Consider the following 461,373-nt stretch of genomic DNA (forward strand, 5'->3'; position numbering starts at 1 on the left):
ATTGTCTTTGATCAAGATCGCCGTGCTGAGATTCATGCGGTGATTGACACCGCCGCCGTGAACAACAGCGCGCTTTTCAAGATCGCGGAAGCCGGGAGTTGTTTTACGAGTGTCGAGAATTTTGGTTTTTGTGCCTTCCATTTTTTTGACAAAGCGACGAGTGAGAGTCGCGATACCAGAAAGATGGCCCAGGAAATTCAAAGCCACGCGTTCAGCTTTCAAGATTTGCACAAGATCGCCTTCGATCGTGCAGATGATTTGACCGTTCAAGATCTCATCGCCTTCTTCGAAGTGCCATTTCACGCGAGAGTTTGGCTCAAGCAATTGCATGGTTTGTTCAAATGCAGCGGCACCTGAAAGAACGATGTCTTCCTTGGCTTTTAAGCGGGCGCGGCCAGAGCGAGGTTTTAGCGCCAAAGATTCAGTAGTGACGTCACCATGTGGCATGTCTTCTTTGATAGCGGCGCGAATAAGATCAATTAAATTCATTTAGGACCTCTGGTCTGCACTCCGACTTCGTCGGAGTAGTTTGCTGACGCGAGAGGCGGCGACAGCCTTAGATAGATTTATCTGTGTCGCGAAGGATTTTGTTAATCTCTTCACGCACGATGCGTTCTGCGATCTCGGGAATGACTTTCCAGCAAATGGCTTCGATCATTTCGCGAGCTTCCTCTCGAACAATCTTTTCCATCATATCGGCTTTCATGTCACCTTGAGATTGAGTATTGGGCTGAGCAGCAGAAGGACCCTTCTTGAGGGATTCCATCATTTGATCTTTAACTGATTTAGAGACAGTAGAAACCAAAGCCTGGGCAGACACAGGTTGAGCTGTTCTTGGTGTCGCTGCTCTTTGACCTTGCGCTACAGCGGACTCGCTTGCCGGAGCTTTAGCAGCAGGGGCAGGCTTCGTTGCAGAGGGCTTCTGAGTCAAATCCGGTCCCATGGCTTCGTTTTCGTGGAAGCTCACTTCCTCGAAATCGCCTGAGACCTCAAAGTGCGCATTCGCAAGATCATCATCTTGCGGAATCACAAATTTAGAAGCGAAGTCTGAGCTTTCAGCTTCTGGGATATTGATTTTGAATTTTGTTAAGTCTTGATGAGCCCAGCCACCTTCATCATGCTCTTCTTCCGCTTTCGGAGAAGTCAGTGGGACGGCAGAAAACTCTTCATCGGGAAGTTCCAAAGGATTGACGTCTTCATCCTCAATAACTGGGATGGCATCAAATCCAGCAGCGCTATCCTCTGGAATAGCATAAATTCCAGACTCTGTGTTCACTGCAGGAATTGCTTCAGCCGGCGTTTCTTCAAAGTCAGGCATATCCGGAAAGCTCAAGAAGCTGCTAACAGGGTTGGTGCTGGCTTTTTTAACAAGAGTATTTACAAGATTGCGCAAGTGATCCGCATCGAAAGGCTTTTCAAGGCGGCCATTGGCTCCAGATTGGGTGATTTTGCTTTCATCGACTTCCATGAAACCACTCCACATCAAAACGACGGGAATGTTGGCTGTTTCAGGGTCATTTTTTAATTCAAAAGAAACTTCATAGCCGTTCTTTTTGGCAAGAAGCACATCGGCAAACACAATATCTGGTTTGAAACTTTTCGCGACACCAAGCACGTCCAAGCCCACAGGCACAGACTTCACATCGACTGCGAAATCTGACAAAGCCAGTTGCATGACCTTTTTAATTGTGGAACTCTCATCTGCTAGCAAGACGCGTAAAGCCATAAGGAAAGTTAAATAGTATTTTCACATTGAGTCAAGACATAATACCAGTATGAACCGCATCGACCGTTACACATCATGGCTTTTTTGGGGCTACTTCATTGGTGGCCTTTTGGTTTTCTTGACGCTTTTCACAGCAGTGGATGCAATGTCGACGCTGGCTTCGTACAAGGCCGTAACCCCTGAGACTCTCTTTAATTATTATATCTACTCATTCCCAGAAATCATTCAGAAGCTTTTGCCCGTCGCCTGTTTGATGGGCACAATTCTGACCCTCACGAATTTGAATAAAGCCAATGAACTCGTAGCGTTATTTGCCAGCGGAATGAGCCTTTTGCGCATTTCGACGCCCATCCTGGCGTGGGTGATTTTGTTATCAGGCTTGGGGTACATGGCAGGGGATCGCATTGTTCCGACGGCGATCAAGCAAAAGAATTATATCTTTTATTATGATATCAAAAAAGAGCCGCATCGCTTTTCAACGGTGAAAACTAATAAGATTTGGTACCGCACCAAAGACGCTATTTTTAATATCAAAACTTTGAGCGCCAAAGGTGATAAGGCTCAAGGCCTCACAATGTACTTCTTCAATGACAATTGGGATCTAGTGCAGATGATGACTGCCCATGACGTTGAAATTAAAGGCAGCCAATGGCTACTGCAAAATGGAACTGTCACGGTCTTTAGCAAGGACTCCAGCTTCCCTCTGACCAGTCAGTTTAAGAATAAAAGCATCGTGATGGCGGAAGATTCCAAGGATCTGCAGAGCGCCGGTCAAACAGCCAATATGATGACGCAAAAGGAATTGGAGCACTTCATCAATAAGAACAAGGACGCGGGTTTGGACACGGTGGCCTATGAAGTAGATTATCATTCCAAAATCAGTTTCGCCTTTGCTGGCCTGGTCATGTGTCTTTTAGGCATCCCTTTTAGCGTTGGCAGAGCCCGTTCTGGCGGGACGATGCTAAACGTGGGTATTTGCCTGGGGCTGGTTTTTGCTTACTACGTCCTCTATTCGTCGGGAATCACTCTCGGGCAGCATGGAACCTTGCCTCCGTTGGTGGCAGCTTGGGCCCCGAATTTGTTAATGGGGCTCTTGGCCTTGGTCCTTCTCAAACGTCTAAAACGCTGATATGATGGGGCCTTCTTTGGAGGTCCTTATGATCATGAAAATCCTCACATTCCCTGACCCACGTCTTCGCGAAGTTTCGAAGAAAGTGGAAACGTTTGGCCCGCATTTACAAAAGCTGGCCGATGACATGATCGAAACAATGTACGATGCCCATGGTATCGGTTTGGCGGCCCCGCAAGTGGGGGAGTTGATTCGTATGGTGGTTATCGACACTCGTCCTAAGGACGACAAAGGTCGCCGCTATAAAGATGAAGAGATGTCTGAGCTGGAAGCTTCTGTGAAGCAACCGTTGATTCTGATCAATCCTGAAATCGTTAAAGGCGAAGGCAAGACGACCTATGATGAAGGTTGTTTGTCAGTACCTGGTTATTTCGAAACTGTTGAGCGCAATGTTGTCGTTGAGTTGAAAGCTTTTGACGTGAACGGCAAAGAATTCCGCGTAAAATCAGACGGTCTTCTTGGCATTTGCATGCAACACGAATTGGATCATTTGGAAGGAACTTTGTTCATTGACCATTTAAGCTTCGTGAAGAGCAACAAAATCAAAAATCAAATTAAGAAACACGGCTATCCACCTAAGAAAACCGAAGAAGGTGAAGAGGGTGAAAAATCCAAATCATCTGATTCAGAAAAGTTGGAAGTGTGAGTAAGGTCCGCGTCTGCTTTCTGGGAACCCCAGAATTTGCTGTTACATCTTTGAAGGCCCTTCTTGCAGACGAACACTTTGAAGTGGTCGGCGTTGTCACTCAACCGGATCGTCCTGCGGGAAGAAAGCTTCAGCTGACTCCCAGTCCGGTGAAACAACTGGCTCAAGCACATAATTTAAAAGTATTAGCTCCAGAGTCCTTAAGAAAAGATCCGTCCATGTTGCAAGAGATTCGCACATGGGGAGCCGAAGTTGCCGTCGTTGTGGCCTTTGGACAAATCCTCACGCAAGAATTCCTGGATGCCTTCCGCTTTGGCTGTGTAAATGTGCACGGTTCGGTGTTGCCACGTTGGCGTGGTGCCGCGCCCATTCAGCGCGCGATCGAGGCGGGTGATGTCGAATCTGGCGTGACCCTGCAGAAGATGGTTAAGAAATTAGATGCCGGTGATATCATCGGCATTCGCAAAGTCAAAATCACTCCCGAGATGAACGCCTTGGACCTTCATGATCGTTTGGCAGTTCTCGGTGCGGAACTACTTAAAGTGGAATTGATGGATTATGTGCGCGGAAATCTGGCGCCGATTCCTCAAGATGAATCTCAGGTGACGATTGCGCCTAAGATTGAAAAACATGAATCGCAAATCGATTGGTCGACATCGGCCAAGGCGATTGACGGAAAAATCCGTGGCTTCGTTTATGGCCCGGGCACTTATACTTTATTGCAAGGTAAGAAACTGAAACTCCATAAGGCGACCCCAGTTTCTGGAGCGGTCACGGTGGAGCCTGGAACAGTAACCTCCGTGCATCCGGATTATTTCTCAGTGGCGACCGGCGATGGCATTTTGAAAATTTATGAATTGCAGCCAGAGTCTCGCACGCGCATGTCGGTTGTTGATTTCCTAAAAGGTCACAATCTGAAAGTGGGAGACAAAGTCGGTGTCTAAGAAAATGCCAACTAAAAAACTGGTTGCTCCCTCTATTTTAAGTGCGGACTTTGCAAATCTTGAAAAAGAGATCAAAGCAGTTACAGAGGCTGGAGCCGACTGGATTCATGTCGACGTGATGGATGGACATTTTGTTCCCAATATCACGATTGGTATTCCGGTGGTGAAGTCTTTAAAAAAGGTTTCATCGATTCCTTTGGACGTGCATTTGATGATTGAAGAGCCTGAAAAATACATTGAGCAATTTGTAAAAGCGGGTAGTGATTATTTGACGATTCATGTGGAGTCGACCAAAGATCCTGCGGCAGTATTAAAGCAAATTCGTGCTTTGGGGGCTAAGGCGGGAATCACTTTGCGTCCTCGCACGGCGGTTTCTGAAGTTCTTCCTTTGTTGCCATTGTGCGATTTGGTTTTGGTGATGACGGTGGAGCCAGGTTTTGGCGGGCAGTCTTTCATGCATGATCAGATCGCGAAAATTTCAGCTCTTCGTTCTGAAATCGAAAAGCATCAATTGAATTGCTTGATTGAAGTGGATGGCGGGATCAATGCGGAAACAGCAAAGCTTTGCCACGAAGCCGATGTGTTCGTGGCGGGAAGTTTTGTTTTCGGCAAGGACTACAAGAAAGCCATCGTCGAATTAAAAGAAGGCTGATTGCCATTTTCCAAATACACAATCGATTTTCCATCTTGAAGTGCCAGTAAGGCACTCTCAAGTCTGCGTGCGGCCGCAACGGTAAGCATTGAAATGGCCTTTTCAATATCGACAAATTTGAAGTCTTTGTAGTCAGTCGAGATTTTGATTTGCTGGACCTGATGTTCGGTCAGTTCTTTGACCTCGAATAAGAATTGAAGGTATTCGCCTTTGACGTCTCGATTGGGAATATAGTCCACCGCGATCAGTTGCAGGGGGTCAATTTTTAAGTTCAGTTGCTCTTTAATTTCACGATGAAGGGCCTCGAGCGGGGATTCTTCGGCTTCTACAGTGCCTCCAGGAAGGAGCCACTCAGAACTATATACAGGCTGCATGATCAGGATCTGGCTTCTATAGAAAATCAGGGCTCCTGAACCCACTCGCTTGCGAGGCAGAGAGGCATAGTATTCACTGTCATTGTCATACGGATGCTCCATAAATACCTCCTTGTATTCGAGACCAAGGGCTACCTAGCCAGTGAGCCAATTTGCTTCGTCATTTGCCTTCTATTGTTTGACGATTGCCATGCTCCTATTCAGAATTGTAAAGGAATCTGAACAGCTTTTGGGTTACAAAAGGAGAAACAATTTTTATGAACAAGTTATTAATCTCTCTGGCTCTTATTCTTGGGTTTTCTGGTGTTGCACACGCGAACATCATGATCGAGCCGTATCTTGGTTACGAAACTGGAAAGAATACCGATCCAGATGGAAAAACCAGCGGTACTGTTATTGGCGGCCGCTTGGCTTACAAGGCTCCTGTTATGTTTTGGGCGGGTTTAGATGGTGCTTTTGAAACGGGTACAAATAAACCGGATTCAAATGCGCTCACTAACTCTGATTTTAAGCGTACAACTCTTTACGCAGTTGTAGGTGTTGATTTGCCAATTTTGTTCAGAGTGTGGGCTGGTTATGGCTTCTCTGATGAACTAAAGCTTGAAACGACTCCTTCAATGAAGGGCACTGGAACCAATTACAAATTTGGTTTGGGTTTCACGGCATTGCCATTTGTTTCTTTGAACGCTGAGTACATCAAAGGCAAACTCACTGGCGGCGACATTCATGACAACTTCCCTGACGCTCAAAACGAATCAGTGGTGCTGTCAGTCTCTTTGCCACTCGTTTTCTAGTCCAAAACTAATAAATTGCGATCACCAACAAAGGGAAGGCCCAAAAGCCTTCCCTTTCGCATTTCTAGGGTACGCCGTACCTTTTTGCGATGCGGTGAGTGAAGCAATTGGTGCCAGGCACCTTTTGCTTGATGCGGCGGGCCTCAAAAAGGTACGGCGTACCTTTTTGCCATGCTGTGCGCTAGGATGCCGACTCTAGTTTTAAGGAGTTTGGATATGCAGATCACTGGTGAAAATATCACTTTAGAGAACCTCTATGCGGCAGCTCACAATCCTTCAGAGAAGGTGGAGTTGGCAGCTTCGGCGAAAGCGCAAATGCAAAAATCTCGCGACTATATTGAAGGTCGTATTGCGAGCGGTGAAGTGATGTATGGAGTGAATACAGGCTTTGGTGCTTTTTCTTCAGTGCGTATCTCTGATTCTGAAATCGAGCAGTTGCAAAGAAATTTGATTCGCTCTCACTCCATGGGGATCGGTGCTCCGTTTACGAAAACGGAAACTCGCGCGATGATGATGCTTCGTGCGAATGCTTTGGCTAAAGGCCACAGCGGTATTCGTCCCTTGGTTGTTGAAAAGATCTTGGAGTTTTTGAATAACGACATCATTCCGGTGGTGCCATCGCAGGGTTCTGTAGGGGCGAGCGGTGACTTGGCGCCGTTGTCTCACTTGGCATTGACTATTATTGGTGAGGGCGACGCTTGGGGCGAAGACGGCAAGATCGTTCCGGTTCAAGAACTTCTTAAAAAGAAAAACATCACGCCTCTTGAGTTGAAAGCCAAAGAAGGTCTTTCCATGATCAATGGTTGTCAGGTGATGACTTCAATTGGTTTGCTTTCTTTGTGGGAGGCTCGTCGTCTTTTGTGGTTGGCGGATTTGGCCGGGGCGATGTCTTTAGAGGGTTTGCGTGGTTCACGTAAAGCCTTTGATCCATTGATCTCTGCAAGCCGTCCGCATCCAGGTGAAGCGAAAACTGCACGTAACTTGATGAAGTTGATGGGCGAGACGAGTGAAATCGGCGAGAGCCACTTGATTGCGGATACACGCGTTCAAGATGCTTACTCTCTTCGTTGTATGCCAGCGGTTCACGGAGCGGCAAAGGATGCTCTTCGTTACATCGTTAAGGTTTTAGAAACTGAAGCAAATTCTTCTACCGACAATCCTTTGGTGTTTGCGGACGCGAACAAGGTTTTGTCATGTGGAAACTTCCACGGGATGCCAGTGGCGCACGCGATGGATTTTGCGGGGATTGCATTGAGCTCTCAAGCAAGCATCAGTGAGTGCCGTATTTCTAAAATGATCTCGACACAAATGAGTGAGTTGCCTCCGTTCTTGACACCAAATGGTGGTTTGAACTCAGGTCATATGATCGTGCAAGTGGCGGCGGCATCTTTGGTGAGCGAAAATAAAGTTTTGGCTCATCCTGCAAGTGTGGATTCAATTCCAACGTCTGCGGAAAAAGAAGATCACGTTTCTATGGGAACGATTGCGGCAAGAAAGTTCGCGCAAATTCTGCGCAATGCTGAAAACGTCGTTGCGATGGAGTTGCTATCAGGTTGTCAATCATTGGATTTGATTGCTCCGTTGAAGCCGTCAGCAGCGGTGAAAGCAGCGCATGACCATATTCGTAAAACAGTTCCATTCGCTAAAGAAGATCGTATCTTCTCGAAAGATGTCGAGGCCATCAAGGCGATGATGACTTCCAATGAGCTTTTGACTGTTGTGCAAAACGCAGTCGGCGAATTGGAATGGTAGGCTGGTCTTAAATAATAGATTTTGAAATTGAAGGGGGAAACATGTCTCGCGTAGTAAAAGCTCCTACTGGAAATAAAATGGTTTGTAAGGGCTGGTTGCAAGAAGCCGCTTACAGAATGATTCAAAATAATCTGGATCCAAGTGTGGCAGAGCGCCCAGAAGATCTTGTTGTCTATGGTGGTATTGGTAAAGCGGCCCGTAACTGGGAATGCTTTGATAAAATTTTGGAAGCTTTGAAAGAGTTGGAAAACGATGAAACTCTTTTGGTGCAGTCTGGAAAGCCTATCGGTATTTTGAAGACTCATGAGGATGCTCCGCGCGTTCTTCTTGCGAATTCAAACCTTGTTCCGAAGTGGGCAACTTGGGAAGTCTTCAATGAGCTCGATAAAAAGGGTTTGATGATGTACGGCCAAATGACCGCAGGTTCTTGGATCTACATTGGAACTCAAGGCATTATCCAAGGGACTTATGAGTCCTTCGTTGAAGCCGGTCGCCAATACTTTGGCGGAAATCTTAAAGGCCGCGTGATTTTAACAGCAGGCCTGGGTGGAATGGGTGGCGCCCAACCTCTAGCGGGTGTTTTCGCAGGCGCTTGCGTGCTTGCAGTTGACGTTGATCCTACTCGTATCGAAAAACGTCTTGAAACAAAATACGTTGATGAAGTGGCGACAGATATCGACGATGCGATCGCTCGTATTCGTAAATATACCGCGGCAGGGGAGGCGAAATCCATCGCTCTTCATGGCAACATGGCCACTGTGATTCATCAATTGATTGAAAAGAATTTCACTCCGGATCTTTTGACGGACCAAACTTCCGCACATGATCCACTCGTGGGTTATATTCCTGAAGGTTACTCTGTAGAAACTGCGAAAGAGTTCCGCACCCGTGATCAAAAAGCTTATCTAGAAGCAGCTTATGCTTCGATGGCAAAACATGTTCGCGGCATGCTTGAAATGAAAGATCGCGGTGCCGTGACTTTCGACTACGGTAATAATCTTCGTGCACGCGCTTTGGAAGCGGGCGTGACAAATGCCTTCGACTATCCAGGCTTTGTACCGGCGTTCATTCGTCCATTGTTCTGCAAAGGCAGCGGTCCTTTCCGTTGGGTGGCTTTGTCTGGTGATTCTGAAGATATCAAGGTGACGGATCAAGCGATGCGTGAACTGTTCCCGCACAAAAAAGATCTTCTTCGCTGGTTGGATATGGCGGAAGAGCGTATTGCGTTCCAAGGCTTGCCAGCTCGTATCTGTTGGTTGGAGTACGGTGAGCGCGCTCAAGCGGGCTTGATGCTCAACAAACTTGTGGCTGAAGGCAAAGTAAAAGCACCTATCGTGATCGGTCGTGACCATTTGGATTGCGGTTCTGTCGCTTCACCAAATCGTGAAACAGAAGCGATGAAGGACGGTTCAGATGCGGTTAGCGACTGGGCATTGTTGAATGCAATGGTGAACACAGCTTGTGGCGCAACATGGGTGAGCTTGCATCACGGCGGTGGTGTGGGCATGGGTTACAGTCAGCATGCGGGTCAAGTGATCGTCGCAGACGGGACTGAAAAAGCCGCGCGCAGACTTGAAAGAGTTTTGACTGCGGATCCAGCAATGGGTGTCTTTAGACATTTGGATGCGGGCTATGAATTGGCGGCCCAGGTCGCTAAAGAGCGTGGCGTTCACAGTCTTTGGATTTAGAATTCCTTGTCTCTGATTTCGTCAGAGAACGGGATGTCCAAAAAAATTAAAATTATTTAGAGCCGATTCCCTGAGTTGTTTACAAGGGGGATCGGTTTTTTTGTATGCGTCTAAACATAAATTGAAATCAAGAATCTACTCACCACATGGGACCGTGTAAACTTAAAGTCCCAGGAGGTTGTCGTGGTGAATTTCAATATCGGTAACAAGCTTGCCTTGTTTTCTTTTGCCCTAACTTTTTCCCTTCAAGCCCCAGCTGCAGATTTGGTTCGAGTGGGGAATTTAAAGTTCGCCCATTATGGAGCCATTAGCTACATGGCAGAGATTTGCGGCAAGTATGATTTGAAAATTCAAGAGCGGGTATTCGCTAAGGGTCTCGACATCATGCCAGCGATTATTGCTGGCGAGATCGATGTCTCGGCCAGCGCTGCGGATGCGGCGATTGCCGGGCGCGCGAGTGGTGTTCCCATCTTTGCCGTGGCAGGATTTGCCCAAGGGGGCGCACGCATTGTGAAGCGTCCTGATTTGAAAATTGATTCTATCAAAGATTTTAAAGGCAAGAAAGTGGGCGTCGCCCGCGGTGGAGCCCAAGAGCTTTTACTTTTAGCCGAGCTGGGCAAAAACAACCTCACTTGGTCTGATAAGCCTGGCAAAGATGTTCTGATCGTTTACATGGCGTTCGCCGATTTGAACCAAGCCTTGATGCAAAAAAATATCGATGCGATGGCACAGAGTGAACCTCAAGCGTCCCAAGCCATAAATAAAGGTTTTGGTGTGGAATTGATGAAGCCCTACGACACTCCGATGGGAGAACCAATCAGAACATTGGTCATGACTGAGAAAATGTACAAAGAAAAACGTCCGGTGGCAGAACGCTTTATGAAGTGCTTTGTGGAGGCGACAAAAACCTTCATCGAAAAACCGGAGGTGGCGCAAAAATTCGTCGTCACTAAAATGTTTAAAGGCCAGATCACTGATCAGGATTTTAAAGATGCGATTGGAAATTCCCCTTACACCTATGATTTGACAATTGAGCACATCCAAACGACCACGGACTTCATGCAAAAATACGGAGTCGGCCGTATGCAAAATCCTCCAAAAGCCGTCGACTGGGTGAAGTTGGATTTATTGGCAGAAGCCAAGAAGGCCATGGGCGTAAAATAGATCGAACAGGCTAAGGAGTGTTGAGATGGGCAGACTTAAAGGTTTTATTGTTCCTGCCATCGCGGTGATTCTTTGGGAGATAGTGGTGCGTGTGGGGTGGGTGAATCCCCAAGTGTTGCCAGCGCCGTCAGCGGTCTTGGTGCGGTGGTACCAATATCTAAAACCTCTTCAACCTTACGATCCGGCAGAAGGATCGTATCTGGCCTGGCTTTTTTCAGGTGAATTGATCCACGATTTGTTGGCCAGTTTCTATAGAGTGGCCGTGGGCTTTTCAATTGGCGCGGGACTGGCTTTGCCACTCGGGCTTTTAATGGGCTCCAGCAAAAAGGGTTATGACTATTTTAATCCGCTGATTCAAGTGCTACGTCCGATTCCACCGATTGCCTATATTCCTCTTTCAATCCTGTGGTTCGGTTTGGGAAATCCTCCGGCGATTTTCTTGATTGCCCTGGGTGCCTTCTTTCCGGTTTTGATGAACACCATTGTCGGAGTTCGATCGGTCGATAACATCTATATACGGGCGGCACGCAATATGGGCGCGGGATCTTATACCATGTTTACCAAAATCATGGTTCCGGCGGCCATGCCTTATATTTTGAGCGGCATGCGCATTGGTATTGGCACTGGATTTATCTGTATGATCGTTGCAGAGATGATCGCGGTGAACAGCGGGCTGGGCTATCGCATTCTTGAGGCACGTGAATACTTTTGGTCTGACAAAATCATTGCGGGAATGTTCTCAATTGGATTGTTGGGGCTTGCGATCGACACGGCGGTTGATCGCTTGAACAATCACTTGCTGCGCTGGCATCGAGGTCTGGAGTGATGGCACAAATTGAAATTGATCATGTTCATAAAGTTTTTAAGACAGCGGAGCAACAGGATGTTGTTGCATTGAGAGATATTAATTTCTCAATAAAAGAAGGGGAGTTCATCTGCCTTCTGGGGCCTTCCGGTTGTGGCAAGAGCACTTTGCTTAATGCCATCGCGGGATTCTCGTTGCCCACCGAAGGTGATGTTCGGGTTCACGGAAATATCATCAAAGAGCCGGGCCCGGATCGTGGGATGGTCTTTCAAGAATATGCTCTCTTTCCGTGGATGACGGTTGAAGACAATATTGTTTTTGGTTTGAGGATTCGCAATGAAGATCCGACTAAAATTGAAAAGACACTGACAGAGTTGTTGCAGAAATTGAAGCTGACAGAATTCCGCAGTCGTTTCCCTAAAGATCTCTCTGGTGGAATGAGGCAGCGTGTGGCGATTGCCCGTGTCTTGGCTTTGGATCCACCGATTATGCTAATGGATGAGCCTTTTGGAGCACTTGATGCATTAACTCGACGAAGCTTACAGGATGAGTTGGTTAAAATTTGGAGTGAAACCAAAAAGACCGTTGTCTTTGTCACTCACAGTATGGAAGAGGCCATTTATTTGGCGGACCGAATTGTGGTTATGACCTATCGGCCAGGCACCGTAAAAAAAGATATTGCCGTCAATATCCCTCGACCGCGCAATCCGACAGACACGAAGTTCAATGATCTAAAAAAAGAGCTGACAGAGTTAGTGATGGCTGAACAAAACCGCTTCCAAGAAGCTCAGGTCCGCGGCTCCACTGGGGACTAAGTCCCATCACCTGTGGGCGTTAATCTTCAGTGATGTTGCTGGTGGTAATGCGGCTGCGACTGGCACGCAGGGCTTTTTTAAAGAAATGTTTAATGATGAATCCCAAAGTCGTGAAGAGAGCCCCTAAAGCCATGGTCGTCAGACTGGAAACCAAAGCCAATTTGGCAAAGTCATAAATAGATGGAGCCTCTGCATAAGTGAGCTTTAAAGAGTTTCTAATGAGCAGGGGAAGAATGTATCCCATAGTCACCAAGACTGAGTTTTCAATAATGTTCACGAAGCGATGAACATGCAGGCCGTTCAACAAGAAAAGAAGACAAAGAAAATTGACAGAATCACCAACCAGGGTGATCGGGATGGCTTGATAGACCAGAACTAAAGATCCGGAAAAAAAAAGGGCGTAGTATATCCATAAACTTCTATCGTGCAAAAACGAGCCGTTTTTTTGCATGGGCCCTCCTCTGCTAACTACTCTAGCAGAGGCTTTGTCGATTGAAATAGTGTGGCTAGAACTTAATGCAACACCAGACCTAGGTCTAAGGGCACTGACAGTCTTTAAGACGGCAAGATAAAATTTTATTTTGATGAGTGTATTGGAATTCAAACACGTTGTTATTGTGAGTTTCGAGTGTGACCGTTCCACCATCTTTTAAAAGAAGTTGTGATTTCACTTCATGGCCTTCGACTTGTCCCATAGCCAGCAAAGAATCCAGTGTCTCAGTCCCTTTCAAAGGTACTGGTTCTGGATAACCTTCAGCATCGACGCTGAATAAGCGGAGCTCTTTTTTGTTTTTAGAGTTGGTGTTGTCGGAGTCGACAACGTGGATGCGACGTTTCGATCCATCTTTCAAAAGCAGATGAAAGTTTTCAACCGAAATGTCTTCACTTTTTACGCCGATAGATTTGCGCAGATATTCAATCAATGCTTCCGGAGTTGCAATCGCTTGTGCGGCAATTTCAGGAGCGCAAGTTTTCAATGAATCCAAGAATGTGTCTTTGTTTTCAGCCGCAGATTCTGGAGCAGAATCGCCCGTCGTTGGCGTGGGCTTCACTTGCTCCTCATAGGCACCAGTGTTGGAGTTTGAATCGCGAATAACAGCGGCAGCGGGAACGCTGCCATTTAATTGCTGTTGTTTCTCTTTAAAAAGAAGATGCAGGAAATAATAGTCTGCGAGAACGCCCAAAACAAAAAGTACAACTACTGCAGTTATCCAAGTTTTAAATTTGATCGGTCCCATATTCCCTTTTTAGTTTTGGTTCAAGTCAGGAGTCCAAGAGTCCCATGACTGACATGATTTTGCACGCTGCGAAGGTCCACGGAGGTCGCCCCAACGGTATGACCCTTCATCATGGGGATTGTTTGAAATGAGGCCTGCCGACAAACGGCGTTTGAACTCAGCCACATCCATGCGTTTTCCCGGAAGATATTCCGTCGTGCAAAGAGATGCAGAAGTGATTCCTTGCGGGGCCATGTTCTGAGTTTCAGCGGCGATTGAGCTTTGAATCATCGGATAGATTTTTCCAAGTTGCGCTTTCATCTCTGCAGACAATTGATTGCCACCGTTTGCTGCCAGGATTTCGCGGTAAGCTCTTCTTAATGCAACGAAATCATCGAATGCACGTTGGTCACGGTTTGGTGTTGAGTAGGTGTCGTAAGTTGCATAGTCCATGCACTTTGGATTCTTCTTCAAATAATTCAAACCATCATTGACCGCGGTCACACGACCCGTAAGGTCTTCACAAGTTGTGTTCAACATGCGAGTCATCATTTGCGTGTCAGTTTCTTGGCGCAAAGCCAATTTGCTTTGCACGGTGCGCACCCATTTTCCAAGTGGAATTTTGTACTGCTCTTCGCTGTAGCCTGGAGTTTTCCAAACAGGTTGGTTCAAATACTCTGTCGGTCTCCAGTAACGGAAACCTGCATTACCAGCCGCTGTGAAGTTTTCTTCAAAGACCCACTCAGGATTTGGCCAAGATTGACGTTGTTGCAAGCCTGAACCAGAACTTGCGCCGACAGTGGAATTGTAAACAAGGTGAGGCACACCAATAGACAAGATTTCTTTGATCGTCCAAGAGTGGTGATTTTTTGCGACAGTCAAAATCAAAGAACCTGAATGAATCGCATCGCGGTTCACAGCCACTGGGTAAGTGTCGTTCGGAAGAGAACGCGTGCTGACCGTTTGGAACATGAACACCAGGAAATTACGAACGCGGGAAGTTTCGCTTTGGCCATCCCAACGGCTCATTTTATTAGACAGGGTTTTGCCTGAAGCTGTCGGATCTTGAATTACAAACGGAAGACGATTTTCATAAGCGAAAATCAATCTCATAGAATAAACCGTATCCGCGCAATCCAAGCGAAGACCTGCATAAGGATTGCTTTGTCCGTTCGGTAAAACCGGGCGAGAGAAGAAGTCGACCTGCCAAGAACTGCGAACCCACTCAGCAAAGCGAGCCTCCCAAGTTGGAGACCATTGGTTAACTTCAGTCCAAACGGCAGCTTCGGCTTTGGAGCCAAGGCCCAGAGTGAAGGTGGCAACGAGTGCGAAGGCCAAAATGAGGGAACGAATCATGTCTCTCTCCTAGGTAGTATTACACGCATGGAGGGTTAAGTTGCGGGGGTGTAAGAATCAATGAAATTAGTATATTTCGCTCTGCGCACACTCGAAAATACCGTCGCGGGGCATTATAGTTCCGCGCCTATGCCTAACGTTATGCGAAAAATACGGCTTCTATCTTACATTGTCTTACTTGGCTCGCTGCTTTCCTGTTCCGCGAAGGAGCAACCGGCAACCCGTGAATCAGCCCTCAGCAGCGGATTTAAGATGCTCGATCGTCAACAATATGACGAAGCGATTCAGTACTTCTCAGGGCTCGCTGAAAAAGATCCGCACTATCAAGTCAAACTGGCTTGGGCCTCTGCTTACGCGGCTCGAGCTGGTGTCAAAATTGAAACGATATATGCCTTTGTGACCGCCAAAAATTCAGCGGTACCGAATCTGCAAATTCGCATCAAGGAAGTACCGCTCGATCATCAGACGCGGGGACTGTTGGCGAACCTCAGCACTTACGCGGAGATTTGGAATAAGATTCCCTCCGTTGGGCAGAGCGCCCGCGAAGACTTGCAAAAGGCTGTAGCCATTCTCAAGCAAGATCAAATACCTGGAGTTCGCCTTTATAGCGCAGCTCTGCGCGTAGTGATTTTAAAGTCTTCGATTGAAGAGGGGCTGCGCAATTGGGATCAAAACAGTCGTCGTCGTTTGTGTCTGCATGACGTGAAACCCTATTGGGATTGGGCTCTGCGAGTTCTAGACGGTCTGACTCAACTATCACAGGATTTGGAAGGCGCCTTTCCCTCAAAAAAAGAATTCTCGGAAGCTCGCGTGAATCTTGAGCGCTTACGTTCTGATGCTGCGGCATTGCCGATTCCTGCGGAGGATCAATGCTTCTAAGACTTTTAGTTTTAAGCATTATCTTAATCGGCATTGAGTGGGCGGAAGCCATGGAACTGCCATCTTTTATGCGTGATGGGAGTTCACGCTTTCTATCGCGCTCCTTGGGCAGCGCTTGTTATTCCATGGATAGTGTGGAGCGTGGTCTTCCATGTAATCCTGCGTTTGTCGCCAAATCTCGCGATCCGCGTTTTGATGGAGATCTTTTTTTAGGAAGTAACGTTGAATATCTCAAAGAGGCAGAAAGACTTCTTGGTGGAACGGCAACAGAGGCCGATGTCGCAAGGATTGCGGCCCGCAGAGATTACGCTCAGGCCGAAGCATCCTTAGAGGCTTCCTTTCAGGCAGCAACCTGGGGTGTCTCCATCGAACCGTATCGTTTGATTCTTTATTCTCATATCGAAAATCCATCTTTGCCGGCGGTTGATTTTATCGCCGCTGAACAACAAAGTGCGAAGGCTCAGATCGCAAGCTATGTCTCTCAGAATTTCTATGCTGGTTTGCAATTACGCTATACCCACGTGCGCTTCATCGGTCAGTTTTTTACGGTCAGCGAGGCCTTGGCGGAAAATTCACAGGAGCTCTTTGAAGCACAAACTCAAGAGTTGATCTTCCTGGAGCCGGGCTTTCTTTATGCGTGGGAGGACGCTGCTTGGCAACCGCAAATTTCAGCAGTGCTTTCACAGTGGGGTGTGACCAGTCATAAATCAGAACAGTTTCCCATTAAGCCCGAAGGGTTGTTGGGGGCGTCAGTTAAGCCCCTGGTTCCTTTGGGGTTGCTCGAGGTTGGAACGCAATTCTCTGTGAATGCCAATACGGAAAATCTTCGCGATGCGATCAGGGCGGCGGTCTCATATAAATTAGGAATATTGCAAGCGGTGGTGAGTGCTTCGGAGTTTGATCAGTCAGCCGGTTTTCTTGTGGGCTTCAAGAACTTCACCAGTGGCCTGTCATATTGGAATGAAAACAATGAGCGCGGTGTTTTCATTCAATTTGGAGTGACTCTATGATCCGCGTTTTTTTAGTTTTTCTGATTCTGGCTTTATCTTGTGTGGGCCATGCCAGAGAAAGACAAAACTATTATGATGGCAACGCTCAGTGGAAAGAGTTTCAGCAGTTCGTAGCTGAACAGCGTGCTGAAGATGAAAAGCTGGGCCTGAGTTACATGATCTCAGGGGCGGTCGCCACCATTGGTGGTGTCTATGGTTATTATGCCGCCGAGGAAGTTTTCAGCCGAAGTATGTTTGCGATCACCTCCACGGTCGGTCTGGCTGCCATCGGTTTGGGAGCGAGTTATTATTGGACGGGGAATGAGTATGATTCCCTTTACTATGCTCTGGAAGGTTCTGGTCTGTCCTTGAGTGAACGCAATAAGGTTCTGCAACGTTACCTTGAAAAAGAAAAAATTGAACGCGAGAACCGCAAATGGATTCGCGTGGCGACCCATGCTGTAATTGCGGCTGTGAATTTCTATAGTGCTTCACGAGAAACTAATGACGATGCGAAAACAGTGTTCGTATTTTTGGGCGGCGTAAATGCTCTTATGGCCGTTACTTACAGTTTCTAACTTCTGTTTAAAGTTCCTCCTCATCTGTTTGAAATCCTACTCATCGAAAGTCCAGAACCAACTCTGAGCGGTTTTGCCAGGGGCTAAACCAGTCCGCTTCTAGACCTTTAGTCCTTCAGTTTTGCCCCATATAAGCAGATAAGTCATTGAGTGCTTGCACTCCGGCTTCGCCGGAGTAGGGCCACTGTTCAAGGAGACTGATATGCAACATCCTGGCCGTACATTTTTCGCGTATACATTCTGCTTTTTAAGTTTCGCCGCCTTTGGATACTACCATATGCAATTCAATACGGATGTGTCGGTAGAAACTGTCGACATGGCTTCGAATGTGGAGTTTGAGACGGCGGCTCAATGTGGCGACGATCGAAATTATTTTGAACAAGATCTCAAGAAGATGCCTAGTGACTTTACGAAGACACGTAGAGATGTCGACTCATCTCAGCCACCACGTCAGTGTGTAACCTATATTATGAAAAACTTTATGCCCCTGGATAAGGTATTGGAGTTTCGAGGAACATGTGATTCATTCGACAAGTCTACCAATGCTTATTTAAAGGGCCCACAGAAATTTGCAAAGGCCGCTTGTGTGACAGAGCCTTACGTAAATTCTATTTATAATTCTCTTGTAGATGTGAGTGATTGCTTCAACATCCCTCTTAAAGAGCTTTTACCGAAGCTCTTTAATGAAAGTGGCCTACATGTAAATACCTTGGGCCGAGGTGGTGACGCTGGTGTAGGTCAACTTACAATGGGAGCATTAAAAGATGACGTATTCCAGGAGTATGACAATGCTCAAAACAAACAAACTGAACGATTAACTTCTTATGAGTGGATTGTCCGTGAGATGGGCAAGTCAACCAAGCCTTCTTGCCAAAGGATTAAGGCAAATAAGGATGCTATCAATATTCCTTTAAAAGTAGGGACTCGTTTGTGTTCCAAGGAACAGTTGGCAGAAGAAGAGAAGAACGGAGTCGCAAAAGGAGCGTTACCGTGCTTTGCTGCCTTTACTTACCAAAATAGATGCCTGTTCATGAATGGTCATGAAAATCCTTTAAGAAATTTAGTTGCGATGGCGGTCCTATATAAGAACAATCAACGGAATCTAACTGGCGTTGAGTATATTGCAGGGGAAGATCGTTTGAATTCTCAAGTGTATGTTCCAGGGACTCCATATGGTCGTCACTTTGGGACAAAAAACTTTGTGGAACGCTTTAGACGTCTTGGCATTTCGAATCCCGATCAAGAGGTCATCAGACAGATCATTTTGAGTTTAGGATTTAATATTGGTCTAAGTTATCCAATTAGCTTTATGGATAAATACCTAGATCAGAGGGAGTCTTTGAACCTAAAACTCTCTTCACAAGATATAGATTTTCAAAACACTCAAACTGGTGATTGGGCAGTCTTCACCAATCTAGGGACTTTCTGGCAGGGGCTTTCTGGCAGCGATACTGAGTATCGCGCGGCCTTGAAAAGCTTGGAGGTTTCTTCTAAAGTAAAAGTTGGATATAAAGGCTTGCAGGATGAATACGGGAAGCTGCGCAACAAAGCTCAATTTGAAATAGCAAGACTACCAAAAAATCTAACTGAAGATGAAATGAATAAAGAGCTTCAAACCATCATGCTAAGATACGACCCTCCTCGTCGTGCGATGTTGGATCAAATTTATGCGAAAGCCGGAGTCCTGACTCTGCCAGAGTTTTTCCGAATTGCTCAGGCTAAATTTGTTTCTGGCGGGTCGTTGAAATATCTTTGGGCTTTATCTGAGAAATATAAAGAATTGGATAGAGTATTAGGTCGTGGTGTTTGTACTACGCCAAAATATCTGAAGTTCTAAAGATGCAACCTGCGGCACATAGTGCCGTGGAGATTTTAATAGTCATCCTTCTTTCGTGGTTCAAAAGAACTAGCACTCGGGCAGTCATAGGGGCGATCAGTCCGACCATAGACCATAGAGAAGATAAAGCAATCGTCGGTAGTAACCGCAATTGACTCTTGGTGATAGCCCCCATTATATAGGTATTCCTCTTGCGATTGGACGATTTTGTCGCGGTGATTTTCCAAGAATTTATTAAGTGTTTCTGGTAGAGGCTTTCGATAGTCAGTAAATACTTTTTCTGGATTCACCTTCACCCAAAGTTTTCCAACATAGTTGTCTTCAATATTCAGCGAAGTAGTAGGGAAACGGTCTAAGATGAAGTCTAAGATATGGGTCTGATCACTATCTGCAATCAAAAGGCGTAGCCATTCGAAATTATAGATAATTCTTGAGAAGCCGCTGTTGGATGATGGAGCGCAATGGGCCAGTTTAAGGAACTCATATGCTGTCGATTCTGCGGTTGAAACTTTGGTACCAGCTGACGGAAACTGAAAGCTTTCGATAAACATGGCTGACAATAGATTGCAGCTAATTATGTTCTTTTTCTGAATTTTTTGAATGGATAGAAGGTCATTTTTTTCGAGAGCCAGAACAATTTCTTTAAAGATCTTTTCGTAGACTAACTCTAAAGGGGTAGGATTCGCTTTATAGCTGAAAAAGGAGTCGTAGGCGTAAGCATGACCAATTAATGTATCTGTTTCTTTTAGCTTGGATAGGTTAAGTCTATATCTTGCTGTTAATAGATTATTGATATCACTATTTTTTGTGTTTTCTAAATCCCAAAAAAGTGAAGCCCCGTATTTAATCAAAATATCGAAATGGTGATCTGTGGTGCGACTGACTGCAATTTGCAACGGGCTTTTGCCATTTTTGTTTAGAAAGTTCAAATTAAGGTTTGGATGTTGATTAAGAAAAAGCTCTAGCTCAGCTTCTTTGCCAAACTCTACGATATCAAATAGATCATTTTGTTCTGATGTTAAAAGTGGCAGATCTGAAGTTTCATTTAAAATGACTGATTTTTTTGTTTGATTGCTGTCTATGTCCTTTCTGAACGTGCAGCCGGAAAGGATGAGAAAGGTTATAATGAAGCTTACTATTTTTTGCATGTGACTTCTTCCGAGTGAAGAATGTTGTCATTAATTTCTTTATTGACGCGAATATTATGGGATTCAATTGATTTGACAGCTTCTGGATCAAGGCATGCGCCAGGATAAGGATTTCCTGTTATTTCATTTGCGTCGTCGCAGTCGTAAAGGCGTAAATCATAATTCCTATGTCTTAGAAGTGATGTCGTAATAAATTTTTGCCAGGATTTTAGCTGAAAAGGTGAAATGCAGTCCTTCTTTCTATCTAGGAAAATCTGAGGATCAGCATCTTGAATTGACTTGTCTTTAATATCCAATACGAAAAGAAGTGTCGAAATCAAGGTTAAATCTGAAAAGTCATTATTATACTGATAGATAAACTCATCTGATAAGAATGCATTCTTCTTTCTGTCATCGAGAGACTTGAGAATAGACCGACATATGTCGGAATTTAGAACTTTCTGAATTGAGTTTTCTAGTTGGTCACTATCAATTTTATGACTGCTAGAATTTGAAATTGTTCGCATATTCATTAACTGTTGAAAAAACCTTTCACAGGTTTCCTTTGGATAATTCTTCGTTGTAATGAGAGATAGTTCGAAAGTTCCTTGGGCGATTGCTTGATCAATTTTTAGAATTTCTCTTTCTTGGTAGGCGTTGAGGAATGAAAGTGATTCAGACTTATTGAAGAAAAATGGAGAATATCCTTTTTTCTCAAGAATATTTGCTAATTCATAGTCCATGTTCTTTGCAATTAAATCTAGAAGACCATTGCCATCTTGATCCTTCAGCTGAGTCAGTTGTGTATTTGAGCTTCTATTTATAAATTCAATCTGCTCGTTCCTGGTCCTCGAGTTGAAAAGCTGATCTAGAGTTGGATCGTTCTGCTTGTCCATAATCACAATTTTGATGTTTTCGCTATCAGATTGCACGTTGGGCTTTTTGCTAAAAGAGCAAGCGCCAAGCAATAGGGGTGTGATTAGAAGAGCAATCATATACTTCATGCTTTCAGAAGGTGCAAAAAGTGGGTCGAATTGGGAGTTAATACGGTCGTTTAAGCTGTCTAAGAATTGAACAGTAACATATTTTGACCTGCCTATTTATCGAGAGTTCAGAGCTTCCAATACTCCAATTTGTTACTGCACATTCGGGGCGTCTCCGATTTGAATTTTCAGAATCGCCCTAGCGATGAAGCTTTGAGTTATTTGATGAGGTTTGTATTTTTCTCTTGCGGGTAATTGTCGACGTCCCCGTTGCCTGTTTATTTGACGAAACTTTTTCTCTGACGGCGCGGGCTGTTTGTTGGAATTAAATCAGTTCCGGCGTGGCTTATAGCGATTTCCGAATGAATTGGTGACGGTTTGAGCTGCGCAAGTGCAAACGGAAAACCCTCAAAAAATTGTTGTAAAAAGCCGTGGTAGGATGCCTTCAAATTTGGAGGTGGCTGATGGATCTCAAGAATATTTCGAACCATGAATTATGTTTGCGAATGGAGAAACTGGTTCGTAGCGAGCGTAAAATCACACATTTGATTTTGATGCATATTCTTGAAATCGAGTCGCGAAGACTTTATGCGGATCTTGGATTTGATGGAATGTTTTCTTATTTGACTAAAGGGTTGGGTTATTCTGAATCAGGCGCATATCGTCGCCTGCAGTCTGCGCGGATTTTAAAACAGGTTCCCTCTGCTGCTGACAAGTTGGAAACTGGCGCTTTGAATTTGTCTCAGCTTACCCAAGTTCAGAAATGCCTCAAGGAAGCGTCCAAGCTAAATGCTGCGGATTGCTCTAAGGAAAGAACTCAGGCATTGTTGGAAAAGATTGAAAATAAGAACACCTTTCAAACTGAAAAGGTGTTGGCAATCGAATTCAATAAAGCTGTTCAGTTGCATGAGGTTGTTAAACCTCAAGGCGATGAGTCTGTTCGATTGGAAATTACCTTTTCTAAAAAACAATATGAAGAGTTGGAGCAGGCTCGAGCGCTTCTATCGCATGTTTGTCCAGATGGAACTTGGTCCGAAGTTCTTGCGGTGCTAGCGCAAAAGTTCAACCAATCTAAATTGGGCAAAAACTCGACGCAAGGCTTCGCCGCTAAGCAGGAAAAAGCTGTGGCTCCTGCCGAATGCATGGATGCGGCTGGAATTGAAAAAGTGGAAGCCGCGTCTTCAGTCAAAAGTGGAGCGGATGAGGGAACTGCAAAGACAAAAACAGGGTCAATGGCAGAGCGCAAGTATCTTTCAGTCAAGATCAGAAGAGATTTGTTCGCTAAAGCTCAGGGTTGTTGTGAATATCGAGACGCTAAATCTGGCAGGACCTGCGGTTCGACTTATCAGCTTCAGGTTGATCATATTTATCCTCGTGCATTGGGCGGGGGTGATGAGCAGACTAACTTAAGAATTTTATGCCGTAGTCATAATCTACTTATGGCAAATAGGCTTGGCATCTCTAAGAGATAAGACTAAGGCTTCGTGGATGCTAGGCGCTTGGAAGAAAAGGGGGCGGGGGATAGATGGATGATCATATTGAAAAAGCGGATAGTCGGGATAATTGAAGACGCTCGATATTTGAATGAACAGATAGCCGGGCAGATTTGATAGATAGATAGATAGATAGATAGATAGATAGATAGATAGATAGATAGATAGAAAAGTAAGTTTCAGGAAGTGATATCAAAGGCTGAGGCAAGCTTTGGAGGACCTTAGAAAAGAAATCCTCCGAACTCAGCTTCCAAAGACTTTGAAATTCTAGTGCTTGCTTTTAGCAGCGGGGAGAGAAGCTCGCATGGTCATTTGATCGGTGCATTCTCTCTCATTGTACTTCATTGGGATGCTGAGAGACTTTCCATCGACATCCAAATTTAGCGTCAACTTGTAAGAATTAAATTTGCCTACTGAGGTTTTCTCCATCACCAGTTCGCTATCAAAGTGCCAGGCTTTGACTTTATGGCCTTCAATTTCTTGAACCTCTGTTGAGCCTGCACATTGTGAAACCAAGTCTTCCTGTTTTTTACATTTATCTCGTGGCCATTCAAAGCGCATGTATTCGCCCAGGCTGGAAAGAATCTGGGCTTTTTCAGATAGAATGGCGACATCATTCGGAGTCGCCACACCGTCGAAGATCGGCATGTATTTAGTGCCGTTGTGATGGAACACTTCTAAAACAGTCGTGTCTTCGATATCGCGGACAACGAAGGAAGTTGAAGGAAATTCTGTCATACACAGAAGATCCATTTTTTCTTCAGCTTGAGCAAATGATGCAAGAAACAAGATGGTTGCAATTGCGAGTCTTTTCATGGTGATCCCCTCAAAACGTTCTATATTAACGGTAACAAGCTTAAAAAATTGCGAGTAGTCCGAGTTTGAATCTCTAGACTTATGAGCGGTAGAGACTGGACGATGTTCTTTGTCTGCCTCGGGGAGGTGCGTATTGAAAAAAGCGCTTCTCTGTCTAATATTGTGGGGGTGCGGAGGTTGTTCATGGCACTGTTAAATTCGAAGGTTCAAGTCATTGGTGCTGTGTTGCTTATGGTTTCTGTCGCATCGGCTGGAAAGAAAGAGATCCCCGTGGTCAGCGGTCGTTCTGTTCGCCTACAAGTGGAAAGCTTGGCAGAGTTAATGGAAAAGGAAATCGTCCTGGCTAAGACCACCAAAGAGAAGTTCCAACTGCTAGGGCGGGCCGAGGATCAAATCATTTCGTTGAGAGAAAATAACAGCCCACAAAATGCCCACGATGAAGCCTATATGGATTTACTGATGGCGGTTTTTGGGGTGATTCCTGAGCAAAAGGAATTTAAAAAGAAGGACTGTGCTAAGTATGAGGCAGATCTTTTGAATGAATTTGAGCCTGCGGCAGAAGATGCTCCCACAGAACCTGCGGTTAAACCCGGTTGGGCAGCCTTGCAGGCTCTTTGTAAGTAATAATTCATATTTCAAGCGACATGCGCGCTGCGCGAATTTGTCTGAATTGAGTTAAAAAACGTTTTATTGTTGCCACTTTCTAACAATCCATAGAATAACTTCCGGGAGTTTCCGTATATGTTGCGAATAGGGCGCAACGTTTCTACCAGACACCAAACAATGTCTGTCTATGGAGGGGTTTATGAAGGCAATGTTCTTGTCTGTTCTCGTGTTGTTCTCGGTACTTATCTCAAATGTGGGCCACGCGGCTCTGTCATCTCAAGAAATTCCATATTATGGTGAAGAGTTCTATCGCGATCTAGCGACAGGCGTTTCAAATGAGGAACTTGTAAGCAGATTGCAGACGGTTCTTCGCAGCTCTCATCAAGCGGTTTCTGGAACTTACGATCAAATCTCTGATAACTGTACAAGCCAAGGTTGCTACCAACATATCTCTTTGGGATATGACCGCGCACGTATCTTTATGATGGGTGTTTACTATCTAGTAAAAGATGGCAACTCTTATGCAATTCCTGATTTGTATTGCGGTGGTTATAAGAGATCAGCTGACTTCACAAGCAATCCCCCAGGTCCCAATCAAATTCCAGATGGCAATATTTTGAATACTGAGCACACTTGGCCACAAAGCCGTTTCACTGGCAAATTCAACAAAATGATGCAGAAATCAGACCTTCATCATTTGTATCCAACAGATTCAGAAATGAACTCTATTCGTGGCAACAATGAGTTCGGTGAAGTAGTTAAAGACTCTAAAAACTTGAAATGCCCAGTATCTCGCACAGGTAAACCTGCAGGCGGTGGGGCTGAAGTGTTTGAACCACCAGTTTCACACAGAGGCAACGTGGCTCGCGCTTTGTTCTATTTCTCGGTCCGTTACGGTCTTCCAATTGGCGAGCGCCAAGAAAACACTCTTCGTAAGTGGAACAAAGAAGATCCTGTAGACGAAGAGGAAGTTCGTCGTAACGATGCGATCCTTAAAGTTCAAGGTAACAGAAATCCATTTGTGGACTACCCTGAATTGGCTGATAAAATCAGCAACTTCTAGTTTTTATATTTAATTTAAAGGGTTCCTAATAAAGAGCCTGAAAAAGAAAAAGCCCAGTAGGTGATACTGGGCTTTTTTTATTTATAGTTTAAAGCCGCTCCGACAAAGTCGGAGTGCCAACTGACTTGGTCAACTACATTTGACGTGCACGTTTTTCGACAGCCAAAGCCGCTTCACGCACCACTTCACTTAAAGTAGGGTGGGCATGGAATGATCTTGCAAGATCTTCGCTGCTTCCACCGAATTCCATGCAGACGATCACTTCGTGAATCAATTCAGAAACTGATGGGCCAACCATGTGAGCACCAAGAATTTTATCAGTCTTTTTATCAGCGATGATCTTTACGAAACCCTCAGTGAAGCCTTTCGCTCGAGCACGGCCATTTGCCAGGAACGGAAACTTCCCAACATTGATCTCAATGCCTTTTTCCTTCGCTTGCTCTTCAGAAAGACCCACATTTGAAACTTCAGGATGAGTATAGATAACTCCGGGAACTGTGTCGTAGTTCACATGTCCCGCACCGCCAGCAAGCATTTCTGCAAGAGCGACACCTTCTTCTTCAGCTTTGTGCGCGAGCATAGGGCCGTGAATCACGTCACCGATCGCGTAGATTCCTGGCACTGTAGTTTGATAATGTTTATCGACAACGATACGACCTTGAGGATCTTTTTGAACGCCCACATCTTCGCAGCCGACGCCCGCAGAGAATGGTTTGCGACCTGTCGCCACAAGGACGATGTCTGCTTTTGTAGTTGTAGATTTACCATCCGCCAAAGCTTCATAGGTAACTTCCACGCCATCAGCCACAACGTTTGAGCCAGTGACCTTCGTAGAAAGAAGGAACTTCATGCCTTCCTTCTCAAGGTTTTTCTTAAGAACATTCATGCAATCTTGATCTGTGGTGCCACCAAGACGTGCTGTGTATTCAATCACAGTCACTTCAGCACCAAGACGTTGCCATACTGATCCCAACTCCAAGCCGATCACACCGCCGCCAACGACGATCATTGTTTTCGGAACTTGTGGAAGAGTCAGCGCGCCGGTATTGGAAACAATTCGTTTTTCATCGAACTTCAAGAAGGGCAATTCAACCGGCACAGAGCCCGTTGCGATAACGATGGATTTTGTCGTCAACACCTGAGTGTTGCCGTCAGCACCTTTAACCTCCACTTTGCCAGCGCTCAGGATTTTGCCGAAGCCATTGAAAGAGGTGATTTTGTTTTTCTTGAAGAGGAAAGCAATGCCTTCCGTATTTTGTTTTACGACTTTGTCTTTGCGGGCCAACATTGTTGGCAGATCCAATTCAACTTTAGAAACTTTCACGCCGTGGGCCGCAATATCATGTTGTACAGCTTGATAGTGTTCAGAGCTTTCAAGCAAAGCTTTTGAAGGAATACATCCCACATTCAAGCAAGTGCCGCCGAACGTTTTATCTTTCTCGATAACTGCAGTTTTAAGTCCTAGTTGAGCTGCGCGAATCGCGCCCACATAACCGCCAGGGCCAGAACCGATAATAATGAGGTCAAATTGATTGTCTGCCATGAAGAAGTCCTTTGAAGAAAATAAGCGTGCACCTGAATTTATACGCCAAAAGAACCCCTTTGGTCACTAAGTAGCTTCAAGTGTGAGGGTCTTTCAACACCAGACTTATGCCTGCTAGACGCATGGCCTCCAAAGAAGGGCTCGGAATAACGAGCCCTTTGCCACTTAAATAATTGATTTAACTAGACCCCCATCCGCGCGCAGGGCCGAACCGGTAATAGCCGAGGACTCTTCGCTGGCCAGAAAGGCGACAAAAGCGCCGATTTCTTCGGGGCGGATAAAACGTTTGATGAGTGAAGTGGGGCGCGCGGTTTTGAAGAAGTTCTTCTCAACATCGGACTCCGTGAGGTGATCCTTTTCGGCAAGTTGTTTGAGGAAAGTGCCAACTCCTTCCGATTTCGTTGGGCCCACTAAGACAGAGTTAACGGTCACATTCGATTCGCCGGCAACTTCGGCCATACCGCGCGCCAGGGAAATCTGCGCTGTTTTTGAAACTCCGTAGTGAATCATTTCAGCGGGAATTTGCAGGGCGGATTCGCTTGAGATGAAGATGACACGACCGTAGTTTTTCTTAAGCATTCGTGGGAAGTAATGACGGGAAAGACGCGCTCCTGACATAAAATTTCCATTCCACATTTTTTCCCAATCAGCATCCGTGATATTGGCGAATTCCTTGGGCTCGAAGATTCCGAAGTTATTAATTAAGACATCCACCTCGGGAAACAGCTCCTGAACTTTGGCAATGCCTTCAACCGTTGTCAGATCCGCAGCCACTCCATGGAGGGATTTTTTGCTCGCGCCTTTTTCGAGAAGTTGATTGATGGCCTTGTTGACCCGCTCCTCGCTGCGACCGTTGATAATCACGTCGAAGTTCTGGTGAACTAATTTTTCTGCAATCGCAAATCCGATTCCAGCGGTCGATCCAGTGACTAAGGCTAATTTATTGTTTTTCATATGAGGCTCCTATTTTCTAATCAAGAAACGGTCGATGGAGAGACCATTGTAAGTAAGAGTGAAGGTCAAAACTGTGTAGAGAAAGATATAGATCATTTGAATGCCAACAATTTCCCAATTTTGAATGATGCACATGCCAGCCATCAGTCCGATCATCACCAGAGTGCCACCAATCAAAGCGGGAAGGGTGAAGAGACCGAGAAGAATAAGCAGCCCGAAAGTGACTTCCAGAATAGGGATGCTGTGAGCAAAGGCCTGAACAGCGAAGCTGGGAAGAGGGGTGTTTTGAAAAAGGCCTGTCGTCCAATCGATAAATTTTTGATAGTTCGATCCCAGACGAACGGCTCCATGCAGGAAGATATTCAATCCAAGTGCGAATCTCAGCAGGGTATAGGCTAATTCTTGAGGGCTTAGTGTTGTCATTGTAGTACTCCTTATGCGCCCAATTTACATCCTTTCCAAAGTGATGATAATACCTTGTTTTTGACAAACATATTTTCTAAAATAGAAAATATGAAAATTCAGAATTTAGAAGATCTTTCCGCGTTCTTACAAGTTGCCGAAACAGGTGGCTTTTCAGGGGCGGCCCGCCGTCTTCAGGTGCCAGTGTCGGTTGTTAGCAAGAGAGTGGCGCGACTGGAAGCCGCTTTGGGGCAGCGACTTTTTCAAAGAAGCACCCGCGCGGTGAATCTGACTGAAGAGGGCAAGGGGCTGGTTCCGAAAGTGCAGCGCCTATTTGGTGATTTGCGAGAAATGGAAGAGCAGTTTGCAAACTCTCAAGACCTTAAAGGACCGATTCGACTGACTATGCCTTGGGGGTTAAGTCAGGGCCCTGTCGCAAAAATTTTGACAGAGTTTCGTAAGAAGCATCCTCTGGTCGAAGTGCAGGTTCACTTTAGCGATGCGCTTGAGAAACTTGTGGAGGGCGGATTTGATTTGGCGATTCGTTTCTCTACCATGGAAGACTCTTCGATGGTGGCAAGACGACTGGGACCGAACTACTTAAAGATGGTTGCGACTCCGGCATACTTGAAGAAACATGGGACGCCCAAAACAGTGAAGGATCTGAAAGCTCATCCGTTACTGATGATTCCCCAGCATCGTATGCGAAAATTTCAGAAAAGTGGAGTCACTTTGAATGAGCTGCAGAGCACTCCATCTGTTATCACCAACAACGGCCTTTTTCTTGTGGAGATTGCCAAGGCTGGTGGAGGAATAGCGATTCGCTCTCACTGGGACGTTGTCGATTTGCTGAAGAGAAAAGAGTTGGTGGAAGTGGTGGTCAATGATCGTCTTGAATCCAGTAACGATGCCTACATAGTGACACCATCGAATCGCTACATGTCACCACGAGTGCGCGCCTTGATGGATGCCTTGGTGGAAGAGTTTCCGAAGTTCCTAAAGACCGAGCCGAATTAGCTAAAATTTCCAGTCTTCGATGAGCAGAGCGGCTTGGAGCTTTCCTTGGCGGGTGAGGCCGCTCAAGCTTTTGATTTTATAATCAAAAGAGTAGTTGCTAAAGGACTCTTGCTCAGTCACACGGTGATGAGGGAAGTCCAGGCGAATCTTGGTGAACTTGATGAATTTAAGCGCAGTGGAAGCCAAACCAAAGAGGGCGTAATAAAACAAGTTATCGCGAGACCACAGGTCAAACCACGGGCGCGTGGTGAGTTGTTCTAGTGTGAAAGAGCAGCGCTCGTAGCAATCCAGACTGCGGAAAATCTGCAATTGGTCGCGACTGTAGATCTGGATGTATTTTTCATTGCGAATGGAACCTGATAAATCTTCCGAAGGCAGAATGCCCATGCGGAAAAGGAATTGCAGAACAAATTTTTCGCCAGAGAATTGGCCACTCATGTATTCGGATTTTAAAGTTTGCAAATAGATATTAAGCGCTTTGCTGACATCAGTTCTTTGATTGGATGGAAGACTTTGGAAGTCGGGAAGTTCGGCATCGCGATAGGGGACGATGTTGTAACCGAAGCATGCAAGAAGAGCAGAGAGCTCTTCGAGGTCGCTACGATAGTTTAATAGTTGTGGGTCGATCTGAACTTCTAATAATTCCATATCCAAAAACGTCCTAAACAGAAATATTGCTACTTTTGTTGTAATGGATTACTGGCGAGGAGGAAAGAAGGTTTCAAATTTGTAAGGAAATACGAGTATAAAATTCCTGTAAACAAATTGATCACTAGCTCGGGAAATCAAAAAAAAAGCCCGGAAAATCCGGGCTTTGCAACTACACTTCAAGAAGAAGTCTTTCAGGGTCCTCGATAAGCTCTTTGATCTTAACCAGGAAGCTGACGGCCTCTTTACCGTCGACAATTCTGTGGTCATAAGTCAGAGCCACATACATCATAGGGCGAATCTCAACTTTACCGTTGATTGCCATAGGGCGGTCTTGGATTTTATGAAGACCCAAGATCGCAGACTGAGGAGCATTCAAGATCGGAGTTGAAAGAAGGGAACCGAACACGCCACCATTTGTGATGGAGAAGGTGCCGCCGCCCAAATCGTTCGGAGTGATCTTACCGTCTCTGCCTTTTGCAGCAAGGTCGCGCACTGCGATCTCAATACCAGCCAAAGACAAAGTATCAGCGTCTTTTACGTTAGGGACCATAAGACCTTTTTCAGTCGATACCGCAATACCGATATTGTAGTAGTTGTGGTACTCGATATCGGTGCCAACGATCCATGCATTCACAGCAGGGAAGGATTTTAAAGCCTCTACAGACGCTTTCACGAAGAAGCCGTTGAAGCCCAAGTTCAATCCAAATTTTTCTTTGAATTTGTCTTTGTACTTCGCGCGAAGGTCCATCACTTTGCCCATGTCGATTTCATTGAAAGTCGTCAAAAGAGCTGCCGTGTTTTGGGCTTCTTTTAGTTTTTCAGCGATACGCTTGCGAATCGTTGTCATCGGAACAAGCTTTTTATCGCCTTGTTTCGATGGGCCGGTTGCCATTGGAACAACAGTAGGTGCCGCTGCTTTGGCTGGAGCTGCCGCTGGAGCTGAAGGTGCGGAAGAAGCCGTTCCCGCTGGTGCGCCAAGAACATCACCTTTAGTCAGGCGACCATCTTTGCCCGTGCCTTGCACAGTTGAAGTATCAATTTTGTTTTCAGTCACGATTCTTTGAACCGCAGGAGAAAGATGTTGAGAAGCCGCGCCAGAAGCAGGCTGAGTTGAAGCCGCTTGTGCCGGAGCTGCTGGGGCTGCTTTAGGAGCTTCCGCTGCGGGAGCTGCAGATGCCTTAGCATCAGTATCAAGCGTCGCTACTGTCGCACCGATTTGTACAACTGCGCCAGCTTCGCTACCAGGAAGGATCGTCAAGACACCGTCGTTTTCAGCGACCACATCAACGCTGGCTTTGTCAGTTTCAAGAAGCATCAAAACTTCGTTGCGTTTTACGAAGTCGCCGGATTTTTTTGTCCAGCTGCCAATAGTGGCCTCAGTAATCGATTCGCCAACTGCGGGAACCTTAATCTCTTGTTTCATGATGGAACGCCCTTCGCTGTATGCACTCCAACTTTGTTGGAGTAGTTATATGGATTCTGAATGCATCAAAATCCACTCTGACTTCTTAAAAAGTCAGAGCCAGTTAATTAGTCAGTTAATTAAAAATGCTCTTAATAATATCTGCTTGTTCAACTTTGTGTTTGTGGATTGAACCCACCGCAGGGGAGGCCTTTTCAGGACGACCCGCGTACTCAAAGCGAAGTTGCAAACCTGCTTTTTGCACAACATCTACAAACTTGAAGTAGACATTTTGGAAAGCACCCATGTTCTTAGGTTCTTCCTGTGCCCAGATCAAAGTCTTCGCTTTAGGGTAAGACTTCAACACTTCAGTGACTTGTTTAGCAGGGAATGGATACAACTGCTCAAGGCGAACCAAGGCGATGTTTTCCTTTTTAGATTTTTCTCTTTCATCCAAAAGCTCATAGTAAAGTTTGCCAGAGACAAACACCACGGTGTCCACTTTTGATTTGTCGACTGTATCCGCGATCACTTCTTGGAAAGAACCTTTGGCAAGGTCTTCAATAGAAGAAACTGCGCGAGGATGTCTCAGCAAAGATTTCGGAGTCATGACCACAAGTGGTTTTCTGAAGTCTCTGCGAACTTGACGGCGAAGAGCATGATAGATTTGCGCCGGAGTTGTTAAGTTCACAACCTGCATGTTGTACAAGGCACAACTTTGCAAGAAGCGCTCAAGACGGGCAGAGCTGTGCTCCGGTCCTTGGCCTTCGTATCCATGTGGAAGAAGAAGAACCAAACCAGACATTTGCTGCCACTTCGACTCAGCCGCAGCCAAGTATTGGTCCAATACGATTTGCGCGCCGTTAACGAAGTCGCCGAATTGTGCTTCCCACATCACAAGACTTGTTGGGTCTTGAGTGGAGTAACCGTATTCATAACCCATCACGCCGTATTCAGACAAAATAGATTCAGCAACCAACAATTGCGCTTTTGGATTTAGATCCGCAAGAGGGAAGTAGCACTTGTTGGTTTTAACATCGTACATACCCGCATGGCGGTGAGTGAACGTGCCGCGCACGCAGTCTTCACCCGTCAAACGAACTGAAGTTCCTTCAGACAGCAAAGAACCGTAAGCCAGAAGTTCTCCCATGCCCCAGTCGATCATTTCCTTGCCTGCGCCCATGTTTTTACGAGCTTCAAGAAGTTTGATCAATTTTGGATGCGGAGTGAAGTCCGCTGGGTAAGAGCCAATCTTTTCGCCGATTTGTTTAAGCTTCGCGAGATCGAAAGTTGTATTGGCAGGTTTTTCCATGTCTGCCTCAACACCTTTGCGTAATCCTGCCCAGTTGCCTTCGAATTTAAAATTCTTAAGCTTCGGTGGGGATTTCTTGGTGTCTTCATAGATCTGTTGCAAGCGATCCATCGCCGCTTGGTAAAGATCGTCGGCAGTTTTTTGATCAATGCTGTTTTCCGCCGTCAATTTTTTAACATAAAGTTCACGCACGGTCGCATGAGCTTTGATGAGGTCATACATCAAAGGCTGAGTGAAGGCAGGTTCGTCGCCCTCATTGTGACCGTATTTGCGGTAACAGATGAAGTTGATAACAATGTCTTTGCCAAATTGTTGACGGAAGCGAATCGCGATATCTGCAGCGCGCACGCAAGACTCAACATCATCACCGTTACAGTGAAGCACCGGGGTGAAAGTCATTTTTGCAGAGTCAGAGGCATAGCGAGTTGAGCGGGTGTCTTTACCGCTGGTTGTAAAACCAACCTGGTTATCAACGACGATGTGAACAGTACCACCCGTGGTGTGCGGTTTCACGTTTGCAAGTTGCATCGTCTCTTGGATAATACCTTGACCGGCAAAAGCTGCGTCCCCGTGAATCAAAACAGTCACAACAGATTTTCTGTCGCCGCCGTTTTTATCCTGAGCTGCGCGCGCCATTCCCAAAGCCACTGCGTTCACAGTTTCCAAGTGAGAAGGGTTGTAAGCCATAGTGGCTTTCAAAGAACCCGTTGCAGTTTTCTTTTCGACTTTGTAGCCCAAGTGATATTTTACGTCGTTGTCGAAGTCTTCAACTGGTTTTTCAAGTTCCAATGGACCATTGAAATCACCGAATACATACTCTTCGCTTTTGCCGAAGAAATTAACCAACATGTTCACGCGACCACGATGGGCCATACCCACGAACATCTCTTTGACTCCGTTTGCAGAACCTTTGTTCACCAAAGTGTCCATCATCGGAAGCATTGAATCCGCGCCCTCAACAGAGAAACGCTTCGTGCCCACGTAGCGAGTGTGTACAAATTTTTCTAGAGACTCTGCTTTGGTTAAAGAAGTCAGAGCATTTTTCTTTTCATCAACTGAAAGTTTGAAAGCCGCGCCTTCAAATTCTTGCGTCAACCATTTTACTTCAGCAGGGGAGGCATCCGCCGCCTGCAAAGCAATCTTACCGCAATAAGTTTTTTTCAAGTGCGCGATGATATCGGCCAAAGTCACATTGGCTTTTCCAACCAAAGAACCGATTTGGAATTTGGCAGTCAAATCTTTGTCGGAAAGATTGAAAGCTTTTAAAGCCAAAGCATCATTTGCTTGAGGAGCATAGAGAGGATTTAGATCAGCTTCAAGATGTCCGTTCGCACGGTAAGCTTGGATGAGTTGGTAGACAGAAAGTTCTTTGTCAGACATTCCGAATTTACCTTCTTGGGCAAACTCGACACCTTCAAAAAAGCTTCTCCATTCCGCTGCAAGTGAATCAGGTTTCACCTTAAAGTCAGCGTAAAGCTGTTCGATGTACTCAAGGTTTGAACTGTTGATGCCATTATTGTTCACGATGTTCCTCATTGTCTTGATCGATCTAATATTAACAGGACCAATTTTTCAAAAACTCGGGACTTTGTAACTTGTTAATGCATAGCAAAATCAAGAGTTTTGATATTCTCAGAAAGCCCTGTCATGATAGCCCTATTCTATTAGGAATTGAAGGAGTTTAAGCGTGTATAAGTTGGTGCTAATTAGACACGGTGAGAGTGTTTGGAACCAAGAAAATCGGTTCACTGGATGGCAAGACGTAGATCTTTCTGAGAAAGGTCGAGCGGAAGCTCTAAAAGGTGGCAAATCTTTGGCTGAAAAAGGGTTCACTTTTGACATTGCCTACACCAGCGTTCTGAAAAGAGCGATTAAAACTCTGGATTTTGTCCTCGATGAACTCGATCAGGTGTGGCTTCCTGTCCACAAAGACTGGCGTTTGAACGAAAGACACTACGGAGCCCTACAGGGTTTGAATAAGTCTGAGACTGCGGCTCGTCATGGTGAAGACCAAGTTAAGATCTGGCGCCGCAGCTATGATATTCCGCCTCCACCAATGGAAACTGCGGATCCTCGTCATCCATCCCATGACCCACGTTACAAACATGTGGATCCAAAACTACTTCCTAGCCAAGAGTCCCTGAAAGACACTGTCGCGAGGTTTTTGCCGCTGTGGAACAACACCATTGCTCCCAAAATCAAAACTGGGGAGAAAGTGCTGATCGTAGCCCATGGAAACAGCTTGCGTGCTTTGATCCAATATCTGGAAAACATGACTCCGGACGAAATCATGGCTGTGAATATGCCGACCGGGATCCCTCTTATGTACGAATTGGATAAAGACCTGAAGGTTCTTAAAAAAGAGTTCATTGGGGACCCTGAAGAGGTGAAGGCGGCAATGGAAGCGGTCGCAAATCAGGGAAAAGCCAAGTAGTTTGTTTCAGTTTGGGACAGAGGGACACTTTCTAGTAAAGGTCCAGCGGTTTTGTGTCGAAAGAACTTATAGGAGTTCCTCGAATGAAACCACCTCTCGAGCAAACGGGACAATCTAGTCGCTCATCCCATATGGGGCGATCTATAAGATCGCAACAAGGCAGCGCTTTCATCCAAGCGCTGCTAGCTATTGGCGTTGTCGGCATCATGATTTACTTCTTGGCGCCGACGGTGATTAAAAATCGCCAGCAAGTTACCAAGTCAGCCTCTATCATCACCACTCGTTTGGCTCTACATTCAATGCTGGATTTCACCCTTTTAGGCGTGAAGCAGCGTTGGTGCTTTTCAGATTCATGGATGCCTGAAAATTGTGGAAAAAGTGCAACTCCCACAACTCAAGAGATCTTGAATCACCCGCGTTCCATTGAACGAATTTTGATGAAGAAAGAAACCGTGGATTTCCTGGCAGCGATGGGCTATCCCAACGCTCTTCAGCTTTTGGACAATCAGAAGATCTCCGCGACGATTCCAATTGGCAATTTCTCAACTCTTCATCCAATCTACAAAATCGTTTCAGATCTAAAAGGCTACCGCGTTTCCGCGTTCAGCGTTGAGATCACCAGAAATACACAGGCCTTGATCCCTGAGTATGGTCGTGAAGTTTATCTCAAAGTGACAGTGAAGTTGCTCGACGATAAGGGGGCGGTTATCAATGTTGGCAGCAGCCGACTTGAAGCAACGTCCTTTGTCGGGGTTTACCCACGCGAAGTGGGTAGTTTTGCCTTGCTAGTCGCCAACGATCTCCATTTGGACGTTTCCACAAATGGATCCCAGACTGCCGGTGACTCTTATATCAAAAAGTTTACTTCGAAAAACGCGATTAAGAACTATGCGGGGATTGTCTTTGATAGCCCGGTATACGTGAATGGCAATATCATTCTTGCAAATGCCTCCACATCACATGATGGTGACACTTCTTATGCGCCAGTGTCTTTTAATGAAAAAGTGATTTTGGGCGACGGTATGATTGTCCGCAAAGGCAAAGAGTTTACTCCTGTCTCTGCGGGTGGTGAGTCGGATCAGTTCTGGTATAATATTGCAGAGTTTGGCGGCTTTAGAAAAGGTGTCGACGTCGATGGCGGCCGCGATGGTGGCCTGGACAACTTGTCTGGAAAGCAAGCGAGTACCGCGGTCGATAAAACTTTGATGCAGCAATGTATCGACAGAACTTTGGCGATGACCGATTTGCGTAAAACTTTGAACAGTACTTTAAGAGGCGCAATCACGAAGCAATCTGAAAGCAAGTTTGACTATCGTTTGGGTCTGACCGACGGCAATGTTTTCACCCGACAAAGAAATGAAATCTCGAGTCCAGCGGCGAATCCTTCATCTGGCTTGGCAGGCTATAAATATGATTATAGGAACAACGAAAAAGCGGGTCCTATTGCTAAGTATAAACTGGAATTCAACGGTTTAGAGGTAAAAGGATCGATTCCAGAAAATGGTTCTATCACATTGGAGCCGAAGATTGATCTGACTGATTTGAAGAGAAGTATTTCAAAACAGTTGAGCGACGCCCAGGAAGATCGTGATCGCCTGACTTCGGATCTTTCTCGCCTTGAATCACAGATTTCCGATGCGGAACGCGATGTTGCCAGTGCTGAGAGCAGTTTGGAAGCTGAAGAGGCCAAGACTCCTCAAGACAAAAATAGAATTGCAGATCTTGCTGCGGACTTAGATCGTGCGAACAATCGCTTGGATGCTTTAAAAGCGCGAAAAGCAAATAAAGACAAAGAACTGGCAGATGCCAAAGCAAAGATGGACGATTTGCAGAATCGTTTGGTCAAAGTGGAAGCTGATTCAAAAGTTCAACCGAAGATCAAGCTGTCAGTGGATGTGCCAAACCCTGATAACACCAATCCAACATTTAAAGACTTTCACGTGGAGTTCGAGCGTGGGGACCTGCTTGTTGATGGTATGGGGAATCCTAAAGACATCTCCATTTATTTGCAGGCCTTTGATGTTTCCTATGACCGCAGCTATCCTCTTCGCCCTGAGTTCCTGATCAAGACCAATGGTTATATTAACTTCAAAAGAAATGGCTCTGCGTTCATCGCTTACAGCAGTGTTTCTGATAGTTCCGGAAACTCCAAAGGAGCCTTGCCTCCAGGGGATATCAACCAGGATTTAGAAAAACTTTGTGCGACCCAAGGTACCAGCTCATCAACAGCCTTTGGTGGTGTGGATTGGGGAACTTCATTCACGGGGACCTCAAGAAACTCTTGGTCATTCACAAATTCTTTTGATGAACGCACGGACTATACTTTTAATGGGACGAACGCCTCAAAAGCGAATGGAACGGCTACTTTTGTGGTTAAATCCATGGCGAAAAATTGCATTATCACCGGCGACGCGGATTTCGTCAGTGGCTTCCTGGTGTGTGATAAGTTGATTATCAAAAACCGTTCGACTCCACTTCGCATCATTGGTTCTGTTATTGCCGTCAATGGCTTGGAGATTGATGATTCGGCTTACCAAGCCGGCATTCGTTGGAGCACGATTTATCACCCACAGGCAACTTTTGAGTTGCGCCAGGCGGGTATTTTAAAAGCACAAAACAATACGGACTGCACGCAGATCAATCGTTTCCCGGTATGGCATCCAAGTCCTTCGATCGTAGATCTTTCAAATCTTTATCGTTGTAACGCGATCTCATTGCGTTCAAAGGCCGATCCATTCCGCTGGACAACGGTGGATCCAGACTGTGGCGCCGTGCCGGGAGTGAGTTCGCATATGTGTAAGAACCGCATGGTGCGTTTCTTTGTTCTGGAAGTTTCAAGGGATTCAGGAATATGAAGTTAAACAACAAAGGTTTTTCAATTCTTGAAGCGATGTTGGGTTTGGCGATGCTGACCCTGGTGGGATCATTTTTCATATCCGGAATTACGGACATGAGAAAAGTTGCCAAAGACAGCGGTACGAAGAATGCCCTCTACAAGCAGATCAATGACGTGATCGAAAATATTCGACCAAATGTTCGTATGTATCAAATCAACTATGGAACCAGCGATGAAGATCGCGATCGGGCCCTGGCTGTCGACAAGTTGCCGATGGCATGGGGAAATGGTTCTCTTTCGACGGCAGAAAAATGCCCGGCTTGCCCAGGTCGTTATGGCTTTGTGATCCAAGCCTATCCCAATATGAAGGGGCTTTACCTGGTGACTGTTCGAATGAGTCACAAGGATTGGGCGCAAGGTCAACAGACTGAAGAGGGGAAACCTATAGCAGTCGGTGGTTATGGATATCTTGACTATCAATTTGTGGTGAATGCGCAATGAAGCTAAATCAAAAAGGTTTTTCTCTTTCTGAAGTTCTGGTGGGTGTGGCGTTGATGTCCATCGTGGGCATGGTCGCCGCTTCATTTTTTGTGTTTTCAAAGAAAGCCCAGACCGAAATTACCAACGAGATTGAAGATAAAACCGACAGTATCATTGCCGAGCGCATGCTTCTTAAAGACTTGAAGTACTCGGAGCCAAGTTTCAATAACGTCTTGGTTAAAGACGATAAAGGTTTGGCGTTTTTTGCTTTTGACTCTGAACGCTCATCAAGAACTTTGGATGACATGCCTCGCATGTTAACTTTGCAAATGGCAGGCAAAAAAGAATTTAGCTTTTTGATTGTCAATGACAAGCTGGGCGGTTCTTTGATGTATACACCAAGTGCCGCTTATAATATTCCTTATGTTCCTAAAGACCCCAATGTTGCAGCACCTTTGAACTTTGTTTCTTTGAATAAAATGAACAATGGAAAGAACACGGTCAAAAGTGCCAATGCGATGCTTTGGAATCCGGGTGTGATTCTGATGTTGGATACTCCGGCCATGGTGCGGGAGATGACGCAGTTTGGGCCCAACTACAGCAGACCTGCAAGATCACCTATTTTTGTTGGTGTGGTTCAAGGGGAAGGCGAAACGAGATTGGCGCCGATTGCTCTTACTGAGTTTATCGATAAAACAAATCCCATGTATCCAAATGAGACAATTGAGAATGAAGATTCCTTCTTAAGAGAAATACCGCCGATGGGAGGCGCAGCGCCTCTTGTTCGCTTGAAGGCAGTCTCAATTATAAAGTACTATATAGAGCAGGACAATAGGACCGGAAAAGTGAATCTGTGGCGGAGCATGTTTGACGGAAGAAACTTCACGGGTGGAGCAATGATTGCTTCGGATATCGAGAAGATTGAGTTCTCCCGCAAAGATCCGCACGACTCAGTGATTTACTTTAATATTGTTCGCAAGGGGAAATGATCTAAAGGGGGCTTGTATGTTGAAGTGGACTTTAGCGTCTATTGCTATGAGTTCAGTGGCTTATGCTGGAGATCCAGGCACGGTGAATTCCGGAGCTGGAGCATCCGCAGGGTTTCAGGGTGTTGTCTTATCTGGACAAGTGACCCGATCCAATCTTGACGGTGTCAACATTGTCGTTACCAACAGTTGTTTTGGTACCAATCTTCGACATGTCACCAATCCGATTTCTCCTCTTGGTAAGGTTAAAATGAAATTGGTCATCAGAGACCACGGCGCCGAGAAAACATTCATCGTTTCTTATCCCGGTTCCTTGGTCGTCGAGGGCGGTCTGACGGATGCGAGAGCTATTCCCGCAGGGGAAATTTCGAATCCAATCGGCTTGACTGCGACGGGAGCGATTACGGGCAATGTGGTTCGTGTGAATGTCCCTGTGGCTTCGCAGGTCACTGTTGATGAAAATGGAAATATCAATCAAGGCAGTATTGAAGCGGAACTGGTGTCTGTTTCGTTCGCACAGGTTTTCGATTGGACGCCTACAAATGCGGACTATCAGAGTGGATATTATAAATTAGACACCCACCATGGTGGCGGTAATGTGGCGGACTATCGTGGTTACACGGGACCGCTTTCAGCCAGCGTTTATACTTCAGGATCTAAAGATAAGAAAACCTATAACGTCGCGGCCTATTTCCCAGGGGAGTTTGGTTTCTGCGGTGGTTACTTCTCTCCATTGATGGTGTTCTTTGATGAAGCTCGTCCGCAGTTCTCTGCTAACGTTAGTTTCCCGCTCAATCCTACAGGCAAAACAATGTGGCCTGAGGCTGGTTCAAAAGGGGCCTTCGTCGCCTTCGACCGTGATGGTGACGGGAAGATCTCGAAAGCCAATGAGTTGTTTGGCTCTGAGGAAGGGAAATTTAAAAACGGGTTTGAAGCTCTTCGTGAGTTTGATTCCAACAAAGACGGTGTGATCGATAGCAAGGATAAAGATTTCGCGAAGCTCATGCTGTGGTTTGATAAGAATGCCGATGGAATCAGTCAAAAAGAGGAGCTTGTTCCTTTGAAAACGCGCATCAAGTCGATTTCTTTAAAATATGACAGCTCTTCGACGAACGGAATTGGCGCCCGCGCTGAGGTTCGCGAAAGAAGTGAATTCGTGTTTGTTGAAAAGGGCAAAGATAAAAAAGGCCAGGAAAAAAGAGGTCAGATCCTTGACGTCTGGTTTGCTCCCAACGCGAAATAGCAGAGCCGTTAAGCTCTCGCTCCAAAAGCTTTAATTCTTTTATTTCTGGGGCCCATGTGTTTGAATCAGCACATGGGCATTCTTTTAAAAAATATCTCGACATTGTTGACTCTGGAAGGCGCTCGTCGCAAAGAGGGTCGCCGTATCACTGAATCTGATCTTGGGTTGGCGCAAAAGCAGTCTCTCTTGATTGAGAAAGATAAAATCGCCTGGATAGGTCCCCAGGGGAAGCTTCCTAAAGAATGGGCCCGAAAAAAAGGTCTAAAGGAAATAGATATGAAGGGCAGAACAGTTCTGCCTGGATTTGTGGAGTGCCATACGCACTTGATTTTCGCAGGGGACCGCGCGGCTGAATTCGAAATGCGCAATCAAGGTGTGAGCTACCAGGAGATTGCCGCCAAAGGGGGCGGCATTCTTTCGACAATGAAGAACACCCGTGCTTCTTCTTTACAGCAGCTTGTGAATCAAGGTCAAAAAAGAGTGAATCACTTTATCAGTCAGGGTGTGACGACGCTCGAAGTGAAGTCCGGGTATGCGTTAAACCTCAAGGATGAACTTAAGGTTTTGCAAGCGGTGCAGAAGCTTGACGGTGTTCGCACGGTCAGCACATTTTTAGGCGCCCATGCTTTGCCGCCGGAATTCAAAACTTACGAGAGCTATTTGGAATTTTTGGCAGACAAAGTTTTGCCGGAAGTGAAAAAGAAAAAACTCGCTCGTCGCGTAGATATCTTTATTGAAAAAGGTTTCTTCCCTGCGGAGGCCTCAGAAAAGTATCTGCGTCGTGCTCAAGAGATGGGCTTTGAAGTTCTAATCCACGCAGATCAAATGTCCCTAAGTGGCGGTAGCGATGTGGCGGTGAAACTGGGGGCCCTTTCGGGGGATCATTTGCTGCAGATCACAGAGAGGGAAGTTAAGTCTCTGGCAAAGTCCGAAGTGACCTGTGTGATGTTGCCAACAGCTGATTTGTATACGCGCACAAAATATCCTCCAGCCAAAGAGTTGATCGAAGCGGGAGCGCGAGTGGCGTTGGCGACGGATTTCAATCCGGGGACTTCACCGACTCAAGATTTGAACTTGGTAGGGTTGCTGGCTCGCTTGGAGATGAAGATGAGTCTTCCGCAGGTGATTGCAGGCTACACAGTGGGGGCCGCTTATGCCTTGAACTTGCAGAGTGAGATCGGTTCACTCGAAATTGGCAAGAGTGCTGATTTAATATGCACAACTCAGGACTGGCAGTGCTTGTTCTACAGTGTCGGGGAGAGTGCAGAGAAGACAGTTTTCTCTCGAGGGAAGAAGATTTTTGATAATCTAAAATGATTGAGTGCGTTAGGAAATTTAAGAATCTTAAAATTTCCTTTGAATTAATGCCCTCTTTCTTTCTAGTCTTGGGTTGTGGTGAGGGGGAAGCTACAAAATGAGATCAACGTATTCCACTTTAATGCAGTCGAAATATTTCAATCCTGCTTTTAACAGTGCCATCTTTGATGGTCCCGTTCGAATCTACTTTGCACAGTTTCACGAAGCTTTGGCTTTGAAGATCTATTTCATGGTTCAGCAAAAGTTGACTCAAGAATTGGTCGTGGCGAAAGAGCGTGCAAAAGCTTCCGGCGCCAATATCATGGTGATGATCTACCCAACCGCTGAAACCTTCGAGCTTTCATTCGATGCCGAGGGCGCTGCTGGCTCTATCAAAGGTCCTTTTGAAATTGAAAAATGGAATGAAGATGTCGTTATTGGTCTGCGCGGACCTATTGAAGATGAAAACCTAGATCTTTTGGTAGAAGCTCTTCGTCTCACTATGGAATCTTGGCGTCCAGCTGAGCTTCTTCGCGCTGTCGCTCCTGCGGAATTATGATATCCTTTTAAATATGAATAATAGAGGTCAAATCGTGGTGGAGTACATACTCCTCCTCGTACTAGCGGTTGGTCTAGCCGCACTTCTTACAAAGAATCTCGTCAGCCGCGACCCGGAAGATGCAGGCATTCTTGTGACCAAATGGGATGCCGTCCTAAAAACCGTCGGCGCCGACGTCCCCGATAAACGCAAATAAATCAGGTACAGACTTACTTTTGGTGACGAAGGCGCAGCACGAAGTGATGCGACTGCGCCAAAAGTAAGTTTGTACCCGTCGCAAAAACCAAAAATCTAAAGAAATGCATTTCCGCGCTTAGAAATCTCTTCTTCGATAGCAATCTGCATTTTTTCCTGAATATCCTGAGCAATCTCGTGCACCAAATCAGCATCATTCACAGAAGACGCCTTATAGGGAAGTTGAATTGGCTCCAAGAAGCGAATTCTCCACTTTGCAGGCAGAGGCAAAATATTGAGTGGCAGCGGAATGACCGAGCCTTTTAAGAACTTCGTAAATTTTAATTTCTTCAAGTTGATATGAGTTTCTTCCGCGCCCAAAACAATCGCAGGAACGATCGGGCATTGAGCTTCCAAAGCCATACGAATGAATCCGCGTTTGAATTCTTGCAGCTGATAGCGCTCAGTCGTGGGCTTGAAGTTTCCTTGTTCCCCCTCGGGAAATAAGACAATGGCATTTCCTTTTTTAAGAGCGTTGAGTCCATTTTCGTAAGTGGCCTCAGTGAAGCCCATCTTTTGCGCGGGGATCGCCGTCGTCTCAGTCAGAAACCAAAAGTGATGAGTCAAAACCCGGGGAACTCGTTTGGCTTCCTCTTGGATAACATGCCCCAAAAGAAAGGCATCAAAGCCGGAATAGCCGGAGTGATTCGGGGCAATGATGACAGCGCCACGGCGAGGGATGTTTTCAGCTCCTTCGACTTCCAGGCGGAAGTATTTGCGTAAAATCTCCAACAAAAAACGCGGCAGCACTCGATAGATCAGGGTGTCTCTGTCGAGAGATTTCAGGCCAAAAATTTTTTCGTTGGGTTTCGGCAAAAAGTTCTTCATGATTAACTGTACTCATTCTGTCAGGAGTAGTTATGTCGTCTTCTTCTTTTATCATGGCCATCGACCAAGGAACAACCAGCTCACGAACTTGCATAGTCAATCAAGCCGGAGGTCTCGTTGCTGAGGCGCGTGAATCTTTCAAGCAGATATTTCCGAAGCCAGGTTGGGTGGAGCATGACCCTGAGGACATTTGGCATTCGACGCAAAGATCCATGCGACTGGCGCTGGAAAAAGCAAAGATCAGCGGATCACAAATCGCGGCCATTGGCATAACCAATCAACGTGAAACTGTCATGGTCTGGGATCGTAAAACTGGAAAGTCAGTCTACAACGCCATCGTTTGGCAATGTCGTCGCACGCAAGAGATCTGTGAAAAGTTAAAGAAAGCAAAAAAAGAAAAGATGATCACTGCCAAAACAGGTTTGGTATTGGATCCGTATTTTTCTGCGTCAAAAATCCAATGGATTTTAAAAAACGCACCGAAAGCCATGCAGAAAGCTCGCGCCGGTCAATTGGTTGCGGGCAATGTTGACACGTATCTGTTGTGGAGATTGACAGCTGGAACTTCTCACAAAACAGACGTGAGCAATGCCTCTCGCACTATGTTGATGAACATTCACACCGGTTGGTGGGATGAAGAGTTGATGAAACTGTTCAATGTTCCGCAGGGAATACTTCCTGAGATCTGTCCAAGCAATGCTGATTTCGGTCGCACGCAAGGTCTTGGTTTTATGCCGGATGGAATTCCAATAACGGGAATGATCGGGGATCAGCAGTCAGCCTTGTTTGGTCAGATCTGCTTCGAGGCGGGCGAATCCAAATGCACATTCGGCACGGGCAGCTTTGTTTTGCTAAATACGGGAAAGAAAATTGTTAAATCCAAAAACAAACTTCTTTCAACCGTTGCGTGGAAATTGAAAAATGAAGAGATGACTTACGCCCTGGAGGGGGGAGCTTTCGTTTGTGGTGCGGCGGTTCAGTGGCTGCGCGATGGCTTGGGACTTTTCCAACAATCTGCAGATGTTGAAAAACTGGCAAAGACAGTTGAAGACACTCAAGGCGTGGAATTTGTTCCGGCGCTGACAGGCTTGGGTGCTCCTCACTGGCAGCCAGAGGCTCGTGGTTTGATTTGCGGGCTGACTCGTGGAACGACGAAGGCCCATATTGCGCGAGCGACCTTGGAGGCGATGGCCTTGCAAAATGTCGACGTGCTGGTCACGATGCAAAAAGATTTGGGTAAGAAAATTAAAACTCTGAAAGTCGATGGCGGAGCTGCTGCCAATGATCTTCTTATGCAGATGCAAGCGGACTATTTGGGCTTGAATGTTATCCGTCCGCAAAATCTGGAAACCACGGCGATGGGTGCGGCTTTTATGGCTGGTCTTGGCGCTGGCTTCTGGAAAGATGTGAAGCAACTCAAGCGCATTTGGAAAACCAATAAAGAGTTCAAAGTGAAAATGCAGTTGAAAGCGCGCAAAGAACGCATGCAGCGTTGGGAAAAGGCTTTGGAGAGAGTCTAATGGCGGAACAGGGACAAGTGATTTTTAAAAAAGTAGGTGTCTCGGATAAGAAGATGCTTTTTCGAGAGATCGCTTCGGATCGCATTCAAGTCGCGTTAAAAGGTGAGAATGATGAGATCTTTCATCTGATTGCCATTCAGACTGAGAAAGATGAAGATCTTCTGTGCCATCATACGGCGGATTCGAAAAAATTTGAAAGACCACAGAAGGTCATGGTGAACTTTCCGTTTAGGAGTGAACGCTATTTCTTTCAGTCGGAACTGAGCTTTCATTCTGGCTGGGCTGTTTTGAAAATCGACAGCGATCTTTTTCAACTTCAACGTCGCGCCAATGCTCGTATTGATCTTCCTTCACGTTACGATGCGGTTTTCACTTTGCATTTGCATGGCGGGAAAAATTATTTTCTCGAAGGTCGCATTGTCGATGTCAGTGCCGGTGGGATTAAGGTTGAACTGCCTTTCATCGCTCCAGAACTAGTCTTGGGAGAGAAGATCAAAGGGACCATGCGTTTGGGAATTCGCCGCCCCATGGAGTTCGAACTGGAAGTGCGCTTTGCGCAGAAGAAAGACCTTCAGGGAAAACCATCACAAGTGGCCGGTTTGCAGTTTCTCGATGTTGACCACACCATGGAAAATCGGCTGCTCAGTTTAATGATGGATCTGCAGCGAGAGATATTTGTGAAGTATGCTGGTAAAAGATGATGGCAGAACGATCTCCAACGGCAATTTTTCATCAAAAAACCAGATAGAGTATTTGATCTAATTACGTCAATAACCATCCAAAATTAAAAAGAATACACGAATTTGCAAATTTAAGATTGTTTCGGAAGAGTTGGAAACACGAATTCATCCGAACGTCTGACTTTGTGAATTTTAGTCTAGAGTTGAGCAACCCTCCTGTTCTATACGAATGCTGATTGCGGCGAAGTGTTTTGTGTGCGGAGCAAGGGGGAGCATCCTTTTTGTGAGCTCTCCTAACTTAATTGAAACTTGTTCTGATTGCGCTTTATGTTCGCTGACAGATTAGTTTGTTGGATCTTCGATGGCTTTAATGGACGACGAAGAATTTGTGGGTGCTTGAGCATGCAGAGTGATAAGAAGATCGATTATCGAAGTTTCATCCTACGCGAGTATGAGAAGCGAAAGAAAAAGAATCCGCGCTATTCGATGCGTGCGTTTGCCCGTGATATCGGAATGAATTCCTCGCGAATGAGTGAGATGTTGAGTGGTAAGGGCGGGATTTCAGAATCGCGCGCGGTGAACATCGCAGAAAAGCTTAATCTTCCAGCGGGGATAAAAGACTATTTTGTCGATCTGGTAATTGTTGAACATTCTCGGTCCGAGCAAGTTCGTGAGAACGCGGAAAAAAGACTTCGCAATCGCGGTGATCACTATTTTGAAATCAACCACGACGCTTTTAAAATGATATCCGAGTGGTATCATGTCGCTCTTCTAGAATGCTTTCACTTGTCAGGATTCCAGCCCAATCCTCAAAGCATTTCAGACAAGCTTGGAATTACCATTGAACAGTCTGAAGAAGCTTTTCAGCGTTTAACAAGCTTGGGTCTGCTCAACCTGACTCCAGAAGGTGTTTGGGAAATATCACATGATTCTCATAAAACCCTGCAAGATGTGCCCAATGAGGCGATCCGGGAGTTTCACCGCCAAGTTATTGGTAAAGCAGTGGGGTCCATTAAAGAGAACAATGTCGACAGCCGCGATTTTTCAGCGGTGATGCTTGCGACCAGTAAAGAAGGCCTGTCGTATGCTAAAACGCGCATCAGAGATTTCCGCAGAGAGCTGACACAAGAGTTGGAGTCCATGGCTGATAAAAACTCGGTCTATTGTATGTCCATTCAATTTTTTGAGGTTTCCGGTGAGTAATATGTTTCTCCTTCTTGCGCTTACTTGGGGATGGTCTGTCTCTGCATTTGCCGGGACGGAAGTGCTGAATGGAGGAGGGGGCGTCTGCTCTTCCGGTGTTTGTACAACATTTGCTTCCTTTGAGGTGGGTCTTAAAGGGCAATCATTGACCTCTGAAAACCTGAAAGCATTGGAGCTGTTGAAGCGTGAACTCATAGATCTTCCAGTGAGTGAAGAGTTTAAGATTCGATTGACCAAAAATCTCATGCCATCGGCACAAAGAGTTTACTACTCGAGCAATGAAGATCTGCTTTCTGAAGCTGAAAGAAAGAGTATTTTACAAACATATGCAAGCATCACTGGTATCAGATCAGAGTCCTTGAAGTTGTTTGCTTTAACCAGCATTCACAGAAATGCCACCTATCTGCTGCCGGACTTTTTTAAGTTGGGAGTGATCGAACAAGAAGTTTTGCTTTTGCATGAGCAACTGTGGATTGTGGATCCCGCATTAAACTATCGTGATGTTGTTATCTTAGAAATGGCCTTTCAGAGCTATTTGCAAAGCCACGATGAAAATAGAGAAGCGCGAAGAAATTTATTTGTTAAAAAGCTGGCGCACTTAACTGGTCACGATGAAGAGGTTCTTTACGCGGACTTAAATAGGCTTCAGGACGCTTCAAAAAAGGTTCTTCTTGAAGAGATCACGGGCCGGGAATTTATTGAATGTCTTTATGAAAACCAGTGGCGCTTTTCCCGTTATGCCAACTTCACCTGCAACAGTAAACTCCGTATGCATTTGTTAAAAATGTCTGAGGCTGATCAATACTATTCAGCAGCGGAAGAGTTGCTGGGTCTTTGTGAGATCAATCGCGACTGCGTGAAGTTGGACTCTCCGGGGGCTGACGGGAATCATCCCCTTTTGCTGTGGATTGATGTCGACAGTTTTGATGAGTTTGAACATTCCTACACGATCTCTGATGAAATGAACGCTCCAGTCGGGGCATTGAAAATTCAATTTCCAAACTAAGTTCTTCTAAAACAGTTCAATTAAAACAGACTTATAACTAGCGTGAACTTCGCATGATCAGTGCGAGGTTTGTGCATGCCTATCACATCGACCAGTCATGGAGAGTGGGGGAGCGGTAAGACAGCCGCTCTGTTGAATCGCACAATCCTCATTGCCAATATAGTATTACTCACATTGAGATTCATTGATTGGGGAGCATAGGGGAGCAGTGACTTCTTACGAGGCTGTAATGAGTGGCGAAAATTATGAGCGATCTTCCGATAGATAAGACATGGAAGTGTTTAGGAATTTTCGCGGAATCATTTTGTTAGCATTGGCGACTGAGCTTCTTTGCTCGTGCAGCATCGAGGCGTCGCTCGAGCAACTTATTCCGCAAACCTTTAACACCCCAGAAGCAACTCCCACAAAAGTTTCTACAGCGCGAGCAACAGGAACAGTGTTTGTCTCAAAGTCAGCTTCTGGTGATGGACGGTACATAGTGAAGAGTGCAGTAGGACCTATGGTCTCTCATAGCAAGGTACGTAGCGGAATTTATGATGTGGACTTAAACTAGGCGGTTGATGATGAAGTTACTTCTGATCACTTCAATACTGATGGGATTATCAAGTGCACAGGCCAACCCTGTTGGTATTCACTTGAGCGGACATATCAGTAATAGCGCGACAGGGACATCGTTGACCTCGGCAAATGTCGACTTCGTTATTAAGGTCCTAAGCCCGGGCGGCTGTCTTCTTTATTCTGAAAATCATTTAGGTAAAAACCTTTCTTTGACTGCTGGAAATTTTGACATCGATATTGGAACTGGGACAACAGCTTACAATGTGTATGATAGCGTAACTCCACAAAGCACAGATTCCGTCGTTAAAGTTTTTGATAAAGCAGCACCTTCATTGTCTGGTTTGACTAATGTAGATGCCGGTGGGTGCCCAGGCGGGGCTTATACTCCGGCAGCGAATGATCTGCGTCAGGTCCGCATCGAGTTTGATGCTCATGATGGTTATGGTGTTCAGATTATTCAGCCCTATCACCGGGTGACGAATATCCCTTTTGCGTTGTTAGCCGAAAAGTCCAGCGATTCTGCAAGTCTGCAAGGAAAAGTACCGAGCGATTTTGTTTTGAATTCTGATGTCGCAACGGTTGTTCCGGCAAATGAAACCGATCCTTCGGTGAAGGCTTTTGCGAAAGCGAATCTGCCTTCTTGTAATGTGGGCGAGGTGCTAAAAGCTTCAGGTGGAGTTCTGAGTTGCGTGAGTGCCGGTGGTGCTGTTGCTTTGGCAACGACAACTTCGACGGGCATCGTGCAAGCGGGCAGTGGCCTGGCTATAGATGGCGCCGGTGTTTTATCCACTGACAATGCTGCGATCAAATCTGGCTTGGGCTTGGGAATAATGGATGTCTCAGGCTTGCAAACTGCTTTAAACGATCGCGTTTTGTATTCTCAAATGCCGACTTGTACAGCGGGACAAACTTGGACATTCGTTTCCCCAGTGGGTGGATTTGTTTGTACTTCGACCTCGATCACCGCTTCGCAGGTGAGTGATTTTAGCGCGGCCGTTGATGCGCGAATCGCTGCTGATGCCACAAAACTACCTTTGAGCGGCGGCACCATGACTGGTGCTATCGATATGAATGGTCAGAACTTAACTCTGACCGGTTATATTACGATGAATCCTTCGAAATCTTTGCACTTGTCTAACAACGCTGTGGATCCAGTGGGCTTGACTCCTGCAGACAAAGGTAAGATTTGGTTTAACTCGACAAGCAATGAAATGAAATACTGGGATGGGACTCAGGCCAAAGTTATTGGGACTGCGGGTGCGGGCCTGCAGTCAATGAATGGTTTGAGCGACAATGCTCAGACTTTTGCTTTGGGCACGAGTGGTACTGACTTTAATATTAATTCCGCTTCTGGCGTGCATACTTTCAATTTACCAAGTGCTTCTGCTTTAAATCGTGGTCTTTTAACCGCAGCGGATTATACGACATTCTCTAATAAACTTTCTGCGGTCAGTGGCAGTACTTTGCCTTCTGCCCAAATTTGGGTTGGTAATGCCGGTGGGAATGCGGCCGCCGTATCACTCAGCGGTGATGTGACAATTGATATTGCGGGTGTTACAACTTTAAAAAACACTGGCGCTGCTGGAACTTACTACAAAGTGACAACGGATGCGCAAGGTCGCGTTTCAAGTGGTGTCTCGACACTGGCTGTTTCAGATGTAACAAATCTTCAAACTGATTTGGATGCGAAAGTTCCATACGCTCAATTGGCAACTTGTACTGATAATCAAACTTTGAAATTTATTTCACCAGTGGGTGGCTTTACGTGTGTGAACATTGCAATCACCGCTTCACAGGTGACTGATTTCAGTACGGCTGTGGATGCGCGAATTGCCGCAGATACGACGAAGCTGCCAGTTGCTGGTGGCACCATGACAGGTACCCTCAACATGGGTGCCCAAGATATTACGAATGCGGGAAATTTATCTTTAGCTTCAAATAAAAATCTTCAATTGGGCTCTTATGCAGCGGATCCATCAACGGCAGGTTGGGGAGCAACGGAAAAAGGTCGGACTTGGTTTAATACCACCAGTAACCAGATTAAATATTGGGATGGAGCTGCAGTGCAGGCTCTGGGTATTTCTGGTGCGGGTCTAACTTCATTCAATGGTCAAGTAGGCTCGACTCAAACTTTAGCGGTGCCTGGCACTACGGGGGCAGCACCAAATTGGTCTTCTGCAGGGAATGCTCATACATTGAATATCCCGATGGCATCTTCTGTGGGAACAACAGCGGGTCTTTTAAGTAAAACTGATTACGATTCTTTCGCTGGTAAACAGGCGGCCGGTAACTATGTTACGGATCTAACTGGCGATGTGACGGCCATGGGGCCTGGCTCTGCGGCAGCAACGATTGCTGTGGGCGCTGTTAATTCTTCTAAAATCTTAGATGGCACTATTTTAGGTGCTGATATGAATTTCACTGGCGTCAACAATGCGACTTCAGGAATTGTAGTCGTTGATTCAGCGGGTAAGTTTAATAACTTCACCTGTGCAACCGCAGGTCATGTCGCAACCTGGACCGCGACGGGTTGGACATGTCAAGCTCCAGCAACCAGTGGAACGGTCACAAGCGTAGGAACAGGCACGGGACTAACGGGTGGTACGATCACTGGCTCTGGCACTATTTCATTAGCTAACACCGCGGTGACTGCGGGTTCTTATGGTTCAGCAACTCAAGTTGGAACTTTCACAGTCGATGCTCAAGGTCGTTTGACTGCAGCGGGCAATGTGACGGTGACTCCGGCGTGGTCTTCGATCACAGGGACGCCGACAACTCTTTCGGGTTACGGCATCACAGATGCTCAGTCTTCCACATTGGCGGATGGTAAAATTCTAGTTGGTAATGCTTCGAATGTAGCAACGGCTCAAACGATGAGCGGTGATGCCACACTATCTAATGCTGGAGCGTTGACATTGGCCTCAAGCGGTGTGACTGCGGGAACTTATTCTAAAGTGACTGTCGATGCAAAAGGTCGCGTGACTGTTGGAACGAGTATCGCTTCAGGTGATGTGACAACGGCTCTTGGTTATACGCCGCTAAATAAAGCGGGCGATGTGATGACCGGAAACTTTGGTCTTAATGGTGTGACCTCAGATCCGGGCGGTCTTGTCGCTGGTGATAGAGGTAAGATGTGGTATCGCACGGATACCAACGAAGTTAAATATTGGAACGGAACAAGTGCGGTTGCTCTTGGTGTTTCCGGTGCCGGTCTTACTTCATTGAACGGTCAAAATGGTTCCACTCAAACATTTGCAGTAGGAACGACGGGCGCAGCGCCAGCATGGTCATCATCTTCCAATACTCATACATTGAATATCCCATTGGCGTCTTCTGCAGGAACAACAGCAGGTCTGTTAAGTAAAACAGATTACGATTCTTTCGTAGCAAAACAACCAGCAGGTAACTATGTCACAGCGTTGACTGGTGATGTGACTGCGGCGGGGCCAGGTTCAGCGGCAGCGACGATTGCTGCGAATGCAGTGACGACTGGTAAAATTCTTGATGGCACTATTTTAGGCGCTGATTTGAATTTCACTGGCGTGAATACAGCAACTTCAGGAATTGCTATCGTAGATTCAACGGGCAAGTTTAATAACTTCGCCTGCGGAACTGCGGGCCATGTTGCAACGTGGACGGTGACTGGTTGGGCCTGTCAGGCTCCGGCAACAAGTGGAACTGTGACTAACGTTGCGACGGGAACTGGATTGACTGGTGGTCCAATCACAGGGACTGGTACCATTTCATTGGCTAATACCACAGTTACGGCAGCGTCTTATGGCTCTGCAACTCAGGTGGGAACGTTCACCGTAGATGCTCAAGGTCGCTTGACTGCTGCATCGAATGTGACGGTGACACCAGCTTGGACTTCGATCACGGGCAAGCCGACAACACTTGCGGGCTATGGCATCACAGATGCTCAGTCTTCAACTTTGACAAATGGGAAAGTCTTTATCGGTAATGGTTCAAATGTTGCCGCGGAACAGACTGTCTCTGGCGACGCGACTATATCAAATACTGGCGCTTTGACACTTGCTTCAAGTGGTGTGACCGCGGGAACTTACTCGAAAGTCACAGTGGATACAAAAGGTCGTGTGACTGTGGGAGCGAATATCGCTTCTGGAGATGTAACGACAGCGTTGGGCTTTACTCCTCTAAATAAAGCCGGTGATGTGATGTCAGGGCTTTTGGGTCTTAACGGTGTTGCTACAGATCCAGGTGGGCTTGTCGCCGGTGACAAAGGTAAGATGTGGTATCGCACGGATACTAATGAGATTAAATACTGGAACGGCTCTACGGCAGTTGCTCTTGGTGTTTCAGGAGCAGGATTGACATCTTTAGGCGGGCAAACAGGTTCTGCGCAAACGTTTGCGATTGGAACAGCGGGCGCTGCGCCAGCATGGTCTTCAGGTTCTAATGTTCACACTTTGAATATTCCTTTGGCGTCTTCTGCGGGTACAACTGCAGGTCTTCTTAGCAAAACTGATTACGATTCTTTCGTAGCGAAGCAACCAGCAGGTAACTATTTGACAGATTTAACTGGGGATATAACTGCCACGGGTCCAGGATCTGCAGCTGCGACGATTGCGGCAAATGCTGTAACCACTGCGAAGATCAACAATCTCGCAGTCACAGATGCAAAAATTAATGATGTGTCTGTCAATAAGATCACCAGTGGCTCAGGAAAATACTTTACTTATGCACCCAACAACATGGCTTGTACAAACGGTCAGACGTTGTCAAAAACAGCAAATGGCTGGGAGTGTGCCAATGCGAGTGCTGGCACAGTGACAAGCATCATCGCTGGTACGGGCTTAACGGGTGGAACAATCACAAGCACAGGCACTATTGGTCTGGGGACAGAACTGACGGGGGTAAACGGATTGGCGACAACGGGCTTCGTTCAAAGAACGGGCGCGGGTGCTTACTCTACAGTGATTGGCAATACGGTCGCTTCCAATAATACAGTCGTTCAGCGTGATGGTTCCGGTGTCAGTGGTTTTTATGGTGTTGGAATTCAAGGTTCCACAAGTGGTACTGCGACGATTCAGGCGCCAACTTCTTTCACGAACTATACTCTAACTTTGCCAACGACGGCGGGGACTGCCAATCAAGTTTTGCAAACCAATGGATCTGGTGTTCTGTCCTGGGTGGCTCAGTCTGCGGGTGCTGATAATTTAGGTAATCATACGGCAACTCAAAATATTCAATTGGGTGCAAACTGGCTTAGTGGCGATGGTGGCAATGAAGGCATTCGTGTTGATGCAACTGGAAATGTTGGTATCAATGCGGCAACGCCCGGCGCTCCTTTAGATATTCAAAATGTCGGTGCCGCAGACAGAATTAGAATTTCTACCAACGTGGCTGGAAACTATAATGCGATCGGAAACTACAATACCAATGAGATGTACATCCAGCCGTACAGTGTAACCAGAATCTTGCGTGGATATCTGTATACGGCGGGAAATCAGAAAATGACGACCACGGATACGGCTATTTTGGTTGATAATAATAACGTTTCTTTGGCGGTCGATAAAGGTTCTGTGGGAATTGGCACAAGCACTCCTGCTGCTCCTCTTGATGTGATCGGTGCTGCAACCACGTCAAATTCTTATGTCAGGGTCATGTCGTTGACAGATACGACGGCGATGGCAACCGATGTGGGTGGAAGTATTTCCTTCCTGGGTAAATACACATCAGGTGGCGCTAGCACTGATTTGGCCGGAATTAAAGCCGGTAAAACAAATGCTACGACAGGTGACTATAGCGGATATCTTTCTCTCTGGACACGCAATAATGGTTCGACACCTGCTGAACGCATCAGAATTGATAATACTGGTAAGGTCGGAATTGGAACTGTAACTCCATCTATTAAATTGGACGTAGCCGGTGCGGTTCGCGTCGGTACGGATGCGACGGCTTGTGCGGCTGGTATCGCGGGTGCGATTCGTTATAACGCCGGCAATGTCGAGTATTGTAACGGAACAGCATGGACGGCCTTTGCTGCGAGTGGGGCTGGTATTACTTCGTTGAATGGTTTGACAGGAGCTACACAAACTTTTGCGACGGGAACATCTGGAGCAGATTTCAATATCAATTCCACTTCAACAACACATACCTTCAATTTCCCCAATGCCTCTGGGGCAAATCGTGGTCTTTTGACTTCTGGCGACTGGAACACCTTCAATAGCAAATTAGGAACCGGATCAGCATTTTCTGGTGACGTATCTGGAACTTCCACAACAATGTCCGTTGATAAAATTAAAGGCACAGCGGTTAGCGGAACTGCACCTACTGATACTCAGTTCCTAGTCTATAACAACGGTGCGACTCAGTATGCTCCTGTGAGTATGTCGGGTGACGCAACGATGGCTAACACGGGCGCTGTGACTTTGAAAAGCACCGGTACTGCTGGAACTTATACAAAGGTAACAACAGACGCTCAAGGTCGCGTGACTTCTGGTACTACACTTGTTGCTACGGATATCCCAGGATTAGATTGGGCTAAAATTACCTCTGGTAAGCCAACGACACTGATTGGTTACGGAATCACTGATGGCGTGCAAAACACTGGTGGCACTCCAAGCATGCAAACAGGTCTGTTTGCTTCTCGTCCCGCATTTGGAACTGCGGGCAGAATTTATATCTCTTCTGACACGAACACGATCTATCGCGACACGGGTTCAGCGTGGGTTGCGATTGGTGACGGTGCTGGTGCAGGTACTGTGACTTCGATCACAGCTGGAACTGGTTTAACGGGTGGTACAATCACTTCAACGGGAACTATTGGTTTAGGTACAGAGTTGACAGGATTGAACGGACTTTCAACGACGGGTTTTGTTAAGCGCACCGGTGCAGGAACTTATACTACCGCGGCAGCGAGCTTAACGGCCGATGTGTCTGGAGTTTTGCCGATTGCAAACGGTGGTACAAATTCTTCGACTGCTTTGACGAACAATCAGCTGATGTATTCAGGTGCGGGTGCGATTAAAGAGCTGGGCGTAATGAATGACGGGCAAATCGTGGTCGGCAAAACTTCGAATGCGCCACAAATCGTTACGATGAGTGGCGATGTGACTGTATCGAATACGGGTGTGACGACGGTTGGAAAAGTGAATGGCACAACAGTCACGGGTGTGGGTTTAGCAACGAATAACATTTTGCAAAACACAGGTGCTGCGATCACTGCGAATAACGTGTTAGTAAGTAACGGAACTGCGACGGGTGTGACAGCACTAACAAGCCCTGCAAGCGGTGTGTTGACTTCTTCGGGTACTGTTCCTGCTTGGTCTACATCTTTGCCGGCGACGATGGGTGGTACAGGGCAGACGAGCTTTGCAATCGGTGATTTGCTGTATGCTTCGACAACGACAGCAATGTCTCGCTTGCCAGCTGCAACATCTGGTTATGTTTTAACAAGTAATGGTGCGGGTACTGCTCCTAGTTGGCAGGCAGTATCAGGTGTTATCGCAGGATTGACTGCGGGACGTGTGACTTTGTCTACGGCTGCTAATTCGGTGGGTGATAGTCCGAACTTTACATTCAACTCATCATCTGGCGCGTTGGCGATCGGTGGTACTACACCAGCCTTTACATCTGCAGGTGCATTGACTGTGCAAGGTGCTGCAGGTTCAGCGACGACTGTTGGTAACTCGGGCACGACTTCTAGCTTGGTATTGCAGTCTGGTTCCGGTGGTATTTCTCTTGCCGGAAACACTTCTGTTTCTGGTTCGAATACCTTTGCGACTGGTACCGGTGCGGTAAGCTTGAATGGTGCGACGACAGTTGCAGCCAATCAGAACTTAACGATGGCTTCTGGCACGGGGGTTTATACTCAAACCTTCACTGGGACAACAACGGATGCGGCCTCGATCATCGCGAATGCATTGACGACAGGAACAGCGCTGAATTTGACTTCTTCAAGCGCAAGTTTAAATTCAACTGATGGCTTGTTGTATGTTGCGAACACAGGTGCTTCAACTTCTGGAATGGTTGCTAGAATTCAGTCGAACTCTACAGCTGGCACAGGTTTGACGGTATTGGCAAATGGCAATGTCGGTGCGGGAACTGCAGCGCCCACATCTGTTCTTGATATTAACGGTGCAGAGACTATGCGTGGTATGGCAGCTCCAGGGCTGTCGGCTGCGGGACAAGGAAGAATCTATTTTGATTCTACTGCGAATAAGTACAAAGTTTCTCAAAATGGTGGAGCCTACGCGGACCTAGTTCCTGCTGCAGGTGGTGGAGCACTTTCTAGTATTACCCCTGCAACGACTACGAATACCATCGACAACTTGAACTTCGGACAAATCTGGAACTGGTCATCAGCCACGACTCAAAGTCCAATGAGCATCAGTGCGAACGCTCTGACTACAGGTAGTTTGATGAGCCTGACTACTTCTAATGCGACGGTGAACTCTACGAATGGTTTGTTGTATGTAGCGAATACAGGTGCTTCAACTTCAGGAACTGTTGCAAGAATTCAGTCGAATTCAACGGCTGGTACAGGGCTTACAGTTCTTGCGAACGGCAACGTCGGTATTGGAAATGCCTCTCCGACATGGCTACTGGATGTTAACGGCGCAGCTCGGTTGAAAGATACATTAACTCAAGAAGGTGTCAGTTCTGCCTCGGGAGATTTGAATTACCATCAGCTACTCATGGATACTCATAATTATAATATTAATCCAAAATCGGGAATCGCTTTTGGCGGATATTACAATGCAGTTCCAAGCACCACGTTCTTTTCTGGAATCAATGGCGGTAAGGAAAATGGAACTTCAGGCAATACTGCTGGATATTTAGCATTAGTTACACAGCCGAATGCGGGCAGCCCGACAGAGCGTTTGCGCATAAGCTCCACTGGTTACGTCGGAATCGGTACGACAGCTCCATCATCAGTTCTCGATGTTAACGGTGCTGTAACCGTGCGCGGAATGGTGGCGCCAGCGGTCTCTGCTGCAGGTCAAGGAAGAATCTATTTTGATTCAACATCGAATACTTACAAAGTTTCTCAAAATGGTGGAGCGTATGTGGATTTGATTAGTACTGCCACAGGAGATTTCAAAGCAGATGGTTCCGTCAGCATGACCGGTCCATTGAAGGCCTCTACAGGATCTGCGGCGGCGCCATCGCTTACCTTTAGTTCAGATCCTAATACCGGCTTTTACTCAGGTGGTGCTGGACTGCTAGAGATGACTACGACTGGAGTTCAAAGATTCGAAGTGAGCAGTGTGGGTCTTATTTCTCCAAACGCAAATGGTCCTAAATTGACTTCCACCGCTGGAACGGCGGCAGTACCAGCCTTTGCATTCAATGGAAATACCAATTCAGGAATGTGGTCGCCTGGTTCAAATGCATTGGCATTCTCTTCAAATGGTTCAGAACGTATGAGAATTGATTCGAGTGGCAACGTTGGGATTGGCACTACTTCTCCAAGTTACAGTCTCGATGTGCAAAAAGATCAGAATGCTGCGACCTCACTTTACGTTCGTAACTGGGTAAGCAGTGGTGGTTCCGCTGCTTCTACTGTCGCAGTTTCAACTTTTGACGTTGGTGGTGGTCTATGGGCCTTTCCTTCGTTTGGTACTAACGCCGACCTCCAAAAGCGCAACAAAGTCGTATTGGAAGCATCAACTGGTAACGGCGTTTTGATCACAGCAGGTTCGGCAACAGGTACTGTCGGATTGCGAACAATAGCAAGTACGTCACCGTCATTGTTGGTAGATACAACTGGCAACGTCGGTATCGGCACGACCGCACCTAACAGCAGACTGGAAGTCGCCGGTGGTTCTCTGACAACGGCTTACTCTGTGATCGCTTCTTTAACTGTCGACTTTTCTACCGCAAATACTATTGCTACAACGGCGGCAGCAGGCACCTTGGTTTTAAATAATATGCGCGACGGAACAAGTTATACTTTGATTGTGCAAAATACAGGTAGCTATACGTTGTCGGGATCAAGTGTCTCTACCTGGCGTTGTGCTCCGACTTGTCCTAGTGCGGTTGTTTCAAATAGTTCGGGGCATGTTCTGATTACAGTTTTGAAGGCTGGCACGACAGCTTACGTGAGCTATATCACTGATATGCAGTAAAAATATTGGGAAAATATAAAATGCAGATAGGAATTTATATTTTAATTTCAACTCTTTGGGGAACTCTTAATGCATTAGCTGGTGGAGTACTTCCTGCGGCTATGTGGAATCAGCAGAAATCGCTCAAGGTGAAGCAAGTGTCAGTCGGCTCTAATCATGTCTGCACCCTGTTGGAAAATTCCAAAGTGAAGTGCTGGGGATATAATGCCAATGGCCAGCTTGGATTGGAAAATCTAATATACAAAGGTGACGGAGCGGGGGAAATGGGCGACAGTCTTGCCTTCGTTAATTTGGGAACAGGTCGCAGCGCTGTTCAGATCGCAGGAGGTGGGATGCATACCTGCGCTCTATTGGATAATTCAACAGTTAAGTGTTGGGGAGAAGGCAGCAGTGGTCAGCTTGGTCAAGGGAATGGGAACTCGCTAGGTTGGGGGGGCGGTCAAATGGGTGATAGCTTGCCAGCTATCAACTTAGGTACCGGGCGCAGCGCTGTGCAGATCACGGCAGGCTATTCGCATGCTTGTGCTTTGTTGGATAATTCGACGGTGAAGTGTTGGGGCGAAGGCAGCAGTGGTCAGCTTGGGATTGGCAGTACCGCAAAAATGGGTGATGGAGCTGGTGAGATGGGTGATAGCTTGCCAGCTATCAACTTAGGTACTGGTCGCCGTGCCGTACAGATCTCGGCAGGCTATTCGCATACTTGTGCTTTGTTGGATAATTCGACGGTGAAGTGTTGGGGAAATAACGGCTTTGGACAGCTTGGCCAGGGAAGTACAACAAATTTGGGCGATGGCGCTGGCGAGATGGGTGATAGCTTGCCAGCTATCAATTTAGGTACCGGTCGCAGCGCTGTGCGGATCATAGCAGGTTACTATCATACTTGCGCTTTGTTGGACGATTCGACTGTGAAGTGCTGGGGCTATAACAGCACCGGCCATCTTGGGCAGGGCAGTACTTCAACTTTAGGTGACGGTGCTGGAGAGATGGGAGATAGCTTGCCAGCGATTAGTTTAGGCACTGGTAGAAAAGCTGTGCAGGTGGCGTTAGGTAATCAACACACCTGTGCTCTGTTGGATAATTCGACGGTGAAGTGTTGGGGAGACAACTCCTTTGGTCAACTTGGTCAGGGGAATTCTACGACATTAGGTGATGGCGCTGGTGAAATGGGCGATAGCTTGCCTGTGATTAATTTGGGAACTGGTCGTGCAGCCGTACAAATATCTTCCAGTGGAAATCACGTTTGTGCTCTATTGGATAATTCAACAGTTAAGTGTTGGGGGAGCAATAATTATGGTCAGCTTGGCCAAGGGCATACTGCTAATTTGGGTGATGGCGCTGGTGAGATGGGCGATAGTTTGCAAACAATAAAACTTGGTATGGCAACATCACGACTGGCGAAAGTATTCGGTGGGAAATTTTCAAAAGTCAGTCAATTGGTGAGTGGTCCTTTTAGTGTTTGTGCAATTTTGGAAAATTCTAAATTGAAGTGTTGGGGGCGAAATGACTTTGGCCAACTTGGTCAAGGCAATACATTGAATTTGGGTGATAGTGCTGGTGAGACAGGAGATAGCCTGCCCTATGTTGATTTAGGTACCGGTCGCACCGCCGTGCAGGTCGCAGTGGGCGACTCTCACACTTGCGCCATTTTAGATAATGCTGCTGTGAAGTGTTGGGGGAAAAACAACTATGGCCAACTTGGCCAGGGAAATACGAACAACTTGGGTGATGGCGCTGGCGAGATGGGCGACAGTTTGCCAACTATTGATTTGGGAACAGGTCGCAGTGCTAAACAGATTGGTGTTGGTCTCGAATATTCATGTGCTTTGTTGGACAATTCAACCGTGAAGTGTTGGGGAGTGAATTTTTTAGGCCAACTCGGGCAGGGCCATACCAATAATCTAGGTGATGGGGTCGGCGAGATGGGGGACAGTTTAGCGGCGATAAATTTTGGAACCGGTCGTAGTGTTGTGCAATTGGCAGTCGGGTCACAGTTCAGTTGTGTCATTTTAGATAATGGTGCTCTCAAGTGTTGGGGGGTAAACTCATCGGGCCAACTTGGATTAGGTACATCGCAAACGATGGGAGATGGTCCTGGCGAAATGGGCGACAGTTTGCCTGTCGTTAATTTGGGAACGGGTCGTAGCGCCGTGCAGGTTTCCTTGGGAGGAGCAGATGGTTGTGCGCTATTAGATAACTCAACGGTAAAATGTTGGGGATATAACTTTGATGGAGAGCTTGGTCAGGGCCATACCAATAATCTAGGCGATGGGGCTGGTGAGATGGGAGATAGTTTGCCAGCTATTAATTTGGGTACGGGGCGTAGCGCTGTGCAAATCGCTAGTGGTGGCTATTTGAGTTGTGCATTGTTGGATAATTCAACGATGAAATGCTGGGGCAGTAACGCTGCGGGAGGCCTTGGGCAGGAGAGTACAGCAAATTTGGGCGATGGTGCCGGAGAGATGGGAGATAGTTTGCCCGCGATTAGTTTAGGAACCGGTCGCAGCGCTATATCAATTTCGGCCGGAAGCTATCATGCTTGCGCTGTGCTGGATAATGCGACAGTGAAATGTTGGGGGCAGAATGGATACGGCCAAATGGGTCAGGGCAACACTACAGTCAGGGGAGATCAGGCTGGAGAGATGGGTGACAATTTGTCGATCGTAAACCTTGGGACAAGTAAGTAGTCTCAGGTTTGATGCTGTTTACGCTATCTTTAATTTTTTTGAAGCCACAATAGTTGAGGATCCGGTTGTTAAAAACCGGGAATTTTTCACCGTATCAGCGCAAATTTTTAGATGATGTGTTCGCGGAAATTTCAGCAGAGCTTTCGCGACGCCGGGGAGCCTTCTGGTTCGCGTGGCAGATAAAGGTTAATCCCTATTTCCATGGCAAACATCATTATATCTTTTTTAAGTCAAACTTACGCAGCATTTCGTCAGCCCAGGCTTGAGGCAGCGCCAAAATATTTTTCGTGATGATTCCCGGGTAAATATTAAGAGAATTTTTGTTGAAGTTATCGGTGTTAAACAGAGGTGGGAAATGCTGATAAAGGATGTATCCCCAAGATCGCAGAAGGTTTTCTAAATCCGGAGCTATATCCGTTCTGTCATTTTCAACATACAAAACAGGCTTTAAACGACGAATGGTTTTTTCTGCCCCGAACAAAGCCTCCAGCTCCATGCCTTCAATGTCGAGCTTCATGAAATCCAAGCGATCCAGCTCGAGCGAATCCAGAGTTACCATTTGTATCGTTTGATGGGGATCTTCTGAAGATTGGTCTAGCTTCAATTCCAATGCGCCAAAGTTGCCAAGGCGAGAATATTCCGGCGTTTCGATCTTGCGAGAACTGTTCTTCTGCGCGAGACCTTCTTTTCGAACTTCAACTTGAGTAAGATTTTGTAGAAAACAGTTCTGGCGATTTATGGTCCACAAGAATTCCTGAGGTTCATAGCAGATCACTTTGCCCTTGGGACCGACAAGATTTCCGAAGGCAACGCTGTGGGCGCCCAAGTGCGCGCCAGCTTCAACAACAACCATTCCTGGCTTGATCAGTTCGGAAAATAAAATAACTTCCGCTTGCGAATATTCACCATATTCTTTGAGTGCGCGGCCAACGAAAAAATCTGTAACAACGGTTAGAAAAGGACCTTGTCGCGTCTGCACCAGATCAATCACACCACCTGTGGATGAAATATTATTGGGATGATAGATGGCATCACTTTTTATTCGTTGGTCTTTAGGCCATTCTTCGTTTTTAAGGAACTGCAAAGAACGTGTGATTGTTTCCTGCCATTGGCCCCACTGCGTCTGATGTAAAATTCGCATTGAGTTATACCAAGAGGAAATTTGTGGTTGAGTTGTGTCTGGCTCGCATGAAAAGGTAAACCAGCCCATGACTCGATTGAGTAAAAGCACGGGGACTCCAAGAGCCCCAGCTAGATGCGCAGGTCCTGAGTCGACAGAAATCACCAAATCCATGTTCATTAAAAAACCCGCCAAATCTTCAGGTCCACGAATATAAGAGCTTAGATTTTTGAGTCGGGAATCTTTAAGTCCGTTGTGACTGTGCTCTGGATACACGGTGAAAAATTCGAACTGATCGCTTGAATCCAGCAAACCTTTTATGACATCTGCGGGGACACTCCTGAGATAGTCTTCCGCAAATTTGGTGTTTCCTTGCCAAGCTAAAGCGACCTTTTTCTTGGATGATGAAGTTAATGACTTCCAGGATTCAACAAAGGGATTTAGCACCTGTAAAAAAGGACTTCCATCAATCTCAGACAATGGCAAATTTAAAACCCGTGGGCAGCTAAGTGAAGGCAGCCAAAAGTCAAAGTCGACTTGATCCACACCCTTGATTTCCACCAAGGCACTGACGCCGCGTAAAGATCGCAGCAGCGGAAATATTTCCTCTGGAGCTGCCAAAATAACTTTTGCGCCTAAAGTCTCAAAGTAGGGGGCAAAACGAGAGAAACATATAATGTCCCCCAGGCCACCTTCGCAGGCGATGAGCAGGGTCTTTCCCCAGAGTGATTCTCCGGACCATAGAGGCTTCTTCTTTGTAACGAGTTCCCCACCGAAGTGACCAGAGCCTCTGATGCTGTCAAAGAAAGCCAATCCTTCTTGCCATTTTCCAAGGGCAATAGAGAGTCTGGCACGGTAAAAGCGAAGGTTTACGTTTTCCGGCTGATGCGTCTGCAATGCCGTCACTAAGTTGTAGGCTTCCTGATATTTTTGCTGATGGGACTTTAAAATCATCCACAAATAAGCTGTATTAAAATCGCATGATTCCAAAGGGAATTGGTTTAAAATCTCTTCAGCCTCAATGAGTTGAGTTGCTGCAAGAAGGCCAACGATTTTGTCACTTAGCTGAGAGTCCATGCTAAGAATTTAAACAAATCTTAGTTCGTGCTGGCAATCTATTCCTTCGGGAAAGGATATTAAATAAGCATCCCTTGTTGTTTCAAGGCTTCAATGTGTTCAAGATTAAGCAATAGGAGGTCAACTCCAGTGCCACGTTCCATAAGAATTTTGGTGGCGGACAGAAGATTTTCAATGCTGACGAAATCAAGAAGTCTATTTCTAGGTCGCTGAAGATCTTCGACAATTTGAAAGGGAAAGTAGGAATTCTTCTCAATAAAGGCGAAAATTTCAAACACCGAATCACCAGCGGCGGATATGTGGCGGGGAGAGTATTCCACCATGATCGCTGGCTTAAATTTTTGAATGGTCTCTTTCAGACCTTCCAGTATTTTGCATTCACTTCCCTGAGCGTCGATTTTAATAAAATCAAGTTTTGTGAAACCAGTTTCTTGGCTGACTAGTTCATCCCCGGTTAAAACTTCAACTTCGACCAAGGGTCTTTTGTCTAACAGACTTTGTGGATCCAAAATATGATCGCCAAAATTTCCCCCGGATAGAGACAAACTTCCGTGGCCCTTGTAATTGGAAAGGGCCGCCCGCACACACTTCACCTGTTTGAGTTCATTGAGGGTGATATTTCTACTCAGAAGCTGGAAGTTCTTCATCTCAGGTTCCACAGCCAAGATCAGACCCTCGGTCAGATATTTTCCCATGGCGACGGTGTGCCAGCCTAAGTTTGAACCAACCTCAAGCATTGTAGAATGAGGTTTTAAGAGTTGGCGAAATACAACGAGGTCGTTGAGTGAATAAAATCCTTTTTCTCGAATGATCTCTGAGAGGATTTCATCTTGATCGTGTAGTAGAAGCTGAAAATTTTCGCCCGGAAAGATTTCAAATGAATGCATGGCTGATCTTAGGATGAACAGAGTTTTGGTACAAGAATGAATAGTGGATTGAGTTGGTATTCTGATTGGAGAGGGTTTCGTTTGACGGAGCAAAGGGGAATAGTCAGGCCAGAAGCAGTCGGCCTGACTTTAATAGACTTCAATCGATTATCTGTTTGAAAAACTGCTGTCCATCTCGCCAGTTTTTAAAATATGCTCAAGTTGTTTGATACCCAGGCCCGTCGTTGAACGAGCGCACAAAGTCCAACCAGCATCGACCATTTTATTAATATAAGGCAGATATCCTTTCGCGCCGGCAGTCATGCCGCCCACATTTGTCCATCCAAAAACTGTTAATTTGTTGAAGGCTAAAAGGGCAAATTGCTTTTGATCGTTCGGATTCACTAGCGTTACAACAGATTTGTTGGATTTGAGTTGCGTCTTCGCCTCGTCAGCAAAAACCCAGAAGTAGTCTTCTACATTATAGAGAGCATAGTCTGTATACATATGTCCTTGAGGACAAACATCAGAAACGCGACCCGCAAGACCAGAGGCAAATGATTTAGTGGAAGCAAAAATAATCAACATGGCAAAAAGGGTTTTCATTTAATCTCCTGAGTGATTCCGGAGTGACCGGATGAGTTTATATTTTTTGAAACAGCACTGGTTCTATAAGACGAACGGAAATTTCGCTAATTGCTAACCTGTCATGAGAAAAAAGTGAATTGCTATCTAAACCATCGACAGCAACCTCCGTTTCGGTTGAGCTGCGAAACACGCTCTGCACGCGGATCCTACATCCGTTGGGTGAAATCTAAATCACTTATGGACGGAAGACTGCGGAGCAATAACGGGTCGAGGGTCAGTTGAAGGTGTTGAGTCTTTTGTGAGGAGTCCTCCAAAATATGTTGGAGGTCATATGGATTCAACTAAAGAAAAAGTCAGTCAAAAGCTCAGCTTGGTATTGCACAAAGTGATTCGGGAAATGACTGGCGCTCCCGATAATGGCGTAAACATTGAATTTATGTTGGGAGAGAAAACCATAGTTTTTAAGATCAATCTAAATCCCGAACATCGCGGACGGCTGATCGGTTCAAAAGGCAAAAACATCACGGCATTAAGAGATCTCGTGTCTGCAATGTCGGGCAGCTACGGTCATCGCGCGGTCATCGATCTGGTCGTTTAAAATTTCATTTTGTTGAAGGGGTTTTTCATTGGGCGAACCAAAAGATTTACTTGTTATTAAAAAGGCCAGAAGTGTGACTCAGGAAGGTCATCCGGCTGAGCCAAAGCATGAGTCCGAGAAAATTGTCGGTGAGCTTCTTGCGCTCCTTGTGAATGAACTCCTTGCTGGGGTAGGAACGGCCAAGGTCAGCTATCAAAGTCTTGGTGAGGTGACCGAGTATAAGATCACGGCTCCGGTCGATGAGCGGGGGCGTATTGTTGGCCAGGAGGGCCGAACCATTCGAGCTTTGCGAACTGTTATTTTTGCCACGGCTCGCGTTCGAGGATTCAAAGCCAGTCTGTGTGAAGTTTAGATAAACTATAAATTGATTGCTCGGGTAGCGTCGCGGAGCAAATAGGCCCCCTTGAATCTTACATTGCAGGTATGTAAGTGGATCGACGGCCTTTCAAATGCTTAATCATACTCATGTCACTAATTTTGAAGCTTATTTTTACTACACAAGTTCTGTTCGGAGTTGCTCAAGCCAAATCTGAACTTAGAGTGGCCATCATTGATTTCCCTCCTTTCTATGGAGTCGATGAGCAGGGAAAAGCCACAGGTGTTTTGTCTGCGCGGGTAAGAGAGCTTCTCAAGGCTTCCGGGTACAAAATGAAACCCGTTTTTGTTCCAGCAAAAAGGATGATGACTGAAGTTGCGGCAGGAACCATCGATGTATGGATGGGGGTCAGCAGTTTTCCAGAATTCAAAGAGACCACTTTGATTGGCAAGGAACTCTTTGTGGAGATGAAGTTGTCACTTTGGGCGTACTCTCGTGAAAGTTTTCCAGAGGATATGACCGTCCCTGATTCAAGGAAAATAGCGCTGATCTTTGGCTATTCTTATGGCGGTCTGTTGAATGAACTAAAGCGCAAAAGAAGTGTTTCCCTCGTTGAAGTGAAATCTGTGGATCAAGCCAGCCTGGTGTTAAAGAATCAAAGAGCCAGCTATCTGTTAAATTATGATGTAACCATGGAGCATTGGCTTGCCAATAATTCCCATGAAAAAATGGTTTCTAAATCTATTAAGGTTATTCCCTGTTATATTGTAGTCTCAAAGAAGCATCCCCAAGCCGGAGAAGTTCTAAGAAATCTTGAGCTGGCACTGCGAGATATGAAAGCCAAAGCCAACTCTGAGGAATTTATCCAAGGGGCGGTTCCCTAGAAGTTTTAAGTGCTTTGATTTTCTAATTTACGAATGCTGTCTTCAGCTTCTTTTAAAGCAGCCGTTGTGTTTTTCAAACGTTCGGCAAAAGACTTCAGCATGCAGTTGGCCCAGACGGGAAGTTCTTCCAAGAGTTGCTGAAAGCCTTCTTCAGAAACACGCACCAATGTCACTTCAGTCGCAGCGACCGCAGAGGCCGAACGAGGTTTGTTTTCTAAAAGAGCGAACTCTCCGAAAGATTCCCCATCGCGAACCTGTCCCAAAACCACAGCCTGGCCTTGGCGATTCATCGTACAGATAGAGACCACACCTGATTCGACGATATAGAAATGTCTTTCGATATCGCCCTCGAAGAAAATATAATCGCCAGCAGCATAAGTTTCTTTTACGATCGCATCAGCAGACATTCAAAATTCCCTCAGATTAATTTACGCAGCTCATGCACGTTTTTGACAAATGAAATCTTCTTGTCTTTAGAGATTTTTATATCAGCCAGATGCCTTTTATTGGAAAGAGGCATGACGAAGTGCTTGAACCCAAGCTTATCGGCTTCCTTCACGCGAGCTTCAACAAAAGAGACCCCACGAACTTCGCCGGTCAAACCGATTTCGCCAAAATAGCAGGTGTGAGCGTCAAGATCCCTGCGGCTCTCTGTCGATAAGATGGCGGCTGCAACAGCCAAATCCGCAGCGGGTTCAATCAATTTCAATCCGCCGACCACATTGATGAAGATATCATTATTGCCCAAACGAATATCCAAATGACGATCCAAAACTGCCGTCAACAAATGCAGACGGTTCACATCAATACCCAAAGCGGTACGACGAGGCATTGGCATCGGACTGGACAGAGTTAAAGCTTGCACCTCACACAATAAAGGTCTTGTGCCTTCCATCGAAGCAAATACTGCTGAACCGATCAGTTGGTCCCCACGTTCTCCAAGGAACAGTTCCGATGGATTGGAAACTTCTTCCAAGCCTTTTGAGTTCATTTGGAAAACGCCCAATTCTTGAGCCGCCCCAAAGCGATTTTTCAAAGCGCGAAGCAAGCGGAAGTCATAGGAGATATCACCGTCAAATGAAAGAACGCAGTCGACCATATGTTCAAGTACTTTAGGACCGGCGATATTGCCGTCTTTAGTGACGTGACCAATCAGAATCACAGTGATGTTGTCGTGTTTTGCCAGGCCCATCAAATGACCGGCACACTCACGCACTTGTGAGACAGAACCAGGCGCCGCCTGTAGATCTGACAAATACATGGTTTGAATGGAATCGACGACTAAGACATCTGGCTTCTTATGACGAGCAAGCTCCATCACATTGTGCAAATTACTTTCGCAGCCAATTTCGATAAGCGGGGAGCGAATGCCTAAACGATGAGCACGAGAGCCCGTTTGTGAAACGCTTTCTTCTCCAGAAATATAGAGCACCTTGTGCTTGTGATCGGCGAGACCGCCGGCCATTTGCAGTAAAAGAGTCGATTTACCGATGCCCGGAGAACCGCCCAAAAGCACGAAGCTTCCGCGCGCTAAACCGCCACCCAGCACGCGATTCAGCTCTTCGAAGCCGGTGTCGAAGCGATCTAATTTGATCTCTTCAAGTCTTTGGTCCAGGGAGACAGGTTTGTTAGCTGTACTGGCTGTGTCAGTACCACCGGTCGACCAACCTCTGGTTTTAACCTCTGGTAACTGCAATTCCTCTACGTAGGAATTCCACGCGCCGCAGTCAGAACATTTTCCTTCCCACCTAGGGCGTTGGGCTCCACAATTTTGACAGGTATAGATCGTTTTCGTCTTCGATTTTGCCATGGATATTCGGTATCATTATTAAAGTAGAGATACAATCCTCCTTCGCGCTTTCGCGCTACGGCGGACGGTGTCCTGCTTCAGCCCGGACGGGGTTGATGAGTAAATAGGGCAGTAAATAGAGCAGCAAATAGAGCAGCAAATAGAGCATAGAAGCTCTTGTTTTTTTTGAATGGAGTGGATGGACATGATGACCTCCCTGAAACGTATTTTTTCTTCGAGTGTTCTTTTCAGCTCTTTGGCTGTATCTCCGGCTTTTGCTCAATCTGGTAAAGATGAGCTCAATTCCTTTAAAGCAGCTCTTGAGCAGTTTAAAGCCGCGAAGTATGAGCTGGCCATCCCAGCCTTCCAAGAGATCGCAAATCAAAAGACCGATTTACAAGAATATGCGCATTTCTACCTCGCACAAGCCTATATGAAAACAGGCAAGATGGATGAGGCAGAAAAAGAATTGGTGCGGGTTCAAGATCTTTCGCCGAACGTGAAAATGAGCATTGATGCTTCAAATCTTGCTGGCCAGGTGGCGCTTGAAAAAAAGAATTTCAAGCATGCTTCCGCGCAATTTGTGAAATTGGAAAAAAGAACGCGCAACACAGAGGCTTATCCCGATGTGATCTACAATTTGGCGGTGGCTGAAAAAGGTTTGGGTCATCACTCCCAAACTTGTAAATGGCTTGTTAAGCTGTATGAAAAGTATCCGGCGTATTCAAAAGTGCAAAACTGGAGCGTGGATCTGGCAGCCAATGAATTTGAAGGCAAGCCCTCAGACTGCCAAGTGACGACAGAAAATTTCCGCACTCGTGTGAGATATTTGCTTTTCGCCGGTCTTGATCAAAAGGCTCAAGGCGAAATCAATGTTATGAAAGAAAAGCTTGGCAAGACGGACAAATACTTAGCCGACAAGTTGCAAGCGCAGTTCTATCTTCAAGAAGGTGAATTGGTGAAGGGCGTGCAAATTCTGACGCCTTATTATGACAGCATGAAAAAGAACTTCGACTATTTGATCTTGTTTGCTTCTGCGACAGCCAGAGCCGGCGAAGTTCAACAAGCGGTGGGTTCTTATTACTCAGCTTATAAAATGAGCCCGCGCTCTAAAACCGGTCGTCAGGCACTTTATCAATCTGCCTTCCTGAGCTATCAGTTCCAGGATTACGATGGTGCCGCTCGCAGATTCCAAGAGTTCATGAAGGTGTATCCAAATTCAGGATTGAATCGCGATGCAAAATGGCACTTGGCGTGGTTGAAGTATCTGAAGGGTGACTATCAAGGCGCTTACAAAGCGTTCTCTGATTTGCAAACTTTGAAAAAGAAAAATAAAAAAGTTTGGAAGGCCTTCCCGAATGATCGTGTGACTTACTGGATGGCGATGAGTCTTTTCCGCCAGGGGAAGACAGAAAAAGCCCGTTCTATGATGGAAGGTTTGGCGAAGGACCCATTATTGGGTTACTACGCGATTGCCGCTCAAGCCCGTCTTAAGAAAATGGAATCCATTCTGCCAGCAAAACTTGCGCAAAGTCCTTTGCCAATTCAGCCGCGTGTGATCTCCAGATTCTCAGCGAGTGAGTTCTTGATGCCTTCAGTGGAAGACTCTTACCGTGGTGACGAGTCCGAATCCGAAGAGAACATGATGATCACGCAGTACTCTGCCGATGATGAAAAAGGTGATGAAGAGGAAGCGGACGGGACGGATGCAACAGACAGCCAGTCTGTTGAGGTCGTGAAAAATGACAGTGAAGTAAATTCTGGCGACAGCACGGCATCTTTCTCAAGTCCGATTTTGATGAAACGCTTCGAGCGTGCCCGCGACTTGATGATTGTTGGTGAAAATGAATGGGCGCGTTGGGATCTGTACGATATCGAAAGAAAAACGGCCAATCGTGAATACCTACGTACTTTGATGACAGAGTACAGTACTGCAGGTCACTTCAATCGCTCTTCTTATATCGCGCAGGTGACTTTTGGTGGTCAAAGAGCCGCTAACGGAGTGGATGGGGTTCGTTATTTGTGGGAACTTGCTTACCCGCGTGCTTATGGTGATTCAGTAGAAAAGTACACTAAAAAGTTCTCTGTGCCAGAAGAGTTGGTTTGGGGAATTATGAGAGCGGAAAGCAGCTACCGCAGAGATGCTATTTCTCCAGTAGGCGCTTTGGGGTTGATGCAGGTCATGCCATTTACCGGTCACAAAGTTGCAAGCATGTTGGGTGATAAGGATTTTAAAGCTCCCATGCTTTTGGAATCCGAAACGGCAGTCAAAGTGGGTTCTCGTTATTTGAAACGCCTTATGGACCGCTTCGATAACACGATTCCATTGGTCGCAGCTGGCTACAATGCGGGACCTCACAGAGTTAAAAACTGGTTGGTTTCATTTGGCAGCCTGGAAACCGATGAGTTCATTGAGCACATTCCTTTCCTTGAAACTAGAAACTATGTGAAGCGCGTGGTTTCGAATGCTTATGTTTATGCAAAATTGTACGGCAACAAAAAAGATCTTTTCCCGTATTTGTCAGAACCGGTTCCTGTGAAAGTGAATGCGGAGCTTGTGGGTAAAGAAAACTGGGATGACATATAGGCAACTGGCTGAGATTTCTTTTTAAGAAGACTTTCGAAATAATAGCGTCGCTGGTGTTCCTAGCGACGCTTAGCTTTTTGTTGCTCAAGCTTTTGCCCGGCGGTCCTTTTGATGACGAAGCGGCTCTCAATCCTCTGGTGAAGGAAACCCTGACAAAGCAGTGGGGTCTTCACGAATCCACGCTCACACAGATTGTTCGTTATATTTCTTCAGCCTTGCGCGGGGATTTTGGCATCTCAATGATGCATCCAGATCAAACGGTTGGATCTATTATTCAGCAGGGCCTTGGCAGCTCTTTAAGTCTTAGCCTTGTGACTTTGTTGTTTGTTCTGCTTGGGGCGTTCTCGCTGGCACTGGTTTCTATTCGGTTCCGTGGGACCTGGTTTGAAAGCCTGGTGGATCAAACTATGATCGCGATGCTGTCATTGCCAAGTTTGTTCTGGGGGCCTTTTCTGATTTATCTTTTTGGATTTTATTTCAATGTTCTTCCGGTGGCCTTTCTTTCAAGTCCGATCCATTATGTTTTGCCTGTCTTGACCTTGGGTTTCCGTCCTTTGGCAACATTGGTTCGTCTTTTGAAAACGTCCTTGAACGAAAACCTGCATTTGGATTATGTGCGAACGGCGAAAGCGAAGGGTCTGGGAACCTGGGGAATTTTAGTTCATCATGTTCTACGCAATTCGATGATTCCGTTCTTGAGTTATGCGGGCCCGCTGATCACCGGCCTGCTTTCAGGTTCATTTCTGGTGGAAATGCTTTTTGCCATCCCTGGTTTGGGCAGTCAGTTTATTTCCTCGCTGAATGACCGTGATTACACGTTGATTGTCGGACTGACCTTATTTTACGGCGCCATTTTGATTATCATCAATTCGCTAATGGATGTGTTCATGCGTCTTTTAGATCCTCGTTTGACGGAGGATGCGTGAAGAAGATTTTGCTATTCATTGCCGGATTGTTTTTGCTGTTGCTAGCAGCTGCCACCTTAGGCAGTTTCGTTTTTGTTCCTACAGGCGGAGTCCCTCAGGACGTCAGCACCATTTTGGCAGGCCCGAGCTGGGCGCATATTTTTGGAACAGACACCTTAGGCCGCGATCTGTTTGCCCGAGTTTTGGTCGGTGGGCGAGTCTCATTGTTGATTGGATTTGTTTGTTCGATACTTACTTTTGTATTTGGCTTTTTCTATGGCGCGGTGGCGGGATGGTTCGAAGGCTTCACAGATAAATTATTTATGAGAGCCTGTGACATCTTTATGGCCATTCCAAGTTTTATCCTGGTGTCAGTGATTTGTCTTTCGATGCAAGTGATCCTGCCCTTTGAAGATCCGCACTTGGTGGCGGTTTTGGGTTTATGCATTGGCATCTCGGCAACACACTGGATGAGTCTAGCGCGAGTGACAAGAGGCATGGTTTTGGAAATCAAAAGAAAGCCTTTTGTCGAAGCCGCCATTGCCTTGGGTGGAACACGTCGCCATATCTTGGTCCGCCATATTCTGCCAAACATGATCAGCACTTTGTTGGTCTTGATAGCCTTACAAATTCCCACCAATATTTTGTATGAAAGTTTTATGAGTTTTATTGGTTTAGGAGTTCATCCACCTTACACCAGCTGGGGAATTCTAGTTCGCGAGGGATGGAAGACGCTTTCCAGCTTCCCGCATCTGATCCTCTTCCCATCTTTGGTATTGTTCCTGACTGTCTGGAGTTTCCATATCGTCTTAGATCACTTGCGTGAACGAGATATGTAATTTGCCGCTGGATCTGAGGCTGTCAGTTTGCTGAGCCTATTATGAAGATATGATCTGGAAGAATATCTTCATTCTATTTTTTCTTTGTGCATGGGTCTCTATCGGCCGCGCTGAAAGTGTGCGGGAAACTTGGAATATTGTGGTCGATGAGTTCCCGCCCTTTACCTGCGTAAGATGCCCAGACGGAGGCGCAGGTATCAAAGCTTTGAGTGAAGCTTTGCAGACGGTAAATATCGATATCGTGGTGACTTATCTGCCCTTTGTTCATGTCTTAAGAGAGGCCAGATCCCAAAAATATCTAGGATATTTTTCCTGGCTGGCCAGTATGCAGTCTGGGTACGCCAATCCAAGTAAGGCTTTATTCCTGTCGCGGCTGACTCTTGTAGAGCAAAAAAATCACCCTTTAGTGTGGAAAGAATTGTCGGATCTCAAAGGCAAACGCATCGGTCTGTACGAGGGTTCCGGATATTTCGAAGAATTTATGGATCTGGTGAATAGGGGAGTTATCACGGTCTTGCTGTATCCTGGTGATGATGTCCGAATTCGACTTGTGGCCCAGGGAAAGTTAGATGGAGCATTGATGGACCGAGACAATGCGATTTATCATATTAAACAATTGCAGTCTTCAATTCGAGAAAAAGTGCAAGTGAGTGAGCACATCCTTCACACTCAGGGAACCTATTTTGTTATCCAAAAAAAGCATGCCGAGAAAATGAAGATCCTGGAAAAAGCCTTGGGGAATGTCGACACTCAAAAGATAGTCGACGACTATCTTTTGAAGTATCAACAATAGAAATTTTTATTCTTTTGGAGGCACCCAGCCCCCAAAGGTTTGCTCTAAAAGTTCTGCGCATCCCAGGGTGAGGTGATCATTCATAGAGTTTGCCACCACTTGTACGCCCAATGGAATTCCTTCTTCGTTCAGTCCCATAGGGATCGAGGTCGCTGGCATACCCAGAGTCGTAAAGATTCCCGTAAAGATAAAATCAAACGGAGACCACAATGGCTCACGATGTTTCGGAGCCACGCGAGGGTGCGGTGGTAAAATCAGGATCCCGTTAGGTCCCAGGATTTTACTGAGATCGTCATGCATTTTCTGTAGAGCCTGAAGTTCTTCAGCCAACTTCTTTGGCGAATCTTTTGAGCTTCCTTCCAAGATTTCCGCCAACGAGACAATCAGATTCGGGAAGATATAGCGACCTTTTCCAAAAGCCAGTTTGAAAAGCTCTTTACCGACAGAGAATTTTTCTTCCTTACCTTTAAGAACCTCAAAGAAGTTCTTATTCTTAGTTTTCTTAAGAGCCGCAAACCATAATTCTGTAGAGCGAACAAAAAAGCGGGGATCGAGTTCGATCACTTCAGCACCCAGCTCCTCAAAAAGTTTGCCGCAATTTTTGACCACTTGGACAAGTTCATAATCGGTCTGACGAGCCGTATGAAAAACCGGATCCGCACAAAGAACGACTTTAACTTTGGACCAATCTTTGGGACGCTCTTTGAGTTTTGCTCCAGCCAAAGTCGTCTGATCGTAACCATCAGGACCCATCATGATTTCCATCATTTTGTAAAGGTCGCCAGCTTTGCGGCTCATCGGCCCCAAAGTGGTGTAGGGATATTTATCGCCGACAAGAATGGTTTTAACTTCTTCTTTTGAGTAAGGGAAATGACCCGTAAATGGCAAAAGATATTGAGAAGGTTTGTGGCCAAAGATTCCACAGAAGGTTGCTGGCATGCGAATGCTGCCACCAATATCACTGCCCACACCAATCGGAGATGCGCCAGCACCAATCAAAGCGCCTTCGCCACCGCTGCTGCCACCGGGTGTTCGCTCGAGACTGTAGGGGTTGTTCGTGAGTCCGTAAACTTTGTTGTAAGTCTCAAACCAAAATCCCAACTCAGGAACATTGGTGGAGCCCATCGGAATAGCACCAGCATGTTTAAGACGAGCCACGATCGTCGCATCCCAATCCATCACATCGTTTTTGTGATGAACACTGCCACCAGTGCGCTTCATTCCTTGATAGGCGAACATTTCTTTGACGGTAAAGGGAACACCAAAAAGGGGAGGCAGAGGGGAGTGATTTTTTGACAGGATTTCGGTTTGCTCTGCCGCCAATTTTCTGGCGCGAACAAAATCCTTTTCCACCATCGCGTTCAACTGAGGATTTACTTCTTCGATGCGCGCGATATGCGCTTCTAAAACTTCTGTGGGTGTCACTTCTTTGGCAGCAACTTTTGCGGCGATTTCCAAAGCAGAAAGTTTAAGTAGTTCGTTCATTGCGGACCTCCGAATGGCCCAAGGCAAAAAAAAGGGCCCTTTTACAGGACCCTCATTCGAACATATTAAACGTTGAAACGGAAGAACAAGATGTCTCCGTCTTTAACGACATACTCTTTACCTTCGACGCGGTATTTACCAGCATCTTTAACAGCCTGTTCAGATTTGTAAGTAAACAAATCTTCGCAGTGGTAAGTTTCTGCTCTGATAAAGCCTTTTTCGAAATCCGTATGAATCACGCCCGCAGCCTGTGGAGCTTTTGTGTTTGCACGAATCGTCCAAGCACGAACTTCTTTTTCACCTGCAGTGAAGTAAGTTTGTAGACCCAAAAGTGTGTAAGCTTCACGAATCAAACGATTCAAACCTGGTTCTTCGGCGCCCAAAGCAGCCAGGAAATCAGCACGATCTTCCGGTGGAAGGAGAGCGATCTCTGCTTCCATTGCAGAACAAATCAAAATCGTTTGATTGTTTTCTTCAGCAGCACGTTTTTCAACTTGCTTCGTCCAATCATTACCGCCAGCAGCGAAATCAGCATCATTGACGTTCATAGCGTAAAGAACTGGTTTCGCAGTCAAAAGATGCATCTCTTTCATGAAGGGAGCTTCTTGGTCATCCAAGGTCACTGAACGAGCAGGAAGACCTTTGCTCAAAGCTTCAACGGCTTTTTTGGAAACTTCGTATTCCATTTTGATTTTTTTGTCGGTTGTACTCTTCGCCATTTTTTCAGTGCGCTTCATACGTTTTTCCGCAGAATCAAGATCGGCCAACATCAACTCAGTATTGATGATTTCGATATCACGAAGTGGATCCACGCTGCCCGCAACGTGAATGATATTTGGGTCGTCGAAACAGCGAACCACGTGAACGATCGCATCAGTGGCGCGGATGTGAGAAAGGAATTGGTTCCCCAAACCTTCACCTTGCGAAGCACCTTTAACGATACCTGCGATATCCACGAATTCCATTGTTGTTGGAATCACTTTTTGAGGCTTAATGAAAGTCGTAATTTTATCCATGCGTGGATCTGGGACTGTAACCACGCCGACATTGGGATCAATCGTACAGAAAGGGTAGTTAGCGGCTTCAGCTTTTGCAGAAGTAAGCGCATTAAAAAGGGTACTTTTACCAACATTAGGAAGCCCAACAATACCAACCTGAAGTGCCATAAATCCAATCTCCTTAAGGGGGGGAAGTTGCCTTTTTGATTTTCTCTGCGTTGCTCCTCGTCGACGTACTTGCAGTACGCCTTCCTCGTCGCGCCTTGATAAAATCAAAAAATCAACTTCCTGGGGTGTTTGAGGTTTGTTCTTACTAAGAAAAACTCAACGCCCTTGTAACTAATTTGGGAACTCTATATTAACCGTTGAATTTTGTCGAAGCTTTTTGGATGCCATCAAGAATGATGCTCTCGAGGGCGTCGCAGCCTTTATTGAGGAAATCCGGAAGAACAGTGGTCTCTTCTTTAGTGAATTTGCCCAAGACATAGTCTGCCACAGGGAAGTTTGGATTGTCAGGGCGACCAACGCCGAGTTTAAGGCGAGCATAGTCTGCGGAGCCCATCAAACCTGAGATGCTTTTGATTCCATTGTGCCCGCCGTGACCGCGGTTTTTGTGAATTTTCATTTGATTGAAGGGCTGATCAATATCGTCATGAATAACGATCAAATGGTCGAGGGGGATTTTATAAAAGCCCATCAAAGGCTGAACAGATTCGCCAGACAGATTCATGAAAGTTTGCGGCTTACAGAAGATGACCTGATGGCCTTTGAACTCTACTTGAGCGATTTCAGCTTTGAACTTGTTTTGCAGGCGAGGATTGCCGACACCTTGGAGGAAATAATCAACAGCCATGAAGCCGATGTTGTGACGGGTGAATTTATATTCGTTACCTGGATTGCCAAGACCGACGACTAACCACATAGAACCCTCTTAAAAAACAAAGGCAGCTCGGGTGAGCTGCCTTGTCTGTTTGCACTCCGACTTCGTCGGAGTAGAACTGTCTGCACTCCGGCGAAGCCGGAGTAGAATTCCTTTTGGGAAAAAATAATTTCCCCGTAGGAGATTACTTTTTCGCAGCTGGTTTTGCAGCAGCAGGGGCTTTCGCGCCAGCAGCAGCAGCAGGAGCTTTTGCACCCGCAGCAGGAGCAGCAGCCGGAGCCGCAGCAGCTGGAGTAGCAGCAACTTCTTCGTCTTGAGCGCTAACAACCGCAATTGTCAATTCGCCACCAGAGATAACTTTAACTGTAGAAGCAACTTTCAAGTCAGAAACGTGAAGAGCATCGCCCAAAGCCAAACCAGAGATATCAGCAGTGATGAACTCAGGGATGTCTGTAGGAAGAACTTCAACCTCAACTTGACGGTTAACAACGTTCAACAAACCGCCTTCAGAAAGACCGATTGGTTTGCCTTCAAGTTTAACTTCAACCCAAACGCGAACTGCTTTTTTAAGATCCAAAGCGTAGAAGTCAACGTGTTGAGGACGGCGAGAAAGAGGGTGAACGTCTACTGATTTAACAAGTACAACGATACCGTTTGCGTTTTTTTCAGATGATTTCAAATTGAATAGAGCATTTTCGTAAGCACGAGTGTTGTACTTAACGATTTCTTTTTCACCAACAGTTACGTTGATAGGTGATACTGCTCCGTAGATAACTGCAGGAACTTGACGATTTACACGAAGTTCACGGCTGTTGCCTTTACCAGTTTGACGAGGTTCAACTGTTAGGTCGATTCTGTTTTTCATATTTTTTTCCTTCTAGTCCAATAGAAAGGGTTATTAAAATGCCACCTTGCGGGCGGCGCTATTTCTTTGCGCTCAGTGCGCTTTAAAATCTAAGCATCAAACAATGAACTGACAGAATCGTTGCCGTGGATTCTCTTGATGGCTTCCGCTAAAACGGGAGCGACCGAGACCACTTCAATTTTTCCGCAATTCTTCGCAGCTTCCGATAACGGAATCGTGTCGGTCACCCATACTTTTTCGATACGGCTTTCCTTCAGACGGCTGATAGCAGGACCCGATAAAACGGGGTGCGTTGCGACGGCGAACACCTGTTTTGCCCCATTCTTGTAAAGGCTGTCAACTGCTTGTGTAAGGGTTCCAGCGGTATCAATCATATCGTCGACGATCACGGCCGTTTTGCCGGTCACATCCCCAATTAAATGAAGCGCTTTGGCCTCGTTCGGGCCAGATCGGCGTTTATCGATGATCGCCATCGAGGATTCAATGCGTTTGGCAAAGGCACGGGTTCTTTCGACCCCACCTGCGTCTGGACTCACCGCGACAAACTCAGAGCCTTGGCCATAAGCCTCTCTCCAAGCGCGAGCTAAAGTCGGAATAGCGAATAAATGGTCCACGGGAACGTTAAAGAACCCCTGGATTTGGGCGGCATGCAGATCCACGCAAACGACGCGGTTGGCTCCGGCCGTGGTCAGAAGATCAGCCATCAACTTGGCAGTGATGGGGGCGCGGGGAGCCACTTTGCGATCTTGGCGAGCATAACCGTAATAAGGAATCACGGCCGTGATCGACGCGGCAGAGGCTCTGCGAAGAGCATCCAGCATCACAAAGAGTTCCATGTAGCTTTGATTCACCGGAGGGCAGGTGCTTTGGATCACAAAGACATGCTGTCCGCGAACGCTTTCATGGACTTCAACTTGAATTTCCCCATCGGCAAAGCTGCTGACTTCACAGAAGCCCAGCTCAACTCCGGCTGCTTCAGCAACTTTTTTGGCGAGGTTTGGATTGGAATTTGCGGTAAAGATTTTTAGGCCCTTCATCACTCGAGTCTCCAGAGGTTGAATATACTCCGACGTCGTCAGAGCAGGCGTTTGCAGGACACTAACAAAGGGCCCGAAAAGAGTAAAGTTCGGAAATGGAAAAGGCGTCCTGAGAGACGCCTTTTTACATGCTTTTGAGGGGCTTTTTAGAGGGAACTAAAATAATTCAGACAAAAGGTCACGAAGGCCGCGTTAATAAAATCGATAAAGCAGGATCCAACCAGAGGGACAACCAGATAAGCCCGCGGGGCGGGGCCATATTTCTGCCTCAACGAAGACATATTGGCCATGGCATTTGCGGTCGTTCCCATCATAAAGCCAACATAGCCCGAACTCATGACCGCCGCCTCATAATCCCGTCCTGCCATCCAGAACGCCGGGCCTAAAGCTGTGATCATAACAAGAACCACCTGCACCGCTAAGAATACCAGAATCGGCAAGGCCGCATGTCTGAGCTCTTCCAGCTTCAATGTCATAATGGCCATGGCAATGAAGAAAGTTAAAGCGACGGAGCCGATCTCCTCAATCCAGTTGGCTTCAATCTTAAAGGTCGGTTTGAAGTCTTCGATATTGCGAATGACCGCAGCGACAATCATAGAGCCGATGTAAATAGGCAAAGTCACGCCTTGATTGTTGATCCACGCACTGAGGGCCGTGCCCACTCCCATAATCACTGCTAAAGCCAAGAAGTGCAGCAAAAGATCTTTCCCTGACCTTGCACGCAGGTTGTGATCTTCATGAGTGGCTTCGCGAGACAGGTGAGGATGGTGGAGCTTCTTTTTGTTAATGAGGTGAGTGGCTAATGGAGTGCCAACGAGACCTCCCAAAAGAATTCCTCCCATGGCTGTGGTTAAGCCAATCGCGGAGGCTCCGGAAACGCCTGCCGATTCAAAAACGGGCCCGAAAGCCAAGGCGGTGCCTGGGCCGCCCGTAAGTGAAACCGCACCCGTCAGAACGCCCATCAAAGGAGGAAGGCCCATGAGTTTGGCGACACCAATGCCCGCGAAAATTTGCAGCAGCAATCCACCGACTGACAAAATCAGAAAAAAGACAACCGCTCGTCCGCCATCTCTGAGCAATCGAAAAGATGCGGCATAACCGACAGAGGCGAAGAAGGCGATCATCAAACCTTCCTGCATGGTTTTATCGAAGGCGATTTCAAAAATGCCATAGGTTTTAAGGACAGCCAAAGCAAAGGCCACCAAAAAACCGCCGATCACGGGCGAGGGAAGATTGTATTTATCAATGAAATGAATTTTGCTTTTAAGAAATTTGCCGAAATAGACAACCAAGGCTGCGAATGCAATTGTTTGAATAGATGTAAGTGTCATGCATTGAGCTTAAGCGAGAAGAGTTCAAAAAGAAAACTCTTCTTCCACTTAAACCCGAATTGAATTCCTTAAAGTGTGCGCCACTTCTCCAGAAAAGCTTTCAGAGCATTCGCGCGATGGGAGTGCTGTGTTTTATAACCAGTGCCCAGTTCTGCCAAAGTTTGCGTTTGCCCTTCAGGAATGAACACGGGGTCATAGCCGAAGCCATGCAGGCCTGCTGGCTTGGAGGCAATCTTGCCCTTCATTTCGCCAGTGAACACCCACTCTTCACCTTCGGGAGTGTAAATCACCGTGGAAGCAACGAACTTCGCATTGCGATTTGGCATTGGGCGGAAAGACATCATCTTGATCAACTTCGCGACATTTTCGCTGTCAGAAGCTTTCGGTCCGGCATAACGTGCAGAGTGAATGCCCGGAAGATTATTTAAACCTTCCACTTCAAGACCGGAATCTTCACCCAGCACCCACACGTTATTTTTAACGGCGCGCAAAGATTTGGCTTTGATGCGTGCATTCTCCAAAAACGTTTTGCCATCCTCGGGGCGAGGAGTGAACGAAGGAATGTCTGCCTGCGAGAAGATCTTGAGATCAGCAATCTCGCTTAAAAGAATTTTATACTCTGTGAGTTTACCCTTATTACCAGTCGCAATCCACAAATCCATTTTTAGTTCCTAACTACTTGCCGGCGATTCTGTAGATTTCGCCCATTACTGCTGCTTGGTGGATGAAGAGTTCGCGGCAACCTTTGTCTGCGACTTCCATCATTTTGAAAAGTTGATCGCGTGTGAAAGGTGTGTGCTCTGCTGTGCCTTGCACTTCGACGAAAGCTCCTTTGTCGGTCATAACAAAATTCATGTCGGTGCCGATGGAAGAATCTTCTTCGTAGTTCAAATCCAGAAAGATGTTGTCGTTATGAAGACCCACGCTGATCGCAGAAACGTAATTGATCAAAGGCATGGTTTTGATTTCGCTCACGGCATGGAGCTTCTTCAGTGCCAGAGCCAATGCGACGAAGCCACCAGTTACAGAAGCCGTGCGAGTGCCGCCGTCAGCGTTGAGCACGTCACAGTCGATGATGATTTGTTTTTCGCCGAGTTGTTTTAAATCAACTGCTGCGCGAAGGGAGCGGCCAATCAAACGGGAGATTTCTTGGGTGCGTCCGCTGTTCAATGATTTTTCGCGTTTGTTACGAGTGTGCGTGGAGCGGGGAAGCATGCCGTATTCTGCAGTCACCCAGCCAGCGCCAGTTCCTGCCAACCATTGAGGGGCTTTGCTTTCGTAAGATGCTGTGCAAAGAACTTTGGTTTTTCCGAACTCAACCAGTGCTGAACCTTCAGCGTATTCAGAAACATTAGGGGTGATTTTGACGTTACGAAGTTGATCGAAAAGACGGCCGTCTGCGCGCATGGGAGCTCCTTTACTTTGCCTACTCCGGCGAAGCCGGAGTGTAGATCAGCCCCGGCGAAGCCGGAGTGCACACCAGTTGTGAGCCCCTAATTTAGAGTCTTGGCCTCAGCCTTGTCCACCTTTTCTTTGTAGGACACGAGGGCGGTGTAGATTTTTTGAGCAAGATCTGACTGATAGTCTGCCGAAGTGAGGCGCTTTGCTTCGCGAGGGTTTGTGAGGAATCCTACTTCAATGAGGACAGAAGGCATGGAGGTTTTTGAAATCACATAAAACGGGGCTTGCTTAATGGTAGCTTGCGAAGACCTCACATCATTTTCCCAGGTTTGCGTCAAAGTTTGCGTAAGGCGCAGACTGGAGGTGATGCGATTTTGACGACGGAGGTCCTCCACGATGGCCGCGACGTCACCTTTTTTGGAAAGATCATTGCTGGTGTCATCTGTTGCATGCATGGAATTTAAGACGGCCTGGTTTTCCTGACTGGCGAGGAAAAGACTTTCTTCGTCAGGGGGTAAGTTGTTCTGAAAGAAAAACTCGACACCTTTGGCTCTTTGATCGGAAGCCGCGTTGGCGTGCAAGCTCACGAACAAATCAGCCTTGGATCCTTCCGCAAGTTTCACTCGATCGGGGAGGCTGATATTGCGGTCCGCCGCACGGGTCATGGTGACTTTGAATTTTTCATTTTTCTCAAGCAGCGCTTTGAGTTTGTTGGCGACCTTTAATACCAGATCTGCCTCTTTGATATTGCTATGAACAGCGCCTGTGTCAGTGCCGCCATGGCCGGGATCTATGACGATATGAAAGGCCGATGCAGGTCCAGCCCACAAGCCTGATATCGCGATGGCGGCAATAAGCTGTCTCAAATTGAGAATATTCATTTATGTAGAGTAGAAATTTACAAGGCTTCCTGTCGAGTCCAGCTTCTTGAAATCACTCAATATGTGCCCGCTAAAAGAGCAGGAGCTGTGAGATTGCGAAGTTCAAAGCACAAATTGCCAGCGCCAATTGTCGGTTTTCGTCTAAATCCTCGACAGAGGTTTTGCTTTCCCTGTGAGTTGTTTTGGATTTGACGAACATTTGGTCTTGGCACCTCCGTTGCTTTATAGACTGGTACCCCCCCCATGGCGGCCAGGAGATCCCCCCCCCCAATCCTGGTCGTCTTTTTTTTTGCCCAAACATCCGATATTCTATTGCTTGTTAACATCGACCGGGAACACCAATAGGAGACATTCAATGTATCTTAAACCACTTAGTATTCTTCTCTTAGCTGCGCTTGCAACAACGGGAGTTTCTCAAAGAGCTTTCGCTCAAGCTGATTCAAAACAAATTGAAGCTGAGGAAGCAACTGCGGACGCAGAAGGCTCTAAGGCTGAAGCGGCTGAAGCCAAACGTCGCGCCGAGGAAGATCGCAAACGTCGCGACAAAGCTCGTGCGGAGGCACAGTCTGCTATTAATAAAGCTCGTTCGATGGAAAGTGATGCCAAAAAAGAGCAAGCTGAGTCCGAGCGTGAATCTGCAAAGCTAAAGGCGGAAGCAGCAGAGCATGATCGTGAACAGAAGAATGCGGAAAAAGAACAAGCCGCTGCTTCAGCACGCATCAAAGCCGCTCAAGAAAAAACTAAAAAGGCCATTGAAGTCCGCGACGAAGCGCAAGCTCGCCGTAAAGTGGCTGAGAAAAAAGAAGACGAGTTGAAGAGCCAGGCGAAAGATCTTGAAAAAGAAGCAGCTTCGGCAACGGAAGCTGGATTGAAAGCCACGAAGGAAGCTGAAGAAGCTAAGCTCGCAACGCAAAAAGCAGAACAAAACTTGGCGAAGACAAAGTTGCTCGTGCAAAAAGCCGTGGCAGAATCCAAAGCCCGCGATGCCAAAGCAAAACAAGAGATTGCTCGCGCCGAGGCGGATAAAGCCAGAGCCGAAGCTGAGACCGCTCGCTTGAAAGCTCAAGGGGAGCAGTCTGTGGCGATGACTGAAAAAATCGAAGGCGAATTGAAAAGCGCCCTTGCCGCTTCAAAAGACGCTCTTTCTCAAGCAGAAAGTGAACGTAAGAAGCTGAACGATGTGAAGTCGCAAGAAGAGAAGTCAAAACAAGCGGCTGCCAAAGCTCGCCAAGAATTGAATAGCAATCAGAATACTTTGAAGAAAGAGCAAGCGACGGCGGCTTTGGAAATTGCGAAAGCGAAAAAAGCAATCGCGGAATTCGAAGCAGACACCGCAAGATCTGAGTCCGAGCTGAAACGTTTGCAGGGTGAAGCTGAGAAGGCAAAGCAAGAACGCGAAAAATTGGAAAAGCATTTGGATTCAGCAAAAAGCAACGCTGAAGACGCAAAAATCAAAATGGAAACAGTGAAAGCAGAAGCTGAAGCTGAAAGACATAAACTGGAAGCTGCAAAAATCCGCGCGGAAGGCAAAGTTGCCACAGCCGTAGGAGCTGCGGTGGAAGAAAAAGCGACTCCGAAGAAGAAAAAGAAATAAGAGTTGTTAAGTGAAGATTAATAAAAAAGGGAGTCTGACGACTCCCTTTTTTGTTTTAGATCTTCAACATCTGGATTGATAAGAAACCCAGGATTGCGGCTGCAACCAGAGTGAAGATCGGTCCCATTTTATCAGAAAGTCGTTTAGCCAAGTAAAGTCCAACCAAAGTCGCTACGAAAGCCCACAACCCAATGGACGCCAGGAAAGGGATGATCGGTTTGTTGGCGACTCCTAAAGTAACGCCGACGCCGAACGCGTCGAGACTTGTTGCGAAAGATACGATCAGAACCTTGGTAAAGCTATGAAAGTCGACTTCTTCCGCCTCCTTGTGGGGATGACGTAGACCCTCAATACCTTCCATCGCCATATGAATAGCGACAGCGGCAAGCAATCCGAAGGCGATCCAATGATCTATGGAAGAAATCATGCTGATGATATGGGAGCCTGCTAAGAAGCCAACCAAGGTCGCTATAAGCTCGGCTCCGCCGGAACTTAATGCAAACTTGAGAGCATCATTTTTGGTAAAGGGGCGTGAGCCCATGGCAAGAGCGGCAGAAAATGAATCGGCACTAAGAACTAAACCCAAAACGAGTACTTCGAGAAGCATGCAAAAAATCCTTTAAGTATGTGCCGTGAAGTCTTTTTAGAATAGAGACGACACGGCGTTGTTAAACAGTTGTTTAAAACTCCAGTGTCAGTCTCATCAACAAATCCGCTTAATCTCATAAAGATGGCGGTTTCGCGAATTGGCCGGGGTTTAATCCCAGTGTGTCGACCAATTCCTCAGCAGGGGCTGCTGAAAGATTACTCCCTAACGATGAGGACAGTATATGGTTTGAGCCTGTCAGTGTCAAGGGTGGGTCACTGTTTAATCGAGTTCCAAATTAAGTTCTAACAACCCCGAATGTCTTTTCAGCCCGCCATCGGTTGTGGCTCGCGCAAAGTAGCCTCAGATTGGACTCGGTCGTTTGTCCACCGAGGGCAAATGGCACGATGTGATCTATTTGAATCTGATATTTTGAATCGCAGCGTTTTTTGCTTTTTGGATCAACATAGGAGCAGCAGGAGTTATCGCGTTTAAATATGAGTCTTCTTAGTGCTTCTGGTACATAGCGGTTTCTTTCGGCTTTCGAGTTTAGCCCCATTTCTTTTGAACTTACCCCCATTTTTACTTTCGGCGCCGGTGTCGCTCTGCTTCTTGGTTTTGTCTGTTCTGGATCAAGTTGCAATAAAGCTTTTGAACTGAGGTATTCAATAAGTTGCTGATAGTTCATTTCAGGATGAACATGCGAAAGCAAAAGCTTTAGTTGATCCATCTTTTCTTTAAGTTCAGCGGGAATGACCAGACGAATTTCTACGCGAGTGTCTGAGACTTGTTTAACTTTTTCGCCAATAGGAAGGTTGTTGGGATTTAGTTCGAGTAGATGTTTTTCAACCTCTCGTGAAGACTTGTTTTGGACTGCTTGCAAGACTTTTTTCTTGTCGAATCTTGGGGGCGTCTGATTGTTTTTCTGCTCATTGCGGAAGAAGGCTTGAACTTGAGCCGCCGAGGTCAAAGTAAGTGAGCCGTCGATAATTTGTTTTTCTACTTCAGGAAGATCCTTGAGTAGACGCATAGCTTGAATTCTTCTGTAGGCCGAGCTTTCACTATAGCCCAGTTCTTTGGCAACGAAATCAAACAAACTGCCATAACCGCGTTCAAGAAAGAGCTTTCTTCGCTCAATCTCTTTGAGATAGTGAAGCAATTCAGCTTGTATATGTCGCTCCTGTGACACCAGTTCTTGAGTTTTTCGAAGTAGTTCCTCGCTATCGAGGTCGTTGAGTAGCTCCATAGGGTCTCCCGTTCAACTTTAAGAAGTGAGTTGCAAGAATCGTCACTGATTGATGTTCGGTATACGCCTCTTTAACGGATTTGATGTGCGGGATTCGGACAGTGGTTGGTCCGGAGGATTTTGCCCGAGGATTTTGATTGGGTTGTTTATTTTATATTGGTTGTGATTTGGAGAGGAGCCGAAAGTCGGTGCGGAAGTCGGTGCGGAAGTCGGTGCGGAAGTCGGTGCGGAAGTCGGTGCGGAAGTCGGTGCGGAAGTCGGTGCGGAAGTCGGTGCGGAAGTCGGTGCGGAAGTCGGTGCGGCGATTAAACAGTGCGACACCGGCGCAGGAAGTAGAACTGAAATTTATCCAATTGTTTGCGAGTGTTTGCGAGCGGTTTTCCCGGGAGGTATTGATTTAGCTTTTGCGCAGGGACTGACTCAATTAGAACTGGTTGCGAGGCATTCAAAGTGCAACCCAAATTATCTTTCAACGAACAAATTCAAAATTCAAATTCCAGCTTTCGCTGGAAAGATTGTGGCTGAAGGCGGGTGGTGGTTGTACAAGGCCCACCTTCAGCACTAAAAAATTATTTTGAAGCGATCTCAGAACAGAAAGGAACGGTGAACTGAGTTTTATCCACTTTGATAGCCACTTGGGACTTCATCAAATCTTTCTTGGAAAAACTCAAAACACTATTCACCTCAGTCGCGGCCAACTGCGGTGCTGGGCGGCCCTCTGAATCCAAGTGAAGTTGCACACCCCACTCCGAGTAATTAACTTTCAAAAGGGACTCTTGCATCTTCAACAAGCTTTCGCGAGAAGCAGAGATACACTTGGGTTTAAAAGCAACTTTCGCAATCGCCATAGTTGCATCCCCTGTATAAGGGATATCTTGCTGATCCGTTTGCCATTGCAAGAAGTTCTTGGTCTGCTCATGAAGTTTTTTATACTGCTCGCCAACGTTCTTCGCAAAGTTAGGCATCAAAGGATGAACAGCATCGCGCACAAGCACACCCGAAGCATTGCGGATCGCCGCGCGGTCCATACTGTCTTTGCAATCAGAACCCTTACTAGACAAGCCCAACTCTGGAATATTCAAACAAGAAAAATTCGAAGCAAAGGCCACACTAAAACGATCCGCATTGACAGGGATGTCGTCAGGAAGTCCTTGAGAATTGATAATGGCTTTAACCTCGCCCGAAGCAGAAAAAATCGGAGAGCCCGAATTGCCAGAAACAATATCACAAGGAACCAAGCTAATCACAGAGCTTTGCGCCGTTAAGAACAACGGATTCAGCATCGACTTCTGGGCGGCCTTGCAGGAAGTCTTTTTTAAAATACCCACATCTTCATGTGGATCGACTTTATAGATAGTCAAAGCTTCATTATTCGCCACGCCCGTGGTGTTGATCACCACCGGTTTGCGGGAAGCCTTTTTCGTAAGTTTCAAAAAAGCATAATCAGGAGTCAGGGGAGTGTCCTTCAACTGACTGGATATAGAAAGGACTTGGTCGCAATCAGCAAACTCTTGCGACTCTTTTTTATTCTCAGGGAATGTAAAGCTAATGCGCCCTTTGCAAGAAGCGCCTTCTTTGCGCATGTTCTCAGGCACGCAGTGCAGATTGGTGGCGATGATATCTTCCCGAACTAAGACACCCGTGCAGACATTGGATTCATCATTTAAGATGCCCGCCACTGCAGAGTGACAGTCGTCTGGGTTTTCGCAGACAACAAAGTAACGACCAAGATCGTTCTTTTTATTAGAGGTTGGTTTGCTCCAGCTAGTAGCAGGTACGAGGAAAGCTGGAAGGACGATAAGAAGAGCGGCTGTCAGATTTCTTTTAATCATGAAGCTCAGTATGGATGTGATCCGACAGCACTGAAAGACTTCTGGACGTCCTATTTTTTACGCAAAAGTAATATGTAATCTTACACCGGCCAATTTTAAATCAGCCGGTGTTTAAGAAGCTAGCCTTGGGCCCCGCGGTAGTAAACCGTATTGGTTGGATATGCGAAATCTACTTTCAATTCAGCAGCAATTTTCACGATCTCTAGAAAAATACGCTGTTGATGCGCGAGCTCTTCAGGTCCCGTAAACACCTGCAAGTGGAAGTTCACCAACACATCCAGGCTTGAAGAGTTGAAGTTATTAAAGGCAACAGTCACCGTGTCAGTAATGACTTTCTCATCTTGTATAATCAAGTAACGAACGCGATCACAGAACTCTTCAATTTTTTCAATCGGAGTTTCATAAGTCAGTCCCAAGATCTGACGAATACGACGAGCCGGGCGCACGCCCATGTTGTCGATCGTTTCTTTGGCCATCGTTCCATTTGGAATCGTAATTACAGAATTATAGAATGTACGAATGCGGGTCGAGCGGAAGCCAATCTCTTCCACGGTTCCTTCAACGTCTTTTACTTTCACCCAGTCGCCAATTTTACAAGGATTATCGACCAAGATCGTCACCGAGCCAAAAAGATTCGCTGCCGTATCTTGCGCAGCCAAGGCGAGGGCCAAACCGCCCAGTCCCAGACCGGCTAACAGCGACATCACGTTCAAGCCAAAGCTTTGCAACACCGTCAAGAAACCCAGAACGACGACAAGAATTTTTAAGATCTTGCTGGCGAAGGGAACCAACTGGTCGTCCATAGTTGATTCCGTTTTCGCTGCGATATCCGCGAACACAGAACCAAGAGCGTCAACTGCATAGTATATCAAACGAATGACGTGGATCGCGATGAAGGCCTTTAAGAAATGTTCGTAGTAAGTTTGAAACTTCCCAGTCAGTTCAATGGAGTCACCACAAGCAAACCAGATCAGTCCCAGGATAACCCAAGCTGCAGGTCGCTCGATCTCGCCGCGAAACAAATAAGAAGTAAAGCTCTTCGGAAACTTTTTAGTCCAAGGATTGTGCAGTTTGATTTCCTTCAAACCAAACTGAATCAAGGGGCGAATCAAAACTCCGATAATAATGAACGCCACCAAGGCCAGCCATTTCCAGTTGGGCATGATCAGCATCGTGTGTTTTAGAAGGGCAGCAATTTCTGCCGAAAAAATATGTGACTCTTCAAAAAGAAACTTTTCCATTTTAGATCCTCAAGGCAATGAACTAACCAAGATGCAACTGATGGCCGGAGTAAATTAAAACCAAAATCACAACACCCAAGACAATGCGGTAGTAGCCGAAGCCTCGGAAGCCGTATTTAGTGACAATCCCCATAAAGAATTTAATCGCAAGCATCGCCACGACAAAGGATACAAAAGTTCCCATCGCAAGAATGCCGATCTGTTCTGGTTGAATCGTTTTATAGATTTTCAAAAGCTTATACAAAGTCGCGGCGGCCATTGTTGGAACAGCCAGGAAGAAAGAAAACTCTGCCGCTTCTTTTTTCTGCATTCCCAAAAACAAACCGCCCATGATTGTAGCGCCAGAGCGGGAGACTCCAGGAATCATCGCGATGGATTGGAACAGACCTAATTTGACAGAGTCCTTGTATGTCAAATCACTCGTCTTGCGACCGACTGCGGTCAAGTGCGCGAATATTTTATCGGACCAGACCAAGACGAATCCCCCCAAGATCAAGGACCACGCGACGACTTGAACGCTCTCCAAAAGTTGATCAACGACATGCTTAGCCGCGAAGCCGATGATTGCGGTTGGCAGGAAGGCCACGAAAAGTTTTTTATAGAAACCCCAGTTGGGAAGAAAGCGTCTCCAGTAAAGGACCAGAACTGATAGGATAGCTCCGAACTGAATGATGACTTCAAAGGCCTTGGTAAAATCGCTTTCGTTGATGCCCATGATCGAGCTTGCGATCACCATATGACCGGTGGAAGAGATCGGCAAAAACTCCGTGATGCCTTCGATGATTCCAAGAATGATCGAGTGAAGATAACTCATACTGCCTCGCTGTCGAATGCTTAGTTGTTGAAAGTCTAATTGTTGAAAGTCAGCCGCTGGGCTCAATATGTCCAACTCAGCGTGCGAAGTCATTCTTGAAAAGTTCCCAGGTGTGTTCAACTTTCGATGAGGGGTGTCAATTAAATAAAATCCATTTTGCAGCTTAGTAGTGCAGCCAATGGAGCAAATCTGAATATCCTTGAGGACACCACGGAGGGGTTTTATGAAACGGACGATTCTATTGAGTGCGTTGCTATTCGGCTCCCAGGCATTCGCTGGCGAGTTCTTAGTAAAGTACACGAACACAAACGGTCTTAATTTCATCAACAATTTAGGCGTCGAAAAATCAATAGGCATGCAGGTCATGGATCACAATCCAACCGCATCCCTGGTGAAAGTCGACATCGCCAAAAGCAAGGAAGCGCAAACATTGGCAGAGCTTTTAGCCACGCCAGGGATTGAGTATGTTGTTCCGAATTTTAAGCTCAAAGCTTTCTCAGCACCGGTTAATGCCGCAGCTTTGCGAGATCAATGGGCCATCAACAAAGTTCAAGCTGAAAAAGCCTGGAAACGCGCGGGAAATCGCGGCAATAAAAACGTCATTGTGGCGGTGATTGATACGGGCGTGGACTACAAGCATGAGTCTCTCGCTCCGAATATGCTCCAAGGATATAACTTCAAAGATAAGAACAACGATCCTATGGATAAAACCAGCTTTCAAAATCCCGGACATGGGACTCATTGCGCGGGAGTCGTTGGCGCCACAGGGCTGATCGATGGCGGAACAATCGGAATGGCTCCGGGCATTTCCATTATGCCGCTTCGATTCTTGGATGAAAAAGGATCTGGCGACCTGAATGACGGTATCAAGGCGATCGATTATGCCATCGAAAAAGGTGTGCATGTGATCTCGGCTTCTTGGGGTGCCAGCGTGCCTCGTTCAACAGCGCAACCACTGCTTGAGGCGATAAAGCGCGCGGACGATAAGGGCATCATCTTTGTGTCGGCGGCTGCGAATGATGGCAAAAACAATGACTCCACAGAGGTTTATCCAGCCAACAATGGCTATCCCAATTCTATCACGGTGGCAGCATCAGGTCCTTCTGACGCGAAACCTTCTTGGTCTAATTACGGAACCGCGATGGTGCATTTGGCATCACCGGGGGAGGGGATTGTCAGCACCTTGCCTAAAAATAAATACGGAGATCTTTCCGGAACATCGATGGCGACTCCTTTAGTGGCGGGCCTGGTGGCTTTCTTGAAATCCCAAGACAGTTCTTTGACGGGTTCGCAGATCCGCGCCATTTTGCAAACAACTGGTGCGAAAGTGTCAATTCAAACGGCATGTAACTGTCGCATTGACGCTTTTAATGCTGTGGACGCAGTTTTGTCCAAAAAGATGTTTGTCGTACCTGCGGCGGGAACTTTGAGTCCACAAGGGACCTTGAACCTTTCTGTTTTGAACGGCAAGGCACCATTTAAATATGCGAGCAGTAACTCTTCAACAGCCACAGTCTCTGATGCGGGTGTTGTGACGGCAGTTGGCAATGGGAAAACCTCTATCACGGTGACCGATGCCGATGGCAAGACTGCCAGCACTTTGGACATCAACGTGGGAAAGTCGCAAAGCCCCCCAGGAAATGATCCAGGCAATCCGGGGCAGCCTGGGCAACCACCTGGTGACGGCTCATGTCCAATTGGCGATGCCTCTCTTTGTCAGATTATCTGTCAAATTAAGCCTGATCTTCCATTCTGCAAACAATAGCTGTTTTTGGGGGTAGGGACTGATCACTTTAAGTTAGAAAACGAGGGGGCTTGAGACATTCCATCAAGGCCCCCTTTTTAGTTGTCTACAACTAGGTTTCTCCAATATCCTTTTGATATGAAAAGAAAACCTTGGGCCATTATCATACTCGCTATTCTTCATATTCTTGCACCCATCGGAAACTTGATCGCCAATGCTCATCGAGCAGGAAACACGCCGCTCCAACATTGGAACTATTGGGTGCACTTCATGCCAATGCCATTGTTGCTTAGCTACACGGTGTTGCCGATTCTTGCTGGGATCTTCATCTTTATCTGTAAGCGTTGGAGTTACTGGGCTTATCTGGGCTGCCTGGTTTTGGTTTTCGCATCTAACTTGTATGGCTATTCAACAAACGCGAACACAGCCAATTTGATCTTCTTAATCACTCTTTTGCTTGTCGATCTTTTGGCGGTGGCTTACTTCGTGGTTCCAGCAGTTCGTAACGTGTACATGGATCCAAGAATGCGTTGGTGGGAGGCCGCTCCTCGTTTTACCTTTGAAAACGCGGTGGAAATTAATGGTTCGCACGAGTCAGGTCAGATCAAAAATATTTCTGAAGGCGGACTTTTCGCCTTGTCTTTGATCAACCTGAAAGAGGGCGACAATGCTAAGCTTGTTTGGAACTTTGAAAACACGGTTTATCAAGTAGCCGGCAAGATCGTCTACAAAAGCACCCGTGCCAAAGCCGAAGGTTTTGGTATTCAATTTGCGCACACTCCGGAATCACAGAAGCAAATCAAAATGCTTTGTGCCGTTTTGCGTGAACGTGGTCAGTTGGTGCCGGATCGTTTGCCGGGACCTGAAGACAGCTTCGGTCATTGGTTAAAAAATCTTCTTGTGAAACACGAAGGCCTTTTCCCTAAGAGATAATTATGAATTTCTATGCTCCTGATTTTGCGCATCTCAAGGTGACTCTGAAGGGTCACCAGTTATGGATCACTTTAAATAACCCCGAGCAAAGCAATGCGATCAGCTATGAAATGACGGACTCTTTGGTTTCCGTCTTAAAGTACGCTGATTTTGATCCGCAAGTGCGTGTGATCGTTATCACCGGAGAAGGAAAGAACTTCTGCGCCGGTGGTGATGTGAAAGCCATGGAAAATAAAACCGGTATGTTTCAGGGCGAAGCCAATGAGTTGCGCATGAGATATATGAGCGGCATCCAGCAAATTCCTAAATGCATTGAAGAGCTTTCCACTCCGGTGATCGCAATGGTCAATGGCGCCGCGATCGGGGCGGGTTGTGATCTGGCGATGATGTGTGATCTCAGAATCGGTTCCAACAGCTCCAAATTTGGAGAAACCTTTGTGAAGCTGGGGTTGGTCCCGGGCGATGGTGGAAGTTTCTTCCTGCAGCGAGTGATCGGATTTAGCAAAGCGATGCAAATGTCTTTGACCGGTGACTTGGTTGCCGGAGAAGAAGCCCATCGTTGGGGTTTGCTCAATTATTTCGTGAATGAAACAGATCTGGTTGCGGAAACTGAAAAGCTCGCGGAAAAAATCGCAGGCAATGCGCCGGTGGCGGTGCAGATGACCAAGAAAACAATGAAGCAGGCTTACTTAAATGACCTGCATAGTGTTTTGGATTTGGCGGCGGCTTATCAAGGTATCACGCAAAGAACAGCGGATCATTTCACAGCTTTGCAGGCCATCAAAGAAAAGAAGAATCCAGAATTCCAAGGCAAATAGTTGAAACCCTAAGGGGACATTTCGCCAACAAGGGTGTGCAGAAGGTCTGCGGCACCTATTTCATTGCGCGAATGGTTCAGTTGATCAAAGGCTGCCCCAGCCCATAAAGAACAATAATCAGAAATTCCCAGCTCAGCAGATTTTTTGCGAATATCCTGAGTTAAAGTATTCTGGATCGGGAAGGGCAAAGGCCTTTTGCTCTTCGCTTTAAACTCTTTCATAAATTGATTCAGCAAGCCTCTAGCCCGGTGCCCACTAAAGGCATCAGTGATTTCCGTATGCTTTTGCGGAGAGTGAGACAGCAAAGCGTCCCGGTAACATTTGGAAGTTCCCGCCTCTTTACACAGCAGAAAAGCCGTTCCCAATTGCGCCGCCGACGCGCCGGCCGCCAAAGACTTATGAATATCGAAGCCGGTCATTAAACCACCGGCGGCAATCACCGGAACTTTGATTCTGCCACGCACGCTTTCCAGCAAAGTGAAAAGCGGAATTTCAAAGTCCTGATGACCAAAAAAGACGCCGCGATGTCCGCCTCCTTCAAAGCCTTGCAGAGTGATGGCATCTACACCGCTGTCTTGAAGTTGTAAGGCCTCTTCCAAAGTCGTCGCCGTTCCGATTGTTTTGATTCCGGCATTTTTTAAATCTCTTAGATAGTGAGTTCGCAGAAGACCGAGTGTAAAACTAAAAACCGGTGGTCTTTCTGTTAAAACCACATTCATTTGCTCTTCGAAATTATTCTTGGTCGGGGGAATTTTTTCTAAAGGTGTCAGGCCCAGTTTGCGACGAAGATCATTGGTATAATCCAGCATCTCTTGAGTTTCTTTGGCGGCAGGTTGCGCGGGCTCATAGGGAACAAAAAGATTCACCGCAAAGGGTTGCGAGGTCAAAGATTTGACTTTTTGAATCTCGGCCGCGAGGCCCTCTGGGGAAAGATAGTTGCCACCCAAGGATCCCAATCCGCCAGCATTCGAAACAGCTGCAACAAGTTCGGGGGTACTGGGGCCGCCGGCCATGGGGGCTAGGATGATTGGATTTTGAATGCCCACAAGTTTTGTAAATGCATTTTCCATCGCGCAGCCATCCTTTTTGGAATGATCTTTATTGTTGTTCTAGCTTTTGTTTGGCGGCTTCCAAATGTTGTCGGATCAATTCTTCTTTGTGCTCTTTCATAATTGTCTGACGAAGTAGGATGCCTTCAAAGCCCAAATACATAATAAAGCTGACTGTCAAACCAACGCCTTTTAACAAAGCCCAATTTGTCGTGCTCCACGCTATGGCAGCCCAGATAGCGAGTGCTGTGTGAATCGCAAAAAACAAACCGGTGCGCAAAGTGACGCCCCACATTTTGTCTTTCAAGACGTCAGGGAATTGCTGACCTTGTTGCTCGGCTAAGTACACAATCAAGGGCTTTCCAAATAACAAAGATCCCCAGCAGAAAATGGCAAAAAGACCTTCCATCAAGGCGGGCTGCAATTTAAACCAAATGCCTTCCGAAGAAATCAAAGAGATCCCACCCAAAACCAGCAACATGCCGTTACCGATCCAAGTGATCTTTTGGACTTTTTTATGTTTATAAAGTTCCCAGCTGATTTCACCCACACCAAACACCATGCCGGCGATCAAGCCCGCAATGGTGCCGTAGTACTCTTCAATAATCGTAAAGGCGATCACCGGCAGAATGCCGGCGACAAATAAACCCATGGCTTGAGTTTTCGGTGAAGCGGATTCAGACGACATTAATTTGTACCCTCAAAATTCACGGGCTGACCTTGCGCGGGCATTGTCACTTGATCATCTTCCATCACAACATGGCCGCCAACGATGGTATGAGTCACCCAGCCGTGAACTTGCATACCATGGAACGGAGTCCATCCGCATTTGCTGGCAATCCAGGAGTTGTCGATGGTTTTAACTTTTTTCAAGTCAACGATGGTGATGTCTCCGTCAAAACCTTGGCGAAGTTTGCCTTTGTTTTTCACGCCGAAAACTTGGCAGGGATTCACAGTCACCAGCTCGACAAATTTATGTAAACTCAAGCGGCCGTCATGAACGTGATTGAGCATGATCGGCACCAAAGTTTGCACTCCCGGAACTCCTGACGGAGATGTCGGATAGGGGCGATCTTTTTCCTCACGAGTGTGGGGAGCATGGTCAGAACCAATGACATCGACGGTTCCATCCAGCAATGCTTTCCATAAGCGATCCAAATGCCTTTTCTCACGGATCGGCGGATTTTGCTGAGCATAAGTTCCCAAACGATCATAACAGTCCGGAGCATACAAAGTGAGATGTTGTGGCAGAACCTCAACAGTGACTTGGGCACTGACATTACCAGTGGCGTTGTCTTTGGCGTCTTTTAAAAGATCCATTTCTTCCGCGGTCGAAACATGCAGAACGTGAATTTTTCGTCCCGTCTTGCGGGCCAATCTCAGCAGGCGAGTTGTCGAGCTGACGGCCGTTTCAACGTCTCTCCAGACAGGATGATAGTGCGGATCTGCTTGTTCGACGGCGATATGCTTTCTTTCGCGCAGACGCATTTCATCTTCACTGTGAACGATCACGCGACGACTTCCTTGATTGAGGATTTTTTCAAGGCTGTCGTCATCCTCCACCAAAAGATTCCCGGTTGAACTGCCCATAAAGATCTTAATCCCCGAGCAGTGCGGCTGTTTTTCAAGTGTGGAAATTTCAGCGACATTGTCATGGCTGGCCCCCATAAAGAAGGCATAGTTGGCATGAGCACGACCTTTGGCTCTATTCAATTTGTCTTGAAAGGCCTCAACGGTCGTAGTCGGAGGGTTGGTGTTTGGCATCTCAAAAATACTCGTAACTCCACCCAAAATAGCAGCTCGTGTTCCCGATTCGAGATCCTCTTTGTGAGTCATTCCGGGTTCGCGAAAGTGAACCTGGCTATCTATAACTCCCGGCAGGACATGCAAGCCATGGGCATTGATAGTTCTGAGGGCGGGCTCATTGATGCTTTCGCGGATTTTGACGATGCGGCCATCTGTGATAGCGATATCGGCCGATTGCTCAATCAGGCTTTGGTCTGAAGGATGGGGCAGTAGGCAGGTGCCGCCTTTTATGAGGAGATCATAGGGTTGTGAAGACATCGAAAGCTCCTAATTATTAGACCAGTCGTTATCCAAACCATAGCTTGGATATATTCGCAGGTCTAGCATTGACGACCCCTCGCTGATGGGCGAGAATTTGAATTGTGACAATCGAACATTTTCTAACAATATGGAACCAGCACAATACAGTCATCATTGAAGGGCTTGTTGGGCTTATTATATTACTATCCTTGTTTCTCGGATACCGATCTTTTTTCGGCAATAAATCTGCGGGCGGGGAGCATGGTGTTGGTGGCAGTCTTGATACTGCACAGTTGGAAAAAACACTGCAAAAAATTTTAGATGCTCAAGGGACCGCGGCGAAGCACACTGGCGCTCATCATGAAGACGCGTCAATGGATATCGATGTCGCAGGCATGAGTGAAAAATCCGCATCAGCCGTTTCTGCGGGTGCCGCAGGTGGCGCTGTTTCTGCCGATGTAGAAAAACTCAGAAGCGTTGTTTCTGAAAATCAAAAAACCATCGAAGTTTTGCAAAGTCAGTTGGCAGAAGCCAAAGCTCAGGCCGCCTCAGCGCAAGCCGGGGCTCCGGCAGCGGCGGACTCTGGCATGAGCAGTGCGGAAAAAGAAGATCTCAGTGGCAAGATTCGCGATTTGGAATCTCGCCTGGCTGAATACGAAATTATCAGCGAAGACATCGCCGATCTTTCTAGATATAAAGACGAAAATGAAGCCTTAAGAGCTGAACTTGAAGCTCTTCAAAAGGCCGCGGCAGCAGCTCCGGCGGCAGCACCAGTGGCTCCGGTTGTAGCAGAGGCAGCTCCGGCTCCAGAACCAGTTTCGACACCGGAACCTGAACCGACTCCAGTTGCTGAACCTGTAGTTGAAGCGGCTGCATCCACTGAAGATATGGTCGATGCCGCACTTGCAGAGGCTGCAGCACAGATGGCTCCAGAGCCAGCTCCAGCAGAAGCACCAGGTGCTGATTTGATCGATGACGAACTGATGAAGGAGTTCGCAGCCGCAGTTGAGGGTCAAAAGACCATCAGCAAAGTTGGTGAGAAAGCCGGTTCGGGTAAAGTGGCTGCTGATAAGAAGACTGACGAGAATGAGCAGTTGATGAACGAGTTTGAAAACTTCGTGTCTAAAAAGTCCTAAACCTTCGGTTTAAGAAAATCCTAAGCCTTCGGCTTAAGAAAGTCCTAACTCGTCGGTTTAAGAAAAAGCTAAGTCAGAAGCTTAAAGCCCTAAGCCTTCGGTGTAAGAAAGTGCTAAACCTACGGTTTAAGAAGAAGCTTTCAGCGTAAGAAGTTCTAAGTGGTCCGTTTTTGGAAAGAGTGAATCAATGAAAACTAAAATTGTCGCCTCTCTTTTAATTGCAGGGTTTTCTTCAAGTGCTTTCGCAGCCCTGACTAAACCTTCATCCAGCACTTTAACTTCTGCGGCTGAGATGTTGAAACTTCCCACAGAAAACCGCAGAAATGCGTTGATGGGGAAGGGTGATAAGTTCTATAGCTCATTCATCTCTATCGCCTTTAATGACGCCCAACCCATGAGCCTTCGTTGGAGAGCCTTGATGGCAGCAGCGGAAGCGGGCGGCGATAAAGCAACGGCCGATTTGATGAAAGCCGGCGATCATTCCCAGTGGTACATGAGAAACGCAGCCTTGGTTGCACTTTCTGAAGTGAACCCATCTCAAGGCGTAAAGCTCGCGCAAAAGTTGATCAAAGACAAAGCCCTGGTGGTTCGTTCTGCCGCGGTGGAAGTTTTGGACAAAAGCGCGACCGCCGAAGTGCGTGACCTTTTGTGGGAAGAACTCAATCAGACCTACAACTTTAAAGGCGCCCAAAGTCTTTGGATTCGCCACCAAATCGTGGAAGTTTTGGCCAAGAAGCCCAAGGATCACGAACTTAAAATCTTCGCCAGCCTGCTTTCAGATAAAGACACGCGGGTTCAATTGCCAGCGGTGGGCGGTTTAGAAAAACTGACCGGCACAAAATTGGGCGAGGGTCCCATGAAGCAATCAGAGCTGATCGGTCTTTGGAAGAACTACGTTAAGAAAGAAAACATCGCTCTTTAATTGATGACAGAAAAATGAAAGTGGAAAAAGGAAGCTGAAAAGCTTCCTTTTTTATTGCCGCTTTGAGCGGTGTCGCAGGGTGTGGCTCGACATCTAAGCCCTTTAAAGAAGACACCTTTTGGGCACGTCGTCTAAATCTGAGACAGCCGTCTTACTCTTAAACACGGTTTAATTGCTCCTAATAAAATTTAAGACAGGCATATTAATTGGAGGAAGGCTCTCGACTTTAAAACTTGAAGGAGCTTTTCATGAAACGCTATTTGATCGCGTCTGTTCTTGCGTCCCTAACTATGATGCAAATGCCAGCTCATGCTGAAATGTTGGATTTGCCGGATCCAGGGTTATCTGCGGTGCCGTCGCTTCCAGTAAGCCAGCCGCAAGCACCAGTAAGCCAACCGCAAGCGGCAGTGCAGTCCGAAACTGTTCAAAGAGAGCGCATGGGCTCAGTGGTTGTGAACTCGATGACAAGACAAAGCGGTGGCGAGATCTATCGTATTGATCTCAGCCCTTCGTTAAATCTTAGCAGAGTCGAAGTCAAAGTTTTGAAGAGTCGCCTAAAAATCAGCAAGGCAGAAGCCGTGATGGCCAGCGGTCAACGCATTCTTTTGCGCGAATTGATGGCAGGGGCGGCGGCAGAAACAGGGACGACATTGGTCTCTGAAAGTATCAATGCTGAAATCAAAGCTCTTGAAATCACCGGCGAGTCTTATTCTGCGGAAGCAGATATTCGTGTAACCGGAGTGTCCATGGTCGGTCAGCCTGTTTTGACGCTTAAAAGAGCGCCGGTCGTGGTGAAGCCCGCAAATCCTCCAGTTCAAGATTCTTGTCAGGTGGGTCGTTCTGACGAGGCCTTGCTGAAAACACACCTGGATCAGATCGCTTTGTGGGGCGGACGTGCACAGGCGGCGTTAGCTGGCTCGGCGGTGCAGTCATTTGCGATCAATGAGATGGATCGTTCCGTGCAAAATGTAGTTTCAATTGTTGAGTCGCAGAATCTTAAAGCCTCTGCGGAATATCTTCAGCAGCTGATGGATTTTTATACACAAAAATTCGCCGAGGCTGCGGCTGGCAGCAAGGTTGAAGCCAGATACAAAACACTGCGCAGAGCTTTTGCCGGGGCATTTGAGTCAGCTTCAAACATGGCGATGGATTGCAAAATCAGAAATATGCGTGGTACCTCAGAAGAGTTGATTACTCAGACTCAAGTTTATTACGAGAAATACACGAAGACCCCGAACGGATCTGTAGAGGAAACTCTGTACCGAAGACTTGCTCGTGCGGCGGCAGATAGAGTTTTGCCTGCTTACGATGCGGAACTCGCCCGCAATAATAGTTTCAGAAAGTTAGAAAAGGAATATCAGTTCAATTATTCAAGATATACGAAGGTTCCAACTGGAAGTATTCTAGAGAGTACTTATAGAGCAATGGCCCGTAAAGCCATTGACAGAGCCTTGGTGGTTCTGGCAAATGAAGTGCGTTCTATGGATGCCGAACAAAAATACCGATTGCTTGAAGAGTACCAAGGAAAATACCAAGCAACGGAGGTGGGCAGTATTCATGAAAGTTTTGCGAAAAGCGTTTTAAGAACTGTCGGCAACTAAGCAATCGGCACTCTAAAAAGAAAAACGCCCGTACCATTTTTGGTGACGGGCTTTTTTTATTGAGCTTTCTTCAAAGCTTCCAAGATCACCAGTTCGCGCTCGATGCGATAGAATAAGATCTTCTCTTCCAAGCCATCGCTTTCAATAGGTTCCGGGTCCGAGAAGAAGTCGCGCAGGATTTCCATTTTCTTATCAATCGTCACACGAGTTGACTCACGTCCTTCCGCCGTTCCCTTGGCAAAAGTGAAAGTCAGCTTGTAACGAATACCGCTGGAAGGTGGCTTCGTGGTCCCAGGTGGCAACCAGCCGTCGACGCCCTTGATGTACTCTGTTTCGATAATGCCCGTGTCTTGATTTTCTTGAGCGATCGGATATTTGATCACGGCATGGGCTGCGCGCCAAACATTGTCGTAAGGGGCGAAGAACAATTTCTGTTTGTTGATTTTTGCCATGCTGGCATGAGCGGAGGGTCTTTTATCAAAAAGGCTGCAACCCAATAGGGTGCAGCCTGTGATGATCACAAAAATTAGAACGATACGCTTAGTAAGAAATTGAGCTGTGTGTGACATGTGTTGCGGCTTCAATCATAGCTGGACCAAGCTGCGCTTGTGAAGCAGTTTGTGAGCCAATGAAGCTGACTTCCCAACGCTTCTGGTTAGCTTTTGGGCCATTTCCTTTAGATTGAACTGGCCAGTTCGGAAGCTTCATGTTCGTCACCCATTTAGAAGCATACACTTCCCACTCTGGATTCATGATTTTCACTTTCGCCGGACCTTGCTGAACTTCGATCTGAGACGAGATCACAGAGTAAGTCGCAATCGGGTTTACGCCATCAATAGAGTTAAACTGCGGGAAAACCACTTCGTTCGGTCCGATCAAAGAAGGATCGTTGATCAAAGGAAGCATTTTCGGCGCCGTTTGTGCTGCGAAAGGAAGCAAAGTCGCGCTCATACGGTCGTTGCTGGCTTTCAAATCCGCAGTTCTTTTAACCACTGACAAGACAAGTTGATCAGCATTAGCCAAAGTTCCTAGCTCTTGTTTCTTTCCAGACGCGACACTTTTGATATCCGTCGGGATCATGTAGCCAGATTGGTTGGCCACGCCCACCGCAATAAACATCTCATCGCCACGCACTGAAGGGGCAATAACAGTTTTCTTGTCAGTGAAGTTCAACTCTGTCGAAGGGATGTTCAATTGTGAACTTCCGTTTTGCACATTCAAATCACGAACGCCGCCGCCAGAGATCTTGAACATATTGATAAGCTCATAGAACTCTTTCCCGCCGCGCATTGCATCGACTGTATCTCTGAACGGGAATCTGCCGCGGATAGAAACCAAGCGGTTGACGCCTTTTTGACCGAAGTAAGTGCGGTACAAAGGTTTATCCAGGTTGATTGTGAAGAAAGAGTATTTCTCCCACTGTTTAGGGATCGAGATGTTTGACGGAACAGAGATGTCCTGACCCATTGCCGAGATCGTGTCGTTCTGCGGGCTGATCACGTTGTTCAAATCAAAGCTCAAAAGATCCAGCTTCGTGAATGCTGACATCACCAAGCCGAAGTCGATTTGGTCATCGCCATTTTTTACCGGCAAATCTTGGGAAGCACCTTTCACTTCATACTGAGTCGTGCCGTTTTTCACGGGACGCAAAGTGATAGTCATATTGCCCGGCATTTGCGCCATATAAGTAGAGCGGATAAAGCCCGCGGCTTGCACCGTCACTGAAGCGGGTTGATTCCAAGCTGCAGGGATTGTGATCTGTCCTGCTGAATTTGTAGTCAAAAAATTCCCAGCAAACGGGGAGTTCAAAGCATCGCCGATAAGGATCTGAGCATTCGCGATTGGCTGGTCATCAATAGTCTTGATCGTGATGACATTGGACTGAATCGTCCAAAAAGCCTCAGCATTGTCAGTAGCTTGCTGTGAGTGTTGTTTATTGTGCTCACTACATCCGAGTAGGAGGGCAGGAACCATGGCTGCCATAAGTAGATGTTTCATTAGAATCCCTTTCCGTGGTTTTCTTACTAGAACTGTTATTCCAGTTTGATAAAGGGAGGCCGTCAATACCAAAGCCGAGGGGCTCTAATCTTTTGTATTTTTCTTCGACCGACGCAGAGCGCATGATTGACTTAAGGACGCAATATCATTAAAAATCGCAGTTCACGTTTCGAAGAGTTTCTGTACTTACTTGTTCTTCGACGCGTCATGGATGGTGGGGTAGCTCAGCTGGTTAGAGCAACGGAATCATAATCCGTAGGTCGGCGGTTCAAGTCCGCCTCTCACTACCAATTTTCTCTAATTATCCAATAAAATCAAATAGTTAGAGTTGACGACCACCTACCCACGGGTAGGCGGTGTAGTCATTCCTCATTACGTTTGAGTTGAATCTGGCATCAGATTTTGCAAACTAGCTCCCAAGTAAGCCTTGGGAGGCGATTTTGGGTTCCTATTATCTCAAAAAAATTAAAGAGAGCGGTTGGACTTTGTACAAGCAGGAGTACAAAGACGGAAAGCGTTCGCAAGAGCGAGTGCCAGTGCTTGCTTATCTTGATCTTGGGATCTCTCCCGCGTGGCCGTACATCAAAGCCAGTGAAGCAGTCAAAAATCTAAACAAGTCTAATTCTGTTGAAAAAGAAAAGATCAGAAATGCAGCGAAGCGTGCCGTTGAGTACGTTTCATTAAATGAAGATCTCTTTCCTTCAGAACTCATGTCTAAATTTAAAGAAAAGTTAGAAGAAGAAAATTTTGGTTCCGATGAGCATTTAAAAAAACTCTATTCACACTTTAATTTCATTCAGCAGATGGCCATTGAACTTCGTTTGGATGCTCGTGACTACAAAGGTTCAGCAAAGAAGATCTACAAGTATTTTATCCAAAGAAAAATCTCAGTAAATTACTCGGGCCGTATTCTATCATTGGTAAATCGCTGGGGTGCATTTGTTGCGAAAGAAAGAAATCAATTCTTCGAAGAAGTGCCAGCACCTCGCGGTCGGGAGTTGTCTGCCATTGCCGATGCTCAAAAGACAAAAAGAGGAGTGGAGACTGAGCTAGGGGTCAGAACAGAATCTTTACCTTTAACCGTTGAAATTCTTGAAAGTTCGAAAAAGTTTTTGCTACCTGAACACTACAATTGGTTAAAACTATCCGTTTGGTTCGGTCTACGTCCGGAAGAGGTTGACTTACTAACTGACGAAAGAAGATTTAGACTTGAGATGAGTCTAAAGAGTGGTGTGAAGGTTTTAAATGTTTACCAATCCAAACTACAATCGGTAGCAGAATCAAAACGTTGGAAGCGCATTCCGATTATCTTTGATGAGCAAGATCAATGTTTGCAGATTATTGTGTCTGGTGAGTTTAGAAGACCTTTACATAAAACAGTGCGCAAACATTGCGGTAAAGGGATTACTCTTTATGGCGGCCGTAAGGCTTTTGTGGACATGATGCTTGATAAAGGTCAGAAGATCGAAGACATTTCTCAGTGGTTGGGGCATACATCGCTGGATACAACCTGGGCACATTATAAAAATAAAGAGATCGTAAACTTCGTTCAGACAGCATCTACTGTTGAAGCTAGGCAAGCTTAACCTCATTCGTTCCTCCATCGTCAAATTCCCTGTAGCAGGTGCGCTGCGACCACCTGCGGCCCGCTCTACATATGCCCGCAGGGCATATCGCCAACCATTTTGTATTCCTCTGTTGTCACCCTAGAGGGCACCCTGCGGAATGGTGTATGGGGGAGGGGGCGTTCTTATAAAAGCTCACTGATTTCACCTGCCTGGCGGCAGGCCTCCGTTCCGAGCACAGTTAACTACCCCCACTCTACGAGCGGAGGTAGTTAACTGTGCTCTCCACTACGGCCTGCCACCAGACAGGTGAAAAAGATGATTCTGTGGTTTTAATGAAATGGATTGATGCTCTGTTTAAGAAGGAGTTCATCTAATACATTAGTTCGGGAAATGGGAACCCCGATGTCCCTGCGGGCCATGGAAGAGGGGGTGGGGAGGTTGGTGAAAGGGGGCAATATGATAGGGTTATTACAAATCCGAAAGTTGTTTATAAAGGGCTAAGTCATAAAGATAACCAACCGAAAATATACAATATGATAATCAAAAGAAAAGCGGCGCAAATATTCGTTTTGTTCATGCCAATTGCGGCATGTTTTACTTTACTTGTAGGCCTGTCGGCTTGCCAAAAACCAAAGGAAACCTCTTCTACCTGCGACGTTAAGAAGCATATCGAAGATAATTGGGCTACGGCATGCAATATTAGTTTGTACACAATTGGTGGGGTACCTATTGAGTGGAGTCAAATAAGTTTAATTTACTCATCGAGCAATGTTGTTGAAACGGTGAATAAATATAATAACTCGACCTGTACAGGGACGCCGCAGAAAACTATTACAGTAAATGCTCAGTATCAGTTGGGTAGCGAGACAAATGTATCTACGACCTCCTTTACTCAAATCGACTTCACGCTGACATCGGTCACTGAGACGCCGTCTACCGGTAGTAGTTTTCCAGCGAGCGGCACCGTTTTCAAAAGACTCGTTGCTGTAGGTAACTCTGCGGATCCCAATAGTAGCAGCCCGGTGAAAATCGCCAATTGTATTGGGGACGCCACCAATGTCATGACTTTTAATGGGACGTACGATGCAGATTCTTTAATCACTAGTGGTAATACGGGTGCTTATCCTACCACCGACGCAGGATATTGGTTTGTAAAATACTAATAATGCCTAAGAAATGATTTTTTACTTCGATGATATAACGACAGAACAAAAAAGCTATCCACCAAGCCCGTTCAGGAATGAAGGGGCTTGTAAATTTCAATGATCGTCAGCCGATTCTTCCGCTTAATTCCACATAAACCGCGTCCGCCAGAGCGAGACTTCGAGTTACAGTTTCATTGTCGATCACAACATCCAAGCCTTGAGCATCAGGGTAACGAATTGCTACGGCGTACTTAGAGAGGATTTTTGAGGAATCCAAAAGTTGTGCAAGTCCGGCATCAATCTTTGCCACTAGCAATAATAGCTCGCCAATATCATGAGTTTTTCCAAAGGGCTCTTTATGGAAAGTAAGAAAGGCTTTGATGGACTTCTCTACAGACTGTTGGCAATGAAAAACAATTTCATCGAAGAACTGCTCCTCTAGGGTGAGTGCCGCTTTAGAGAAGCGTAAATCACGTCCTGCCTTCTTAAGCCAGAGATCTACCATCTTTGACTTAGCCAAGATCTAACTCCAGGCCTTCGCGTGAGGCAACCTCGGGGATAGAGCTGAACTCATCCTTCCAGTCGTTAAACTCTTGTTCCGAATAAAAAAAGACATCGGCAGTTACGCCGAGTGGATAGAGAAGATCCGATGCTCGCTGCATTCTTTCAACTTTAGGAAGGGATGAAGAAGCGCCGATTAAGACCAAATCGTAATCGCTGGCAGCGTGATTGTCTCCACGCGCTCGCGATCCAAAAAGTAAGATCCTTTTTGGGTGGAATTCCTTCGTCAGAATTCGAATGATATTTGGGAGTTTTTCGTCAGCGACTGCCATCTCTAAAAATATAGGACTGTCGCTGCCCAATAGTCATCAATGTAGACTCTTGACGCTTGTGGCAATTAGGCTTACGCAGAAAAATGTCCGAGCATCGTTATCCCAAGCAAAATATCGCCTTTCCAAGGTCTGAACAGAATTTGCTTATATGTCGTGTAGGCGGTTGTGATGTGTCCAAAGATGTCTTTTCACTTCAAACGTCAATTTTCATGATAACTACACCACACTTAAAATAGCGATATTTCTAGGCATTTTGAATCTGCAAGAAATTTATTTGTGTAGGTGGTGCGTTAATGCCTCTCACTACCAAATTTTTAAAAACCCGCTTCTGGCGGGTTTTTTTTTGTCCGGAATTCAATTACTTAGAAAAATGATGTTTTTAATGGGCTCGGCGAGATGCCGATTGCGAGGTTCTTCTCCAAAGGTTGGGGTAGCAAGGTAGCAAAAACTCTGTCGATATGATGATGGAGAAAGGCCAAAAGCTTGAGGATGTTTTGCTCTGGCTTGGCCAGGCTTCGATTGAGACCATCTGGTCACGCAATAAAGATAAAGATCACGTTAAGTTTGTTGAAACTTCGGAGACAAAGCGAACGAAGGTCAAAAGCGTAAGTAAGCGAAGGTTTTAAGATGGTGAGCAATAAGTTTGAAGTTAATGATGAAATTGTGGCGATTCAATACACGAAGATGCAGATAGCAAAAGTTCAAATTGAATCAGCAATTGAAATGCTGTTCGAGGGACACCATCCAGTATCGGTTCATACAGTTGGACAGGCTGGATTTCAGATAGTTAGAGATATTGCTAGAGTAAAAAATCTTGATGTTCTCATGAAGATTGAGAGAGCTGACAACAAGTTCTGGAGAAAAGCGAATTATGCCTGGTCGTTCTGCAAGCATGCATTGCATGACTCAGAGGATATATTTCCAGGATTTAAACAGGAACTTAACGAGCTTTCATTGTTTTGGGCAATACATCTTTATTCTCATCTAGGTGGAAAAGTTACGGCTGCAATGGCGGCCCTTTCTTCATTAGTAATGACTAAATACCCGGAGATGTGGAACTACTCTAATCCCAACGTGACAAGTGAGATGATAGAGGCGTCAAAAGGACTAACAAGAGCAGAGTTTCTAGAGGTGGGGAGGCAGATGATAGCATTAGCTAGAGTAAAGCCTGCGTATGCTGAAAATTAGTCTTTAATTTGCATAAGAAGCTGGTCTAGCTTTCTTCGGATTTTGTAAGTCCACTCTCGTGTTGCGATGGATCATTTTACATCATCAGTCCTTACGACTAGATGTTCGCATTATTCACATTCTGGTCTGCCTGTGGCCATTCGTCTTGTGAGAACCTAGACCTACGGGGGACCTAGGTGGCAAAAGCATCACAGAGAGAAAGATTTGCAGCAACAGTTGAAAAACTAGTTAGAAAATTTGATGCCGACAAAGAATTTTATATGTCGAGTGAATACAACGAATCTCAAGCGCGCCTTGATTTCATTGATCATTTTTTCGTAGCTCTCAATTGGGATCTGTCGAATAAAGATGGCGTTCCCTATCATAGACGTGATGTTATTGTTGAGCGCGGTGATACTACATCTCGTGTGCGACCAGATTACACTTTTAGATTAAGTGGACGAGCGAAGTTCTTCGTTGAAGCTAAGGCTCCAAATCAGCCGCTCGATAATATCTATCATGTCTTCCAAGCTAAGTCTTATGCATGGAGTTCTCCCGATGCAGATGTTGCAATCTTAACTGACTTTGAAAGACTTAAGGTGTTTGACTGTAGGGCTACTCCAGAAGTCGACAAGCCGAATAAGGGATTAATTAAGGATATCAAGTATTCAGACTTCTTGAAGGAAGTTGATTTCCTTTGGCAGTTTTCAAAGGAAAATGTTCAAGCCGGATCGCTATCTAAACTCCTTGTTGATAATGAGACTTCCAAAAAGAACAGAGTTAAAGTAGACAAGCAATTCTTAAAATTCCTTATGGAGTGGCGGTTAGATTTTGCTAATCAAATTTGGAAAGGTAATAAAGGATATGATGAATCCAAATTGGATGAAGTCGTCGATTTGATTGTAAATCGAATTATCTTTTTAAGAGTTGCAGAAGATCGTGAGATCCTTACTCGTCCGACATTGATTTCAATGTCTGCTCATTGGAATGAGACTAAAAAGTACAGTCTTTGGGAGAAAATTCTTTCTCATTTCGAAGACATTAATGATGATCTGAATGGTATCTTATTCAAAAAATCAGTTTTGACTGACAAGCTGAGAGTTCCTGATCAGTTACTTTTCGACTTCATTCAAAATCTATATTTTCCAAATAGTCCGTATCGTTTTGACGAAATTCCAATTGAATTACTTGGCACAATCTATGAGCAATATCTTGGAAAGCAATTTGAGGTTAATGGAAAAAATATCGTACTTGTAGATAAGCCTGAAGTCAGAAAAGCCGGTGGAGTTTTTTATACTCCGCAAAATGTAGTTGATACGATTGTTCAGAAAACTTTGTCAGAGTTTAGTAAAGGAAAGAAATATTCTGAACTCTCGAAGATTTCGATTCTTGATCCAGCCTGTGGGTCGGGTTCATTCTTAATTACGGCATTCTCGAAATTGTTGAATCTTCACTTAGATTACCTCATTGCGAATCCAAGTAAGGTTGAGCAAGGTAAATTCTTTCCTGATCTCGTCAAGGATGATCGTGGCGAATGGAAGTTATCTATTGAGAAAAAACGGGATATTCTTCAAACAAATATTTTTGGTGTAGATATAGATCAACAAGCAATCAACATCTGTGTCATGAGTTTGTACTTAAAGGCATTGGAGGGCGAACAGAGACTTCCGACCAAAAAATCTTTATTACCAACTCTCGATAAAAATATTAAGTGCGGAAATTCTTTAGTTAGCGGAAATACAAAAGAGCTCAAACAATTGATTGGCGAGGATTACGATTCGCGAAAGCCATTTAATTGGGTTTTGAATTTTACAAAGGTGCTAAAGGATAAAAATGGTTTTGACGTAATCATAATGAATCCACCCTATGTAAAGATTCAGAAACTTTTGGAAGATGAGACGAATGACGTTAAGTATATTCAAGAGAAATACCGAACGGCTGCAGAAGGATCCGCGGATATTTATGTGGCATTCATTGAAAAGAGTTTAGAACTTTTGAATCCGTCAGGGCAACTTGGATTGATTTGTCCACATAAGTTCTTTCAGGCGGAGTACGGTCAACCACTCAGAGATTTATTGAGTGAGAGCCACTTTTTGAATGAAATAGTATCCTTTGGCGATATCCAAATTTTCGAGAAAGCAAGCACCTACACATGTCTGTTGTATTGCTCCAAACAGCCTCACGAGGAAATTAAGTTCTCTAGAGTTAAGGATGAGGAAAGCCTTCAGCTTTCACTGACGGCCACATTGGAAAGAAAAGAGCGCTTTGAAGACAAGACTTTGGTAATCGACTTCGTTAAAGCAAAAGAACTTAGAGAGTCTGCAGAGTGGAATTTTGTAGTTGGCAGTGAGCGAAAGCCTTTTGATTTGTTATCTTCGCAGCGGGTATTTTTGGGAAGTCTTACTAAAGATATCTACCAGGGAGTCATTACTGGGGCTGATGATGCCTTTATTTTGCAAGGAAATATCAAAAAGAACTCTAGGACAGCTCTTTTGAGATCGCTTGAGTTGGGTACTGAAGTTGAAGTGGAAACAGATCTCTTGATGCCTGTTATGCAGGGCTATACGGATGTAAAACACTTCAAAGTGAACAAACCTTCGGCGTACATTATTCTTCCTTATCAACGAAATGAAGCTGGGAAGGCTCTGCTAATTCCAAATCAAGAAATGAAATCGGATTATCCTCTTACATGGCGCTATCTGAAGGAAAATAAACCGCTTTTAGAAAAAAGAGAAAAAGGAAAATGGGCGGGACCGGATTTCCATTGTTTCTCGAGAAACCAAAACCTTCTGAGATTTCAAGATCCTAAAATAATGATACCTTATATGGTTGATAAGCTATGCGGATTCTATGATGGAGCTGAGAAGCGTTATTTCGTAAACGTAACTACGGGTGGCTACGGTCTCGAATTGAATCCTAACTCAGGAGTTAGCTATAACTATATTCTCGGTTTGATTAACAGTACTGCCATGAACTTTTTTATCAAGAAGATCGGAAGTACTTTTAGGGGCGGATACTTCCCGTGTAGCACTCAATTTCTCAGAAAACTTCCTATAGTCATGCCAAGCACCAAGATGGAAAAAGAAATTGTTAAAAAGATTGAAGATCTAGTAGCTGCAATAAATATTCAACTACTAAAAGGGATTCATTTTACAGATGATGAGGTGTTCGAGAATCAAGCTGAGCTCGATCAATTGGTGAACCAGCTGTATGCGGTAGACAAATTCTACGAAATTATGTCTGTCGCCTAGGTAGGGTCTTCGAAGCTTAATTCTTTTACTCTGAGAATCTCGCCGTCTTTTTCTTGTGTGAAATTGACGGCAGTACCTTCTTTCAAGTCTTTTAAGCGATCCGTAGATACCGCAGAGTAATGCAGAAAGACTAAATCTTTCTTGTCAGTTTCTATAAATCCGTATCCCTTTTTTTCGTCAAACCATTTAATACGACCTGATTTCATACTTATATACCTACCACGGCTTAGATTTTAATGGAAAGCGTGATTCAGGTGCATTTCTTGAATCACCCTAAACTAGACTTTAGTTGGGTTTAATTTCCGGCATTTGAATTTTAAATTCAGAATCCTGATTTATTCTAACGCACCCGGAAATTTGACCTAGCATTCCCTTTACGTAAGGGGGTGCCGCTTAAGCAAGTCCCAGGAATCTGTCGATGATAGAAATTTTCAATGCCTCACGGAAGATCAAGAAGAATTCTCGAGTCATCTCAAGGTATAGCCCTTGATCGTAACTCTCAAATATTGAACTTTTACTGGCAAACTTCTCAATTGGCGCAGCATATCGAGTAAGATTGTGCTCTGCTTGTACTTCAAAACGCCATGCATCTCTAGCTGATGAGTTTCCCAATTTCCAATGCTTCAGCTTCTGTAAAGATCGCTGTGATTTGAAAGTCTAGACGTGTAGGCCCCCAATTCTCGAGTTGAAGTTCATTTTTCGAAAAACTTTTTAGGCTTTTTCTCTCTATTTTTTTTGCTCGAAAATCACTTAATGCCCCGTGGGTAGCCCAATCCCATCCTCTATGCTGGTATAGAATAGAAGCAGAATTGAAGGTTATCTCTGTTAAAAGTTCCAAATGTGACTATTTAGTCTGTGGGTTTCTCAGTCTTGGGTAGATTAATACATTTGCGCTAATTAATATTTTTAAGACATTTACCAAGCTCAAGCATCCAAAAAAATAGAATAAGAAATCGCTAATGGTCTTGAAGATTCTTAACGCCAGTAGGTGAAGTCCGTCGTAGATGAGAAAGTGATTTGTTTCTAAAGGAAACTGTGAACTTGAGAATAAAAATAGTAGTGTTAATAGAGCGCTAAATATTGAGAATGTTACTTGACCAAAAAGTATCTGATACTGCTTAATTCTATCTTCTGATTTTTCGCGCATTACTCGGGCATCATATGTTTCACTAAGAATTTTCTTTGGAACTTTGGCGTCTTGACTTTCGATAAACGTAAAGAACGGAACTAAGATATTAATTAAGAATCCGATGAAAATCGAAGCAGTTGAGATTATGTTGGCAATTTCATTGCTGCTTAATATTGGGCCATCTTTTGTTATAATGATAGAGATTAGAGCAGGGGTGCCAAATACATATAGTATTTCTTTCCACGATAGTTTGCCATTGTTGCTAACTTTGAACCCTTCCAGGTAGTTTGATAAAATTGATGATAATTGCCTTAACATATACATTTTTATACAACTTGGCCTATAGCATGCTCTATATATTGATTAACTATTCTCGCCATTCCAGCTAAGCTAAATCTGCGTCTCATGTCGCGATTTACATCTGCAGATATGTCGAAACTCATATCGAATTTGATTTCCTGCCCCATTCTGACAGTCTTTTTTTGTCCATCCATATCTATGGTGACATCGAACGTAGAATTTTCAATTTCTCTTCCATCTACATACCGTCTAAAGAGTCGCGCGACTGGAACAGATGGATCCTCGGCCTGTATTAAATTATCAAAATTAATTAGGGGATTATGGATGCTTCGTCCAATCCGAACTTCGGTCTCTACAATAATTTGCTCTTCAACTCTACCGCCTCCGGCATTGCGGTCTTCAACTCGGCGAGGAACATATGCTCTTCTCTTGATTTTTTCCACACGAAAGTGGTTATGGAATCGCTCAGCATCTTCTTGGAAGTCCAATTTTAAGGGGCGAATATCTATTTTTAAATGTGGGTACTGCGCTACTAAAAAGTCTTTGAAAGCATTGTGAAACATTGTTTTGCATCCTCTGTTTCCAATTGCATGCAAGGCCAATACCCCGCGTTCTCCACCAGGGGGAAGGAAGAGTTCAAAATAGTGGTCGAATGCTGGAGCATGCTCGGCTGGAATTGGACTTTTCACGCCATTTGCTGTGTTTATCATTTTTCCTTCGTATCCATAGGAGCCTGCTGATAGAAATCCCTTTATTTTTCTTTGAGTACGTAAATAGTCTACATTAGCTGTGGCCGCTTCAATTACCGTTTCATCTTCATCATCCTGATGAAACGTCGAGATATTGTTTAAAAATTCACGAGCGACGTCATAAAAATCTTTTGCTTGACCGGCTCTATCAATGACCATTTCAAAGGGTATAAAGGCTCGATGTGCATTAAGTGCCACGCGAATTACATATAGATTGAGGAAGTGATTTCTAGCCATTTTTTTTCCTTTGTAGAATAATTTTACGACGAATTTGCCTATGAAGCGGCCTTGTTGCTGTCTGTGTTGTTAGAAGTATTTGCTATGGCTTCTGTCATTAGACATTCGGTCGTTGAGGCATCTCGTTTAGATTTTTTTGTCTTCCGCGAAGCACGTTTTTGAGCCTTTACATACTTATGAATCTCCGCCGCCTTGGTTTCGTTCCAACCAGCAATGGCGTCGTTCAAACCTTGCTCTAACAACCAATAAAGGCGATCCGTTAGAATTTCGTGATTCGCCTTGAATTCATGTTCACCGCGAACAAACTTCGCAATGTAACGAACGACATCTACAGACAGAATAGCTTTTGAAAGAGACTCTGGCGAGAACGCCATTGCTTCCTTAGATAGCTCAGGCCAGCTGCTCTCTGTGAATGATGATTCATGGAAATCAAAGAACTCATAGCATTGCTCTTCAACTGATTTCTTAGTGACGTTGATCATGTCGCCATCAGATTTCAAATCGAAAGCTGAAATTTCGATGCCGCCATATTGTGTTTGAGAGAAATCAAAGAGTTTCCACTCAACACCGTTGGTAAGCATACCCCAACGAACATTTCCGATTTGATTTAGATACTCAGCAAGTTGAGTTTTCCCAGATCTGAAGTCTGATTTTGAAAGATCGAAGCCGATTTTTTTGACTTCGACAACGAAGACGGGCTTGTCTTTGTGTAAAACAATCAGATCAGGGCGTGTTTTACCTTTGGTTTCTTGAGCACGGATTGTATAGCCTGCAGAAGCAGTGTAGCCAAGACAGTTTCGCAAGAAGCTTTGCGCCCATCTTTCGACATCAAGTTCTTTGGAAGACACGCTTGCGTCTAAAGTTTTTAATTCATGAAGATGTTCGATTGTTTGATCGAGTATTGCGCGTACAGTTCTATCTTGTTTTGTTTCTCTAGCCATACTGGACTCCTTGATGATGAAGTCCATTTCGGCTTGTTTATATTAAAGTTAACTTAATTTATAAATTAATATCAATTTAACAGTTCCTTGTCGGAGAAATGTTTGGAATTGAGATTTTTATTAAATAGCGAAAGTTTGATAGTGGCTGAATTGGGTTCGAGAATTTGTTTGTGAATGCAGTCGCAAATCCATAAACTTTTTCTATGCACAAAAGCCTTTTCTCAAGCCTAAAAATAGTCGCAATGATGTTAGCGACAGACAACGAACTCCATCCAAAGGAAAAGGCTTGGTTCTTAGCGATTGCAAAAAACTACGGCGCAACATTTCGGGAGCGATCACAGCTCGAAGAATATCTTCGTGGTCGACCAACCGAAAGTCTGGAAGAAGCTCTAAGTGATGTTGTGGGCGAGTTCGACAGGCGCCGCCTGCTTAATTTTGTAAAGATGGCCATGCGCCAGGATGGCATTGTCAGGAATTCTGAAATTACATTTTTCTATAAGATTCAAGAAGCGTTGGGGGCGAATCCGCAGAATGACTATCTTCAATTGGGAAGGTCATTGCTTAAGCGTGATCGAGAGATGAGAGTTTGGAACGAGCTCGATCGCTTGGGGAATGTATGGTCGCGCAAGCTTCCGATATTTGGGATATCAGGTTATTTTTATTATACAGACGGAGTCTTCTGGGAAGCCCTTGGGGATCTTCTTATAAACAACAAGTTTACGATGTTCTTTGTAGGGGCGATCATTGCTGCTTACATCTTTCTGGTGTAGCTATTTTTGCACCTTTGGCGTTCTTTTGGTCGAGTTTTTTATTGGCCATCGCTATTCATCTGGTTTGCTATTGTGGTCGTGTTCGCCGCATCATTTTTAGGCAAAAGGTATCCATTGAGCTGCCTTTTTTGTTTCTAGCCGAAGCCAAATCCTGTTAGCATTTTCACATATGCGAAACATCAAATTTAAAAAAATAGCGATCCTAGCAAGCGTCCTTCTTCTTCAACCCATGTTGAGCCCAAGCTCCTTCGCGTTAGCGAAGAAAAAAGCCCCGATGAAAGCCTACAGCTTCATCGTAGAAGGCGGAAAAGCGTCTCAAGCTGAATGCGACGGCGAACGCAAGCTTCCTAAGCTAAAGCGCCTTAAGGAATATTCTAAAGCCAGTTCATACATGGGATCGGAGCTGCAAAGCCCCGAGATCAAGGGAAAGGCCAATGAAGAGATGTGGAAGCATGTCTTTAAAACAAAAGAAGCCTGCAACTCGGTGCTAGCTAAAACCCCATCAACTTTGGAAAATAAAACGGTAAAGGGTGCCAAGCCAGAACTTCCGCCGGATGACTCTGCGGATTCAGATAATGATGGTGACCAGACTGACGGACCAGATACGGAATAGACGCTTAAACGAAAAAAAGGCAGCCAAGGCTGCCTTTTTTATTATCTAACGTCTGGGATGATCAATTCACTAAAACGCTTTATGAAGAAGCGTAATCACCGTCTCGTCAGTTGTTTGAACGGTCACATGCATAGTTTGATTTTCAGTGTGAAGCACCAAAGCCGCTTCATGACGCGCAATCACCTGGCAGGCAAGTCCTGCTCCAGCAAAGTACAAGTCGACCACTTTACCGCTTTGAGCGTTGGCCAATTCCTCAGCAGTCCATTGAACCGTGTGCTCACTGGGAATCGTTTTCTTTGTCGTATCATGTTTTGAACGGCGAACTGCGATCAACATCGCAGCAAAGATACCGAACGCGATGAGCGGTGACCAAGCGACGATCCATAGATGGTGGGTGATCTTTTTTGCCATGGCGGCATCGAAGAAGAAATCAGAAACAGCCAAGCTGCTTCCAATAATCCAAACTGCCCACAAAGCAAGTGTGCTTACTGTTTCAATTATCTTTCGCATAGGTTACTCCACCACGATCGGGACTGATCCAAGAACTGAATTGGCGTTTTGGACCAAAAAGAACTTTGGGAATCGCCACAAATAACACAAAACTATTAATCATCCAATAGGCAAACGGATACCAAATAGCGACAAAGCCCAAACCCGATGATTTTTCATAGCGTCCGTGCAGGAACAAACCTACCAGGAACTGCATGAAGCTCATCACTCCGGTCAGCAGAATCGCGTAATGGATATTGATGTCGTGCAAGTTCTTACCGAAAATCGCAAAACCAATGGTCACAGGCAAAAGAAACGCCCAGGTCACAGAGAAAATATATTCCAAAAGAATCAAACGAAGACCGGTATCACGGCTTTTTAAAACAGATCTGCCGTGTTTTAGAACAACTTCAAATCCACCTTGAGCCCAACGAAGGCGTTGCTTCCAAAGTCCCTTCAAGGTGTCAGGCATAAGCACGTCACAGGTCGCCTTGGGCTCGTACTTAAGAGCCCAACCAGAGGTTTGCAATTTCCAGCTAATACCAACATCTTCAGTCACGGTATCAGTGTCCCAGTATCCAATGCTTTCAATGGCTGACTTACGGAACATCACCAAAACACCTGACAGGGCAAACAAACGACCCAAAGTTTGATGATAGCGTTTGATCATCCCCACCAGGGCCGAGAATTCTCCGACCTGAAGGCGTCCCACCAAAGTGCCACGATTTTTCACACGCGGATTGCCTGTCACACCGGCGATGTGTTCATCGCGGAAGTGTTCCAGCATAAAGCGGGGAGCCTCAGCATCCAATTCAGAGTCGGCATCGATGCACAAAATAAACTCATAGCGACTGGCCATGGCTCCCAAGGTCAATGCCGCCGCTTTGCCGCGATTTTGGACTAAATTAATAACTCGCATATGAGGGCGCGACATCGCCAATTTTTCTAGAACAGCTTGAGTCTTATCGCGGCTTCCGTCGTTGATCGCAATGATTTCGCATTTTCCCAATGGCAAATGATCCAAGGAGCGAATGGTCGCTTCGACCGTCTGTTCCTCATTGTAGCAGGGGATAAGAATCGTGTACGGCCGATCGGAAAACTCAGAAAGAGGAGCGCGCTTGCGTTCTCTTTTGAAGTAAAAAACAAAGGCCCCCATAATCCAGATCACTGGCAGGACAAAGGGAATGATCATAAACAAGATTTTAATAATTTTAGGCAGATAAGAAATGATCATATTGCCTCTCCTTTGAAAAATGCGGCTGATTTGGACGTCAATTTTGAAAATTTCAGGCCGTGGGGGGAGATCATTTTTTCACCATTTATACGGAGAGCGGTAATGTTGCTGGCAATTCTGTAATCCAAATTGCCCTGGGCGTCAATTGCCATACTTGGGGAGGGGCTTCTTTTAAAGGAATCTCGTAATCAGATAAGTTTTTTTTAATCTGGAGGGGCTTAAATGAATTGAGGCACAGCTGCGACCCCGGGGGCCTAAGGGGGCTGGGGGGAGGGTGTGAAATATTTTTTTGTCTATTCTTTTGCCAGCTTCGGGCTGGGGAGCTTAAAGGGTGGTTTTCTTTGGCCAAAAATGGACCGGGACTCTCCGTGAAGCCCCCATTCTTGTCAGCACCTTCTCAGCAAGTTATATTCAAATAAATCGGTGAAATCCAATGTCTGAACCCACTCTCTCAAAAGCACAAGTCCGTTCCCTCTGGTTGAAGTCCCAAGGTCTTCACGAGTCGAATCCTTTTGGCAGTGGCCCGAAGGCAAGCGTAAGGGCCATCAAGCACCTTGGGTACGTGCAAATCGATACGATCAGTGTGATTGAAAGATGCCATCATCATATTCTTTATTCGCGCATTCCTGATTATAAAAAGTCCCATCTGCAGCAAGCGCAAAGCAAAGATAAAACAGTTTTTGAGTATTGGACTCATGCTCTTGCCTATGTCGCGACGGATGACTTTAAATATTTCATCAACGATATGAAGCGCCGAAAGAAAGATCCCTGGTATTCGTCGGTGACGGAAGCGGATGTCAAAAAAGTTGTGGCCACAATTAAAAAACAAGGGGCTATTTCAATTCGCGATGTGAATGATGAAGTTCTGGTGGATAAGGATCATGCGTGGGCAAGTAAGAAGCCGACCAAGAAAACTCTGCAATGTGCTTTTAATGGCGGGGACTTAGTCATTAGTGAGCGCCAAGGAATGCTAAAGAAGTACGAACTTCCGGATCGTCATTTTGGTTGGACAAAAAGGCCCAAGGCGGCCTCGGCTGCGGAGGTTTTTGAATACCACATTGATCGTGCTCTGCGCTCGCAAGGGGTGGTCAGTGTTGAGTCGATTTCTTACATGCAGAAAGTTGCGCATAAAAAAGAGATTCTTAAACGCCTTGAAGCCCGCGTTCGTCAGGGCGGCTTGATGCCAGTTCAAGTTGAAGGTGTTGAGAAAGTTCAATTTTGGATGGAGCCTTCTCATCTTGATGAGGGGATTGATGACGCCAATGATTTGACGCATATCCTGTCGCCATTTGATCCGTTAGTGATTCAAAGAAAACGTTTTAATATGTTCTTTGATTACGATCATCGCTTTGAGGCCTACCTGCCGAAAGAGAAAAGAAAATACGGATACTTCACCTTGCCCGTGATCATCGGGGATCAAGCGGTGGCTGTTCTTGATTTAAAGACCGACCGTCAAAATCAGGAACTGCTGATTCAGCAGTGGAGCTGGTTGGGGAAGCATAAGTCTCAAGGTAATAAGAAGTTGATTGAACAAGAGCTTCAGCGCTTCGAGAAGTTTCAGCTCGCGAAATAATGAATCTTCGCCGGGTTTCTGGTCCGGGCTTCCGTTTCAACTATCTGACTGACCACCAAGAGTATTGGTTCAAGGGGTGGGGAAAGCCCATCATCATTAATCCTTTTCTAACGCATCTTTTCTTCGCGCCGGTGTTGCATTGCGTTCCTTTGAGGCGCCTGTGGCTTGCTCTGAGATTTTTAATCCCAATCTTATGAGGTGAAAAGTGTTAGGTTTACGACTCCTGGGGGGCTTTGAAGCTCTAAACCTCTAAACCTTATAAGGATCAAAATTGCTTTCAAGCGTATTGGTCCAGTCTTCAGGCTGACAATAGCGGGGAGCAAAGACCACTTCCAGTTTGATTCGATCAGGGTCTTCAAAGAAGACCGCATAGTAATCATCATCTCCGGACGGAGATTTTTCGTACAAACAAGCAATTCCATTTTTGACTAGAACAGTTGAATAAAACTGATCGACCTCTTCTTTTGAAGAGGCATAAAAAGCCAAATGATTTAGTCCGGTTCTTTTGCGATGAAAACCTGCTGCGATGTATTTCTCTTCGGTGGGGCATAGGCAGATCTTCATGGCGCCATCGCTGTAGGTGGTGAATTCCTTTTGGCAGACCAGACGTTTCCAGCCTAATGGAGTCAGAATCAAATCATAAAAACGAATACTCGCTGCATAATTGGAAACATTCAGATCGATGTGACTTAGTTTGGTCATAGTCTCTTTCTGCTCTTTCGAAGATCAACACCCATAGTGTTGGATGATCTTAGCGCAGGAAGAGATGAAAGAGAATAGAACCTGAACCTCTATTTTACTTTTTGCACTGAGTTTTCACTCCATCGAGTTCTTTCTTAAGCTCTTTGTTCATATCACGTAAGTCTTTGAGTTCCTTCATAAGCTCGTTGTTGATCTTGCTTTGCTCGTCTTTGAAGCTCGCAAGCTCTCTGATCGCTTCGATGATCGGTGCAATCAAAGAAGGGTAGTTGACTGATTTGTATCCTTTCTTGTCAGTATCAACAGCTTCAGGGAATTGCTTTTCAACTTCTTGGGCGATCACGCCAAGTTGTTTGCGGGCAGAGAATTGTCTTTCAGGGAACTCCGCTCGTCTCCAGTCATAGGTGACCCCACGCAGAGCCAGTATTTTTTCAAGGGGATGCGTGATCGTCTCGATATTTGTTTTAAAGCGTCTGTCGGAAGTAAGGGCGACACCTGCGGCGCGCACACTGCCGGAAGCGTTGATATCGCCACCTTGAACATCCAGTTTGTAACCTGGGGATAGGGTTCCAATACCAACGCTACCTCCAGCAAGCACAGTGACCCTGTTCGCATTATTTGTATTGATATAAAAATCATGGTTAGTGACAGTTCCAACACCTGCATTGCTCGAGTTCGCGAACAGTCCTGCGTAAGCTCCTCCTGTGTATTTCGCGCCGACAGTGGCTCCTGATGAACCTTCGACCATGCTCGCTGTAGCAGAGGTGCTATAGACATGAAGATTGTAGATCGGATTCGTCGTACCCATACCGACATTACCTGCGTTATCGATGCGCATACGCTCTGCAGGCGCAGCAATGTTATCAGGCTTGGTTTTAAACGCTAAGTAAGCTCCATAGCCATTGGCCCCACCAGCTCCCGAAGCCGCTGATGTGAGGACTGCAAGGTCTCGATTCGACGAAGATCCTGCATTGTTAGCTGTGCTAAATCTTATTTCACCACCGATGGAGCCCGCCGCGAAGGAAGAATAATTTGAGGCTACCGCAAGAACGCCGTAAGAGGACGGGCTGGCGGCGCTGTTCCCTGTGACTGTAAGGAGTCCACCATTGGTATTTGTGCTGGCGACTAACAATCCAGGATTTGTCGAGCCAAGGCCGACGCCCCCACCTGCTGGATTCAACAATAAGCTCCCTTTGCTTGTATAGTCAGCCGAGGATCGAGATTGAATCCAGGCGTTTGGTGAGAAGGTGTCGATTCCCATGTCTAAGACATAGTTTCCTGAACTTTGGTTTATTCTTAGGATTCCATTGGCTGCGGAGCCAGACGTGGCAACAGCTGAAGAAGTGCCGTTCACCTCAAGACGTGAAAGTGGACTTGTTGTTCCAATGCCGACGTTACCTGCGTAATTGATGCGCATACGCTCTGTCGGACTTACAGTGCCAATTGGAGTTGTATAAAACAACATATTTGAAGGAGCGTTTGACGTCGTAAAGGTCTGCTGGGCTGTCACATTAATTCCCGCAGAATCTACGAAGGAGCTTCCAGTGTGTCCAGCAAACCAAAAGCGACCAAGATTATTGCCGGCAGTCACCGCTGTTGGGGCGGCCTTTGTCCCCATGGCGCTATTGATCCAAAGTCCATTATTTCCACCACTACCATAGTCACTAATTTGCATTGCAGTCCAATCACCAAACTGATTGTCAGTGTTCTCAACTGTTGAATACACGGGGCCTTGCGAGCCCGATACAACAAGCTTGTCAGTAGGATTCGAAGTTCCGATACCAACGTTACCAGTAGCTCCGACTGTCATTCTGGTCGTGTTGCTTGTTTCAAGATTCAATGCAAATGCGTCAGTTGTACCAAGGGTTGCAGCTGCGCCAAAGCTATTGCCACCATTGAGGAAGCCATTTGCACCGGTAAGGGCTGTGATCCAAGAAAGTGTTCCAGTGCCATCAGTACTTAAAACCTGACCGCTGGTGCCCGCAGTGGCTGGCACAGTAAGAACCACATTAGCCGCCACAGTTGCTGGGGATCTTAAAGCGACATAGTTTGAGGAGTCAGCATCTGCCAAGCGAAGTTGATTTTGTGCGCTCATTTGAACATAGTTAGTAAAAGCTTTTGCACCACTAATCGTTTGCGTCGAAGTTTTATCAACGAGACCAGCAGTATCGGGAGTTCCGCTACCCCAAGAGGTGATGCCTGTCGCATAGACAACATTTCCTGCGGAACCCGCTGCAAGTGAAGTGACAGCACCGGTTCCCGCACCAACCATCAGATTCCCTGAGCCGATTGAAGTGGCACCAGTGCCTCCGTTGGCAACAGGAAGAGTTCCCGTAATGTCAGTACTGATGTTGAGGAGAGCATTGACCCAGTTGGTTCCATCATAACGAAGAACTTGTCCCGCAGAATAAGCGACGGGCGCAACAGATTTCCCTTTGATTTTATCAACACTCATCGTACTGCTGGTGCCGCTGACATCACCACTGAAGGTGCTAGCAGTACCAAGTTTTGTATTAAAGGCATCATAGTCTGTTTTGCTAATAAGGCCCGCCGTCACTGACGCGGTTGATGCCATGGGAATATTCAAAGTATGAGTGCTTGTCGCCGAGCTAAATGCCGGCGCGGTTCCTGCAGTGCCAATTGCAAATGTTTGAGCGGAAGCTGTCAATCCGCCCAATGATGTAATACCGCCAGCAGAAGGAGTTGTCCATCCTAAGTTTCCGGCGCCGTCAGTTTTTAAAACTTGGTTCGCTGTTCCGTCGCCAGCAGGCAAAGTCCAAACAACGTTACTTGAAGTTGCCGCAGGTTGAAATCCTACATAACCAGAAGTGGAAGCGGTGAATCGCATCGCTCCTTTAACATCGAGAGGCGCGGCAGGGGAGGTTGTTCCGATACCGACATTGCCGTTTTTCAAAACAGTCACAGCATTGGCTTTGGCGGCTCCGCTGGTTCCAATCCCGACTTCAAACAAAGGATCTGTCGCAACCCATGTCGTTGCGTTTCCTCCGCCAACATTAAAACGTCCGATGGCAGTTGAGTACATAGCGTCCGCGCGAGCATTCCCGCCCAGAGCCGTCGAGTAGTCACCGCCCGCATAAGTACTGTCACCTAGAGCTACTGCGGAATAACCAATTGCATTTGCAGTTCTTCCCAGACCAACAGAATTTGCACCTGAAGAGTAGGCGCCGCCCATAGCGATAGAGCTATTTCCGATAGCGTAAGCTCCATTACCCGCAGCAACTGAATATTGTCCTGAAGCTTGCGTCGCATATCCAAAAGCAGTCGAGTAAGTTCCTACGTTGACATCATTCCACTCGCCAGACGCGGTTACTGTACCTGCTCTAAATGCTGCCTTTTTCGGATACCATAGCATTCTTGTGCCGGCTCCTGCTGTTACGAGAGAGGCGCCGCTGCCAAATGTTCCTGTGGAAAGAATCCCGCCGTCGCCACTCAGTGAAAGTTTGAATTCTGGGGTTCCGGTGCCGACGCCAACGTTTCCGCTGGCATCAACGCGAATGCCCTCATTTCCGCCATCGCCACTGAGCCAGAATGAACCTAATTGAATATTTTGAGTCGCGATGTGATTGCCAAGATTGTCAGGGCCTGCAGGCTGATTGCTCCAAGCCAAAGTTCCAGCACCGTCAGTGCTAAGAACTTGTCCGCTAGAACCATCTGCTGCTGGTAAAGTCCAAATTTTATTTGCTGCAACAACACCAGGGGATTTAAAGCCGACATAGTTGGAAGAATCTGTATCTGCAAAACGAATTTCATTTGCAGCAGACATTTGCACATAGTTTGTGAAAGCCTTAGCGCCGCTGATCGTTTGAGTCGAAGTTTTATCGACCAGACCTGCGGTGTCAGGAGTGCCACTCGCCCAAGAAGTGATGCCGGTTGCATATACAACATTTCCTGCCGAACCTGCAGCCAGAGACGTCACGGCACCGGTTCCCGCACCAACCATCAAATTCCCAGATCCGATTGAAGTGGCACCCGTGCCACCGTTGGCGACAGGAAGAGTTCCTGTAATGTCGGTGCCGATGTTGAGAAGAGCATTGACCCAGTTGGTGCCGTCATAGCGAAGAACCTGTCCCGCAGAATAGGCGACTGGCACAATAGATTTGCCTTTGATTTTATCGACACTCATCGTGCTGCTTGTCCCGCTCACATCACCACTGAAGGTGCTCGCTGTACCAAGTTTTGTATTAAAGGCATCATAGTCTGTTTTGCTGATCAGGCCCGCCGTCACTGACGCGGTTGATGCCATTGGAATATTCAACGTATGAGTGGTTGTCGCCGAGCTAAATGCAGGAGCGGTGCCCGCAGTGCCAATTGCAAATGTTTGCGTTGATCCACTTAAACCATTCAATGAAGTTAAACCTGAACCTGCAACTCCAAGAGTTTGCGCGGCGGCTCCATCCCAATATTTCACTTGGTTCGTATCGGTGCGGTACCACATTTTACCTTTATCTCCAGCCACAAGACCGCCTGGATCCGCGGCGACTCCGTTAAGACCCAACAAACCAGTCATCACATCGCCAGCTTTGTTGAGCGGAGTATAACCCAGTGCTGTCGTCACATCGCCGGAAGCGATGTTTGCGCCCACGGTTACGCGACCTTTGGCATCGACAGTGACTTTAGAATAAGTTCCCGCAGTCACACCAGAACTTGCGAGCGTCAATGCTCCGGTATTGGATAAGGTCGCATCGCCAGTCATTGTCTGAGCGGTCGCTACATTCGTACCGCTACCCACTAAGATTTTTCCAGAGGCCAAAGTAGTTGATAGAGCATCAGTGATACCGTAACCCGCAAGAGTTGTTGGAGTTGCAGTGATAGAAGACCAAGCCGGAGTCACAGTGACGTTACTTGCGGCAGTCAAACGACCTTGAGCATCAACCGTAAATGTTCCAACTTGCGTAGCTGATCCGTAAGAGCCGGCAGTTACCGCTGTGTTCGTCAAAGAAATTGTGCCAGAGCCTGTGATCGGACCACCGCTAAGTCCTGTGCCGGTCGCAACACTCGTTACAGAGCCACCAGAATCTGAAGCCCAACCTAAGTTGCCAGCGCCGTCCGTTTTCAAAACTTGGTTCGCAGTTCCATCCGCGGCAGGAAGAACCCAAACCTTATTGGCTGCGACAACACCTGGGGATTTGAAACCAACATAGTTAGAAGAATCCGTATCAGCAAAGCGAATTTCATTGGTCGCATTCATGGTCAAGGCACCAGTCATTGCGTCGCCAGCTTTATTTACCGGGGTGTAGCCCAAGGCTGTTGTGACATCACCTGAAGCGATATTCGCGCCCACTGTGACGCGGCCTTTTGCGTCGACAGTGACTTTAGAATAAGTTCCTGCAGTTGCACCTGAAGCGGCTAACGTCAATGCACCCGCATTTGAAAGAGTCGCATCACCGGTCATTGTTTGTGCAATAGCTGTGTTCGTTCCATCACCCACCCAAATTTTTCCGCTGGTTAAAGCAGGAAGAAGGGGAGTTGGTGCTTGGCAGGCAAAACCTGAAGCCGTCCAAGTTGGAACATGGCCTGCAGTCGCGCAGGCAAAGTTGAAGAACTTACCAGTTGAATCCACGACCGCAATACCCGAAGTCGCAGTGTTCACGCCAGTGAAGTTCAAATCAGCACCCAAGATCGTTCCATCTAAAATTTTCCCAGTTGTCACTGCATTAGCAGCAATAGTTGCTGCCGCAGAACCCGGACCTGCCGCCGTTACATCACCAGTCAAAGCGGTAACGTAGTTTCCTGCAGGTTGCTTCGCCGCGAAAGAATCATAATCAGTTTTATTTAAAAGACCTGCTGTAGTTCCCGCAGAAGAAGCCATCGGAATATTCAGTGTGTGCGTATTCGTCGCAGAACTAAATGCCGGAGCTGTGCCTGAAGTTCCGATGGCAAAAGTTTGAGTCGAACCACTTTGCCCGTTTAGTGAGGTGAGACCAGCACCAGACACACCCAGCGCAACGGCAGCGGATCCATTCCAATATTTAACTTCATTGGTATCAGTGCGATACCACATTTTACCTTTATCGCCAGCGACTAGTCCGCCAGGGTCCGCGGCAACGCCATTAAGACCCAAAAGACCTGACATTACATCACCGGCTTTGTTGAGAGGTGTATATCCAAGTGCTGTTGTAACATCGCTGGAAGCGATGTTTGCGCCCACGGTCACGCGACCTTTAGCATCGACAGTGACTTTAGAATAAGTTCCCGCAGTCACGCCACTTGAAGCGAGTGTCAATGCACCAGCATTTGACAAGGTCGCGTCGCCACTCATTGTCTGAGCTGTCGCGACATTTGAACCATTACCTACCAAGATTTTTCCTGAGGCCAACGTCGTTGATTGAGCATCAGTGATGCCGTAGCCAGAAAGAGTTGTAGGTGTCGCAGTGATAGAAGACCAAGCCGGAGTCACGGTGACGTTACCAGCTGCAGTCAAACGTCCTTGAGCATCGACGGTGAATGTTCCAACTTGTGTAGCTGAACCATAAGCACCAGCAGTGACAGCTGTGTTGGCCAGTGAAATCGTACCAGTTCCTGTGATAGGCCCACCAGTTAATCCTGTTCCAGTTGCGACACTGGTCACAGTACCGCTTGTTGCCGGTGCTTGACAGGTCCAGCCCGTCGCAGTCCAAGTCGCGACATGACCTGCAGTTCCGCAGGCGAAGTTATTAAACTTTCCAGTTGAATCCACGATCGCGATTCCCGAAGTTGCGGTGTTCACACCAGTAAAGTTCAAATCAGCACCAAGAATAGTACCATCCAAAATTTTCCCAGTGGTCACGGCGTTCGCAGCAATGGTTGCCGCGGCAGAACCCGGGCCTGCCGCAGTCACATCACCAGTCAAAGCGGTGACATAGTTGCCAGCGGGTTGTTTGGCAGCGAAAGAATCATAATCCGTTTTATTCAAAAGACCTGCAGTCGTACCTGCAGAAGAGGCCATCGGAATATTCAGCGTGTGTGTGTTCGTCGCCGAACTAAATGCCGGTGCGGTGCCGGAGGTGCCAATAGCAAAAGTTTGTGTGGAACCATTTTGACCATTCAAGGAAGTGAGGCCTGCACCAGAGATGCCCAGGGCTTGCACTGCGGAACCATCCCAATACTTTACTTGGTTTGTTGTCGTGTTAAACCAAGTTTTACCTTTGTCGCCAACTCCATAGCCAGAAACTAAAGTTGTTTCTGTCGCATTAGTGTAGTTACCTAACCCAATGCTGCCAGTCATGACATCGCCAGCTTTATTAAGTGGGGTATATCCCAAGGCAGATGTTACGTCACTCGACGCGATATTGGCGCCTACAGTGACGCGACCTTTTGCATCGACAGTGACTTTCGAATAAGTTCCTACAGTTACACCTGAAGCTGCTAAAGTGATTGCACCCACATTTGAAAGAGTGGCATCCCCAGACATCGTTTGAGCAACTGCTGTATTGGTGCCATCACCTACCCAAATTTTTCCGCTGGTCAAAGCAGGAAGAAGGGGAGTCGGAGCCTGACAGGCGAAACCAGAGGCCGTCCAGGTTGGAACATGGCCCGCGGTCGCGCAGGCAAAGTTAAAGAACTTGCCGGTTGAATCCACAACGGCAATTCCTGAGGTCGCTGTGTTCACGCCAGTAAAGTTCAAGTCAGCACCAAGAATAGTTCCATCCAAAATTTTCCCAGTGGTCACGGCGTTGGCAGCAATGGTTGCCGCGGCAGAACCCGGACCTGCCGCAGTCACATCGCCAGTCAAAGCGGTGACATAGTTGCCCGCGGGTTGTTTGGCAGCAAAAGAATCATAATCAGTTTTATTTAAAAGACCCGCAGTGGTTCCTGCAGAAGAGGCCATTGGAATATTCAGCGTGTGTGTGTTTGATGCTGAGTTAAACGCGGGCGCTGTTCCTGCAGTACCTACAGCAAAAGTTTGGGTTGATCCGGTTTGTCCTCCCAATGAAGTAAGACCAGCACCAGAGATGCCGAGTGCAATGGCAGCAGAGCCATTCCAATATTTTATTTCATTGGTGTCTGTGCGATACCACATTTTACCTTTGTCGCCAGCGACTAGTCCGCCAGGATCCGCAGCGACTCCATTAAGGCCCAAAAGACCTGACATCACATCGCCGGCTTTGTTGAGCGGAGTATAGCCCAATGCGGTCGTTACATCGCCAGATGCGATGTTGGCGCCAACGGTCACTCTTCCTTTTGCATCAACTGTTACTTTTGAATAAGTGCCAGCAGTAACGCCAGAACTAGCCAAGGTTAAAGCACCAACGTTAGACAAAGTCGCATCGCCGGTCATAGTTTGGGCTGTCGCGATGTTAGAACCGTTACCCACCAAAATTTTTCCGTTAGCCAATGTTGAAGATTGAGCGTCCGTGATACCGTAGCCAGCAAGAGTTGTAGGCGTCGCAGTAATAGAAGACCAAGCCGGAGTCACAGTGACGTTGCTTGCTGCAGTCAAACGACCTTGAGCATCGACTGTGAAAGTACCAACTTGTATTGCAGAGCCATAGGCCCCAGAAGTCACAGCTGTATTTGCCAATGAGATGGTGCCAGAGCCCGTGATGGGACCACCACTTAATCCTGTGCCAGTCGCAACACTTGTTACAGTTCCGCTTGTTGCCGGTGCCTGACAGGCCCAACCAGTTGCAGTCCAGGTCGCCACATGACCTGCAGTTCCGCAGGCAAAGTTATTGAATTTGCCAGTCGAATCGACGACTGCAATTCCAGAAGTCGCGGTATTCACTCCAGTAAAGTTTAAATCTGCACCTAAGATAGTCCCATCTAAGATCTTCCCAGTCGTCACCGCATTCGCAGCAATGGTTGCCGCGGCAGAGCCGGGACCAGCAGCCGTTACATCACCAGTCAAAGCAGTGACATAGTTGCCTGCGGGTTGTTTTGCCGCGAAGGAATCATAGTCTGTTTTACTAAGAAGACCCGCAGTTGTTCCTACGGAAGAAGCCATCGGAATATTCAATGTGTGCATATTCCCAGAAGACGACCAAGCGGGAGCAGTACCCGCAGTTCCTGGTGTTGTCAGAGTTTGTGATGATCCGGTTTCGCCATTGAATGAAGTTAAGCCGGCACCGGCAACACCAAGTGCAACGGCTGCAGAGCCATCCCAGTATTTCACTTCATTGGTATCCGTGCGGTACCACATTTTACCTTTATCACCAGCAGCTAAGCCTGTTGGATCAGCAGTGACTTTATTTAATCCCAATGGGCCAGCCATGACATCGCCTGCTTTATCGAGGGGAGTGAAGCCTAGTGCCGTTGTCACATCGCCTGAGCCAATATTTGCACCAACAGTGATGCGACCTTTCGCATCGACCGTGACTTTAGAATAAGTTCCCGCAGTCACACCCGATGCTGCCAATGTTAAAGCTCCCGCATTAGACAGCGTCGCATCGCCAGATACAGTTTGAGCGGTGGCAATGTTGGAAGCATTACCAATCAAAATCTTTCCATCCGCCAGAGCTGAAGATTGTGCGTCGGTGATACCATAACCTGAAAGTGTGGTTGGGGTTGCAGTGATTGAAGACCAAGCGGGCGTCATAGTCACATTCGAAGCCGCCGTCAAACGACCCTGGGCATCGACTGTGAAAGTTCCCACTTGAGTAGCGGATCCATAAGAGCCCGCAGTTACGGCGGTATTATTTAAAACCAAATTCCCCGCAACCATGGCGAGGGGAGCGGTCACACCCGCGGTCGTGTAATTGCCAACACCATTTCGAACGACCAGTCCTGTTCCTGTGATCGAACTCAATTCGGAAGCTTGAGTTCCTTCGCTAATAGTTTTGACGGCGGATCCATCCCAGTATTCGATGGCATTCGAGGCCGAGTTGAACCAGACCTTCCCTTTATCCGCTCCGCTCAGTCCAGAGGGGGCGGTTGCATTGTTCGATAAATGCAAGGTGACGCTAGGATTCATGGTGATATAGCCGGTGTTTGTTAAATGCTGCCCATTCATATTGATGTCACCACTCATAGTGCCACCAGCTTTTGCTAAATAGACAGTGGCGGCGTTATTGATATCATCAACCGCCGTGGCAATCTGCGCGGCGGTTTTTCCGCCAACGGAATTTACAGTCGCAGCCACAGATCCATTTCCCGAAGCAGAAACATCTCCGGTTAGGTCAGTGATGGCGGCACTCAATCCCGTATTGTCAGTTCCACAAGACCAGCCAGTGCCATTCCATTTAAGAATTTCATTGGTGGCACAAGCAGTTCCATTTGGAGCATATGAAAAGTATTTTCCCGCGCCTGATGTGATTTCATCCGCGCCGTGGGTGTGGGCGGAAGGTGCGAAGGCAGTCGGTTTGTTAGCGATAGCAGACCAATCAACGGTGAGGGAGGCAATAGGAGTACAAGTTAAAGAGGTGCCATCAAAACCGATGACCCCAGCGGCGCAGGCCGCGGCAGGTTTTTGCAGGAAGTTGGCGGCATCTACACCGCCCAGCTTTAATGAGTCATTGGCAGAAGTGGCTATATTGGCTCTTTCCGCTTGGCTGGCAAAGGGAACTGAATTGATCGCGATCTTCTCATTGAGTGTATTCCAGGTGGCTCCATCCCAGAACCGTACAGTCAACTTTCTGTTGGCAGTCGCTGATGGGGTATAGGTAGACGAGTTTTCGCAGGTTAAAGCAACACCACTTTGAAAGATCCCGTGAAAGTTTACCGCGCCGGTTGCTATATAGAGGGGGGTCGTTCCGATGACGACGTCGAAGACTCCAGAAGTGTTTGATAAATCCACGCCGTTGACCTGCTCTTTATAGAGAACACAATTGTCGTCATTATCAGCAGTGATACGAAACTCAAAGCTGACGTTGTTGAACGTCAAGGGCGTTTTATCAGACTTCACAATGCGACCTTGATAGCTCAAAGTGCCAGGGTTGGCTTGGGCGGCGGTGCCGAGCGCGACAATTAATAATGAAGTTATGGAAACGAGCTTGATATTCTTCATGCTTAATAGTTCGGTCAATGTGAGTGTTTTTTGAAGTAGGGCGACCATAATAGCGTTGCGGTCGAAATAGCCGGTTGCAACGCTTCGATCTCGGCCTGCGCCGGTTGATAATCGAATGATGTTGCAGGCCTTGCGAACTGGGCAACGATAGTTTTTTGAGGAAGTCTTACTTTGTGCCGATTTGTTTTCTAAACTAAAAAATATGTTCAACATACCTACGAGGCGTTAATGGGTTGTCCAGTAGTTACGAAAGTTCGCAAGCCGGCATCAGTGGTCAATGGTTCTGTAGAGGGTGATGTCCGTGAGGCTGATCGACTTCTTCTGCTAACAATACTCAATGAGCTCGTGAGTGATCCTAATAGCATTCGAGTTGAAATTATGCAGGGCGAGCGCACGACTGTTTTCAATGTTTCGTGCGAGCAAATATGCATTGGGCAGATCATTGGGACACGCGGAAAAAATATTTCTGCAATCAGAAATATCATTGCGTCGATCGCTGGTCGGAAAGGCTATCGTGCCATTATTGAAATTCCGCATTATAAGGCAGAGTAGGAAAGTTTACTTTTTAAAAATTACTCTAGTCTTTCTAGAGCGAGACTCTGTGTCCTGACCTTCCGACCACTTGCATGCTGGTGATCTGCGGGCCATTTTCACCCATAGTTTCTGAAAAACGAACTTCCTGACCGACTTTGAGATCGTCAAAATTTTGATTGAGGACGGAATTGCGATGGAAATAGATTTCGCGTTGATCCTCGGCTAAAACGAAACCGCAGTCTTCGTTGAACAGAAGGCGGATGATTCGTGCGTGCATGGGCTTTGCGATTGTTTTAACTCGGCCAGAGCGAATGCGCATGAAGTCTTCGACTTTTCTTTTCGCCGCATCGAAGGCATCACGAAGGGCCACGTAAACATCTTCATGGGCGTGATTTTTCCCAGGTTCTTTATCAATGATGATATTTGCCCCCCGCATGTGGAGGCGAATCTTGATATGATAGATGCCTCCTTGATGTGATTTCTGTGGAGGTCGATTGATGACCACATGACAGGACATTATTTGATCACAAAGTTTTTCCAAATGTTCTACATAGTCCCAGACTGCGGCTGAGACAGCTTCTGATTCTGGAAAGCCCAAGAATTGAATCTTTAAATCGATCATGAGTGATCTCCGTGAGTAGTGCTTGACGGATAGTTTACCGCAATTGGCGAAAAAATCTCTGTGCACTTCAGCACGGAAAGAAGTGTCAGAATGAATGGAATCAGCTCTCGGTGCGTAACGGTGATAGGAGTGTACCCTGAAGTCGAGCGGCCTGTCGCCATGGCTGAGATGTTGTTGCCTCTTCGGGCCTCAGCAGTTGAAACTAAAGAAAAAGGCCCTAAATATTAGGGCCAAAAAATGTTAACTGAAATCAATTTTATTTACGGACAATTGTCAAATCAGTCACCGCGGAAAACTTCGGCAGTCGAAGAAATATCAACAGCTTTGTCGTCAGAATCCAAACCGACGTTGAAACGAACAGTCGTTTCACCCAGGGGTTTGAATTGAATTGTTAGATCGCATTGTGCGGCCTTTTTGGTTTCATTTCTTTCACAGCGAGTATCGACATGATCGATGTTCGATTTCAGGTCTGTTTCAAGATTTCCACCGTTCATCAAGACTTCTTCGATCTGGCGATAGTATTCTTCAACAGAAGCAACGATAGGAGCGAGCTTTTCGCCCTCACGAATGTCGCCACGAAGAGAAATTTGATCGGCATTTTTGACCAGAAGAGAGTAGGCAGAAGCCTGCATGTCCTGATCCTTGATCGAATCAAAAGCGGAGGCATGGGCTTGGGTCGACAATAAGAGGCTCAAAGCAATAAGGGGACGATTCATAAAAGCTCCTGTGTTTTGAATTCGCAGATAAAACTGCAGGAGGTGTTCCAGGGTCTGAGGCAAATAGAGTGAATATCAGCTGTCTATTTTTTATACAGGAGACGGAGGACGCCTAGCATGCGTCCTTAGGGATTGATTCGAGGGTGCGGGAAATGAAGCTGACGATCACAACCATAGCTGATGGTTGGCTGTGAAAGCAGAATATATCCAACACGCTGCCATGATTTTTTGTCATTGAAATCAGCCTTCGCGGATTTCACCAGGATATCGTACCTCAACGGCTGATCGCTGGCAGATTCAAAGAGCTCTTCTCGGAAGTCGGCATGGTCAGAGGTCTTATTGGAATAGTGAGGTTCGAACTTAATCCATTTTGGTGAGCGCACCAGGAACTCTTGACGTCCTTGCGCATCGAATTGAGCAAGATGATCGATCGGGCGGAAGCCGGGATTTTGATCGGCCTTTAAAAAGCTCTTAAGGACATGAAGACCCAATGGCAGATTCAAACTCAAGCCGAAATCGGGCTCATTCGTCATTGAGACATCGGTGAAATGTCGGATGTGACGACCAGCGAGCATATCGATGGCAAAAATATTTTGCGTCAAAGTCGCAGTATCATTTGTTGTTGTCGGAAAAAGCTTCAGAGCCAAAGCGGCACCTCTTTTTTCGCCGCGACGAACTCCTGATAAAGTGGTGCTGGCGCGGGCAATTAAAGGAATTGCGGTGTTGTTGGCAAAGAGGCCCGAGTATTCCGTAGAGTGGGTGATATTCCAAGTTCCTGAAAAGCAGATTCCATTGGAATGCAGAAGCTTGTCAATTCGAGGATAGTAATCGCGATGATCGTGAAGCGTACGGAAAGTGGCGGCAGACAATTTGTCGTGGATTCCCGATTTGGTCACAGAGAAAAATCTTGAAAAATTAATTTCATAAGTCGGGAAGTGATTTTTAGAATAGGAATTTTTAATCGACCGTTCACTGTCATCGATCAAAGAGTTTTGTGTGGTATCTTGAACAACCTGCCAGACTTCGTTGAATGAAGACTGATCTTTGAAGTCGCTGCTGAGCGCCGCCTGAACCAAAATGCTGGAAAATGTAAAATACAAGAAAAGTAAGATTATTGAATTCTTCATGATGGATCTTCCCTATATTTTATTTGGTGAGTTCAATCCGCACACATTTAGGCCAATTGGGATTCAATGACAAGTTAATAGACAGGCGTGAAAGGCTTATCTGGTAGCCACACATTGCACATTACAAATTGAACAAGGCTCACAGTTTGTTGTGATTTTGTGGCAGACAGAGAGTCGTTCAAACTCAAAACAGGAGATCAGTATGTCGAAGACGGCCGTGATGTTTGCGGGAATAGATGCTCTGGATACAGAGGCTTTGCGTTTTTCCACACTGCAAATCCCCGAAGTCCAAAGAAGGGTCCAACAGGCCCATAAGTTTCTTTGGGAGGAGACGGCGGGACAGGTCTCTTTAAAAGACTATATGGTTTCCTCAGAAGCGGATTTTCAAGCCCAGCTACCTTTGAAGGCCTTTATCTGTGCCGCGGCTCAGATTGGCTTGTTCGATCGCTATCTCAAAACAAACTCTGCCCCTGATTATTTGGTGGGGTGCTCTCTTGGCGATGCTGCTCGAACGGTGTGCTCGGGGGCTATGAGCTTTGAGGAGATGCTCTACGGAACGTACCTGTTTGGCAGGGAAGGGGACAAGGTCACTGATGGCTCGGTGGTCTGCTGTAAGTCTTTGTTAAGTCCGTTAAGTGCTGAAGAGATCCAGGAAATTGAAGCCTGTGGTTTAGATATCGCAGTTTACCAGACACCGGTCCATTTTCTTGTGGTCGGTAAAAATGACGTTCTCCATGCCTGGGCCGCAGACCTAAAAAATCAGCAAAGATATCTCATTCGCCCTCTATGCAATCGACCACTGCATTCTCATGCTATGACCGGGGCTATGACCAGCACCCTGACTCATTTCGGAAGCTTTAAGATCAATCACTGGAACATCCCTATGGTCTCGTCCACTCATCGTAAGGTGATTGAAACCCCAGAGGATCTTCGAGTGGATATGAATAGCAATATGACGGGAGCTGTTCACTGGTCGTCGACCTACATGTGGATGGTGGATGAGCTGCAGGTGAATCGCTTTGTGAATATTGGTCCCGCTAGGACTATGATCAAATTCTGTGAAAGAACTCCGACTGCAAAAAGTGTTGAGTTGATGGACTGCATGGATCTGGTTACTGCGGAGCAATTGATTCCCGCTCTCGCTTAACAAGAGACTTGAACACTATTTATAGAGGTAACGAACGGGCAGGCTCTTTTCGATGCTGTCAAAGATCTCTGCCGCCTTATAGGGTTTGGAAATAAAATCATCCATTCCCTGGGACAGCATTTCTTTTCGTTGATCATCCAAAACCGATGCTGACACGCCAATGATTTTGACTTCTTTTCCGTGTTCCAGTGAGCGAATCTGTCTCGTCGCTTCGAGGCCATCAATTCCCGAAATTCGACGATCCATAAAAATGAGATGGGGCTTGAATTTGCTAAATTTCTCGATGGCTTCCTGTCCACTTTCAGCGAGTTGAGTTTTGAAGCCCGCCTTCTCGAGTAATTTTCTTAGCAGAATTTGGTTCTCAATCTGATCTTCAACGATCAGGACACGGTACTCTGGTTGATGGGGTTCAAGTCCCACGACCCATTTCTTAGAGAGTCCCGTGGCAGAGGGGTTTGTCTTTGCTTCTGGTACGGGGATTTCAACGCGGAAAACAGATCCCTTGTTCAACTCGCTGTGGACTTGAATTTTCCCCTGCATCAAATCCACATATTTCTTTACGATGGCCAGCCCAAGTCCGGTGCCCTTCTGGGTGTTTTTGGGATCGACTTGAACAAAGGGCTCAAAAATACGCTCTTGGTCCTGCGTTGAGATGCCCCGTCCGGTGTCTTCAACTTCAATGATCAATTGTTGCAAAGAATCCTGATTATGAAAGCGCAGGCGCAACATAATCTTTCCCTTTTGGGTGAACTTAATCGCGTTGTTCAGCAAGTTGATCAAGATCTGCCGAAGTTTGCCTTCGTCGCCTTCGATGAAATGGGCTGCTTCAGCGGAACTCTCGAATTGCAACTCGAGCCCTTTTTGTTCAGCACGCAGGTGCATCATGCTCTCGAGATCGCGGATTGTTTCTGTGATATCAAATGGTTTTATCTCAAGAATGGTATGGCCCGCTTCTATTTTTGCCATATCCAGAACTTCGTTGATCAGTTGAAGTAAGTGCTCGCCGCTACGATTGATAATATCAAGATAGGTTCGTTGTTCGTCGTCGATGGTTGTCGAATTTCTCATCAATTCTGAAAATCCCAGAATGGAGTTCAAGGGCGTGCGCAACTCGTGGCTCATGGAGGCTAAGAAGATGCTCTTGGCCTGATTCGCGGTTTCAGCCTGTTTTTGTGCGGCAATGGCGCGAGCATTGGCGCGGCGGATACCTTCAGAGATGAAGGATATCATCAAGCCGATCAGAATGAAGAAAACCAAACCTATCCAATCCGCAAAATCAGAGACGAAGGGACGAGGAGCGAGGAGGGGCCACGCATAGATGACGATGAGACATGATAGCCCCACCGAGAAAAGACCGGAATAGAGTCCTCCGAGAAGTGATGCGATCATGATTGCGGGATAGAAGGTTAACCACGCGAGACTTGCACCCAATACATTCAGTGGCCAGATTCTTAAAGCCGCGGCAAAAATCACAATAAGTGCTGTCGCAAAAATGTTATAGAAAATGGCCTTGGGCTTGTTTGACGGGGCGACAGTTTTTATAAGTTTTGAACTTATGAAACTTGTCATATTTAGATCCTGTCGATTGAAAATGTTGGCAGAAATTTATTTTAATTCCAGGCATTTTTAAAAGCCTAATTAAACTATGTTAACAAAGAGGCGGACCAACAGCATCGTCTTGATTTTCAACAACTGACCTCCTGAAAAACAAATGCAGTCGATAGAGTATTCATAGCAACAAGGGGAGTAGGATATGACTATGCGAAAAATTGCGGTGCTGGGTTCCGGTCCGGTCGGTGAAAGACTGGCGAATGGCTTTCTAAAAAACGGCTACCAGGTTATGCGCGGCAGCCGCGAGCCCTCTAAGTTGAAGGAGTGGAAAGAAAAGTCGCCGCCAGGGGCCTCAATAGGGACCTTCGAAGAAGCGGCTCGGTTTGGCGATATGATTGTTTTGTCCGTCAAGGGGAGCGCCGCAGAGTCAGTGGTCAAGGGACTTCCCTCTGACGCTATGAAAGGCAAAACGGTGATTGATACCACCAACCCCATTGCAGATCTTCCGCCGGTGAATGGAGTGCTCAACTTTTTCACGGGTCCCAATGAGTCTTTGATGGAAAGGCTGCAGAAAGCCGCTCCCGCCGCCAACTTTGTAAAATCATTTTCCTGTGTGGGGAATGAATTTATGGTCGAGCCTCATTTTTCTGGAGGCGCTCCTACCATGTTTATCTGTGGAAATGACAAAGGGGCAAAGGCGATGGTTCTGGAAATTTTGACTCAGTTTGGGTGGGAGACTGAAGATATGGGATCGGTCGAAGGAGCTCGAGCCATCGAACCATTGTGCATGCTTTGGTGCATTCCCGGTTTTTTGCGCAACCAATGGGGACATGCTTTTAAGCTCTTAAAGAAAGAGCGGGCTTAAATATTTTAAGCCCGCGCAGATTGATTACAGAATGACGTCAATAATTTGATTTTGTTTCACGACCAACTTCACGGTCGCTTTGGTTTCCTGGCTGCTCATAAGAGCCTGCAACTTCGCTTCTGGAAAGCTCATCAAATTTTTGATGATGAAAAGCTGTGAGATGCCAGAGACCTTCACCATGGCTTCATTTTCCATGGCTTCAACATGCTCGATAACGCCCGTGACGTAAGTTTGGGCGCTTTCTGCAGCCACAGCAGAAGAAAGGCTCGCAAGAGATGCAAATGAAAAGCTTAATGAAGCAGCCAAAAGAAATTTAATCATAACTACCGTCCTATTCCTCTAATTTGATTTAAGATTAATTGATTATGTCCGTACGCATCTTCCACAAAACGAATTACTCCATCCGAATTCAATTGTGAAGTTACAGGCATTAAATAAACGTAGATTGGGTTCTTAAGATTGACGCGAGTCTCTTGCAGCATGACCTGACCTGGTTTGACGACAAAGTTCTCGATTTGAGGACGGGACCAATCTGTCCCCGCGAGCAAGTACTCAGCCAAATCCAAGGGCTTTTCAAGGCGAACGCAACCCGAGCTGCGCAGACGCTGAGCTTCCGAGAAGAGATCGCGTTGATTCGTGTCATGCAAGTAGATCGCATAAGGATTCGTCATCATGAATTTAACGACACCCAAAGCATTCATGTAGTTGGGTCTTTGGCGAATATAGAAGTCCACATTCGCGGGATTGATGCCCTTCCAATTGATCGTCGTCGGGTCAATGGTTTTTGAAAAGTCAGAAGTATAGACTTCGAAATTGTTGTCAGAGAAGTATTTGCGAATTCCTTCATTATCCAAATTTTTTATCAGTTCAACTTTGTCGTTGATGAATACCGTTGGTGGAACCGTCCAGGTCGGATTCAGAACTAAGTAAGTGACCTTGTCGCGCATCGTAGGCGTTTTGCGTTGAGCGGTTCCATTAATGGTTTTAAAACTCATGACTTTGTTTTGTCCCTGGGTTTTATCCGTCAGAACAAAATGCGAGAACGCCGTGTTCACGAAAATATGGCGGTCTTCCAGTCTTTGTGGCAGCCAACGAAGCTTTTCCATGTCAGCCTGAATTTGACGAAGACGCTCACCATTATAAACCCAGAAGAATCCCCACGTTCGACCACCCGGGGAAATCTTTCCGTCCGGTTTCATTCTTAAATTTGTTTGCACATCATTGATGGCCTGAAGCATCTCTTGGTCGAAAGTGTCGTCCAAGTTTGAAATGGTGTAACCGTGAATTCTTAAGCGCTCTTTAAGCTTTACGATAACTGGATGGCGCACTCCCAATGACAGTTCTTTGTTCACCGGGCTGATACGCTCCCAACCGCCTTTAAGAAAAAGGGGGTAGAGGCGACGAAGGGCTTCGCGCAGGGAAACATAAGCGGAAGATTGAGGCGCCACCTGTTCCAAGATCAGGCTTGCGTTGCCACCATTGGCCACCACCAGCGAGCGGATTTGTTCTGGCGTAAAGAAGTCTTTTCTTTTGATTTTAATATCAGTTGCCAAGCCCTGCGGATCCACGGAGCCGTTGGCAACATCCTTAAGAGCTTTGAGATAAATACCAAGAATGACATCAGAGGATTGCGACAGGGCGCCAGCGCTCGCGGCCTGTTCTAAATCCGCACTCCAATAGGCATTGGGATTTAATCCATGGGACCAGATATTGAGCAAAGCCTCGCGTACAGAATTTAAATCCAAGGCCTGCAGTGCAGACTTATAGTCTTGAGAAATAGCGGTGCCCGCTACTGGTGCCGTCAGGGTCTGAGCATAGGCAGGGGTGCTGAGCCCGGCCACCGATCCAGTTATCACGAGAGCCATTAGAACTGACTTTTTTAGCATAATCACCTCGACAGAGTGGTGTTTGCAAAAGCTCTGCCGTGGTAGATACAATTTTAGACCCTTCAGAAGGGAGCAAAAGAATCAAATTGTTTAATTCCTATTAGACGTTGGCAAATAAGGGCACTGCTAAAAATGCTTCACACTTGATGAATGAACCAGTCTCGAGGACAGCGATAGCGTTCACCCCAAATGCCTTGAGGGTCTCGTTCTCCAACTGAAATCACCATCACCACGCGCTCAAAACATTTCAACCCCAAAAGTCGCTTCACGCGGGATTCATCAAAGCCCTCCATCGGGCAGGTATCGAAACCTTGCGCAGCAATGGCCAGCATGAAGTTCTCTGCGCCCAGGCAAGCTGATTTGATTGAAACCTCTTGAATATCACGGGAAGACCAAGGTCTGCGCATGATGGGTTTCCATAGGCCAATTAAATTAAAAATGAGCCACTTGATAGGAGCCACCATGCGCCACCCGTAGGTGAAAGGAACCAGCTTGGAATAGTATTGTCGAAACTGCGTCGCTGCGGTCGGGGCAACGGGTTGTTGCAAAATTGCCTGGGAGGTTTTTTTCCACAGATCAGGGGAAGCCACGACGACCAATAGCTGGTCAGCGGTTCTAGCCGCGCCTTGATTAAGGCAAGCTTCAGCCAGTTGTTTCTTTTTGTCGGTAGAGCTGACCCAATAGAACTTCCAGGTCTGTAAATTGGAAGAGTTGGGTGCCAAGAGGGCCGCATCTAAAGCTTTGTTCATCACTTCTGCAGGAACTGCAGCCCCGGTGTAACGTCGTACACTTCGGCGCCTATTGACCACTTCAAAAAAGTCCATTTTAAATATCCTTCGCTAATGCAGGTTTTGCCTTCTTAACATACTCAATCAAGAAGGCGGAGCAAAGGAGAAAGATTTTCTATTCGAGCATCATAATGTGGGAGCAATTTAAAATTCCACGGGGAGTTTGGAATTTACGCATATTTCCCCAGAAGTCTTGCGACAATGCAGGATTTTTTCTGATCACATAAGTATTGCCGAAGTATTTGCCATTGATGGCAGGTTGCCACGCCATAAGTTCCTGAGGTTTCAAACCTGAACTTTCAAAAAGACTTCGTTCAAATTCCTTAAAGAAAACATCTTTCCAAAGCTCGTATTTCTCGTTAGGAATCCAGCTGGGATTGTTGTTGCCATGCAAGGGGCCAAAGCCCGCCGCAATCTTGTTAAGAACATTTCCTTTTTGAGAGAACTTCGTCAAAAATTCCGTCGCGTTGGGATGAAGTACTTCCGTCATGTCTCTGTAAATGTAAAAGTCAGCCAGATCGCGCAAGACAATTTTGCCTGTGGGGCGGTATTGAGCGTCCAACTCCACCAAAAAATTTTGGGAGTGAGGAGAATCGAACTGCATACCAGTTCTTGCTGCCAACTCGCCCAGAGCTCGGGCCACGGCTTTCACATAGTGCTCGCTCCAGAACTGGTAAGGATCATTCGATCCGTTCTTGGCAGCGATTTCTTGTCCGGTCTTTTCATGTAAAACCGAAAATCCAGGAACATAGATTTTTCCTGATTTCTCGTTATTGATTTCATTCAAATCGCGGATCACCACGGCCTGGTCAATGGCGCCGATTTTCATGATAGCTGGTTCATCCATGATAATTAAGTGTTCAAAATGCAGTTTTTTTGCGATGCCATCAAGGAAGTCAGCATTCAGACGGGAATCGTCGGCTTCACCGATGGGTTGTTTTTTATCAGCCCAGAAGCCGCCGGTCTTATTGGTGGAGCTTTTTACTGAGAATTGAATTTCCTTGTTTGGATCCTCGACAATGTATGAACGCGAAGCGGTTTGATACCCCGTGAAATAATATTTCTTTTCAAGTGTCAGACCTTTTTCTTTAAAATAGTTTTCAACCTCGACGAACCACTTTGTGTCTTCAGGATTCAAGATCCAGCGAACATAGTTGTGTCCGTCCTTCTGGAAGATTAAATGTTGACGCATGGATTCTGGAAAGCGATCAGCAAAATCCAAAGACACGAGGTTCAATGGAATCTCAAAATGAGGCATGGGAATGGCTTCATTACTTCTTGTCGCGATGGCATTGGATTTTGTTTCGAAATCCACCAAAGCCTTTGCCGCGGGCGTGATCGCACCCACTTGGCCTGAAAACAAAAGACTTCCAATAAGAAGTAACGACATATGTTTTTTCATAGATTCCCTCGCTTAAGAATGGAGATATCAAGCTCTATGCCATGGAGACTATGATTTAAAACGACATGAGGGTGGATGTTCCAGAAGGACTCTGTCTAGAAGTTAGTAAGGTGTTTAAGTTCTATTCAGAGTGCTCTGGAAACGCTTCGTATTTTGCCTTGATGGCTTTTGCTTTCGGAGCGATGCGAATGAGGGCCATTTGATAAGCCTTCACAACCGAACCTGGTACCACCCCATTTGGTTTAAGTATGTCTGAAAACCGGGGCATTCTTCTGTGCATTTAGGCAAAGAAAAAAGGCCACCTAGTGCGTGGCCTTTAAAAAATAATTTTAATTAGAGGCAGAAGTTGTTCTGCTGAAAAAACTGAGAACAAAAGTTTTGCGGGAATCGACATTCTGAAGGATTCATCGAGCTATAGTAACCATGTCGTCGACAGATCTTTTTTCCACCGTCTTTCACAGTGGCCAGAAACTCCCCACGTGCTGTGATCTTGCCTTTGTAGGAAATAGCATAAGTGATTTTGTTGTCCCCCGCGTTCAGTAAAGGCTTTTGCAGAAGCGTGTAAACCCAAAGATTCAAGGCCTTCGTACTTTGCCCAGTTGAGGAGTCATATCCGACGGTTTTGCTGCGAGAACTTCCGTCCGAGTGAGTCGCGGTTAAGGTGACTTCATCACCTTGGACGCGTTGAGGTCCGATGAAGTAGTCGTAGTCTCCTTGAGACAATATTTCTAATTGGCAGCGTGAATAAGTAGTATTGGGTGGGTTGTGCGCGTCGCCAGAACATTGCACGGTGATGTCACCTTGTGAAAGGACCGCTGTACGGTCATTTCCTCTTTTAAAGCCAATGTCAGCATGAGCCATTAGGCTCGCAATAAGAATCGAAAAGACTATTGATGTTTTCATAACTATCCCCCTGTGAATTTATCGTTACACAGTTTAAACACGCTGGCAAAGAACTGTCTGGGGTGGTTAAATAAAAAGTATTCCACCTTGGAGTCGCCAGTTGCATTATTCCGGATCCGGCTCTATGTATCACTGTAAGTAACGTTGTTTTGTATGTAAGGTTCCATGAGACTGCTAATCTTTTTGACTCTATTCTTTGCGAATGTGGCCCAAGCCACAGTTGTTATTTCCACCGAGGACGACTGGGCGCCGTGGTCCTCAAAGAACAGCAGAGGTCAGGCCGTAGGCCAGTCAGTCGAGCATGTCCGTAAAATTTTTAAGATTCTCGGAATCTCCACGGAGTTTAAAGCGGTTCCTTTTTCGCGCTGTCTGATTGAGGCTGAAGAAGGCCGCACCCTGGGCTGTTTCCATACGGCGAAGACAGCAAAAAATATTAAGATGTTTGATTTTCCGCAGCTTCCCTTGGTGGAAGATGATGTTTTGATTTACACGACCACTCCACCGGGGCTAGGGGCTTCGCAACTTTCTGATTTGAAGGGGCAACGCGTGGGAGTAACCTTAGGATATGCTTATTCCCCCGAATTTGATGCGATGGCTGGAATTCAGCGCGAAGAGTCCAAGGCGGATTTGACCTCGTTCCGCCAATTAGTTGGCGATCGAGTTCCCTATATCGCCATTTTTAAAGGAGCTGCCGAAAGCCTGTTGGCGACTCATCCTGAGCTGCACAGAAAAAATCTGCGGTATTTCACTGTCGGTAAAGCTCAGTTCTATTTGGCTTTCTCAAAAAAGTATCCGAACAGTCAAAAACTATTGCTGCAGTACAATCAGGCTGCACAACGCTTTCCGACTTTGCGAGTGCAGCCGCTGCAAGTGACGGTGTATGGAGATCGGGCTTATCCACCTTACTCTTATGTGACTGCCGATGGACTTCCTGCTGGAATCTATGTCGAACTTTTGCAGGAAGTTTTCGCGAATATGAAACAGCATTTTTCTGTGAAGCTGGAAATGGTTCCTTGGTCGCGAGGACTGCAATTGTTGGAGACAGGGGCGGCTTTGGCTCTTTTTCCTCCTTACAGAATTCCTTCGCGGACCTATATTGATGTCTACTCTGAGCCGTTCAATACGGAAAGGGTGGTTTTCTATTGCTCTGATCCCAAGTTGAAAGAGCACGCTCGGTTCCCAGATTCTTTTCGAGGGTTAAAGGTGGCTATCACTCAAGGTTTTGTTTTGGATCGCAGACTGGCGCAACAATTCGAGAAGGGCGCTTTTACACGTGTGGATGTTTTGGATAATACCCAAGGTTTGATTCAATTGGCGAATCACAATGTAGACTGTTATATCAATGATTCTTTTTCTGTTGAATGGGCTTTTGCCAATTTGAAGCAGAGCAAGCATCCCGTCCTGCAGAAGTTCTCGTCCTTCAATCTATCTGAAACATTTGTGCTCAGTGAACAACCCGCATACCTGGCGTTTTCTGAGAACTCTCGCTTTCACGACAAGCAGCAATTTATAAAAGTTTTCAATACTCAGCTTAAGAAAATACTTGCCGAAGGGCGAATGACCGTCATCAAGAGTAATTACACGGCCAAGTGAGTGGGCTTGGCTATCTTGGTTTTAAGTAGGTATTGAAGATGGCCTGATAGCGGCCCGTTCTTTTGAGTTCTTTAAGACCCACTTCATAGTCTTCGGCGACAGTTCTATTTCGAAAAACGACGCGATAGTCTTTCCAATTGGCTTGGGTGAATTCATGTTCTGTGACTTCGTCCAATGCCTGATGAGTCTTTCTTTCGGTTTCGTTGAAAAAGTAACGATAGATATGGCGATCACTCAAAGCCAGATCAAAGCGATTGTGTTGGAGAGTTAAAATCTGTAGGGACTGATCGTTGGTTTCTATATATTTTCCAGCTCTATTGACGGGTTGAAGCCACTCAGGATAGCGCTCTAAAGCTCCGGGGAAGGCAATCACGGACAGACCTTTGAGATCCGATGGTTTATTAATACGCAAATTTCTTTTCTTAAGAGAGATAAAGACATTTTGATAGATCACTGCAGGCTCTGCATAAATTCCGCCATAAGGGGCGAGGTCAATTCCTGAATCAATCATCGCGCCATCTAGATTTTTGGCAATGAAGGCTGTCGAGATTCTTTTCATCGGATAGAAAACAGGGACCAGGGAGTGCCCACGATATGCCAGGGCCTCGCGAATGATTTGCACATTTATTCCAGAGTTTGATTGGGGTAGGCAAAAGGGCTGAAGCTTGTCGCCGAAGCCCATTCGAACCTCAGCGGCAAAGCTGAAAGAACAAAAGAGGCATTCAGAAATAAGCAAAATGACTAGTGAGGTTTTAAGCCATTTTGGCAGGCCCAGTAGTTTCATTTCAAAATTCCTTATTAGCTGAATTTTATCATAAAAAGAGGAGGGCATAAATTCGCATCCTCGAACCTTGGTCGGGCAATGCTAAGTTAAAAATGCCTGGAAACATGGTCTGAGATAACAACGGCTGCGTCACTAATTTTTTTTGGGGAGTCGGGGATCAGATGATGGTGGAGCCATTGCTTCAGCTGACTATGTGGAGTATCGTGGCTAGCATGTCTGATCAAAAAACGCCCTATGAACTTCTCGGTGGAGAGCAGAATCTTCGCCAGCTTACAAAACGATTTTACGAAATCATGGATACCCTGCCCGAGGCAAAGGGCATTCGTGATATGCATCCTGAAAATTTGCGGGGATCAGATGAAAAGCTGTTTATGTTTTTGTCGGGCTGGCTGGGGGGTCCGAATCTTTTTATGGAGCGATTCGGCCATCCTCGGTTAAGAATGCGTCATTTTCCGTTTAAAATTGGTAAGTCCGAACGAGATCAGTGGATGCTTTGCATGGTGCAAGCTTTTGATGATATGAAAATCGAAGAGCCCTTGCGCAGTGAGCTTTTGCATTCCCTTTTGCGTTTGGCAGATCATATGCGCAATCAAGAAGAGCCCGGCGAGGGAAATGTATGAGTGGTTTTTTTAGATCGCTGATAGCTTTCAGTGTGCTTCTTAGCGCTCCGGGTTTTGCACAACAAAAAGAGCTAAGAGTTGCAACCTATGACATTCCTCCGCATGTTTTTGTTTCCAAGCAAGGCGATCTGCCCGCTGGAGCCGCCGTTGATTTCTTCAATTTGTATATGAATCCTCAGCGGAAATATAAAGTGAAGTGGTTGGTGACTCCCTTTGCGCGTTTCCTGATTGATCTGGAGAATAAGAAGATCGATGTGGGGCTTCTGCTGGCAAAAAATCCCGACCGAGAAAAGTTGATTCGTTATTCAAGTCACAGTCTTTATACGACTTATTCCGGGGTTATAGTTTCCAAAGGTTTTAAATTAAAAGAATTGAAAACTCTGACGGATCTCAAAGGTATGACTCTGGGGCATTCGCAGGCTTCTATCACACCGCCATTGCTAGTTAAGGCGGGTGTTAAATTTGATTACCTGAGTGGCGAGCAAGTCATACGCCGAAATATAGAACGGGTTCGATTGAAGAGAATTGATGGCGTCTTTGCGCCCACATATACAAATGCAGAATATTTATTGCAGAATGATAAATCAGTTCAGGACATGCACTTGTTGAAGATACCTGAAAGCCGTTTGGATCTTTATATTGTCTTTAGAAAAGACATTGACCAAGAAACTTTTGAGTATCTCAGTAGCCAGATTACGAAGCATTATTCGAGTTATCCGGCCCTGGTGAAGAAATATATTACTCAGTAGGTCTGCCAGATCTAAATATTGGGTCCGGCATAAGGTTCAGAAGATAAGGTCGGTGCCTCTCGAAAGTTTTTAGGTAGTTCTCCTTTCAAACTTTCCAGGAATGCTTTTATCAAAGACACCTGTTCGTTGCTTAAATCCTTATTGAGTTGCAGTTTCCCCATCCATCGAATTGCAGTATCTAAATCTTTTGCTGAGGCATCATGGAAGTAAGGTGCCGTTTCGGTGATATTTCGAAGCGACGGAACTTTAAAGATATAAAGATCTTCATCCTTCTTGGTGACATCTTGTCGTCCTTTGTCGGGATTCGCGACTTTGGTGATACCCCAATAGTCATGGAAAACACCAAACTTTTGCATCATACGTCCGCCAACGGCAGGGCCGTTGTGGCAACTGGAGCATCCCACCGTGACAAACTCTTTGAGTCCCTTTTGCGCTTGTGCCGAGATAGCCTTGATGTCCCCCTCGAGATATTTATCAAAGGGCGCGCGAGTGGTCAGTGATCTTTGATAGGTGGCGAGGGCCGTGGCTGCATTTTCCAAGGTTAAAGGCTTTTCAGTTTTAGGAAAAGCCTTTGCAAAAAGAGGTGAGTAGCCTGCCAGATCAAGACGTTTTAAGGCCTCCTCTGTAGAGGAGTTGCCCAGGCTCAATGGCGTCGTAAAAGCACGAAGGGCTTGTTCTTCAATATTGATACGGTCATTGCGCCAATGAACAATAGTTTGATACTTGAGATTTAAAATCGATTGGGCATTTCGCGCACCTTTGTTGTTGTTAAATCCCGTGGACTGACTCAAACGGTCCGTGCTGTAGAACTGAGGCTGATGACAGCGCACGCAGGCGGTGCTGCCGTCTTTGGAGAGGCGGTAGTCGAAGAACAGTTTGCGTCCCAGTTCAGTCTGCTCCGCCGTGATCTTGTCAGGGCGTTCTTGTTTTGCGGGAATGATACCAAAAAGGGCTTTCGCAGTTTTTAGAAGGTCTTTGTCATTCGCGGAAGCGGTGAAGGGAGTATTTAAAATCAAGAACAACGAAAGAAGCGTGAAGGACAATTTCATGCAAACCTCTTTTTTCAGGGCAAATTTTCAGCCCGGCAAGGGTTGGTATAATTGTGCCAGTAAAGTAATAGGGCGTATGTTATTTTTTTATTGTTTCAAATCAGGGCACAGGAAGACTGAAGGATCCAGAGCTTTGAATTCGATCAGGTTCTCCAAAAGTTCCTTCGAGGTGTCAATCATATCGCCCAGCTCATCCATGCGATTCGGATCAACCTCCTGCGAATTGCCATGCTCATTTTGTTTTTTGAAAACTTCAAAATCGATTTGAATCTGTTTGAGCATTAAGAGCTCGCGATTGCGCAAGACATTGGTGATCACTTCAAAGATATCCGGGTTGGCGATGAAGAGCTTGGTTTTCTTATTTTCTGATTCGATCTGTTGGATCAGATTGTAAGACTCAAGGTCACGGATGGATAAACTGATGAGTGCCTTTGAGACCTGCAGTTTCTGACTGAGCTCTACTGCTGAAATCGGCTTTGCGGATAAATAGATATGAGTCCACATCTGACCGTGAATCTTTTTAAAGCCCCAATACTCAATAAAATGACCGATTTGCTCGGCAAGGCGGTTTAAGGCCTCTAATGTGAAGTCTTTTTTCATATTGTTCATGATTGCATAAATTAAATGAAAACGAAAGCTTGGAGCTTGTTTTGGCTCATTTATACATAGAAAAACGATGGACTTTACATCTTTATGGAAATAGTTTACGATGGTTTGAACTATTTAGAGGTGAGTAAATCCTGAAGTTTTTTGAGCAGACGGGAGCTTAAATGAATACAGCATATGGCAATACTGTTGTGAGTCTAGTAGGTGGGCTGGGAAAAGTAGGGAATTCCTTTTTCGAAAATAAGCCGAATTACAGCACTGTTTATTTGAATGCCGGTGACGATCTTTATTCCTCGGACCGTTTGCCAGAGGGCTTGTACTTCGTGCAGGCCGGATGTCTGAAAGTCTATCTCCTTGAGGACTCTGTTCGTGGTCGCTATCATTCCGGCGAGTTTCTCGTTCGCCTGGTGACTGAGGGCGAGTACCTCGACAGCAAACTTTTGTCTGATGGTGATTTAAAAAAATATCGCGTGGTTGCAATGACTCCAGCCATGGTTTTTTATTACAGTCCTGCGGCTATCGAGGAAATGCTAAGGACGGCAGACCCTGTTGTCCGTGCTTTGCTTAAGCAACGCATTGATAGCCAAAGAGGGGTGGATGAAAACAGTCACTCCCTGTATTTGGCGAGCATTCGGGAAAGAGTTGCACATCAATTGGTGTTGTTGGCCAATCGCTTCGGAGTAAAAGGTCCTTCTGGAATATCCTTGAATCTTCAGTTGACCAGATATGAACTGGGACAGCTTGCGGGGACAGTGAATGAGTCCTTCTCGCGGTATTTGTCTGAATTCAAAGATCAAGGTTTGGTCGATATAAAAGGGCGTGAGATTATTATTAAGAATCTTGCGGCGTTGGCTCATGAGGCCGGTGAAGTCAGGTCTCGATGAAATACACTCCTGCCAAGCGGATTGGCTTCTTCAGGAAAGTGGCATTGTCTCTTTGGCACTCCGGTGGAGATCCCTCCGTCTATGGTTTCTTGGACTTGGATTTAACGGACTCCTCCATTGAAAAGTCTCCTTTGCCTTTTGTCTTGAAGTCCCTGGCCGAGGTCATGAAGAAGCACCGTGAGCTGAATTCGATTCTTCGGTTTGGTAAGCTCTACTATCGAGAGCAGGTGAATATTTCCGTGTTGGTTCATATTGAGGAACAACAAAGATCGGATCTTTCCTTTGCGCACCTGACAGAGGTCGACAAGATGAGTCTTCAAGAGATTCGTGAATCCCTGGGGGCTTCGATTCCGCAGATTCGGGCTCGAAAAGATCCGCGTCTGCATCGAGCTTTTCAAATTCTAAATGCACTGCCGTCCTTTTTGATGAAGCCCTTTCTGAAGCTGTTTTCCTTTGCGGTTCATGATCTGAATTTGGATTTGACCCGCTGGAGCCTTCCCAAAGATCCCTTTGGTGCGGTGATTGTCACAAATGTCGGTTCATTGGGATTGCGGCATGCCTTAGTGCCCTTGGTGCCATTCAGCAAAGCTGTCATGATGGTCGCGGTGGGGGAGGTTTCGCAGCAACCGAAGGTGATCAATGGCGAAATTGTTGTGCGCAGTATTCTTCCTTTGGGAGTGACTTTTGACCATCGTTTTTTTGACGGGGCTCACGCGGCAAAAATGTTGCGGGATTTTGAAGCCCATTTTCATTTTTCCGGAGGATCCTTGTTGAAGACCTCCAATGGCAAAGAGCAGAAATGAGATTAAATAAGGTTGCAATAATTGGTGCTGGAATCAGCGGGGCCTTCCTTGCAAAACAACTCTCAACCATCGCCGGTATCGAGGTCGATGTATTTGAAAAGTCTCGTGGAATTGGTGGACGTATGTCCACGCGCCACGGGGAGGGCTTTAGCTTTGACCATGGTGCCCAGTACTTTACTCTCCGAGATGAAAATATTCGCAAGATGCTGTCACCGCACTTTGATGATGTTTTGAAAGTTTGGGTGACGGAGGGTGAAAAGGAGTTTTGGTCCTCGGCCCCGCAGATGAATTCCTTGGCGAAGGGTTTATTGCAAGGTGCGAACGTACATCTTCAGTGTGAAGTCTCATCACTCTCGCGCGCTGCCGGACAATGGGTGATTCATTTTAAAGATCAAACCTCGCGAGGTCCCTACGACTGGGTTGTCTCGACAGCTCCGGCTCCGCAAACTTCAAAAATCTTTCCATCGGAATTCAATGGGCATCAAGACATGCGCCAAGTTCGCATCAGTCCATGCTTTGCAGTGATGCTGGGATTTTCAGAGAAGCTCCCATCGTCATTGCCAGTCTATTTGAAACCTGAAAATGCCATCGTTGGTTGGATCGCACAAAACAATAGCAAGCCGGGGCGCAATCAGACGCAAAGTTGTCTGGTGATTCAGAGTACAAACTCTTGGGCGGTTCAGAATCTTGAGTCCGATCTTGAGCTTCTGAAGACTTTATTAAGCCGCGAAAGCGAAGAGATTTTGCAGATTAAATTTCCGGAGTCTCAATACAGTTCAATTCATCGCTGGCGTTATGCGAATACGGAATCTCCAGTAGGCCGGCCGGCATTGATTGATTCCGGTCTGCAGTTGATTGCCTGTGGGGATTGGTGTTTGGGGGCTCGGGTCGAAGCTGCTCTTCTGAGTGCGCAAAGTGTTCTGGACCATTTCAAGAGCCTGCGTTAGAGTGACCTGCTAAGAGGTTTGAATTGGTCTTTTCGTTGAAATATTTTGAACTTTGGATTTTGAAGTTCGGTACTTTTTTGTTGGGTTGCTCTTTCTGTTTCTTTCTGCAAAGCCAGTATCAATTAACGGCAGTGGTTGCGGCGGCGCTCACTGGTTTTTTGGGCTCCTTTATTCCTGATACCAAAAGAATCGAAAGCACTCATGTGCATGCCACGATTTATATGGGGGCTTTTGTGGCCATGGGATCTCGCGTGGTTAATGCCGGCCCGGGGCAAATCCTGTTGGTCTCGTTTTTGGGAAGTTCGATCTATTTTTTTATGAGTCCATATTTTAAAGGCCTGGGTGGGCGGCTAGGGCTGATCGCGTTTATATCATCACTTTTGGGCGTAGCTATACGCTTTTGGGGTTGATTTGTGATGATGCTTTGGAGTGTTCTTCTAGTGGCCATCCTGGGTGCACAAGTAACTTACTTTCTTATTCATAAAGTTCATATGCCAACAGTCAGGGCTTCCAGTGCTTCCACGCTGATTTTTGCGTTGATTGTAGGAGCCTTGAATATTTCCTTTGTCGGGGCATTGCAGGCGGCCTTCTTCGGCGCGACCTTTGTGGGTATGACTGATAAATCGCGTCTGGGATGGAAAAGAGTTCTTCTTGCGAGTCTGATCTTTGGAGTTGTATTTGTTTTTCTGATTCCACTGGCTCAAGGTTTTGGTGGGGGGCTTGGTGCTGCCGCCTTCTTCTCAAGTTCCGTCGTGTATTCTGCAGGAAAAATGTTAAGAAAATCGAACTATTAATTCTTTGTACATATGCATGATCTCCTGGCTGTAGTCAGACTTTTTTCTTTGATATTATAAAGTCTGACCACCTAAGAACTTTGCAATGCAAGGAGGGCTTTATGCCTAACAAGGAAATGCCAAAGAAAAGTTCCCAACCAGGTAAAATGAAACCGAGCTCTGTTCATCGGGCCACGGAGGCAGATGCGGGCTTGGCAGGTCGGGAAAGTTTAGGAAAAGACAGTCAGGAATCCGATTTTGAAATTACCGGAAGGGAAAGTTTGGTTTCAAAAAAAGAAGATAAGAATCGTCCCGCTCGTCGTTGAGCTAGATGTTGAAAGTGACATCGAAGTTAAGCGTTCACAGGGAATTTTAGAAAAGGGTCCCAGGATCCTTTTCTAAATCAACTGGGACGAACGAGGAACAAAAATACGCAGGCTATCAAGCCGAGAGTCACAAGGCCAATCAAAGCGATAACAAGAAGAACGGTGAGGGCTTTTTTATACATGCCGGGAAGCTAACGCAAGCCCCCTGGCTTGTCACGGTCTTTAGAATCCCGAAGTGGAACTCATTTGTCTAAATTCCTTGGCTTCGTTCTTTGCTACGACAGGGCTTACAGATTCAGGAAGGTCATTCCCTCCCTTAATAGTAAAGATGAGCACATCCACAATTTGAGTCAGCTGATTTGCCTGCACTGAAAGTTCTTGGGCAGATGCTGCCGCTTCTTCTGAGGTTGCCGCATTGATCTGTGTCACTTGATCCAATTGATTCATTGCTTTGCCAATTTGGCTGATTCCATTTGATTGCTCTTCGCTGGCTGAGGCGATTTCCGCATTGAGATCAGAAACCTTTTTTGCAGAGGCCACGATCTCACTGAGAACTTCTCCGCTTCTGCTGACCTGCGTGCTGCCGGTTTCAATCTTTTGCACACTGCCTTTGATTAACTCTGTGATGTCCTTGGCTGCAGATGAGCTTCGTTGGGCAAGATTGCGCACGGCCTCAGCCACAACCGCAAATCCCTTTCCTTGCTCACCCGCACGGGCAGCCTCAACGGCAGCATTCAAAGCCAATAAGTTGGTTTGAAAGGCGATATCGTCGATCACGTTGATGATATCTTCAATTTTCTTCGAATCTGATGAAATGTGGTTCATGGAGACAATCAGATCGCGAATTTCATGTTCGCCCTTGGTTGCGATCGTTCGAGTTTCTTCAGAAAGTTTTGCCGCTTGTTTGGCGTTTTCTGAATTGACCCTCACCATGGAGGTCAGTTCTTCAAGGGTGGATACTGTTTCCTCTAAGGATGCAGCCTGTTCTGCCGAGGCCTGGGACAGTCCTTCAGATGAAGAAGCGATTTGGTGCGACGCCTGTGTGACATTTAAAGAGTTGTCCTTTAAGCCGTCAATAACTTGGGAAATGGATTTTCCTAACGAGCGCAAAATGAAAAAAGACATGAATACACCAATGAGCAACGCAAGGGCCGTGGTCATAATGGAAGTGGTGCGGGCCAGTTGGTAGGTTGCAGAAGACGCCTCTTTTTTAACCTCCATTTCCTTTTTGTTGCGATCAATGGACGAATTGATGACTTCTTCGACGGCCAATCTTAGGGTACGGCCTTTTTCCATAATGAGTCTTATGGCGTCTTTATTGTTCCCAGCCTGGGCAAAACCAATAATTTCCTTATCTACCGAAGACCATTTTTCATAGGCCTCCTGAAAGTCATGAATTGTCACAAGACCAGCTTCACTGGCGACTTTTTTTCTTTCTTCAAGCAAGGAGCGGAGTTCTTTGTCTCGGCTTTCGAGGCGCGCCAGAATGGTCTTTCGGTCTTCCGCAGTTTCTTCTAAAACGAAGTCTCGTTCATTGATGACCTGGATCAGAAAGATCTCTTTGAGGCGATGATCCAGATCGATTCGTGGGGCCGTTCTGTCCGTAATTTCGTCTAAGTTTGTGTTGATGGTGCTCATTTTTGAGATACCAACGGCTGAAATGATGACGCTGCCACTTATTAAAAACCCAACAAGGAAGGCCACTTTGGCATTTAGACTTAATTTTTTCATTCCACAATGCTCCTTAAACTTTACTGGCGTTAACCATTTCTTTTGAATACAAAAATAGGTTTACTTAAATTTATGGGCTTATCGGTGAGTTTGGTTGAACCTTAAGACTAAAACGGAGCTTTTCAAGTGGTGTTTGGGGGCATTTCGAAACAGAAAATGACTCCAACAGGCAATAATGAGGTCGAATTGACCCAATATGCCCTCCCTGTTGTATTTAAGAGACCTTGGGCCTACTATAAGCCCACATGAAAAAAGAGATCATTGTTAAAATTATCGGACAAGAATTTGGTTCTTCAGATGTCGCTGAGTTGAATAAGATCCTCAAAGGCAAGGCTGCGCCACAGATTAAATTCAGAATCACTGGCAAAAAAATCGGTCACTTGGGATTCACCGGGCTTATCAAAGCCATTGCGCCCGAAGGCGTGAAAGTCTTTGATGTAAAAAAAGTCAGCCTGTTCAAGTTTTCTGATATTGAGAAAATTGAGAAAGCTAAACCAAAGGTGCCTCGTCCAGAAGCTCCGAAGTCAGAGTCACTGAAGCCAGCAACCCAGAAGAGAGCCGCTGAACCGAAAAAGGTTGAAGACCCGGTTGAGAAAAAAGGGTCTTTTTATGAAGACGATTTGAAGCCTGAAAAGTTCAGAAAGAAAGCTTCTGGCAAGCAGGGCAGCTCCTTCATTCCAAAGTCACGCAAATAGTATTTTTGGGGGATTGCGATGGATTCAAAAAATGACCTCCAGCAGATGAAGAATCTTGTGCAGCAGTTCTGCGAAGAGCGTGACTGGGATCAATTCCATTCTCCCAAAGAGTTGGCTATAGGTATATCCACGGAAGCGGCTGAGTTGCTGGATCTTTTTAGATTTAAATCGAACGAGCAAATTGCAGGGCAGTTTCAAGACCCAGTGTCGCGTGGAAAAATTGAAGATGAATTAGCAGATGTGCTTTTCTTTATTCTTCGCTTTAGTCAGATGAACCAGATCGATCTGCCCGCGGCGTTGGCAGCAAAGCTTGCAAAGAATAATTTGAAATACCCGGTGGAATCTTCCAAGGGATCCAACAAAAAATATAATGAAGTCTAGAGTCATTTCACATTGGCCATCAAGGTCAATTTTCGAATGCCTTGACAGGAAAATTCTGTGCCCTTCTAATAGAAGCACTATGAAACATATTAAAAGTCTTATTCTTGCAGTTGCACTTCTCGTTCCCGCTCTTTCACAAGCACGCATCACAGATGGCAAAGATCATTTGAAACTATCCGGCGGCAAAATCGTTGTGACTTTGGATAAAGGGTTTCACTTTGTGATGGAATCTCCAGCCGGGTTGTATATGGACGGAGAAATGGGTTCTGCAGAGCCTACGAAGAAAACTGAGAATCAAATGGTGTTTGACGTTTCTAAAGTTAAAGACCGTTCCTTCTCGATCAGCTTTTATGTTTGCGATGATCAGAAGACAGTGTGCGAGTCTCATGAGGCTCATTTGAAAGTTGTTAAGAATAAGCTTGTTCCGGTTGAAGCGACGAAAGAGTAGTCTCTTCGTTCTTAAGTAGCCCCTCATGAAGAGCGCAGACTCTAATGTAGCGAGGGGCTGCGTTGCATAAAAAAGTGATCATATTTTTTGTCCCCATCTGGCTTTCCCAATTTTGGCCATCAATAAAAATCACTTCACTTTCATTTTCATATAAACTCTCGTTTTCCAATTGAATTACCGTTCTGGATCTGTAAAGACAGTCTTAATGAAATCATTTGCTGTGATCCTATGCGTATTTGTTGTTTGTGGAATGGGAGCGAAAGCTCAAGCGCTGAGTTTGAATGACCTCACCATTCTTATACCTCTTCCTCGCGTCAATGAAATGGCGCTGATGCTGAGCCCTCAAGATCAGGGTGCGCAGGGATTACTCCTTTCCAAAAAAACTTATATTGAGTTGGTGCAGCTCGTTCCAGAGGTTCCCAACAGCATCACGTATCGTGATTCATTAAAAGTGATCGGTATAAGAATTGATCCATGTTTTACTGAAGGTGTCGGGCCGCAAAATTGTCGCAGACAGATTCGTTTGGTGTGGCAGCCGGTTTTTCATGCCGGGCAGACGGTCAGTACTAGAGATGCCGCCGTCCATAGTTTCTATGAGTTCGACGATGCGACTTTCGCCAAAGTATGGAAAGACTGGCAAAGCCTTTCCTCTGGTTCATCCTCTGACGCCTTACAGATTCATCCCCAGCTTCAACAAGAAGGTTTGCAGGGAGCTTATTGGAAATACCTGCGTGCTCTCATCCTGAAGTATTGTGGTGAAAAGAATATCGTGCGTATGACGGCGATGAATGTGATGTCGGGGGAGCAGCTGTGGATTTTCTCTGGCTTTGATATCAAAAACGGAGAGCCTCAGGCGATGATGATTCCGCGTTCGAAGGGGCGCACTCAGGGAGTGATCTCCAGTTCTTCGGCGTCGCGAAGTTTTACAGGGGGGATGTTTCCTCCTCCGCCAGAAGATCCCGAGTTTGCGGCCTTTGTTCAAGATTCATCCACAACGAAAAAGCGTCTGACCGAGGCACAGATCAAAGCCCTGATGGGCAAAGTCCATGAGTATGAAAATCCGGACCGTCATAATCCTGGGACTTTGGATTGTGCCAGCTGCCATCTTGCGAACACCGCACATCAGTGGGGGCAACTCAATTTCAGACAGTGGGATTGGGCGAATGATTTTAAGAATATCGCGTTCCAATCGAATTGGAATTTGAGCAAATTAAATGAAGGGCCGTTGCAAACCAATAAGCTGAGAGCCTTTGGTTACTTCGTCAATCAACCCGCGATTTCTCAGCGGGTGATTAATGAAACCGCTTCCGTCGCGATGTATTTGAAGATTCAACAGTAAAAGCACTCTAAACTGATCAACCCGTGTGGTGATAGCGCGGGGATTTGACTGACGGAGGGCTTAGTGGCCTTGACTCTTCGGACAGTCCTCGCCACGTGGTGGCTGATCCTGGCTTTGTAGGTCTTTGTTATTTATTTCTTATTTTTTAATGCACTGGTGTCGGGTGGCTGTGGAACTCGATTCAAGGCCACTAAGCCCTCCGCCAGCCAAATTATGCGATCAACAAGGTTTTCTATTTAGAGTAGTTTGTATTGATTGATCTTTGCGATGTAGAGATAGATTGCGAGTTCGAGGTGTTCGGACTGCTTGGTTATGCACCAGGATCTTCGTGCTAGGCGTTTGATATGATCGCGTAGTTTTGCGCAAGTGTGATTGACTGCGAATAGGGGATCGAATTTCTTTTTTTCGGTGGAAAGATATTTCTGCTCTCTGGACTTTTCTTTTTGCTCTGCGCTTAAGAAAGTCTGATGGGTGGAACCTTTAAATATTTTTTTGACATGCGTTTGATAATGGGGATTTTCATCGGTCTTTATGAGAGGGATAGCTCCGGATTGTTCTCTGATCTGATGAAGTAGCTCAGGAATTTTTTTAGAGGTCTCATTAGGGCGAGGACCGTATTTCTTATAAGAGATCGCGGCGAGTAACCCAGTGGCTTTGGTTTTTGCTACCTGTGCGCCGATGATACGATATTTGTCATCAACGGCAAGAAGTATACTGAGTGGTTTTAGCTTGGTGTGTTCAATGGAAAACATCTCGTCGAACTGAAGCTCTTGAATAATAAATCGTTGTTTTAAATGAAAACTTTTTGCCAGTCGGCCAAGCCAAATGGATTTTAAATAAGCGGTTTTATAGGAACAATCCAGAATCCTTGCAGACTCGCGGATACTGACTCCTCCCGTGAGCAGTCTAAATAGAGGTGCATTGAGATCGGATCTGATTTGTTTAAATGTCGGAGAATGGGTGCGAGTGGAATAGGTCTTTAGGCAGTGCTTGCAATTATAGCGAGGGATGTAGGTTTTAGTGCTCTTTTTATAAAAGTAGCCTCTTTTGACGAAGGTCAACGAGCCACAATGGGGGCATTTTCGATGTTGAATAGAGAGCTGAGACATAAGAATCAGCGTTGAATGCAAAGATAGGTCTTAGTGGAGAAATAACCAAGATGGAAAGGGGAGATGCTCTATGTTCGGTCTCCGAACATTTCAAAGATGGTGATTTTCCAAAATCACCACATTAGTTGATCAGTTTCAAAGCACTCCTTAGAAGTGCTTGCCATTTTCATAGTAAGATTCTTTGGCGAGTTCCTTAAACAGCACCACAACATCTTCTTCTTTGCCGACCAGCTCTTTGATGTGGTCGGTAATGATTCGGGCACAGGCGTTCTTGCTTTCTTGAGAGCGCGGAAACCACAAGACTTCAACAAAAGGGTAAGACTTGGTGGCCTTTCCTTGCGTGAAAAACTTTGTCTCGACCAGTTCAAAAGTAAAATTGTCGATGTCGGTATGAACAGCCACTGCAAGTTCCTTGGCAAGAACTCCGCTGAGCTTGGCAACATGTTCTTCGGTCATTGCACGCATGCGGATATGAGGCATAGGTCTTCCTTCCGTGGTTAAGCCGGGTGGACGATTTTATCGCGAGTCTTGAGGAGCTGCGCGATGATGCTAAATGAAATTTCAACCGGAGAGTTCGTGCCAAAATCTTCACCCATAGGGCAATAGAAAGCCTTCAGTGTTCCCTCGGGAATTCCTGCTTTGCGCAGATCATCTTCTAAGCGCAGTCTTTTCTGATCACTGCCGATGTTTCCGACATAGTGAAAGCGACTGCGGTGTTTCATAGCTTCAATTAGAATCGGCATGTCGGTGCCATGACCCATCGTCATGAGTGTCAAATAACTGCCAGCCGGCAAGGACTCCACCTGGTCTGCCATCTTGTCCGTGCAAATTGTTGTGAGCTTGGCTGATTTTGGCAGACGGGCAATCCATTCTGGGCGGTTGTCGTAGCAAGTCACCTGACAGTCGAGCATCAAAAGCATTCTAATAAATTCTTGAGCAATATGGCCCGCGCCAAAAACCACGACATGAAAGGGATTTTTGGCTTGATACAATTCAAAGAAGAAGCTGACCACACCACCGCAGGTCATGCCGATATCTTTTTGCAAATTCCAATCAACGAAGTGATTCGTCAGGTTTTCACGAATCATGCGTTGCGCTTCTATGATAGCGGCATTTTCAACTTTTCCACCGCCCACAGTGCCGTATTCCAGACCATCCAACGAGACGAGGGCTTTTGCACCCACATCTTGCGGTGAGGAGCCCAGTTGTTTTACCAGAGTAACAACAACAAAGGTCTTGTGGCGTTCTTGCAGATCTTTAAATGCGGAAAGAAAATTCTCAAAGTTTTGATGACTCATACTTCGCTAGCTCCATAAGAACGACTTCAGGTGTTGCAGGGGAGATGATCTGTGGAATCGCACCCCGAGATTTATATCTCAAAGCATCCTTAATCGCCGTCCATACGCTGATACCCAACAAGAACGGTGGTTCGCCCACCGCTTTTGATCTGTGCACATTCGCGGTGTTGCCGTTGTTTTCAATGAAGTCGACATTGAAAATACGGGGAGTGTCTTGCACATTAGGAATTTTATAAGTCGTCGGAGAGTGACTCAACAGTTTTCCGTCTTTATTGTGATAAAGCTTTTCTGTTGTCACCCAGCCCATCGCTTGCACAAAGGCGCCGGTCACTTGCCCACGGTCAATTCCGGGATTCAAGCTGCGGCCCAAATCCATCAGGATGTCTGTGCGAAGAACTTTATATTCCCCCGTGAAGACATCAATTTCCACTTCGCTGGCGGCAACTCCATTTGTGAAATACTTAAAGGGAGTTCCCACGCCCTTGGCTTTGTCATAACCAAGGCCTTCCGTTTTGAAGTGAGCATACTCGCCCAAACTCAAGCGATTGAAGTAAGCTTTCATTAGAAGCTCATTCCAGCTCATGGTTTTGCCAGACGGCAGATGTTTAATTTGACCATCTTTAAATTCAAACTCTTCCAATTTCAAAAGAGCTTCATTGAGTGGAGGACATTCGTTCACGTCATCCATCGGTGCACCAGCAAGTGTTAGTTGGAACACCCATGCCAGGCGCTTCTTAATGCCTTCCGCCGCCTTTAAGGCTGCGGCCCCGTTGATATCAGCCCCGCTCGAGGCAGCTGTCGGAGAAGTATTGTGATTCTTTTCAGTCGAGGTCGCCATGACTTTGACTGCGGCGGCGTCAATCCCAAAACAGTGTGCGACAATTTGTTGAATTTTGGTGTTCACACCTTGCCCCATTTCTGTGGCGCCGGTGGAGACTTGCACTGTTCCGTCTTTGTGAACATTGACGCTGGCATTCCCTTGATTCAGGAAGCGCGCAGTGAAGGCGATACCAAATTTAGTCGCCGTCATGGAAAGCCCGCGAACTTTGTGAGGATTCTGACGGTTGAACTCATCAATGGCTTTACGACGTTCACGATATTCACTGTCGGCGGTGAGCTTGCTGAAGAGTTCTTGCAGCGGCGTGTTTTCAAGCTTTTGACCGTAGTGAGTGACATTGTTTTCCGGACGATAACAATTGCGTTCGCGCACGGTGAGGGCATCTATTTTCAGATAAGTTGCGATCTCTTCAATGATGCTTTCGATGGTCATGGAGCCTTGGGGGCCGCCGAAGCCGCGGAAGGCGGTATTGGAATACATATTCGTGCGGCAGACATGGCCTTCGATATAGGCATTCGGCAAATAGTAAGCGCCATCGATATGGAAAAGTGCACGATCTAAAATGGAACTTGAAAGATCGGCATAGGCACCGCCATCCGCATAGAGATGCGCTTTCAAGCCAAGGATATTGCCTTCGTTATCGAAAGCCACATCGTAGAAGTTTTTAAAAGGATGTCGTTTGCCGGTCATCGCCATGTCGTCGTCTTTTGACAGAATTAAACGAGCTGGAAGTCCCATTTTTTGTGCGACAATGGCTGCCATCGCGGCAAAGGGAGCGGCCTGACTTTCTTTACCACCGAAACCTCCGCCCATGCGTTTTACCACGCAGACCACTTGATGCAGGCTCAGTCCCAAAGCTTCCGCAACGACATGTTGGGTTTCGCTGGGATGTTGCGAGCTGGAGTGAATCTCGATCTGACCATCTTCAAGGGGATAAGCGACGCAGGCTTGAGATTCCAAGTAGAAATGTTCTTGGCCTCCGCACTCGAATACTCCAGACAGACGGTGAGGAGCCATGGCCATCGCTTTATCGATATCTCCACAGCGCATCGGGCCTGATTTGCAGATGAAGGACTGCTTGGCGATGGCCTCATCGATGGAAAGAATTGCTGGAGCCTTCTCGATTTCAAAGGTGACCAGACTTCTCGCTAACAACAACTTTTCATAATCATCGCCAACCAAAAGTAGTGCGGGCTCATCATAGTAACCGATCTTGTCACTGACTAAAATCGGCTGTTCTTGAACAATGGTTCCCCAAATATTGTGATGAAGATCCTTGGCTGTTAAGACGGCTACGACACCCGGAGCTTTCAACGCTTTTTCATAGGAAATACTTTTAAGTGTCCCGCTGGCGCAGGGGACACCGACAGGAAGAACCAGAAGTTCTCTTTGCATGCGGGGACGGTCTTCAATAAAGACACTGGTTCCCGTGACATGGCCCAAAGACGAATCGTGTGGAATGTTTTTTCCTATGGACATACGGCCTCCGCCTTTGACTTATCCGATGACTTACCAGACGGGTTCATCTCAACAGAAAGTTCATGGAAACATTTTTTGAATAAATTGGCAGTGACCAGGCGACGGTACTCTTGGCTCGCACGCAAATCAGAGATCGGCGTGATCAGAGATGCCGCCAAGACTCCGGCCTCTTCAAATGTTTGAAGTTCAAAAGTTTTACCCTGAAGTTTTTGTTCAAGCTCGGTCAAACGAATGACACAAGGACCGATACCGCCCATCGCCAGACGAGCTTCGGCAATGTGGTTGTTGTCCATTTTGATAACTGCCGCAAAGGTCACCGCAGAGATATCCAAATCTTTGCGCATCGAAACCTTGAAGAATTTATGAAGCCAGAATTGTTGGTTTCCAGGTTTGGTTAATGCGGGAATTGCAAGACCCACTGCGATTTCATCGTCCGTTTTATCAAAGACCTTGTAGCCCTTGTAAAATCTTTTCAGAGGAACGCTGCGAGTTCCTTTGGTGGAAGCAAATTGAATTTCAGCTTCCAGCGCCATCAAAGCGGGAATGCTGTCACCAATCGGGGAACCATTGAGAATATTTCCCAGCAGCGTTGCTTGATTCTTAATTTGCGGAGAAGCGAAAATATGCAGAAGGCGTTTTAATTCCGGGTGAACATCGCGGATGAAAGTTTCCACTTCGCTCAAAGTCACTTGAGCTCCGATGAAATCTTGCGTGGCAGAACTTTCCAATTTGCGAAGCTCGGCAACTTTATTCAGAACCAGAACTTCAGATAAAATCATCTTCCCTTTGTTGACGACGACTCCCAAGTCCGTCGCTCCGGCCACGATACGAACTTGGGGGCGGGCGGCTTTGATGGCCAAAGCACTGGCTAAAGTTGTGGGAATGGAAAGGATGCGGTTTTCACCTTGAATCTCGACATCACCATCCAAGGCTTGAAATTCTGTCTTGAGTGTTTCGGTTAAATAGCGACTTGCCAAAGAAACCCACTTCGGAAGCTCAATGTGAGTGGCCGCATTCAAGATGGGCTCATAGCCCGTGCAACGGCACAGATTGCCCGTAAGATAGTTGCGCGCTTTTTTCTCGGTCACTTCCGTTTGGTCTTTGGCGCAGTCTTCAGCCAGCTGAGACATCGAGCAGATCATGCCCGGTGTGCAGAAACCACATTGGCCACCGTGAAACTCACGCATTTTTTCTTGCACTTCACTCAAGGCTTCTTGGGTGCGCACACCTTCAACAGTGACAAGGACGGCCTGGTCAAAAAGAAAAACGGGGGCAATGCAGGAGTTGATTGCGCGAAATGAGGACCATTTAGAATTCTCTAAAGAAGAAGCCAGGACTGTGCAGGCCCCGCAGTCGCCTTCAGCGCAAACGACTTTTGTACCCACCTTGTTCAAAACATTTCGCAAAAACTGCGCAAGAGGTTGGAAGGCTTCATCCCCGCGGACGCAAAGGGTTTCACCGTTAATATTGACTACGATATGGTTTCTTTTTGCTGTTTGACTCATCCTAAATGGCTCTCACGAAAACTGTCGGATTTCAATGAATCCCAGTCGTCTTCAGGCCGTTTGGCACGCGGTGCTAGAAGGGAGTCTAGAAGGTCGATCCAGGGAGTTTTAGGAACTCCAGCTCCTCTCGTGTGGAGGGGCGCCCCAGGAACTCATTACGATAAGGATAACGTCCAAAGCGATCGATGATTTCTTTATGAAGAAGCTCATATTCAAGACTACCCTCCAAGCCAGGTTGTGAGAAGAGGCGAACAGCCTCCTCATGAATCTTTTGGGATTCGCTGTGCATATAGGGCATGTACATGAAAGCTTTGCTGATAGGGGACAGGTGCTGGTCATCGCCGCTTTGCACGGCCTCTTGAGCTAAGGCCAAGGCCAGACGGTCGTTTTCAAATGCGCGGGAATCATCGCGATACATGTTTCTTGAAAATTGATCGAGGACAATAATTTCAGCCAGGCGTCCTTCTGGAGTCTTGCGCCAGTCATAGGTTTCACAGAGCACGGCTTTGTTGTGAATATCAGTGAAACGCTCGCGGATCAGGTCATCGAAGTTGTGATCCTTTGCAAACCACAAGCGACTGTCGATCTCTTCAAACCAAAAATTCAGAATATCCTGAGAGTTGATTTCCATGGCTTGAGCATCCTCTGAAAATCTCCCCGCGTCCAGTCACCCTGCCGACTCACAAGGCACTCACAAGACATTATCGCGCTTTAGGGCGGTATTCAAATCATCGACCAGTTCGTGGAAGTAATCATCTTTGCGCAGCTTGATCTCAATCTGGCTTTCCGGTTTGACCTTTATCAGGTGCAAAATTCGGCGAATGTTGTAGAGAGGTCCGACAATACGACTGGTCAGGCGGTTTAAAAAGTAAAAGCCCACAACTGCACAAGCACTGACTGCAAACAGTTCATAGATTAAGAAGACCACTTTGAATTTTGCGATAAACTCCGCGATGCTCATGGAGCCCAATTCGCCAAGGGCGGCTTTGGTTTCGAGTTTATGTAAAAACATTGCGGCCACAAGAATTTGACTGAGGAAAACGAAGGCGACAAACAGTCCAACATACATAAGAAGGTCGTATTGGACTTCGCGATCAACTATGAGTTTACGTCTTTGATTCAATAATCCCATATATGCACTCGCTCTCAGAAAAGGTTTGTGATCCTGCATAAATTATATCTCACCTGTCGGCAAATACCAGAGTGAGGCTCTCTCTGAGACAGACTGAGAGAGTGCGAAACTCTTCGACAGTGCCGGTTGGGAAGCATGCAATTTGAGCTGCTGATAATGCTGCGAAGTTCCTAGACAGTGTTAAACTTTAGGTCACCCCTCGAGGTGGTTGTTTTCCAAATTTGTAATTTCAGAGGTGAATTTGACCACGACTTTTCTGACGAGGATAACAAAAACAAGCAGTAAAGGAGCAACCCATGTCTGAAAATCGCATCTTAATTGGACGAGGTGATCAGCCTTGTTACCTCGAAGGTCGCTACGCCAATCGTCATGGCCTCATAGCGGGTGCAACGGGCACGGGTAAAACCGTCACTTTGCAGCTTTTGGCCGAAGGGCTTTCTGATTTGGGTGTTCCGGTTTTTCTCGCCGATATCAAAGGCGATCTGGCGGGGCTTTCACAAAAAGGTGATGACAATCCAAAACTAAGTGAGCGGGCGCGGCAGCTGGGAGTGAGTAACTATTCTCATCAAGCCTATCCGGTCGTTTTTTGGGATGTCTTTCAAAAAGAAGGGCATCCGGTGCGAGCCACTATTTCAGAAATGGGTCCTTTGTTGCTTTCAAGATTGTTGAACCTCAACGATACGCAAAGTGGTGTACTCAGTCTGCTCTTTAAATACGCGGACGATAAAGGTCTTTTGCTTTTAGATCTTAAAGATTTGAAGGCGATACTTTCTTTTGCCTCAGAAAACGTGGACGTAATTGGCAAAGACTACGGGGCTCTTAGTAAGCAAACTCTGGGGGTCATTCAAAGGGCGCTTTTAAGTTTGGAAGAGCAGGGGGCGGAAAACTTTTTCGCGGAGCCGGCCCTGAAGCTGCAGGACTTTATGCAAACTTCCGTGGATGGACGAGGGCCCATTCATATTCTTGCGGCAGAGAAACTATATCAGCAACCGACCTTATATGCGACTTTCTTGTTGTGGCTTCTGTCGGAGCTTTTCGAAACTTTGCCAGAGCAAGGAGATAAGGACCTGCCAAAGTTGGTGTTCTTTTTTGATGAAGCGCATTTGCTATTTAATGATGCCCCGAAAGCTTTGCTGGATAAGGTGGAGCAAGTTGTGCGCTTGATTCGCTCCAAAGGGGTGGGGGTTTATTTTGTGACCCAAAATCCTTTGGATATTCCAGAGAATATTTTAGGCCAGTTAGGGAACCGGATACAGCATGCACTGCGAGCTTTCACCCCGAAAGATCAGAAGTCAGTAAAGGCGGCTGCAGAAACCTTTCGCGCCAAAGCGGGACTTGATGTGTCTGCGGTCATCACAGAGATGGCCGTTGGTGAGGCCCTTATTTCAACATTGAGTGAAGGAGGGGTGCCCACTCCTGTAGAGCGTGCGAAGATATGTCCACCGCAATCACGCATGGGCACCATTACTTCAGAAGAACGACAGGCTGTTCTCTCCAGATCACCATTTAAGAATCAATACGATCAAAAAATCGATCGGGAATCTGCTTATGAAAAACTTCAAAAACGCACGGAAGGTCAAGGAGGTGCAGACCCTGCGAAAGTTAAAACTGCTAAGAAAGAGCCCGACTCTATGTGGGAAATTGCCACGAAAAACGTCGTGCGAGCGGCAAGTTCAAAGGTGGGACGTGAGCTAGGACAAAGTCTTCTGCGCGGAATCCTGGGATCACTCAAAAAATAGCTATGGAGCCTGGCTCCATTCAAACAGCCAGTTCGACAAAAAACTAGGATTCTGTTTTTCTTGTATGCTAAAGTTTGATTTCTAGACAGGAGACAGAATGAAGTTGCAGGGTGGAATCAATTTTCGCGATATGGGTGGATATCAAACCAAAGAAGGACGTAAGGTGAAGCCGAAGTTCTTTTTCCGCTCTGGTTCGTTGTCAAAATTGACTCAGGAAGATCTTGCACAACTTCAGGCTTTGTCGATCTCGCATGTCTTGGACTATCGCGACACCCATGAATCTCAAAAAGATCAGGATTTGCTCTGGCACGGAGTAAACTACGAATGTTGTCCTGCGAATCCACCGTCTCATGCAATGACTGCTGCGATGGGGGACTGGTTCACCAAAGAGCGCCTGGAATCATTGCCTGCTGACTATATGGAGTCCTTGTATCAAGCGCTGCCTTTCGGGAACTCAGCCTATCGGCGCATGTTTCAAAAGATGGACTCGTTGGATCGCGGTGGTTTGCTTCAGCACTGCGCCGTTGGTAAGGATCGCACGGGCGTGGGGTCAGCCTTGTTGCTTTCTTCCTTGGGTGTGAAGAAAGAGACAGTTTTGGAGGATTATCTTAAAACCGAAGCGGGCCTATTGCCGTTTAAGATGCAAATCATCGAACGCGTGGAAAAGTTTCTTTCCCCCAAAGCCATGACTCGCTTCGAATACATGATGTCGGCTAACGAGAACTTCCTGAATGCCGCCTTTGACGAAATCAACAAACGCTACGGCAACCTGGAAAAATTTCTCGAAACCGAATACGCCATCACTCCGGAAGTCCGCGAACGCTGGCAACACAAGTTCACCGAATAAAAAAGAAGGGAGCAAATCAGCTCCCTTTTTTAATGCACAGAGTGAAGCAAAAGGTGCCTGGCACCTTTTGCTGATGAAGCCACCTGGTTAGAGGAGGCGAAGGACTTTTGTTATTTCTTCTTCGGTGTTGAAGGCGTGTGTGGAGAGGCGGATGCCCCCGCCACGTCGGGCGAAGTTGATGTGGTGATTGTTCAAGGTGGTGATGACTTCTTCGATGGAGATGTTTTCTTTGGGATAGAAATTCACCATCGGGGAAATAGCAGCTTTGCCGAAGGGATTGAGCAGGGTGTGGCCTTTGCTTTCCAAACCTTCGCGCAGTTTGCTGGCAAGTCTTAAGGCTTCGGCCTCGATGACTTCCACGCCAACATTGTGGATCAGCCTGCAGGAAGCACCCAGAGCGGTGATTTCCAAAACTTGTTTTGAACCGGGTTCGAACTTTGTGGCATCTCTTTTTGGTTCGCATGCAAAGTCAGAAGGATCATCACAGGTCCCATAAGTATAAGCGCCAATCACACGTGGTTTCATGCGCATCGCCAGTTCTTTGCGGATAGCGAGATAACCGACGCCCACGGGGCTCACAAGCCATTTGTGACTACCACCAGCGACAGCATCAGCGCCCCATTGCCAAAGTTTACAAGGGTGAATGCCAAGGCCTTGAGCGATGTCGATGAAAACCAAAATACCGCGTTTTTTACATTCTTTGATGACTGCTTCCGTATCCATTCGAGCGCCAGAGCTGAATTGCACCCAACTAAAGGCCGCGACTTTGGTTTTCTCTGTCAAAGCTTCAAGATATTTCTCAGTCGGAGTTTGTAAATTTGCTTCGGACTTTAAGACCTTCAAAGAAGCCTTCGCCTGATCGCAAGCTTCTTTCCAAGGATAAAGATGGCTGGAGTATTCTTGGTCCCAGATCACCACTTCATCGCCGGGCTGAAGATTCACACCGAAGGCAAATTGATTGATCGCTCCCGCAGCGCTTTGATACCAGGCGATCTCATCATGTTGACAGCCAATCAAAGAAGCCAAGGCGTGGCGAGTAGACAAAACATCCGCCATATAATCAGCATCAGTCCAAAAGCCTTCTTGGTAAAAGCGCTCCGCCCAATACTGAACTTTATCACGAGCCGCTAGGGTGATTGGTGCTAAGCCGGCATTATTCAAATGAATCAGTCCGGGTTTTCTAGCAAATTGCACTTGGAATTCTGCAAGCTTAGCCAAACTCATTTACACGCCCATTTCTTTCAAAGAGTTGCGAATGATTTCCAAAAGGGTGTTTACCTCAGCGAAATGACTTCTGAAGCCCAACAAACAAACACGAATGACAAACTCTTTATTCACCGTGCAGCCACTGAGGAAAATCTTTTGTGACTGATTGATATGAGTCAAAAGTTCGCGCGTCATTGCTGACTCTTTCATCTTGAAATTTACGATCGAAAGTTGCGGCTCCGCCAGAACTTCCAAGTCCGAAATACCGCGCAGCTCATTGGCGAGATATTTTGCCAATTTCATTTTCTCTTCCAAGTTGACCTGGAAGGGACCGATGCCCAATGTCTTAATCGGCAACCAAAAGCGCAGGCCTCGGAAGTCTCGGGATAGTTCTGGAGAGATGTCTGCAAAATCTAAACGACCGTCTTCATCTTGAAGTCCCGGAGATGGTGGCATGTACGTCGGAGCCCCGGTGTAATCATAACTCATCAAGGCGCGATCGCGCACAAGCAAGCAGCCGGTTCCATAAGGAAGCGACAACGACTTATGTGGATCAAGAATAATCGAATCTGATTCAGCAATTCCTTTTAGCAGATTCTGACCCTCTTCCGTCAAAAGGAAGAAGCCACCATAAGCTCCATCAACGTGGAACCAAAGATTGTTCTTTTTCGCAATAACCGAGATCTCAGCCAGGTTATCAATGGCCCCTGTGTTGGTGCTGCCCGCAGTTCCGATCACACAAACAGGTTGAAGACCTTGTGCGAGGTCGGCGGCAATCTGCTTTTCTAGCTCCGGGACATTCATCTGAAGTTTGTCATTCACAGCGATCAAGGTCAGAGCCTCTTTAGGGAATCCCAGGATGCTTAATGATTTTCCAGCGCAGTGATGTGCATGTGCCGAAGCATAGAATCGGGCGCGGCTGAGATCGTATCCTTTGAATTTTGCTTTGCGCGCAAGACTCATAGCGGACAAGGTCGCAAGACTTCCACCGGTGGTGAAGAATCCTGCACTCTGAGATGGATAACCGACCATGTTCAAAACCCAACGAAGGGCCTCGGCCTCAAGGCTGACCAAACCTGGCGACAGACTATAATGACCAGTGAATTGATTTAAAGTCTGTGACAGAGCTTGCGCCATATTGCTGATCGCATTTCCGCTTCCCGCGACATAAGCCATATAGCCTGGATGACCAGGTTGTTGTCCCGTTGGAACCAGTTCTTCCAATACAGTTTTCAAAAGTTTTTGAAAGTCATCGGGGCGATCAGGGAAAGTCTTCACGCTTTGATAAGGTAGACGGAAGTCTTTGGCAACGTCATTGGTGGCAGGATCCAAAGCCGTGCCCATCGGCGAAAGTTCCGCGCGATGCAATTCAAACTTCAAGATGGTGCTTTGAGTTTGATTCCAAAGTTCCTTCATTTCCGTTTCATCCAGCTCTAGAGGCTGATTGACCTTTTTCCACCAATCGGTGTGCTGCATCTGATCGCGCACATTTTGTCGGCGCGGATGAACATAGTCGCCAGCTTGTTTGAGCTTGGTGGATTCGTTGTCAGAACTGCCATCCAAAGTTGCGGCAATACGGAAACCTGCGTGCTGGAAGAAGTGAGGTCTAAAGTGAAAGCGCGCCCATTTGCTGGCTTCATGCCCGCAACTGATAAAGCTTCCGCCCAAGATCATCTGATGTTTTCCATCAAAGCAGGGAGTCGAGAAGTCATCATACAAGGGGTGAACTTTAAATCCATCGAGGGGATTGAATTGATCCTCAGCCCATTGCCAAACATTTCCAAAGAGATCTTTCACGCCCAGTTTATTTCCTGAATAGAAATTCACAGGGTTTGCGGAAGAGAATTGGAAGTTCAGGTTGTAATCAAGTGAGCGCAAAGACTCTGCGCGGTTGTTGTAAGAATCTTTTTGCAAAACAGGGTCAGTGTCGGTCTCACGCAAACGCACATGTTCGGGTTCTGTGATCAATCGATAGATCAGTTTACCGTGATCTTTCTCTTGCTTCCAGTGAATGTAAGCTTGTGCTTCGTGATAGTTGACCTCTGCGGGCCAGCTCCACGGCATGTCAACGATTTCAAAAATTGTTCTAAGCTTGTAGTCGTGAAGTCCTTCCGGTCCATGGGCCACCCAAAAAGTCGGACGTTTGGTGTTACGGAACTTTCTCCATAACAAACCTTCCTGACTCCAATACTTGTCATTGATATAGCCCAAGCCGGCTACAAATTCGTAGTACTCGCCATTGCTGATCAGTTGATTGGTAACTTGGAAGTCCTTCACAGTTTTGGTGCGAGAACCATATTCGTTGTCCCAACCAAAAGAAGGCGCCGAAGGTGGCTTTCCATATTCCACCTTGCCGCCCGGGACTTGCACCCATTCCGCCACTGGATAGTCTTTTCCCGCCACAGGCTTTGAAGGGGTTTTCGTAAGAGCGGAAGGATGCAGCGGAGCCCAGTGCTTGGGCGTTTCCACCAATTCCAGAGGAAGCTCGCGAATAAGTACGCTGGAAGTTTCAAAGTGAATTTTCTCGTGCTCAAAACCCATGAATAAAGACCAGAGCGGGGATGAGGGACCGAGATTTCGTTGTGCGCTTGGCTCCAGGTCAGGGTGAGTTTTAATAACATTCACCACGATATCGTAAATCTTTTTACGATACTCATGCACAGCCTGAACCTTCGGCCACTGCATTTCATTTTTGGACATATCATCCCAGCTCATCTCGTCGACGCCGGTTTCAAGAATTTTCTCCAGATACAAATCCACTGGATTGCTGACGATCCCAGCCAGTCGAAGTTTATTGTAGTAAAGAACTGCGGGATGGCCGTAATAGAAGATCAAGGGATGACGTAGTTCATGATAAGGAGGGCGAATGTAAGTCGCCTCGTTCTTCAAAGCAGAGAACAGAACTTCCGTCAGTGTCCAAGTGTTGTTGAAATAATCCAAGACATCTTGGCGAGTGCAGATTTGCAAATTCACCAAGGGCAGTGCTTGAAGAAATTTTTGCTCAGGATGGTAACCAGCACATTCCTCAGGAGGAAGACCCGTCCACCAGTTTTTACCAAAAAAGTTTTGAACCTCATTCGCGCCAGTGCGGTCGACCTGAGGAATGGATAGATTCGGATTTCTTTGTAGTGAGACAGTATAAGACATTGTGGTCTCCATGTGAAAAGGCACAAGATAGGATATAATTATTCACCCGAATCTACAATGTTTGACACTCCGTTTGTCTTGACTTGCCCAGTCGCTCAGGAACACTACCTAGGCCCCTTAAGTTTATCTAAGCGAAAGTTGAATTAGGTACAGTTGAAGATCTTCATTTCCTTCGGCAATCACCTGTAGATCGCATGCTTTGTTGATTATCAGAGTTTCCTTTGCTGAGACCTTCATTTCTTGACAGCGAAATTTGCCTCGAGCACAGAAAATGTAGTGAGTCTTGTGGGTCAGGGTGAGTTCTAATGCTTGACCAGGCGAGGCCTGCACAAAACTCATCGTCGCATGGACTTTTTCGCGGCGGTATATGACGCCAATGTCTAAAACGGGACCATGAATGAGATCACCTTGGATGGGATCTTCTCCTCGAAATTGAAGGATTTGAGTCGGGCGAAGGTCCTTTTCATTCAAGCGAAGACCTTGGCCTTGGTAAACCGCCAGGTAGCGATCACATCCAGGAAATTGGGAGAAAGGGTTGTTGTTTTGGACGGAGGCAGAACTTACGCGCCACAAAAAACTTTCATCAGAAGAATTTGGGGGGAACTCTGTATTCTTTGGAAAAATATCAATCTGTGCTGTCATGCCAAGGCCATTTTTCCAAGGCATGACTTTGTAGTCGGAATATTTGAGCACCTGCAATGTTGTCATCGCCTTCCAGATTAACACTTAGCCAAAGGTAAACGCAAAAACTTCAACACCCGGGCTTAAGAATTCAATTTCAAAAGTCCTATCTTCCAGTTTCTCGGTCTCACTTCTTTGGCGGATCAGTTGATAGAGGCGATTTTCATTCACAATGCCTTCACCCTTTTCATTGATATCTACTCCATGATCTTTACCAGGGGCTTTGCCATCAAGAGTGACGCGAAATGAAATGGCAGTGCCTGGCGTTTGCGGGCCCAAGACCAAATGCAAATCCCGGGCGTGAAAGCGATAGATGATTCGTCCTTTCGATTTGACCGCCACAGCCTTTTCTTTTCCAATGTTCCAACTTCCAGACATGGACCATTCATTGAGTTTGAGGGGGGTGATATTTTTGTATTTGACCGGACTGTCCGCTTTCACAGCCGGATCAATGTGCAAGTTTTTTGCGCGGGCATAGCCAATGTAAGTCTCCGGTGATTTGACGTCACTGAACTTGGAGGCGGCCAAAGCACCTTCGCCCTGAACCTGTGAAGTCACGAGATCTGATGTGTTCATTTTCTGGCCCGTACCTTCATGAAGCAGTTCTTGGATGACTTGTTCAGACTTTGCATAGCCTCCTTCGCCAAAATGGTGATGACGGATTTTTCCATTGCGATCAAAGAAGTAGTGAGCCGGCCAATAGCGATTTTCGAAAGTATTCCAGATGGAATAATTGTTGTCCATTGCGACCGGATACGTGATTCCCAAATCCGTCAAAGCTTTGGCGACATTTTCGGGATCTTTTTCAAAAGCAAACTCTGGGGTGTGCACACCAATGACAACCAAGCCTTGGTCTTTGTACTTCTCAGCCCAAGCTTTGACATAGGGAAGAGTGCGCAGACAGTTGATACAAGAGTAAGTCCAGAAGTCCACGACAACCACTTTGCCCTTGAGGGACTCGAGTGTCAGGGCTGGGGAGTTCAGCCATTTTGTAGCCCCCGCAAGATTTGGCGAGAGCGCCAGCATGGGATCCTCCTTCGTACCCGCAGCGACAATTCCACTCGAGGGTTTAAAGAGATCAATCAAATGACTTTCCAAATCTTCAGTTTGCAACCGGGAGATTCTAGTCAAAACGGTGCGATCCAGATTGAAAGATATGGCGGCGACACCAAGAAGGACCGCGATACCCAAAGTTGTTTTCACCGCGCGTTCGGCTTTCAAAGATTTTTTCAAAGTTCCTAAGAACTTGCCTCCGGCAACAAGGGCCAACATCAATGAGGTGGCCGCACCTAAAGCGTAGGCGAACAAAAACCAAACTGCTTTTTCGGGAGTTCCTTGGGTCGCGGCTCCAGTTAAGATTAAACCTAAAATCGGTCCCGCACACGGAGCCCATAAAAGCCCCGTGGCAGCTCCTAAAAGCATAGAGTGCGAGAAAGACGACTGCTTTGCACTTGATCCTGAACTGTTGGAGATTTTTGAACCCAGGCGAGTGAGTGGTTCAAAGATTCTTTCAAAAAATTGCGGAAATACCAGAGTCAAACCAAAGATTGTCATTAGAAAGATTGCGATCCATCGTCCCCAATTATTAGCTTGAGCGACCCAAGCGCCACCCAAAACTGCCAAGCTGGAGAAGCCTGCAAATGTGATCGCCATTCCAAGTAAGAGTGGCAAACCACTCTTACGAAATGGTTGATCAGCCTTTGCAAACACAAAGGGAATCACGGGAAGAATGCAGGGACTTAAGATGGTTAATACGCCACCGATGTAAGAAAGTAAGAAGAGTAACATATTGGCTCCTATTTCTTCTTGAACAAAGGCAAGTATTCACCGTATCCAGCGCTTTCAAGCTTGTTCACCGGAATAAACTTGAGCGACGCTGAATTCATACAGTAGCGTTTTCCTGTGGGCGGAGGACCGTCATCAAAGACATGCCCCAAGTGAGAGTTCGCATAGCGACTGCGTACTTCGGTGCGCGCCATAAAGAGGCTGCGGTCCGTTTCTGTTTTCACTGACTTCGCATCGAGAGGTTTCGTAAAGCTGGGCCAGCCCGTGCCGGAATCATATTTGTCTTTGGAACTAAACAGTGGTTCGCCAGAAACAACATCGACGTAGATGCCTTCTTCATGGTTATTCCAATACTCATTGTGAAACGGCGCTTCGGTGCCGTCTTTTTGTGTGACCTCGAACTGTTCATTTGTCAGTTGTTTTTTGAGGTCAGCCTGAGATGGCTTTTTATAGGCACTGAAGTCCTTGGCCAAGACTGTGCTGCTTGCGGCCAGAATCAGTAATGTTAAAAGGGCTTTATGTCCCATAGAACCTCCTAGTACTGACTTATTCGTTGAGTCTACAAAAAGGTTACAGTTGAATTTTCGTATCTCATAGTTAGACTTTCGATGTGGCGATAGTAATAGATATCTCACTTTGTAACTATTCTTAAAGGCCGTGCGAATGAAAGAAGTGAGTACCAAAGAAGTGAAAGGCCACCTTGCCCAAGATAAGGACGAGGCGGAACTGTCAAAACTCATGCGTTTGGCTCAAGGGGGCGATTCGCAGAGTTATCGTCAGGCTCTTCTGAAGATGCGTGAAATGCTGTCAAAGTATATTCGCAATTCTTTCCGAAGATTCCGCATTCCTGCGGAAGACTCGGCAGAGGATGTTCTTCAGGAAGTTTTATTGGCGATTCATCAGAAGCGTGAAACCTACAATCCCGAGCAGTTTTTCCTGCCTTGGATGTATGCGATCGCTCGCTACAAGGTGATAGACTTTTTACGCCGATCCAAAGTGGCTCTTCGTTCGACGGTCTCATTGGATGATGAACTTGAAAACCTGGAAAACTTGATGGTTTTTGAATCAGACTCCTCGTTGGATGCGGACAAGCTCATTGATTTGTTGCCGGAAAAGCAGAAAAAGATCCTGTTGCTGGTCAAAATCGAGGGGCTTTCAATGGAAGAAGCTTCGGCGAAGACGGGTTACTCGGTCAGCGACGTGAAGGTGACGGTGCACCGGGCGATCAAGTCCCTACAAGAAAAGGTTCAGGAAAAAGTTCAAGAACTGGAAAAGGAGGTTCCTCGTGAAGACAGATGATTTGATTTCAACACTTTCTAACGAGTTGAAGCCTGTCACTCCTTGGGCGGCGCCTGCGAAGATGGCATTGAAATATACGCTCTTTGGATTTGTCTTGGTTGCGCTGGGCTTGCTGTTATCCGGTCCTCGCCATGATTTCTCTGTTAAAAGTTTGCAGTTTCATTTTTGGTTAGGCATTTCACTCTGGACTGCTTTTAGTTTTCTGGGGCTTTCGCTGGCATTTAATTTGGCGACACCGGGACGAAAAGTTTCCCCTGGATTGGCGGTGATCTTTTGTCTCAATTTTGCGGGAATTCTTTTATGGCATTTCTTGCGATTGATGGGAATGAACACGGCAGGTTTGTTGGAAGGATTGGCCCTGGACGGCAGTCGCTGTGCATTGGCGACCACTGCGACCGCAGTGGTTTTGGGGGCGGGAGTTCTCTACCGCCTGAAAAGAGGGGCGAGTCGTCGACCCGGTCTTTCAACTGTCTTGATTGGCTTAGCTGGCTTAGCTATTGGTGGTGTGTTGATTACACTTAACTGTGGCGATGATAACGGAATGCATGTCGTGATGTGGCACTTTGTTATTCCGGGCATTATCACTTCGTTAATTGCAGCCGCCTTCATGGGGCGACTGCTTCGGTGGTAGTTTTTTATTTGAGCAGGGTGCAGTTGAACTCTTGGTACTCAGGAGTTTGATCACCCTCTTGGGTCATTAGAGTTCCTGGGTAAGTTCCTTCAGTCGGGGATTGAGCAGTCAAATTCACGCTCAGTTGGATTCCACGGCCTTCATAAACCAGAGTGTCGTTTGCGCGTTCTGTAGTCATTTTTTTGGCGAAATAGCTTTCAGTAACAACACCGACTAGGGTGGAGTGAGAGACTTGAATTTGTGGAATCCCAGCAAGGCCACCTTCAAGAACTTTGATGGTAGTAGAAAGATCTGCGTAGTTTTTGACGGACTTGCATTCAAGACGAGTGATTTGAATATCGCCACCAGGCTGAGCAAAGGTTGAAATGGTAACAAGGGATGCAATAGCAAAAAGAAGGCTTTTCATTTAAATCTCCTGGATTCATCTTTTGTAGATGAGGAGCTTTTAAACGGAAATGACCTTGGATATCAACTTACTGATATGTAGGGGAAGACTTTTAAAAAACTTTTCAATCTGTCCTCAAAATGGCACTGTTCCATCTTGTTTCGGATTTGTTCGAGCGGCCCTCGAATTCTCTCTATTGAGAGGGCCAACTCCTGGTAAGGGAGTTGGCGAGGACTTTATAACTTTGAAACCTTAACTTGGAACTACTGACAAATGATCTGTTGGTACTGTTGTGAAGTGCCAGTGTTGACCAATTGATAGAGGTACAAGCCGCGGCAGTTGTAAACCTGGTTGTAACCAGATTGGTAGCTGCTGCTGTAGTAAACTGTGCTCGTAGAGCTACATTGAATCGTCATCGTTTGGCCGTAGTTATTGCCGTAGTAATAAGTTCCGTTACAAGTATTCGCGCCAGTTGCAGAGTTGCAAAGAGCTGTATTTGTCGTGTATTGACCTGTCGTCGTGCTATAGCATTGGCCGTTTTGCCAAACATAGCCAGTGTTCGTTGCTGAGCTGCCGTTGTCTTTAGAGCAGTTAGCAAGAAGCAAAGTCATTGAAGCCAATACCAAGGCTTTCGCGATTTTTACTAGATTCGTTTTCATATAAAATCCTCTCTCTTAAGTTCGTTTTCAAACTGTGTCTCACTCATGTACATACTCAAGAGACGTGCCATGGGTGCCAGGTGCCTTCTCGAATTAAACGCCAACGCGGCCGTTTCACTTTAAGACACGAACAAAAAAAGCCGTAAATGGGAATACACCTGTAGAGATCTGTGTAGATCTTTTTTCCACATTGCCTCAACAGTTGTAATTTAGATTGAAGGTCAAGAAATCCTGGAGACCTTTATATAGGTCAAATGTGGTCTCATTTTGATGCATCCGAGAAAAGACACATCAGTAATTTAATGACCCGATTCAGCCAGGTTATGACCTTGCTGGGGAAACGAAAATAACAGGTTTTTTAGATACGGTTTCTTCAAAATATTCCGATATTTATAGATAGATATGAAGCGCAACCAGGGTCTCTTTTTAATCGTTTTAGTGGGCGCAGGACTTTTCCTTTGGAGAGGTTTTGGCCATTCTGTTTCTTCTACTGAGGAAAGTGCTTCGTCATCTTTAAGCCGACAGAGTTCTAACGAAAATCATGGGGAAGCTTCACAATCTTCTTCAGCTCCTGAAGAAAGAGCGCAGACTGAAAGCTCGGCACCCAGTGCCGTGGCAAATGAACCGGTTTTATTTCAGGACAATCCCGCACGGGTGCGTATTTCCCCAAATAGAGGCGGGGCTGGAGCTGTTGCTTTTGTGGCACCGACTTCATTGGAGTCTCTTCGTGCTTCAAGCCTGTGGGCTGGGCAAGATTGGAAAGTCTGGAAGGGTGTTAGTGCCGTTCCTAAAGTTTCGTATCAAGGCAGTGAAGGCAAAGAGCTTGGAAGTGTCGGTTCTTTTGTAGTTGTCGAAAATTCGAACTCCGTTTCTGACGAAAATCATTTCTATTCGCAAGCGCCCTTGGCTGTTTTTAATCCGACACGAAATCGGACGGGAATTGTGACTGGCGATATCTCTGTGACCTTGCAGGATGCTGGTGATTTCGAGAGTTTTGTTTTGGATCATGACTTGAAAATAAAGGAAGTCTTTCCTCATCTTCGTCTTTACTATGTGGCAGCGGGAAAAGAACCGGTTGATTTGGTTGCATTGCTGACAAGTCTTAAGAACGATCCCAGAGTAGAAAAAGTTAACCTAGAGATTGTGACACAAAGCTATGCAAAGAAATAAGAAACTGCGTATTCTTATCGCTTTGTTTTCAATGTTCGCTGCAACCTCGGTGATGTTCACCAACTGTTCAGAGATGGGATTTGCCGTTCTGGCCAGCAATACTGGCGATCCGTTTTATAGTTATTCATGGCACCTCCAGAATACTGGACAGAAAGTTTTTGCTTCAAATGCGGGAACTTCCGGAGTCGACATGAATCTTCAACAAACCTGGGCGCAAGGTTATACAGGTAAGGGCGTTATCATCCAGGTTTCCGATACTGGAGTTGAAGACATCCATGAGGATCTTCATGGTAATTTTCTTTATGGTGGCGGATCGAAAGATTACACTTTGAGTTCTCCTTATCTTTCCAATGCCTCGGCACCGCGTTCAAGCAGTGACAATCATGGAACCTCGGTGGCGGGTCTTATTGCTGCTGTGGCTGATAATGGAGTTGGCTCGCGTGGGGTGGCTCCGAAAGCTTCGTTGACCAGCGCTAATATTATTTCCTCGGTCGTGACTCATACCAATTACTCGAAAATCTTAGATCAGGCCCAAGGTTCTTTTGATATTTCCAACATGAGCTGGGGAGCTGATCAAAACTATATCGATGACGACTATGGTGGCTATGCGAGTGCCTACGAAGCACAGCTAAAGTATGGTGTGACTAATCAGCGAAATGGCAAAGGTGCGATATACGTCAAAGCTGCGGGTAATGACTATCAGGTTCAATGCTATGGTTCAAGCAGCTCAATGTGCTTGGGCAACTCGAACTTTGATCGAGATGATGCCAATCCTTATCAAATTGTTGTTGCGGCTTTGGATTCCTCTGGAAGCTCTGCAAGTTATTCTTCTCCGGGGGCGAATCTATGGATTTCCTCTTACGGCGGAGAGCACGGAAGTGATTCACCGGCCATGTTTACGACCGATCGTTCGGGTTGTGGTAACGGAGAGTCCATAAGTTCAGCCAGCACTTCGGTTCTTTTCGAGAAGGGTCAAAAGGGCAATACCAGTTGCAATTACACAGCGACTTTTAATGGAACTTCCTCTGCAGCGCCGACTTTGGCTGGCGCGGTGGCCTTGATGCTGGAAGCGAAACCAAGCCTTACTTGGAGAGATGTTAAATACATTTTGGCGAAGACGGCTCGCTCGGGCACCGAGACGGGAAACTATACTCATCCATATCAGATCTCATTGCCGGTTGGATACAACTGGGAACAAAAATGGATTACCAATGGCGCGGGATTTAAGTTTCATAATTGGTACGGCTTTGGAGCTGTGAATGTCGATGCGGCTGTCGCGATGGCCAAGACCTATAGTTCTGCTTTGGGGACTTATCATGAAACAACTTGGTTTTCCTCAGGCACGGTGAATGCCGCGATTCCAGATTATACTGCCGCCGGAGCTTCGAATGCGATTGCCGTGGGTTCGGATAATGTGAAAATCGAAGCGGTCCGAATTAAACTGCAAGTGACCCACGCCGCTATTTCACAATTGGCTATAGAACTGACGTCGCCCTCGGGAGTTAAAAGTATTTTGGTCAATGCCGTCAATGCTTTGACGAATCAAGCCAACTATAGCGGAGGAGAAGTTTTATTAAGCAATGCCTTTTATGGTGAGAACTCGACAGGCACCTGGACGATTCGAGTCGTCGATGCACAGTCCGGAACGACGGGAACTTTGGTGAATTGGAGTATAAACTTTGTCGGTGGGCAGTAGGCTTGCTGAAGTGATGATGGTTTAGCAAAAAGTTAAAGACAATTGATTCAATCAAGACGAAAACGGAAAGGCGAAGCAGATAGTTTCGCTTTTTTTATTTGTGCTTAATATTTCTTATCTTTTTATCTTTTTATCTTTTTATCTTTTTATCTTTTTATCTTTTTATCTTTTTATCTTCTTATCTTCTTATCTTCTTATCTTCTTATCTTCTTATCTTCTTATCTATCTATCTTGGACTGAGATTGTGCAAAGACTGTGGAGGGTGCTGAAAAAGGAATCCGTTCCCAGTTTGAGACCTCCATTTGTTTTCAATAGTTCTCTTTTAAAGTAATAAAAAAGAGGAGAGTGTCATGAACAACGAAGTCAGAAAAGCACTAGTGATGGGTCTTTCAGTAGCAGCAGTTATGGCTGCTGGTTCGAAAGTTTTTGCACAGCAAGATAGCAGTCAGCATGAAGCCAAGCGGGCCGCTTTCGCAGAATGCGCAAATGAAGTCGGCTTGCCGAAGCCGGAAGCAGGCCAACGACCTCAAGCACCGGATGAAGAGCAGCGTACAAAAATGGACGCCTGTCTGAAAGCAAAAGGATTCGAACCGCCAACCAGATTCGGTGGCGGCAACGGAGACGGAAGACACCACGGCCCACCACCAGAAGAGTCGCAGAACAGCGGCATTCAATAGATATAAGTTTTCAGGAATGCCAAAAGACCCCGGTTGATGACCGGGGTCTTTTTTTGCTGATAAAGCCAAAGCTTAGAATTCTGAATTTCACCAAGCACCCACCGCCACCGCGGCGGTGAATCTATGAATCTATGAATCTATGAATCTATGAATCTATGAATCTATGAATCTATGAATCTATGAATCTATGAATCTATGAATCTATGAATCTATGAATCTATGAATCTATGAATCCGCGATGCTGAGGCGCATGATATTTTACTGCCACAGTGGCGGAGGAAGTATTTATTTTAAATAGTCATTTTAATTGTTGACGCTTTTTTTGGTCGTTTATTTTTTGTTGTGAGCAGCGATCGTAGCGGCCTGATTCATTTTAAATGTTTTTCGATATGATCGCTTCGTAAAGAAGGACGAACGCTTTATGCGAATTGATTTTCAGGGCATCTCTAGCGGGGAGTATTTTGCAAAATAAAAGTCGTGTTATATTGGCGCTCACTGGTGAGGTGAAAAATGAATCTTCGAAATTTAAATCAAACAGAGCTGGATCAACGCATGAAAACTTTGGCGCAGCGGGAGCGAGACGTCCTTTGCGAGATACTTCTGACGATTAAAGAAATTGATGGTCGACGGATGTATTTGGAATTGGGTTTCCCCAGCTTGTTTGATTACCTGACTAAATCTGTCGGTTATAGCGAGGGCAGCGCGCAAAGACGTATCGATGCGGCTCGTCTCTTACAAGAAGTGCCTGAAATGGCGCCAAAGATTCAATCTGGTGAAATTAAGTTGAGTCAAGTTTCATTGGTTCAAAAGGCAGCTCGTGAGGTCGTTCGAACTCAATCTGTTAAAGTCAACCCTAACGACAAGATGATGTTACTCAAACAAATATCCAGTTTAAATCGTTCTGAAAGTGAACTTCAGGTGGCTTCTTTTTTTGATTTACCCGTACGCCAAAATAGTCATACAAGGGTTCAGGCTGACGAGAGTGTTCGAGTTGAGTTGACTCTTTCAAGAGAACTTCATGATAAGATTAAACAGGCGCAAGAACTTTTGTCGCATTCATTGCCTTCCGGTGATTTGGTAGCATTTCTAGAATTCGTCAGTGACAAAGTTATTAAACAAAAAACAGCAGTTAGAGGAAAATCTCAAGTAACCAATTGTGATAGAGCAGCGGGTGAGAATCTTCAGGCGAGCTCTACCGCCACGGTGGCGGTGAGATCCACAATATATAAGCATGTTTTGCAAAAACAAAAGTGTTGTCAGTTCAAGGATGCCTCTGGAAAACAATGCGGCAGTCGGTGGCATTTGCAGATCGATCATGTTCAGCCACGGTGGGCAGGTGGCGGAAATGAAGTTGAGAATCTTCAGGTGCTTTGTGCGCAACATAATCGTTTGAAGTACAGAAAGGAATCTGGGCTTCGAGTCGGATGATTCCAGATGCGATGGCACACCATTCGAGTCTCGATTGAGGGTGCTGAGAAAAAATTAGCTGAGAAGAGAGAAGGAAAACAGAAGAAAGAAGAAGAAAGAAGAAAGAAGAAGAAAGAAGAAAGAAGAAGAAAGAAGAAGAAGAGAAGAGAAGAGAAGAGAAGAGAAGAGAAGAGAAGAGAAGAGAAGAGAAGAGAAGAGAAGAGGCCCTGTTGATAGGTGTGGTGTTTTTAAGCAGAGCAAAAAAATGAGAGCCTTGTGAGCTCTCATTTTTTTTGAATCTTTATTGAAATTTGATTTTTATCGTCCAGTGGCATTGATTGTGGTCGTAGTGCTGGGGACGGGAATTGAAGGTACGACGGAGGTTCCGTAAGTGGAGTAGGAGGTGAGGCCCCCAGTTGGGTAAGTCGTATAGCCACTTGAGGTAAGACTGCCTGTCGAGGTGCTGCCGATATAATTGGTCGTTGAGCCATATCCCGATTGGATCGCTTGCATTTTGTACATCAGGCTGTACATTTCATTCTGCAGTGATGACAAAGATTGATAGCGTTGCATTTGTTGTTGTTGATACTGCTGGTAATATTGCATTTGCATTTGGAGTGCTTGTTGTTGGTATTGCAACATTGAGGTATCACCCATCGTTGAGCCGTAGCCCATTAATGAGCCGGTCATACTTCCGGTCATCATTCCGGAGTTCAACATACCGCCCATCGCGCCTCCCATCATTCCATTCATCATACTTCCGGTCATAGTTCCCATCATATTGCCGTAGCCCCCCATGGACCCCATCATCATACCGGAATTCATAAGTCCACCCATCATTCCACCGAGGGCTCCTCCCATCACAGAACCATTCATCATGTTTCCGTAACCCATCATCGATCCAGAGTTCATCATGCCGCCCATGATTCCACCCATCATATTTCCGTATCCCATCATGTTCCCATAGCCCATCATCGAGCCGGAATTCATCATTGCACCCATACCTATGTTGCCGTACATGCCCATGCCACCAAGGGCATTCATCCCGTTCATTCCCCAAGGGCCCATGCCTGCATTGTAAATCCCGCCACCCATCGTATTCTGTCCCATCATTCCAGACGGATAGCCAAAGGCTCCTCCAACTCCGCTCGAACCTCCTCCACAGCCAAAGCCACCTTGACCAGTGCCACCACCGAGAGCGCCATACAAACTTTGCGCGATATAAGGCATGCCGTATCCCCAAGCGGGGTACGATTGAGTGGGGTAGCCCAACTCTGCGTTGGACTCTGCCGTCATTTTATTTTGTTGATAGCCCATGTATGTCGCAAGAATTCCAGTCATTCCGTTGGCTGCTACATTGGCCCAATCTGTTTGTGGCTTTTGATAAGTGTAGCCATTGCCCGAAGTGATACATTCAACACAAACTCCACCTTCTGTATCCGTACTTGGTGTGTTCAGGCCATCACGTTTCGCTTGCAAGGCATCCTCTTTGGCATCCTTCAGGCGATCCTTTTCGTTTAATATAGAACGATCAAGGGCCGCAATTTCGCGGGTGAGCTTATCTCTTTGTATTTTCTGTTTGCGATAATCAGAAAGAGCTCTTTTGCAGTCTTCAACAGTGTGAGTTCCTTTGTCTTCCGCGCGATACTTGCGCACGGAGCAGACTGAACCGGAAACGGACCCGGATTTATTGCGATCACAGGCTTGCGCCCATTCTGCGACAGCAAAGGGTTCCGAAGATTCAGTGCCGGGAGCTTGCACAGCAGTGCCGCCTTCTTCGCCAGAAGCAATGGTGTCCTCAGCGGTGCCGATCCCTTTGTACTCTAAGCAGCTTCGGCCCGCATCAATATGCGAGATCACAAACTCACTGTGCTCCGAGGAAAGAACGTCATTGATAGTCGCCAAAGAGTCACGAATTTCACGTTTCTCAAGACGACTTTTCTCGTTGGTTTTTTGCTTCTTTTGCTTCTGAAGTTCCTGAATGGCTTGTTGAATCTCTTTAGTCTCATCGTCCTGGCTTTGGGCGCCAGCGCCGGCGGTTCTTTGGTAAGAACATCCTTGGGTGCCTCCATACATTCCGGTACCCCACATGGAAGATTGTTGGGCCAGTGCCGGAAAGGTGGTTAGTGTGACTAAGGATAAAAGTATTTTGCTAAGCATAGAACCCGCCTTTGATAGCCAAAATATTAGCGGGGAACTATTTAAAACTTGTGGAGTGGGACCATCTTCAAGACTCGGTATCAAAGTGGAACGAAAAAGTAAGGACCGCCACTTTTATGGCGGCCCCTGAAGACTTATGGAGTCGGTGTTGGTGTAGGAGTTGCTGGCGGCAATTTTGCGCACATAGCTCTCAGCATTTCCTCGTTTTTCATTTTCTTGAGATCCATCATGCATTTCCAAGCTGGTTCTCTTTGTTCTGGTTTTAAGATGTCATAGAAGATCTTAATAGAAAGCATGCCCATGGCATCGCCCAGATTGTTCATTGCAGTTTTAGCTGCAGTCAATGCAGCGGTCCCTTCATCTTTTGTTGAGTCTTTGCTCATGAAAGTATGGCGAACATCCAGCCAGGCATTTTTCACTTCAGCGCTGAGGGTGTTTTTTTGTTTGGCGAACTCAAAGTAAGCCTGCTTCATTGAGGCCTTCTGAGTATCATCAAGCATCACAGCAGTGCAAGACGCTGGCATTGCAAGTGGGTTGAACAAATTCTGCTCAACCATTGAGACCACCATTTTGCCTTGATCGTCCTGAGTCTCATCAACGGGTGTTGCGGCATGAGCCGGTAGCGCCAGGGCTGCTGTTGTTAGCAAACTGCATACGTAAAACTTCATCTTATTTCCTCCTTGTGGATTTGTGTGAGCAGATTTTGCAGCTACTGGAGAGGAAATGGGAATATGTAAAGAAGTGAAGTGTTAAAAGGAACGATTGTCCCTCGAGTCACTGTTGCTTAACTTTGATTTTCAAAAGTATTACGGACTTTTGTGTGTGTTTTCTTCGGCGCATCCGTTTCGAAAAGCGCGTTGATGTTTTTACATTAGTTCCTAAGTTGGAAAAGGGAAAAATTCCCAGACAAAAAAAAGGAGGGGAGACCCTCCTTTTTCAAATCATTATGATCTATGGCTGCGAATCATCCACGCCGCTTTTTCGTGGAAGGTGATAAGGTCTTCGTACAAAGTCACTGCGCTGACTTCGCCGGCCTCCTCAGCTTCCTCCAAACGCTCTTTGCAAACCTTTGCCACATTGGTGTGGTCTTGAGTCAATGTCTCAATCATTTGATTCGCGTTGAGTTTATCAGCAGGAGCCTCTTGAATAGTCGAAAACGTTTTGAATTCTGCAAAGCTTCCTGGCGCGCGAGTTTTTAGTGCACGTAGAACTTCTGCAGAAGAGTCGACAAACTCAGAAATCTGGTTGTATTGTTCTTCAAAAAGCTTATGAAGAGAAAAGAACAAGGGACCTTCGACATTCCAATGAAAGTTTTGAGTTTTAAGCTGCAGAATGTACTCTTCTGACAAGGTCTTCTTAAGTGATTCAGTGACATTGTTCATGGTGTTCCTCCCATAAATGACGGCTAAAATGATGACTTCTAAACAACAATAGAATAGGCCGAATTTCTCTTAAAGAACAGTCGTCTTTTTCTATGCTATATATAGATTAAATCTATATCGTTCGTGGGTCGCTATAATCGCTACAATACAGGATTTATGGTTTTCTGGTGAGCTGACTTCTTTAGACTCAGTCCCTCAGGAAGATTCTTTTGTATTTCCTCAATGAAAGCCTTCATCAGTGCTTTACGCTGGAAGTGAGGGCCGTGCAGCAAGCTGACTTCTCGAGTTGGGATTGTGCTGGAGAAAGACTTGAGACGTTTCTTGTCTTTGACATCCTGGGCGGCCAGCAAGGGCAGAAGGGTGAAGCCGCTGCCTTGATCGACAAGTTTTTTTAGTGTTTCAAGACTGCCACTTTCAAATGAAAAACTTTTGTCGGATGAATAGGTCTCTTTTTTTCGACAAAGCGCCAGACTTTGTTCTCGGAAGCAATGTCCTTCATTTAATAGAAGCACATCATTTTGGGACAGGTCCTTTTCATCAATGCTTTTCTTATCCGCCAAAGGATGTGTCTTGGAGGCGTAGACCAGGAAAGGCTCATAGAATAGGGGATGGACCGCGATGTTGATATCATCAATTGGACTCACCGCAAGTCCCAAATCCAAGGAGTTGTTGCGAATCTTCTCCAAGAGGGTCTGAGTCTCCAGTTCCTCGATGCGAATTTGCAGCCGTGGATGAGCCTGCAAAATTTTCTTCAAAAACAATGGCAATAGATAAGGGGCTAGCGTAGGAATAATTCCCAGGCGAACTTCGCCAGTCAGATCACCTTTGTTTTCACTGACGAGCTCTTTCAGACGATCTGCATCTTGAATCACCAGGCGTGCTTGCTTTAAGATAATTTGTCCAAGGGCCGTTGGACGGGTGGGCTGCTTGGTGCGATCAAAAAGAATCACTCCCAGAGTTTCTTCCAACTTCTGGATCTGCATGCTCAGAGTGGGCTGAGTGACATGACATTGTCGGGCGGCTTGGCTAAAGCTGCCTGTGTCGGCGACGGCAAGGATATATTCGAGCTGAGTGAGTGTCATAATACAATATTGCCGTTGGCTAAAAATGCTTGCAAGCTTAATTGTGGATTCACGATTAGACACATATCAAAATGCTTTGCTGAAAAAATCTTTGCCGCTCTCTGAAAGAGTGGTTGAAGCATATTATGCTTATCCTCGACATCTCTTTCTAACCGAATACAGTCATGAAGAAGCGTATGAGGATGATCCACTTTCAATTTTTGAAAAACCACCCTTTGTGTCAGCAGCTTCTCAGCCGAGTTTAGTTTTGAGAATTCTTGATTTAATGGAGTTCGCCGAAGGACAACGGGTCTTTGAGCTGGGCTCGGGAAGTGGTTGGAATGCCGCCTTGATTTCTTATTTGATTGGGAAATCTGGTCAATTGATTACAACCGAAATTATCCCCGAAGTTGCCCAGCGGGCACAGAAGATTCTGCGAGAACGGCATGTTACCAACGTCAAAGTTTTGAATGTGGATGGATTTGATGGCTTGAGTGCCGAGGGGCCTTTTGATCGTATCATTCTTACGGCGGGCTCGACGGAGTTTCCACTGAAGCTTTTTAATTCCTTAAACGAAGGCGGTCTGATGGCCTTTGTGCACAAAAGAGTAGGTTTCGGTGATTTCCTTGAGTTGATAAAGAAACATGATCACAAACCAGAGGTGAAGATCTCAATTCCATGTAATTTTGAGTCAGTGGTTCGTGACAATGGAATAGCTAAAAATAAAGAATCCCGCCTGCAAGACGGGACTCTTTAAGTTGAACAGGGCTCGGGAGATTGCACATTCAGTGCGGACTTTTATCCCAGGGTTTCTCTTCGGGTTCTGGTGAACCTTTGGGGCTCAGTTCCAGCACTCGTTCCTTCTTTTCCTTTAAGGGCTCCGCTTTAGCTTCCTTAGGCTCATCATAAAGATGAAATCGCTCAGCCATCTCTTGAACATGTTCACTGGCTTCCTCAATTTTCATCCCAACTTTTCGCTCTAATAGTTCGGCCAATGAAAATGGTTCGCCCTTGGTTTTTTCAATTTCATGCTCTGTGAGCTCATGCCATTTGGACATGAGCTCTCGCTTTAGATCTCGCCATCCATTGCCGGGTAAATTTGTCATAATAACTCCTATCTAGGAGAAAGGGGTTCGACGATGATATCGATACGTCTGTTTTTGGCGCGACCGGAAGCTGTTTTATTGTCACTCACCGGTTTTGCAGAACCGACACCCACTGATTCGACATTGTCCAGTGTTACGGCTCCGTTGGCGACCAGATAGTCTTGAACGGATTTGGCTCTTTGCTCTGACAAGGTCATGTTTCTATTTGGATTTCCAGTGGAGTCCGTGTGTCCTTGTACGATCACTTTGGCCGGTCCGACTTGTTCAATCGCTTCATTCACTTTCTTCATCATCGCCTGATTCTTAGGGCCTAGAGTGGCTTGATTAGGAGGAAATTGAATTGCTTTCAAGCGTACCATCACGCGACCGTTTTGAGTGAATACCTCCGCCTCATTGGGTTTAAACTGACGGCGGATGGAAGCTGCTTGAGTTACCAGGGCTTGACTGCGAGCGAGCTCTTGTTGTTGGCGAGCCATTTCGTTCAGTTCACTTTCAGCGGCATTATTTTCTTTTTTAAGATTTACGATTGCGCGCTGTTGACGTTCCGCCTGTAAGACCAATTCTTCTGTGTTTCCAGCTTTGACCTTACTGGTTACTTCAAGTAAGTGCATAGATTCACGTGTTGCATCTGCGGCCGCTTGATTGATGACTTCCGTATTGCGCGGATTCGCATCAATTATTTTTCTGGCGTTATCATATCTCATGGTCGCAGCGTTGTAAGTTCTAGGAGCGATCTTCTCGGCTTTGTCTTTTTCCGCGAATTTTATATTCTCATCAGCGCGGCCAAGCACTGCCTTGGCAACGGCATCTCGTTCTAGTTTGCGGTATTCCGCAACGATATCAGCCCCTTTTTTGTCGACAGTTTTAAGGCTTCCTTTTTCGAGGGCTTTGGTAGCAGCTTCAAGTTGCTTTCCTGTTTTGGCCCACTCTTTCGGCAACAGCTCATTGGCGCGGGCATTCAAAGCACCACGACGAGCATCTTCGATTTCTGGCATTTGCATGGTTGCCAGTTGCGATTTATTCACGCCATCTCTCAACCAGCTTTGGGCATAAGCCAGTTGCTCCAGAACGTCTTCAGAGCTTTTCCCTGCTTCTTTTTTGCTAATAGCTTTTTTAAGAGCATCTTCCGCCTTGTTGAAGTTTGTAGGAGACAGAACATCTATTTGACGTTCCCGCGCTTCATTGATCATGGCCTGGGTTCGTTGAATTTCTGTCGCGGGGTTGGCCGTGGAGGAAATCGGAGTCACGGTGGGTGGAGTGCTGGCGCATCCGATAAATCCGGTGGCGAAGGCCAACACTAGGATGGCAGGTATTTGTCGAGAGAACATGAATTCCTCCTTGAAGTTGCGATTTTTAGATCTGCTTCAAAGCTAATCCGCCAAAAAGGGGAGGTAAAAGAAATTCAAAGAGACTCAGGATTTGTATGCATAAGAACAGCGATCTAAAATCCCGGACCGTCTAACGGCTGGGCGGAACTGTTGCTGCTTTGAAATTATCGATGAACCTAGTGAAGAAAGACAAAACTGAAGATGGAATAAAGACCGGCAAGAATGAGAATAACACCGGCGATCTTTTGGTGTTTCATAGGTGTCGTTTGAATTGTCTGACGAATCATGGAAGGAAGGACACTAAGGGCGGGCAGGCTGCCCAGCCAGAAAAGTGTCATGACCATCACGCCACCCCAGATGCTTTTTGTTGCAATAGCCGCGGTGACGTAAGTGTAAAGCCAACCGCAAGGAAGAAGTGCGGTTAAAAGACCCACAACAAATCCTGATTGCTTCAAGTGAAAGACCTGCAACTTGCGTAAGGACCGCATTAACGGATGCCCTTCCAAAGAGGGAATAAGTCGAACGAGAAAATCAGGGGCAATCCAGCGAACTCCCATGAAAATAAGGACAACAGCAAACAGCAAAGCTGATATCCAGCGCAAATGAACGAAGTTGCTGTTTAAGAAGAACTGCCCTAAGGATCCAGCGAGGACCCCCAATAAGTTGTATGAAACAAAACGACCGAGGTGATAGGGCAAAAGATTTTTACGCTGGCCCATCAAGGTTGCGATGGGCCCACACATTCCGGCGCAATGCCAACTTCCAAAGAAGCTTGATGCTAAAATTCCCGCTGCTAAGAAGATTGCCGAGTTCACGGGTTCTTCGGTCCAACCAGGATCAACTCTTTTTCAGTTTTGAAAGAACTCTTCAAATCTTCCAGGATGATGCGAGTTTTTAGTTGTCCTGAGTTTTGTTGCATGAGCAAAGGGCTGACGCGAATAAAGAAATACCATTCATGGCTTTCATCCTGGCGAAGCGTGAGTGGGTTCTCACCGACAGTCAGCTGCACACCTTTTGCGAGAAGGTCTGGAGGGAGTTCCAAACGATAGAGGGCGTCGGCGGTGCCTTGATTTTGAATATGTATTTTAAATTGATTGAGAATAACCTCTTCGCCTTGTTCGTTCTTAACATAAGAGTAGGGAAGTCCCTGGCCCCGCAAAATCGCAATATGGACCGGCTCGCGTGACGAAATAGCGTAAGTGAGTCCGGCTGCAAGAACTATTAGAGCGGCCATATAAATCATAGAGCGAGGACGGAAGAGTGAAATTTTTGAAAAATCGAGGGTGTCATAACGAATGAGACCTTTAGGTTTTTTGACCTTTTCCATGATCTCATCGCAGGCATCGGCACAGGCTGTACAAGCGATACATTCCATTTGTAAGCCATTGCGGATATCAATCCCCGTAGGACAGACTTGAACACAACGATTGCAGGCAACACAGTCGCCCTGCTGTTCCTTTGGAACATTGGGTGCCTTGCGGGGTTCACCGCGTTTGACATCATAGACGATGGCCAAAGATTTTTGGTCTAAGAGAAGAGATTGAATCCGACCATATGGGCACATGATCACGCAGAATTGTTCGCGGAACCAAGCAAAATCAAAAAGGATCAAACCTGTGAAGGCCGATACCAGAATGAAGTAAGTCAGATTCTCGTCGGGAGGATTTTGAATCATCTGAATCAAATTTTTGGCGCCGACGAAATACGCCATGAAACTATGGGCAATCAAAGAAGATACGACCACGAACAGGAACCACTTTGAACCAGACTTCAAAAACTTTTCCATAGTCATGGGGCTGGCTTGCAACTGACGGCGCTTTAGATAAGGGCCCTCAGTCCAAAGTTCGATACGGCGGTAGATGGCATCAATGAATACCGTTTGTGGGCAGGCCCAGCCACACCATACACGCCCCCAAATGGAAGTGACAAAAGCCAGTCCCAAAGTGACGAAGGCCAGAATAAAGAATATCAACGGGGCATCATGAGATTTGAACAACATCCCAAACAAGGCAAATTCTCGATCTGGGATATTGAGCAGGATTGTTTGTCTACCTTGGATGGTTGTCCAAGGTAGACCCAAAAAGATCACTAGTAAGACTAACTGAGTCCAGGTCCGATGCTTGCGGTAAAAGCCGCGAACTTCAGCGGGAATGATACCAAGGCGATCACCATGTTCATCAACGGATGTTAGCTTACCAGAATCTAAATCGCTCATGGCACTTCTTCTCCTTGTGGAGCTTTGGCACCAGGGGGATTGCTGCCTTTTTTGCTGAGGATGAATGCAGTCACTGCATAGATCTCCTCTTTTTTCATAACCGGTCCCCATGGCGGCATACCTTTGTCAGCAACGCCCTCGCGAATAACTTTTACGATATCCAGGCGGTTGCCGCGACCGTGAATCCAGAACTTATCCGTCAAATTAGGACCAATTTGACCTTGGAGCTGTTGTCCGTGGCAGGCAGCGCACTTCGCTTGGAAAGTTGAGGCTCCCAAAGCAACAACTCCGTCCTTACCGAAGGCCTCAGTCAGAGACTCTTCTGTTTCCACCGGACTTGCCGCGACACTTGCAGCTTGTTCTTTTTCAAGCTGAGTCATGGCCACTTTCAATTCCTGGGTCAGTGTTGGACCGCCGGCGAATTGGTAGTGAATGAAATAGAGGAACGCGAAGATAATAGTGAGGAAGAAGGTCCACAACCACCAAGTCGGCAAGGGATTGTCATGCTCGATGATGCCATCATATTCGTGAAATTTTTCTTTAGAGTCGCTCATGAGCTAATTCTCCGTCGTTGAGGGGCATGTTTTCCATTTGTTTGTATAACACTTTTCTGTCTTTATGGTTCACCCAAAGAATCATGCCTATAAAAAACAGAAAGAAGATAATCAACCCGAGGGCTGTCAAATAAGTGTCGGTGAAGGCCGCCAATCCAAGTTGTTTCATTACTGTTTTCCTTTCTGTCCTAGTGACTGAAGGTAAGCAATCAAAGCAATAATCTGTTTTTTCTCCAGACCACGAGGAGCGCCGTTCTTTTCAAGATCTTCGGCAATTTCCTTGGCTTGTTTTTGCGCATGAATGTCTGCATTGGCAATGACATCTTCTTCATACGGAACACCCAGGTATTTCATGACAGAAAGTTTCTTTCTCAGAACTAAAAAGTCTGTGTCTTTTTCTGCCAACCATGGATAGTTCGGCATAATGCTCTTTGGAGTGATAGAGCGAGGATCCATCATATGGCTAAAGTGCCAAAGATTTGGATATTTTTTGCCGACGCGAGCAAGGTCAGGTCCAGTGCGCTTAGAACCCCATTGGAAAGGGTGATCGTACATCGACTCTTCAAGCGTTGACGCTTTTCCGTAGCGTAAAACCTCTGAAACAATCGGACGGATTTGCTGAGAATGGCAAAGATAACAGCCTTCTTTGACGTAAAGATCGCGACCAGCCAGTTCCAGCGGAGTGTAAGGCTCGATGATGTTGGCAGGAGTGATGTATTTGTGAAGAGAAAGAGTTGGGTAGATCTCGATCACTGAACCCACGGCAATAGCCAAGAAAGATAGAACTGAGAATGTCAGACCCATTCCCTCTAGTTTTCTGTGAGTGGCTTTGGTGATTTCATTGTAGCCAGAGCGAGAAACCTCTTGAGCCTCTGGAGCCGTTTGTGGCGGAGCCATTTTGATTGTTTTAAAGATGTTGTAACACATCATCAAGAAACCAACGATGTACAGAGTTCCGCCGAGCGCGCGCACCCAATACAACGGCACAATACGCACTACAGTTTCGATGAAGTCTGGGTAAACCAATGTTCCATCTTTAGCAACTGCTCTCCACATCAAGCCTTGTGTGATTCCGGCAGTAACCATTGAGATGTAATAAAGAAGGACGCCTGTCAGACCAATCCAGAAATGATTCTCCAACAGTTTCTTGGAATACAATTCAGTTTTCCAAAGACGTGGCACGAGATAGTAAATCATCCCGAAGACCAAGAATCCATTCCAGCCCAAAGTTCCGGAATGCACGTGACCGACAATCCAGTCTGTATAGTGACCCAAAGCGGAAACAGATTTGATTGAAAGCAAAGGTCCTTCGAATGTCGACATTCCATAGAATGTTAAGGCTGCGACAAAGAATTTAATCAGCGGCTCCGTACGCAACAAATGCCAAGAGCCTTTCAAGGTCAAAAGACCGTTGATCATACCACCCCAAGAAGGCGCCCAAAGCATGATCGAGAAAATCATTCCCAATGTTTGCGCCCATTCAGGAAGGGAAGTGTAAAGCAAGTGATGGGGGCCAGCCCAGATGTAGATGAATACCAAGGCCCAGAAGTGGACAATCGATAAACGGTAAGAGTAAACCGGGCGATTCGCCGCTTTTGGGACATAGTAATACATCAAGCCCAAGAACGGAGTGGTGAGGAAGAACGCCACTGCATTATGGCCATACCACCATTGTACCATGGCATCTTGGATGCCGGCATACACAGGGTAAGAGTTCATCATGCCCACAGGAATTTCGATTGAGTTCACAATATGCAAAACAGCAATCGTAATGATTGTCGCAATATAGAACCAAATAGCCACATACATATGCTTTTCACGGCGTCTGCGGATGGTCATGAAGAAGTTGATCGCAAAAACCACCCAAATAACCGCGATGGCAATATCGATTGGCCATTCTAGCTCTGCGTATTCTTTAGATTGGGAGTAACCCAGTGGCAAAGTGATGGCAGCGGCAACAATGATAAGCTGCCAGCCCCAGAAGTGGATCTTGGATAGCAGATCCGAAAACATGCGGGTTTTCAAAAGTCTTTGTGATGAATGATAAATTCCGGCAAAGATCGCATTTCCACCAAAGGCAAAAATAGCAGCATTGGTATGCAAGGGACGCAGACGTCCAAAGGTGATCCATTCCAAATTGGCATTCATTGGCCAATAGGCAAGTTGAAGTGCTGCAATCAATCCGAATACAAAGGCGGCGAGGGCCCAGATCATCGTTGCAAGAGTGAATTTTTTAACAATATCGTCATCGTAGAATATTCTTTCGATGACATTCCCTGAAGTATTCACGGTTAGTTCCTTTCGTGTTCGTCTTTTAACATTCGGTGTGCAGGTGTCTCGAGGTCATCAAACTGACCTTTGGATGTGGCCCAGAGGAAGGCTGAGACAAAGCCAATTCCTAAAATTAAAGCCATGGGAATCATCAAAATCAAAATATTCATTTAAGCCCCCACAAAGAGGACAAGATAATAATCACGGAGCTGATCGGCATTAAGATCGCGGCCATCATGGGATTGATAAATCCAGATAGAGCCAGCACAGCACCCAGAGTATTGTAGATGAGAGAAATTGATAAATTGCGAATCAAAACTTTGCGTGCTTGTTGAGCAAGGGCGATCAAATCTAAAAGTGGCATGAGTCCGCCACGGGTGAAATAGACATCAGCGCTTTGCAAACTCAAGTCAACGCTTCCTTTCACGGCTATTCCCACATCGGCCTGCTGCAGGCAGAGTGAATCATTGGCTCCGTCGCCAATCATACAGGTCTGTTTATAGCGTTCAAGAATATCTTTTTTGTCTTCAGGGAAAAGCTCGGCGAAACATTGCCCCTCAGGAATATGACAGGATTGTGCAACAGATTTGACGCGAGACTTTCTATCACCCGAGAGCAGAAAGCTGTTAAGTCCCAAAGAATGAATTTTTGCCACAACTTCGGGGGAGTCTTTGCGAAGTGAGTCGACAAAGTAAAGACGGCAAAGACTTTCGTGATTCTTAAAAACTTCAATACCCAGTTCCGAGTCATGAGTGGTTTCCGATAAATGGCGAATTTCATAAAGATCTTCGTCAATCAAACCGCGCACACCTTTTCCCAGGATTTCTTGGGCCTCTTTAATTTCATAAAGAGTCTCGTCATTCTTCCACGCCTTGCGAAGAGCAAAGGCGATCGGATGATAAGAATGAGCTTCCAAGCTCAAGATGATTTTTTGTAGATCAGCAGGAATTACAGTCGGGGCCGTGTGCACCAGGCTTAAGGCGCCTTCAGTCAGAGTGCCGGTTTTATCGAAGAAAATATTTTTAACAGCGAGTATCCGCTCCAGACTGTTCGCATTCTTGATCAACATGCCCATGCTTTGCGCTTTTTTTAACGCAAGGCCAAGAGTGAGGGGCGAGCCAAAGGCCAAGGCGCAAGGGCAGGCCAGGACAATTAATGCTAAAGATCTGTTAAAGGCTTCAGACGGATCGACAAAGAAGTAGATTGCGAAGAAAAGAATCGCCGTCGCAAAGACGGTGACAATCAGTTTTTGTGCCAAGCGATCGGTTAAAGTGACAAAGTTGCTTTTTTGATAGGCCTGTTGATCAAGTTGTTTGAACAATTGACCAACACGGCTTCTTTCGAAGTTGGTAAGTGCTTTGATTTCAATTTTATCATTTAAAACTTTACTGCCGGCAAAAAGAGTCATGCCTTGGGTGAAATCTTTAGGAAGAGATTCCCCATTGTAAAGTGACATATCAAGACTGGCACGCACGGAGATCAGTTCGCAATCAACGGGCAATGTTTGACCAGACTTAACCAGCAAACGATCTTTGGGAGCGATCTTATTCCAAGGAATGAGTTCGTTGTCCATGGTGCCGATGGCGCCGATGGAGCCAGTGCCGATAGCGCCGATGGCGCCAGTGCCGATGCGTAAATATTTTTCCCCTTGAAAAAGAGAAGAGGCGCGAGCGGGAGCCAGATAATTTTGCTGTACGCGTTTTAACAGATAGCGCGCGCTCAAAATAAAGAACATAAAGCTCGCCGTGCTATCAAAGTAAATGGACCCGTCGCCGCGAATTAAATTGTAGGTTGAAAATGAAAAGCCAGTGAGCAGAGCTATCGTGATTGGAAGATCCACATTGGCGATCTTGTATTTGAGTGAGTTCCAAGCTCCTTGATAGAAAGGGACTGCACTGTAAAGTAGAATTGGAAGAAAGAGCAGGAAGCTGATCCAGTTGAAAGTCACCGCGAAAGATCCAGCCAACCCTGCGTAAACCGGAATCACAAAAAGCATGGTGTTACCGGCACAAAAACCAGCAACGGCAATACGCATAAGGAAACGTCTATTTTCCAGTTTGTATTTTTCCTGCAAGTCATCTTGGGGGCTGAGCAGGCTGGGTTTGTAGCCAAGCTCCTGTATGGCTAGAGCCACATTTCCCAATGAAGCGCTGTCATCGAGATTGATGGCCACAGTGGATTGGCCAAAGTTCACTCGGGCGTTTGAGACGCCTTCGCAAAATTGCGGTAGTTTCTCAAGTAAATGCACGCAAGAGGAGCAGTGCAGGCCTTCCGCAAAAAAGAGGAAGTTGTAGTCAGTGCCCTGAGGTTGACGATAAAGATTGCGGAAGTCATTTTGGTCTAAATACGAATAAGGGTTCTCAATAGGGCGCGCGAGGGAAGAGTGAGTTTTCTGATCGAGGATCTCACAGGCAGTGCAGCAATAAGTTGCGCCCTCAGTGAGCGCTCCACAATATTGGCAATTCTGTTTATCTACCACTTCCATAGCTTGTCCTCTGTGATCACTATGGATGAGGCTTATACTTTAAAGTATGATCGGAGTCATGGCCTTGCTAAATTACACCCCGGGAGGAGACGCGCGAATTTTGAGCTTTTCTTTCTCTAAAATGCGAATACTTCGACCATCTGTCTGGTCGATGAGTCCTTCTTTTTCAAATTGAGCCAGTGTGCGAATAACTGTCTCAGGGGTTGTACCAGCCCACTGCGCAATCTCGCGACGAGTCCAATTTTGGTGCGTGAAGTGATCTTGTAAAAACAAGAGGGCCTCAGCAATTCTCTCGGCCGCCCCTTTATCCATCTGGCCCATCCACTTTTCCTCGGCAATCCGAAGGTCCTTGGAGATATGATGAAGAAGTTTGAGGGCCATCTCAGGATGAGTGGTGAAGAGATTCATGATGTCGGCTTTTGAAATGAAACAAAGTTCGCAGTCTTCCACCGCAATTGCCGAAGCATGATAAGGCTCATTAGCAAAAAGGGAGCGATATCCCAACGCGGCTCCTGGTCCCATAAGACGCAGGGTGTGTGCAGCACCCGAAGGTGATGTTACTTCCAACTTCACCAAGCCACTTTGAATAGTGAAAATCCCAAGTGGATCGTTATCCGCATAGAAAATGACCTGACCACTCTTAAAACGACAGGTGACCTTTGCTTTTTGGATGACATCAATAGCATCAGGAAAAGAGCACAGAAGACTTTCGTCTTTCATGTCACAAAATTGACAATTGGTCGTAGCGTGTTTCGGGCAGTCGGTCTTTGGCGTGGACATAAACCTAGAGTAACAAACAATCTCCATCTTCCGTAGAGAAAACGCACATTGGTATGGTGCTCTCCATCTAGATGTCCCTTTGCGTTAGGTAGATGGGGTGAGGATCCAGGGTCCAGTTGTCGGTAGCTTAACAAAAGTCTAACAATATTCCATTTGCCAATAGTCTTAGGTCTGTTTCTAATAGGGCATGTTCCGCACAGCAACAGGATGTTGTTGGCGAGAACAAAAAAGAAAACCAAATTGAACAGCTCTAGATGGACTTGGAGACGTATGCATAAGCTTCTTCTCGTGTTAGCGATCAGCGCGATAGTTTCAAACACTCACCAAGCTTCAGCTCAGGAAGAGCAGAAATTGGGATCAAATCCTCGCTTTGACGACTACTATACAGTTTCCGATGTCGACATGGCGTCAGAGCAAGTGAGTCATCAAGACACCATTAAGAAAATTGGCAAAGAAATCGACCCCCTGCAGTCGGCGCAAAATCTTTTTCTGGAAGCTCCAGAGTGGATGGCGGAGTTAAAAGCTAAAGTTCTGTCTCTGCTTCAGTTCGATCATCACAATGAGAGCTACGGCGATGTGAATGAACCGTACAACCGCAGCAAGCATTTTGGTGGATGGATTAACGATAAAAACGATGACACTTGCTATAACACTCGAGCCAAAGTTTTGATTCGAGATTCTAAAACACCGGTCACGGTCAGCTCCAGTGGTTGCACGGTGGTTGCGGGTTCTTGGGATGAGCCTTATACAGGCAATCAATTGACCAAAGCCAGCGATATTCAAATTGATCACTTTGTTCCTTTAAAAAACACTTACATCAGCGGTGGCTGGCGCTGGGATTTCCGTAAACGTTGCTTGTATGCGAACTTTTTGGGTAACAGCTTTCATCTGATTTCTGCGGATGGTCCACAGAATATGAAAAAGAGCGACCGAACGCCTGAAGAGTATATGCCTCCGAATAAAGCTTATGCGTGCCAGTATCTGGAACAGTGGCTCAAGGTGAAATTGATCTGGGAATTAGGTCTGACGCCGCCAGAAAAACAAGCCGTGGTGTCGCTGATTGAGCAAAATCACTGCGATCTTTCGAAATTCAATTACTCTGCTCAAGATTTGCAGCAGCAAAGAGCCTTTATGGCTGACAATATGAATCTCTGTCAGTAGTACAGAGGAATGTCAGAAGCGCAAATCAGACAAGATAAAGTTTTAGGAATGTTGTGGGGGCTGCACGCCGGAGATTCTCTGGGAGCCCCTCTTGAATTTTTGCCCCCATCAGAGTCGTGGAATTCTCAAACTGAAATTGTCGGCGGTGGGAAGTTCAATTGGAAAGCCGGCGAAGCGACGGATGACACGGATCTGATGCTTTGTGTGATGCGTGCCATTCAAAGTTCTTCGCAATTTTCATTCGATATTTTGAAAAGGGAGATGCTGGCCTGGTATGCCAGCAATCCGCCGGATATCGGGACGACGACGATCAAAGGTTTGAAAAATCTGGCGGCAGACCTTCCTCTACGTGACTGTGGCTTTGTGAATAATGATTTCCAGGGAAATGGCTCGATCATGCGGGTGGCTCCCATGTGCCTTCTGGATGAGCAGGTCACCACCCACTATCAAGGAGAAACGATCGTCTCATCATTGACGGACGTTTTGATCACACAAACCAAAATGACCCATGGACATCAGCACTGTGTCGATTGTGATTTGGTTTTTGTCGCGGCTCTTAAAGCGGCCTTGGCGGGGAATGGGAAAAATGAAATCTTCGCCGTTGCTGTCGAAAAAGCCAAAGAAGTTTCACCGTTGATTGCGGAACGTCTTCAGGGGTTGTTGTCACTTCCCTGGGAGCAGCTTCCAACTTCTGGATTTTGCGTAGATACATTGTGCGCAGGCCTTTATGCCTTTATGAATTACAATTTTCTTGAAGAATCTCTGGTGGCTGTCATCAATCGCGGTGACGATTCAGATTCTTGTGGAGCCGTGGCAGGGGCGCTTTGTGGTGCCTTTCATGGCAGCGCGGCGATTCCGGCAAGGTGGCTTAACAAATTAGAATTTAAAGAAGAAATCCAACAACTGGTGAACGCTTTTTTTGGACAGCACTAAACTTTCCTGAGTAGTATAGAGTTCATGACATACACAACGATTGAACTCCTCGGTGCTATTTTCTTCGGTCTTGCGGTTATTCACACATTTTTGGTGGGCCGTATTCTTGCTTTGTCTCATCATTTTCCGAAGGATTCGATGTGGAGTAATACACTTCATCTTCTGGGGGAAATCGAGGTTGTCTTTGCCATTTGGGCGTCGCTGTTTATGGCCGTCTATATTGGCGTCGAAGGTTGGAAAGCGGCGATTGCCTATCAAAAGTCATTAGATTTCATTGAACCGTTTTTTATTTTTGCGATCATGGTGGTCTGTTCAACCAGACCTATCTTGACAGCGGCTCGTCAGGGAATTTTGGCATTGAGCACTTTGGTTCAAAAAGTTTTTAGAACACCAGCTGTTCTTACGGATCTGATCATCATTTTGATTGTTGGCCCATTGAGTGGCAGTTTTATCACTGAGCCTGCGGCGATGACGGTTACGGCCTTCTTGTTAAATTCAATGTTGCAAAAAGAAACGAGCAAATTGATCTACGCGTTGATTGCAGTTTTGTTCGTTAACGTCTCTATTGGCGGAGCTTTAACACCTTTTGCAGCGCCGCCGATTCTGATGGTGGCAACGAAGTGGAATTGGGACTTTCAATTTATTCTCTCTAATTTTGGCTGGAAGAGCGCTCTTGCCGTGACAGTGAATGCCTTTGGATTGATTTTGATCTTCAGAAAACAGTTCCAGGAAAGCTGTATCACTTTACGAGAAGTCGAACAGCGTTTAGCGTCGGGCCACGCCGAAATTCCATGGGCGGTGACTTTGGTGCATTTGGCTTTCATGGTGGGAATCGTCGCCACGGCTCATTATCAAAATGCCTTTATGGGATTGTTTTTGCTTTTTATGGGTGTTGCCAGTGTGACTCTTCGCTATCAAGATCAACTTCGTCTTAAAGAGAGTCTTTTGGTATCCATGTTTTTGGGCGGAATCATCCAGTTCGGAGCATTCCAAAAATGGTGGTTGGCGCCGCTGTTGGGAAGCATGAATGAGATTTTGTTATTTAAAGGTGCTGTCGCTTTAACCGCAATTACCGACAATGCCGCTTTGACATATTTGGGGTCGCAGGTCGAAGGTTTGTCTGACGCAAGTAAATATGCTTTGGTCGGGGGAGCTATTGCTGGTGGTGGTTTGACTATTATTGCCAATGCTCCAAATGCAGCCGGGTATTCTATTTTGAGCCAAAAATTCCCCGGTGGTATCAAACCTTTAAACCTTTTATTGGCGGCCCTTGCTCCGACCGCAGTCGCGATCGCATTTCTTTGGTTACTTTAGGGGAGCAATTTTCAAAAAATATTTTTATTGCCCTCTAGACAAGGCAAAAACGCTTCGCTATTCTAGCACCATCTTTACGAGAGGAGGACATTATGATTTTCACTGCATTGTTAAAATTGCTAAAATCGATGGACCTCCTACATTCGGCTTTTTAGCTTCACTGTTTTTAGAGTCACAGTCTTATAAAAGATAGAATATAAAAGACTAACTCTCTTGATGTTCCCCCAAAATAACCGACGAAGTCTCGGGATCTAAAAAATCTTTCTGACGGAATCGAAAATTAAATTAAAAAATTCTTCCTTTGAATTGGATTCTTATGAATTTCTTCAGACGTTTATTCTTCACCGAGGTTTCCCCCTTGGTCAAAAAAGCAAGGACTCAGATCATTCAAGAAAACGATCTTTTGCCTTTGCCAGCCGATATTGATCCGCGTGTGGTATCTATCGATATCGCCAAAGTGAAATGGCATGCGCCGCACGCGCATTTATTCTCCTTATTGAGCTCTTTAAAGAAGTATCTGGTGCCGGCTTATTCCTGGTATATCGCCAGTGCTGTATTTTCTTTGTGTACGCCCGTGTTGGTGCATCGCTTTGTCGGATTGATATCGGCAGGAGTCACGAATGAAAACCTCAAAGAAACCCTCTTGGTCGGAACCTTGCTGGGATTCTGCGGCTTCTTAACAGGTTTCTGTATTCAGCATTACTACGTGCGGACTTTGCGCTCTTATCAGCTTTTAAGTAATTTGCTGAATGAGAAAATCTTCCGACACAGCCTCAAGCTCAGTCTGCAGGCTCGTCAGAAAAACCAGCTCGGTGATATTGTGAATTACATGGGCAGCGACAGTGACTCGGTCGCGGACTATGCCTTGATCCTTGCAGATTTGGCCTATGCCGTGGTCATGATTTTCGCGATCGTCGGGATGCTCTTCTATTATATAGGATGGTCGACATTGGCGGCGATTGCCGTCCTTTTGGTTCTGGCGCCTTTGACGAAGTTTATCAGCAAAACGTTCACCAAACTGGATGACGAGATGATGGCCCATCGCGATCATCGGGTCACTTTGATGACGCAAGCCTTGAATGCGATCCGCGTGGTGAAGTATTTTGCTTGGGAAAAAAGCGTTGCAAAAGAAGTGAATGATGTCAGAGCCAAAGAACTGGCAGCTCGTCGTCATCTTGCGCGCGCGGAAACTTTTTCGTCATTGGGTTATCTTGGCGTTTCCACTTTTGTGCTTTTCGTGGCCTTGGCCGTTCATGCCTGGCGCGGTGAAAAGTTGGATGCGGCCTTGATCTTTACCTGCATCTCTTTGTTTGGTCTTTTGGAAGGGCCCTTCGGAGAACTATCGCGTTTGATCTCTCGATATACCCAGGCTTTGGTGGGCGCTCGTCGTATTTTGAATTTCTTGTCTCAGGAAGAGGTTCAGGAAAAAACCGGACGCTTGGATGAATCTGGTAAAGCGGCTGGCGTTAAAGTGGATGGCTTGACGGTGTCTTATCAAGATGCGGTCAGTCCTGTTTTGCAGAATATTTCATTCTCTGTGGCACCAGGAAAATCTTTGGCTGTCGTAGGGCCTGTGGGAGCCGGGAAAAGCTCTTTGATTTATACTTTGCTAGGGGAAATTCCAACATCAGCAGGAGCTGTGGAGTTTACGGGCTTGGATGCCGCTGAATTGCGTCCGCGCGTGGCTTACGTTCCGCAAGAGGCTTATGTCGTCAATGCCTCTTTGCTTGAGAATCTTAAGTTTGGTGAAGAGGTCAGTGGTGAAGAACTGCGCCGCTCTTTACATAACGCCTGTTTGGATAAAGATCTGAAAGAATGGAAAGCGGGTTTGCGCACTGAGATCGGCGAAAAAGGTGTGAATCTTTCCGGTGGGCAAAAGCAACGTGTCGCTTTGGCACGAGCTTATTTGTCTCGGCCGCAAGTGGTTTTGCTGGATGACCCATTGTCGGCGGTGGATGCAGAGACAGAAAATCAACTGGTTCAGCGTCTGATCTTTGGCGCGTGGAAAGAAAAAACTCGCATCGTGGTTACGCATCGTCTGGAGCATTTGGCGATGTTCGATCAAGTTTTATATATCGAAGACGGACAAGTGAAAGGCCTTGGTACTTTTGCAGAGCTTAAGGTGACCTGTCCTGAGTTTGCCGATTTCTATTCTGAACACGGCAAAACTCAAGGGGAGCAGGAGCCCGCAGCGATTCAAGAGGTGGCTGCTGTCGCCGCAGAAGCCGCGACTACAGAGATTCATGAATCCCGCGTGACCGAAGACGAGGACCGCGAAGTTGGGGCTGTGAAGGGATCCGTGTATTGGGATTACATCAGCTCATTGGGCGGGGATGGGAAATACACGAAACCTTTGATTTTGTTGGCCCTGCTATTGGGGGCACTTGGTGTGACGGTTTTGCCGTTGGCGCAGAAGTCATGGTTGTCATATTACTCCACTCATCAAAATGAATGGAATGCTCTGACGGCCATTGGGATTTATGGTGCCATTGGTATTTCAGTCCTGGTGGCCAGTTTGTTGGATAATTTGTTTTGGCTCAGCCGTGGAATTCAGGCGGGCAAGGACATGCACGACAAAATGCTGAAGAGTGTTTTAAAAGCTCCCGTCAGATTCTTTGACTCGACTCCGGTGGGCCGTGTTTTGCAAAGATTTTCTCGCGACATCGAATCGGTGGATGTCTATCTGCAATGGAGTTTCAGTTCTGCTGTGAACTGTGCTTTGCAAGTGGTCGCGGCGCTGGTGCTGATCTTGGGACTAATGCCTTATATGGTGTTTGTGATCGGGCCCGTGATGTTGCTGTATTACTTCTTACAGCGCGACTACCGCAGGCCGGCCCGTGAAGCCAAGCGTTTGGACAGTATTGCGCGCTCGCCTCGCTATGCTCACTTTAAAGAGAGTTTGCAGGGCTTGGTGGTGATTCGTGGTTTCAGCAAGTCTGATTGGTTCTTGCAGAACTTCTATGACAAGTTAGCACACAGTCAAAGAATGTTCTTCTCGCACTATATGTTGAATCGTTGGTTTTCTTCTCGCATTCCCGTGGTGGGGGGATTGATCTCTATCGGAACAACGGCGGGTGTGAGCTTGTCCGCTTATTATGGCATCATGAGTGCCGGTACGGCGGGCTTGGTAACAATGTATTCATTGTCCTTCTGGGCCTATTTGAATTGGGGCGTGCGTATCTTTGCTGATATCGAATCACGCATGACTTCGATTGAGCGCTTGAAGTTTTTCGCCAACCTGCCTGCGGAGAAAGACACGTTGGTCGCATTGCCAGAGCCACTGCGCCCCACTTGGCCAGAGTTCGGCGCGATTGAAGTGAACAACCTGCAAGTGCGCTATGCGACTCATCTGCCCTTGGTTTTGAAAGGTATCACTTTCAATGTTGAGGCGGGGACACGAGTCGGGATCATTGGTCGCACGGGCTCAGGGAAAAGCACCTTCTTTCAATCTTTATTCCGTTTCATCGAGGCGGAAGAGGGCCGCATCGTGATTGATGGCGTGAATGTCGCAGGGGTTTCTTTGGAAAGACTTCGTCGTAGTTTGGCGATCATTCCTCAAGACCCGACATTGTTCATGGGCACGATCCGCAATAATTTGGATCGTTATAATGAATACAGCGATGAAGAAGTTATGGGCGCTTTGAAGCATGCCTCTATGTGGGAGCATGTTGAGTCGCTACCGCAAGGATTGAATTCGCCGGTGACTGAAGGTGGTTTGAATTTGAGCCAAGGGCAAAGACAGTTGCTGTGTCTTGCGCGAGCACTCTTGACGAAAGCGCGGGTCATTGTGATGGACGAAGCGACTGCCAGCGTGGACGTACAAACCGATGCGATCTTGCAGAAAGTGATACGCGAAGCCTTTGCGGGAGTGACGATGTTGATCATCGCACACCGTTTGGGAACTATCGCGGACTGTGATCAAATTGTTGAGATCTCTGCCGGCACGGTGAAATCGATTCGCCGTCCTCATGAGATCTCGGTGGAAGAGATTGAAGAAAGTCTGGTCTAATTCCTGACCTCTTAGTGAAGAAGCAATGCGACGCCAGCGCTGGTGTTGGATTGTTTCTTCGTCTTATGGTTTTACGCAAAGGCCTTTGTGTTGGCAGGCGATCATATCATAGCGGTGTTGATGAAGTTCTAAAAGAGTGTACTCAAGTTCCTGACCATAACCAGCTTGAACCGTGCCTTTTTGTCCAAGAGTGATGAAGTCGCTGACACCTTCAAATTGTTCTTTGGAATAAGTCACATCTGACGATGTCGATCTGAAGATCAATCCTTTTGAAGAACGAATGGCTTTCAAAAAGCGTTGGCGTTGTTCCATGGCCTTTTCCAAGCCAGCGCGAATGTCTTTCCAGCATTTGACTTCGGCGATGCGAATCACTTTGTTCATGTTCTTATCGAAAACAATAACATCCAATTCGCCGATCACGCGTCTTTGTTCATCGCTGTAGGAAATCCCCGTGATCACTTCATATTGCGGAGCCGGATAAGATTTTTGAACATCAAGGCGGGCAATCTCTTCACAAATGGCGCCGGAATCTTCATAGCTGCGCGGTACACTTTTGAGGTTTTCGAAGTCTTCAGCCCAAGTCGCGGCAAACGTATTCAATGAGAAGAAAAGAGAGCAGACCAGGATAAAGTGTTTCACGGGAAAACCTCCAAATGAGGTCTTTTAAGTCTCTTAAGAGTCTTAGGGAGGCAATAAGTTCTCTAGGAATTTCAGCTTCTTGGGAATTATTTACAGAGCACTACAGCCCATTTCTGGTTCGGAGATAATACTTCATCAACTGATCGGCGCGAGAGTAGAGGCGGGTCTTGGTTTCGTCAGAGACTGTGCCTGGGTAAAAGTCGATATCAGGTATAATAAGATCGGCAAAACAACGAGAAAGCAGATGCTTTCTTTTCGGTCATTGCGAGGCAGGCACAACAGAATGTTGGAATAGAATGTGAGATAGGGAAGTGATAGAGAGAGGATTTTAGGCAAAAAAAAGGGAACCCGAAGGTTCCCTTTCTACTTAGAGCAAAGCTCGAAGTACTCAAACTAGTGAGCAGCTTCTTCTTTTTTCTCTTCAGTTTTAGCAGCTTTTTTGCCGTGTTTTTTAGCAGCTTTTTTCTCAGCTTTAACTTCTTCTTTAGCTGGAGCAGCAGCAGCAGCTGGAGCAGCTGTAGTAGCAGCAGCAGGTGCAGTTTCGTTAGCTTGAGCAACAACACCAGCAAAAACAACAGACATCAAAAGAGATGCGAATTTCATAAAACCTCCAAAGGTTTGGTTAAAAGCCCGTTATTGGGATCGGGATTAGACTAGCAAAGGGGGTTAAATCTGTGATTAAAAGCATATTAAATGTTTTTAATCTCAAAGATAAATCGCGCCCCATTTCCTAAGTGATTTTCAGCACTTAGCTTTGCGTTGTGAAGTATTGCAATCTTTTGAGCAATTGCTAGACCCAGTCCAAAGCCCTTAACTCGAGCTTCCATATTAGAACCGCGAGAGAAACGTTCGAAAATGAACGGCAATTGATCATCAGGAATGCCAGGGCCGTTATCTTCCACCATCAACTCACTTGTCTCATTCTTGTACGTGAGAGTAATAGAGACGACTTCGTTATTCGGAGAATACTTGATCGCATTCTCTACGATATTAAATATCAAATTTTCCAAGAGATCGTTGTCACCTAAAACCATCTTACGGTCTTCATTGGATTCATTGATGATGTTCAGCTTCAGTTTGATGGATTTGGCATTCGCGATCTTTTCACAGCGAGACAGAGCATCGAATATCAACTCATCCATAGAGAGCTCTTGCAGATTCAATGCCCCAATACCGGCATCGGCACGAGCAAGCAGAAGCATTTCTTGAACGATGTTGGCGAGATTGTCGACCTCTTGCAAAGAGCTGCGAATAAAGAGATCCACATCACGCTTTTCAGTTTTTTGTAAAAGCTCAAGCTCTTGGCGCATGATCGTCAGGGGTGTAAGCAACTGATGAGACGCATCGGCGACGAAACGTTCCTGACTTTGAAAGGCCTGTTGGATGCGGTCGAGCATGGCGTTCAAGGTCAGCGCCAGTTTTTGAATTTCATCCTTCGCATTCGGTACGGGAACGCGGGCTGAAAGTTCACTGGCTTTAATGTTCTGAGTGATATCGATCATGCGTTTGAGTGGCGCCAGGGCGCGGGCAGACAAGAATAAACCGCCAAAGGTTGCGATCAATAGCACAATTGGAATACCAAATTCCAAAAGAGTCAGACGTTTGGATATTTGCGTTTCCAGCAAGGTCATCGGCACCGCAATTTGCAACAGCAGTTGCGGTTTCGCCGCGTTATCCAGTGGGAAGGAGATCAAACGATAGGAGTCGGCCTCTGCCGAAGGGATATTGCTGATATGTTCAATCGTGCGATAAGTCGCCTCTTCGCCGCCCCAGATGCGTTCGAAATCCTTTTTGTAGGGCGGATTGAATTCCCCGAAATTTCCGACTCGCGCAAGCACCGCGCCGGAGCTGTGCCGAACTTGGATTAAGGCCGTCCCCAAGGGGAACGGTAAAATCTTACCGTGATCCAGACGCAACGGAGGAAAGTTAAGATCTCCTTTGACGCCGATCTCGACTCCTTCAGAAACGTCGACGGCATAATTGAAAAGCGCATCGTCGAAATCCTGTTGAAGATTGTCGATCATCATTTTGAACACGAATGTGTTAAACAGAATCGTCGTGACCCCGAAAATGGCGACGAAGATCAGCGACAGACGCAGACGAATGCTAAAGCTGGAAAAGAAGTTATAAATCTTTTTATGGATTTTCTTTAAGAACATATCCCGTGCCTACCACAGTGTGGATCAATCGTTTAGGGAAAGGGGCATCGATTTTTTTGCGCAAAAGATTGATGTACACATCGATCACATTGCTTTCGGAATCAAAATGAATATCCCAAACATGTTCCGCGATGGAAACGCGGCCCAAAGGGCGTTCGGGATTTCTTAAGAAGTATTCCAGCAGTGCGAACTCTTTGGCTGTTAAAGAAATCTCCTGTCCCGCTCTGCGAGCTTTGCGTTGAATCAGATCCAGCTCCAGGTCAGAGTATTTCAAAGTGCTGCTGACCGCCGCACCATTCGGAGATTTACGGCGAAGCAGGGCTCGCACACGAGCGTGCAATTCATCGAAAGAATAGGGCTTCGTCAAATAGTCATCGGCGCCGGCATCCAAGCCATGAACTTTATCTTTGGTTGTTGATAGAGCTGTGACCATCAAGATCGGCCCGTCATAGCCATCGCGGCGGATGTGTCGAGCAGTGTCGATACCATTTTGATCTGGCAACATCACATCCAGAATCACCAAATCATAATCGCCTTGAGCCATATAGGACTCCGCAGAGGTGCCGCTTTCCGCAATGTCGACAGCATAGCCAACCTCATTGAGTCCTTTTTTTAGGAAGTTGGCCATTTTTGCCTGATCTTCTACTACGAGGATTCGCATGGCTTGATGTTCCTTTCAAATGACTGATCCTTCAGGGATCAATTCTCTTGCTGATCTTAAGAGATCAGTGCTCTTGCTTCTCTTTCATAAAATAGTAATCCAGGATTCCCATCAAGGATTTATACTTCACGGAGAGCTGTTTTTGATTTTCAGTAGTATCCACCGGGGCGAGTCTTTCAAAATGACCCTCCCATTTGAGTCCATGGTCGTCTTTGCTTTGGGCTGCAACCAGAACTGCCCCTTCCTGATTCGCAATCAAATTGGATGCATTCACTGCATAATCAGGGGTTTTTGAAAACAAGTCGCGAGCGATGCTGTAATAAGGTTTTTCAGACAACGCCAAGTTGTATAGCGTTGGCAGAATATCAGCGTGTGAACCAAATGAATTCGGCGCCAGCTTTTTGCGAATGGCTTGCGGCATGTAGAGATACAGCGGCACAGAACCTTTTTGCAGCATTTCGTCTTCACCAAAATTGACGATCCAGAAAGTGTGATCGCCAGTTACGGCGATGATAAGCTTGTCTTTCAACGGAGAGTTTTTCACGCGGTCCAAGAATTGCGCCAGTTTCTGTGTGGAGTAGCGATAGGTGCGGAAACGATTTTGCGCCAAATTTTTGTCAGCGATAAGGCGCGATTCCAACTCTGCCGGGACTTTGAAATCAGGAGACTGATAGGTCGAAGGCAATTGATAAGGCGGATGATTGGTGGTCGTCATCGTCAAAACGAACTGCGGCGTCTTCGCTTCGTCGAGAGTTTTGTAAAGATAGCTGAAGAGATCTTCATCATAGATCCCCCAATCGTGGCGTTCTTTGACGCCTCCTGCAACGTTACTGATGCCTTCGCTGATTTCAGTTTCCCCTTCGACCGAATCAAAACCCTGACGGAGAGCAAACTTATTGACTTCGCGCCAGCCAGGATTTCCGCCGTAAACAAAGCGCGCCTTGTACCCGGAGTTTTTAAAAGTGCGTGCAGGGCTTGAGCGGAAAGGAACTTGCAAATAACCACTTTCCGTCAGGAACTCGCTGATAGGGCGTTGCGGAGACCCGATCATCAGACAGCTCAGGCTGCCAATGGTGGCATTCGTGCTGGAAAGGAAATTGGTGATATAGGTGTCTTGGTTGAAGTGTTTCTTCAAATCTCCAACCAGATCAAATTCTGGTTTGTCGTACTGAAGCCAATAACTGCCCAAAGACTCCATCACAAGAACCAAAACATGCGGTTTGGTCTTTTCAGCCCATTCATTTTTTGCGGTCGTGTGTTTAAGAAGTTCCAAGGGATCGGCAGGAACCTGGGCTTCAGGAATTTGATAGAAGTCCGCAAAGGCTTGACGATAATTTTCGCCATAACCGAAGTGTTGAAGATTGCTGTCCCAACGGCTGTTGCTTTGTGATTTCAATTCGATGGCGCGGGTGAAGGCCCGTGTCCCGTTGAAACACAGATGATTGATAAAGATATTCTTGGAGATGCCCGTATCCATCTCACTTAAGGGAAACAGGCTGACAGAGCCACGCGCGCCCACTCCGTTGACAAAGAAGACGGCCAGGGCAAAAAGAACAAATACAGGGTAAGAGATCTTTTCTGAACGCAACGGCAGCCATTCTTTACCTTGGGTGAAGTTGAGCTTTAAGCCCTTCCACAGAAGCCAGGTGAAAAGAGTCAAACCCAGGAAGATCCAGATGATGGGATAGTTTCTCCAGATGGTTTTCACGAGGGCGGTGGTGTCATCCTCGAAGAATCCAAAGATCAAAACATTGATGCGATCTTGATAGAAGCTGTAGAAGCCAAAATCCACCGCGCTGATGAAGGTCACTAAAAACAAAAACACAGTGTAGTAGGGGACTAGAAACTTAGTGAAACGGCCGTAAACCAGTTCAAGAATTTTCTCGCAGATCTTGAAGCCAGAAAAGAAACTGAGCAGAAAAAGAATCAGCAGAGGAATCGCATTGATATAAAATAAAATCGTACTGTCAAAGCGTGCGCCCAAAACAAAAGCATGCAGAATGTCTGATTTGTAGAGCTGGAGATCTTGCGAGCTTCCGTAAAAAGAAAGGAAAGCCCAGCGCCATAAAAAGCCAATGCCAATAAATACGGCATTTATAATGAGGATGCGTTTGAGATAAAGCCAAAATGCGTTCAGCCAACGAGCTCGGGATTTTTCCATCTAGGACGCGAAAATCTCACTTCCCAAGCTCAGACGCAAGTTGATTCCAGCACTCAATCTGGAACTTTTCCGAAGTCCCATTTTTGGTTGGGATCGGTGGGAGGGACATAGCCGGAGCGGCTGCTTCCTGCCTTATTCAGTTCGACTGATTTGATGTTTTTGTCAGAGTCAGCGGTGACTGTGACCGCAGGTCCACCTGCTTTTTTGCTGGCCTCCAGGCTTTTGAGCATTGCAGCAAAGTTCGATTTGGAACGGGAAAGTGAATAGATCCCTTTAGCATCTTCACCCTCGAATAAAACCTCAATATCGTCAGAGATATCGCGAACAACACGAACTTTGCCGGTGAATGACTTTGTGTCATCTTTGGCCTCTTCTTGTTCATACAAATTGCTGTTGTATTGTGATTTTGGTTTCTTTGGTTTTTTGTCGCCGCCCGCTGCGGCCTTTTCCATGATTTGAACGGGGTTTAACGGTTGGTCTTCGGCCTGAGCGGAAGCGCCGCAAAGAAATCCTGCGACTAAAAAGGTCGTGATGAAACTACTCATAGATTGCACCTCAGGCTATTATTGTGCAGGGCCTTTTGTTGCTGCGCAACAGGGCCTTGGTGGGATTTCTAATTTTGAGACGGAAGAACAGTTACAAAGTGTCTTGAAATACGTGAATTAGGAGAAAGACGGGAATTGGGAGCGCTTTGTCCCGCACGACGGTTCGACCTTAAGTTGACACCAAAACTTTAGATTGAGAGAGTTTTCCAATTAGAAAAGGAATTACCATGAATCGTCTACTCTGCTTAGTGGTCGCCGCATCTTCTATTATTGCAACTGGAGTGAGTTACGCACACGCGGATCAGGGATCTGCCGTAGATCCTTCAAATTTTTGTGTTGAAAACCCTCAGTGCTCTGAGCCAATGAAAAACATCGCAAAGTCCTATGGTGAAGGCTTCGCAACCTTTACCCAAAAAAATGTGTCTGCATTTAGCGGGAAGTGTTTCCATATGGATCCAATCTATGATCCTGACCATGCACACTTTGGCGCCTTTGCTTTTGAAAGTCAGCCGTCTAAAATTTTGATCAATGGACTTTTTGGTTTCTTCTATGAAGGTGATCCCTTTGCCGGGATGACTGTTGGGGAAACGATTGCGGCCATTCGTGAGGGCAGCGCTCAGGCCTCTGAGGGTGTGTTGCGCCCTGATCATGTGGAATTGGCCTTTAAAACTTCGGCGACCGATATTCGCTATTGGTTCCGCAGCGACAAGGCGCAAAAAAATCTTTTCGTTATTGGAAAACAAGTCAGCGCAAACAGCAGCTCAGCGAAATTGGTATTTTGCAAATTGCTAGCTCACTAGAGGGTGGTTACTTTGAGTTCGGAAAAAATTGCCTTGACCCAAACGGTTCAAAAAGGTGGCTGTGCGGCGAAAGTCGCGGCCAGTGAGCTTCGAAAAATTCTTCAAAGAGTGCAATTCCCCGCGGCACACCCGGCACTTATGATTGATGGTGGCCTTTTTGACGATGCGGCGATTTATAAAGTGACGGAAGATATCGCCATGGTTCAGACCCTGGATTTTTTTACTCCCATTGTGGACACACCAAAACTGTTTGGAGCCATTGCCGCAGCCAACGCCTTGAGCGATGTTTATGCCATGGGAGGAAAGCCTAAAACGGCCATGGGTATTTTGGCTTTTCCGATCGCCACAATGACCGACGACGTGATCGTCGATGTTTTGCAAGGAGCCAGCGACAAGGTCGCTGAAGCTGGGGCAAACTTCGTGGGTGGCCATTCGATTGACGATGACACATTAAAATTTGGCCTCTCAGTGACCGGCTTTGTTCATCCCAACCATGTCTGGTCCAATGCGGGGGCTCAAGTTGGGGATCATCTTATTCTGACAAAAGCGTTGGGCACTGGAACTATGACGGCAGCTTTGAAGCGCCAAGAGGCCAGCGAAGCTGATATCATGGAAGCTCTTGAAAGTATGGCCACCGTCAACAATGCTCTTGATTTCATGAATGAGGAGCAGAAGAAGTCTGTCCATGCGGCAACGGATATTACGGGCTTTGGCTTGTCCGGACATTCCATGCAGTTGGCTAAGGCAAGCCAGGTGACACTGAAGTTTCAAGCGCAGTCGCTGCCAAAGTTCGCGAAGGCTTTGCATTTCCTAGAGAAAGGTTTCTTGACGAAAGCTCATCGCAGCAATGCTCAATACACTGAAAATGATATCGATGTTACGGCACTCGATAATCTACATAAACTTCTTATTCATGATCCCCAAACCAGCGGGGGATTGCTTTTGAGTGTGCCGGCTTCTTTGAGTGCAGATTTGGTTGCAAATTTAAAAAAGAAATTTTCATTTGCCGCAGTGGTTGGCGAAGTTTTGCCAAAATCTGATAAAGCGGTGATTTTTGAATAATAGAATCAAACCGGAATCCTTTGCGGAACTTTTATTGGCGAACACACCTTTGATAGATGTGCGCGCGCCGATAGAGTTTCAGCAAGGGTCTTTGCCGGGGGCCGTGAATTTGCCCATCTTGAATGATCAAGAGCGGGCGCTGATCGGGACCACCTACAAGCAGCAAGGTCAAGAGGCCGCTGTGAAGCTGGGTTATGAATTGATTTCGGGGGCAGTCAAGGAATCGCGAGTGCAGTTGTGGGCGGAGTCGATTCAAGCCAATCCACAGACAGTGATATACTGTTTTCGCGGAGGAAAAAGATCACAGATCACACAGCAATGGCTGCGCGAAATAGGTATTGAAAGACCGATCATAGAAGGTGGCTACAAAGCCGTTCGCGGTTTTTTGATCTCAGAGTTGGAACGCTATTCTCAAACTCATTCCTTTCGTGTGTTAACAGGTGCGACAGGAAGTGGGAAAACCCGCTTTCTGCAAGAGCTTAAAAACGAAATCGGCTTGGTGGATCTCGAAAAATTGGCCCACCACCGCGGTTCGGCCTTTGGGTCCATGGGAGTTCCTCAACCATCGCAAATTGATTTTGAAAACCAGTTGTCGCTAAAACTGATTAGACTCGATAGGGACTTTCCCAAAGATTTTAAACCATTGATCGAAGATGAAAGTCGTCTGATTGGGGCTTGCCATTTGCCGGGGGCCTTCTTCGAATCATTGCGGAGCTCCAGTGTTATCTGGATTGATGAACCCTTGGACAAACGTGTCGATAATATTTTTAAGGACTATATTGTCGACAGTGCCATCGGTTTGGCGGTGGCCTCGATTCCTCGCTGTGCTGAAGAAGTTGAAATTCTAAAATCAGAAGCTCTTCGTTTGTTTGACCGCTATAAAAATGCGGTGAAAGCCATCACTCGAAAGTTGGGTGGCTTGCGTGCGCAAGAGATTTTGGTCGATCTTCTTGCTGCGGAAACTCAATTTCTAGAGTCCGGCGAGCTTTTCGCGAATCGTATTTGGATCGAAAAATTGATCAGTTGGTATTACGATCCGATGTATTCTGGCAGTCTGGAGAAACGCCAAAGTCATGTCTTATTTAAAGGGTCCTACGAGGCCTGTCTTGGGTTCTGTAGAGACGAAGTCACGGTTTCTCGGCCCTAGTTGCTCCCATCGGTGTTCCCTCTAGTTGTCTCATTTTGAGAATCTTTCCATTATATCAAGAGCCTAAATTGGCACTTCTCAGCGTCGTTAACAGGTCAAACTGTTTCGGAGCCAATCAATCACGAGGGAGCGTGGCTTAGTGTTTGCTTTAAAGTTGAGCAGATTTAAAGAGCTGTGCTCAATTTTTAATGAGGAGATTTGTATGAAAAAGGTCATGAAGTTTGTCTTGTCTGCGGCAGTCTTAACCTCTGCGATCCCAAAGCAGGTCTTTGCAGCAGAAGCCACTGGGGAGGTCTCTCTGGATCAAGTTATCGCCCAGAAGAAGCAGCAAAATGAGCAGGCAAGATTGCAGTTGATTAATTTGAAGCTACAGCTTTTGGAGATGCATCAAGAACTGGAGCAGGAGAAAAATCGTTTTGGATATCAAGCCTCTAAATGGACTCGCAATATCGCATTAGCGACCGCGGGTTTTGCATCGGTAGCCACGGTGGTGAACGCAAGAACTGGAACAAACAGAAATTTTATTGGATATTCGCTGATCGCCCTGGCGTCGGGTCTTGTCGCTGGCCTGGGTGAAGTGGGTGTTATTCTTACCAATGATCAAGTTGTTGAACTGAACGAGAAGATTATTGAGCTTCGCAAGAAGGTTGATGCCGCAGAAGCAAATCTTGCAGCTGCAGGAGTCTAACCTTCACGGGTATTTTCATTATTGAGGTTTCGCTTGAAGAGCATGGTCAGACACATTCTAATTTTTGCGTTATCATTAGGGATTTGTCTGCAATCTCTGGCGGGGCCTCGTTTTTGTTCCACTGTTTTTACCCTGGAATCTGCGGAGGCGAAGCCCTCCTTCTTTAAGGAACTTCTACTTCCCCGCGCCATTAAGACTTTTGATGCTGAGCTGTATTGGCGGGTTCGGACTTCTGACTTCTCCAAACTGCAGCTTTCTGCAAAAGAAATGAAAAGAATTGAAGTTAAATTGGCTCTGATCGACCAGGTCATGCCAACGGGTAAGTTGAAGTGGTCTGAGCGTATTTTCAACTTGGGACTGTTGCGTGTTCGCGACTTGAATGCCCTTTTCTCGAAATACCAGATTCAAGATTTTCAGGATCCTTATTTGCGAAAACAATTTATCACTCAGCTTTACACTCTTCATGAGACTCCGTGGATGGGACTAAGAAAGTCTGTTGAGTTGTCGCGCAACGAGCGCCTGCAAGAGTGGGTCGTGCGAACCTCAGAGCAAAGAATGCTCAATGCGGGGCTTCGCGAACTGGTCGATGAAATGAGTTTGGGCAATGCCAGTATTTTGAAGTTGGCGCAGGTGAATTTAAAAAAGGTTCTGAGCAGCGGGTGGTTGGGGCTTCCGACGCGGTTGCCAATGTTCAACAAGCCTTTGGAGCCCATCATTTTTGAGAAGATACTTTGGGAGGGGCCTGCCTCGTACGAGCAAGCCTTGCGCTCTGTGATGAAAAAGGATCATGCCGCAGACGTCTACAACAATTTCACTCGCGCCTATAATAAGGCGGCAATGGTGGCTTTGATTGCGGTGCTTTATTACACTCTTCCGCAAATGCAAGATGAGTTAGAAGAGCAGGTTCTTAAAGCGCAGGAATCCCACGCCCAAGATCCTGAGAATGTTAAAAAGCGAGATGAAGCGTTTCAAAAGGCCATGGCAAATTTAGATAAGATGGCACAGCAAATAGACGAGCTCAATAATCAGGATCCCAAAGAACAGATGTTTCAGGAAACCCTGGTTATGTTCGAGAGTGCGAACAATCGAAAAGCGACGGCGACAGAGATTCAGACTCTAAGAGAAAAGCTGGGCCTGCTGCATTGATCAGTGAGGCTTTATGCTCCTGACATGCTTTAAAAGCAGAAACGAACTCTTAACGTGACAAACGAGTCCATTTCTTGAGAAGACATAGTCACCTGGTTTTTTTCTTGTGTCGGGGGACTGTCTGAATAGCCGCAAAATCTTTTTGGTCATTTTAATTCTTTTTGAAGTGAGCATTTCTTGGGGCGAATGGAGAGGTCCCACAACAGGTGCGGTCGCACAAAGTCATAAGACAGTTTATTTTATTGCCTCAGATTTGAAGAACGGTGGTGTGTCAGCTGTCGTTGAGGGGCTGCAAGCGGCAAGTCGTTCTCTAAAATGGAGTCTGAAAGTTCTAGACGGCGAAGGGAATGCAAATCTTGTTAAAACTCACTTCATTGAAGCTTTAAGAGCCAAAGCCGATGGAATTGTTTTGGGAGGAGTTGAGGCAAGCCAATACTCTGATGAAATAGCTGCGGCTCATAAGAAAAACTTAAAGCTGATTGGGTGGCATGCTTCACCTCAGCCAGGTTCCAGCAAAAACTTGATAGCCAATATCACGACGGACCCAGCATTAGTTGCAAAAATGGCGGCTGAGCTGGTTCCAGATCGCGGGTCTAAAAAGGCGGGCGTGGTTATAATTACGGATCGTAACTTTTCGATTGCCGCTGCAAAAGTTTCTTATATGAAAACGATCGTTGAAAAGGTCAAAGCCCAAAAGGTTTTGTCGATTGAATACGTAGATATATCAAAGGCGGATCAAGTCATTCCACTTCTGGTGGAGGATTTGAATCGCCGCTTTGGGAAGCGGTGGACTCACACCTTGGCTATCAATGACATCTACTTTGATCACATGAACTATCCACTTAAAAAAATTAAAAGAACGGATGTTGTGAACATTGCGGCGGGGGATGGGTCCAGGATTGCGATCAATCGTATCAAGTCTGGTCTTTCTCAACAGATTGCCACGATTGCTGAACCCTTGCACTGTCAGGGATGGCAAATCGCTGATGAACTCAATCGTGCATTTCATGGGGATCCTCAGAGTGGCTTCGTCAACGAGCCTATCGTGGTGACAAAGGCCTTTCTGGATTCGCTCAAAAGTAATGATGTTGAGGCGAATATTTCCTTTCAAGATGCCTATATGAAAATTTGGTATCCCTAGGGTGGGGATTTTGAGGCGCTTTTCTTAAAGAAGAATGGCCTCAATGATGATTGGTTTTTTGTCATCGCGCATCATCTATTTGAAATTTAAAGAAACAAGCGCAAGATGATGAGGCTGAAGAAATTAACAACCTTAAGGGGAGACGACAACGATGAATAAGTTGGTACTAGGAGGCCTTGTATTAGCAATGGCTTTCTCAACTGCTTGTAACAGAAAAGTAAAATTGGACACTGACGTAAAAAAAGCTAGCTATGCAATTGGCCAGCAAATCGGTGGCAACTTGAAGCAACAAAACATCGAGTTCGATGCTGATGCTTTGAACCAAGCATTGAAAGATGCAGCTGCTGGTAAAAACGAAATGTCTAAAGAAGACATGCAAGCGGCAATGATGAAGCTTCAAGAAATGGCGATGAAGAAGCAACAAGAACAAGCTGAAGGCAATGCTAAAGCTGGTAAAGAGTTCTTGGAAAAAAATAAATCAGCTGCTGGCGTAAAAGTTACGGCATCTGGTCTTCAATACATCGTTGAAAAAGAAGGCACTGGCGCTTCTCCTAAAAAAGAAGACGTAGTAAAAGTACACTACAAAGGTACTTTGACTAACGGTGAGCAATTCGACTCTTCATACGACCGTGGTCAACCAGCTGAATTCCCAGTTGGTGGCGTTATCCCTGGTTGGACTGAAGCTCTTCAGTTGATGAAAGTTGGCGGCAAAGCTAAACTTTTCATTCCACCTGAACTTGCTTACGGACCATCTGGTCGCCCAGGTATCCCACCTAATTCAGTTTTGGTTTTCGAAGTTGAATTGATGGATATCGTTAAAGCTGACACTAAAAAGGCAAAAAAGTAATTTAATGCTGGATCTTAGTAAAAGCCCTTTTGAGCATTTCGACCGTCTGATGAAAGAGGCGGTCGAAAAGCAGGTTCCAGAAGCGAATGCAATGTCAGTCGCAACTGTGAGTCCGGAAGGTATACCCTCCGTTAGGATCGTCTATTTAAAAGAGGTCACTTCGGAGGGTTTTGTTTTTTATGGCAACTATCGCAGTCATAAGGGACAGGATCTCGAAGAGAATCCCAATATCTGTTTGAATTTTCACTGGCCCGTATTGTGGCAACAAATCCGTATTACTGGTATGGCCGTGAAATTGAATCCTGAAGAAAGCGATGCTTATTTCCGCACACGCGCACGCTTAAGCCAAATCGGTGCTTGGGCCTCAAATCAAAGTGAAGAAATTCCTAGTTACGAACATCTTGCCCGTCGAGTGCAAGAGTATGAAAAACAATTCGATGGCCAAGAAGTTCCGCGTCCTCCACATTGGGGTGGCTGGCTCGTTGTGCCCACTGAAATCGAATTCTGGTTCGGTCTAACCGGCCGCCTCCACGAACGCTACATCTACCAGTTCACAGAAGAGGGTTGGAAGACATTCATGAGGAGCCCTTAGGCTTCTCAGTTTGCTCTATGCGAAGCCCGTAGGCGGAATCGGCGGTTCACCCTTGCGTTCCGTTTGACTGTAAGTTTTTGCATTACTTCGCGCTTCTTGTTTTTTACTACGGGATATTTTTCTAGATTCAATATGATCCATGATCAGCAACGAAAGAGCTTCATCCAAACCGGGGGCGCCTTTGCTGGCTTCTTGCGCCTGCTCGTGAGCTTTTGCTCGGGCTTTCATATGCTTCACGCCCGGCCATGCGCGGCTGAAGACATAAATATATCCCACTAAAACGATCGCGGATAATATCAAGCCTGACCAAAAAGTGGCTCCAAAATAAATTGAACCGCTGGCGTCATACTGTCTCGTTGCATCGACCAGACTGATGAAAACTCCACCGCAGATAAAAATGATGGAGGCCAATCCTAAAAGAATGAGCCCAATGGGCTTACGGCTTCTGGCCATCGACTCGTCAAAAACTTCCATGGCCATTTCTTTGAAATTTAAACCTTTGGAAGGTTTTGCGCCGAAAAGAAGTCCCAAAATAATAGAAACCCATTTCATCATTTTGCAGTCCTTTGTGTGATGTTGAATCAAGAGGAAAAGAACGAAGGCCCTCATTTGGGGGAGATGGAGAGGCCTTCGTTCACCGCTTGGATGTGTCGTTTAATGACGTGTGCGACGAGCAATAAGCCCCGCAACAAATCCCACGGCACAAGCTCCAAGCACGGTTGCAATTGGATGCTCTTTAACAAAATCTTCGGATGTGCTTACTGCATCTTGCGCTTTGTGTTTGATAGACTCATAACGATCGTTTAGCTGGGCTCTTAGATCTGATTTGGCCTCACCGATGTGAGATTTTATTTCAGATTTGGCATCACTATAGATGCTTTTCCCAGTTTCCAAAGCTTGCTTGCCAGTGGATTTCATATCGTTCACGAGTTCTCTTGAAGACTCAGCCATAAGATCCTCCTTATTGGTGAAAGCGTTATCACCATTGTGGAAGAAACTTAGCGTCATTCTCCAGAGAACTTTGCGAAACTTGTCATGGTTCACTGAAATATTTTTTGAGCGGTGCTACTTGGCAGTTTTTGTTTTTGGAAACCTAAACTTAAATCCAAACTCTTCGCTGGTTCCAGCGTACAATAACAAGTCAACCCACTTGCCGTGGACATAAAGGCGACGCGGGGAAAGGCTTTCTTTGCGAAGTCCAATATTCTTGGCCACTTTGATGGAGCGCTTATTTGTGGGCATGATGCCAGCTTCAATGCGGTGAAGTTTTAAATCTTTAAAGGCGATTTCAATCGCCGCATGGCAGGCCTCGGTTGCATACCCATGTCCCCAGTGATTGTTGTAGATGCGATATCCCAGATAAGCGTTCTGAAAAATCTGGCGAGAAATATCCATCAAGCTGACGGTGCCGATCAGGAGACCGTCGTCTTTGCGGAAAACACCGAATTCATAAAAGTGATCTTGAGAGCGCCATAGGAGGTTTTTTTTTAAATGCGCTTTGAATTTAGGAAGAGTCAGTTCTGACTCCACCCAATTTGTCTCATCCCATTCGTTTTGAGGTGGGCGCATGGAGGAGTAAGCCTGTGCCCAATTCTCGAAGTCATGAAGTTCCAACGGGCGAAGAACAAGACGTTTGGTTTTCTTAAAGATAGGCAGATGCGCGGTTTTCATGGGTAGACATTCCTCCAGAAATCAATTTGAAGGGAACGCGCTTCAGGTTGCAATAATAATAAGTCAAATCGTGTGAACTTCTTACGCAAGCTTTATGGCTTTCGTGTCCCACGAGGCGAACTTCGATTTCAACGGGTTGGTCCTTGGGAATTGCAACTAACTTTGGAGTCACATAATTCGTGCGAGCCCCTTGCACCCAAATCTCAGCACCTTCTTGTTCCGAAACCACCATACAAAGACACATCTCTTCAGCGAGACTCTTTGGTAGTCTCTCAGGCAGTTTGCGAACCCCCAAAAGCTCTCTCAGATTCTTAAACAAAGTCATACCCATCTCCTTTGCCAGCGCGCCGAAGGAAATACCACACTCACCAAAAAACACCACCCCAACTTTCAAAACTAGACCAGGAGCTGCCGAGGTACGCCGTACCTTTTTGAGGCTCGGCGCGTTAAGTTTGTGTGGGTAAGTAATTGAGGGTTAGTGAATCGCCATGGGGGCGATGAGGTAGAACTCAGGAATTTCGACAGAGAAGGTTTCGCCACCTTCAGAAGTCATAAAGTAGCGACCCTTCATGGAGCCCGTGGAGGTGTGAAGAGGGCAAGCTGAATCATATTCAAAAGTTTGGCCAGGTTGAATTTTTGGCTGAATTCCAATCACTCCAGGGCCGCGAACTTCTTCTTTGGTGCCAAGTGCGTCGGTGATGATCCAATGACGGCTCATGAGTTGAGCTGAGGCGCTGCCGATGTTTTTAATCGAAATTTTGTATGCAAAGAAATGGTAACCTTGTTCAGGGCGTGACTCTGAAGGGATGTAAACCACTTTCGCGGTAATTTGAAAATCGGGAAAAACAGTCTTTTGGATTGCCATTGCGAAATCCTACTCCGAAGATTTGGCCGAATCAAGATTTGCAAAAGAGCGCTAAAGAACCCTCGCCAAAATTGCCGTCAACTCCTTGATCCGAGCGAAAAAGGTACGCCGTACTTTTTTGAGGCTCGGCGCATCAAGCAAAAGGTGCCTGGCACCTTTTGCTTCACTCGGTGCGTAAGCTATTTGAGGGGGATGTTTTCGATTTCAAAGACGATCGGGTAGTGATCGGAGGGGAGTCGAAGTTTGGCTTCCATGTTGGAGGGAACTCCGATTTCAGATCCGAATTCGTCTTTGTAGCGATACGCCAAGCTGCTGTTGGGCTTGAGGTGTTGCTGCAAGAGAGGTGACAAAAATGCAAAATCGATTTGTCGGCCCTCTGTGCGTGTGTTGTTCTTTACTTGATAAAAAGTCGCGCGTTTTTCAGCACTTAGTTGGGCAACCTCAAAAACATCTAGAAGTTTTGTTGTGCTGTAAATGTCTTTGAATTCTTCATCGGTGCCAACGGTGGAGGCGTTCCCGTTGAAGTCTCCCGCGATCATGATGGGTACATCAGGATGTACAGCCTCGAGCTCTTTGTAGATTTCCAAAAGAGTGCGCAGTTCTGCCTGGCGACGTTCGAAGCCATTGGGATCAATGCGTTCCGGATCCAAACGAGATTTCAAATGTGTGAGGAGGGTGATCAAAAACGGCTTTTCTTTGTCTTTGCTGAAAAGTCGCAGCTCGGCCACGTCTCGAGAGAACTTGTGGCTGGTCGTGATCTTGCCACCTTTGACGGGATAGCCATGCGCCAGGCTTTGCCTTTCGTGCGGATACAGATAATTAATGGGGCGGCTTTTGTTCGAAAGAAGATCGAAATAGTAAGGTGCGTTCTTACGAATTAAAAAACCCACGTCGATGTTGCGATCTGAATTTCCCTCAACCAATACTGGTGAATAGGCATCATCCATAAAGAGTTGGTTGAAGTTCTTCAAAGACTCATAACCACCAACTTCGCACAGCATAATGATGTCGGCGTTGATGTCGATCAGGCATTTGGCGATATCGTGGCACTTCTTGAGCGACTTGTTTTCATAAACGGAAGTGCTGGTCCTTTGCCACTGAGTTTCGCTCAGCTTTAAAAGCTCCTTGGTTGGCTCGGTATCAAACAGAAGAAACAGGTTCTCTGCATTGAGTAAGCAACATTTTAAATTTGTGGTCGCTGTCCACGTCATATTATGATTTTATGGATTTTTATACCTTAAGCTCAAACTAAAAAATGAGGAAATCATGGCAAAGAAGACAAAGACGGCAAAAACCACTCAACGTGCGACTGCAAGCGCAACAAAATCGTCTATCAACGCTTCGGCTTCGACGAAACACAAAGAAAAACTTCACTTTCAATCTTGGGTTGAAACATTCGATATTGGCAAAGAGTTAAAAGTTAAGAACGAATTAACGGGTTTCGTGTATTTCTTGGGCGTAGATGACTCTAATAAAGTCAAAAGTTTGATCAAAGAGCACTCTTTGCAATGGCAAACGGACTCTTTGCAAAAGAGTGAGCGCGAATTCATCTATTTCGTTGGCCAACAAGGCCCTGTGTGGATTTTGAAACCTCGTACTAAAAACAGCGCTGGACACGATGGACTCATTGACGAAGCTCAATACACTTGGGCGCGCGATCAATTCGGTTCTTTGGTGAGCCAATTGAAAGCTCATCAGTTGAAGGCTGTGCAGATTGAATTCCATGGAACTGAAGAAGCGCAGGATTTGGGAGCTTTGGTTGGTTTGGATATGGCACCTTACAACTTCCGCCAATTCGTTGACGGAAAACAGCTTGTGGATCTTCCAAAAGTGGCGCTTCGCAAAACTTTGGGCGCCCTTGAAAAAACGACTATTAAGGATGCAATCAGCAGAGCTCGCGCGGTCAGTTTGGCGCGCCATCTGGTCAGCCTTCCGCCTAACGATTTGAATCCTAAAACTTTCGCAGAAATAGCCACTAAAAAACTGTCTTTCTCTGCTGCTAGCAAAGTGACAGTCTGGGACTCTAAAAAATTGATCCAAGAAGGCATGGGACTTCATGCGGGAGTAGGGCAAGGGGCAGAGCACGAAGCCTGCATGGTTCACATCAAGTACCGTCCTGCAAAAAAATCAAAATTGAAGCCGATTGCTTTTGTCGGCAAAGGAATCACCTTCGATACGGGTGGTTTGGATATCAAGCCCTCATCAGCAATGCGATTGATGAAAAAAGACATGGGTGGAGCAGCGAGTATTTTAGCGATGGCTCTTTGGGCTTCTGAATCTCAGTATCCTGGTCCTTTGGATTTCTATTTGGCCTTGGCTGAAAATGCTGTGGATGCAAAGTCTTTCCGCCCTGGTGATGTTTTGATCGCACGCAATGGCTTGAAAGTGGAAATTGACAATACGGATGCTGAAGGTCGTTTGGTTTTGGCAGATGTTTTGGATGTGGCATGCACACAAAAAGGCGCTGATGAACCAGAATTGGTGATCGACGTGGCAACTTTGACGGGCGCTATTAAAGTTGGTTTGGGTGCAGAGATCGCAGGTCTTTTCTCTAACGACGACGATTTGGCGAATGAATTGACGAAAGCGGGACAACGCGCTGGGGATTTGAACTGGCGCATGCCTTTGTTCGAAAAATACTGGGCTGAAATGTCTTCTCCGTTTGCTGACTTCAAAAATTCTGGCGGCGGTTTCGGTGGCGCCATTACGGCAGCCTTGTTCCTTCAGAAATTTGTAGGGGGTAAGAAGTGGGCGCATTTGGACGTTTACGCATGGACTGATAAAGCACAAGGAGCTTTGTTGGCGAGTGGTGGTAACGGTCAGCCGGTTCAATGCTTGATCGAGTTTTTGAAGGCTCGCGCGTAGTTGTTCGCGGAGTGGTGCCAACTTGACTCTAAATGAGTTGGCCTCTGTTTTGCTTTAGTATTTTTGCAGTAGTTTTCACCTTCTTCATTGGGGGAGAAGGTGAAAAACCACTATAAAACTGCTGGGGGCAACAATGATGGCATTCATAAGAAATTCTTTGGTAATTGTGTTTTCACTCGCACTTTTGATGGGCGCTTCCACTGCAAGCGCTCGTTACTCCGACGAAGTCGGAGCGCAAGCAGGTCAGGGTGGAGTTCGTCCCAGTAATGGATATGGAAACAACGAAGAACGAGTGCGTGTCCTAGAAACCCGTGTCGGTCAGCTGGAATATTCTCTCTATCAAATCAATCAGCGTTTGGCTGCTTTAGAAACTTCACAAAGACCTCAACCTTATCCAACTCAACCGCAGGAGATGGCCTGTATGGTTGTCGACTCTTTAGTTTACAGAGCTTCATTGGGTAAAGGCCGCACGAAACTAGAGGCCGAAGCAAATGCTCGTCAAGCCTGCGCAAGCTCCGTGCATTCAAGCTATTGTCAAACTGCTGCTAAATGTTCTGATGAGCGAGACTTGCAAGTACGTCAAGGTGTGATGTGCGTTCTTAAGGACACTTTGGTTTCCAGAACATACAAAGGCGAAGCGAAAACTTTTGTCGAAGCTGAATATCAAGCTCGCAAAGTATGTGCAGAGAGCGTTCACGGATCTTACTGCCGTGCCGAGGTTCGTTGCGAAGCTTTCTAGGTGTTTGTTAATTGCCTAAGTCTTTAGAAATAAGAAAAATTATGACGAAGGGAGCTTGAGGAAGCTCCCTTTTTTTATTTTCCCGACAGCTGCAGGGTGAGGGTACTGTTTCGGAATAACAACCAAACAGTATTAATTTCGTCGTATAGACAATCAGTCTCTTGTTGGGCTTCATAATTAATAAGAGACATTTTAACGAACTATAGGCTGTTATATTTGGAAAAATCTGGAATTCATAACGTCTTAAAGGAAATACTAAATTTACGCCAAGCGAGAAATCCTAAATATTCATTAAGGGCTTTCGCGAGGGATTTAAACTGCTCCGCAGGAAGAATCTCTATGGTTCTGTCTGGAAAAGCGGAAGTGGGTCTGCGCCTCAAAAAGAAGCTTCTGCAAGCGGATGCCTTCTCAGAGGAAGAACAAGTCCTTCTTGAGAAAGTCTTCAAACAAAATTCAAAACCCTTGGTGGATTTTTGCACAATTCGAAATCAAGATTGGCCGATTCTGAGCTCTTGGCAGCTCCATGCGGCCGTTTCTGTGTTGCAGGCTGCAGATGCCCGGTTTGAAGTAAATTGGGTGGCCCGTCGATTGGGTTTGGATGCGGCGATAGTTGAAGAGATTTTCGAAGTGCTTTTGCGCAATGAAATCGTCGTTCAGCAAGAGGAAGACTTCGACGTCAAAATTACTCATATCGGTGACTGTCGCACCATTTTTGAAATGGATTTCGTGAAGTCCTATTGTCAGTTGAATCGGAAGTTAATCGATGAAATGCCAACAACTGATGAGGGTGATTATGGATTCAACTCTATGATCTTTTCGATTGCTTTAGAGAAGATGGAAGAAGTGAAGAAATTGACTCAGCAATTTTTAAATAGAATTGAACAGCTTTCACAGAAGAATACGTCTGGAGAAGTTTTTAATCTGACAGTCCTTCGTCATACTTTAAGTCGAAAACTGTAAAAAAAGCCTGCGGCGGCAGGCTTTCAAATTCATCTTCTATTTATAACCAAAGAGCTTTTTGCTCTTAATAAGATCGCGGACCTTTTCAGGAACGCAGGCTTCCCAACGAGCATCTCCTTTTTCAAGAAGGTTCATGACGTCTTGAGAGTGCAGATATTCCCCAGTTTCATCACAGCCGGAGATATCCACGATCTGCTTGTTTTCTGTGAAGTACGAATAGATATGACGAAGATGTGGAGCCGGGAAGAAGCTCTTCGTTGTCATACAAAGTTGAGCCGTCTTATGCGGGTAAACGTAGAGTTTAGTTTTTTGCTCCAGCAGTTTGCCAAGTCCTTCCAGAAGACCGCCCTCAAGATCATTGTAGTGCTCTTCTTCGAAGAGCTTTTCTAAAGAGCTTGCACCCACAACCAAGGCCATGAAATGAGAATTGTAGCGACGTAAGAACCTCTTCAAACCGTAGAACAAGAAGAAGTTAGAAATCAGAACATGGAAACCCAGAGCCGTTAAAATCTCAACACGCTCAAGGAAGTCTTTTTCATTCACATGCCCATCCGTTTGCAGGTTGTGCATGGTCAGTTCCATGATTGGCAGAACTTCCACATCTTTGCCTTCGCTTTTCAAAATGTCGGCGTGACTTTGCACCAAACCTTTTTGAAGGACATCAATATGGGTCGCCGTCACAGGACGGAAAGTGCCACGCTGGATCAGTAAAGATTTGCCGTAAACCGCGTCTGACACATTCAGGATTTCATTTTTAGGAGAGAACAAGATCGCATCAGCCAAGCCACGACGAACCAGCTCTAGATTCATCAGACGGTCATCGAAATGCTGCAGATCCGGGCCGTCGAACTTGATCACGTCGATGACGATTTGACCTTCGCGAAGGCTGTCGACCAAACTGTCGATAAAGCCTTCGACTTTATTGGTATGATAGAAAGCACAATTCAATAGATTTACGCCCAAGATGCCCAAAGCTTCTTGTTGTTGCAAACGATGACGATCAAGCATGCGCACATGCAAGATGATATCGTTGTGTGGGGCACCTGGTTCTTTTTGGAAGCGCACTCCCATCCAACCATGCGATTGTTTGGAGGCTCCAGAAGAAGCGGTGGCCACAGTGTTGGCGAATGAGAAGAAGCGAGATTGAGGACCACGGTGAGTTGCCAAACGCTCAATCAGAAGTTTGTATTCATGCGAAAGCATTTTTAGTAAGCGTGATTCACACACATAACGGCCGTTGGCTTCGCGGCCATAGATGTCATCACTGACGATCATGTCGTAAGCTGAAATAGTCTTAGCAATTGTTTGTGAAGCTTTGCCGGCTTGGAAGAAGTGGCGAGCCACTTCTTGTCCGGCACCGATTTCGGCGAAGGCGCCATAACGAGAAAGATCTTGGTTGATGCGCAGAGCTTTGCCCAGTGTCGTTTCTGTGTTGCAATTTCCATCTGGCATTGCTTAAACCTCGTCGTTCTTTTCAGCTTTTACCCAGCCAGTGATGGCAAGGCTCATAGCTTTTTCAATTGGCATATCTAATGGTGTGATTTTAGAACGGGGAACCATCAAAGTAAATCCGCCCAGACCGTAACTCATAGGAATATAAACCGCCAGACGATCTCCTGCATTCTGATCAATTGCCGGAAGATCTTTGAAGTTTTCTCGGGTCACAAGACCCAAGGCACGAACACCTGTTTCGCCCATATCGACCAAAACCACGGTCTGCAATCCACCGGGACCACCACCCTTAGAGAACAGATTCATCAGGTCGCGCAGGGGACTGTAGATGGCCTTTATAAAAGGAACTTTCATCAGCTGTTGTTCGAGACGATGGAAGACCCCCGCCGCGATCAAGTTATTCAGCAAGAAACCCAACAAGAAGATAATGAGGATGGTGAGGAGAAAGCCCAAACCAGGAATATAGACAGGCATCACCTGGCGAAGAGCGTCTCCTAAAAGACTGTCGACGATCGAGATGCCGGCATAAACGATATAGATCGTCAGGGCGACGGGAAGAAATGTAACCAAGCCCTGCAAGAAAATTTTCTGAAGATGTTTCATACTTAGATGTTCCCTGTTGAATCTATATCGGTAGAGTTCCTGTAAAAAATAAATAACAGCTTAAAGTCGACTCTTCAAGGGGTTACGCCATCCTGAATTGAGACGTTTTTTTTACTAAACCCGACTGGACTTGCGACCGAAAAGAAAGGGTCACCAAAGGAGATCCCGTGAAACGGATTCTAACAGGCCTATTTTCATCGTTGTTGGTCTCTGCGCCAGTACTTGCGCAGAGCATTCAAGCCGTTCCGGGTGAGTTTATCGTTAAGTATAAGTCGACCGCGATGAGCGTCAGTAACGTTCGCGCCAAGCTGTCTTCGAAGGCAAGCTTGCACAAGGCTTTCCCAGCCATGGGGATGTATCACATCTCCATGAAGGCGGGAGTCGGGGAGGCGGCAAATCTTGAGGATATCAAGGCGGATCCTGATGTGGAGTACGTTGAACCCAACTATATTTGGGATAAGGGAAGCGATTCTGCTCCTACTGATAACAGTGCTCTGGTGAATGTCTATCAAGACTCTTATACCTATAATGAAGCCATTACTTTGACCAGGGCCAGAGCGGATAATCACTTCTATCAAGCGACTTTGAATACCGGAGTTGAAAACTCTTGGTCGCAGTTGTCTCCGTTAGGCGCTAACGAAAATAAGGTCGTCGTGGCAGTCGTTGACACGGGTGTGGACACATCACACAAGCTTTTTAAAACCGTGGCGAATGGTGGAGCAAATGCCTTGTGGACTAACACACGTGAGCTGAATGGTGTAGGCGGCGTTGATGACGATTCTAATGGTTATGTCGACGATATTCACGGTTGGAACTTCATTACTAATACTTCCAATTATATCGATGATGATAATCACGGAACCCATGTGGCGGGGATTATCGTTGGTGCCGGTCAAAATATTTTTGCCAATCCTTTGGCGGAATCCAAAGTTTCAATTATGCCTCTGAAGTTCTTGGGGGCTAATGGATCTGGAACGACGACGGCAGCTATTAATGCCATCTATTATGCTGTGAATAACGGTGCCGATGTCATTAATAACTCGTGGGGCGGTTCAAGTTACTCCAGAGCTTTGCACGAGGCTTTGAGCTATGCTTATGATCACCAAGTATTGATTGTCTCTGCTGCAGGTAATATGGGCAGCAATAACGACAACACTCCGATCTATCCTGCGAACTACGATGTGCCGAGCAATATTGCGGTGGCTTCTTCAACAAATAATAATTTCAACCCAGCGATCTCCGGATTCTCGAACTACGGTGTAAACCTGGTTCAAGTGGCGAGTCCTGGTGAAGATATTCTGAGTACCATTATTGGTGGCAAGTATGCCTCTATGAATGGCACTAGTATGGCGGCTCCTTTTGTTGCGGGTATGGCGGCATTGGCCTTGCGCGAAGACCGAATTCTGACGGGTTATCAGTTGAAGCAATTGGTTTTGAACAGTGTCAGTGCGAAGCCATTGTACCGCTCTTATATTTCATCCGGTGGTCTTATTGACGCCAATAATTTGATTGTGTCAGCGAAAAGCTCCGTGGGCACGATGTCAGCCTATCAGCCTGACTATAAAGCTCAGCTTCGTAGTGTTGCGAGTGATGGTGCTTCGAGTGGCGGCGGTGGCTGTGGTTTAGTCAGTACGGCTATTCATGGCGGTCCTGGTAGCGGCGGTCCCACTCCAATGGGTGGCGTTGTAGCTGGCCTGTTGTGTTTGCCGTTAGCTGTATGGTTTGTGCTTCGTCGACGTGATCCAAAAAATCTTCGTCGCCACGAACGCTTCCGCATGAGCTCAGAGATCCGCGTGATGGTCGGTGACCGTGAACTGGTGGGTTCGGTGAATACGATTTCCCAAGGCGGTTTGTCATTCAATACGGATCAGGCTTTGGAAAAAGGCGGTATTGTCACAATGCGAATTGCCAGCCCTGACGGCCACGAAGTCATCGAGGTTCAAGGTCAGGTTGTGTGGAACGAGCAGAATCAAGCGTACGGAGTTCAGTTCGCAAATGCTCGTCAAGGAACACTCGCTATGATCCAACAATGGACTCAGGCGTTTGGTAAACCATCGTAAGTAATTCCAGGCAGGTGAGGGAACTCACCTGCTAGATGCCCAAGCTATTCATCACAGATCATTTTTTGTTTTCGCGGGAATAGGCCCGTCGACGGGGTCGACAGGCTGGAAAGATTTACCGCTCCAGCGGTTTAGAGCAGAACACCGTGAAGGACGAAGCTTGCTACTGAGAAGTAGATGATAAGACCCGTCACGTCGACCAATGTGGCAACGGCAGGTGCTGAGGCGCTGGCAGGGTCGAAGCCAACCTTCTTAAGAAGGAAAGGCAGCATGGAGCCCGAGATTGTTCCCCAGAGGACAATGCCGATCAAACTGAGCATGACGGTAATCGCCACCAGAACATAGTGAGGGCCGTATAAGGCTTCGCGTGTTGGCCAAATCAGGATACGGCATAGACCGACTAAACCCAAAGTGACACCCAAGCACAGACCTGCCATCAGCTCGCGGCCGAGGACACGCCACCAGTCGCGCAGACGAACCTCTCCGAGGGCCATGGCGCGAATGATCAGTGTTGAGGCTTGAGACCCTGAGTTACCACCTGAGCTGATAATCAATGGAATGAAAAGAGCCAAGACGACAGCACGTTCGATTTCTGTTTGGAAGTAGCCCATCGCAGTTGCGGTGAACATTTCGCCCAAGAAAAGAACCAACAACCAGCCCGCACGTTTTTTGATCATCTCCATCATTGAGATTTTCATGTAAGGGGCATCAAGGCTTTCAACCCCCCCGAGTTTGTGGATGTCTTCAGTAGCTTCCTCTTGAATCGCATGTGCAATGTCGTCGAATGTCACGATACCACGCATGACTCCGTGTTCATCGACAACGGGGATGGCCATCAATTCATGCTGAGAAAAAATGCGACCAATCTGCTCCTGGTCCATCTCTGGTGGAAGCTTGAGAATATCTGTGTGCATGATATCCACGATCTTCGTTCCCTGCGCTGCAGAGAAAATTTCGCGGAAGGAGATAACCCCCAGGAGCTTCTGATCTGAATCCAGAACATAGGCATAGTAAATCGATTCAACATGAGTCTTGGCTTGAATTCGCAAATAGCTGATAGCTTCATCCACCGTCATATCGGGACGGAGGCGTACGAAGCGGGTGCTCATCAAACCGCCGGCGGCATCTTCTGCATAAGCGAGAAGTGCAATGACTTCGCGTTTGGTTTGCGGGTCTAGTAACGATAAAAGATCCTCTTTGGATTCATGACCAATCTCTTGAATAAGATCGGCCACGTCATCGGGAGCTAGCAAGCGAACCCACGAGCGTTTCTCGAGATGAGACGCTTCGGCGATAAGCTCTGCTTGATCATGTGTTTTTAGACTGAGGAAAAGTTCTTCGGCATCGGTACGGGGCAGTTCCTTGAACTTTTCACGTCGTTCGTCAGGAGTCATTGAAGACCAAGAGTCCAAAAGGGTGAGGACTGTCTCTTGCTCTGGTTTCTCATCGAGGATTTGGTTGTTGTCTTCCATCACCGCCGCCCGTGCTGTTAACTTTTGTGTGCCGAAGGAATACCCCTTTTCATCGGCACCCGCAAACTTTTAATTAGACCAGTTCTGTTTTTTTAAAGCGGGGCAGAATTTCAGCGGTCGGCCCCAGGGCAACCACTTCGCCACTCTGTAACCATAAGATCCGATCGCATTTTGCCAAAGTGGAAAGACGGTGGGCGATAATGATTTGAGTTCGATCTGAGAAGAATTCCTCAGTCGCTCGGACCAGAATTTCTTCGGATTGAGGGTCCACGGAGCTGGTCGCCTCGTCCATAATCACAATCGGCGATTGTTGTAACAGGCAGCGAGCCATACATAAAAGTTGTCGTTCCCCCAGGGACAAGTTCTTGCCGCGCTCTTCGATTCTCATATCGAGACCCTGTGGCTGCGTCAGAACCCAGTCCAGCAGTCCCACTTGGCGAAGAACTGCCGTGAGCTTTTCCTCTGTCAGCGAGTTGTCGATATCCAAATTCGAACGCAAAGTCCCTTGGAACAAGATCGGTTCTTGGGAAATAAAGGCAATCGATTGACGGTAGAGATTCAAATCCACACCTTGTGCTGATTCTTGAAGCTTCGGTTGATGACCATTAATGGCGATATGTCCCTTATCAATCGGGTAGAGATAAAACAAAGCCTGAATGAGGCTCGATTTTCCAGAACCGGTGCGGCCTACGATCCCCAGTCTTTCCCCAGCTTTGATTTCCAAGTTCAAATTTTTAAGAACCCAAGGAAGGTCTTCGCGGTATCTAAACCAAAGGTCCTTTATTTCTACGGATGCGCAGCGCTCTTCAGTCAAGCGACGGTGGTTTAGATATTTCTCCAAAGTCGGCGTATAAGTGGCGTGACCCGTGCTGAACTGGGACGATGCCGGCAAAAGGCTGCCTTGTTCGAGCTCCATGCGCATGTATTGATCCAAGCGTTCAACACCAATCATGGCCTCTTCAAATTGGGTCAGCCACTCGAAGAACATTTGCACTGTATTTCCAGAAAGGGCGATGAAAGTGAAAGCCACACCCACCGAACCGATGCTGGCCCAGCCTTTCTCCACCATAAAGTAAGAAGAAACGCCCGTGATCAAAAGCAGAAAGGCACTGAGGCTGTTCATTTGAAATGAGAAACTCAAAATCTGCCGAGTCGTATAAAGTCGCTGTGAGAGGTAATAGCGATCTAAACTTTCAAAGCGCTCTGTGAAGGAGGCCTGTCTGCGGAAAGAGCGAATTGTGCTGGCCCCTTGGGTTGTTTCCGCGAAATGCGCAATACTTGGGGAGCGACTGGCTGAAAGTTCGCGACGGGCTTGTCTGAGCTTGGCCTGGTTGAGCTTGTAAATCAGGTAGTTTAGCGCCGCAATAAACAGAACAAAAATCAAAAACAAAGGGTTTGCGATGGTGATCAAAATCACCATCATCACCAGATCAAAGATGATAGCCAAGAACTCAGCCAAGGGGCCACCAAACAAACGGAAGATATTTCCGTAATCGCTTGAGAAGCGGGTGATAATTCGCCCGGCTGGTGTGTTATCAAAGAAGCTCATTGGAAGCCGCGATGTGCGCAAGGTCACTTCATCATAAAAACTGGAAATAGCCTTCGCTGAAAGACGGGAGAATCCCACCCGGAAAACCAGTGTCATAGCAAAGCCGGTAAGAACCATCGACATCAGCAAAATGATAATTTGCTTTGAGTCCATGCCAGTCAGGGGAGAAGGCTTGCCAACCAGGGTGTCGACCCAGTAACCGATCACGTTCGTATTTGCCAAAAGCAAGCCACGTCCTAAGACACCCAGGCCAATGCACAGACCAATGCGACCCAAGAAGGGTTTATAAGCCATGTGTAAAGTTTGATAGATGGTTTTATTATAACCACCTTCACGCTTCACTTCGCCGTCAGATAAGTACTTCGGACGTACAACAGTGCGATTTTGTTTAGACACGAGACACCTCCTTCGTTCCAGTGGCCTCTTTGGCGACCGTGGTGGTGTATTCGCGGAATTTTTCATTGCGCGCGAGAAGCTCTTCGAAAGTTCCCTGGTCGATGATGCGACCGTCTTCCATAAATAAAATACGATCCACTTTATGAAGTGCACTCAAACGGTGAGTCACCAGCAAGCGGGTGCGATTGTCCCAAGCCCCCAGCAACAATTGATCAAACAGCTTTTGTTCCGTATCAACGTCGACAGCACTCAAGCAGTCATCGAGTAAAAGAATTGGAGCCTGATGGAAGTGCACCCGCGCCAAGCTGACGCGTTGACGTTGTCCTCCGGATAAGTTGACTCCGCGCTCACCAATCTCAGTGTTGAGACCTTTTTCAACACGCTCGGTGCTAAGATCAAATTGGGCCAATTTCAAAGATTCTTCGACGAGAGGATCCCGATCCGGGTCGATATCATAAAGGAAAGCCACGTTTTCACGCAGACTCGCACTCATGATGAAGCCTTCTTGGGGCACATAGGCAAATTGCCCCCGCACCTCATCGGCCGACAGGTCCAACGCATTCTTGTCGCCAATATGATAGAAATCAAACTGCGCGCCAGTTTCCTTCAGTAGGGAAAGGAGCAGCATCGATTTTCCCGAGCCAACTTCGCCGACAACGGCGACGAACTCTCCGTGTTGGACGTCCAAATTGATGTCTTTCAAAATATTTCTAGCGCCAATGCGCAGGCTCATGCCGCGAACTTGCAGTGCATAAGTTTCATCTCTCTGGCGCATCTTGCTCAACTCGGCTTTGTTGCTGATCTCTTCAGTTTGATTGTTCTTAATTGCAAAGAAGTCTTCCAAACGTTTCAAAGATGTCCAGGAATCAAAGGCGAAAGTGAAAAACCACGGCATTTGACGGAAAGGGCGGGTCAGGAAGATTCCCACGATCCATAAAAGTGCGAGCAGCTCGCCGCCAGTTAAATGTTGCTTCGAATAAAGGACCAGGGTTCCCAATGCGACAACATTCAGGATGAATGTGATGGATGATGAAATCGCATTCATGACCTGACCATTCGTCACCATTTTGACACGATTTTGAGTCTCGATTTCGCGTTTGACGAAAATGTGTTTTTCAAAATGACGAATCCATCCAAGGATGCGGATTGTGCGGATGTTTTGAACCCACTCATTGACCAAGCCGATACGCTCAGCGGCCAGGGTTTTAAATCTGAAAAAGAACTTTGATTGACGAAGGCCCATGAAGGTATTCAGAACGGTAATTCCGGTCATCACCAATACGGTTGGCCACAATGGAATTTCAAAAAGCACAGAAATAGCAAAGGGTGCCAGAACAAGAGGGAATAAGGTCGATGCTCCGGCTGGTAAAGTTTGATCCAGAAATACCGTCGCTCCTTGAACATCGGTCGCATACAAAGAGACGATCTCGCCGACGGGGCGGTGGCTCATGGTGTCCACGCGCAAGTTCAAAGTCTTTTCGTAAAGTCTTTCAGCAAAAACTCTTTGCATGAACAAGGCTTCTTTTGCACTGAGGTAATTCGTCAGTTGAGAAAAAGCCTGGGCCGTTAGTACACAAATAAAGGCACCAACAATAAACCAGAGTGGTGTATTGACATCAAAGACATGAAGTTTGGTTTGTACGCCCGTGAGTTGATCGATGAATTCCTTTTGGAAAAAGGGACCCAGAAGACCGAAGACGGCAGCCGCCAAAGAACAGAGCAGGATCAGGATCCGAGCGTGGAATCGGGTGAAGATAACTTCGCGAAAGAGTGTTTTCATAATGCATCGTCCCTAAACCAACCCGTTAAACTCATGCGGTTGGCACTGCTTTTTTCCACTTGATGGGGAAAAAGGTCACTGCGGAAAAGAATCAAGGTGCCCATTGTAGGTTCCACTTGGCCCAGCATTTCAGAATCCTTATCTGGATTATACAGGCTGAGCTCTCCGCCGTGATCCTTTTGCCAATTCTCATTGAGATAAAGCACAAAAGTAATTTTGCGATGGTTGGATCCTCCACCAGAGCTGCCAGAATTTTGGCCTGAATTTGGGCGGTGATTATCAATGTGTTTGGCATAGCCCGCACCCGGCGGGTAAAGCGCAAAGTGAGCTTCCACGCGTCTGAGTCCCAGGAAGAAAAATTGATTCAGAGATTGTCGAATCAACTCAAGGCATTGGTGAAAGGGGTGAGAGTCGTCCAGCCATTGAATGAAGTCACCACGAATTTCGCTACGCACAGTTTTGCTGGCGCCTTTACCAATGGAGGCCTTGCTCAATTGTCCCGCCGCCGCAAGGTTTTGACACTCGTGGGCAAGGTCTTTACAGAAGTCTTCTGAAAAGACCTGCTTAGAAATTGCCCAGTTTTTCTGAGCCAATTCTTCCAACATGTCCTCTAAAGCTGTGAGATTGATTTGCTTCTGTTCCAAAGTGTTGCCATCCTATGCCTGTGAGGCATTGATGGCAAAAAGTTCTTTCACTCGTCGCGAGTTTTTAAAAGTTTCTGCACTGAGTTCTACCGCTGTTGCTTTGGGTGGCTGTGCAAGTTTAGATCGTCTTTTTATGGGCGACAAAAGGGACTTGGCGAACGAAGTTATTATTCTGGGTGCCGGTGCGGCGGGACTTGCTGCAGCTTATTCTCTTAAGAAGAAAAAAATTCCGTTTCGTATTTTTGAGGCGTCCTCGCGTGTGGGCGGACGAGTGCAATCCATTTCCGTTTTTCCCGAAGGTGGCCCCGTGGCCGAACTCGGGGCGGAGTTCTTCGAGGAGTCTCATCAAAGTATTTTCACTCTGGCCAAGGATCTGAACCTGGATGTGCGCCAGGTAAAGTCGACTCCGGGTCTTGAAGCGCATATGTTTTCGTTTAATGGGCAGATCTATCAAGTGAAAGATTTGGTTCCTCGAATGAAGACCCTGCAGGCGCCGCTACGTCGTGTGCGTGCCGATCTTTATCGCCAGCAGGATGTGACATTAACCTACAAGAATTCATTGCAATATGAACGCTCGACTTATTACGACAGCTTGTCGTTGAAAGATCTTCTGAATCTTTGGAAGAGTGAAGTCGATCCTTTAATTTTGGAACTCATTGAAGCTCAAGCTATTGCCCGTTTTGGGGTGGATGCGGAGTCACAGTCCTCGATTCATTTCTTGGAAACTTTGGATGCTGAAGGCAGCTCTTTGTTGTCGGGGCGAAATACCTTTCGCATGGAAGGCGGCTTGAACCGCTTGATTTCGACTCTGCAGGGCCGAGTGGCAGGGGTGGTTCCTGACTATATTCTTAAGACCAACCATGTGCTGACCGACCTGTCAGAGAAAAAAGATGTCTTCACTTTGACCTTCCAAACACCCAAGGGCAAAGAAACATACACGACGAAAAATGTGATCTGCACCATTCCTTTTTCAAAACTTCGTGAAGTGAATGGCTTGCAAGAAATTGGTTTTTCTAATTTGAAAAAGGAAGCCATCCTGACTCAGGCCTATGCGACTCATAGCAAAGGTGTCTTGGCTTTCAATGAAACCTTTTGGCGAAAGAAATCAGGCAAAACTCCAGGTAACGTCGGAAATTTCACGGGGGACTTTGTTACTCAAAAGTTCTGGGATTCCGGTCGCGCCCAAGAGGGAACTCAAGGCCTGCTGACTTTTCAGCGCGGAGGCAAGTCCGGAGCGGAAACGGGCGGCAATGCTGCGGCCGTCGCCAAAGCGGATCTGAGTTTGTTCTATGCTGATTTAGGTTCCAAGCAAGTGCTCAATTCGGAAGTTATCAACTGGAGTCTGAAGCCGTGGGCTTTGGGCTCTATGGCTTACTTCAAAAAAGGTCAGTATATGCGCTATAAGGGTGTTGCCGGCGAGCCTGAATTTGGTGGGCGTTTTCTGTTTGCAGGGGAGCACACCAGTCTGAAATTTGCGGGAACTTTGCACGGAGCCATTGAAAGCGGCCTGCAAGCTGCGGCCGCTATTTCAATTTAATTTAGATTTACCGTCAAAGTTGCATCCTGGCCGGATGCAGAGACGAAATTATCAACATCCGCTTTGTTGATTGAATTGATCAATGAGCTCATATGATTGCTGGTGGCAGAAACTCCCTGAGGGATTGTGCCATCAGCATTGATCCAGCTGTAGTTCGCCTGAGAAGAAACCACAAACACCACAATGTTGTAAGAAGGGCGGAAGCCTTCTTTTTCAACTTGCACCGCCGGCAAATTCACAGAGTCTGAAGTCAGATAAACCGTGCGTGATTCTTTGACTTGGGAGATGTTAATTTGCGAAGCGTCCGTGGAAATAAACGGACGAGAACCCACAGCATAAAGAACTGTCAGATACTGACCACGTAAATTTCCAAGGCGATTAATTTGCAATGACGGGATGGTTTCAAAGCGAGCCGCCTCGGCATTTCTTTGTGAAACCGAACCACTCATTAGGCCTAAACCAATGATAAGGGTCAAAGCGTTGATGACGATGAGTTTGAGGGATCTCATTATTTAACTCCAGTTTTCGCGTAATTCAAATACATCACTAAGTGACCCGTTTGATCCATCATCAGTCGATTGATGTCGAGGTTCATACCCAAAACTTCCGGAGGCAATGGCAAAGAGCCAGGGATGTTGGTTTGAGTTGTCGCCCAGGTCGCGCATTTCTTTCTCAGTTCTTCTCTGATTCCAGAGTAGACTTTACCTCTCCAAAGACCATTCAAAAGTTTTCCGGCCGTTGAAAGATACTTTTCATCCATAGTCATTGTTGAGTCGTCGATTTTGTAAAGGATGAGCTGCAGCCCGTCCTTATCTTTCATTTGCGCCAATTTGGCAATGATGTCGAAGTCCAAAACAATAGAATCTTTGAGGAAAGTGGAGTCCGGCTTGTTTTCGATAGAAACATGAAGTTTCACAAAGGTTTCTTGTTGTTTCAAAACCACGCCAGCTAAAGGTTTTACATAGTCGATCGTCGGCATCGCCATCAGTTTCATGGTGTCGCCGCCATTTTCGATTTTCTCAAAGTTGCGTCGTTCGAAGGAAAGCTGCAAAACACGGTTGATCACAGCCCGGTCCAAGCTCAATGCAATATCATAGTTTTCCATAGGCAACTGGTTCAGGGCGACCTCGCCGCGGGATTTGTCGATCGCGCGAGGAGTGCTTTTTGAATTCAGTGTGTCTTCAACATAGGCCGCAACATCCACATTCAGTGATTTATTGAGATTGATATTTTGCAGTCTCAAGCCCCATTTAAAATTAGGCCTTGTATCAGTGGCATCTTTGCCTGGTGGGGCCATATCCTGGATCTGCTCAAGATTGCCGGCCAAGAATTCTTTGGCTTTTTGATTGAGCATATCCGGAAGAGTCTTGCGCGTGAACTCACCCAAGTTTGAACGAACTTTTTCGATCAACAGGGGAGCCTGTTTCGTCAGGAGCTTGTCGACTTCTTGATTGTTAAGATAGAATTTCTTCCCGTTCACTTCGACCGCAAAAGTCGGAACAATCAACTTCTGATATTGGAGAGCAATCGCCGTTTGATCCAGGTTGTTTTCGAGCTCGAGGGCTTCAAACTCCAACTGACCATTGGCATTCATGCGAATATAGAAAGGCAAACGCATCTTCAATGGAGTTTGATTGTCTCCAATTGAAATCGTCACGTTCTCCAGACCTGCCTTGCCGAGGAATTCGTTATTTAAATCCCAAGCCAAAATGGAAGCGGTGGAGAGAGTGAATTTTTTGACTTCAAGTTCAATAGCGAGAACGGCGCCTTCACGTTTACCAAGGCTGCGCATCAATGCTTCGTCAGTCACTAAACCAAAGCGGGAAAACTGTGCAACATAGCCGGATTCGCCAATTTGTACCGTCGGTAAATGTGGATTTAATGAAAAGCCCACCAGCCATGTGCTCAACAAGTCTTTCATTTGTTTGTAAGTAGCAACCGCTTCAGGATTGTCCTTGGCGTAATCGTCGGGATTGATCGGCTTGTCCATGGTGTAGTTCATCGCCGGGAAGTAACCTTCATCCAACTTCACGCCCATATTGCCTAAGATATTACTTAGATTCTGGTCGAAGTACTTCATACCTCGAGGAGTGATCTGCAATTGAACTGCTTTAGGCAAAATATGGGGATCTGAAATCGACGGGCTGGCATCGCCCGCATAAGCGCTCACCCCTTGCATGGTTAACAAGAGGGGAATGAGGATTTTAGATCGCTGTAGCCGACGTACCATTAAAATTCTCCCGTTACGGACTTGAATCCATGCGTTGCGAATGCAAGAGCGAATCCAGGAGTTTTGGGCCCTGGAGTGGGCCTCATTTTGATACAGGGGATATGGCGGTGTCTAAAATTGGTACAGGTGACAAATGACGGCGCCACCCAGCCGGAACCTAGATGGAACGTCGAAGGCTTTCATCAGGGAAAGTTAGAATGCCCAGCCGTAGCCAGCAGAGAAAATCATCTGATTGGCAGAGGAGGTGCTATTGTTTGGGAACATCGCATAGTCAAATTGGAAAGGGATGAAATTGTCTTTGCTGAGCGAATAGTCAGCACCCAGGGAACCTATGATTGTCTGGTTGGTGGTGACTTTGCTGGTGTCCAGGACGTTGCTGCTTTTTCCAATTGCGAAAAGGAAGCCCAAACCACCACCGCCCCAGATGTCCCAGGTTTTGCTCTTATGGAAAGAGTAGCGGATCAGAGCATTCACACCTAAATAGCTAAGATCAACACTACAGTCTGTCGTACCATTGCAGATCGCAGAGTCCGCTGTGCCCTTGGCAACCAGTGTTTGGTATCCACCAAGAAATTTCACGCTGATGTTTTTATCAAGTTGCATTTGATAGAAGCCCAAAAGATTGAAGCTTGTACCGGTGAGGCTGACAGAACCATTTGCAGGCTTCACAGTCATATTGTTCATCGCATAGCCAACCGATAAACCACCGGCAGCTTTGTCTTTAGAGCGATGAGCACCGCCCGCATGACCTTCATATGCTTCCAGAGCAAAACCTTCAGAAGGTTTACCCTTGTCTATGGTAGCTACAGCCTTATTGCCTTTGACTTGCTTGACGGTGAGAAGTGCTTTGCGTTTTCCCTGCTCGTTAAGAGCCATGAACTGATCGCCCACGGCGACGGAGTCGCCTTCTAGATCAATAAGAGCTTTTCCATTCTTGACCACCGTAATTTTGGCAGCTTGAGCGTGGAAAGAGAAAAGGCAGAATGTCATAGCGGCGATTAGTGTTTTCATCACTGTCTCTATCGACATTTATTGATTGAACTTAAACAGGACTAAGAGGGGGCGATGAGAGTGTCCTCTTGATAAGTCGAGCACAGTGACATCCCATCATGAGACGTTAGAAGGAAGGGAGGACTATTTCAATTTGAGTCAGTGGCTGATCGGCGGTTGTCGTTGGAACAGTTTAGAATGCATTTAGCCTAAAAAATACCGGTAAAGATCTCTGCTATGGCTCATATCTTCCGATAAGAATTGGACGGGGGATTGAGATGAAAAAGCACTTATTTAAAATCAGCGGGCTGGTTGGCGCCGGAATTTTGATTTTGTGTTTCCAGAATTGCAGCGACATGGTCGTTCAAGATGAAGTCATCTATCAATCAAGCCTGGCTGAATATCAAAAAGATCTTGATCAAAAAAATCTTCCCAGCATTCTTTCTTCGAGTGGTTTGGCATATTGGTCGAAGCCTGGTGCACCTTCCTACGTGGATATTGTCACCAGCCCGAATCTTTTTTTGGCAGATAAATGGAGCGTGGTCATCGCAGCTGATCGCAGTGCCCCGAATGGAACATTGTTTGGTTTCAATTCAGGTATGAACTCTGAGGAAGGTCGAATTTCCATTGTCGGAGGAAAACTGCGCGCCTACCATTTTTCCGATGCCAGTAACTACTCCTACGTGGAAACGAATCTTCCCACGACAGGTACTAAGATGGTCATTGCTGCTGCATTTGGCGCAGAGCCAACGCAAATCACTTTGTTAGTAAATGGTGTTATTCAAACAGCAGCAATTGCAAAAACGGGAGTGCCTGGCACGTTCTCTTTGCTGGCTAAAAGTGTGGGAACCGTTTCAAACTCTGTCATCGAGTCTTTTGTCCATGGTGCGCCGGATACAGGTGTCACTCTGAATGCTGGTCAGCTCAATGTAATGTCCCGCTATATTGCGACGGAGAATTCGATTCCCAATGTTATTTATGACCCGACATTGATGGGTAGTGGAGATGGCAGCAACACCACGGTGACAGATCCCCTGCTAGTGGCTGCGAAAGCGGTCATCGATGCAAAATGTATCAGTTGTCATAATTCAACTGGGAGTGGCGGCAATTTGACTGGTTTGACTTCGGCGAAGGCTGTTGCCGGCGGTTGGGTTGTGGCTGGCAGACCAGATCAATCCAAGCTTTACTTCCGTTTGAAAGGCTCTTTGTCTGGACCTTCCGACAAAAGAGACATGCCGGCCGGTGGTGGTTCGATCTCTGCTGCTGAAGTGAAAGCAGTTGCAGACTGGATTTCTGCTATTAAATAACTCTATAATCTTTAAAAAACCGCATGAAGACGGGGGAAGCAAATAAATGAAACTATTAGTGACATCATTGATTTTGGCATTAGGTGTGAGCAGCTCTGCATTTGCACAGCAAGTGACTGTTGATATCACCTTGAATCCAATGGGCGATTTCAAAGCAAAGACTTCCGATGTAAAAGGGGAAGCTGTTGTGAAGGGCGACGAAGTGTCAGCCCAGAACATCGTTGTAAACATGAAGACTTTGAAAACAGGTGTTGAGCTGCGCGATAAGCACACGCAAAAGCATCTTGAAACTGCAAAGTTCCCAGAGGCTGTCTTGATCTCGGCAACGGGTAAAGGTGGCAAAGGGAAAGGTAAAATTAAAATCAGAGGTATCGAAAAAGATGTCGAAGGAACTTACAAAGTTGAAGGCAAAGTGTTGAAAGCTGATTTCAAGCTGAACATTGCTGACTTCGATATGAAAGATATCAACTATATGGGTGTTGGCGTTGAAGACGAAGTTGTTCTTCATGTCGCGATCCCAGTAAAGCCGTAGTGGATCAGACTCCGGCTTAGTGAGTGGCGCTTACTGAATGCGGTAAGCTAAACCGATTCTCCAGAAGGTGGCCCCTTTATCGAGGGGGCCAATTCCTTGATAAAAATCCAATTTATCTGAAATTCGCAAGTTCGCATCTGCCAACGCCGTCAAAGTAAAATTTCTTGTAGCGTCGACGGTCAGGCCGGCAGTCTCCGAAGGCCATTCTACATTTCGAACATAAGCCATACCAGTTAAGCCCACATTCACTCGCCCTGTCAGGCGATAGAATACGCGTGGGCTCAAGCCAATAATTGTGAAGGGCTGTTTGTCCTTTTGGTAGGGGATCGTTGAAACATTGCCACCACCGTTGGCGCGACCGGTTCCAATGAATCCACCAAAATTCCAGCCCCAGCGATAGTAGATAGTTTCTCGCTGATAGCTCAAAGCAAGTCCGCTGTAGTTGGCGACGTCATTCTCTGATTTGCCAGCCTGTTTAAGAAGCAAAGCTTCATTCCACTGCAAAGTAGAAAGCCCAATCGCTGATGTGGTGATCGAGGAAACAGATTTCTTTCTTGTTGGAGTGCTGATAGCGGTTTTTCCCTCAGCAGGAGTCTCTGTCTCTGGAGTTTCGGCCGCCGCAGTGCCGGCGTCAGAAGAAACCGGGACTTCATTTGAAACTTGCTCTTCCGCGAAAGCTGGAAGAGCCCCTAGAGTCAGAACAGAGGAAGCAAGCAATGACAATGCAATTATTTTTTTCATATGTGCCTTCACTTAGCCCCCATCTAATAAGATACGTGAATTTGAGATTGAAGAGTCCAGGCGTCAAATTGCCCAGAGCCATCTTCAAATGTTTTTCCGTTCACGGCCATAAAGCGCAGCTCCGTGCGAGGGAGAGGGAACATCATCGCACCGAAACTGTACTTTAAGTTTTCAGCAGAGGCCTTGTTGATGTCCGCTTTGCTGGTCTCGATCGCCGTCAAAATATTGTAACCACGGCGAATGAGAATGAGAGATTCAATCCATGCATAGGTTCCTAAAGTGGCATCGGCATTGGTCAGTTTGTCTTTGCGTTTTTTTAAACCAAACTCAGCCAGGACGGCTGTGCCTTTAGAGACGCCAATGCGCGAAGTGAATGCAGCGAGATCCCACTGCACTGATTTATTTTCAGAGTGCAATGCCGAACCACCAATTTTGAAGTTTTCAAAAAGCTGGTACTCGCCAACGACAGAAGCCCCTTTTTGCTTGATGTCTTCATCGTCATAGCTGTTACCGAAGAAGCCATTCACGGCGATATCCCACGTCGGATAAGTGAAATGCGCAATCGCACCCAAAGACTGGTCAAATTGTCCCAGAGTGATTGGTGAACGATTTACCGCCGTATGGTCGACGTTGCGAATCCCATAGGCTTTGTCCATTTGACCCGCATAAAGCCAAAGATTGTTATTCACCTTCCAACGCAAGTAATATTCTTTTGCGTACCAGTCCCATTGCTTGACGTTTGTGTGAGGCGGGTAGGCATCGGCATTTGAAATCGTGGTGATCAAGGCAACGTTTTGCTTTTTATCTGCAAAGAAGCTGAGATTCACATCTTCTTGCATGTTGATGTACTTCTCAATGGTCTGACTGCTGCCAGGATTTACTTTGTACCAAAGGCCACGGTATTTCAAACCTGGTCGGAACCACCAGGGAAGTTTTTGGGAGCCCAGGAAACCAGATTGGGCGGCGATGGTTTCCTCCTCAGTGTGCTTGTCATAGACATCACGAGCTGTGATCTCAGTCGCAAAAAGGGCCCGACCGTAGTCATTCAGAGCCCCACCGCCAAGACCGTTGTAATGACAGGTGATGCAAGAAGAGTAGCTGTAGCCGATAAAGTCAGGATAGGCATGCGCTTCTTGTTGGTTGAAAAGCAAAAGAAAGGGAGTCAATAAGAGTATCGATTTGATTTTTCTCACAATGAGACAATCATAGAAGACCAGACTTTAGAATCAATAGAAAAAAATTGTAAACATCACGAAATGGAGCCGATAAGTCATGTATGGAAACAAAATCACTCGGTCTTGAGCGCCCCTTGGTAGTGCAGTTGGCGGCCGCAGTCTTGATAGCAACTCCCGTTATGGATATTCTGAGCGGCCATCGTTCAGGATCCTATTTATTTGATGCTCTAAGTTGGCTTCTTATCTTCGGAGCCGGGGCAAGTTTAATGGTGCGCCATAAGTCTTCGTGGCTCTTGGGTATTGTTCTTTGCGTTCTGTTTGTTATCTATAATCTCTTTACAATTATTCAATCAATGCAGCCAGGTGGAAATCCCGTCGCTCAAACAGCGCGGTTGTTAGATTGTCTGTTGGTGGCTTTCATTATTGGATCGGTATTCTATTTCTTCCGCTATCCATATTTGGATCGCCGTCAACATTGGTTTGCGCCTACGGGAAGCCGTTTTGCCGCTCAAACACCCGTGGTCCTCAACGGGGCTTTTCAGACAAATTCTTTGGATCTGTCATACACAGGAGCTCGTATTGCTCTGCCCCAAGGTAACGCGGGTGTGGGGGGATTCAAAAAAGGGGACCGTGTGTCATTACTACTGAGTGAGATTAATGACCTTCTTTTTCAGGCCAAAGTCCTTGAGGTGCAAGAGAGTTATATCCGGGTGCATTTCGAGGGGGCTTCTGCGCAAGAACAAGAATTGATTCGTCAATGGTTGTCGAGCCAGAATTTGCCAAAGGCATAGTTTTCGGGCATAAGAGATCTTCTTTTTAAGGTGAATAATGGCAAAAAAATCCAGTAAGAAAAAAGTATCACCGAAGGTTGAGGAAGCTCATGTCCTTCCGTTGAGTGTTAAGAAAATTCTCGCGAATGTGCGTCCCACGCCGATGATCGAAAACGGTCTGTCGAATGAAGATAAGATCGAGAAAATCACAGAGAAATTTACTGAGATCCTGGAAGTTCTAGGACTGGATCTTAAAGACGACAGTTTGATCGATACGCCAAAGCGTATTGCCAAGATGTATGTGAATGAAGTCTTTGGTGGTTTGGATCCGCACAAGTTCCCTAAGATGACGGTTATTGAAAACACCATGAAGTACGATCAAATGATCGTGATTCAAGCAATTGAATGCTTATCCTTCTGTGAACATCACTTTTTGCCAATCGACGGTGTCGCGACGGTGGCTTATATTCCTAATAAAAAAGTGATCGGACTTTCCAAGATCAATCGCATTGTTCAATACTTCTCTCGTCGTCCGCAGGTCCAAGAACGATTGACGAAACAAATCGCAGACTGTCTTCAATATGTCCTTGAAACTGATCACGTGGCTGTGCACATCAATGCAAAACACTACTGCGTCATGATGAGAGGTATCGAAGATACCCACTCCACAACCGCAACTTCCGATCTGCGAGGCCACTTCAAAACCCTCCCAGAAACCCGCGAAGAGTTCCTCCATCACTGCCGCCTGAAATAAGCAAAAGGTGCCAGGCACCTTTTGCTTCACTCGCTGCGTAATAAAAAAGGGATCATTAGTGATCCCTTTTTTTTATTCTAATGGAGCAGGCGACTTATTGAAGAATCAAAAAAGTAAGTCCGTACTCTTTACGTTGTCAGGGCAGATTGCAAAAGCTCTCGAGAATTTTTGGAGAGATTTGGCGCGGCCACCATACGCTTGATTTGTGTCAAAGCTTTGTCTTTCATCACGGGATCCAATTTTTGAACGAAGTTGAAAGCAGAGCACAGACGAGCCGCCACTTGCGGATTCTTTGCGTCGACTTCCAAGATCTTATCCGCATAAGCTTCATAGACATTCAACTTCGGATCATTGAAGCGCACGATGTTTGCGCTAAAGGCCCTAAGCAATGAATACACGTTGTTTGGATTTTGCAAATTGAAAGTCGGGTGCTGGGTGAGCGCCATCACATCTTTCAATACATCAGGACGAGATGTTGCCGACGCCTGAGCTGTGAACCACTTGTTGATCACAACAGAGTCGTTTTTCCATTCGTCGTGGAAATGTTGCAAAGCTTTTTCGCGATACTCTGATTGTGAGTCAGCCAAAATCGTCAGGGCCGTCATACGGTCGGTCATGTTTTGCGCATCCCAATACTGCTTATTTACGATTTCCAGAATCTCTGGATCCTGCAACTCAGCAAGATAAGACAAGGCTTGGTTTTTTAGCTGACGATGACCGAAGACTTTGGTATCGCGGCTTTTTGGCTCCACACCATGAAATTGACGGTAAGTTTCCAGAAGAGCCGCTTTGTTCATCTTGGCAATTGTTTTGCGCACAGTAACTCGAGCTTTATGGAACGCTTCTGCATCCAAAACTGGTTCGACCTGCGCCAAAACCGCATAGCTTGGAAGCTGCAACATCTTCGCCTTGAATGATGGGTCGATATTTGGATCGCGAATTACCGCGCTTAGTGCATTGATGTATTTTTCGTCGACCTGCAAAGCTTCACCTTTGCGAGCTTTGGCAATGAGATTTGAAAGCACGCGAAGACCCATCTTTTGTGCCATCTCACGACGGTTGAATGAGTCCGTGTCTTTTTCCATCAAGAAGTACAAATCATCTTCAGAAGCTTCCCAATGCAAATTCACCGGTGCAGAAAACTCCCTCAAGATTGAAAGCACAGGTCTTTCTTTGATTCCCTTAAAGACAAAAGTCTTTTTGTGATCTTTCAGTTCAATCAGATGTTTGCCATCCGTATTTTGGGTGATGTGCTCGCAGTTCAGAGCGAGTTCTTTGCCGTTTTTGTCCAGAAGTCCCATCATCAAAGGAACATGGAACGGTTCCTTGGTGGGTTGATTCGGTGTGGGTGGGCAGCTTTGCTCCAAAGTCAGATGATACTCTCCCGCCGCTGCATCGAATTTTTCAAGCACAGAAACAACCGGTGTTCCGGATTGATTGTACCAGCGTTTGAATTGAGAGAAGTCTTTGCCGTTAGGTTCAGAGATCGCTGCTGCAAAATCTTCTGTGGTCACAGCTTGTCCATCATGGCGACGGAAGTATTCATCCATGCCTTTGCGGAAACCTTTGCGACCGACAATTGTTTGCATCATGCGGATCAACTCGGATCCTTTTTCATAGATTGTCATGGTGAAGAAGTTATCAACCGCCATGCATGACTCTGGACGAACGGGGTGAGCGTTGGGTCCTGCGTCTTCTGCGAATTGTCCTGCGCGAAGGGCATCGACATCTTCAATTCTTTGCACCGCGCGTTCAGTCATATCCGCAGAAAATTCCTGATCACGGAAGACGGTTAAGCCTTCTTTCAAAGACAATTGGAACCAGTTCGCCACGGTCACACGGTTTCCAGTCCAGTTGTGGAAGTATTCGTGCGCGACGACGGATTCAATGGAGTGGAAGTCTGTATCCGTTGCCGAAGAAGAATCGGCCAGCACCAGGCGGGAGTTAAAGATATTCAAGCCTTTGTTTTCCATGGCACCGGCATTGAAATCATCAATCGCCACGATCATGTAGTCATTCAAATCGTATTCAAGTCCATAAACATCTTGATCCCAAGTCATGGCTTTTTTCAAAGAGTCCATAGCATGCCAGCAACGATCTTGCTTGCCATGGGAGGCATAAACTTCCAAATTCACCTTGCGACCTGAAGTTGTGGTGAAGGTGTCACGAATCACGCCCAAGTCGCCAGCGACCAGAGCAAAGAGGTAACAAGGCTTTTTATGCGGATCACTCCAGTAAGCTTTGTGGCGGCCGTTACCCAAGTCTTCAGTTTTAATGCGATCGCCATTTGAAAGCAGCACGGGATACTTCTTTTTATCTGCTTCAATGGTCACAGAGTAAGATGTCATCACATCGGGGCGGTCGAAGAAGTAAGTGATTTTTCTGAATCCTTGAGCTTCACACTGAGTGCAGAAGATACCGCTGGATTTGTAAAGTCCTTCCAGAGACGTGTTGTTTTGCGGTTCCAGCTGCGTTTCAATTTCCAATGTGAAAGAAGCAGGGACGGATGGGATGATCAACTCTTCCGCAGTCACTTGATATTCAGTGGGTTGAAGTTCCTGGCCGTTGATTTTGACCGCAATGAGTTTGAGGTCGACGCCGTTCAGGTGTAGTGCAGAGCCTGCCGTCAGTTGCTTAATAGCGCTTTTAGCGCGAACTCGACAAAAGTCTTCGTTCAAGTTGAAGTCGAGGTGCACAGAATCAACAGAAAAAGCTGGGCCTTTATAGTCTTTGAGATAAATTTTTTCTTGTTTCATAGTGCCTCGCTTCTGATAATAGGTGAATGAGCTTGGTTTTCACTTCTATCACAATAAATACTATGCATCTACAGGACATGCTCGATTTTTATCAAATTATCGGCTTCCAATTTAAGGCCGTTAAAGTTGATAAGGGTAGTGAAGTTTACCGAGCAGTGCATAGCGGTGTCGAGTTCTCATTATACTCGATAAAAAACGTCCAAAAATCACAAATCCCAAGCCTGCAATTGGGTTTTCGGATTACAGATTTAGAAAAATGTGTTGGCCAACTGAATCAAGTCAATGGCGCCATGTGTATTTTGGATCCTACAGAAATGCCAGACGGGAAAAAGGCCATCATTCTTGATCCGGACGGTCACTCGATTGAGCTTGTTGAAAACTAAGAAAATGCTGTCAGACAATCGGAAATAAAGAAAAGGGGCTTGAATCCCCTTTTTTAATATTAGTGTTGATACATGCGGTCTTCGAAGGCTGCAAGGGCCGCCTTGGCACCTTCACCCATTGCGATCACGATCTGCTTATATGGAGTCGTCGTGACATCCCCCGCAGCGTAAATACCCGGAATCGAAGTGCGGCATTTCTCATCGACGATGATCTCGCCAAATTTGCTCATGTTCACAGTGTCTTTTAAAAACTGACTGTTCGGCACCAAGCCAATTTGTACAAAGATACCATCCAGATCCATCTTCTCGGTTTTATCCAAAGAACGATCTACGTATTGTATCTGCTGAACCTTCTGGCCATCGCCAATGATCTTTTCAGTGCGCGCACTGGTCACGATTGAAACGTTGGGCAGAGACTTGAGTTTATCAACCAGGATTTGATCGGCTTTCAAAGCGTCGTTGTATTCAAAGACCACGACTTCGCGAACGATGCCCGCCAAGTCAATAGCGGCTTCAACGCCAGAGTTTCCTCCGCCGACCACAGCCACTTTTTTGCCTTTATAGAACGGACCATCGCAGTGAGGGCAGTAGGCCACACCACGGCCCATATATTCTTTTTCACCTTCGACACCCAGTTCGCGCCATTTTGCGCCAGTCGTAACGATGATGGAATCTGCCGTGAGGTGTTCGCCACTTTCCAGTTCGATGGCTTTAACTTTATTTTCAGTGTGAACTTTTTTAACCCGGCGATTTTCAAAAACGCGGACCGGGTAGCTCGCGATGTGTTGATTCAACTGGGCCGCCAACTGAGGACCCTCGGTGTAAGTTACAGAAATCAAGTTTTCAATACCTTTGGTTTCATTCACCTGACCGCCGATTTTTTCAGTGATCAAAGCAGTGCTTTGGCCTTTGCGAACGCTATAAATAGCTGCCGCTGAACCTGCAGGTCCGCCGCCAATGACCAAGACATCGAAGTGACCCAAATTTTTATTGATAGGCTCTGAAGGCGCTGCAGTTTCATCCACACCAAAAGTCGCTTCTAATTTGGCCAAAAGATCTAAAAGTTGAATACGGCCAGAGTGGAACATTTTGGAGTTCGCAACTAAGCTTGGAACTCCTTGGATTCCCAATTTTTGCACTTCATCCTGAACGTAACCACCGTCGATGATTTCATGACGAAGGCTGCCGTGGACAAGGGCCAATTGATTGATCGCCTGAACAACTTCAGGGCAGTTTTCACAAGTTAAAGAAATAAATGTCTGAATAGTGATATTTTTATTCAAACGTTTCACACGGTCCACGATCAGGCTGTCTAAAAGCTTTCCTTTGCGGTTGGTATTTAGAATTGCCAAAATCAAAGAAGTAAATTCGTGTCCGCCGGGAATGCCCTTGAAGACAATTCCTGTATGTTTTCCCTCATAAGAGATATGGAATTGAGGCATGGCAGAGTTGTTGCCATCATTCTTGCGCAAGACAATCAGAGGGGAAGTGCTTGCAACATCTTGAAGCATTTCAAGAAGATCGTTTTGGTCGTCATGGGCGCTGTTTTCATAGACAAGCTCTACCGGTTTATCAAGTGCCGCAAATACAGAAGTTAGTTGTTCTTTCATTTGTGGATCTAACATGACAGCCTCCTACAGCCGAGACAGGATCAATACGGGATACAGAGAGAAGTCTCCACTCTTGCGAGTGGAGACTGAGAACTTCTAAACAAAACTAGATTTTACCAACAAGGTCCAAACCAGGTTTCAAAGTCGCTTTGCCTGGAGTCCATTTAGCTGGGCACACTTCGCCAGGATTTGCAGCGATGTATTGAGCAGCTTGAGTTTTACGGAACAGCTCATCAGCATTACGGCCGATACCGTTGTCTTGGATTTCAGCCAACTTGATTTCGCCCGCTGGGTTCACAAGGAAAGTACCGCGGTATGCAAGACCTGCTTCTTCAATGTGAACACCAAAAGCGCGAGTCAAGAAACCAGTTGGGTCTGCCAACATTGGGTACTTGATTTTTTTGATTGTTTCAGAAGTGTCATGCCAAGCTTTGTGAGTGAAGTGAGTGTCAGTGCTCACGCCATAAACTTCACAACCGATTTTTTGGAAATCAGCATATTTGTCAGCCATGTCACCAAGTTCAGTTGGGCATACAAAAGTAAAGTCAGCAGGGTAGAAGAAGAAGATAGACCATTTACCTTTAAGGTCTGCTTGAGTCACAGTTTTGAATTCACCGTGGTGGTAAGCTTCAACTTTAAAGTCAGGCACTTTTGTATTGATAAGAGTTGTCATTGTTTCTCCTTAATGGGTTTTTAGTTCTGGCCACGGTGACTCATTTTGGTAAGTCACAGTTATGGCCTTTTGTTAGCAAACATCTTTCGTCTTCAACAGTACGGGATCAACTTAATTTAAGGAAATTGATAATAAAAATGAATTGATAGATTTTCTCGATTGCACTAGAATAGGGCATGTTGGAGGGGCTATGACTCCTAAAGTGAACTTTTCTTTGACTCAGCTCGAATACGTGATGGCTGTCCATAAATATGGTCATTTTGCCAAGGCCGCTGAGGCTTGTTACGTGACGCAGCCAACCTTAAGTATGCAGATTCAAAAGCTGGAAGAAGATCTAGGGGCGGTGATTTTTGATCGGTCTAAGAAACCGATTCTTCTGACGCCTGTGGGGAAGAAGCTTGTCGCACAAATGCAGTCCGTGCTTTTTGAGGCCAAAAAAATTGAGAATATCATTCAGCAGGAAAAGAAGGGGGCGAAACAGGGAAGCTTGGTGATTGGTGTTATTCCGACGATAGCGCCTTATCTTTTGCCGCGCCTTTTGCCAGTTTGTGAAGAGATGTTTCCGGCTGTGGATCTCACCATTCGCGAAATGCAAACTCATCAAATATTGGAAGCACTGGATAATGATGAGATCGACGTCGGTCTGTTGGCAACTCCTACTCAAATGCCCAAGATATTTGAACTGCCTTTGTATTATGAACCTTTTTATGTCCTGACTCACAAAGGTCACGAATACAGTCAGATGAAGAAAATTAAATATCACAGCCTTGGGCGAGATGATATTTGGCTTTTGCAAGAAGGACATTGTCTGCGCAATCAGGTTCTGGATCTTTGCGCCATTAAAAATGGAAAAGGAAAAGATCGTCGCTATAAGTTTGAAAGCGGCAGTTTGGAAACACTTAAGAACTTGGTCAATCTTTATGGCGGTTACACGCTGGTTCCGTATTTAGCCAGCGAGCAAATTGGTGAGCACAGTCAGATTGTTCCATTTGAGCGCCCCATACCCGCGCGCGAAATTGGGCTGGTCTATCGGCGTGAGCATTATAAGAGCGAGTTGATTGAATCTTTAGGGGACGCGGTGTTGAAGTGTATTCCTGAGGAACTTAGAAAGATTCGTTCCAAAGATTTGGATGTTCTGCCGATTAGCTAGTCTTAAAAAACCAGACCGCCCCCGGTGGAATTGCATTGTGGGGAGCGGATACTCGCAGTGGCGAGGTGAAATGATAATTGTAGCTCATAATGAATTATGAGAGGGTTTAAATGATGACTAGAAAACCTTTGGAATCAAGAGAAGACGTGCAGCTCATGGTCGATAGCTTTTACGACAAAGTTCGTAAAGACGGTCTGATCGGTCCGATCTTTAATGATGTTGCCAAAGTTAATTGGCCGGAGCATTTGCCGAAGCTCTATAACTTTTGGTCAGATCTTTTGTTGGGCGAAGATACCTATCGCGGGCGCCCATTTCCACCGCATATGCATTTGAATTTAAAGCCGGCTCATTTTGAGCAATGGTTGAGACTTTTTGTTGAGACTGTCGATGATCACTTCATCGGTTTGAAGGCTGAAGAAGCAAAGGCACGGGCGGTGCGAATAGCTAGAAACTTCATGATCAATTTGAATCTCTTGGACAACAACTAACCTTCCCAGGGTCAGTGTCTTTCTTCAGTCTTTGCTGTTGTTTTATGGCAAAGTGAAGCCTTTTACTACATGCCAACGACAGAGAGTTTTATTTTTAAAGCAGGAGGCTCGTATGAAGCTCACTGTGACATTCTCCTCTCAAGGCCGCATGTTGGAAGCCGCTCTTTTCTTACCACCGCAAAGCACTTCGGAGCTGTCTCCTGCGCTTTTGTTCGAAGGAACAATGACGGGGGCCACGGCTATGGTCACGGAGCATATTGCTCATGATCTCAGTGAAGAAGGTTTTGTCTGCATGGTCTTGGATCATGCTTTTTATGGGGATGATGAATCTTCTGCGCAATCTTGGGAGTCCCCATATAAGCGGGTGGAAGATATTAAGGCGGGGTTGAAGATTCTAAGCGAGCAAGCTACGACCGATCGTGAAAGTATTGTCGGTGTTGGAGTCAGTGTGGGAGCAGAGTATCTCGCTCGCGCTATTCACGAGTCGTCTGTTTGCAAAGGCTTTGTGATGGTGCAGGGGCCGTTTGACGATGCACAAAATCATGTTGGCAATTTGGATATTCCCACTTTGATTGTTAATGAAAACAATCTTGATGCAGCCGTGGATGAAATTTCGATATGGGTCAAAACTTTGTTGAATCGACCTGGCAATATGAAGCCACTTAACAAGTCGGCTCCATTTGATTGGAGTAACTATGATAAATAATTGCGATAAATAGAACACAAGAGTTCACAATAGTTAGGGTTTTAATTCAAAAGTAGGCGTGTTATAGTGGTTTCAATCATGTGCGCAAAAGTATTACTATCTACTATCAACAAGCTCTTAGAGACCCATAAGGGTTTGAAGCTGTTGTGCGCGCTTCATTCGAAGTAGTATTTCCTTTTTAAAGGTTTCTACTTTCCTAAAATCCAATTTTAAAAATTAAGTTTAAATTTTAAACCTCTCAACAGGAGAACTCTATGGAGTCGCAATCGCGAATTTTTGTTACTGATCTTGATTATCAACGTTTGTCATCTTTGGCTGCGCAGACCGAAAGTGACACAGGACTTGCCCTTGAGGAAGAACTCAGTCGCGCCAATGTCATCGCACAAAAAGATATTCCGGCCAACGTTGTGACGATGAACTCACGAGTGCGCTTTGTCGATGAAGTCACAGGTCAAGAGCAAGAGATGACTTTGGTTTATCCCAAAGATGCGAACCTTGAAAAAGGACAGATTTCAATTCTTGCTCCGATCGGCGTGGCTCTCTTGGGACTCTCCGTGGGGCAATCCATTGATTGGAAACTTCCAAATGGAGCTGTGAAAAAGCTCAAAGTAAAAGAAGTATTGTTTCAACCTGAGTCACAAGGAAACTTCGACCTCTAATCCAACTGGGCACGGGCTTTGTATTGGATATCCTCAACGAACCGAAGTGAGGATCTTGATGACAAAGTCCAAGTGCTTGTTGTTAGTGGCGGCGGCTTTATTTGTAGTTGGTACAGCGGAGGCGCAGCCCCGCAAAGCGAATCTCAAAATGAGACAGACGCAGAAGGTCTCCTCTGTGACAAGAGTGGGCAAACCTGCTCACGGTGCGCCGGTCAAACCCAACGTCACGAATACACTTCGTTCCGCTTCAGTGTTGGCGGAGAGTCTGGATAATAAAGCAGGTCGAATCATTGATGCCATGTCTTTAAGTCCAATTAAAAAATGGCTTCATAATGTGGATGAAGGTGCCCTCAAGGCTCAATACGCCGAAGAGCTCATGGTGCATATGACTCGTATGACGTCTTTGTTCAGTGCTCATCGCAAGGCGGGTCCCTTCGCAAAGTTCAATGAATTTGAGTTTCAGAATCTATTGGTCAAGAGCGACTATCTGCTGTCTTTGGCAGTTTCCCGTCAAAGTCTTGAATTCGCTCATCACCAGGAGATCTTTGCTGAAAAGTTCAATACCACTTTAGCGGCGTACAATGCGGAACGAGTCGGTTTCGATCAAAAAATGATTCGGTTCTCTTTCGTAGCCAAGAGATAAAGTTTCAAATGATTTATTGTGAGTGCGATGAATGCCTTCCGCACTCACTGAAATTTTAATAAAGTCCATGGGCCTTCAAAGCTTCAATCAAAATCTGTTTTGCCTGTTTGCCGCCACTGAGTGAATCATTGGCGCCCTTGTCGTTAAAAGTCGCTACCGCAATAAATTCCTGATCCTTCCCCTCAATATGAGCAACAAACCAGCCCAGTCGTTGCTTGAACTCCGGTGGCATAAACCCGGACCCTGTCTTTCCACTGAGTTTGAATCCTCGGGGGGTCATTTCTAAAAAAGTGATTTTGCGAGTGAGGTCCATCGCTGCCTGCGAGGCGGGGAGCTGAGAAGTCCAAAGTTTCTTCATGAAATCAACTTGCTCATAGCCAGAAATCAAAACAGAAGATTTGGGATTTTCATGAGGAACAGGCCCTCCGGTGAGCCAAGCCGTCGTGAGACCGCCAGAGAAGTCGTGGTTTCCATATTGAAATTTATCAAGATAGCTCTGTACTTTTTTGCGCCCCAGTTTTTGTGTAATTCGCTGTGAATACCAAACTACAGATTCTTGCATCCAACTTTTTGCGGTCTGATCTTTATTCCACGCAAGGATGGTGTTCTTCCTGCCATCCCATTTAAAAGTGCTGTCTTCATCTTTCAGGATTCCTGAATCAAAGGCCATGACCGCCAGTGGAACCTTAAAGGTTGAACAAGGTGAGGTGGGTTGACGGCAGCGAGGGGAGTTGAACTCCTCGACGTAGTCATTGAGCTTCATATCAAAAAGAAGAAAGCAGCCCTCAAGGTCTGCAAATGAGTCGGTCAACATGTTAAATGCGGATGCCATTTGAGGCGGTGGTGGCGGCGCTGGCGGGATATAAAGAGTTGTATCTTTTTTCTCGGCGGTTGATGTGCAGGCGAAAGAGTAAAAGACGACAAAAGATATTAAGAAAGTCTTTGCAAGTTTAACCATGAAAAGCCTCATTCAGTCTTGCCAAGAAGTAAGTTGAAGTCGCGGCGTTAGTTCTATTAACTCAATTCTTCAAAAGAGAGACAAGGAGTATTGAGATGCAGAGTCTTCTGATGGTTCTGTTGTCGTTTTTCGGGGTTTCTTAACTGGTTGTTTTGTGAATATGCAAAGAACTGGCGGCTGCCTGTAAAAAAAAGCCCAGCTCTTGCGAACTGGGCTTTTTCAAATCTTTAAATTTAGAAAAGATTATTTTCTTTCTGACAAAGGAACAACTTTACGTTGTTCAGCACCCACGTACTCAGACAATGGACGAATGATACGGTTGTCAGCAGTTTGCTCCATGATGTGAGCAGACCAACCCGTTGTACGAGCCATTACGAAGATCGGTGTAAAGAAGTCGATCTCGAAGCCCATCATGTAGTAAGCAGGACCCGCTGGGAAATCCAAGTTAGGGTAGATCTTTTTCTTCTCAACCATAACTTTTTCCAAAGCCGTGTACATCTGCATCCATTTTTGCTCGCCAGTCACATCAGCCATAACTTGCGCATATTTTTTCATAGTTGGAACGCGCGAGTCACCAGAACGGTAAACGCGGTGACCGAAGCCCATCACTTTTTTCTTATTAGCAAGAGCATCCAACATCCACGCTTCAGCTTTTGCTGGATCCGCGATCTCTTTCATCATGTGCATAACCATCTCATTCGCACCACCGTGCAAAGGACCTTTTAAGGCACCGATACCTGCAACAGTTGCAGAGTAGATATCAGACTGAGTTGAAGTCACAACACGCGCTGTGAAAGTTGAAGCATTGAAGCTGTGTTCAGCGTAAAGGATCAAAGAAACGTCAAAAGCTTTAACAACTTCTTTTTGTGGAACTTTACCGAAGCACATGTGGAAGAAGTTTTCTGCCATCGTCAAATCAGCTTTTGGAGGGATAAAGTCCAAACCTTTTTTGAAACGGTAGTCGGCAGCAACTGCAGTTGGGATCTTAGCAAGCAACATCATGGCTTTATCAAGATTTGTTGCAGGAGTCGCATCCCAGATACGTGGATCTTCAGCACCCATGAAAGAAACCGCAGTGCGGATTGAATCCATCGGGTGGCATTTTTGTGGAAGAGCTTTGATTACGTTCAACAAAGTTGCAGAGATATCACGGTAGCTGCGTTCTTTTTTCGTGAAGTCAGCAAGTTGAGCCGCTGTTGGCAACTCACCATTGTACATCAAGAAAGCCACTTCTTCGAAAGAGCAGTTCTCAGCCAAGTCTTGAACTGGGTAACCACGATAGATCAAAGAGTTAGTGTGTGGGTTTACTTTTGATACTGAAGACGTATCCATAACAACGCCATCAAGACCTTTTTTAACGTTCATTTTCTCTGGTTCAGGCACGTAATCTGGATTGATATATTCAGCCATTTTTTCCTCTTGGGTACGCCGTACCTTTTTGAGGCTCAGCGTGTTAATTTTATGAAAATGTAATGGCTAAAACTAGTCCCTGGCATCCTTTGGGTCAAGAACGGAGCTGCTGAAGTATTCTACTTCCGGCGCTGGTGGCGCATCGTTTCCTCGAAAATGCTTGAAATTTGGGATGTCGATACGCCGTGTTGGAGTTGAATTGGATTGTGGTTGGCTTGTTGCCATTTTTTGAGGGGCGGATTTACTTTCCAGATGATGGAAAATAAGGAATTTCTATCACCGCACGCATTCCGTTTCGTGACATCATCGCGCCGATAATATGGCGAACGGCGGTGATGTTTTTTCCTTTCGTACCGATAACGCGACCGAGGGCCTGAGGTGTGCAATCCACCTGATAGACGACGGTCTTTTCACCAACATAAAACTTCACAGCCAGAGTCTCCTCAGAGCCAACAAGTTCCGCCAACAAATGATGAAGAATGTTGCGAATTCTTTCATGGGCATCTGTTGTCGCAGAAGTTCTATTTACTACTTTCACAACTGGTACTGAGCTCATTGCATTTTCCTCTTTTTTTAAAGCTCATCATCGGAAATGTATTTAAACAATGTCTCATTGATAGAGTCCTGAATTCTTTGATCCCCATAATCCTTGGGAACATCGCCGTGAAAGTGGTGCTTCATGAAAAGCCGGAAGCACTTATCAGTCGGGGTTTTTACGTCTCTGTAATAAACGCTCAAAATTGCGAGATTCCTTTCCGATACTTTCAACATGGCAGTGTTTTGGGACTTTTGGAAATTCTTAACCCTAGCTTTTGTTGCAGCTCTTCTGAGTGCCTGCAGTATCGAGGCTTCTTTAGAGGCTCTGAGTCCTCAATTTTTTCAAACGACTGTGGAATCGGGAGCGACCCGAGTTTCGACGTTCAAGGCTTCGGGGACCGAGTTCAGTTCCAAGTCAGTTTCTGGCGATGGCAGATACAAAGTTAAAAGTACGGTGGGGCCGATGGTCAGTCATCTTAAAGTGCGCAGCGGAATTTATGATGTGGATTTAAACTAGGCGGTTGTTGATGAAGCTAACTCTGGTCACTTATATTTTGACGTTAGGTGTATCCAATGCCTGGGCCAATCCTGTCGGCGTGCACTTAAGTGGACATATCAGTAACAGTGCAACAGGTACTTCTTTAAATGCGACCAACGTAGACTTTGTCGTTAAGGTCTTGAGCCCCGGAGGCTGTCTTCTTTATTCCGAAAATCACTTAGGCAAAGATCTTTCACAGACCTCGGGCAACTTCGATATCGACATCGGGACAGGTTCGACGGCTTACAACGTCTATGACGGAGTGACTCCGCAAAGTACTGCGTCCGTGGTAAAAGTTTTTGATAAGGCGGCACCTGCGCTGTCTGGCTTAACTAATGTAGATACCGGGGGATGTCCTGGTGGTGTGTACACTCCTGCTGCGAATGATTTGCGCCAAGTGCGTATTGAGTTTGATGCCCATGATGGCCTTGGTGTGCAGATCATTCAGCCATATCATAAGGTAACGAATATTCCATTTGCTTTGCTTGCAGAAAAAGCCGGCGATTCTGAAAGTCTTCAAGGTAAAGTGGCTAGTGATTTCGTTTTGAATTCGGATCTTGCAACTGTAGTTCCTGAAAATGAAACCGATCCTTCTGTGAAGGCGTTCGCAAAAGCGAATTTGCCTTCATGTAATGCGGGCGAGGTCTTGAAAGCCTCAGGTGGAGTTCTGACTTGCGTGAGTGCTGGTGGTTCAGTTGCTGTGGCAACGACGACTTCGACGGGTATGGTGCAAGTGGGCAGTGGTCTTTCGGTCGACGGTGTTGGTTTATTGACGACAGATAATGCAGTTATCAAGGCTGGTTTGGGGCTGGCGATCCCGGATGTTTCAGGATTGCAGACAGCTTTGAATGACCGTGTTTTGTATTCGCAAATGCCGTCCTGTACTGCTGGGCAAACTTGGACTTTCGTTTCCCCGGTGGGTGGGTTTGTTTGTACATCGACATCGATCACAGCCTCGCAGGTGAGTGACTTTAGTACCGCAGTGGATGCAAGGATTGCTGCCGATACAACCAAGTTGCCTTTAAGCGGTGGCACCATGAGTGGTGCGATTGATATGAATGGTCAGAATTTGACCTTAACGGGTTACATCACGATGAACCCTTCGAAGTCATTGCATTTATCAAACAATGCTGTGGATCCAGTGGGATTAACTCCTGCCGATAAAGGTAAAGTTTGGTTCAACTCGACAAGTAACGAGATTAAATACTGGGACGGCACGCAGGCTAAAGTCATAGGGACTGCAGGGGCTGGTCTTCAATCAATGAATGGCTTGAGTGACAACACTCAGACTTTTGCAACGGGCTCGAGCGGATCTGATTTCAATATCAATTCAGCTTCTGGAGTTCACACATTCAATATCCCAAGTGCTTCTGCATCGAATCGCGGCCTTTTGACAGCAGCGGACTATACAGCCTTTTCGAATAAACTTTCTGCAGTGAGTGGCAGTGCTTTGCCTGCCGCGCAAATTTGGGTGGGTAATGCCGGCGGGAATGCCGCAGCTGTTTCGCTCAGTGGTGATGTGACGATTGATAATGCAGGTGTTGCGACTTTGAAAAGCACGGGCACTGCGGGTACTTACTATAAAGTAACGACAGATGCCCAAGGTCGTGTCTCAAGTGGTGTTGCGACACTGGCTGTTTCAGATGTGACAAGCCTACAAACGAGTTTAGATGCGAAAGTCCCGTACTCGCAGCTTTCAACTTGTACTGATAATCAAACTTTGAAATTCATTTCCCCAGTGGGTGGTTTTTCTTGCGTGAACATCGCGATCACCGCTTCGCAGGTAACTGACTTCAGTACAGCAGTGGATGCGCGAATTGCTGCAGACACTACAAAATTGCCTGTAGCTGGCGGAACGATGACGGGCACCTTGAATATGGGTGGCCAAGATATCACGAATGCGGGCAATGTTTCATTGGCTTCTAATAAGAATCTGCAACTGGGTTCTTATGCGGCCGATCCATCCACAGCAGGCTGGGGAGCAACAGAAAAAGGTCGTACTTGGTTTAATACCACCAGTAATCAGATTAAGTACTGGGATGGATCTTCAGTTCAAGCCTTGGGAATTTCGGGAGCCGGCTTAACTTCATTCAATGGCCAAGTTGGTTCGACTCAAACTTTGGCCGTTCCAGGTACATCAGGTGCTGCTCCAAACTGGTCGTCATCAGGCAATGTTCATACGTTGAATATTCCATTGGCTTCTTCGGCGGGGTCGACGGCGGGTCTTTTAAGTAAAGCTGATTACGATTCGTTTGTGGCGAAGCAGCCTGCTGGTAACTACGTCACGGCTTTGACAGGTGATGTGACTGCGGCGGGGCCTGGCTCTGCGGCAGCGACAATTGCCGCGAATGCAATCACAACAGGCAAAATCTTAGACGGCACTATTTTAGGTGCTGATTTGAATTTCACGGGCGTGAACACCGCAACTTCTGGAATTGCGGTTGTTGATTCCACGGGCAAGTTTAATAACTTTGCCTGCTCCACCTCAGGCCACATTGCAACGTGGACGGCGACAGGTTGGACATGTCAAGCTCCCGCAACAAATGGAACTGTGACGAATGTTGCGACGGGTACTGGATTAACCGGTGGTCCAATTACAGGAACTGGTACGATTTCTTTGGCTAGTACTGCGGTGACTGCGGCTTCTTATGGTTCTGCAACTCAAGTGGGAACATTTACGGTGGATGCTCAAGGTCGTTTGACTGCTGCATCGAATGTAACAGTAACTCCATCTTGGTCTTCGATCACGGGAACTCCGACAACACTCAGTGGTTACGGAATCACGGATGGCGTGCAAAATAGTGGTGGCACTCCAAGTATGCAAACGGGAACGTTGGCAGCTCGTCCTGCTTTTGGAACTGCGGGCAGAATCTATATCGCTTCTGACACGAATACGATCTATCGCGATACGGGTTCTACATGGGTTGCAATTGGTGACGGTACCGGAGCTGGTGGCACGGTCAGTAACGTTTCCAGTTCGACTGCTGATATCAGTGTGGCAACAGGAACGACAACACCGGTGTTGACTTTGAACTCAGGGACAACTGGTGGCGGTAGTGATGCGAATAAGATCGCGAAACTTGATGCGAGTGGTTTGCTGGCTCCAGCGATGATTCCGTCCATTGATGCTGCGAAAATTTCGTCTGGAACATTGCCAGTCGCTCGTGGTGGTACAAATTCAGCAGCAGCATTGACAAATAATAAAGTCATGGTTTCAAGTGGTGGCGCGATTGTCGAGGCAGCGGCGATAACTGCAAATAAAGCTTTGATTTCGGATGCTAATGGTATTCCAACTCACTCGACAGTGACGAATACAGAACTTGGCTACTTATCAGGTGTCACTTCAGCAGTTCAAACTCAGTTGAATGCGAAGTCTTCATCTACTGGTTGGTCGAACTACAGCGTCATTGCAACGAACGGTTCGGGCACCATGACTGCGGTTACAGGTTCTGCAGTTGGAAGTATTTTGCAGTATTCTGCAACTGGTCCGGTGTATTCAACAGCAACTTATCCAAGTTCAACAACAGCAAATCAGTTGTTGTTCTCTTCAGCGAACAACGTTGTGGGTGGATTAACTTCTGCCAATGACTCAGTTCTTTTAACGAATGGTACTGGTGTGCCGGCTTGGTCGGCAAAGACAGCTGATGCATTCACGCAGTACGCTTTGTTGGCAGGTCGTGCTGGTGGTCAGTCAATTAATGGTGGAACAGCGGCAAGTAATAATTTGACGTTAGATTCTACAGCGAATGCAACTAAGGGTTATGTTCTTATCAACCCAACAGGCGGCAATGTTGGTGTTGGAACTGCGACTCCAGCGATCAAACTCGATGTTGCGGGTGCGGTTCGTGTTGGTACGGATGCAACAGCCTGTGCGGCAGGTGTTGCAGGCGCGATCCGTTATAACGGTGGTAATGTCGAGTATTGTAATGGAACTGCGTGGACTGCTTTTGCGGCGAGTGGTGCTGGGATTACTTCGTTTAATGGTATGACGGGTAATACGCAAACGTTGGCGGTACCAGGCACAACTGGGAATGCTCCTAATTGGTCATCGGCTTCGAATATTCACACTTTGAATATTCCGATGGCGAATACTGGCTCGGTAACAGCGGGTCTTATTAGTAAAACTGAATATGACAACTTCAATACAAAATTGGGAACTGGATCAACATTCTCTGGTGACGTGTCTGGAACTTACAACGCGATGTCAGTGGATAGAATTAAAGGCAAAGCGGTTAGTGCAACTGCGCCAACTGATACTCAGTTCTTAGTCTATAACAATGGTGCGACTCAGTATGCTCCCGTGAGCATGTCTGGCGACGCGACAATGGCGAATACTGGTGCTGTGACTTTGAAAAACACTGGTACTGCTGGAACATACACTAAAGTCACAACAGACGCCCAAGGTCGTGTGACTTCAGGAACTACTTTAGTAGCTGCCGACATTCCAGGATTAGATTGGACTAAGATTACTTCCGGTATACCAACTACACTAAGTGGTCATGGAATCACTGATGGCGTACAAAACAATGGTGGCACTCCAAGTATGCAAACAGGAACGTTTGCGGCTCGTCCAGCATTTGGAACTGCGGGCAGAATCTATATCGCTTCTGATACGAACACAATCTATCGCGATACAGGTGCAGCTTGGGTTGCGATCGGTGATGGTGCCGGTGCAGGCACTGTGACTTCGATCACAGCTGGAACTGGCTTAACGGGTGGTACGATCACCTCAGCTGGAACTATTGGCTTAGGCACAGAGTTGACGGGATTGAATGGACTTTCAACAACTGGTTTCGTTAAGCGTACTGGCGCTGGTACATATACCACCGCGGCAGCAAGTTTAACGGCTGATGTTTCAGGTGTTTTGCCGGTTGCAAACGGTGGTACAAATTCTTCGACAGCTTTGACTAATAACAAAGTGATGGTTTCAAGTGGTGGTGCAATTGTTGAGGCCACTGCAATTACTGCAAACAGAGCGTTGATTTCGGATGCGAGTGGCATTCCAACTCACTCTGCGGTGACGAATACTGAGCTTGGCTATCTGTCAGGTGTTACTTCTGCAGTTCAAACTCAGCTGAATGCAAAATCATCTTCAACTGGCTGGTCAAATTATAGTGTTATTGCAACGAATGGTTCCGGGACGATGACAGCAGTCACTGGCTCTGTAAACGGTTCGATCTTGCAATATTCTGCGACGGGTCCGGTTTATTCTACGGCTTCTTATCCAGGTACAACGACCGCAAATCAATTGTTGTTCTCTTCAGCTAATAACGTGGTTGGTGGTTTGACATCGGCGAATGACTCAGTTCTTTTAACGAATGGTACTGGTGTGCCTGCTTGGGCTGCAAAAACAGCAGATACTTTCACTCAATACGCGCTATTGGCAGGTCGTGCTGGTGGGCAGGTGTTGAATGGTGGAACAGCGGCAAGCAATAACTTGACGTTGGATTCGACAAACAATGCTACTAAGGGTTATGTTCTGCTAAATCCAACTGGCGGTAATGTTGGTATCGGCACTGCGACTCCTGCGATCAAACTCGATGTGGCCGGTGCGGTTCGTGTCGGTACTGATGCCACAGCCTGCGCGGCGGGTGTTGCGGGTGCGATTCGATATAACGGCGGCAACGTTGAGTATTGTAATGGAACCGCTTGGACGGCCTTTGCAGCAAGCGGAGCGGGAATCACTTCATTGAATGGATTGATAGCTGGTACACAAACATTTGCGATTGGTACAACTGGAAACTCGCCAGCATTCACCTCCGCAACAAGCACTCATACGTTGAATATTCCAATGGCATCGGCATCGGGAACGGTAACGGCGGGTTTGTTAAGTAATACTGATTGGACGACATTCAACAATAAACTTGGAACGGCTTCGACATTCTCTGGTGACGTGTCTGGGACATCCAGCACGATGTCAGTGGATAAAATCAAAGGTAAAGCGGTTAGTGCTACTGCGCCTACTGACACTCAGTTCCTCGTCTATAACAACGGTGCCACTCAATATGCTCCGGTGAGTATGTCGGGTGATGCAACGATGGCAAACACCGGTGCGGTGACTTTGAAAAACACCGGCACCGCTGGAACATACACGAAAGTTACTACAGATGCTCAAGGTCGTGTGACTTCTGGTACCACTCTGGCAGCTGCGGATATTCCAGGACTGGATTGGACTAAGATTACTTCTGGTAAGCCGACAACAATTGCGGGCTATGGAATCACAGATGCAATTTCTAATCTGGGTGGTACGCCAAGCGTGCAAACGGGGCTATTAGCTTCACGTCCTGCATTTGGCATCGCCGGCAGATTGTATATCGCTTCAGATAACAACACGATCTATCGCGATACGGGTGCAGCTTGGGTTGCGATTGGTGATGGTGCTGGTACAGGTACTGTGACTTCGATCACTGCAGGAACTGGTTTAACTGGCGGTACAATCACTGCGACAGGGACCATTGGTTTAGGTACAGAGTTGACTGGATTGAATGGTCTTGCGACGACGGGGTTTGTAAAAAGAACCGGCGCGGGCGCTTATTCAGCAGTGACAAGCGTGGGCTTGTCATCCGACGTGACGGGAACGTTGCCGGTAGCAAATGGTGGTACTAATTCTTCGACGGCATTAACGAATAATCAGCTGATGTATTCAGGCGCTGGTGCGATTAAAGAGCTAGGCGCGATGACTGACGGTCAAATCGTTGTCGGTAAAAACGCCAGTGCTCCGCAAATCGTTTCTATGAGCGGTGATGTGACTGTTTCGAATACCGGCGTAACGACTGTTGGAAAAGTCAATGGCACCACAGTTACAGGTGTGGGTTTAGCAACAAATAATATTTTGCAGAACACAGGATCAGCGATAACTGCGAATAGCGTTTTAGTCAGTAACGGCACGGCCACAGGTGTAACCGCATTGACCAGCCCAGCAAGTGGTGTGTTGACATCTTCAGGGACAGTTCCCTCTTGGTCGACTTCTTTGCCGGCAACGATGGGTGGTACGGGACAGACTAGCTTTGCGGTTGGTGATTTGTTGTATGCTTCAACAACGACTGCGATGTCTCGCTTGCCTGCTACAACATCCGGTTATGTTTTAACTAGTAACGGTGCGGGTACTGCACCAAGTTGGCAGGCAGTTTCTGGTGTTATCGCAGGATTGACTGCGGGCCGAGTGACTTTGTCTACGGCCGCTAATTCAGTAGGTGATAGTCCGAACTTTACATTCAACTCATCATCTGGCGCGATGGCGATCGGTGGTACTACACCAGCCTTTACATCTGCAGGTGCATTGACTGTGCAGGGCGCTTCAGGTTCTGCAACAACTGTGGGTAACTCGGGTACGACTTCTAGCTTGGTATTGCAATCTGGTTCTGGTGGTGTTTCTTTAGCGGGCAATACTTCGATTTCGGGTGCAAATACCTTCGCAACGGGTACTGGTGCGGTGAGCTTGAATGGTGCGACGACGGTTGCTGCCAATCAAAACTTAACGATGGCTTCTGGTACGGGTGTTCATACACAGACCTTTACTGGGACAACAACGGATGCGGCCTCGATCATCGCGAACTCATTGACGACAGGAACAGCGCTGAATTTGACTTCTTCAAGTGCAAGTTTAAATTCAACGGATGGTTTGTTGTATGTGGCGAACACGGGTGCTTCAACCTCTGGAATGGTTGCCAGAATTCAGTCGAACTCTACCGCAGGGACAGGTTTGACGGTATTAGCAAGCGGCAACGTGGGTGTTGGCACAGTAGCTCCGAGTGCGGCTCTTGAAGTTGCGGGCCAAGTTAAAATCACTGGCGGTACTCCGGGCGCAGGCAAAGTGTTGACTTCAGATGCGGCGGGTTTGGCGACCTGGGCAACTCCTGGTGGTGGCGGAGCTCTCTCTGCGATCACGGCGGCAACCGCAACAAATACCATCGACAACTTAAACTTCGGTCAAATCTGGAACTGGTCAACGGCGACGACGCAAAGTCCGCTGAGTATTTCCGCGAATGCTTTAACAACCGGCAGCTTGTTAAACTTGACGACTTCAAATGCATCTGTGAATTCTACGAATGGTTTGTTGTATATTGCGAATACAAGTGCAGCGACGACCGGTACAGTTGCACGGATTCAGTCGAGCTCTGCCAGTGGCTCTGGTTTAACAGTTCTTGCGAATGGCAACGTCGGTATCGGGGTTGCCGCACCAGGAAAGAACTTGCATGTCTTGGGCTCAAGTCCAACGATTAAGTTAGAGGCAAGTAGTGGTAGTGCATATTTGGATCTTTCAGCTGGTGTAACGAGCAACAGTTTTACTCGCTATATGTCTCAAAACCAAAGTCGTTGGGAGGTGGGAAAAGAGCCAACCGCGGAAACCGGTTCTGATGCGGGAAGCGATTTCGTGATCAACAGGATTAGCGATGCAGGCGGTAGCCTTGGGACAGCGCTATTTATTAAGCGATTAAATGGTAATATCGGAATCGGTACGACAGCACCAGGTGCAGCCTTAGATGTTAAAGGCGCAATTCGTATGTCCGGCTCAACTTCGGGCTACACGGGATTCCAACCATCATCCGCTGCTGGTTCAACAGTTTGGACGTTGCCAAATATTGATGGCACGAACGGTCAGGTCCTGCGAACAAATGGATCTGGTGGGCTTTCTTGGCTGACGCCAGTTACCAGCTCTACGGGCTTTGTCAACGGTGGAAATAGCTTTGGTAGTATCGCAAGGATTGGAACTAACGATGCCTATGATTTTGCACTGGCAGCTTCTGGCGTAACAACGATGACGTTGATCGCTTCTTCCGGTAACGTCGCAATTGGAACAACCAACGCCTCAGAAAAGCTTCATGTCCGTGGCGCCAATGGAGCTAATATTTCGGCCGACAATTTTGGGGAACAATTCACTGAGTTTTTGTTTAAAAATAATGATATCGCGAAAGCCAATATAATATGGGACAACACGAATACAACATTGTCCGTCAATAACAATCAAGCTGGACCTCTGAAGTTGGGAACTAGCGGTACAGAGCGTATGAGAATTGATTCTGCAGGCAATGTCGGCATCGGCGCAACGGCTCCTGTTGATACTCTTTCTATCGGCACAGCACCTGTTGCCAGTGCGACTCGTGCGCAAGTGAACTTGTCGAACACAGCTCTTTCTGCTGGTTCTGCGAATGGAACTTACATCGGCGCTAACCCTGCCGCTTATACTGGTGACTTTATTAACTTCCAAGTTGGTAACGCTACTAGGTTTAAAGTCGATGCCACAGGTAAGGTAACTGGAGATGGTTCTGGTTTGACAGGCGTTACTGCCACAGCAGCACTTTCAGGAGTTACTGCCGCCACTGCCACCAATACGATCGACAACTTACTCAATGCGCAGATTTGGAACTGGTCGACGGCGACGACTCAAAGTCCAATGACTATGACAGCAAATGGCCTCACGACTGGAAGTATTTTATCACTGACCAGTTCGAGCACCGGTAATACTGGCTCAAATGGTTTGCTATATGTTGCTAATACAGCCGCAACCTCAACAGGCACAATTGCGAGATTTCAGGCTAACTCTACAGCAAACTCAGGTCTTACTCTTTCTGCGAACGGCGACTTAGGCCTTGGAGCAAGTACGAGTATGATAGGAGACTTGGGTGGATTTGCATATACCCCAAATCTGAATACAATTCTTCATATTAACTCTTCAGGTAATGAAAATGCAGTTCTAATTGTAGACTCAAAATCCGGCACCGGATCTCCCCAAATACTTATGCGTGCAGCGAGTGGATCTAACAATCGCATATTTAAAAGTTCTTATTCTGGAAATCTTGTGAATTACAGCTTTGTTGGCGAAACCACTGGTACGACCAATCCAGACAATGTCCTTGTAATGTCTAATACAGGGAGTGTCGGCGTTGGTATCATTCCAACAAATTTCTTCTCAGTGTCACCACCTTACTACCAAACCGGTTATGCATCACAATCTGGAAATACTATCACTGGGACGTCTGGAGCATCTTGGACATCGGCTATGATTGGCTCGCAATTTGTTTTCGCCAATGGAACCGACGCAGGCACAATTACCGCGGTACCCAGCGGCACGTCACTCACTGTTTCCACATCGCAAACTGTTGGATCTCAAACCTATAGAATTCATCAAGTTGGTATACAGCTCACGACAGCCGGAAATGTCGGTATCGGAACAACAACGCCTTCTTCAATTCTTGATGTTAACGGAGCTGAAACTATGCGCGGCATGGCGGCTCCGGCAGTGTCTCCGGCGGGGCAAGGTCGCCTCTACTTTGATTCTGCAGCGAATAAGTTCAAAGTTTCTCAAAATGGCGGGGCTTATGTTGATTTAGTCAGCGCTGGCGGTGGAGCTTTATCTGGTATCACCGCCGCGACAGCAGGAAATACGATCGACAACTTAAACTTCGGTCAAATCTGGAACTGGTCAACGGCGACGACTCAGACATTGATGTCAATGAATTCAAATGCGCTAACCACCGGCAGTATGGTGAGTCTGGCCAGCTCTAGTGCCACATTGAATTCCAGCAATGGTTTATTCTATGTTGCCAACACTGGGTCATCTACCAGTGGAAAAGTAGCAAGAATTCAAGCGAACGCAACCTCAACAACGGGTTTCACAGTCCTTGCTAACGGCAATGTTGGTGTTAATACCGATAACCCATCGAATCTCTTCCATGTTGCTGGAGGAACAGCTTCCAGCGGGAATGGTAAAGCTGTACGTATAGAAGGTCAAACTGGTGCCGCTGGCGTAACTCTGGGCGGTGATATTTTGTTGATGCCTGGAGCAAATGGTGCAGGAGGTGGTGCGAATCTTTCGGGTAGAGTGGGTATTGGAGCATCTCCGACTGCAATGTTGGATGTCTATAGAGCGTGGACTGATATTTCCAACCCTATTGCTCGCTTCACTGATTCTGGCGGCGCGGAGCTAAAGATTATTGCAAACAGTTCTACATTGATGAGTATAGCTGCAGGTACTGGAGACAGTGTGCGGTTGATTAATAATAGCGAAGTCTCTCCGAATGAAATTGTAAATCTCGACTTAGCGACGCATTCACTGCAGTTTACTACCAATGGTAGTGAACGTATGCGTGTAGATAGTAGCGGTAACGTTGGCATTGGCACGACAAGTCCGAATACTCCGCTACATGTTGTTAACCCCGGAGCTGCTTTTACGACTTATTATGGAATTAAAGGTGAGTTGACTTCGACGACAGGCGGTGATGACAACTCCGCTGCGGTTTACGGAAAAACTGCTCATTCCTCTGGTTATGGTGTGGCTGGTGTAAGAGGAGAAGCCACAGCAGGATCGAATACCGTTGGTGTTTCAGGCGTTGCGATTGCCGGGAAAGGTGTCTCTGGTACAGCGACCACAGGTTATGGTGGCTTCTTCAGCTCTGCTTCTGGCTATGCACTTATTACCTCAGGCGGAAATGTTGGATTTGGTACTTTTGGGCCCAAATCTAAACTTGACGTTAATGGCGGCATTTCTGTAGGTACCTATGCAGGCACTAATGCCGCCCCTGCAAATGGAGTAATAGTTAGTGGCAATGTCGGGATAGGAACAACTGCTCCTGGTTACAACTTGCACGTTGTCGGCACTGCAGGCTTGAGTACAGGTACGGCGTGGACTTTGGCTTCAGATGCCCGCCTTAAAGATGTTCATGGGGATTACGAATACGGACTGAATGAGATTTTAAAACTTCACACCGTGCGTTTTAACTATAAAAAAGAAAACGCTTTGAATATTCCATCAGACAAAGCGATGACTGGTTTTATCGCGCAGGAAGTGCAGAAGGTGATTCCTGATGCTGTTCATACTCGCGATGATGGATATCTTGAGTTGAATGCGGATCCAATTCACTGGGCGGTGGTGAATGCTGTGAAAGAGTTTTATCAAAAATGGTTTCAAGATTCTCAGCAGATTCATAGAGGTATTGCTTCTGTACAGGCACAGGTTGAAAATAAGGCGGATCAATCTGAAGTGATGCAGTTAAAAACGGAAAACGCGCAGATGAAGGCGTGGATTTGCAAGCAGGATCCGGTGGCTCCATTCTGTAAAAAATAAGTTACCCTTTACATTGCTGTGGCTTGAGCCACAGCAATGCTCCCGATAATTCAGGGAACTCTGACCAGACTAAAAAAAATATTGGCAAGCTCGCATTTACGATTAACGATATTGTTTAATCACAAGATAGAGGCCGAGCACCTATGGAATTGTCTGTAAAAAAAATGATTGTCATGGCTTTTTTCTTTTCCACAATTTCGACGGCATTCGCTGGGCATGAGTGGGGAAATGGTGCTCTTGATGTTCCTTTGAGATGTACAACCGTTCGCGGCTTGTTTAATGGGCGAGCGTTGATTTACTCTTCAGCAATCCTAGAACGACGCAATCAAGCCTTATATCTAACCGTTTATGATGGAAAAAATGCGGTGCCTGTTCAGCAGAGTGTCTATTCCTATAGAAATTTAAGCACGAAGGATGGTGTGGTTGTGCTCACCAGACTTGAAGAATATGCCCGTAGAGAGAAAATTTGGCTTTATGCCGGAGTTGAAGGATTGATTTCACATAGTCCTAAGGGGGAATTGATTTTCCTTATGAGGTTTGTGACAGATCCATCGAGAACCTATTCTACTTTTAAATGCACAGAACTGCCGAAGGAATAACATGTCAGTCTCTGTAGATATTTTGCGTCAGGCTTTTGAAGGGAAGAAATTAAAAAATCCCCGCTATTCACTTCGGGCTTTTGCCAAGCATCTTGAAATTGGCAGCGGCCGGCTGTCTGAATTTATGAATGGCCAAAGACAGATCACTGAAAGCGTGGCCCGTAAAATTTCTGAAAGACTCAATCTGAATGAGGAAGAGCGTGAAATATTTTTGGACGCTGTTCGCGTGGAAGAGCAGGGTGAAGTCTATGGGAAGATCCTGCAAGAGGAAGAGTTTAAATTTTTAATGGATCCTCATTACGTGGCGTTGCTTTCGTTGATTGAAACGAAAGGCTTTGATCACAAGACCTCAACCGCAGCGAATCGCCTGGGAATTTCGGAAATACAAGCCAAAGAGGCTATTGAGACATTGCGAAAGTTGAGCTTGCTTGAAGTGAAATCTGGAAAGCTGTGTGCCAAGAGTCGTAAAACTCAAACAATCACAGAGATCCCTTCTGAGGTGCTGCGTGAAGGGCATAAGCGTCGCTTAAAAGTGGTGGAGAAGGCCATTGATGAAGTGCCGCTGGCCCTGCGTGACTCATCGGCGATGATCCTGGCTATCGATCCTAAGAAGTTGCCAGAGGCCAAAGAAAAGCTAAAAAAAATGCGCCGCCGATTTGCTGACTATCTAGAGACAGGAACTCGCTCCGAGGTTTATATGCTCGCAGTTCATCTCGTCCCGATGACGAAATAAATAGTTTAGTGACTTCCAGTCTGCGGTTCTGTGATTTGCGTGGCGAATTGAGCAGAAGCGCAGGAGAAAGTCGTCACCAATTGCGCGACTGGAGTCGCCAGTTGAGCGTCTTGAAGCATGGTGGACTGAATAGTGTTACTGAGCTTCTGGTTAGCCTCAATGATTCCTAGCTCTCGTGCAGCTGTCAGACTGTTGTAGCTGAAGTTTTCAGAGCCCACATAGAACTCTTGATTGTCGACGACCATCGACTTCGCGTGGATATAAGGATTTTGTCCGTTATAGGGTGGAACTGAAAGTCGTGCATCCACGCCCGCGGAAGAAAGCTCTTTCATAAAAGGAAGATTGCGAGCTCCTCCTCCCTCTACACAAGCGGGAACAACCACAACAACTTGGATGCCAGCCTGGGCTTTTTCCTCGAGGGCGGAGAGCACGTCTTTATCGCCCAAATTTTCTACTTCTAAATAAATTGATTTCTGAGATTTTTTGATAAGAGCTAAAATCTTATCAAGAGAATTCAACGGGCTCCATGCTAGCTTAGCAACCGTCAACTCAGGAGTGTTCCCGGTTTTGTTCTGTGCATTTTCCCAATCTGCAGCAAAGACTTTTTCAAACTCGGCCGTGACTTCGCTGTCCGTTGTCTTAATTCCAAAATCACGCGTGAAAGGGGCCGTGCGAGTCAGGTTGATGGAGGTGACCAGAGTCCATGAGTTATCAAAACTGGCAGCCTTGGCATGACTGATGGAGAACGCTGGAGTGCTCGCGCGAACCGAAACTCCACTGGCCGTCAGTTGATTGAAAATTGCTGTTGAAGAAGGCGTACCCATCGCTTTCGCATCCAGTATCAAGCGAACTTGAACTCCACGCTGTTGCGCCGCCAACAGATGCTGTGTCGTCTCAAGATCCGAGAGATGATACATCATCATATCAATAGAGGTTTTCGCCTGATCGATACTGTCATTAAAAAGACTGTGACCATTTTGCGGAGTGATCGAAAGAATATCGTCAGAGACGACCTCGGCCCCATGCGCACGCAGAGTGAAAACAAAAAGGGCAGAGAGAACAAGAACTCGAGATCTCATAAAGCCTCCGACTTAAAAAGTCCGACTAAAGAGAACTTAACAAATGTTAATACAGAGTCAATCAGAAGGTACGCCGTACCTTTTTGCCATGCAAAGCGTTGGCGGGTGATTGCTGGCAAAAAAAAAGCCCGGTTGCCCGGGCTTTTGGAATTCAATTACTTTAAAGTAAAGTTGAAAATGTTTTGGTCAAAGCTGTTGTATTCATCATAACGAGTGAGTGCATACAAATCTTTGCGAGTTTGCATTTTCCCAAGCAAACCTTCTTGAGTCCCCTTGGCTTTAATTTCCGCCAAACCCTCAACAGTTGCACCCATCGCCAGACGGAAAGTCGTCACGGGATAGATCACAATGTTGTAACCCAAGTTTGAAAGCTCTTCGTAAGTGAACAAGCGACCTTTTCCGAACTCAGTCATATTCGCCAGAAGGGGAACAGAAACAGCTTTACGGAATGTTTCAAATTCTTTTTCATTCTCAAGAGCTTCCGTGAAGATGCAATCTGCACCCGCATCGATATAAGCTTTTGCACGATCAATCGCCGCATCCAAACCCTCAGAAGCACGAGCATCAGTACGAGCAATCAAAAGGAAGTTCTCATCCAATTTTTTACCCTTGGCTGCCGCCGCCACTTTGCGTGAGGCTTCGTCGCGAGACACAAGGCTTTTACCATCAAGATGACCACAACGTTTCGGATTGATTTGATCTTCAATATGGCAACCCGCAAGCCCCATCTCAATCATCTCTTGAACCGTTCGAGTCGCGCTCATCGGTTCGCCAAAACCAGTGTCGATATCAATGATAGTAGGAAGTTTCGTCGTGCGAGCAATTTGACGTCCACGCTGAGCCACCTCAGTCAACGAAGTCAAACCAATGTCAGGATAGCCAAGATCATTGGAAAGCACAGATCCAGAGATATAAACCCCATCAAATCCCGCTTTCTCAATAGCCATTGAAGCTAGCGGAGACCAAGACCCCGGCATCTGAAGAAGCTTCCCAGATTTCAAAGCCGCTCTAAAGTTAGCACGTTTCTGTGCAGGAGTAATTTCAGGAAACAACATAAATTTCCTCCAAAGGAATTCGCCTCAAAAAAGAGTCGATTAAAAAAATAAAACCAAGAAGCTCAATGCCCACCTTCGGCGGGACCGACGTACCCAAAACTGCGAGTCCCACCAAAGGTGGGACAAGCCAAATAAAGATCCCAACAAATTGGACCTTTGAGAAAAGTCAGCCGGCGGAGAGTGCAGAGTCGGGTTGGACCTCCGCGGGGCCTGGGTGGCCCTCGCCGCAGGCGAAGCGGTGAGGCAGGATGCCGTGTCCAACACGACTCTGCACTCTCCGCTGGCGGTCTTCTTACTAGAAGATCCCTTTTGTATCGCGCTTGTTGTTCACAAGTTTGTCGATAGGAATTTGTACGTTCAATTGTTTCACTTCATCAGCAGTCAAGTTCTCAAGGTTCTCAACCAAAGAGATGAAACGGTTGCGTTCTTCTTTAGTGATGATTCCATCAGTCAAAGTATCAAACTTGCGGATGTAGTCAGCACGTTTGAATGGTTTTGCTCCTGCTGGATGCGCGTTTGCTACGCCCAATTCATCAACCAATTTAGTTCCGTCTTTGAAAGTGATTTCAACACGACCACCGAAACGTTTTTTGTCTGGGTCTTGATCGTGGTAAGCCGCTGTCCAAGCTGGATCTTCTTGAGTTGAAATTTTGTGCCACAAAGCCACAGTGTCAGCACGTTTCGCACGCTCTGGAGCGTATGAGTTCACATGGTGCCAAGTTCCGTCTTGAAGGGCTACTGCGAAGATGTACATGATCGAGTGATCAAGAGTTTCGCGAGATGCATTTGGATCCATTTTTTGCGGATCGTTTGCACCAGTACCGATAACATAGTGAGTGTGGTGAGACGTGTGGATCACGATGTTTGTGATGTCATCGAAGTTTGCAATCTTAGTTTTCATACGAGCTGCCAAGTCGATCAATGCTTGTGATTGATATTCAGCAGAGTGCTCTTTTGTGTATGTTTCAAGGATCGCGCGTTTTTCTTCGCCAACTTCTGGAAGTGGAACTTCGTATTTTCCATTTTTACCAGAAAGCATGTAAGCGATCACAGAGTCTTCACCTTCATAAATAGGAGATGGAGCACCTTCACCACGCATAACACGGTCAACCGCTTCAATAGCTAGTTTACCAGCATGTGCAGGAGCGTATGCTTTCCAAGAAGAGATTTCACCTTTACGAGATTGACGAGTCGTGAAAGACACGTGAACCGCTTGTTGAATCGCCTGGAAGATAGTTTCAGTCGGAAGACCCAACAAAGTTCCGATACCACCAGCTTGAGCCGGGCACAGGTGAGCGATATGGTCTTTTTTGTACTCATGCAAGCAGATGCCTTTTACTAGATCAACGTGGATCTCGTAACCAGTCACGATACCTTTCAAAAGCTCTTTACCGTTTTTATTCATTTGCTGTGCAACAGCCAAGATTGCAGGGATGTTGTCACCAGGGTGAGAGTAGTCAGCTGCCAAGAAAGTATCATGGAAATCCAACTCACGAACGGCCGTTCCGTTCGCCCAAGCTGCCCATTCACAATCAAATTTTTGATCGTTCGGCATACCGAAAACAGTCGCACCAGAGTTGCGCGGATGAGCAATTGCCATCGCACGAGCCGAAGCCACAGGACGACGATTTGCTGCTGCAATCGCAACAGAAGCATTGTCGATGATACGATTGATAACCATATCTACAACATCAGCTTTGATCGGAGCATTGTCAGAAGAGATTTCTGCAAGTTTCCAAGCAAGTTGATCTTTGCGATCTAGTTTCTCTTTAGATGGATAAACACGTACTGTGTGTTTCTTCATGGAAAGTCCTTTCGATGAGGCGATGAGGTACGGCGTACCTTTTTGAGGCTCATTGCGTTAAGTTTGTATGTTAAAACAAGCAAAATTAACTTGGCCTCAGATAAGGGTCAAGGAGGTGAGGGCTTGATTCAGAGCGAAATTGAGAATGATTTTTTCAAATGGAAATCAGCCTGAGGGCCAGGGTGGGCGAGGGCGAAAAAGCTGCGCGTTCCATCGGTAAATTCGATCACGGCGGTCATTCCCAAGTGGCGAGCGTGGAGCAAATCGTCTCCGCTCACGGATATTCGGAAAAAAGCCTCATTTTCTGAACTCTCACGGTGGGTCAGTTTGACGCCTAAATTTTGCGAGGGAGTCATGCCTTGACGGTAGCTGCTGAAAGCGTAGGCATTCCAGTCGCCGCTCGGAGCGCAGTTGACCTCAAAATAGGGGGCAGACTCTTCGAGACCTGTGGAAAAAAAGCACTCCAGACAAGTGTGCTTCCAAAGTTCATCACGGCGGGCTGCAACCAGCGAACTTTCTGCGAAGCAAACTTGGCCAATGTCACCACGAATTGTGAATTCCAAAATCAGCTCGGTCGGAGTCGTCTTTTGACTTGTCGTCTCGATACTGATGGAGCGCGTGAGTGGATTTTCGGCAAAGGGCTTCAGCAAATTCATGCTTTTATCTTCTCCCATTCAAGGCGTGCTGTAAAAAGAATCTTATCATCTTCTAATCTGGCGCCACGATAAGTCGTAATGCCGGCCGAAACCTCGTCTACGGAAGGAGCCGAGCAGGAGCGTTCAACTTTTACTTTATCGCCCAGGTGAGTCTCTGCCAGGAAATTGACAGAGTAGCTCTTCAGAGCGAGCGACTTATGCAGATCATAATGAATTGAGTCCAAAATCCACTGTGCATATTTGGTGTTGTTCACATGTTGGTTGGTATCGAGGTCGGAGTTGCGCACTCTGAATTTTGCCAAGCTCTCGTAGGCTCCTTGAACGGGGATTTTCTCAGTGATCAGGCCATTGCTTTGATCAAGACAGATTTGCTCCCAAGGGCGAAGATCTTGAGATGGTAAAATCTTTTTTGTACGGCGATCCAAGGCCAACCAACTGGTTGAACAGCGTCCGATGATTTCACCGTTGTCATCTTTAAGAAAAAACTCACGCGAAACAAAAGCCCCATCAGGGGGGCGAAGCCATGTCTCAACACAGATATGTTGACCGATCGCTGGCCAAGAGCTCATTTGCAAAGTTTGTCGAGTGAGGACCCAGAAAAGACCTTGCTGTTCCATGTCCTTAATCCCGAAACCTAAAGTCTCTGCATGCATCCACGCGGTTTCTTGAATCAGATTCAAGACGCCATAGAGTCCAAGTCGTCCCATGGGATTCACTAAGAGGCTTGTGATTTTGAAACGTTCAGACCAGAGTTTTTTAATTTCTTGAGACATAAAATGAGTAAACCTCTATTAGTGTTGTATCAATGTAAGGAAACATGAAGTCTCTACTTAAACTTAAGGCAGTTTGTAAAAAAACAGGAAGTAATTTATTTATTTCCATGTATACTGTGTTTGTTTAGGATGTCGTAAGTTTGAAGGCATTGAAAGAGTTAATCTTTCGCAAGAGTGAAAAGCAAATGCTTGTCACATTTAACTGATTATGTTTATTCTAAATAAAATTTAGGTGGAAATCACATGAAACAAAAAAATATGCTAGCAGATTTCTTGAAACAAAAACGTGTAGCGGCAGGCCTTTCACAAAGAGATGTTGCAGATAAATTGGGTTATTCAACTCCGCAGTTTATTTCTAATTGGGAACGTGGTGTGTCTCACCCACCAATCAACGCTTTGAAACGTTTGGGCGAACTTTATAAAGTATCTGCAGAAGATCTTTTTGAAGTGACACTCAGTGCGACTATCCAAGAGGTGACTCAGGATTTACGCAGAAAATTTGCTACAAGCAAAGCACGCTAAGATTATTTCTTTAAAATGAATAGGTAAAAAGCCCCTAAATTGGGGCTTTTTGCTTTTTTATAGCTTAAACCTGAGATAAACTCGTTATTATTTAGGTGAAATTATAGCCATGCACGTTCTCGCCAAGCAGTTTAAAATTCTAAGTGAAGAGCTGAGCGACCTGATTGAAAAAGAAGGTTGGGTGGTCCGCCCATATCAAATGGACTCTTTGCCGTTTTTTAGTGCGCTTTCGGATGAGATGAAACAATCGGTTTGTGAAGAGTTGAAGGAATACTTGGGCATCTGTCGACAGACGCAGGCGGCAGGGCATAGCATCTCGGATGCTCGGTTTTTGGTTAATGAGGCTCGTGAGCATCACGGGTTCTACTTTCATGAAGATGTAAATAAGTTGATCGAGAAGGGTGATGTGGTTGAATTTTACACTTCAAATCACCTGCAGATTTTTAGAACCTTCAACTACTTTGAATACACCAGTTACACGATCGAAGATATCTACTGCCGCCCTTGGTTTTCTTTGTATGAGCGAGATGATGAAGTGACAAAAAGAATTCTTGAAATGGCAGTTCCCGTATTCGCAGGAAAACAACTGACGCCATTATTGCTCGACGTGGGTGTCCACCTGATCACAGAGCGGTACTCTTTAGAAAGACTGCAACTACGCAACAAAGCCAACTGGATCGCCCCTCTATTTAAGGACGAAGACCAAATCGGCTATGTTAATGTTTTGAGAGTGGAACCGCTTACATAGCGGTCCAAAGTTAGGCACCGCTTACATAGCGGTCCCCCTAGAAGGTTCCGATCGACAAGTGAATTCTCCAAGGACTTTCCCCTGGCTGCATATTCAGCTTCCAAGCCATATCGACACTTAATGGTCCGACTGGGGTGTTGTAGCGAATTCCAAAGCCCGTGGAGGCTCGGTAAGGTTCTTTGATATCCAAGCCCTCAATCAGAACTTCACCGGCATCGTAGAACGCGGCTCCGCCCAAACTGCCGTAAACAGGGAAGCGCAATTCTGACTTGATCAAGAACATCGTAGAGTCTGTCGTCAGATAGTACTTGTTACTGGTGCCTTCAATGCCCAAGTCTTTATTGTTCGGGAAATACTCAGTCCCGGCTTCATAGCCGCGCACTGTTGAAGTTCCACCAAGGCTGAATCCCTTTTTATCCCATGGGACACCATTAATATTCGAATTCGTTTGTGCCAAGTTTTTGAGATAACCGCCACGAACCTGGTTGGCCCACACAACGGGTTGTTTCTGCCAGCGATCCACATGCCAGTAGTGGGTAAAGCTGGCCACCGCACGCCAGTACTTGATTGTTTCCGTAGAACCAATAACCGGGTCTGAGTATTCTGCAGTGACCCGAGTGAAAGTTCCACGGGTAGGTGTGAAAGGATTGTCGCGATAGTCAAAGTCCACATTGGGGCCCGTGGTGACGATGTCTTGGCGGGTCGGTTGGTAAGGATAGCGTTCATCCAAACCATAGTCTTTTACCTGCGCCATTGACCAAACGTCGTAAGTTCCCAGGATATGGGTGGTCAGATCTTTTTCCAGAGAGTAGGTGTATGAATTCACGTCAGTGATCTGACCGACATTGTAATCGGTAATTTGACTGGAACGAGTGATATTGATGCGACCACGCAGTTTTGTATCAAACAAATAAGGTTCCAAATAGCCCAGGACAATTTTACTTTCCAGGTATTTAAACTCAGTGACGTTGTAATTTCCTTCAAGGCGCAAAGAAAGACCGCGTCCGGTTCCCAGAAGATTGCGATAAGCGATGCTGGTGTATCCACGCAAAGTGAAAGTTCGCTCATTTGTCGCGCCGGCACCCACCGTGAAAAGACCTGGATCACGTTCTGTTACTTTCACCAAAACCGTGCGGTTGGCTTGAGTGGTTTTTTCTTCCAAAGTGCGCACTTCAATGGTGCTGAAGAATCCCGTACGTTGCAGATGAGTGATCGAGTCTTCAATCTTTTGTGGAGTGATCAATTGCCCCGGTTCAACGTCCAATTCCTTGAGGATGACATAGTCTTTGGTGAAGTTATTACCCTCAATGACGATGGAGGCCGCGCGTACTTGGGGGCCTTCGAAAATCTTAAAATGAAGAATGGCCTGAGTGCTGGTTTCGTCGTAGGTGACGAGATCTTCTTTTTCATTCAGAAGCTGCATCTCGATATAGCCATTGTTTTTATAATAATTTTTGATGTTCGAAACTGCCGCTTCAATTTGACTAAGCTTTAGAGGTCCCGGATTCAGACTTGTGACCTTAAGAAGCTGTTCATTGGAGTAAGCACTATTGCCGCTGAACTCCACAGCTTTAATAACTGTCAGAGGCCCCTCGGTCAGATTGACGAAGAGAGTGACTTCCGTTTTGTCGCGATTGTATTGGAAGCGAGTCGAGACGATTTTTGTCTGCAAATAACCTTCGTTTTGCAGCTGCAAAGCCAGATTGCGCACGCCCGTATCAAGGTCATCCTTGTTAAAGTAGCCCTTATCAACAATCTCTGAACTGTGAGTCTTAATAAAGTGGCTGTAGTAGGCAGGCTTTCGGCTGAACTTACCATTGATCACAATGTCTTGGATTTTTATCCGTGGGCCTTCGTCGATTTCAAAAACAATTTTCTTAAAGAAGGGAGTATTGGTTTCTACTTCCTGCTGGTTCACTTCGGCGCGCGCATAACCTTCCGCCAAGTAGTAAGCGCGAATTTTTTGTGCAAGTTCGGCGCCGATTGTTGGGTTCGCAGAATAGAAGGTATCCAGATCGATCGCATTCTTGATTTTTCGTTCGCTGAGCAAATAAATGCCTTTGAACTCAAAGGCATACTTTTCAACTCGTTCCAGGCGATAAGTCAAAGTGGCTTCGGCTTCGTCTTTACTATAAGAGATTGTCGGACCCGTAAGATCGGCGCGAACATAATGCTCTTTAGTTAAAAAATCCCGGGCGCGTTTGTTGATATCCGCCAAAGTTTTATCGGTTAAAGGATCGTCGACAACTTTTTCGAGTTTGATGGCCAAAGACTTGTTAAGTTCCTGGTTGGCGCTTTGCAGGATGATGTTTGCGACCAGGGTGCGTTTATTTTCAGTCACTTTAACGTGAATATCAACGTTGCCATCTTCTCGTGGTGGCATTTCGATATCGATGACGGCATTGAAGAAACCCAGGTCTTTATAGCTTTGACGAAGTTTTTCACCTTGATCAATTAAAGTCTGCTGATCAAAGACGTCGCCGGATTTAATTGCCAAATAGTTGGCGGCCTCAGACTTGGAAAGATACTTCAATCCCTGGAACTGCACTTCGCCAATACGCTTTGTTTTGATATAGGTCACTTTGTAGACATTGCCGCTGTCTAGGACCTGCAAACGATCAAAGTCAGGGCGGAGCTGAATGAAACGAATGATCTCATCAACTTGGTCCAAACCAATGCGATCATTTTGGGCCTGTGGAAAGCGTTTGTAAATATCAGCGCGCACTTCTGCTGGGAAGTTGGAAAGGTCGATATTTTTTTTAGCCCAAGCCGAACAAGTTCCCAAGGTAATCAGCAAAGCGGCTGAGAGAGTCAAAGCGCGAGAGGAAAAAATCATTTAAACTCCCGCTTAAATTCAAGATCAAGACCGAACACGTTTTCCGTTTCCTGAGGAGTATTTTGAAGGATTGAGTTTTCATAAAGGCTCTTGTTTTCGTAAGAACCAATGGCCGTATAATTTGCGTTTAGCAAATACTCAAGTTTTACATCATAACCGACGACATCGCCACTTACGGGACGGCTGCCTGAAACCTTCACTCGTTCCGACAATTTTCTGCTTAAAGTGATCTTCGGAATACTGATATTGCGAAGGGAGTCGTATTGCGAGGTGACCGCAAGGTCGAAGGTGACACCAAGAGTGCTTTCCAGGGTTTTATTGGCCTGTTTGGTGATGACTCCCAAACCAATTTCATAACCTGTTTGTTCAGCGACGGATTTTTGCTGTCCCGCAGTTTGATCCAGACTGGTTGAAGTGACTCCGAGGGCAATCAAAGAAACGATATCCTGATCACTCAATGGGGGAACCGAGCTCATTTTAATGTTCAGATTTTTCGCAGAACCTTGTGCGATCAACGTGATGTCGTATTCGTTGATACGAGAATTCGCCGTCACGAACAGATTTGGATTGATCTCGTTGGGGTCTGTGAAATCAATGGTCGCATTTTGCACGTCGAACAATTTGTCTTTAAAGATCAATCTTGATTTGCGATCCGCAGTGATTCTGCCAGAAAGAATAGGGTTGGTGGGAGGCCCTTTGACCTGCAAGTTTCCTAGAACTGCACCTTCAAAAAGAGACATTTTCACCGGCAACGGGCGATCCAAAATGATCTGAATGTCCAAAAGAACAGGCTCGAATTGTGATTCGCGAAGGACCTTTGGTAAGTACACACTTTGCTTGATTCCAGCCACGCCACCAGTGCTGTCCGTGAACTCTTTTTCGACTAATCCGCCAGTCACATGGTAAACCCCAGACAAAGTGAAGGGGAACCAGTGCCCCGCAAAAGCCAGGTCGGCATTGCCGCTGGTGCGAACTTTATCGGGAACATTCAAAGAGACATTTTCCAAATGCGCTTGGATTGAAGTCTGTAGGTCTTTCGGTCCTTTAATGATAATGCTGCCTTCGCCCGCCAATGTACCGCCAGCAATCTGGCCTCGGATATCACCAATTAGAATTCGGCTTTGTGAGAAAGACACTTCCGTGGAAAGTTTTTCGATGGCGTGAGGGAAGCCTTTGATTTTGACATAGGCATTCTTAAGATTTGCCGTTCCCAAAATTTCCGGTTTTGTCAGGGCGCCACTGATGCCAGCTGAGATATTTAATGGGCCACCCAGATCTTCCAGGAATGGCATAAAGATTTGCAATAGACGCAGATCCGTTTGCGCATCGATATTCAAATTCAAACGCTCGGTGGTGAAGTTACTGCCGCCAATGCGAATGGTATTACTTGGTCCTTTAAGCACGAAATTCTTAATATTAATCAAACCATTTTCGCTGGTGATATCCACCGGACCGCTATTGGCAAGGCTCATGTGGCTGCGTTTAAGGAAGAAGTTATCTATATGAACTTTGCCGGTTGATCTAAAGAGATCGCCGCTGTCGGAGCGGAGGTCGATCACCGCGGAAAGATTGGAATCATATTCGGAAGCCAAATTAGCTCCGCCAACCAAAGCCAGCAAATTTGAGTAGCTCCAGTTGATCGTCTTCATCTTTATCAATAGCGGAGCGGCGCCTTTTTCGTAAGGATATTGGAATTCACCGTTGACCTTGTCGCCAAAAAGGCTGACTTGACCGGAAAGGCTGCGCTTGTCCGTGCGAAGAATGAAGTTGGAGTTTGGCAGATCTTGATCTTCAACGATGGTGTCCACGATGGCACCTTTGATCATCACATGGGGATTTTTGATCGAATCATTGATCTCAGAAGAGAAATTTAATGTTCCATAGATGTTGGAATTAATACCCGCAACTATGTTGGACTCTTCCAATTTCCAGTTTTTACCATCCATCTGCAGACCAAGAATTTGTTCCGAGCTGATGCCGCCAGTGACATTGACGACGGAAGAGTTTTTCAAGAGCTGAACTTTTTGGGTTTTGATGTTTCCATTCGTGGCTTCCACATTGAAGTGGAGTTGATCAAAGTTTTCTTTGCCCAGGAAAACGTTTTTGAAGCTGGATTCAACTTTGTAATTCAACTTCCAAAAATTCAAAGGTCCATCGAAGCGGGCCTTTGCGGCGCCAGTTCCTTGCAGGCCCATCGGGAAGCGATAAAAGCCGTCCAAGATTGTTGCCACATCGGCAAGCTCGGTTGTCGGCGAACTCACGCTGCCTGAGACCCGGTCGTGGTTCAGATCGACATCGAGATTTCCGATGTACTGAGTTTTGTTTTGTGCGCCAGCAAGATCTTGGAAAAGCAGATGGCCTTTTTTCAAACTCACATTTGAGATCACATTGCCTAAATTAAAATCTTCAAAAATGAAATCACGTGCGTTAACGCTCATATCAAAGGTTGCCGTGGAGGTGTTGCCCTCGGTCGTGCCTTCGATGCTAGCGCTTCCTTGCATTTTTAGGTTGGCAAGATTTTGAACATTTTTGAAATCAAGTTTTTTGGTCTTGTAGGAAATCTTGAATCCAGTATCGAAGTCAATGACACCGTCGCTGGAGCCCGTGCTGTCACCCAACGTAAGATTTGCGTTATAAGCAATGGCTTTGGGTGTTACCTGCATGCGTCCGTTTGCAGACATCGATTTCAAGTTTAAAAGCGCAGTGCCCTTTTTGTTGTTTTCGGATTTGACCCAGATATTGTCAGCGCGGATCTGTGAACCATCGCAGGTCATGCTGAAAGTGGGTTTGATTTTGCCAGAGCAAGGCAGTTCCGCCGTTGCTGACATTCCAGCCGGAATATTGGCAAGATCCAATGAAACAAAAAGCTTCTGTAAATCCAGGCTCTCAACTTTGACATGAGATTTGAAGTCAAAGTCTCCATCCAATTCAATTTGTGACTTGAGCAATGAAGCGGTGCCGGCTGGATGATTGATCTTAACTTCGGAGATGGAAACAAGGCGATTTTTAAACTCACCCTGAATTTTGGCACTTCCCAGCTCAAATTTATCAACTACGACGGCTTGAGAATTAACCTCAACCTTGCCTCTGACATCGTCTTTGCCGTTGAAGCGAGCTTCGATCTCGGTGTTCAACTGTCCTGCAAGTTCCGGGAGTTTGAGTTTAGGTTTAACCTTCTTCATCTCGTTGTAGATATCTGCCAAGGCGATATTCGCAGACAAAGAGAGGACACCCGAAGGTTTGATCGTCAGATCTTTGAAAGGAGTTAGCTCTCCACGCAAAATGAATTCAGACTGATCCAGATGAGCACCTAGTTGTAAGATGCGCAAAGATTGCCGAGTGAGATATACGTGGGTGTCGAAAGAGCCAGCGAAATGGCCAAGTTCTTTCGTTTGCACTTGCAGATCTGGAACATCAGCCTTGCCGGTGATGTTTTTTCCCATATTGGTCAGCAGCAAGCCGCCGTTTTTAACTTCAACTGCAAAGCCCAGTTTTTCTGATTCCACCAGAACATGAATATTTTGGATAAAGATCTTTTGCAGCGGCAGTTTCTCTGCAAAGGCAAAAATCTGGTCGACGGGGATTTCTTTAGGCGGAGTCTTGTCTTCCAGTAGGGAGTCGATGTTGACTCGTGCCTCTGGTGAATCTACGACCACCGCAGACAGATTCACGCGCCCACCAAGAAGCTGAAGAAAATCCAGATGAACACGTGCGCTCGTAACACGAACGCTGGAGGTGATTTTAGCGAGGTCACCTTTTGGCGTAATGGTGATGTCTTCCAACGCCAAAGAAGGACGAAGAATGCGCAAGCGAAGTTTCCCCGCCGTGATTTCCACAGGCAGAGATGACTTGGAATAGTTTTGCAGCTCCTGCAAACCCCATGTTTCCAAGCGGGGAATGATCAGCCAAGTGCCCAAGCTCCATAAAACCAAGAATGCAAGAGTGGGTGTGATCAGAATCCAGAAGACGCGCTTCATTGGCCACTCCAGATATTGAGCAGCGCACTGGCTGCCCGATAGTGAGGGCGGGAGGCAAGGAGGCCTTCCATGACTTCAATAGCCGTGTGTTTTTGTCCCAAGCCCCAGAGTGCCTGCGCGCGAAGATAAGCGGTGGCGAAGAAAGTTTCCGGTTCATGAGACAGCAGCATTTCGACCTGCGCCACTTCAGTCAGCAGCTCTACGAAGCGGCGACACTTCAAAAGTATTTCCAAACGCAACCAAAGATAGGATTCAGTTTGTTCGCTGAATTCCAAAATCTCCAGAGCGGCCTCGTAGCTTTCCAGCATGAAAGCGACAATCGCAAAATCAAAGGCCATCTCTGGATCTTGCTCTGCATGTTCAAGCAAAGATGAAAGCAGCGCACGCAATGCTTCCTCAGTTTCAGGATCTTTTTGCTCTAGATCATCGGTGTTGGCTTCGCGTGCTTTGGGCGAACGGCGCGAAAGGATTTCCAAAGCGTAGCGCTGTTTGTGCTCGCGGGTTTCGCGTTGGATGTCGGAGTCATCCGGATAAAGCTTTTGCAGGCGTTGCAAAAGATGTTTCTCTTGTTCGTAGAGTTGCTGCGTGCGAAGCGTGATCAACATGTCGAGCAAGATTTTCTTATTTTTCAGATAGTCTTTATGAATTTTGTATTTTCTATTGCTGCGCCATTCACCAAGGAGGGGTTCGTATTTATTGAGCGCTTGTGAGCGCGCAGCTTCCGCTTCAGCTCCGGATTCAATAATTCCCTCGAGCAAAGCTTTGACGGTCTTTTCATCAAGATCCAAAGTCGCGTGCCCTAAGGCTTCTAAGAAATACGGCCAAGGAATTGGAAAGCTTTCGTTTTCAAGATGACTCAAAATAAATTCCACCAACTTCTGGTGTTTGCCTGAGAAATTTAGAAAGCGGGCGAAGGCCGTAATATTGTCGAGATTAAAATGGTCCGGGGATGATTCGATTGTGCTAGTGAGGCGTGCGGCCACTTCGTCGAGATCTTGAGTCTGATTGAGCAAATTTTGAATTTCTAACTCAATGAAGTTGGACAAAAAAAAGCCTCCGCTATCTGCTGAACCCTTCGGCTTTTGCCGGGGGCGGGCAGTACTCATTATTTTGGTATAAAAATGAGTATTAGCGGAGACTTAATATCTTGCGTTACGTAAGTATTTTTACGGCAAGAGGTAGAGGCTATTTCTGCCTCAACTACTTCATATTAACGCGTTCTACGTAATCACCAGTTTGAGTGTCGATGCGAAGAACATCGCCCTCATTGATGTGTAGAGGAACATTCACTACCAAGCCTGTTTCCATAGTCGCAGGCTTAGTCGCGCCAGAAACGCGGTCGCCTTTGATACCAGGATCAGATTTAGCAACCATCAAGTTCACAGCTTTTGGAACGTCAACAGCAACGGCTTTTTCATTGTAGAACAAAACAACAACTTTGAGGTTCTCTGTAAGATAGAATCTTGATTCGCCAAGATCCTCTTCGCTCATCGCGATTTGCTCAAAAGTCTCTTGAGACATGAAGTTGTAACCAGAATCGTCTTTGTACAAGAAAGACATCTCTTTGTTTTCAACGTTAGGTACTTCGAATTTTTCGCCAGACTTGAAAGTGACTTCAAGATTTTGGCCAGTAAGCATATTTCTCAATTTTGTGCGGCTGAATTGATTGCCTTTACCAGGCTTAACGTGTTGGAAGTCCACGATCACGTAAGGTTTATCTTCAACCATGATCTTAAGGCCTTTTTTAAAGTCTGATGTTTCGTACATGCTAAAATCCTCTCATTTTGAAAGGATTAATATAAGCTGAGAAGGCGGGGGGCGGTCAACCCTGTGCTCGGTACTCTTCGATTCTGCGAAGCATCATCTCAAGGGTTTCGAGCTTTTTCTGGTGAATCAGTTCTTCGCGTGAACGCAAAGGCTTCAAAGGCATGGCCTCCTCGGGTTCATTATAACGAACCTGGAGGGTTTTCATGCGTCTTTCAATTTCAGGATGGTCGCCGAATTCCACGCGGGTATCTTTTAAAAGCGCATGGGCTTTTTCCAGGTCGTTGCGCACGATGAAAGCGTCGATCAGGGACAACATGCGCTCCATTGCCTTGTTTTTAGGCTGAGGCGCTGGTTTATACATCGGCTCTGGAATTGCTGGCGATGTGGCTTGAGGGCGTTCCGGAGGGGCGGCATCCAAGTTCACATTGGGAAGCTTTGCCATCGCAAAAACTTCTTCGTCATACTCGTCCGCTGTCAGTGATTCCAATTTTTGAACCGCTTTTTGAGCCGTTTTAGAGTTTGGATTTAAGAACAAAACCATCTTGAAGGCTTTTAGTGCCTCTTTGGGATTTTTGCTGCCAAGTTGAACTTCGGCCGTGAGTTGATGCGCCAGAATGTTCTCGGGGGCCAGGTTGGTGGCCTTTTTTAAAGTCTCCAAGGCCTGAGGAAGTTTGCCCGCATCACGCAGAATTTTTGCGTATGTGACCAATCCTCCAACAAATTGCGGATGGCGTTGAACGCCAGAAGTCACAACCTGAAGAGCTTCTTTCATCATGCCCATTTCACGATATGCTTCAGCCAAAGGCGCAAAAACCTGAGAATTAGGGTCTTTCGCGAGGAGCGTCTGATATTTTTCGATGGCGCTTGCTTCTATCTTGGGCATAGAAAAATACTAAAGCAGATTCATTGACTAAGCAATAGCTTCAGCATGAAATTATCCCTATGAGCAGCTTAACAGTCCTCGGGGTAGATCCCGGTTCCCGCATTACCGGCTTCGGCGTTGTTCGCGTTGAAAATGGAAAAATTGAACATATCAATCACGGTGTGATTGTCATGGATGCCGACGAATCTTTTCATGCGCGCATGACCGAACTGGGTTCTGCGTTTCGTGAAGTGATGGAAAAGTACAAACCTCATCAGGTTGTTATCGAGAAAATCTTCCTCGGTAAAAATGTCGACAGTGCTTTTAAGCTCGGGCATGCTCGTGGCGTCATCATGTATGAAGCGGGTTTGGGAAAAGCGGGAGTGTCGGAATACGCCACGAGATCCGTAAAAAAAGGGATCACCGGCAACGGCGGTTCCAGCAAGGAAGACGTTCAGGCCATGCTGAAAGTTATGCTGAATATTAAAGCCATCAATCGAATTGATGCTTCGGATGCCTTGGCCATGGCTTGCCATCATGCCTTCGAACTAAAAAAGAAATTGATCTTACAAAGAGCGGTGAGTTTATGATCGGATATTTACGCGGAAAAATTATCGAAGTGATGGGCGATTCGGCATTGATCGACGTTCATGGCGTTGGTTATGAGATTCACGCTTCAGCAAACACACTTCAAGATTTTCAAAATCTTTTGGGTAACGATATCATTGTCTGGATTCACACCCATGTGCGTGAAGATGCACTGACGCTCTTTGGATTTCACGATAAAGAGGAGAAAAATCTTTTCCTGTCTTTGCTAAAAGTGAATGGCGTGGGTCCAAAAATGGCTTTGAGTATTTTGTCAGGCGGTCGTCCAGCGGCGATTCATGAATTGATCGAGGCCGGAAACGCCAAAGGTTTGTCAGCGCTACCTAAGGTTGGCAAAAAAACAGCGGAACAAATCATCCTGACTCTTAAGGGAAAACTTGTTTCAATTGAAGAGACTTCAAAAACGAAATCAGAATCATTGACGCAAATCACGTCAGCGCTTTTGAATCTTGGTTATAAATCACAGCACGTGGATCAATTCGTGGCGACATTGCCCGTGGATATCACAGTTGAAGATGGTGTTCGTAAGGGCTTCCAGACTTTGTCAGGATCATTATCATGAGTCGCATTTTAGAAGGTGATATTGGCAGCGACGGGGAAAAGGCCTGGGAAAACGAACTTCGTCCCCAGCGCTTTGAAGACTTTCCCGGTCAGGAAAACGTCAAAGAGAAAATTAAAGTTTTCGTGGCAGCGGCAAAACATCGTGGCGAACCTTTGGATCACGTTTTGTTAAGCGGCCCCCCAGGTTTGGGGAAAACCACATTGGCAAAGATTATTGCCAATGACATGGGTGCTGAAATGAAAATGACTTCAGCTCCGGCCATCGACAAAAAAGGCGACTTGGCGGCGGTTTTGACATCGCTCAAACCTCACTCTGTCTTATTTATTGATGAGATTCATCGTCTTAGTCGTCATGTGGAAGAGTATCTCTACACAGCGATGGAAGACTATTATATCGACATCGTGACCGGTGACGGCTTGGGTGCGCGTTCAATGAAGTTTCAATTGGCGCCATTTACCCTGGTCGGGGCGACCACTCGTGCTGGCTTGCTGAACCCGCCATTCCGAGACCGTTTCGGGATTGTCGAACGCCTGCAATTCTATGAAAAAGGGGCTCTTCAGAAAATCTTGATGAGATCCGCAGAGATTCTCAAAGTGGAAATGAATGAAGAGGGAGCCGCTGAGGTGGCACGCAGATCGCGTGGGACGCCCCGTGTGGCGAATCGCCTGCTAAAGCGCGTGCGCGACTATGCTCAGGTCAAAGGCAATGGGATCATTGATAAAGACATTGCGATTTATGCTCTAAATCAGCTGGGTGTGGATCAATTTGGTCTGGACCTTATGGACCGTCGTATTTTGAGTCTGATCCTAGAAAAGTATAACGGAGGCCCTGTAGGTATTGATACAATAGCTGCGGCCCTCAGTGAAGAACGTGATACTCTTGAAGACGTGTATGAGCCTTTCTTGATCCAAGAAGGATTTATCCAAAAGACTCAAAGAGGCCGTGTGATCACAGAGTACGCTAAAAACTCAGTACTGCCTTCAGTACAATTTGATAAATAAGCTCGTCATATCGACGGGCATGTCCCGGAGAGTGAAGAGATGTTTTCTAAGCAGCCCATTATCGTTGAAGTCGTGCGTGGCCAAGCGGTCGAGAGTGTGCATCAAGTGATGGTTGCCGTCGTCAATGAGGGTGGCAGCTTGTTGCACTCTTGGGGAAATGCGCTGTATCTGACGTTTCCACGCAGTGCTATTAAAATGCTTCAAGCAATCCCACTTATTGAATCAGGCGCTGCTGACAAGTTTCAGTTGGAAGAAAAGCATATTGCTTTGGCCTGTGCTTCTCATCGAGGAGAAAAAGCTCATCTCGAAGCTTTGAGTCAGTGGATGGAAAAAGCAAAGATTCCGGAAAGCTGTTATGTCTGCGGCCCGCATTTGCCATATAATGAAGCCAGTGCCCATGATTTCATCCGTCGGGGGCAAAAGCCCACGGTGCTTTGTAATAACTGTGCTGGAAAACACTCCGCTATTATTTCGACTTGTCTTCATCTGGGCGAAAATCCCGAAGGTTACGAAAAACTCGATCATAATGCGCAGAAAAGATTGCGCAAAGTTTTGACTGAAACGATGAAGTACGATCATGCAAAAGCCGCCTCTGGCATTGATGGTTGTGGTATTCCATCCTATGCGGTGCCTTTGCAGCATATCGCCACAGGCATGTCAGTTTTTGTAAACTCCAAAGAAGCTCCGGCGCGCAAAGCCGCGTGTGAGCGCATTCTTAAGGCTGTGACCAACAATCCTTTTTTCATTTCCGGCAGTGACGAATTCGCAACAGCTGTGATCGAAAAGACACAGGGTCGAGCTATAGTGAAGGGCGGCGCAGAGGGAGTCATGGCGGGGTTTTTGCCAGAAAAGAAAATGGCCTTCGCTTTGAAGTGTGCTGACGGGGCGGGGCGCGCAACCCAACTCGCGACAGTGCAACTTTTGCTGCAATTGGGCGGCTTGACCTTGGAAGAAGCGAAGTCTCTCTCAAAATACTCACAGCCTTCAGTCACGAACTGGAAAGGCGATGTGGTCGGGCAGTTGCGGATTGCGAAGCCTACATAGTTGGAGTAATCTCTATGTATGTTTTTACAAAAGACCATTCGTAAAAGAACAGTAGTTAATGGAATTGGGATTCACTCAGGGGATCCCTGCACTCTGACCTTCAGGCCAGCTCCTCCGGATACCGGCGTTTACTTTATCCGCACGGACTTGTCAGGTTCTCCCTCTTTAAAAGTCAGCGCTAAAAATGTTCAGGCGACCTCTCACCAGACCACCATCGGTGGGGAGGCTTTTTCAGTCGCAACGATCGAACACTGTGTTTCCGCACTATCGGCTTTGCGCATTGATAATATTTTTATTGAACTCGATGGCCCTGAAATTCCAATCTGCGATGGCAGCGCCGGAGCTTTCTTAAAAGCCCTTCTCGATGTGGGTATTGTTGAGCAGGATCAACCCCGTAAGTATTGTTACATCACAGAGCCTATTTATTTTAGTGAAGGCGAAAAACACGCCTACGTCGTCCCTTATCATGGACTGCGTGTGACGGTGACCATTGATTTCCCTCATCCAAAAATCGGTAAGCAAACAGTTGATCTGGACGTCAATGAACAATCTTTCGGTCGTGATATCGCAAGCGCTCGGACCTTTGGATTCCTTAAAGACGTGGAAGCTTTACAAGCGCGTGGTTTGGCGAAGGGCGGAAGCCTTGATAACTGTGTCGTATTGGATAACTCCGAAGTCGTGAACCCCGAAGGCTTGCGCTGGGTGGATGAATTCGTTCGGCACAAAGCTCTGGACGCCCTCGGTGACCTGGTCACTCTGGAAATGCCACTGATGGGCCATGTTGTTCTCTACAAAGCAGGTCACGACGTTATGAACAAACTGGTCAGAAAGATCTGGGATTCACCAAATTCCTACCGTCACGTCGAACTCGGCGCCGACATCTCTGAAGAAGTCGAACGCTACTCTGGCTGGTCTGTACCTCTTTAGGTACGGACACACTTTTGGTGTCGCAGTTGCGTTAGAAAGTTTAATAAGCTTTGCATAAAAAAAGCCCCGAATCTCTCGGGGCTTTTTTTATTACATTTGCGATTTCAAGTAAGTGACAATGTCTACATCTGGTGGAGCGGCTACTCCAACTCCTGGCTTAGGGCCATTCAGCTCATACAAGCTAAAGTCCATGCGGACGTCATAGCGACGATCGGTTTGATTGCGCAGCCATTGCTCTTGTTGATACCACTGTTTTTTATTGGCATCGTCAGCGCAAGCTTCCAATTCTTGCGGAAGGCGGGCACCCCAGCGTGATTCTACGCAGTGATAAGGGTCGAAGCTCATGGCGAACAATCTTTGTCTAGCGGCCTCGAGGTTCATCAAGACGCTTTTGCCATTGGATGTTGTGTACGAGAACTGACAAGCTGTCGCGCCTTGAGCATAAGCCTGGAAAAGATCCTGCGCCAAATTGCCACCGTTGTATTTGATCGATGGATCGTGCGCACGGTATTTTTCAACCGCTGATTTCGCCGAATTCAAAAGATCTGCGAAAGAGACCTTCAAGCGTGCATCACGTGAAGGAGTTGCATAAGATTCCCATTCTCCATCTGTGCCGTAGATATTCAGCGGCAAACGCTCTGGGTGAGGTTTCAATTGCACACCAGAAGTTCTAGCGGCATCCACGGCTGCGACACGGTCTTTCAGGCTTGAGCAGATATCTGCCACAAGATTCTTCATGTCCTCAATCGGATTCAAATGTTGAGCGCCGATGGTCAGCTTCAAACGAACAAAGTCATAGAAGCTCACGGTTTGGTTGTTCAGAATAAATTTACCTTGTTTCCAGTCACCTGAAGGATCTGGATTAGTACCAACAAACTGTTCCGTTCCGAATAAAGGAAGCTGATAGTTCGTCAATCCAACAATTTTGCCGCCTACATAAGCGCCGCTAGAGTCGGGCTTGGCATCGACCAACATCAAAGGACGGAAGTTTTTAAAGCCCGCACCTTGATTCGGATTGCTTCGTGAGAACTTCGGAGTGAACAAGCCCGTCGTCAACGAGTTGTCAGGATGAGCGTCGACATAGTAAATACGGCCTTCGTCAGTAACCTTGTATATAAGCGCCGCATGACCATTCGGATCGTAAACCACAGTGCCGGGACGAATCGCATCGCGTGAGATTTTTACCGGATACAGATCCGTAAACATCGCACCTTCATCGAGACCGCTCATGCGGTAAGACGCCGTTGAAACGAAATCAGCAAAAGTGTCATTTAAAATTTCTACGGCATTGGGATAGCTGTTTTTAAAGATCAAAACCGTTTTAGTGATCAGATCAGTTCTTTTCACAACGACATTGCCATTAGGAGAATAGCGAACATCGCTGACTTTTTCGCCGGTCGGCAATGGGCGAGGGGCTAGCTCGCGCTCATAAGAAAATGGCAGGCCATTTTTCCACGCAAAGTAAGCTCTAAGGTAATAAGGGAAGTCGGCGCAGTCTGCGTAATAGCGCAGTCCCGAAGGATCTGTGCCGTAGTATATATTTGCAGGGCTTTTCAAGCAGTCGGCAACAGTGCCGCACTGGCGTTTTTCAACCGCGGTGGCAATTTGAGTGACGAACTGGCCAAAGAGGGCTTCGTGTTGCTCCGTCCAATTAGGTTGTGTGATTTTCCAGTCGGAACTGGGAGCTGCATGGGCAGCAGAGCTGAGGGAAAGCAATAAAATCAAGGCACTCCAGTTTTTCATCGTAATTCCTCGTTTGTCTACCCTCCGATTTCGTCGGAGTTTGGGGTGAGATTTAATAAACCCAAGGAATATACGAAATATAGTTATGGAAATCCTGTGTTCTCAGGGACTCGGAAAATAATTTATGGCTGTCTAAAAGATAGTCAAAGACTATCTCCTGAAGTCCTCTGTATTCGCTCTACATATAAAAAAATGGGTGGGCTTCCTGTTGTGATTTCAGAGTCGAAAAATAGATAACGAATAGTTTCACCGATATTACCAACGAGGCGCGGGTAAAAGAGCGAAAAGTACACTGAAGTTCGGTATGAAAAGATCAGTATCTGCGAGATAATTGTAGAAACGAATCGAGCCGAGAATGTCATACCGAGGGAAAGCTTTCTTAAAAAAGGACCATTTGTTTCATGGTGGCCTGGGCTATGCTGGTTTTTCCATGATTGAAGTTCTGGGAGCCATGGCCGCCGCCGCCGTGGTGGTCATGGGAACCATGAAGATGGCTGGTGCTATTTCTCAATCTGGAGTCGGTGCTGCCATCAGCCAACAACGCACTAATTTGGATCAGGAACTTACAACAATCTTTGACAATCCCGACAACTGCACTCGTGCGTTGCTGGGCACAGTTTCAACGGAAAATACGAAGGTGAATTTAAATTCTTTAGGTTCGATGAATAGCACCAAGGCTGTCGACCTTGCCTCAACGAAGACCAGTGATCAGGTCGCAATTCTGGATCGCGTTTCTTTGAAGAGTATCACTTTAACCAATATTTCAGGGGATTTGGGATCAGGAACTTATAGAGCTATTTTGTCCATTATAGGCAACTTGAAAGACAGTATTAAAGGCAGTGGTTTGGAACAAGCTGGTACTGGTAGTTTTAATATCAATGTTCCTGTTTACTACACTGCTTCTGGGGGCGTGATTTCGAGTTGTCTCTCTACCAAGTCACCTTATTCAAACTGCCTGGCGTTGAAGGGCTTTTGGAATGGCGTTTCTTGTGATTTTTGTTCTAGCCTCGGCGGTTCAAGACTAGCAGATGGAACCTGTTCTATCTTTGAAAAGCCATTGTTGCCAGTTGTGCCTCCTCCGGCACCTCTGGTCGTGGACGATGGTTCGGCAACGATGTCCGTCACGACTCGTAGTTTGTACAATGGATATACTTTTCAGAACTTGGGCGTGCATAAATGGTGCGCGCTTACAAGCTACTCCTATGACGGGGATGGCATTGGTGAATGCACCATCACTGGGTCAGTGAATGGTGGATGGAATATTCGCATAGGCGACGAGGGCACGAAATATCCTCAGCTGTGCTATATAACTTGTTCCGATGGAGGCAGTACCGCGATCACCGGGGCGACTAATAACGGGGCTATGTGCAGTTACTCTGGCAAATCAGGGATCATGATTGGGGGGTGTTGTTCGACGGGAACCCAGTTTAAAATTATATTTAAGGGTGGTGGACGAGGATCTGGGGGGCGGGTAGGTGTTGCAAATGATATCGGCTGCCATTAAAGAATCCAATAAAGGATCTGCTCTGATAATGACCATTTTGGTAATTTCCGCAGTGTCAATAGTTGCGACTCTTGCAATTTTGTCGAGGTCTCAAAATATGGTGAAAGTCGGTGGAATTTATCGCGATCACGTCATGAACGCTCAAATCAAGCATGAGCTTTCAGTTATTTTTGCCAATCCTTCTTTGTGTAAAAATGCTGTGACACTAAGTGGAACCTCGTTCAAGGTCAGTGGCGGTTTTCAATCGACCACCAATGCGGGCGTCGCTGTTTTAAGCGCGGATAAAGGATTCGCTATCAATCAAATGAGTTTAGAGAATCGTATTGATCTGGGCGGAGGATTGAAGCAGGCTGAGTTTGCGATTTATACCAAAAACATCAAGGATGCAGTTGGCGCAACCGCTCAAAGAGCCAGTTTTAGTGCCATTTATGCGGAAGATGGATCAGGAAATCTTACGGACTGTCGAATTGTAGTTTCCGCTCAGAAGGCTTGCGAGGATTTGGGGCTGACGTATTCAGGAGGCCGATGTTTGATCTGTGAAAAACTTGGAGGCACTTGGGATGGCGCGATCTGCAAGTTGTCGTTGTGATGAACATTCAAGTAAACAACAAAGGTCTTTCAATGGTTGAGATGTTGGCGGCAACTGCCACTGCCGCGATCGTTCTGTTCGCAATTTTTTCTGTTCATACTTATATGATGAAATCCCAAATGAGTTCGATGAATTCAATGGACGGCGTTGATCTGAGGTTTGAAGTGGCTGCGATTATGGCGGAGGAAGATAAATGCTCGGCGATACTTGAAGGGAAACATTCCGTAGCTGGAGAGTTGATCGCGATTTCTCCGACCTTAGGGGCAGATAAAGATTGGGCGGGCGGTCGAATGCATATTTCCAGTATTCAGTTACAAAGTATTAAAAATCTTGGATCAGCGGGAAAAGTAAATGCCAAGCTTATGATTGCGGGAACTCGTTTGGGAAGTAATCGGAAAGTTGACTTTATCGAGTATATTCCAATCTATTACTCCGTAAATGCCAGCAATGTTATTACAACTTGCCACGATGATTTCCAGGTCTGTTCATATATGGGCGGAATTTGGAATGCAAATCACTGTGATTTCTGCACAAACCTGGGTGGAAAGCTTCGCCCAGATGGAACATGCGGCGCCGGAATTTAGTGCCATGACTTTCAAAAATGTTTAAAAAGTCTTGCGAATCTTCTGCGCGAATTTCCAGAACTTATTGTCGCTGGTGAACTTGCTATTTAGAAAAGCTTCGGCCTGCTTTGGCGATATCCTTGCGGCTTCATTCCATAGATCTTCATAGATGTTTTTAGTCGCACCGACGGCCAAAGACGGAAAACTGGAATCTTCCACTTCCCCCCAAGCGACCACCAACAAACGCTGCCACAAAGCTTTCATCGCACGGTTGTAGGCAGCTTCCATAAATTTTCCCTGAAGTTCCGCGGCCTCTTTGATTTGCTTCGTGGAAAGGGGAGAATCCATTTCGAGAGCCTCTAAAATCGTAGTGCTTTCATTCGATAACGGGGAATCACTGCGCAGATAGGCGATCATATTAACAAAGACTTCCTTAGAGAAAAAAGTCGCGCGATTCTGATACCACTTCGTGTAGACGACCAGATTTGAGCGAGACAGTTCTTCTTTCAAAAGCCAAAGATCCGACACCTTGTGATCGCCACCCGCATCCCACTCCCAGCGCATTGGCGTACGCGGGAAGAGGTTGTACCATAGCGACGCCGGATCTTTTTGGTTTTGAATGGGGTAAACCAGTAGAATTCCATGTTTTTCAATCGCAGCCAGGGCTTTTTTTCTCATGGATCAAAGTTAAGCAATTCGGAGGGGTTTGAATAGAGTTTTCGATGTTTTCAATGCTTGGTCTGCCGAGACCAACCAGAATTCGGCAAAAGACAAAATCTTTTGGATACATATTTTCAAAAAGAGCCCACATCCGATCTTTAGGTTGGCAAGCCACGGGCTAAGACGTAGAAGCTACATAGCAAAATAATTAGCAAAATTTCTAAAGAGGTCCCTGAATGAGTTTTCGTATCGCAACTGCACAATATCCTATCCAAAAACACACAGATCTTGCCGGTTGGAAAGACTATGTGGAATCTTGGGTGCAAGAGGCGACCAGTAATCACGCAAAACTGTTAGTCTTCCCTGAATTCGGTTCCATGGAATTATTCTCCGTGATGCCTGAAAAAGTGCAAAAGAGTCTTTCTGCACAAATCAAAGAGATGACGAAGTTGCATGATGAATTCGTGGAGACCTATCAGGTTTTGGCACAGAAATACGAATGCTTTTTGCTCGCCCCCTCAATCGTGGTGTTGAATGAAGAAAAAGAAACCGTCAATCGCGCCTATTTCTTCGGTCCTTCGGGCGGAGTGTCCTTTCAGGAAAAAAACCATACCTCACGCTTGGAAAATGAAAAATGGGGAGTGGTCACAGGGGATGCATCACTGCAGGTTTTCGAAACTGGCCTGGGCGATATCGGCGTGAGTATGTCTGATGATGTGCAATTTCCCACGTCCGCGAATAAGTTGGCTAAAGAAGGCATCAAAATTTTGTTGGCTCCAAGTTACACAAAAGATTTGCAAGGTGCACACCGAGTTCATATCGGAGCCAGAGCCCGTGCTTTGGAAAATCAGTTTTATGTGATCGTGAGTCAAACTGTCGGAGAAGCTCTCTGGTCTTTGGCTGTAGACAGAAACAATGGTTTCGCCGCGGTCTATGGTCCTGCAGACCAGGGTTTCCCCGAAGATGGTATCGTTGCCAAAGGCGAGGTTAACGAACCGGGCTGGTTGTATGCCGAGCTTGATCTGGATAAGGTCGATCACGTTCGCTCTAAAGGTGACACCCTCAACTTTAAGCAGTCCTAAGCTCAGTCATCTGACGCGGCTAGGCTGTTTTCAGCAGGCCGCAATACGAAGGGTGTTGTCAGTTGGTTTTTATTGCCGAGGCGGCATTTATTCTGGCATATTTCCAAAGTTACTAAAGATAAATAACGCGCTTGGACTTTGGTTTTCAAAGGCTGATGGAACAGGCGCCTTCTAGGAGTAAAGACATGATTATCGGTGTTCCAAAAGAAATCAAAATTTCTGAAAACCGCGTAGGTATGACTGAAGCGGGTGTTGTTCAGTACGTAAAAGAAGGTCACACAGTTATCGTTGAAAAAGATGCTGGTGTCGGTTCTGGTATCACGAACGAACAATACGAAAAAGCTGGCGCAAAAATCATCGACAGCAAAAAAGAAGTTTATGCGAAAGCAGACATGATTCAGAAAGTGAAAGAACCACTTCCTGAAGAGTATGATTTGATGAAAGAAAACCAAATCATCTACACTTACCTTCACTTGGCTGCTGAGCCAAAACTAACTAAAGTTCTTTGCGAACGTAAAGTTAAAGCAATCGCTTATGAAACGATCCAATTGGATAACGGTTCATTGCCTTTGTTGACTCCTATGTCTGAAGTTGCGGGCCGTATGGCGACGCAAATCGGTGCTTTCTACCTCCAAAAAGATCACGGTGGTAAAGGCATCCTTCTTGGTGGCGTTACTGGTGTTAAGCCAGGTAAAGTAACAATCATCGGTGGTGGTGTTGTTGGTACGAACGCTGCGAAAATGGCAGTAGGTCTTGGTGCTTCAGTAACTATTCTTGACGTAAACACAGCTCGTCTTGAATACCTTGATGACGTTTTCCAAGGTCGTTGCATGACTTTGTTCTCGAATCCAAAAAATATCGAAGAATCAGTTCGTGAGTCAGACCTTGTTATCGGTGGCGTATTGATCACTGGTCACAAAGCTCCAACTCTTGTTTCTAAAGAGATGATCTCTTCAATGGCTAAAGGTTCTGTGGTTGTTGACGTTGCGGTTGACCAAGGTGGTTGTATCGAAACTTGCCGTCCAACTTCACACACAAACCCAACATACGAAGTTGATGGCGTAATCCATTACTGCGTACCAAACATGCCAGGCGTTGCACCAAGAACTTCTACTTACGCTCTTACTAACGTAACGACTAAGTACGGTTTGATGCTTGCTGGAATGGGCGTAGAAGATGCGGTTGCTAAAAACGCGCACCTTCGCAAAGGTCTGAACGTTTACGGCGGCAACGTTGTTTACGAGCCAGTAGCAAAAGATCTTCACATGCCATACGTAGCTTACAAAGGCTAATACGTTACGCAAAAAATGAGTTTCAAAAAAGGGAGTCGCAAGACTCCCTTTTTTATTTGTGGATCGTAAATGCGGGGATTTGGTGAGACGGTTGAGCTTGCTGCTGACTTCAGTCGGCACAGCGTCCTGCTTCGTCGCCGCCGGGCTGCGCCCGGTTCGCGCATCGTGCGCCGGCGAAGGCCTCTTTTCGCAGCAGCAAAGCTCAACCGCCTCACCAAATTTCGTTTCACAACCAATAAATAAAAAAAGGTGCCTGCCATCTTTTGGGGTCTATGGCGCATCAAAAGATGAAGCGTGAATCATCAGTTGTCTGTGTTTGTAGATTTCTGATGGGTGTTAATTACCCAAAAAACTAACCCTCACCTTAACTTGGTGGACCTAAAAACGGGGTAAGGGGCACTTTGTACTTCGGCGCCGGTGTCGCGCTGCTTCTGCAGTATGTTTTTTTTGCGGCACTTTGGTGACATGTCAAAGTTCAAACCACAAATTTCCCCAGTCTTCTGTTCGCAGCAGAGCAATGTGATGTTGCTTTAGTAAGCTCTCTGTTTCTGCGTGGGGGTGGTGGTAGCGTGCCCAGCGGGCGGAGGCGACCGCCATTTGGAGATGGGGGAGGTTGTCTAAGAGCTCTGTCGATGTGCTGGTGCGGCTGCCGTGGTGGCCTAGAACTAAAACCCTGGCCTTTCCAATCCAGGAGTTCGTCCTCCATATTTTTTCCTGTGTGCGCGGGGAATCGCCGGGCATTAAAAACTGCTGATATTCGACAACATGACTGGCGGAGTTGGTGTCCTTCAAGGATTTGATGTTTGAAGGTGACCATTGTTGAATAACGTTTTCAGTATTCGCACATCCAGAGAAGCGCTCAAGCATTTTCATTTTGCGTTTGCTGCTTTTTCCTGAAGGAGGCAGAGCCAGGCACGACGACCAGCTCGGCCACTTAGCCAAGCCGCCAATGTGGTCCCAGTCCCAGTGACTTAAGAAAATTTTATTTTCTCGGGCTTTGCATAAAGCCTTTAGCTTTTTCCACGGAAAGAACTCTCCACCGACATCGAAATGCAGGCATTCTTTCTCGCGCACCGCTGTCACCCATTGTCCCTGACCAACATTCCAGATCACCATATAGTTAGAAAGTGAATCCCGTCGCAATGGACTCGCACTTAAGCTGATTAAAAGAACGACGCCAATGAACAGTCTTTGGCTGAGTAGCAATTCCAAAGTCTTTTTCATCTGGACAAATCCCTTCCCTGGTAAAGTCGTAAACGTAGAAGATGAAAGAAGATATGCCACGCAAAAACCCAGCCCCAAAGCAAGCCTATCGAAGGTGACGTTCCTGCGGTTATTGTGATCGGCTCTGCGGCGAACTTTAAGATGGCTTCGAATCCCTTCATGACGAAATCAAAGACGGTGAGCAGGGGGTGGATGAGGACTGCAAAAAAAGCCAAAGGCAAAAGTACAAAAGCGACCACAGGCGCCAGCAAAAGATTATAGAGCAGACTCAAAGGATGTAGAGCTCCCAGTCCCCACAGAGGCGCACTCATAAATAAGAAAATCGCCAGTTGTGATAACAACAGGGCAGAAAATTTATTTCGAACTTTCAAAACCGACACCCAACACAAAGCCAGTGCCGCGCACCAGCTCATCACCAAGGATAGCGAATTCCACCACTCTGGAAAAAGTGCGAGTGTTATGCAGCCGGCAATCAGCACCGCAAAATCCACTGGAAACTTCCAGCTCCAACGTTGAAATAAAATTCGTGCGCCAAGGGCGACAAGTGCGCGAACAGCGGGCGGTTGCCATCCCACTGCGAGAGAGTAAAAGCTCAAAAAAAGAAATCTTACAAAGACTGGAATTCTTAAGATGCTCAAAAGCTCATCAAGTAAAATTAAGTGAGATCCGGAAATAACAAAGATATGAATGAGTGAAGTCTTGATGAGCTTATCTTTAAGCTCTGTGTCTGTGATATTTTCACCACACAAAAGTGATGACAAAATTTTGCGATTTACAGACTCTGTCGGCAGAGTCTGTACACATTTCTGGTGAAAGATTGCCGCAACTTCTGACGTATTTTTCAGCAATGAGTGTGAGAATGAATTGCTCAAGGTTAATGCAAGAAAAAGTAGAATGATCATGGAATCAGATACTTAGCAAATTTCAGTTCAGTCATGTTTTCTAAAATAGTCTGTCGTGGGCTACCTGCGTCTCCTAGGGTCGGATTTTAAGATCTGAAATTCGGGCGCTTAAAATTGCTGCTTAAAATTAAAATAAGTCATTAAAATCATGTGCTTAAGGTGTGCTTAAAGAGGTGGCAATCCGCTGAAACCCTTGAGAATAAACAGGTCTAAGGTCTAGCATTACAATAACTCAACATTTTATGTGGATAAGTCCTGCTTGTTTGCACTTCTCGAAGCGTGTCATACTGAGGAAAGATCATGAGGTGTACATAGATGAAGCAACTTAGACTTTTAGCAGCAACTGTATTTTTAAGCTTACCACTGGCATTACATGCGCGCACTGCGACTTCGGTGAAGCCGTCAGTTAACATGAATCAGAAGGCATCTTACAAGGATTTGAAAGAACAGCAACTGCTTGTAGAGCTTACGGGTAAAGATGTTTCTAAAGAAAGTGATATGAAGCTCTATGCTGAAATGGTGGGCGCTTATGAAGCTGATGATGAAATCGCTTTCAAGAGTCGCTTGCAAAGCCTTCTGAGCCGCTTTCCTAACAGTTCTTACGCCGACAATGCTTTATATCTCGCAGGGAAACTTGCGGTGAATCACAGCAATTATCCTGAAGCGATTCGCTACTTCGGCAGAGTTGAAAAGGAATTTCCTAAGAGTGATAAAGTGACTGCTGCCACTTTTGCTAAAGCAATGACCTATAAAAAAATGAACTTGGGTGAGTATGCGAAGCGCTCTTTGATTGAAGTGCGCGCAAAGTATCCAGGCAGTCCTGAATCCTTCAGAGCAAACGCAGAATTGAAGATGTTGAACTAAATGCGGCTGCACTCCGACGACCTTGGCGTGCGAAAAGAGTAAGTAGACAAGTTAGGCCACAATTAAGTTAAGGAAGACAATAGTGAAGAACAAGAAGTTCTCTGTTTTATTGGCGATGATATTTTGTGCTCTTGTTGCGCAGGCTCAAGATGCTCCTCCAGATTCAACTTGGGATGCAGATCCTTTAGATGTTCTGGAGCCAAAGAAACAACAGGAAGTCGTCGAGCCGACAGTTCCGGAATTTAAAGAAATTCCAGAAGCTGGTGCGGAGCCGAAAGCAGAACCTGCTCACACTGAAGTTCCTGCGGATATTCCGCCACCAGCTCCAGAAGCTGTAGCCGCTCCATCGATGCCTGTGTCTCCTATGGGCAACGAGCCAGATATGTCCCGCGAGGCGGAGTTCAATCGCATTTACAAGAAGTACAACGAGCAACCAACCTCTGTAGAGGCTTGGGAAAAAGCTGTCGGCAAACGACAAGCAGAGACTTATCAAGTTCAAAAAGGAAACACCCTTTGGGATATCTCGACTACCTTCTTCGGGGATCCTAATTTCTGGCCAAAAATTTGGTCATTCAATAATGGCGCAATCGGAAATCCTCATGAAATTGACCCCTCCATGTCAATTCGCTTTTTTGCGGGAAACATGGATGAGGCTCCGACTGTGGAGTTAGCAGCGACGAAGGCTGATAAAGATGCTGTTGTTGATTCTTCCAAAGTAGGTGAGAAGACTGCCGTTGTGACGACTCTTCCGGCACACAAGGTCAAAGGGGCGCCAGTATTAAAGGCTTTGCCGGGCAGCTTGCCTTCCCGTCGTTTTGGCGTGGACATGAATCAGAAATCTGCTGTTGAAATTGAAGTTCCAGCAAAAAGTGTTTCGCAGGGGCTGGAGTATCTTGGCTACTACTTGGACGACACACCTGTTTCCGGGGTGGGAGTTGTCACAGCGACAGAGATGGATCTGAAGTCCGCTGGTGAGTTTGTTTATATCTATGTGCGCCTAGATCAGGAAGGCGGCAAAGACTTTATCGTGCAGAAAAATCTTGCGCAAATTGAAGATCCTCGTAAGAAGGGGCGCAAAGCACAGATGGTTGAAATTCAAGGACAGATCGAAGTGCTTGAACGCGTGCATCCACAGAAAAATATTTACCGCGCAATTGTCAAAAAAGCCATTCAACCGGTTGAGGTCGGCTCGTTGTTGACCCCAGGGCAGTTGCCAATGATTGATCCCAAGCCAGGGGCTATTTCGTCGGGAGCTGGCGCACGCATTATTGGCGGGCAGTTCGGTAACAACAGAACTTTGTTCGGCTCGAACAGTTTGATCTTCTTGGATGGCGGCACCAGCCAAGGATTTGCAGAGGGACAAAGTTTTGGAATTTTCGCGGATGAGGCGGTTCGCAATCGTCAAACGGATGCCATTCAGAACGACCGTCAGATTGGCGTTGTGAAAATTGTTAAAGCGACCCCAAATTTTGCGACGGCCTATATTGCCAGAAGCAGTGACGATATTCTCAAGGGGGATTACGTCGGGCAGGTTGTGAAGCAGGCGATGAATGCGCCAGAGAGCGCGCCAGTCGTTGAACAGCATGCGGCGCCGTCAGCGGCACCCAGTGAGGATCTCGAGAAGGAGTTTGATCTCGACAATGCTCCCGCAGCAGCGCCCTCAACGACACCGCCGGATGGCGGAGCTGATGACTCCGATCTAACACTTTAAGATGAAACAAGAAGGCCTGCAGATTTGCAGGCCTTCTTGTTTCATGAATGATCTATTTGCATTTTCCCAACTTATTAAAAATCATCCCTTCTATAAAAAACATCGCGATGAGGTTCATCAGCTTTATTTTCGCTTAGGAAAATGTGGCAGTTTGAACGTCGAAAACCTGTTGAAAATGTTTAAAGAGTGTTTGCCCGTGATGTTTTTCACCTTAGACGACAGTCAAAAGATGCTCGCGCAGATTGCAGAAGAAACTTTGAAGCGTCGACTTGAAGGTGTTCAGTTTGTCGTTTACGGCGAAGAACTTTATCCTCCCAGTTGTTACATGATGGCAGATCCGCCTTTGACTTTGAGTTTTCTTGGGTCGCCGGTGTGGCTGATGGAAAGAAGTCTTTCCGTGGTGGGCAGTCGAGAGCCCAGTTATGAATCTTTGCGCTGGATGGAAAAGGAACTTGCCGCGTTCTGCGAACAGGAACAGCCCTTGATTGTCAGTGGGGGTGCTCGAGGTGTGGATCAAAAAGCTCATGCAGTGGCACTTCGCAAGAATTGTTCAACCGTGGTGGTGCTGCCATCAGGCTTGGGGGAGATGTATCCCGACAGTCTGAAAGAGTGGATTCATCCGGTGTTGGATGGTGGTGGGTGTTTGCTCAGTGAGTATGATTATGGGCAGAAGATGCACAAACATCTTTTTCATCATCGCAATCGACTGATTGCGGCCCTAGGAGCCGCGACGCTTTTGGTTGAGGCAAGGAAGCGCAGTGGAACTTTGATCACGGCCAATCAGGCCGTGCAATTGGGGCGTTCGGTTTGGGTCGTTCCAGGACATCCGCAAGATCCCCATTTTGGAGGATCACTTGATTTGTTAAGTGAAGGGGCTGTCATGGTTAGGGATGCTCAAGATTTGTCCATGTTCTTTCACTCTGAGTTAATAAGTGAAAAAATGGCCTCAGTAGGGGTTGGGGGTTCGGGTGATCTACCACACTAGGGCTAGTGGTGTCTGTAAGATATCAAAATTGCTGCGAAAAAAATGAAATGTTCTAAAAAAATCTTTTGCAAGTCTCAGGCACTTGCCCCTAAACTTTGATTCAAGGGAGGGGCGATGTGGTCAAGGATGACCGTGGTGGTAAGGACGCTACTGCATCGTCTCTAATTTTTTAGACTAAACATCATCAATGATGCCTCTGCCCTTAGCAACGTCCTGTCGAAAATCTTAATTCCAGTTTCTACGTAAAGATTCAAATCCTAAAGCGCCAAAGATAAAGTTCGGAGCCCAAATTGCGATGGGAACGGGAATAGCGCCACTTCTTGCTGCGCCTTCGGCCGCGACATACAAAGTCCAATAGAAAATAATCAATCCGATACAAAGAATCATACCACCTGCTTTGGCAGCTCTGCGATTTGTGGTTGTCCCCAAACCCACGCCGATCAAAGCAAAGACGATGCAAAGGACAGAGATGGCCCACCGCTTGTGCATTTCAGTTTCAAGAATGCGGCGTTGCTCTGGATCTTTGATATCTTCTTTGAGACGTTCGCCCACTTCTTGAATGGTCAATGACTGCGGCGATTTTGCCTTCTCTTCGTTGTATTCAGGTTCTGCAAAATGCACGTCGTAAGTGTCGAAGCTGATCTTGGTGTGTGTTTTAGCCTGGCGATGGATTTCGCCGCTGTTTAAGCGCAACAAGACTTCCTGTCCTGGGCGATCCGGATCAGGAAGAAGAGAGCCATCTTTAGCAATGATCGTAAGCGGAACTTCGCCATTTTTTTCGTCATAGATAAAGACTTTTTTGAGAGTCCCTTTTTTCGAATCTACTTCATTTGCATAAACGACCATATCGAAGAAGCCTTCTGCAAAGGTACCTTCTTTGATAACGGCAGTTGCTTTGGTGTTGGCCAAGCGACTGAATAAAACCTCGAACTGGCGATTGCCCCAGGGTGCAATAATGAAAGATGTCTGTGCGGAAATGACTCCAACAAGGAGGGCTAAGACCAGAGCGGGCAATAGTAGTGTCCCCATGCTCAGTCCGCTGGCTTTCATCGCGACAACTTCGGAATCCTGGCTGAGGCGTCCGTAGGTCAAAAGAACCGAAAACAATAACGCCATGGGGAAGAGAACAGGCAGAAGTGAAATCACGACATAGCCAATAATCTCGCCAATGACTTTAAGGGCTACGCCATGAACCAGAGCGAACTCAGTCAGACGAAGCACTTGAAACATGAGAATAATTGAAATGAAGACGAAGAGTCCAAGAATGAAACTGGGAAGCATCTCAAAAAAAATGTACTGCGCGGCTTTTTTGCCATTAAAAATGCTGAACATGTCTCTCCAATTTAATCTGAATCCTGAGGTATTGTATATGGCGGATTTCCCAGAGTCATCGCGCCCAATGTCCAGTACAAGCTTGAAGAAGCCTTATTGACGCTGAACAGTCCTTATCTGACAATAGTGACATGAATAAGATTCTTTTGGTGTACGAGGATTATGCAGATTTGATGAGTGTGGAGTCCGCTTTGAAAAAAGTGGGTTTTGACGTCATTGGTCTGTCGAGCGAGTACGCCGTGGCGGAGCAATTGCTTTCCTTCAATCCTGATGTCGTCATTGGCTCTGGCCGTGGCGGTAAGGTGAGTTCTTTAGGGGTGGGAAAGCGTTTGAAGGAAATGCCGCGTTGGCCAGGCAAGTCCGTGCTTATTTTCCCGGCGAATTTTAAGCCGTCTCCGCAAGATCTAATTAAAATTCGTGTCGACATGATTCTTGAAGCTCCGGTGGCCCCCCTGCGGGTTTTGCAGGTTCTAGCCAAGCTTTTGGGACATGATGAGTCTCTTTTGTTGGAGCGCTTAAATAAATCCATGCATGTGGATAGTTCGCCAAGAGCGGGCTCAGCAAGTGTGGGTGGCAAAGCCGGTACAGACGAGGAGGCTATTTACGTCAAAGGGTCGACGGGAGCAGCTGAAAAAGAAGGCTCATTTGCCTTGGAATCTGCTTCTGATGAATCTCAAGAGGGATCGCAGGGTTTTGATCTAAATATCGAGAATAAAAAAGAAAGTATGCGCTTTAAATTCGGTGAGCGCATGCAGTCAGCGGATCGCGAGGGCTTCGGCTCAGAAAGCTCTTCCGGTGGCGCCGGCGAAGAACCTGCCTTTCCAGATGTGGACCTGAAGGCTTTGGAGCGCGAGCTTCTCGGCGGAGGGGCTCCAGAGGTTGAGCGGGTGGAAGTTGCGGGCAATTTGCCTAGCGATCAAGCAACCCCGGAAGTTGAAAGCGCACTTTTGGATCTTAAAAAGGCCCAAGAGAAGCTGGCTGGGAAAATGAAGAAGTATTCGGCTCTTGTAAGCGATGTGAAAGTCTCTCCAAAAAGCACAGTGACCCGAGTTGAGGCGCGTCGTCGCCAAAAGGGGCTTGCTGCGGAGTGGGATAGCGAAAATATCAATGAACTTGATAAGTTGCGAAGAGAATTTACCAAGGCGCTTTTTAAAAAGAACTAGGTTCTTTTGCGGCCCATCAGCCCCTCGAACACATGCAAAAAGAGATTGATCCCCTGGGACCTTGCCTATAAGGTTTCCGTGTTCATATTTAACTAGTGTGTTAAGTTAGTCATAGACGGAGGCCGTAATGGGCACATTTACAAAAGCAGTTACAGACAGTTCTTTTGAAGCAGAAGTTCTTAATTCTCAAACTCCAGTGCTTGTCGATTTCTGGGCAGAGTGGTGCGGACCATGCCGTGCTTTGGCTCCAAAACTTGAAGAAGTCGCTCAAGAGTTGGGTGCAAAAGTTAAGATCGTAAAAGTAAACGTAGATGAAAATCCTGGCACTCCAGGTAAGTATGGAATTCGCGGTATTCCAGCGATGTTGCTTTTCAAAGGCGGCAGCGAAGTGGGACAACTTGTGGGCAACCACCCTAAAGATGCTATCGTAGACTTCCTTGCGAAGAACACATAACCTTCCTTCACTCCGCAGATTGCAGAGAGAATTGTTAAGGTTCTGTAAATAAAATTTTATTTTTAAATAGAAAGGGGTCGTAATGGCCCCTTTCTATTTTTCAAGGATTAAAGTTAATGCAGTTTGATAGAATAAAATTTCTGTAATCTAAGCTCTAATTCATTTGAACGTTTGATTTTCCTCAGAAAAAAATGAAACTATAGTCCTGGATATGTGATTCAACAGCTTCAAGGACGTATTTGTGGATTTTAATGTTATGCAGATCTCGAACTCAATGTTGTCAATGCAACTTATTCATGAAGAGTTCAAACGTTCGGCGCTGAAACTATCTGCAATCTGCAGCACTCAAAATATCCGCGTGCGTCCTTTCGTCGAAGGTTTGCCACACTTCGGGAAGCTTTCTTCTGACCGACAATTGGACATCATCAAAAACATCAAATTTTATCTGGAGCTTTGTGAAGAGCAAATGTCCGAGGGTCAGAGTCTGCGCGACAACTTGTCGTTTACGTGGAAAGCTTTGCGCAAGCTGGGCTACTCGCCTAAGTCTGATTTGTTTTCTTTGATTAAGGACGATGACATCATTGAGATCTATAACAATGAAAGCCGTCAGCTTTATCGCAACCTTCGTTACTATGATTTCTGTTCTTACTCCATTGAAGAGCTCTACTCCTTGGAGTGGTGGAATTTGTTTTCTCGTGATGCAGAAATCACCATGAAACTTATTGAGGAAAGCGGAAAGATCTTCAACGGTGAGGTTGACACACATATTTTCTCTGAAACCGGAGAGCATATGGTGAAAGAGCTTGCGTCTGTTGATAGACTTTCAAACAGATACCGTGCAAAACTGCTCAGCCCCCTTATGTTGAATAAGAAGGCTGAGGCCATGATGGTTGTTATTGAAGCTAATTCTGTTATGAATTAGTTTTTACCCAGAGAGCTAATTCGGAAGTTTATCCAACCGCTCTGTATTTTGTTGCCGTGGCTTTACTGCGGCAATACTCCAGCATCTTGATGTAATTGTCGCATCCTTGAGCCAAAGACTGCATGATATAAAGTTCATCGGGACCGGTGATGCCGGCGACCATTTTCATCGCTTCCTCAACATGACCTTCGTCTTCCTCCGCGTGGACGCGAATAAAGTGACTGGCTTTGGGGCCAAACTCTTTCGTGGTTTTTTCGCAAATGAAGTGACCTGCATTTTTAGCGATGACTTCCAGGCAAAGAATATAACCAAAGAATGCCAGCGGACTTTTAAACTGAATCCAATAGTACTGCGGTTGATACAATGATTGAGTCGCAGCGGCTTCTGGGAAGTCGTTGAAATTAAGATTTAAGTTTTTGAGGTCCATAATGGCCAGCTTGTCGTGGCCTTTCTCTTCCGCAGCATGTGGGATGAAACGGTTGTGATAAGCCGTTTGTTCTTCGTTACAATGGGCGGCGGCCAGGGTGAGGAGGCGAGTCGAATGCTTTACGAAATGGCCAGTCTGTGCGAGCCATTCAGCATAGAAGCCCTTGTCATGCCAAGGCGCTTCGAGAAGTGCTTTAGTGGGTTTGTCGCAAAGCTCAAGAATAGATTCAGCGGTCAACATTTTAGACATAGTAGGTCCTTTCAAGAACGTTTAAGCAGCTTTTTTGTTAAGTTTAGAGTTTTCAACCGGAGCCAGGAATGACTCATGATTTTGCCAAAGTGAATCGACCCAGCGTTGGATCTCTTCGCTATAAAATTTCCGTACAGTCTGTTTTGGCAAAAAGACGACGGTGCATTCATAGTTCATTTTTTTAACTGGTTCCTGGATGTTGTATCCACCCATACGAATGCAGGTTTGATCCATCTTAATATCCACGCGGGGAGTACCAATGATTCCACTCGCCGGAGTCTCATCCAAACACTTCAGGGCGCAGCCCATCAGCACGTCCACCCAACGTATATTGGCAGAACTCTTACGCCACTCAGGAGTGATGTTGGTATATTCGAGGGAATAGAGCAGAGACTTGTTTTCCGCAATGAGTTTGGCGCGAGTCTCTGGCGTGATATCTTCCATATAGTGATGGTCTTGGCAGCAATCCAACTTCAAATCAAACAGAGAGTAATAGTGAGAGCCGATGATATTGTCGCCTTGCATGAGTACGCCAATCATGTCGTAACGAAAAAAATCATCAAGATCGAGTTCGCCACCAGCAGAAGTGAGAACTTGATTGAAGGTGTTTTTCCAAGACTTGTAGGCAAGATTCAGAAGTCGTCGTGATTCTTCATTGGTGTAATGCGGACTCAGCAAAACGTAGCGAACATTGAACATGAACATTCCCCCTTTGTTGTTCGATGGTCAATTATCGGCGGATTTAAACTAAACAAAAGTTTTCTATTTTTAAGATAGTCAAAATGGGATGTTGCTAAGATTGCAAGTGAGCAATGGGCAATTTGAAACGGAAATGAGAATAAAAGCGTATAAACAATATAAGGTATATGAAGGTTTTGCAGAGGCTCGCCGATAAGGCCGCCTCTGCATTTTTGATCTTAGGAATTAGTTCGCTGCAACTGTTGTGACTGTTGAGCGAGCCGCAAGATTTGAGTAGAAGGCATGGTAGTTCTTCATCACTCTTGAATTGTACTCAACCGGCTTCACGTTTTTCGCGATCAAGCGGAACATGTTGCCTGGCCCCATGTTGTAAGCGCTTACGTAGCGAACAGATTTGCCGTTGAATTTTGTACGCAAGTAGTTCATGTAAGCCAAGCCGATTTTGATATTTGCCTCTGGATTTTGCAGAGTCTTTTTACCATTCCAGCCGATTTTAAATTTTTTAGCGATCCATTCAGCAGTGTCTGGCTTAACTTGCATCAAACCGATTTCGCCATAACGACCTACTGTCAATGGATTGAATTTGCTTTCAGTTTTAATCACAGCAAGAACAAACACAGGATCCATGTGGTATTTAGCGCTTTCCGCGATCACAGTGCGTGTGATTGAGCGTGCATGTCCTTTCCATTGTGGGGCCAGGTTTGCCTGCACTTTGGAGTAGATCATATAGTTCAAAGATTTGCGGCCTTCGATTTTTTGAGCGTCGCTGCCAAAGTAGCCACGGCCCAATAGTTCTTTAGCATGTGACACGCGAGAAGCTTCGCTCACGCCTTCAATGGAAGGTGACACCGGTTTGTGCCAGCTAAAGAAATCGAAGTTATTGAAAAGAACCAACGTGAGTGTTGCGGTAACTACAGCGAGTGTTGATTTGAGATGTTTCGTTTTCATATCCGCGTCCTCCTGATACAGACCTATACTTCAAGGGCCGTGCCGAAGAGCTAAGCTCTTGAAAACAATCAGTTCCTAGAGTGAAACGCTCGTGAGAAGCAACCCTTTCCAGTTGGCAAGGGGGGGTGTCAACCAATCTGTCGACAATGACTGATAGTTAGTTAATCACTTCAGGACGAATTCCCGCTTTGAGACGGACATTCTGAGACGCGCTGATCTTGAGGGATTTAGTTTTTTTATGCGAGTTGGATTAAGGTGCTTACGAACGCCGGATTCGTGGTCTTAGCTTTTACTTTTTTCCTGCAGATAGTTCTTGTTGATGATGTTTTTGAGAGCCAGAAAAGCTTGTCTGTTGAAGGGTTGTCCCAAAATGTCTTCAATGTACTTGATCGCTTCATCAGCAGTATAGGTCTTGCCAGAGCTGCCGCTGTGGTTGAAGAGGAGTTCTGCAAAGTAATTGGCCAGGCCGACAATGCGACCAAGAGGGCTGATTTTGATGTCGCGAATTTTTTTAGGGAAACCAGTGCCTTGAGCATTTTCGTGATGCTCCATAATGATCAACAAAACATCGTTGGAGATGTCTTTGATGTCTCGAAGCATTTCGACGGCTTTCTGAGGATGGCTTTCAAAGAGTGCATTTTCTTCAAAGGTCCATTGATGCTTGGGTTTCTTTAAAAGATCTGAAGGCAGATGTCGATAGCCGACATCGTGGAGCAGGCAACCCAAGGCGACCTTTTCGCGGGCCGCCTTTGTTGTGGATTGCATCTCATCACAAATTGAAAGAGCGATTAAACAAGTGAATATGGCGTGCTTGGATTCCTCTTCGGGAATCTCAGAGAGGAGCAGCATGATTTGATCGAAGTCTTGCAGCGAGTCCTTCATGGAAAGAAGGAATTTTGAGGTTTGTTGCAATTGAAACTGCGAAGTAAAGTTTTTGCCATCAAAGTCGGCCAAAGCACTTTCGGTCAATCCCGCCAGAAATTTCACTTTGACAGAGTCGGGAACATTTTTTTGTTCAATGAGCTTGCCGGTAAGTTGGGTGATGTAAGACATTAAAGTGCTGAGGTCTTCAAACATCACGCAAACTTCTGATTTTTCATTTTTAAAACTGTGAAGTTGTGCGAACTCGGATTTTTCGCCTTTTTTCCCGATCAACAAATAGTGATTGGATTTAATCTTGAGATAAACATTTACCGGCAACAGCATGCCATTAAAGAAAAAGTCTTTAGAGACTGCTTTTAACTTATCATCGCCAATATTTAGAATGCTTTGTTCGGACATATGGGATCTATCGGAATAATTTCAATATTCTGTACGCATCCAGACTAAGAGCGGGAGCTTGAGAGTGCTTATGGCAAAAAAAAGCTTCGAGAAATCTCGAAGCTTTTTTTCAATTTCAAAGTCTGGCCAAGCTTTAGAATAGGTATCTTCGGTACGCGACACTGGAGACCAGTCCCAGACCTGCCATAGTGGTGAGCATGCTCGACCCCCCATAAGACAGCAATGGCAGTGGGACACCCACGATTGGAAGAAGACCGATAACCATGCCCATATTCACGAACATATGCCAGAAGACGTAGCAGAGAACACCGACCGTCAGAAGAGCTCCAAATTTATCTCTGGCGTTGGTGGCGATGCGAATCCCAGTCAGGAATAAGAAGCAGAAAAGTCCCATGACCGCTACGGATCCGACGAAACCATGCTCTTCGCTTAGAACAGAATAGATAAAGTCTGTGTGACGTTCTGGAAGGAATTCAAGTTGGGATTGTGTTCCCTTCATGAAGCCTTTTCCGAAGAATCTGCCTGATCCGACCGCAATCTTAGACTGGATGCTGTTGTAACCCGTTCCGCGTGGATCATTGGTTGGTGACATAAAAGTCAAAATACGATTTTTTTGGTAATCATGAAGAACGAACTTCCAAGCCACAGGGAGGGCGATGATGCCCAAAGTGATGATAGTGGCTAAGATCCATTTCTTTACTTTTGCAAACAACAGCATCGATCCGCCGATGGCGGCCAACATCATCGCAGTTCCCAAGTCAGGTTGCTCTACGACGAAGACAAAAGGAATGCCCAAAGCCAAAAGTGGCGTGAACATTTCCTTAAAGCCCATGCCGCTTCCGAAGGTGTTTCTGTTTGCCAGGATTTTTGCCATCATCATGATCAAGGCCAGCTTCATTGTTTCTGATGGTTGGTAGCGGAAGAAGCCCAGATCGATCCAGCGTTGCGCGCCCAAAGCCACCTTACCAAAGAATGTGGTGTAGACAATCGCACCCAAATTAAGAACGTAAATTGCAATCGCGATGCGATTGACAATGCTGTAATCGAGCAAAGTTGTGACTAGAAAAACGGTCCAGCCAACAACCAGCCACATGATCTGAGATATAAACAAACCTGAAACCTCAGCAGAAGTGGGGCCGTGAGTGGCACTGTACAGATTGATCAAGCCAATCACATTCAGCGCCAGGATCACGACGATCAAATTGATATCTAATTTTTTGAAGAGGGTTCTTTCTTCAACATGAAGTGAGTTAAACATTATTCGCCCTCGCTTGTCGCGGCAGCTTCCGCTTTAGCCTTTTTTACGCCTTTGTTCTTAAGAGCTTCGGCGATGATTTCTGGATGATACTTTTCAAAGTAAGCTTGATAGATATCACGCGCTATTGGTACGGCCCCGGTATTACCATGGCAGGAGTGTTCCGCAAGAATCGCAATAACGATCTCTGGGTTGTCGGCCGGAGCATAGGAGACGAACCAACCATGATGTCGCATATGCATTGGACGCGAAGTACAGCTTGCATAAATCTGGTCTGCAGAGAAGCCCATAACCTGAGCGGTACCGGTTTTACCGGCAAACTCAACTCCTGGAACTTTCCAGTAGCGAGCCGTTCCGCGCTGACCATTGGCCACCAGGCGCATGCCTTCTTTAACCACTTTGAAAGTTTCTGGAGAGATCTTTACACCGTTGGGTTGTGTTTGCTGTAAATCACGCACCACTTGTGGGAAGTTTTCGCGCAGGACTTTTCCGTCTTGATCCAAAATTTTGCGGATCACAAAAGGTTTCACAACCTTTCCTTCAGTCGCAATCGCGTTGTAGGCAATTGCCATTGTAATGGGAGTCACAGTAACGAAGCCTTGGCCGATGGCGGTACTTAAGTTTTCACCAGCTTGCCACTCTTCACCCACGGTCGCTTTTTTCCATGCAGAATTCGGCATGATACCGGAGACTTCACGAGAAAGTTCGATGCCGGTTTTTTGACCGATTCCCAGGTTGTGGATGTAGTCATACATTTTATCCACTCCCAAGGCGATACCCATCTTATAGAAGAAGACATTCGAACTTTGTTCGATAGCCTGGAAGACCGTGATATTACCGTGACCTTGTTTTAAAGAGTCATGGTAAGGACGGCGACCGAAGAAGAACACGCCCGGAGCGGCCACGATGGTCGTCGGTGTGATGACTTTTTCACCCAAGGCCGCTACGGCCACCAACGGTTTGAAAGTGGATCCTGGTGCCGAGTGATCTTGAATGATCTTATTGCGCAAAGGCTTGAAAGGATCATTGATCAATTTCGACCAGGTTGTTGGCGTGATGCCGGTTGAGAACTCATTCGGGTCAAAAGACGGAGTGCTCACCCAGGCTAAAACTTCGCCGTTTGTTTTCATCGCGAAGATCGCACCAATGTGACCGCGGGCATCGACGCCGGTTTTGGTAAAGGCCGCATGTGCAGCTTCTTGAAGATCACGGTCGATAGTCAAAACGGCGTTATTTCCGTGAACCGCAATTTGATCCTTAATCTGTTCGCCGTAAATATTCGGAGTCTGAGTCACAGCCTCACGACCATGGGCATCGACTTGAATAAAGCTGATCCCGTCAGTCCCGCGAATGTCGCGCTCGAGAGTTTCTTCCAGGCCGGATTTACCGATAATGTCACCCTGATCGAACTTCAAGGATCCTTTATAAAGGTCATTCAATACTGGAATCTGACGTTTTGAAATTTCGCTGACATAGCCGAACAACTGCGCGCCATTTTCACGAAGCGGGTAGTAGCGCACGATAGATTCGCGAATCTCAAGTCCCGGGGTGTCCAGGCGCATGCGTTTTAAACGGAAAACCTCTTCGCGGCTTAAATTCTCTTTCAAGCGAATTTGCGCGAACGGCCCGTTTTGTTTGCGGCTCTTTTGAACTTTTTGAACAACTTTATCAGCGTCCATTCCCAGGATTGGGCCGACAGCTTTAGCGAGATCATTCAAGTCCTCAATATATTGAGGAGTCAAAATAGCTTCAAAGCCTGGCAAGTTTTCAACCAGGACTTTACCGTCGCGGTCCAACATCAGGCCGCGGGGTGCCGCGATTTTATTTTGTTTGATACGATTCTTCTCAGAGAACTCACGAAGTTCATTTCCTGAGATGATTTGCAAATACCACAAACGCATCGAGAAGATGCTGAAGGTGATTGCAATCATAATGTAGAACATGCGGTATCGGTTTTGATACTCTTTTGCTTCGTCCGGATTACTAACGTATGTACTCATAGCTCCAATCCTCCGGGCTCATGCATGAGTTCGTCTTGAGTGACTTTGTCGAGTTTGGCGAGGATCCAGTACATCGGAAATGCAAAAGAAGGTGTCAAAATAATTTGTACAAGGCGGTCGACAATCTCGAAACTCGCAGGGTTTTTCTCTAGCACCATCGAAGAAAAGAAGTAAATCAGGTGATAGGCCACGGCAGAGAATCCACACATGATTGTATAGTAACCAGAGCCGGACCAAAAGACGCGACTTTTGATTAAATAGACCAAAGTGAAGAGAATCAGCAAACTGATCCACATCATTTTCAAAGGCATCGCCGTGAATGTGAGAAGAATGAAGCCCATTGCGTAAATCGTGAAGATTGCCGGGAAGGGTTTACGATAAAGCGTCACATATACGATCAGATTCAGCCATAGTAGCGGAGCTGGAACATTGCCGAAAACTTGGAACCAAAAAGTTGTTTGGAAGCCGGCGACTGCAAGAAGTACGGCGACAATAATCAAAAAATTTAGCAGGATTGACCAGCGCAATTTCACTGTTGTTTCTCCTGAGCTTTATTTTCTGTCGCTGGCTTTGCAGCAGGTTTTGCCGCAGCCTTAGGAGCCGCTGCTGGAGCAGTTGCCGTTGCAGGTTTTGCTACCGCAGCAGCTGGAGCCACTGGTGCTGGAGTCGCCGCAGGAACAGTTACAGACGGAGCAGGTGTCGCACCGGCTGCACCTTCAGGTGCTGGTGTTGCTGTTTGAGGAGCGTATTTATCGCCAAGATCTTCTTTGGCAGCATCGAGGACAACGAAAACTTCTTCAACTTTGTAGGGATCAACAACCGGGCGAAGCTCTACCTTCAAAGAAACACTGAAGGTTTTTCTTTCAACACTTTCGACAATCGCGACAGGGAAACCTTTTGGAAAGATATTATCGAGGCCGCCGGTGACAACAAGGTCGCCCTCTTTCACATCTTCTGTTCTTTCCACATATTTCAAAGCGCAACCGTTTTGGCTTTTTCCTTCAACGATACCGTGTGCACGGGTTCTTTGAACGATACCGTCAACAACAGCATAACGATCCGTGATCAGCATGACATGTGAGGTGAAGGGTTCTGGTTTAAAGATATATCCAAGCACACCACCCGTGGTGATGACAGCCTGGCCAGGTTTGATGCCGTCGCTAGTTCCTTTATTGATGGTGATCGTATTGTGGTCGATCACGAGATCGCGGCCGATGACTTGAGCCGAGGTCATCGCCATCTTAGTTTGTTGCTTGAAGTTCAAAAGATCGCGAAGGCGGTCATTTTCCAGAAGCAGCTCGTTCATCTTTTCGAGGCGGGATTGCAGCTCATTGTTAGTGCTATGCAAGCTTTCGCTCTGTTTTTTAATGTTGATCAAGTCCAAGTACATTGCTGTTGTACCTTTGACTCCGTGGCTGAAGCTGTAGAATGTTTCGGCCACAGTGCTGCCCAGAAGGCTGAAAGGTTTGACGAGCCAGTGCGACTCTTGCGGTCTTTGCTGCATGTTGATGGAAAGGAGTGGCAAAGCCAGCACAATTCCAATGAGCACGAGTTTCTTGAGATCAAAGTTGAAAAAGTTCAAATGTCACCTACCTAAGCTGTTCAAATAGAACGCTATTCAAAAGACTTAATTAATTCAACAATTTCCACTTGAAAAAATGAAGAATTCGTTAGGTAATGGCTGCTCTCCCAGTGGCGCAGGTTTCAGAACCGCAGCAAAAGTGGGGGAACGTTTAGGGATTTTCGCCAGTTTTACGATGGTTTGTTTAAGGAAGGAACTTATTATGAGCGACACTATGGCTGACAAAATGAAGAGAAAGCTTTCTGCTAAGAATGCGACAGCGATGATTCTCTTCGGAGCTATCATTCTTGTTTTCGTATTTTTCGGTTTGCCTGGCAAACTCGGAGCAGGAGTGGGTTCAGTAGCACGCGTGAACAACTCTTTGATCTCAATTGCAGACTTCCAGCAGGAAGAAAACCGCGTTCAGCAGTATTACCAAAATCTCTTCGGTTCATCGATGGATTTTAGCTCTCAGCGTCAACTGCTTCGTCAACAAGCTCTTGAAAACCTCGTTCGTAACGAGTTGGTTTCTCAAGCTGCACAAAGCGAAGGCATTTTGGCGACTGACGCAGAAGTTCGTGATTTTATCGTGAAAGACATTCCGTTCTTTCAACAAAACGGACAATTCCAAAGAGAGTTTTATGCTCGTTACCTAGAGCAAACTCATTCTTCAGCTGGGGACTTCGAAAACAAGGTGCGTAAAGATATCGCCAATGTTCGTATCCGTCATTTGTTTGAACTTGTGGGGCAACCATCAGCAGTTGAACTTAAGAAGTTGCATGAACTTCGCAGCACGAAAATCAACGTGCTTTTCGTGAAAATCGATCAAGAAGCTCTTTCTAAAGTAATGACAAAAGAAAAAGCGGAAGTGGCGATTCAAGCATTGGATGCAGCCCTTGCAAAAGGTGATGAAGCTGCTGCTAACGTTCAATTGAAAGAATTGAAAGCGACTTGGGAAGAAACTGGCTTTGTTGAGTTGGGTTCTGAAAACTTCCCAAAAATCACCAGCGCGGTTGCCACTGACGCGGTGTTTGAACTTTCTAAAGCTCAACCTCTTTTGAAGCGCGTTGTTCGCGATGGCGCTATTAAGTATGTTCTTAAGTTGAAAGAAACGAAGATCGAGGAAGCCAAAGCGATCGAACCGATGACTGCGGAAATGATGCAAAAACGTCGCGCAGACGGTCTGTTTGAGGCATGGATCAATCAGTTCCGTGCAAAATCCCATGTCACTATGAATGCTCAAGCATTGCAGTAGTTATCATGTTGCAATTCGTTCGTGAAATTCCACTGCGAATAGTAATTCAAGAGGCCTCGTCTGAAAGACGGGGCTTTTTGTTTTATGTGTCAGCAGGGTTTACTAAAGAGATAAACCCTTTAACGGGCATGTCGGCAAATTTGCCCCTGATAGACCGGTGGCTTGCCGGTTTAAAGGCGGATCTTGAGAGAAAATGTTTTGTGCTTAGCTCCGAAAGCTTGAATCAAGTTTGCGCTGAAATCTTGGCGTCAGCTCGATTGAATCTTTCTCAGCAAGCTCAGAGCGATGGGACTCAATTGGTGAGTTTGGAATTTAGGGAGCATCGCGGCTGGGCCTTTTCTTGGTGCGTGCCACAAGGCGTGGAGGAGATGACATTAAAGCATTTCTATTACCACGAGGCCTTCCTAGCAGATCCTGCTAAATTTGAACTGTTCAAGATCGAGCTACAGTGGCGCCGGCTCGTTGGTTGTGATTTCGAATTTGCCAGCTTGGGCGACGTCCTCTTGAAAGAACTACGGGCAAGCAATCTTGAGGAGCTCTGTAGGAAGTTGTCTCAACTTAAAGGTCATAAAGTAGAAAGTGGCAGCCTGCTTGATGCTGTGACGGTTCACAATCTCAGCCAAAACTTTAAGGTCACTGTTTAGCAAAAGGTGCCAGGCACCTTTTGCTTCACTCGGCGCATTAAAAACAAAGACATAATTCGTAAAAGCGGCCTTCGAAATTTGCTATTGAGGGGTTCCTGTCGAAACCCACTTCTCAACAATCGAGCGCATTGATGAGGACATCATTCCCGATGTCGGCATCGGATTGCTGGAGTCATTGATGCGAGTCAGGATTTTGGCAGCTTTTGCCTTGGACTGAGCGTAGTCGCTCAGATCTAAACCGGCACGAGCGCTGGATCCTGTGTGGCAGCTGAAGCATTGATTTTTAAAGACACCTAGTTTTGCATCAGATGAAACCAACTGCGCGAAGGAAACGGTCGCAGGGGTTGTATCGACCACGACGACATCGGTCGACCCGGTCCCGCAAGTTGTCGAGGCGTCCACTTTTTCGATGGAAGTGAATTGCACGGCAAACTTATCGGTATTTTTTTGCATGGCTTGGACTAAAAGCTGCGCATTGCCTACCGGAGCCAGATTCAATGGTGTGTTCGGACAAACCACTGCATTGATGTTTCTATACGTGGTGGCCGCATCTATCATTTTATCATTCAGATAAAAGAACAAGCCTTTCACGCGATATTTGGCAGTTCCCGAAGTCAGTTTGATATTCGGGTTGCGAATGGCGTAGCCTACAGTGTTGCCGCCCACTTTTGCGACTTGGGCTTCTAAAGAAAGCTCAAGAGGATAGGTGGTGCTTTTGGCTGGCATTGTGGATGTAAAGTTCCAAGTGAGCTTACTCCAGATAGCTGCATTGTCCTTGTTCGCAATAATGGCGGGATTGGTGATATAAGAAGTCACTACAGATTTGTCGACGGTGTCGGTGCCTTTACAGCTAGCCCAATCTGTCAGAGCGGTTTCCCACTCTGCTTTTAAACTTGAAATAGCTCCGTTGTTCTGTGGCCCTGTCGCAGGGTAGTTATGATTTTGGTTTACAGCATTATTAGAGATCGCAATGTAACCCTTATCTTTAAAAATTTGATACGACATATACTGATTGGCAGAGGCAAAAGCTGGAGCTTCATGTTCCCCATTGTGGCAACCCGCGCAGTTTTTTCTAAGAAAGACATAATATCCAGAACCAAACTTCGCATAGATCTGATCTTCGCAGATGTCTCCAGTGCTTTCATTCCCAGAAGATGTGTCGGTCGGAGTTGTGGATCCCGTGCCGCTGCTGGGAGTTTCCAATCTGGCTTCAGTTGAAGAGCTTGAAATAGCAAAGCCCTCACCCAGGCCTGTGCTGCAGTTTTGAAAGCACAACAAAAGCACCAAAGTTCCTGAGGTCAGTCCTATAATTTTATATTGGTTCTTCTTGTTCATCATATTTCCCTTAGGCAGCGTGCAGTTTAACTACTTTTTCGACATCGTCTGACTGTAAGGTCGCTGGGGCTAATTGTTTAAACAGACCCATTTTATTATTCAAATTCAAATAATTTGCGAGGATGGCCGCGGCAACATAATCGGGGCGGGTGCCCACCAAAGTGGTTGTATCCACGCTTTGATCATCAAGGTAGTGTCCGATCTGAGTTCCGCTGGCTTTGATCTTACCAGTAGGGTCATAGGAAATAATCAGCTGCACAGAAGAGCTGTAGTCACTTGACCAGATGCTTGCTGAAGAATCTGAAGTCTCAGACACGCAGGCACCGTCTGTGGTGATAAGGATGAATAAAGGTTTTTGCAATCGGTGAGCAAGCTCAATCATCTTCCCAACGTGGACACCGGCTGCGAAGTCTTTGGCGTCAGCAGCAGAGCGCAGTCCCGGAGCATGGTAATCATAGCCCCCAAGAGTGATGCGTCCGTGCGCAATATTGCCTTTCAAGGCGTTGTAGACAACCCCTGAAGTCATAGACTCAATATTATTGAGGGCGGTGGTTTCGTTGATTCCATAGACGGCCTGAACCGCCGCATTTTTGCGGGAATCGACGCCAGAAGCGCCACCTGCAGCGATAATATCACTGGATTTGATCCCAGCCTCTTGCAAAGCAACTTTTACGCCATCTTTGCTGCTGTTGAGTTTCGCAGCTTGAGCCGTCGTCATTTTTGCAACAAAGGAACTTAAAAGCCCCTTTTGCTGTTTGCTCAACAAGCCTCCATCGACAAGGGCACTGGAGTAGTTCAAAGCCGCAAAAAGATCCGAGAGTGTAGCGATATTAAGAGTGGTATTTGGAGCACTGAAGACGGTGCGCAGATTTTCACTGGCCGAGCCGAAGTGAACTCCTGGTAAAATGCTGCCGACCAAGCCTGCCTTTTCCAGCGGACCAGAGAGGTCATAGAAAGGTCGCGACGCCGCAAGTGCATTGGTGTCGTTGGCGGTATTGGTGCAAAGAGCCGCGAGCCGCGCTTTGCTCAAAGCATTCGCCGAAGCAACGGACATCACGCCCTTATGAAACTGCGAGGAAGAAGCGAAGTCAGCGCCCATCACCCGAGTGATATCAAAGCCGGCTTTGCCAAGCCCCAGCTTTGAGTATGAACTCAATAGGTCACCACCGGAATTTTTAACGACAAAGTTTCCATGCAAAGCCGCTCCACCACTGAGGCTTAAAGTCACAAAAGGCATCATGGGAGTGGTGTCGGCCGCGAGGGCTTTTTCAGTCATAGTCAAAATAGAAGTCACAGCGCCGGGCAAGGCCACGCGTGTCGCAAAACTCAGAAGGCCCACTTCCAGCAGTTCGCGACGAGACAAACGAAGACCTGCGGGATTATCCTTGTTTTCAATGATGGATTTCAGTTTGTCGTTCTTCATAGTTTTCCTCTTACATTAAATACGATTCAGGTAGTGAAAGCATTCCCGTGCAGATAAAGGTGGCTAGCTTCTCGGACTCAGTCGCCTTGCCCATGGCAGTGGCATCCAGTGTTGAAAAGTAAGCATCTACTGTTTCGGTAATGGCCTTCTTTTCATCTTCAGTGGGATTTCTCATCCAAAAGCGTTGGGCCATGGCAGCAAAGGTATTGTAAGCACCGACCTTGCCATAAGCAGAAGGGCCTTTGGTGAAATCGATAAATTTGAAAAGATCGCGAGTTCCTTTTTTCTCTTTGGCCACGGCCTGCTTGCAGACAACGCCAGCCAAAGAAGTCATGGCAATCATCGCTGGTGAGCTAATAAAAGCCAAATCACCACGAGGAGCCAATAGATTTCTGCGGTAGTTGATTTCAGCGTTCACTTCCGTTTTATTGATATCAGCAGGGGACAAATTAAGCAGTGACATCATAGACTCTAGAGTCTGCTTTGAATCTACCGGAACGGGCTCGTCAAGCTCAGAGGCTTTGAGAGCGGCATCACCGGAAAGATCCGTTGTCGCATCCCCGGAATTCGAGGAGCTGCTTAAGCTGGACATATTCTGCTGTTGTGCGCAGTTTTGAAAAGAAAGCGCAATAACCGCAAATGAAAAAGTAAAGCCAATGCCCAGGCCGATACTACGTTTGATTTTCATAGTTTACTCCTTCACCAATCCACAAACAGGGTCTAAGGCCACTTCTTGATAAAGGCCTTTAAGGTTGTAATTTACAGCTTCAAAGCGATCGCCCAGTCTGACGAGTGTTGAGTATTGAGTGGACGCCAATTTTCTGCCGCAAACACTTTCATAAACTTTTTTAGCCATGCATTGGCTGAAACGGCGTGATTCTGAAATCATCCGGCCAAAATCTTTGATGCCTTTGCCGCCGGTTTTGTTGCCACCTCTCCAGCCAAAAAAGGTGGATTTGCTGCCCAAAGTGGCGTTGTTCACGAAGGTGTCGCTCTTCACAACGAAGCCGTAAGCATAACTGCCTTTATTGAGTTTTGTTGCGATTCCCGTCTCAGAATCGAATGAGTTTGATGGGTAAAGCATGGACTGCTCTTTGGCCTGTAAATAGGCAGGAGTAAGATTGCCGGGTGAGGGACGACCGCGATTGATGAGTTTTCCGAGCAAACGCGTTTGCTCGGTGGCGACAGTGTTCTTTGCAGTTAGAATCGCTTCATAATGGGCATAAATAAGAGAGAATTCCTTTTTGTTGTCCAAATTGCAAAGCAAGAATTTTTCTTCTTGAACGTCAGCCGTCAGAGCCTTGTTAGACAAGTTGTTTAAGCAAGTTGCGACATAAGTTGTTTTATAATCGGCGCTGGCAAGATTCAGTCTGATATCTGCCAGGACGGATTGTTTTTTTGCGCGGAAGTCTGCAATCAAATCCGTCGCAATTTTTGGATCGCGAATACTATTTAAAATAGGCATGAGGGCCGCTGTGGCGGCAGCCGGTGTCGACCCGCGAGAAATTAAAAAGTCATAGCGGGTTTTGTAGTAAAGGGAGTTCTCTTGATTGATTTCAAGGTCAGGGATGATATTTGCAATCACAGGCTGGAAAATATTTTTTAGAAAAGCACTGTAGCTGTCTGAGATCTTATTCTCGTTAAAGAAAGTACCATTGGTCTGCGTGTAAGTACCTGTGGCTGTACCGTTGAGTGATTTCTCATAGTCCATTTTGCCAAAGGCTGGTCGCATGGCATCCATCACTGAGTGACAGCTCTTACAACTTGTGAGGAACTTATTGTAGTCGCCGGCAGGAAAGCGCTCAACATCGCGACCAATATATTGGTCCGAGGCATTGGAGTCCGCAGCTTCCGCCATGGTTACGCATAAAAACTGATTCATCGTGTATTCAACCGCACGACGGTTGGTGCCTCCACTCAAAGCTCGCTCCGCAAAAGTTCTTGTGGAGAAAATGCCCGCAGGCTCAGGGTTGTTGCCCAGAGTGATCATGGGAGTTGATCTTTGACTCTGCGTAAATGGACTGTCTGCAGCGGACACGACCAGCTGTTGGCGTGGATGATAAGTCAAAGCTTTGGTTAGATCCACAAAGCCCGTTTCCACTTGTGAGAAGTTGGTTTGATTTAAAAAACGAGTTCTTTGGTCGTCATCGTTCGGAACGCCGGAAATATCATAGTAGTAGTCCGCAGTCAGAATGTCGCGGAAGTCTTTATTGTCGCGCACAACACCAGCCACCAAGGCAGCAAAGTCATTGAAGGCAAAGTTGACGGAGTCATCTTTGTTGGAAAGACGAATTGAAAAGTTCTTAATCTGCACATTCAAAAAATCGGGTGTTGTCGTGATATAGCGAGCCGCCTCAAGTCTTTTACCTTGAGAGATCAATTCGACAACTTTGATAAGTTCCGGCTTTGTGGAAGCGGCCTTAACCCCGGTCATGCGTTCATAAAGTTTCTTAGCCACACGCTTGTCCGCATCTGTCGCAGCACTTTGTGCTTGAACAGATAAAGACAGAGCAAGAACTGCGAAGCAGACTTTATACCTAATCATGATTTATTCCCCTACACAGAATGGTATCGGACGGACGCAGGGTTTTTATAAGAGGCGAAGAAACAGTCCACATTGAGAACATGGCCATGCCAGATGAATCCTATTGGAATTGGGGTATTAGAACAAAAGTTCGTCATTTCAAATGAAATGTATTTGTTTTGACTGTTTGAGTGATGGAGATTTTCTAAGCATTTAAGAATGAAAACGAGGGCGTTTTTCTTTAAAAAATTGTTCCAGAAATGGCTCATGGGGCAATCCGTACAGGGACTCAGGTCAAAATGAGACAATTCTTGACAGTTTGAAGGCAGTTGGATGATGTTCGGCTCTCATGAATGGGGCTGTGGAGCTGGGTTACCAAGCTGGGCTGTCGGAGATGTTATGACCTTGAAGCATTTTGTTTTAGGATTGAGCTTTTTCTTGGGCTTGCAGTCAGCCCATGCTGAGTTGGGATGGAATTCTAATCCGGGGCCGCCGCATTTTTGCATGCAGAACTTCAATGCCTATGGACCGATCTATGCTCTTAACATGGAAGAGCGGACTCAGTGGATGGTCGCAGAACTTTACGGAAAGCCTCGCTGCGAGATCGTTCATCTTCAGGAAGTTTGGAATCAAGACCAAATTGATATTGTCGAAGATGGACTGAAAAGTCTGTACAACATCAGTGCCCCCAATCGCCAAGAGAAAATTGGGGTCATGTCTTTGCTGATGGCCGATATCAAAAATACCGAGACCTATGATTTTAATGTGAACAGTGATGGCAATCTCCTGGATGTCGGTCGCGAGATTTTTAACGTGAAGAAAGCTTTCCACATTGTGAAGGCGTCGTTGTTTGGCATTGATGAAGAGTTTTATTTCATGAACACTCATCTACACCCCACCAGCTCGGCAGTTCGTTTGACGCAAATCCTGGATCTTCTGGATTGGCGTTTGGCGCACACCGATTTGAAACTGCTTTTGTCCGGTGACTTCAACGGAGACGAAAATTCCCTGGAAAGATCTGTGATCATGTCACTTCTGGGCGTTCGCGATTCGTTGGTTGAAACTTTGGGGGGATCTTATCCAAAAGGAGTTTGTACCTATTGCGCTGAGAATCCTCTGGGCTGGCTTTCGGGGGATCATGTTCTGGATTATATTTTCTTTTCAAATGTCGGCGGGGGAGCCACTCACCTTAAGGCTTTAGATGGCAAAATCAATCTGCGCGGAACTCCTGATGAGCCGCTTTCAGATCACTACGGCTTGCGCATTGATTTCGTGCTGGACGCTGCAAAGACAGCCACTGCAAGTGAAGTTATTGAACAGCGTCGCGCCTTTGCCTTGAAGCTTTTAGCCCGTATGGAAAAAGTTTTGGCGGAGGAAGAAGACGAAGATTTTACGTATTACCAAAAGAAAGCGCGCAAACTTCGCGCGCAATTGGAGCGCCGAGAAGGCGCCTTCAACGAGTATTTCGAAAAATTCAATTAATCGAGATGGCTTGGGGTAAAAGCCTCAGGGAAGATGTCGCCAAATTTGAAGGTTTTCATCTTAGCTTGAAGATTGGCAGTGTAAATGACCGTGTCTTCACTGCCAAATTCTGCAATGACCTGGCGGCAGAAACCACATGGTGGCCAAGGTTTTTCAGCATCGCTGACGACCATCACTTCTTTAATTTCTTTTTTTGCACCTTCACTAACCGCTTTGAAAACCGCAACACGCTCTGCGCAGACAGTGCCGCCGTAAGAGGCGTTTTCAACGTTGCAGCCAGTAAAGATCTGCCCATCACCCATGAGAATCGCCGCACCAATAAAGGCGCCTGAGTAAGGAGCGTGCGCATTTTTTTGAACGATACAAGCCGCATCGTAGAGTTTCTTTTGCATATCTGTCATTGCCATAGGGACCTCGTTTTGAATCGACTAAAGAAGATCACAATTCTCTAATATTTTGCTCAAGGCAATCAAGGGTAAACCTTGAATCGCTGTGAAATCTTCGCTTTCAATCTTATCAAAGAGCTTAATTCCGTGTTTTTCGATTTTATAGCTGCCAGCGCAATCAATCGGATTGTCGAGGCTCACATAATGTTCAATCTGGGCCTTGCTCAAAGACTTCATGTGCATGCGCGTAATATCAGTGTAGGGGATGATTTTTTCGCCATCGAAAACACAGATTGCAGTGACCAGCTCATGGACCTTGCCCTGCATCGAAAGAAGCTGTTCTACGGCGCGTTCCGTCGTATGGGCTTTGCCAATGATTCGCCCCTCAAAGGAGACCAGCTGATCGCCGCCGATCACGACTTTTCCTTCACCTTTAAGGCTTTGGGCTTTGAGCAAAGCTAGCTTTTCCGCCAAGGCCCGGGGAGCAAGACTGGGGTCCTTTTCCTTATCCTCGTCAATCAGAGGGGCCAATGCCTCAAAAGGCAGCGCCAAACGGTGTAAAAGTTCCTGTCTGTACTTCGAAGTGCTGGCGAGGATGAGTTGCTTTTTCATGGTATCAGTTATATTTCAAAATCCCTGCAAAAACTATAAAAACAGAGTCAAAACAGGGTAAATGCGGTACAAGGCTCAAGACAAAGGCTTGGAAAAAAGCAGAGAGCTGAAAGCTTGGAAAAGAAAGTCATGACTAACAAAAATCTTCCGGACGTAGCCAAAGAAACTCACACAGAAAAGTTCGCCCCTATTGACTGGGTCGGAATGGGCTCCATTGAACTGCCAATTTTGTTGAAGCAAGAAGACGGGATGTACCGTATTCCAGCGCGCACTGATGCTAAAGTGAGTCTCGATAAAAAGCCTTCTCGTGGCATTCACATGTCGCGCTTGTATCTGATCACTCAAGATGTCTTATCAAAAAACGAAATGACTTTAGGCCTTCTTGGTAAAGCAACAGATGAGTTTTTGAAAACTCATGAAGATCTTTCGACTCAGGCCCTGGTGCAAGTGAACTTCGAAGCGCCGCTGATTCGTAAAGCTTTGAAGAGTGCCAACCAAGCATGGCGTTCTTACCCAGTGATTCTTTCTGCTTTCAATGAAAATGGCGCGAAGAAATACTATGTCGAAGTGGTCGTCACGTACTCCAGTACCTGTCCAGCTTCAGCAGCGTTGTCACGTCAATTGATTCAAGATAATTTCAAGCAACAATTCGGGAATGAATCGGTAGATTTTGATATCGTTCACTCTTGGTTGGGAACAACCCAAGGCATCGTCGCAACTCCGCATGCGCAAAGAAGTTTTGCACGTGTGAAGGCAGAGGTGGGCCCTGACTTCAATTACGGTCTTTTGATCGATGTCGTGGAAGAGGCTCTGCAAACCGCGGTGCAGGGGGCGGTTAAGCGCGAGGACGAGCAAGAGTTTGCCCTTCGTAATGGTCAAAACTTGATGTTCTGCGAAGATGCCGCTCGTAGAGTGAAAGAGGCTTTGGATAAAAAGAGAGAAATCTTCGATTATGTGGCGGAGTTCAGCCATGTCGAGAGCTTGCACCCCCATAATGCCATCTCGCACATCTCTAAGGGCCTCAAATTACGTAGTTTTTGAAATCTAATTGATAATAATTATTAGAATTGGTGACTTTTTGCAGGTCTTGCCTCTATAACCTAGTTGGTCTCCACAGAGTGGGGTCCAAAAGGGAGTCCCATGGGTCGAGATTCAGTTCCATTTTTACCACGTCAGCATGATGAAGACATCGTCATTCATCAGGATTCCTTCGACGAGGCGGAACTCAAAAAAATCATCCGAGCTCTCAATCTCAAAGTGACCAGTCAGCGTATGGCGATTCTTAAGACTCTGCACGAGGGGCGTCGTCACGTTACCGCGCAAGAGCTTTATGAAAAGCTCAGCAAAGATCACCCAGAAATTGGATTCGCCACAGTATATCGTTTCCTTCGCACCTTGACTGAGGGGCACTTTGTAACGGAAGTGCGTATGGGCGGCTTGCCCGCACGTTATGAGCTGACTCCTAAAGGCCATCATGACCATTTAACTTGTGTTAAATGCGGGAAGATCTGTGAGTTCGAAAATCGCGCCATTGAAAGCCTTCAGGAGAAAGTCGCCAATCAGTTCGGCTATAGACTGACTCATCATATTCTGGAGCTTTACGGGGTGTGCCCGGAGTGCCAGGCTAAAGGCCTATAGTCTCGTTTAAATCCTTTAAGAACAGTGCTGTTTTAGCCGATACCTCATGTATGAAGGTGGCTTTTAAAAACGGCATCGCACTGATAGTTTTTCTTTTAAGTTTGGGTTTCGCCAAAGACGGAATCATCGAACTTGAAGGTTATTTGAATGGGCGCAGTTCTGCGAACTTTTTAAAGCAGACCAAGAATGTGAAATTCGTTTTGCCGCCAGGCACTCAAGCGAAAATTCAGGATACCAAGAAATTCAATTCCGGGAATTATGGTTTGAAAGTGGAAGTCACCAGTGGGCCCCGTAAAGGCGAGTCTGTTTGGGTCTACTATCGCACCTCTGATCCCGGCATGAAGATTTTCGAAAACGCAGAAGCCGCAAAAAAAGAACAAGAAATTAAGGATGTCGAAAAGGCATCGTTGGCACAAACTACGCGAGAGCATGAAGTCATTCGTGAGCCCGCGGCCGTGCAGAAGAAAGCAGAGAAGGTTTTGAAGCCTCAGCTTAAGCCTTTATCTAAAGCTGAACCCGAAAAAAAGTTGGCTCTTGAAGATGCCGAAGAAACTGTTCACAGAGTCAATGAAGCCAATATCGCTGTGCAAAAGCACGGGAAGCCCGGTGGCCCTTGCGCTGAATGTGAGTTGGAAAAAACTTATGCCACGGATTCAGTTCCTCAGGAAGAAAAGATCACTGTTTTCAGTGCGAAGCCATCACAAGATGCACCTCTGATTATTCCTCCGCTGCGAACCCAAAATCCCTATGGAATTCGCCCCACTTCATGTCGAACTTCGTCAGGGGATATCGACTATTGCACCTTTGAAGGTGACAGCCAGCCTGGTAAATTCAAATTCAGAAATCGCGGGCCAAACAAAATTGTTTCAGCCGGGGATTCAGCACGCAGTCGCGAGTGGGAGTTTAAATTTGAAGGCAATGCCCGCCAGGACCTGGGCTTTTCAATCAGTGATATGCCGAACGGGACGATCAGCCAAACACAAGAATCTTATTTTATGGTTTTCCCACGTAAGACGGTGCCCACGGTGCGCACGATCGGGGATCGTCAAATTGTGACTTTGCCAACCGGTGAAACCGTGACTTTTGATGCGAAATCAAAGCAAGTCATCGGCGGTGTAATGTCCGAGGACGGGGCCTTGACCAGCGGAGGTAAAACTTTGCAGCCCGCGAAGGTGGCCTATCACGGAAACGGAGTCCTGGTGCGCGTCGATGCCCGTGGCGATGAGCCGCGCTTGAAGGCTGACACGGCGACGATCACGAAACAAGGGAAGACCTGCAAGGTGCCTGCAAAAAAATTATGGCCCGACAGGTCTGAGCGATCCTCAGTGCATTTCAAATACTTTTCGGACTCAGACTTTGACTCTTTCCTAAAATCTGCCTGTGGTTTTGGTCTCTAATCTAAGTCTTCGGCTTTAGGCCAGCGGATAGCGAGTGGATGATGGAACTAATACTCCGATCTTAATGCGGCGAATTGTGAAGGCGAAGGCGAAAGACTTTGCCAAAGACGCCAAAATTATCCTCCAAATACCAAAGTCTCTTGTGGTGTGCGAGCCCTCGTCCTAGAATGTGGGCCTATGACAAATACTAAAGAACGCTTCGGGCAAGACGGAATCGTCGTCAAGGGTGCAAAAGAGCACAACTTGAAAGACGTCAGTGTCACCATCCCACGCAACAAAATCACTGTCTTTACCGGTTTGAGCGGAAGCGGAAAATCATCTTTGGCTTTCGACACGATTTACGCTGAAGGACAACGACGTTATGTTGAAAGTCTTTCGGCTTATGCCAGAAACTTTCTTGAGCAGTTGAAAAAACCGGAAGTGGATTCCATCACGGGACTTTCGCCGGCAATTGCGATCGATCAAAAATCTGTCAGCACCAATCCGCGTTCCACTGTTGGAACGGTTACAGAAATCTATGACTACCTTCGCTTGTTGTATGCAAAGCTCGGTGTGCCAGAATGTCCAACCCATCATATCCCGGTGGCCAGCCAGACTCCGCAACAGATCATCGAAGATGTTCTGAAGAAATCAGCCGGAGCCAAATTCTATGTTCTGGCACCCATGGCCTCTGGAAAAAAAGGGGAGTTCCTCGCGGAATTCCAAAAGTGGGCGAAGAAGGGTTTTGTTAAAGCCAAAGTGGATGGCAAGATCATTGAGCTGGATAAAGCCACTAAATTGGCGAAAACCAAAGCCCATGATATCGATCTGGTCGTCGATCAACTTATTCTCAAAGACGGATTAAAACTTCGTTTATCTGAAAGCATCAACACGGCTTTGTCCTTGGCCGGTGGCCGCGTGATCATTGAGACCCTCACTGGAGAGCGCACAAATTACTCCATGCACTCGGCTTGCCCGGTGTGTGGTTATGGTTTTCCGGAAATTGAGCCCAGACTTTTTAGTTTCAACAACCCTCGCGGCGCCTGTCCGACCTGTCATGGTTTGGGCACGATCGATCTGGTGGAAGAAGAGCAATTTTCCGATGGTGAGGTTGGTGGCAAGAAGCTGGATAAGGTCGTCTATAAGTACAAAGGTAAAAAGACCTCGGACGACGACGATGAAGAAGGCGAAGAAATGGAATTGAGCGACTGCCCGGATTGTCATGGTAGCCGCTTGAAACCAGAAGCTTTGAATATCAAACTTGGCGGAAGAACCATTGCCGAGCTTTCTGATTTGAGTGCCGTGGAACTGCGCGAGTGGATGGCACAACTGCAATGGAAAACCAAAGATCAGCTGATTGCTGAAAAAATTGTGAAGCAAATTCTTTCGCGCTTGGATTATTTGATCCGCGTGGGAACCTCTTATTTGTCTTTAAGTCGCACCTCGCGAACTTTGTCGGGGGGAGAAGCGCAGCGTATTCGCTTGGCCACTCAGGTGGGGTCTTCTTTGATTGGTGTTCTGTATGTGATGGACGAGCCCAGCATTGGCTTGCATCCGCGGGACCATCATCGCTTGCTCGATATTATTGGTGAGTTGAAGGATCGTGGTAATACCATTTTGTTGGTAGAGCACGATGAGGACACCATTCGTTATGCTGATTTCGTCGTGGACTTAGGACCTCGTGCCGGAAGTTTGGGCGGAGAGATGATGGCTCAGGGGACTCCTGAAGAGCTTGAGAAGAATCCTAAATCATTGACGGGCCGCTACCTTTCCGGGGAAGTACGCATTCCAATTCCTAAGGTGCGTCGCAAAGGCAATGGCAGTGTTTTAAGGCTGTTGGGAGCTACGGGCAATAATTTGCAGAATGTGGATCTGGAGATCCCGCTAGGAACCTTTACAACGGTCACCGGTGTTTCAGGTTCTGGAAAAAGTACCTTGATCATTGATACGCTTTATAAAATTTTGGCGCAGCACTTTTATAAGGCTTCGGCCAAAGCGTCTCCGTATAAGAAAATTGAAGGCTTGGATAAGATTGATAAGGTTATTGATATCAATCAACGACCCATCGGTCGTACGCCGCGTTCAACACCGGCAACTTATGTTGGACTCTTCCCGATGATTCGGGATTTGTTTGCGAACCTGCCAGACTCCAAATTGCGCGGTTATGAACCGGGCCGATTTAGTTTCAACGTTAAAGGCGGACGTTGTGAGACTTGCTTAGGACATGGTCAGATCAAAGTTGAAATGCACTTCTTAAGCGATGTGTTTGTGACTTGCGACACTTGTTTGGGCAAACGCTACAACCGCGAAACTTTGAATATCAAATATAAAAATAAATCTATTTCCGATGTGCTCGATATGAATGTGGCGGAAGCACTTGAATTCTTCCGCAATCATTCGCAGATTTTCCGCAAACTGGAAACTTTGCACCGCGTGGGCTTGGATTATATGACTCTGGGACAAAGCTCGACAACTTTGTCGGGCGGAGAAGCACAACGTGTGAAACTTTCTAAAGAGCTTTCTCGACGTGGCACCGGCAAAACCTTGTATATCTTGGACGAACCGACGACGGGTCTGCATTTCGACGACGTCAGAAAATTGGTCGAATTGATGCAGGAATTGGCGGATCAAGGAAATACTGTTTTGGTGATCGAACATGCCTTGGAAGTTATCAAGGTTTCAGATCACGTTATTGATCTCGGTCCTGATGGTGGTAAGGCTGGCGGGCGCATTGTCGCCGCCGGAACTCCTGAACAAGTGGCCAAGGTTAAGGACAGTGAAACAGGGAAGTTCCTGAAAGGAATTTTGAAATAGGTCCATGGCTTCATCGTGTTGGTTAATCGGGTGGGCGGTTTGTTTTTTCACAGAAGTTAAAGGAAACTGCTGAAGGACTGAACAGCTCGCGCAGAAGGCCTCATAATAAGAGGAAAAAATGCCTCCTGGGAAGCGGTGAAGTTGTCCACGAATGACTTCAAATTTGACAAGGCCTGAGGAATCTAGGACACCTGAGACTATGAAATATTTTAGAAGTTCATTTGTTTTTACTGTCATCGGTTTGATTGGTTCCTACTTTGTTGGGCACTACTATGGGGGAACGACAGCCAAGGCTTTAGAGGCGCTTTTTATTGCTTCAGTTTTGGCGGTTTTGGAAGTTTCTTTGTCCTTTGATAATGCCATTGTTAACGCTTCGGTTTTGAAAAATATGACTCCGATATGGAGACACCGGTTTCTGACTTGGGGGATGATCATCGCAGTTTTCGGGATGCGTCTGGTGTTCCCTTTGTTGATCGTGACAGTGGTTGCACATATCGATCCGTGGAGTGCTTTGCAGATGGCGGCATTCCGTCCTGATGAGTACGCCCAGCTGATGTTGTCCGCGCACTTGGAAGTGGCCGCTTTTGGTGGAACGTTCTTGTTGATGGTGGCATTGAGCTACTTCTATGACTCCGAAAAAGTGGAGCACTGGATTTCCTGGATCGAGAAGCCGGCCGCTATCCTTGGCAAAGTGGAAGCGGTTGAAATGGGTGTGTGTGTTCTGGTGCTTTTGGTGATCTCAAAATTCCTTCCAGAAGGTCAGAATTTTTCATTCTTGGTGGCCGGACTTGCAGGTTTGATCACTTATGTTGTTGTTGATGGAATTGGCGCCTTTATGGAAGCCTCAGAAGAAACAATGAAGGATGTGCATCGCGCGAGTGCGGCCATGTTCATTTACCTTGAAGTTTTGGATGCCTCATTCAGCTTCGACGGTGTGGTGGGAGCTTTTGCAATCACGCACAATCTGTTCATCATTATGATCGGTTTGAGTATCGGTGCTTTCTTTGTTCGTAGCTTGACCATTATGTTTGTTGAAAAAGAAGCTTTGGCGAAATTTGCCTATCTTGAGCACGGAGCTTTTTACGCAATCGGTGTTTTGGCGACGATCATGTTGACCGATCCCTTCCTGCATTTTCCAGAATGGGTCACCGGTTTGATTGGTGCGATTATTGTTCTTGTGGCTTTCCTGTGGTCTTTGAAGAAGGGTCCCACAGAATCTGCAGAATAGATGCGATCATGATCACGACGGCGCCTGCTGTTTGAAAAAGACTCAGGCGCTCTTGTAGAAGCAAAAAGCCAAACAGCGCCGCAAATGGCGATTCTAATAAAAACAACATACTCGCTGTTGTATCCGTCAAAATTCTTTGGGTTCTTACTTGCAGATAAAAGGCAACGATACTGGAACCCAAGCCCAAAGCCAAAACTCCCGCCCAGGCTTCCATATTTGTGACTTTCCATGTGATTGAATCCTGAAAGAACAACAGGGGAGTCAAAACAACCAAACTCCAAAAAGATTGAAAGTTATTGAAACGGAAGGCGTTGCCAACCTTGGTGGAAACTTTGCCGATATAAATAATATGAAATGCGGCAAGGATGGAGCAGGCGACAGTCCATAAATCTCCGGTATTTACTCCCGCAAGATCCGCATCCATCAAAATAAAAGTTCCCAGCAAGGCTACCGCTGCCAAGGCATAGTTGCGCCAATGATTGGGGCTTTTAAAGAACCAAGCGTTGAACAGTGGAACTAAAATGACATAAAGACTGGTGATGAAACCACTTTTGGTGGCAGTGGTATATTTAAGTCCGATGGCCTGAAGCAAAAGCATCGTACCGAGAATGGCTCCGGCCGGAAGGGCGCGCAGAAAATCCTCTTTCGCGGATCTTAAAGCAGGGCCCTTAACTACAAGGTAGATAATCTCACCAATAACCGTGGCGGCAATGAATCGATAAACCAAAGTCTCTGTCGGGGTGAAAGCCTGCATGGCCCACACGGTGGCGGCAAAGCCAAAACCCCAAAGAACTCCGGCAAAGACCAATTCAATGGCGGCGCGATTTTTAGTCAAACGCCTCAGCCCAGATGCGAGTTTTGTCGATACCATCGACCTCGATCAATTGATGTTTTACTTCTTTGATCATCCCACCGTTACCGCACATGTAGAAGGTAGTGGGGATGTTTTTATAATCAAATTCAGAAATGAAATTTTGAATATAACCCTTCTTGCCTTTCCAGTCTTCACCGGGACGGCTCAATACAAACTCAAATTTAAAATCTTTAAGTTCTTTGGCAAGAGCTTCCAACTCAGGTTGGTAGTACATATCTTTTTCTGAACGAACTCCGAAGAGCATGCGATAGCGCAGGTTCGGATACTGTTCTTTTTTAGAAAGCAAGTAGCAGATATGTTGAGAGAGGCCCGTGCCCGTATTAAGGAAAACAATTTGTTCCGTTGGCGGTTCTTGGAAGAACACTTTGCCGAAAGGTCCAGTGAAGTTGAGAAGCTCTCCACCTTTGAGGCTCCAAACGAAAGTCGAGGCGATGCCGTTTTCGACAAACTTAAATAGCAATCTAAAGCCGTTTTTGTTTCGGTCGTCAGAAGCGATAGAGTAAGCGCGCAAAACAGGTTTTGCTTCCCCTTGAGGGACATTGAGCATCACAAACTGACCCGCTTTGAAGCTAAAATCAGCAGGATTGTCAGTTTTCACCACCAATTCACGAACTGTCGGGGTGTGATCGATGATTTGATCGACTCTCATATGGTAGATCGTACGTGCAGAGGACATCGGGGCTCCTTGTGAGTGGTCTTCATCTATATGCTGAAAATCCCAGACAGTCCAACAATTTACCTTGTTACGAAACCTCGCATTCACTAAAATTATGGAAACTAACGAGGTTACATCGTGAATATTGCGCAGCATCTGGTATTACCCCTTCTATTGCTTCTGGGATCATCTGTAAACGCTCAAGAATTGGGTTCACCAACGGATTCATCCACGGTAACTCAAGAAGTTAATTCTTCCGCCACTTCAACTCCTCAGACCGCGGCCCAAGAAGTGGAAGACGTTCCGGCTCCACAACGTTCGTTGCTTAAATCGGCAGCGACGAAAGATTTCAACAAAGCCCTTTATTTCGATCAAATTGATAACGGTCTTATTCTTCCGCCTCTTGAATTGGACTATGAACTTTCCGCTAATGGAAAGCAGTTGCGAGTGGGCAACGTGACTTTGACCGAAAAGAATTTTTTCTTTGGTCTTATGCCTTTGGGAAAAACCCATTCGCAATTGAACCAAGTGGTCTCTGCTGCCGATGCGGAAAAAATGGTTCTCGTGATGGCTTGGCCAGAAAAGCTTCTGAGTTCTGGAAATCTTGAGATGATTTCCAGAACAGGGGCGGTGTTGTGGAGAACAAAAGTATCGCAGGCAAATATCCTTTCTTGGAATCAAAAACTGGAAGGCTGGCGCAAGGGTTTGCTTTCGGCCGGAGTTCCCGCCAGCAATTTGCGTGGTGGAATTTTTGGCGCTCAATATGCCATTTTGAATACTGAAGCGGCCGGTGTTTTTGCCAATGCCAATGAGTCTTTCCGTTTCTGTTTGTCTTTTGAAGAGGGACGCAATCAATCGAAGCTTTGCTCGCAACGTTATGCCGTAAAAAATACGGACAAGGGCCTTGTGATGAGTAAAGTTCGTGCGGACAAGGCGACTGCGCGTATCTTAGTAAATAACGAAGATGCTCCGTTGAAGCAGACATCTCCAGTTGCGACGGATGTGCCGGTGGGGTTCTATTCAGAACTTTCGACAGGCGAAAGTTATGAGTTCGTGAGCATTCCGAACAAACTTCAGTTGATGGATATTGCAGATACCAGCAGTGATAAAACTTTACGCATTGTCGGTTACGACACAAGACCTCTAGGTCGCTCCATCATTTTAAATCCTGATCAATATACGAAGTTGACCAAGCTTCTTGGCTTTGAGGCAACCATCGGGGATCCACGTAAGTTTTGGGCCGCCGCAGTTCCCACCAGCGATCCAAGGATCTACTTGCCAGGTCAGGGTGGCGGTGTTTTCCAACAAAGATTTGAGCTTTCAGAAATTCCGCGCAGACAGTCTCGTGTTTATCTAAGCAAAAGAACTCCTTCGGGAACTTATGTTGATGGCATTGAGCTCGAGGGGCGCAAGCAAGCCACGTCAGAAGTGTCATCGACTCAAAACTCCATTGAGCTGGATCAAAAAGACCCAGGTCATTTCTATTGGAAATTTCAAGCCAAAGAACGTGGTCAAATCAACCGCTCTTACTTGAATGTTAATTTCGAAGGCAAGACCTATAAGTCCTATTACGAAATCTACAAAGGCTTTCCTCGCGAATTGTCAGCTCGTCTTTCTGCGGTGAGTGCTTCGGGAACATTGATCTTTTTAGGTGAGCTTGCCTACAACCAATGGTTTGAAGATATCTTGGGTTGGAGCAACTACTATGTTTCTCGCCAGCGCTGGGGCTTCGCTGCAAAGTACTTCCAATCTTTCAATCAGCTGACAGTTGATAAAACCACTGGCAAGACCGCCCCCTTGAGCGTTCTGAATGTGGACTTGAAATACCGCTTTACCCCGGGTCTGTGGAATCGTGATGAAACGGTGGGTGCCTTGGCTTCCTACCAAAATGTTAATTTCGATCAGTTGAAAGCTCCTATGATAGGGGTGGGCGGTTTCTGGGCTCGTTCGATGCCGAAAGTGATTGATGATATTTTCAATGTCGTTGAATTAATGCGCTATCCAAAATGGGTGGATATGGAGTTCATTTACTATGTGAAGTCGATGGACTCGAACGTTACTTTGAACTCCTCCATGTCGCTGAACTTCCACGGTAAGGTTTTATGGACGGATTCTTTGTTCGGTGAGGCGGGCTTTGGTTACAAACGTTATGCCTTCACGGATACAGCATTGAACCAAAAAGCGGAATTGAACACCTTTTATGGAACAGTTGGACTTGGTTTGAATTTCTAAAATCAATAGCCGGAAATGGGGCTGAATAGGGCAACTGTTCAGCCTTTAGACAGCTAAGAATTTATATAGCCGCAGGGCAACCTGGTTTCGATCTTGCTCTCTTGGGTCCTTATTGAAAAGGAAATCCCCATGAGAGCATTTTTACTTTTTGGACTCTTTGTATTTAGCCTGATCTGTTCCATTTTCCTGGGAGCAGAGAAAGCCTATGCTCGGGACACTCAAGCGGGGTCCTCTGCCAAAATAATCAACGACTCTCTGGTGCAGAATTTGCGTTGCCAGAACTTGACTGTAAACGCGATTTACTGGGCCATTCGCGATGATGCCTTTAAGGTCAAACGCAATATTCCTTTGCAGAATTGGGGCTTCAGTAGTGGTGGTGCGGATATTGGTGGATGCTGGGCGCTATCTAGCACACAAAGAATGTTTTCCTATTTGGCCCGCTATAATGAGCCCACGGCCTTGTCATCTCCTGAAAGAACTGAACATGTACTTAATATGGTTCGTCGCTCGTCCCCAGATGTTGTTTCCAATGATCGTGGCACAACCCAGAGTCCGATATTGAAAGAGTGGCCATATCGGCAAAGGGCTGTGTTTTCTCTTCGTGAAGATGCCCTCGTTGATTCTCTTGTTTTAAATATGCAGGGTTTGTGGGCCGATATTGCCAAAGGCTATAAGCAAAAAATCGCGGGAACCACGGTTGATAGAAATTTTGTAGCAGACATTCAAGTCAATCAGGCAAATCGCTTTTTTCGCTTTGGCAACTTAGGAATGGGACTTGGCTCGGGGGCTCTTGATCGCGAGGAAAACCAAAAAACGATGCAGCTTTTGATGAAGAATCTTTCTGGAAAGCGTTTGACGCTTCTTAATTTGCGCGTTGACCAATTCACTCAGCATGTGGTCATGGCCAAGTTTTACTGGGTTCAAAGCAATGGTGACATTCGCATTGTCGTCTACGACTCGAATCAATGGATGACCGATCATGAAGTGATTTACAAGGTGAGCGAACGGCAGTTTTATGCCCCGGATATCATGGGGTCTCTCGGGGGAAATGGCCCTTTGGGAGTCTTCATTGTGAGCGAAGAAGAGCGTGAAGACCTTGAAACTGCCATGTTGAAGCACTATCAAAGACAGTGCTTGTAGCACTTTGAGCACTGTAAGTATCTAGTGCTGAAAGCACTGTACATATCCAGTGGCGATAGAATCGTCATATAGATAATTTTTCCAATTCAAGGCCGCAGCGATTTGTAATCCTGCGGCCTTTTTCGTTTCAGAAGCGATAAAACGAGCTTTGTTTGTGAATTTGCGAAAATCGGGGCTGACAATTTATGGCCTGCCTCTTGCTTCTAGCGGTTCGGGCTCTAATAAGGTCCGTTTTTGACACCAAAACTGAGGTTCCACATGTCGTTACGAATAGTTATTGTTTGTGCTCTGTGTTTGATGGCGCTTTCCATTGCCAGCGCTGAGAGCGTCACAATGCCTCTGAAATCGATCAAAAAGCCTGCCTCTGACTTGATTGCAGGTTCAGGCCAAGCCATTGACGTGGGGCAGGCCGCAGCCATGGCAGGGCAGGGAGCAGATCTCAGCTTATACAATCCCGCAGACAACAAGATGTGGCAAAACCGCTCTTATCCAGCAACGGAAGAGGTTGTGGGCGCATTTCCAGATGGGAACTCCGGTGTTAAGTTCCTGTCTGAAGAAGCAGCGATCCGCAAGGCTTTCACTTACATGTCCCGTGTACAGTCTGTCAGTGAACCAGGAAAGTACTATCGCTTCAGTCTCAGTCGTTACTCTCACACGGCTTTGATGCGTGCGGCTCTTTTAAGAAAACTCGGCTATTTTGTTGAATCTCCGAAATACTATAAAAACTTGCGTGTTTTCTTCGCCAATGAAGAAGAGAAAACCACATTCCTTTCCAATGCTGAACAATACATGATCGTGGATTTGGCGAGTCGTAATTGGGTGATCGAAAACAACACTCAAAATCACAGCTTGGTCTTTTCAGACGCGGTTCTCGAGCCTGCTTCTGATGAGTATTTCGATATTCATTGGGGGATGGCGCCAGATCCAAATTTCCCAGAACAATTGCCTGCGGTGCAAAGGTTCTCTCGTTACCGTGCATACCGCGCCTTGATTCTGCCATTTGCTTTGGTGGATGTACCTGAAAGTATCAATCGGTTCTCTCCAAAGTTAGGTTCGGTCCTTTCTGGAAACGTCGTCTTGACTCACCCGTCGGCGGAGTCTTTTGCGTCTTGTACTTATGAGGACGCCAGATGGTTGATGCGCAGAATGCAAACGCTGCGTGCTCAGGATTTTGCTGATATCGTGAAGGCGGGGGCCTTTCCTCCAGAGCTGGAGCCCTTGGTCCTTGCAAAATTATACTATAGAGCTGCGAATGGTTTGGAACTTTTCAATTTGCAAAACACCGCAAACTGGCCAAAACCTTCCTTGGATATTTCCAGTTCTTCAGGTTTGGTTCAGCACGGAAAAGTGATGAGAGAGTTCGCTCCAGGCTACCCGCAGCGTTTTGCGCATGGTGATCGCCAATCTCCCTTCCAGGATGGGGACTTGGGTCGCTATTTAAGTATCCGTGGGAAAACTTCGGTCCTTGAAACAGCTATCAATAACATCAATGAACGCCTGAATTTTTTAAGTACCTCTGATCTTGCCAACAAACGCGGTCAGCAAATTCAACAGCGGATCATTGATCATATCAGAACCAATCCACGCGAACCTTTGTATCAGCCAGTCGAGGCCTGGGGTGGCCCGGTGGGTGGACTTTCTATGCAAGCGGGTCGTCAAGTGACGACGGGCACTTACTATGGAAGTGCCGCGGCTATTCAGTTGGTGGACAACTTATCTGTGAGTGCCAACATCGGCTATTTCATGGCCCTGGATGGCGTTCCAAAAATTTCTCCAGTGGGTGGTGCAAATCTGGTGGTGACTCGTGATTACACGCATGTTCGCCCATTGCTTTCAATTCAGGAAGGGACAAAAGTTCCGTGGCAAAATCTGGTGATTCCACGATTTATGGGAAAACTTGCTGGCGTGCTGGCGGAAGAAGACCCTAAAGTTGGCGATGGCGCGGTGAAAGTTCCTGGTGATGGCAGCAAACCAACAAAAATTCCTCTGGATGCATTCCTCTCTGATCTGCGCGAAGGCGAAGTCTTCACGATCACAGATTCAGTGGCTTTGGCAGCTTATGCTCAAGTTTCTGCCTCTATAGATACTTTGATGGGTATTACTCCTCTTGATTTTATGAATACTGTGACTCTCGGCGTGGACGGTTCGCGTGCGATTCTTCGTCAAACCAGCTTCATGAGAACCAGTGAAGGTGTGCAAGTCTATGTCAGAGCGCAATCGGCCAATGCCTTTGGTCTTTCTTTGGATGTGAACTACTTCATTAATCTTTTGCGCGTCAGAGCACAGACGACATTAACGGATCTGCATACAGATGCCTTTATTATCGACTACAAGCCGGAAATGGCCGAGCAGTTGGATCTGACACAAACCGATAACAAATACGTGAAAGAGTTCTTGAACACCCGTGCAAGTTTGAAACCGACATTGCGCGCTTTGTTCACACAAAATGATCCAGAACTTTTGTATACCAAGTTTAAATATCAAAAGTTTGAGATCGACCATGATCTTAAGACAAAGGAAATTCGTACGCGAGTTCTCGCTCGACGAGTGGATTCACTCAACGAAGATCATCTTTTGAAAATCCGCTATCCTCGAAGTCTGGATGCTCCGGATTTGGATCCCAAAGATGAAGAAGTGGTGTTGTTCTCAAATAAAAGAGGCGAGTTGGTAGGTCGTGACCTTCTGGGCTTCGCGATGGACTGGATTTCTGGAATTCTTAACAGATGGGCGCCGCAAGGCCGTATCAGTCTGGCAAATAATGACGATCCAAATCCAGCGAATACACCTTACGGTAAAGCTTACTGGAGAACAGCGACGACAGAGTCTGACCTGAGTCTGAATCAAAAACAGTACCCATCGGTGGCAGTCCTTCAACACGTGTGGGGTGGATGGCATTTGAACCGAAAGTCCTTCATGAGACTTTTGGATGAAGTCCAAGTTCAATTCAAAGGGACACCTATTGCAAACTACCGTTTGATTGAGCCCGAGGCTTTCTCAAATGTCACGTCGGTCGACTTCTATAGAATCACTGCAAATCTTTCAGTTTTGCCAGGCGGCTTGGATCGCATTCGCGATCTCATCGTGCAGCCGGATGCTAATGGAAAACCCGTGAGCAGACAGCGTTGGTTGGGTGGTGTGTTCCAAAGACTCAGTGAAAAAATGGGCAACCCGGCTCGCGCGAATGATCGTGAGATGTTCGATGATCTCATGAGAATCTTTGGTAACGGTGATTACAAAGCGGGACTTGCGACCTTCAACACCATGTGTAAAGAAAGCAAAGCACAAAGCCGTCAGGGTGGTAAGCATGGCGAAGATTTCCCTGAGCAAAGTACGGGCGCCTGGGAGAATGGTACCTACTATGACTGCCTATTGCCGTGGGTGAAAAAACTTTTGGAGTACTCTGCGAATTTCCCTAAAGATAAAAAAGCGCAAACGAAGTGGCTCACGAATGTGCTGTACATTTTGGATGAGCAAATCCCATTGCCACAGCTTCTTAAATTCTTGGGTGAAGAGAATTATATATTCTTTGTGCGCATCAATGGTTTCAGAACCGGTGATGAAGACGGGGATATTGAATACTTCTCGAACAGTCTTGGCGATCCTAAGAAAAATATCGAATACGCCAACGGTTTGATCAATATGTTCGCGACGAAAACACGTATTTCTCCGATCGAGATGGATCGTACTCAGGGAGGGTTCAAATAATGAAACACCTAATGTCTTCCCTTGTTTTGTCCTTGTCGGTGGCCCTGTCAGTAGGAGCTCAGGGGGCTGATCCTTTTTCTGATGCTCAATGGGGACTTAATAATCAAGGCCTGCCGCAAACTATCGATTTGGACCCTTTGCATATCTATCGAATGCAGGCCCGAGCTGGAGAGGACGTTCGCCTTCCCGCACCGTCTAAGGCTGCAAAAAAAATAATCGTCGCAGTTTTGGATACAGGGATTCAAAAAGATCACCCGGATCTTCAGGGTATCATTCATCGCAATGAATCAGAGTGTAAGGCCTTGGAAAAGTTCAATGCCTGCCTTGCAGAAAAAGAACGCAAAGAATGTGAAGCAAAATGGATGGATTTAAAAAATCCGGAAGTGGACCAGGATAAGAATGGTTATCCCTTGGATTGCCAGGGGTGGAGTCTTCTTGGCGGTGTGAACGCAGCAAATATCATGGGTCGTCCTGACTATGACGATACTCAAGGTCACGGCACTCATGTTGCGGGAGTTATTGCTGCGATTGCGGATAATAACATCGGCGTCCGCGGCTTAAGTCAAAATGTCGAAATTCTACCAGTACAGGTTATTGGCAATGGACCCAGCGAGCCGATGAAGCCCTTGTCTATTACGGATTCTCCGACTGAAGAAGGCAAAGCTGAGATCAATCGCAACCTGGGGGATATGGTTTCTCGAGGTGTGATCTATGCGATGCGCTCTGGAGCCAAGGTTATCAACTTTTCTATGGGTTGGCCTCAGGTCGTAGACTCTGAGTTTATGCGTCAGGTGATCGCTGAAGCTCAGGCCCGCGGTGTGATCATCGTGGCTGCTGCCGGTAATGACTCCACTCGTGCCTTGCTCCGTCCTTGTGCCTACAAGAACGTGATCTGTGTCGGCGCGGCCGGTCCGGACGGCGCCATGGCGCATTTCTCTAATTTCGGAAGTGGTGTCGATATCGTTGCGCCCGGAGTGAACATCCTAAGCACATATCCAGAAAGCAAGCGTCCGATCCGCTTCCGTTCCACATTGGGTTATGAATTCTTGTCGGGGACATCTCAGGCAACTCCTTTCGTGACGGCGGCCGTGGCCGAAATGTTATCGCGTGGTATTCCTGCTGAGGAAATCTATCCACGTTTGGTTTTGGGAGCACGACCTCTACAAACCAACTTGAGTCTGATCGAGGGGCTCCCAAATAAGACACCGGAGTCGTTGAAACCGGAAAAAGAAGTTTATCAAAAATATGCAATCGCCGGAAATATGGATCTGGAGAATTCATTGAAGGTTGTCGCACAACCTTTGATCGTGCCAGCAATTAAAGAAAAAACCGAAATCCTTTGGGACCGTAAAAGTAAAGATCTGAGTTATCAGATTTCTTTCGTTAACAAGTGGCAGGCGGTTGATATTGCGCAAGTTAAGATGAATGCGCAGTTCATCAAGCCTCACCCTGAAGCTGTTCGTCCTTGGATTACGGGGATTAAAGAAGCCGCTCCGTATCCTGCAGTTTGGAATATGGGTGAAGAAAGAAATTTCGTCGTTTCAATGCAGATCGTTGACACTTCGGATGCTTCTCAATCACGCATTCCAAGTGAGCTGGATCTGACCGTGGATGTGAGTGTGAACTCGCAAGAATCACGTCGTTATGTCTTTGAAAATGAAGTCACTGTGGCAATCAATCCAGACACTGTGGCTTCAGATATTCGTACTTTGAAAATCAACGGCATGCCAGTGGGAGTTCGTACCTCGTTCATGCCCGTGGATCAAAACTTGGATGGTCGTCCCGAGTTGCGTGACTATTTCGCCGTATCTCAGGATAAAAACAAATGGCAGCTATGGTTGGTGGGAAATCAAGGGAACGATTCTTACAACACCGTAGGTGGAACAAAAATTCGTATCGACGGCAACTCCGACAATTTCAACGAGCAGGTCATGGCTCGCATGGACATGAACGGGGATGGCCAAAGTGATTATGTTTTAGGTGTCTATGAAGATAAAAGCGAAGAGGAGGAAGCGACCAGCTCTCCAACAAGCTTCTTTGTCTTCGACAATAAAATGAAGCTTCTTGAGAGTTTCCGCTACGAAAGCGATATGGCGCAAATGCCATTCGAAATCTTCTGGCAGAAGGTGGGAGCCACTAAGCGCCCGGCTTGGGTGGGGGGCGGTAAAGATCCTGCAAAGACGCGCAAGCTGCGCGACCGTTGGGAGAATCCTGACAACAATGAATCTCTCAAAATGCGCTTCTACTATTTGAATGAAAAGAATGAGTTGAAGGCGATCGAAGAGTACCAGGGTTATAAAATCATCGACATCATTCAGCCTCGCCAGGAGCAGGCGGCGCAAGGGCGTGTTCCGGTTCTTTTGGCGAAAAATCAGGGCACCGAAGCGAAGCCGTCCTATTTATATAGCTTTGCCGTGGCTGAAGTTGTGGATGGCCAGGTTCAAAACTTTATGGAGTTGGATCTTTTTGCCAACAAAGACACTTATAGAAATATTTTGGATACTCTCGTTGGCGAGGTGAAATCATTAGATTATGGCAATGACGAATATGCTGGTAGCTTTTGGTTCGGTGAAGGACTAAATCGTCAGCAAAGATTGTCGATCTTTGATAACAAGAACTGGGAGCTTTTGGATCAGCAGCTTGCAGCTCAGCGGTCCCAATTTGACTCCGCATTGCGCGTCAGAGCGGCTTACTCGGGGCAAAATCGCAAGGGTGCTTTTGTCCTTACGAACTCCGAAATTGAGTACCATGACCTGGTCACTGGAGGCGTTTTAAGTAAGAGCATGGAACGCTATACTTTCTTCCCTGCCAGTCTGATGACGGCACTTTATAACCCACTAACGCTCAGTGACTCGCGCGATGCGAAAACGAAGCTGCCAGCCCTCTTCACAACGGAGTCTTCAGGGCTCAGTCGTGGTGTCAAAATGTTGGTACCGGTTTTTGCAAAGGATGGAACTGCGGTTGAACTGGTGTCACCGGCGCGCTTGAGATTTAAGTCTTTGGCGGGATGCAAGCCACTCGATACTCCGGTGTTTGAGGGGCAGCAAGGGGCACACTCTTTCGACTACTTCTGCGGGAGTAAAATCTTGCGGGTGAAACTGAGCTACTAAAAAAGTATTTGAAACGGTTAAGAAGAATACAAAACGATTATGGGGAGGAACCATCAGATGAAAAATGTAGTAAGAGCTTTATTAGCGACAGCAGTAGTTACTGGATTCGCAGCCTGCGGTGGCGGCGGTGGTGGAGGCGGCGGCGGCGGCGGCCAAGTTATCTACTATCCGTATGAAACTGTTTACGGTGATGTTTGTAAGGGACAAGAGGCAACTCCTGGTTGCACATTCTCTACGACAACGGGTCAAAGAATTAAAGTGACTGCCGATCCAGACTATAACAAATACGGAACTGGTTCTGACGATCTTTGGTACGTAAAATTCGACTCTACGGGAACTGCGGCAGTGTATGATGATTTGGGACACTTCCAATACTATGCGGATGTTTCTAAATTCGCAGGTTATGTTGGCGGTACAACTATCGGTGTAGGCACAACAGGTTTCTATTGGGAAAATATCAACAACGGAACTTATTGGTTGGGGAAAAACGGAGTTCTTTACTCTGCAAACTCTTTGGACTCAAACTACGGTCAAGCTATCAATGAACAAGGTTCAAACTCTGCTTCCGATTCAAACTTCGCTGCTTTGAATTCTGAATCAAACAAGAAAATTGTTAAAATGGCTGCTGCTAAGCTGGTAAAAGACTATGGATTCAAACAAGACAAAGCGACTGCAGTTGCTTCTGCTTTGAATTCTTGGGCGGTTGCTGCTGCTGAACGCGGTACAACTTCTGAAAAAGATATGGATAAAACTTTTAAAGCAGTATTCGGAGTTCAGTTCTCTGACGCTTTGGCTGCGGTAAAAGATCTTTCTTTGGGTGACAACTCTGGCATGCAGGATGTGACTAACAGATCTGCACAAGCTTTGGGCTTGAAACCTTACCAAGCTCAAAAGTTCATGAAAGGCATGTACAAAAAAGCTTTGGCAGGCTGGGGCTACGACGAATCAAGCTTCAACTGGTAATCTAAATACAGTCCGAACTTCAAAAACCCCGCACTTAAAAACTGCGGGGTTTTTTTATGTGCTATCTAAATGGCAGACGGCCCAAAAGGTGCCTGCTTCTTTTTTGGGTCTACAGAGCGTCAATTGAATCATCGGCTCTAATTGCAATTTAATCTTTAACCCACATGGACAAGAAGCCACCTTCTACAAACTGGTTGTATTTTAAGGTCCATGTTTTGGGAACTTTGCCGCCATATCCGTGGAAGGTGATAAGGACGCTCCCTTTTTTTAGGTTCTTTAGCTCTTCAAAAATTTTGGCCGTGTATTCTAAGAAAAACTTCCTATCCAACTCAATCGTCTTGTCGATAATCAAGGTTTCAGAATAGCAGACATGTTCTTGGAAGGGGTTGTAGAGGTAGATGATGTCGTAGTCCGCAAACTTCACCTCGTGAATGTTGCGTTGTTCGAAGGTGATGCGGTGGAGGGCATTCGTTTGAATAATTTCCTGGCTGATCTTAACTAGGCTTTCTCTTTGCTCAACACCATAAATTTCCAAGTCGGTCAGATATCTTAACAGAATACAGAGCTTGCCAACACCACTGCCGGCATCAAGAAATTTTTTGTTCTGGTAGGGACTCAGCCATTTGGCCACAAGCTGGGCAACGTTGATGGAGGTCCATTGGGCCGAGGACAGGAAGCGGTGGAGTGGGGGGAGGATCTGATCAAATTCTAAATCATCTATTAAGCTCTCCACGGAGGTGGGAGAGGGGGGGATTCCGAGCTCGAGGAACGACTTTTGGAGCTTCTGAACAAAATCTTCGGAGATCTTGGGGGCTCTTTTGAAATCCTCAGAGAATATGTCATCTGAAGTAGCTGGTGAATTATCTGGTGATGCGTTTGGCGGCTTCATAACCGGAGGTCCAGAGAAGCTAGACTTAGATAAAAAAGTTCTTCTGGAAAAAAATATGTCATAGAATATTCCTATAGCAGCAGAAAAGAAGGTCAATACAATACTGCGAAGCTTTAGTTTCGCTGCGGCCTTTTTTGGTGAGCTAATAAGGACTTTGAGGACATGCTTTACGGAAACGAATCAATATCTCACTACACCAAAAGTAACATCGCAATCTGGATGCTGATGGCCTTTCAAGCGGGGCTATTAAATATTGGTGGCTTTATGGCTTGCCATCGCTTTGTTTCCCACGTCACGGGATTTGCCACCTTCTTTGGCTACGAGCTCAGTCAAAAAGAGCAAGCACATCATGCGGTGGGGATGCTTGTTGTGCCATTGTTCTTTTTATTTGGGGCCATGTTGAGCGGGCAGTTGGTCGACATTCGCTTAAAGCTTCATAAAAAGCCAAAATACTATATTACTTTTGGACTCATCTTTTTGCTCTGTGCCTTTGTGGCCTTTGGGGGGCTGCTGGGATTCTTCGGAGTCTTTGGTGAACCCTTGGAATCATCAAGAGATTATACTCTGCTGATTCTATTGTGTCTGATCTGCGGAATTCAGAATGGAACTATCACAACGGTTTCACGTTCAGTCATCCGCACCACGCACTTGACGGGAATTACAACAGACTTGGGCATTGGCTTGATACGTCTTTTAAATCGTCACAAGCTCGATGAACCAATGGGCAATGAATTCGACGCGATCTTAATGCGGACAGGGATTATCTTTCACTTTGGTTTGGGCTCTGTTCTGGGCGCCTTCGTCTTTAGTGCTTTCGGCCACGGAGGTTTTCTTATTCCCGTTGTGACCTCGGGAGTTCTCTTCTGGACGATGTTTTACTTCCAAGTTTGGAAAAGTAAAACAGCTTGAGAATAAAAAAGGCTGCGCTCTCTTCGAGGCAGCCTTTTTGTTTTTTAGTGAAGAAAATATCTAGAAATAAGCGAAGATCCCCAAGGAAGAAGAAAAGCCAGAAACCGTGGTTGTGCCAAGGGTTGTCGAACTTTGTCTTTGATAGATGTAGCCCGCATCCAGTCTGAAGCCATAAGGTCCCCCCGTAGGGAACCATTTCACAAAAGGCCCGACAAAAACTTCGAACAGATCGTATTTGAAATCATCAACAACTGTTGTTGATCCGGGATCGTGTTGACCGAAATCACCGATTACGCCCAAGCCGTACAAGAAAGCCTCGCCAGGTATGTTGGAGATCATATTGTAATCGCCGAAAGCGCCGATTTTAAATGTTGTCGCGGTGGCGCTGGCAATCGTGGAGTTGTAAGAGAAAACCGGGCCCAATTCAAAAGTCCCAAAATTCCATCCAAAGCGGGTGCTCAAGTCGATTTGCGTGACGTTCACTGAATTGGCAGCATCTGACTTCACATTGCCGAGGTTGAAACTTAGACCAACCAAATATTTGCGGTTGTTTGCCGAGGACTCCTCACCAAACTCATCCGGCGAGATCAATTCATAGGTGGTCCCTGGGGTGAGGGTGCCCGTGAATTCAACAATGGCTTTGTTGCCTTGAATTTTGCGAACTTTGATCTTTTGCGCATGAGCGGCCATCGAAAAACTCATGAGTGCGGCAAGGACGAGCAAAGGGTGGGCAAGATATTTGATCTGTCTCATAATGATCCTTATTGGGCTAGACTAAAGTTTTTCAATCTGCGGAGGCCCTGTCAAGTGGGACTGTCAGCAGGGCTGGTAAAGTTTGTTTATGAAACTCCGACAAGTCTTAGAGGGAATGAAAGGGGATCTGATGTCGTCAAGCTGGGGAGATATTCCTGCGTGGGCTTATGAGTCCGCTCAAGCTCTTATGCAAGCTTTGAAAATCGTTGATCCGGTGACCTACGCCCATTGTTGTCGTGTCGGGGAGATGTCTCGCAAACTTGCGCGCGACTCAGGACTTAACGAGTACGAGCAGAAGCTGGCGGAATTCGCAGGTCTCTTTCATGACATTGGTAAAATGGGTGTTTCTCAAGACATCATTGCAAAACCAGGCAAACTTGATGATCGGGAACTCGCGATCATGAAGAGTCATCCCGTTCTCAGTGAAGAAATCGTGCAGCCGTTGGCGAAGCACAACTTCTTTGCGGGAATTCTTCCTGGCATCCGCGGTCATCATGAGCGAGTCGATGGCACAGGTTATCCAGATAAAAAACTAGGCGACGAGATCCCGGTTCTTGCGCGGATTATCCTCGTTGTAGACACTTACGATGCGATGTCGCAAACCAGAGCTTATCGCAAGGGACTTCCTGATGACGTTGTTTATGAAGAGCTCAAGCGTTGTTCAGGCACTCAATTCGACTCGCAACTTGTGAACATCTTCCTAAAAGCCCATCCAGGCTGGAAGACGCAAGAGAGTGATCAAGAGACCCTTCATCAACTCATTAAAAAAGTGGCTTAGGTACGGACACACTTTTGGTGTCGCAGACGCGTTATTCGCGGAGAACGGTACAGACATACTTTTGGTAGTGCCAGTCGTCACTTCGTGCCGCGCTAGCACTACCAAAAGAATGTCCGTACCTTTGAACTATTTTTGTTTGTTCGTGCTTTCGAAGATTTTGTCGGCGGATTTTGCGACGAATCCTTGGTAGAGCTTTCCATCTTCCATTTTATAGCGCTTCGCAAATTCATAGTAACAACCAGGAATATTGAAAGTGCCATCGCTGAATTTCACAGGAATTTCAGACGCCATTGTTGAGCTTTGCTCGAGATAGTCCGCTGGAGTGCCTTTTACTTCGCCACCAGAGGCATTGAGAACCACACCGTTTGATTTCAACCAGCTATTGAGCTCAGAAACTTCAGCGAACTTTTTAAGAGCATTGATATTCACAGTGAAGTGATTTGGACGGAAGCCGTAAGCCGCAACCCAAGATGCGTATTCACTTTCCTTGGCAAGTTCGGAATACAACGCATGACTCATTTCCCAAGGACGCCCGCACATCGCGAAAGTTTCGCTGTCGATCAACTCTTGCGGAATGCTTTCGATAAGTTTGGTCATCGTTTCACGAACAAAGGGCGAGACCTTTTCCAGCTCCAATTCACTGATAAAAATCTTCGGCATGTTTTCGTTTGGATGTTGGAAGTGTTTTGCGTAAAGTTTCTTCTCAGTGAAGATATACTCTTGTGCCGCTTCAACATAACCCAATTTGATAAATTGTTTTGCCAGGGATTTGATGCCCAAACGAGGGTGGTTGAAGGTGCGAAGAGCAATATGATCATTCAAGACGGTTTCGCCTTGTCCTACGAAAAGGTCGTAGATACGTTTCGCTGCTGGATTGAGTTGGCAGTAATCAACCCACATTTTGTCCAAAAGTGTTTCAAGACTCATCATATCAAATCTCCTATTGCCGACAAGATTACCCCTCTTGGAGGGGGCGAGCAAATGGAAGGACATGGCTGTGAGCGTTAATGTTTGGAGGTAGAGAATATATCGCCAACAATATCGTCCATGAGCTTTCTTCCAGAAATCCAGCAAATCGAGCAACGAATTTCCATCCTGGGTTCAGCGATGCGTTCCGAAGTGTTGGCCTACAGTGAAACCTCTGGCGCCGGCGGCGAATTGCGTTTCCCCATTTATAAACTTTCATTCGGCTCGACCGACCCTCAGGCTCCGGTGCTGGGCTTTGTCGGAGGAGTTCATGGGCTGGAGCGCATTGGCGCACAAGTGAGCGTCGCTTTGCTGAACTCTTTTTCCGAGCTGGTCTTGTGGGATAAAAATCTGCAAAGAACCTTGCAAGACATTCGCGTTTTTTTCATTCCCACCGTGAATCCAATCGGGATCTATCGCAAAACCCGCAGCAATCCACGCGGCATCGATTTGATGCGTAATGCCCCGGTGGATGCGGATGATCCTCCAAGATTTTTGGGAGGCCATCGCTATACCAATAAGCTTCCTTGGTATCGAGGGGAGTTTGGTGCACCGATGGAGGTTGAGGCTCAAGCCATGATTCGCGGTGTGCAAGATGAAATCCGTGAAAGCAAATTGGCGATCACCGTGGATTCTCACTCGGGATTTGGCCTGCAAGACCGTCTGTGGTTTCCTTATGCAAAAACTCTGAAGCCTTTTCCTGATTTGGGTTTGTTGTATTCGTTCAAACAGTTGTTAGATCGCACATATCCTCATCACTTTTATCGCATAGAACCTCAAGCCGGAACCTACACAACTCATGGGGATCTGTGGGATTATATCTACGATCATCATCAGAGCCCCGAGATGGGTCAGCATAAAAATTATCTACCGCTGTGTCTGGAGATGGGCTCGTGGATGTGGTTGAAAAAGAATCCGTGGCAGATCTTTAAGCCCGAAGGTCCTTTCAACCCTTTGATCGGTCATCGTCATAAAAGAACCTTGCGCCGTCATAACACCTTGATGGAATTTTTGATTCGCGCAGTGAGCTCGCCTGATGAATGGGCTGAGTTGAATGCTGCAAAAACTTTGGAGCTCGAAAGCAAAGCAATGGAGTTGTGGTATGCCAAATCCTAGAAGATGGATCTTGTTAAGAGGGCTTGCGCGAGGACGTGGGCACTGGGGCAGCTTTGTGCAGAAGATGCAGGCGCATTTTCCCAATGATGAATTTGAACTGATAGATCTCAAGGGGAATGGGGAGCGGTTCACTGAGCAAAGCCCACTGCATGTCGAAGATTATGTCAGGGATCTGCGCGCACACTCTCAATTTGTCAAAGACGGTAAACCATTTAACATCCTGGCAGTTTCGCTGGGTGCGATGATCACCGTGGAGTGGATGCGTGAATATCCTCATGAAGTGCAAAAAGCTATTTTGGTGTGCACCAGTTCTTCCGGATTTTCTCCATTTTATGACCGCTATCGTTTGAGAAACTATTTGCCGACTCTGCGTTTGGCGATTGAGACCAGCGCGGAAAAGTGGGAGAGAGACATCTTGGAAATGGTGACGAACAGTCACGAACGCCGCGAAGCAGAGATCGGCGCCATGATTGAATATTCAAAACGGAATCCCATGAAGGTTACCAATATTCTTCGGCAATTAGCGGCGGCTTCACGTTATCGCTTTCCAAAGGATGCTCCTGGCGATATCAAAATCATCGGCAGTCATGGCGATCGTTTGGTGTCTCCGCGGTGTTCGTTGAAGATTGCCGAAGGGTGGGGCTTGAAAGCCGTGATGCATCCTTGGGCAGGGCATGATATTCCCGTGGATGACCCTCAGTGGCTCATCGAGCACTTGCTCTAGTCATAGTGGTTAAGTATCAGATTTATTGGGGAAAGTTTTTCAAACAGCCCTAGGTTTTTTTACCCTGAACTGGCCTATATTTGATCTGAGTCCTTTTGGACACAGGGCCCCGTTGACTCCCTAGGCCAATTCTTGTTTCCTACCTCCTAGACCTATAGCCAGAGGAATATGTGAGGGGAAAGTCATATCTCGCAGCCGCGCTTATTAGCATGGTTGTCATTCCAAAATCGAAGGCCGCCACTTCCAGCTTGAAAGTACCTCAAGCTCAGGGTGTGACTGCTCTTCAGAAACCGGTTGCTGAGATGTCGTCATCTAAGCCGGCACAGGTCTATGGGCAAATCCGTTTGGAAGGCATGCAGTACATGACGGCGTTGCCGGAAGCTCCAAGTCTTACTTACAGCCAACTTCTTTCTGCTCGCTTGTCTATACTTAAGGAAACTACCTGGCTTGATTTCGCGGCGGATGCGTCTGGCGGAACCTTCTTCAGCAAAGGCCAATCACACACCATGGTTCACGAGGCCTATATGGCCACTCGCGGAGAGAAATTCAAAGCCTCTCTGGGAAGAAAGAAGATGGACTGGAGTGAAGTCGATCATCGCTGGAACCTGGGATTATGGCAGCCAGTGTATGCTCTCGATGCTCTTCGACCTGAAGAAGAAGGTTTGACGGGTTTGTTCCTCGATTACAACACTCAGGGCTGGGAAATCTTAGCCTTCGGAACGGCAATCAGTATTCCTAATATGGGCCCGGATATTCGTGAAGATAACGGTGGTTTGGCCTCGGACAGCCGTTGGTATCGTCCACCTTCTCGTAACTACGACTTCAATAACAACATCAATACAATTTCTTATAAACTGAACGTTCCAGATCAGCTCGAACTTGTTAAAAACGGGGGCGGTGCGATGATGGGTCGTTTGGGGAATAAAGAGCGCGGACCTTGGATGGTGGTGGCAGGCGGTTATATGCCTGTGAATGAGTTGATTTTGAAACGTGCGGCTTACAAAAGCGTCTCTTCAGACAAAGTCGATGTCGATGTCACTCCAGAAGTGACCTACCATGCGATTGGTTCCGTGGATTTGGGTTACTCTTTTGGCAGCATGACCACTTCTATTTCTTATCTGCAGGATGATCCGAAGGAAAAACGCCCAGAGGGCGATATGTCTTTGCAAAAACTCAAACCCATCCAAGCTTACTCTGCAGCCTTTGATTTCTCATTGGCAAATATCCTGACTCGTCCAATCACGGCGCAGGTGGAGTATCTGAAGATTGTGGGTGGTGGTATTCAGGATATCACCGCAGATGGATCTCCGGATTCATTTACCATGTTTGATTCTCGTTTGAAATTCACGGACGCCGTGCAAATCAAACTTGAGGGTCAGTTGGCGACATTCTTCCGTCGTCCTTTTGTAACCCGCTTTAAATATCTTTATGACTATGACCAAAAAGGATCTCTGCTGAATACTGAATTCCTGTATTACCCGAACCAGAAATGGGCTGTGGTGATGGGAGGAGACGTCCTTGGAGTTCAAGACGAAAACTATAAAAAATCTGGTTTTCTGAATGAGTTCCGCGCCAACGACCGTTTTTACGGAGGCATGACTTATGTTTTCTAATTTGAGACTGCGCCAACAGAACTGGATTGCTGCGGCAATCCTTACGGGTGCGGCTGCGCTGGCTTTGCTTGCGGGCTGTGAGTCCCGTGTTGGCGAAACACCGCCTCCTTCTGAGGCCTACGAGTTCTCCGGTACTCAGTGCCTTTCCTCATCCACTCCGGTGGTCAAACAATTCATCCAGGGGACCGCGCAAGTTGCGGATGTCCATGCTCTGTGGAACTGCGTAGGATCAGCGGTTGTTCAGTTTAAAAAATATGTACGCGGAAAAACGACTGACGTTTATACCTCTCAAGAAATCGCGACCTTCCTTGAAGATAACTTCTTCGACAAAACTAAAAAAACAAAAATCTCTCCAGAGCTGCAAGTTGAGTTGATGAAAATCAAACAGCTTATCGTAGGCGGCAATAAAGACTTTATCACTCGTCAAGAGTTGGATAAGGCGGTAGAGGCCTTTGAGGTATTCCGTGAAGTCACGGTGGGTTTGAGCCCCTACATGAAGGTGCTCGCCTTGAACTGGACACCTTCTCATGTGAGCAATATCCAAACGGACATGCTTTACTTTGAAGAGGCTAACGGTTCGGTTCAAAAAGCGGCCCGCACTTTGGCGGCCTTATTCGAGAAAAATGGACAAACCTATGCATTGTCTGACTTTGTGAAGTTGATGGAAGAGCTTTCAGTTTTCATTGGTGAGGACTGGGAATTCAAATCGACTTTGCAAAAGTACATGCCTGTGGTGAAGAAAGTTAAAAAAGCTTTGGCGGGCGGAAATGAAAACGTCATTGAAGCCAGTGAATGGCGTCGCTTTGCTTTGTTGGGGTCCCGCGGTTACGTCCAGTATTTGCGCTACTACTATTTCATCAAATCAACGGAAGACACGGGGGCAGGCTATCGCCTGGCTTACTTGTCTCGAACGGTCGAGGACATTCTTTCAGTGTTCCAAGATTTGACGGCACAAAAACCGGAACAAATCGTGACCCGCGCTGAGGTGACGGATTTGTTGACGACACTTGCTAAGGTGTGGCCGGACTTTAAAGTTTCAGATGATCTGGTTGTTGAGGGAATGAAAATTAAGCAGCTTCTTTTTGGGGGCAGTAAAGATTCATTCACAACTAACGACTTCAATACCGCTCGTTTAAAAGTCAGTCGTTTGAAAGTCTTGATTGAACGATTTATGCCTTACTGGCCTATCTACGGTAAAGAGTGGGATACCAGTCTTTACACATCTGAAGAGGCGCAAAAATTCTTTATGGAGTCGCAGTTCATCCTTGAAGCAACCGGGCGTGAGTTGGGTGTGCTGGTCGAGGGGTCCTATGACTTGAAGGATCTTGTGAAGTTGGCGAAGGCCTTCGAAGATATCTATCCTCCGAAAGATCCACAGAGCTCTTTGACCAAGGCTGCCGAAAAATATGTTCCCACTTTGATCGATATGAAGAAGATCATTTTGGGTGGCGAGACCGGATCTTTGGAAAAGGGCAACTGGAGCTTTTTGCTGGGCTTTGGTGCGCGTATTTACACGGACTTGCTGTATTACGAATACTTCTTGAAAGACGTGAAATGGGACAAGCCAGAGCCTCTGGGTAACTTGTCGGTTTTGGTGAATCAATCTTTAAATATTTTCAAAGATCTTATTCAGGTCAAAGAAAATAACAAAATCACTCGTGCGGAGCTGTCAATCATTGCCAAGGATTTGATCCAGCTGGATCTTCTTCCGAAGGGTGTGGATCAGGTCGCGGCGGATCAGGTCATTAAGATAATGGTTAATAATGTTCTTGTTCGACCGGATCATCGTATCGACGGAATGATTCCGAATGCGATCAACTTTGAATCCATCGAAGTGCTGCGCAAAGAACTGCAAGTGTGGTTGGATACAGAATACTTCATCGCGAAGATTTCAGAAAATTGGAAACCGAACGAAGGCCTTTCTCCAGAAGACCTTTTGGCGACAATCCAAAAAGGCCAAAAGACCAAAGGAATTTCTGAGGCTTTGGCTGATGGTTTGAAAGAATTTGCTCTGGTGGTGGATAGCCCTGTTCCGCTGACGCTTGATAGTGAAGGCCGCCTGGTGATTTCGAACAAGGTCAAACTTGTCTACAATCAGCAAAGCCTGCAGCAGTTGAATGTTAATCGTGCACTTTCTCGCATAGCCATTCGTTCTTTTGCCAATGATTTGGATCGCATTTACTCCTATAAGGGTGTGAATCTTGCCGAAGTGCAGGGCGCGTTCAAGGATTTGAAGATCGTCTTCGTTCAAATGGGTTTGTTAGATAAGAAAAACGACACATTTGGAGACTCTCGCTTCCGTGATGCTAATTTGTTTACGCCGCACGCAGATGGAAACTCCTTGGCTTCATTCCAGGAAATGACGGACCTGGTTGGGATGATTTGGTCAGGGCTTAAAATTAATACCTATTTGAAAAAAGAATTGCGCGATGATTGCCTCACGAACCAAGAGGATCCTCAAGATGGAACTTTAGTGAAAGTTGAGTGCGCGCGTAAGTCCTATAAAAAGGCGATGGCAGACTACATGCTGGCAACGCCCGAGTATCTCCGTTTTATGAAAGCCGCTGAAAAGAATGATGAGCTGGATGGCTATTTGACGAATATTTTCAAGACAGCTGGCTATGTTCCGAACTCGAAGAAAACTGTCCGATGGGGTGATTTGAGTTTGGCTCCGCAGGCGGTTCAGTACATCGAGATGTTATTCGCACGCTATGACAAAAACAAAGACGGCTATATCACGACTGGTGAGGCCTTGAAGGCCTATACGATGTTCAAAGGTTTGTTGTTGGAGTTTGCAGCTGATCAAATCAAAAGTGGTTCAATCACTGAAGATGATCTTCCGGCGATTTTCTGCTTCATGCTTTATTATGGGAAGCCACCAGAGACCATGAAAGAGAAACTGGTTTTCTTCTTTAAGTGGAAGGGCAAACCAGAAAAATGGGACATCATGGCTGGACGTGCGGCTTTGGCGCAGGTTCTTGGCTATGTTGCGGATAAGACCAACAAAGTTCCAACTGCGGAAATTCCTAATATTGATAAAGAGATGCCTCAGCCTTAAATGGCCGGGGAGGTCGGTAAGAGCGAAGATTTGGCTCAGGTTAAATTCTTCGCTGGTGCTTCGTTCGGCACGCCATCCGGGCTCGTCAGCGCCGGCTTCGCCGGTTCGGGCCGTCCAGGCCCCGCTGAAGGCCTCTCTTCGACCAGCGAAGAATTTAATCTGATCCAAATTTGCTTTTAGCCGCGTTCGCGGATTCTGCGTTTTCGTTAAGTTTTAAAATATAGGAAACCTTGTTGATTGCACAATTTGGCAGTCAAATCCCCGCGCTATCACCTTACAGGTGTTAGTTTGCTACTTTTTGTAGGCCTAGGGTGGCGCCGGTTACTTTGGCGTTGTTGAGGCTGAGGCCGTAGAATTGGCCAGAGCCTCCGGTTGAGGGGTAGGTGCCGGTGTAGTCTGTGGTGTTTTCAGTGTCTATGTCAGCGTTGCCAGCTGAATAGGTGACGGCGTCACGGAGCCAGAGGAGGACTCTGGATTTTGTGGCTGAGATGTTGTGGACTTCGATGATCAGATCAAGCGCTGTCGGGACGTAGAAGCTGAGGCGACTTTGGTTCATTGTGACAGAGCTGCCGTTGACGGCAATGCTGCCCGTGACGCTGGCGCCGGAGCGGGTGAAGGTGACTGCGACTCCGCCGGATGAAGAGTTCATGAGGGTGTTATTTGAATTGAGAATCGCAGTGATTGAATTGGTTGAATTGTCCAATTCGGCCTTGAGTGCGAGTGAGTTGCTGCTAAAAACGCCGTTCATGACATTGACGAAGCGGATAGAGCCTGTGCCTGCGACCGTTGTCGAGCTGGCTTCAGAGAATGAACCGCTGGTTTGTGTGTAGGAATCAATTCCGGAATTGTCGTCGGCGGTGCCAGAAGAGCAGGCTGTAAGACACAGCGAGGCCACCAATAGAAGTGGTGATGTGCTCACGATGCTAAACTGCCCGAGAATCAGTCTAGAAAGCTTTAGAATGGGAAATCTTAGAATGAGTTTTTCCACATCATTGATTCCACCGGAAGCGGCTTTTTGTCGTTATACTTAGCTGAAGGTTTAACGTTGTAAGGCGTTAAAATATCACCCTTCACTTCAAAGTATATCAACTGGCCGATTGGCATTCCAGCGTAAACACGGACGGGCTGTTTAACGGAGATCTCAAGAGTCCAATAGTTGCAGAAACCGACGTCACCTTTGCCAGCAGTGGCATGGATGTCGATACCGAGGCGACCAACGCTCGATTTTCCTTCTAAAAATGGGACATGCTTCAGAGTCTCAGTGTACTCTTGAGTCACGCCCAAATAGAGGGTGTCTGGCATTAAGACGAAACCCTCTTCGGGAATCTCAAAATTGCGAATCTTGTTATGTTTTCTTGCGTCCAGCGTTTCATCTTCATAGACAGCGAGTGCTTTACCCAAGTGAACATCGTAAGAGTTCGTTCCAAGGCACTCTCTGCGGAAAGGTTCTACTTTAATAGAACCATCTTCCATATGACTGAGAATCTGCTGATCCGTAAGAATCATTACTTAGTTTCTCTGTGTACAGTGTGGCGCTTAAGATTTGGGTTGTATTTCTTTTTCTCAAGACGGCTTGGAGTCTTAGTTTTGTTTTTTGTCGTTGTGTAACGAGAAACTGGTTTGCCTTCAGCGCGCGCTTCAGTGCACTCAAGCGTGATGATGATTCTTCCTGATTTTTTAGCCATTGTATGCCCCTTAAATTCCCATTTATATTGCCACGCGTAACGTAGAAAAAATGACAATACCTTTTCAAAGGGGCTCAAGGTATCAAAGGAAAATAGAAACTTCAACAGACAAATTTAAGTCTAGAGGTGGAATATGAAGTCTGGTGCGCTTTTTATCGTCTGGTTGCTACTTTCAGCCTGTGCACATGCCCAATCAAATGGCATTTTCAGAGGGAACGACCTCCAACCGACCACTTTGGAAGCTGCGGTGGATTCTGTGTCGCCCGGTTCCATTGTTGTGATTGGTGAAAACCATGGACTCCAAGTTCATCAAACGCAGCAGGTTTCTATCATGCAGGCTTTGCGCAATAAAGGTCTGACTGTCTCTGTCGGGATGGAATTTTTTACATACACTCAGCAGGATCTCCTCAATCAATACCGTTCGGGTCAGTTATCTGAGGCCGACTTCCTTAAAAATATCCAGTGGGGCAGCCCATCTTATGACTTTTATCGTTCCCAGGCTTTGTTTCCTCGTCTTGAGGAAGGGGCTGCGACGGTGGCTTTGAATGCGCCGCGCTCTTTGACGGGGAAGGTTTCTAAGCAAGGGTTGGCAGCGTTGACGGATCAAGAGAAGGCTTTGTTGCCGCCTCAGTTTTCTTTGGGAAATGATCTCTATAAAAAGCGCTTTTTGGATTATATGGGCGCGCACTTACCTTCGGTTGAGGCTGGTGAACGCTATTTTGCAGCGCAGTCAATTTGGGACGACACCATGGCTTGGCAGGCTGCTGAGTTCATGAAGACTCATCCTGAACAAGTTCTGGTGATTGTGGTGGGCGAGTTTCATGTGAAGTATGGAGGCGGTCTTCCGGATCGCATTCATGCCAGAATTCCTGGCGCTTCTGTGCTGACATTTTCACAAGTGGACTCCTCTGGATTGACGGACCAAGAGTTGAATGAAGAGATTCAACCATCACAGATCTATGGAAGTCGCTCCCATTATCTTTGGGTAGCACCAGCACAAGGTCTAGGCTTGTAAAGTTTCTTTGAGATTCGCTCGGTATTTCCTAGAATAAGGGGACAGCAGCAGGAGTAAACCCTATGTTCCCTTCAGAAACCAAAATCTTAGTTATCGATGACATGCCTTCCATTCGCGACCTTGTTAAGAACACGCTGAAAGCGATGGGCTATAAGAATATCGTCGAAGCAGGTGATGGTGAAGAAGGACTCAAAGTTCTTATGCAGAACAATGTGGCGGGTTCGCAAATTCAATTGGTGATTTCTGACTGGAATATGCCAAAGATGAAAGGCCTTGATCTGTTGAAGCAAGTTCGTGCGACGGCCGAGTGGGTGAATTTGCCTTTTGTTCTTTTGACCTCTGAATCTGAGCGCGATCAAGTGACCGAGGCGGTTCTTGCGGGTGTTTCTCAGTATATCGTGAAGCCGTTCTCGGCGAAAATTTTCGAAGACAAACTAAAAGCCGCTTGGACTAAGCACAACAAGGCTTAAGCAGCCTTGAGTGATTTCTTTTTTTCCGTATAGAAATTTGTGATGTAAGGGACTTCTACGAAAAGGGAAGTCCCTTTTTCGTATGTGGATTCGACCCAGCAGCGACCGTTAAGTTCTTCAGCGGCGTATTTGATGGCGTCCATACCGACACCGCGGCCTGATGTTTCAGTGACCTGATCGCGGGTAGAGAACTGACTGTCGAAGATATGTTGAATGACTTCGTGGTCAGACTCTTTCGAAGTGTCGATATTTTTCTTGGCTAACTTTTCGCGAATTTTTGCTGGATTCACGCCCTGGCCATCATCATCAATGCGGATGAGAAGGCGAGAGTTGTTCTCGAGTAATGAGAAATGAACCTTAATAGTTCCGGCGCTTGGTTTGCCTTTTTCTTCGCGCTCAAATGGAGATTCGATTCCGTGGTCCACGGAGTTTCTGAATGAGTGGACGAAGGTGGCAAAGAGGCTTGAATAAACTTCCGGCAGAACCTTGAGGTCTGCGTTTGTGAACTCTACGGGATTGAGTTGTTTCTCTTGGCTGGAGGCGACTCTTTGAGCGACCTCATTATAACTGCTAAAGAAAGAACCCACAGATTCCATGGCGAACTCACTTAGAAGGATTTGCGTCACTTCATTGTTGTGAACTTTCGCTTCAATCTTAGTTAATGCCGATTGGAATTTGGAAACCGGGATTTCTAACTGGCGCTCTGAGGCCATGGCTGAGCTGCCAAGGACTTCTTCGCTCTTTTGGATAAAGCCTGCGAAAGAAGACGCGATATGAAGGCTTTGTTCTTTCAGGGCATTAAACTTCTCAGCAGAGGCCACTTCCTTGAATTCCGCCAGCATCGTTTCAGCGCTATGGCAGTGTTCGGCCATATCCTGGATTGAAAAGAGTGCGGCCCCACCTTTGAGGGTGTGCAGTTGTCTGAAGAGGAATTCAGAATCAGCATGTTCCCACGAAGATTGCAAACCGATTTGAAGATCTGCCAGCAGGGCTTGCGATTCGCGAATGAAGCGACCGATTTCTTTTTTGTTTTGTACCAAATTGATGATGAGTTTAGCGTACTCGCGATCGCGTTCCGCTTGTTTCTGAGCCTCTACCAAAGAGGTGATGTCAGAAGCGACAACCACGATGCCTTCCATCGCGCCTTCAGAGCCTGTTCCTGGAGCGCTACGAAGAGGGAAGTATTCAAGTGAGATGTTGCGGTCTTGGCTGTGCGGATAAGTGGGCGGACCCAAGGGAGCCAAGTCTTCAAATGGAAGCATTTCCATAAACATGGTTTGCATCCACTTTTGGAAGCCCTCAACTTTCTTTTCAGGAAGTTTCAGTACATCCCAAATATTTTGTCCCTGAGGGCGGCATTCAATAGTGCTTTCGCAGGCCTTTGAGGAAACCTCAAGCACTTTGCCCTCGGCATTGAAGATGAAAAAGCCTTGGTGCAAGCTGTCCAGCAGGGCCGTCATCATTTGGTTCATGCGCTGGATTTCAGCGGTTCTGTCAGCGACCATCTTTTCGAGATTTTTGCTGTAGTTTTCCAACTGAGATTTTGCATCTTCCAGATCTTTGATGACGTCTTCTTTTTGTTCGAGTTCGGCGCGGTACTTCTTCTGCAAACGTTCCTCGAGAGTGACGTCGCGAACGAAGACGATCCAGTTTTTATCACCCATGGAATCAAAGATCGGTTGCAAAGTGATTTGCACTTTACCTTCGCCACCTTGAGAGGTTTTAAAATTGACCTCTTTGTAGGGGGTCGGGTCGCTGATGTGAAGAAGTTGATTGAGGCCTTCAAGAGGCTCGCTGAGTTCAAAGAGTTCCAGAAACTTCATCCCTCGTGTGATCTTGCGTATCGAAAGTCCGCAGATGATGGCTGCGGGTTCGTTGCAATAGACGACTTTTTGTTCTGCATTCAGAACAAAAACCGGCTCAAGTAAAGTATCAAAGAGAGAGTACTGAATTTTCATCGCTAGAACGTCTCGTTTTTCTGATGGTAAATTGTAAACTCGCGTTTTTCTGTCCACTCGGAAAGTTCGGTTTCATCTTTGGACTGCGCGCGCACGCGCCAGAACAATTTGCCAAGGGGAACTTTATCCTTGATCAGGAAGCGGTTGCTCGCCACGGCAGAGGAAACCAGGATTCGAGAGAAGTCCTCTTTGTCAGAGATTTCAATTTTGTAGGCCTCGGCACCTTTCACACGTTTCCACTCGACCCAAATCGATGGTTCTGTCGTTCTTTGTAAGAAGATAGAAACATTGTTATAAGGCTCCAGAGGAACGGGGGTAATGAGAGGTGAGTGCAGAGAGTATTTGAGGCTCTCAACATTGGAGTAGTCCGTTATAGGTTTATTTTTTTCATCTAAAGCCTGTACGCGGACTTTGTATTCGCCGGGAGTTTTTAAGCTCAAACGACCCGTGTTGCTTTTGAACTCATATTGTTCGGGCTGAGCGAAGGAATCCCCCTTGTCAATTTCGACCAGGTAAGATTTTGCATCAGGAATTTCTGACCAATAGACATTGGCTTCGCGAGTCGTCGTGGAGTCTCCAATGGCATGGAGTGGTGCAAAAGGCTGAAGAACCGGGCTGTTTAATAAAACATCGATCAGGCCAATGTCACTCGGTGCACTGACTTCGCCGTTTTCACCGCGCGCTAAAACACGGAAGTAAGTTTTGCCACCTTTATATTGGCTCCAACTAACTTTCGTGTTGTCGACATCGTAAGTTTCATATCTTCTAAAATTGATGTCTTTAGAAACTTGCACTTGGTAGTCTTTTGACTGCAAGACAGGTTTCCATTCAAGCTTAGGAGCTTGCTCCGCTGCCGGGTTGCGATCTTTGCTGGAAGGAACTTTGAATTGAATTCTTCTAGATACCAAGATCGGACGGGCGATTTTAGGTTCTTGTTTTGCAATCAGCTTGACTGAGAAAGGAACAGCTTCTGACCAAGGAGAGGGAGCCTTGGCTTCGGTCTGTCCAGCAACGCGCACCCAGTAAGTGCCATTTGTTAAACGTGGCGACAAAGCACTGAAGGAAGTTGTTTGTCCTTCTTTTGCTACTTGCGCAAAGGAAGGGTCTTGAGAAATTTGATAAGTGAATGTCTTAAGCTGTTCTGGCGCACTCCATTTGATCTCGGTCACCGTTGTGAGAGGCTCATTGGGCTGTGCTTTTAATTCCAAACTGATTTCTGACGCTTTTTGTGGTGTCAAAATCACTGGAGGGCTAAGTGTGCTCACAGAAAGTTTGCGAGGCGTTGAATAAGCAGCCACTTCGCCATTGCGGTCGAAGGCTTTTACGCGCCAATAGTATTGGCCCGGTGACAAAGGATCGGTCACCGAGGCTTTCTTTTCTGGAACTTGTTTTGAGCTGGCCACGGCGGTGAAGTCCTCGGAGGGAGCAATTTCCACTTCGTAGCGAGAGACATCACCCGTGCTTTGCCACTCAAAGGCCATGGGATCATCGGGGTTGGTGCGCAGATAATTGAGCTCTTTATCCGCCGTCGTCACTTGAATTTTCGGCTGATCAATCTTCTTGATCTCGCCTTGCTTAGACACTGCTAAGACTGAATCTTTGGTGAGATCTGTATTGCCTGCGGTTCTTTTTTTGTCAGAGAAGCGAGCTCGACCAGACAGAAGTTTCAAGTCAACGGTGCCTGAGTGCGCTTTATTAAATTGAATTTGTGATTTGTCGCTGCTGTCCAATTTGAATTCTTCAGTCCCAGATTTGATAACCAGGGAAGAACCCTTGGCCAGATCCCCAACGAGGTTACCATAACGAAGGTCGAGCTCCATCTGACCATTTTTCATGTTCAGGGTGATGAGTGAGTTTGGTTGGATGCGAATTTGTGTCCCATCCTGTAGGCGAATGATGGCTTCAGAACGATCGCCGGTAAAAATAGAGTCATTTTGGTAGATAGCGTCTGTGCGTGAGGCTGGCAGCCAGCTGAAGGTGTCTAAATTTTTTCTTCTGACATCGTTTTGAGATGTGGCAACATCTCCAATAAGTTCTAACTTGTCATTATGGCCTTTGGGAAAAAGAAGTGAGTCATCGTACAAGAAGTACGAGAATGCCAGAAGTACGAGCATGGCTATAGAGAAAATGGTTTTCTCTGTTTTTCCTAAACGTGACATAACACCTCTAATATCGGTTGGCTTGAGGCCAATCCTGAGTTGATCAGTTCTTCTTTACGTGCAAACGAACGAACCTCTCCAGAACCCCTATCGGTCGGAAAGGTCAGAAGATTTACGGACTTAAGACCAACATGATTAGAATTTCTTTTCGGTTAATGTGAGAACAGGCATACTGATCCTGTGAAAAAACGTGGATTATCAATAAGATACAAAATTCTTCTGTTATTAACTTCGATTCCTTTGATCACGCTGACAGCCTATTTAATCTTGGCGTTGAAGATTTTTGAGGACGACAAAATTGCCTATGTGTTCGATTCAACGAGCAGCATGTCTGGCACCATGGCGACTCAAATTAAGACACAGTTGAATGGCATACTCAGTACGACAAAGCCTATCTTCCAGGAATACCTGCTACAGCAGAAGTTCACCTCTGTTGCAGAATCAATTTTCCGCAATGAATACAATATTGAAACCATTGCGGTCTTCAAACCTTCGTCGACGGGGGCTTATGAGCGAGCCACAGTTCTCGAGAAGGTTCCAGATGGTGCAACTCAAACTATTAACTCGCTGGGCGGAAAGTTCTCTTCCTACATGTTGGAAGCTGATGCCGTTGGGCGCGTAGTTAAAGTTCCCTTCCAAGATGATCGTGTTTTGATCTTTGAAAAAGTCAGCAATGAAGCGAAAACGCGCAATACGATTTTTGTGGTCGTTGTGAAAATGAGTGAAGTCGCTGAGATGTTCCGTGCGGTGACTTCACAAAAGATGTATTTGATTTCTCAGGATGGCACAGTGCTGTTTGGCCCTGAAGAGATGCCGGGTCAGAAGTTACAAACTGTTGTTAATCCTAAGTTCCTTAAGGAAGCGGGCAGTAAGGTAGCACAAGGGGCAGAAACTGATAAAGCCGCTGATGGTACTGAGTTGCTGGTTTCATTTGCCAAAGCAGGTTTTGGCGATTTGTCGGTCGTGACGACTGTGGAAAAATCAAAAGCTTTGGGTGCTGTGCAAATTCTTATTAGAAAATCTTTGATTTTCTTCGGGATCTTGATTTCTTTGACAGTGATCATCAGTCTTTTTGCTTCAAGTGGTTTGACGCATGCACTGACGGATCTGTTTGCCGCGACTAAAAAAGTCGCGGAAGGCGATTTCAATATTCGTGTCAAAGTGGACTCAAACGATGAAGTGGGCAGTTTGGCTGATAACTTCAACATCATGGCGGCAGAAGTCTCTCGTTTGATGGATCAAACGGCGGAAAAAGCGCGTATGGAATCAGAGTTGCAAACCGCGAAGACGGTGCAAGAGACGCTGTTCCCTGAAACTCGTGCAAAGATTGGCCCCTTGTCGATTGCAGGGTACTACGAGCCAGCCAGTGAGTGTGGTGGTGACTGGTGGCATTACTGTAAGATCGGCAACAAAATATTCCTTTGGATTGGAGATGCGACAGGGCATGGTGCTCCGGCGGCTTTGATCACGAGTGCGGCGAAATCAGCTTCCACAATTATCGAAAGCTTAAACACCACGCCGGCAAAAGCATTGGAACTTTTGAATCGTTCTATTTATGACGTGTCTAAGGGACGCATCATGATGACATTCTTCGTGGCTTCTTTTGATCTTGATTCGGGGGAGCTTGTTTATTGCAATGCTTCTCATGAGGCGCCTTTCCTGATGAAAAAAACCGAAGGTGCGCTGAAGAAGAAAGATTTGATTCCGTTAAATGAAGTGAATAATCCCAGATTGGGGCAGTCACGCGATTCAAAATATGAAGAGACCAGCGTGAAGTTAAATGCCGGGGATTCAGTTTTCTTCTATACTGACGGAATACCCGACATTCAAAATCCCAACAAGGCAGCTTGGGGGGAGCGTGAATTTATCAAGGCCTTGATTGCAGCCAACAAGGATTGTCCTAAGGTGTCTGATGCCGTCGACAAATTTGTGGTAAGCTTTCAGGACTATCGCCAAAGCGCTCCTTTGGTCGATGACGTGACCTTTTTTGTAGTAAAACATGATGGTATAATTTAAATTTATGAGAGTTTTTTAGGGAGACATTCGGATGGGTAAACTCGACGTAAAAATTGAAAAAGCAGCAGATAAATTGGTCGTGCAAATGGCCGGAACTATCGATGAAGACGTGGATTTTTCTCAATTCAATTTGGCAGGGAATCCAGCCGTGGAAGTTGAATTGTCTAACATCAAAAGTATCAATTCATGTGGTATTCGTGAGTGGATCAAATGGATCGGCACGGCGGGCTCCGCAGCGGTGACTTTTAATAATTGCCCTAAAGTTATCGTCGATCAGATCAATATGGTTGATGGCTTTCTACCGGCTACTGGCAGGGTTCAATCATTCTTTGTTCCTTACTATAACGACGATGCGGGTTCTGAAAAGAACGTCTTGTTCCGTTATGGGACAGAATTTTCTGATGGTGGCGTGACTCCTCCCGCTGCAGTTAAAGACGACGATGGTAACGAGATGGAAATGGACGTGATTGAGTCCAAGTACTTCAAGTTCCTTAACAAGAAATAATCTGTTCGCCGATATGAACTCAACAAAAGTCTAGTTTTTGAAGCGGGTTCCCGATCATGGGCCCGCTTTTTTCTATTTGTCCTTAATATATCGCTATTTAGAGCCGACAAGGGACTAAGTGGAAGATAGTAAGTCGAAGATCCTTATTCTTGAAGACGATGAGACACTCGGTTTAGCGCTGAAGGAAATTTTCAGTCGCGACGGGCATCATGTCTATTTGGCTGCGCGCCCAGACGAGGCGTTCGCTGTTCTTTCGTCAAATCAAATTGATTTCCTTTTCTGTGACTGTCTTCTGCCACAAATGACAGGCCTGGATTTTGTCGAGAAGGCTCGCCAAAATCATCCTCAGGCGCGCTTCAAAGTTATTTTGATGAGCGGTATTTACACTGACAAACAGTTTATCCAGGAAGCCACTCAGAAAACGCAGGCCATTGCCTTTTTGCGCAAGCCATTTGAGATGGCAGAGGTTTTAAAGCTTGTAGTTAAAAAAGATGATGGCCCGAAAAAAGAAGAGGCCAGCGCTCGCAAGCTGCTCTATCAAATGTTCGCCAATCCCAAGGTGACCAGTCGTCAAAAAAGAAAAGTGATTGAGTCCATTGAAGAAGTGAGTGGTTTCGATTTGCCATTCTTGTATTCGCTTTTGGTTGAAACCAAGAGTAGTGGCTATCTGAATATTTATAATTCTGACGGTACGGTCTCTGGGATCTCATTCTGCAATGGAAATATCGTGGGCGTTGACGTTGACGACAAGACGACCTTCCTGGGCGAAATGTTGATTCAAAGCGGTTACGCGACCCCGGAGGATGTGCAGACAGCTCTTCGCGACAAGAACAACCGCCGTATTGGTAACTTCCTTATTCAAAACAACCAGCTCAGTCCGCATGCTTTCGATTTGATCCTGATGGAGCAAATGAACATTCGCCTGGTGCGTACGATCGTGGATCAAAAAATCCGCGTGAACTTTGCCTCTGCAGAAGTGGATATGATGAACCCAAGTATCGATGCCGATACTTTGTCTTTCTATCTGCATGATTGGATTGCTTCGAAGATCACTGTGAATTGGTTGAAGCCTTTGTATATTATGTGGGCGGGAAATGTGATCGTGAAAAGTCCGACTTATCGCGAAGATCACCCGGCTTTACAAATGTCGTTGATCAAAGCCCTCGATGGCTTGTCGACTCGTCTGAATAATCAAATGAGTCTGAATCAACTTCTGGATGTTAAAGGTTACAACGAGTTGGCAGTGTACAATGCGATTCACTTCCTTTTAACGAAGGGCTTGATTGTCTTTGCCGCAAAAACGGCTTTCGCGTCTCCGCAGGAGCAGCTCAATGCCTTAAAGAAAATTTGGGCTGAACTTGAAGGTAAAAATGGTTTCCAAGTTGTGAGTTATCTTGAAAGCAGTATGGGAGCTGGAAATCCAGACAGTATGCTTGAAGAGTTTCTGACTTTGCTTGGGGATGAGCCCGTGGATATGAAGTCTGAAGGTCACGGTTTGTGGAAGAAAATCAAGAAGGTGGCTGAGGAAGCGGTTAATATGGCTCACGACACCAAACAGATTGATCAATTCCGTCAAGCCAGCCAGCGCTCTGAGGCTGAAGGTAAGATGCGTGCTGGAACTTTGATGGAAGAAGTGAAGAAGTCTTTGCAGATGAATCAATTTGCCAAAGCCATGGAAAATTTGATCGAAGTTACAAAGTTGAATCCGCAAACTCATCAACTGCATATCTACAGTTCGTGGGCTAAGTTGGGGATGGCAAATGATCCAGCGAAGAAGCCCGCACTTCTTAAGGAAGTGGAATTGGAGCTTTTACAAGTTCCTCCGGATGAGCGTTATGACGTGTTGTTCCCATTCGTGATCGGTCTGTTTAATAAGACCAAAGGTGACTTGGTGGGAGCTCGTAAATCATTTGAGAAGAGTATGGCGATGGATTCTTCGTTCATTCCAGCTCGTCGTGAGTTGTCTATGCTGACCGCTCAAAGCAAGAAGCAAGACGTTTTCAATATGGACCTGAAAGAAATGGTCTCGGGATTCTTTAAGAAGAAATAGTTTTTTGTAATATCCTGTTAGTGAAAATATCCCCACACTTGTTCTATAGTTCATTTTGCAATCGACGACCTTTGCCTAGAATAAACATTTAAAGATTTACTATTCTTGCTGTTCACTCTTGGGTTTGCTTATCTTTAGGTAGGGCAGCTCAGGAGGCCAAATGAAATTCATTCTGACCTTTTCAATAATTATTCTTCTGCAGTGTCAGGCCGTTGCTGACTGGAAGTTTGGAGTTAGTGCCGGCGCGAGCCCCAATTATTTGGTAAGTCTCAAAGGCAATGGTGTTTCTTCTGGTGCCGCTTATAGCATCGAGTATGAGCTCAAGTATGGAAGTGGAGCGGACTTTGGGGTTGATCTTTGGAATACACCCCAAGACTCCTGGGGGTTCATTAGTGGACTGCAATATGGAGCTGACAGAGAGCTTAAATCGGGGACGGCCAATGGGGTTGTGTTAAACGTTGGCACTTCTGTATCAAAATATCAGACTCATTATGTTTACCTAGGAACTGCATATCGGTGGTCATCTTTCTATATTCCTTTGGCAGTTAGTTATGGCTTTACGCACTTTACCCCCGCCCCCAGTTCTTTAAATGCAGGGCAAATTATCATTACCGAAAATGGCCCCGGGGTTCAATTGGGTGTTGGCTGGTTTATCGGAGAGCATATAGTCATTGAATATGTCGGTAGAGCTGTGACAACTGCGATGAATGTCACAGCTGGAGCAGATTCTGAGAAGACGAAGGGGATGATTTCTTCGGCGCTCCTTAATCTTAAATTGCTGTATTAATGAAACTGAAGAAGCAAAGCAATACCGGCGCTGCTTTGCTTCTTAAATTCAAAGTAAAGCCTTCATCAAATTTGTCAGTAGAAAATAATAAAACGAGATTATGAAAAATGAAAACCCACAATTCGTCAGAATTGTGGGTGAGAGTAAGGTTTTGCCAATAATTTTCTTAGAATTGCCAGTGGGCAGCGGCTGTCAAATCCAGTTGAAGGTCTTCTTTGCTTGCGGCGGGATCATATTTGTACTGGCTCAAAGCAGCGCCGTATTTTAAGTACCAGTTGGCTTTTGGCGATAGCTTCTTATAGGCATCGGCCCCAAGCCGGTAGGCGCTTTTAACTTTAAAGTTGCTACCTGATGAGCTTGGGAAGTATTGAAGTTTAACTTCTGACCAGCTCATCAGTCTTGCCAATGTTCTTTGTGTGGGTTGTTTCTGCCAGAAGGCGCCAAGTCCAAACATAGTGGCGCTGTCGCTTTCGGCCCTGACCATTTGAATTGGCAAGCTCAAGCCCCAAGTTTCATCGACCATATTGAAGCCAGCTTTAGCTCTCCAAAGAAGTTCTAGAGTCGTCAGATCCACTTTGGCGTAGTCGTCTTTGCTGGTTAAATGCTGCTGGTGATCTAGAGCCAAGCCCCAGTGGAAGCGACTCCATGAAGAGTTGACGGCAAGGAAGTTTTCAATCCACCACTGACCGCCAAAGTTTGCAGAGAATAAACCGGAAGGAAGTTGATAGCGTCCTCCCAAGTACAAAGCATAAGGGGCTCCGCGTTCTGTGTCGTAACTCACGACATAATTGTTTTCACCGGCTTTCACGTTGAGATAACGTCTTCCTTCACCTGAAGGAATTCCAGTTAAGGACCAGCGCAGGCCATTGCCTTGTTGTTCAAGGCGGGCCTTTTCATCTTGAGCGTCAGGGGAGATTTGTCCTTCCGCTGGCGGAGTTACCTGCAGTGCCAAAGATGAGGCGTAAGTTTTTGATGCTGATTTTGCACCAACATAGGGGCGGAAGCTTTCTTGAGGAAGAGGCCCTTTGATGTTGAATTCCTGGCGCATTGGAATATCGCCTTCACCCTTGAGATAAACGATAGGGCGTTCTTTCGGAAGTGCGATCTGCCACTCTGTCGCAGAGATTTTTCTGACTTTTTTCTCATCAGCAGGCTCGGCTCCAGAGGCTGTCAGGATCAGGCTGTTCCCATTTTCAACCACATCTTTGAAATCGACATCATTTCTGCGTGTTTCGATTTCCAGGAAGGAACCGGATTGCGTTTGTCCTCTGAAGTTAACCGCTTCACTGCGATCATTCAGATAGATGATCCCCTGATTGCCAACTGTGGCGCCGTTGATTTCAACATGGGCTTCCTTTTTATTCAGATTGCGGGGTTTTACCGCCAGCTGACCTTTTTGTGAAGAAAGGTAAAGCTCTTTGGAGCAAAGATAAAGTCGAGTGCCTTCTGTTTCACGGTAGATACAGAATACCATGAAGGGGAGGTATCTCATGTCATCAACAATTTTCGAGTCAACATTGGTGGAAAATGAAGCGATGTCAGAACGAAGATTTTCACGGCCTTCCATCGGGGTGCCGCGAGAAATTTTAACGGTCTCTTTATCCAGTTCGGTTGCTAAAATAGCTTTGCCAGTATTGTTTTTGATGGCCAATTGGCCTTCCTTCAAAAGACCCGCGGGCCAAGTGAAGCGAATGCGGTACTGGTTCTTTTTCTCAGCGGGTTCCAGGGAAAATGTCACTTGTGTGGAGTCGATAAGAATATCGCCAACGGAAAGACGATCTTCATCCCATAAAGAATATTCGAAACGCTGTGGCAGTACTTGCAAGTTGTTTTTGTCAGCTTGAAAGTGAAGAGGTTTGAGATCGCTTTTCGGCTTTTGCTGAGCAAGCGCCGTCAGCGGAAGAAGGAAAGCAAGTACAGTAAAAAGTTTCATCAGAGAAGCTCCTTCGTTATTTCTTCAGCATTTTTATGGGCCATGATCGCTCGGATCACCGCCAGTGAGGTGGTGATCTTGGAAAGGAAGTCAGCATTGTGTGCGATCACCAGTCGGCGAGGATGACCCGCCCAGGCATCTTTAATTCGTGTATTTAAGTCCCAAGCTTCCTCGAAGCTTTCCGTGCGAATGGGATTTGAAGAATCATAGAAATCAAGCGAGGCCGTATCCAAATGAATAACCCAGTCATAACGAGCCAGCTCAGCTTCGCGGGTGCTAGGGATTTGATTGAAGATGGATCCGGCGCTGGAAGGCCAATAAGCCAAAGCGTCCATGGTGCCTCGGTCGCAAACAATGAGGTTTTTACCACTCATTTCACAAATCATATCTTCGAGTTCATGCTGAATAAAAAAGATCGCACGTTGTGCATGGACAACTCCCTGAGCTTCTTTGTAGCGGGGAAATCCTCCGCGATAGAGAATGCTGGCAGCTTCAGGGACGACGGCGCATTTTTGCCCGAGTTCTTTTTTGAGAGTTTCGATAAGGGTGGTTTTTCCCCCGGAAGGGCCACCTGTAATGGCAACTTTAACTTGTGAATTCATGCATCTAGGATCACAAGGAACCTGTGTCCAGGTCAAAGGAAAAACGGGTTCTTTAAAGCATATAGCGAAGGCGAAAGGCAATCTTGTAGAACCACCGGCTGAACCATGAAGAATTGAAGTCAGCCTCGCTAACGGGACGTGAGTTCTGAAGATCAGTCTCCCATTGAGTCAGCATATTTGTCAGGCTTTCGCTGTCTTGGAAGCGGGCTATCACTTCTAGGTCATGTAACAAACTTCGATGGTTGAGGTTGAATGAACCAATATAGACACTGTTATCTACGATCATGGTTTTGGCATGCAGAATGGTTTTTTGATATTCAAAGATAGGCATGCGGCTATGTAAAAGAAAGCGAACCAGGCTGAAGGCCGCCCATTTTACTAAAGGGACATCCGACTTACCAGGCAGGATCAGTTTGACATCAACGCCTCTTTCCGCAGCTTTCAATAAGACTTTTAAAAGCGAGCGCTTGGGAAGAAAGTAAGCCGTCGTGATGTAAATCCGAGAGTCTGCTTTGCTGAGTAGGCGTAGTAAGTCACGATAGAGCGTGCGTCGCATTTTTTGCGTGGTGTTCAATTGTAGCGCTGTTGAAAAGGATGAGTGAGGTATTCTCCAGCGTCCTACCCAAGTAAGAATTCCGCGATAAACTGTCCGCAGGTAAGTGATTTGAGATGCGATGACAAGTTTTTTGATGGCGGAGCCTTCGACGCGAACACCGGTGTCTCGCCATGCCTTGCTGCCAACATATTTGGAGTGGTGCACTTCAATAAAGTTCAAGCTTCCCAGATAGGCGACTTGTTCATCGATAATGACGATCTTGCGATGATTGCGACGATTCATGCGACTGAGAAAGCTGGTGAACCTAAAATCACGATATCGAGGCCACTTTCTTGCAAGGCTGCTGAAGTAAGGCATCGGGTGAAAGACCCGCATCTCGAAGCCCGAGGAATTGCAAATTTTTGTAAGTTCAGGAATGTAATTGTAAGAACCAAATCCGTCGACGATCAACTTGACGGAACAGCCGCGCTGGCGGGCTCTTTCTAGTTCTTTGAGCAGTTCTTGGGTCAATCGATCGATGGCAAAAATATAGCCTTCTATCGTGATGCTTTTTTTGGCATGCCGAAGGTCATTCATCAGACTTTCAAAATAGTCGTCGCCTGTATGAAAAATTTGAACTCGGCTCCATGAATCCATATTGCTGCATTGTTCAATAAATAATTAAAAAAGTCGACAGCAAAGGAAACGCGAGGGCAAACTCTATGACATGACATTGAACAAATTGAATCTTATGAAAACTTTGACAGGAAGTCTTTTGGGCATCATGTGCTGGGGAGCGGCATTCGCTCACGCATCAGTCCCATCAGGAAAAACAACCGTAGTTTATTTTGGAACGCAAAATAAGGACGACTTCGAAAAGAAGATCAAACCTGTTTTTGACAGTCAATCTTGCAAGAACTGCGAGCTTGTAAACTACACTCCTTATACAAAGGAAGGCACTGTCGATATGCCAGGTCTTCGTGAAAGAGTGGAGTCTTTGCCTGACACGACCAGTTTTGTTTTCTTTGATTTCAATATGAAAGTGAATGATCAAAACAAGGACCTGGTGGAGCTCTTGAACAAGAAGGCTCAAAAAGGTTTGGTGATTGTGGGATCCGCTGGAGCACCCAAAGCCAATGAGGCTTCGAGCTCTTTGAGTCGCACGGTTCTGGGGCAGGTACAAAATGCCTTGATCATCGGTGAGTTGGGTGAGCGCGATCGCCTTGCGCCAAGTGCTTTCTATGGTCCTGAAATGTTGACGGCGCTTCGTCCTCCAAAAGACAAAATCGGCCAGGGATATAGTCCTTTGATTTTTGCGGCTAATTTGGCGGAGCATTGGTCTAAGCACAATTCGCAAGAATGGACTGAACACTTTAAAAACAAGAAGTCTAAGAGTCGTAAACTTTGGCTTGATCTCAACGACATGTTCTAAACTGGATTCGTTCGGCTCCGGGCGGGGATTTTCGCAAAAACTTTAAATGAGTCTTTGCGCTTCGTTCGGCACGGCATCCTGCCTCATCGTCGCCGGGCTTTGCCCGGTTCGCGCATCCTGCGCCGACGAAGGCCTCTCTTCGGCAAAGCCTCATTTAAAGTTTTTGCGAAAATTTGCTCTGCGACTAAATGATCTGATTTAGTTGGGTGAATTTTTGTTAGCGGCCGGGGAAGACTTCGATGCGGTCTTGGTATTCGGCGGGGATTCGTTGTTGGATTATTTTTTTTACTTCGGTGTCGGAATAGCGGCTGGATAGGTGGATGAGGACTATCTTTTCGCTTTTGATGTCTTGGAGTCTTGGGATGATTTCATCTAAATGAGTGTGGCCCCATTGGCGGGCGGCTTCGATGGTCTTTCTGCTGTCCAGGTAAGTGGCTTCCATTAATAGAATTTTTGAGTCTCGGACCCAGGGCCTTGAGTTGAGGAATTCTATTTGGGTGTCGCCGGTAAAACTCACCACGGGGATGTGTTGGAGTTCGTTGACCTCGTGGCCTTGGCGTTTCAAATCGACGATTTCATCCTGTGACAGGCCTTGAAGTTCTGCTTTAAGTTTTTTGTGGATCTCAAAGACTGTGTAGCCGAAAGAGTCTACGCGGTGAGTGGTTGGGAAGACCTTCACGTAGGTTTGGGCATTGAGGTAGATTTCATCGTCGGCTTCAACTCCGATGAACTCGTACTTGTATTGGTGGCCTTCGATTTTTTCCCAGATCTTCATGATTTGATCCAAGGGTTCAACCAAGGATTTGGGCATATAGAACTTGCCGGCCTCTTGGGAGGTCATGGCTTTTTGGGAAATGATATAGGGTACACCAGCGGCATGGTCCAGATGGCCATGGCTGATAAAGAAATTTTTCAAATTTAAAAGGTACGGATAACCTTGGGCCACATCGAAGCTGAGAGACAACTCCGGCATGGCGATGGCGGTGCGAATTCCTGATAGGGAAAGGCCGTGGAATTTATATTTTTGGTAACTCCAGGATTCTCCGGCCTTCACTGACATGATTTTCTCCGCTTAAGAACAAACTAAGTACATTGAGCAACGAGGTCGTGACCGATCCACGCGACAGGAGCTTTTGGCTTCCAAGAGTCATGAAGCATCACATAACCGCAAGACTTAAAGACCACTTCACTCAAAACAGCTGTGATCAATTGTTTTTCGTCCTTGTGCATGGCGAACAAATGATCAGAGCTGGTTAGCATGTATTCCATTTGCTCTTTGCCGGAGTTTTGAGGCCACGCTTCGAACTTGCTGTAGGCAAGAGTCAGGTCATTAGTTAAGTAGTCATCTGTAAATTTGATGATTTGCTCGAAAGTCACATCATCCTTCAAAAGGGCTTTGCAATCAGCAAGAACCTTCTCTGTATGTTTTTTGTCTGCGCCGTCTTTTTGAAGAGCTGCAAGCAAAGGATAAAGTGATACTTCAACACCTTGGAAGATTGAGCTGGAGTTCGTAAGGATCTCTGGGCAATTGTAAACGCAGGTATTGATACCCTGTTTGCTGAATTGCTCGGACAACTTTTCCAAGTCCATTTTTGCCCAGCCTTGGAAGTAAGGTGTGTAGGTTTGCCATTTGTAAGCACCGCGAATCAAGACTTCAGTTCCATGGTAGCCGTAGGCTGTGTAAGCCACATGTCCACCCTGCGCTTCCAATTTTTTACGGAGGGGTGCTGAAATTTCAACCAAATGGCGGAAGGTTTCAGAAGTCACTTCGACGAAGTTTTTCAAGCAAAGCTGACCAATTTCAGAATCGAACAAAGCTTTTGATGGAATATGACGATCGCCAGTCCCTTTGAATGTACGGTTCAGCAAAGGCATGATGATTTTAGTGCGGGGAACGCCACCAGCCATCAAATGAGCGAAAACAACATTGGCCCCAGCAGGAATGTATTGCTCAAGTTCCTTCATGAACAATTCTGTGTTCTTTTTGAAGCGAACTACGCTGTTCTTTTGAGACTCTTCAACAGACTTCCAATCAATCTTTGTGTCTTGCCATTCGCCAAGCTTAACATCTTTCAAAAGATCACAAGGAGTCACGCCTTTGGAGTCGGGCTCCATGTCGAAACCCGCTTCAAGGGGAACATTGATGAAAGGCTTAGGGATGTTTTCTGTTTCCTCAGCTGTCAAAGCGCGAAGGCTGCCGTCTTTTTCGCGACGACCCACTGTGGCGCGAACGATTGTCATGCCGCGATGTTCAGCTTCTTCGACCAAACCATTGGCATAACCGCGAGAGAAAAGCTCACCAAATAGCACAAGGACATCGCCTTTTTTGTAAGGAGCCAAAGCTGGTTTGCCGCGAAGTGGGAAGAGTTGCGTCATAAAATGAACCTCATACTTACACTCCAGCAAGGCCGGAGTAGGGAATGTTAAGCGGCTATAGTCGTCCGCTCTGAATCTACGGTCAACTTTTGACTCCGTTAGTCTCAGTATATACTCTGAAAAAGGAGGATTTAAATGCGAGTTGTAAGCATGGTTCCGTCATGGACGGAGACCCTTTTGAAAGCAGGCGTCAATGTTGTTGGACGCACGCGCTATTGCATTCATCCTCCCAAGCTTATCACCAATATTCCCATCGTGGGCGGAACCAAAGACGTTTCGTGGGATTTGGTTGCGGATTTAAAGCCTGATTTGGTGCTGTTGGATCAAGAGGAGAACCCCCTTGAAATGGCTGAAGAGTGTCCAGTGCCATACTTTGCAACCCATGTGAACTCTTTGGAGTCTTTGCAAAAAGAGCTAGTCCGTCTTGGTGAGCACTTTGAAAATGCTCATCTCTTGGAGTTGTCCGTACAATGTTTGGATATTCTTGAGGCACCCACGCCAAAATGGGATTCAAAAAAAATTCCAGGCTTCATGGAATGGGTCAAAATGCCAACGGGGAGTGCTCACAAGGTTGTCTATCTTATCTGGCGCAAGCCCTGGATGGCGGCGAGTAAAGAAACTTATATCGGTTCCGTGTTAAAAAAGCTTGGAGCAGAGATCGTCGAGTTTCCAGAAGGGGAAAAGTATCCTGTGCTGGAAATCGAAGATTATCCCGAAGCACTTTTTCTGTATTCGTCGGAACCTTATCCGTTTGCTAAGAAAATATCCGATCTAAAATCGCTCGGTGTCGATGGGGCCATCGTTAACGGAGAATCTTATTCTTGGTTTGGCGAGCGCAGTATCGAATTCCTAAAAAATGAATTGTTAAAATCCAGGTAGAGTTAACGCTGCGAGCCTCAAAAAGGTACGCCGTACCTTTGGCGAAAGCTGTTAGAGGCCCACCGTTGGTGGGACCTGTGTACTATGTACCTCGTTATTTGACGAGGTACATGCCTGGGAATGATGGGGCGCCCATTTGGAAGAGTTTTTCCATCATGTTTGTTGTTTCTTTTTGTAGGTCCGTTTCCTTGTCGGCAGTCGCTGGAGCTTTCGTTTCGCCCTTGATAGCAAGCACGAATCTGTTGAAATCGTTCGTTGATCTCAAGGCTACGAAGAAGTTGCGATTCCTTTCGTCACCACTGTCTTGCATTTGAGCGCTGTATGATTCCTGTGCGATCAAGTAGAAGTTCTCGTTGATGTCGATCGGTTGCGTGCGCACTTGGCCTTCGCAAATCATCAGGCCGCGAGTGATCACGTCAGCTTGTTCAGATTCATTCAGACGAGGGTTCAAGATTTTCAAATAGTCCGTGCGACCGAACCAACTTGGATCTTTAATGAACAAGAGTGGATTCAGATTAACGATCACGCATTGCTCGTATTGATTAACACGAACTTTCAGCAAGCTTTGTTGTACAGTCATAGATGTCGACATACCAATGTTGATCGCATTGCTGTTGCTGGTTGAATCGGTTGCAGACCAAGAGATAGATCCACCCACATCCAGTCCCAAAGAGAAGAGATCCAAAAACTTTTTGGAGATACCAGCCTTAGCGCTGACACTGACTGATTTCGTTACTGAAGTTGAGTGCGATTTTACGTAAGAGAAGTTTGTTCCCACAGAGAGTCCCTGATTGAAACCTTTTACGTATTTCGTTCCACCAACTTCTTTGATAGCCAGACGTTTTTCAACTTGGAAGAAGCGTGAAGGATCTTTGCTTACTGCATGGAAGCAGTCGCCACCGAAGCCCATTTTAAGGAGGTCCATAACAGCACCGCCTTTATCCGGGTGCTGGCTTGGGAAGAAGTCGTTTGCCCAGAAAGCACAAAGCTTCTGTGCCGCCTCTTTTGTAAGACGACCGTTTGTGATGATGCCTTGGAGGTCTTCCTTATTCAAAATGTAGTGAGTGTTAGCCAGTTTGATATTCAAAGCCTTAGTCAATGGAGAAGCTGCTGGCATAGCATTGACGTTGATCAATGCTAGATTGTTCTCTTGTGCGAATTGAGGATTTGCAGAGCGAGCTGTCGCAGCTTTCAAAGCAGAAGCCTTGGCATCTAGACCTTCTTTGACAACTTGAGTGATCAATCCCTTTGTTGCTGAGTCATTGTTGCCTGAACCGCTCAAAAGGAAAGTGCTGATTGATGACGCGTCGACAATTCTCAATGGACGAGAAGCCTCGTCGACGTTCAAAACCACAGGGCCCACAAAAGTTGGGGTTTCAAGGCCGGTACTTGTATCAATCGCAGAATCAAGGGCAGCGCCGGCCTGCTTGAGGTTGATTCCGGCAGCAGTTACTTCCACTTTAGTTTCATCGACAGGGTAAAGTTCAACCAGCATGTTATTGCGGTTGCCCAGCGCTTTCAAATCCTGAGTCTGGAAAGTGATATCTGTGTTGATTTGACCGCTCATGACATTGACGAATTTTTCTGCTGAAGAGACATAAGTGTTCTTGCTGTCGTAGTCGCGGTTGCGAACAACTGCCAGTTTAAGAAGATAAACACCGTCACGAAGCTTTTCAACTTCGCCGCGACCGTAGGAAAGACTTGAGTACATCAAAATACGCGGATCCATCTTGAACTGAATCTTTTTGATAACATTGAGATTCAAAAGGTTATCCACCTGATAGTTGTATGACAAAGTGTTGTAGCTGAAAGAGTCCATGATCACTTGAGTCTTCGGACGAGACTCTGCTTTGCAATCCAAAGCAAGCTTTTCGTTGGCATCGACATAGCGAAGATCACGACCCATGGAACCATTGTTGTCCCAAGGATTTACGATGATCGCCAGTTTTTCGTTCATGCCAAGATCTGCATTTTCGATTTGTACGTAGCCTTTGATGTAACGTTGGCAATCGAAGTATTTGATTTTGATGCTTTCATCCCAAGTGATGCAGGCATTGTTGTCAGTTTTTACAGAGGCAGACACTGCGGTATCACCTTCGTTTTGGCGGAACTTTGTGACTTTGAATGTTTGTGCACGAGCCGATTTTTGATCCAAGCCATTTTTTACACAGGCTTTGATATTGTAAATCACTTCGCGAGTTGAAGTGGTCTCTGCACCCACTCTAACATTTTTGATCTCAAGCTGAGAAACTTCGATCTTTGGTTTTTGATAGGCGTCTTGCTGCAAGGTCTCCGCAGGCGCGCCAGAGCCAGAACCAGAACCAGAAGCTGGATTTGATACATTTGGCATTTGTGCATTTACGTAGTTATCAATCTTGAAGTTTTGCTCTTGTGCCACTTGGCTGGCTAATTTCAAGAAAGAAGAACCTTTGATTTGGTCATAGTCGCCAAGAATATAGATGCCATCAAAGCCAGTAAGGCCTTCTGGACCGTTTTCAGGAAGAAGTTGCACACCCAAAACCATTTGTCCACGAGTTGGGATCGCCGCCAAAGAGATTGGAGCTCTTACAGCCAAGCTGCCGTTTTCCATTTTAGCGTCCAGAACCGCTGTTTGCGCAAGCAAGCGGTGAAGTTCTTTGCCATTTGCAAGGTAAGAGTGGATCAACTTAATGCGTGCTTTGAAGGAACCGGATGTCAAGGGGCGGAGAACGATCTCGCCGTTCATTTTAGTTAATTGAATCGCAGGAGTTCCTCTCATCTCAACGAGAAGATCAACACCGGTGGAAGTTAGCTTTTGTTCTGTCACAAACAAGCGTCCCTCTTCAAGCCAAAGAGGACGAGTGCGAAGTTTTTGATCCGCAGAGAAACCCTTGAGTGCCAAAGAAGAAACCTTTTGGGACTTTACCAAATTAGGGATGGCATCTTCGTTTTTTACATCCATCACGGGCGCTAGGTTTTCGCCATGAGACCAGGGATTGATCGCATAAGAAACAGTGCGCACGCCCTTATGAAGGCCTGTGCCGCGAATGTGACGGTCAATCTTGATGTACTGAGAATCTGCCAAATAATTGTATTGAATTGTTTCAGACCAAACCAAGCAGCCAGAAGCATCTGTTGTGACTTCTTTGCCGGCTTCGTCGATTTTAAATTTGTGACCCGAGATGACTTTGTTGTAGTAGATGTCTTTCAAGCAAGCATAAAGGTTGAACACTTTGGAAGTAGGAAGGGCAAATGAACCTTCTTTGGTAGATTCCAAAACAGAAGAACGACTTGGTGCCGCCTCAACATTGAAGGTTGCCGCTTCCGAGTTGTCAGCAGTAGCATCAGCAGCTTGCGCTGTGGCTTCCTTATCTTTAGGTGTCGGCAAGTTACAAGCCGCAAGACTTAGAACATTCAAGCTAAGAAGTAGGGTGATAAGAGTCTTAGATGTTTGCATAGAATGTCTCCAACTTGATCATCAAAGCCTTTTCGCGGGATTGAACTGGGTTTGCATACATGACTTCCGCGTCTCTGTACTGGATGCCCAATTTAAAACCTTCTTTTTTGAAAGAAAAATAAGTCTCTGCCCCGTAACCGATGCGATTGGTTTCGAAGTTGCGGGCATTGAAGTAAGAGACCGCCGCTTCTGGCGCGATCGAAAAGTAGAAACCTTTGAATGTCCAATCCATATTGCGGGTCATTTGAATATTCGTTCCAAGAGAGTATCTGACTGCGTTCGCGTCTTCAGAAGAGACTTTGTCATTGTGGAGGTAATCCACTTGGCCCAGAAGATCGACGCTGCTAAGAACCGGGATTTGCAGCTCGGTGGAAGCTTCGATGCCTTGGAACTTGTTAAGGAACGTGTATTGAGCGTCAGAGACGTTGTTGATTTGCATATTTCCCAGCAGCAAAGACTGTTGCGCCACTGCTGACGGTAGATTGTTGAACAAGAAGTAGCTAACACCAGTTTTCCAGAAAGTATTTTTGCTTGGCTGCCATTTCAACAGCAAAGCCGCAGTGTTCAATGACGGAGTCGCTTCAAGTTCTTTGGTGTTTGTGCTTAAAGAAGTTGATGTTGGGATGGCTGTTTCTACTGCAAGACCAGCTTCCATGGTGTCACCCTTTGCCAAACCCATAAGACGAGCCGCTGGGAATGCCATATCGTCGATCAAGAGGGCGGAGTGCATGAATCTTTGGTTCAAAGCACCTGCTGAAAAACGAAGGTTGTTGAAAGGTGTATAATGAGCGGCCGCTTGATTCAAAAGAATCTTATTTTCCATTTTGTCTGCGCCATCAATAGTTTGAGACTGGCCTGAAACCAGGCGAATGGAAGGCTGTAGATCCAGAAACAATGAAGAGGACAGAGTGTACTTAGAGCGAAGATCGAAACGGAAATCGACATATTTTGATTGAGATTGCTCATCCTTGAAGTCTTGGCCAGCAAGACGAACTCGCCAGTCTGCCTGGAATTTTTCTTCCTTCTTCTTTGTTGGCAAAGAAGTGCTGATTTGGTTCACCACTTGGTCCTGAGACCAAGCTTGCGAAGCCAGTATCATAATGAGACAAAATGTCGAAATCACACTTCTTTTCATGCAGTCCCCATTTTCACAGGACTACATTTCAAAAGCCGTGCGCAGCAAAAGGCTCTTCATTTCAAAAGTAAAAGACTTAATAAAAATGCTTTGTACAGGTGACGTTCTTCGGCGCTGGCTGTCTTTCTATGAGACAGCCAAGTGATGGGATTAAGGGATGTATTTGTCGATATAGTAAAGGAAGTCATAGCGATAGAACGTAGGGTTCTTCGCATTTTCCGCCTCGAGCTCTTCGAGGGTTTGACCATACACGACGGTGTTGTCCTTCACGAGAAGATTGCGGATAAAGTTCTGAGCCTTGTACCAGCGAGTTTTATTCTCATCATCAGTGCAAGTGCCAAGCTCTTGGGGCGAAGAGGCTCCCATACGTCTTTCGATGCATAAATACGGGTCGAAGGAGAGGCGATTTACGCGGCTCAAGCCATCGAGTAAATTGAAGGTCACCATTTTCCCTGCAGAGTTCTTGTAAGAAATCCTGCAGGTTTCTCCCGCGGTTTTGGCCATCGCAATAACGTCGGCCTTAAAACTGCCACCATTATATTCAATCAAAGAATCACGGGCGTTGATGCGATCGTTGTATCCCTTGATGGATTTGATGATTTCGTAAAACGTCGAGCGAATTCGGAAGTCTCTACCAGGGGTCGAATAGTTTTCCCAATCGCCCTCGGCCTGATAGATATTCATCGGCAATTTCTCTGGATGGGGTTGCAGATGCAAGCCCTGGTCAATGGCCTTTTGTGCATCCAAAGCGCGATCTTGGAAGCCAGAGCAAAGTTCATCGATTTCTGCTTTGAGTTGATCCAGCGGGCGAATTTTTGTATTGGCATCTGTCGCAAGGTTCAATTTCAGGAATTCATAATAGTCAACGATACGGCCTTGGACAGCGAAAGTGCCTTTGGACCAGTTACCAGAGGGATCTGGATTTGTTCCCACAAATTGCTCAAGCGAAAAACCAGGAATACTTTGGTTGTTTGCAGTCACGATCGCTCCAGCCGTATAGCCAGTGGAATTGCTGCGCGCGCTGACAATTGAAAAAGGACGGAAGTTTTTAAATCCGGCACCATGAGCCGGGCGACTGCGCAGGAACGCTTTATTGTAAAGCTTATGAGTGACTCCGTTATCAGGATGGGAGTCGAAGTATCGAACATCACCAGTTGGTGTCACTTCATAAACCACGGCCACATGCCCTGAGGGATCGTAGATGATCGTTCCTGGCTTGATATTGTTGCGATCCATTTTTACCGGGTAAAAGTCCGGATCGACGGGCATTGTTGTGTTCGCATCAAAGCGATAATTCGATGAATTTACATTAGAGATGATGTAGCGAGCCGAACTAAAGAAGTTGTAGGACTTTGGCTCTGCTGCGGGAATAGTGGTGCGAGACTTCATCAGTGTCCCGCTTTTGCTATTCGCTAAAGAGAAGTCACGAGCTGCATTGGGGAATAAGTTAAAAAGCTTTCTTTGGTCGCTCGTCCACTCTTCAATGTCTTCCGGCGTTCCTGATTTGCCGGTCACTGCTGTGAACGGAAGACCATTTTTCCAGGCATAATACATTCTTAAAAGGTAGGGGAATCTGCCGCAGTCAGCATAGAAGAAAACTTCAGACTCTTGGGCTGGATCATAGTAGGGATTCGACATTGGATTTTTGAAGCAAGTATCAACGCTGTTACATTTTGATTTCGCCATGCGAACCACAAAGTTCTGATAACCTTGCTCATCACTCGCATCCCACTGTGTTTTGCGCACAGTCCAGGCACCCTTTGCAGAGTTACTGTTTTTAAACGCAATTTCCATAGAAGGCGCAGGGGTTGCTCCTAATATATCAGCGGAAGCCCAAGGTGCTGCCAATAACGCGCAAGCCGTTAAACCGAGTGCGACTATATTAAAAGGATGTCTTAAGGTTTTCATAATAAGGGATCGGGTTGCAAACCCAGGGCCACGACTTCTCAAACTGGGAATCAATAGAATCGATCTCTGCGTGAATTGCTGTCGCAGCAATTGACAGAAGCCACGAAAGGGAATTGTCAGAGAGGGTTCTGCACAAGGTCTTGTTCGCAGAATTGGGGGGAGCACAAATTTTGTTGGTTTGTTGTTAACGAACTTTTTGTTTCGATTGTTGCAATATCCTTCATAAGTTCTAAGACATGCGTATTGTTTTCGCTGCGAGCTGCGATTTATCAGGAGATGAAGTTGTAAAACTGTTGCGGATTCTGAGGCTTTACAACAGGGACACAGGGCTTTTTTCTTAACAATTCCATACTAATAGGGGATTTCCTTGCAATTTCTTAATTGAAACTTACTCACAATGTGGCCGAAGAGATATGTGGCTAATTAAGGATGTGTAAGTGAATCAAATGGTAGCGAGGTCAAAACTTATATTGTTAAGTTCATTCACGGTGTGTGCTGTGAGTGCCTGCGCGCCTTCGGAAAACCCGATTAGTGAAGATCTGATTAAAACAAGTCCTCCGACTTTCTCAGGACTCACTACTCAGAACTATACAACTCCTTCTGTTACATTTGAGCTTAACGGCGAATGCGACACCAAATCTTTTGGTTTGGAGTACTCGTTTGATGAACAAGAGTGGATCAAGATTCCTGACGGCTGCCTCAATGGCACCTTCAAAATTGGTCTGACGATTGCCAAGTCAAAAACAGTCTTTGCCCGAGCTCTCACAAAAAAAGGTAGAACATCTTCATCTCAAGCGACGGTTCGTTTGGTGTTGCCACCAACGTCTCCAGCTTTTCAAACTGTTACAGCAGGACTCTCATCGGATGAAGGTTCAAAGGCTTTGCAGTTTACAATGAGCTCTTCCATTCAAGGAAAGACTCTTGTGAATGCAGACTTTAATTTGAATAGCAATGTTGTTGGGGTGGTGTATGGATCTCCATAAGAAGTCTATTGCATCTTTTTTAAGTCTGTCAGTGGTATTTCTATTGGGGCAGGCCTCCTTTGCATCAACTTCAGTGCCATCGTTATTGCCTTTTCAGGGAAGATTGACTGATACTACGGGACACCCGATTAACTATGGCGTTTCTGTAGCCTTCCGTATTTATCCTCCCACGGGCACTTGCTATATCTATGAAGAGACTCAATTTATCACACCAAATACTTATGGTGTGTTCTCAACTCTTCTTGGTGTGGCCTCCAATTCGACCGGTCCGAGCAATTCTTTTTCGTCAATTTTTAATAATTTAGCTTCGGTGAGTTTGAACAATTCATGTATGGCCGTGTATGTGCCTGCTGCCAATGACTGGCGACGCATTGAAGTTTTAGTGAACGGCGACCCAATTGGCGGGATGCAGACATTGGGAGCTTCTCCATTTGCATTGAATTCGGAATCATTGCAGGGTTTGACGGCAGATAAATTCATTCAAGTGTCAGGGACGGTGACGCAAGCAGCTTTGCAGTCTATGACTTCAGGTGCGGATGCAAGCGCCTATCATAACCATGACAGTCTTTATGCGCGTGTGGACGGTACCAATTCTTACTCAGGTAATATTTCCACCTCTGCTAATATCGTGACGTCTTCTGGAAAAATCGGAATTGGTATAGCGAATCCAAATGCTGACCTTGAAATTAAAAAAGACAATCCAAGCATTCGACTACAGTCGAACGCAGCTTCGGGCGGCATTCCCGCTCTTGACTTCTATAGTGGCAATGCGACTCAACGTGCGCGCATTGAAAGTGCTGAAGGCAGCAATACCTTGAAGTTCTATACAGGGACAACCGAAGCTTTCCGCCTGGATGCTTCGCAAAATGCATACTTCAGCGGTAATGCTTTTGTCGCTGGCAGTTTGCAAGTTGGGAAATATACGAATGCACAAGAGACGACGTTAAATACTTATTTAACAGGTGCGGCAGCGGGTGCCGCTGGAACAATCTGGTATAACAGTACGGGGAACAACCTTAAGTTTTGGAATGGCTCATCCATCCAGTCCGTTGGTACGGTGACATCGGTCACAGCAGGCGCTGGCTTGACGGGTGGAACCGTGACGTCAAGCGGGACATTGGCTGTAGATGCTGGTACCACTGCAAATAAAATTGTACAGTTGGACGGCTCCGCGAAATTGCCAGCTGTTGATGGCTCCCAACTTACTGGCTTAACTGCGACTCAAATTTCTTCGGGTGTTTTGCCTGCATCACGTGGTGGTACGGGCTTGTCATCACTGGGAACTGCAAATCAAGTTCTAGGCGTGAACAACGCGGGCACGGCGGCAGAGTACAAAACAATCACTGCAGGCAGTGGTGTGAGCATTTCTCATGGCGCGAATTCCATCACGATTAATGCCGTGGGTACGGGTGGAACAGTGACCAGTGTGGATGTTGCGGTACCGGCTTATATGTCCACAAGCGGCGGTCCAGTGACCAGCTCGGGCACCGTGACTTTGGGGTTCAACTCACAAACAGCGAAGACCGTTTTCGCAGCTCCGCAAGGATCAAGTGGAGCTCCTGGCTTTAGAAATCTTAATATTGTTGATATTGCTTCCAGTGTTGCTGGAAATTTCATGACCGCTTCGGGGGCTTGTCCTGCCGGTCAATCGCTGACTTATCTTTCAGCGAGCGATACGATGAGCTGTCAGGCTTATTCGATCACTTCGGGCCAAGTCACGGGCGCGTTGGGATACACTCCTTTAGCGAATGCATTAAATAGTGCGCAGATCTTTGTCGGTAGCGCTGGTAATGTTGCGACAGCAGTCTCTATGTCTGGAGATGTGAGCTTGACGAATGCTGGTGTAGCGACAGTCGGCGGTCTTGGCGGTAAAGCTTTCAATGGAACTTTGGCGACTAGTAACAAAATTCTTTGGTACAACCAGGCTGGTGATAAAATCAATATCACTTCTTTGCCGACTTGTACGGCCAGTCAGTATTTAACTTTCGATGGTGCCGCTTGGACTTGTGCGACGGATGTGGGATCTGGCGGCAATGTGGCTTCTTTGACTGCTAACTATCCTTTGAAAAATAATGGTACCGCTTCGAATCCTGTTTTGGATTTGCAATATGACTCTGCCCAGTTTGATTTGAATAGCAATAATTTACACCTTAAAGCAGGCGGCATCACGAGTACGGAGCTTTCTGCAACTGGTGTTGGCGCGGGCACCTATAAGTCAGTGACTGTTGATACCAAAGGTCGTGTGACTGCGGGAACTAATCCTTCCACACTTGCAGGTTATGGCATCACGGATGCTTTACCACTCGCTGGTGGGACGATGAGTGGTGCGATTGATATGAGTGGTAACAATGTGACCAATCTAGGTTATATGACCATGGCGGCAAATAAGTCTTTGCATCTTTCGAACAATGCTGCGGATCCAGCGGGATTGACAGCTGCTGATAAAGGTAAAACTTGGTTTAACTCGACAACCAATCAAATTAAATACTGGGATGGATCTGCTGCGGTGGTCGTGAGCGCTTCGGGTAACTATTTGACGGACCTGACGGGCGATGTGACCGCTTCGGGTCCTGGTTCTGCGGCAGCGACGATTGCTGCGAATGCAGTGACAACTGGTAAAATTTCAGACGGCACAATTTTGGGTGCGGATATGAATTTTACTGGTGTGAATACAGCTACCTCTGGGCTTGCGGTGGTGGATTCAACGGGTAAGTTCTTTAACTTCGCCTGCGGAACGGCCGGTCATGTTGCGACTTGGACTGCCTCGGGATGGGCGTGTCAGGCGCCGGCGCCAACGGGCGTAACAAGTGTTGCTACCGGGACTGGCTTGAGTGGTGGGCCGATTACGAGCACTGGGACTATCTCTTTGGCGAATACAGCGGTGACTGCGGCTTCATATGGATCTGCAACTCAGGTGGGTGCATTCACTGTTGATGCTCAAGGTCGTTTGACTGCGGCTTCGAATGTCACAGTGACTCCGGCTTGGTCTTCAATTACTTCGACGCCAACAACTCTTGGTGGTTATGGAATTACAGATGCTGTGTCGACAACATTGGCTTCTGGAAAAATCTTAGTGGGTGACGGTTCGAACGTAGCGACAGCGCAGACGATGTCAGGCGATGCGACGCTATCAAATGCTGGAGCATTGACTTTAGCGTCAAGTGGTGTAACTGCGGGTACTTATTCAAAAGTAACAGTTGATGCCAAAGGTCGCGTTACAGTGGGTGCGAATATTTCTTCTGGTGATGTGACGACAGCTCTTGGTTATACGCCGCTCAATAAAGCGGGCGATGTCATGACTGGAAGTATTGGTTTAGGAAACTTTACGAATGCAACCGAAGCAACTTTGATTTCTGGCTATGCAGCTGGTGATAAAGGTAAGACTTGGTTCAATACAACAACTAATCAGGTAAAATATTGGGATGGTTCTGCGGCGCAGTCGTTGGGAATTTCTGGAGCAGGATTGACATCGTTGGGTGGTCAAACAGGTTCTACGCAAACTTTAGCAATTGGAACTGCGGGAACTTCGCCAGCCTGGTCATCGGCTTCAAATACACACACATTGAATATTCCAATGGCTTCTTCTGCAGGAACGACTGCGGGTCTTTTAAGTAAAACAGATTATGATTCTTTTGTGGCGAAACAACCTGCCGGAAATTATGTCACTGATTTGGTTGGTGATGTTACGGCGTCAGGTCCTGGCTCTGCGACGGCGTCAATTGCGGCAAATGCAGTAACAACTGGTAAAATCCTAGATGGCACTATTTTGGGTGCCGATATGAACTACACGGGAGTTAACACAGCAACATCAGCAATTGCGATCAAAGACAGCACGGGTAAGTTCTTTGACTTTGCTTGCGGTACAACTGGCCAGGTTGCGACTTGGACAGTGACTGGTTGGGCATGTCAAGCTCCGGCGACTAGCGGAACTGTGACAAGTGTTGCGACGGGTACCGGTTTAAGTGGCGGTCCTATCACGGGCTCAGGAACGATTTCATTAGCGAACACGGCTGTTACTGCAGCCTCTTATGGTTCTGCAACTCAAGTGGGAACATTCACAGTGGATGCTCAAGGTCGATTGACGGCGGCTTCAAATGTGACAGTGACCCCAGCTTGGTCTTCGATCACTGGAAAGCCAACAACGCTAGCGGGTTATGGCATCACTGATGCTCAGTCTTCAACTTTGACGAATGGGAAAGTCCTTATCGGTAACGGTTCAAATGTTGCGGCAGAACAGACTGTCTCTGGCGATGCGACTTTGTCAAATGCCGGTACTTTGACTTTAGCCTCTAGTGGAGTGACTGCAGGAACTTATTCTAAAGTGACAGTCGATGCAAAAGGCCGTGTTACGGTGGGCGCGAACATTGCGTCTGGTGATGTGACGACGGCTCTTGGTTATACTCCGCTCAATAAAGCGGGCGATGTAATGACTGGCAGTATTGGGCTAGGTAACTATACGAATGCAACCGAAGCGACTTTGATTTCTGGCTATGCGGCTGGTGATAAAGGTAAAACTTGGTTCAATACAACAACTAATCAGGTGAAATATTGGGATGGTTCGGCGGCGATGGCACTTGGTGTGTCTGGCGCAGGTCTGACATCCTTTAATGGTGAAACGGGTTCAACACAAACTTTGGCGACACCAGGAACTGCTGGCACAGCACCGGCTTGGTCGTCAGCAGGAAATGTACACACATTGAATATTCCAATGGCCTCTTCTGCGGGAACGACTGCGGGACTTTTAAGTAAAACAGATTATGATTCTTTCGCGGGTAAACAAGCTGCAGGTAACTATGTGACTGCTTTAACAGGTGATGTGACTGCGACGGGCCCAGGTTCCGTGGCTGCGACGATCGCAGCGAATGCTGTTACAACTGGTAAAATTTTAGATGGCACTATTTTGGGTGCTGATATGAATTACACAGGCGTGAATACAGCAACGTCAGCAATTGCGATCAAAGACAGCACAGGTAAATTTTTTGACTTCGCCTGCGGTACAACTGGTCATGTTGCAACTTGGACAGTGACGGGTTGGGCGTGTCAAGCTCCAGCGACTAGCGGAACTGTGACAAGTGTTGCGACAGGTACTGGCTTAAGTGGTGGGCCTATCACAGGTTCAGGCACAATTTCACTTGCGAATACAGCAGTGACGGCAGCTTCTTATGGTTCTGCAACTCAAGTGGGAACCTTCACTGTAGATGCTCAAGGTCGTTTAACTGCAGCAGCCAATGTGACTGTGACTCCGGCGTGGTCTTCAATTACTTCGACACCAACAACCCTTGGTGGCTATGGAATTACCGATGCTCAATCAACAACTTTGGCATCTGGAAAAATCTTAGTGGGTAATGGTTCGAACGTCGCGACAGCACAGACGATGTCAGGCGACGCGACTTTATCAAATGCCGGCGCTTTGACTTTAGCATCTAGTGGTGTGACTGCTGGCACTTACTCTAAAGTGACTGTTGATGCAAAAGGTCGCGTGACTGTAGGGGCGAATATCGCTTCTGGTGATGTGACGACGGCTCTTGGTTATACGCCACTCAACAAAGCTGGCGATGTGATGTCGGGTCTATTAGGTCTTAACGGAGTTGGTGCAGATCCAGGCGGGCTTGTTGCTGGTGATAAAGGTAAAGTGTGGTATCGCACAGATACAAATGAAATAAAATATTGGAACGGCTCAGCAGCAGTTGCTCTTGGAGTGTCTGGTGCGGGACTGACCTCATTTAATGGTGAAACGGGCTCAACACAGACTTTGGCGACGCCAGGAACTGCTGGTACGGCACCAGCTTGGTCATCAGCAGGAAATGTGCACACATTGAATATTCCAATGGCCTCTTCTGCGGGAACGACTGCGGGTCTTTTAAGTAAAACAGATTACGATTCTTTTGCTGCGAAGCAAGCTGCTGGCAACTATGTGACTGCTTTAACAGGTGATGTGACTGCGACGGGCCCGGGCTCTGTGGCTGCGACGATCGCAGCGAATGCGGTGACAACTGGTAAGATCTTGGATGGCACCATTTTAGGTGCGGATATGAACTATACAGGCGTTAATGCGGGAACTTCGGCGATCGCGATCAAAGACAGCACAGGCAAGTTCTTCGACTTTGCTTGTGGTACTGCGGGGCATGTTGCAACTTGGACAGTTTCAGGTTGGGCATGTCAAGCTCCGGCGACAAGTGGAACTGTGACAAGTGTTGCAACAGGTACTGGATTGAGCGGGGGTCCAATCACGGGTTCAGGTACAATTTCTTTGGCGAACACAGCAGTGACAGCAGCTTCTTATGGTTCTGCAACTCAAGTGGGAACTTTCACGGTGGATGCGCAAGGTCGTTTAACGGCAGCATCTAACGTAACAGTGACTCCGGCATGGTCATCAGTGACAGGCAAGCCGACAACACTTGCGGGATATGGTATTACGGATGCTCAGGCGGCTTTGGGTTATACTCCAGTTAACAAAGCTGGTGATACGATGACGGGCACTTTGAACTTAGCTTCGAACGGTTTGGTTGTGGGAACGACTCAATTGGTTGTGAGTGGTGGTAATGTCGGTGTTGGTACCGCGTCGCCAGGTTATAAATTGGATGTTTCTGGAACCGTTGGGGCTACCGCATTTTATTATACTTCAGACAGACGATTGAAGCATGACATTCATCAGATCAGAGGTCTCGAGAATATTCTCTCGATGCGTGGAGTTCGATTTAAATGGATCAAAGATGATCAGCCTGAAATTGGTTTGATTGCGCAAGAAGTGGAAAAAGTAATGCCTGATCTGGTGCACACAGATCCAGACACAGGAAAGAAATCCGTTAAATACGGTAATATCGTGGCTCCACTAATTGAATCGACCAAAGAGCTTTATGCGATAAACGTTAAACAGCAGCGTGAGATTCAGTCTTTAAAAGGCCGAGTGGAAAATCTAGAAAAGCAAAATCAAGAGATGCTAGAGCAGATGAAAGAGATTCGTCAGTATTTAAAAGCCAAAGCGAAGTAAGAGTCATGCCTATCATGCGAGCAAGATGAACGTCTGGGTTTTTTCTAAAAAAATCGAGACACTTTCTCATAGACAATCATAAAATTGAAATGAGAAATGCTCGGGTCTTTTGTAGCCTGTGAAGGGGTTAAAATGTTGTTATCAAGAACTGGTTTGGGGTTGGTTGTATGTGTGCTGGCAGTTCATTCATCAGTTCACGCTGTGAATTGTGCGACCTATCCAAATGGGACCAGTCTTGCTGCTGGGACGTCTACAGATATCACCCCAGGTGGCACGGGAAGTTGTGCAACTTGTAAGCGCGTTACCAATATCAGTGGTACCAATTCCTTACTTGTACCCACTGGAACTGATGCAGATTGGACAGCCTTCTACACCAATGTGGGAGCGGGTGTTGCCACCATCGGTGTTTGTGGGTCGTGCACTCCTGGCTCTCAAACAATATCTGCGAATACTACAACGTGGGCTGTTCCTGCAAACTGCACGACAATTACCATCGAAGCTTGGGGCGGCGGCGGTGGCGGCGGTGGCGGCTCGACTAAAACTGGTGCTGGCGGCGGCGGTGGCTATGCAACTAAAGCGCTGACTGGTTTAACGCCAGGTGAAACTTTCACCATCACAATTGGTCAAGGAGGCGGTGGTGGTTCCGCTTCCGCGGGGGCTGGTGGTGCCGGAGGTAGCAGTGGTGGTGCGGGAGGTACCACAGCTGCGGCTAGCGCAGGAGGTGGCGCTGGAGCCGGTGGTGGTGGCGGAACACCCAACGGAACTGGAACATCTGGAGGCGCTGGTAAATATGGCGGCGGCGGCGGCGGTGGTGCTGCAGCTGGAGCTTCTGGTGGCGGTGGCGGAGGCGGTTCAACTGTTGTGACTCAAAATACTGGATCTGTGACTCATGTCATTGCTGGTGGCGGCGGTGGTGGCGGCGGTGGTCAGTCCGCTGGAGCTGGAAATGGTGGTTATGGTGGCGGCGGTTGTGGCAATGCGGGCGGCGCCGGTGGTGCAAATGATAAGGCTGGTGGCGGAGGAGGTGGAGCCTGTGTTGGAACTACGACAACTGCAGGCTCTAATGGTACAACGAATGCGACAGGTGGCCAGGCAGCCAATCCTCCGGCTGGAACCGTTGGCGATGGCAACTCTGTTTTAAATGGGGCCGGCTATGCGGGCCAGGTTATTATTTCTTATCCTTAAGTTTGCAAAACCGGGATACATTCGTATCGACTATCAATAATCTATTTCATTTTATCTTGAAGGGCGACGTCGAACATCAGACTTAAATAATGCCCTTCGATTTTACCTGTATTGGGAATGTTAATCGCATCGGTGGTGCTGTAGCTGAACTGATCAAGCTGATAAGTATAACCGAATGATGTTCTCCATTTTTGTGAAAGGGCATAGGACGCCAGGACACTCAGGCGGTAAGAGTTGGTTGGTTGTTGATCCAAGCCATTGGGAGTTTCAAGGCTTGTTTGGCTGCGATAGATCGAAGTTGAAACTTGACCGCCCCATTTATCCGTAAAACTTTTTAAATACGCAAATTGAAGTTGCGGACCCGCATTTTTGATTTTTGAGAAGACCACTTCCGTTGTGTAGGGGTAGGTGAGGATCTCAGGATTTTCATTGATCGAATAACCCAGCCAAAAACGCATTCGGTCGCCGTTACCTAAGAGATGTCGGTAGCCGACATGCAGACCCATTTTTGAATAGAAGTAGTTGTTGCTGCGGAACTGAAAGCCGGCCAAAGAGCCATGAGCTAAAATTCCAATGCGAGATTTACGTCCCCAATATCCCAATGCCAATTCAGACTCACCACCAAAAAGTTTTTGTGTGACGATCGCATTGTTGTCGTAATTATAACCTGTGTAGTTTTCAACTGAAGAAATCTGGCGATACCAGCCATAAAATTGAGAGGACTCTTCGGCAGAGTTCATATCTAATTTGACGTACTGATTAATGCGGAACTTTCCTGTGGCTTCCGAAGCAGATGGCGGATCCTGAGGCTCATTTTTTGAAAAGGCCTTTGCAGTCCAAAAGTAATTTTTGCTGTCAGGAAGTTCTACGACTTTGAATGCCTCGTTTGTTTCTTCAGTCCGAATGAGTTTTTTATCTCCATCATAGATATAGACTCGATAGAAGGTGGCCTTGGGATCGGCTTTCCACTTCAACATGACCTTAGATTTTAGATCGTCCAGGGCTTCAACCGTTTGATCATCGGCAGGGCTCAAGGGAGTTGGCAAAAAGCGTTTTACGAAGAAGCGCGAAGGAGCACTCCATTCGGTGCTGCTATTGTTGTCGTTCAAGCCACGAACACGCATTTCGTATTCGCCAGGGGTTAGGCGAAAGCGGAACTCAGGCTCGAAGGACTGGAAATAAGCAGGGGCCGCCTCTTCCGTGTCATCGACGTTTACAGAGACGACTTCAAACTCGTACTTCTTAGCGTGTTTAATCGGCTCTACTTTGACCAGAGTACCGCGGCCCTTCTCATTGGCCCCCAGAATTGCGAACGGAGAGAAATACTTCGGCAGGCCTGCCTGGAGCAAGCGGACATAGTCGTTGCGGTTTTTCAGAGGAGTCGTACTCCAAGAATAATTTGAACTGACCTTAAGGGTCGACTTCAGATAAGTTTCTTTGGTTAAGACATAACGGAGTGGGGATCCTTGAGCATCTTTCAGTTGGAAGAAGTACCACTGTGCGCCTGGAACCGCTGGCCACTGGAAGAAGATAGTTTCGTCAACGGCACCTTTAGGTTCTATCTCCATGTTGTTGTCGGGGTAAGCGCGAGCAATGGGACGATAGCCGACCCAGAAAAAGTGGGTTTTGCTCCAACGACCTTTGCTGTTCGCGGCCGCGAGGGAACGAGTGCGAACGGCATAGCGGCCTGGACTCAAGCGAAGTCGTAGGATCGTTGACTCCGCATTCAGTTTGAACTTCCAAGGTTCCGACCAAATTTTCTTGGTGGGAATGACCTCAATTTCATAACCTGCGGCCGCAGTCACGGAGTTCAAAGAAATACGGACTGTTCGAGCCGGGACGTCTTTTTGAGAATCGACGTCTTCAATTTTAATTCCTGCGAAAGACTCTTTTGATTCAGAGTCTTCCGTCACAGGAAGTTCATTTTTATTTGTGACCGGCTTCGCCTTCAGAGCTTCCGAAGCATTGATATCCATAGGTTGGGCAAAAGCATTTGAAGCCGCAAGGGCGGCGATGGAAAGAGCACACAATAATGTGAATCTCATCATGCTGTTTTTCAAAATAAATCAATCCTCAATAACAATAGAGCGAATTGACGGCGCCACGACGCCGTTCAAGCGACGAACTTTCAAATCATGCTGTGCGGACTCACTGCTTGCGAGTCCCTTGCGGTTGAGCGCAATCACTGTGACTTTGTAAGGAGTGAACTCAAGACTGTCTTGGAAGGGAAGTTCCTTGAGATACAAAGCAGTCTTGGAGGTCTTCCACGTGCGAACCTTTTTGCCGCTGAGATCTTTGATGAAAACTTGATATTGTTCGGCATGGGGAACTTGTTTCCACGCAACGCGAACTTCACCTTCATGGTTGGTCTGAAGTACTGGTGGAAGATTGTCGACATATTCAGGCGTACTCGGAGTTTTATCAGCAGGATCTTCCGGGCATTGATAGATGATCTTTTCATTTGGAGAAGGCGAATTCTCAGAGACGGTAGGGGGCGTGTGAGATTTGGAGTCCGGGGTCATGAGCGGGATGATTTTGCTGATGCCAAAGCCGACTAAGCAACCAACTGAAAAACTCTGGAACAGTTTTCGTTTCATAAACTCCTCAAACAGTTGACGGCCAATCTGAATGCCGCTCACTATATTGTGTTTGTTTATTTACTGGCTGTTAACAATCTCATGAGTATATTTCGAATTCTGGGCCTAGGTTCGGTATAGCTCCATTGAAAAAATCATCGTTAATTTAATTGGAAAGTTCGGCCAATGAGGACAGAACCCGTAAGGTGCTGTTTTTGTTTTTGCCGATCTCAGAACGAATTTCCTCTTTGATATGAGGCAACTGGTCTGATTTTTTGCGCATGCGATCGATCAGGACCATCACATCTTCGGCAGAATGAACAACCTGGACAATCATCCCGGAAGAGAAGTTCTTTTTTTGATAAAGCAAAGCTTCACGGTTGTTCTGATGGAAGGGGCCCACCATGACCGGCAATCCTGCCGCCAAAGCCTCCATGACCGAATGAACTTGTTTTTTGAATGAACCGCCAATGAAGGCCATGTCAGACCAAGTGTATAATTCCGCCAAGATCCCCACTTGATCTACCAATAGAATACTTCCAGTCGGCCACTCGCTGGTCTTCGAATATCGCACAAAGGGAAGTCCCGCATCGCTCATTTGTTTTTCGAGTTTTTCCAAATGTGCCGGTGTCGTTTCATGGGGAGCAATAATAGCTTTCATAGCATTGCGTTTAAGCTTTGCCAGCGCCGGGATAATAATGTTTTCGTCTTCAGGCCAAGTTGAACCTGCGATAAAAACAAATTCATCAGGAGTGGGGATCAACTCGTTTTTGAGAGGTTTTGGATTTTCAAGGCGATGAAAGACTTGATCAAAACGGGTGTCTCCGCTGACAAAAATCTTCGTATGCAAACCTAGATATTCCAAATTTTTACGATCTTCTTCAGAAACGCAGTGAATTTCATCGATGTGATTTAAAGAGTACTTGGTAAGATATTTCGTCAGACCTTTGAGGCGGGAGGAGTTGTCTGCAAAGGTTGCTGAGAACAGGCAGCTTGGAATGTTCTTCTTGGCGACGACCTTTGCCAAGACCGGCCACACGTCTGTTCTGGAGTAGAGAATCGCACGAGGATTCCATTTTGCAATAAAGCTATTCAGCAGGAAGTCCAAATCCCACGGCAAAGCAGCCCAAACGTCGACGTCATGCAAACCTTCCAGGATTTTTTTCGCAGAGGGTGATGAGTAGGTCACAATGATCGGCACGTTAGGATGTTGCTTTTTATATTCGCGAATCACCGGGCGGGCGTACTCAATTTCTCCACTGGCAGCATGAATCCACAGAGGGCGGGCCAAAGCGACGTCAGCTTCAGAGCCAGGTTTTTTGATTTTATAAAAGCCTTGGTTTTTATCTTCGATCATTTCGCGTATTTTTCCGCCCATGAAGGGACGAAGAAGTTGCAGCAGAAAATAAGCAAGAGGAACCAAGGTGTATTTATAAAGCCAAAAAACTAACAAACTCACGGGCGATCTCCCAAAAGAAGGCGCAATTGTTCAGCAACTTGAGCTGGTGTGATGTCGACCAGACATTTTTGATATTTTTCTTTATTCACACAAGGGCCCTGGCCATGTTTGCTGCAAGGGCGGCAGTAAAGATTCAATTCCATGATCTTTGTCGAAGGTCGCGATGGAAAACCAAATGGTGCCGGTCCCATCAGTGCGATAGTTTTTTTGCCAAGTTGTTCAGCGACATGAAGCAGACCGGTGTCGTTGCTCACGATGGCCTTGGAAAGTCCCACTACGGAGGAGCTCACTTGAAGAGAGCACTTGCCTGCTAAATTAAGAACTCGATCTGGGGCAACCGCATGTATGTCCTCGATGAAGGAATCTTCCGGTCCACCCAGCAGAACAAAGCGTTCCCCAGGAAGAAGTTGAATCAGTTCCATCCAGTACTGCTTGGGCCAACGCTTCAAAAAGAATGCTGCCGAAGGAGCCAATGCAATACTTCCTGCATAGTCACCTAAAACTTCAGCGGCTTTGCGAGTGTTTTCATCGCTTGGGAATATCTGTGGTGCCGGAGGTGCAATTTTTGAAACTCCCCAGGCTTGCAATGGTTCTAAAAGATCACGTTGTCCAGAGAAGGGCATTTCAAAAGTGTTGATGCGAAATTTGAACAGCAAAAGTCTTTTCCAACGACGAATGGATCGGCGAATAAATGTCGGCCCCATTCCCAAGAAACCCAAAGGACGAAGGATCCAAACGATTACGCGTGAACGCATGTTGTTGTGGGCGTCATAGATATGCGTGAAATTTTCTGCACGCATTGCCAGAGTCAGTTTCATCAAGCCCAAGAGACCTGCTTTGCGATCAAACTCCCAAACACGCTTTATATGCGGATGGTTTTTGAGTAAAGGCGCCATGTCTTTACGAGTAATCCAATGAATTTCTGCGCCAGGGAAAGTCTGCACCAGGGCAGAGGGCACGCTGAGGGTCTGAACCACGTCCCCGAAGCTAGAAAAGCGAATGATTAAAATTTTGGCAGTTTTGGCGGTGCTTAACATCCCCAAGATCCTAGCAAGGGCGCCGTAAAAGGTCACATGTTTAAAATCTGGAAAGGGAGGGCGACTTTAAACAGGGCACAACGGGCATGAACCTTGATGAATAGGGACCAGATAGGGAGGCCGATGGCTTTCAAGCGATCCCCGGTGGGGACCACAATTTTGGCAGTTTTCGGGGGTGTTCTGACACTTCTATTGCCATTATTTGCATCAGCACAAGTCCGTACTGAGATGAAACTCTTCTCAGATTCCTTTATTAGCCCCGAATTTGAGGCCACTCAGAAGACCAATTATCAGTTTGTAGGCGCCCAGCTCAAAACCGAGAGTTTTTCTGAGGATGCGCTAAGAATGGATATCGCTGGCGGTGTCGCCATGGGATCTCCTCTCATGAACTATTTAAACATCGGCGAATTTTATTATCAGAGCCATCAGAACGCGTCAGAAACCTTCTATATTGGTCGTAAAAAGCTGCTGTGGAATGAACTCGATTCGCGTTGGAATCTAGGTGTCTGGCAGCCGGTATTTAAATGGAATCCGCTGGCTCCTGAAGAGCAGGGCCTTTCCGGAATCTTTTGGCAAATCGACAAGCCTCTTTATACTTTTGTGCTGTTCGGATCTCCATTGTATATCCCCAGTCAGGGGCCGAGTTTCGAGATCGAAGAGGGTGATTTTGCAAAAGGGAATCCATGGTTCCATCAGCCGCCTCAAAGCGTGCGTATTTGGAATGAAGCGACGAAAATGCAATATCGCTTTGACCAACCCAACACTTCAGAAATCGTTTTGCAAAATTCTTACGGAGCTAAGATTGCCTTTGGGGACCCTCAGGGTTTTAGGACGCAGCTGAGCTATCTTTATGGTCCTGATAATGTGTTGGCAATCGGCTATCAGGGGAGCTTGGATATTTCGACGCTTAAAGGAAATGTGGAGCTTCAGCCCCAGGTATTCTTCCATTCACTCACGGGCGCTGACATGACCTATAAAATCAATCGTTGGAAGGTCGGCGTGAGCGGTCTGTGGGATCGCCCGGGCAAAGAAAAAATCTTTGATGAGCAATGGAGTCAGCCTCTTTTTGAAGATGCTCTTCTCGTCAGTCCATTTGTGGAGTGGGATAACGGTCTTTGGGCGGTTAATCTGATGCGCTTGGATATCTTTGGCGGTGAAATCAAAGAGGTGGGTGAGAACCTGGCCAACACTCCGTTGACGAATCTTTATCCTTTCCAGCAGGCCAATCAGATTTCATTGATGACCAATTTGGGTATGGGCAAAGGCCAGCGTCTTATTGGTAAACTCAGCTACACACATTCTGATAAAAATGACTTCCAGTTGATCCGGATTAATACGCGCTATCGCCTCTCTGGTTTGTGGTCTTTCTTTGGCGAAGCTCAAGTGTTGAAGGCGGGGCCAACCAGCAAGTCGAATGTCAACGATATCGCTCAATTCGCGAACAATGATCGTATGATGTTGGGGGTTTCTTATGCTCTTTAAGAAAACCCTGCAGTTTGTTTTAGTGGGAATTTCCGCGTTGTCTTTGACGGCCTGTACTGATTTTATCAACGGCCAGAAAACAGAACCAGAAGTTCTGAATTTTTCAAACGACAGATTGTCTTGTTTAAAGCAACTGCCGACGCATTTGAAAGATTTTTCGATTGGCGAGGCAAAAGAAAAAGACATCCGTGGCAGCTTTGATTGCGCGCGTGATGCTTTGCTGTATTTCAAAAACAAAACCTATGGATCAGTTCCCAATGCCTATACGGTCGATGAAGTTCGAAACTTTTTTGCCAAGTATTTCTTGAAGGAAAATAATGTTTCTCCAGAGTTCTCCGCCGAACTCATGAAAATTAAAAAGGCTCTTTTAGGGGGCAGCGAAAGTTATATCACCAAGGATGAAATTGTTCGTCTGGTGGATTTGTTGGCCATTGTCAGAGACGAAGCGGTTCAGCTTTCGCCGCATATGAAAGTCCTTTTGAACCAGGCGAAGGACAAAGGAACAAATTGGGATCAAGTTTCTGCAGCGACGGAGCAGCTGCGTTTTTCTTTCCAGCGATTGCTTGAGAAAACCCAGATCTCGGGTTCTGACTATGGATTTGAAGATGCCAAGCGTGCGCTTTCAGGTCTTGGTGAGTTCCTCAGAGGATCAGAGCCCTTTGCTCCCTACGAAAAAGCCAAGGAATGGGTGCCATTGGTAGAGTCCGTTAAAAACATCCTGGTGGGCCGTCGCGCTCAAATGAGTAAGCTCTATCAATGGAAAGAGGGCTTGGACACGGTCATTGATCTTTATGGTCTGGCACTGAAATATCGCTACGTCATTCAAAATTTGGATTTTGGCAATGCCAATGATATTCATCAGCTCAGTCAGTTCATTGGTCAGGGATTGGATCTGATAGAAAACTGTCAGCAGATGAAAAGCGCCGGAGTCATTCCTGCGGAAGATCTCGATCAGTTGATCGAGCAATTGACTCCGTATTTTAAGTTCAGTTTTAAATTGCGTGAAAGCTCTTTGAAGAAAATCTATCGCATTGTTCTTCTGCGCATGTTGTCTCCGGATCGTAAAGGGGATTCGCGTGGGTTTGCGGGATTGGAAAAGGCCCATATCGCAGCCTTGCGCCGCGAGTTTAATATTTGGCGCATGGATCAAAGCTTTATCGACTTGGCGAAGATGGACGAAAAAAGCCAAACGATTTCGCAAAAAGATCTGCTGGAAAGATATAACGACTTCAACAAGAGCTTCGTGATTGAAAAGGGTATTACGTCCAATCCCTTGGAGCAGATGGCTTTGGATCAGTCATGGGATGATTTCGGTCAGATTCTGAAGTCACCGATTCTGGTTAATTACAACGAGAAGGGTCGTATTATCGAGGCGACCAATCCTTCAAGTTACGGAGTGACTTGGAAGTCGCTGACAAAAACCAACTTGATGCGTGGAATTGCTCGCATGTTGATGCTTGGTTATGGAGAGAACACGGCGGGCAAGCTGTCAGATGCGCGAATGAGCAAAGCTGGGTTGATTGCCTGGTACGAGGAATTTAATGAAATTGGTTTGGATATTAAAGCCTTCGATCCTCGTTCAGGGAATTCTGGCTCGCGTAGCTTCTTGGAAGCGAACTTTTTCACGTTCAGTGGCAATGGTGACCAATGGATGGACCAACGTGAAACTTTTGAATTTGTGAGTCTGTTATTTAGCGCCGGTCTGTCATCCAGCGATGATATTCGGAAGGGCATGATCGCTTGTGAAGTTTCGCAAAAAGATATTTTTGGATATGCGTATCTTAAAGAAAGTTGTTTTAAAAAGCAGTTCAGAACGAACTTCTCATTCTATTTTGACAATATGCCATGGATGGGGAAATTCGTTAAAGGATTGAATGATAAGGACTATGACGAGTTCTACAACTATTTGAAGAGTTCTGCAGTGATGCCGGATCAAAAAGTTGGTTTGATTGAAACAGCCAATATCCGCACGATGGTGACGATTCTTCACTATGTGGAGTCGATTATGATAACTTACGACCTGGATCGAAACCAAACTTTGTCCTTGGATGAGGTTTACGCAGCTGCTCCAAGGTTTATGTCTTTCTTTAAGACGGTCAGCCCTACGCAGTATGAATTCATCATTGAAGAGGGATTTGCCTATTTAGTATTCAAAGGCAGCATGCCGGGCCTGGGAGGCCTGACGGGCTTCCAGGTCACGAAGCATTTTGTCGATGAAGCGACCCGTAAAGATATCCTGAGACTGTTCGGAACCTTGAAGGAGCAATTGAACAAGGTGCCAAACTAAGCTATCGTCGGGGCACATGAAGGCCTTAGTTCTTTTAATTTTATCAATTCCACAGCTTCTTTGGGCGTCAGCTTACACTGATGACGAAGTGGTATTGCCTTTGGAAGACAAAAATCCTCCCGAACTGGTCATTAAAGATGCAAGGTCCCGGGCACGCATTGAGGCCATTCTGGACAGCAAAAGATTGAAAGCAATCAGTTACAATCCTGACTGGTATCCAGGCGAAGTGGTTTTTTTGGAATCCCAATCGCCGGGAACAGGTGTGATTGCGTTTGTGGAAATTAAGGATATTCTGGGCCGTCCCGATGGTTCTTATGAATTGATCGGCGAGTTGCTGCGCCAGTCCCGCGCCAATTTAGTTCAAGTCGGTGATCAGCTTTTGCATATCGATCTTTCCTCTGACAATCCGAAATACAAAGGCAGCACTGACTTGATGGTTCGGAAAAGATCGCCTTTGGTTTCTGGGAAATACAAGCCTTTGATCACTCAAGGTGTGTCTGTCGGTGATACGGCGGAAACTTTATGGGAAAATGAGTACCTCATTACTTGGTACGGACAAATTAAATACGGCTTGAAAGATTGGGCGACAATTGAAACTGTTGTGCCAGCTTACCTGTGGGGGGCCTACAATGCCTCTGCAAAATTCAGAGTCTATCAGTCCAATGCCACGATTGTTTCCATGGGCCCGAATTTCGCGCGCATTCCTTCGGAAGATAAATCGACACTCAATCTGAATTTCTATTGGGATTCGATCTCTTCTGAAAGCACTCTTTCACATACTTTCTTCACTTTGGCGCTTTTGACTTTCGAATCTGCCGAGGATGCGACGGCCATCAAGTCATTGGGGACGAGTTCCTTTCAGACTGGTTATGAGTTCATCATGCCGAATTGGGACCGGGTTCTGTTGGGACCGACCTATAATTTCGAGAAGAAAGCAGTCGGGGGTTATTTGACCTATGTGAAAATATGGGATCGCTTCCACGGAAGTCTTTCCGTGAACTCGACCAACGTTTCTTCTTTCAAATTATCGCCTGTTGATGGTTACTATTTCTCATTTGATGCGTACTGGAGATTCTAAGAGTGAACAAGTTTTTCGTCTCGACACCTCTAGGTTATGAATTAAGCACCCTTGCTGAAATGAAGGAATGCTGGCCTTATCTATTGGGAAAAGATTCAAAAACTCACTCGTTGCCATTTCCTGAAGTTGAAGTTCTACAAGGCGGGTTGGAGTTCGAAACGGATTTGTTCGCGGCCTTACAATTGAATTTCTTTTTGAAAACAGCCAATCGCGTTTTGTTGCGTATGACGTCGTTTCGCACGAAGGATTTGCCGAAATTCTATCAGAAATTTAAAGCGCTTCCTTGGCGCGAATATCTTCCTCACAGTCATGTGGAATGGGAAGTGGCCGCGCAAAAAAGCCGTCTGAATAACGAAAAACGTTTGCAGGAAAGTGCTGAAAAAGCTCTGCACGAATTGTTTGGTACGAAGGCAGGTTCAACTAGTCAGACTCCCTGTGCTGCGATTTATATTCGCATGGAAGATGATCTTTGCACGATCAGCTTGGACTCCACCGGGGAGCATCTTCACAAGCGCGGCTGGTCTGTCTTGAAAGGGGAAGCTCCTCTTCGTGAAACGATTGCGGCTTATCTGATTAAAGAAATGATCGGTGAGGCGACCCCGGCTGAGTTGCAACAGGTGACTCTGTTCGACCCTATGATGGGGGCGGGAACATTCCTAACCGAAGCTCGCAGTCTTTGGCAGGGGCAGTTCCAGCGTCCTTATTCCTTCCAAAACTGGAAGAAGACGCCAAAACTATTTCAATCACCGAGTTTCGTTTTCAATTACGACTTACCCAAATCCGCAGTGTTTAAGGCCTTCATCGGTATGGACATCGAAGAGAAAATGCTCACGGTAGTCCGTGAAAACTATCAAGAAGTGGAAAAGCAGATCAAGGCTCAGGAAAAGGACAAGTTCCAAGCGGTGCCTTTGCAGGTCTATCTTCAGGATTCCTTGCAGGTCTACCACCAGGATTCATTGAAGGGCTCCAAATTAAGTGGCGAGCCCCTTTGGATGATCGTAAACCCTCCTTATGGAGAACGCCTGTCTGGGGCCGGCTTGGGAGGCCTTAAAGGCCTTGCGGAGGGCTTCTGTGGTCTGTATCAGCCGCAAAAGATCGGTATCTTGTTCCCGGAGCGTGAAAAGCTCAGTGCGGCGCCCAAGGGCTATCTTATTGAAAAAGAGCTTAAAATCAATAATGGCGGTCTGCGCTGCCTGTTCACTCTTTTGACACGTCTGTAAAATTTTAGGAATTGGTTAGAATTGGGGGGCAATTGGACTTAGCCCCTAGAAGTTTGCAGGATTTCCATGTAGATTCCTGACCCATGAAAACAAGCAAATTACTTTCTGCCTTTTTTATTTCGTCCCTTCTTGGTTTTACAGCCTGTACTCCTCGTGATGTGAAGGTTGTCGATGACAACACTCGTTTGAAAATCAATTCGAAAAAATCAGGCGGAGGCCCAAGATCACAAAGCGGTGATTTCAGTTTGGGTAATTATGCTTTGTCTTCTTTCCTGATGGAAAAACAAATCGAAGCGGTGGAATTGGTGAAGTTGGCAACAGGCAGTGCTGAAGCAACCAAAACTCAATTCGGAGTGACTGCTTTGGAAGACGGCGCAGATGGTTCTAAGAATGCAACGATCACATCTTCAAAAGATATTCTTGAATACACTTCTGATGGTGCTGGCTGGAAAGCAAAAGTTAATAAAACGTTGAATGTCAGCTACACGTTGAAAGACGGATCTTTAGAGACGTTGAAGGCTTCCGGCACCAACGTTAAATCGTCCGTGGATTCTTCAGATGCACAAAGAACTTACGTGAATCTTGTTGAAAGCAATTATTCATTGTCAGTGGGTCCTGCAGACAAGGCAGAAAACCTGAAAATTGAATTGAAGTCAGATGGCTCTATCAGCGGTGCTAAAGGTGGAAAGAACATTCCAAACGCTGTAACGATCTCTGTGACTTTGGTGGTTGATAAAGCTTCTTTGGCAACTCAGGACGTGAAGATCATCAGCACGACGGCAGCGATGACTTATCCAGGACCAAATGGCAAAGTGTTCAATTCAAATCTTGATGGTGGCAACCTGACTTTGAAAGCTGACGGCCTTTGCAACGTTCTTTCAGGAACTGTGACAGCGAGTGCTGGTCCTAAGAACAAATACTCTGTGACTTTCGACGGCGAGCAAATCAGCATCGCCGGCAAATGGAGCAAGACTTTGGCGACTTGTGGAAAACGCCCAACAGTTGATTTGGGTCGTTTGCAAGTCTACTAGAAGTAGACATCTAGTGTGATACTAGAAGTAGACATCTAGGGTGATACTGATTTAAATAATAAAAAAGGCCGCTCTTTAGCGGCCTTTTTTATTTGTACTAACTTGCTTTTTTAGCGGCTTTCTTTTTGGCCGGCTTATTATCAGTCTTCTTTTCAGCCTTCTTCTCTGGTGGCGCTTCTTCTTTGACCGGGTTCTTCGCGGCACTTCTTTGTTTCAATCGAGCATAGAGAGGGAAGTGATCTGACACTCCTTCTTGAGCATCATTGTCCCAACGCTTCGGATACTTACCCTTGCTGAGGTGAACTGGATTGTAGCGGATCACGTCGATGGTTTTAGGTTCCAACTCATAACTGGCAGTTCCATCAGCCAAAAGACCTTTCCCGTAAATCTGAGCATCCAGGAAAGACCAAGATTTCTTATAGTTGTGTGAGCCCGGGCAAGACTCGCAACCAACGAAGTGAGAAACGGCTCCGGCTTGTCCCAGGATATCGCGGAAGATGTGAGCGGACTCTTCTTCTTCGTGCGAGATATTCAAGTCACCACCGGCAATAACAATGGCATTAGGACCCTTGCTCTTAACCAATTCAGCCAAGAACTGGGCAATCTGTTTTCTCCAGTAAGTTGGATTTGATTGAGAGGGAAAGTGGGCTACAAAGAAGGTCATTGGATCGCCATTTGGAGCCTTCACAGTGACTTCTAAGATGCGGCGGGAACGCTCCATCCATTTTTGATCCTTATCGTTCTCGGCTTTCCATGGGATTGGATGAAGAATAGGTTTTCCAACCAGTGGGAAGCGTGACAAGAAAGCGACGTTGATGCCGCGTTTGTCAGGACCGTCGATAATCACTTCTGTGATATATTTCGCTGGCTTCAAATACTCGGTATTCAGCTTATGAAGGACAACATCGCTTTCGATCTCAATAATCATCAAATTGTCGGGACCTTGGCCATCAACATCCAATACGACTTTAGAGATATTTGTAAGCTTCTTATCGAGGGCTTCAGGTGTCCAATTCGTGCTGAGGCACTCGTTTCTGCGGTAGTCAGAGTCCGTTGAATCTACGCAACCCTGGCGCATCTTAGGATCGCCTTGCTTCACGTAAAGAGGCAAATAGGTGTAGTCTTCGTGACCTTCCGTATGAACTGTGTCGAAGAGGTTCTCCATATTGAAGGACATAAGGCTCACTTCATTGGGCGCCTTCTCCGGAAGACTCCATTTGTTCTTCTGAAAGCTGACAGCGCAACCAGTTAGAAGTGCAAAGAAGAGGGCCATTAAAAGAGTGGATATATTTTGGACAGATCGAAGATTTTTCATGCCCACAAAGGTAAGAGGTTTGGTCAGGTGACACAAGTTCAAAGAGTTTTAGGATTCTATTGAGACAAAGAGTGTCTAAACTTTGAGTATTGTGTAACCTAGCGCGTTATGGCATAACGTCTCGGATTGTTCTCTTGCACTTACTAGGAGTCCCAGATGTTAAAAAAAGCCATAGCCATTTCATTATCAGTCCTTTGTTTAGCGACTCAGTCTTACGCAGCAAATGATGGTGAGGCGTTGGTAATGTCTGCCGCAGATCTTAAGAAGAACGATTGGTCTGTAACTTTCTTCTCCATTGCTTCAGTTGCGAACATGAAGCCTGGTAAAACAGCTCCTGATAATGTGTCTGATCGTATGGTGAACAGTTACGACTATTTTAGTTTGAACTATCGCATCGACACGAAATCCAAAGCCTCAATGCGTATTCCATTTTTATTCAACACCGCGGGCGTGAATGAATACGGCGATCAGAAGACTTCTGACTTTGCTCTTTCAGATATCCACTTTAGTTATTCAAATTATGATCTTGGATATATCGGCGATGTCGATGTATCTGGTGTGGCAAAGCTCTACCTTCCGACCAGTAAGTACATGCAAGCCGCGAAGACGATTGCCAAGATCAGATTCGAAGGTTATTTCGATTGGCAGTTCGCACGTTTCTCTTCTCTTGAGTATGTTGTAAAACCAGATATCTATCTTCAAACTCAGACTGCTTTCTTCAACCCAGATGGTATTCCACAGTACGATGACGGCTCTTTCATGCGTGATCCTCGTGCCGCGACAAAACAATTCGGTCTTCAGCATTACCTTCAGTTGAATTTGGATATTAACAAGTATGTTGGTTTCCAAACGAAGACGGGTTTCGACGAAAGCTGGTACCATGCTTCAGCGGCTGAAGAGATCGATGCTTCGCATGTGACCTCTGCAGTTGTCGGCGTCGGTCTTGAAATCCGTCCTATGCGTGGTTTGAATTTCTTGTTGTTGGCGACAAACGAAACAAAATTGAACAGCTACCGTGGGAACGATATTCAGTGGATGCAGCCGGAAAACACTGAGTACGCAATCATGACAAACGCGTTCTTGTTCTAGATTTTAAAATGATGTGATTCGCCTGTGAGGGGATTGGTAAATTCCAGCTCGCAGGCTTCCAGTTCGATTCTTTCTTCTTCCCAGATCTTCTCTGCCCCATACGCGTGATCGCCGATAATCGGGCAATTTTCAAAACCTAGCTGCGCCCGAATTTGATGAGTTCTTCCTGTGTGAAGATGAATCTTCACTTCGTAAGATCCATCATCCAACAAAGTAGAACTTAAAACTTCCAAAACACAATTTTGCCAGCCAGGCTGCTCCACGCGATCGACCTTTTTAGGGGCGCGAGGTGATGGCTCCATGAAGTGCGTGAGGAATCCCATAGGCGGTGCATTGGTCACGCGGGCGCGATAGATTTTTTTAAGTTCACGGGCGATGAGCATTTTGTTAAAGGCCGTTTGAAACTCAGCGGTTTTTCCGTAAACGATCAAGCCGCGAGTAGGCACATCCAAACGGTGGGTGAGAAAGACGGGTTGATTTAACGTCTCTTCAAGATAGGCCTGAACATTTTCGCGAATGTTATCCACCGAGGCATGAACGGGGAGACCTGAAATCTTGTTAACAATTATAAAGTACTGATTCTCAAAAATGATTCTTTCGGACCATTTGCCATCGTTCTTGGGAAAGCGCCGTGGTTTTGTATGGACTCGCAAGTAAGCGCCTTCTGAAACTGAGAAATCTTCTTGAAGGCGTTGGCCGTTTAAGTAAATCGCTCCTAAATTAAGCAGATTGTGAATTTGCGGTAAATCCAGATCTGTGTTGCTTAATATTACGTCACTCACGAGGCCCGACCCTTGGCTAATTATGTGTTTTACTCCGTATTCAAATCCTCTTGCGCTCTGCATACTAATCCTAATGGTAGGGCTTTGATCAGTGTTTGATCATTGTGGTCGAAAAGTATGGATAGCACGGTGTGACGTTAGTATTCAAGCCGTTCAAGTTACTCCATATTAGTTTGCTAGGAGAACTTTCATTTTGGAATTAGCTAACGAACCCATTTTTCAATGGATCTCGCAATTCGCATATTCACCGGGGACAGTTTATCTAGTCATCGTTGGCATGATGCTGTTGTCTGCGGTGGGTTTGCCTATTCCAGAAGAGCTGACTTTGATCAGTGTTGGGATTTTGGCCTTTGTCGGTAAAAACCCGGATGTGTTTCCTCCTCCTTACGCCGGCGCCCCGGTTGTTAACGTACACTATGCAGCGATCATCGCCTTTGTGGCGGTCGTCTTCAGTGACACCTTAATCTATACGATCGGTAGGGTGTTCGGTCGAAAGCTTCTTTATCATCCACGAGTTCACAAAATGTTCCCTCCGCACTTGATGAAGCGTGTGGAAGAGTGGACGCATAAATACGGTATGTATGCTTGCGGTATCTTCCGCTTCACCCCAGGCATTCGCTTCCCAGGTCACTTGGCTTGCGGAATGATGCACTTCCCATTGTGGAAGTTCTTGTTGATCGACGGCATCGCCGCAGCGATCAGTGTGCCAACACAAATTTATCTACTGGCTCATTACGGTGAACCCATCCTAAAAAAGCTCCGCGAATTCAAGATCGTCCTCTTAGTCGTTCTAGTTCTCGTAGCCGTATACTTCCTGGTAAAAAAACTCCGCCAAAGATCCGCTGAGAAAAACGCCTAGGTACGCCGTACCTTTTTGAGGCTCAGAGCGTCTAAAAGAAAAACCCGCATCCAAGGACGCGGGTTTTTTATGCGCTGAGTGAAGCAAAAGGTGCCAGGCACCTTTTGCGGCGACCTTTTGCGGAACGCTGATCTTAGGCGGCTTTTGCGCCGTAGATCGCTTCTTCTGTGAGTTCGCAGCACAAGTGCAAAGCAAAAGGTTTTGCGTGTGGTTTTGGTTCCACGTCTTTCCAGAAGATTTTTTCGTAGCCGCTTTGCAATCCGAAAAGTTCTTCGCGGATTTTGAAACACAAACCAGCTGGGGAGCCCAACAACCAATCCATTTGCACCAAGTAAAGAGCTTCTTCCAGCTCAACCGGGTTGAGAGAGTTCACAAAACTCTTCGGAAGATTGTTTACCAGGTGGCAAGCATTGTGTGAATACTTGTGGAATGCTTTCTCCATAGGATCAACAAAAAGCTTTTCAACTTTTGTATCCGGAGTTTTAGGTCCCGCAAAAGGTTGCGAGAACTTTTTGAAATTCCAATACAACAAAGCATCATTCACGATGTACTCAGCACGTGGCAAGTAGTCGGAAATAGCATCTACTTTTACAGCTTCATGCGAGTGATCCGCAACATGCGCGTTGTGATCAACGGCCACGATACCGCGAAGGTGATAGAGGAATGAATACAAGCAGTGAAGCTTTTCCATGAATGGCTTCGAGAAGTTCAAGCCGAAGTTGTATAAAAACGGCGAACCCACTTGTTTTTCAAACCAGCTGAAAGTTTCCAGCAAATGACAAAGTGAAGAAAGATCTACACCCCAGGGCTTCATCGCCAGATCAAAAGACTCATTGAATTGATGCTCAAAAGCGGCGCAGATTTTTGGATCGACCACCGGCAAGTGAGATTGCAAGGCGCGAATGCGGCCCTGTGATCTTTCGTAAAGCTCAATATGTGGATCCAAGTTTTTCCAAGCATCCAACGCGAAGGAATAGTTTAAGTGGGGCGTGGCTACTGGAGACTTAATATAATTATTAAGTTTGACCAAAGACAAAGCCGTCAACGCATCAGCCATGTATTTAAAAGGCTCTGACGGAGAAAACTTCTTGAAGTCAGTTTCTTGATTCCAGAATTGGACCTGCAAAGGCTTCCAAGTGGTGCCTTTTTCCATAGTCACATCAAAACCCAAACGTAAACTTTTGTGCTTCATACACACTCCTTCACCTCTGACATATCGGAATCAGTCCGCCCTTGTTCGAGTCGAGTTTTTGTGAGACGGTTTTATCAAGCCCGAGGTCGAGGCGAATTAAGGTGAGGACGAAATGGTAGCATTTGGAAGATGGATCGATGCTCATGGGCACTTGGCTGACAGCCGCTGGGATGGTCAGCAGGACGCTATTATTGAGGAAGCTCGCGCTCGCGGAATTCATTTCTTTATGCAAGGGGGCGTGGGGCCCGAGGATTGGGAAAAACAGAAGGCGCTTCATGCGCGCTATCCCACTCATATCGGTATGTGCTTTGGTCTTCATCCTTACTGGGTTGCCGAGCACGACGAAGACGAGTGTGAAGACGCTTTGAACTTGTTGGCCCGAATGCTCCCTGAGGCCATGGGGCTGGGCGAGGCCGGATTGGATTTTCGCCCGAATATTATGAAGGACTCTCAAGAACGTCAGATCGGCGTTTTTGAGGATCAGCTGGAGTTAGCTCATATCTCCAACCGCCCCGTGGTGCTTCATATTGTGCAGGCTCATGAGCAAAGCCTGATGATCATGGATCTCTTCGGGTTGCCTCAGGAAAAGGGCATGGTTCATTCCTTCAACGGAAGTGCTCATAAAGCGCAGGATTTCCTCAATAGAGGCCTTTTCCTGTCCATCGGAGGCCCGGTATGCCGCCCAGACAATCAAAAGCTGCATCAGGCCGTTAAAGAGATTCCGCTGGAATTCCTGCTGATTGAAAGTGACAGCCCCGATCAGGCGCCGCCGCTTTATAAAGGGCAGTTAAATCCACCAGAAAGCATCTGGGAGGTAGCAAAGACTATAGGGGAGTTAAAATCCCTTGATCCTTTGGAAATATTAGATATCACTACAGGGAATTTCCACCGCCTCTTCGGAATAACGTAGAAAACCAGCAAAAGGTGCCAGGCACCTTTTGCTTCACTCGGCGCATTAGGAATTTTGAAGGATCTAATTAGCATGGATACAAACGCGACTTCTTTAACTCAAGAACCAAATCTGCAACAGCCGCCAGAGACTGAATATGTATTGCACCGTCGTTTTGATCGCATGGGCCGCCTGGTCGGTGATCCTGCGATGAAAAAGTTGATGAGCACACATGTGATGGTGATTGGTCTTGGTGGTGTGGGTTCTTGGGCCGCAGAAGCTTTGGCGCGTTCTGGTGTTGGACAAATCACCGTCATTGATTTCGATGAAATTTGCATCACCAATGCAAACCGCCAGATCCATGCCTTGCAGGGCTTGGTAGGAAAGAAAAAAGCCGAAGTGATGGGCGAGCGTCTTCGCAAAATCAACCCTCAAGCGGTTGTGAAAGTGATTCCTGAATTCTACAATGCTGAGAATTCTGAAATGATGCTCGCGAATAAACCTGATTATATCGTAGATGCGATCGACAACATGACCGCGAAGGCGCACTTGCTTGCGACTTGCGTGGCTAAAGGAATTGAAGTTGTAACTTCGGCGGGTTCTGCCGCGAAAATGGATCCACTTCGTATTCAAAAAGTCGACTTGGCAGACACGCACACCTGTCCAATGGCACAACAGCTTCGTAAGATCCTTCGTCAGAAGTATGACTTCCCTGAAAAGAAATTTGGCATTCAATGCGTTTTCTCAGACGAGTTGGTGATGCAGCCGGAAGAACTCTTCTATGACAAAGGCATGGGCTTTAAGTGTGTATGCCCGCAAAAGAATGATCAGCACGGCTGTGACAATCGCAATATGATTTATGGCTCTGCGAGTTTCGTGACAGGGGCTTTTGGTCTTGCGATGGCGTCTCATATCGTGAACGATATCTACAAAACAATAAAGGCGGCAAATTCTGTCGAGGTGCAATCATGATCGTGGCAGCCTGGTTTACTATCGTTGGTCTTGTGGTTATTGCGGGCTTCGTATTGGTCGGTTTAACATTTAGACATTGGGCGCAGCAAAAGAAGGTGACCCATGCTGAGCAAAATACCGTTTCAAAATAAGTTAAGTCTTGGTTACTCCCTCGCTCGTTCTGTGCATTTTACGATGCAACAGATGAGTTTGCCATTTTTCGAATTGCTCGTGACGGGGAAAAGCAAAGATCATCCCTCGGTGAAGCATCCGTCAATAGAGCCGAAGCATCTTAAAAAGTCTTTTCAAGAGCTTTATCATCTGCTGAGGAAAGATTCTGAAAATATCGCGAAGGGCCTTTATCCCATAGAGGTTCTCAAGCCGGAATCGGTGACCAAACACGCCATTCGCTATCCGAAGATTTTGGTGGATGGCTATTATATCTCGAAGCGCCGCAGGGACCACAGTGCCAAGGAATTCAATCAAGAAGCGCGCGAGTTCCTGCATGATGTTCCTGAATACTACCAAAGAAATTTCCACTATCAATCTGGCGGCTATCTTACAAAAAAATCTGCGGACTTGTACGAGCATCAGGTTGAGATTCTATTCTCTGGTGCTGCCGATGCCATGAGACGATTGATCATTCCTTTGATGAAAGAGCATTACCCGAATCAGGGTGAAAACCTGCATTTTCTGGAAGTTGGCGCAGGAACCGGGCGTCTGACGAGGTTTATGAAGCTGGCGTTCCCAAAAGTACGCATTACTGTGCTGGATCTCAGTGAGCCCTATTTAAAGAAAGCCCAGGAAAATCTTACGGAATTCAGCCGCATTGATTTTATTCATGGAAAAGCGGAAGAGTTGCCTTTTTTAGATGCGCAGTTTGATGCCGTTTATTCTTGCTTCCTCTTTCATGAGTTGCCTTTGGCAATTCGCACCAAAGTCATTGATGAATCTTTCCGCACTTTGAAAGAGGGCGGGGTTTTAGGGTTTGTCGACTCTGTGCAAAAGAAAGATGCCGAGGATCTTGAGTGGGCCCTGGAACAGTTTCCGGTGGATTTTCACGAACCTTTTTACAAGAACTACAGTCAAAATCCCATGGAAGACCTAATCACTTCCAGGGGATTCGTAGGTCTTCGAAAAGACAAAGGTTTTTTCGCTAAAGCGATCCTTGCACAAAAGCCATTCTCTGCTTGAGTTTTTTTGGGTAAACATGCTACTTTCCTGCAGAATTTTAACAGGAGCGCATGATGGGACCTATTTCTCAGTTTATCGAACACAACTATCGCCACTTTAATGCTGCAGCTTTGAAAGACGCGGCTAAAGGATACAAAACTCACATCGCGAACAACGGCCAAATGCTTGTTACTTTGGCAGGTGCTATGTCTACTGCGGAACTTGGCTTGTCATTGGCTGAGATGATCCGTGCGGGTAAAGTTCATGCGATCTCTTGCACAGGTGCGAACCTTGAAGAAGACGTTTTCAACTTGGTTGCCCATGATCACTACGTGCGCATTCCAAACTATCGTGATTTGACTCCACAAGATGAACAAAAACTTTTGGAAAGACATTTGAACCGCGTTACTGACACTTGTATTCCTGAAGAGGAAGCTATCCGTCGTATTGAAAACGTTGTTCTTGAATACTGGCAAGAAGCTGACCAAAAAGGTGAGTCTTACTTCCCGCATGAATTCATGTACAAAATCCTTCTTTCTGGAAAACTAGAAAAGTACTACCAAATTGATCCGAAGAATTCTTGGTTGCTAGCAGCCGCTGAAAAGAATCTTCCAATGGTTGTTCCAGGTTGGGAAGACTCAACTTTGGGCAACATCTTCACTGGCCACTGCATCAAAGGTGATATCAAAAATATCCACACTGTAAAATCAGGCATTCAGTACATGAAATCATGGGCAGAGTGGTACATCGTAGCTTCTAAAAAAGCTCCAGTTGGATTCTTCCAAATTGGTGGTGGTATCGCTGGTGACTTCCCAATTTGCGTGGTTCCTATGTTGGAACAAGATTTGGGTCATGAAGACATTCCTTTGTGGAGCTACTTCGCTCAGATCTCTGACTCTACAACTTCTTACGGTTCATACTCAGGTGCGATCCCGAATGAAAAAATCACTTGGGGTAAATTGGCTCCAACAACTCCAAGCTATATCGTTGAATCAGACGCGACTATTTGCGCGCCATTGATCTTCGCTTACGTTTTGGGTCAGTAGTCGTTAGGTAAGTAAATTGATTTATTGTGCTCCAGTCTTCCTGGAGTGCGGACTTGCTACTCCGGAGACGCTGGAGTGCGGACAAGAAGGGCTTCGTGCAGACGAGGCCCTTTTTATTTTCTGGACAGGCTTTCTAGAGCGGACTTTAATGTCCCGATGAAAACACTTCTTATTATTTCTAGCTTATTGGCAGTTTCTTTAAACTCATTTGCTCGTCTATCCGACGGCAAAGCTCATTTAACCCTTCAGGGTGCCAAAATTGTTGGTGCTGTGGATTCAGGCTTTCATTTTAATAAAGATGCTCCGGCAGCCTTGGTTATTGGAAGTGAGTCTGTGGAGCCTTTGAAAAAGGATCCAAAAGAAGTGATCTTTGATGCTTCGAAAGTAAAGTCTCAAAGCTTTTCTGTGAACTTCTATGTTTGCGATGACAAGAACACGGTTTGTGAATCGCACGAGTACGCTTACGCGATCCAATCTGGAAAGCTTGTTGCTGCCGAAGTGAATGCGGCTGTGAAGGTGGTTCCTTCAGTCAAGTCTGCCGTTACATCGTCTGCTGTTGCGAAGTCTGTTCCATTTAAGAAAAACAAACACGGCTTCTATCAGGACAATCTGCAAGAGGCCTTGAAGCTTGCCAAGGATTCAAAAAAGCTTCTAGTAGTGGATTTTGGCGCTCCTTGGTGCCCTTCGTGCATCCGTTTGGAAACGGAAGTGTTTGGCGAAAAGGTATTTCAAAAAGCGACAGAGAAGCTGATCAAAGTCAGTATCAATGTCGATCGCGCCGACAATAAAGATCTTTCTAAAAAGTACGATATCAAGGTGATCCCAACTTTGATCGTGATGAATGCCCAGGGAGAAGAACTGGCTCGTTTGATGGATTACAAACCTGCGGCAGTTTTAGCTAAAGACCTAGAGCAGATTCAGACTCAACAATTAGCCTCCGTCGAGGATTTGAAAAAGAAAGCAGAAGCGGGGGATGCGGCGGCCCGCAGAGCTATGGGCCAAAGGGCCTTTTACTCTGTGAACTTTGAAGAAGCGGCAAAGTGGTTGGCTCCTTTGAATGAACCCAGTTTGATGTTGGCTAACTGTGAAGTGAATCTAGGGCAGGAAAAATACGAAGAAGATAAGGCTAAGAATAAAGATCTCTATCAAAAGACTCTAGAGAAATGGATTGCCGCTTATCCTCAAGGGGTTGAAGCGATCGTATGGCGCGGTGAACTTCTTAAAGTTCTTAAAGGTGAAGGCAAAGAAGTTACGTCTGCGATGAAAAATGTTGGCGAGAAAAATATCGCCGACATCCAAGCTCTTTTGAATTCAGATCAGGCACGCTCAGAGGCTTTTGCTAAAACATTATCTGGGGACTATACTGGTTTTGAGAAAATGGAACTGCTTTCTCAGTTGACGGAAAGTTATGATCTATTGGGCAACAAAGCAAAAGCAGATGAAGCCAAGACTTTGCTGGGTAAAGAAGTTTCGGCAATGTCTTTGAGTGAGAAACGACCGGGTCAAGTCTTGGTGGCTCTTGGATACATGAGACAAGCAGGTCAAAAAACGGCGATGGTTTCTTGGCTGGAGAAGTTGATCAAAGCTTATCCAAAAACAGACGTCTATTACACAAAATTAGCACGTTACTATATCCGTGAAAAATCTTTCGACAAAGCTTTGCCTTATGCGCAGAAAGCGGCCGAAATAAAGTCGGATTTGAATTTGTATAATTTAAAAACCTTGGCGGAAGTTCATAAGGACTTGAAACAAAACAAAGAAGCTTCTGAAGTTGTGGCTAAAGCCCTTGCTTTGCCCGAGGCGCAGCTCGAGCAAAACAAGAAGACCGTGGCCGCTCTGGAAGAGCTTAAGAAGTCATTGACTCAGTAACACGCACTTCGTTTTTAAGCGGGATCTGGTCGGCGATGTATTCGGCGACCGCCGCAATGGTCAGCGAAGGATTAGGGCCGGTGGATGTCGGTAGAATACTGCCATCCACGACATAAAGCCCTTCGTAACCATAAACCTCACCGCGCTCATTGACTAAGCCCGTTTCCGCGGTTTCTCCCATCGGGCAGCCCCCCAAGGGGTGCACAGCAATAATTTTATTTAAATGAGTCAGAGGATTGTCGATAAAGATGCCACCGACATTTTCAGCAATCTTTTTCATCTCTTCTTGAACTCGATCAAAATGTAAGTTGCTGCCTGTTTTGTTCCATTTAATGATAGCTTGATCGTCTTCGCGCAATGAAACCACGCCATCGGAACGATCTCGTCCCATGCCCAATAAAATAAGTGCTTTGCGTGCAAATTCCGCCTTGTCCAAAGCAGCTGCGAATTCGTCGCCAACGTTGATTTCCTCTTGGGTGCGAATTCCCAAAACTTTAAAGAAGTAGTTTTTCAGATTACGTACAACCAGTTTGATGGCTCCCATGATGCCTTCAATTTGCGGAACCTTTCCGGAAAGATACCAGGCAAGTCCAATAGGGAAGCCCGCATCTTCCAAATACATTCCATGAGGGAAACCATCTGGATAGTTTTGAAATGAGTATTGAATCGCACTGGTAATAACCGGTCCCTTGCTGGGATCCAGTTTTTCTTTGGTGTCGATGATCATACCCAAAAGATCTCCATTGCCACACCATTTTTTACCCAGCCAATTGTTCAATTTCGGAAGGTGACCTTTCTTTTTCATCTTCAACAGCAAAGAAGTTGAACCTACAGATCCTGCGGAAAGGATGACTTTCTTAGCGGTTAACACGACTTCCTGGTCGGGGAACTGCGGAACTCGCAGAGTGATCTTGTAGTGGTTCTCTATATTCTCAATCTTGATGACTTCGGCTTGAGTTTTCACTTCCAAGTGGCCGCTCGGACTTTTTAAACTCTTTGCGCGATGAATGTAGTTCAAATCCAAAGTGTTCTTTGCGTGGATGTTGCATCCGATATCGCATTCTCCGCATTTGGTGCACTTTGATTGTGTTGCCCCGTGAGTATTCGCAGTTTGTTGTCCAGGGTAATCTCCTTCAAAACGAATAGCTAAAGGAGGAAGGTGAAACTCCGGGCGGACGGTGGCTTCGGGATTCACGGGCATTTCTTCCGCGGCTTTCTTCATGGCCGCTGTTTTGGGAGTGTCACGATAATAGCTATCCGTCGCAAAAGGGTAGGGTTTTGCTTCCATCATAGACAAGACCTTGTCGTAATAAGGATCCAGAGTCTTGCGAGAAATCGCGGTCGGCCACCCGGTAAAAAACTCTGCGGGCATACGATAAAGAACGTTCGCGTAAATCAAACTGCCGCCGCCCAGACCGCTGGCGGTCAGGGTCATGACATCACTTTCGGGGCTGTCGCGAAACTCCATCAAACCAAACTTTTTGTCCTCGGGGTCCCAGAACATATTTTCTTGAACTTCTTGGGGGCGGCGAGGGAACTCATGCATTTTCCACTGGCGCCCACGTTCCAGTAGGCAAACATTGTAACCTTTTTCAGTCAAACGGCAGCTCATGACCGAGCCACCAAATCCTGAGCCAATAACAACATAGTCAAAATCTAATTTCATCGGGAATATCCTCTAAGCGACACAAATTTGATATTTGGGAAGAACATCATGCAAGACGGTAAAGCGATAGAATAACAAAGCATCGTGCATCAGTTTCCAATTCGAACCTAAGAAGCTGTCCTTGTAGGGAACATTTTTAAATTCAAACTCAGTTTGGATGTCGATATCAAAAGCCTCTTTAAGCCAGCTTTCAGGGCCTTCCACAGAGTACTTCCAAGTATCTGTGCCGAACGTGAAGTGCCCGCATTGAATGTACTCACGCCATTTTTCCAAGCGCTCGTCGCCCTCTTCGTGATCAATCGTTTCTATAAATTCTTTGATCTTGGTAAGATCTTCGTCGAAGATTTTCACGACCGGCATATTGTGGGCCTTGCGAATGCTTTTGTAAAATTCAAGAACATGATGCACGGCCTGCATATATTCTGCGGGATTGTCGCGGCGGATGATGCGGCCTTCCCAGTCTTCGTAGCGCCAGCGCAGGTAAGGAAGATCGGGGTAGCTTAGAACGGTGCCGTGTCCGATGGGGTTGGACTCGCCTACAAAGAATGAAAGAATCCAATCGTAAATGCGACGGAAAGGATTTCTGCGATAGTACTTTCGGCGGTTCTTCATCATGACTGCATCAAGAACGCCTTCATCATCAAAGATTTCGGCAACCTTATTGACGGGGTGAGTGATTCCCGCAAAGCCCTGGTGGGCCCAGGTGTCAACGAAAGCATGCGTTGTGACTCCCAAGAGGTGGTAGCCAAAAGATTTCTGAAAGTTCTCAATGCATTCTTTAAGAATATCCTGTGCGACCGGGCTGTTTGGTCGGCATATTAATTTTTGTACCAAAGAATCCACAGTCCCAACGCGCACTTCATTTCCAGGAATAAAGTGAAAGGGAATCCACACATGGTGATTGGCGAGCTCTTTGAAGTTTCGATAGTCGAGCATCTTGTGGGCGCTCGCCTGAAACTGATAGGCGGAATGGTTTTCAAATAAAATAGTTCCTGAGTGAATGGCATCGTCCACATATTGCGAACTGCTGGCAATGGTATTTGCTTCGAAGGGCGAAAACCCACTCATGCGGGCTAAAACATAGGTGATACCCAAGTGAAAGTCGATTTGCATATTAAACCTTTTGTTCCTTCAGGAAAGCGAGAAGTTTCGGGAAGACTTCAATGTGCGAATACTGGCCCATAAAGGTGTCCTGATGGCCATAGCCAGGGAACTCGAGGTATTGAACTCGGGAGGCGTTCTTGCCGGTTTTCAATGCCTCGTAAGTCATTTTGTTAGAGCCCGGGAAGATGTTGTTTTCAGATCCACTGATAAACAGAATGGGCGGGAGATCCCTCTTTTGAGATTCCTGCAGATAGTTGGTCTTCTTATCAAAAGAGACAGAAGCCTTGGCAAAAAGCATCTTTCGAATATGGCGATAGTAGTGAAAGCTAGTGCCTCCAAAAAGATCGGCCAAACGACGATGTGTAGTCGGGTGAATGTTGCGATGGACATAAGCGGCTGGGTATCCCCAGCCCCACATAAAGCTGACCAGATGACATGCCGGTTCTTTGCACTCATGACGAATGCCTCTTTCCATCCAATAAAGCCATTTGCCAAATCCAGGACCTGGGAAATAAGGCATGCGCGGACTGATGTAAGCATAACCAAAAAGATATTCTAAGAGTTCTGGCCCAAAGATCATTTTAAGAAAGGCCTGCCAACGAACTTTGGGAGTTAAAGAGACACTGTTTGAGATAACGCTGGCGATACCTTTAACATGTCCTGCCGCCAGTGAAGCCATGAATGACAAAGAGCCAACGCAGTGACTGACGACATGAATTTTCACATCCTCTCCGCAGGCTTGGCGAATGAACTCGATCGCTTTTGGGATGTCATTCTTCGCAATGTCATCAATGTTGTAGCGATGAGGCATTAAGTTGTAGACGAAACGACCGCTGCCGCGCCAATCCAAAGACCATACATCCGTGAAGCCATTGGCATGCAGATAATTTACGAAGTTTTGATGCTCAGGCATGATGTACATGTCCGTGGATGTCGTTAAGCCGTGTAGTAAAAGAACGACGTTCTTAGTTTCTTTGGCTTTAAACCGTTGCACTGAGATGGTCAGCCCATCTTGCGTATCCAGTGGGTAGAGATGTTTTTCCCCCAGTGCGACACCTTGGGTGGAGTTCACGGGGAAGAGATGTTCATTCCAGCGCGCAGAAGTTGTTGTAAAGATGAAGGGAGCATAAGCCACCCAAAGATTGCTGGCGAAGACATTTAAAAACTTTATCACCGCGTTCTGCTCTTCAAGGGCTGAAGGAGCGTTACTTTTAAAAGTGCCAAGTTGCTTGATGAAATCACTGACCGAGATTCGCAAGATTCCGACACCTTGAACCTTCTTATTTGCGGGATGGTCGAAGGTGGAGTGTCCTTCCCAAAGGTAATAGTACAAGGTGGTGGTCTGATTCCACATCTCAAAAGAATCTTCCTTGAGCACTTCTTTGAAGCCAAAGAAGGTCCAAGCTTTTCCCTGAGAATCTTTCAAAAATAACGTGTAATGCATTTCCTTGGCTGTATCCAAATCGGGACTTGCCTCAGAGCGCACGAAGAGATTGAACAAGCCTGTCTCGACGGTGAGATCCTGTCCGCCTTGGAAATTGGTGATCTTGCCGAAAGCGATGGCCTGCAACAAAGGATCGACGATGAACTGATCCAAGTCGTTGACCTTGATCGTGAGGGTGAACTCGAAGGGGGTTCGTTCATTGGCTTCTTCGATTTGTACGAAGTCGTTTCGCTTCAAGGGACTATTGGCCGAAAGAGTAAATTGCTTTTCGATGAAGTGGCCGGCCATTCTCTCTGTGAACTCGAGGGAGGTGCTTTGGTGTGTCACTAAGTCTTCCTTTGTTTACATCTATAGTAGGAAGCTTCTTGAGTTCGGTAAATGGGCAATATCGACCTAGGATCGGTGGACAGTGAAATAAAGTCTTGGACGCGGCAGCTTTCTGAAGCAGAAAAGTTCTTGCCTCCGGAATCAGTCGAGGAAAACATATCCGCATGAGAATTGAAGAACTTTACATTTATCCAGTTAAATCAGCCCGCGCACAAGCATTAAAAGAAATGAAGATGACTCACGAGGGTCCCGAAGGGGATCGTCAGTGGATGCTGATTGATGAAAATGGAAAGTTTATTTCTCAAAGAACCGTGCCCAAGTTGGCAACTCTTGAAGTTTTCCATGAGACTGCCGCTTTGACGATGGGTTTTGAAAAGATGTTCTTTAAGATTTCGAAGAATAATTCTTTTCAGCGCAAGGTGAAAGTGTCGGTTTGGAATGACACTTTTGAGGCGGCGCTGGAACCGGATTTGTATTCTCAAGCGCTGTCTCAATATTTGGGAGTGAATTGTCGCTTGGTTCGCTATGCGCCGTACTCACAACGTCGCGTGCTTTCACATGCGGCTGATTGGAAACCTGAAGTTCGTTTTGCCGATGGCAGACCTTTACAACTTGTGAACCTGAAAAGTCTGGAAGAGCTGAATTCACGTCTGGCGCAACCGGTGGGTGTGGATCGCTTCCGTGCAAATATCATTTTTCAGGGTGAGAAAGCCTATGAAGAAGAGACTTGGAAGAAGATCAAAGTAGGCGAAGTGGTGTTCTCACTTCCAAAAAAATGTGCGCGCTGTACGATTATCACTATTGATCAAAAGACCGGAATTCCCAGTGGACCTGATCCACTAAAAACCTTGGCAGGCTATCGCCGCGAGGGAAATGGTGTCTTCTTTGGAACTTTGTGGATCCCTGAAAATGAAGGTCTCATTCGTGTCGGCGACAGTCTGCAGGTTTTGGAGTAGTCTTCACTTCATAAGAAGTCGGGCTGACACTTCTGGCGGTCTGTAAATTCTGTACACAGTAAAAATCCTTTTAATTGCGTCTAGGCAAGGCCCAATGCATGCACCTTCTAAGAGTGGAATAAGACTCTTTTTTAAAGGTGTATCATGTTGAGACAAATTCTTGCGATCATACTTGTAGCTACCGGTTTGCTGTTCGCCAGTCTTTCTTTGGCTTCTAGTCATAAGAACGGAGCCCAGAAGGAGCTCTATTTGTCCTATGAACAGCGCCTGGCATTGACCTACGCGATGATGGCCCATGGTGAAAAGCCAGAGGTTCAGAGGGAGTACCTCGATCGTGCGGAAAAGTACTTTACTGCGGTTTCCAGTCTTCCGGTTAAAACAGTTCAAGTTGCGAATTTCGAAGAATTCTTAAGGCATTTTAGAGGTCAATGGCCCGACACTCAAAGTGTGGTATTGGATTTGGCCATGATCGAGAAAGACGGCCCACGTGCCATTGCGATCTATGAATCATCAAGCCCTCGGGTGCAAAGACAAATTGAAGCCTATCAAGAGTGGCAGCTAGAACAACTCAAAGCGATGGCCGAATCTGACAAGACGGCGCAAAGTTACCTTCAGTCCAAAGAGCTGGTCGGAAACGCTTTGCATTTGTTGCAAGATCCCTCTGGCAAAACTTTGGCAAAAGAGTGGTTGTTGGAACAAAACGAGAATCTTTTTAAAAAGCATATGCAGGAATTTGATCGCATCGGTGAAAAGATTGCCAACTCTGAGATGGCTCAGTCCACCGACGTTTCCATGAAGATTGTGTTGCAAACGATGCTGACTGAATACTTCGCAAGGCTTTCCCCGCAGTCTAAAAAACTCATTGTATCTTCTTTCTTAGGAGGCAACCTCCACGCGAACGACATGCAAAAGTTCGAGATTATGGTTCAAAATTCCGGACCTCAGTTGCAAAAGCTTTTGCAAATCGTGGCAAGGCAAGGGGACTTGAATCCTGAAATGATCAAGGTCTTTAAATCTTTGGAAGATGCAGTTCGTCCTGTTCCCTATAGACAAGTTGAAGAAATACTTGCCAACGAAAAGGCAAACTACAAGTTTATATATTTCGAGAATAAACCCATTGGCGTCGGGACGATGGCGCAAGTCCACAGAGCGAAAATCCTGGTTGAGGGTGTTCGCAAAGATGTGGTTGTTCGGTTCATTAAACCGGATATCGAAAAGCGCGTGGAAGAAGATGGCCGTATTCTCAAAGAGGTGGCAGCCATCTTGGATAGTAATCCTGAATTTGCAAAGACAGGGGCCCCCAAGTTGGCTCCCATTGTAGCCGATGTCACAGCGACTGTGACAGCAGAGCTCAGTCAGGAAGACACGATTGCCAGACAGAAGATGGCGGCGTCTCGCTACAATCAGACCACATTTATGAAAACGCCAGAATATAAAAACAGCATCGAGTTCCATGTCCCGGGAATTTATGCTCCAGAAACTCCAAAATCGAAACTCATGGTTCAGGAGCTTGTCATTGGTAAAAAACTCGATAAAGAGGCGGCCGCTTGGGCGGAGCTGGCACCGAACCTCAAAAAAGGTGTCGTCGAGGCCTTGGCCAAAATGTGGGGCCAGGAGGTTCTGTTCGGTGGTGGTTTCTATCATTCGGATTTGCATCAGGGAAACTTCATGGTGCGACTCACAGACGAGAAAGTTCGTGTGAACATCCTGGATTTCGGAATGGGCGGTGTGATTCCTGCTGATTTACAGCGCCAGGTTATGGTGTTGGGCGCTGGTATCGAATTGAAAAATCCTGAATTGGTGGCTCGCAGCTTTTGGAAGATTAGTAACAAGTCAGTCAATGAAGTCACCGAGCAACAATTGAAGTCCCTGGTTGTAGCTCGTATGAAAGCGGGAATAACAAATCCAGATGAGATTTCAATCGATGGCTGGACAAAGTGGGCCATGAATCATGGTTTGCGTCTTCCCTATGATTTTATCAGTTTGAATCGCGGTATCGTGATCGTGAATAAGCTTTTGCAAGACAGCGGAAGTAAGTTCTCAATCTCCAATATGATCAAGTCCTTTGCTTTTCAAAATCCAATGCTGGTTTATCGCCGCCTGGTTCTTGAAGAAAAACTATCTCATGCAGATTTGATGAAGTTGGGACTTCAGGAAATTATTGGGATGGTTAGAAGTCCGGAGGCATTAACTTCTCCGAAGATGCCAGCGACCTTCAGATGTGAAGCGGTTTTACTCTAAAACAGGGAAACTGTAGTTTGGCAGTACGAAATTAAGAGTAGGAAATTTTGCAGGAACTATTTGTTTATAGAGTCTAGGCTCATCAACAATGTGGCTATTTGGGAGGAAGCTCTATAATGGCCACAACGACAGCAAACGGAACACTGGCTCCATCTACAATTTGGAAAGTTATAGCCGCATCAAGTGCGGGAACTTTGATTGAGTGGTATGACTTCTATATTTTCGGCAGTTTAGCAACTATCATCTCTGCACAATTTTTTCCCAAAGGTCATGAAACAGCCGCATTGCTTGGTACGTTAGCGACTTTTGCTACGGGTTTCATCGTTCGTCCCTTCGGCGCCTTGGTCTTCGGGCGGGTGGGTGACGTTGTCGGTCGTAAGTATGCCTTTATGGTGACACTGCTTATTATGGGGCTTGCGACGACTGCCATCGGTTTACTGCCCAACTTTGAACAAATTGGTTTTCTAGCCCCTGTACTTCTTTTGGTTTTGCGACTTCTTCAGGGATTGGCCCTGGGCGGAGAGTACGGCGGTGCTGCGACCTATGTGGCGGAACACAGCCCGGATGGCAAACGCGGCTATTACACCAGTTTTATTCAAACAACAGCGACTCTGGGATTGTTTGTCTCCCTGGGGGTTATTTTAGTCACGCGTCTTAATATGGCAGATGCCAGCTTTAAAGACTGGGGCTGGCGCATTCCTTTTTTATTATCTGTTGTTCTGGTGATTGTCTCTTACATGATTCGTCGGAAAATGTCTGAGTCACCGGTTTTTATGAAAATGAAAGAAGAGGGTAAGGCTTCCAAACGACCACTCCACGATAGTTTTATGCATCCGCAGAATCGCAGGCTTGTGATTCTGGCTCTTCTGGGGGCAACAGCTGGGCAAGGAGTCGTCTGGTATACGGGGCAGTTCTATGCGCTTTATTATCTGCAGACTGTTTTGAAGGTGGATTTTGTTTTGGCCAATCAAATCATCGCCGTGGCTTTGTTGTTGGGGACGCCCTTCTTCGTCGTCTTTGGTGCGCTGTCTGACAAGATCGGACGAAAGCCGATTATGATGGCAGGCTGTTTGATCGCGGCACTTTCTTATTATCCCATTTATCAGGGGATGGAGTTTTATTCTGACTGGAGTGCCGCGAATCCCACGGCCGCCGGAATCAATCCTAATGTGGCAATGTTGACTTTCTTGGTGTGGATTCAAGTGATGTTTGTAACGATGGTTTACGGTCCTATTGCGGCTTTCTTGGTCGAACTTTTCCCGGTTCAGATTCGCTACACATCGATGTCATTGCCATATCATATCGGCAACGGTGTGTTTGGTGGACTGGTCCCATTTATTGGTACGGCTTTAGTGGCAAGTACAGGCAACCACTTCGCGGGATTGGCATATCCGATTTCAATTGCGGTGATGACCTTCATCATTGGAACTATCTATATTAAAGAGAATAGAAATGTTCAGTGGCATGGGCCCACTAAGACCTAGCCGCCATTCTTAAGTGAAGGCGGCCATTATGAATTCTAAGGAGCGAGATCGATGAGCTGACTTCGAACCTCTCGATCTTGTGCGTCTTTCGAGATAGCTTGAACTTGGTAGAGCATTCCTGGCGTGAGGCCTGTCAACTTTGCCGAATGGCTTGTTACCAGGGAGCTATCCAAGTCGGTATAAACTTCCTCAAATGTAAACTGATTTACAATTCTCAGGCGACTTGAAGCCGGGTAGTTCGTTTTCCAAGAAAGAGTCGCCGTAGAATCAGCCATAGCGCTGACGGCGAAGTTCGTAATTTGTAGTGGATCCAACGAACAAGGATTGGATGTTTGTTCCGGCATCTTGTAATTTTGTGAGCTGATAGTTTTCCATCCGGTCAGTTCTAAGAAACTCATTCCTACGCTCTTTTTGCCATTGCTGGCGCTATAGAAGAAGTTATTTCCTAAATAACCACAGAGTGAATGTTTGGAAGGCTCTTTCCAAGTTTTAGCCTGGCGGTGTTTTTTCCAAACCAAAACATTGGTGATGTAATAGCGAGGTCCTTGATAGTAAAGGAGCTTAATTGGAACTTTTGAAGCCTTGGTTAAGTGAATGGTGCGATATGGGCACCCCATACGAGTCGAGTGATTGCCATCGTTGTTAATTAGTTCATTCCAAGTTCCGTTTTCTTGGATGAAAAGGCGAACGCCATCATCGCTCAATGACGCCACTTCATAGTCTCCTTCGGCGTCGTTAGGGCCGAGCTGTAGAGTAGAAGTGTATTCCAAAGAGAAGTTTTCGATGAGTTTATTGCCTTGCGCATCCAATAAGAGATCGCCAGTTTGAGTTGCAAAGCCTTGAGTAAATGTGCGAGTCGGGACGTTGACAGAAGCGAAGTAAATCTTCTTATCCAATACAGTGCCCTTGTTGTGATAGTCCAAAACACTGTTCACAGTGCTTCCCATTGATTCGTTTCTGACGATCAGTTTTGCCAGCAATCCATTTTCTTGCGAAGGGGCCGCTGTATTGGAAAGAGGGTCGCAGACGGTATTTTCAGCGTCGTCATTAAAGTTGATGCTTCCTACAGACGGACCTGTCTCTGTTCTGCCGAAATAGCTACAGCGAATCGACTTGAGTGTTCCCTTTTTATAGCGGATATCAGACGACGTGCTCTTAGCAAATGCTAAGGCTGGAAATAGTGCCATGCCCAACAGAAAAACTGTGGATTTCATCATACGTACCTCAACTTCGCAGATGTCAGTATAGCAAAAGTTCGGAAGAACAGAAGGGAAGAGGTTTTAGTGTCATGGTTTGAGTCATATACCTGTCGCGGTTTGAGACTCGTAAACGGAAATGTGAATTGCAGATTTCATTGAAAGGCTGTTAGTGGTTTCCCTCGCAGAAGGCCTGTTTACCCAACTCACAGAGGGCTTGTTTCATGGCTGCATTTTCAGCTTTCATTTCCGCATTGTCAGCTTTTATCTTAGCATTGTCCGCCTCGAGTGAGGCAATCGCGCGATCTTGTTTTTGATCATTCGCCAGAAGTGGTTGAATGTACTTCGTGTAAAGATCCTTGATTGAATTCACCACGGCCCAGTGAATTGGATCCGCATTCAACTCCAGATAGCCGTCATCACGAGTATGAACTGCATCTGGGATGACTTTCTGAACTTCTTGCGCAATAAATCCAGTCACAGCTTTATCAGAAGGGATGTTCAGTGCATTGTCTTTTTTATAGTTAAAGCGCACAGTGTGGAGTTGCAAGATTTCGTCTAATCCATATTCATAGTCACCATGAATATCTTTAAGTCGGGCATCTGAAGCCATAGTCCATGCTGTTCCCGTGCTCAAGCCGGCGGTGCCTACAACGTGAAGGGTGTAACCAGGGGTGCTGGTGCCAATTCCTATGTTACCAGTACTGGTGATTCTCATGCGTTCCATCAATGCAGAGGACGGGGCCGTGAAGAAACCGAGTGCGCCGGGCGCGACACCACTTGAGTGTGCTCCGTCAGCCATGAAACGGATTTGCGAAGATTGCTGGAAAGTTGTGGTGCCTGTTGCTCCATAGGCGCCAATTGTGCCGATGGTATCTGACGCATTCACAGGTGAGGCGGCACCTTTACTGCCTTTGGCAGTATAGAAATCATAGGTTCCCCAACTTGCGGTAGTTGAGCCGTAGGTGATTGTTTGGAAACCAGGATATCGTCCGACAGTTGGGGCGCTTGAATTGGCAACGGCGACCTTTGGCGAAGAGTCCTCACCGTAGAAAGTGGTATTACCAGTTGTGTCCACGCCCATACGTGGAACTGTCATACTCGCACCATAGTCAAAGAGTGCGTAAGTTCCATCTGCCTTCGCAGAGATGACCCATGGATTGGCGGCGGCATTTGTATTTTCCAACTTAATTGAAGTTGAGTTGGTAGATCCTGATTTCAAATGCAAAGCAACCGGTAACGTAGGTTCGTTAACGAAGACTCGTGAAGAACCTGGGTTGGTGCCGAAAATTCCAATTTGTCCTGATGGAGTGATAGACATTGCGTTTGTACTGTTGGTAACGATATTTAGTCCAAAGGCATCTGTTGTGCCCAAAACTGCAGCCGCACCAAAGGCATTTCCGCCGTTACTGAACAAGCCAGCACCATTAGAAGAATAGCAACCTGCGGTACCGCCGGCGTCGAAACCTACAAGTTGTCCTACCGGGCAGGTAAATGGAAGATACGAGTTACCTGTTCCGTCCGAGGCAATCAAACGATTCGCAGTCATTGTTGTAGAGCCAGTACCTCCTTTAGAGACAGGTACGGCGGAGGCGAAGCTGGCTGGATTGACGTTCACAATTCCTGAAGTCACCGACAAGCCAGATCCGGCTTGCATAATCCCTTTTGACGAAGCGGTTGCATCACTCACTGAAATGGACGGTGTCGAAGAACCATTCGAAACCACAACTGGTGCTGTGCCAGTGACGTTGGTGACAGTACCACCAGGTGGTGTAGCCCATTTCAATCCCGTTGCCATTGCCGAATCCACAGTCAAAACCTGACCGTTGGTTCCAGCTCCAAGGCGAACATTGTTGCCGCCGTTGTCATAAGTAACAAGATCACCCTTAGTGTTCAGTGGAGAAAGGACGTTGAAGGCTCCAACGATTGTAGTCGTGCCTGTACCACCTAAAGAAATAGGAAGAACACCTGTGGTTTCTGTTGAAAGATTGATAGCAGGGGAGGTCCCAGCTGCTGTAAGTCTACCTTGTGCATCGACGGTAATATTCGCGCGGTTGTAAGTTCCTGGTGCAACGGAAGTATTCGCAAGTGAGATTGTCACGTTCCCAGTCGAACCACCACCAGTCATTCCAGTACCAGCAGTCACACCCGTGATCGTGCCACCGCCACCAGGAGTGGCCCAAGACAAGTTGCCACCACCGTCAGTGCTAAGAACTTGGCCGGCAGCGCCATCAGCAGGAGGTAAAGTCCATGTTTTATTTGCGGTAACGTTCGAGGGTGATCGGAAACCGACGTAGTTTGATGAATCAGCATCTGCAAAGCGCAATTCGTTTTGAGCATTCAGTTGCAAATAGTTATTGAAAGATTTTGCGGCATTGATTGTCTGTGGTGAAGTTTTATCAATCAATCCAGCGGTGTCTGGCGAACCACTTGCCCAAGAGGTCACACCTGTTGCGTAGACGACATTTCCAGCTGCTCCCGCCGCCAATGAGCTGAGGGCGCCAGTCCCAGCCCCCACAACTAAATTGCCAGCTCCAATGGTGGCCACACCCGTACCACCATTTGCCACCGGTAAAGTACCCGTGACATCAGTTGGAAGAGATACTGACGAGTTGACCCAATTTGTTCCATCGAAACGAAGATGTTGTCCAGGTGAGTAGGTAACAGGAACAACACTTTTGCCTTTAATTTTATCCACTGACATCGTGCTGGAAGTTCCTGAAACGTCACCAGAGAATGTCGAAGCCGTTCCCAGCTTTGTATTGAAATTGTCATAGTCAGTTTTACTGATAAGACCCGCAGTTACCGAAGCAACTGACGCCATCGGAATATTTAAGGTGTGTGTAGTTGTCGCAGAACTGAATGCCGGCGAGTTTCCACTTGTGCCAACGGCAAAAGTTTGTGTATTTCCAGTTAAGCCATTTAGAGAAGTGATGCCAGCACCACTCGCTGCAAATGCATTCCAAGATGTTCCGTTACAATATTCAACGTTGCCGCCATTATAGCGAATCGCACCCGCTACACCCGCTGCACAGGCTGTTGCATCGGTACCAACGCGTACTGCTCCTGCCACATCAAGTTTGATTGAGGGAGTCGAAGTTCCAATACCGACATTACCACCAGTGGGATTTAAAAGAATATTGCCCTTGGTGGCGTTTGAAGTGGAGTCTAACGTCAAGCTGTTACCTGCAGCTGTTCCACCATTCAGTGCCTGACCACCAGAGCGACCTGCCAATAAAGCATACTGAGTGAATGTATCGGATGTTTTTGCAACCCAAGCTGGTGCACCCGTACCATTGGTTAAAAGAACTGAATCATTCGCGGATGTTAACCCACCCACGACGTTGTTTGCAGAAGAGAATAGCAATTGATTTACTGTCGTTGAGCTAGGGTAAGCGGCAGTCGAGAATACGGGACCTGTTGGAGAATGTTGTAAGATAGTACCTGTTGTTGATCCGGAAACTGCAGTCATAGCACCAGAGCCATTTGTTCCGATGACGCTGTAATTTGCCCAGCCCGATGAGGATAGTTTTCCATTCAGTTGAGACTGGATAGGAGAAGTGACTCCTGAAACATATCCTAATTCAGTGTTGGTCACAGCAGAGTGAGTGGGGATTCCATTAGAGTCAGACACCAACGCTTTATTAGCGGTAATTGCCGTTGCTTCGACAATGGCTCCGCCTGAAGAGACCATCACGCGATTGCCAACCAATGCAGTTGTTGAGTTTGTTCCGCCGTTTGCAATCGGCAATGTTCCTGTTACATCGGCAGTCAAACTTGCGTTGCCTGCGCTATAAGTTCCAGCACCTGTACGCTTAACAAAACCCGTCGTTGCAATACCATTCAATCCACTCAACTCTGTACCTAAACCGATAGTTCCTGTTGAGGTGATTGTACCGCCAGTTAAGCCAGTTCCAGCAGTGACCGAAGTTACAGTACCAGCCCCTGCGGCTCCCAATGTTACAACAGCCGAGCCATTCCAGTATTTAATTTGGTTGGAGGTGGCGTTGTACCAAGTCTTGCCTTTATCAACGGTAGATAATCCCGTCGGATCCGTCGAGTTATTTGATAGATGCAAAGACTTATTCGGCGACATAGTAACATAGCCAAGGTTCGTAAGATTATTGCTATTCAAGTCAATAGCACCGCCCATCGTACCGCCAGAAAGGGAAAGAGCATCAGTGATGCTATACCCAGCCAAAGTCGTCGGTTTTCCAGACGTAATTTTACTCCAATCAAGTCCTGGAATATCAGTCGCAGTCAGCGCCCCGACTCCAGATATGACGCGCCCTTTAGCATCGGTTGTAACTTTAAAATAAGTACCTGGGGATCCAACAGAGGAAAGCGAAACGGCTCCGGCATTTGAAATCGTAGCATCACCACTCATATCGACCGGGGAGGCTACGTTGCTGCCATTACCAACAAGTATTTTTCCACTGGCAAGGCTCGGAGATAATTTACCATTGAACGTATTCCAGTCCGACGAACTTAAAAAACCATTGGTTGAAAAAGTAGCTTGCGAGATGGAAACCACTGGATTTGCGGCGGCTCCGGTCACTGAGATAGGGGCTGAACCAGAGACCGTCAGTACGGTACCACCAGTCAAACCTGAGACACTCGAGCAACCGAAAGACATGGTCGCCGCATTCCAGGTTAGAAAGTTATTGGTGCCGTCACATGAAGTGGCGCCATTCACTTGGTTTTTCAAAACAAAATCAGAAACATCTTTATCAGCCAATTTCATCGCATTGATTGCGAAGGGAATATTGTTGATGGTGACATCGGGACTTAAATCCGTTCCGTCGACTTTGATATGCAAACTGCGACTTGCGAATCCGCTGACAGAAGCTGCAGAAGAGCCCGAACAGTTTACAGATCCCGAAGACGCAAAAATGCGATCCGCCGTATTTCCCGTGCTGTCCTGGCGGGTGCCGCTTCCGACGATAACGCTGAATTCACCTGCGGCACCGGGAACAACAGTTTGAATTTCTTCATAGGCAATACAAGAACCATAAAGTACTTGAAAGGTGACGCTCTTGGATCCCGTTAGTGGATTGCCCAAGTTGTCAGTAAGAAGACCCTCATAAGTCATCAATGGACCGGGTGACGGTGAAGCCGCCAGAGCCGCGTTTGAAGCTAGAATCAAAAATAAGGAAAGGAGGGACTTTATCATTCGAGGATCCTTCCTTTAACCACAACGCTGCCACCACTTGCGACCGCTTGCTTTTGCGCACGAATGCGACCTTTTAATACGATATTGGCTGCCGTCGAAGTTCCGGCCCCAACCAAAACTTCTTGGCGGATAGTTGCTGACGGTGTGTATTTCACAGAGATGTCACGATAGACATAGTTACCCACGCGCGAAAGAGCGCGGAATTTCACATTGACCACCTGGCCACTTGTGAAAGACATCGAGTTCCATGGAGCTTTCGAGTTCGAAAGAGTCATGGTGTAGTTGCTGTTTGCGCAATCAAACTGCGAAGAAGTGTCGTAGGTGGAGGTGTTGGTCCACGTTGCGCCAGAATCGAAACTGACATCGACATGATCAATGAAGCGAGAGCATTTTGCTTGCAGGGGAATAGAGCTTAGATCCGCAGTGACGACGAAGTTCTTTTTGAATTCAAACTCGTCAAGCGCATGCAATGCAGCGACCTTAGGGTTTGCATCGGTGCAACCCACGAAAATAAAAAGACTAGTAAGGAGGCAAAAGTACCTGAAATTCCTCAACTGCATTGACCAATAGATCGGCAAGAATTGTGGAAAGCTAAAGTTTCGGAATAGCTCAATTATTTAATTGAAATCTCAAAGCGGAACATTTCGTTCCACTTTGATTGTGTGGCGCTGTTTTTCTCAGTTAGAAACACTACTTTCAGTGTAGCGACGACTCAAAAGATGAAATCTCCAGGTCAAAAGGATGGACGCGAAGATCAAGCCAATCAAAAGCCCAACCCAAATGCCTACTGGACCAACGCCAAGGTGGAAGGCCAGCAGATAGCCGCCAGGCAGACCCATCACCCAGTAAGCAAAGAAAGCGATGATGCCTGGCCACTGAGTGTCGCTCATGCCTCGAAGAGCGCCGATGGAAACCGCTTGAACCCCGTCAAAGATTTCAAAGATCGCAACGACCACAAAGAATCGGGCGGCCCACTGAATGACATCAGGATCGCTGACATAAAGAGTAGGGAACCAGTGACGTAAGAAGAAAAAACCAAGAGCGCAAAGGCCCATGTAGATGCCGCCAACTTGAATGGCTGTAAAGCCAGCATGGCGAGCCAGAGGATAGTCTCCGCGACCCATTTCGAAACCGACGCGGATGCTGGCTGCGATACCAATACCCAGTGTGATTAAGAAACTTGTACTGGCCAAACTGATGGTGATTTGATGGGCCGCCAGTGGAATGGCCCCAAACCAACCCATCATAACTGCCGCGGAAGAGAAGGCTCCGACCTCAAAGAAATAGGTAAATCCCGTTGGAATCCCCAGACGAAGCATATTCTTAACCATCTGATGATCGAAGCGATGGATCCAATGCTCAGTCATGTATTTGCTAAAGTTAGGATGAAGATGGACGTACAATATCATGGCGAAGGCCATCAAAGTGCGCGCAATTAAAGTGGCCCAACCTGAACCATTCAAGCCCAGCTTGGGGAAACCATAAAGGCCATGAATCAGAACATAATTTAAAGCCACGTTGATGATCACACCTGCGATCATCACAAACATTCCCACTTTGGTTTTACCAATGCCATCGGTGAATTGTTTATAGCACTGATAGATCATTGAAGGGATGATGGACCACGCGATAATTTTAAAGAAGCTGACCCCGAGGGAAAGAATCTCAGGACGTTGTCCAAAAATATTCAAATGCGGAATCAGCAAATAGATGACGGCCATCAACAAGGCACTGATGCCCATAGCGACCATCAGGCTGTGGCGAAGCAGCACTCCTCCCAAAGGGAAGTTTTCTTGTCCCTGCATTTTCGCGAACAAAGCTGTTGTTGGCGCAAGAATGCCCAGGCCAAAAATCAAAAAGACGATGAAGATGCTTCCGGCAAAAGCGGAGGCGCCTAAAGCGACGGGACCTATCGAGCCGACCATAATTGTATCTGCCAGTTGGATCAGATTTTGACCCACTTGACCAACGATGATGGGACCCGCAAGTTTTAGAAGAAGCTTGGTTTCGTGAAAAGACTTAGACTGCAAGAACTTCATGAATTTCCGGGAAGAGTTCTTTCATACGAGTCTCAACGCCTTCTTTCAAAGTAACCTGAGAACTCGGGCAGCCAGAGCAAGCGCCTTTCATATGGATATACAAAGTGTTGCCTTCAAGACGATTGAAAACAATGTCACCGCCATCAAGTGCGACGACGGGGCGAATTTCGCGATTTAAAACGGATTTAATATTACGAATCAGGTCCGAGTCATTTTCATCGTACTCACCATGGTTTGTTACCATAGTTACAACCACAGGTTCATTGCGATCCAAATGCTCTTGAATCAAGCCGCTCAAAGGCTGCGCCAGAAGCTCCCAATCCACCCAGTCTTGCTTCGTCACAGTGATAAAGTCCGTACCCACGTAAACTGAGCTCGTCCATGGGAAACCAAAAATCTTGCTAGCCAGGGGAGAACGCTCTGCTTCTTGCGCCGTCGGGCAGTCAAAGCCCTCATCTGCTACTTTTTGGTGCAGAATGAACTTCATTGTCGAAGGATTTGGAGTCGTTTCATAGCTAACTTTATTCATAAGACCTCACTGGGGGGCTATCAGCCCGGAGGGCCACAGTATACCACAGCCTTGTTTCTGCCAAGCGTGTTAATATCCGCGCCGCGCTTGATTATCCCGTAAAAGTTCAATACGTTAGATGGGATTTTTAGAACGGTTAATCACATTCAGGAGACCTTCAGATGACACCAAGAGTTAGAGAGATTTTGAACTGGTACGGAGCGGACAATCCAGGCGTTTTGACGAATATGGCTCGCATGTTGAACCATGGTAAATTGGCTGGTACTGGCAAGCTTGTTATTCTTCCTGTGGACCAAGGTTTCGAACACGGACCTGCTCGCACTTTCGCAAAAAATCCAGATGGCTACGATCCAAACTACCATGTTGAGTTGGCGATCGAATCAGGTTGTTCAGCTTATGCTGCTCCACTTGGTGCTATTGAGATGATCGCTCGCGATTATGCTGGCGAAATTCCTTTGATCTTGAAAATCAATAACTCTGACACTCTTTATACGGACAAGCGTCCTATCTCTGCTTTGACATCTTATATTGACGATGCTTTGCGCTTGGGTTGCGTGGGTATTGGCTTCACGATCTACCCAGGGTCTGCTGAACGCAAAGGTATGTACGAAGAAATCGCACAAGCAGCGCGCGAAGCGAAGGCCGCTGGTTTGGTTGTCGTGATTTGGTCATACGCTCGTGGTGAGCAACTTTCTAAAGATGGTGAGACAGCTATCGACGTGATCGCTTATGCGGCTCACATCGCTTGTCAATTGGGCGCACACATCGTGAAAGTTAAACCACCAACGGCGCATATTGAACAGGCGGCTGCGGCAAAAGTTTACGCTGAACAAGGCATCAAAATCGGAACTTTGGCGGATCGTATTCGCCACGTTGTTCAATCTTGCTTTGCAGGCAAACGCATCGTGATCTTCTCTGGTGGCGAAGCGAAAGGCACCGAAGAGCTTTTGAAAGAAGTGGGCGAATTGGCGCAGGGTGGAGCTTTCGGTTCTATTATGGGCCGTAACGCCTTCCAACGTCCGAAGAAAGAATCACTTCAGTTGCTTCATAACGTGATGGAAGCTTTCGCAGGTAAAAAACTATAATGTATCGAGTGAAGCAAAAGGTAGCTGCCAGTTTTTGGGGGCACCTTTTGCTGATCACATTTTGTTGATAAGAAACTAGGTAAAAATGTCGATTCAAGAAAATCCGCTCAGAGCCGAGAAACGCAAAAAACTTCACGCACTTCGTGAGAAGGGCATCAATCCTTATCCTTATTCTTTTGAGAATAAGACGGCCATCGCAGAGATCGTCGAGAAACATGCGGCGGGTCTTCAAGCTGGAGAGAAAAAGCCTGAAAGTACTTACCGTATTGCCGGTCGTTTGATGACTTTGCGTGCGATGGGTAAAGCTTGCTTCTTCAACGTGCAAGATCAAACAGCTTCTGTGCAAGTTTATGTGAAAACAGAAGAGTTGCCAGAGCAAGAGCGTGCCGCTTTTGAATTGGTGGATCTTGGCGATATCGTCGGTGTTGAAGGTTATGTTTTCAAATCTCAAAAGGGCGAGTTCTCAATTTACTTGAAGAGCTTCCAAATTTTGACAAAGTCGATTGAACCATTGCCAGAAAAATTCCACGGCGTTCAGGACGTTGAAATCAAATACCGTCACAGACACTTGGATTTGATGACCGATGCAGATTCTCGCAAGGTTTTCCAAACTCGTTCTAAAATCATCAGCGAGATCCGTCGTTTCCTTGATGATCGCGGCTTTATGGAAGTGGAAACTCCGACATTGCAACCGATCTATGGTGGTGCAGCGGCAACTCCGTTTACAACTCATCATAAAGCTTTGGATATGAAGCTTTACATGAGAATTTCACCAGAGCTTTATTTGAAACGTCTTTTGGTAGGCGGCTTTGAAAAAGTTTATGAGATCAGCAAGAACTTCCGTAATGAAGGCATCGACCGTACTCACAATCCTGAATTCTCTTTGCTTGAGTTCTATGAGGCTTACACAGACTACAACTACCAAATGAACCAATTTGAAGAGTTGGTTTCTCAGTTGGCTTTGAAAATCACTGGCAGCATGAAGGTTTCTTACCAAGGTAAAGAAATTGATTTCACGCCACCGTGGAGACGTTTGACGGTTCACGATGGTGTTCGTGAATACGCGAAGATCGATCCAGATAAGGCAACAGATCAAGAGTTGTTCGAAGCTGTGAACAAATTGGGTGGTCATATGGAAGCGCCAGAAAAGCGCGGAAAAATGATCATGGAATTGTTCGAGCTGACAGCAGAGCAGCACTTGTGGCAACCAACTTTCGTTATGGATCATCCGAAAGAGATTTCACCATTGACGAAAATTCACCGCAAAGACGATCGCTTGGTTGAGCGCTTCGAACCGTTTGCAGCTTACATGGAAATCGGGAACTCATACTCTGAGTTGAACGATCCAGAAGATCAAACGGCTCGTTTGAAAGAACAAGAAGCAGAGCGTGGCAAAGATGAAGAGTCTCATCCAATGGATGAAGACTTTTTGTTGGCTATCGATTCTGGGATGCCACCAACAGGTGGTGTCGGTCTTGGAATTGAGCGCATCGTGATGATCCTGACGGATCGTCCAAGTATCCGCGATATTATTTTCTTTCCGACAATGAGAATTACTAAGTAGACATAAGGGAGCGAAATGCTCCCTTTGTTTTGACCTTGTTTAGGAGGTTGTTCTGATGCGCTCATTAGTTTTACTTCTTGCAGTTGTAGGTCTATTTGCAGGTTGCCAATACGTACCTACTAAAGTTGTTTCGCAGGAACCGGTGATTCCGGGAACCATGACGGCTGAAAAAATCATGGCGGATAATCCGGTGATTTTAGATGTCAGATCTCCTTTTGAATTCAATTTGTCTCATGTTCCTGGAGCGATCAATGTTCGCTGGGAGGACTTCTCTCAACAAGATCCTCGTTATCGTGGACTTTTGCAGACGGATCTTTTTGCAATGGCTCGTCGTCTTTCTTTGATTGGTATCGACTTGGATTCTAAAGTTGTCGTCCTCGGTAAAGGCCGCCAAGGTGGTGGTGAAGAGGGGCGTGTCGCCTGGACTTTGCAGGTTTTAGGAGTTCGCGAGGTTTACACTTTGATGCATACCTCTTACCGCGCGATCAACCCTAAGGAAGGTCCGCCTCCGGTAAAAAATAAACCTTACTGGAAGCCTGTGGTTGATGAGTCTATGATGATCAGTTTTGAAAATTTCAAAGCTTACGCCACCCAACAATTGCCTCCGATGAAGTATTCATCACGTGCCCGCAGCAAATCTCTGGGCGGCTTGCCTCCAGGTGCCACGGATATGCCAGTGGCGAGCCTGTTCGGTATGAACTTCAATGACGCTAAAAACAAAGTCATTATTCTGGATGTGCGTGGCTCCCAAGAGTTCGCCCTGCAGAATTTAACTCAACAAAAAGATGTTAAAGCTTCAGTGGTCAATATCGAGTGGCGCGAATTCTTTAATGACAAAGATCTCCCGGCTAAAGAGGTGGAAAAGCTTCTTGCAGCCAAAGGCATCACTAAGGACAAAATTGTGATGGTTATCAGTAATCACGGTGTACGCTCGGCGGCAGTGACTTATGCTCTGCGCGGCTTGGGATATCGCCAATCAGTGAACTATGCCGGAGGCTATGAGCAATGGAAGTAAAGGGCGAAGAGATTGATAATATCCTTAGAGATAAGATCAAGCTCTACGAGCATCTTGGTATTGAAGTGATAGAAATCACGTCTCATAAAGCGCATTTCCGTGTTTCCCTGGAAAAGAATCTAAATCATAAAGGCACGGCTTTCGGTGGCAGTCTTTACGCAACCGGTGTGATGTCGGCCTATGCGCTGGTGTTGACGGGCTTAAAACACTACAAAATTGCCACAGACAATATTGTCATTTCCAAAGGGGAGATTTCCTATCTGCGCCCTGTTGATACAGATTTTGATGTGGTCGCGAGTTTTGATTCTCTCGAGCAAGAAGTAGATTTCTTTACCAAGCTTCAAAAAGAAAAACGAGTGAAGGACACCGTGAAGGTTCAGATACTCGGGGATGGCGGCTCTTTAAAAGCCTCACTCTTTGGGACTTTTGTTGTGAATGCCTGAATGAGGGCTTCGACCACCTCCGCCTTCTTAACTGGTTTTACCATATATTGATCACAACCACTGCTGATTGTTCTTTGTAGCTCCTCCAAAACTGCGGTGGCGGTAAGAGCAATGATATAGGTGCGTGGACGTTTATTTTCTTTCTCGATATGTCTGATGATCTCTGTCGCTTTGTATCCGCTCATAACCGGCATTTGCATGTCCATGAAGATAAGATCAAAAACGTTGTCTTTGCATTTCTCAACGGCCTCTTTGCCATTCACGGCTTCGACGAAATCAAAGGGCATACTCTTTAAATAATGAGTGATAAGAACTCTGTTGTCCTCTGAATCGTCCACAAGCAGGATTTTATAGCGTCGTTGACTTAAAGACTCTGGCCATTTTGTGACGGCGGCTTTGGCTTTCTCTTGAGGGCCTGTCATATCGGGACGATACGGCAGTGTAATGCGGAAGGTGGTGCCGCGTCCGGCGAGACTGCGCAACTCAATATCTCCCCCCATGATTTCAACCAAATTCTTTGATATGACCAGGCCCAGGCCCGTGCCACCATATCGTCGTGTGATATTGGATTCACCTTGAACGAAAGGAGAAAAGATCACCTGTTGTTTTTCTCGGGGGATACCAATACCGGTGTCGCGCACTTCAATTAACAACTTTTCTTGCGGAGCTTTTTCAACAGAGACATTGATATAGACTTCGCCTTCATCGGTAAACTTCAGGGCATTTCCAATAAGGTTAAATAGAACCTGGCGAAGGCGAGTCGGATCACCCATTTGATAAAGGGGAACATCTTCGGCGAAATTGAGCTCAAATTTCAGGCCCTTTTCTTCGGCTTTGATCTGCAGAATTTCAAAAACACTACGAATGGTTGAATGAAGATTGTATGAGATGTTTTCAATCGTAAGGGCCTTGGCTTCAATCTTGGAGAAATCCAATAGATCATTAATCAGCGCTTTTAGATTTTCCCCAGCGTGACTAAAAAGTGTGAGATAGCGCTCTTGGTCCTTGGAGAGATTCGTTTCTTTCAAGAGTTCGAGCATTCCCAGGACTGAATTAAGAGGCGTGCGAATTTCGTGGCTCATTCTGGCCAGGAATTCAGATTTAGCGCGCGAAGCATCTTCAGCTTGTTCTTTTGCGACCTTCAGTTCGTTTTCAGCGCTAATGACCCGCGAAAGTCTTTTTCGAAAATATGAAACTGCAGAGCCCGCCACCAGGGCCGTGAAATTCAAGGTTAAAAGGGTTGCGACAATTTGGGTTGAATCCAGGGTTTGTGGCCATTTTTGTCCAGCCAAGGCGGGGTAGGCCAAAGTTAAAAATGAAATGAATGAATTGACGATAATGGCAAACTCCAGCCCGTACCAAATAGCCGGCAGAAGAACAAAGATCCCCATGAAATACCAAACTCTGAAGATGGGAAGCGAGATGCTCAAGACCAAGGCGAGCGAAACGCCGATGGCAAGCAAGACTTTTTCCTTCAGGGGAATTCGCCATTTCCATTGCAGTTCAAAGTTGTCTACCGGGAAAAGATTGAGTTTTCTTTTTTCGAGTACTGGCGTCAGGATAATTAAGAGCGGAAGGCTGACACTGACTCCGCCCATAAGATCCCCAATGAACGCGCTAATTCCGACCCAAATTGCGGAATCGGAATTTGAATTTCCTGTTAGTATTAAAATTCCTTGAGACAGGCAGGCAGCGATGCCAGCCGGAATCATAACGCCTTGGATGCCGTAAATGATTAAGTCAGTGGGATTTGGAGACCAGAGAGTGTTTTTGAATCGCTCCTTAATAAGAAGGTATGAAATCCAAACCTCGAAAGTTTCTATCAGACCAAATAAAGGATAGAATTCGACCTTATTGAGTCCCCAGAGTCCTGCAGAAAGCACCGAATTAATATAGAGAGCTGGGAGAACTCGGTAGCCCCACCATCGGATCAAAACAAAACCAAGTGCTACCGGAAAATAAAAAGTCGAAACGCCCGGTGCAATCTGATAAGTCAGACTGAGTCTTGTACCAAGATGAAAGATGGCGAGGGGAAGGACCCAGGTCCACCAAGGTAGTTTCTGTTTTTCCATGGATTTAGTTTAGAAAAAATAAGAACGTGGGGCTAAGGATGTCTCGCGAAATTGCCGAAGCACAAATTACTTCTTAAGACCCGTGACTTGGCCATTAATAACTAAAAAGCCATCTTCATGTTTGTTTTTATTTGCGTTGGGATTGCTGTGCAGCCAATGCACAACTGCTCCCAGTGGTGACCAGGAGTCGACGATAAAATCTCCGCAGGCAATAAGTTCGTCACCGACTCGAAAATCAGGAAGCTCGCCAAATTCGACGTTATAAATGACTTCGACGCGATCGTTGTTGGTTGTCAGGTCTTTGTCGAAATCCACCTCAAAGTGAATGTGACCTTGGCGATTTTCAATAATCCCCACGATGCTGCCTTTAATGAAGGCGCGCGACAGGAATTTACTTTTTTCGCTAAATTTCCAACCCAGCACCTGCTCATTGTTATACGAAATAACGGTGTTTTTATTTTTACAAGCAGGGATGTGCTCAGAAGCTAAAACTGCTTGAGAGCTAAGAAGTAAAATCAGAAGAAAAATAGAATTTCTCAAAGGGTGTCTTCCTTGGCGCCCTTATCGATCCAAGTTTTCAAAAAAACCTGTTCGTCGACGGTCAATCTTGGCAATCCAGATTTGAGCGGAGGCATCTGACGCTTCGCTGTCGGTAAGACGATTTGATAGATCTTACTTTCCTCTGCCGTCTCGGCAAGAACACCGGCATCATGCATGCCTTGAACTGAATCTAAAACTGTTTCCACATCTTCAACGTCATGAGCGTGGCAGCTCAAGCATTTTGGAGCGATGATATACTTTTGCAGGTTTGCAAAAGTGACTTCAAGTTTTGAAATATCAGGCTTTTCTTCTTTTGGCGGAGCGACTGCGCCCTGACACTTGGGAAGATCTTTGATTTTTACACTTTTGCGAGATTTCGCCTGATCTTCAAGCCATGTTTCAACGATTTGCTTTTCACAATCCGTCAAGGTTTTGTATCCGCTTGATTTTGGTGGCATGGCATTGCTGCTGATTTCGCTTAAGATCTTTCCACTTAAAGCCAGTGCCTCTGCGGGTGTGCCCATCGCGTTTCGACCTGTCGTATGGCATTCCATGCAGGTTCTCATGGCTGTCGATTTCAAAACATCAAAGGTAATTTCTTGATTTGCGTAAGCCAAAGTACCCAGCTCAGGCAGACCCGAGTTGGAACCCTTGAAGAGACCTGCTTCTTCCATTGCGAAACTGCATCCGCCTAAAGAGAATATCGTCAGGGAGGTTGAGAGGAGAAAAATAAGGATTTTGGCAGGATTTTTCATTCCGTTGTTGTATCAGAATAGGTGATTTTGTCCTGTAAAAAACCTATTGAAAGCTAAAAAGTTCAGGGCCGTTTAAGTTTTTGACAGTCAGGAGTCTGCACTGCGGTGAGAGGTTGTAGAATGATACTCAGATTAAAGACTTCATTGCTGGGGCTGTCTTCGCTAATTGATGAGATCTTACCCATCAAACGTTTCATAAGTTGTTTAACTTGCGGAATTTTGGCGCGATCAATGGCAAAGGTAAGGGTTCCTAGGGCCGAAACCTCCCGAGGGAGGTCCCAGATGTATGGGAGTGTTTGCTCCAGAAGTTCTTGGTAGCTCTTCGCAGCCAGTGACGGTTGTGGGGAGGGGACAGCACTAGCTAGATTTGCGGCTAAGATAACATGCTGGTCATCTTGTATATGAATCACACCACAGGCACACAATTCTTCCAAGGATTCTTTCGCAGTCGTGACAGGGATGCAGAGGCGATTTGCGACCCAGAGAGGGTCTGCTTTTGCATTTTGATTTTTTAGCAAACTCAAAATGGCGTGGGTTTCCCAGCGAAAAAGATGTTTCAAATTTGATGAATCAAGGACTTTGCTGTAATCATTTTCAGGTAAGGGAATGTGCCGATGTCCTCTGGTTGCGGTCTGCAATAGTTTTCTTTCTGATTCGGAAAGTCTTGAAGAATTCATCAGTTTTTTAAGCAGGCGTGAGCCCACCGCTGTTTTGCCGCTAAGGACTGCGGAAATCTTTCCCGCAGAGCAATTCAGGTCACGGGAAAATGCTCGTAATGAGTATCTTCGGCTGCGTCTTTGTCGCTCCAAAAAAATTGTTTTCAAGGTTTTTTCAAATGTAAGGAGTTCGCTGTCCACAAGGCCTCCGCGAAGGCATTATTGAAGAATGAAAATTTATATCAAGTTGCGAAGGAGTAATTACGTAAACACTGTTTCTGAGCTTCTCGCAAACAAAGAAATTCCCCGAATCCTTAGTGGAAAGAATCCGGGGAAATGTCATTTAGTGATGACCGCCGCTATTGCCGTTGGCTCCGCCTGCGCCATTACCGTTGCCACCCGCGCCGTTGCCATTCCCACCGGTTTGCCCGCCATTTCCAGCATGATCATGTCCACCATGATTGCCGCCACTGCCTGGGTTTTCATATTTGCTGCAGATGTAACCGCATTTATAGAAGCCGTTGCCACCCCAGCAGTATCTGACTCGTTGATCCCATCCTGTTGGACATTCACATTCTGAGTCGTACTGACGTTGCATTTTCATTTCTTCACTGATGGGACCTGTTTGCGGGAACATTTCAGAAAGCGGTTGGGGCGTCTCGTAAGAGCAGTTGTCGTGAGCCAGGGCAGCCGTTGAAAATGACATGGCCACGGTCGCGATGAAAGCGGCAAGTATAGTCTTCATAAAAAATCCTCCTTGTATAGTTGTTGCGTGAATTACGCAGGCTGGAGAATAGGAAGACTTTTTTTGAATCGCTACGAAGGACTGGTAAAACTGATGGGAGGCATTGAATAAATGTTTTTGTGTTTCGCGAACACGAAGATGACAAAGTATTCGACGGCTTTACTCGTCTATTTTATTCGTCGGTGATGGTTTCGCTGATAAGAGCTGCCTCGAAAGTGGAGCGATGTCTTAAATAATAGAGAACTCCATAAAGAAGTCCTGTGAGGAAGCCAATGAGGTGGGCTCCATAGCTGATGGTAGGATCAAAGGCAGTGGCAGGCATAAAGACCCCCAAGGCCACGCCACCAATACGAAGACTTCTTTGCAGATAGGTTTTGCGTTTATCCAGAGCGAAATACAGAGCGAGCCAGGCTCCTCCCATCCAATACACCACGCCAGAAACTCCAATCAAAGAAATGTCAGGAGGAGAGTTCAATAAGACAAAGAAATTGGTGATACCTCCGAAGGCAAAGGCTGCGAGCGGAAAAAGCAGAGCTCCGAAGTATCCCGTAAGGAAATAACCCAGAATAAAAAATAAAATGGAATTTGAAATCAAGTGGCCTAAATCAGCGTGAGCAAAAAGGGTTGTCCATAAACGCCACCACTGATGATGTTCAAATACTTTGATTCGGGATGCATCCATCCAGGTGTGTGCCTGAAAGAAATCTTGCTGATAAACAATGCTGCCCAGAACCAAAATGAAGGTGCTAATAGCGGCAATAAAGCCCGCGTGAGGGGAGGGTTTGCGGGTGAGCCAGGTTTGTACAACCCGATGCCATATAAGTGGGGGGCGGGTGACTGTTTCTTCGGGGGCAGATGGCTCCATGAGAGACCTCCGCCCAGAAGATGTGTACAGTATTTAAACTGTCAAGATGGACTACTTGGTGATCTTTAGAGCTTGGAAAGTCGCAGATGAAGCTGGTTCGCGACCGGCACGAGCGGAGACGATGCATTCTTGTCTTTGCGCATCTGTCAGATCTTTATCTTCACCACAATGATCCAAAGAAGCAGGGTTGAAGCTTTGTCCCTTGATGCTATCCCAGCACGACCAGAACGCCGAATCCTCTTTCTGTAAATTGCACACAGTGGCTGCGTACCAATCCACTTCTTCTTTTTGCGTGCGCTCTTTGCATTTGACGACGTCTTTTTCGCCTAAGAAGCGATCACAAAATCCTTGGGGATTGGTGGGTTCAAGGGCGAGAGCGATGAGTGGGATGACGGCGATGAGCAACAATGTGTGCAAAACATTTTTCATTCTATGCGGCCTTTATCTTAAACAGAACTGAGTACATTGCTTTTAACATGTCGGGATCATAGCGACCCGCGAGTTTTTCTTTCATCATAGCGACAGCGTCCAGGGGTTTCATTGGAACATTGTAAGAACGCTGAGTGGTCATTGCATCGTAAGTGTCTGTGATCGCGACAATGCGTGCAAAAGGGTGAATCTCATCGCCAACAATTTGCTGAGGGTAGCCATTGCCGGCCCATGATTCATGATGCTCAAAACAAGCTGCTTTGATGGCATCGCTGATATTGGGGTGATTGTTCAAAATAACCAAGCCGTACTGAGGATGCATTTTCATTTGCTCCCACTCGGCATCACTCAGTCCGCCTTTTTTACAAAGAATATCCAGGCTGACATTGCGTTTGCCGATGTCGTGGAAAAGCGCACCGACACCCAGTTCTTCCAAAGTCGTCGGGTCATATCCGAGCGCTTTGCCAAGACCTAAAGAGTAAATGCTGACATCCAAAGAGTGATTGTAAGTGTAGAAGTCATGACCTGACAGTGAAATCATAAAGCCCATGGCTTCAGGAGCGTTTTCCATCAAATCAATAAAGTCCTTGATGATCGGACGTGATTCATCCAACGCAGTATTCACATCTGGATTTTCGAAAAGGTCTTCCATCAAGGCCACGGAAGATTCACGCAAAATTGCAGCTTTCGAAAAAGGATCAATCAGGGAAGAATTCATCTCTTCACGAACCCAGTCACGATAAGCTTGTTTGTCTTCGTCACGCACGAAGAAAGAATCCCCCGTATCGCGGGAGTGAAGTCGCTCAATTTTTCCGTCCGAGAGTTTATCCCCAGCGCGCAAATAGAGAATGTACTTGTTATCCACAAGGATAAAAATATCGAAACTCGTCACTTTGTCGGGACGAATTGTCGTGAGGCGTATTCTAAAATAGTTGGCGGACTCCATAGGGAAATTCTGCCATGAATACATTGACTTAGAAATAAAATCCGCAATACTGCCTAAGTATGGCCCTTCGTCTAGATACTCAAATAATGTACCTCAAAGGAGTCGGTCCCAAGCTGGGTGACCTCTTTAATCGCAAAGGTTTGAAAACCTTGCGGGACCTCTTTGAGTTCTATCCTAGAGCTTATGAAGATCAAAGGGCTGCTCGCAACATCGCAAGTCTCAAAGTGAATGATATTGTAAGTATGAAAGCGACTGTTGCTGCCGTTCACAGTGTCAATATGGGGCGCTCGACTCGCAAAATGTATGACGTGGTTTTGAGAGACGCTTCGGGACAAATTCACTGCAAATATTTCCGCGTTCCTTATAAGGGCTATTTCGAGCGTTTCAAGCCTTTTACCGAAGTCCGAGTGGTCGGCAAGGTGATTGAATATCGTGGTCGATTGGAATTTCATCATCCCGATATTCGTGACATTGAGCCCGATGAGGAAACTCAAGATGCTTTGATCCCGCTCTACACAGAGATCGAGGGTCTGGCGACTTCAAAAATCATGAAGCTGGTAAGGCACGCCTTCGCACAGATCGAAGAGTGGCCACCTGAAGCTTTACCGAAATGGATGCTTGAGAAATACAATCTGAAGCCACGCAAAGATGCCCTCAAAGAGATGCATTATCCCGATCCGGCAAAAGCAGCGGAATATACTGAATTTAGAAACGCTTCACAAAGACGAATCATTTTTGAAGAGTTCTTCTGGTTGGAGTTGTTCTTGGCCTCTCGAAAAGCCGGATTTCAAAAAGGTGTCGCGGCAAAGATTGAGAATAGTGGAGAGAAGCTTCAGGCCTTGGAAAAGTCTTTGCCTTTTGAAATGACCGGCGCGCAAAAAAGAGTTTTTGCTGAGATTAAGGCCGATCTTGAAAAAGGTCATCCCATGCATCGTTTGGTTCAAGGGGATGTGGGAAGCGGAAAGACTTTGGTGAGCTTTATGGCGGCTATTTATGTCGCTGAAAGTAGCTTTCAATCCTGTCTGATGGCGCCCACCGAGATTCTCGCGGAACAGCACTTTAAGAATGCCAAAAAGGTCCTAGAACCTTTGGGGATTCGTCTTGCAATGTTGGTGGGAAAAACAAAAGCGGCCGAGAGAAAGCAAATTCTAGCAGATCTTGCCGCTGGCGAAATTGATTTGATCATTGGTACTCATGCCTTGATTGAGGATGAAGTGCAGTTTGCCAATCTGGGGCTGGTCATTATCGACGAACAGCATCGCTTCGGAGTTGAGCAACGCGGGGTTTTAAAGAACAAAGGCAAGTCGCCTCATTTCCTGGTGATGACGGCAACGCCCATTCCAAGAACTTTGGCCATGACTGTATATGGCGATCTGGATGTTTCAATCATTGATGAGATGCCAGCAGGAAGAAGTCCGATTCAAACTCGCGCCATCTATGACAGCAAGCGACCGCAAGCTTTGCAGTTTATGCTCGAGCAATTACAAAAGGGCCGCCAAGCCTACTTCGTTTATCCTTTGGTTGCGGAAAGCGAAAAGATTGATCTCAAAAATGCGGTTTCTGAATTTGAAAAGCTGCAGGCTCAATTCCCGAAAGTCACTTTTGGTCTTCTTCACGGGAAGATGAAGCCCGACGAAAAAGAACAAGTGATGGAAAAATTCCGCCGCCAGGAGATTCAGGTTCTGGTCTCGACAACAGTTATTGAGGTCGGCGTCGATGTGCCGAATGCCAATATCATGATCATTGAACATGCCGAACGGTTCGGATTGTCGCAGTTGCATCAGTTGCGTGGACGTGTTGGCCGGGGTGAACACAAGAGTTTCTGCATCTTAATCATGGGCTATGCTGTGTCTGAAGAAGGCAAGCAACGCACTGAAATGATGGAGAAAACATCAGATGGCTTTAAGATCGCCGAATTCGATTTAGAAATGCGCGGCCCGGGTGAGTTTATGGGGACTCGTCAATCCGGCTTGGCTGGATTTAAACTCGCAAATTTAGTGCGCGATATGCAGCTCTTGCAAAGCGCGAGGGAAGCGGCGTTTGAGGTGTTGAGGAAAGATCCGAAGTTGGCATTCGCTGATCACAAGGGTTTGAAAGAAGAGCTTCTTCGCGAGCATGGCCCCGCTGCTTTAGCTGGCATCGCCTGAGTTTTCGCTAACTGTTAACTGTCATCGAAAGTCTTTTTAGGAGAAGTTCTGTGAAGAAATTTTCCAAGAACCTTCATAGAGTCCAAAAATAAATCTTTAGATTGTGCTTGTAGGTGTTTCTTTTTTTTGTCATCCTTTTAGAAGTTCACAAGGATGTGTTCAAAATGAAAAAGAGTTTCTTCAGCGTTGTTGCGGCAGCAGTCTTATCTTCTATAGTATCTAGCCAGGCCTTTGCGGCTGTTCCTTCCTATCAAGTTAATATGCGCGTGGGTCTTAAAGGCCAATCTCCGATTGCCATCAATACAGTGGCAAAATCAGGTAAAAAATCTTTCGTGAGTGAGATTTCTGATGACGGTCAAAGCGAAACTTTGGTGGAAGTTTTTGCGAAAAAATCTCAGGTCAATCGCCGCGACGGCATCTTCATGGATGTGACAGTCACGAAGCGTGTGCGCGGTGTGAAGAAAGCTTCAGAGCGTGCTCAAGTTTTTGCTCCTGAAAACCAAGAGGCTGAATTCGGCGTAGGTGCGAAGGGTCGCACAGCCGGCAATTTGTCGCTTGCTGTCATGGCGCATCAACTCTAAGTCATTGATAGAAGTCGTTGATAGAAACTATGGCCTATGATCTAAACCTCTATAGGGAGGGGCGTCATGGGTCATGGATTCAATCGCAGATTTCTGACTTTTGTAATCGTATTTTTCGCCTTCCTATCTTGTGCCGAGGCCGGCACGTCCTTGAAGTTAAATTTCACAACAATCAATACTTTGAATTCCTCAACAATGATGGACGCATCTGTTGATTTGAGCGCTAATTTGGACTCAACGGTTCGCGAATACATTGTTCAATATACGCGTCCGATCCGACCTGCCGATAGAGTGGCTTTAAATCACCAGTTCAAAGTTTTTGGTTATCTTCCTGATGATGCTTTGGTTGTGCGCGGCACTTTCCCGCAGTTGCTGAAGTTTAAAGCCTCTCATTCTGCGGTTCGCACGATCTTAAAGTACGAGGCAAGATTTAAAGTAAGTTCTCAACTTTCAGCTTTAAGTGTTTTCAATAAGGACGAGCTCGCTGATCTTGTTGTGCGAATCTTTGATGCCAACGAAATTCAAAAAATAGCGCAAGCCATTCAGATCCTAAATCCTCAAGTAATCTTTCAAGATATTAGCGAAAAGCATTTAATGCTGGTGACTTCGAAGGGTTTTATTCCGCAGATCGCGGAATTGCCCGGGGTTGAGCACGTGGCGCCGGTGCCTGAGATGAAGCTCTTTGATTTCAATCCGACAGATTCAGTAAGTCTGGGAATTGATGAGTACGCGAATCTCACTGGTTATGAATCCGGAACCAAAATTATGAAATTTGAAGCGGCCTGGGCTCAAGGTTATGCCGGCCGCAATCAGGTTTTGGCCATGGCCGATACGGGAGTTGATTCCGGAGATCTCGCAAATTTAGTTCCCGATCTTTCTGGGGCTGTTTCCAGTGGTTTTGCTTTTGGACTTCGTTCAACATCTTGGGCGGATCCAATGGGGCATGGAACTCATGTCGCCGGTTTGATGGTCGGCCGAGGAACTGCTTCTCGAGGTCAACTTCTGGGTGGTGCCCATGAGGCAGAGTTGGTTGTGGGCAGTATGTGGTCGCCCCTTGTGAGGAATATGACCGTGCCCTCACGATTGTCAGTTTTGTTCGATCATGCCTTTCAGGCAGGCGCGCGCGTTCATTCCAATTCCTGGGGTTCTAACAAAGATCCCGGGGCCTATGATGACTCCGCCGTTCAAGTGGATGAGTGGGTGTTTAATAATCCGGATTTGTTGGTGGTTTTTGCCGCCGGAAACAGTGGCGCGGATTTGAACAAAGACGGGCGCATTGATGCGATGTCTTTGGGAACTCCGGGGACGGCAAAGAACTGTCTGACGGTGGGGGCTTCAAAAAACCGAATCTCTCAAGGTGGCGTCCAAGGGGCGATTGGCAAACTTCGGGATGGGCAGGCACTGTGGCCTTCAGAGCCTTTGTTCTCCTCAGGTATGTCAGACACCGAAACAGGATTGGCTCCTTTTTCATCTCGTGGTCCCACAAAAGATGGGCGTATCAAGCCGGATGTCGTGGCGCCGGGAACAAATATCTTAGGCACCAAGTCTCATCAAGGTGGAGCTTCAAGCCTTTGGGGCTTTTTCAATAAAGATTACACCTGGTCAGGCGGTACTTCGATGGCGGCTCCTCTGGCTGCTGGTGCTGCGGGGGTCGCAAGACAAATTCTGGTTGAAAAGTGGGGAGTAGAGTCTCCTTCCGCTGCTTTGGTGAAGGCCACATTAATTCACTCGGCGGAAGATCTTTTCCCAGGGCAATTTGGCTTGGTGGGGGAAGCACAGGGACAGGAGCTTCTGACTTTGCGACCAAACTCTGACGAGGGTTACGGGCGCGTGAACATGGAAAATTTAGTTCAGTGGAGCGCCGAAGATACCAAGGTCATTGATAACCGTGAGGGTGTTGCTCAAGATCAGGCAGTCTCTTACTCATTCACTCTTGAAGAGTGTGCGAATACCAGTGCGTGCTCGCGATCTCTTTACGCCAACTTGGTGTGGACGGATGCGCCCGGTTCGGTCAACGCAGCTGTGGCACTGGTGAATGATTTGGACTTGGAGCTCACTTTTCCTGATGGAAGAGTTTTGCGCTCCGAAGACCACGTCAATAATCTAGAAAAGATCGAGGTTTCAGGCCTTCTGCCCGGAACTTACCAGCTGACAATTAAGGGCCACCGGGTTCCTCAAGCCCCGCGCGGAGGACAGGCTTTCGCGTTGATCTATACAATCTTTAGACACTAGTGCTATTCGTTAAGAGTCTGAAATCATTGCTGCATTAGGACTTCGTGCTGATGGATCATTAATACTGAAATACTCTCTGAAAAATATTCCTGGAGCGGTGCTCTAGTTTGATAACTCGTGTCAAATTTGATACAACATTCAAGGTTCGGTCTCTGGTAAATCGGTCGACGATTTACATCTCTGTCAAAACTCTAGGTATCTAGGGGAGGTTCACGGATGCAGGCGTTTAATATCGGTGATAATGCAGTTTATCCCGGCTACGGCGTAGTTAAAGTTGTGGCTATTGAAACGAAGGAAATGCTCGGTACAAAAACGACATTTTATAACATGCAGTTGGTAGATACGGGTCTTAAGATCATGATCCCGACTACAAACGTAAAGTCTGCGGGTCTTCGCCCTATTATCTCTAAGACTGAAGCTGCCCGAGTTGTAGGCATTCTTAAGGAAAAAGACATCAAAATTGATAATCAAACATGGAATCGCCGTTATCGCGAGTACATGGAGAAGATCAAGACGGGTTCCGTCTTTGAAATTGCTGAAGTTTTGCGCGACCTTTTCTTGTTGAAAGCCGATAAAGAGTTGTCTTTTGGCGAGCGCAAGATGCTTGATTCTGCGCGCAGTCTTCTTTTGAAAGAGCTCACTTTGGCAACAAGCCAAGAAGAGCTGTTTATGGAAGAAGAAGTGAAGGCGATTTTCGGAGTGACAGCCTAAGGCTGTACTTGAAGTGGCAGCCTAGAACGGCTAGTCAGTCTAAAAGACTGCGACGTAGTAGACTCCCTCAAAAAAATCTAATAATGTTAAGGCTTGGCTAATCACCAGGCCTTTTTCATTTTTGGAGTACCTAATGACTTCGCAAATTTCTCCGCATGTTCGTGTTCGTTTTGCCCCTTCTCCTACCGGATACCTTCACGTAGGTGGCGCAAGAACTGCCTTGTACAATTATCTTTACGCTAAAAAAAATAAAGGCGAATTCATTCTTCGTATTGAAGACACAGATGAGGCTCGTTCTACGCAGGAATCTTTGCGTGGTGTGGTTGATGATATGGTGTGGTTGAACCTTCTTTGGGATGAGGGTGTTGACCCTGTGACTTTGAAGGATGTGGGACCCAATGGTCCTTATCGACAAAGTGAACGCCAGGCGATCTACAAAGAAATTGCTGAAAAGTTTTTGAACGAAGGCAAAGCTTACTACTGCTTTTTAACGGATGCGGAAATTGAAGCGCAACGTGAAGCTGCCATCAAGGCGGGACGTCCTCCGCAAATCACTTCCCCATACCAAGATTGGACTTTGGAGCAAGCCAAAGAAAAACTGGCGGCCGGTGAAAAAGCGGTTGTTCGTTTTAAAACTCGTCATCTTAAAAAAGACTATATCTTCACGGACCATGTTCGTGGCGAAGTGAAGTTCCCTTCTGATATGGTGGGTGATTTCGTTATTCTTCGTTCTGGCGGTATGCCGGTTTATAACTTCTGCTGCGTGGTGGATGATCACTTGATGAAGATCACCCATGTTTTCCGTGCGGAAGAACATCTGCCAAACACCCTTCGTCAATTGATGATTTACGAAGCGATGGGATGGCAGGCTCCTGAGTTCGGTCATATGGCTTTGATCCTGGATGAAGATCGTCAAAAGCTTTCTAAACGTAAGGGCGCTGTGGCTTGTGGTCAGTTGAAAGACGAAGGCTATTTGCCGTCAGCGGTTTTGAATTTCATCGCCCTTCTTGGTTGGTCACATCCAGAAGGTAAAGAGATTCTGACGGTGGATGAAATGATTCAGGCTTTTGATATCTCTCGCTTGAATTCTGCAGGGGCGATCTTTGACCGTGTGAAATTCAAGTGGATGAATGCGCAACATCTGAGAGCCTTGTCTAACAAAGATCTTTGGAATGCGATTCAACCATTCTTGGCGCGTGAAAAAATGGAGCTTCCTCAAGATCCAGCTTGGCAGGAGCAATCCGTGGCAGTTTTCAAAACATCGATGGAAACATTGGTGGATGCTATTGAATTGTATAAGCCACTTAATGATAAGTCTTATGTGGTTTTGCCAGAGTCTGAAGAGACTTTGAAGTGGGAGCCAACAAAAGCGGTTTTGACTGCTTGGCGTGACCTTGTGAAGGCTCATCCTTCGGATTACATGACTGAAGCTGAGTTCTTGAAGATTCAAGATGAGGTGAAGAACGCAACCGGTGCAAAAGGTAAAAATCTTTTCATGCCGATTCGCGTGGCTGTCATCGGGAAGCCTCACGGAACAGAGTTAAAAATTCTTGTTCCATTGATCAAGAAGTCTTCATTGATTGCAAGAGCTGAAGAGGCTCTGGCGAAAGCATAGTAGCTGGTTTATTTTTGGGAGAAATTCATGGCACTTAAGATTCACAACTCGCAGTCAAAACAACTTGAAGAATTTGTGCCTTTGGATCCAAAGCACGTGAAAATGTACGTGTGCGGACCGACCGTTTATAACTATCTGCACGTGGGGAACTTCCGCGGCGTGGTGGTTTTCAATCTTGTGCGCAACTGGCTTGAGTATCTGGGGTACAAAGTCTCTTATGCTCTGAATTTCACAGACGTCGATGATAAGATCATCAACCGGGCCCATGAAATGAATATGGAACCGGGGGCCTTGGCAGAGCAGTATATCGCCGAATACAAAAAAGATTTTGCTTCCTTGGGACTGCGTCCTCACGACTTCAATCCGAAGGTGACTGAGTCGATGGATGAAATCACCGAGATGGTGCAAACCCTGGTGAAAAATGGCAAAGCTTACGAAACGCAAGGCGATGTTTTGTATTCGATTGAATCGTTTAAAGACTACGGAAAATTGAGCGGTCGTCAAACGGATGAGCTGCAAGCTGGGGCTCGTGTGGATGTCGATGAAAAGAAACGCAATCCATTGGATTTTGCGCTTTGGAAAGCGGCGAAGCCAGGGGAAATCTCATGGCCTTCTCCGTGGGGGCCGGGGCGTCCGGGTTGGCATATTGAGTGCTCGGCAATGATTCAAAAAATCTATGGTGATCAAATTGATATCCACGGTGGTGGAATGGATTTGATTTTCCCACATCATGAGAATGAAATCGCACAAAGTGAAGGCTGCACAGGCAAACACTTTGTGAAGTATTGGATGCACAACAATATGCTGAACTTCGGCGGCCAAAAGATGTCGAAGTCTTTGGGTAATATTGTGACCATGCGTGAGTTCTTGGAGACAAACAGCGCGGAGCTTTACAAGTGGATGATCCTGTCAGTGCACTATCGCACGATGAGTGACTTCAGTGATGCCGCGATTGATCGCGCAGTGTCTGGTTTGGCTCGCGTTTACTCTGCAATGTCATTGGCGGAAAGCTATTTGACCGGAGAGGTTAAAATGGCAGACCAAGCTTTCCAAAAAATAACTGACGACGCTTGGGTAAAAATCGAAGCTGCTTTAAACGACGACTTCGGAACCCCTGAAGCCTTCGCTACTTTGTTTGAAGTGGTTCGCCAGTTCAATTCACAAGTTCGTCGCGGAATGAAAACCAATCCGGCGATCCAGGGCAAAGCCGTGGCGTTCATTAACTTCGTCCATAAATTCGGCGCCCTCATGAGCATGTTCCAAGAACCTGCCCATGACTTCCTCATTAAGCTAGATGATTTATTACTCAAAAAAATGAACATCGAAAGAAATCTAGTGGATTCTATCGTCAACGAACGCACCCAAGCCCGTTTAACCAAAGACTTCGCCAAATCCGACGAACTCCGCAAAAAACTCAACGACATGGGTATAGCAGTCAGCGACACCACAGAAGGCTCCTTCTGGGAAGTCGCGAAATAAAAGGTACGCCGTACCTTTTTGAGGCTCGATGCATTATGAAATTTAAAGAAAGAGCCGTGGATTCCATGGCTCTTTCTTTATCGGAGGATCAGGTCGTGGGATTGATTCTTTTGGATGTCTTGCAGGTCCATGAGTTGGGGGCGGTATTCGCCTTTGATGAACATGTGGACTTCGTCTTTGTAGAAAGGCGAGAGGATGTGTTCTGAGATGCCGATGGGGTTGATGCCCCAACTGGTTTGTGGTTTTGCGAAATCGACGATTCTGCGTGTAGAGGCTCCGGCCAGGACTTTGAAGTCGGCCCCGAGATTTCTTTGTTTGTTGTTGTTGATCTCATTGTAGGCGCCCGGAATAGGATAAGGGCCTAAATTGAAAATCAGATTTAGAGGAAAGCTTCGTCCTAGCGGATGAACATATTCAATCGTATGAATCTCTCCCCAGGTGGGCAGGGTAGTCCATTTTGTGACGGCCTTTTTGAAGCCCTCGGTGATCAGATTTTTTTGTGATTTTCTTTGCCACCATTCGGAGTTTTCGTCTTTTAGAACGCGTTTGTAGAACACCCAGGCGTGGGTGGTGTTCAAATAGGCCTCGCGCTCTTTTTCATTCAGACCACTCAGTAGGAGGGTCATATTTTCTGCATTCCATTGATGGTAGAGGCTTGCTTCAGAAGAGTTTAATTCCGAATGAAGATCCCACTTTCTTAGTTTCTCAAGTAATGCGCCATATTTCGTTTGCTCTGCCGGGTTCAGACTCAATTGCTTCAAGAGCTTTTCAAGAATAACGGGCGTGTTTGAATTGTAGTTTAAGGTTTGCAGCTCTTTAAAATCGTCAGACTTCCAAAGATCTTTCTCTGAGAGTGCTCCTATAATTGTCTGGTAGCGATCATCGGCTTGCCAATCGCCACGCATTTCTGCGGGGGCGGCTGTGGGGCGGGAGTTGGCGGTAACAATGATTCCCGATGGGGGATTCACCAGATGAGGTTTTTCGTCCCAAGTGAAAAGTCTTTGGTATTCATCATCGCCCGAGCTGCCTTCAAGGATCAGGTCTGAGTTGGGATTGTTTTTAACAGCGTAGTCACCAACACTCCACCAGGCAATATTTCGAGGGTCTGCGTACATCACATTCAAGCCAGGAGCAGAGACAGGTTTTAAGGCCTCTTCAAAATCCTTCATGGTTTTGGCTTCGCCCATCTTATAGAGAGCCGTGATAGGATCGTTTCCTTTGGTATGGAAAGCCCACTTCAATGCAATATTCTTTTCCTCGAGGACTTCGTCCATCAAGGGGCCGTGGGGAGTTTCTATGACTTGGAAAGATGTGGCTGGCTTGTCTTTAACAAGAATTGTTTCCGATCGCGCGCGATAGGGTTGCCATTGCTTGTTGAACATCACCATCTTCTTTTCATGGTCCACTTTCTCGCGGTACAAATCCATATCGTCGGTTTGTGACATTGTAAAGCCCCAGGCGTGATGGCGAGAGTGACCTAAAACTGCAAACGGAACCATCGGCAAATAGTGGCCATAAAGCTCAAAAGTAGGCGTGTGAATATGGGCCTCAAACCAAACAGCGGGATGAGAAAATCCAATGTGAGGATCGTTGGCCAGGATGCTTTTTCCGGATTGAGATCGTTGTGGACCTATCAACCAAGAGTTGCTGCCATCAAAGTACGGAGAAAAATGATTTTCCGTAGCGATCATCATTGGCTCTAAGATTCTCAAGGCCTCTGTTTTAGCATCTGCAAATTTCAAGGGAGTTTGTAGTTTGTCATTGCGAAGATCTTGAAACAGTCCTGGCGTGAGGTTTTTTGCCAAAGAGGTCATAAGGATATCGTTTTTCAGTGCGACACCAAAGCTATAGGCCATATGCCCTGTCATAATGTAGGCATCAATTGGCGTAAAAGGGCGAGGTTTGATACGCAAAAGAGTCATGCCATAAGGGAGCGGATGGGTTGATTGATACTGATTGATGCCATCACAGTAGGCTTCCATCTCGGCGAACATTTTTTCGTCGAACTCCCCAGACTTCATTTTGTTCGCAAGCATTTCTTCCATGGTGTGGCGAAGGCCCAGGCTGCGATAAAGTTTGTCGCTTTTCAAAGCGACATCGCCAACAACTTCCGAAAGTGTTCCCTGAGTCATACGGCGCGACATTTCCATTTGAAAGAGTCTTTCGCTGGCCATGACATATCCGAGGGCGCGCAGAGCGTCTGTTTTGGATTGAGCATAGATGTGAGGAATTCCGTATTCATCGCGAAGGACGCGGATGGGGCCGGAGAGGTTTTTGACGTACATAGTTCCATCGAGTGGAGCCAGGGATCTTCTTAAAAAGAAAAAGACTGCAATGGAGAGAATAAAAAGAATTGAGAGGGTGGTAACAAGTATCTTTTTAAGTTTTTTTATCATGTTCTTACTCTCACAAAGGCAGGTCTAGGAATCAACCTGTGCGAGGATGAATGTCACTCCGCACAAAGTTGCAGGGGCTGCGTCCGTTAATTCCCTAGAGGGAAACTATGCTTTTTGCTATGCTTAAAAGGATGAGCAAAGCCTATAAAAAGAACTTTCAATTAGTGTCGGACTTTAAACCTTCCGGGGATCAGCCAAAGGCCATCGAGCAGTTGGTGGGTAATTTTAAATTGGGTTTGAAGCATCAAACTTTGCTGGGAGTGACCGGATCGGGAAAGACTTTCAGTATGGCGCATACCATTGCGCAAATGAATCAACCTGCGATTGTTCTTGCTCCGAATAAAACCCTGGCGGCGCAGCTCTATGCAGAATTCAAAGAGTTGTTTCCTAATAATGCTGTTGAGTATTTCGTCAGCTATTATGACTACTACCAGCCAGAAGCTTATATTCCTTCGACAGATACTTTTATCGAAAAGGACTCTGCGATCAATGAGCAGATCGATCGCATGCGCCACTCGGCCACTCGTTCTTTGTTTGATCGTCGTGATGTGATCATCGTCAGTTCGGTTTCTTGTATTTACGGTTTAGGATCGCCAGAAGCCTACGAAGGCATGATGATTCAAATTGTAGCCAATACAGAAATGAAGCGGGATCACTTGCTGCGAGAATTGATTCGTGTGCAGTATCAGCGTAATAACGTCGACTTCTCTCGTGGAACTGTTCGGGTGCGCGGCGATAATGTTGAAATCTTTCCTCCATATGAAGACTCTAGAGCCGTTCGCGTTGAGTTCTTTGGAGATTTCGTGGAGCGCTTGTCGTGGATTGATCCATTGACAGGGCAGGTCTTGGAGGAGATCGATCAGATCGGGATCTATCCAGGAAGCCACTATGCGACGGGTGACGACAATATTAAGAAGGCCATCGGCACGATTCAAGATGAGTTGCGCGAGCGTCTGCAGACTTTCAATAAAGAATTGAAATTCCTCGAAGCTCAACGTTTAGAGCAAAGAACCTATTTTGATATTGAAATGATGGAGCAAATGGGCTTCTGTCAGGGGATCGAAAATTATTCGCGCCATCTTACAGGTCGAGGACCCGGCGAACCACCACCTACTTTGCTTGAGTACTTTCCGAAAGACTTCATCACCTTTATCGATGAGTCCCATGTGACCGTCCCGCAAATCGGGGGGATGTATCGTGGGGACCGCGCCAGAAAATCAACATTGGTAGAGCATGGTTTCCGTTTGCCTTCGGCTTTGGATAATCGCCCCTTGAATTTCCAAGAGTTTGAAAAAATGACGGATAAGGTCGTGTATGTTTCTGCGACCCCTGGAAATTATGAACTGGAAAAATCTGAAGGGATCATTGTTGAGCAGATCATTCGACCAACAGGTTTGATTGATCCTGTTGTTGAAGTGCGTCCCGTGAAGCATCAGGTTGATGACTTGCTTAAGGAAATTCGTGAACGCATTAAGAACAAAGAGCGTGTGTTGATCACGACTTTGACGAAGCGTTCCTCTGAAGATTTGACTGAGTACTATGAAAATCTGGGCATCAAAGTGAAGTATCTGCATAGCGATATCGACACATTGGAAAGAACCGAGATTTTGAGAGACTTGCGTTTGGGTGTGTTCGATGTTCTGGTCGGAATCAACTTGCTGCGCGAAGGTTTGGATATTCCAGAAGTAAGCTTGGTCGGTATCACCGATGCCGATAAAGAAGGCTTCCTGCGTTCCGAGCGTTCCTTGATTCAAACAATTGGCCGCGCGGCTCGTAATATCAATGGCCGGGTCATTCTTTATGGCGACACCATTACAGACAGCATGCGCAAGGCAATGGGCGAGACCGATCGTCGTCGTCGTATTCAACAAGAATACAACGAAGCCCACGGCATAACTCCGCAAACTATTAGAAAGAAAATCAAGGACGGCCTTGGCGAGACTTTCGATGGCAGTTTGGCGGCGACTCCTTTGGCTGGGGAAAATCGCACGACTGCGATCTTTAATAAGTACTCGCACCAACCAGATAAGCTTCAAGAAGAGATCGCAAAACTTCGCGATAAGATGAAGAAACTTTCTGCCGATTTGGAGTTTGAAGAAGCCGCTAAGGTTCGCGACGAGGTGAAACGCTTGCAAATCATCGAGTTGAATATTCGAAACGGTGAGATTGAAAGCGAAAGTGCAGAGGTTGTGAAGAATGGCCTCAAGTAAATTTGAAGAAGTCCGCGACAAGGTAAAAGAATTCCCCACTCAGAGTGGGGTGTACCTCATGAAGGGGCCCGCGGATAAAATCATTTACATTGGTAAGGCAAAGAATCTGCGCAATCGTGTACGCAGTTATTTTACAGACAGTAAAGACCATTCTCCGAAGACCCGTTTGTTGGTCTCTCATATCCTTGAAGTTGAATATATTTTAACTAAAACCGAGGTGGAAGCCTTCCTGCTGGAAGCTTCATTGATTAAAAAACACCGCCCGAAATACAATATTCGACTGCGCGATGATAAGTCCTATCCCTATATTCGCTTTAGTTGGGGGGATGATTTCCCTCGGTTGTATCTGGCTCGAAAAGTTAAGAAAGACGGATCTCTTTATTTTGGTCCTTACACCTCAGGCTTTGCGGTGCAGGGGACAATCAAGTTTCTAAATAGAACCTTCAAGATTCGTGATTGCACCGATCCCATGTTTAAGACTCGCACACGACCGTGCATGACTTATCAAATCGGTCGATGTACGGCGCCTTGTGTGAAATATGTGACCCAAGATGAATATCGCGGGGAAGTCGAGGGCGCGAAGCTTTTCCTAAAGGGGCAGAACCGCAAGGTTTTAAAAACCATGAAAGAAAAGATGATGGGCGCTGCTGAAGAAGAAAAGTTCGAGGTGGCCGCGCGCCTGCGTGACTCCATCGAGGCCATAAAATCTATTTTGCAAAAACAAGCCGTGATCAATGACACCACAGAGAAAGACCAAGATGCCGTGGGTTTCTTTGGCGATGAGCGGGGGTGTTTGATTGAGACTGTCCACGTTCGGGCTGGGCGAGTGATCGGGACGCGTCCTCACTATCTGCCGCATTTTGATCCCAATGATCCCACAGAGGATGCACGGGAGTGGATGGTGGACTTCCTGAATCAATACTATGAAGACAACTTTATTCCCGATGATGTATTGCTTCCGGTGGATATCGGTTCGGATTTGTCTAAATTGATGGAAGAGGTTTTGAAAGAGCGCTCTGACAATAAGGTGGCGGTACGCTTTGCCACCGATGAGCGCGGGCGCAACTTGGTGGAAATGGCCAATGAAAACGCCAAAGCTCACTTCCTGAAATACGTTTCTAAATCAGAAGAGAAAATGCGTGGTCTGGAGGAGATCAAAGAGAAGTTGTCTTTGCCGGAAATTCCCCGTCGCATTGAGTGTTACGATATTTCTACTTTCCAAGGAGCGGAAACAGTCGCTTCGCAAGTGGTGTTTGAGGAAGGGGTTCCCGCAAAGGAACACTATCGTCGTTATAAAATCAGAACCGTGGAAGGTATCAATGACTTTGCCTCTATGTACGAAGTTCTATCAAGACGCTTTAAGCACACCGAGTATGAAGATCCGCAATTGATTGTGATTGACGGTGGTAAAGGGCAGTTATCTCAGGCCATGAAGATCCTCGAGGAAATTGGTCGCAAAGACATCCCTGTGGTTGGCTTGGCGAAGGCAAGAACGGAAAGCGACTTCCAAAAGGCAGAAGTGGAATCAACCGACGAGCGATTCTTCCTGCCAGGTCGTCAAAACCCGGTGATCTTTAAAAATAACGCCGAGGCTTTGTATATCTTATCGGGCATTCGCGACGAAGCCCATCGTTTTGCGATTACCTACCATCGCAAGCTCCGCGAAGGGACATCATTAGAGAGTGAGTTGGATTACGTTGTCGGCTTGGGTGAAAAAAGAAAGAAAGTTCTTTTGACTCAGTACAACTCTATTGATGAAATCAGAATGGCTGAACCAGCAGATATTGCGAAATTGAAGGGCTTCAACAGAGTCCTTGCTGAACGCATTATTCTTCAGCTCAATGATTCCGAGGAAGAAGAGATAGAAGCAGAATGAGAAGCCTGACATGAAGAATCACGCACTGTTAGTGGGAATAGGTATTTTTTTTAGCCGTATTGCAGGCTTGGTGCGTGAGCGGGTGTTTGCTCACTACTTCGGGAACTCAGATGCCGGGGATGCATTTAAAGCCGCCCTGAAGATTCCAAATTTTCTGCAAAATCTTTTTGGTGAAGGGGTTTTGTCAGCCAGTTTTATTCCCGTCTATGCACAATTGTTGGCCAAGAAGCATGATGAAGAAGCTGCCAAGGTGGCTTCAGTTATCGGTAGTTTGCTGTTTCTAATGACTTCCTTGTTGGTGATTTCTGGTGTTTTTGCGACGCCATTCTTGATTGATCTTATTGCGCCAGGATTTGTCGGTGCGAAGCGGGAACTAACCATTAAGATCGTTCAGGTTCTTTTTCCAGGCACAGGCTTTTTGGTTATGTCAGCTTGGTGTTTGGGGATTTTAAATTCCCATAAAAAGTTTTTCCTTTCGTACGTTGCTCCGGTTATTTGGAATTTAACCATCATTGCGACACTGGTAATCTGGGGAGCCAAACAGCCTGAACAGTTTGATCTCGCCGTCACAGTTTCCTGGGGGCTTGTCGCAGGAAGCTTTTTGCAGTTCTTTGTGCAGCTTCCGTCGGCCTTGCGATTGGGTAAGAAAGTGTATCCTTCGTTGGATTTGAATTTGACGAGCGTGAGAACCATTATTCGTAACTTCGTTCCAGTGGTTGTCTCTCGTGGCGTGGTTCAAGTGAGTGCTTACATCGACAATATGTTGGCCAGTCTATTGCCAACAGGAGCAGTGTCTTCATTGGCATATGCCCAGACTTTGTACTTGCTTCCAGTCAGCCTTTTTGGAATGAGTGTTTCTGCAGCGGAACTTCCGACCATGTCCCAAGCGACGGGCAGTGAAGAAGAAATTCGCGAGTACTTGAAGCAACGCTTGAATCGCGGTCTTGAACAGATCGCCTTCTTCATTATTCCATCGGTTGTGGCCTTCTTGTTTTTAGGTGATCTGATTGTAGGAGCGGTTTTTCAAACGGGACAGTTTGATGCAAACAGCACCAAAGCAGTTTGGTTCGTCCTTATCGGATCGACGGTGGGTTTGTTGGCTTCCACCTTAGGGCGCTTGTATTCGTCGACTTTCTATTCCCTGAAAGACACTCGCACGCCCTTGCAGTTTGCGATTATTCGCGTGATCTTCACGACCTTTCTGGGGGGGGTGTTTGGTTTCTATCTTCCGAAGGCTTTGGGGCTTGAGGCTTCATGGGGCACGCCAGGATTGACGGCTTCGGCGGGGCTCGCAGGGTGGATTGAATTCTATTTCCTTAGAAAAGCTTTGAATAAAAAAATTGGTAAAACAGGATTGTCTTTGAAGTATCAGGCAAAAGTGTGGAGTATTGCCATTGTGAGCGCAGGCATTCCTGCTTTGCTTGCACATTTTGTTTTAACCACGCCAATGCATGTGATTGTAAAAGCATCGATTGCAGTTGTGATCTATGGGCTGCTCTATTTTACGCTTGGGTATTTACTCAAGGTTGAACAAGCCCATAGTTTCTTGCAAAAAATCCTCAGACGATTGCGCTAACTTTAGTAGCTATTTTAGTAGCGGTTGCCCCAACCATAAAGTCTTACGATAAAGTTGCCGGCGCTGGTTGCGAAGACCAGCTGGCCGCTGTAGCTTCCCTCATACCAGGGTCTAAATTCGATCCATGCATCACAGGTGCGGCCGGGATTTAATACCCGTGGGCAGTTGCTATTGCCGTAGAACGCTGATCCATAAAGACGAACAGAGTCGATCAGCAAAGGTTGGTTGCCAGTGCTGCGCAACGTGAAACGAGCATATTGACTGGTATTTACTCTGGTGATTCCAAAGTTGTAGTTATAATACTGATTGCCGCCATGATGGTCGGAGTTGCCGAGTGTTTGAACATTTTCGACGGAATTGGCAACTGTGATGGTCAGTTGCGATTCCGTAGGTTGGGTCTCCGCAGCGATGCTTGAAACGGAAACAAAACAAGAAATCAGTGAGCCGGTCAGGGCCATTAGCCAAGTTTTCATAAGCGTCTCCTTTGAGCGATGAGTGAGTTTATTGGTTGAGAATAATTTTTGTTGAAGAAGCAATTGGTCGCAAAGAAATTCCATTGTATGCTCTTCTTGTCATGAAAGAATCTATCTGGTCTCCTCTGAAAATTCCTGTTTACCGTGCTTTTTGGATCTGTGCTTTTTTGTCAAATCTGGGTACTTGGATTCAAGATGTGGCGGCAAGTTGGGTGATGACACATCTATCGACTTCACCTTTGGTGATTTCTTTGCTTTCTTTTACCAGCAGTTTGCCAGTTGTGTTTTTGAGCATCCCTGCAGGGTTTGTGGCTGATCAAGGACATCGACGTCGAATTTTATTGGCAGCGCAATCAGGAATGTTTTTGTCAGCCGCCGTCTTGGCCTTTTTGGTGTGGCGTGGACAAGTGACAGAGTCTTCCTTGCTGTTTCTTTCCTTGGTGATGGGGATTGGTTTTGCTTTGACCAATCCGGCTTTTCAATCGGTGTTAACAGAT

382 protein-coding genes, 1 tRNA gene and 1 riboswitch (2 of these 384 running past the window's edge) are annotated in these 461,373 nt (G+C 46.4%); of the genes, 189 read left to right on the forward strand and 194 right to left on the reverse strand.

Annotation, left to right across the window (positions count from 1 at the left end; all coding sequences use genetic code 11):
• Together nadC and NWE73_RS05720 are read right to left on the reverse strand one after the other, a co-directional pair.
• Nucleotides 1–489, reverse strand: the 5' portion of a protein-coding gene (gene nadC / locus NWE73_RS05715) for a carboxylating nicotinate-nucleotide diphosphorylase (RefSeq protein WP_277577329.1). It extends 336 nt beyond the left edge of the window; only the first 489 of its 825 coding nucleotides appear in the window; it begins with the start codon at nt 487–489; its stop codon lies beyond the left edge, outside the window.
• Between the two features lie 67 nt (nt 490–556).
• The gene (locus tag NWE73_RS05720; RefSeq protein ID WP_277577330.1) at nt 557–1,726 is read right to left on the reverse strand and encodes a response regulator; all 1,170 of its coding nucleotides are present in this window, start codon (nt 1,724–1,726) and stop codon (nt 557–559) included.
• 49 nt (nt 1,727–1,775) lie between these two features.
• On the opposite strand from NWE73_RS05720, the gene lptG reads away from it, so the two are divergent.
• Genes lptG through rpe form a run of 4 tightly spaced genes read left to right on the forward strand, consistent with a single transcriptional unit; the run spans nt 1,776 to nt 5,097 of the window.
• Nucleotides 1,776–2,855 (forward strand): LPS export ABC transporter permease LptG, encoded by a 1,080-nt coding sequence (gene lptG, locus NWE73_RS05725; protein ID WP_277577331.1) that lies wholly within the window; start codon nt 1,776–1,778, stop codon nt 2,853–2,855.
• 28 nt (nt 2,856–2,883) lie between these two features.
• A complete protein-coding gene (def, locus tag NWE73_RS05730; protein WP_277577332.1) occupies nt 2,884–3,501 on the forward strand; it encodes a peptide deformylase in 618 nt (205 codons plus the stop codon).
• Complete coding sequence (gene fmt, locus NWE73_RS05735; RefSeq protein ID WP_277577333.1) at nt 3,498–4,445, forward strand: methionyl-tRNA formyltransferase; 948 nt, start codon at nt 3,498–3,500, stop codon at nt 4,443–4,445. Before def ends, fmt begins: the two co-directional genes overlap by 4 nt.
• 19 nt (nt 4,446–4,464) lie before the next feature.
• The gene (rpe, locus tag NWE73_RS05740; RefSeq protein ID WP_407652941.1) at nt 4,465–5,097 is read left to right on the forward strand and encodes a ribulose-phosphate 3-epimerase; all 633 of its coding nucleotides are present in this window, start codon (nt 4,465–4,467) and stop codon (nt 5,095–5,097) included.
• Here rpe and NWE73_RS05745 read toward each other — a convergent pair.
• Nucleotides 5,061–5,573 (reverse strand): NUDIX domain-containing protein, encoded by a 513-nt coding sequence (locus tag NWE73_RS05745; protein WP_277577335.1) that lies wholly within the window; start codon nt 5,571–5,573, stop codon nt 5,061–5,063. The genes rpe and NWE73_RS05745 overlap by 37 nt on opposite strands.
• A 155-nt stretch (nt 5,574–5,728) precedes the next feature.
• Here NWE73_RS05745 and NWE73_RS05750 point away from each other — a divergent pair, with 155 nt between their 5' ends.
• The 6 genes from NWE73_RS05750 to NWE73_RS05775 all read left to right on the forward strand — a co-directional run bounded on the left by NWE73_RS05750 (nt 5,729) and on the right by NWE73_RS05775 (nt 12,489).
• Nucleotides 5,729–6,265 (forward strand): outer membrane beta-barrel protein, encoded by a 537-nt coding sequence (locus tag NWE73_RS05750; protein WP_277577336.1) that lies wholly within the window; start codon nt 5,729–5,731, stop codon nt 6,263–6,265.
• A 216-nt stretch (nt 6,266–6,481) separates the two neighbouring features.
• Nucleotides 6,482–8,017 carry a histidine ammonia-lyase gene (hutH, locus tag NWE73_RS05755; protein ID WP_277577337.1) on the forward strand — a complete coding sequence of 512 codons (1,536 nt, stop codon included), beginning with the start codon at nt 6,482–6,484 and terminating at the stop codon, nt 8,015–8,017.
• A 41-nt stretch (nt 8,018–8,058) separates the two neighbouring features.
• On the forward strand, nt 8,059–9,705 hold the full coding sequence (gene hutU / locus NWE73_RS05760; protein WP_277577338.1) for a urocanate hydratase: 1,647 nt from the start codon (nt 8,059–8,061) through the stop codon (nt 9,703–9,705).
• Between the two features lie 216 nt (nt 9,706–9,921).
• Nucleotides 9,922–10,869, forward strand: a complete 948-nt coding sequence (locus NWE73_RS05765; RefSeq protein ID WP_407652942.1) for an ABC transporter substrate-binding protein — start codon at nt 9,922–9,924, stop codon at nt 10,867–10,869.
• Between the two features lie 25 nt (nt 10,870–10,894).
• On the forward strand, nt 10,895–11,695 hold the full coding sequence (locus NWE73_RS05770) for an ABC transporter permease (RefSeq protein ID WP_277577340.1): 801 nt from the start codon (nt 10,895–10,897) through the stop codon (nt 11,693–11,695).
• The gene (locus NWE73_RS05775; protein WP_277577341.1) at nt 11,695–12,489 is read left to right on the forward strand and encodes an ABC transporter ATP-binding protein; all 795 of its coding nucleotides are present in this window, start codon (nt 11,695–11,697) and stop codon (nt 12,487–12,489) included. The genes NWE73_RS05770 and NWE73_RS05775 overlap by 1 nt, the downstream gene beginning before the upstream one ends.
• A 19-nt stretch (nt 12,490–12,508) precedes the next feature.
• Here the strand turns inward: NWE73_RS05775 and NWE73_RS05780 are convergent, their stop codons facing one another.
• The 3 genes from NWE73_RS05780 to NWE73_RS05790 all read right to left on the reverse strand — a co-directional run bounded on the left by NWE73_RS05780 (nt 12,509) and on the right by NWE73_RS05790 (nt 15,062).
• The gene (locus NWE73_RS05780) at nt 12,509–12,940 is read right to left on the reverse strand and encodes a hypothetical protein (protein WP_277577342.1); all 432 of its coding nucleotides are present in this window, start codon (nt 12,938–12,940) and stop codon (nt 12,509–12,511) included.
• Nucleotides 12,941–13,025: 85 nt separating this feature from the next.
• On the reverse strand, nt 13,026–13,727 hold the full coding sequence (locus NWE73_RS05785) for a hypothetical protein (protein WP_277577343.1): 702 nt from the start codon (nt 13,725–13,727) through the stop codon (nt 13,026–13,028).
• Nucleotides 13,728–13,736: 9 nt separating this feature from the next.
• Nucleotides 13,737–15,062 (reverse strand): hypothetical protein, encoded by a 1,326-nt coding sequence (locus NWE73_RS05790; RefSeq protein ID WP_277577344.1) that lies wholly within the window; start codon nt 15,060–15,062, stop codon nt 13,737–13,739.
• A gap of 60 nt (nt 15,063–15,122) precedes the next feature.
• Between NWE73_RS05790 and NWE73_RS05795 the strand changes: the two genes are divergently transcribed.
• From NWE73_RS05795 to NWE73_RS05810, 4 genes are all read left to right on the forward strand, one after another.
• The gene (locus NWE73_RS05795) at nt 15,123–15,941 is read left to right on the forward strand and encodes an outer membrane protein assembly factor BamD (protein ID WP_277577345.1); all 819 of its coding nucleotides are present in this window, start codon (nt 15,123–15,125) and stop codon (nt 15,939–15,941) included.
• Entirely contained in the window at nt 15,932–16,951 is a 1,020-nt protein-coding gene (locus tag NWE73_RS05800; RefSeq protein ID WP_277577346.1) for a hypothetical protein, read from the forward strand. The genes NWE73_RS05795 and NWE73_RS05800 overlap by 10 nt, the downstream gene beginning before the upstream one ends.
• A complete protein-coding gene (locus tag NWE73_RS05805; RefSeq protein WP_277577347.1) occupies nt 16,948–17,508 on the forward strand; it encodes a hypothetical protein in 561 nt (186 codons plus the stop codon). Before NWE73_RS05800 ends, NWE73_RS05805 begins: the two co-directional genes overlap by 4 nt.
• Before the next feature lie 202 nt (nt 17,509–17,710).
• Nucleotides 17,711–19,345 carry a hypothetical protein gene (locus tag NWE73_RS05810; RefSeq protein WP_277577348.1) on the forward strand — a complete coding sequence of 545 codons (1,635 nt, stop codon included), beginning with the start codon at nt 17,711–17,713 and terminating at the stop codon, nt 19,343–19,345.
• Between the two features lie 35 nt (nt 19,346–19,380).
• Here NWE73_RS05810 and NWE73_RS05815 read toward each other — a convergent pair whose 3' ends face one another.
• Nucleotides 19,381–20,493 carry a hypothetical protein gene (locus NWE73_RS05815; protein WP_277577349.1) on the reverse strand — a complete coding sequence of 371 codons (1,113 nt, stop codon included), beginning with the start codon at nt 20,491–20,493 and terminating at the stop codon, nt 19,381–19,383.
• Entirely contained in the window at nt 20,481–21,476 is a 996-nt protein-coding gene (locus NWE73_RS05820) for a hypothetical protein (RefSeq protein ID WP_277577350.1), read from the reverse strand. The genes NWE73_RS05815 and NWE73_RS05820 overlap by 13 nt, the downstream gene beginning before the upstream one ends.
• A gap of 443 nt (nt 21,477–21,919) precedes the next feature.
• Here NWE73_RS05820 and NWE73_RS05825 point away from each other — a divergent pair, with 443 nt between their 5' ends.
• Nucleotides 21,920–22,927, forward strand: a complete 1,008-nt coding sequence (locus tag NWE73_RS05825; protein WP_277577351.1) for an HNH endonuclease — start codon at nt 21,920–21,922, stop codon at nt 22,925–22,927.
• A gap of 288 nt (nt 22,928–23,215) precedes the next feature.
• On the opposite strand, the gene NWE73_RS05830 is transcribed toward NWE73_RS05825, so the two are convergent.
• Nucleotides 23,216–23,764 (reverse strand): hypothetical protein, encoded by a 549-nt coding sequence (locus tag NWE73_RS05830; protein WP_277577352.1) that lies wholly within the window; start codon nt 23,762–23,764, stop codon nt 23,216–23,218.
• A 183-nt stretch (nt 23,765–23,947) separates the two neighbouring features.
• Here NWE73_RS05830 and NWE73_RS05835 point away from each other — a divergent pair, with 183 nt between their 5' ends.
• Together NWE73_RS05835 and NWE73_RS05840 are read left to right on the forward strand one after the other, a co-directional pair.
• Nucleotides 23,948–24,388 carry a hypothetical protein gene (locus NWE73_RS05835; protein ID WP_277577353.1) on the forward strand — a complete coding sequence of 147 codons (441 nt, stop codon included), beginning with the start codon at nt 23,948–23,950 and terminating at the stop codon, nt 24,386–24,388.
• A 91-nt stretch (nt 24,389–24,479) separates the two neighbouring features.
• A riboswitch (purine riboswitch) is annotated at nt 24,480–24,578 on the forward strand.
• Nucleotides 24,570–25,433, forward strand: coding sequence for an endonuclease I family protein (locus NWE73_RS05840; protein ID WP_277577354.1), 864 nt, complete (start codon nt 24,570–24,572; stop codon nt 25,431–25,433). Its footprint overlaps the riboswitch before it by 9 nt.
• A gap of 133 nt (nt 25,434–25,566) precedes the next feature.
• Here the strand turns inward: NWE73_RS05840 and lpdA are convergent, their stop codons facing one another.
• From lpdA to NWE73_RS05855, 3 genes are all read right to left on the reverse strand, one after another.
• On the reverse strand, nt 25,567–26,976 hold the full coding sequence (gene lpdA, locus NWE73_RS05845; protein WP_277577355.1) for a dihydrolipoyl dehydrogenase: 1,410 nt from the start codon (nt 26,974–26,976) through the stop codon (nt 25,567–25,569).
• Nucleotides 26,977–27,141: 165 nt separating this feature from the next.
• Nucleotides 27,142–27,930, reverse strand: a complete 789-nt coding sequence (locus tag NWE73_RS05850; RefSeq protein ID WP_277577356.1) for an SDR family NAD(P)-dependent oxidoreductase — start codon at nt 27,928–27,930, stop codon at nt 27,142–27,144.
• A gap of 9 nt (nt 27,931–27,939) precedes the next feature.
• Complete coding sequence (locus NWE73_RS05855; RefSeq protein ID WP_277577357.1) at nt 27,940–28,353, reverse strand: DoxX family membrane protein; 414 nt, start codon at nt 28,351–28,353, stop codon at nt 27,940–27,942.
• 90 nt (nt 28,354–28,443) lie between these two features.
• On the opposite strand from NWE73_RS05855, the gene NWE73_RS05860 reads away from it, so the two are divergent.
• Nucleotides 28,444–29,349, forward strand: coding sequence for a LysR family transcriptional regulator (locus NWE73_RS05860; protein WP_277577358.1), 906 nt, complete (start codon nt 28,444–28,446; stop codon nt 29,347–29,349).
• Here the strand turns inward: NWE73_RS05860 and NWE73_RS05865 are convergent, their stop codons facing one another.
• The 3 genes from NWE73_RS05865 to NWE73_RS05875 form a co-directional block, all read right to left on the reverse strand.
• Complete coding sequence (locus NWE73_RS05865; protein WP_277577359.1) at nt 29,350–29,997, reverse strand: hypothetical protein; 648 nt, start codon at nt 29,995–29,997, stop codon at nt 29,350–29,352.
• 172 nt (nt 29,998–30,169) lie between these two features.
• Nucleotides 30,170–31,423, reverse strand: coding sequence for a 2-oxoglutarate dehydrogenase complex dihydrolipoyllysine-residue succinyltransferase (gene odhB / locus NWE73_RS05870; protein ID WP_277577360.1), 1,254 nt, complete (start codon nt 31,421–31,423; stop codon nt 30,170–30,172).
• Between the two features lie 115 nt (nt 31,424–31,538).
• Nucleotides 31,539–34,250 (reverse strand): 2-oxoglutarate dehydrogenase E1 component, encoded by a 2,712-nt coding sequence (locus tag NWE73_RS05875; RefSeq protein ID WP_277577361.1) that lies wholly within the window; start codon nt 34,248–34,250, stop codon nt 31,539–31,541.
• Nucleotides 34,251–34,401: 151 nt separating this feature from the next.
• Between NWE73_RS05875 and gpmA the strand changes: the two genes are divergently transcribed.
• The 8 genes from gpmA (at nt 34,402) to NWE73_RS05915 (ending at nt 42,744) form a co-directional block, all read left to right on the forward strand.
• Entirely contained in the window at nt 34,402–35,148 is a 747-nt protein-coding gene (gene gpmA / locus NWE73_RS05880) for a 2,3-diphosphoglycerate-dependent phosphoglycerate mutase (protein ID WP_277577362.1), read from the forward strand.
• 83 nt (nt 35,149–35,231) lie between these two features.
• Nucleotides 35,232–38,003, forward strand: coding sequence for a coiled-coil domain-containing protein (locus tag NWE73_RS05885; protein ID WP_277577363.1), 2,772 nt, complete (start codon nt 35,232–35,234; stop codon nt 38,001–38,003).
• Complete coding sequence (locus tag NWE73_RS05890) at nt 38,000–38,485, forward strand: hypothetical protein (protein WP_277577364.1); 486 nt, start codon at nt 38,000–38,002, stop codon at nt 38,483–38,485. The genes NWE73_RS05885 and NWE73_RS05890 overlap by 4 nt, the downstream gene beginning before the upstream one ends.
• A complete protein-coding gene (locus tag NWE73_RS05895) occupies nt 38,482–39,453 on the forward strand; it encodes a PilW family protein (RefSeq protein ID WP_277577365.1) in 972 nt (323 codons plus the stop codon). The genes NWE73_RS05890 and NWE73_RS05895 overlap by 4 nt, the downstream gene beginning before the upstream one ends.
• 16 nt (nt 39,454–39,469) lie before the next feature.
• Nucleotides 39,470–40,693, forward strand: a complete 1,224-nt coding sequence (locus NWE73_RS05900) for an EF-hand domain-containing protein (RefSeq protein ID WP_277577366.1) — start codon at nt 39,470–39,472, stop codon at nt 40,691–40,693.
• Nucleotides 40,694–40,765: 72 nt separating this feature from the next.
• Nucleotides 40,766–42,010: an imidazolonepropionase gene (gene hutI / locus NWE73_RS05905; protein WP_277577367.1), complete on the forward strand. Its 1,245-nt coding sequence runs from the start codon at nt 40,766–40,768 to the stop codon at nt 42,008–42,010.
• Between the two features lie 97 nt (nt 42,011–42,107).
• Nucleotides 42,108–42,548: a hypothetical protein gene (locus tag NWE73_RS05910; RefSeq protein ID WP_277577368.1), complete on the forward strand. Its 441-nt coding sequence runs from the start codon at nt 42,108–42,110 to the stop codon at nt 42,546–42,548.
• Between the two features lie 13 nt (nt 42,549–42,561).
• Nucleotides 42,562–42,744 carry a hypothetical protein gene (locus NWE73_RS05915; protein ID WP_277577369.1) on the forward strand — a complete coding sequence of 61 codons (183 nt, stop codon included), beginning with the start codon at nt 42,562–42,564 and terminating at the stop codon, nt 42,742–42,744.
• A 95-nt stretch (nt 42,745–42,839) separates the two neighbouring features.
• On the opposite strand, the gene NWE73_RS05920 is transcribed toward NWE73_RS05915, so the two are convergent.
• Entirely contained in the window at nt 42,840–43,610 is a 771-nt protein-coding gene (locus NWE73_RS05920) for a lysophospholipid acyltransferase family protein (RefSeq protein WP_277577370.1), read from the reverse strand.
• Between the two features lie 32 nt (nt 43,611–43,642).
• Between NWE73_RS05920 and glpK the strand changes: the two genes are divergently transcribed.
• The 6 genes from glpK to NWE73_RS05950 all read left to right on the forward strand — a co-directional run bounded on the left by glpK (nt 43,643) and on the right by NWE73_RS05950 (nt 61,355).
• Nucleotides 43,643–45,130, forward strand: coding sequence for a glycerol kinase GlpK (glpK, locus tag NWE73_RS05925; RefSeq protein ID WP_277577371.1), 1,488 nt, complete (start codon nt 43,643–43,645; stop codon nt 45,128–45,130).
• A complete protein-coding gene (locus tag NWE73_RS05930) occupies nt 45,130–45,831 on the forward strand; it encodes a flagellar brake protein (RefSeq protein ID WP_277577372.1) in 702 nt (233 codons plus the stop codon). The genes glpK and NWE73_RS05930 overlap by 1 nt, the downstream gene beginning before the upstream one ends.
• Before the next feature lie 381 nt (nt 45,832–46,212).
• Nucleotides 46,213–47,013, forward strand: coding sequence for a TIGR02147 family protein (locus NWE73_RS05935; protein WP_277577373.1), 801 nt, complete (start codon nt 46,213–46,215; stop codon nt 47,011–47,013).
• 1 nt (nt 47,014) lies between these two features.
• Nucleotides 47,015–48,019 carry a hypothetical protein gene (locus NWE73_RS05940; protein WP_277577374.1) on the forward strand — a complete coding sequence of 335 codons (1,005 nt, stop codon included), beginning with the start codon at nt 47,015–47,017 and terminating at the stop codon, nt 48,017–48,019.
• A gap of 563 nt (nt 48,020–48,582) precedes the next feature.
• Nucleotides 48,583–58,671, forward strand: coding sequence for a phage tail protein (locus tag NWE73_RS05945; RefSeq protein ID WP_277577375.1), 10,089 nt, complete (start codon nt 48,583–48,585; stop codon nt 58,669–58,671).
• Nucleotides 58,672–58,691: 20 nt separating this feature from the next.
• Complete coding sequence (locus tag NWE73_RS05950; RefSeq protein WP_277577376.1) at nt 58,692–61,355, forward strand: RCC1 domain-containing protein; 2,664 nt, start codon at nt 58,692–58,694, stop codon at nt 61,353–61,355.
• Between the two features lie 214 nt (nt 61,356–61,569).
• On the opposite strand, the gene NWE73_RS05955 is transcribed toward NWE73_RS05950, so the two are convergent.
• The 3 genes from NWE73_RS05955 to NWE73_RS05965 form a co-directional block, all read right to left on the reverse strand.
• Nucleotides 61,570–63,552: an FkbM family methyltransferase gene (locus tag NWE73_RS05955; protein WP_277577377.1), complete on the reverse strand. Its 1,983-nt coding sequence runs from the start codon at nt 63,550–63,552 to the stop codon at nt 61,570–61,572.
• 59 nt (nt 63,553–63,611) lie between these two features.
• Complete coding sequence (locus tag NWE73_RS05960) at nt 63,612–64,439, reverse strand: FkbM family methyltransferase (protein WP_277577378.1); 828 nt, start codon at nt 64,437–64,439, stop codon at nt 63,612–63,614.
• A gap of 147 nt (nt 64,440–64,586) precedes the next feature.
• Nucleotides 64,587–65,024, reverse strand: a complete 438-nt coding sequence (locus NWE73_RS05965) for a hypothetical protein (protein ID WP_277577379.1) — start codon at nt 65,022–65,024, stop codon at nt 64,587–64,589.
• Nucleotides 65,025–65,337: 313 nt separating this feature from the next.
• Here NWE73_RS05965 and NWE73_RS05970 point away from each other — a divergent pair, with 313 nt between their 5' ends.
• The 3 genes from NWE73_RS05970 to NWE73_RS05980 all read left to right on the forward strand — a co-directional run bounded on the left by NWE73_RS05970 (nt 65,338) and on the right by NWE73_RS05980 (nt 66,804).
• A complete protein-coding gene (locus tag NWE73_RS05970) occupies nt 65,338–65,604 on the forward strand; it encodes a KH domain-containing protein (RefSeq protein ID WP_277577380.1) in 267 nt (88 codons plus the stop codon).
• Between the two features lie 28 nt (nt 65,605–65,632).
• Nucleotides 65,633–65,956 carry a KH domain-containing protein gene (locus tag NWE73_RS05975; protein ID WP_277577381.1) on the forward strand — a complete coding sequence of 108 codons (324 nt, stop codon included), beginning with the start codon at nt 65,633–65,635 and terminating at the stop codon, nt 65,954–65,956.
• A 113-nt stretch (nt 65,957–66,069) separates the two neighbouring features.
• On the forward strand, nt 66,070–66,804 hold the full coding sequence (locus NWE73_RS05980) for a substrate-binding periplasmic protein (RefSeq protein ID WP_277577382.1): 735 nt from the start codon (nt 66,070–66,072) through the stop codon (nt 66,802–66,804).
• Nucleotides 66,805–66,809: 5 nt separating this feature from the next.
• On the opposite strand, the gene NWE73_RS05985 is transcribed toward NWE73_RS05980, so the two are convergent.
• Both NWE73_RS05985 and radA read right to left on the reverse strand, forming a co-directional pair.
• Nucleotides 66,810–67,211 (reverse strand): Crp/Fnr family transcriptional regulator, encoded by a 402-nt coding sequence (locus NWE73_RS05985; protein WP_277577383.1) that lies wholly within the window; start codon nt 67,209–67,211, stop codon nt 66,810–66,812.
• An 11-nt stretch (nt 67,212–67,222) separates the two neighbouring features.
• Nucleotides 67,223–68,614, reverse strand: coding sequence for a DNA repair protein RadA (gene radA, locus NWE73_RS05990; protein WP_277577384.1), 1,392 nt, complete (start codon nt 68,612–68,614; stop codon nt 67,223–67,225).
• Between the two features lie 184 nt (nt 68,615–68,798).
• Here radA and NWE73_RS05995 point away from each other — a divergent pair, with 184 nt between their 5' ends.
• The 4 genes from NWE73_RS05995 (at nt 68,799) to NWE73_RS06010 (ending at nt 73,717) form a co-directional block, all read left to right on the forward strand.
• Nucleotides 68,799–71,180, forward strand: coding sequence for a transglycosylase SLT domain-containing protein (locus NWE73_RS05995; protein WP_277577385.1), 2,382 nt, complete (start codon nt 68,799–68,801; stop codon nt 71,178–71,180).
• 77 nt (nt 71,181–71,257) lie between these two features.
• Nucleotides 71,258–72,106 (forward strand): ABC transporter permease, encoded by an 849-nt coding sequence (locus tag NWE73_RS06000; protein WP_277577386.1) that lies wholly within the window; start codon nt 71,258–71,260, stop codon nt 72,104–72,106.
• The gene (locus NWE73_RS06005; RefSeq protein ID WP_277577387.1) at nt 72,103–72,924 is read left to right on the forward strand and encodes an ABC transporter permease; all 822 of its coding nucleotides are present in this window, start codon (nt 72,103–72,105) and stop codon (nt 72,922–72,924) included. Before NWE73_RS06000 ends, NWE73_RS06005 begins: the two co-directional genes overlap by 4 nt.
• Nucleotides 72,925–72,973: 49 nt before the next feature.
• Nucleotides 72,974–73,717, forward strand: coding sequence for a substrate-binding periplasmic protein (locus tag NWE73_RS06010; protein WP_277577388.1), 744 nt, complete (start codon nt 72,974–72,976; stop codon nt 73,715–73,717).
• 6 nt (nt 73,718–73,723) lie between these two features.
• Here the strand turns inward: NWE73_RS06010 and NWE73_RS06015 are convergent, their stop codons facing one another.
• The 9 genes from NWE73_RS06015 to NWE73_RS06055 form a co-directional block, all read right to left on the reverse strand.
• A complete protein-coding gene (locus tag NWE73_RS06015; RefSeq protein WP_277577389.1) occupies nt 73,724–75,202 on the reverse strand; it encodes an amidase in 1,479 nt (492 codons plus the stop codon).
• A 65-nt stretch (nt 75,203–75,267) separates the two neighbouring features.
• Nucleotides 75,268–76,368, reverse strand: a complete 1,101-nt coding sequence (ychF, locus tag NWE73_RS06020) for a redox-regulated ATPase YchF (RefSeq protein ID WP_277577390.1) — start codon at nt 76,366–76,368, stop codon at nt 75,268–75,270.
• 190 nt (nt 76,369–76,558) lie between these two features.
• Nucleotides 76,559–77,122, reverse strand: coding sequence for an aminoacyl-tRNA hydrolase (pth, locus tag NWE73_RS06025; RefSeq protein WP_277577391.1), 564 nt, complete (start codon nt 77,120–77,122; stop codon nt 76,559–76,561).
• 142 nt (nt 77,123–77,264) lie between these two features.
• Nucleotides 77,265–77,945 (reverse strand): 50S ribosomal protein L25, encoded by a 681-nt coding sequence (locus NWE73_RS06030; protein ID WP_277577392.1) that lies wholly within the window; start codon nt 77,943–77,945, stop codon nt 77,265–77,267.
• Nucleotides 77,946–78,034: 89 nt separating this feature from the next.
• Complete coding sequence (locus NWE73_RS06035; RefSeq protein ID WP_277578188.1) at nt 78,035–78,982, reverse strand: ribose-phosphate diphosphokinase; 948 nt, start codon at nt 78,980–78,982, stop codon at nt 78,035–78,037.
• A gap of 146 nt (nt 78,983–79,128) precedes the next feature.
• Complete coding sequence (gltS, locus tag NWE73_RS06040) at nt 79,129–80,313, reverse strand: sodium/glutamate symporter (RefSeq protein WP_277577393.1); 1,185 nt, start codon at nt 80,311–80,313, stop codon at nt 79,129–79,131.
• Nucleotides 80,314–80,381: 68 nt separating this feature from the next.
• Entirely contained in the window at nt 80,382–80,975 is a 594-nt protein-coding gene (rdgB, locus tag NWE73_RS06045) for an RdgB/HAM1 family non-canonical purine NTP pyrophosphatase (protein WP_277577394.1), read from the reverse strand.
• 13 nt (nt 80,976–80,988) lie between these two features.
• On the reverse strand, nt 80,989–81,720 hold the full coding sequence (gene rph, locus NWE73_RS06050) for a ribonuclease PH (RefSeq protein ID WP_277577395.1): 732 nt from the start codon (nt 81,718–81,720) through the stop codon (nt 80,989–80,991).
• 86 nt (nt 81,721–81,806) lie between these two features.
• Nucleotides 81,807–82,595 (reverse strand): N-acetylmuramoyl-L-alanine amidase family protein, encoded by a 789-nt coding sequence (locus NWE73_RS06055; protein ID WP_277577396.1) that lies wholly within the window; start codon nt 82,593–82,595, stop codon nt 81,807–81,809.
• A gap of 355 nt (nt 82,596–82,950) precedes the next feature.
• On the opposite strand from NWE73_RS06055, the gene NWE73_RS06060 reads away from it, so the two are divergent.
• Nucleotides 82,951–84,189 carry a coiled-coil domain-containing protein gene (locus tag NWE73_RS06060; protein WP_277577397.1) on the forward strand — a complete coding sequence of 413 codons (1,239 nt, stop codon included), beginning with the start codon at nt 82,951–82,953 and terminating at the stop codon, nt 84,187–84,189.
• A gap of 55 nt (nt 84,190–84,244) precedes the next feature.
• Here the strand turns inward: NWE73_RS06060 and NWE73_RS06065 are convergent, their stop codons facing one another.
• The 5 genes from NWE73_RS06065 to NWE73_RS06085 form a co-directional block, all read right to left on the reverse strand.
• Entirely contained in the window at nt 84,245–84,796 is a 552-nt protein-coding gene (locus NWE73_RS06065) for a manganese efflux pump MntP (protein ID WP_277577398.1), read from the reverse strand.
• A gap of 277 nt (nt 84,797–85,073) precedes the next feature.
• Nucleotides 85,074–86,021 (reverse strand): HNH endonuclease, encoded by a 948-nt coding sequence (locus NWE73_RS06070; protein WP_277577399.1) that lies wholly within the window; start codon nt 86,019–86,021, stop codon nt 85,074–85,076.
• A gap of 569 nt (nt 86,022–86,590) precedes the next feature.
• Entirely contained in the window at nt 86,591–87,853 is a 1,263-nt protein-coding gene (locus NWE73_RS06075; protein ID WP_277577400.1) for a trypsin-like serine peptidase, read from the reverse strand.
• A gap of 119 nt (nt 87,854–87,972) precedes the next feature.
• Nucleotides 87,973–89,094, reverse strand: a complete 1,122-nt coding sequence (locus NWE73_RS06080; RefSeq protein WP_277577401.1) for a mechanosensitive ion channel family protein — start codon at nt 89,092–89,094, stop codon at nt 87,973–87,975.
• A gap of 22 nt (nt 89,095–89,116) precedes the next feature.
• A complete protein-coding gene (locus tag NWE73_RS06085; RefSeq protein ID WP_277577402.1) occupies nt 89,117–89,908 on the reverse strand; it encodes an undecaprenyl-diphosphate phosphatase in 792 nt (263 codons plus the stop codon).
• Between the two features lie 223 nt (nt 89,909–90,131).
• Here NWE73_RS06085 and NWE73_RS06090 point away from each other — a divergent pair, with 223 nt between their 5' ends.
• The 3 genes from NWE73_RS06090 (at nt 90,132) to NWE73_RS06100 (ending at nt 93,403) form a co-directional block, all read left to right on the forward strand.
• Complete coding sequence (locus NWE73_RS06090) at nt 90,132–91,673, forward strand: S8 family serine peptidase (protein WP_277577403.1); 1,542 nt, start codon at nt 90,132–90,134, stop codon at nt 91,671–91,673.
• 117 nt (nt 91,674–91,790) lie between these two features.
• Nucleotides 91,791–92,585 carry a PilZ domain-containing protein gene (locus NWE73_RS06095; RefSeq protein ID WP_277577404.1) on the forward strand — a complete coding sequence of 265 codons (795 nt, stop codon included), beginning with the start codon at nt 91,791–91,793 and terminating at the stop codon, nt 92,583–92,585.
• A 2-nt stretch (nt 92,586–92,587) separates the two neighbouring features.
• Complete coding sequence (locus tag NWE73_RS06100; RefSeq protein ID WP_277577405.1) at nt 92,588–93,403, forward strand: enoyl-CoA hydratase-related protein; 816 nt, start codon at nt 92,588–92,590, stop codon at nt 93,401–93,403.
• A gap of 8 nt (nt 93,404–93,411) precedes the next feature.
• Here the strand turns inward: NWE73_RS06100 and NWE73_RS06105 are convergent, their stop codons facing one another.
• Genes NWE73_RS06105 through NWE73_RS06115 form a run of 3 tightly spaced genes read right to left on the reverse strand, consistent with a single transcriptional unit; the run spans nt 93,412 to nt 96,516 of the window.
• Nucleotides 93,412–94,473, reverse strand: a complete 1,062-nt coding sequence (locus NWE73_RS06105; RefSeq protein WP_277577406.1) for an NAD(P)H-dependent flavin oxidoreductase — start codon at nt 94,471–94,473, stop codon at nt 93,412–93,414.
• 28 nt (nt 94,474–94,501) lie between these two features.
• A complete protein-coding gene (locus tag NWE73_RS06110; protein ID WP_277577407.1) occupies nt 94,502–95,104 on the reverse strand; it encodes an inner membrane-spanning protein YciB in 603 nt (200 codons plus the stop codon).
• A gap of 35 nt (nt 95,105–95,139) precedes the next feature.
• A complete protein-coding gene (locus NWE73_RS06115; protein WP_277577408.1) occupies nt 95,140–96,516 on the reverse strand; it encodes a dihydroorotase in 1,377 nt (458 codons plus the stop codon).
• A gap of 191 nt (nt 96,517–96,707) precedes the next feature.
• Between NWE73_RS06115 and NWE73_RS06120 the strand changes: the two genes are divergently transcribed.
• The 3 genes from NWE73_RS06120 to NWE73_RS06130 all read left to right on the forward strand — a co-directional run bounded on the left by NWE73_RS06120 (nt 96,708) and on the right by NWE73_RS06130 (nt 100,157).
• A complete protein-coding gene (locus tag NWE73_RS06120) occupies nt 96,708–97,634 on the forward strand; it encodes a hypothetical protein (RefSeq protein ID WP_277577409.1) in 927 nt (308 codons plus the stop codon).
• A 187-nt stretch (nt 97,635–97,821) separates the two neighbouring features.
• A complete protein-coding gene (locus NWE73_RS06125) occupies nt 97,822–98,556 on the forward strand; it encodes a HEAT repeat domain-containing protein (protein ID WP_277577410.1) in 735 nt (244 codons plus the stop codon).
• Between the two features lie 248 nt (nt 98,557–98,804).
• Nucleotides 98,805–100,157, forward strand: coding sequence for a beta-sandwich domain-containing protein (locus NWE73_RS06130; RefSeq protein WP_277577411.1), 1,353 nt, complete (start codon nt 98,805–98,807; stop codon nt 100,155–100,157).
• 56 nt (nt 100,158–100,213) lie between these two features.
• On the opposite strand, the gene NWE73_RS06135 is transcribed toward NWE73_RS06130, so the two are convergent.
• Both NWE73_RS06135 and NWE73_RS06140 read right to left on the reverse strand, forming a co-directional pair.
• The gene (locus tag NWE73_RS06135) at nt 100,214–100,726 is read right to left on the reverse strand and encodes a hypothetical protein (protein ID WP_277577412.1); all 513 of its coding nucleotides are present in this window, start codon (nt 100,724–100,726) and stop codon (nt 100,214–100,216) included.
• On the reverse strand, nt 100,698–102,155 hold the full coding sequence (locus NWE73_RS06140) for a hypothetical protein (protein WP_277577413.1): 1,458 nt from the start codon (nt 102,153–102,155) through the stop codon (nt 100,698–100,700). The genes NWE73_RS06135 and NWE73_RS06140 overlap by 29 nt, the downstream gene beginning before the upstream one ends.
• Before the next feature lie 213 nt (nt 102,156–102,368).
• On the opposite strand from NWE73_RS06140, the gene NWE73_RS06145 reads away from it, so the two are divergent.
• The 3 genes from NWE73_RS06145 (at nt 102,369) to NWE73_RS06155 (ending at nt 104,886) form a co-directional block, all read left to right on the forward strand.
• Nucleotides 102,369–102,445: transfer RNA gene (locus NWE73_RS06145), tRNA-Met, on the forward strand.
• Nucleotides 102,446–102,595: 150 nt separating this feature from the next.
• Nucleotides 102,596–103,741 (forward strand): site-specific integrase, encoded by a 1,146-nt coding sequence (locus NWE73_RS06150; RefSeq protein WP_277577414.1) that lies wholly within the window; start codon nt 102,596–102,598, stop codon nt 103,739–103,741.
• A gap of 515 nt (nt 103,742–104,256) precedes the next feature.
• A complete protein-coding gene (locus NWE73_RS06155) occupies nt 104,257–104,886 on the forward strand; it encodes a hypothetical protein (protein ID WP_277577415.1) in 630 nt (209 codons plus the stop codon).
• Between the two features lie 106 nt (nt 104,887–104,992).
• Here the strand turns inward: NWE73_RS06155 and NWE73_RS06160 are convergent, their stop codons facing one another.
• On the reverse strand, nt 104,993–105,388 hold the full coding sequence (locus NWE73_RS06160; RefSeq protein WP_277577416.1) for a HEPN domain-containing protein: 396 nt from the start codon (nt 105,386–105,388) through the stop codon (nt 104,993–104,995).
• Nucleotides 105,381–105,701, reverse strand: coding sequence for a nucleotidyltransferase domain-containing protein (locus NWE73_RS06165; RefSeq protein WP_277577417.1), 321 nt, complete (start codon nt 105,699–105,701; stop codon nt 105,381–105,383). Before NWE73_RS06165 ends, NWE73_RS06160 begins: the two co-directional genes overlap by 8 nt.
• A gap of 627 nt (nt 105,702–106,328) precedes the next feature.
• Between NWE73_RS06165 and NWE73_RS06170 the strand changes: the two genes are divergently transcribed.
• Nucleotides 106,329–106,889, forward strand: coding sequence for a hypothetical protein (locus NWE73_RS06170; protein WP_277577418.1), 561 nt, complete (start codon nt 106,329–106,331; stop codon nt 106,887–106,889).
• A gap of 176 nt (nt 106,890–107,065) precedes the next feature.
• Nucleotides 107,066–110,119: an Eco57I restriction-modification methylase domain-containing protein gene (locus NWE73_RS06175; protein ID WP_277577419.1), complete on the forward strand. Its 3,054-nt coding sequence runs from the start codon at nt 107,066–107,068 to the stop codon at nt 110,117–110,119.
• Here NWE73_RS06175 and NWE73_RS06180 read toward each other — a convergent pair.
• The 5 genes from NWE73_RS06180 to NWE73_RS06200 all read right to left on the reverse strand — a co-directional run bounded on the left by NWE73_RS06180 (nt 110,116) and on the right by NWE73_RS06200 (nt 113,475).
• The gene (locus NWE73_RS06180; protein ID WP_277577420.1) at nt 110,116–110,325 is read right to left on the reverse strand and encodes a cold-shock protein; all 210 of its coding nucleotides are present in this window, start codon (nt 110,323–110,325) and stop codon (nt 110,116–110,118) included. The genes NWE73_RS06175 and NWE73_RS06180 overlap by 4 nt on opposite strands.
• 386 nt (nt 110,326–110,711) lie before the next feature.
• Nucleotides 110,712–110,957, reverse strand: a complete 246-nt coding sequence (locus tag NWE73_RS06185) for a hypothetical protein (protein WP_277577421.1) — start codon at nt 110,955–110,957, stop codon at nt 110,712–110,714.
• 6 nt (nt 110,958–110,963) lie between these two features.
• Nucleotides 110,964–111,566 (reverse strand): hypothetical protein, encoded by a 603-nt coding sequence (locus NWE73_RS06190; protein ID WP_277577422.1) that lies wholly within the window; start codon nt 111,564–111,566, stop codon nt 110,964–110,966.
• Nucleotides 111,567–111,574: 8 nt separating this feature from the next.
• On the reverse strand, nt 111,575–112,534 hold the full coding sequence (locus NWE73_RS06195) for a hypothetical protein (protein WP_277577423.1): 960 nt from the start codon (nt 112,532–112,534) through the stop codon (nt 111,575–111,577).
• A 38-nt stretch (nt 112,535–112,572) separates the two neighbouring features.
• Entirely contained in the window at nt 112,573–113,475 is a 903-nt protein-coding gene (locus NWE73_RS06200; protein ID WP_277577424.1) for a type I restriction endonuclease, read from the reverse strand.
• Nucleotides 113,476–113,717: 242 nt separating this feature from the next.
• On the opposite strand from NWE73_RS06200, the gene NWE73_RS06205 reads away from it, so the two are divergent.
• Together NWE73_RS06205 and NWE73_RS06210 are read left to right on the forward strand one after the other, a co-directional pair.
• Nucleotides 113,718–114,245, forward strand: a complete 528-nt coding sequence (locus NWE73_RS06205; protein ID WP_277577425.1) for a hypothetical protein — start codon at nt 113,718–113,720, stop codon at nt 114,243–114,245.
• A gap of 169 nt (nt 114,246–114,414) precedes the next feature.
• Entirely contained in the window at nt 114,415–114,858 is a 444-nt protein-coding gene (locus tag NWE73_RS06210; protein WP_277577426.1) for a hypothetical protein, read from the forward strand.
• 69 nt (nt 114,859–114,927) lie between these two features.
• Here NWE73_RS06210 and NWE73_RS06215 read toward each other — a convergent pair whose 3' ends face one another.
• Complete coding sequence (locus NWE73_RS06215; protein WP_277577427.1) at nt 114,928–115,368, reverse strand: hypothetical protein; 441 nt, start codon at nt 115,366–115,368, stop codon at nt 114,928–114,930.
• Nucleotides 115,352–116,581, reverse strand: coding sequence for a poly-beta-1,6-N-acetyl-D-glucosamine synthase (pgaC, locus tag NWE73_RS06220; RefSeq protein WP_277577428.1), 1,230 nt, complete (start codon nt 116,579–116,581; stop codon nt 115,352–115,354). Before pgaC ends, NWE73_RS06215 begins: the two co-directional genes overlap by 17 nt.
• A 433-nt stretch (nt 116,582–117,014) precedes the next feature.
• Here pgaC and NWE73_RS06225 point away from each other — a divergent pair, with 433 nt between their 5' ends.
• On the forward strand, nt 117,015–118,154 hold the full coding sequence (locus NWE73_RS06225; RefSeq protein WP_277577429.1) for a winged helix-turn-helix domain-containing protein: 1,140 nt from the start codon (nt 117,015–117,017) through the stop codon (nt 118,152–118,154).
• Nucleotides 118,155–118,403: 249 nt separating this feature from the next.
• Here the strand turns inward: NWE73_RS06225 and NWE73_RS06230 are convergent, their stop codons facing one another.
• Entirely contained in the window at nt 118,404–118,856 is a 453-nt protein-coding gene (locus NWE73_RS06230) for a VOC family protein (protein WP_277577430.1), read from the reverse strand.
• A 94-nt stretch (nt 118,857–118,950) separates the two neighbouring features.
• The gene (locus tag NWE73_RS06235) at nt 118,951–129,795 is read right to left on the reverse strand and encodes a tail fiber domain-containing protein (RefSeq protein ID WP_277577431.1); all 10,845 of its coding nucleotides are present in this window, start codon (nt 129,793–129,795) and stop codon (nt 118,951–118,953) included.
• 228 nt (nt 129,796–130,023) lie between these two features.
• Between NWE73_RS06235 and NWE73_RS06240 the strand changes: the two genes are divergently transcribed.
• Entirely contained in the window at nt 130,024–130,347 is a 324-nt protein-coding gene (locus NWE73_RS06240; RefSeq protein ID WP_277577432.1) for a KH domain-containing protein, read from the forward strand.
• A 34-nt stretch (nt 130,348–130,381) separates the two neighbouring features.
• On the opposite strand, the gene NWE73_RS06245 is transcribed toward NWE73_RS06240, so the two are convergent.
• From NWE73_RS06245 to NWE73_RS06255, 3 genes are all read right to left on the reverse strand, one after another.
• Nucleotides 130,382–130,951 (reverse strand): HPF/RaiA family ribosome-associated protein, encoded by a 570-nt coding sequence (locus NWE73_RS06245; protein WP_277577433.1) that lies wholly within the window; start codon nt 130,949–130,951, stop codon nt 130,382–130,384.
• Between the two features lie 278 nt (nt 130,952–131,229).
• Nucleotides 131,230–131,667 carry a metalloproteinase domain-containing protein gene (locus NWE73_RS06250; RefSeq protein WP_277577434.1) on the reverse strand — a complete coding sequence of 146 codons (438 nt, stop codon included), beginning with the start codon at nt 131,665–131,667 and terminating at the stop codon, nt 131,230–131,232.
• A gap of 125 nt (nt 131,668–131,792) precedes the next feature.
• A complete protein-coding gene (locus NWE73_RS06255) occupies nt 131,793–132,794 on the reverse strand; it encodes a hypothetical protein (RefSeq protein WP_277577435.1) in 1,002 nt (333 codons plus the stop codon).
• A gap of 202 nt (nt 132,795–132,996) precedes the next feature.
• Between NWE73_RS06255 and NWE73_RS06260 the strand changes: the two genes are divergently transcribed.
• Nucleotides 132,997–133,941 carry an ACP S-malonyltransferase gene (locus tag NWE73_RS06260; protein WP_277577436.1) on the forward strand — a complete coding sequence of 315 codons (945 nt, stop codon included), beginning with the start codon at nt 132,997–132,999 and terminating at the stop codon, nt 133,939–133,941.
• A 15-nt stretch (nt 133,942–133,956) separates the two neighbouring features.
• On the opposite strand, the gene NWE73_RS06265 is transcribed toward NWE73_RS06260, so the two are convergent.
• Complete coding sequence (locus NWE73_RS06265; protein WP_277577437.1) at nt 133,957–135,510, reverse strand: ATP-binding protein; 1,554 nt, start codon at nt 135,508–135,510, stop codon at nt 133,957–133,959.
• 184 nt (nt 135,511–135,694) lie between these two features.
• On the opposite strand from NWE73_RS06265, the gene NWE73_RS06270 reads away from it, so the two are divergent.
• Nucleotides 135,695–136,357 (forward strand): NADPH-dependent F420 reductase, encoded by a 663-nt coding sequence (locus NWE73_RS06270; protein ID WP_277577438.1) that lies wholly within the window; start codon nt 135,695–135,697, stop codon nt 136,355–136,357.
• A 24-nt stretch (nt 136,358–136,381) separates the two neighbouring features.
• Here NWE73_RS06270 and NWE73_RS06275 read toward each other — a convergent pair whose 3' ends face one another.
• The 5 genes from NWE73_RS06275 to NWE73_RS06295 form a co-directional block, all read right to left on the reverse strand.
• Nucleotides 136,382–136,678 carry a hypothetical protein gene (locus NWE73_RS06275; RefSeq protein WP_277577439.1) on the reverse strand — a complete coding sequence of 99 codons (297 nt, stop codon included), beginning with the start codon at nt 136,676–136,678 and terminating at the stop codon, nt 136,382–136,384.
• A gap of 2 nt (nt 136,679–136,680) precedes the next feature.
• The gene (locus NWE73_RS06280) at nt 136,681–138,222 is read right to left on the reverse strand and encodes a L,D-transpeptidase family protein (protein WP_277577440.1); all 1,542 of its coding nucleotides are present in this window, start codon (nt 138,220–138,222) and stop codon (nt 136,681–136,683) included.
• A 158-nt stretch (nt 138,223–138,380) separates the two neighbouring features.
• Nucleotides 138,381–139,067, reverse strand: a complete 687-nt coding sequence (locus NWE73_RS06285) for a nitroreductase family protein (protein WP_277577441.1) — start codon at nt 139,065–139,067, stop codon at nt 138,381–138,383.
• 79 nt (nt 139,068–139,146) lie between these two features.
• The gene (locus NWE73_RS06290) at nt 139,147–140,433 is read right to left on the reverse strand and encodes a ferric iron reductase (RefSeq protein ID WP_277577442.1); all 1,287 of its coding nucleotides are present in this window, start codon (nt 140,431–140,433) and stop codon (nt 139,147–139,149) included.
• 333 nt (nt 140,434–140,766) lie between these two features.
• Nucleotides 140,767–141,336 carry a hypothetical protein gene (locus NWE73_RS06295; protein WP_277577443.1) on the reverse strand — a complete coding sequence of 190 codons (570 nt, stop codon included), beginning with the start codon at nt 141,334–141,336 and terminating at the stop codon, nt 140,767–140,769.
• A 165-nt stretch (nt 141,337–141,501) separates the two neighbouring features.
• Here NWE73_RS06295 and NWE73_RS06300 point away from each other — a divergent pair, with 165 nt between their 5' ends.
• Nucleotides 141,502–142,929 carry a substrate-binding periplasmic protein gene (locus NWE73_RS06300; RefSeq protein WP_277577444.1) on the forward strand — a complete coding sequence of 476 codons (1,428 nt, stop codon included), beginning with the start codon at nt 141,502–141,504 and terminating at the stop codon, nt 142,927–142,929.
• A 10-nt stretch (nt 142,930–142,939) separates the two neighbouring features.
• Here the strand turns inward: NWE73_RS06300 and NWE73_RS06305 are convergent, their stop codons facing one another.
• Complete coding sequence (locus NWE73_RS06305) at nt 142,940–143,713, reverse strand: substrate-binding periplasmic protein (RefSeq protein ID WP_277577445.1); 774 nt, start codon at nt 143,711–143,713, stop codon at nt 142,940–142,942.
• A 212-nt stretch (nt 143,714–143,925) separates the two neighbouring features.
• Between NWE73_RS06305 and NWE73_RS06310 the strand changes: the two genes are divergently transcribed.
• Nucleotides 143,926–144,333 (forward strand): group II truncated hemoglobin, encoded by a 408-nt coding sequence (locus NWE73_RS06310; protein ID WP_277577446.1) that lies wholly within the window; start codon nt 143,926–143,928, stop codon nt 144,331–144,333.
• Entirely contained in the window at nt 144,330–145,082 is a 753-nt protein-coding gene (locus NWE73_RS06315; RefSeq protein ID WP_277577447.1) for a substrate-binding periplasmic protein, read from the forward strand. The genes NWE73_RS06310 and NWE73_RS06315 overlap by 4 nt, the downstream gene beginning before the upstream one ends.
• Nucleotides 145,083–145,093: 11 nt before the next feature.
• On the opposite strand, the gene NWE73_RS06320 is transcribed toward NWE73_RS06315, so the two are convergent.
• On the reverse strand, nt 145,094–146,131 hold the full coding sequence (locus NWE73_RS06320; protein ID WP_277577448.1) for a cytochrome-c peroxidase: 1,038 nt from the start codon (nt 146,129–146,131) through the stop codon (nt 145,094–145,096).
• Nucleotides 146,132–146,218: 87 nt separating this feature from the next.
• Nucleotides 146,219–146,740: a GbsR/MarR family transcriptional regulator gene (locus NWE73_RS06325; RefSeq protein ID WP_277577449.1), complete on the reverse strand. Its 522-nt coding sequence runs from the start codon at nt 146,738–146,740 to the stop codon at nt 146,219–146,221.
• A gap of 161 nt (nt 146,741–146,901) precedes the next feature.
• On the opposite strand from NWE73_RS06325, the gene NWE73_RS06330 reads away from it, so the two are divergent.
• The 6 genes from NWE73_RS06330 to NWE73_RS06355 all read left to right on the forward strand — a co-directional run bounded on the left by NWE73_RS06330 (nt 146,902) and on the right by NWE73_RS06355 (nt 150,470).
• Nucleotides 146,902–147,621 carry a Crp/Fnr family transcriptional regulator gene (locus NWE73_RS06330; protein WP_277577450.1) on the forward strand — a complete coding sequence of 240 codons (720 nt, stop codon included), beginning with the start codon at nt 146,902–146,904 and terminating at the stop codon, nt 147,619–147,621.
• Nucleotides 147,618–148,424 (forward strand): 2-oxo acid dehydrogenase subunit E2, encoded by an 807-nt coding sequence (locus NWE73_RS06335; RefSeq protein ID WP_277577451.1) that lies wholly within the window; start codon nt 147,618–147,620, stop codon nt 148,422–148,424. Before NWE73_RS06330 ends, NWE73_RS06335 begins: the two co-directional genes overlap by 4 nt.
• Nucleotides 148,421–149,371, forward strand: coding sequence for an NAD(P)/FAD-dependent oxidoreductase (locus NWE73_RS06340; RefSeq protein ID WP_277577452.1), 951 nt, complete (start codon nt 148,421–148,423; stop codon nt 149,369–149,371). Before NWE73_RS06335 ends, NWE73_RS06340 begins: the two co-directional genes overlap by 4 nt.
• Before the next feature lie 23 nt (nt 149,372–149,394).
• Nucleotides 149,395–149,781, forward strand: coding sequence for a hypothetical protein (locus NWE73_RS06345; RefSeq protein ID WP_277577453.1), 387 nt, complete (start codon nt 149,395–149,397; stop codon nt 149,779–149,781).
• A 6-nt stretch (nt 149,782–149,787) separates the two neighbouring features.
• Nucleotides 149,788–150,165, forward strand: a complete 378-nt coding sequence (locus NWE73_RS06350) for a hypothetical protein (protein WP_277578189.1) — start codon at nt 149,788–149,790, stop codon at nt 150,163–150,165.
• A gap of 101 nt (nt 150,166–150,266) precedes the next feature.
• On the forward strand, nt 150,267–150,470 hold the full coding sequence (locus tag NWE73_RS06355) for a hypothetical protein (protein WP_277577454.1): 204 nt from the start codon (nt 150,267–150,269) through the stop codon (nt 150,468–150,470).
• 222 nt (nt 150,471–150,692) lie between these two features.
• Here NWE73_RS06355 and NWE73_RS06360 read toward each other — a convergent pair whose 3' ends face one another.
• Nucleotides 150,693–152,201: a methyl-accepting chemotaxis protein gene (locus tag NWE73_RS06360; RefSeq protein WP_277577455.1), complete on the reverse strand. Its 1,509-nt coding sequence runs from the start codon at nt 152,199–152,201 to the stop codon at nt 150,693–150,695.
• A 245-nt stretch (nt 152,202–152,446) separates the two neighbouring features.
• On the opposite strand from NWE73_RS06360, the gene NWE73_RS06365 reads away from it, so the two are divergent.
• The 4 genes from NWE73_RS06365 to NWE73_RS06380 all read left to right on the forward strand — a co-directional run bounded on the left by NWE73_RS06365 (nt 152,447) and on the right by NWE73_RS06380 (nt 155,064).
• Nucleotides 152,447–152,896 carry a hypothetical protein gene (locus NWE73_RS06365; RefSeq protein ID WP_277577456.1) on the forward strand — a complete coding sequence of 150 codons (450 nt, stop codon included), beginning with the start codon at nt 152,447–152,449 and terminating at the stop codon, nt 152,894–152,896.
• 18 nt (nt 152,897–152,914) lie between these two features.
• Nucleotides 152,915–153,277, forward strand: coding sequence for a nucleotide pyrophosphohydrolase (locus tag NWE73_RS06370; RefSeq protein WP_277577457.1), 363 nt, complete (start codon nt 152,915–152,917; stop codon nt 153,275–153,277).
• A 79-nt stretch (nt 153,278–153,356) separates the two neighbouring features.
• The gene (locus NWE73_RS06375; RefSeq protein WP_277577458.1) at nt 153,357–153,725 is read left to right on the forward strand and encodes a hypothetical protein; all 369 of its coding nucleotides are present in this window, start codon (nt 153,357–153,359) and stop codon (nt 153,723–153,725) included.
• Nucleotides 153,726–153,930: 205 nt separating this feature from the next.
• Entirely contained in the window at nt 153,931–155,064 is a 1,134-nt protein-coding gene (locus NWE73_RS06380) for a hypothetical protein (RefSeq protein WP_277577459.1), read from the forward strand.
• A gap of 236 nt (nt 155,065–155,300) precedes the next feature.
• Here the strand turns inward: NWE73_RS06380 and NWE73_RS06385 are convergent, their stop codons facing one another.
• The 7 genes from NWE73_RS06385 to NWE73_RS06415 all read right to left on the reverse strand — a co-directional run bounded on the left by NWE73_RS06385 (nt 155,301) and on the right by NWE73_RS06415 (nt 162,425).
• Nucleotides 155,301–156,173, reverse strand: a complete 873-nt coding sequence (locus NWE73_RS06385; protein WP_277577460.1) for a hypothetical protein — start codon at nt 156,171–156,173, stop codon at nt 155,301–155,303.
• Between the two features lie 147 nt (nt 156,174–156,320).
• Complete coding sequence (locus NWE73_RS06390) at nt 156,321–156,653, reverse strand: DUF1904 domain-containing protein (protein WP_277577461.1); 333 nt, start codon at nt 156,651–156,653, stop codon at nt 156,321–156,323.
• Between the two features lie 17 nt (nt 156,654–156,670).
• Nucleotides 156,671–157,471 carry an XdhC family protein gene (locus NWE73_RS06395; RefSeq protein WP_277577462.1) on the reverse strand — a complete coding sequence of 267 codons (801 nt, stop codon included), beginning with the start codon at nt 157,469–157,471 and terminating at the stop codon, nt 156,671–156,673.
• On the reverse strand, nt 157,452–159,788 hold the full coding sequence (gene xdhB / locus NWE73_RS06400; RefSeq protein ID WP_277577463.1) for a xanthine dehydrogenase molybdopterin binding subunit: 2,337 nt from the start codon (nt 159,786–159,788) through the stop codon (nt 157,452–157,454). Before xdhB ends, NWE73_RS06395 begins: the two co-directional genes overlap by 20 nt.
• Nucleotides 159,779–161,293: a xanthine dehydrogenase small subunit gene (locus NWE73_RS06405; RefSeq protein WP_277577464.1), complete on the reverse strand. Its 1,515-nt coding sequence runs from the start codon at nt 161,291–161,293 to the stop codon at nt 159,779–159,781. Before NWE73_RS06405 ends, xdhB begins: the two co-directional genes overlap by 10 nt.
• Before the next feature lie 85 nt (nt 161,294–161,378).
• Nucleotides 161,379–161,924 (reverse strand): DUF924 family protein, encoded by a 546-nt coding sequence (locus NWE73_RS06410; protein ID WP_277577465.1) that lies wholly within the window; start codon nt 161,922–161,924, stop codon nt 161,379–161,381.
• A gap of 60 nt (nt 161,925–161,984) precedes the next feature.
• The gene (locus NWE73_RS06415; RefSeq protein ID WP_277577466.1) at nt 161,985–162,425 is read right to left on the reverse strand and encodes a HAMP domain-containing protein; all 441 of its coding nucleotides are present in this window, start codon (nt 162,423–162,425) and stop codon (nt 161,985–161,987) included.
• Nucleotides 162,426–162,721: 296 nt separating this feature from the next.
• Here NWE73_RS06415 and NWE73_RS06420 point away from each other — a divergent pair, with 296 nt between their 5' ends.
• Nucleotides 162,722–164,164 (forward strand): helicase HerA-like domain-containing protein, encoded by a 1,443-nt coding sequence (locus NWE73_RS06420; RefSeq protein WP_277577467.1) that lies wholly within the window; start codon nt 162,722–162,724, stop codon nt 164,162–164,164.
• Nucleotides 164,165–164,261: 97 nt separating this feature from the next.
• The gene (locus tag NWE73_RS06425; protein WP_277577468.1) at nt 164,262–165,011 is read left to right on the forward strand and encodes a tyrosine-protein phosphatase; all 750 of its coding nucleotides are present in this window, start codon (nt 164,262–164,264) and stop codon (nt 165,009–165,011) included.
• An 87-nt stretch (nt 165,012–165,098) separates the two neighbouring features.
• On the opposite strand, the gene NWE73_RS06430 is transcribed toward NWE73_RS06425, so the two are convergent.
• The 5 genes from NWE73_RS06430 to msrB all read right to left on the reverse strand — a co-directional run bounded on the left by NWE73_RS06430 (nt 165,099) and on the right by msrB (nt 172,357).
• Entirely contained in the window at nt 165,099–166,235 is a 1,137-nt protein-coding gene (locus NWE73_RS06430) for an aminotransferase class V-fold PLP-dependent enzyme (protein ID WP_277577469.1), read from the reverse strand.
• Nucleotides 166,236–169,364 carry a 5-histidylcysteine sulfoxide synthase gene (ovoA, locus tag NWE73_RS06435; protein ID WP_277577470.1) on the reverse strand — a complete coding sequence of 1,043 codons (3,129 nt, stop codon included), beginning with the start codon at nt 169,362–169,364 and terminating at the stop codon, nt 166,236–166,238. It lies immediately after the preceding gene.
• Between the two features lie 123 nt (nt 169,365–169,487).
• Entirely contained in the window at nt 169,488–170,072 is a 585-nt protein-coding gene (locus tag NWE73_RS06440; RefSeq protein WP_277577471.1) for a HutD/Ves family protein, read from the reverse strand.
• Nucleotides 170,073–170,090: 18 nt separating this feature from the next.
• Nucleotides 170,091–171,833 carry a cytochrome c biogenesis protein DipZ gene (locus NWE73_RS06445; protein ID WP_277577472.1) on the reverse strand — a complete coding sequence of 581 codons (1,743 nt, stop codon included), beginning with the start codon at nt 171,831–171,833 and terminating at the stop codon, nt 170,091–170,093.
• 8 nt (nt 171,834–171,841) lie between these two features.
• A complete protein-coding gene (gene msrB / locus NWE73_RS06450; RefSeq protein ID WP_277577473.1) occupies nt 171,842–172,357 on the reverse strand; it encodes a peptide-methionine (R)-S-oxide reductase MsrB in 516 nt (171 codons plus the stop codon).
• Nucleotides 172,358–172,493: 136 nt separating this feature from the next.
• Here msrB and NWE73_RS06455 point away from each other — a divergent pair, with 136 nt between their 5' ends.
• Together NWE73_RS06455 and NWE73_RS06460 are read left to right on the forward strand one after the other, a co-directional pair.
• Nucleotides 172,494–173,129, forward strand: coding sequence for a sigma-70 family RNA polymerase sigma factor (locus NWE73_RS06455; protein ID WP_277577474.1), 636 nt, complete (start codon nt 172,494–172,496; stop codon nt 173,127–173,129).
• The gene (locus tag NWE73_RS06460; RefSeq protein WP_277577475.1) at nt 173,116–173,760 is read left to right on the forward strand and encodes an NrsF family protein; all 645 of its coding nucleotides are present in this window, start codon (nt 173,116–173,118) and stop codon (nt 173,758–173,760) included. The genes NWE73_RS06455 and NWE73_RS06460 overlap by 14 nt, the downstream gene beginning before the upstream one ends.
• Nucleotides 173,761–173,764: 4 nt before the next feature.
• Here the strand turns inward: NWE73_RS06460 and NWE73_RS06465 are convergent, their stop codons facing one another.
• Entirely contained in the window at nt 173,765–174,166 is a 402-nt protein-coding gene (locus tag NWE73_RS06465) for a hypothetical protein (protein WP_277577476.1), read from the reverse strand.
• A gap of 242 nt (nt 174,167–174,408) precedes the next feature.
• Nucleotides 174,409–174,804 (reverse strand): hypothetical protein, encoded by a 396-nt coding sequence (locus NWE73_RS06470; RefSeq protein WP_277577477.1) that lies wholly within the window; start codon nt 174,802–174,804, stop codon nt 174,409–174,411.
• 402 nt (nt 174,805–175,206) lie between these two features.
• Between NWE73_RS06470 and NWE73_RS06475 the strand changes: the two genes are divergently transcribed.
• The 5 genes from NWE73_RS06475 to NWE73_RS06495 all read left to right on the forward strand — a co-directional run bounded on the left by NWE73_RS06475 (nt 175,207) and on the right by NWE73_RS06495 (nt 179,988).
• Complete coding sequence (locus NWE73_RS06475) at nt 175,207–175,974, forward strand: hypothetical protein (RefSeq protein ID WP_277577478.1); 768 nt, start codon at nt 175,207–175,209, stop codon at nt 175,972–175,974.
• Entirely contained in the window at nt 175,961–177,670 is a 1,710-nt protein-coding gene (locus tag NWE73_RS06480) for a S8 family serine peptidase (RefSeq protein WP_277577479.1), read from the forward strand. The genes NWE73_RS06475 and NWE73_RS06480 overlap by 14 nt, the downstream gene beginning before the upstream one ends.
• A gap of 350 nt (nt 177,671–178,020) precedes the next feature.
• A complete protein-coding gene (locus tag NWE73_RS06485; protein ID WP_277577480.1) occupies nt 178,021–178,347 on the forward strand; it encodes a hypothetical protein in 327 nt (108 codons plus the stop codon).
• Between the two features lie 510 nt (nt 178,348–178,857).
• Nucleotides 178,858–179,775, forward strand: coding sequence for an HNH endonuclease (locus tag NWE73_RS06490; protein WP_277577481.1), 918 nt, complete (start codon nt 178,858–178,860; stop codon nt 179,773–179,775).
• Nucleotides 179,776–179,781: 6 nt separating this feature from the next.
• Complete coding sequence (locus tag NWE73_RS06495) at nt 179,782–179,988, forward strand: hypothetical protein (protein WP_277577482.1); 207 nt, start codon at nt 179,782–179,784, stop codon at nt 179,986–179,988.
• Nucleotides 179,989–180,072: 84 nt separating this feature from the next.
• Here the strand turns inward: NWE73_RS06495 and NWE73_RS06500 are convergent, their stop codons facing one another.
• From NWE73_RS06500 to NWE73_RS06515, 4 genes are all read right to left on the reverse strand, one after another.
• The gene (locus NWE73_RS06500) at nt 180,073–181,914 is read right to left on the reverse strand and encodes a hypothetical protein (RefSeq protein WP_277577483.1); all 1,842 of its coding nucleotides are present in this window, start codon (nt 181,912–181,914) and stop codon (nt 180,073–180,075) included.
• Between the two features lie 134 nt (nt 181,915–182,048).
• Nucleotides 182,049–182,582 carry a hypothetical protein gene (locus NWE73_RS06505; RefSeq protein ID WP_277577484.1) on the reverse strand — a complete coding sequence of 178 codons (534 nt, stop codon included), beginning with the start codon at nt 182,580–182,582 and terminating at the stop codon, nt 182,049–182,051.
• A gap of 276 nt (nt 182,583–182,858) precedes the next feature.
• On the reverse strand, nt 182,859–183,296 hold the full coding sequence (locus NWE73_RS06510) for a Dps family protein (protein WP_277577485.1): 438 nt from the start codon (nt 183,294–183,296) through the stop codon (nt 182,859–182,861).
• Between the two features lie 140 nt (nt 183,297–183,436).
• Nucleotides 183,437–184,378: a hydrogen peroxide-inducible genes activator gene (locus tag NWE73_RS06515; protein ID WP_277577486.1), complete on the reverse strand. Its 942-nt coding sequence runs from the start codon at nt 184,376–184,378 to the stop codon at nt 183,437–183,439.
• A gap of 43 nt (nt 184,379–184,421) precedes the next feature.
• Between NWE73_RS06515 and NWE73_RS06520 the strand changes: the two genes are divergently transcribed.
• Nucleotides 184,422–185,114 carry a protein-L-isoaspartate O-methyltransferase family protein gene (locus tag NWE73_RS06520; protein ID WP_277577487.1) on the forward strand — a complete coding sequence of 231 codons (693 nt, stop codon included), beginning with the start codon at nt 184,422–184,424 and terminating at the stop codon, nt 185,112–185,114.
• A gap of 28 nt (nt 185,115–185,142) precedes the next feature.
• Here NWE73_RS06520 and NWE73_RS06525 read toward each other — a convergent pair whose 3' ends face one another.
• From NWE73_RS06525 to NWE73_RS06570, 10 genes are all read right to left on the reverse strand, one after another.
• The gene (locus tag NWE73_RS06525) at nt 185,143–185,463 is read right to left on the reverse strand and encodes a transcriptional regulator (protein WP_277577488.1); all 321 of its coding nucleotides are present in this window, start codon (nt 185,461–185,463) and stop codon (nt 185,143–185,145) included.
• An 8-nt stretch (nt 185,464–185,471) separates the two neighbouring features.
• The gene (locus tag NWE73_RS06530) at nt 185,472–186,791 is read right to left on the reverse strand and encodes an OmpA family protein (protein ID WP_277577489.1); all 1,320 of its coding nucleotides are present in this window, start codon (nt 186,789–186,791) and stop codon (nt 185,472–185,474) included.
• Between the two features lie 176 nt (nt 186,792–186,967).
• A complete protein-coding gene (locus tag NWE73_RS06535; protein WP_277577490.1) occupies nt 186,968–187,606 on the reverse strand; it encodes a sulfite exporter TauE/SafE family protein in 639 nt (212 codons plus the stop codon).
• Nucleotides 187,603–189,006 (reverse strand): cytochrome c oxidase accessory protein CcoG, encoded by a 1,404-nt coding sequence (gene ccoG / locus NWE73_RS06540; RefSeq protein WP_277577491.1) that lies wholly within the window; start codon nt 189,004–189,006, stop codon nt 187,603–187,605. Before ccoG ends, NWE73_RS06535 begins: the two co-directional genes overlap by 4 nt.
• On the reverse strand, nt 189,003–189,560 hold the full coding sequence (locus NWE73_RS06545) for a cbb3-type cytochrome c oxidase N-terminal domain-containing protein (protein ID WP_277577492.1): 558 nt from the start codon (nt 189,558–189,560) through the stop codon (nt 189,003–189,005). Before NWE73_RS06545 ends, ccoG begins: the two co-directional genes overlap by 4 nt.
• On the reverse strand, nt 189,547–189,729 hold the full coding sequence (locus NWE73_RS06550) for a cbb3-type cytochrome oxidase subunit 3 (protein WP_277577493.1): 183 nt from the start codon (nt 189,727–189,729) through the stop codon (nt 189,547–189,549). The genes NWE73_RS06545 and NWE73_RS06550 overlap by 14 nt, the downstream gene beginning before the upstream one ends.
• The gene (gene ccoN, locus NWE73_RS06555; RefSeq protein ID WP_277577494.1) at nt 189,729–191,849 is read right to left on the reverse strand and encodes a cytochrome-c oxidase, cbb3-type subunit I; all 2,121 of its coding nucleotides are present in this window, start codon (nt 191,847–191,849) and stop codon (nt 189,729–189,731) included. Before ccoN ends, NWE73_RS06550 begins: the two co-directional genes overlap by 1 nt.
• Nucleotides 191,850–191,851: 2 nt before the next feature.
• The gene (gene ccoS / locus NWE73_RS06560; RefSeq protein WP_277577495.1) at nt 191,852–192,001 is read right to left on the reverse strand and encodes a cbb3-type cytochrome oxidase assembly protein CcoS; all 150 of its coding nucleotides are present in this window, start codon (nt 191,999–192,001) and stop codon (nt 191,852–191,854) included.
• The gene (locus tag NWE73_RS06565; protein WP_277577496.1) at nt 191,998–194,316 is read right to left on the reverse strand and encodes a heavy metal translocating P-type ATPase; all 2,319 of its coding nucleotides are present in this window, start codon (nt 194,314–194,316) and stop codon (nt 191,998–192,000) included. Before NWE73_RS06565 ends, ccoS begins: the two co-directional genes overlap by 4 nt.
• A gap of 72 nt (nt 194,317–194,388) precedes the next feature.
• The gene (locus NWE73_RS06570; protein ID WP_277577497.1) at nt 194,389–195,036 is read right to left on the reverse strand and encodes a Crp/Fnr family transcriptional regulator; all 648 of its coding nucleotides are present in this window, start codon (nt 195,034–195,036) and stop codon (nt 194,389–194,391) included.
• Between the two features lie 330 nt (nt 195,037–195,366).
• On the opposite strand from NWE73_RS06570, the gene NWE73_RS06575 reads away from it, so the two are divergent.
• The 4 genes from NWE73_RS06575 to NWE73_RS06590 all read left to right on the forward strand — a co-directional run bounded on the left by NWE73_RS06575 (nt 195,367) and on the right by NWE73_RS06590 (nt 202,513).
• Nucleotides 195,367–196,257, forward strand: a complete 891-nt coding sequence (locus NWE73_RS06575) for an HNH endonuclease family protein (protein ID WP_277577498.1) — start codon at nt 195,367–195,369, stop codon at nt 196,255–196,257.
• A 9-nt stretch (nt 196,258–196,266) separates the two neighbouring features.
• Complete coding sequence (locus NWE73_RS06580) at nt 196,267–197,190, forward strand: ADP-ribosylglycohydrolase family protein (RefSeq protein WP_277577499.1); 924 nt, start codon at nt 196,267–196,269, stop codon at nt 197,188–197,190.
• Nucleotides 197,191–197,214: 24 nt separating this feature from the next.
• Complete coding sequence (locus NWE73_RS06585) at nt 197,215–198,504, forward strand: putative Na+/H+ antiporter (protein WP_277577500.1); 1,290 nt, start codon at nt 197,215–197,217, stop codon at nt 198,502–198,504.
• Between the two features lie 316 nt (nt 198,505–198,820).
• On the forward strand, nt 198,821–202,513 hold the full coding sequence (locus tag NWE73_RS06590) for an ABC transporter transmembrane domain-containing protein (RefSeq protein WP_277577501.1): 3,693 nt from the start codon (nt 198,821–198,823) through the stop codon (nt 202,511–202,513).
• A 63-nt stretch (nt 202,514–202,576) separates the two neighbouring features.
• Here the strand turns inward: NWE73_RS06590 and NWE73_RS06595 are convergent, their stop codons facing one another.
• The 6 genes from NWE73_RS06595 to NWE73_RS06620 form a co-directional block, all read right to left on the reverse strand.
• Complete coding sequence (locus tag NWE73_RS06595) at nt 202,577–203,152, reverse strand: hypothetical protein (RefSeq protein ID WP_277577502.1); 576 nt, start codon at nt 203,150–203,152, stop codon at nt 202,577–202,579.
• A 393-nt stretch (nt 203,153–203,545) separates the two neighbouring features.
• Nucleotides 203,546–203,755 (reverse strand): hypothetical protein, encoded by a 210-nt coding sequence (locus NWE73_RS06600; protein WP_277577503.1) that lies wholly within the window; start codon nt 203,753–203,755, stop codon nt 203,546–203,548.
• Between the two features lie 86 nt (nt 203,756–203,841).
• Nucleotides 203,842–205,311 carry a sensor histidine kinase gene (locus NWE73_RS06605; RefSeq protein ID WP_277577504.1) on the reverse strand — a complete coding sequence of 490 codons (1,470 nt, stop codon included), beginning with the start codon at nt 205,309–205,311 and terminating at the stop codon, nt 203,842–203,844.
• The gene (locus NWE73_RS06610) at nt 205,289–205,972 is read right to left on the reverse strand and encodes a response regulator transcription factor (RefSeq protein ID WP_277577505.1); all 684 of its coding nucleotides are present in this window, start codon (nt 205,970–205,972) and stop codon (nt 205,289–205,291) included. Before NWE73_RS06610 ends, NWE73_RS06605 begins: the two co-directional genes overlap by 23 nt.
• Nucleotides 205,973–206,036: 64 nt before the next feature.
• Nucleotides 206,037–208,133 (reverse strand): LTA synthase family protein, encoded by a 2,097-nt coding sequence (locus NWE73_RS06615; RefSeq protein WP_277577506.1) that lies wholly within the window; start codon nt 208,131–208,133, stop codon nt 206,037–206,039.
• Between the two features lie 53 nt (nt 208,134–208,186).
• Complete coding sequence (locus NWE73_RS06620) at nt 208,187–208,678, reverse strand: hypothetical protein (RefSeq protein WP_277577507.1); 492 nt, start codon at nt 208,676–208,678, stop codon at nt 208,187–208,189.
• Nucleotides 208,679–208,905: 227 nt separating this feature from the next.
• On the opposite strand from NWE73_RS06620, the gene NWE73_RS06625 reads away from it, so the two are divergent.
• The 8 genes from NWE73_RS06625 to pdxH all read left to right on the forward strand — a co-directional run bounded on the left by NWE73_RS06625 (nt 208,906) and on the right by pdxH (nt 216,101).
• Nucleotides 208,906–209,478, forward strand: a complete 573-nt coding sequence (locus tag NWE73_RS06625) for a hypothetical protein (RefSeq protein ID WP_277577508.1) — start codon at nt 208,906–208,908, stop codon at nt 209,476–209,478.
• A 3-nt stretch (nt 209,479–209,481) separates the two neighbouring features.
• Nucleotides 209,482–210,540, forward strand: a complete 1,059-nt coding sequence (gene selD / locus NWE73_RS06630) for a selenide, water dikinase SelD (RefSeq protein WP_407652935.1) — start codon at nt 209,482–209,484, stop codon at nt 210,538–210,540.
• Nucleotides 210,533–211,687, forward strand: a complete 1,155-nt coding sequence (gene mnmH / locus NWE73_RS06635) for a tRNA 2-selenouridine(34) synthase MnmH (protein ID WP_277577510.1) — start codon at nt 210,533–210,535, stop codon at nt 211,685–211,687. Before selD ends, mnmH begins: the two co-directional genes overlap by 8 nt.
• Nucleotides 211,688–211,889: 202 nt before the next feature.
• Nucleotides 211,890–212,375, forward strand: coding sequence for a hypothetical protein (locus NWE73_RS06640; RefSeq protein WP_277577511.1), 486 nt, complete (start codon nt 211,890–211,892; stop codon nt 212,373–212,375).
• Nucleotides 212,376–212,642: 267 nt separating this feature from the next.
• Complete coding sequence (locus NWE73_RS06645) at nt 212,643–213,521, forward strand: hypothetical protein (RefSeq protein WP_277577512.1); 879 nt, start codon at nt 212,643–212,645, stop codon at nt 213,519–213,521.
• Nucleotides 213,522–213,687: 166 nt separating this feature from the next.
• Entirely contained in the window at nt 213,688–214,662 is a 975-nt protein-coding gene (locus tag NWE73_RS06650; RefSeq protein ID WP_277577513.1) for a substrate-binding domain-containing protein, read from the forward strand.
• Nucleotides 214,663–214,813: 151 nt separating this feature from the next.
• On the forward strand, nt 214,814–215,509 hold the full coding sequence (locus NWE73_RS06655) for an FKBP-type peptidyl-prolyl cis-trans isomerase (RefSeq protein ID WP_277577514.1): 696 nt from the start codon (nt 214,814–214,816) through the stop codon (nt 215,507–215,509).
• Between the two features lie 4 nt (nt 215,510–215,513).
• Nucleotides 215,514–216,101 (forward strand): pyridoxamine 5'-phosphate oxidase, encoded by a 588-nt coding sequence (gene pdxH, locus NWE73_RS06660; RefSeq protein WP_277577515.1) that lies wholly within the window; start codon nt 215,514–215,516, stop codon nt 216,099–216,101.
• A gap of 15 nt (nt 216,102–216,116) precedes the next feature.
• On the opposite strand, the gene NWE73_RS06665 is transcribed toward pdxH, so the two are convergent.
• The 6 genes from NWE73_RS06665 to NWE73_RS06690 form a co-directional block, all read right to left on the reverse strand.
• The gene (locus tag NWE73_RS06665) at nt 216,117–216,656 is read right to left on the reverse strand and encodes a hypothetical protein (protein ID WP_277577516.1); all 540 of its coding nucleotides are present in this window, start codon (nt 216,654–216,656) and stop codon (nt 216,117–216,119) included.
• A gap of 99 nt (nt 216,657–216,755) precedes the next feature.
• Nucleotides 216,756–217,052, reverse strand: coding sequence for a DUF883 family protein (locus NWE73_RS06670; protein ID WP_277577517.1), 297 nt, complete (start codon nt 217,050–217,052; stop codon nt 216,756–216,758).
• A gap of 114 nt (nt 217,053–217,166) precedes the next feature.
• Nucleotides 217,167–217,772: a GNAT family N-acetyltransferase gene (locus tag NWE73_RS06675; protein ID WP_277577518.1), complete on the reverse strand. Its 606-nt coding sequence runs from the start codon at nt 217,770–217,772 to the stop codon at nt 217,167–217,169.
• Nucleotides 217,744–218,097: a hypothetical protein gene (locus tag NWE73_RS06680; RefSeq protein ID WP_277577519.1), complete on the reverse strand. Its 354-nt coding sequence runs from the start codon at nt 218,095–218,097 to the stop codon at nt 217,744–217,746. The genes NWE73_RS06675 and NWE73_RS06680 overlap by 29 nt, the downstream gene beginning before the upstream one ends.
• A gap of 150 nt (nt 218,098–218,247) precedes the next feature.
• Nucleotides 218,248–218,637, reverse strand: coding sequence for a Co2+/Mg2+ efflux protein ApaG (gene apaG / locus NWE73_RS06685; RefSeq protein ID WP_277577520.1), 390 nt, complete (start codon nt 218,635–218,637; stop codon nt 218,248–218,250).
• 179 nt (nt 218,638–218,816) lie between these two features.
• Nucleotides 218,817–219,848: an endonuclease/exonuclease/phosphatase family protein gene (locus NWE73_RS06690; RefSeq protein ID WP_277577521.1), complete on the reverse strand. Its 1,032-nt coding sequence runs from the start codon at nt 219,846–219,848 to the stop codon at nt 218,817–218,819.
• A gap of 55 nt (nt 219,849–219,903) precedes the next feature.
• Here NWE73_RS06690 and NWE73_RS06695 point away from each other — a divergent pair, with 55 nt between their 5' ends.
• The 3 genes from NWE73_RS06695 (at nt 219,904) to NWE73_RS06705 (ending at nt 223,201) form a co-directional block, all read left to right on the forward strand.
• Nucleotides 219,904–221,502 (forward strand): M17 family metallopeptidase, encoded by a 1,599-nt coding sequence (locus NWE73_RS06695; RefSeq protein WP_277577522.1) that lies wholly within the window; start codon nt 219,904–219,906, stop codon nt 221,500–221,502.
• A 133-nt stretch (nt 221,503–221,635) separates the two neighbouring features.
• On the forward strand, nt 221,636–222,241 hold the full coding sequence (locus tag NWE73_RS06700; protein WP_277577523.1) for a hypothetical protein: 606 nt from the start codon (nt 221,636–221,638) through the stop codon (nt 222,239–222,241).
• A gap of 339 nt (nt 222,242–222,580) precedes the next feature.
• Nucleotides 222,581–223,201 (forward strand): DUF4423 domain-containing protein, encoded by a 621-nt coding sequence (locus NWE73_RS06705; RefSeq protein WP_277577524.1) that lies wholly within the window; start codon nt 222,581–222,583, stop codon nt 223,199–223,201.
• A 36-nt stretch (nt 223,202–223,237) separates the two neighbouring features.
• Here NWE73_RS06705 and NWE73_RS06710 read toward each other — a convergent pair whose 3' ends face one another.
• Together NWE73_RS06710 and NWE73_RS06715 are read right to left on the reverse strand one after the other, a co-directional pair.
• Complete coding sequence (locus NWE73_RS06710; protein WP_277577525.1) at nt 223,238–224,653, reverse strand: hypothetical protein; 1,416 nt, start codon at nt 224,651–224,653, stop codon at nt 223,238–223,240.
• A 3-nt stretch (nt 224,654–224,656) separates the two neighbouring features.
• A complete protein-coding gene (locus NWE73_RS06715; protein ID WP_277577526.1) occupies nt 224,657–225,256 on the reverse strand; it encodes a DUF502 domain-containing protein in 600 nt (199 codons plus the stop codon).
• 167 nt (nt 225,257–225,423) lie between these two features.
• Between NWE73_RS06715 and NWE73_RS06720 the strand changes: the two genes are divergently transcribed.
• Nucleotides 225,424–227,316 carry a S8 family serine peptidase gene (locus NWE73_RS06720; RefSeq protein WP_277577527.1) on the forward strand — a complete coding sequence of 631 codons (1,893 nt, stop codon included), beginning with the start codon at nt 225,424–225,426 and terminating at the stop codon, nt 227,314–227,316.
• Between the two features lie 131 nt (nt 227,317–227,447).
• Here NWE73_RS06720 and mgtE read toward each other — a convergent pair whose 3' ends face one another.
• From mgtE to NWE73_RS06740, 4 genes are all read right to left on the reverse strand, one after another.
• Entirely contained in the window at nt 227,448–228,788 is a 1,341-nt protein-coding gene (mgtE, locus tag NWE73_RS06725) for a magnesium transporter (protein ID WP_277577528.1), read from the reverse strand.
• Nucleotides 228,789–228,861: 73 nt separating this feature from the next.
• Nucleotides 228,862–230,733 (reverse strand): ABC transporter ATP-binding protein, encoded by a 1,872-nt coding sequence (locus tag NWE73_RS06730; protein ID WP_277577529.1) that lies wholly within the window; start codon nt 230,731–230,733, stop codon nt 228,862–228,864.
• Nucleotides 230,726–232,513, reverse strand: coding sequence for an ABC transporter ATP-binding protein (locus tag NWE73_RS06735; protein ID WP_277577530.1), 1,788 nt, complete (start codon nt 232,511–232,513; stop codon nt 230,726–230,728). The genes NWE73_RS06730 and NWE73_RS06735 overlap by 8 nt, the downstream gene beginning before the upstream one ends.
• Nucleotides 232,510–233,157, reverse strand: coding sequence for a 2OG-Fe(II) oxygenase (locus NWE73_RS06740; RefSeq protein WP_277577531.1), 648 nt, complete (start codon nt 233,155–233,157; stop codon nt 232,510–232,512). The genes NWE73_RS06735 and NWE73_RS06740 overlap by 4 nt, the downstream gene beginning before the upstream one ends.
• A 31-nt stretch (nt 233,158–233,188) precedes the next feature.
• Here NWE73_RS06740 and NWE73_RS06745 point away from each other — a divergent pair, with 31 nt between their 5' ends.
• Nucleotides 233,189–234,694, forward strand: coding sequence for an FAD-dependent oxidoreductase (locus NWE73_RS06745; protein WP_277577532.1), 1,506 nt, complete (start codon nt 233,189–233,191; stop codon nt 234,692–234,694).
• Here the strand turns inward: NWE73_RS06745 and NWE73_RS06750 are convergent.
• The 3 genes from NWE73_RS06750 to NWE73_RS06760 all read right to left on the reverse strand — a co-directional run bounded on the left by NWE73_RS06750 (nt 234,691) and on the right by NWE73_RS06760 (nt 237,935).
• Nucleotides 234,691–235,203: a hypothetical protein gene (locus tag NWE73_RS06750; protein ID WP_277577533.1), complete on the reverse strand. Its 513-nt coding sequence runs from the start codon at nt 235,201–235,203 to the stop codon at nt 234,691–234,693. The two genes, NWE73_RS06745 and NWE73_RS06750, sit on opposite strands and share 4 nt — an antisense overlap.
• Nucleotides 235,203–236,924 carry a DUF2785 domain-containing protein gene (locus NWE73_RS06755; protein ID WP_277577534.1) on the reverse strand — a complete coding sequence of 574 codons (1,722 nt, stop codon included), beginning with the start codon at nt 236,922–236,924 and terminating at the stop codon, nt 235,203–235,205. The genes NWE73_RS06750 and NWE73_RS06755 overlap by 1 nt, the downstream gene beginning before the upstream one ends.
• Nucleotides 236,925–237,116: 192 nt before the next feature.
• Entirely contained in the window at nt 237,117–237,935 is an 819-nt protein-coding gene (locus NWE73_RS06760; RefSeq protein ID WP_277577535.1) for a hypothetical protein, read from the reverse strand.
• A 257-nt stretch (nt 237,936–238,192) separates the two neighbouring features.
• On the opposite strand from NWE73_RS06760, the gene NWE73_RS06765 reads away from it, so the two are divergent.
• Complete coding sequence (locus tag NWE73_RS06765; protein ID WP_277577536.1) at nt 238,193–239,221, forward strand: c-type cytochrome; 1,029 nt, start codon at nt 238,193–238,195, stop codon at nt 239,219–239,221.
• A 46-nt stretch (nt 239,222–239,267) separates the two neighbouring features.
• Nucleotides 239,268–239,753 carry a YceI family protein gene (locus tag NWE73_RS06770; RefSeq protein ID WP_277577537.1) on the forward strand — a complete coding sequence of 162 codons (486 nt, stop codon included), beginning with the start codon at nt 239,268–239,270 and terminating at the stop codon, nt 239,751–239,753.
• 30 nt (nt 239,754–239,783) lie between these two features.
• On the opposite strand, the gene NWE73_RS06775 is transcribed toward NWE73_RS06770, so the two are convergent.
• Together NWE73_RS06775 and NWE73_RS06780 are read right to left on the reverse strand one after the other, a co-directional pair.
• Entirely contained in the window at nt 239,784–240,494 is a 711-nt protein-coding gene (locus tag NWE73_RS06775; protein WP_277577538.1) for a hypothetical protein, read from the reverse strand.
• A gap of 23 nt (nt 240,495–240,517) precedes the next feature.
• Nucleotides 240,518–241,687 (reverse strand): hypothetical protein, encoded by a 1,170-nt coding sequence (locus NWE73_RS06780; protein WP_277577539.1) that lies wholly within the window; start codon nt 241,685–241,687, stop codon nt 240,518–240,520.
• Nucleotides 241,688–241,770: 83 nt separating this feature from the next.
• Between NWE73_RS06780 and NWE73_RS06785 the strand changes: the two genes are divergently transcribed.
• Both NWE73_RS06785 and folE read left to right on the forward strand, forming a co-directional pair.
• A complete protein-coding gene (locus NWE73_RS06785; protein ID WP_277577540.1) occupies nt 241,771–242,460 on the forward strand; it encodes a PilZ domain-containing protein in 690 nt (229 codons plus the stop codon).
• A gap of 37 nt (nt 242,461–242,497) precedes the next feature.
• Nucleotides 242,498–243,193, forward strand: coding sequence for a GTP cyclohydrolase I FolE (folE, locus tag NWE73_RS06790; protein WP_277577541.1), 696 nt, complete (start codon nt 242,498–242,500; stop codon nt 243,191–243,193).
• A gap of 128 nt (nt 243,194–243,321) precedes the next feature.
• Here folE and pepN read toward each other — a convergent pair whose 3' ends face one another.
• Nucleotides 243,322–245,949 (reverse strand): aminopeptidase N, encoded by a 2,628-nt coding sequence (gene pepN, locus NWE73_RS06795; RefSeq protein WP_277577542.1) that lies wholly within the window; start codon nt 245,947–245,949, stop codon nt 243,322–243,324.
• 26 nt (nt 245,950–245,975) lie between these two features.
• Between pepN and NWE73_RS06800 the strand changes: the two genes are divergently transcribed.
• Nucleotides 245,976–246,332, forward strand: coding sequence for a VOC family protein (locus NWE73_RS06800; protein WP_277577543.1), 357 nt, complete (start codon nt 245,976–245,978; stop codon nt 246,330–246,332).
• A gap of 59 nt (nt 246,333–246,391) precedes the next feature.
• Here the strand turns inward: NWE73_RS06800 and ahpF are convergent, their stop codons facing one another.
• Complete coding sequence (gene ahpF, locus NWE73_RS06805) at nt 246,392–247,957, reverse strand: alkyl hydroperoxide reductase subunit F (RefSeq protein WP_277577544.1); 1,566 nt, start codon at nt 247,955–247,957, stop codon at nt 246,392–246,394.
• 91 nt (nt 247,958–248,048) lie between these two features.
• Nucleotides 248,049–248,615, reverse strand: a complete 567-nt coding sequence (gene ahpC / locus NWE73_RS06810) for an alkyl hydroperoxide reductase subunit C (RefSeq protein WP_277577545.1) — start codon at nt 248,613–248,615, stop codon at nt 248,049–248,051.
• 190 nt (nt 248,616–248,805) lie between these two features.
• Between ahpC and NWE73_RS06815 the strand changes: the two genes are divergently transcribed.
• The 5 genes from NWE73_RS06815 to NWE73_RS06835 all read left to right on the forward strand — a co-directional run bounded on the left by NWE73_RS06815 (nt 248,806) and on the right by NWE73_RS06835 (nt 252,261).
• Complete coding sequence (locus NWE73_RS06815) at nt 248,806–249,765, forward strand: hydrogen peroxide-inducible genes activator (RefSeq protein ID WP_277577546.1); 960 nt, start codon at nt 248,806–248,808, stop codon at nt 249,763–249,765.
• Between the two features lie 110 nt (nt 249,766–249,875).
• The gene (locus tag NWE73_RS06820) at nt 249,876–250,253 is read left to right on the forward strand and encodes a group III truncated hemoglobin (RefSeq protein WP_277577547.1); all 378 of its coding nucleotides are present in this window, start codon (nt 249,876–249,878) and stop codon (nt 250,251–250,253) included.
• A gap of 112 nt (nt 250,254–250,365) precedes the next feature.
• Nucleotides 250,366–250,959, forward strand: a complete 594-nt coding sequence (locus tag NWE73_RS06825) for an alpha/beta hydrolase family protein (protein WP_277577548.1) — start codon at nt 250,366–250,368, stop codon at nt 250,957–250,959.
• A gap of 254 nt (nt 250,960–251,213) precedes the next feature.
• Nucleotides 251,214–251,618, forward strand: a complete 405-nt coding sequence (gene rnk / locus NWE73_RS06830; RefSeq protein ID WP_277577549.1) for a nucleoside diphosphate kinase regulator — start codon at nt 251,214–251,216, stop codon at nt 251,616–251,618.
• 58 nt (nt 251,619–251,676) lie between these two features.
• Complete coding sequence (locus NWE73_RS06835) at nt 251,677–252,261, forward strand: hypothetical protein (RefSeq protein WP_277577550.1); 585 nt, start codon at nt 251,677–251,679, stop codon at nt 252,259–252,261.
• A 55-nt stretch (nt 252,262–252,316) separates the two neighbouring features.
• Here the strand turns inward: NWE73_RS06835 and NWE73_RS06840 are convergent, their stop codons facing one another.
• The 4 genes from NWE73_RS06840 to NWE73_RS06855 form a co-directional block, all read right to left on the reverse strand.
• A complete protein-coding gene (locus NWE73_RS06840; protein WP_277577551.1) occupies nt 252,317–253,219 on the reverse strand; it encodes a penicillin-binding transpeptidase domain-containing protein in 903 nt (300 codons plus the stop codon).
• A 243-nt stretch (nt 253,220–253,462) separates the two neighbouring features.
• Nucleotides 253,463–254,629: a bifunctional 2-methylcitrate synthase/citrate synthase gene (locus NWE73_RS06845; protein ID WP_277577552.1), complete on the reverse strand. Its 1,167-nt coding sequence runs from the start codon at nt 254,627–254,629 to the stop codon at nt 253,463–253,465.
• 241 nt (nt 254,630–254,870) lie between these two features.
• On the reverse strand, nt 254,871–255,185 hold the full coding sequence (locus tag NWE73_RS06850; RefSeq protein ID WP_277577553.1) for a KH domain-containing protein: 315 nt from the start codon (nt 255,183–255,185) through the stop codon (nt 254,871–254,873).
• Between the two features lie 17 nt (nt 255,186–255,202).
• Nucleotides 255,203–255,400: a hypothetical protein gene (locus NWE73_RS06855; protein WP_277577554.1), complete on the reverse strand. Its 198-nt coding sequence runs from the start codon at nt 255,398–255,400 to the stop codon at nt 255,203–255,205.
• Here NWE73_RS06855 and NWE73_RS06860 point away from each other — a divergent pair.
• The 4 genes from NWE73_RS06860 to NWE73_RS06875 all read left to right on the forward strand — a co-directional run bounded on the left by NWE73_RS06860 (nt 255,399) and on the right by NWE73_RS06875 (nt 269,100).
• A complete protein-coding gene (locus NWE73_RS06860; protein WP_277577555.1) occupies nt 255,399–255,683 on the forward strand; it encodes a hypothetical protein in 285 nt (94 codons plus the stop codon). The genes NWE73_RS06855 and NWE73_RS06860 overlap by 2 nt on opposite strands.
• A gap of 10 nt (nt 255,684–255,693) precedes the next feature.
• On the forward strand, nt 255,694–267,768 hold the full coding sequence (locus NWE73_RS06865) for a tail fiber domain-containing protein (protein ID WP_277577556.1): 12,075 nt from the start codon (nt 255,694–255,696) through the stop codon (nt 267,766–267,768).
• 143 nt (nt 267,769–267,911) lie between these two features.
• Complete coding sequence (locus NWE73_RS06870; RefSeq protein ID WP_277577557.1) at nt 267,912–268,367, forward strand: hypothetical protein; 456 nt, start codon at nt 267,912–267,914, stop codon at nt 268,365–268,367.
• A gap of 1 nt (nt 268,368) precedes the next feature.
• The gene (locus NWE73_RS06875) at nt 268,369–269,100 is read left to right on the forward strand and encodes a TIGR02147 family protein (protein ID WP_277577558.1); all 732 of its coding nucleotides are present in this window, start codon (nt 268,369–268,371) and stop codon (nt 269,098–269,100) included.
• Between the two features lie 5 nt (nt 269,101–269,105).
• On the opposite strand, the gene NWE73_RS06880 is transcribed toward NWE73_RS06875, so the two are convergent.
• The 5 genes from NWE73_RS06880 to NWE73_RS06900 all read right to left on the reverse strand — a co-directional run bounded on the left by NWE73_RS06880 (nt 269,106) and on the right by NWE73_RS06900 (nt 274,467).
• Complete coding sequence (locus NWE73_RS06880) at nt 269,106–270,179, reverse strand: phospholipase D-like domain-containing protein (RefSeq protein WP_277577559.1); 1,074 nt, start codon at nt 270,177–270,179, stop codon at nt 269,106–269,108.
• 155 nt (nt 270,180–270,334) lie between these two features.
• A complete protein-coding gene (gene prpB / locus NWE73_RS06885) occupies nt 270,335–271,234 on the reverse strand; it encodes a methylisocitrate lyase (RefSeq protein ID WP_277577560.1) in 900 nt (299 codons plus the stop codon).
• 295 nt (nt 271,235–271,529) lie between these two features.
• Nucleotides 271,530–273,038, reverse strand: coding sequence for an MmgE/PrpD family protein (locus NWE73_RS06890; protein ID WP_277577561.1), 1,509 nt, complete (start codon nt 273,036–273,038; stop codon nt 271,530–271,532).
• A gap of 128 nt (nt 273,039–273,166) precedes the next feature.
• Nucleotides 273,167–273,694, reverse strand: a complete 528-nt coding sequence (locus NWE73_RS06895) for a DOMON-like domain-containing protein (protein WP_277577562.1) — start codon at nt 273,692–273,694, stop codon at nt 273,167–273,169.
• The gene (locus NWE73_RS06900) at nt 273,691–274,467 is read right to left on the reverse strand and encodes an acyl-[acyl-carrier-protein] thioesterase (protein ID WP_277577563.1); all 777 of its coding nucleotides are present in this window, start codon (nt 274,465–274,467) and stop codon (nt 273,691–273,693) included. Before NWE73_RS06900 ends, NWE73_RS06895 begins: the two co-directional genes overlap by 4 nt.
• 243 nt (nt 274,468–274,710) lie before the next feature.
• Here NWE73_RS06900 and NWE73_RS06905 point away from each other — a divergent pair, with 243 nt between their 5' ends.
• On the forward strand, nt 274,711–274,989 hold the full coding sequence (locus NWE73_RS06905) for a helix-turn-helix domain-containing protein (RefSeq protein WP_277577564.1): 279 nt from the start codon (nt 274,711–274,713) through the stop codon (nt 274,987–274,989).
• Between the two features lie 109 nt (nt 274,990–275,098).
• On the forward strand, nt 275,099–275,737 hold the full coding sequence (locus tag NWE73_RS06910) for a hypothetical protein (RefSeq protein ID WP_277577565.1): 639 nt from the start codon (nt 275,099–275,101) through the stop codon (nt 275,735–275,737).
• 37 nt (nt 275,738–275,774) lie between these two features.
• On the opposite strand, the gene NWE73_RS06915 is transcribed toward NWE73_RS06910, so the two are convergent.
• The 5 genes from NWE73_RS06915 to NWE73_RS06935 form a co-directional block, all read right to left on the reverse strand.
• On the reverse strand, nt 275,775–278,573 hold the full coding sequence (locus tag NWE73_RS06915; RefSeq protein WP_277577566.1) for a BamA/OMP85 family outer membrane protein: 2,799 nt from the start codon (nt 278,571–278,573) through the stop codon (nt 275,775–275,777).
• On the reverse strand, nt 278,570–282,550 hold the full coding sequence (locus NWE73_RS06920; RefSeq protein ID WP_277577567.1) for a translocation/assembly module TamB domain-containing protein: 3,981 nt from the start codon (nt 282,548–282,550) through the stop codon (nt 278,570–278,572). Before NWE73_RS06920 ends, NWE73_RS06915 begins: the two co-directional genes overlap by 4 nt.
• On the reverse strand, nt 282,547–283,596 hold the full coding sequence (locus tag NWE73_RS06925; RefSeq protein WP_277577568.1) for a hypothetical protein: 1,050 nt from the start codon (nt 283,594–283,596) through the stop codon (nt 282,547–282,549). The genes NWE73_RS06920 and NWE73_RS06925 overlap by 4 nt, the downstream gene beginning before the upstream one ends.
• A gap of 154 nt (nt 283,597–283,750) precedes the next feature.
• Complete coding sequence (gene efp / locus NWE73_RS06930) at nt 283,751–284,317, reverse strand: elongation factor P (protein ID WP_277577569.1); 567 nt, start codon at nt 284,315–284,317, stop codon at nt 283,751–283,753.
• A 55-nt stretch (nt 284,318–284,372) separates the two neighbouring features.
• A complete protein-coding gene (locus NWE73_RS06935; protein ID WP_277577570.1) occupies nt 284,373–285,200 on the reverse strand; it encodes a tetratricopeptide repeat protein in 828 nt (275 codons plus the stop codon).
• Nucleotides 285,201–285,259: 59 nt separating this feature from the next.
• On the opposite strand from NWE73_RS06935, the gene ruvC reads away from it, so the two are divergent.
• Genes ruvC through lpxC form a run of 5 tightly spaced genes read left to right on the forward strand, consistent with a single transcriptional unit; the run spans nt 285,260 to nt 289,319 of the window.
• Entirely contained in the window at nt 285,260–285,769 is a 510-nt protein-coding gene (gene ruvC, locus NWE73_RS06940; protein WP_277577571.1) for a crossover junction endodeoxyribonuclease RuvC, read from the forward strand.
• Entirely contained in the window at nt 285,766–286,347 is a 582-nt protein-coding gene (ruvA, locus tag NWE73_RS06945) for a Holliday junction branch migration protein RuvA (protein WP_277577572.1), read from the forward strand. The genes ruvC and ruvA overlap by 4 nt, the downstream gene beginning before the upstream one ends.
• Nucleotides 286,344–287,348 carry a Holliday junction branch migration DNA helicase RuvB gene (ruvB, locus tag NWE73_RS06950; protein ID WP_277577573.1) on the forward strand — a complete coding sequence of 335 codons (1,005 nt, stop codon included), beginning with the start codon at nt 286,344–286,346 and terminating at the stop codon, nt 287,346–287,348. Before ruvA ends, ruvB begins: the two co-directional genes overlap by 4 nt.
• A gap of 39 nt (nt 287,349–287,387) precedes the next feature.
• Complete coding sequence (locus NWE73_RS06955) at nt 287,388–288,392, forward strand: asparaginase (protein WP_277577574.1); 1,005 nt, start codon at nt 287,388–287,390, stop codon at nt 288,390–288,392.
• An 18-nt stretch (nt 288,393–288,410) separates the two neighbouring features.
• A complete protein-coding gene (gene lpxC / locus NWE73_RS06960) occupies nt 288,411–289,319 on the forward strand; it encodes a UDP-3-O-acyl-N-acetylglucosamine deacetylase (protein ID WP_277577575.1) in 909 nt (302 codons plus the stop codon).
• A 90-nt stretch (nt 289,320–289,409) separates the two neighbouring features.
• Here the strand turns inward: lpxC and NWE73_RS06965 are convergent, their stop codons facing one another.
• On the reverse strand, nt 289,410–291,062 hold the full coding sequence (locus NWE73_RS06965; RefSeq protein WP_277577576.1) for a hypothetical protein: 1,653 nt from the start codon (nt 291,060–291,062) through the stop codon (nt 289,410–289,412).
• Nucleotides 291,063–291,417: 355 nt separating this feature from the next.
• On the opposite strand from NWE73_RS06965, the gene NWE73_RS06970 reads away from it, so the two are divergent.
• From NWE73_RS06970 to NWE73_RS06980, 3 genes are all read left to right on the forward strand, one after another.
• Complete coding sequence (locus NWE73_RS06970) at nt 291,418–292,566, forward strand: hypothetical protein (protein ID WP_277577577.1); 1,149 nt, start codon at nt 291,418–291,420, stop codon at nt 292,564–292,566.
• A gap of 97 nt (nt 292,567–292,663) precedes the next feature.
• On the forward strand, nt 292,664–293,155 hold the full coding sequence (locus tag NWE73_RS06975) for a hypothetical protein (RefSeq protein ID WP_277577578.1): 492 nt from the start codon (nt 292,664–292,666) through the stop codon (nt 293,153–293,155).
• Nucleotides 293,122–293,739 carry a hypothetical protein gene (locus NWE73_RS06980; RefSeq protein ID WP_277577579.1) on the forward strand — a complete coding sequence of 206 codons (618 nt, stop codon included), beginning with the start codon at nt 293,122–293,124 and terminating at the stop codon, nt 293,737–293,739. The genes NWE73_RS06975 and NWE73_RS06980 overlap by 34 nt, the downstream gene beginning before the upstream one ends.
• 21 nt (nt 293,740–293,760) lie before the next feature.
• Here NWE73_RS06980 and NWE73_RS06985 read toward each other — a convergent pair whose 3' ends face one another.
• Complete coding sequence (locus NWE73_RS06985; RefSeq protein ID WP_277577580.1) at nt 293,761–294,396, reverse strand: AlkZ-related protein; 636 nt, start codon at nt 294,394–294,396, stop codon at nt 293,761–293,763.
• Between the two features lie 218 nt (nt 294,397–294,614).
• Here NWE73_RS06985 and NWE73_RS06990 point away from each other — a divergent pair, with 218 nt between their 5' ends.
• Together NWE73_RS06990 and ald are read left to right on the forward strand one after the other, a co-directional pair.
• Nucleotides 294,615–295,460, forward strand: a complete 846-nt coding sequence (locus NWE73_RS06990; protein ID WP_277577581.1) for a carbon-nitrogen hydrolase family protein — start codon at nt 294,615–294,617, stop codon at nt 295,458–295,460.
• Between the two features lie 185 nt (nt 295,461–295,645).
• The gene (ald, locus tag NWE73_RS06995; RefSeq protein ID WP_277577582.1) at nt 295,646–296,752 is read left to right on the forward strand and encodes an alanine dehydrogenase; all 1,107 of its coding nucleotides are present in this window, start codon (nt 295,646–295,648) and stop codon (nt 296,750–296,752) included.
• Nucleotides 296,753–297,220: 468 nt separating this feature from the next.
• Here ald and NWE73_RS07000 read toward each other — a convergent pair whose 3' ends face one another.
• Both NWE73_RS07000 and NWE73_RS07005 read right to left on the reverse strand, forming a co-directional pair.
• Nucleotides 297,221–297,976: a ComEC/Rec2 family competence protein gene (locus NWE73_RS07000; protein WP_277577583.1), complete on the reverse strand. Its 756-nt coding sequence runs from the start codon at nt 297,974–297,976 to the stop codon at nt 297,221–297,223.
• Entirely contained in the window at nt 297,973–298,878 is a 906-nt protein-coding gene (locus NWE73_RS07005; RefSeq protein ID WP_277577584.1) for a ComEC/Rec2 family competence protein, read from the reverse strand. Before NWE73_RS07005 ends, NWE73_RS07000 begins: the two co-directional genes overlap by 4 nt.
• A 315-nt stretch (nt 298,879–299,193) precedes the next feature.
• Between NWE73_RS07005 and NWE73_RS07010 the strand changes: the two genes are divergently transcribed.
• The 3 genes from NWE73_RS07010 (at nt 299,194) to NWE73_RS07020 (ending at nt 302,438) form a co-directional block, all read left to right on the forward strand.
• A complete protein-coding gene (locus NWE73_RS07010) occupies nt 299,194–299,742 on the forward strand; it encodes a tetratricopeptide repeat protein (protein ID WP_277577585.1) in 549 nt (182 codons plus the stop codon).
• A gap of 82 nt (nt 299,743–299,824) precedes the next feature.
• Complete coding sequence (locus tag NWE73_RS07015) at nt 299,825–301,453, forward strand: LysM peptidoglycan-binding domain-containing protein (RefSeq protein WP_277577586.1); 1,629 nt, start codon at nt 299,825–299,827, stop codon at nt 301,451–301,453.
• Nucleotide 301,454: 1 nt separating this feature from the next.
• Nucleotides 301,455–302,438 carry a DNA-processing protein DprA gene (locus NWE73_RS07020; protein WP_277577587.1) on the forward strand — a complete coding sequence of 328 codons (984 nt, stop codon included), beginning with the start codon at nt 301,455–301,457 and terminating at the stop codon, nt 302,436–302,438.
• Nucleotides 302,439–302,663: 225 nt separating this feature from the next.
• Here the strand turns inward: NWE73_RS07020 and lptF are convergent, their stop codons facing one another.
• The gene (gene lptF, locus NWE73_RS07025) at nt 302,664–303,770 is read right to left on the reverse strand and encodes an LPS export ABC transporter permease LptF (RefSeq protein ID WP_277577588.1); all 1,107 of its coding nucleotides are present in this window, start codon (nt 303,768–303,770) and stop codon (nt 302,664–302,666) included.
• A 131-nt stretch (nt 303,771–303,901) separates the two neighbouring features.
• On the opposite strand from lptF, the gene NWE73_RS07030 reads away from it, so the two are divergent.
• The 3 genes from NWE73_RS07030 (at nt 303,902) to NWE73_RS07040 (ending at nt 306,309) form a co-directional block, all read left to right on the forward strand.
• Nucleotides 303,902–304,933 (forward strand): ANTAR domain-containing protein, encoded by a 1,032-nt coding sequence (locus NWE73_RS07030; RefSeq protein WP_277577589.1) that lies wholly within the window; start codon nt 303,902–303,904, stop codon nt 304,931–304,933.
• Between the two features lie 127 nt (nt 304,934–305,060).
• Nucleotides 305,061–305,387 (forward strand): thioredoxin, encoded by a 327-nt coding sequence (gene trxA, locus NWE73_RS07035; protein WP_277577590.1) that lies wholly within the window; start codon nt 305,061–305,063, stop codon nt 305,385–305,387.
• Nucleotides 305,388–305,628: 241 nt separating this feature from the next.
• Entirely contained in the window at nt 305,629–306,309 is a 681-nt protein-coding gene (locus NWE73_RS07040; RefSeq protein ID WP_277577591.1) for a hypothetical protein, read from the forward strand.
• A gap of 28 nt (nt 306,310–306,337) precedes the next feature.
• Here NWE73_RS07040 and NWE73_RS07045 read toward each other — a convergent pair whose 3' ends face one another.
• The 8 genes from NWE73_RS07045 to mreC form a co-directional block, all read right to left on the reverse strand.
• Nucleotides 306,338–306,985, reverse strand: coding sequence for an iron-containing redox enzyme family protein (locus NWE73_RS07045; RefSeq protein WP_277577592.1), 648 nt, complete (start codon nt 306,983–306,985; stop codon nt 306,338–306,340).
• Between the two features lie 21 nt (nt 306,986–307,006).
• Nucleotides 307,007–307,690 (reverse strand): hypothetical protein, encoded by a 684-nt coding sequence (locus tag NWE73_RS07050; protein ID WP_277577593.1) that lies wholly within the window; start codon nt 307,688–307,690, stop codon nt 307,007–307,009.
• A gap of 219 nt (nt 307,691–307,909) precedes the next feature.
• A complete protein-coding gene (locus NWE73_RS07055; RefSeq protein ID WP_277577594.1) occupies nt 307,910–308,632 on the reverse strand; it encodes a lytic transglycosylase domain-containing protein in 723 nt (240 codons plus the stop codon).
• Nucleotides 308,633–308,914: 282 nt separating this feature from the next.
• On the reverse strand, nt 308,915–309,913 hold the full coding sequence (locus NWE73_RS07060) for an HD-GYP domain-containing protein (RefSeq protein ID WP_277577595.1): 999 nt from the start codon (nt 309,911–309,913) through the stop codon (nt 308,915–308,917).
• A gap of 133 nt (nt 309,914–310,046) precedes the next feature.
• Nucleotides 310,047–311,171 carry a rod shape-determining protein RodA gene (rodA, locus tag NWE73_RS07065; protein WP_277577596.1) on the reverse strand — a complete coding sequence of 375 codons (1,125 nt, stop codon included), beginning with the start codon at nt 311,169–311,171 and terminating at the stop codon, nt 310,047–310,049.
• Nucleotides 311,171–313,168, reverse strand: a complete 1,998-nt coding sequence (gene mrdA / locus NWE73_RS07070) for a penicillin-binding protein 2 (protein ID WP_277577597.1) — start codon at nt 313,166–313,168, stop codon at nt 311,171–311,173. The genes rodA and mrdA overlap by 1 nt, the downstream gene beginning before the upstream one ends.
• Entirely contained in the window at nt 313,165–313,701 is a 537-nt protein-coding gene (locus NWE73_RS07075) for a hypothetical protein (RefSeq protein ID WP_277577598.1), read from the reverse strand. Before NWE73_RS07075 ends, mrdA begins: the two co-directional genes overlap by 4 nt.
• Entirely contained in the window at nt 313,698–314,750 is a 1,053-nt protein-coding gene (gene mreC / locus NWE73_RS07080; RefSeq protein ID WP_277577599.1) for a rod shape-determining protein MreC, read from the reverse strand. Before mreC ends, NWE73_RS07075 begins: the two co-directional genes overlap by 4 nt.
• Nucleotides 314,751–314,952: 202 nt before the next feature.
• Here mreC and NWE73_RS07085 point away from each other — a divergent pair, with 202 nt between their 5' ends.
• A complete protein-coding gene (locus NWE73_RS07085) occupies nt 314,953–315,984 on the forward strand; it encodes a SurA N-terminal domain-containing protein (RefSeq protein WP_277577600.1) in 1,032 nt (343 codons plus the stop codon).
• 200 nt (nt 315,985–316,184) lie between these two features.
• Nucleotides 316,185–316,628, forward strand: a complete 444-nt coding sequence (locus tag NWE73_RS07090; protein WP_277577601.1) for a hypothetical protein — start codon at nt 316,185–316,187, stop codon at nt 316,626–316,628.
• An 81-nt stretch (nt 316,629–316,709) separates the two neighbouring features.
• On the opposite strand, the gene NWE73_RS07095 is transcribed toward NWE73_RS07090, so the two are convergent.
• Genes NWE73_RS07095 through NWE73_RS07110 form a run of 4 tightly spaced genes read right to left on the reverse strand, consistent with a single transcriptional unit; the run spans nt 316,710 to nt 321,931 of the window.
• On the reverse strand, nt 316,710–317,966 hold the full coding sequence (locus NWE73_RS07095) for a hypothetical protein (protein WP_277577602.1): 1,257 nt from the start codon (nt 317,964–317,966) through the stop codon (nt 316,710–316,712).
• 7 nt (nt 317,967–317,973) lie between these two features.
• Nucleotides 317,974–319,386, reverse strand: a complete 1,413-nt coding sequence (locus NWE73_RS07100; protein ID WP_277577603.1) for a hypothetical protein — start codon at nt 319,384–319,386, stop codon at nt 317,974–317,976.
• A gap of 10 nt (nt 319,387–319,396) precedes the next feature.
• Nucleotides 319,397–320,074 carry a hypothetical protein gene (locus NWE73_RS07105; protein ID WP_277577604.1) on the reverse strand — a complete coding sequence of 226 codons (678 nt, stop codon included), beginning with the start codon at nt 320,072–320,074 and terminating at the stop codon, nt 319,397–319,399.
• A gap of 3 nt (nt 320,075–320,077) precedes the next feature.
• Nucleotides 320,078–321,931, reverse strand: coding sequence for a hypothetical protein (locus NWE73_RS07110; protein WP_277577605.1), 1,854 nt, complete (start codon nt 321,929–321,931; stop codon nt 320,078–320,080).
• 312 nt (nt 321,932–322,243) lie between these two features.
• Between NWE73_RS07110 and NWE73_RS07115 the strand changes: the two genes are divergently transcribed.
• A complete protein-coding gene (locus tag NWE73_RS07115) occupies nt 322,244–323,392 on the forward strand; it encodes an exonuclease/endonuclease/phosphatase family protein (protein ID WP_277577606.1) in 1,149 nt (382 codons plus the stop codon).
• Here NWE73_RS07115 and NWE73_RS07120 read toward each other — a convergent pair.
• Both NWE73_RS07120 and NWE73_RS07125 read right to left on the reverse strand, forming a co-directional pair.
• A complete protein-coding gene (locus NWE73_RS07120) occupies nt 323,389–323,793 on the reverse strand; it encodes a cytidine deaminase (RefSeq protein ID WP_407652943.1) in 405 nt (134 codons plus the stop codon). The two genes, NWE73_RS07115 and NWE73_RS07120, sit on opposite strands and share 4 nt — an antisense overlap.
• A 27-nt stretch (nt 323,794–323,820) precedes the next feature.
• On the reverse strand, nt 323,821–324,390 hold the full coding sequence (locus tag NWE73_RS07125) for a Maf family protein (RefSeq protein ID WP_277577608.1): 570 nt from the start codon (nt 324,388–324,390) through the stop codon (nt 323,821–323,823).
• A gap of 129 nt (nt 324,391–324,519) precedes the next feature.
• Between NWE73_RS07125 and folE2 the strand changes: the two genes are divergently transcribed.
• The 5 genes from folE2 (at nt 324,520) to NWE73_RS07150 (ending at nt 331,446) form a co-directional block, all read left to right on the forward strand.
• Nucleotides 324,520–325,431, forward strand: a complete 912-nt coding sequence (folE2, locus tag NWE73_RS07130; RefSeq protein ID WP_277577609.1) for a GTP cyclohydrolase FolE2 — start codon at nt 324,520–324,522, stop codon at nt 325,429–325,431.
• 99 nt (nt 325,432–325,530) lie between these two features.
• Nucleotides 325,531–326,028, forward strand: a complete 498-nt coding sequence (locus NWE73_RS07135; RefSeq protein WP_277577610.1) for a Fur family transcriptional regulator — start codon at nt 325,531–325,533, stop codon at nt 326,026–326,028.
• Between the two features lie 50 nt (nt 326,029–326,078).
• Nucleotides 326,079–327,425 carry a hypothetical protein gene (locus tag NWE73_RS07140; RefSeq protein WP_277577611.1) on the forward strand — a complete coding sequence of 449 codons (1,347 nt, stop codon included), beginning with the start codon at nt 326,079–326,081 and terminating at the stop codon, nt 327,423–327,425.
• A 177-nt stretch (nt 327,426–327,602) separates the two neighbouring features.
• Nucleotides 327,603–330,218 carry an excinuclease ABC subunit UvrA gene (gene uvrA / locus NWE73_RS07145; RefSeq protein WP_277577612.1) on the forward strand — a complete coding sequence of 872 codons (2,616 nt, stop codon included), beginning with the start codon at nt 327,603–327,605 and terminating at the stop codon, nt 330,216–330,218.
• Between the two features lie 199 nt (nt 330,219–330,417).
• On the forward strand, nt 330,418–331,446 hold the full coding sequence (locus NWE73_RS07150; RefSeq protein ID WP_277577613.1) for a DUF475 domain-containing protein: 1,029 nt from the start codon (nt 330,418–330,420) through the stop codon (nt 331,444–331,446).
• On the opposite strand, the gene NWE73_RS07155 is transcribed toward NWE73_RS07150, so the two are convergent.
• Both NWE73_RS07155 and NWE73_RS07160 read right to left on the reverse strand, forming a co-directional pair.
• Nucleotides 331,385–332,281 (reverse strand): DMT family transporter, encoded by an 897-nt coding sequence (locus NWE73_RS07155; RefSeq protein ID WP_277577614.1) that lies wholly within the window; start codon nt 332,279–332,281, stop codon nt 331,385–331,387. The two genes, NWE73_RS07150 and NWE73_RS07155, sit on opposite strands and share 62 nt — an antisense overlap.
• Entirely contained in the window at nt 332,274–332,996 is a 723-nt protein-coding gene (locus NWE73_RS07160) for an FAD-binding oxidoreductase (RefSeq protein WP_277577615.1), read from the reverse strand. Before NWE73_RS07160 ends, NWE73_RS07155 begins: the two co-directional genes overlap by 8 nt.
• Before the next feature lie 117 nt (nt 332,997–333,113).
• Here NWE73_RS07160 and NWE73_RS07165 point away from each other — a divergent pair, with 117 nt between their 5' ends.
• From NWE73_RS07165 to NWE73_RS07185, 5 genes are all read left to right on the forward strand, one after another.
• Nucleotides 333,114–335,207, forward strand: a complete 2,094-nt coding sequence (locus NWE73_RS07165) for a hypothetical protein (protein WP_277577616.1) — start codon at nt 333,114–333,116, stop codon at nt 335,205–335,207.
• A 129-nt stretch (nt 335,208–335,336) separates the two neighbouring features.
• A complete protein-coding gene (locus tag NWE73_RS07170) occupies nt 335,337–336,347 on the forward strand; it encodes a hypothetical protein (protein WP_277577617.1) in 1,011 nt (336 codons plus the stop codon).
• A 258-nt stretch (nt 336,348–336,605) separates the two neighbouring features.
• Nucleotides 336,606–340,052 carry a hypothetical protein gene (locus NWE73_RS07175; protein ID WP_277577618.1) on the forward strand — a complete coding sequence of 1,149 codons (3,447 nt, stop codon included), beginning with the start codon at nt 336,606–336,608 and terminating at the stop codon, nt 340,050–340,052.
• Nucleotides 340,052–343,162: a S8 family serine peptidase gene (locus NWE73_RS07180; RefSeq protein WP_277577619.1), complete on the forward strand. Its 3,111-nt coding sequence runs from the start codon at nt 340,052–340,054 to the stop codon at nt 343,160–343,162. The genes NWE73_RS07175 and NWE73_RS07180 overlap by 1 nt, the downstream gene beginning before the upstream one ends.
• Nucleotides 343,163–343,219: 57 nt before the next feature.
• On the forward strand, nt 343,220–344,125 hold the full coding sequence (locus NWE73_RS07185) for a hypothetical protein (protein ID WP_277577620.1): 906 nt from the start codon (nt 343,220–343,222) through the stop codon (nt 344,123–344,125).
• A 148-nt stretch (nt 344,126–344,273) separates the two neighbouring features.
• On the opposite strand, the gene NWE73_RS07190 is transcribed toward NWE73_RS07185, so the two are convergent.
• Entirely contained in the window at nt 344,274–345,110 is an 837-nt protein-coding gene (locus tag NWE73_RS07190) for a methyltransferase domain-containing protein (RefSeq protein ID WP_277577621.1), read from the reverse strand.
• Nucleotides 345,111–345,176: 66 nt separating this feature from the next.
• Between NWE73_RS07190 and NWE73_RS07195 the strand changes: the two genes are divergently transcribed.
• A complete protein-coding gene (locus tag NWE73_RS07195; RefSeq protein ID WP_277577622.1) occupies nt 345,177–345,923 on the forward strand; it encodes a YoaK family protein in 747 nt (248 codons plus the stop codon).
• A gap of 60 nt (nt 345,924–345,983) precedes the next feature.
• On the opposite strand, the gene NWE73_RS07200 is transcribed toward NWE73_RS07195, so the two are convergent.
• Nucleotides 345,984–346,676, reverse strand: coding sequence for a hypothetical protein (locus tag NWE73_RS07200; RefSeq protein ID WP_277577623.1), 693 nt, complete (start codon nt 346,674–346,676; stop codon nt 345,984–345,986).
• Between the two features lie 88 nt (nt 346,677–346,764).
• Between NWE73_RS07200 and NWE73_RS07205 the strand changes: the two genes are divergently transcribed.
• Nucleotides 346,765–347,454: an HD-GYP domain-containing protein gene (locus NWE73_RS07205; RefSeq protein ID WP_277577624.1), complete on the forward strand. Its 690-nt coding sequence runs from the start codon at nt 346,765–346,767 to the stop codon at nt 347,452–347,454.
• 126 nt (nt 347,455–347,580) lie between these two features.
• Here the strand turns inward: NWE73_RS07205 and NWE73_RS07210 are convergent, their stop codons facing one another.
• On the reverse strand, nt 347,581–348,384 hold the full coding sequence (locus tag NWE73_RS07210; RefSeq protein ID WP_277577625.1) for a DUF1338 domain-containing protein: 804 nt from the start codon (nt 348,382–348,384) through the stop codon (nt 347,581–347,583).
• 117 nt (nt 348,385–348,501) lie between these two features.
• On the opposite strand from NWE73_RS07210, the gene NWE73_RS07215 reads away from it, so the two are divergent.
• The 4 genes from NWE73_RS07215 (at nt 348,502) to NWE73_RS07230 (ending at nt 354,931) form a co-directional block, all read left to right on the forward strand.
• Complete coding sequence (locus NWE73_RS07215) at nt 348,502–349,536, forward strand: M14 family zinc carboxypeptidase (protein WP_277577626.1); 1,035 nt, start codon at nt 348,502–348,504, stop codon at nt 349,534–349,536.
• Nucleotides 349,523–350,260 (forward strand): alpha/beta fold hydrolase, encoded by a 738-nt coding sequence (locus NWE73_RS07220; RefSeq protein WP_277577627.1) that lies wholly within the window; start codon nt 349,523–349,525, stop codon nt 350,258–350,260. Before NWE73_RS07215 ends, NWE73_RS07220 begins: the two co-directional genes overlap by 14 nt.
• 170 nt (nt 350,261–350,430) lie before the next feature.
• Nucleotides 350,431–351,873 carry a transposase gene (locus tag NWE73_RS07225; RefSeq protein ID WP_277577628.1) on the forward strand — a complete coding sequence of 481 codons (1,443 nt, stop codon included), beginning with the start codon at nt 350,431–350,433 and terminating at the stop codon, nt 351,871–351,873.
• The gene (locus tag NWE73_RS07230) at nt 351,863–354,931 is read left to right on the forward strand and encodes a hypothetical protein (RefSeq protein ID WP_277577629.1); all 3,069 of its coding nucleotides are present in this window, start codon (nt 351,863–351,865) and stop codon (nt 354,929–354,931) included. The genes NWE73_RS07225 and NWE73_RS07230 overlap by 11 nt, the downstream gene beginning before the upstream one ends.
• Nucleotides 354,932–355,214: 283 nt before the next feature.
• Here NWE73_RS07230 and NWE73_RS07235 read toward each other — a convergent pair whose 3' ends face one another.
• From NWE73_RS07235 to rpmG, 3 genes are read right to left on the reverse strand one after another with little or no spacing between them, the layout of a single operon-like run.
• Nucleotides 355,215–355,919, reverse strand: coding sequence for a hypothetical protein (locus NWE73_RS07235; RefSeq protein WP_277577630.1), 705 nt, complete (start codon nt 355,917–355,919; stop codon nt 355,215–355,217).
• Complete coding sequence (dcd, locus tag NWE73_RS07240) at nt 355,901–356,437, reverse strand: dCTP deaminase (RefSeq protein WP_277577631.1); 537 nt, start codon at nt 356,435–356,437, stop codon at nt 355,901–355,903. Before dcd ends, NWE73_RS07235 begins: the two co-directional genes overlap by 19 nt.
• Nucleotides 356,437–356,616: a 50S ribosomal protein L33 gene (gene rpmG / locus NWE73_RS07245; protein ID WP_041873421.1), complete on the reverse strand. Its 180-nt coding sequence runs from the start codon at nt 356,614–356,616 to the stop codon at nt 356,437–356,439. The genes dcd and rpmG overlap by 1 nt, the downstream gene beginning before the upstream one ends.
• Nucleotides 356,617–356,749: 133 nt before the next feature.
• On the opposite strand from rpmG, the gene NWE73_RS07250 reads away from it, so the two are divergent.
• A complete protein-coding gene (locus tag NWE73_RS07250; RefSeq protein ID WP_277577632.1) occupies nt 356,750–357,631 on the forward strand; it encodes a ChaN family lipoprotein in 882 nt (293 codons plus the stop codon).
• A 62-nt stretch (nt 357,632–357,693) separates the two neighbouring features.
• Nucleotides 357,694–358,101, forward strand: a complete 408-nt coding sequence (locus tag NWE73_RS07255; protein WP_277577633.1) for a response regulator — start codon at nt 357,694–357,696, stop codon at nt 358,099–358,101.
• Here NWE73_RS07255 and NWE73_RS07260 read toward each other — a convergent pair.
• Both NWE73_RS07260 and NWE73_RS07265 read right to left on the reverse strand, forming a co-directional pair.
• Entirely contained in the window at nt 358,098–360,059 is a 1,962-nt protein-coding gene (locus NWE73_RS07260) for an ATP-binding protein (RefSeq protein WP_277577634.1), read from the reverse strand. The two genes, NWE73_RS07255 and NWE73_RS07260, sit on opposite strands and share 4 nt — an antisense overlap.
• Before the next feature lie 2 nt (nt 360,060–360,061).
• Nucleotides 360,062–362,218, reverse strand: a complete 2,157-nt coding sequence (locus NWE73_RS07265; RefSeq protein WP_277577635.1) for a FecR family protein — start codon at nt 362,216–362,218, stop codon at nt 360,062–360,064.
• 180 nt (nt 362,219–362,398) lie between these two features.
• Here NWE73_RS07265 and NWE73_RS07270 point away from each other — a divergent pair, with 180 nt between their 5' ends.
• From NWE73_RS07270 to NWE73_RS07285, 4 genes are all read left to right on the forward strand, one after another.
• Nucleotides 362,399–364,234 (forward strand): SpoIIE family protein phosphatase, encoded by a 1,836-nt coding sequence (locus NWE73_RS07270; protein ID WP_277577636.1) that lies wholly within the window; start codon nt 362,399–362,401, stop codon nt 364,232–364,234.
• Nucleotides 364,235–364,265: 31 nt separating this feature from the next.
• Nucleotides 364,266–364,739 carry a hypothetical protein gene (locus NWE73_RS07275; protein WP_277577637.1) on the forward strand — a complete coding sequence of 158 codons (474 nt, stop codon included), beginning with the start codon at nt 364,266–364,268 and terminating at the stop codon, nt 364,737–364,739.
• A 118-nt stretch (nt 364,740–364,857) separates the two neighbouring features.
• Nucleotides 364,858–366,789 carry a response regulator gene (locus NWE73_RS07280; RefSeq protein ID WP_277577638.1) on the forward strand — a complete coding sequence of 644 codons (1,932 nt, stop codon included), beginning with the start codon at nt 364,858–364,860 and terminating at the stop codon, nt 366,787–366,789.
• Nucleotides 366,790–366,949: 160 nt separating this feature from the next.
• Complete coding sequence (locus tag NWE73_RS07285; protein WP_277577639.1) at nt 366,950–367,576, forward strand: hypothetical protein; 627 nt, start codon at nt 366,950–366,952, stop codon at nt 367,574–367,576.
• Between the two features lie 166 nt (nt 367,577–367,742).
• Here NWE73_RS07285 and NWE73_RS07290 read toward each other — a convergent pair whose 3' ends face one another.
• The 3 genes from NWE73_RS07290 to NWE73_RS07300 are packed head-to-tail and all read right to left on the reverse strand — an operon-like array spanning nt 367,743 to nt 371,303.
• A complete protein-coding gene (locus NWE73_RS07290) occupies nt 367,743–369,509 on the reverse strand; it encodes a hypothetical protein (protein ID WP_277577640.1) in 1,767 nt (588 codons plus the stop codon).
• Nucleotides 369,509–370,111, reverse strand: coding sequence for an ATP/GTP-binding protein (locus NWE73_RS07295; protein WP_277577641.1), 603 nt, complete (start codon nt 370,109–370,111; stop codon nt 369,509–369,511). The genes NWE73_RS07290 and NWE73_RS07295 overlap by 1 nt, the downstream gene beginning before the upstream one ends.
• Nucleotides 370,112–370,163: 52 nt before the next feature.
• Entirely contained in the window at nt 370,164–371,303 is a 1,140-nt protein-coding gene (locus NWE73_RS07300) for a phospholipase D-like domain-containing protein (protein WP_277577642.1), read from the reverse strand.
• 70 nt (nt 371,304–371,373) lie between these two features.
• On the opposite strand from NWE73_RS07300, the gene NWE73_RS07305 reads away from it, so the two are divergent.
• On the forward strand, nt 371,374–372,078 hold the full coding sequence (locus NWE73_RS07305) for a hypothetical protein (protein WP_277577643.1): 705 nt from the start codon (nt 371,374–371,376) through the stop codon (nt 372,076–372,078).
• A gap of 217 nt (nt 372,079–372,295) precedes the next feature.
• Here NWE73_RS07305 and NWE73_RS07310 read toward each other — a convergent pair whose 3' ends face one another.
• Both NWE73_RS07310 and NWE73_RS07315 read right to left on the reverse strand, forming a co-directional pair.
• Nucleotides 372,296–373,138: an MBL fold metallo-hydrolase gene (locus tag NWE73_RS07310; RefSeq protein WP_277577644.1), complete on the reverse strand. Its 843-nt coding sequence runs from the start codon at nt 373,136–373,138 to the stop codon at nt 372,296–372,298.
• A gap of 23 nt (nt 373,139–373,161) precedes the next feature.
• A complete protein-coding gene (locus tag NWE73_RS07315) occupies nt 373,162–374,454 on the reverse strand; it encodes an enoyl ACP reductase FabMG family protein (protein ID WP_277577645.1) in 1,293 nt (430 codons plus the stop codon).
• Between the two features lie 135 nt (nt 374,455–374,589).
• On the opposite strand from NWE73_RS07315, the gene NWE73_RS07320 reads away from it, so the two are divergent.
• Entirely contained in the window at nt 374,590–375,333 is a 744-nt protein-coding gene (locus tag NWE73_RS07320) for a helical backbone metal receptor (RefSeq protein WP_277577646.1), read from the forward strand.
• Between the two features lie 94 nt (nt 375,334–375,427).
• On the opposite strand, the gene NWE73_RS07325 is transcribed toward NWE73_RS07320, so the two are convergent.
• The 3 genes from NWE73_RS07325 to NWE73_RS07335 all read right to left on the reverse strand — a co-directional run bounded on the left by NWE73_RS07325 (nt 375,428) and on the right by NWE73_RS07335 (nt 381,812).
• Nucleotides 375,428–378,769, reverse strand: coding sequence for a hypothetical protein (locus NWE73_RS07325; protein ID WP_277577647.1), 3,342 nt, complete (start codon nt 378,767–378,769; stop codon nt 375,428–375,430).
• On the reverse strand, nt 378,756–379,904 hold the full coding sequence (locus NWE73_RS07330) for a hypothetical protein (RefSeq protein WP_277577648.1): 1,149 nt from the start codon (nt 379,902–379,904) through the stop codon (nt 378,756–378,758). The genes NWE73_RS07325 and NWE73_RS07330 overlap by 14 nt, the downstream gene beginning before the upstream one ends.
• Nucleotides 379,905–380,054: 150 nt before the next feature.
• Nucleotides 380,055–381,812 (reverse strand): hypothetical protein, encoded by a 1,758-nt coding sequence (locus NWE73_RS07335; protein WP_277577649.1) that lies wholly within the window; start codon nt 381,810–381,812, stop codon nt 380,055–380,057.
• 437 nt (nt 381,813–382,249) lie between these two features.
• Here NWE73_RS07335 and NWE73_RS07340 point away from each other — a divergent pair, with 437 nt between their 5' ends.
• From NWE73_RS07340 to NWE73_RS07350, 3 genes are all read left to right on the forward strand, one after another.
• Complete coding sequence (locus NWE73_RS07340; RefSeq protein ID WP_277577650.1) at nt 382,250–382,795, forward strand: hypothetical protein; 546 nt, start codon at nt 382,250–382,252, stop codon at nt 382,793–382,795.
• On the forward strand, nt 382,782–389,786 hold the full coding sequence (locus tag NWE73_RS07345) for a tail fiber domain-containing protein (RefSeq protein WP_277577651.1): 7,005 nt from the start codon (nt 382,782–382,784) through the stop codon (nt 389,784–389,786). Before NWE73_RS07340 ends, NWE73_RS07345 begins: the two co-directional genes overlap by 14 nt.
• A 132-nt stretch (nt 389,787–389,918) precedes the next feature.
• On the forward strand, nt 389,919–390,971 hold the full coding sequence (locus NWE73_RS07350; RefSeq protein WP_277577652.1) for a hypothetical protein: 1,053 nt from the start codon (nt 389,919–389,921) through the stop codon (nt 390,969–390,971).
• A 41-nt stretch (nt 390,972–391,012) separates the two neighbouring features.
• On the opposite strand, the gene NWE73_RS07355 is transcribed toward NWE73_RS07350, so the two are convergent.
• From NWE73_RS07355 to NWE73_RS07370, 4 genes are all read right to left on the reverse strand, one after another.
• The gene (locus NWE73_RS07355; RefSeq protein ID WP_277577653.1) at nt 391,013–393,016 is read right to left on the reverse strand and encodes a hypothetical protein; all 2,004 of its coding nucleotides are present in this window, start codon (nt 393,014–393,016) and stop codon (nt 391,013–391,015) included.
• A gap of 21 nt (nt 393,017–393,037) precedes the next feature.
• On the reverse strand, nt 393,038–393,568 hold the full coding sequence (locus NWE73_RS07360) for a hypothetical protein (protein ID WP_277577654.1): 531 nt from the start codon (nt 393,566–393,568) through the stop codon (nt 393,038–393,040).
• A 145-nt stretch (nt 393,569–393,713) separates the two neighbouring features.
• Complete coding sequence (locus NWE73_RS07365) at nt 393,714–395,006, reverse strand: 3-deoxy-D-manno-octulosonic acid transferase (protein WP_277577655.1); 1,293 nt, start codon at nt 395,004–395,006, stop codon at nt 393,714–393,716.
• Entirely contained in the window at nt 395,003–396,043 is a 1,041-nt protein-coding gene (locus NWE73_RS07370; protein WP_277577656.1) for a glycosyltransferase family 9 protein, read from the reverse strand. The genes NWE73_RS07365 and NWE73_RS07370 overlap by 4 nt, the downstream gene beginning before the upstream one ends.
• A gap of 123 nt (nt 396,044–396,166) precedes the next feature.
• On the opposite strand from NWE73_RS07370, the gene NWE73_RS07375 reads away from it, so the two are divergent.
• The 5 genes from NWE73_RS07375 to NWE73_RS07395 all read left to right on the forward strand — a co-directional run bounded on the left by NWE73_RS07375 (nt 396,167) and on the right by NWE73_RS07395 (nt 403,141).
• On the forward strand, nt 396,167–397,525 hold the full coding sequence (locus NWE73_RS07375; RefSeq protein WP_277577657.1) for a hypothetical protein: 1,359 nt from the start codon (nt 396,167–396,169) through the stop codon (nt 397,523–397,525).
• Complete coding sequence (locus NWE73_RS07380) at nt 397,515–399,812, forward strand: hypothetical protein (RefSeq protein ID WP_277577658.1); 2,298 nt, start codon at nt 397,515–397,517, stop codon at nt 399,810–399,812. The genes NWE73_RS07375 and NWE73_RS07380 overlap by 11 nt, the downstream gene beginning before the upstream one ends.
• Before the next feature lie 16 nt (nt 399,813–399,828).
• A complete protein-coding gene (locus tag NWE73_RS07385; RefSeq protein ID WP_277577659.1) occupies nt 399,829–400,890 on the forward strand; it encodes a hypothetical protein in 1,062 nt (353 codons plus the stop codon).
• 2 nt (nt 400,891–400,892) lie between these two features.
• Complete coding sequence (locus tag NWE73_RS07390; RefSeq protein ID WP_277577660.1) at nt 400,893–402,110, forward strand: RNA methyltransferase; 1,218 nt, start codon at nt 400,893–400,895, stop codon at nt 402,108–402,110.
• Between the two features lie 83 nt (nt 402,111–402,193).
• Nucleotides 402,194–403,141: a hypothetical protein gene (locus tag NWE73_RS07395; RefSeq protein WP_277577661.1), complete on the forward strand. Its 948-nt coding sequence runs from the start codon at nt 402,194–402,196 to the stop codon at nt 403,139–403,141.
• 97 nt (nt 403,142–403,238) lie between these two features.
• Here the strand turns inward: NWE73_RS07395 and NWE73_RS07400 are convergent, their stop codons facing one another.
• Nucleotides 403,239–404,456: an endonuclease/exonuclease/phosphatase family protein gene (locus tag NWE73_RS07400; protein WP_277577662.1), complete on the reverse strand. Its 1,218-nt coding sequence runs from the start codon at nt 404,454–404,456 to the stop codon at nt 403,239–403,241.
• Between the two features lie 156 nt (nt 404,457–404,612).
• Between NWE73_RS07400 and NWE73_RS07405 the strand changes: the two genes are divergently transcribed.
• A complete protein-coding gene (locus NWE73_RS07405) occupies nt 404,613–405,545 on the forward strand; it encodes a hypothetical protein (RefSeq protein WP_277577663.1) in 933 nt (310 codons plus the stop codon).
• Here NWE73_RS07405 and NWE73_RS07410 read toward each other — a convergent pair.
• Nucleotides 405,542–406,327, reverse strand: a complete 786-nt coding sequence (locus NWE73_RS07410; RefSeq protein ID WP_277577664.1) for an RluA family pseudouridine synthase — start codon at nt 406,325–406,327, stop codon at nt 405,542–405,544. The two genes, NWE73_RS07405 and NWE73_RS07410, sit on opposite strands and share 4 nt — an antisense overlap.
• A gap of 193 nt (nt 406,328–406,520) precedes the next feature.
• Here NWE73_RS07410 and NWE73_RS07415 point away from each other — a divergent pair, with 193 nt between their 5' ends.
• Complete coding sequence (locus NWE73_RS07415; RefSeq protein ID WP_277577665.1) at nt 406,521–407,186, forward strand: DedA family protein; 666 nt, start codon at nt 406,521–406,523, stop codon at nt 407,184–407,186.
• Between the two features lie 133 nt (nt 407,187–407,319).
• Here the strand turns inward: NWE73_RS07415 and NWE73_RS07420 are convergent, their stop codons facing one another.
• Nucleotides 407,320–408,378, reverse strand: a complete 1,059-nt coding sequence (locus NWE73_RS07420) for a hypothetical protein (RefSeq protein WP_277577666.1) — start codon at nt 408,376–408,378, stop codon at nt 407,320–407,322.
• 112 nt (nt 408,379–408,490) lie between these two features.
• On the opposite strand from NWE73_RS07420, the gene NWE73_RS07425 reads away from it, so the two are divergent.
• From NWE73_RS07425 to NWE73_RS07450, 6 genes are all read left to right on the forward strand, one after another.
• Entirely contained in the window at nt 408,491–409,288 is a 798-nt protein-coding gene (locus tag NWE73_RS07425) for a TatD family hydrolase (protein WP_277577667.1), read from the forward strand.
• Between the two features lie 72 nt (nt 409,289–409,360).
• Entirely contained in the window at nt 409,361–410,239 is an 879-nt protein-coding gene (locus NWE73_RS07430) for a tRNA threonylcarbamoyladenosine dehydratase (protein ID WP_277577668.1), read from the forward strand.
• On the forward strand, nt 410,236–410,370 hold the full coding sequence (locus tag NWE73_RS07435; protein ID WP_277577669.1) for a hypothetical protein: 135 nt from the start codon (nt 410,236–410,238) through the stop codon (nt 410,368–410,370). The genes NWE73_RS07430 and NWE73_RS07435 overlap by 4 nt, the downstream gene beginning before the upstream one ends.
• Nucleotides 410,342–411,412 carry a class I SAM-dependent methyltransferase gene (locus tag NWE73_RS07440; protein WP_277577670.1) on the forward strand — a complete coding sequence of 357 codons (1,071 nt, stop codon included), beginning with the start codon at nt 410,342–410,344 and terminating at the stop codon, nt 411,410–411,412. Before NWE73_RS07435 ends, NWE73_RS07440 begins: the two co-directional genes overlap by 29 nt.
• Nucleotides 411,413–411,465: 53 nt before the next feature.
• Entirely contained in the window at nt 411,466–412,437 is a 972-nt protein-coding gene (locus tag NWE73_RS07445; protein ID WP_277577671.1) for a deoxyhypusine synthase family protein, read from the forward strand.
• A 156-nt stretch (nt 412,438–412,593) separates the two neighbouring features.
• Nucleotides 412,594–414,306, forward strand: a complete 1,713-nt coding sequence (locus NWE73_RS07450; protein WP_277577672.1) for a thioredoxin fold domain-containing protein — start codon at nt 412,594–412,596, stop codon at nt 414,304–414,306.
• Here NWE73_RS07450 and NWE73_RS07455 read toward each other — a convergent pair.
• The 3 genes from NWE73_RS07455 to NWE73_RS07465 are packed head-to-tail and all read right to left on the reverse strand — an operon-like array spanning nt 414,284 to nt 418,847.
• On the reverse strand, nt 414,284–415,972 hold the full coding sequence (locus NWE73_RS07455) for a GMC oxidoreductase (protein WP_277577673.1): 1,689 nt from the start codon (nt 415,970–415,972) through the stop codon (nt 414,284–414,286). The genes NWE73_RS07450 and NWE73_RS07455 overlap by 23 nt on opposite strands.
• 12 nt (nt 415,973–415,984) lie before the next feature.
• Nucleotides 415,985–417,085 carry a DUF6765 family protein gene (locus NWE73_RS07460; RefSeq protein ID WP_277577674.1) on the reverse strand — a complete coding sequence of 367 codons (1,101 nt, stop codon included), beginning with the start codon at nt 417,083–417,085 and terminating at the stop codon, nt 415,985–415,987.
• A 1-nt stretch (nt 417,086) separates the two neighbouring features.
• The gene (locus NWE73_RS07465) at nt 417,087–418,847 is read right to left on the reverse strand and encodes an alpha/beta hydrolase (RefSeq protein ID WP_277577675.1); all 1,761 of its coding nucleotides are present in this window, start codon (nt 418,845–418,847) and stop codon (nt 417,087–417,089) included.
• A gap of 164 nt (nt 418,848–419,011) precedes the next feature.
• On the opposite strand from NWE73_RS07465, the gene NWE73_RS07470 reads away from it, so the two are divergent.
• From NWE73_RS07470 to NWE73_RS07480, 3 genes are all read left to right on the forward strand, one after another.
• Nucleotides 419,012–419,803: an MOSC domain-containing protein gene (locus tag NWE73_RS07470; protein WP_277577676.1), complete on the forward strand. Its 792-nt coding sequence runs from the start codon at nt 419,012–419,014 to the stop codon at nt 419,801–419,803.
• Nucleotides 419,804–419,947: 144 nt separating this feature from the next.
• On the forward strand, nt 419,948–422,044 hold the full coding sequence (locus tag NWE73_RS07475; RefSeq protein WP_277577677.1) for an AarF/UbiB family protein: 2,097 nt from the start codon (nt 419,948–419,950) through the stop codon (nt 422,042–422,044).
• A 116-nt stretch (nt 422,045–422,160) separates the two neighbouring features.
• Nucleotides 422,161–423,528 (forward strand): MFS transporter, encoded by a 1,368-nt coding sequence (locus NWE73_RS07480; RefSeq protein ID WP_277577678.1) that lies wholly within the window; start codon nt 422,161–422,163, stop codon nt 423,526–423,528.
• 35 nt (nt 423,529–423,563) lie between these two features.
• On the opposite strand, the gene NWE73_RS07485 is transcribed toward NWE73_RS07480, so the two are convergent.
• The 5 genes from NWE73_RS07485 to NWE73_RS07505 form a co-directional block, all read right to left on the reverse strand.
• The gene (locus tag NWE73_RS07485; RefSeq protein WP_277577679.1) at nt 423,564–424,745 is read right to left on the reverse strand and encodes a PA14 domain-containing protein; all 1,182 of its coding nucleotides are present in this window, start codon (nt 424,743–424,745) and stop codon (nt 423,564–423,566) included.
• A 148-nt stretch (nt 424,746–424,893) separates the two neighbouring features.
• Entirely contained in the window at nt 424,894–429,897 is a 5,004-nt protein-coding gene (locus NWE73_RS07490) for a tail fiber domain-containing protein (RefSeq protein WP_277577680.1), read from the reverse strand.
• The gene (locus NWE73_RS07495) at nt 429,894–430,403 is read right to left on the reverse strand and encodes a hypothetical protein (protein ID WP_277577681.1); all 510 of its coding nucleotides are present in this window, start codon (nt 430,401–430,403) and stop codon (nt 429,894–429,896) included. Before NWE73_RS07495 ends, NWE73_RS07490 begins: the two co-directional genes overlap by 4 nt.
• 171 nt (nt 430,404–430,574) lie before the next feature.
• Entirely contained in the window at nt 430,575–431,936 is a 1,362-nt protein-coding gene (locus tag NWE73_RS07500; RefSeq protein ID WP_277577682.1) for an MATE family efflux transporter, read from the reverse strand.
• Complete coding sequence (locus tag NWE73_RS07505) at nt 431,917–432,465, reverse strand: NifU family protein (protein WP_277577683.1); 549 nt, start codon at nt 432,463–432,465, stop codon at nt 431,917–431,919. The genes NWE73_RS07500 and NWE73_RS07505 overlap by 20 nt, the downstream gene beginning before the upstream one ends.
• 161 nt (nt 432,466–432,626) lie before the next feature.
• On the opposite strand from NWE73_RS07505, the gene NWE73_RS07510 reads away from it, so the two are divergent.
• The 4 genes from NWE73_RS07510 (at nt 432,627) to NWE73_RS07525 (ending at nt 436,572) form a co-directional block, all read left to right on the forward strand.
• Nucleotides 432,627–433,550: a class I fructose-bisphosphate aldolase gene (locus tag NWE73_RS07510; protein ID WP_277577684.1), complete on the forward strand. Its 924-nt coding sequence runs from the start codon at nt 432,627–432,629 to the stop codon at nt 433,548–433,550.
• Nucleotides 433,551–433,635: 85 nt separating this feature from the next.
• Nucleotides 433,636–435,114 (forward strand): lysine--tRNA ligase, encoded by a 1,479-nt coding sequence (gene lysS, locus NWE73_RS07515; protein ID WP_277577685.1) that lies wholly within the window; start codon nt 433,636–433,638, stop codon nt 435,112–435,114.
• A 55-nt stretch (nt 435,115–435,169) separates the two neighbouring features.
• Nucleotides 435,170–436,129, forward strand: a complete 960-nt coding sequence (locus NWE73_RS07520) for a sulfurtransferase (RefSeq protein WP_277577686.1) — start codon at nt 435,170–435,172, stop codon at nt 436,127–436,129.
• The gene (locus NWE73_RS07525) at nt 436,120–436,572 is read left to right on the forward strand and encodes a YiiD C-terminal domain-containing protein (protein ID WP_277577687.1); all 453 of its coding nucleotides are present in this window, start codon (nt 436,120–436,122) and stop codon (nt 436,570–436,572) included. Before NWE73_RS07520 ends, NWE73_RS07525 begins: the two co-directional genes overlap by 10 nt.
• On the opposite strand, the gene NWE73_RS07530 is transcribed toward NWE73_RS07525, so the two are convergent.
• From NWE73_RS07530 to NWE73_RS07565, 8 genes are all read right to left on the reverse strand, one after another.
• Nucleotides 436,506–438,644 carry an ATP-binding protein gene (locus tag NWE73_RS07530; protein ID WP_277577688.1) on the reverse strand — a complete coding sequence of 713 codons (2,139 nt, stop codon included), beginning with the start codon at nt 438,642–438,644 and terminating at the stop codon, nt 436,506–436,508. The genes NWE73_RS07525 and NWE73_RS07530 overlap by 67 nt on opposite strands.
• Nucleotides 438,645–438,710: 66 nt before the next feature.
• Complete coding sequence (locus NWE73_RS07535) at nt 438,711–439,184, reverse strand: DUF3465 domain-containing protein (RefSeq protein WP_277577689.1); 474 nt, start codon at nt 439,182–439,184, stop codon at nt 438,711–438,713.
• Nucleotides 439,181–439,858, reverse strand: a complete 678-nt coding sequence (locus NWE73_RS07540) for a hypothetical protein (protein WP_277577690.1) — start codon at nt 439,856–439,858, stop codon at nt 439,181–439,183. Before NWE73_RS07540 ends, NWE73_RS07535 begins: the two co-directional genes overlap by 4 nt.
• A gap of 143 nt (nt 439,859–440,001) precedes the next feature.
• Nucleotides 440,002–440,796 (reverse strand): DUF4423 domain-containing protein, encoded by a 795-nt coding sequence (locus NWE73_RS07545; RefSeq protein WP_277577691.1) that lies wholly within the window; start codon nt 440,794–440,796, stop codon nt 440,002–440,004.
• 142 nt (nt 440,797–440,938) lie between these two features.
• Nucleotides 440,939–441,340 carry a hypothetical protein gene (locus NWE73_RS07550; RefSeq protein ID WP_277577692.1) on the reverse strand — a complete coding sequence of 134 codons (402 nt, stop codon included), beginning with the start codon at nt 441,338–441,340 and terminating at the stop codon, nt 440,939–440,941.
• A gap of 172 nt (nt 441,341–441,512) precedes the next feature.
• Nucleotides 441,513–442,205 (reverse strand): rhomboid family intramembrane serine protease, encoded by a 693-nt coding sequence (locus tag NWE73_RS07555; RefSeq protein ID WP_277577693.1) that lies wholly within the window; start codon nt 442,203–442,205, stop codon nt 441,513–441,515.
• Nucleotides 442,206–442,256: 51 nt separating this feature from the next.
• The gene (locus tag NWE73_RS07560) at nt 442,257–442,634 is read right to left on the reverse strand and encodes a hypothetical protein (protein ID WP_277577694.1); all 378 of its coding nucleotides are present in this window, start codon (nt 442,632–442,634) and stop codon (nt 442,257–442,259) included.
• 1 nt (nt 442,635) lies between these two features.
• Nucleotides 442,636–443,604 carry an HD-GYP domain-containing protein gene (locus NWE73_RS07565; RefSeq protein WP_277577695.1) on the reverse strand — a complete coding sequence of 323 codons (969 nt, stop codon included), beginning with the start codon at nt 443,602–443,604 and terminating at the stop codon, nt 442,636–442,638.
• A gap of 35 nt (nt 443,605–443,639) precedes the next feature.
• Between NWE73_RS07565 and recG the strand changes: the two genes are divergently transcribed.
• From recG to cysS, 6 genes are all read left to right on the forward strand, one after another.
• A complete protein-coding gene (gene recG, locus NWE73_RS07570) occupies nt 443,640–445,727 on the forward strand; it encodes an ATP-dependent DNA helicase RecG (protein WP_277577696.1) in 2,088 nt (695 codons plus the stop codon).
• A 164-nt stretch (nt 445,728–445,891) separates the two neighbouring features.
• Nucleotides 445,892–446,308, forward strand: a complete 417-nt coding sequence (locus tag NWE73_RS07575; RefSeq protein WP_277577697.1) for a hypothetical protein — start codon at nt 445,892–445,894, stop codon at nt 446,306–446,308.
• Nucleotides 446,309–446,374: 66 nt separating this feature from the next.
• A complete protein-coding gene (locus NWE73_RS07580; protein WP_277577698.1) occupies nt 446,375–448,540 on the forward strand; it encodes a S8 family serine peptidase in 2,166 nt (721 codons plus the stop codon).
• 216 nt (nt 448,541–448,756) lie between these two features.
• The gene (locus tag NWE73_RS07585) at nt 448,757–449,251 is read left to right on the forward strand and encodes a CarD family transcriptional regulator (protein ID WP_277577699.1); all 495 of its coding nucleotides are present in this window, start codon (nt 448,757–448,759) and stop codon (nt 449,249–449,251) included.
• A gap of 133 nt (nt 449,252–449,384) precedes the next feature.
• On the forward strand, nt 449,385–450,866 hold the full coding sequence (gltX, locus tag NWE73_RS07590; RefSeq protein WP_277577700.1) for a glutamate--tRNA ligase: 1,482 nt from the start codon (nt 449,385–449,387) through the stop codon (nt 450,864–450,866).
• Nucleotides 450,867–450,893: 27 nt separating this feature from the next.
• The gene (gene cysS, locus NWE73_RS07595; protein ID WP_277577701.1) at nt 450,894–452,345 is read left to right on the forward strand and encodes a cysteine--tRNA ligase; all 1,452 of its coding nucleotides are present in this window, start codon (nt 450,894–450,896) and stop codon (nt 452,343–452,345) included.
• A gap of 77 nt (nt 452,346–452,422) precedes the next feature.
• Here cysS and NWE73_RS07600 read toward each other — a convergent pair whose 3' ends face one another.
• Nucleotides 452,423–454,741 (reverse strand): penicillin acylase family protein, encoded by a 2,319-nt coding sequence (locus NWE73_RS07600; protein ID WP_277577702.1) that lies wholly within the window; start codon nt 454,739–454,741, stop codon nt 452,423–452,425.
• Nucleotides 454,742–454,872: 131 nt separating this feature from the next.
• Between NWE73_RS07600 and uvrB the strand changes: the two genes are divergently transcribed.
• From uvrB to murJ, 3 genes are read left to right on the forward strand one after another with little or no spacing between them, the layout of a single operon-like run.
• A complete protein-coding gene (gene uvrB, locus NWE73_RS07605; RefSeq protein WP_407652944.1) occupies nt 454,873–456,951 on the forward strand; it encodes an excinuclease ABC subunit UvrB in 2,079 nt (692 codons plus the stop codon).
• Entirely contained in the window at nt 456,938–458,827 is a 1,890-nt protein-coding gene (gene uvrC, locus NWE73_RS07610) for an excinuclease ABC subunit UvrC (RefSeq protein WP_277577704.1), read from the forward strand. The genes uvrB and uvrC overlap by 14 nt, the downstream gene beginning before the upstream one ends.
• A 10-nt stretch (nt 458,828–458,837) precedes the next feature.
• On the forward strand, nt 458,838–460,403 hold the full coding sequence (gene murJ / locus NWE73_RS07615) for a murein biosynthesis integral membrane protein MurJ (protein ID WP_277577705.1): 1,566 nt from the start codon (nt 458,838–458,840) through the stop codon (nt 460,401–460,403).
• Between the two features lie 14 nt (nt 460,404–460,417).
• Here the strand turns inward: murJ and NWE73_RS07620 are convergent, their stop codons facing one another.
• Nucleotides 460,418–460,876 (reverse strand): choice-of-anchor D domain-containing protein, encoded by a 459-nt coding sequence (locus tag NWE73_RS07620; protein ID WP_277577706.1) that lies wholly within the window; start codon nt 460,874–460,876, stop codon nt 460,418–460,420.
• 35 nt (nt 460,877–460,911) lie between these two features.
• Between NWE73_RS07620 and NWE73_RS07625 the strand changes: the two genes are divergently transcribed.
• On the forward strand, nt 460,912–461,373 hold the beginning of the coding sequence (locus NWE73_RS07625) for an MFS transporter (RefSeq protein WP_277577707.1). 792 nt of this gene lie beyond the right edge of the window; 462 of the gene's 1,254 nt are visible here — the first part of the coding sequence; its start codon is at nt 460,912–460,914; its stop codon lies beyond the right edge, outside the window.

This window comes from Bdellovibrio svalbardensis (genome assembly GCF_029531655.1).
In the GTDB taxonomy this organism is placed as follows: domain Bacteria; phylum Bdellovibrionota; class Bdellovibrionia; order Bdellovibrionales; family Bdellovibrionaceae; genus Bdellovibrio; species Bdellovibrio svalbardensis.

Excerpts from the sequence above, each read along its gene's own strand:
- NWE73_RS06695 (WP_277577522.1), top strand. The coding sequence starts at position 219,904 with ATGGCAAAGAAGACAAAGACGGCAAAAACCACTCAACGTGCGACTGCA.
- NWE73_RS07105 (WP_277577604.1), bottom strand. The coding sequence starts at position 320,074 with ATGAAAATCAAACGTAGTATCGGCCTGGGCATTGGCTTTACTTTTTCA.
- NWE73_RS07360 (WP_277577654.1), bottom strand. The coding sequence starts at position 393,568 with ATGAAACGAAAACTGTTCCAGAGTTTTTCAGTTGGTTGCTTAGTCGGC.
- NWE73_RS06440 (WP_277577471.1), bottom strand. The coding sequence starts at position 170,072 with ATGACAACATTGCAGGTGCTCAAATATTCCGACTACAAAGTCATGCCT.
- NWE73_RS07330 (WP_277577648.1), bottom strand. The coding sequence starts at position 379,904 with ATGAAAAGAAGTGTGATTTCGACATTTTGTCTCATTATGATACTGGCT.
- ahpF (WP_277577544.1), bottom strand. The coding sequence starts at position 247,957 with ATGTTAGATCCACAAATGAAAGAACAACTAACTTCTGTATTTGCGGCA.
- NWE73_RS06750 (WP_277577533.1), bottom strand. The coding sequence starts at position 235,203 with ATGAGATCCCTCAAACTCATCGTCATCAACGCTTTGACCCTTATCATT.
- NWE73_RS06130 (WP_277577411.1), top strand. The coding sequence starts at position 98,805 with ATGAAACGCTATTTGATCGCGTCTGTTCTTGCGTCCCTAACTATGATG.
- NWE73_RS07480 (WP_277577678.1), top strand. The coding sequence starts at position 422,161 with ATGGCCACAACGACAGCAAACGGAACACTGGCTCCATCTACAATTTGG.
- NWE73_RS06910 (WP_277577565.1), top strand. The coding sequence starts at position 275,099 with ATGCACGTTCTCGCCAAGCAGTTTAAAATTCTAAGTGAAGAGCTGAGC.
- NWE73_RS06500 (WP_277577483.1), bottom strand. The coding sequence starts at position 181,914 with ATGCTTAGCAAAATACTTTTATCCTTAGTCACACTAACCACCTTTCCG.
- NWE73_RS06785 (WP_277577540.1), top strand. The coding sequence starts at position 241,771 with ATGGAAACAAAATCACTCGGTCTTGAGCGCCCCTTGGTAGTGCAGTTG.
- NWE73_RS07020 (WP_277577587.1), top strand. The coding sequence starts at position 301,455 with ATGAAACAAGAAGGCCTGCAGATTTGCAGGCCTTCTTGTTTCATGAAT.
- NWE73_RS06870 (WP_277577557.1), top strand. The coding sequence starts at position 267,912 with ATGGAATTGTCTGTAAAAAAAATGATTGTCATGGCTTTTTTCTTTTCC.
- NWE73_RS07175 (WP_277577618.1), top strand. The coding sequence starts at position 336,606 with ATGTCGTTACGAATAGTTATTGTTTGTGCTCTGTGTTTGATGGCGCTT.
- NWE73_RS06625 (WP_277577508.1), top strand. The coding sequence starts at position 208,906 with ATGAATCGTCTACTCTGCTTAGTGGTCGCCGCATCTTCTATTATTGCA.
- gltX (WP_277577700.1), top strand. The coding sequence starts at position 449,385 with ATGACTTCGCAAATTTCTCCGCATGTTCGTGTTCGTTTTGCCCCTTCT.
- NWE73_RS06855 (WP_277577554.1), bottom strand. The coding sequence starts at position 255,400 with ATGTTGAAAGTATCGGAAAGGAATCTCGCAATTTTGAGCGTTTATTAC.
- NWE73_RS06090 (WP_277577403.1), top strand. The coding sequence starts at position 90,132 with ATGAAACGGACGATTCTATTGAGTGCGTTGCTATTCGGCTCCCAGGCA.
- NWE73_RS06135 (WP_277577412.1), bottom strand. The coding sequence starts at position 100,726 with ATGTCACACACAGCTCAATTTCTTACTAAGCGTATCGTTCTAATTTTT.
- NWE73_RS07100 (WP_277577603.1), bottom strand. The coding sequence starts at position 319,386 with ATGAAGAACGACAAACTGAAATCCATCATTGAAAACAAGGATAATCCC.
- NWE73_RS06495 (WP_277577482.1), top strand. The coding sequence starts at position 179,782 with ATGCGATGGCACACCATTCGAGTCTCGATTGAGGGTGCTGAGAAAAAA.
- NWE73_RS06620 (WP_277577507.1), bottom strand. The coding sequence starts at position 208,678 with ATGAGTAGTTTCATCACGACCTTTTTAGTCGCAGGATTTCTTTGCGGC.
- NWE73_RS07030 (WP_277577589.1), top strand. The coding sequence starts at position 303,902 with ATGAATAAGATTCTTTTGGTGTACGAGGATTATGCAGATTTGATGAGT.
- ccoS (WP_277577495.1), bottom strand. The coding sequence starts at position 192,001 with ATGAATATTTTGATTTTGATGATTCCCATGGCTTTAATTTTAGGAATT.
- NWE73_RS06525 (WP_277577488.1), bottom strand. The coding sequence starts at position 185,463 with ATGACAAATTTACCCGGCAATGGATGGCGAGATCTAAAGCGAGAGCTC.
- NWE73_RS05835 (WP_277577353.1), top strand. The coding sequence starts at position 23,948 with ATGGCACTGTTAAATTCGAAGGTTCAAGTCATTGGTGCTGTGTTGCTT.
- NWE73_RS06735 (WP_277577530.1), bottom strand. The coding sequence starts at position 232,513 with ATGAAAACACTCTTTCGCGAAGTTATCTTCACCCGATTCCACGCTCGG.
- cysS (WP_277577701.1), top strand. The coding sequence starts at position 450,894 with ATGGCACTTAAGATTCACAACTCGCAGTCAAAACAACTTGAAGAATTT.
- NWE73_RS06600 (WP_277577503.1), bottom strand. The coding sequence starts at position 203,755 with ATGAAATTCGCATCTCTTTTGATGTCTGTTGTTTTTGCTGGTGTTGTT.
- NWE73_RS06760 (WP_277577535.1), bottom strand. The coding sequence starts at position 237,935 with ATGAAAACACTAATCGCCGCTATGACATTCTGCCTTTTCTCTTTCCAC.
- NWE73_RS06770 (WP_277577537.1), top strand. The coding sequence starts at position 239,268 with ATGAAACTATTAGTGACATCATTGATTTTGGCATTAGGTGTGAGCAGC.
- NWE73_RS06860 (WP_277577555.1), top strand. The coding sequence starts at position 255,399 with ATGGCAGTGTTTTGGGACTTTTGGAAATTCTTAACCCTAGCTTTTGTT.
- NWE73_RS06215 (WP_277577427.1), bottom strand. The coding sequence starts at position 115,368 with ATGCGAAAGATAATTGAAACAGTAAGCACACTTGCTTTGTGGGCAGTT.
- rodA (WP_277577596.1), bottom strand. The coding sequence starts at position 311,171 with ATGTTTAACTCACTTCATGTTGAAGAAAGAACCCTCTTCAAAAAATTA.
- NWE73_RS06350 (WP_277578189.1), top strand. The coding sequence starts at position 149,788 with ATGATGCTTTGGAGTGTTCTTCTAGTGGCCATCCTGGGTGCACAAGTA.
- NWE73_RS06490 (WP_277577481.1), top strand. The coding sequence starts at position 178,858 with ATGAATCTTCGAAATTTAAATCAAACAGAGCTGGATCAACGCATGAAA.
- ccoG (WP_277577491.1), bottom strand. The coding sequence starts at position 189,006 with ATGAGCGATTTAGATTCTGGTAAGCTAACATCCGTTGATGAACATGGT.
- NWE73_RS06140 (WP_277577413.1), bottom strand. The coding sequence starts at position 102,155 with ATGAAACATCTACTTATGGCAGCCATGGTTCCTGCCCTCCTACTCGGA.
- NWE73_RS06455 (WP_277577474.1), top strand. The coding sequence starts at position 172,494 with ATGAAAGAAGTGAGTACCAAAGAAGTGAAAGGCCACCTTGCCCAAGAT.
- NWE73_RS07425 (WP_277577667.1), top strand. The coding sequence starts at position 408,491 with ATGGTAGCATTTGGAAGATGGATCGATGCTCATGGGCACTTGGCTGAC.
- NWE73_RS05795 (WP_277577345.1), top strand. The coding sequence starts at position 15,123 with ATGAAATTAGTATATTTCGCTCTGCGCACACTCGAAAATACCGTCGCG.
- NWE73_RS06505 (WP_277577484.1), bottom strand. The coding sequence starts at position 182,582 with ATGAAGTTTTACGTATGCAGTTTGCTAACAACAGCAGCCCTGGCGCTA.
- NWE73_RS07565 (WP_277577695.1), bottom strand. The coding sequence starts at position 443,604 with ATGTATTCATGGCAGAATTTCCCTATGGAGTCCGCCAACTATTTTAGA.
- NWE73_RS06570 (WP_277577497.1), bottom strand. The coding sequence starts at position 195,036 with ATGAAAGACGAAAGTCTTCTGTGCTCTTTTCCTGATGCTATTGATGTC.
- NWE73_RS06265 (WP_277577437.1), bottom strand. The coding sequence starts at position 135,510 with ATGACAAGTTTCATAAGTTCAAAACTTATAAAAACTGTCGCCCCGTCA.
- NWE73_RS05965 (WP_277577379.1), bottom strand. The coding sequence starts at position 65,024 with ATGAAAACCCTTTTTGCCATGTTGATTATTTTTGCTTCCACTAAATCA.
- NWE73_RS05855 (WP_277577357.1), bottom strand. The coding sequence starts at position 28,353 with ATGACAACACTAAGCCCTCAAGAATTAGCCTATACCCTGCTGAGATTC.
- NWE73_RS06055 (WP_277577396.1), bottom strand. The coding sequence starts at position 82,595 with ATGAATATTCTCAATTTGAGACAGCTTATTGCCGCCATCGCGATATCA.
- NWE73_RS06970 (WP_277577577.1), top strand. The coding sequence starts at position 291,418 with ATGTCATACCGAGGGAAAGCTTTCTTAAAAAAGGACCATTTGTTTCAT.
- NWE73_RS05895 (WP_277577365.1), top strand. The coding sequence starts at position 38,482 with ATGAAGCTAAATCAAAAAGGTTTTTCTCTTTCTGAAGTTCTGGTGGGT.
- NWE73_RS06975 (WP_277577578.1), top strand. The coding sequence starts at position 292,664 with ATGGTGAAAGTCGGTGGAATTTATCGCGATCACGTCATGAACGCTCAA.
- NWE73_RS07350 (WP_277577652.1), top strand. The coding sequence starts at position 389,919 with ATGTTGTTATCAAGAACTGGTTTGGGGTTGGTTGTATGTGTGCTGGCA.
- NWE73_RS06385 (WP_277577460.1), bottom strand. The coding sequence starts at position 156,173 with ATGTCTCAGCTCTCTATTCAACATCGAAAATGCCCCCATTGTGGCTCG.
- NWE73_RS06575 (WP_277577498.1), top strand. The coding sequence starts at position 195,367 with ATGCATAAGCTTCTTCTCGTGTTAGCGATCAGCGCGATAGTTTCAAAC.
- NWE73_RS07485 (WP_277577679.1), bottom strand. The coding sequence starts at position 424,745 with ATGATGAAATCCACAGTTTTTCTGTTGGGCATGGCACTATTTCCAGCC.
- rph (WP_277577395.1), bottom strand. The coding sequence starts at position 81,720 with ATGCGCGCAGACGGCCGTCTTTTCGATCAACTTCGTAACGTCAAAATC.
- NWE73_RS07370 (WP_277577656.1), bottom strand. The coding sequence starts at position 396,043 with ATGTTAAGCACCGCCAAAACTGCCAAAATTTTAATCATTCGCTTTTCT.
- NWE73_RS07150 (WP_277577613.1), top strand. The coding sequence starts at position 330,418 with ATGAAATATTTTAGAAGTTCATTTGTTTTTACTGTCATCGGTTTGATT.
- NWE73_RS06755 (WP_277577534.1), bottom strand. The coding sequence starts at position 236,924 with ATGGTACGTCGGCTACAGCGATCTAAAATCCTCATTCCCCTCTTGTTA.
- NWE73_RS06845 (WP_277577552.1), bottom strand. The coding sequence starts at position 254,629 with ATGGCTGAATATATCAATCCAGATTACGTGCCTGAACCAGAGAAAATG.
- NWE73_RS07160 (WP_277577615.1), bottom strand. The coding sequence starts at position 332,996 with ATGTCCTCTGCACGTACGATCTACCATATGAGAGTCGATCAAATCATC.
- NWE73_RS06280 (WP_277577440.1), bottom strand. The coding sequence starts at position 138,222 with ATGGCTCTCGTGATAACTGGATCGGTGGCCGGGCTCAGCACCCCTGCC.
- NWE73_RS06800 (WP_277577543.1), top strand. The coding sequence starts at position 245,976 with ATGAGCTTGGTTTTCACTTCTATCACAATAAATACTATGCATCTACAG.
- NWE73_RS07580 (WP_277577698.1), top strand. The coding sequence starts at position 446,375 with ATGGGTCATGGATTCAATCGCAGATTTCTGACTTTTGTAATCGTATTT.
- NWE73_RS06605 (WP_277577504.1), bottom strand. The coding sequence starts at position 205,311 with ATGTTCTTAAAGAAAATCCATAAAAAGATTTATAACTTCTTTTCCAGC.
- NWE73_RS06340 (WP_277577452.1), top strand. The coding sequence starts at position 148,421 with ATGAGATTAAATAAGGTTGCAATAATTGGTGCTGGAATCAGCGGGGCC.
- NWE73_RS07120 (WP_407652943.1), bottom strand. The coding sequence starts at position 323,793 with ATGACAGATATGCAAAAGAAACTCTACGATGCGGCTTGTATCGTTCAA.
- NWE73_RS06615 (WP_277577506.1), bottom strand. The coding sequence starts at position 208,133 with ATGGAAAAATCCCGAGCTCGTTGGCTGAACGCATTTTGGCTTTATCTC.
- NWE73_RS07400 (WP_277577662.1), bottom strand. The coding sequence starts at position 404,456 with ATGAAAAATCTTCGATCTGTCCAAAATATATCCACTCTTTTAATGGCC.
- NWE73_RS06065 (WP_277577398.1), bottom strand. The coding sequence starts at position 84,796 with ATGCTTCTCGAAGTACTCGTTTTGGGTTTAGTTCTTAGTGCCGATTCA.
- NWE73_RS07395 (WP_277577661.1), top strand. The coding sequence starts at position 402,194 with ATGAAAACAAGCAAATTACTTTCTGCCTTTTTTATTTCGTCCCTTCTT.
- hutI (WP_277577367.1), top strand. The coding sequence starts at position 40,766 with ATGGGCATTCTTTTAAAAAATATCTCGACATTGTTGACTCTGGAAGGC.
- NWE73_RS07220 (WP_277577627.1), top strand. The coding sequence starts at position 349,523 with ATGCCAAATCCTAGAAGATGGATCTTGTTAAGAGGGCTTGCGCGAGGA.
- NWE73_RS05930 (WP_277577372.1), top strand. The coding sequence starts at position 45,130 with ATGGCGGAACAGGGACAAGTGATTTTTAAAAAAGTAGGTGTCTCGGAT.
- NWE73_RS07505 (WP_277577683.1), bottom strand. The coding sequence starts at position 432,465 with ATGAATAAAGTTAGCTATGAAACGACTCCAAATCCTTCGACAATGAAG.
- NWE73_RS06665 (WP_277577516.1), bottom strand. The coding sequence starts at position 216,656 with ATGATGAAATGGGTTTCTATTATTTTGGGACTTCTTTTCGGCGCAAAA.
- NWE73_RS07315 (WP_277577645.1), bottom strand. The coding sequence starts at position 374,454 with ATGACGCAACTCTTCCCACTTCGCGGCAAACCAGCTTTGGCTCCTTAC.
- NWE73_RS07550 (WP_277577692.1), bottom strand. The coding sequence starts at position 441,340 with ATGAAGACTATACTTGCCGCTTTCATCGCGACCGTGGCCATGTCATTT.
- NWE73_RS07200 (WP_277577623.1), bottom strand. The coding sequence starts at position 346,676 with ATGAGACAGATCAAATATCTTGCCCACCCTTTGCTCGTCCTTGCCGCA.
- NWE73_RS06715 (WP_277577526.1), bottom strand. The coding sequence starts at position 225,256 with ATGAAACATCTTCAGAAAATTTTCTTGCAGGGCTTGGTTACATTTCTT.
- NWE73_RS07450 (WP_277577672.1), top strand. The coding sequence starts at position 412,594 with ATGAAAACACTTCTTATTATTTCTAGCTTATTGGCAGTTTCTTTAAAC.
- NWE73_RS06375 (WP_277577458.1), top strand. The coding sequence starts at position 153,357 with ATGAAACATATTAAAAGTCTTATTCTTGCAGTTGCACTTCTCGTTCCC.
- odhB (WP_277577360.1), bottom strand. The coding sequence starts at position 31,423 with ATGAAACAAGAGATTAAGGTTCCCGCAGTTGGCGAATCGATTACTGAG.
- NWE73_RS07185 (WP_277577620.1), top strand. The coding sequence starts at position 343,220 with ATGAAAAATGTAGTAAGAGCTTTATTAGCGACAGCAGTAGTTACTGGA.
- NWE73_RS05860 (WP_277577358.1), top strand. The coding sequence starts at position 28,444 with ATGAAAATTCAGAATTTAGAAGATCTTTCCGCGTTCTTACAAGTTGCC.
- NWE73_RS05960 (WP_277577378.1), bottom strand. The coding sequence starts at position 64,439 with ATGCATTCATTTGAAATCTTTCCGGGCGAAAATTTTCAGCTTCTACTA.
- NWE73_RS06815 (WP_277577546.1), top strand. The coding sequence starts at position 248,806 with ATGACTCCTAAAGTGAACTTTTCTTTGACTCAGCTCGAATACGTGATG.
- NWE73_RS06165 (WP_277577417.1), bottom strand. The coding sequence starts at position 105,701 with ATGGCAGTCGCTGACGAAAAACTCCCAAATATCATTCGAATTCTGACG.
- NWE73_RS06990 (WP_277577581.1), top strand. The coding sequence starts at position 294,615 with ATGAGTTTTCGTATCGCAACTGCACAATATCCTATCCAAAAACACACA.
- radA (WP_277577384.1), bottom strand. The coding sequence starts at position 68,614 with ATGGCAAAATCGAAGACGAAAACGATCTATACCTGTCAAAATTGTGGA.
- murJ (WP_277577705.1), top strand. The coding sequence starts at position 458,838 with ATGAAGAATCACGCACTGTTAGTGGGAATAGGTATTTTTTTTAGCCGT.
- NWE73_RS06835 (WP_277577550.1), top strand. The coding sequence starts at position 251,677 with ATGACAAAGTCCAAGTGCTTGTTGTTAGTGGCGGCGGCTTTATTTGTA.
- NWE73_RS07295 (WP_277577641.1), bottom strand. The coding sequence starts at position 370,111 with ATGAATTCACAAGTTAAAGTTGCCATTACAGGTGGCCCTTCCGGGGGA.
- NWE73_RS07490 (WP_277577680.1), bottom strand. The coding sequence starts at position 429,897 with ATGATAAAGTCCCTCCTTTCCTTATTTTTGATTCTAGCTTCAAACGCG.
- NWE73_RS06475 (WP_277577478.1), top strand. The coding sequence starts at position 175,207 with ATGAAGCGCAACCAGGGTCTCTTTTTAATCGTTTTAGTGGGCGCAGGA.
- NWE73_RS07355 (WP_277577653.1), bottom strand. The coding sequence starts at position 393,016 with ATGAGATTCACATTATTGTGTGCTCTTTCCATCGCCGCCCTTGCGGCT.
- lysS (WP_277577685.1), top strand. The coding sequence starts at position 433,636 with ATGTCGATTCAAGAAAATCCGCTCAGAGCCGAGAAACGCAAAAAACTT.
- NWE73_RS07255 (WP_277577633.1), top strand. The coding sequence starts at position 357,694 with ATGTTCCCTTCAGAAACCAAAATCTTAGTTATCGATGACATGCCTTCC.
- NWE73_RS06655 (WP_277577514.1), top strand. The coding sequence starts at position 214,814 with ATGAATAAGTTGGTACTAGGAGGCCTTGTATTAGCAATGGCTTTCTCA.
- NWE73_RS06070 (WP_277577399.1), bottom strand. The coding sequence starts at position 86,021 with ATGGAGCTACTCAACGACCTCGATAGCGAGGAACTACTTCGAAAAACT.
- NWE73_RS06010 (WP_277577388.1), top strand. The coding sequence starts at position 72,974 with ATGATCTGGAAGAATATCTTCATTCTATTTTTTCTTTGTGCATGGGTC.
- NWE73_RS05810 (WP_277577348.1), top strand. The coding sequence starts at position 17,711 with ATGCAACATCCTGGCCGTACATTTTTCGCGTATACATTCTGCTTTTTA.
- NWE73_RS06360 (WP_277577455.1), bottom strand. The coding sequence starts at position 152,201 with ATGAAAAAATTAAGTCTAAATGCCAAAGTGGCCTTCCTTGTTGGGTTT.
- lpdA (WP_277577355.1), bottom strand. The coding sequence starts at position 26,976 with ATGGCAGACAATCAATTTGACCTCATTATTATCGGTTCTGGCCCTGGC.
- NWE73_RS06465 (WP_277577476.1), bottom strand. The coding sequence starts at position 174,166 with ATGAAAAGCCTTCTTTTTGCTATTGCATCCCTTGTTACCATTTCAACC.
- NWE73_RS07230 (WP_277577629.1), top strand. The coding sequence starts at position 351,863 with ATGTTTTCTAATTTGAGACTGCGCCAACAGAACTGGATTGCTGCGGCA.
- NWE73_RS07265 (WP_277577635.1), bottom strand. The coding sequence starts at position 362,218 with ATGTCACGTTTAGGAAAAACAGAGAAAACCATTTTCTCTATAGCCATG.
- xdhB (WP_277577463.1), bottom strand. The coding sequence starts at position 159,788 with ATGTCCATAGGAAAAAACATTCCACACGATTCGTCTTTGGGCCATGTC.
- NWE73_RS07325 (WP_277577647.1), bottom strand. The coding sequence starts at position 378,769 with ATGCAAACATCTAAGACTCTTATCACCCTACTTCTTAGCTTGAATGTT.
- NWE73_RS06410 (WP_277577465.1), bottom strand. The coding sequence starts at position 161,924 with ATGGAAATCAACTCTCAGGATATTCTGAATTTTTGGTTTGAAGAGATC.
- NWE73_RS07180 (WP_277577619.1), top strand. The coding sequence starts at position 340,052 with ATGAAACACCTAATGTCTTCCCTTGTTTTGTCCTTGTCGGTGGCCCTG.
- NWE73_RS06075 (WP_277577400.1), bottom strand. The coding sequence starts at position 87,853 with ATGATTAAAAGAAATCTGACAGCCGCTCTTCTTATCGTCCTTCCAGCT.
- NWE73_RS06645 (WP_277577512.1), top strand. The coding sequence starts at position 212,643 with ATGAAAAGAATTGAAGTTAAATTGGCTCTGATCGACCAGGTCATGCCA.
- NWE73_RS07045 (WP_277577592.1), bottom strand. The coding sequence starts at position 306,985 with ATGTCTAAAATGTTGACCGCTGAATCTATTCTTGAGCTTTGCGACAAA.
- NWE73_RS06315 (WP_277577447.1), top strand. The coding sequence starts at position 144,330 with ATGAGTGGTTTTTTTAGATCGCTGATAGCTTTCAGTGTGCTTCTTAGC.
- NWE73_RS05750 (WP_277577336.1), top strand. The coding sequence starts at position 5,729 with ATGAACAAGTTATTAATCTCTCTGGCTCTTATTCTTGGGTTTTCTGGT.
- NWE73_RS06060 (WP_277577397.1), top strand. The coding sequence starts at position 82,951 with ATGTATCTTAAACCACTTAGTATTCTTCTCTTAGCTGCGCTTGCAACA.
- NWE73_RS06480 (WP_277577479.1), top strand. The coding sequence starts at position 175,961 with ATGCAAAGAAATAAGAAACTGCGTATTCTTATCGCTTTGTTTTCAATG.
- NWE73_RS06875 (WP_277577558.1), top strand. The coding sequence starts at position 268,369 with ATGTCAGTCTCTGTAGATATTTTGCGTCAGGCTTTTGAAGGGAAGAAA.
- NWE73_RS07135 (WP_277577610.1), top strand. The coding sequence starts at position 325,531 with ATGGGTCGAGATTCAGTTCCATTTTTACCACGTCAGCATGATGAAGAC.
- trxA (WP_277577590.1), top strand. The coding sequence starts at position 305,061 with ATGGGCACATTTACAAAAGCAGTTACAGACAGTTCTTTTGAAGCAGAA.
- NWE73_RS06245 (WP_277577433.1), bottom strand. The coding sequence starts at position 130,951 with ATGATCGATTTAAAGATTCAATTCTTGGGCTTTCCAGAATCAGAAGCT.
- NWE73_RS06710 (WP_277577525.1), bottom strand. The coding sequence starts at position 224,653 with ATGCCAGATGGAAATTGCAACACAGAAACGACACTGGGCAAAGCTCTG.
- NWE73_RS06155 (WP_277577415.1), top strand. The coding sequence starts at position 104,257 with ATGATAATCAAAAGAAAAGCGGCGCAAATATTCGTTTTGTTCATGCCA.
- NWE73_RS06290 (WP_277577442.1), bottom strand. The coding sequence starts at position 140,433 with ATGAAAAAACATATGTCGTTACTTCTTATTGGAAGTCTTTTGTTTTCA.
- NWE73_RS05865 (WP_277577359.1), bottom strand. The coding sequence starts at position 29,997 with ATGGAATTATTAGAAGTTCAGATCGACCCACAACTATTAAACTATCGT.
- NWE73_RS05945 (WP_277577375.1), top strand. The coding sequence starts at position 48,583 with ATGAAGTTACTTCTGATCACTTCAATACTGATGGGATTATCAAGTGCA.
- NWE73_RS06380 (WP_277577459.1), top strand. The coding sequence starts at position 153,931 with ATGAAATCATTTGCTGTGATCCTATGCGTATTTGTTGTTTGTGGAATG.
- NWE73_RS06205 (WP_277577425.1), top strand. The coding sequence starts at position 113,718 with ATGATGTTAGCGACAGACAACGAACTCCATCCAAAGGAAAAGGCTTGG.
- NWE73_RS06690 (WP_277577521.1), bottom strand. The coding sequence starts at position 219,848 with ATGACGTGGACAGCGACCACAAATTTAAAATGTTGCTTACTCAATGCA.
- NWE73_RS06865 (WP_277577556.1), top strand. The coding sequence starts at position 255,694 with ATGAAGCTAACTCTGGTCACTTATATTTTGACGTTAGGTGTATCCAAT.
- ruvA (WP_277577572.1), top strand. The coding sequence starts at position 285,766 with ATGATCGGATATTTACGCGGAAAAATTATCGAAGTGATGGGCGATTCG.
- NWE73_RS05940 (WP_277577374.1), top strand. The coding sequence starts at position 47,015 with ATGTTTCTCCTTCTTGCGCTTACTTGGGGATGGTCTGTCTCTGCATTT.
- mgtE (WP_277577528.1), bottom strand. The coding sequence starts at position 228,788 with ATGGAAGACAACAACCAAATCCTCGATGAGAAACCAGAGCAAGAGACA.
- NWE73_RS07530 (WP_277577688.1), bottom strand. The coding sequence starts at position 438,644 with ATGGAAAAACAGAAACTACCTTGGTGGACCTGGGTCCTTCCCCTCGCC.
- NWE73_RS06235 (WP_277577431.1), bottom strand. The coding sequence starts at position 129,795 with ATGAAGAATATCAAGCTCGTTTCCATAACTTCATTATTAATTGTCGCG.
- NWE73_RS06590 (WP_277577501.1), top strand. The coding sequence starts at position 198,821 with ATGAATTTCTTCAGACGTTTATTCTTCACCGAGGTTTCCCCCTTGGTC.
- NWE73_RS06355 (WP_277577454.1), top strand. The coding sequence starts at position 150,267 with ATGCCTAACAAGGAAATGCCAAAGAAAAGTTCCCAACCAGGTAAAATG.
- NWE73_RS06085 (WP_277577402.1), bottom strand. The coding sequence starts at position 89,908 with ATGAGTTATCTTCACTCGATCATTCTTGGAATCATCGAAGGCATCACG.
- NWE73_RS07455 (WP_277577673.1), bottom strand. The coding sequence starts at position 415,972 with ATGAAATTAGATTTTGACTATGTTGTTATTGGCTCAGGATTTGGTGGC.
- NWE73_RS07320 (WP_277577646.1), top strand. The coding sequence starts at position 374,590 with ATGCGAGTTGTAAGCATGGTTCCGTCATGGACGGAGACCCTTTTGAAA.
- NWE73_RS05920 (WP_277577370.1), bottom strand. The coding sequence starts at position 43,610 with ATGAAGAACTTTTTGCCGAAACCCAACGAAAAAATTTTTGGCCTGAAA.
- efp (WP_277577569.1), bottom strand. The coding sequence starts at position 284,317 with ATGTACGAAACATCAGACTTTAAAAAAGGCCTTAAGATCATGGTTGAA.
- NWE73_RS06905 (WP_277577564.1), top strand. The coding sequence starts at position 274,711 with ATGAAACAAAAAAATATGCTAGCAGATTTCTTGAAACAAAAACGTGTA.
- NWE73_RS07470 (WP_277577676.1), top strand. The coding sequence starts at position 419,012 with ATGAGAATTGAAGAACTTTACATTTATCCAGTTAAATCAGCCCGCGCA.
- NWE73_RS06935 (WP_277577570.1), bottom strand. The coding sequence starts at position 285,200 with ATGCCCAAGATAGAAGCAAGCGCCATCGAAAAATATCAGACGCTCCTC.
- NWE73_RS06115 (WP_277577408.1), bottom strand. The coding sequence starts at position 96,516 with ATGTCTTCACAACCCTATGATCTCCTCATAAAAGGCGGCACCTGCCTA.
- NWE73_RS06550 (WP_277577493.1), bottom strand. The coding sequence starts at position 189,729 with ATGAAACAACTTGGATTGGCGGCCTTCACCGACACTTATTTGACAGCC.
- NWE73_RS06255 (WP_277577435.1), bottom strand. The coding sequence starts at position 132,794 with ATGAAGAATTCAATAATCTTACTTTTCTTGTATTTTACATTTTCCAGC.
- NWE73_RS06675 (WP_277577518.1), bottom strand. The coding sequence starts at position 217,772 with ATGAAAACCGCGCATCTGCCTATCTTTAAGAAAACCAAACGTCTTGTT.
- NWE73_RS06110 (WP_277577407.1), bottom strand. The coding sequence starts at position 95,104 with ATGGGTTTATTTGTCGCCGGCATTCTGCCGGTGATCGCCTTTACGATT.
- NWE73_RS05785 (WP_277577343.1), bottom strand. The coding sequence starts at position 13,727 with ATGGGACCGATCAAATTTAAAACTTGGATAACTGCAGTAGTTGTACTT.
- NWE73_RS07055 (WP_277577594.1), bottom strand. The coding sequence starts at position 308,632 with ATGAAAACGAAACATCTCAAATCAACACTCGCTGTAGTTACCGCAACA.
- NWE73_RS06170 (WP_277577418.1), top strand. The coding sequence starts at position 106,329 with ATGGTGAGCAATAAGTTTGAAGTTAATGATGAAATTGTGGCGATTCAA.
- NWE73_RS07260 (WP_277577634.1), bottom strand. The coding sequence starts at position 360,059 with ATGAAAATTCAGTACTCTCTCTTTGATACTTTACTTGAGCCGGTTTTT.
- NWE73_RS07205 (WP_277577624.1), top strand. The coding sequence starts at position 346,765 with ATGAAACTCCGACAAGTCTTAGAGGGAATGAAAGGGGATCTGATGTCG.
- folE2 (WP_277577609.1), top strand. The coding sequence starts at position 324,520 with ATGACTAACAAAAATCTTCCGGACGTAGCCAAAGAAACTCACACAGAA.
- pgaC (WP_277577428.1), bottom strand. The coding sequence starts at position 116,581 with ATGATCATTTCTTATCTGCCTAAAATTATTAAAATCTTGTTTATGATC.
- NWE73_RS07345 (WP_277577651.1), top strand. The coding sequence starts at position 382,782 with ATGGATCTCCATAAGAAGTCTATTGCATCTTTTTTAAGTCTGTCAGTG.
- NWE73_RS07050 (WP_277577593.1), bottom strand. The coding sequence starts at position 307,690 with ATGTTCATGTTCAATGTTCGCTACGTTTTGCTGAGTCCGCATTACACC.
- lpxC (WP_277577575.1), top strand. The coding sequence starts at position 288,411 with ATGTTTTTACAAAAGACCATTCGTAAAAGAACAGTAGTTAATGGAATT.
- NWE73_RS06390 (WP_277577461.1), bottom strand. The coding sequence starts at position 156,653 with ATGCCTCATATCCGCATGCGTGCAATGACCGAAGAACATGTTGCCAAG.
- NWE73_RS06225 (WP_277577429.1), top strand. The coding sequence starts at position 117,015 with ATGTCTGAACCCACTCTCTCAAAAGCACAAGTCCGTTCCCTCTGGTTG.
- NWE73_RS07585 (WP_277577699.1), top strand. The coding sequence starts at position 448,757 with ATGCAGGCGTTTAATATCGGTGATAATGCAGTTTATCCCGGCTACGGC.
- rdgB (WP_277577394.1), bottom strand. The coding sequence starts at position 80,975 with ATGGATTTGTGGATTGCGACTGGTAATAAGGGTAAACTCACAGAGTAT.
- NWE73_RS07000 (WP_277577583.1), bottom strand. The coding sequence starts at position 297,976 with ATGAAAAAGACTTTGGAATTGCTACTCAGCCAAAGACTGTTCATTGGC.
- ovoA (WP_277577470.1), bottom strand. The coding sequence starts at position 169,364 with ATGTCTTATACTGTCTCACTACAAAGAAATCCGAATCTATCCATTCCT.
- NWE73_RS05815 (WP_277577349.1), bottom strand. The coding sequence starts at position 20,493 with ATGCAAAAAATAGTAAGCTTCATTATAACCTTTCTCATCCTTTCCGGC.
- NWE73_RS06895 (WP_277577562.1), bottom strand. The coding sequence starts at position 273,694 with ATGAATTTGCTGAAGCCCTTTGCCGAAAATCCACTCACGCGCTCCATC.
- NWE73_RS07300 (WP_277577642.1), bottom strand. The coding sequence starts at position 371,303 with ATGGATTCATGGAGCCGAGTTCAAATTTTTCATACAGGCGACGACTAT.
- NWE73_RS06640 (WP_277577511.1), top strand. The coding sequence starts at position 211,890 with ATGAAAAAGGTCATGAAGTTTGTCTTGTCTGCGGCAGTCTTAACCTCT.
- hutH (WP_277577337.1), top strand. The coding sequence starts at position 6,482 with ATGCAGATCACTGGTGAAAATATCACTTTAGAGAACCTCTATGCGGCA.
- NWE73_RS06485 (WP_277577480.1), top strand. The coding sequence starts at position 178,021 with ATGAACAACGAAGTCAGAAAAGCACTAGTGATGGGTCTTTCAGTAGCA.
- NWE73_RS07500 (WP_277577682.1), bottom strand. The coding sequence starts at position 431,936 with ATGAAGTTCTTGCAGTCTAAGTCTTTTCACGAAACCAAGCTTCTTCTA.
- NWE73_RS06270 (WP_277577438.1), top strand. The coding sequence starts at position 135,695 with ATGACTATGCGAAAAATTGCGGTGCTGGGTTCCGGTCCGGTCGGTGAA.
- NWE73_RS07195 (WP_277577622.1), top strand. The coding sequence starts at position 345,177 with ATGCTTTACGGAAACGAATCAATATCTCACTACACCAAAAGTAACATC.
- NWE73_RS07430 (WP_277577668.1), top strand. The coding sequence starts at position 409,361 with ATGGATACAAACGCGACTTCTTTAACTCAAGAACCAAATCTGCAACAG.
- NWE73_RS05745 (WP_277577335.1), bottom strand. The coding sequence starts at position 5,573 with ATGGAGCATCCGTATGACAATGACAGTGAATACTATGCCTCTCTGCCT.
- NWE73_RS05955 (WP_277577377.1), bottom strand. The coding sequence starts at position 63,552 with ATGGACTCTCAGCTAAGTGACAAAATCGTTGGCCTTCTTGCAGCAACT.
- NWE73_RS06670 (WP_277577517.1), bottom strand. The coding sequence starts at position 217,052 with ATGGCTGAGTCTTCAAGAGAACTCGTGAACGATATGAAATCCACTGGC.
- NWE73_RS07620 (WP_277577706.1), bottom strand. The coding sequence starts at position 460,876 with ATGAAAACTTGGCTAATGGCCCTGACCGGCTCACTGATTTCTTGTTTT.
- NWE73_RS06585 (WP_277577500.1), top strand. The coding sequence starts at position 197,215 with ATGACATACACAACGATTGAACTCCTCGGTGCTATTTTCTTCGGTCTT.
- NWE73_RS06030 (WP_277577392.1), bottom strand. The coding sequence starts at position 77,945 with ATGAAAAACAGAATCGACCTAACAGTTGAACCTCGTCAAACTGGTAAA.
- NWE73_RS07510 (WP_277577684.1), top strand. The coding sequence starts at position 432,627 with ATGACACCAAGAGTTAGAGAGATTTTGAACTGGTACGGAGCGGACAAT.
- NWE73_RS05805 (WP_277577347.1), top strand. The coding sequence starts at position 16,948 with ATGATCCGCGTTTTTTTAGTTTTTCTGATTCTGGCTTTATCTTGTGTG.
- NWE73_RS06765 (WP_277577536.1), top strand. The coding sequence starts at position 238,193 with ATGAAAAAGCACTTATTTAAAATCAGCGGGCTGGTTGGCGCCGGAATT.
- NWE73_RS05830 (WP_277577352.1), bottom strand. The coding sequence starts at position 23,764 with ATGAAAAGACTCGCAATTGCAACCATCTTGTTTCTTGCATCATTTGCT.
- NWE73_RS06095 (WP_277577404.1), top strand. The coding sequence starts at position 91,791 with ATGAAAAGAAAACCTTGGGCCATTATCATACTCGCTATTCTTCATATT.
- NWE73_RS07115 (WP_277577606.1), top strand. The coding sequence starts at position 322,244 with ATGATGTTCGGCTCTCATGAATGGGGCTGTGGAGCTGGGTTACCAAGC.
- NWE73_RS06880 (WP_277577559.1), bottom strand. The coding sequence starts at position 270,179 with ATGAGATCTCGAGTTCTTGTTCTCTCTGCCCTTTTTGTTTTCACTCTG.
- NWE73_RS06610 (WP_277577505.1), bottom strand. The coding sequence starts at position 205,972 with ATGCGAATCCTCGTAGTAGAAGATCAGGCAAAAATGGCCAACTTCCTA.
- pth (WP_277577391.1), bottom strand. The coding sequence starts at position 77,122 with ATGTGGTTAGTCGTCGGTCTTGGCAATCCAGGTAACGAATATAAATTC.
- NWE73_RS07010 (WP_277577585.1), top strand. The coding sequence starts at position 299,194 with ATGAAGCAACTTAGACTTTTAGCAGCAACTGTATTTTTAAGCTTACCA.
- NWE73_RS05875 (WP_277577361.1), bottom strand. The coding sequence starts at position 34,250 with ATGAGGAACATCGTGAACAATAATGGCATCAACAGTTCAAACCTTGAG.
- NWE73_RS06180 (WP_277577420.1), bottom strand. The coding sequence starts at position 110,325 with ATGAAATCAGGTCGTATTAAATGGTTTGACGAAAAAAAGGGATACGGA.
- NWE73_RS05800 (WP_277577346.1), top strand. The coding sequence starts at position 15,932 with ATGCTTCTAAGACTTTTAGTTTTAAGCATTATCTTAATCGGCATTGAG.
- NWE73_RS07210 (WP_277577625.1), bottom strand. The coding sequence starts at position 348,384 with ATGATGAGTCTTGAAACACTTTTGGACAAAATGTGGGTTGATTACTGC.
- NWE73_RS07335 (WP_277577649.1), bottom strand. The coding sequence starts at position 381,812 with ATGAAAACCTTAAGACATCCTTTTAATATAGTCGCACTCGGTTTAACG.
- NWE73_RS07005 (WP_277577584.1), bottom strand. The coding sequence starts at position 298,878 with ATGATCATTCTACTTTTTCTTGCATTAACCTTGAGCAATTCATTCTCA.
- NWE73_RS05915 (WP_277577369.1), top strand. The coding sequence starts at position 42,562 with ATGAATAATAGAGGTCAAATCGTGGTGGAGTACATACTCCTCCTCGTA.
- uvrA (WP_277577612.1), top strand. The coding sequence starts at position 327,603 with ATGACAAATACTAAAGAACGCTTCGGGCAAGACGGAATCGTCGTCAAG.
- NWE73_RS06915 (WP_277577566.1), bottom strand. The coding sequence starts at position 278,573 with ATGATTTTTTCCTCTCGCGCTTTGACTCTCTCAGCCGCTTTGCTGATT.
- NWE73_RS06985 (WP_277577580.1), bottom strand. The coding sequence starts at position 294,396 with ATGAGAAAAAAAGCCCTGGCTGCGATTGAAAAACATGGAATTCTACTG.
- NWE73_RS06195 (WP_277577423.1), bottom strand. The coding sequence starts at position 112,534 with ATGGCTAGAAATCACTTCCTCAATCTATATGTAATTCGCGTGGCACTT.
- NWE73_RS06825 (WP_277577548.1), top strand. The coding sequence starts at position 250,366 with ATGAAGCTCACTGTGACATTCTCCTCTCAAGGCCGCATGTTGGAAGCC.
- NWE73_RS05995 (WP_277577385.1), top strand. The coding sequence starts at position 68,799 with ATGATGACCTCCCTGAAACGTATTTTTTCTTCGAGTGTTCTTTTCAGC.
- NWE73_RS06275 (WP_277577439.1), bottom strand. The coding sequence starts at position 136,678 with ATGATTAAATTTCTTTTGGCTGCTTCATTAAGCTTTTCATTTGCATCT.
- NWE73_RS07600 (WP_277577702.1), bottom strand. The coding sequence starts at position 454,741 with ATGATAAAAAAACTTAAAAAGATACTTGTTACCACCCTCTCAATTCTT.
- NWE73_RS07520 (WP_277577686.1), top strand. The coding sequence starts at position 435,170 with ATGCGCTCATTAGTTTTACTTCTTGCAGTTGTAGGTCTATTTGCAGGT.
- NWE73_RS06515 (WP_277577486.1), bottom strand. The coding sequence starts at position 184,378 with ATGACACTCACTCAGCTCGAATATATCCTTGCCGTCGCCGACACAGGC.
- NWE73_RS06365 (WP_277577456.1), top strand. The coding sequence starts at position 152,447 with ATGAAAAAAGAGATCATTGTTAAAATTATCGGACAAGAATTTGGTTCT.
- NWE73_RS05780 (WP_277577342.1), bottom strand. The coding sequence starts at position 12,940 with ATGCAAAAAAACGGCTCGTTTTTGCACGATAGAAGTTTATGGATATAC.
- NWE73_RS07440 (WP_277577670.1), top strand. The coding sequence starts at position 410,342 with ATGCTGAGCAAAATACCGTTTCAAAATAAGTTAAGTCTTGGTTACTCC.
- NWE73_RS06565 (WP_277577496.1), bottom strand. The coding sequence starts at position 194,316 with ATGGAAGTGGTAGATAAACAGAATTGCCAATATTGTGGAGCGCTCACT.
- NWE73_RS06330 (WP_277577450.1), top strand. The coding sequence starts at position 146,902 with ATGAATACAGCATATGGCAATACTGTTGTGAGTCTAGTAGGTGGGCTG.
- NWE73_RS05850 (WP_277577356.1), bottom strand. The coding sequence starts at position 27,930 with ATGAAAAACAATAAATTAGCCTTAGTCACTGGATCGACCGCTGGAATC.
- NWE73_RS06680 (WP_277577519.1), bottom strand. The coding sequence starts at position 218,097 with ATGACTTTGTTTAAGAATCTGAGAGAGCTTTTGGGGGTTCGCAAACTG.
- NWE73_RS06890 (WP_277577561.1), bottom strand. The coding sequence starts at position 273,038 with ATGAAGAAACACACAGTACGTGTTTATCCATCTAAAGAGAAACTAGAT.
- NWE73_RS05890 (WP_277577364.1), top strand. The coding sequence starts at position 38,000 with ATGAAGTTAAACAACAAAGGTTTTTCAATTCTTGAAGCGATGTTGGGT.
- NWE73_RS07575 (WP_277577697.1), top strand. The coding sequence starts at position 445,892 with ATGAAAAAGAGTTTCTTCAGCGTTGTTGCGGCAGCAGTCTTATCTTCT.
- pepN (WP_277577542.1), bottom strand. The coding sequence starts at position 245,949 with ATGAAACAAGAAAAAATTTATCTCAAAGACTATAAAGGCCCAGCTTTT.
- NWE73_RS06955 (WP_277577574.1), top strand. The coding sequence starts at position 287,388 with ATGTTTTCTAAGCAGCCCATTATCGTTGAAGTCGTGCGTGGCCAAGCG.
- NWE73_RS07385 (WP_277577659.1), top strand. The coding sequence starts at position 399,829 with ATGAAGGCCTTAGTTCTTTTAATTTTATCAATTCCACAGCTTCTTTGG.
- NWE73_RS07525 (WP_277577687.1), top strand. The coding sequence starts at position 436,120 with ATGGAAGTAAAGGGCGAAGAGATTGATAATATCCTTAGAGATAAGATC.
- NWE73_RS05935 (WP_277577373.1), top strand. The coding sequence starts at position 46,213 with ATGCAGAGTGATAAGAAGATCGATTATCGAAGTTTCATCCTACGCGAG.
- NWE73_RS07375 (WP_277577657.1), top strand. The coding sequence starts at position 396,167 with ATGGCTTTCAAGCGATCCCCGGTGGGGACCACAATTTTGGCAGTTTTC.
- NWE73_RS07555 (WP_277577693.1), bottom strand. The coding sequence starts at position 442,205 with ATGGAGCCATCTGCCCCCGAAGAAACAGTCACCCGCCCCCCACTTATA.
- NWE73_RS07310 (WP_277577644.1), bottom strand. The coding sequence starts at position 373,138 with ATGTCAGTGAAGGCCGGAGAATCCTGGAGTTACCAAAAATATAAATTC.
- def (WP_277577332.1), top strand. The coding sequence starts at position 2,884 with ATGATCATGAAAATCCTCACATTCCCTGACCCACGTCTTCGCGAAGTT.
- NWE73_RS07140 (WP_277577611.1), top strand. The coding sequence starts at position 326,079 with ATGAAGGTGGCTTTTAAAAACGGCATCGCACTGATAGTTTTTCTTTTA.
- NWE73_RS05970 (WP_277577380.1), top strand. The coding sequence starts at position 65,338 with ATGGATTCAACTAAAGAAAAAGTCAGTCAAAAGCTCAGCTTGGTATTG.
- NWE73_RS07560 (WP_277577694.1), bottom strand. The coding sequence starts at position 442,634 with ATGAAAAATGTTTTGCACACATTGTTGCTCATCGCCGTCATCCCACTC.
- ychF (WP_277577390.1), bottom strand. The coding sequence starts at position 76,368 with ATGGCACTTCAGGTTGGTATTGTTGGGCTTCCTAATGTTGGTAAAAGT.
- NWE73_RS06260 (WP_277577436.1), top strand. The coding sequence starts at position 132,997 with ATGTCGAAGACGGCCGTGATGTTTGCGGGAATAGATGCTCTGGATACA.
- NWE73_RS07380 (WP_277577658.1), top strand. The coding sequence starts at position 397,515 with ATGCTCTTTAAGAAAACCCTGCAGTTTGTTTTAGTGGGAATTTCCGCG.
- NWE73_RS07475 (WP_277577677.1), top strand. The coding sequence starts at position 419,948 with ATGTTGAGACAAATTCTTGCGATCATACTTGTAGCTACCGGTTTGCTG.
- NWE73_RS07060 (WP_277577595.1), bottom strand. The coding sequence starts at position 309,913 with ATGTCCGAACAAAGCATTCTAAATATTGGCGATGATAAGTTAAAAGCA.
- hutU (WP_277577338.1), top strand. The coding sequence starts at position 8,059 with ATGTCTCGCGTAGTAAAAGCTCCTACTGGAAATAAAATGGTTTGTAAG.
- NWE73_RS07435 (WP_277577669.1), top strand. The coding sequence starts at position 410,236 with ATGATCGTGGCAGCCTGGTTTACTATCGTTGGTCTTGTGGTTATTGCG.
- NWE73_RS06125 (WP_277577410.1), top strand. The coding sequence starts at position 97,822 with ATGAAAACTAAAATTGTCGCCTCTCTTTTAATTGCAGGGTTTTCTTCA.
- NWE73_RS06775 (WP_277577538.1), bottom strand. The coding sequence starts at position 240,494 with ATGAAAAAAATAATTGCATTGTCATTGCTTGCTTCCTCTGTTCTGACT.
- NWE73_RS06200 (WP_277577424.1), bottom strand. The coding sequence starts at position 113,475 with ATGGCTAGAGAAACAAAACAAGATAGAACTGTACGCGCAATACTCGAT.
- rpmG (WP_041873421.1), bottom strand. The coding sequence starts at position 356,616 with ATGGCTAAAAAATCAGGAAGAATCATCATCACGCTTGAGTGCACTGAA.
- NWE73_RS06100 (WP_277577405.1), top strand. The coding sequence starts at position 92,588 with ATGAATTTCTATGCTCCTGATTTTGCGCATCTCAAGGTGACTCTGAAG.
- NWE73_RS06820 (WP_277577547.1), top strand. The coding sequence starts at position 249,876 with ATGATGACTAGAAAACCTTTGGAATCAAGAGAAGACGTGCAGCTCATG.
- NWE73_RS07215 (WP_277577626.1), top strand. The coding sequence starts at position 348,502 with ATGAGCTTTCTTCCAGAAATCCAGCAAATCGAGCAACGAATTTCCATC.
- mrdA (WP_277577597.1), bottom strand. The coding sequence starts at position 313,168 with ATGAGTACATACGTTAGTAATCCGGACGAAGCAAAAGAGTATCAAAAC.
- NWE73_RS06920 (WP_277577567.1), bottom strand. The coding sequence starts at position 282,550 with ATGAAGCGCGTCTTCTGGATTCTGATCACACCCACTCTTGCATTCTTG.
- NWE73_RS06370 (WP_277577457.1), top strand. The coding sequence starts at position 152,915 with ATGGATTCAAAAAATGACCTCCAGCAGATGAAGAATCTTGTGCAGCAG.
- NWE73_RS06445 (WP_277577472.1), bottom strand. The coding sequence starts at position 171,833 with ATGTTACTCTTCTTACTTTCTTACATCGGTGGCGTATTAACCATCTTA.
- NWE73_RS05985 (WP_277577383.1), bottom strand. The coding sequence starts at position 67,211 with ATGTCTGCTGATGCGATCGTAAAAGAAACTTATGCTGCTGGCGATTAT.
- NWE73_RS06300 (WP_277577444.1), top strand. The coding sequence starts at position 141,502 with ATGAGACTGCTAATCTTTTTGACTCTATTCTTTGCGAATGTGGCCCAA.
- NWE73_RS06395 (WP_277577462.1), bottom strand. The coding sequence starts at position 157,471 with ATGAGTCATCAAAACTTTGAGAATTTTCTTTCCGCATTTAAAGATCTG.
- pdxH (WP_277577515.1), top strand. The coding sequence starts at position 215,514 with ATGCTGGATCTTAGTAAAAGCCCTTTTGAGCATTTCGACCGTCTGATG.
- NWE73_RS05885 (WP_277577363.1), top strand. The coding sequence starts at position 35,232 with ATGAAACCACCTCTCGAGCAAACGGGACAATCTAGTCGCTCATCCCAT.
- NWE73_RS06105 (WP_277577406.1), bottom strand. The coding sequence starts at position 94,473 with ATGGAAAATGCATTTACAAAACTTGTGGGCATTCAAAATCCAATCATC.
- NWE73_RS05720 (WP_277577330.1), bottom strand. The coding sequence starts at position 1,726 with ATGGCTTTACGCGTCTTGCTAGCAGATGAGAGTTCCACAATTAAAAAG.
- NWE73_RS07250 (WP_277577632.1), top strand. The coding sequence starts at position 356,750 with ATGAAGTCTGGTGCGCTTTTTATCGTCTGGTTGCTACTTTCAGCCTGT.
- NWE73_RS06250 (WP_277577434.1), bottom strand. The coding sequence starts at position 131,667 with ATGAATCGTCCCCTTATTGCTTTGAGCCTCTTATTGTCGACCCAAGCC.
- NWE73_RS06840 (WP_277577551.1), bottom strand. The coding sequence starts at position 253,219 with ATGGTTAAACTTGCAAAGACTTTCTTAATATCTTTTGTCGTCTTTTAC.
- NWE73_RS07170 (WP_277577617.1), top strand. The coding sequence starts at position 335,337 with ATGAGAGCATTTTTACTTTTTGGACTCTTTGTATTTAGCCTGATCTGT.
- rnk (WP_277577549.1), top strand. The coding sequence starts at position 251,214 with ATGGAGTCGCAATCGCGAATTTTTGTTACTGATCTTGATTATCAACGT.
- NWE73_RS06035 (WP_277578188.1), bottom strand. The coding sequence starts at position 78,982 with ATGAAGGGCCTAAAAATCTTTACCGCAAATTCCAATCCAAACCTCGCC.
- NWE73_RS07095 (WP_277577602.1), bottom strand. The coding sequence starts at position 317,966 with ATGATGAACAAGAAGAACCAATATAAAATTATAGGACTGACCTCAGGA.
- NWE73_RS06285 (WP_277577441.1), bottom strand. The coding sequence starts at position 139,067 with ATGGACTTTTTTGAAGTGGTCAATAGGCGCCGAAGTGTACGACGTTAC.
- NWE73_RS06240 (WP_277577432.1), top strand. The coding sequence starts at position 130,024 with ATGGGTTGTCCAGTAGTTACGAAAGTTCGCAAGCCGGCATCAGTGGTC.
- NWE73_RS06470 (WP_277577477.1), bottom strand. The coding sequence starts at position 174,804 with ATGAAAACGAATCTAGTAAAAATCGCGAAAGCCTTGGTATTGGCTTCA.
- NWE73_RS06415 (WP_277577466.1), bottom strand. The coding sequence starts at position 162,425 with ATGGGATTATTGAATCAAAGACGTAAACTCATAGTTGATCGCGAAGTC.
- NWE73_RS06745 (WP_277577532.1), top strand. The coding sequence starts at position 233,189 with ATGGCAAAAAGTTCTTTCACTCGTCGCGAGTTTTTAAAAGTTTCTGCA.
- NWE73_RS06700 (WP_277577523.1), top strand. The coding sequence starts at position 221,636 with ATGATGGCATTCATAAGAAATTCTTTGGTAATTGTGTTTTCACTCGCA.
- NWE73_RS06850 (WP_277577553.1), bottom strand. The coding sequence starts at position 255,185 with ATGAGCTCAGTACCAGTTGTGAAAGTAGTAAATAGAACTTCTGCGACA.
- NWE73_RS06230 (WP_277577430.1), bottom strand. The coding sequence starts at position 118,856 with ATGACCAAACTAAGTCACATCGATCTGAATGTTTCCAATTATGCAGCG.
- ahpC (WP_277577545.1), bottom strand. The coding sequence starts at position 248,615 with ATGACAACTCTTATCAATACAAAAGTGCCTGACTTTAAAGTTGAAGCT.
- NWE73_RS05980 (WP_277577382.1), top strand. The coding sequence starts at position 66,070 with ATGTCACTAATTTTGAAGCTTATTTTTACTACACAAGTTCTGTTCGGA.
- NWE73_RS06510 (WP_277577485.1), bottom strand. The coding sequence starts at position 183,296 with ATGAACAATGTCACTGAATCACTTAAGAAGACCTTGTCAGAAGAGTAC.
- NWE73_RS06295 (WP_277577443.1), bottom strand. The coding sequence starts at position 141,336 with ATGAAAACATCAATAGTCTTTTCGATTCTTATTGCGAGCCTAATGGCT.
- NWE73_RS05840 (WP_277577354.1), top strand. The coding sequence starts at position 24,570 with ATGAAGGCAATGTTCTTGTCTGTTCTCGTGTTGTTCTCGGTACTTATC.
- NWE73_RS06965 (WP_277577576.1), bottom strand. The coding sequence starts at position 291,062 with ATGAAAAACTGGAGTGCCTTGATTTTATTGCTTTCCCTCAGCTCTGCT.
- NWE73_RS06420 (WP_277577467.1), top strand. The coding sequence starts at position 162,722 with ATGTCTGAAAATCGCATCTTAATTGGACGAGGTGATCAGCCTTGTTAC.
- NWE73_RS07290 (WP_277577640.1), bottom strand. The coding sequence starts at position 369,509 with ATGAAACTTTTTACTGTACTTGCTTTCCTTCTTCCGCTGACGGCGCTT.
- NWE73_RS06310 (WP_277577446.1), top strand. The coding sequence starts at position 143,926 with ATGTCTGATCAAAAAACGCCCTATGAACTTCTCGGTGGAGAGCAGAAT.
- NWE73_RS06430 (WP_277577469.1), bottom strand. The coding sequence starts at position 166,235 with ATGAGTTTGGCTAAGCTTGCAGAATTCCAAGTGCAATTTGCTAGAAAA.
- NWE73_RS05950 (WP_277577376.1), top strand. The coding sequence starts at position 58,692 with ATGCAGATAGGAATTTATATTTTAATTTCAACTCTTTGGGGAACTCTT.
- NWE73_RS07460 (WP_277577674.1), bottom strand. The coding sequence starts at position 417,085 with ATGCAAATCGACTTTCACTTGGGTATCACCTATGTTTTAGCCCGCATG.
- NWE73_RS06900 (WP_277577563.1), bottom strand. The coding sequence starts at position 274,467 with ATGTCTCAAGAAATTAAAAAACTCTGGTCTGAACGTTTCAAAATCACA.
- NWE73_RS07420 (WP_277577666.1), bottom strand. The coding sequence starts at position 408,378 with ATGAAGCACAAAAGTTTACGTTTGGGTTTTGATGTGACTATGGAAAAA.
- NWE73_RS06335 (WP_277577451.1), top strand. The coding sequence starts at position 147,618 with ATGAAATACACTCCTGCCAAGCGGATTGGCTTCTTCAGGAAAGTGGCA.
- dcd (WP_277577631.1), bottom strand. The coding sequence starts at position 356,437 with ATGATTCTTACGGATCAGCAGATTCTCAGTCATATGGAAGATGGTTCT.
- recG (WP_277577696.1), top strand. The coding sequence starts at position 443,640 with ATGGCCCTTCGTCTAGATACTCAAATAATGTACCTCAAAGGAGTCGGT.
- gltS (WP_277577393.1), bottom strand. The coding sequence starts at position 80,313 with ATGACACTTACATCTATTCAAACAATTGCATTCGCAGCCTTGGTTGTC.
- NWE73_RS07445 (WP_277577671.1), top strand. The coding sequence starts at position 411,466 with ATGGGACCTATTTCTCAGTTTATCGAACACAACTATCGCCACTTTAAT.
- NWE73_RS07085 (WP_277577600.1), top strand. The coding sequence starts at position 314,953 with ATGAGCGACACTATGGCTGACAAAATGAAGAGAAAGCTTTCTGCTAAG.
- folE (WP_277577541.1), top strand. The coding sequence starts at position 242,498 with ATGGCAAAAAAATCCAGTAAGAAAAAAGTATCACCGAAGGTTGAGGAA.
- NWE73_RS07285 (WP_277577639.1), top strand. The coding sequence starts at position 366,950 with ATGAAATTCATTCTGACCTTTTCAATAATTATTCTTCTGCAGTGTCAG.
- NWE73_RS06320 (WP_277577448.1), bottom strand. The coding sequence starts at position 146,131 with ATGAAATTGTCCTTCACGCTTCTTTCGTTGTTCTTGATTTTAAATACT.
- msrB (WP_277577473.1), bottom strand. The coding sequence starts at position 172,357 with ATGGGACATAAAGCCCTTTTAACATTACTGATTCTGGCCGCAAGCAGC.
- NWE73_RS07305 (WP_277577643.1), top strand. The coding sequence starts at position 371,374 with ATGACATTGAACAAATTGAATCTTATGAAAACTTTGACAGGAAGTCTT.
- NWE73_RS06530 (WP_277577489.1), bottom strand. The coding sequence starts at position 186,791 with ATGTTCTCTCGACAAATACCTGCCATCCTAGTGTTGGCCTTCGCCACC.
- lptG (WP_277577331.1), top strand. The coding sequence starts at position 1,776 with ATGAACCGCATCGACCGTTACACATCATGGCTTTTTTGGGGCTACTTC.
- NWE73_RS05910 (WP_277577368.1), top strand. The coding sequence starts at position 42,108 with ATGAGATCAACGTATTCCACTTTAATGCAGTCGAAATATTTCAATCCT.
- NWE73_RS06080 (WP_277577401.1), bottom strand. The coding sequence starts at position 89,094 with ATGGAAAAGTTTCTTTTTGAAGAGTCACATATTTTTTCGGCAGAAATT.
- NWE73_RS06705 (WP_277577524.1), top strand. The coding sequence starts at position 222,581 with ATGGTTCTGTCTGGAAAAGCGGAAGTGGGTCTGCGCCTCAAAAAGAAG.
- ald (WP_277577582.1), top strand. The coding sequence starts at position 295,646 with ATGATTATCGGTGTTCCAAAAGAAATCAAAATTTCTGAAAACCGCGTA.
- uvrB (WP_407652944.1), top strand. The coding sequence starts at position 454,873 with ATGAGCAAAGCCTATAAAAAGAACTTTCAATTAGTGTCGGACTTTAAA.
- NWE73_RS05900 (WP_277577366.1), top strand. The coding sequence starts at position 39,470 with ATGTTGAAGTGGACTTTAGCGTCTATTGCTATGAGTTCAGTGGCTTAT.
- NWE73_RS05770 (WP_277577340.1), top strand. The coding sequence starts at position 10,895 with ATGGGCAGACTTAAAGGTTTTATTGTTCCTGCCATCGCGGTGATTCTT.
- NWE73_RS07405 (WP_277577663.1), top strand. The coding sequence starts at position 404,613 with ATGTTAAAAAAAGCCATAGCCATTTCATTATCAGTCCTTTGTTTAGCG.
- NWE73_RS06425 (WP_277577468.1), top strand. The coding sequence starts at position 164,262 with ATGAAGTTGCAGGGTGGAATCAATTTTCGCGATATGGGTGGATATCAA.
- prpB (WP_277577560.1), bottom strand. The coding sequence starts at position 271,234 with ATGTTGTTTCCTGAAATTACTCCTGCACAGAAACGTGCTAACTTTAGA.
- NWE73_RS06545 (WP_277577492.1), bottom strand. The coding sequence starts at position 189,560 with ATGAGCGACTCTAAAGAAAAATTTCACGAATATGATGGCATCATCGAG.
- NWE73_RS06190 (WP_277577422.1), bottom strand. The coding sequence starts at position 111,566 with ATGTTAAGGCAATTATCATCAATTTTATCAAACTACCTGGAAGGGTTC.
- NWE73_RS07275 (WP_277577637.1), top strand. The coding sequence starts at position 364,266 with ATGGGTAAACTCGACGTAAAAATTGAAAAAGCAGCAGATAAATTGGTC.
- NWE73_RS06210 (WP_277577426.1), top strand. The coding sequence starts at position 114,415 with ATGCGAAACATCAAATTTAAAAAAATAGCGATCCTAGCAAGCGTCCTT.
- NWE73_RS06015 (WP_277577389.1), bottom strand. The coding sequence starts at position 75,202 with ATGAACGAACTACTTAAACTTTCTGCTTTGGAAATCGCCGCAAAAGTT.
- lptF (WP_277577588.1), bottom strand. The coding sequence starts at position 303,770 with ATGTTCAGCATTTTTAATGGCAAAAAAGCCGCGCAGTACATTTTTTTT.
- NWE73_RS07110 (WP_277577605.1), bottom strand. The coding sequence starts at position 321,931 with ATGATTAGGTATAAAGTCTGCTTCGCAGTTCTTGCTCTGTCTTTATCT.
- NWE73_RS05825 (WP_277577351.1), top strand. The coding sequence starts at position 21,920 with ATGGATCTCAAGAATATTTCGAACCATGAATTATGTTTGCGAATGGAG.
- uvrC (WP_277577704.1), top strand. The coding sequence starts at position 456,938 with ATGGCCTCAAGTAAATTTGAAGAAGTCCGCGACAAGGTAAAAGAATTC.
- NWE73_RS06580 (WP_277577499.1), top strand. The coding sequence starts at position 196,267 with ATGTCAGAAGCGCAAATCAGACAAGATAAAGTTTTAGGAATGTTGTGG.
- NWE73_RS06405 (WP_277577464.1), bottom strand. The coding sequence starts at position 161,293 with ATGAGTCAAACAGCAAAAAGAAACCATATCGTAGTCAATATTAACGGT.
- NWE73_RS05820 (WP_277577350.1), bottom strand. The coding sequence starts at position 21,476 with ATGAAGTATATGATTGCTCTTCTAATCACACCCCTATTGCTTGGCGCT.
- NWE73_RS06325 (WP_277577449.1), bottom strand. The coding sequence starts at position 146,740 with ATGAACAATATGAAAAAAGACTTCACATTAGAGGCCTTAAACCGCCTT.
- NWE73_RS05790 (WP_277577344.1), bottom strand. The coding sequence starts at position 15,062 with ATGATTCGTTCCCTCATTTTGGCCTTCGCACTCGTTGCCACCTTCACT.
- NWE73_RS07125 (WP_277577608.1), bottom strand. The coding sequence starts at position 324,390 with ATGAAAAAGCAACTCATCCTCGCCAGCACTTCGAAGTACAGACAGGAA.
- NWE73_RS07540 (WP_277577690.1), bottom strand. The coding sequence starts at position 439,858 with ATGGAAGAAGCAGGTCTCTTCAAGGGTTCCAACTCGGGTCTGCCTGAG.
- NWE73_RS06305 (WP_277577445.1), bottom strand. The coding sequence starts at position 143,713 with ATGAAACTACTGGGCCTGCCAAAATGGCTTAAAACCTCACTAGTCATT.
- glpK (WP_277577371.1), top strand. The coding sequence starts at position 43,643 with ATGTCGTCTTCTTCTTTTATCATGGCCATCGACCAAGGAACAACCAGC.
- ruvB (WP_277577573.1), top strand. The coding sequence starts at position 286,344 with ATGAGTCGCATTTTAGAAGGTGATATTGGCAGCGACGGGGAAAAGGCC.
- ruvC (WP_277577571.1), top strand. The coding sequence starts at position 285,260 with ATGAGCAGCTTAACAGTCCTCGGGGTAGATCCCGGTTCCCGCATTACC.
- NWE73_RS05775 (WP_277577341.1), top strand. The coding sequence starts at position 11,695 with ATGGCACAAATTGAAATTGATCATGTTCATAAAGTTTTTAAGACAGCG.
- apaG (WP_277577520.1), bottom strand. The coding sequence starts at position 218,637 with ATGGCAATCCAAAAGACTGTTTTTCCCGATTTTCAAATTACCGCGAAA.